Annotated in this window: 451 protein-coding genes, 1 tRNA gene, 1 other RNA gene, 16 pseudogenes, 2 riboswitches and 2 other annotated features (1 of these 473 running past the window's edge); of the genes and pseudogenes, 367 read left to right on the top strand and 102 right to left on the bottom strand. The window is 45.2% G+C overall.

Annotated features, from left to right (window positions below):
* Positions 1-445 carry the start of a stage V sporulation protein B gene (gene spoVB / locus H2R00_RS00850; RefSeq protein ID WP_154995803.1) on the bottom strand. The gene continues 1,109 nt to the left of window position 1, outside the view, so the window shows 445 of its 1,554 coding nt (coding positions 1-445); it begins with the start codon at positions 443-445; the stop codon falls past the left edge of the window.
* Between the two features lie 117 nt (positions 446-562).
* On the opposite strand from spoVB, the gene H2R00_RS00855 reads away from it, so the two are divergent.
* The 7 genes from H2R00_RS00855 to dtd all read left to right on the top strand — a co-directional run bounded on the left by H2R00_RS00855 (position 563) and on the right by dtd (position 9,341).
* Positions 563-859, top strand: coding sequence for a post-transcriptional regulator ComN (locus H2R00_RS00855; protein ID WP_043925422.1), 297 nt, complete (start codon positions 563-565; stop codon positions 857-859).
* Positions 860-895: 36 nt separating this feature from the next.
* A complete protein-coding gene (gene secDF / locus H2R00_RS00860; protein WP_154995801.1) occupies positions 896-3,121 on the top strand; it encodes a protein translocase subunit SecDF in 2,226 nt (741 codons plus the stop codon).
* Positions 3,122-3,269: 148 nt separating this feature from the next.
* Positions 3,270-3,563 (top strand): LapA family protein, encoded by a 294-nt coding sequence (locus H2R00_RS00865; protein WP_154995799.1) that lies wholly within the window; start codon positions 3,270-3,272, stop codon positions 3,561-3,563.
* Positions 3,564-3,634: 71 nt separating this feature from the next.
* Entirely contained in the window at positions 3,635-5,983 is a 2,349-nt protein-coding gene (gene recJ, locus H2R00_RS00870) for a single-stranded-DNA-specific exonuclease RecJ (protein WP_154995797.1), read from the top strand.
* Positions 5,984-6,000: 17 nt separating this feature from the next.
* Entirely contained in the window at positions 6,001-6,513 is a 513-nt protein-coding gene (locus H2R00_RS00875) for an adenine phosphoribosyltransferase (protein WP_154995795.1), read from the top strand.
* A 169-nt stretch (positions 6,514-6,682) separates the two neighbouring features.
* A complete protein-coding gene (locus tag H2R00_RS00880) occupies positions 6,683-8,884 on the top strand; it encodes a RelA/SpoT family protein (RefSeq protein ID WP_154995793.1) in 2,202 nt (733 codons plus the stop codon).
* 13 nt (positions 8,885-8,897) lie between these two features.
* On the top strand, positions 8,898-9,341 hold the full coding sequence (gene dtd, locus H2R00_RS00885) for a D-aminoacyl-tRNA deacylase (protein WP_154995791.1): 444 nt from the start codon (positions 8,898-8,900) through the stop codon (positions 9,339-9,341).
* A 29-nt stretch (positions 9,342-9,370) separates the two neighbouring features.
* Here dtd and H2R00_RS00890 read toward each other — a convergent pair whose 3' ends face one another.
* On the bottom strand, positions 9,371-10,942 hold the full coding sequence (locus tag H2R00_RS00890) for an N-acetylmuramoyl-L-alanine amidase family protein (RefSeq protein WP_182070291.1): 1,572 nt from the start codon (positions 10,940-10,942) through the stop codon (positions 9,371-9,373).
* A 142-nt stretch (positions 10,943-11,084) separates the two neighbouring features.
* Here H2R00_RS00890 and H2R00_RS00895 point away from each other — a divergent pair, with 142 nt between their 5' ends.
* The 5 genes from H2R00_RS00895 (at position 11,085) to H2R00_RS00915 (ending at position 15,871) form a co-directional block, all read left to right on the top strand.
* A complete protein-coding gene (locus H2R00_RS00895; RefSeq protein WP_094777454.1) occupies positions 11,085-11,249 on the top strand; it encodes a YrzK family protein in 165 nt (54 codons plus the stop codon).
* A gap of 54 nt (positions 11,250-11,303) precedes the next feature.
* Positions 11,304-11,543: a binding site (T-box leader), on the top strand.
* A 79-nt stretch (positions 11,544-11,622) separates the two neighbouring features.
* A complete protein-coding gene (hisS, locus tag H2R00_RS00900; RefSeq protein WP_154995787.1) occupies positions 11,623-12,897 on the top strand; it encodes a histidine--tRNA ligase in 1,275 nt (424 codons plus the stop codon).
* Positions 12,898-12,911: 14 nt separating this feature from the next.
* Positions 12,912-14,690 carry an aspartate--tRNA ligase gene (aspS, locus tag H2R00_RS00905; RefSeq protein ID WP_182070292.1) on the top strand — a complete coding sequence of 593 codons (1,779 nt, stop codon included), beginning with the start codon at positions 12,912-12,914 and terminating at the stop codon, positions 14,688-14,690.
* Positions 14,691-14,758: 68 nt separating this feature from the next.
* Positions 14,759-14,953: non-coding RNA, 6S RNA (gene ssrS, locus H2R00_RS00910), on the top strand.
* 153 nt (positions 14,954-15,106) lie between these two features.
* On the top strand, positions 15,107-15,871 hold the full coding sequence (locus tag H2R00_RS00915) for a tRNA threonylcarbamoyladenosine dehydratase (protein WP_154995783.1): 765 nt from the start codon (positions 15,107-15,109) through the stop codon (positions 15,869-15,871).
* Positions 15,872-15,953: 82 nt separating this feature from the next.
* On the opposite strand, the gene H2R00_RS00920 is transcribed toward H2R00_RS00915, so the two are convergent.
* The gene (locus tag H2R00_RS00920; RefSeq protein ID WP_182070293.1) at positions 15,954-17,219 is read right to left on the bottom strand and encodes a replication-associated recombination protein A; all 1,266 of its coding nucleotides are present in this window, start codon (positions 17,217-17,219) and stop codon (positions 15,954-15,956) included.
* 533 nt (positions 17,220-17,752) lie between these two features.
* Between H2R00_RS00920 and cymR the strand changes: the two genes are divergently transcribed.
* The 21 genes from cymR to H2R00_RS01025 all read left to right on the top strand — a co-directional run bounded on the left by cymR (position 17,753) and on the right by H2R00_RS01025 (position 38,094).
* Positions 17,753-18,169 (top strand): cysteine metabolism transcriptional regulator CymR, encoded by a 417-nt coding sequence (gene cymR, locus H2R00_RS00925; protein WP_023855382.1) that lies wholly within the window; start codon positions 17,753-17,755, stop codon positions 18,167-18,169.
* 20 nt (positions 18,170-18,189) lie between these two features.
* Positions 18,190-19,329, top strand: a complete 1,140-nt coding sequence (locus H2R00_RS00930; RefSeq protein WP_182070294.1) for a cysteine desulfurase family protein — start codon at positions 18,190-18,192, stop codon at positions 19,327-19,329.
* Positions 19,330-19,434: 105 nt separating this feature from the next.
* Positions 19,435-20,553: a tRNA 2-thiouridine(34) synthase MnmA gene (gene mnmA, locus H2R00_RS00935; protein ID WP_182070295.1), complete on the top strand. Its 1,119-nt coding sequence runs from the start codon at positions 19,435-19,437 to the stop codon at positions 20,551-20,553.
* Positions 20,554-20,648: 95 nt separating this feature from the next.
* Entirely contained in the window at positions 20,649-21,299 is a 651-nt protein-coding gene (locus tag H2R00_RS00940; protein ID WP_182070296.1) for a tetratricopeptide repeat protein, read from the top strand.
* A gap of 50 nt (positions 21,300-21,349) precedes the next feature.
* On the top strand, positions 21,350-23,746 hold the full coding sequence (gene recD2 / locus H2R00_RS00945) for an SF1B family DNA helicase RecD2 (RefSeq protein ID WP_182070998.1): 2,397 nt from the start codon (positions 21,350-21,352) through the stop codon (positions 23,744-23,746).
* Positions 23,747-23,834: 88 nt separating this feature from the next.
* The gene (locus tag H2R00_RS00950) at positions 23,835-24,299 is read left to right on the top strand and encodes a PRC-barrel domain-containing protein (protein ID WP_154995772.1); all 465 of its coding nucleotides are present in this window, start codon (positions 23,835-23,837) and stop codon (positions 24,297-24,299) included.
* A 15-nt stretch (positions 24,300-24,314) separates the two neighbouring features.
* Positions 24,315-24,506, top strand: coding sequence for a YrzR-like zinc ribbon domain (locus H2R00_RS00955; RefSeq protein WP_003183928.1), 192 nt, complete (start codon positions 24,315-24,317; stop codon positions 24,504-24,506).
* Between the two features lie 15 nt (positions 24,507-24,521).
* Positions 24,522-24,653, top strand: a complete 132-nt coding sequence (locus H2R00_RS00960; RefSeq protein WP_003183926.1) for a YrzQ family protein — start codon at positions 24,522-24,524, stop codon at positions 24,651-24,653.
* A gap of 88 nt (positions 24,654-24,741) precedes the next feature.
* Entirely contained in the window at positions 24,742-25,800 is a 1,059-nt protein-coding gene (locus H2R00_RS00965) for an AI-2E family transporter (protein ID WP_154995770.1), read from the top strand.
* Positions 25,801-26,146: 346 nt separating this feature from the next.
* Positions 26,147-28,783 carry an alanine--tRNA ligase gene (alaS, locus tag H2R00_RS00970; protein ID WP_182070297.1) on the top strand — a complete coding sequence of 879 codons (2,637 nt, stop codon included), beginning with the start codon at positions 26,147-26,149 and terminating at the stop codon, positions 28,781-28,783.
* A gap of 83 nt (positions 28,784-28,866) precedes the next feature.
* Positions 28,867-29,133: an IreB family regulatory phosphoprotein gene (locus tag H2R00_RS00975; protein WP_003183920.1), complete on the top strand. Its 267-nt coding sequence runs from the start codon at positions 28,867-28,869 to the stop codon at positions 29,131-29,133.
* A gap of 6 nt (positions 29,134-29,139) precedes the next feature.
* On the top strand, positions 29,140-29,559 hold the full coding sequence (gene ruvX / locus H2R00_RS00980) for a Holliday junction resolvase RuvX (protein WP_154995766.1): 420 nt from the start codon (positions 29,140-29,142) through the stop codon (positions 29,557-29,559).
* 10 nt (positions 29,560-29,569) lie between these two features.
* The gene (locus tag H2R00_RS00985; protein WP_154995764.1) at positions 29,570-29,854 is read left to right on the top strand and encodes a DUF1292 domain-containing protein; all 285 of its coding nucleotides are present in this window, start codon (positions 29,570-29,572) and stop codon (positions 29,852-29,854) included.
* Positions 29,855-30,052: 198 nt separating this feature from the next.
* Positions 30,053-31,165, top strand: a complete 1,113-nt coding sequence (gene mltG, locus H2R00_RS00990) for an endolytic transglycosylase MltG (RefSeq protein WP_154995762.1) — start codon at positions 30,053-30,055, stop codon at positions 31,163-31,165.
* A gap of 147 nt (positions 31,166-31,312) precedes the next feature.
* A complete protein-coding gene (locus H2R00_RS00995) occupies positions 31,313-31,975 on the top strand; it encodes an O-methyltransferase (RefSeq protein ID WP_043928213.1) in 663 nt (220 codons plus the stop codon).
* A complete protein-coding gene (locus H2R00_RS01000; protein ID WP_182070298.1) occupies positions 31,972-32,901 on the top strand; it encodes a peptidase U32 family protein in 930 nt (309 codons plus the stop codon). Before H2R00_RS00995 ends, H2R00_RS01000 begins: the two co-directional genes overlap by 4 nt.
* A 14-nt stretch (positions 32,902-32,915) precedes the next feature.
* Positions 32,916-34,184: a peptidase U32 family protein gene (locus tag H2R00_RS01005; RefSeq protein ID WP_154995758.1), complete on the top strand. Its 1,269-nt coding sequence runs from the start codon at positions 32,916-32,918 to the stop codon at positions 34,182-34,184.
* Between the two features lie 4 nt (positions 34,185-34,188).
* Entirely contained in the window at positions 34,189-34,824 is a 636-nt protein-coding gene (gene udk / locus H2R00_RS01010) for a uridine kinase (RefSeq protein ID WP_003183905.1), read from the top strand.
* 239 nt (positions 34,825-35,063) lie between these two features.
* Entirely contained in the window at positions 35,064-35,540 is a 477-nt protein-coding gene (gene greA, locus H2R00_RS01015) for a transcription elongation factor GreA (RefSeq protein WP_020452389.1), read from the top strand.
* Between the two features lie 51 nt (positions 35,541-35,591).
* Positions 35,592-37,346: a peptidoglycan D,D-transpeptidase FtsI family protein gene (locus tag H2R00_RS01020; protein ID WP_154995756.1), complete on the top strand. Its 1,755-nt coding sequence runs from the start codon at positions 35,592-35,594 to the stop codon at positions 37,344-37,346.
* Between the two features lie 58 nt (positions 37,347-37,404).
* On the top strand, positions 37,405-38,094 hold the full coding sequence (locus tag H2R00_RS01025; RefSeq protein ID WP_154995754.1) for a YrrS family protein: 690 nt from the start codon (positions 37,405-37,407) through the stop codon (positions 38,092-38,094).
* 36 nt (positions 38,095-38,130) lie between these two features.
* Here the strand turns inward: H2R00_RS01025 and H2R00_RS01030 are convergent, their stop codons facing one another.
* The gene (locus H2R00_RS01030; RefSeq protein ID WP_043928220.1) at positions 38,131-38,334 is read right to left on the bottom strand and encodes a YrzA family protein; all 204 of its coding nucleotides are present in this window, start codon (positions 38,332-38,334) and stop codon (positions 38,131-38,133) included.
* Between the two features lie 189 nt (positions 38,335-38,523).
* Between H2R00_RS01030 and H2R00_RS01035 the strand changes: the two genes are divergently transcribed.
* The 7 genes from H2R00_RS01035 to H2R00_RS01065 all read left to right on the top strand — a co-directional run bounded on the left by H2R00_RS01035 (position 38,524) and on the right by H2R00_RS01065 (position 43,201).
* Positions 38,524-39,165, top strand: coding sequence for a class I SAM-dependent DNA methyltransferase (locus H2R00_RS01035; RefSeq protein ID WP_182070999.1), 642 nt, complete (start codon positions 38,524-38,526; stop codon positions 39,163-39,165).
* Between the two features lie 20 nt (positions 39,166-39,185).
* Positions 39,186-39,881, top strand: coding sequence for a 5'-methylthioadenosine/S-adenosylhomocysteine nucleosidase (gene mtnN, locus H2R00_RS01040; RefSeq protein ID WP_003183892.1), 696 nt, complete (start codon positions 39,186-39,188; stop codon positions 39,879-39,881).
* Positions 39,882-39,934: 53 nt separating this feature from the next.
* On the top strand, positions 39,935-40,858 hold the full coding sequence (locus H2R00_RS01045) for a PLP-dependent cysteine synthase family protein (protein ID WP_154995752.1): 924 nt from the start codon (positions 39,935-39,937) through the stop codon (positions 40,856-40,858).
* Position 40,859: 1 nt separating this feature from the next.
* Positions 40,860-42,002 carry a bifunctional cystathionine gamma-lyase/homocysteine desulfhydrase gene (locus tag H2R00_RS01050; protein WP_154995750.1) on the top strand — a complete coding sequence of 381 codons (1,143 nt, stop codon included), beginning with the start codon at positions 40,860-40,862 and terminating at the stop codon, positions 42,000-42,002.
* Positions 42,003-42,089: 87 nt separating this feature from the next.
* Positions 42,090-42,323: a YrhC family protein gene (locus H2R00_RS01055; protein ID WP_011198155.1), complete on the top strand. Its 234-nt coding sequence runs from the start codon at positions 42,090-42,092 to the stop codon at positions 42,321-42,323.
* 407 nt (positions 42,324-42,730) lie between these two features.
* Positions 42,731-42,880 carry a YrzI family small protein gene (locus tag H2R00_RS01060; RefSeq protein WP_020452381.1) on the top strand — a complete coding sequence of 50 codons (150 nt, stop codon included), beginning with the start codon at positions 42,731-42,733 and terminating at the stop codon, positions 42,878-42,880.
* A 171-nt stretch (positions 42,881-43,051) separates the two neighbouring features.
* The gene (locus H2R00_RS01065) at positions 43,052-43,201 is read left to right on the top strand and encodes a hypothetical protein (RefSeq protein ID WP_164468297.1); all 150 of its coding nucleotides are present in this window, start codon (positions 43,052-43,054) and stop codon (positions 43,199-43,201) included.
* Between the two features lie 97 nt (positions 43,202-43,298).
* Here H2R00_RS01065 and H2R00_RS01070 read toward each other — a convergent pair whose 3' ends face one another.
* On the bottom strand, positions 43,299-43,448 hold the full coding sequence (locus H2R00_RS01070; RefSeq protein WP_154996801.1) for a YjcZ family sporulation protein: 150 nt from the start codon (positions 43,446-43,448) through the stop codon (positions 43,299-43,301).
* Positions 43,449-43,715: 267 nt separating this feature from the next.
* Here H2R00_RS01070 and H2R00_RS01075 point away from each other — a divergent pair, with 267 nt between their 5' ends.
* The 4 genes from H2R00_RS01075 to H2R00_RS01090 all read left to right on the top strand — a co-directional run bounded on the left by H2R00_RS01075 (position 43,716) and on the right by H2R00_RS01090 (position 51,747).
* Complete coding sequence (locus tag H2R00_RS01075; RefSeq protein ID WP_154996803.1) at positions 43,716-44,321, top strand: class I SAM-dependent methyltransferase; 606 nt, start codon at positions 43,716-43,718, stop codon at positions 44,319-44,321.
* 171 nt (positions 44,322-44,492) lie between these two features.
* The gene (locus H2R00_RS01080) at positions 44,493-47,636 is read left to right on the top strand and encodes a S8 family peptidase (protein WP_182070299.1); all 3,144 of its coding nucleotides are present in this window, start codon (positions 44,493-44,495) and stop codon (positions 47,634-47,636) included.
* 264 nt (positions 47,637-47,900) lie between these two features.
* Positions 47,901-48,476 carry a TetR/AcrR family transcriptional regulator gene (locus H2R00_RS01085; protein ID WP_182070300.1) on the top strand — a complete coding sequence of 192 codons (576 nt, stop codon included), beginning with the start codon at positions 47,901-47,903 and terminating at the stop codon, positions 48,474-48,476.
* 34 nt (positions 48,477-48,510) lie between these two features.
* Entirely contained in the window at positions 48,511-51,747 is a 3,237-nt protein-coding gene (locus tag H2R00_RS01090; protein ID WP_182070301.1) for a bifunctional cytochrome P450/NADPH--P450 reductase, read from the top strand.
* Positions 51,748-51,935: 188 nt separating this feature from the next.
* Here H2R00_RS01090 and H2R00_RS01095 read toward each other — a convergent pair whose 3' ends face one another.
* A complete protein-coding gene (locus H2R00_RS01095; protein WP_182070302.1) occupies positions 51,936-52,874 on the bottom strand; it encodes a DMT family transporter in 939 nt (312 codons plus the stop codon).
* A gap of 127 nt (positions 52,875-53,001) precedes the next feature.
* Complete coding sequence (locus H2R00_RS01100) at positions 53,002-53,520, bottom strand: prolyl-tRNA synthetase associated domain-containing protein (protein ID WP_234112085.1); 519 nt, start codon at positions 53,518-53,520, stop codon at positions 53,002-53,004.
* Positions 53,521-53,667: 147 nt separating this feature from the next.
* On the opposite strand from H2R00_RS01100, the gene H2R00_RS01105 reads away from it, so the two are divergent.
* Positions 53,668-54,537, top strand: a complete 870-nt coding sequence (locus tag H2R00_RS01105; RefSeq protein ID WP_154996814.1) for a LysR family transcriptional regulator — start codon at positions 53,668-53,670, stop codon at positions 54,535-54,537.
* A 389-nt stretch (positions 54,538-54,926) separates the two neighbouring features.
* Here the strand turns inward: H2R00_RS01105 and H2R00_RS01110 are convergent, their stop codons facing one another.
* Together H2R00_RS01110 and H2R00_RS01115 are read right to left on the bottom strand one after the other, a co-directional pair.
* Positions 54,927-55,313 (bottom strand): YoqO family protein, encoded by a 387-nt coding sequence (locus H2R00_RS01110; RefSeq protein WP_182070303.1) that lies wholly within the window; start codon positions 55,311-55,313, stop codon positions 54,927-54,929.
* A 154-nt stretch (positions 55,314-55,467) separates the two neighbouring features.
* Positions 55,468-56,679: an MFS transporter gene (locus H2R00_RS01115; protein ID WP_182070304.1), complete on the bottom strand. Its 1,212-nt coding sequence runs from the start codon at positions 56,677-56,679 to the stop codon at positions 55,468-55,470.
* A gap of 120 nt (positions 56,680-56,799) precedes the next feature.
* On the opposite strand from H2R00_RS01115, the gene H2R00_RS01120 reads away from it, so the two are divergent.
* The gene (locus H2R00_RS01120; RefSeq protein ID WP_154998268.1) at positions 56,800-57,699 is read left to right on the top strand and encodes a LysR family transcriptional regulator; all 900 of its coding nucleotides are present in this window, start codon (positions 56,800-56,802) and stop codon (positions 57,697-57,699) included.
* A 77-nt stretch (positions 57,700-57,776) separates the two neighbouring features.
* Entirely contained in the window at positions 57,777-58,733 is a 957-nt protein-coding gene (locus H2R00_RS01125; protein WP_182070305.1) for an ABC transporter substrate-binding protein, read from the top strand.
* Positions 58,734-58,774: 41 nt separating this feature from the next.
* Here the strand turns inward: H2R00_RS01125 and H2R00_RS01130 are convergent, their stop codons facing one another.
* Positions 58,775-59,719, bottom strand: a complete 945-nt coding sequence (locus tag H2R00_RS01130) for a cupin domain-containing protein (RefSeq protein ID WP_182070306.1) — start codon at positions 59,717-59,719, stop codon at positions 58,775-58,777.
* A gap of 105 nt (positions 59,720-59,824) precedes the next feature.
* Between H2R00_RS01130 and H2R00_RS01135 the strand changes: the two genes are divergently transcribed.
* The gene (locus H2R00_RS01135) at positions 59,825-60,652 is read left to right on the top strand and encodes a uroporphyrinogen-III synthase (protein WP_182070307.1); all 828 of its coding nucleotides are present in this window, start codon (positions 59,825-59,827) and stop codon (positions 60,650-60,652) included.
* A 313-nt stretch (positions 60,653-60,965) separates the two neighbouring features.
* Here the strand turns inward: H2R00_RS01135 and H2R00_RS01140 are convergent, their stop codons facing one another.
* Together H2R00_RS01140 and H2R00_RS01145 are read right to left on the bottom strand one after the other, a co-directional pair.
* Positions 60,966-61,631: a peptidase E gene (locus H2R00_RS01140; protein WP_182070308.1), complete on the bottom strand. Its 666-nt coding sequence runs from the start codon at positions 61,629-61,631 to the stop codon at positions 60,966-60,968.
* Between the two features lie 19 nt (positions 61,632-61,650).
* Entirely contained in the window at positions 61,651-62,028 is a 378-nt protein-coding gene (locus tag H2R00_RS01145; RefSeq protein WP_154999511.1) for a winged helix-turn-helix transcriptional regulator, read from the bottom strand.
* A gap of 156 nt (positions 62,029-62,184) precedes the next feature.
* On the opposite strand from H2R00_RS01145, the gene H2R00_RS01150 reads away from it, so the two are divergent.
* Both H2R00_RS01150 and H2R00_RS01155 read left to right on the top strand, forming a co-directional pair.
* The gene (locus tag H2R00_RS01150; RefSeq protein WP_154999512.1) at positions 62,185-63,405 is read left to right on the top strand and encodes an MFS transporter; all 1,221 of its coding nucleotides are present in this window, start codon (positions 62,185-62,187) and stop codon (positions 63,403-63,405) included.
* 30 nt (positions 63,406-63,435) lie between these two features.
* Positions 63,436-64,284 carry an aldo/keto reductase gene (locus H2R00_RS01155; protein ID WP_154999513.1) on the top strand — a complete coding sequence of 283 codons (849 nt, stop codon included), beginning with the start codon at positions 63,436-63,438 and terminating at the stop codon, positions 64,282-64,284.
* A 33-nt stretch (positions 64,285-64,317) separates the two neighbouring features.
* Here H2R00_RS01155 and H2R00_RS01160 read toward each other — a convergent pair whose 3' ends face one another.
* Together H2R00_RS01160 and H2R00_RS01165 are read right to left on the bottom strand one after the other, a co-directional pair.
* The gene (locus H2R00_RS01160) at positions 64,318-64,845 is read right to left on the bottom strand and encodes a methylated-DNA--[protein]-cysteine S-methyltransferase (protein WP_154999514.1); all 528 of its coding nucleotides are present in this window, start codon (positions 64,843-64,845) and stop codon (positions 64,318-64,320) included.
* Positions 64,846-64,849: 4 nt separating this feature from the next.
* Positions 64,850-65,410: a bifunctional transcriptional activator/DNA repair enzyme AdaA gene (locus H2R00_RS01165; protein ID WP_154999515.1), complete on the bottom strand. Its 561-nt coding sequence runs from the start codon at positions 65,408-65,410 to the stop codon at positions 64,850-64,852.
* 61 nt (positions 65,411-65,471) lie between these two features.
* On the opposite strand from H2R00_RS01165, the gene H2R00_RS21340 reads away from it, so the two are divergent.
* Positions 65,472-65,594, top strand: coding sequence for a hypothetical protein (locus H2R00_RS21340; RefSeq protein ID WP_261763667.1), 123 nt, complete (start codon positions 65,472-65,474; stop codon positions 65,592-65,594).
* Between the two features lie 30 nt (positions 65,595-65,624).
* Positions 65,625-66,275, top strand: coding sequence for a type A chloramphenicol O-acetyltransferase (gene catA / locus H2R00_RS01170; protein WP_154999516.1), 651 nt, complete (start codon positions 65,625-65,627; stop codon positions 66,273-66,275).
* 82 nt (positions 66,276-66,357) lie between these two features.
* Here catA and H2R00_RS01175 read toward each other — a convergent pair whose 3' ends face one another.
* Positions 66,358-66,615: a YrhK family protein gene (locus H2R00_RS01175; RefSeq protein ID WP_154999517.1), complete on the bottom strand. Its 258-nt coding sequence runs from the start codon at positions 66,613-66,615 to the stop codon at positions 66,358-66,360.
* Positions 66,616-66,738: 123 nt separating this feature from the next.
* On the opposite strand from H2R00_RS01175, the gene H2R00_RS01180 reads away from it, so the two are divergent.
* From H2R00_RS01180 to H2R00_RS01210, 7 genes are all read left to right on the top strand, one after another.
* Complete coding sequence (locus H2R00_RS01180; protein WP_154999518.1) at positions 66,739-67,203, top strand: YozF family protein; 465 nt, start codon at positions 66,739-66,741, stop codon at positions 67,201-67,203.
* Positions 67,204-67,598: 395 nt separating this feature from the next.
* Complete coding sequence (locus H2R00_RS01185; protein ID WP_182070309.1) at positions 67,599-70,385, top strand: sigma-54-dependent transcriptional regulator; 2,787 nt, start codon at positions 67,599-67,601, stop codon at positions 70,383-70,385.
* A gap of 202 nt (positions 70,386-70,587) precedes the next feature.
* A complete protein-coding gene (locus H2R00_RS01190) occupies positions 70,588-71,025 on the top strand; it encodes a mannose/fructose/sorbose PTS transporter subunit IIA (protein WP_020452356.1) in 438 nt (145 codons plus the stop codon).
* Positions 71,025-71,516, top strand: a complete 492-nt coding sequence (locus H2R00_RS01195; protein ID WP_182070310.1) for a PTS sugar transporter subunit IIB — start codon at positions 71,025-71,027, stop codon at positions 71,514-71,516. Before H2R00_RS01190 ends, H2R00_RS01195 begins: the two co-directional genes overlap by 1 nt.
* Positions 71,517-71,534: 18 nt before the next feature.
* On the top strand, positions 71,535-72,338 hold the full coding sequence (locus H2R00_RS01200; protein ID WP_154996577.1) for a PTS mannose/fructose/sorbose transporter subunit IIC: 804 nt from the start codon (positions 71,535-71,537) through the stop codon (positions 72,336-72,338).
* A gap of 21 nt (positions 72,339-72,359) precedes the next feature.
* Complete coding sequence (locus tag H2R00_RS01205) at positions 72,360-73,187, top strand: PTS system mannose/fructose/sorbose family transporter subunit IID (RefSeq protein WP_154996579.1); 828 nt, start codon at positions 72,360-72,362, stop codon at positions 73,185-73,187.
* Positions 73,188-73,315: 128 nt separating this feature from the next.
* Positions 73,316-75,349, top strand: coding sequence for a levanase SacC (locus H2R00_RS01210; protein ID WP_182070311.1), 2,034 nt, complete (start codon positions 73,316-73,318; stop codon positions 75,347-75,349).
* Between the two features lie 37 nt (positions 75,350-75,386).
* Here the strand turns inward: H2R00_RS01210 and H2R00_RS01215 are convergent, their stop codons facing one another.
* Together H2R00_RS01215 and H2R00_RS01220 are read right to left on the bottom strand one after the other, a co-directional pair.
* Positions 75,387-76,181, bottom strand: a complete 795-nt coding sequence (locus H2R00_RS01215) for an SDR family NAD(P)-dependent oxidoreductase (RefSeq protein ID WP_182071000.1) — start codon at positions 76,179-76,181, stop codon at positions 75,387-75,389.
* Between the two features lie 233 nt (positions 76,182-76,414).
* Complete coding sequence (locus H2R00_RS01220) at positions 76,415-76,795, bottom strand: YndA family protein (protein ID WP_154996583.1); 381 nt, start codon at positions 76,793-76,795, stop codon at positions 76,415-76,417.
* A 320-nt stretch (positions 76,796-77,115) separates the two neighbouring features.
* On the opposite strand from H2R00_RS01220, the gene H2R00_RS01225 reads away from it, so the two are divergent.
* The 4 genes from H2R00_RS01225 (at position 77,116) to H2R00_RS01240 (ending at position 82,925) form a co-directional block, all read left to right on the top strand.
* A complete protein-coding gene (locus H2R00_RS01225) occupies positions 77,116-78,003 on the top strand; it encodes a sulfite exporter TauE/SafE family protein (protein WP_154994510.1) in 888 nt (295 codons plus the stop codon).
* Positions 78,004-78,420: 417 nt separating this feature from the next.
* A complete protein-coding gene (locus H2R00_RS01230; RefSeq protein WP_182070312.1) occupies positions 78,421-79,656 on the top strand; it encodes a cytochrome P450 family protein in 1,236 nt (411 codons plus the stop codon).
* A 398-nt stretch (positions 79,657-80,054) separates the two neighbouring features.
* The gene (locus H2R00_RS01235; RefSeq protein WP_154994505.1) at positions 80,055-80,882 is read left to right on the top strand and encodes an alpha/beta hydrolase; all 828 of its coding nucleotides are present in this window, start codon (positions 80,055-80,057) and stop codon (positions 80,880-80,882) included.
* A 258-nt stretch (positions 80,883-81,140) separates the two neighbouring features.
* Complete coding sequence (locus H2R00_RS01240) at positions 81,141-82,925, top strand: phosphatase PAP2 family protein (RefSeq protein ID WP_182071001.1); 1,785 nt, start codon at positions 81,141-81,143, stop codon at positions 82,923-82,925.
* 115 nt (positions 82,926-83,040) lie between these two features.
* On the opposite strand, the gene H2R00_RS01245 is transcribed toward H2R00_RS01240, so the two are convergent.
* From H2R00_RS01245 to nikA (H2R00_RS01285), 9 genes are all read right to left on the bottom strand, one after another.
* The gene (locus tag H2R00_RS01245; protein WP_154994501.1) at positions 83,041-83,835 is read right to left on the bottom strand and encodes an SDR family NAD(P)-dependent oxidoreductase; all 795 of its coding nucleotides are present in this window, start codon (positions 83,833-83,835) and stop codon (positions 83,041-83,043) included.
* A gap of 17 nt (positions 83,836-83,852) precedes the next feature.
* On the bottom strand, positions 83,853-84,860 hold the full coding sequence (locus H2R00_RS01250; protein WP_154994526.1) for an AraC family transcriptional regulator: 1,008 nt from the start codon (positions 84,858-84,860) through the stop codon (positions 83,853-83,855).
* 334 nt (positions 84,861-85,194) lie between these two features.
* Positions 85,195-86,550 carry an MATE family efflux transporter gene (locus tag H2R00_RS01255; RefSeq protein WP_182070313.1) on the bottom strand — a complete coding sequence of 452 codons (1,356 nt, stop codon included), beginning with the start codon at positions 86,548-86,550 and terminating at the stop codon, positions 85,195-85,197.
* A gap of 60 nt (positions 86,551-86,610) precedes the next feature.
* Positions 86,611-87,441, bottom strand: coding sequence for a MerR family transcriptional regulator (locus H2R00_RS01260; protein ID WP_244958263.1), 831 nt, complete (start codon positions 87,439-87,441; stop codon positions 86,611-86,613).
* 312 nt (positions 87,442-87,753) lie between these two features.
* The gene (gene nikE, locus H2R00_RS01265) at positions 87,754-88,572 is read right to left on the bottom strand and encodes a nickel import ATP-binding protein NikE (protein ID WP_182070314.1); all 819 of its coding nucleotides are present in this window, start codon (positions 88,570-88,572) and stop codon (positions 87,754-87,756) included.
* A 41-nt stretch (positions 88,573-88,613) separates the two neighbouring features.
* Positions 88,614-89,432, bottom strand: a complete 819-nt coding sequence (gene nikD, locus H2R00_RS01270) for a nickel import ATP-binding protein NikD (protein WP_154994495.1) — start codon at positions 89,430-89,432, stop codon at positions 88,614-88,616.
* 15 nt (positions 89,433-89,447) lie between these two features.
* A complete protein-coding gene (gene nikC / locus H2R00_RS01275) occupies positions 89,448-90,281 on the bottom strand; it encodes a nickel ABC transporter permease subunit NikC (RefSeq protein WP_182070315.1) in 834 nt (277 codons plus the stop codon).
* Positions 90,278-91,222 (bottom strand): nickel ABC transporter permease subunit NikB, encoded by a 945-nt coding sequence (gene nikB / locus H2R00_RS01280; RefSeq protein WP_182070316.1) that lies wholly within the window; start codon positions 91,220-91,222, stop codon positions 90,278-90,280. Before nikB (H2R00_RS01280) ends, nikC (H2R00_RS01275) begins: the two co-directional genes overlap by 4 nt.
* A 9-nt stretch (positions 91,223-91,231) precedes the next feature.
* Positions 91,232-92,857 carry a nickel ABC transporter substrate-binding protein gene (gene nikA, locus H2R00_RS01285; protein WP_182070317.1) on the bottom strand — a complete coding sequence of 542 codons (1,626 nt, stop codon included), beginning with the start codon at positions 92,855-92,857 and terminating at the stop codon, positions 91,232-91,234.
* A gap of 288 nt (positions 92,858-93,145) precedes the next feature.
* Here nikA (H2R00_RS01285) and H2R00_RS01290 point away from each other — a divergent pair, with 288 nt between their 5' ends.
* A complete protein-coding gene (locus H2R00_RS01290) occupies positions 93,146-94,195 on the top strand; it encodes an NAD(P)/FAD-dependent oxidoreductase (RefSeq protein ID WP_182070318.1) in 1,050 nt (349 codons plus the stop codon).
* A 73-nt stretch (positions 94,196-94,268) separates the two neighbouring features.
* Here the strand turns inward: H2R00_RS01290 and desR are convergent, their stop codons facing one another.
* The 3 genes from desR to desA form a co-directional block, all read right to left on the bottom strand.
* Entirely contained in the window at positions 94,269-94,868 is a 600-nt protein-coding gene (gene desR, locus H2R00_RS01295; protein ID WP_154994485.1) for a two-component system response regulator DesR, read from the bottom strand.
* Between the two features lie 19 nt (positions 94,869-94,887).
* Entirely contained in the window at positions 94,888-96,000 is a 1,113-nt protein-coding gene (gene desK / locus H2R00_RS01300) for a two-component sensor histidine kinase DesK (protein WP_182070319.1), read from the bottom strand.
* Positions 96,001-96,120: 120 nt separating this feature from the next.
* Positions 96,121-97,179, bottom strand: a complete 1,059-nt coding sequence (desA, locus tag H2R00_RS01305; RefSeq protein ID WP_182070320.1) for a Delta(5) desaturase DesA — start codon at positions 97,177-97,179, stop codon at positions 96,121-96,123.
* Positions 97,180-97,470: 291 nt separating this feature from the next.
* Between desA and H2R00_RS01310 the strand changes: the two genes are divergently transcribed.
* The 4 genes from H2R00_RS01310 to H2R00_RS01325 all read left to right on the top strand — a co-directional run bounded on the left by H2R00_RS01310 (position 97,471) and on the right by H2R00_RS01325 (position 100,133).
* The gene (locus tag H2R00_RS01310; protein WP_043928395.1) at positions 97,471-97,818 is read left to right on the top strand and encodes a winged helix-turn-helix transcriptional regulator; all 348 of its coding nucleotides are present in this window, start codon (positions 97,471-97,473) and stop codon (positions 97,816-97,818) included.
* 185 nt (positions 97,819-98,003) lie between these two features.
* Entirely contained in the window at positions 98,004-98,636 is a 633-nt protein-coding gene (gene hxlA / locus H2R00_RS01315) for a 3-hexulose-6-phosphate synthase (RefSeq protein ID WP_154994479.1), read from the top strand.
* Positions 98,633-99,190, top strand: coding sequence for a 6-phospho-3-hexuloisomerase (hxlB, locus tag H2R00_RS01320; RefSeq protein ID WP_154994477.1), 558 nt, complete (start codon positions 98,633-98,635; stop codon positions 99,188-99,190). The genes hxlA and hxlB overlap by 4 nt, the downstream gene beginning before the upstream one ends.
* 553 nt (positions 99,191-99,743) lie before the next feature.
* Positions 99,744-100,133 (top strand): tautomerase family protein, encoded by a 390-nt coding sequence (locus H2R00_RS01325; protein ID WP_075752183.1) that lies wholly within the window; start codon positions 99,744-99,746, stop codon positions 100,131-100,133.
* Positions 100,134-100,217: 84 nt separating this feature from the next.
* Here the strand turns inward: H2R00_RS01325 and erm are convergent, their stop codons facing one another.
* The gene (gene erm / locus H2R00_RS01330; RefSeq protein ID WP_154994475.1) at positions 100,218-101,081 is read right to left on the bottom strand and encodes a 23S ribosomal RNA methyltransferase Erm; all 864 of its coding nucleotides are present in this window, start codon (positions 101,079-101,081) and stop codon (positions 100,218-100,220) included.
* A 276-nt stretch (positions 101,082-101,357) separates the two neighbouring features.
* Entirely contained in the window at positions 101,358-101,402 is a 45-nt protein-coding gene (locus H2R00_RS21445; RefSeq protein ID WP_105980607.1) for an erythromycin resistance leader peptide, read from the bottom strand.
* Between the two features lie 246 nt (positions 101,403-101,648).
* Here H2R00_RS21445 and hemB point away from each other — a divergent pair, with 246 nt between their 5' ends.
* The 4 genes and pseudogenes from hemB to H2R00_RS21105 all read left to right on the top strand — a co-directional run.
* Entirely contained in the window at positions 101,649-102,635 is a 987-nt protein-coding gene (gene hemB, locus H2R00_RS01340) for a porphobilinogen synthase (RefSeq protein ID WP_154994473.1), read from the top strand.
* Positions 102,632-102,876 (top strand): annotated as a pseudogene (yidD, locus tag H2R00_RS01345) (membrane protein insertion efficiency factor YidD). Before hemB ends, yidD begins: the two are co-directional and overlap by 4 nt.
* Positions 102,877-103,375: 499 nt before the next feature.
* Entirely contained in the window at positions 103,376-104,218 is an 843-nt protein-coding gene (locus H2R00_RS01350) for a sialate O-acetylesterase (RefSeq protein ID WP_029419308.1), read from the top strand.
* Positions 104,215-104,325, top strand: a pseudogene (locus H2R00_RS21105) (PadR family transcriptional regulator); the annotation flags it as partial. The gene H2R00_RS01350 and the pseudogene H2R00_RS21105, both read left to right, overlap by 4 nt.
* Before the next feature lie 91 nt (positions 104,326-104,416).
* Here H2R00_RS21105 and H2R00_RS21345 read toward each other — a convergent pair.
* Together H2R00_RS21345 and H2R00_RS01360 are read right to left on the bottom strand one after the other, a co-directional pair.
* Positions 104,417-104,563 (bottom strand): annotated as a pseudogene (locus H2R00_RS21345) (hypothetical protein); the annotation flags it as partial.
* Positions 104,556-104,870 (bottom strand): iron chelate uptake ABC transporter family permease subunit, encoded by a 315-nt coding sequence (locus tag H2R00_RS01360; protein ID WP_261763358.1) that lies wholly within the window; start codon positions 104,868-104,870, stop codon positions 104,556-104,558. The gene H2R00_RS01360 and the pseudogene H2R00_RS21345, both read right to left, overlap by 8 nt.
* Before the next feature lie 178 nt (positions 104,871-105,048).
* On the opposite strand from H2R00_RS01360, the pseudogene H2R00_RS01365 reads away from it, so the two are divergent.
* The 3 genes and pseudogenes from H2R00_RS01365 to H2R00_RS01375 form a co-directional block, all read left to right on the top strand.
* Positions 105,049-105,204: pseudogene (locus H2R00_RS01365) on the top strand (L,D-transpeptidase family protein); the annotation flags it as partial.
* Between the two features lie 372 nt (positions 105,205-105,576).
* The gene (locus H2R00_RS01370; protein WP_154994467.1) at positions 105,577-106,284 is read left to right on the top strand and encodes a DNA alkylation repair protein; all 708 of its coding nucleotides are present in this window, start codon (positions 105,577-105,579) and stop codon (positions 106,282-106,284) included.
* A gap of 44 nt (positions 106,285-106,328) precedes the next feature.
* Positions 106,329-106,925, top strand: coding sequence for a class I SAM-dependent methyltransferase (locus tag H2R00_RS01375; protein WP_182070321.1), 597 nt, complete (start codon positions 106,329-106,331; stop codon positions 106,923-106,925).
* An 11-nt stretch (positions 106,926-106,936) separates the two neighbouring features.
* Here the strand turns inward: H2R00_RS01375 and H2R00_RS01380 are convergent.
* Positions 106,937-107,166 (bottom strand): annotated as a pseudogene (locus tag H2R00_RS01380) (sigma factor-like helix-turn-helix DNA-binding protein); the annotation flags it as partial.
* A gap of 267 nt (positions 107,167-107,433) precedes the next feature.
* Here H2R00_RS01380 and H2R00_RS01385 point away from each other — a divergent pair.
* From H2R00_RS01385 to H2R00_RS01435, 11 genes are all read left to right on the top strand, one after another.
* Positions 107,434-107,694, top strand: a complete 261-nt coding sequence (locus H2R00_RS01385) for a metal-sensitive transcriptional regulator (RefSeq protein ID WP_182070322.1) — start codon at positions 107,434-107,436, stop codon at positions 107,692-107,694.
* Between the two features lie 150 nt (positions 107,695-107,844).
* Positions 107,845-108,327 carry a DsrE/DsrF/DrsH-like family protein gene (locus H2R00_RS01390; protein ID WP_182070323.1) on the top strand — a complete coding sequence of 161 codons (483 nt, stop codon included), beginning with the start codon at positions 107,845-107,847 and terminating at the stop codon, positions 108,325-108,327.
* A gap of 106 nt (positions 108,328-108,433) precedes the next feature.
* Positions 108,434-109,006, top strand: coding sequence for a sulfurtransferase TusA family protein (locus H2R00_RS01395; protein ID WP_154994459.1), 573 nt, complete (start codon positions 108,434-108,436; stop codon positions 109,004-109,006).
* 100 nt (positions 109,007-109,106) lie between these two features.
* On the top strand, positions 109,107-110,237 hold the full coding sequence (locus H2R00_RS01400; protein WP_182070324.1) for an MBL fold metallo-hydrolase: 1,131 nt from the start codon (positions 109,107-109,109) through the stop codon (positions 110,235-110,237).
* Between the two features lie 30 nt (positions 110,238-110,267).
* Positions 110,268-110,495 (top strand): sulfurtransferase TusA family protein, encoded by a 228-nt coding sequence (locus H2R00_RS01405; RefSeq protein ID WP_154994455.1) that lies wholly within the window; start codon positions 110,268-110,270, stop codon positions 110,493-110,495.
* A 54-nt stretch (positions 110,496-110,549) separates the two neighbouring features.
* Positions 110,550-111,329 (top strand): sulfite exporter TauE/SafE family protein, encoded by a 780-nt coding sequence (locus H2R00_RS01410; protein ID WP_182070325.1) that lies wholly within the window; start codon positions 110,550-110,552, stop codon positions 111,327-111,329.
* An 86-nt stretch (positions 111,330-111,415) separates the two neighbouring features.
* The gene (locus tag H2R00_RS01415) at positions 111,416-111,751 is read left to right on the top strand and encodes a thioredoxin family protein (protein WP_182070326.1); all 336 of its coding nucleotides are present in this window, start codon (positions 111,416-111,418) and stop codon (positions 111,749-111,751) included.
* 18 nt (positions 111,752-111,769) lie between these two features.
* Positions 111,770-112,861, top strand: a complete 1,092-nt coding sequence (locus tag H2R00_RS01420; protein WP_154994449.1) for a PAS domain-containing sensor histidine kinase — start codon at positions 111,770-111,772, stop codon at positions 112,859-112,861.
* Positions 112,836-113,480 (top strand): response regulator, encoded by a 645-nt coding sequence (locus H2R00_RS01425; RefSeq protein WP_073426115.1) that lies wholly within the window; start codon positions 112,836-112,838, stop codon positions 113,478-113,480. The genes H2R00_RS01420 and H2R00_RS01425 overlap by 26 nt, the downstream gene beginning before the upstream one ends.
* A gap of 147 nt (positions 113,481-113,627) precedes the next feature.
* Positions 113,628-114,827 (top strand): NAD(P)/FAD-dependent oxidoreductase, encoded by a 1,200-nt coding sequence (locus H2R00_RS01430; protein ID WP_154994445.1) that lies wholly within the window; start codon positions 113,628-113,630, stop codon positions 114,825-114,827.
* A 72-nt stretch (positions 114,828-114,899) separates the two neighbouring features.
* Entirely contained in the window at positions 114,900-116,333 is a 1,434-nt protein-coding gene (locus tag H2R00_RS01435; protein ID WP_182070327.1) for an MBL fold metallo-hydrolase, read from the top strand.
* A 55-nt stretch (positions 116,334-116,388) separates the two neighbouring features.
* Here the strand turns inward: H2R00_RS01435 and H2R00_RS01440 are convergent, their stop codons facing one another.
* Positions 116,389-116,556 (bottom strand): hypothetical protein, encoded by a 168-nt coding sequence (locus H2R00_RS01440; protein WP_182070328.1) that lies wholly within the window; start codon positions 116,554-116,556, stop codon positions 116,389-116,391.
* A 113-nt stretch (positions 116,557-116,669) separates the two neighbouring features.
* Between H2R00_RS01440 and H2R00_RS01445 the strand changes: the two genes are divergently transcribed.
* Both H2R00_RS01445 and H2R00_RS01450 read left to right on the top strand, forming a co-directional pair.
* On the top strand, positions 116,670-117,332 hold the full coding sequence (locus tag H2R00_RS01445) for a hypothetical protein (protein WP_182070329.1): 663 nt from the start codon (positions 116,670-116,672) through the stop codon (positions 117,330-117,332).
* Positions 117,333-117,993: 661 nt separating this feature from the next.
* Positions 117,994-119,304 carry a TcaA 3rd/4th domain-containing protein gene (locus H2R00_RS01450; protein ID WP_182070330.1) on the top strand — a complete coding sequence of 437 codons (1,311 nt, stop codon included), beginning with the start codon at positions 117,994-117,996 and terminating at the stop codon, positions 119,302-119,304.
* A 13-nt stretch (positions 119,305-119,317) separates the two neighbouring features.
* On the opposite strand, the pseudogene H2R00_RS21110 reads toward H2R00_RS01450, so the two are convergent.
* Positions 119,318-119,754, bottom strand: a pseudogene (locus H2R00_RS21110) (RNA polymerase subunit sigma-70); the annotation flags it as partial.
* A gap of 115 nt (positions 119,755-119,869) precedes the next feature.
* Positions 119,870-121,219 carry a hypothetical protein gene (locus tag H2R00_RS01460; RefSeq protein ID WP_182070331.1) on the bottom strand — a complete coding sequence of 450 codons (1,350 nt, stop codon included), beginning with the start codon at positions 121,217-121,219 and terminating at the stop codon, positions 119,870-119,872.
* A gap of 55 nt (positions 121,220-121,274) precedes the next feature.
* On the opposite strand from H2R00_RS01460, the gene H2R00_RS01465 reads away from it, so the two are divergent.
* Positions 121,275-121,649, top strand: coding sequence for a UPF0715 family protein (locus tag H2R00_RS01465; protein WP_182070332.1), 375 nt, complete (start codon positions 121,275-121,277; stop codon positions 121,647-121,649).
* A gap of 830 nt (positions 121,650-122,479) precedes the next feature.
* On the opposite strand, the gene H2R00_RS01470 is transcribed toward H2R00_RS01465, so the two are convergent.
* On the bottom strand, positions 122,480-122,764 hold the full coding sequence (locus H2R00_RS01470) for a hypothetical protein (protein ID WP_182070333.1): 285 nt from the start codon (positions 122,762-122,764) through the stop codon (positions 122,480-122,482).
* A 479-nt stretch (positions 122,765-123,243) separates the two neighbouring features.
* On the opposite strand from H2R00_RS01470, the gene H2R00_RS01475 reads away from it, so the two are divergent.
* Together H2R00_RS01475 and H2R00_RS21115 are read left to right on the top strand one after the other, a co-directional pair.
* A complete protein-coding gene (locus H2R00_RS01475) occupies positions 123,244-123,774 on the top strand; it encodes a GNAT family N-acetyltransferase (RefSeq protein WP_182070334.1) in 531 nt (176 codons plus the stop codon).
* A gap of 54 nt (positions 123,775-123,828) precedes the next feature.
* A pseudogene (locus H2R00_RS21115) lies at positions 123,829-124,245 on the top strand (MFS transporter); the annotation flags it as partial.
* A gap of 411 nt (positions 124,246-124,656) precedes the next feature.
* Here the strand turns inward: H2R00_RS21115 and H2R00_RS21450 are convergent.
* Positions 124,657-124,753, bottom strand: a pseudogene (locus tag H2R00_RS21450) (RNA polymerase subunit sigma-70); the annotation flags it as partial.
* Positions 124,754-125,153: 400 nt separating this feature from the next.
* On the opposite strand from H2R00_RS21450, the gene H2R00_RS01480 reads away from it, so the two are divergent.
* From H2R00_RS01480 to H2R00_RS01505, 6 genes are all read left to right on the top strand, one after another.
* On the top strand, positions 125,154-125,468 hold the full coding sequence (locus tag H2R00_RS01480; protein ID WP_154994441.1) for a PTS sugar transporter subunit IIB: 315 nt from the start codon (positions 125,154-125,156) through the stop codon (positions 125,466-125,468).
* A gap of 1 nt (position 125,469) precedes the next feature.
* Positions 125,470-126,714, top strand: coding sequence for a PTS sugar transporter subunit IIC (locus tag H2R00_RS01485; protein ID WP_268295397.1), 1,245 nt, complete (start codon positions 125,470-125,472; stop codon positions 126,712-126,714).
* A 39-nt stretch (positions 126,715-126,753) separates the two neighbouring features.
* Entirely contained in the window at positions 126,754-127,107 is a 354-nt protein-coding gene (locus tag H2R00_RS01490; protein ID WP_182070335.1) for a PTS lactose/cellobiose transporter subunit IIA, read from the top strand.
* A gap of 114 nt (positions 127,108-127,221) precedes the next feature.
* Complete coding sequence (locus H2R00_RS01495) at positions 127,222-128,661, top strand: glycoside hydrolase family 1 protein (protein ID WP_182070336.1); 1,440 nt, start codon at positions 127,222-127,224, stop codon at positions 128,659-128,661.
* A 72-nt stretch (positions 128,662-128,733) separates the two neighbouring features.
* A complete protein-coding gene (locus H2R00_RS01500) occupies positions 128,734-129,006 on the top strand; it encodes a phosphocarrier protein HPr (RefSeq protein ID WP_076794296.1) in 273 nt (90 codons plus the stop codon).
* Positions 129,007-129,769: 763 nt separating this feature from the next.
* The gene (locus tag H2R00_RS01505; RefSeq protein WP_244958264.1) at positions 129,770-131,674 is read left to right on the top strand and encodes a BglG family transcription antiterminator; all 1,905 of its coding nucleotides are present in this window, start codon (positions 129,770-129,772) and stop codon (positions 131,672-131,674) included.
* Between the two features lie 494 nt (positions 131,675-132,168).
* Here H2R00_RS01505 and H2R00_RS21120 read toward each other — a convergent pair.
* Positions 132,169-132,252: pseudogene (locus H2R00_RS21120) on the bottom strand (RNA polymerase subunit sigma-70); the annotation flags it as partial.
* Positions 132,253-132,880: 628 nt separating this feature from the next.
* Between H2R00_RS21120 and H2R00_RS01510 the strand changes: the two are divergent.
* The 5 genes from H2R00_RS01510 to H2R00_RS01530 all read left to right on the top strand — a co-directional run bounded on the left by H2R00_RS01510 (position 132,881) and on the right by H2R00_RS01530 (position 136,783).
* Complete coding sequence (locus H2R00_RS01510) at positions 132,881-133,726, top strand: MerR family transcriptional regulator (RefSeq protein ID WP_154994433.1); 846 nt, start codon at positions 132,881-132,883, stop codon at positions 133,724-133,726.
* Between the two features lie 82 nt (positions 133,727-133,808).
* Positions 133,809-133,973: an arginase gene (locus tag H2R00_RS01515; RefSeq protein ID WP_244958265.1), complete on the top strand. Its 165-nt coding sequence runs from the start codon at positions 133,809-133,811 to the stop codon at positions 133,971-133,973.
* A 25-nt stretch (positions 133,974-133,998) separates the two neighbouring features.
* Positions 133,999-134,568, top strand: coding sequence for a flavin reductase family protein (locus H2R00_RS01520; protein ID WP_182070337.1), 570 nt, complete (start codon positions 133,999-134,001; stop codon positions 134,566-134,568).
* A gap of 317 nt (positions 134,569-134,885) precedes the next feature.
* Positions 134,886-135,578 (top strand): FadR/GntR family transcriptional regulator, encoded by a 693-nt coding sequence (locus H2R00_RS01525; protein ID WP_182070338.1) that lies wholly within the window; start codon positions 134,886-134,888, stop codon positions 135,576-135,578.
* Positions 135,575-136,783: a CynX/NimT family MFS transporter gene (locus H2R00_RS01530; protein ID WP_182070339.1), complete on the top strand. Its 1,209-nt coding sequence runs from the start codon at positions 135,575-135,577 to the stop codon at positions 136,781-136,783. The genes H2R00_RS01525 and H2R00_RS01530 overlap by 4 nt, the downstream gene beginning before the upstream one ends.
* A 209-nt stretch (positions 136,784-136,992) precedes the next feature.
* Here the strand turns inward: H2R00_RS01530 and H2R00_RS01535 are convergent.
* Positions 136,993-137,247 (bottom strand): annotated as a pseudogene (locus H2R00_RS01535) (sigma-70 family RNA polymerase sigma factor); the annotation flags it as partial.
* A gap of 160 nt (positions 137,248-137,407) precedes the next feature.
* Here H2R00_RS01535 and H2R00_RS01540 point away from each other — a divergent pair.
* On the top strand, positions 137,408-137,938 hold the full coding sequence (locus tag H2R00_RS01540) for a GNAT family N-acetyltransferase (protein WP_154994421.1): 531 nt from the start codon (positions 137,408-137,410) through the stop codon (positions 137,936-137,938).
* A gap of 171 nt (positions 137,939-138,109) precedes the next feature.
* Here H2R00_RS01540 and sigK read toward each other — a convergent pair whose 3' ends face one another.
* A complete protein-coding gene (gene sigK, locus H2R00_RS01545; RefSeq protein ID WP_003183729.1) occupies positions 138,110-138,835 on the bottom strand; it encodes an RNA polymerase sporulation sigma factor SigK in 726 nt (241 codons plus the stop codon).
* A 236-nt stretch (positions 138,836-139,071) separates the two neighbouring features.
* Between sigK and H2R00_RS01550 the strand changes: the two genes are divergently transcribed.
* Positions 139,072-139,308, top strand: coding sequence for a hypothetical protein (locus tag H2R00_RS01550; protein WP_154994417.1), 237 nt, complete (start codon positions 139,072-139,074; stop codon positions 139,306-139,308).
* Between the two features lie 73 nt (positions 139,309-139,381).
* On the opposite strand, the gene H2R00_RS01555 is transcribed toward H2R00_RS01550, so the two are convergent.
* Both H2R00_RS01555 and fdhF read right to left on the bottom strand, forming a co-directional pair.
* A complete protein-coding gene (locus tag H2R00_RS01555) occupies positions 139,382-139,861 on the bottom strand; it encodes a helical membrane plugin domain-containing protein (protein ID WP_154994415.1) in 480 nt (159 codons plus the stop codon).
* A 21-nt stretch (positions 139,862-139,882) separates the two neighbouring features.
* Entirely contained in the window at positions 139,883-142,822 is a 2,940-nt protein-coding gene (fdhF, locus tag H2R00_RS01560) for a formate dehydrogenase subunit alpha (RefSeq protein ID WP_182070340.1), read from the bottom strand.
* A gap of 307 nt (positions 142,823-143,129) precedes the next feature.
* On the opposite strand from fdhF, the gene H2R00_RS01565 reads away from it, so the two are divergent.
* The 4 genes from H2R00_RS01565 (at position 143,130) to H2R00_RS01580 (ending at position 145,405) form a co-directional block, all read left to right on the top strand.
* Positions 143,130-143,501: a Na-translocating system protein MpsC family protein gene (locus tag H2R00_RS01565; RefSeq protein WP_154994516.1), complete on the top strand. Its 372-nt coding sequence runs from the start codon at positions 143,130-143,132 to the stop codon at positions 143,499-143,501.
* 30 nt (positions 143,502-143,531) lie between these two features.
* Positions 143,532-144,296 carry a GNAT family N-acetyltransferase gene (locus tag H2R00_RS01570; protein WP_244958266.1) on the top strand — a complete coding sequence of 255 codons (765 nt, stop codon included), beginning with the start codon at positions 143,532-143,534 and terminating at the stop codon, positions 144,294-144,296.
* A gap of 144 nt (positions 144,297-144,440) precedes the next feature.
* A complete protein-coding gene (locus tag H2R00_RS01575; protein WP_182070341.1) occupies positions 144,441-145,172 on the top strand; it encodes an SGNH/GDSL hydrolase family protein in 732 nt (243 codons plus the stop codon).
* A 77-nt stretch (positions 145,173-145,249) separates the two neighbouring features.
* Positions 145,250-145,405, top strand: coding sequence for a hypothetical protein (locus H2R00_RS01580; RefSeq protein ID WP_023855260.1), 156 nt, complete (start codon positions 145,250-145,252; stop codon positions 145,403-145,405).
* Positions 145,406-145,519: 114 nt separating this feature from the next.
* Here H2R00_RS01580 and sda read toward each other — a convergent pair whose 3' ends face one another.
* Positions 145,520-145,660, bottom strand: a complete 141-nt coding sequence (gene sda, locus H2R00_RS01585) for a sporulation histidine kinase inhibitor Sda (protein WP_003183713.1) — start codon at positions 145,658-145,660, stop codon at positions 145,520-145,522.
* Between the two features lie 368 nt (positions 145,661-146,028).
* Between sda and H2R00_RS01590 the strand changes: the two genes are divergently transcribed.
* Genes H2R00_RS01590 through H2R00_RS01625 form a run of 8 tightly spaced genes read left to right on the top strand, consistent with a single transcriptional unit; the run spans position 146,029 to position 151,054 of the window.
* Positions 146,029-146,547 (top strand): YqeG family HAD IIIA-type phosphatase, encoded by a 519-nt coding sequence (locus H2R00_RS01590; RefSeq protein WP_020452282.1) that lies wholly within the window; start codon positions 146,029-146,031, stop codon positions 146,545-146,547.
* Positions 146,548-146,550: 3 nt separating this feature from the next.
* Positions 146,551-147,651: a ribosome biogenesis GTPase YqeH gene (gene yqeH / locus H2R00_RS01595; RefSeq protein ID WP_182070342.1), complete on the top strand. Its 1,101-nt coding sequence runs from the start codon at positions 146,551-146,553 to the stop codon at positions 147,649-147,651.
* A gap of 19 nt (positions 147,652-147,670) precedes the next feature.
* A complete protein-coding gene (gene aroE, locus H2R00_RS01600) occupies positions 147,671-148,507 on the top strand; it encodes a shikimate dehydrogenase (RefSeq protein WP_154994407.1) in 837 nt (278 codons plus the stop codon).
* On the top strand, positions 148,501-148,791 hold the full coding sequence (yhbY, locus tag H2R00_RS01605) for a ribosome assembly RNA-binding protein YhbY (RefSeq protein WP_003183704.1): 291 nt from the start codon (positions 148,501-148,503) through the stop codon (positions 148,789-148,791). The genes aroE and yhbY overlap by 7 nt, the downstream gene beginning before the upstream one ends.
* An 18-nt stretch (positions 148,792-148,809) precedes the next feature.
* Positions 148,810-149,379, top strand: coding sequence for a nicotinate-nucleotide adenylyltransferase (locus tag H2R00_RS01610; protein WP_182070343.1), 570 nt, complete (start codon positions 148,810-148,812; stop codon positions 149,377-149,379).
* A complete protein-coding gene (gene yqeK, locus H2R00_RS01615; RefSeq protein WP_182070344.1) occupies positions 149,369-149,932 on the top strand; it encodes a bis(5'-nucleosyl)-tetraphosphatase (symmetrical) YqeK in 564 nt (187 codons plus the stop codon). Before H2R00_RS01610 ends, yqeK begins: the two co-directional genes overlap by 11 nt.
* Before the next feature lie 13 nt (positions 149,933-149,945).
* Positions 149,946-150,302 (top strand): ribosome silencing factor, encoded by a 357-nt coding sequence (gene rsfS / locus H2R00_RS01620; RefSeq protein WP_003183699.1) that lies wholly within the window; start codon positions 149,946-149,948, stop codon positions 150,300-150,302.
* Positions 150,299-151,054, top strand: a complete 756-nt coding sequence (locus H2R00_RS01625) for a class I SAM-dependent DNA methyltransferase (protein ID WP_154994399.1) — start codon at positions 150,299-150,301, stop codon at positions 151,052-151,054. The genes rsfS and H2R00_RS01625 overlap by 4 nt, the downstream gene beginning before the upstream one ends.
* Before the next feature lie 69 nt (positions 151,055-151,123).
* Here H2R00_RS01625 and comER read toward each other — a convergent pair whose 3' ends face one another.
* Positions 151,124-151,945: a late competence protein ComER gene (gene comER, locus H2R00_RS01630; protein WP_217903537.1), complete on the bottom strand. Its 822-nt coding sequence runs from the start codon at positions 151,943-151,945 to the stop codon at positions 151,124-151,126.
* An 82-nt stretch (positions 151,946-152,027) separates the two neighbouring features.
* Here comER and H2R00_RS01635 point away from each other — a divergent pair, with 82 nt between their 5' ends.
* The 3 genes from H2R00_RS01635 to H2R00_RS01645 all read left to right on the top strand — a co-directional run bounded on the left by H2R00_RS01635 (position 152,028) and on the right by H2R00_RS01645 (position 155,686).
* Positions 152,028-152,657, top strand: a complete 630-nt coding sequence (locus H2R00_RS01635; protein WP_154994395.1) for a helix-hairpin-helix domain-containing protein — start codon at positions 152,028-152,030, stop codon at positions 152,655-152,657.
* Positions 152,658-152,724: 67 nt separating this feature from the next.
* Complete coding sequence (locus H2R00_RS01640; RefSeq protein ID WP_154994394.1) at positions 152,725-153,294, top strand: ComE operon protein 2; 570 nt, start codon at positions 152,725-152,727, stop codon at positions 153,292-153,294.
* Positions 153,295-153,298: 4 nt separating this feature from the next.
* A complete protein-coding gene (locus H2R00_RS01645; protein ID WP_182070345.1) occupies positions 153,299-155,686 on the top strand; it encodes a DNA internalization-related competence protein ComEC/Rec2 in 2,388 nt (795 codons plus the stop codon).
* A 24-nt stretch (positions 155,687-155,710) separates the two neighbouring features.
* Here H2R00_RS01645 and H2R00_RS01650 read toward each other — a convergent pair whose 3' ends face one another.
* Positions 155,711-155,842: a YqzM family protein gene (locus H2R00_RS01650; RefSeq protein WP_003183686.1), complete on the bottom strand. Its 132-nt coding sequence runs from the start codon at positions 155,840-155,842 to the stop codon at positions 155,711-155,713.
* Between the two features lie 229 nt (positions 155,843-156,071).
* Here H2R00_RS01650 and holA point away from each other — a divergent pair, with 229 nt between their 5' ends.
* Positions 156,072-157,097, top strand: coding sequence for a DNA polymerase III subunit delta (gene holA, locus H2R00_RS01655; RefSeq protein ID WP_182070346.1), 1,026 nt, complete (start codon positions 156,072-156,074; stop codon positions 157,095-157,097).
* Positions 157,098-157,300: 203 nt separating this feature from the next.
* Here the strand turns inward: holA and H2R00_RS01660 are convergent, their stop codons facing one another.
* On the bottom strand, positions 157,301-157,834 hold the full coding sequence (locus tag H2R00_RS01660; protein WP_154994388.1) for an NAD(P)H-dependent oxidoreductase: 534 nt from the start codon (positions 157,832-157,834) through the stop codon (positions 157,301-157,303).
* A gap of 251 nt (positions 157,835-158,085) precedes the next feature.
* Here H2R00_RS01660 and H2R00_RS01665 point away from each other — a divergent pair, with 251 nt between their 5' ends.
* On the top strand, positions 158,086-158,442 hold the full coding sequence (locus tag H2R00_RS01665; RefSeq protein WP_182070347.1) for a winged helix-turn-helix transcriptional regulator: 357 nt from the start codon (positions 158,086-158,088) through the stop codon (positions 158,440-158,442).
* Between the two features lie 93 nt (positions 158,443-158,535).
* Complete coding sequence (locus H2R00_RS01670; protein WP_154994384.1) at positions 158,536-158,829, top strand: RNA polymerase alpha subunit C-terminal domain-containing protein; 294 nt, start codon at positions 158,536-158,538, stop codon at positions 158,827-158,829.
* Positions 158,830-159,126: 297 nt separating this feature from the next.
* On the opposite strand, the gene rpsT is transcribed toward H2R00_RS01670, so the two are convergent.
* The gene (gene rpsT, locus H2R00_RS01675; protein ID WP_003183682.1) at positions 159,127-159,393 is read right to left on the bottom strand and encodes a 30S ribosomal protein S20; all 267 of its coding nucleotides are present in this window, start codon (positions 159,391-159,393) and stop codon (positions 159,127-159,129) included.
* A 204-nt stretch (positions 159,394-159,597) separates the two neighbouring features.
* On the opposite strand from rpsT, the gene gpr reads away from it, so the two are divergent.
* From gpr to deoC, 13 genes are all read left to right on the top strand, one after another.
* Entirely contained in the window at positions 159,598-160,704 is a 1,107-nt protein-coding gene (gene gpr / locus H2R00_RS01680) for a GPR endopeptidase (protein WP_182070348.1), read from the top strand.
* A gap of 118 nt (positions 160,705-160,822) precedes the next feature.
* On the top strand, positions 160,823-162,028 hold the full coding sequence (gene spoIIP / locus H2R00_RS01685; RefSeq protein ID WP_182070349.1) for a stage II sporulation protein P: 1,206 nt from the start codon (positions 160,823-160,825) through the stop codon (positions 162,026-162,028).
* A gap of 15 nt (positions 162,029-162,043) precedes the next feature.
* Entirely contained in the window at positions 162,044-162,367 is a 324-nt protein-coding gene (locus H2R00_RS01690; RefSeq protein WP_154994378.1) for a YqxA family protein, read from the top strand.
* 166 nt (positions 162,368-162,533) lie between these two features.
* Positions 162,534-164,372, top strand: a complete 1,839-nt coding sequence (gene lepA, locus H2R00_RS01695) for a translation elongation factor 4 (RefSeq protein ID WP_075752242.1) — start codon at positions 162,534-162,536, stop codon at positions 164,370-164,372.
* A gap of 59 nt (positions 164,373-164,431) precedes the next feature.
* The gene (gene hemW, locus H2R00_RS01700) at positions 164,432-165,571 is read left to right on the top strand and encodes a radical SAM family heme chaperone HemW (protein WP_182070350.1); all 1,140 of its coding nucleotides are present in this window, start codon (positions 164,432-164,434) and stop codon (positions 165,569-165,571) included.
* 80 nt (positions 165,572-165,651) lie between these two features.
* A complete protein-coding gene (hrcA, locus tag H2R00_RS01705; RefSeq protein WP_076791449.1) occupies positions 165,652-166,683 on the top strand; it encodes a heat-inducible transcriptional repressor HrcA in 1,032 nt (343 codons plus the stop codon).
* Between the two features lie 79 nt (positions 166,684-166,762).
* The gene (gene grpE / locus H2R00_RS01710) at positions 166,763-167,347 is read left to right on the top strand and encodes a nucleotide exchange factor GrpE (protein ID WP_154994374.1); all 585 of its coding nucleotides are present in this window, start codon (positions 166,763-166,765) and stop codon (positions 167,345-167,347) included.
* A 23-nt stretch (positions 167,348-167,370) separates the two neighbouring features.
* A complete protein-coding gene (gene dnaK / locus H2R00_RS01715; RefSeq protein ID WP_182070351.1) occupies positions 167,371-169,209 on the top strand; it encodes a molecular chaperone DnaK in 1,839 nt (612 codons plus the stop codon).
* A gap of 182 nt (positions 169,210-169,391) precedes the next feature.
* Positions 169,392-170,519, top strand: coding sequence for a molecular chaperone DnaJ (gene dnaJ / locus H2R00_RS01720; protein WP_020452258.1), 1,128 nt, complete (start codon positions 169,392-169,394; stop codon positions 170,517-170,519).
* Between the two features lie 23 nt (positions 170,520-170,542).
* Positions 170,543-171,478, top strand: coding sequence for a 50S ribosomal protein L11 methyltransferase (prmA, locus tag H2R00_RS01725; protein ID WP_075752248.1), 936 nt, complete (start codon positions 170,543-170,545; stop codon positions 171,476-171,478).
* A gap of 23 nt (positions 171,479-171,501) precedes the next feature.
* Positions 171,502-172,269, top strand: a complete 768-nt coding sequence (locus H2R00_RS01730) for a 16S rRNA (uracil(1498)-N(3))-methyltransferase (protein ID WP_154994370.1) — start codon at positions 171,502-171,504, stop codon at positions 172,267-172,269.
* Positions 172,270-172,271: 2 nt separating this feature from the next.
* Positions 172,272-173,627 carry a tRNA (N(6)-L-threonylcarbamoyladenosine(37)-C(2))-methylthiotransferase MtaB gene (mtaB, locus tag H2R00_RS01735; RefSeq protein WP_075752251.1) on the top strand — a complete coding sequence of 452 codons (1,356 nt, stop codon included), beginning with the start codon at positions 172,272-172,274 and terminating at the stop codon, positions 173,625-173,627.
* A gap of 90 nt (positions 173,628-173,717) precedes the next feature.
* Entirely contained in the window at positions 173,718-174,389 is a 672-nt protein-coding gene (gene deoC / locus H2R00_RS01740) for a deoxyribose-phosphate aldolase (protein ID WP_182070352.1), read from the top strand.
* A gap of 19 nt (positions 174,390-174,408) precedes the next feature.
* On the opposite strand, the gene H2R00_RS01745 is transcribed toward deoC, so the two are convergent.
* Complete coding sequence (locus tag H2R00_RS01745) at positions 174,409-175,344, bottom strand: Na/Pi symporter (protein ID WP_154994366.1); 936 nt, start codon at positions 175,342-175,344, stop codon at positions 174,409-174,411.
* A gap of 185 nt (positions 175,345-175,529) precedes the next feature.
* Between H2R00_RS01745 and rpsU the strand changes: the two genes are divergently transcribed.
* From rpsU to H2R00_RS01930, 37 genes and pseudogenes are all read left to right on the top strand, one after another.
* Positions 175,530-175,703, top strand: coding sequence for a 30S ribosomal protein S21 (gene rpsU, locus H2R00_RS01750; RefSeq protein ID WP_003183654.1), 174 nt, complete (start codon positions 175,530-175,532; stop codon positions 175,701-175,703).
* 14 nt (positions 175,704-175,717) lie between these two features.
* The gene (locus tag H2R00_RS01755) at positions 175,718-176,164 is read left to right on the top strand and encodes a GatB/YqeY domain-containing protein (protein ID WP_003183651.1); all 447 of its coding nucleotides are present in this window, start codon (positions 175,718-175,720) and stop codon (positions 176,162-176,164) included.
* 144 nt (positions 176,165-176,308) lie between these two features.
* On the top strand, positions 176,309-177,628 hold the full coding sequence (locus tag H2R00_RS01760) for an NfeD family protein (protein WP_154994364.1): 1,320 nt from the start codon (positions 176,309-176,311) through the stop codon (positions 177,626-177,628).
* Between the two features lie 23 nt (positions 177,629-177,651).
* Positions 177,652-178,644, top strand: a complete 993-nt coding sequence (gene floA / locus H2R00_RS01765) for a flotillin-like protein FloA (RefSeq protein ID WP_020452249.1) — start codon at positions 177,652-177,654, stop codon at positions 178,642-178,644.
* Positions 178,645-178,673: 29 nt separating this feature from the next.
* Complete coding sequence (locus tag H2R00_RS01770; protein WP_182070353.1) at positions 178,674-179,120, top strand: YqfB family membrane protein; 447 nt, start codon at positions 178,674-178,676, stop codon at positions 179,118-179,120.
* A 55-nt stretch (positions 179,121-179,175) separates the two neighbouring features.
* Positions 179,176-179,457: a sporulation protein YqfC gene (gene yqfC, locus H2R00_RS01775; protein ID WP_003183644.1), complete on the top strand. Its 282-nt coding sequence runs from the start codon at positions 179,176-179,178 to the stop codon at positions 179,455-179,457.
* 17 nt (positions 179,458-179,474) lie between these two features.
* Entirely contained in the window at positions 179,475-180,671 is a 1,197-nt protein-coding gene (gene yqfD / locus H2R00_RS01780) for a sporulation protein YqfD (protein ID WP_154994360.1), read from the top strand.
* Positions 180,668-181,627 (top strand): PhoH family protein, encoded by a 960-nt coding sequence (locus H2R00_RS01785; RefSeq protein WP_017474322.1) that lies wholly within the window; start codon positions 180,668-180,670, stop codon positions 181,625-181,627. Before yqfD ends, H2R00_RS01785 begins: the two co-directional genes overlap by 4 nt.
* Before the next feature lie 164 nt (positions 181,628-181,791).
* Positions 181,792-183,846: an HD family phosphohydrolase gene (locus H2R00_RS01790; protein WP_234113243.1), complete on the top strand. Its 2,055-nt coding sequence runs from the start codon at positions 181,792-181,794 to the stop codon at positions 183,844-183,846.
* Positions 183,843-184,319: an rRNA maturation RNase YbeY gene (gene ybeY, locus H2R00_RS01795; protein ID WP_182070354.1), complete on the top strand. Its 477-nt coding sequence runs from the start codon at positions 183,843-183,845 to the stop codon at positions 184,317-184,319. The genes H2R00_RS01790 and ybeY overlap by 4 nt, the downstream gene beginning before the upstream one ends.
* On the top strand, positions 184,297-184,677 hold the full coding sequence (locus tag H2R00_RS01800) for a diacylglycerol kinase family protein (RefSeq protein ID WP_154994354.1): 381 nt from the start codon (positions 184,297-184,299) through the stop codon (positions 184,675-184,677). The genes ybeY and H2R00_RS01800 overlap by 23 nt, the downstream gene beginning before the upstream one ends.
* 132 nt (positions 184,678-184,809) lie before the next feature.
* Positions 184,810-185,220 (top strand): cytidine deaminase, encoded by a 411-nt coding sequence (locus H2R00_RS01805; RefSeq protein WP_043928563.1) that lies wholly within the window; start codon positions 184,810-184,812, stop codon positions 185,218-185,220.
* Positions 185,201-186,106: a GTPase Era gene (gene era / locus H2R00_RS01810; RefSeq protein WP_023855242.1), complete on the top strand. Its 906-nt coding sequence runs from the start codon at positions 185,201-185,203 to the stop codon at positions 186,104-186,106. The genes H2R00_RS01805 and era overlap by 20 nt, the downstream gene beginning before the upstream one ends.
* 162 nt (positions 186,107-186,268) lie before the next feature.
* Positions 186,269-186,412 (top strand): YqzL family protein, encoded by a 144-nt coding sequence (locus H2R00_RS01815; protein WP_003183626.1) that lies wholly within the window; start codon positions 186,269-186,271, stop codon positions 186,410-186,412.
* Positions 186,413-186,449: 37 nt separating this feature from the next.
* On the top strand, positions 186,450-187,220 hold the full coding sequence (gene recO / locus H2R00_RS01820; RefSeq protein WP_182070355.1) for a DNA repair protein RecO: 771 nt from the start codon (positions 186,450-186,452) through the stop codon (positions 187,218-187,220).
* Between the two features lie 331 nt (positions 187,221-187,551).
* Complete coding sequence (gene glyQ, locus H2R00_RS01825; protein ID WP_003183621.1) at positions 187,552-188,439, top strand: glycine--tRNA ligase subunit alpha; 888 nt, start codon at positions 187,552-187,554, stop codon at positions 188,437-188,439.
* Positions 188,432-190,471 (top strand): glycine--tRNA ligase subunit beta, encoded by a 2,040-nt coding sequence (gene glyS / locus H2R00_RS01830; RefSeq protein WP_182070356.1) that lies wholly within the window; start codon positions 188,432-188,434, stop codon positions 190,469-190,471. The genes glyQ and glyS overlap by 8 nt, the downstream gene beginning before the upstream one ends.
* 197 nt (positions 190,472-190,668) lie before the next feature.
* Positions 190,669-191,307 carry a transcriptional regulator CcpN gene (gene ccpN, locus H2R00_RS01835; RefSeq protein ID WP_094777426.1) on the top strand — a complete coding sequence of 213 codons (639 nt, stop codon included), beginning with the start codon at positions 190,669-190,671 and terminating at the stop codon, positions 191,305-191,307.
* A 25-nt stretch (positions 191,308-191,332) separates the two neighbouring features.
* Entirely contained in the window at positions 191,333-192,145 is an 813-nt protein-coding gene (locus H2R00_RS01840; RefSeq protein WP_154997315.1) for a pyruvate, water dikinase regulatory protein, read from the top strand.
* A gap of 263 nt (positions 192,146-192,408) precedes the next feature.
* On the top strand, positions 192,409-192,900 hold the full coding sequence (locus H2R00_RS01845) for a YaiI/YqxD family protein (protein WP_182070357.1): 492 nt from the start codon (positions 192,409-192,411) through the stop codon (positions 192,898-192,900).
* Between the two features lie 32 nt (positions 192,901-192,932).
* A complete protein-coding gene (gene dnaG, locus H2R00_RS01850) occupies positions 192,933-194,756 on the top strand; it encodes a DNA primase (RefSeq protein ID WP_182070358.1) in 1,824 nt (607 codons plus the stop codon).
* A 26-nt stretch (positions 194,757-194,782) separates the two neighbouring features.
* The gene (locus H2R00_RS01855; RefSeq protein ID WP_158039115.1) at positions 194,783-194,938 is read left to right on the top strand and encodes a hypothetical protein; all 156 of its coding nucleotides are present in this window, start codon (positions 194,783-194,785) and stop codon (positions 194,936-194,938) included.
* 23 nt (positions 194,939-194,961) lie between these two features.
* The gene (gene rpoD, locus H2R00_RS01860) at positions 194,962-196,083 is read left to right on the top strand and encodes an RNA polymerase sigma factor RpoD (RefSeq protein WP_182070359.1); all 1,122 of its coding nucleotides are present in this window, start codon (positions 194,962-194,964) and stop codon (positions 196,081-196,083) included.
* 356 nt (positions 196,084-196,439) lie between these two features.
* On the top strand, positions 196,440-196,799 hold the full coding sequence (gene cccA / locus H2R00_RS01865) for a cytochrome c550 (protein WP_003183607.1): 360 nt from the start codon (positions 196,440-196,442) through the stop codon (positions 196,797-196,799).
* 371 nt (positions 196,800-197,170) lie between these two features.
* Positions 197,171-197,605 carry a YwqH-like family protein gene (locus H2R00_RS01870; RefSeq protein WP_182070360.1) on the top strand — a complete coding sequence of 145 codons (435 nt, stop codon included), beginning with the start codon at positions 197,171-197,173 and terminating at the stop codon, positions 197,603-197,605.
* A complete protein-coding gene (locus tag H2R00_RS01875; RefSeq protein ID WP_182070361.1) occupies positions 197,605-197,868 on the top strand; it encodes a YwqI/YxiC family protein in 264 nt (87 codons plus the stop codon). Before H2R00_RS01870 ends, H2R00_RS01875 begins: the two co-directional genes overlap by 1 nt.
* A gap of 24 nt (positions 197,869-197,892) precedes the next feature.
* On the top strand, positions 197,893-199,905 hold the full coding sequence (locus tag H2R00_RS01880) for a ribonuclease YeeF family protein (RefSeq protein WP_182070362.1): 2,013 nt from the start codon (positions 197,893-197,895) through the stop codon (positions 199,903-199,905).
* A gap of 16 nt (positions 199,906-199,921) precedes the next feature.
* Complete coding sequence (locus H2R00_RS01885; protein ID WP_182070363.1) at positions 199,922-200,431, top strand: Imm6 family immunity protein; 510 nt, start codon at positions 199,922-199,924, stop codon at positions 200,429-200,431.
* Between the two features lie 153 nt (positions 200,432-200,584).
* Positions 200,585-201,088, top strand: a complete 504-nt coding sequence (locus H2R00_RS01890; protein WP_244958267.1) for a cytoplasmic protein — start codon at positions 200,585-200,587, stop codon at positions 201,086-201,088.
* A 217-nt stretch (positions 201,089-201,305) separates the two neighbouring features.
* Positions 201,306-201,815, top strand: a pseudogene (locus H2R00_RS01895) (Imm6 family immunity protein).
* A 273-nt stretch (positions 201,816-202,088) separates the two neighbouring features.
* Positions 202,089-202,598, top strand: coding sequence for an Imm6 family immunity protein (locus tag H2R00_RS01900; RefSeq protein ID WP_154999435.1), 510 nt, complete (start codon positions 202,089-202,091; stop codon positions 202,596-202,598).
* A 225-nt stretch (positions 202,599-202,823) separates the two neighbouring features.
* On the top strand, positions 202,824-203,336 hold the full coding sequence (locus H2R00_RS01905; RefSeq protein ID WP_182070364.1) for an Imm6 family immunity protein: 513 nt from the start codon (positions 202,824-202,826) through the stop codon (positions 203,334-203,336).
* A 156-nt stretch (positions 203,337-203,492) separates the two neighbouring features.
* On the top strand, positions 203,493-204,152 hold the full coding sequence (locus tag H2R00_RS01910) for a hypothetical protein (protein ID WP_244958268.1): 660 nt from the start codon (positions 203,493-203,495) through the stop codon (positions 204,150-204,152).
* A 223-nt stretch (positions 204,153-204,375) separates the two neighbouring features.
* The gene (locus H2R00_RS01915) at positions 204,376-204,600 is read left to right on the top strand and encodes a hypothetical protein (protein WP_152846937.1); all 225 of its coding nucleotides are present in this window, start codon (positions 204,376-204,378) and stop codon (positions 204,598-204,600) included.
* A 256-nt stretch (positions 204,601-204,856) separates the two neighbouring features.
* Entirely contained in the window at positions 204,857-205,582 is a 726-nt protein-coding gene (locus H2R00_RS01920; RefSeq protein ID WP_154999439.1) for an endonuclease V, read from the top strand.
* Between the two features lie 155 nt (positions 205,583-205,737).
* Entirely contained in the window at positions 205,738-206,385 is a 648-nt protein-coding gene (locus tag H2R00_RS01925; protein ID WP_234113242.1) for a tRNA (adenine(22)-N(1))-methyltransferase, read from the top strand.
* The gene (locus H2R00_RS01930; protein ID WP_182070366.1) at positions 206,382-207,503 is read left to right on the top strand and encodes a Nif3-like dinuclear metal center hexameric protein; all 1,122 of its coding nucleotides are present in this window, start codon (positions 206,382-206,384) and stop codon (positions 207,501-207,503) included. Before H2R00_RS01925 ends, H2R00_RS01930 begins: the two co-directional genes overlap by 4 nt.
* A gap of 25 nt (positions 207,504-207,528) precedes the next feature.
* Here the strand turns inward: H2R00_RS01930 and H2R00_RS01935 are convergent, their stop codons facing one another.
* Both H2R00_RS01935 and vrrA read right to left on the bottom strand, forming a co-directional pair.
* Complete coding sequence (locus H2R00_RS01935; protein ID WP_154999441.1) at positions 207,529-208,473, bottom strand: 4-hydroxy-3-methylbut-2-enyl diphosphate reductase; 945 nt, start codon at positions 208,471-208,473, stop codon at positions 207,529-207,531.
* Positions 208,474-208,593: 120 nt separating this feature from the next.
* The gene (gene vrrA, locus H2R00_RS01940) at positions 208,594-209,241 is read right to left on the bottom strand and encodes a VrrA/YqfQ family protein (protein ID WP_154999442.1); all 648 of its coding nucleotides are present in this window, start codon (positions 209,239-209,241) and stop codon (positions 208,594-208,596) included.
* A gap of 256 nt (positions 209,242-209,497) precedes the next feature.
* Between vrrA and H2R00_RS01945 the strand changes: the two genes are divergently transcribed.
* Positions 209,498-210,817 carry a DEAD/DEAH box helicase gene (locus H2R00_RS01945; RefSeq protein ID WP_154997073.1) on the top strand — a complete coding sequence of 440 codons (1,320 nt, stop codon included), beginning with the start codon at positions 209,498-209,500 and terminating at the stop codon, positions 210,815-210,817.
* 11 nt (positions 210,818-210,828) lie between these two features.
* The gene (locus H2R00_RS01950; RefSeq protein WP_154997075.1) at positions 210,829-211,722 is read left to right on the top strand and encodes a deoxyribonuclease IV; all 894 of its coding nucleotides are present in this window, start codon (positions 210,829-210,831) and stop codon (positions 211,720-211,722) included.
* A 26-nt stretch (positions 211,723-211,748) separates the two neighbouring features.
* Here the strand turns inward: H2R00_RS01950 and H2R00_RS01955 are convergent, their stop codons facing one another.
* On the bottom strand, positions 211,749-212,003 hold the full coding sequence (locus H2R00_RS01955; RefSeq protein WP_244958269.1) for a DUF2624 domain-containing protein: 255 nt from the start codon (positions 212,001-212,003) through the stop codon (positions 211,749-211,751).
* A 129-nt stretch (positions 212,004-212,132) separates the two neighbouring features.
* Here H2R00_RS01955 and H2R00_RS01960 point away from each other — a divergent pair, with 129 nt between their 5' ends.
* The 4 genes from H2R00_RS01960 (at position 212,133) to zur (ending at position 215,206) form a co-directional block, all read left to right on the top strand.
* On the top strand, positions 212,133-213,017 hold the full coding sequence (locus H2R00_RS01960; RefSeq protein WP_154997079.1) for a YitT family protein: 885 nt from the start codon (positions 212,133-212,135) through the stop codon (positions 213,015-213,017).
* 164 nt (positions 213,018-213,181) lie between these two features.
* Positions 213,182-213,937 carry a metal ABC transporter ATP-binding protein gene (locus H2R00_RS21590; RefSeq protein WP_476693210.1) on the top strand — a complete coding sequence of 252 codons (756 nt, stop codon included), beginning with the start codon at positions 213,182-213,184 and terminating at the stop codon, positions 213,935-213,937.
* Positions 213,937-214,797 carry a metal ABC transporter permease gene (locus H2R00_RS01970; RefSeq protein WP_154997083.1) on the top strand — a complete coding sequence of 287 codons (861 nt, stop codon included), beginning with the start codon at positions 213,937-213,939 and terminating at the stop codon, positions 214,795-214,797. The genes H2R00_RS21590 and H2R00_RS01970 overlap by 1 nt, the downstream gene beginning before the upstream one ends.
* Complete coding sequence (zur, locus tag H2R00_RS01975) at positions 214,775-215,206, top strand: zinc uptake transcriptional repressor Zur (protein WP_154997085.1); 432 nt, start codon at positions 214,775-214,777, stop codon at positions 215,204-215,206. The genes H2R00_RS01970 and zur overlap by 23 nt, the downstream gene beginning before the upstream one ends.
* Before the next feature lie 70 nt (positions 215,207-215,276).
* Here the strand turns inward: zur and H2R00_RS01980 are convergent, their stop codons facing one another.
* Entirely contained in the window at positions 215,277-215,861 is a 585-nt protein-coding gene (locus tag H2R00_RS01980; RefSeq protein WP_154997087.1) for a hypothetical protein, read from the bottom strand.
* A 137-nt stretch (positions 215,862-215,998) separates the two neighbouring features.
* Here H2R00_RS01980 and H2R00_RS01985 point away from each other — a divergent pair, with 137 nt between their 5' ends.
* A complete protein-coding gene (locus tag H2R00_RS01985; RefSeq protein ID WP_154997089.1) occupies positions 215,999-216,370 on the top strand; it encodes a cell division protein CrgA in 372 nt (123 codons plus the stop codon).
* 38 nt (positions 216,371-216,408) lie between these two features.
* On the opposite strand, the gene ispG is transcribed toward H2R00_RS01985, so the two are convergent.
* From ispG to H2R00_RS02000, 3 genes are all read right to left on the bottom strand, one after another.
* On the bottom strand, positions 216,409-217,527 hold the full coding sequence (ispG, locus tag H2R00_RS01990; protein ID WP_094777424.1) for a flavodoxin-dependent (E)-4-hydroxy-3-methylbut-2-enyl-diphosphate synthase: 1,119 nt from the start codon (positions 217,525-217,527) through the stop codon (positions 216,409-216,411).
* 106 nt (positions 217,528-217,633) lie between these two features.
* A complete protein-coding gene (locus H2R00_RS01995) occupies positions 217,634-217,939 on the bottom strand; it encodes a protein YqfZ (protein ID WP_244958270.1) in 306 nt (101 codons plus the stop codon).
* An 84-nt stretch (positions 217,940-218,023) separates the two neighbouring features.
* Positions 218,024-218,782, bottom strand: coding sequence for a DUF1189 domain-containing protein (locus tag H2R00_RS02000; RefSeq protein WP_154997093.1), 759 nt, complete (start codon positions 218,780-218,782; stop codon positions 218,024-218,026).
* A 157-nt stretch (positions 218,783-218,939) separates the two neighbouring features.
* Between H2R00_RS02000 and H2R00_RS02005 the strand changes: the two genes are divergently transcribed.
* The 17 genes and pseudogenes from H2R00_RS02005 to H2R00_RS02085 all read left to right on the top strand — a co-directional run.
* On the top strand, positions 218,940-219,422 hold the full coding sequence (locus H2R00_RS02005; protein ID WP_154997095.1) for a DUF456 domain-containing protein: 483 nt from the start codon (positions 218,940-218,942) through the stop codon (positions 219,420-219,422).
* Between the two features lie 184 nt (positions 219,423-219,606).
* Entirely contained in the window at positions 219,607-220,215 is a 609-nt protein-coding gene (gene sodA, locus H2R00_RS02010) for a superoxide dismutase SodA (RefSeq protein ID WP_176274927.1), read from the top strand.
* Between the two features lie 152 nt (positions 220,216-220,367).
* Entirely contained in the window at positions 220,368-221,654 is a 1,287-nt protein-coding gene (locus H2R00_RS02015) for an MFS transporter (RefSeq protein WP_182070368.1), read from the top strand.
* A 101-nt stretch (positions 221,655-221,755) separates the two neighbouring features.
* Complete coding sequence (locus H2R00_RS02020; protein WP_182070369.1) at positions 221,756-223,879, top strand: peptidoglycan D,D-transpeptidase FtsI family protein; 2,124 nt, start codon at positions 221,756-221,758, stop codon at positions 223,877-223,879.
* Between the two features lie 219 nt (positions 223,880-224,098).
* A complete protein-coding gene (locus H2R00_RS02025) occupies positions 224,099-224,989 on the top strand; it encodes a phosphate ABC transporter substrate-binding protein (protein WP_043928726.1) in 891 nt (296 codons plus the stop codon).
* A 73-nt stretch (positions 224,990-225,062) separates the two neighbouring features.
* A complete protein-coding gene (gene pstC, locus H2R00_RS02030; RefSeq protein WP_003183532.1) occupies positions 225,063-225,992 on the top strand; it encodes a phosphate ABC transporter permease subunit PstC in 930 nt (309 codons plus the stop codon).
* Positions 225,992-226,879, top strand: coding sequence for a phosphate ABC transporter permease PstA (gene pstA / locus H2R00_RS02035; protein ID WP_182070370.1), 888 nt, complete (start codon positions 225,992-225,994; stop codon positions 226,877-226,879). Before pstC ends, pstA begins: the two co-directional genes overlap by 1 nt.
* A 34-nt stretch (positions 226,880-226,913) precedes the next feature.
* Complete coding sequence (gene pstB, locus H2R00_RS02040) at positions 226,914-227,726, top strand: phosphate ABC transporter ATP-binding protein PstB (RefSeq protein WP_244958311.1); 813 nt, start codon at positions 226,914-226,916, stop codon at positions 227,724-227,726.
* A gap of 12 nt (positions 227,727-227,738) precedes the next feature.
* The gene (gene pstB / locus H2R00_RS02045; RefSeq protein ID WP_023855209.1) at positions 227,739-228,518 is read left to right on the top strand and encodes a phosphate ABC transporter ATP-binding protein PstB; all 780 of its coding nucleotides are present in this window, start codon (positions 227,739-227,741) and stop codon (positions 228,516-228,518) included.
* A 172-nt stretch (positions 228,519-228,690) separates the two neighbouring features.
* A pseudogene (locus tag H2R00_RS02050) lies at positions 228,691-228,937 on the top strand (helix-turn-helix domain-containing protein); the annotation flags it as partial.
* Positions 228,938-229,128: 191 nt separating this feature from the next.
* A complete protein-coding gene (locus H2R00_RS02055) occupies positions 229,129-229,782 on the top strand; it encodes a YIP1 family protein (RefSeq protein ID WP_154997106.1) in 654 nt (217 codons plus the stop codon).
* A 24-nt stretch (positions 229,783-229,806) separates the two neighbouring features.
* Positions 229,807-230,151 carry an uberolysin/carnocyclin family circular bacteriocin gene (locus tag H2R00_RS02060; protein ID WP_020452200.1) on the top strand — a complete coding sequence of 115 codons (345 nt, stop codon included), beginning with the start codon at positions 229,807-229,809 and terminating at the stop codon, positions 230,149-230,151.
* 72 nt (positions 230,152-230,223) lie between these two features.
* Positions 230,224-231,918 carry a hypothetical protein gene (locus H2R00_RS02065; protein ID WP_182070371.1) on the top strand — a complete coding sequence of 565 codons (1,695 nt, stop codon included), beginning with the start codon at positions 230,224-230,226 and terminating at the stop codon, positions 231,916-231,918.
* Complete coding sequence (locus H2R00_RS02070; RefSeq protein ID WP_182070372.1) at positions 231,915-232,622, top strand: ABC transporter ATP-binding protein; 708 nt, start codon at positions 231,915-231,917, stop codon at positions 232,620-232,622. The genes H2R00_RS02065 and H2R00_RS02070 overlap by 4 nt, the downstream gene beginning before the upstream one ends.
* The gene (locus tag H2R00_RS02075) at positions 232,619-233,173 is read left to right on the top strand and encodes a stage II sporulation protein M (protein WP_182070373.1); all 555 of its coding nucleotides are present in this window, start codon (positions 232,619-232,621) and stop codon (positions 233,171-233,173) included. The genes H2R00_RS02070 and H2R00_RS02075 overlap by 4 nt, the downstream gene beginning before the upstream one ends.
* Positions 233,163-233,459 (top strand): methyltransferase, encoded by a 297-nt coding sequence (locus tag H2R00_RS02080; protein ID WP_182070374.1) that lies wholly within the window; start codon positions 233,163-233,165, stop codon positions 233,457-233,459. Before H2R00_RS02075 ends, H2R00_RS02080 begins: the two co-directional genes overlap by 11 nt.
* A gap of 600 nt (positions 233,460-234,059) precedes the next feature.
* Positions 234,060-234,333 (top strand): annotated as a pseudogene (locus H2R00_RS02085) (IS3 family transposase); the annotation flags it as partial.
* A gap of 60 nt (positions 234,334-234,393) precedes the next feature.
* Here the strand turns inward: H2R00_RS02085 and H2R00_RS02090 are convergent.
* A complete protein-coding gene (locus tag H2R00_RS02090; RefSeq protein ID WP_154997116.1) occupies positions 234,394-234,879 on the bottom strand; it encodes an endolytic transglycosylase MltG in 486 nt (161 codons plus the stop codon).
* Positions 234,876-235,226 carry a hypothetical protein gene (locus tag H2R00_RS02095; protein WP_011198121.1) on the bottom strand — a complete coding sequence of 117 codons (351 nt, stop codon included), beginning with the start codon at positions 235,224-235,226 and terminating at the stop codon, positions 234,876-234,878. The genes H2R00_RS02090 and H2R00_RS02095 overlap by 4 nt, the downstream gene beginning before the upstream one ends.
* Before the next feature lie 175 nt (positions 235,227-235,401).
* Here H2R00_RS02095 and H2R00_RS02100 point away from each other — a divergent pair, with 175 nt between their 5' ends.
* The 14 genes from H2R00_RS02100 (at position 235,402) to H2R00_RS02165 (ending at position 248,532) form a co-directional block, all read left to right on the top strand.
* The gene (locus tag H2R00_RS02100; RefSeq protein ID WP_182070375.1) at positions 235,402-235,896 is read left to right on the top strand and encodes a hypothetical protein; all 495 of its coding nucleotides are present in this window, start codon (positions 235,402-235,404) and stop codon (positions 235,894-235,896) included.
* Complete coding sequence (locus H2R00_RS02105) at positions 235,893-237,005, top strand: glycosyltransferase family 4 protein (protein WP_182070376.1); 1,113 nt, start codon at positions 235,893-235,895, stop codon at positions 237,003-237,005. The genes H2R00_RS02100 and H2R00_RS02105 overlap by 4 nt, the downstream gene beginning before the upstream one ends.
* A gap of 103 nt (positions 237,006-237,108) precedes the next feature.
* Positions 237,109-237,258, top strand: coding sequence for a 50S ribosomal protein L33 (gene rpmG / locus H2R00_RS02110; RefSeq protein WP_003183500.1), 150 nt, complete (start codon positions 237,109-237,111; stop codon positions 237,256-237,258).
* A gap of 49 nt (positions 237,259-237,307) precedes the next feature.
* Entirely contained in the window at positions 237,308-237,892 is a 585-nt protein-coding gene (locus H2R00_RS02115) for a 5-formyltetrahydrofolate cyclo-ligase (protein ID WP_182070377.1), read from the top strand.
* Positions 237,893-237,941: 49 nt separating this feature from the next.
* Positions 237,942-238,115: a protein YqgO gene (locus H2R00_RS02120; protein ID WP_182070378.1), complete on the top strand. Its 174-nt coding sequence runs from the start codon at positions 237,942-237,944 to the stop codon at positions 238,113-238,115.
* Between the two features lie 95 nt (positions 238,116-238,210).
* The gene (locus H2R00_RS02125) at positions 238,211-239,749 is read left to right on the top strand and encodes a rhomboid family intramembrane serine protease (protein ID WP_182070379.1); all 1,539 of its coding nucleotides are present in this window, start codon (positions 238,211-238,213) and stop codon (positions 239,747-239,749) included.
* A 76-nt stretch (positions 239,750-239,825) separates the two neighbouring features.
* Positions 239,826-241,280: a spore germination protein gene (locus tag H2R00_RS02130; protein WP_182070380.1), complete on the top strand. Its 1,455-nt coding sequence runs from the start codon at positions 239,826-239,828 to the stop codon at positions 241,278-241,280.
* A gap of 101 nt (positions 241,281-241,381) precedes the next feature.
* Positions 241,382-241,579: a YqgQ family protein gene (locus H2R00_RS02135; RefSeq protein ID WP_043927901.1), complete on the top strand. Its 198-nt coding sequence runs from the start codon at positions 241,382-241,384 to the stop codon at positions 241,577-241,579.
* 24 nt (positions 241,580-241,603) lie between these two features.
* The gene (locus H2R00_RS02140; protein WP_182070381.1) at positions 241,604-242,578 is read left to right on the top strand and encodes an ROK family glucokinase; all 975 of its coding nucleotides are present in this window, start codon (positions 241,604-241,606) and stop codon (positions 242,576-242,578) included.
* A gap of 181 nt (positions 242,579-242,759) precedes the next feature.
* Entirely contained in the window at positions 242,760-244,658 is a 1,899-nt protein-coding gene (locus H2R00_RS02145; protein ID WP_154997133.1) for an LTA synthase family protein, read from the top strand.
* Between the two features lie 168 nt (positions 244,659-244,826).
* On the top strand, positions 244,827-245,771 hold the full coding sequence (locus H2R00_RS02150) for an iron-hydroxamate ABC transporter substrate-binding protein (RefSeq protein ID WP_154997135.1): 945 nt from the start codon (positions 244,827-244,829) through the stop codon (positions 245,769-245,771).
* A 142-nt stretch (positions 245,772-245,913) separates the two neighbouring features.
* Entirely contained in the window at positions 245,914-247,038 is a 1,125-nt protein-coding gene (locus H2R00_RS02155) for a M14 family metallopeptidase (protein WP_182070382.1), read from the top strand.
* A gap of 54 nt (positions 247,039-247,092) precedes the next feature.
* A complete protein-coding gene (locus H2R00_RS02160) occupies positions 247,093-248,202 on the top strand; it encodes a YqgU-like beta propeller domain-containing protein (protein ID WP_182070383.1) in 1,110 nt (369 codons plus the stop codon).
* Between the two features lie 15 nt (positions 248,203-248,217).
* Positions 248,218-248,532 carry an MTH1187 family thiamine-binding protein gene (locus H2R00_RS02165; RefSeq protein ID WP_003183487.1) on the top strand — a complete coding sequence of 105 codons (315 nt, stop codon included), beginning with the start codon at positions 248,218-248,220 and terminating at the stop codon, positions 248,530-248,532.
* Positions 248,533-248,591: 59 nt separating this feature from the next.
* Here the strand turns inward: H2R00_RS02165 and H2R00_RS02170 are convergent, their stop codons facing one another.
* Positions 248,592-248,765, bottom strand: a complete 174-nt coding sequence (locus tag H2R00_RS02170) for a DUF2759 domain-containing protein (protein WP_003183486.1) — start codon at positions 248,763-248,765, stop codon at positions 248,592-248,594.
* Positions 248,766-248,920: 155 nt separating this feature from the next.
* On the opposite strand from H2R00_RS02170, the gene H2R00_RS02175 reads away from it, so the two are divergent.
* Positions 248,921-249,559 carry an MBL fold metallo-hydrolase gene (locus H2R00_RS02175; protein WP_182070384.1) on the top strand — a complete coding sequence of 213 codons (639 nt, stop codon included), beginning with the start codon at positions 248,921-248,923 and terminating at the stop codon, positions 249,557-249,559.
* A 35-nt stretch (positions 249,560-249,594) separates the two neighbouring features.
* Here the strand turns inward: H2R00_RS02175 and H2R00_RS02180 are convergent, their stop codons facing one another.
* Complete coding sequence (locus tag H2R00_RS02180) at positions 249,595-249,840, bottom strand: DUF2626 domain-containing protein (protein WP_020452180.1); 246 nt, start codon at positions 249,838-249,840, stop codon at positions 249,595-249,597.
* A 210-nt stretch (positions 249,841-250,050) separates the two neighbouring features.
* Between H2R00_RS02180 and H2R00_RS02185 the strand changes: the two genes are divergently transcribed.
* On the top strand, positions 250,051-250,428 hold the full coding sequence (locus H2R00_RS02185; RefSeq protein WP_003183482.1) for a Spx/MgsR family RNA polymerase-binding regulatory protein: 378 nt from the start codon (positions 250,051-250,053) through the stop codon (positions 250,426-250,428).
* Between the two features lie 64 nt (positions 250,429-250,492).
* Here H2R00_RS02185 and H2R00_RS02190 read toward each other — a convergent pair.
* Positions 250,493-250,564: transfer RNA gene (locus tag H2R00_RS02190), tRNA-Gln, on the bottom strand.
* Positions 250,565-250,672: 108 nt separating this feature from the next.
* Here H2R00_RS02190 and H2R00_RS02195 point away from each other — a divergent pair.
* From H2R00_RS02195 to H2R00_RS02235, 9 genes are all read left to right on the top strand, one after another.
* A complete protein-coding gene (locus tag H2R00_RS02195; RefSeq protein ID WP_154997141.1) occupies positions 250,673-251,512 on the top strand; it encodes an RsbT co-antagonist protein RsbRD in 840 nt (279 codons plus the stop codon).
* Positions 251,513-251,670: 158 nt separating this feature from the next.
* Positions 251,671-252,735 (top strand): competence type IV pilus ATPase ComGA, encoded by a 1,065-nt coding sequence (gene comGA / locus H2R00_RS02200; RefSeq protein ID WP_154997143.1) that lies wholly within the window; start codon positions 251,671-251,673, stop codon positions 252,733-252,735.
* Positions 252,725-253,759 (top strand): competence type IV pilus assembly protein ComGB, encoded by a 1,035-nt coding sequence (comGB, locus tag H2R00_RS02205; protein WP_154997145.1) that lies wholly within the window; start codon positions 252,725-252,727, stop codon positions 253,757-253,759. Before comGA ends, comGB begins: the two co-directional genes overlap by 11 nt.
* Before the next feature lie 13 nt (positions 253,760-253,772).
* Positions 253,773-254,066: a competence type IV pilus major pilin ComGC gene (gene comGC, locus H2R00_RS02210; protein ID WP_043927885.1), complete on the top strand. Its 294-nt coding sequence runs from the start codon at positions 253,773-253,775 to the stop codon at positions 254,064-254,066.
* 29 nt (positions 254,067-254,095) lie between these two features.
* The gene (comGD, locus tag H2R00_RS02215; RefSeq protein WP_244958271.1) at positions 254,096-254,509 is read left to right on the top strand and encodes a competence type IV pilus minor pilin ComGD; all 414 of its coding nucleotides are present in this window, start codon (positions 254,096-254,098) and stop codon (positions 254,507-254,509) included.
* Positions 254,493-254,840 (top strand): competence type IV pilus minor pilin ComGE, encoded by a 348-nt coding sequence (gene comGE, locus H2R00_RS02220; protein WP_182070386.1) that lies wholly within the window; start codon positions 254,493-254,495, stop codon positions 254,838-254,840. Before comGD ends, comGE begins: the two co-directional genes overlap by 17 nt.
* Before the next feature lie 25 nt (positions 254,841-254,865).
* Complete coding sequence (gene comGF, locus H2R00_RS02225; protein WP_261763563.1) at positions 254,866-255,237, top strand: competence type IV pilus minor pilin ComGF; 372 nt, start codon at positions 254,866-254,868, stop codon at positions 255,235-255,237.
* Positions 255,238-255,248: 11 nt separating this feature from the next.
* Positions 255,249-255,614 (top strand): competence type IV pilus minor pilin ComGG, encoded by a 366-nt coding sequence (gene comGG / locus H2R00_RS02230; protein WP_154997614.1) that lies wholly within the window; start codon positions 255,249-255,251, stop codon positions 255,612-255,614.
* Between the two features lie 88 nt (positions 255,615-255,702).
* Positions 255,703-255,885: a YqzE family protein gene (locus tag H2R00_RS02235; RefSeq protein ID WP_020452171.1), complete on the top strand. Its 183-nt coding sequence runs from the start codon at positions 255,703-255,705 to the stop codon at positions 255,883-255,885.
* 29 nt (positions 255,886-255,914) lie between these two features.
* On the opposite strand, the gene H2R00_RS02240 is transcribed toward H2R00_RS02235, so the two are convergent.
* On the bottom strand, positions 255,915-256,235 hold the full coding sequence (locus tag H2R00_RS02240; RefSeq protein WP_076793488.1) for a YqzG/YhdC family protein: 321 nt from the start codon (positions 256,233-256,235) through the stop codon (positions 255,915-255,917).
* A 276-nt stretch (positions 256,236-256,511) separates the two neighbouring features.
* Between H2R00_RS02240 and tapA the strand changes: the two genes are divergently transcribed.
* The 3 genes from tapA to tasA all read left to right on the top strand — a co-directional run bounded on the left by tapA (position 256,512) and on the right by tasA (position 258,688).
* A complete protein-coding gene (gene tapA / locus H2R00_RS02245) occupies positions 256,512-257,240 on the top strand; it encodes an amyloid fiber anchoring/assembly protein TapA (RefSeq protein WP_182070387.1) in 729 nt (242 codons plus the stop codon).
* Positions 257,237-257,821 (top strand): signal peptidase I SipW, encoded by a 585-nt coding sequence (sipW, locus tag H2R00_RS02250; RefSeq protein ID WP_154997620.1) that lies wholly within the window; start codon positions 257,237-257,239, stop codon positions 257,819-257,821. Before tapA ends, sipW begins: the two co-directional genes overlap by 4 nt.
* 72 nt (positions 257,822-257,893) lie before the next feature.
* Positions 257,894-258,688, top strand: coding sequence for a biofilm matrix protein TasA (gene tasA / locus H2R00_RS02255; RefSeq protein WP_154997622.1), 795 nt, complete (start codon positions 257,894-257,896; stop codon positions 258,686-258,688).
* A 104-nt stretch (positions 258,689-258,792) separates the two neighbouring features.
* Here tasA and sinR read toward each other — a convergent pair whose 3' ends face one another.
* The 4 genes from sinR to H2R00_RS02275 all read right to left on the bottom strand — a co-directional run bounded on the left by sinR (position 258,793) and on the right by H2R00_RS02275 (position 262,008).
* A complete protein-coding gene (gene sinR, locus H2R00_RS02260; RefSeq protein ID WP_006637528.1) occupies positions 258,793-259,128 on the bottom strand; it encodes a transcriptional regulator SinR in 336 nt (111 codons plus the stop codon).
* A 33-nt stretch (positions 259,129-259,161) separates the two neighbouring features.
* Positions 259,162-259,338, bottom strand: coding sequence for an anti-repressor SinI (sinI, locus tag H2R00_RS02265; protein ID WP_154997624.1), 177 nt, complete (start codon positions 259,336-259,338; stop codon positions 259,162-259,164).
* A 195-nt stretch (positions 259,339-259,533) separates the two neighbouring features.
* Positions 259,534-260,322 (bottom strand): YqhG family protein, encoded by a 789-nt coding sequence (locus H2R00_RS02270; protein ID WP_182070388.1) that lies wholly within the window; start codon positions 260,320-260,322, stop codon positions 259,534-259,536.
* A gap of 6 nt (positions 260,323-260,328) precedes the next feature.
* Entirely contained in the window at positions 260,329-262,008 is a 1,680-nt protein-coding gene (locus H2R00_RS02275; protein ID WP_154997698.1) for a DEAD/DEAH box helicase, read from the bottom strand.
* Between the two features lie 243 nt (positions 262,009-262,251).
* Positions 262,252-262,356: riboswitch (glycine riboswitch) on the top strand.
* Between the two features lie 244 nt (positions 262,357-262,600).
* Between H2R00_RS02275 and gcvT the strand changes: the two genes are divergently transcribed.
* The 6 genes from gcvT to H2R00_RS02305 all read left to right on the top strand — a co-directional run bounded on the left by gcvT (position 262,601) and on the right by H2R00_RS02305 (position 269,881).
* On the top strand, positions 262,601-263,695 hold the full coding sequence (gene gcvT, locus H2R00_RS02280; protein ID WP_182070389.1) for a glycine cleavage system aminomethyltransferase GcvT: 1,095 nt from the start codon (positions 262,601-262,603) through the stop codon (positions 263,693-263,695).
* A 30-nt stretch (positions 263,696-263,725) separates the two neighbouring features.
* Positions 263,726-265,072 carry an aminomethyl-transferring glycine dehydrogenase subunit GcvPA gene (gcvPA, locus tag H2R00_RS02285; protein ID WP_182070390.1) on the top strand — a complete coding sequence of 449 codons (1,347 nt, stop codon included), beginning with the start codon at positions 263,726-263,728 and terminating at the stop codon, positions 265,070-265,072.
* Positions 265,065-266,522, top strand: coding sequence for an aminomethyl-transferring glycine dehydrogenase subunit GcvPB (gcvPB, locus tag H2R00_RS02290; RefSeq protein ID WP_182070391.1), 1,458 nt, complete (start codon positions 265,065-265,067; stop codon positions 266,520-266,522). Before gcvPA ends, gcvPB begins: the two co-directional genes overlap by 8 nt.
* Before the next feature lie 364 nt (positions 266,523-266,886).
* On the top strand, positions 266,887-268,143 hold the full coding sequence (gene opuAA / locus H2R00_RS02295; RefSeq protein WP_154997650.1) for a glycine/proline betaine ABC transporter ATP-binding protein OpuAA: 1,257 nt from the start codon (positions 266,887-266,889) through the stop codon (positions 268,141-268,143).
* Complete coding sequence (gene opuAB / locus H2R00_RS02300) at positions 268,143-268,997, top strand: glycine/proline betaine ABC transporter permease subunit OpuAB (protein ID WP_154997652.1); 855 nt, start codon at positions 268,143-268,145, stop codon at positions 268,995-268,997. The genes opuAA and opuAB overlap by 1 nt, the downstream gene beginning before the upstream one ends.
* Positions 268,997-269,881 carry a glycine betaine ABC transporter substrate-binding protein gene (locus H2R00_RS02305; protein ID WP_154997654.1) on the top strand — a complete coding sequence of 295 codons (885 nt, stop codon included), beginning with the start codon at positions 268,997-268,999 and terminating at the stop codon, positions 269,879-269,881. Before opuAB ends, H2R00_RS02305 begins: the two co-directional genes overlap by 1 nt.
* A gap of 204 nt (positions 269,882-270,085) precedes the next feature.
* Here the strand turns inward: H2R00_RS02305 and H2R00_RS02310 are convergent, their stop codons facing one another.
* On the bottom strand, positions 270,086-270,472 hold the full coding sequence (locus tag H2R00_RS02310) for a rhodanese-like domain-containing protein (protein ID WP_073425744.1): 387 nt from the start codon (positions 270,470-270,472) through the stop codon (positions 270,086-270,088).
* Positions 270,473-270,653: 181 nt separating this feature from the next.
* On the opposite strand from H2R00_RS02310, the gene H2R00_RS02315 reads away from it, so the two are divergent.
* The 3 genes from H2R00_RS02315 (at position 270,654) to H2R00_RS02325 (ending at position 273,216) form a co-directional block, all read left to right on the top strand.
* Positions 270,654-271,490: a lipoate--protein ligase family protein gene (locus tag H2R00_RS02315; protein WP_154997656.1), complete on the top strand. Its 837-nt coding sequence runs from the start codon at positions 270,654-270,656 to the stop codon at positions 271,488-271,490.
* 91 nt (positions 271,491-271,581) lie between these two features.
* Positions 271,582-272,010: a transcriptional regulator MntR gene (gene mntR / locus H2R00_RS02320; protein WP_003183427.1), complete on the top strand. Its 429-nt coding sequence runs from the start codon at positions 271,582-271,584 to the stop codon at positions 272,008-272,010.
* 330 nt (positions 272,011-272,340) lie between these two features.
* A complete protein-coding gene (locus H2R00_RS02325) occupies positions 272,341-273,216 on the top strand; it encodes a patatin-like phospholipase family protein (RefSeq protein WP_182070392.1) in 876 nt (291 codons plus the stop codon).
* On the opposite strand, the gene H2R00_RS02330 is transcribed toward H2R00_RS02325, so the two are convergent.
* Both H2R00_RS02330 and H2R00_RS02335 read right to left on the bottom strand, forming a co-directional pair.
* Positions 273,213-273,599 carry an SA1362 family protein gene (locus H2R00_RS02330; protein ID WP_154997660.1) on the bottom strand — a complete coding sequence of 129 codons (387 nt, stop codon included), beginning with the start codon at positions 273,597-273,599 and terminating at the stop codon, positions 273,213-273,215. The two genes, H2R00_RS02325 and H2R00_RS02330, sit on opposite strands and share 4 nt — an antisense overlap.
* Before the next feature lie 38 nt (positions 273,600-273,637).
* On the bottom strand, positions 273,638-274,591 hold the full coding sequence (locus H2R00_RS02335; protein WP_182070393.1) for a DUF1385 domain-containing protein: 954 nt from the start codon (positions 274,589-274,591) through the stop codon (positions 273,638-273,640).
* 251 nt (positions 274,592-274,842) lie between these two features.
* Here H2R00_RS02335 and H2R00_RS02340 point away from each other — a divergent pair, with 251 nt between their 5' ends.
* The 31 genes from H2R00_RS02340 (at position 274,843) to H2R00_RS02490 (ending at position 301,049) form a co-directional block, all read left to right on the top strand.
* Entirely contained in the window at positions 274,843-275,379 is a 537-nt protein-coding gene (locus H2R00_RS02340) for a YqhR family membrane protein (RefSeq protein WP_182070394.1), read from the top strand.
* Positions 275,380-275,458: 79 nt separating this feature from the next.
* Positions 275,459-275,896: a type II 3-dehydroquinate dehydratase gene (aroQ, locus tag H2R00_RS02345; RefSeq protein ID WP_043927933.1), complete on the top strand. Its 438-nt coding sequence runs from the start codon at positions 275,459-275,461 to the stop codon at positions 275,894-275,896.
* A gap of 15 nt (positions 275,897-275,911) precedes the next feature.
* On the top strand, positions 275,912-276,973 hold the full coding sequence (locus H2R00_RS02350; protein ID WP_154997668.1) for a M24 family metallopeptidase: 1,062 nt from the start codon (positions 275,912-275,914) through the stop codon (positions 276,971-276,973).
* 31 nt (positions 276,974-277,004) lie between these two features.
* Positions 277,005-277,562, top strand: coding sequence for an elongation factor P (gene efp, locus H2R00_RS02355; protein WP_020452147.1), 558 nt, complete (start codon positions 277,005-277,007; stop codon positions 277,560-277,562).
* A 162-nt stretch (positions 277,563-277,724) separates the two neighbouring features.
* Entirely contained in the window at positions 277,725-278,006 is a 282-nt protein-coding gene (locus tag H2R00_RS02360) for a YqhV family protein (RefSeq protein ID WP_154997670.1), read from the top strand.
* Positions 278,007-278,097: 91 nt separating this feature from the next.
* Positions 278,098-279,021 (top strand): stage III sporulation protein AA, encoded by a 924-nt coding sequence (spoIIIAA, locus tag H2R00_RS02365; protein WP_182070395.1) that lies wholly within the window; start codon positions 278,098-278,100, stop codon positions 279,019-279,021.
* Entirely contained in the window at positions 279,015-279,530 is a 516-nt protein-coding gene (gene spoIIIAB / locus H2R00_RS02370; RefSeq protein WP_154997674.1) for a stage III sporulation protein SpoIIIAB, read from the top strand. Before spoIIIAA ends, spoIIIAB begins: the two co-directional genes overlap by 7 nt.
* A 22-nt stretch (positions 279,531-279,552) precedes the next feature.
* Entirely contained in the window at positions 279,553-279,759 is a 207-nt protein-coding gene (gene spoIIIAC / locus H2R00_RS02375) for a stage III sporulation protein AC (RefSeq protein ID WP_003183409.1), read from the top strand.
* 42 nt (positions 279,760-279,801) lie between these two features.
* Positions 279,802-280,167, top strand: coding sequence for a stage III sporulation protein AD (gene spoIIIAD / locus H2R00_RS02380; RefSeq protein WP_043927931.1), 366 nt, complete (start codon positions 279,802-279,804; stop codon positions 280,165-280,167).
* Positions 280,168-280,188: 21 nt separating this feature from the next.
* A complete protein-coding gene (spoIIIAE, locus tag H2R00_RS02385) occupies positions 280,189-281,394 on the top strand; it encodes a stage III sporulation protein AE (protein WP_182070396.1) in 1,206 nt (401 codons plus the stop codon).
* An 11-nt stretch (positions 281,395-281,405) separates the two neighbouring features.
* Positions 281,406-282,035: a stage III sporulation protein AF gene (gene spoIIIAF, locus H2R00_RS02390; RefSeq protein ID WP_154997678.1), complete on the top strand. Its 630-nt coding sequence runs from the start codon at positions 281,406-281,408 to the stop codon at positions 282,033-282,035.
* Positions 282,028-282,723, top strand: coding sequence for a stage III sporulation protein AG (spoIIIAG, locus tag H2R00_RS02395; RefSeq protein WP_154997680.1), 696 nt, complete (start codon positions 282,028-282,030; stop codon positions 282,721-282,723). The genes spoIIIAF and spoIIIAG overlap by 8 nt, the downstream gene beginning before the upstream one ends.
* Positions 282,724-283,362: a SpoIIIAH-like family protein gene (locus H2R00_RS02400; protein ID WP_154997682.1), complete on the top strand. Its 639-nt coding sequence runs from the start codon at positions 282,724-282,726 to the stop codon at positions 283,360-283,362. It abuts the gene before it with no gap.
* 173 nt (positions 283,363-283,535) lie between these two features.
* The gene (gene accB / locus H2R00_RS02405) at positions 283,536-284,015 is read left to right on the top strand and encodes an acetyl-CoA carboxylase biotin carboxyl carrier protein (RefSeq protein WP_182070397.1); all 480 of its coding nucleotides are present in this window, start codon (positions 283,536-283,538) and stop codon (positions 284,013-284,015) included.
* A gap of 11 nt (positions 284,016-284,026) precedes the next feature.
* Positions 284,027-285,379: an acetyl-CoA carboxylase biotin carboxylase subunit gene (gene accC, locus H2R00_RS02410; protein WP_154997686.1), complete on the top strand. Its 1,353-nt coding sequence runs from the start codon at positions 284,027-284,029 to the stop codon at positions 285,377-285,379.
* 47 nt (positions 285,380-285,426) lie between these two features.
* On the top strand, positions 285,427-285,810 hold the full coding sequence (locus H2R00_RS02415) for an Asp23/Gls24 family envelope stress response protein (RefSeq protein ID WP_031304734.1): 384 nt from the start codon (positions 285,427-285,429) through the stop codon (positions 285,808-285,810).
* Between the two features lie 291 nt (positions 285,811-286,101).
* Complete coding sequence (nusB, locus tag H2R00_RS02420) at positions 286,102-286,491, top strand: transcription antitermination factor NusB (RefSeq protein ID WP_154997688.1); 390 nt, start codon at positions 286,102-286,104, stop codon at positions 286,489-286,491.
* Between the two features lie 16 nt (positions 286,492-286,507).
* Positions 286,508-287,356, top strand: a complete 849-nt coding sequence (folD, locus tag H2R00_RS02425; RefSeq protein WP_076793466.1) for a bifunctional methylenetetrahydrofolate dehydrogenase/methenyltetrahydrofolate cyclohydrolase FolD — start codon at positions 286,508-286,510, stop codon at positions 287,354-287,356.
* An 82-nt stretch (positions 287,357-287,438) separates the two neighbouring features.
* Positions 287,439-288,788, top strand: coding sequence for an exodeoxyribonuclease VII large subunit (gene xseA / locus H2R00_RS02430; protein WP_154997690.1), 1,350 nt, complete (start codon positions 287,439-287,441; stop codon positions 288,786-288,788).
* Entirely contained in the window at positions 288,781-289,041 is a 261-nt protein-coding gene (locus H2R00_RS02435) for an exodeoxyribonuclease VII small subunit (protein ID WP_020452133.1), read from the top strand. Before xseA ends, H2R00_RS02435 begins: the two co-directional genes overlap by 8 nt.
* Entirely contained in the window at positions 289,031-289,921 is an 891-nt protein-coding gene (locus H2R00_RS02440; RefSeq protein WP_154997692.1) for a polyprenyl synthetase family protein, read from the top strand. The genes H2R00_RS02435 and H2R00_RS02440 overlap by 11 nt, the downstream gene beginning before the upstream one ends.
* A 233-nt stretch (positions 289,922-290,154) precedes the next feature.
* The gene (gene dxs / locus H2R00_RS02445) at positions 290,155-292,056 is read left to right on the top strand and encodes a 1-deoxy-D-xylulose-5-phosphate synthase (RefSeq protein ID WP_182070398.1); all 1,902 of its coding nucleotides are present in this window, start codon (positions 290,155-290,157) and stop codon (positions 292,054-292,056) included.
* The gene (locus H2R00_RS02450) at positions 292,053-292,898 is read left to right on the top strand and encodes a TlyA family RNA methyltransferase (protein ID WP_154994148.1); all 846 of its coding nucleotides are present in this window, start codon (positions 292,053-292,055) and stop codon (positions 292,896-292,898) included. Before dxs ends, H2R00_RS02450 begins: the two co-directional genes overlap by 4 nt.
* Positions 292,899-293,062: 164 nt before the next feature.
* Positions 293,063-293,512, top strand: coding sequence for a transcriptional regulator AhrC/ArgR (ahrC, locus tag H2R00_RS02455; RefSeq protein WP_003183369.1), 450 nt, complete (start codon positions 293,063-293,065; stop codon positions 293,510-293,512).
* Positions 293,513-293,543: 31 nt separating this feature from the next.
* On the top strand, positions 293,544-295,274 hold the full coding sequence (gene recN / locus H2R00_RS02460; protein WP_182070399.1) for a DNA repair protein RecN: 1,731 nt from the start codon (positions 293,544-293,546) through the stop codon (positions 295,272-295,274).
* A gap of 147 nt (positions 295,275-295,421) precedes the next feature.
* A complete protein-coding gene (gene spoIVB, locus H2R00_RS02465; RefSeq protein WP_043927930.1) occupies positions 295,422-296,738 on the top strand; it encodes a SpoIVB peptidase in 1,317 nt (438 codons plus the stop codon).
* Between the two features lie 289 nt (positions 296,739-297,027).
* Entirely contained in the window at positions 297,028-297,828 is an 801-nt protein-coding gene (gene spo0A, locus H2R00_RS02470; RefSeq protein WP_154994145.1) for a sporulation transcription factor Spo0A, read from the top strand.
* Between the two features lie 292 nt (positions 297,829-298,120).
* Entirely contained in the window at positions 298,121-298,690 is a 570-nt protein-coding gene (locus H2R00_RS02475) for a serine O-acetyltransferase (protein WP_182071007.1), read from the top strand.
* A 382-nt stretch (positions 298,691-299,072) separates the two neighbouring features.
* Positions 299,073-299,534 (top strand): acidic lipoprotein LytA, encoded by a 462-nt coding sequence (locus H2R00_RS02480; protein WP_244958274.1) that lies wholly within the window; start codon positions 299,073-299,075, stop codon positions 299,532-299,534.
* Positions 299,535-299,569: 35 nt separating this feature from the next.
* Positions 299,570-300,190 (top strand): N-acetylmuramoyl-L-alanine amidase family protein, encoded by a 621-nt coding sequence (locus H2R00_RS02485; protein ID WP_182070400.1) that lies wholly within the window; start codon positions 299,570-299,572, stop codon positions 300,188-300,190.
* A 133-nt stretch (positions 300,191-300,323) separates the two neighbouring features.
* Positions 300,324-301,049 (top strand): glycerophosphodiester phosphodiesterase, encoded by a 726-nt coding sequence (locus H2R00_RS02490; protein ID WP_182070401.1) that lies wholly within the window; start codon positions 300,324-300,326, stop codon positions 301,047-301,049.
* Between the two features lie 54 nt (positions 301,050-301,103).
* Here the strand turns inward: H2R00_RS02490 and H2R00_RS02495 are convergent, their stop codons facing one another.
* Positions 301,104-301,358 (bottom strand): DUF2627 domain-containing protein, encoded by a 255-nt coding sequence (locus H2R00_RS02495; protein ID WP_154994135.1) that lies wholly within the window; start codon positions 301,356-301,358, stop codon positions 301,104-301,106.
* 153 nt (positions 301,359-301,511) lie between these two features.
* On the opposite strand from H2R00_RS02495, the gene H2R00_RS02500 reads away from it, so the two are divergent.
* The 8 genes from H2R00_RS02500 to H2R00_RS02535 all read left to right on the top strand — a co-directional run bounded on the left by H2R00_RS02500 (position 301,512) and on the right by H2R00_RS02535 (position 311,584).
* Positions 301,512-303,578: a sigma-54 interaction domain-containing protein gene (locus H2R00_RS02500; RefSeq protein WP_182071009.1), complete on the top strand. Its 2,067-nt coding sequence runs from the start codon at positions 301,512-301,514 to the stop codon at positions 303,576-303,578.
* A gap of 125 nt (positions 303,579-303,703) precedes the next feature.
* Positions 303,704-304,615, top strand: a complete 912-nt coding sequence (yqiS, locus tag H2R00_RS02505) for a phosphate butyryltransferase (RefSeq protein WP_182070402.1) — start codon at positions 303,704-303,706, stop codon at positions 304,613-304,615.
* A 3-nt stretch (positions 304,616-304,618) separates the two neighbouring features.
* Positions 304,619-305,713 (top strand): branched-chain amino acid dehydrogenase, encoded by a 1,095-nt coding sequence (gene bcd, locus H2R00_RS02510; protein ID WP_003183340.1) that lies wholly within the window; start codon positions 304,619-304,621, stop codon positions 305,711-305,713.
* A 38-nt stretch (positions 305,714-305,751) separates the two neighbouring features.
* The gene (buk, locus tag H2R00_RS02515) at positions 305,752-306,858 is read left to right on the top strand and encodes a butyrate kinase (RefSeq protein ID WP_154994634.1); all 1,107 of its coding nucleotides are present in this window, start codon (positions 305,752-305,754) and stop codon (positions 306,856-306,858) included.
* Positions 306,848-308,269: a dihydrolipoyl dehydrogenase gene (lpdA, locus tag H2R00_RS02520; protein WP_154994636.1), complete on the top strand. Its 1,422-nt coding sequence runs from the start codon at positions 306,848-306,850 to the stop codon at positions 308,267-308,269. Before buk ends, lpdA begins: the two co-directional genes overlap by 11 nt.
* Positions 308,270-308,291: 22 nt before the next feature.
* Positions 308,292-309,284, top strand: a complete 993-nt coding sequence (locus tag H2R00_RS02525) for a thiamine pyrophosphate-dependent dehydrogenase E1 component subunit alpha (protein ID WP_182070403.1) — start codon at positions 308,292-308,294, stop codon at positions 309,282-309,284.
* A 12-nt stretch (positions 309,285-309,296) separates the two neighbouring features.
* On the top strand, positions 309,297-310,280 hold the full coding sequence (locus H2R00_RS02530) for an alpha-ketoacid dehydrogenase subunit beta (protein ID WP_182070404.1): 984 nt from the start codon (positions 309,297-309,299) through the stop codon (positions 310,278-310,280).
* A gap of 23 nt (positions 310,281-310,303) precedes the next feature.
* Positions 310,304-311,584, top strand: a complete 1,281-nt coding sequence (locus H2R00_RS02535; RefSeq protein ID WP_182070405.1) for a dihydrolipoamide acetyltransferase family protein — start codon at positions 310,304-310,306, stop codon at positions 311,582-311,584.
* A 25-nt stretch (positions 311,585-311,609) separates the two neighbouring features.
* Here H2R00_RS02535 and H2R00_RS02540 read toward each other — a convergent pair whose 3' ends face one another.
* Positions 311,610-312,512, bottom strand: coding sequence for a YegS/Rv2252/BmrU family lipid kinase (locus H2R00_RS02540; RefSeq protein WP_182070406.1), 903 nt, complete (start codon positions 312,510-312,512; stop codon positions 311,610-311,612).
* Positions 312,513-312,695: 183 nt separating this feature from the next.
* Here H2R00_RS02540 and H2R00_RS02545 point away from each other — a divergent pair, with 183 nt between their 5' ends.
* The 5 genes from H2R00_RS02545 (at position 312,696) to H2R00_RS02565 (ending at position 316,622) form a co-directional block, all read left to right on the top strand.
* Positions 312,696-313,133, top strand: coding sequence for a BrxA/BrxB family bacilliredoxin (locus H2R00_RS02545; RefSeq protein WP_145654040.1), 438 nt, complete (start codon positions 312,696-312,698; stop codon positions 313,131-313,133).
* Positions 313,134-313,356: 223 nt separating this feature from the next.
* Positions 313,357-314,124 (top strand): arginine ABC transporter substrate-binding protein ArtP, encoded by a 768-nt coding sequence (gene artP / locus H2R00_RS02550; protein WP_154995284.1) that lies wholly within the window; start codon positions 313,357-313,359, stop codon positions 314,122-314,124.
* 87 nt (positions 314,125-314,211) lie between these two features.
* Complete coding sequence (gene artQ / locus H2R00_RS02555) at positions 314,212-314,874, top strand: arginine ABC transporter permease ArtQ (protein ID WP_020452110.1); 663 nt, start codon at positions 314,212-314,214, stop codon at positions 314,872-314,874.
* The gene (gene artM / locus H2R00_RS02560; protein ID WP_154995289.1) at positions 314,867-315,589 is read left to right on the top strand and encodes an arginine ABC transporter ATP-binding protein ArtM; all 723 of its coding nucleotides are present in this window, start codon (positions 314,867-314,869) and stop codon (positions 315,587-315,589) included. The genes artQ and artM overlap by 8 nt, the downstream gene beginning before the upstream one ends.
* Positions 315,590-315,662: 73 nt before the next feature.
* Entirely contained in the window at positions 315,663-316,622 is a 960-nt protein-coding gene (locus tag H2R00_RS02565) for an aromatic acid exporter family protein (RefSeq protein ID WP_182070407.1), read from the top strand.
* 141 nt (positions 316,623-316,763) lie between these two features.
* Here the strand turns inward: H2R00_RS02565 and prli42 are convergent, their stop codons facing one another.
* Positions 316,764-316,856, bottom strand: a complete 93-nt coding sequence (prli42, locus tag H2R00_RS02570) for a stressosome-associated protein Prli42 (protein WP_023855150.1) — start codon at positions 316,854-316,856, stop codon at positions 316,764-316,766.
* A 99-nt stretch (positions 316,857-316,955) separates the two neighbouring features.
* Here prli42 and H2R00_RS02575 point away from each other — a divergent pair, with 99 nt between their 5' ends.
* Entirely contained in the window at positions 316,956-318,485 is a 1,530-nt protein-coding gene (locus tag H2R00_RS02575; protein WP_182070408.1) for an acyl-CoA carboxylase subunit beta, read from the top strand.
* A gap of 20 nt (positions 318,486-318,505) precedes the next feature.
* A complete protein-coding gene (locus H2R00_RS02580; RefSeq protein ID WP_182070409.1) occupies positions 318,506-319,624 on the top strand; it encodes a tripeptidase T in 1,119 nt (372 codons plus the stop codon).
* 143 nt (positions 319,625-319,767) lie between these two features.
* On the opposite strand, the gene H2R00_RS02585 is transcribed toward H2R00_RS02580, so the two are convergent.
* The gene (locus H2R00_RS02585; RefSeq protein WP_182070410.1) at positions 319,768-320,592 is read right to left on the bottom strand and encodes a membrane protein insertase YidC; all 825 of its coding nucleotides are present in this window, start codon (positions 320,590-320,592) and stop codon (positions 319,768-319,770) included.
* A gap of 51 nt (positions 320,593-320,643) precedes the next feature.
* Positions 320,644-320,931: a hypothetical protein gene (locus tag H2R00_RS02590; protein ID WP_154994574.1), complete on the bottom strand. Its 288-nt coding sequence runs from the start codon at positions 320,929-320,931 to the stop codon at positions 320,644-320,646.
* A gap of 125 nt (positions 320,932-321,056) precedes the next feature.
* On the opposite strand from H2R00_RS02590, the gene H2R00_RS02595 reads away from it, so the two are divergent.
* From H2R00_RS02595 to H2R00_RS02650, 12 genes are all read left to right on the top strand, one after another.
* A complete protein-coding gene (locus H2R00_RS02595) occupies positions 321,057-322,268 on the top strand; it encodes a DNA polymerase IV (RefSeq protein WP_244958313.1) in 1,212 nt (403 codons plus the stop codon).
* Positions 322,269-322,355: 87 nt separating this feature from the next.
* On the top strand, positions 322,356-323,765 hold the full coding sequence (gene gndA / locus H2R00_RS02600) for an NADP-dependent phosphogluconate dehydrogenase (RefSeq protein ID WP_154994571.1): 1,410 nt from the start codon (positions 322,356-322,358) through the stop codon (positions 323,763-323,765).
* A 117-nt stretch (positions 323,766-323,882) separates the two neighbouring features.
* A complete protein-coding gene (locus H2R00_RS02605) occupies positions 323,883-324,668 on the top strand; it encodes a glucose 1-dehydrogenase (RefSeq protein WP_182070411.1) in 786 nt (261 codons plus the stop codon).
* 139 nt (positions 324,669-324,807) lie between these two features.
* Positions 324,808-326,469 carry an alkaline phosphatase gene (locus H2R00_RS02610; protein ID WP_182070412.1) on the top strand — a complete coding sequence of 554 codons (1,662 nt, stop codon included), beginning with the start codon at positions 324,808-324,810 and terminating at the stop codon, positions 326,467-326,469.
* Between the two features lie 147 nt (positions 326,470-326,616).
* The gene (locus tag H2R00_RS02615; RefSeq protein WP_154994565.1) at positions 326,617-326,925 is read left to right on the top strand and encodes a PTS sugar transporter subunit IIB; all 309 of its coding nucleotides are present in this window, start codon (positions 326,617-326,619) and stop codon (positions 326,923-326,925) included.
* Between the two features lie 5 nt (positions 326,926-326,930).
* Entirely contained in the window at positions 326,931-327,263 is a 333-nt protein-coding gene (locus H2R00_RS02620; protein ID WP_182071010.1) for a PTS sugar transporter subunit IIA, read from the top strand.
* A gap of 39 nt (positions 327,264-327,302) precedes the next feature.
* A complete protein-coding gene (celB, locus tag H2R00_RS02625) occupies positions 327,303-328,619 on the top strand; it encodes a PTS cellobiose transporter subunit IIC (protein ID WP_154994561.1) in 1,317 nt (438 codons plus the stop codon).
* A gap of 15 nt (positions 328,620-328,634) precedes the next feature.
* Positions 328,635-330,050 carry a glycoside hydrolase family 1 protein gene (locus H2R00_RS02630; protein WP_182070413.1) on the top strand — a complete coding sequence of 472 codons (1,416 nt, stop codon included), beginning with the start codon at positions 328,635-328,637 and terminating at the stop codon, positions 330,048-330,050.
* Positions 330,051-330,168: 118 nt separating this feature from the next.
* Positions 330,169-330,882 (top strand): GntR family transcriptional regulator, encoded by a 714-nt coding sequence (locus H2R00_RS02635; protein ID WP_154994557.1) that lies wholly within the window; start codon positions 330,169-330,171, stop codon positions 330,880-330,882.
* A 246-nt stretch (positions 330,883-331,128) separates the two neighbouring features.
* Positions 331,129-332,118 carry a TAXI family TRAP transporter solute-binding subunit gene (locus tag H2R00_RS02640; protein ID WP_182070414.1) on the top strand — a complete coding sequence of 330 codons (990 nt, stop codon included), beginning with the start codon at positions 331,129-331,131 and terminating at the stop codon, positions 332,116-332,118.
* A 101-nt stretch (positions 332,119-332,219) separates the two neighbouring features.
* Positions 332,220-332,738: a DUF1850 domain-containing protein gene (locus tag H2R00_RS02645; protein WP_154994553.1), complete on the top strand. Its 519-nt coding sequence runs from the start codon at positions 332,220-332,222 to the stop codon at positions 332,736-332,738.
* Positions 332,731-334,695 carry a TRAP transporter permease gene (locus tag H2R00_RS02650; protein ID WP_182070415.1) on the top strand — a complete coding sequence of 655 codons (1,965 nt, stop codon included), beginning with the start codon at positions 332,731-332,733 and terminating at the stop codon, positions 334,693-334,695. Before H2R00_RS02645 ends, H2R00_RS02650 begins: the two co-directional genes overlap by 8 nt.
* Positions 334,696-334,995: 300 nt before the next feature.
* Here the strand turns inward: H2R00_RS02650 and zwf are convergent, their stop codons facing one another.
* Positions 334,996-336,459, bottom strand: a complete 1,464-nt coding sequence (gene zwf / locus H2R00_RS02655; protein ID WP_154994581.1) for a glucose-6-phosphate dehydrogenase — start codon at positions 336,457-336,459, stop codon at positions 334,996-334,998.
* 232 nt (positions 336,460-336,691) lie between these two features.
* Here zwf and rnz point away from each other — a divergent pair, with 232 nt between their 5' ends.
* Complete coding sequence (rnz, locus tag H2R00_RS02660; RefSeq protein WP_182070416.1) at positions 336,692-337,615, top strand: ribonuclease Z; 924 nt, start codon at positions 336,692-336,694, stop codon at positions 337,613-337,615.
* A gap of 118 nt (positions 337,616-337,733) precedes the next feature.
* A pseudogene (gene rpmG / locus H2R00_RS02665) lies at positions 337,734-337,882 on the top strand (50S ribosomal protein L33).
* A gap of 34 nt (positions 337,883-337,916) precedes the next feature.
* Here the strand turns inward: rpmG (H2R00_RS02665) and H2R00_RS02670 are convergent.
* Both H2R00_RS02670 and namA read right to left on the bottom strand, forming a co-directional pair.
* The gene (locus H2R00_RS02670) at positions 337,917-338,678 is read right to left on the bottom strand and encodes an alpha/beta fold hydrolase (RefSeq protein ID WP_154994547.1); all 762 of its coding nucleotides are present in this window, start codon (positions 338,676-338,678) and stop codon (positions 337,917-337,919) included.
* Positions 338,679-338,796: 118 nt separating this feature from the next.
* Complete coding sequence (namA, locus tag H2R00_RS02675) at positions 338,797-339,867, bottom strand: NADPH dehydrogenase NamA (RefSeq protein ID WP_154994580.1); 1,071 nt, start codon at positions 339,865-339,867, stop codon at positions 338,797-338,799.
* 134 nt (positions 339,868-340,001) lie between these two features.
* Between namA and H2R00_RS02680 the strand changes: the two genes are divergently transcribed.
* On the top strand, positions 340,002-341,606 hold the full coding sequence (locus H2R00_RS02680; protein WP_182070417.1) for a M20/M25/M40 family metallo-hydrolase: 1,605 nt from the start codon (positions 340,002-340,004) through the stop codon (positions 341,604-341,606).
* A 58-nt stretch (positions 341,607-341,664) separates the two neighbouring features.
* On the opposite strand, the gene proC is transcribed toward H2R00_RS02680, so the two are convergent.
* Positions 341,665-342,486, bottom strand: a complete 822-nt coding sequence (gene proC / locus H2R00_RS02685; protein WP_154994543.1) for a pyrroline-5-carboxylate reductase — start codon at positions 342,484-342,486, stop codon at positions 341,665-341,667.
* Between the two features lie 44 nt (positions 342,487-342,530).
* Positions 342,531-342,732: a binding site (T-box leader), on the bottom strand.
* Between the two features lie 145 nt (positions 342,733-342,877).
* On the opposite strand from proC, the gene H2R00_RS02690 reads away from it, so the two are divergent.
* The 3 genes from H2R00_RS02690 to H2R00_RS21465 all read left to right on the top strand — a co-directional run bounded on the left by H2R00_RS02690 (position 342,878) and on the right by H2R00_RS21465 (position 345,000).
* Positions 342,878-343,831: an MBL fold metallo-hydrolase gene (locus tag H2R00_RS02690; protein WP_244958275.1), complete on the top strand. Its 954-nt coding sequence runs from the start codon at positions 342,878-342,880 to the stop codon at positions 343,829-343,831.
* Positions 343,832-343,840: 9 nt separating this feature from the next.
* A complete protein-coding gene (locus tag H2R00_RS02695) occupies positions 343,841-344,623 on the top strand; it encodes an SDR family NAD(P)-dependent oxidoreductase (RefSeq protein ID WP_182070419.1) in 783 nt (260 codons plus the stop codon).
* 317 nt (positions 344,624-344,940) lie between these two features.
* A complete protein-coding gene (locus tag H2R00_RS21465; RefSeq protein WP_425321882.1) occupies positions 344,941-345,000 on the top strand; it encodes a hypothetical protein in 60 nt (19 codons plus the stop codon).
* 521 nt (positions 345,001-345,521) lie between these two features.
* Here H2R00_RS21465 and H2R00_RS02700 read toward each other — a convergent pair.
* Complete coding sequence (locus H2R00_RS02700) at positions 345,522-346,220, bottom strand: hypothetical protein (protein WP_182070420.1); 699 nt, start codon at positions 346,218-346,220, stop codon at positions 345,522-345,524.
* Between the two features lie 548 nt (positions 346,221-346,768).
* On the opposite strand from H2R00_RS02700, the gene H2R00_RS02705 reads away from it, so the two are divergent.
* The 17 genes from H2R00_RS02705 (at position 346,769) to H2R00_RS02785 (ending at position 402,495) form a co-directional block, all read left to right on the top strand.
* Complete coding sequence (locus tag H2R00_RS02705) at positions 346,769-347,491, top strand: poly-gamma-glutamate hydrolase family protein (RefSeq protein ID WP_154994536.1); 723 nt, start codon at positions 346,769-346,771, stop codon at positions 347,489-347,491.
* A gap of 53 nt (positions 347,492-347,544) precedes the next feature.
* Positions 347,545-348,054 carry a DUF3189 family protein gene (locus tag H2R00_RS02710; protein ID WP_154994578.1) on the top strand — a complete coding sequence of 170 codons (510 nt, stop codon included), beginning with the start codon at positions 347,545-347,547 and terminating at the stop codon, positions 348,052-348,054.
* 456 nt (positions 348,055-348,510) lie between these two features.
* Complete coding sequence (locus tag H2R00_RS02715) at positions 348,511-349,776, top strand: MFS transporter (protein WP_154994533.1); 1,266 nt, start codon at positions 348,511-348,513, stop codon at positions 349,774-349,776.
* A 46-nt stretch (positions 349,777-349,822) separates the two neighbouring features.
* Positions 349,823-350,527: a thioesterase II family protein gene (locus H2R00_RS02720; protein WP_182070421.1), complete on the top strand. Its 705-nt coding sequence runs from the start codon at positions 349,823-349,825 to the stop codon at positions 350,525-350,527.
* A 335-nt stretch (positions 350,528-350,862) separates the two neighbouring features.
* A complete protein-coding gene (gene bacA / locus H2R00_RS02725; RefSeq protein WP_182070422.1) occupies positions 350,863-366,633 on the top strand; it encodes a bacitracin non-ribosomal peptide synthetase BacA in 15,771 nt (5,256 codons plus the stop codon).
* A 116-nt stretch (positions 366,634-366,749) separates the two neighbouring features.
* Positions 366,750-374,567, top strand: coding sequence for a bacitracin non-ribosomal peptide synthetase BacB (gene bacB / locus H2R00_RS02730; RefSeq protein WP_182070423.1), 7,818 nt, complete (start codon positions 366,750-366,752; stop codon positions 374,565-374,567).
* Between the two features lie 113 nt (positions 374,568-374,680).
* Positions 374,681-393,754, top strand: coding sequence for a bacitracin non-ribosomal peptide synthetase BacC (bacC, locus tag H2R00_RS02735; RefSeq protein WP_182070424.1), 19,074 nt, complete (start codon positions 374,681-374,683; stop codon positions 393,752-393,754).
* 158 nt (positions 393,755-393,912) lie between these two features.
* Positions 393,913-394,629: a response regulator transcription factor gene (locus H2R00_RS02740; RefSeq protein ID WP_020452076.1), complete on the top strand. Its 717-nt coding sequence runs from the start codon at positions 393,913-393,915 to the stop codon at positions 394,627-394,629.
* Complete coding sequence (locus tag H2R00_RS02745; protein WP_154995293.1) at positions 394,616-395,650, top strand: sensor histidine kinase; 1,035 nt, start codon at positions 394,616-394,618, stop codon at positions 395,648-395,650. The genes H2R00_RS02740 and H2R00_RS02745 overlap by 14 nt, the downstream gene beginning before the upstream one ends.
* A 79-nt stretch (positions 395,651-395,729) precedes the next feature.
* The gene (gene bcrA / locus H2R00_RS02750; protein WP_154995295.1) at positions 395,730-396,650 is read left to right on the top strand and encodes a bacitracin resistance ABC transporter ATP-binding subunit BcrA; all 921 of its coding nucleotides are present in this window, start codon (positions 395,730-395,732) and stop codon (positions 396,648-396,650) included.
* Positions 396,651-396,690: 40 nt separating this feature from the next.
* Positions 396,691-397,377: a bacitracin resistance ABC transporter permease subunit BcrB gene (gene bcrB, locus H2R00_RS02755; protein ID WP_234113229.1), complete on the top strand. Its 687-nt coding sequence runs from the start codon at positions 396,691-396,693 to the stop codon at positions 397,375-397,377.
* A 145-nt stretch (positions 397,378-397,522) separates the two neighbouring features.
* Positions 397,523-398,134: an undecaprenyl-diphosphatase gene (locus H2R00_RS02760; protein WP_182070425.1), complete on the top strand. Its 612-nt coding sequence runs from the start codon at positions 397,523-397,525 to the stop codon at positions 398,132-398,134.
* Positions 398,135-398,669: 535 nt separating this feature from the next.
* Positions 398,670-399,158, top strand: a complete 489-nt coding sequence (locus H2R00_RS02765) for a hypothetical protein (RefSeq protein WP_154995298.1) — start codon at positions 398,670-398,672, stop codon at positions 399,156-399,158.
* Positions 399,159-399,273: 115 nt separating this feature from the next.
* On the top strand, positions 399,274-399,936 hold the full coding sequence (locus tag H2R00_RS02770) for an ATP-binding cassette domain-containing protein (RefSeq protein ID WP_154995300.1): 663 nt from the start codon (positions 399,274-399,276) through the stop codon (positions 399,934-399,936).
* Positions 399,914-400,879, top strand: a complete 966-nt coding sequence (locus tag H2R00_RS02775) for an ABC transporter permease (protein ID WP_154995302.1) — start codon at positions 399,914-399,916, stop codon at positions 400,877-400,879. The genes H2R00_RS02770 and H2R00_RS02775 overlap by 23 nt, the downstream gene beginning before the upstream one ends.
* Positions 400,880-401,137: 258 nt before the next feature.
* Positions 401,138-402,097 carry a type I pantothenate kinase gene (gene coaA, locus H2R00_RS02780; RefSeq protein ID WP_154995332.1) on the top strand — a complete coding sequence of 320 codons (960 nt, stop codon included), beginning with the start codon at positions 401,138-401,140 and terminating at the stop codon, positions 402,095-402,097.
* A gap of 14 nt (positions 402,098-402,111) precedes the next feature.
* Positions 402,112-402,495, top strand: coding sequence for a VOC family protein (locus H2R00_RS02785; protein WP_176274826.1), 384 nt, complete (start codon positions 402,112-402,114; stop codon positions 402,493-402,495).
* A 51-nt stretch (positions 402,496-402,546) separates the two neighbouring features.
* Here H2R00_RS02785 and H2R00_RS02790 read toward each other — a convergent pair whose 3' ends face one another.
* Together H2R00_RS02790 and H2R00_RS02795 are read right to left on the bottom strand one after the other, a co-directional pair.
* Entirely contained in the window at positions 402,547-403,785 is a 1,239-nt protein-coding gene (locus tag H2R00_RS02790; protein ID WP_154995306.1) for an MDR family MFS transporter, read from the bottom strand.
* Positions 403,786-403,911: 126 nt separating this feature from the next.
* Complete coding sequence (locus H2R00_RS02795; protein WP_003183240.1) at positions 403,912-404,124, bottom strand: YqzH family protein; 213 nt, start codon at positions 404,122-404,124, stop codon at positions 403,912-403,914.
* 275 nt (positions 404,125-404,399) lie between these two features.
* Between H2R00_RS02795 and H2R00_RS02800 the strand changes: the two genes are divergently transcribed.
* From H2R00_RS02800 to H2R00_RS02810, 3 genes are all read left to right on the top strand, one after another.
* Positions 404,400-405,662 (top strand): Y-family DNA polymerase, encoded by a 1,263-nt coding sequence (locus tag H2R00_RS02800; RefSeq protein ID WP_154995308.1) that lies wholly within the window; start codon positions 404,400-404,402, stop codon positions 405,660-405,662.
* A gap of 15 nt (positions 405,663-405,677) precedes the next feature.
* Entirely contained in the window at positions 405,678-406,016 is a 339-nt protein-coding gene (locus tag H2R00_RS02805; RefSeq protein WP_154995310.1) for a YolD-like family protein, read from the top strand.
* 210 nt (positions 406,017-406,226) lie between these two features.
* Positions 406,227-406,868, top strand: a complete 642-nt coding sequence (locus tag H2R00_RS02810; RefSeq protein WP_182070426.1) for a FusB/FusC family EF-G-binding protein — start codon at positions 406,227-406,229, stop codon at positions 406,866-406,868.
* A 50-nt stretch (positions 406,869-406,918) separates the two neighbouring features.
* On the opposite strand, the gene H2R00_RS02815 is transcribed toward H2R00_RS02810, so the two are convergent.
* From H2R00_RS02815 to nikA (H2R00_RS02840), 6 genes are read right to left on the bottom strand one after another with little or no spacing between them, the layout of a single operon-like run.
* On the bottom strand, positions 406,919-408,247 hold the full coding sequence (locus tag H2R00_RS02815) for an MATE family efflux transporter (RefSeq protein ID WP_154995314.1): 1,329 nt from the start codon (positions 408,245-408,247) through the stop codon (positions 406,919-406,921).
* 15 nt (positions 408,248-408,262) lie between these two features.
* Positions 408,263-409,048, bottom strand: a complete 786-nt coding sequence (locus H2R00_RS02820) for an ABC transporter ATP-binding protein (RefSeq protein WP_182070427.1) — start codon at positions 409,046-409,048, stop codon at positions 408,263-408,265.
* A complete protein-coding gene (locus H2R00_RS02825; RefSeq protein WP_182070428.1) occupies positions 409,048-409,887 on the bottom strand; it encodes an ATP-binding cassette domain-containing protein in 840 nt (279 codons plus the stop codon). Before H2R00_RS02825 ends, H2R00_RS02820 begins: the two co-directional genes overlap by 1 nt.
* 1 nt (position 409,888) lies before the next feature.
* On the bottom strand, positions 409,889-410,719 hold the full coding sequence (gene nikC / locus H2R00_RS02830; protein ID WP_154995320.1) for a nickel transporter permease: 831 nt from the start codon (positions 410,717-410,719) through the stop codon (positions 409,889-409,891).
* Positions 410,716-411,657: a nickel ABC transporter permease gene (gene nikB, locus H2R00_RS02835; protein ID WP_182070429.1), complete on the bottom strand. Its 942-nt coding sequence runs from the start codon at positions 411,655-411,657 to the stop codon at positions 410,716-410,718. Before nikB (H2R00_RS02835) ends, nikC (H2R00_RS02830) begins: the two co-directional genes overlap by 4 nt.
* Positions 411,654-413,183 carry a nickel ABC transporter substrate-binding protein gene (gene nikA / locus H2R00_RS02840; RefSeq protein WP_182070430.1) on the bottom strand — a complete coding sequence of 510 codons (1,530 nt, stop codon included), beginning with the start codon at positions 413,181-413,183 and terminating at the stop codon, positions 411,654-411,656. Before nikA (H2R00_RS02840) ends, nikB (H2R00_RS02835) begins: the two co-directional genes overlap by 4 nt.
* A gap of 269 nt (positions 413,184-413,452) precedes the next feature.
* On the opposite strand from nikA (H2R00_RS02840), the gene H2R00_RS02845 reads away from it, so the two are divergent.
* On the top strand, positions 413,453-413,665 hold the full coding sequence (locus tag H2R00_RS02845; protein ID WP_023855949.1) for a hypothetical protein: 213 nt from the start codon (positions 413,453-413,455) through the stop codon (positions 413,663-413,665).
* A 147-nt stretch (positions 413,666-413,812) separates the two neighbouring features.
* On the opposite strand, the gene H2R00_RS02850 is transcribed toward H2R00_RS02845, so the two are convergent.
* Positions 413,813-414,427, bottom strand: a complete 615-nt coding sequence (locus H2R00_RS02850; protein ID WP_154995324.1) for an esterase/lipase family protein — start codon at positions 414,425-414,427, stop codon at positions 413,813-413,815.
* A 374-nt stretch (positions 414,428-414,801) separates the two neighbouring features.
* Between H2R00_RS02850 and H2R00_RS02855 the strand changes: the two genes are divergently transcribed.
* Genes H2R00_RS02855 through H2R00_RS02865 form a run of 3 tightly spaced genes read left to right on the top strand, consistent with a single transcriptional unit; the run spans position 414,802 to position 416,328 of the window.
* On the top strand, positions 414,802-415,062 hold the full coding sequence (locus H2R00_RS02855) for a hypothetical protein (protein WP_182070431.1): 261 nt from the start codon (positions 414,802-414,804) through the stop codon (positions 415,060-415,062).
* Complete coding sequence (locus H2R00_RS02860) at positions 414,986-415,360, top strand: antibiotic biosynthesis monooxygenase family protein (RefSeq protein WP_234111933.1); 375 nt, start codon at positions 414,986-414,988, stop codon at positions 415,358-415,360. Before H2R00_RS02855 ends, H2R00_RS02860 begins: the two co-directional genes overlap by 77 nt.
* On the top strand, positions 415,357-416,328 hold the full coding sequence (locus tag H2R00_RS02865) for a bifunctional GNAT family N-acetyltransferase/GrpB family protein (protein ID WP_182070432.1): 972 nt from the start codon (positions 415,357-415,359) through the stop codon (positions 416,326-416,328). Before H2R00_RS02860 ends, H2R00_RS02865 begins: the two co-directional genes overlap by 4 nt.
* A gap of 14 nt (positions 416,329-416,342) precedes the next feature.
* Here H2R00_RS02865 and H2R00_RS02870 read toward each other — a convergent pair whose 3' ends face one another.
* Complete coding sequence (locus H2R00_RS02870) at positions 416,343-416,540, bottom strand: CDGSH iron-sulfur domain-containing protein (RefSeq protein WP_154994212.1); 198 nt, start codon at positions 416,538-416,540, stop codon at positions 416,343-416,345.
* A gap of 108 nt (positions 416,541-416,648) precedes the next feature.
* Here H2R00_RS02870 and H2R00_RS02875 point away from each other — a divergent pair, with 108 nt between their 5' ends.
* Positions 416,649-416,972, top strand: coding sequence for an iron-sulfur cluster biosynthesis family protein (locus H2R00_RS02875; RefSeq protein ID WP_020452052.1), 324 nt, complete (start codon positions 416,649-416,651; stop codon positions 416,970-416,972).
* Positions 416,973-416,985: 13 nt separating this feature from the next.
* Positions 416,986-417,225, top strand: coding sequence for a YqkC family protein (locus H2R00_RS02880; RefSeq protein ID WP_003183211.1), 240 nt, complete (start codon positions 416,986-416,988; stop codon positions 417,223-417,225).
* Positions 417,226-417,248: 23 nt separating this feature from the next.
* On the opposite strand, the gene H2R00_RS02885 is transcribed toward H2R00_RS02880, so the two are convergent.
* The gene (locus H2R00_RS02885) at positions 417,249-418,178 is read right to left on the bottom strand and encodes an alpha/beta hydrolase (protein WP_154994214.1); all 930 of its coding nucleotides are present in this window, start codon (positions 418,176-418,178) and stop codon (positions 417,249-417,251) included.
* Between the two features lie 142 nt (positions 418,179-418,320).
* On the opposite strand from H2R00_RS02885, the gene H2R00_RS02890 reads away from it, so the two are divergent.
* Positions 418,321-418,554, top strand: a complete 234-nt coding sequence (locus tag H2R00_RS02890) for a YqkE family protein (protein ID WP_154994215.1) — start codon at positions 418,321-418,323, stop codon at positions 418,552-418,554.
* Positions 418,555-418,595: 41 nt separating this feature from the next.
* Here the strand turns inward: H2R00_RS02890 and H2R00_RS02895 are convergent, their stop codons facing one another.
* From H2R00_RS02895 to mciZ, 4 genes are all read right to left on the bottom strand, one after another.
* Positions 418,596-419,516 (bottom strand): aldo/keto reductase, encoded by a 921-nt coding sequence (locus H2R00_RS02895; RefSeq protein ID WP_154994218.1) that lies wholly within the window; start codon positions 419,514-419,516, stop codon positions 418,596-418,598.
* A gap of 73 nt (positions 419,517-419,589) precedes the next feature.
* Positions 419,590-419,937 (bottom strand): DoxX family protein, encoded by a 348-nt coding sequence (locus H2R00_RS02900; protein ID WP_182071011.1) that lies wholly within the window; start codon positions 419,935-419,937, stop codon positions 419,590-419,592.
* A gap of 5 nt (positions 419,938-419,942) precedes the next feature.
* Positions 419,943-420,548: a TetR/AcrR family transcriptional regulator gene (locus H2R00_RS02905; protein WP_182070433.1), complete on the bottom strand. Its 606-nt coding sequence runs from the start codon at positions 420,546-420,548 to the stop codon at positions 419,943-419,945.
* 86 nt (positions 420,549-420,634) lie between these two features.
* A complete protein-coding gene (gene mciZ / locus H2R00_RS02910; protein ID WP_082247245.1) occupies positions 420,635-420,778 on the bottom strand; it encodes a Z-ring formation inhibitor MciZ in 144 nt (47 codons plus the stop codon).
* 76 nt (positions 420,779-420,854) lie between these two features.
* Between mciZ and H2R00_RS02915 the strand changes: the two genes are divergently transcribed.
* The 4 genes from H2R00_RS02915 (at position 420,855) to H2R00_RS21125 (ending at position 423,389) form a co-directional block, all read left to right on the top strand.
* Positions 420,855-421,412, top strand: a complete 558-nt coding sequence (locus tag H2R00_RS02915; protein ID WP_094777439.1) for an NUDIX hydrolase — start codon at positions 420,855-420,857, stop codon at positions 421,410-421,412.
* The gene (locus H2R00_RS02920) at positions 421,409-422,572 is read left to right on the top strand and encodes a TIGR00375 family protein (protein ID WP_154994221.1); all 1,164 of its coding nucleotides are present in this window, start codon (positions 421,409-421,411) and stop codon (positions 422,570-422,572) included. Before H2R00_RS02915 ends, H2R00_RS02920 begins: the two co-directional genes overlap by 4 nt.
* 21 nt (positions 422,573-422,593) lie before the next feature.
* Positions 422,594-423,046, top strand: a complete 453-nt coding sequence (locus H2R00_RS02925; RefSeq protein WP_182070434.1) for a GNAT family N-acetyltransferase — start codon at positions 422,594-422,596, stop codon at positions 423,044-423,046.
* Positions 423,047-423,110: 64 nt separating this feature from the next.
* Complete coding sequence (locus H2R00_RS21125) at positions 423,111-423,389, top strand: ribosome rescue factor BrfA (protein WP_154994225.1); 279 nt, start codon at positions 423,111-423,113, stop codon at positions 423,387-423,389.
* Here the strand turns inward: H2R00_RS21125 and H2R00_RS02930 are convergent.
* The 3 genes and pseudogenes from H2R00_RS02930 to H2R00_RS02940 all read right to left on the bottom strand — a co-directional run bounded on the left by H2R00_RS02930 (position 423,318) and on the right by H2R00_RS02940 (position 426,068).
* Positions 423,318-423,878, bottom strand: a complete 561-nt coding sequence (locus tag H2R00_RS02930; protein WP_154994227.1) for a GNAT family N-acetyltransferase — start codon at positions 423,876-423,878, stop codon at positions 423,318-423,320. The genes H2R00_RS21125 and H2R00_RS02930 overlap by 72 nt on opposite strands.
* 24 nt (positions 423,879-423,902) lie before the next feature.
* Positions 423,903-424,444, bottom strand: a pseudogene (locus tag H2R00_RS02935) (GNAT family N-acetyltransferase).
* Positions 424,445-424,592: 148 nt separating this feature from the next.
* On the bottom strand, positions 424,593-426,068 hold the full coding sequence (locus tag H2R00_RS02940) for an NCS1 family nucleobase:cation symporter-1 (RefSeq protein WP_182070435.1): 1,476 nt from the start codon (positions 426,066-426,068) through the stop codon (positions 424,593-424,595).
* 262 nt (positions 426,069-426,330) lie between these two features.
* Here H2R00_RS02940 and H2R00_RS02945 point away from each other — a divergent pair, with 262 nt between their 5' ends.
* From H2R00_RS02945 to H2R00_RS03035, 19 genes are all read left to right on the top strand, one after another.
* Positions 426,331-426,630, top strand: a complete 300-nt coding sequence (locus H2R00_RS02945; RefSeq protein ID WP_003183185.1) for a PTS sugar transporter subunit IIB — start codon at positions 426,331-426,333, stop codon at positions 426,628-426,630.
* Between the two features lie 17 nt (positions 426,631-426,647).
* Entirely contained in the window at positions 426,648-427,994 is a 1,347-nt protein-coding gene (locus H2R00_RS02950; protein WP_182070436.1) for a PTS sugar transporter subunit IIC, read from the top strand.
* 116 nt (positions 427,995-428,110) lie between these two features.
* Entirely contained in the window at positions 428,111-428,767 is a 657-nt protein-coding gene (spoIIM, locus tag H2R00_RS02955; protein ID WP_154994235.1) for a stage II sporulation protein M, read from the top strand.
* 118 nt (positions 428,768-428,885) lie between these two features.
* A complete protein-coding gene (gene fur / locus H2R00_RS02960) occupies positions 428,886-429,335 on the top strand; it encodes a ferric iron uptake transcriptional regulator (protein ID WP_003183178.1) in 450 nt (149 codons plus the stop codon).
* Positions 429,336-429,455: 120 nt separating this feature from the next.
* Positions 429,456-429,680 carry a YqzK family protein gene (locus H2R00_RS02965; RefSeq protein ID WP_023855929.1) on the top strand — a complete coding sequence of 75 codons (225 nt, stop codon included), beginning with the start codon at positions 429,456-429,458 and terminating at the stop codon, positions 429,678-429,680.
* Positions 429,681-429,686: 6 nt separating this feature from the next.
* On the top strand, positions 429,687-430,577 hold the full coding sequence (gene xerD / locus H2R00_RS02970) for a site-specific tyrosine recombinase XerD (protein WP_154994237.1): 891 nt from the start codon (positions 429,687-429,689) through the stop codon (positions 430,575-430,577).
* A gap of 192 nt (positions 430,578-430,769) precedes the next feature.
* A complete protein-coding gene (gene deoB / locus H2R00_RS02975) occupies positions 430,770-431,954 on the top strand; it encodes a phosphopentomutase (protein ID WP_182070437.1) in 1,185 nt (394 codons plus the stop codon).
* 20 nt (positions 431,955-431,974) lie between these two features.
* Positions 431,975-432,781, top strand: a complete 807-nt coding sequence (locus tag H2R00_RS02980; RefSeq protein ID WP_154994330.1) for a purine-nucleoside phosphorylase — start codon at positions 431,975-431,977, stop codon at positions 432,779-432,781.
* Between the two features lie 157 nt (positions 432,782-432,938).
* Positions 432,939-434,111 (top strand): D-alanyl-D-alanine carboxypeptidase family protein, encoded by a 1,173-nt coding sequence (locus H2R00_RS02985; RefSeq protein ID WP_154994242.1) that lies wholly within the window; start codon positions 432,939-432,941, stop codon positions 434,109-434,111.
* Positions 434,112-434,204: 93 nt separating this feature from the next.
* Positions 434,205-434,558 (top strand): anti-sigma F factor antagonist, encoded by a 354-nt coding sequence (gene spoIIAA / locus H2R00_RS02990; protein WP_152847085.1) that lies wholly within the window; start codon positions 434,205-434,207, stop codon positions 434,556-434,558.
* Positions 434,555-434,995 (top strand): anti-sigma F factor, encoded by a 441-nt coding sequence (gene spoIIAB, locus H2R00_RS02995; protein ID WP_182070438.1) that lies wholly within the window; start codon positions 434,555-434,557, stop codon positions 434,993-434,995. The genes spoIIAA and spoIIAB overlap by 4 nt, the downstream gene beginning before the upstream one ends.
* A gap of 12 nt (positions 434,996-435,007) precedes the next feature.
* Complete coding sequence (sigF, locus tag H2R00_RS03000; RefSeq protein WP_003183162.1) at positions 435,008-435,775, top strand: RNA polymerase sporulation sigma factor SigF; 768 nt, start codon at positions 435,008-435,010, stop codon at positions 435,773-435,775.
* A 167-nt stretch (positions 435,776-435,942) separates the two neighbouring features.
* On the top strand, positions 435,943-436,563 hold the full coding sequence (locus H2R00_RS03005) for a stage V sporulation protein AA (RefSeq protein ID WP_182070439.1): 621 nt from the start codon (positions 435,943-435,945) through the stop codon (positions 436,561-436,563).
* Positions 436,553-436,978 (top strand): stage V sporulation protein AB, encoded by a 426-nt coding sequence (locus H2R00_RS03010; protein ID WP_003183156.1) that lies wholly within the window; start codon positions 436,553-436,555, stop codon positions 436,976-436,978. The genes H2R00_RS03005 and H2R00_RS03010 overlap by 11 nt, the downstream gene beginning before the upstream one ends.
* Before the next feature lie 13 nt (positions 436,979-436,991).
* Positions 436,992-437,441 (top strand): stage V sporulation protein AC, encoded by a 450-nt coding sequence (gene spoVAC / locus H2R00_RS03015; protein ID WP_154994246.1) that lies wholly within the window; start codon positions 436,992-436,994, stop codon positions 437,439-437,441.
* Between the two features lie 12 nt (positions 437,442-437,453).
* Complete coding sequence (gene spoVAD, locus H2R00_RS03020) at positions 437,454-438,473, top strand: stage V sporulation protein AD (RefSeq protein ID WP_154994248.1); 1,020 nt, start codon at positions 437,454-437,456, stop codon at positions 438,471-438,473.
* A gap of 1 nt (position 438,474) precedes the next feature.
* Positions 438,475-438,825, top strand: a complete 351-nt coding sequence (spoVAE, locus tag H2R00_RS03025; RefSeq protein ID WP_154994250.1) for a stage V sporulation protein AE — start codon at positions 438,475-438,477, stop codon at positions 438,823-438,825.
* Between the two features lie 6 nt (positions 438,826-438,831).
* Positions 438,832-439,434: a stage V sporulation protein SpoVABEA gene (gene spoVAEA / locus H2R00_RS03030; RefSeq protein ID WP_154994252.1), complete on the top strand. Its 603-nt coding sequence runs from the start codon at positions 438,832-438,834 to the stop codon at positions 439,432-439,434.
* Positions 439,394-440,866: a spore germination protein gene (locus tag H2R00_RS03035; RefSeq protein ID WP_154994254.1), complete on the top strand. Its 1,473-nt coding sequence runs from the start codon at positions 439,394-439,396 to the stop codon at positions 440,864-440,866. Before spoVAEA ends, H2R00_RS03035 begins: the two co-directional genes overlap by 41 nt.
* Positions 440,867-440,910: 44 nt before the next feature.
* On the opposite strand, the gene H2R00_RS03040 is transcribed toward H2R00_RS03035, so the two are convergent.
* Complete coding sequence (locus H2R00_RS03040; protein WP_154994256.1) at positions 440,911-441,240, bottom strand: hypothetical protein; 330 nt, start codon at positions 441,238-441,240, stop codon at positions 440,911-440,913.
* A gap of 364 nt (positions 441,241-441,604) precedes the next feature.
* Between H2R00_RS03040 and lysA the strand changes: the two genes are divergently transcribed.
* Both lysA and H2R00_RS03055 read left to right on the top strand, forming a co-directional pair.
* Positions 441,605-442,924: a diaminopimelate decarboxylase gene (gene lysA, locus H2R00_RS03045; RefSeq protein WP_154994258.1), complete on the top strand. Its 1,320-nt coding sequence runs from the start codon at positions 441,605-441,607 to the stop codon at positions 442,922-442,924.
* 237 nt (positions 442,925-443,161) lie between these two features.
* Positions 443,162-444,022, top strand: coding sequence for a poly-gamma-glutamate hydrolase family protein (locus tag H2R00_RS03055; RefSeq protein ID WP_182070440.1), 861 nt, complete (start codon positions 443,162-443,164; stop codon positions 444,020-444,022).
* Here H2R00_RS03055 and H2R00_RS03060 read toward each other — a convergent pair.
* On the bottom strand, positions 444,019-444,915 hold the full coding sequence (locus H2R00_RS03060; protein WP_176274792.1) for a DUF1002 domain-containing protein: 897 nt from the start codon (positions 444,913-444,915) through the stop codon (positions 444,019-444,021). The genes H2R00_RS03055 and H2R00_RS03060 overlap by 4 nt on opposite strands.
* 337 nt (positions 444,916-445,252) lie before the next feature.
* On the opposite strand from H2R00_RS03060, the gene H2R00_RS03065 reads away from it, so the two are divergent.
* From H2R00_RS03065 to H2R00_RS03115, 11 genes and pseudogenes are all read left to right on the top strand, one after another.
* Complete coding sequence (locus H2R00_RS03065; RefSeq protein ID WP_003183133.1) at positions 445,253-445,690, top strand: peptidylprolyl isomerase; 438 nt, start codon at positions 445,253-445,255, stop codon at positions 445,688-445,690.
* 225 nt (positions 445,691-445,915) lie between these two features.
* The gene (locus H2R00_RS03070) at positions 445,916-447,046 is read left to right on the top strand and encodes a Rap family tetratricopeptide repeat protein (RefSeq protein WP_154994266.1); all 1,131 of its coding nucleotides are present in this window, start codon (positions 445,916-445,918) and stop codon (positions 447,044-447,046) included.
* Complete coding sequence (locus H2R00_RS03075; RefSeq protein ID WP_154994268.1) at positions 447,036-447,305, top strand: hypothetical protein; 270 nt, start codon at positions 447,036-447,038, stop codon at positions 447,303-447,305. Before H2R00_RS03070 ends, H2R00_RS03075 begins: the two co-directional genes overlap by 11 nt.
* Before the next feature lie 157 nt (positions 447,306-447,462).
* Positions 447,463-447,901: pseudogene (locus H2R00_RS03080) on the top strand (Hsp20/alpha crystallin family protein).
* 138 nt (positions 447,902-448,039) lie between these two features.
* Positions 448,040-450,229 (top strand): RNA ligase, encoded by a 2,190-nt coding sequence (locus tag H2R00_RS03085; RefSeq protein WP_182070441.1) that lies wholly within the window; start codon positions 448,040-448,042, stop codon positions 450,227-450,229.
* A 262-nt stretch (positions 450,230-450,491) separates the two neighbouring features.
* The gene (locus H2R00_RS03090; protein WP_043928407.1) at positions 450,492-450,836 is read left to right on the top strand and encodes a hypothetical protein; all 345 of its coding nucleotides are present in this window, start codon (positions 450,492-450,494) and stop codon (positions 450,834-450,836) included.
* A 101-nt stretch (positions 450,837-450,937) separates the two neighbouring features.
* Positions 450,938-451,088, top strand: a riboswitch (FMN riboswitch).
* 108 nt (positions 451,089-451,196) lie between these two features.
* The gene (gene ribD, locus H2R00_RS03095; protein ID WP_182070442.1) at positions 451,197-452,285 is read left to right on the top strand and encodes a bifunctional diaminohydroxyphosphoribosylaminopyrimidine deaminase/5-amino-6-(5-phosphoribosylamino)uracil reductase RibD; all 1,089 of its coding nucleotides are present in this window, start codon (positions 451,197-451,199) and stop codon (positions 452,283-452,285) included.
* Between the two features lie 11 nt (positions 452,286-452,296).
* The gene (gene ribE, locus H2R00_RS03100) at positions 452,297-452,944 is read left to right on the top strand and encodes a riboflavin synthase (protein WP_154994274.1); all 648 of its coding nucleotides are present in this window, start codon (positions 452,297-452,299) and stop codon (positions 452,942-452,944) included.
* Between the two features lie 22 nt (positions 452,945-452,966).
* On the top strand, positions 452,967-454,163 hold the full coding sequence (locus tag H2R00_RS03105) for a bifunctional 3,4-dihydroxy-2-butanone-4-phosphate synthase/GTP cyclohydrolase II (protein WP_182070443.1): 1,197 nt from the start codon (positions 452,967-452,969) through the stop codon (positions 454,161-454,163).
* A 34-nt stretch (positions 454,164-454,197) separates the two neighbouring features.
* Positions 454,198-454,662, top strand: a complete 465-nt coding sequence (ribH, locus tag H2R00_RS03110) for a 6,7-dimethyl-8-ribityllumazine synthase (RefSeq protein ID WP_154994278.1) — start codon at positions 454,198-454,200, stop codon at positions 454,660-454,662.
* 101 nt (positions 454,663-454,763) lie between these two features.
* Positions 454,764-455,138, top strand: a complete 375-nt coding sequence (locus H2R00_RS03115) for a GNAT family N-acetyltransferase (RefSeq protein ID WP_020452011.1) — start codon at positions 454,764-454,766, stop codon at positions 455,136-455,138.
* Positions 455,139-455,148: 10 nt separating this feature from the next.
* On the opposite strand, the gene H2R00_RS03120 is transcribed toward H2R00_RS03115, so the two are convergent.
* Together H2R00_RS03120 and H2R00_RS03125 are read right to left on the bottom strand one after the other, a co-directional pair.
* On the bottom strand, positions 455,149-455,670 hold the full coding sequence (locus H2R00_RS03120) for a DUF309 domain-containing protein (protein ID WP_182070444.1): 522 nt from the start codon (positions 455,668-455,670) through the stop codon (positions 455,149-455,151).
* A gap of 120 nt (positions 455,671-455,790) precedes the next feature.
* On the bottom strand, positions 455,791-455,886 hold the full coding sequence (locus H2R00_RS03125) for a YjcZ family sporulation protein (RefSeq protein ID WP_003183108.1): 96 nt from the start codon (positions 455,884-455,886) through the stop codon (positions 455,791-455,793).
* Between the two features lie 181 nt (positions 455,887-456,067).
* On the opposite strand from H2R00_RS03125, the gene H2R00_RS03130 reads away from it, so the two are divergent.
* From H2R00_RS03130 to rluB, 7 genes are all read left to right on the top strand, one after another.
* Positions 456,068-456,823, top strand: coding sequence for a segregation/condensation protein A (locus H2R00_RS03130; RefSeq protein WP_154994282.1), 756 nt, complete (start codon positions 456,068-456,070; stop codon positions 456,821-456,823).
* On the top strand, positions 456,813-457,406 hold the full coding sequence (gene scpB, locus H2R00_RS03135) for an SMC-Scp complex subunit ScpB (protein WP_182070445.1): 594 nt from the start codon (positions 456,813-456,815) through the stop codon (positions 457,404-457,406). Before H2R00_RS03130 ends, scpB begins: the two co-directional genes overlap by 11 nt.
* Positions 457,407-457,520: 114 nt before the next feature.
* Positions 457,521-458,012 carry a YpuI family protein gene (locus H2R00_RS03140; RefSeq protein WP_154994286.1) on the top strand — a complete coding sequence of 164 codons (492 nt, stop codon included), beginning with the start codon at positions 457,521-457,523 and terminating at the stop codon, positions 458,010-458,012.
* A 153-nt stretch (positions 458,013-458,165) separates the two neighbouring features.
* Positions 458,166-459,320 (top strand): D-alanyl-D-alanine carboxypeptidase family protein, encoded by a 1,155-nt coding sequence (locus H2R00_RS03145; RefSeq protein ID WP_182070446.1) that lies wholly within the window; start codon positions 458,166-458,168, stop codon positions 459,318-459,320.
* The gene (locus tag H2R00_RS03150; protein WP_154994290.1) at positions 459,308-459,895 is read left to right on the top strand and encodes a nucleoside recognition domain-containing protein; all 588 of its coding nucleotides are present in this window, start codon (positions 459,308-459,310) and stop codon (positions 459,893-459,895) included. The genes H2R00_RS03145 and H2R00_RS03150 overlap by 13 nt, the downstream gene beginning before the upstream one ends.
* Positions 459,896-459,899: 4 nt before the next feature.
* Complete coding sequence (locus H2R00_RS03155) at positions 459,900-460,436, top strand: spore maturation protein (RefSeq protein ID WP_023857485.1); 537 nt, start codon at positions 459,900-459,902, stop codon at positions 460,434-460,436.
* A 158-nt stretch (positions 460,437-460,594) separates the two neighbouring features.
* Positions 460,595-461,329: a 23S rRNA pseudouridine(2605) synthase RluB gene (gene rluB / locus H2R00_RS03160; protein ID WP_043054363.1), complete on the top strand. Its 735-nt coding sequence runs from the start codon at positions 460,595-460,597 to the stop codon at positions 461,327-461,329.
* Positions 461,330-461,373 lie beyond the last annotated feature (44 nt).

The raw sequence follows: 461,373 nt of genomic DNA on the forward strand, positions 1-461,373 counted from the left end.
TTTGCTTTCCTTGAAAATAGCCCCTCAGCACGCTGGAAACGGCAATGATCGGCACGACCGGCGTAACCGCCAAAAGCGGATAAAGCGTTCTTTTGTCTGTGAGCAGCGTGTCGGCCATCAGCGGGGCGTAAATGAGAAACACCGGAGTAATGATGGCGCTGAGCGTCCCGGTGATCGCAAGAGACATCACTAAAATCTGCTTTGTCTTCCTGTGGTCTCCGCGCGCTTCCGCTTCCGCGACCAGCTTGCTGATGGCGACCGGGAGGCCGAACTGGGTGAGGGTGACCGCCAGAAAAAAAGTCGGGGCCGCCATCATGTAAAGCCCAACGCCTTCACCTCCGATGAACCTTGCGATGACAATCCGGTTGATAAAGCCGAGCATTCTCGTAATCAAACCTGCCGCTATTAAAATGAGCGTTCCTTTTAAAAACGTCTGCTTCGTCATTTCTAGAGTCCCCTGCCTTCTCAAACAACCTTTAATCATATACAATAAGATATGCGCATACATCGTCCAAGCATGACAAGTCTCTCTGAAAAAATGTGAAAGGAGCGTGGCTTTGGCATGGGCAAACATCCGGCTGATCTGTACAAGGACCATTTAAAACCCTTTCTTCACAGCAAGACGGAAGAGTTTAGGATACTCGGTTATGACGATATTGAAATAGAGGAATTGTGGTCATACTTATTGAATAAGAAATGGAAGAAGCGGAAGGATGTTCAAATTCATCAGCTCGCCGGTGATATTTTATCTGTGAAAATTGGCGAATTTATGAACTATGCAACCGTAGAATCGTTTAAAACGTCTAATTTACTCGACAGCAAAGAAGGGCAGGATATGCTCGATGAGCTGCTGAGGTAGCCGTTGATTTTGGTTGATTTAAGGAGGAAATACATAATGAAAAAAGGACGCTTGATTGCGTTTTTCCTTACCGTTCTCTTGATCGGTACAGGACTGGGAATGTTCACGAAGCCGGCTGCAGACAACATCAGCCTCGGCCTTGATCTTCAGGGCGGTTTTGAGGTTCTGTATGAAGTCCAGCCTGCCAAACAGGGCGACAAAATTGACAGGGACGCCCTCGTCAGCACTGTTGAAGCGCTGAACCGCCGGGCGAATGTATTAGGCGTCAGCGAGCCGAACATTCAAATCGAAGGAAACAACCGGATCAGAGTTCAGCTTGCCGGCGTCGACAACCAGAACAGGGCGCGGGAAATCTTATCGACACAGGCTCAGCTTACGTTCAGGGATACGAATGACAAAGAGCTTTTGAACGGTTCAGATCTTGTCGAAAACGGCGCCAAACAGTCGTTCAAACAGGATACGAATGAGCCGATCGTGACGATCAAGCTGAAGGATGCCGATAAATTCGGCGAAGTGACGAAGAAAGTTCTCGATATGAAGCCGAACAACCAGCTTGTCATCTGGCTTGATTACAAAAAAGGCGACTCCTTTAAAAAGGAATCGCAAAAAGCGGATCATAAATACATCTCCGCTCCGAATGTCAGCCAGGTGCTGAATACGTCAGACGTGATGATTGAAGGTAACTTTACGATTCAGGAAGCAAAAGATATGGCGAGCATTTTAAATGCGGGCGCTCTTCCTGTCAAACTCGTTGAAAAGTATTCGACATCCGTCGGGGCACAGTTTGGGGAACAGGCTTTAAATGATACCGTGTTTGCGGGAATCGTTGGTATTGCTATTATTTTCTTATTTATGCTTCTATACTATCGCTTGCCTGGTTTTATTGCGGTCATTACACTTTCAGTCTACATCTACATTACACTGCAGATATTTGACTGGATGAATGCAGTTCTGACCCTTCCGGGGATCGCGGCTCTTATACTGGGTGTCGGGATGGCGGTTGACGCCAACATCATTACGTATGAACGCATAAAAGAAGAGCTGAAGCTCGGAAAATCGGTCCGTTCGGCTTTTAAAGCAGGAAACAGAAGATCATTTGCAACGATCTTTGATGCCAATATTACGACGATGCTTGCCGGAATCGTGCTTTTTATATTTGGTACAAGCTCTGTCAAAGGCTTCGCGACCATGCTGATCCTATCCATTTTGACAAGCTTTATTACAGCTGTCTTCCTGTCGCGCTTCCTGCTCGGCCTGCTGGTTGAAAGCCGCTGGCTTGACCGGAAAAAAGGCTGGTTTGGGGTGCGCAAAAAAGATATCCTGGACATCAGCAAGACAGACGAAAACACTGAGCCTCCGACTCCGTTTGCCAAATGGGATTTCGTCGGGAAGCGTAAATGGTTCTTTGCATTTTCGGGCGTTCTTCTGGCCGCTGGTCTTATCGTCTTGCTTGTGTTTAAGCTGAACCTCGGCATCGACTTCTCAAGCGGATCGAGAATCGAAGTTCAAAGCGATCATAAGCTGACAACCCAGCAGCTCGAAAAGGACTTTGAACAAGTCGGGCTTGATCCTGACTCGATCGTTCTTTCAGGCGAAAAAAATGATCATGGCGTCGCCAGGTTTGTCGGTGTGCCGAATCAGAAAAAGATAGCTGAAGTGAAAGATTATTTTAAAGACAAATACGGAAGCGAACCAAATGTCAGCACCGTATCGCCGACCGTCGGCAAGGAGCTGGCGAGAAATGCGCTTTATGCGGTGATCATCGCGTCGATCGGGATCATTTTGTATGTCTCGATCCGCTTTGAATACAAGATGGCGATTGCGGCTATTGCTTCATTGCTGTATGACGCGTTTTTCATCATTGCCGTCTTCAGCCTGACAAGGCTTGAGGTTGATATTACTTTCATTGCTGCCGTGCTGACGATCATCGGCTATTCGATAAATGATACAATCGTAACGTTTGACAGGATCAGGGAGCATATGAAAAAGCGCAAACCGAAAACCTTCAGCGACTTGTCGCATATTGTGAATTTGAGCTTGCAGCAGACGTTCACGCGTTCGATTAATACGGTGCTGACTGTCGTTATTGTCGTCATTGCGCTTCTAATCTTCGGAGCTGCATCAATCTCGAACTTCTCTGTTGCGCTGTTGGTCGGACTTTTGAGCGGAGTGTATTCATCGCTCTACATCGCAGCTCAACTATGGCTTGTCTGGAAAGGGCGCGAACTGAAAAAGCCAAAGCACAAGCCTGCAGAAGATTAAATAGTGGACTGCCCGCACTGCCGGGCGGTCTTTTTTTGGTTTGAAAAAAAGTTGTTTTGGCGGCTTTCTATCGATCTTCTTTTTGTTTAAAATTGGAGCAGAGCGGGAAAATAACGCTAGAAAACGACGCGAATGGAGAGAATATTTCATGAACAAACAATGGACGTTAATTGCTGCACTTATTTTTACATTAATTGTTGCTGTTTTCGCGGTCATTAATGTTGAACCGGTGAAGGTTGACTTTCTTTTTGGAACGGCAGAATGGCCCTTGATCCTGGTCATTTTGGTGTCGGTATTGATGGGGGCGCTTATCATCGGCTCGGCCGGCGCTTTCCAGATCATGCGGCTGAAAAAAGAGCTGAAGGCGCTCAAGAGAGAAGAAACAGCAAAGCATCCTGAACTTGAAGCCGAAACGGCAGCGCCCGAAAATCAGAAAGACTAGAAAGATTGCACGAAATAAATTGAATCCCCTCATGCCGCTCTAGTATAATAGTGTGGTTGAGGGGTGAATTTATGTTAGCGTCAAAAATGCGTTGGGACGTGCAAACGCCCGACAAAGAAAAGGTGGAGCAGCTCGCCGGAAGGTTAGGCATTACTCCCCTTGCCGCCTCATTGCTTGTCATGAGAGGTTACGATACAGCCGACAAAGCATCTTCATTTTTATATGGCAAGGATGCTGTTTTTCACGATCCTTATCTGCTGAAAGATATGGAAAAAGCTGTACGGCGAATCAAACAGGCAATTTTAGATCAAGAAAAGATTATGATTTACGGCGATTATGATGCGGACGGTGTGACAAGCACGACTGTCCTTTTACAAATGTTGAAAAAATGTTCAGCACAAGCCGATTTTTATATACCTGACCGCTTTAAAGAAGGGTACGGCCCGAATGAAGCGGCCTTTCGCGGGATCAAAGAATCAGGCTATTCATTGATCATCACAGTGGACACAGGCATTGCTGCCGTTCATGAAGCTGAAGTCGCCAAAGAGCTTGGCGTCGATCTGATCATTACGGATCACCATGAGCCGGGTCCTGTTTTGCCGGATGCTTATGCGATCATTCATCCGAAACAGCCGGGCTGCGGCTATCCATTTAAAGAGCTTGCCGGCGTCGGTGTGGCATTTAAGCTTGCCCATGCCTTGAACGGAGAGCTCCCGGAAGATTTGCTCGACCTTTGTGCGATCGGCACGATTGCCGACCTTGTGCCGCTTCATGATGAAAACAGGCAGATTGCCAAGCGCGGCATGGAACAGTTCAGGAAAACGAAGCGCCCCGGATTAAAAGCGCTGACCAAAATTGCCGGAGCGGAGATACATAGTGCGGATGAAGAGACCATCGGTTTTCAAATCGCGCCCCGCTTAAACGCGGTCGGCAGAATTGAACAGGCTGACCCGGCCGTTTACCTTCTGAACACAGAAGATGAAACAGAAGCGGAAGAGCTTGCTGAAGACATCAACGCCTTGAACAAGGAGCGCCAAAAAATCGTCAATCAGATGACAGAGGAAGCCGTTCAGATGATCGAGGAGGAAGGCCTTGACCAGCCGGTGATCGTCGCGGCGCGGCCGGGCTGGAACCCGGGCGTCGTTGGAATCGTGGCTTCAAAGCTTGTCGAGCGGTTTTACAGGCCCGCGATCGTCCTCGGCATCGATGAAGAAAAAGGCATCGCCAAAGGATCTGCGCGCAGCATCAAGGGATTTGATTTATTTCAAAACCTTTCAGAGTGCCGGGATATACTCCCGCACTTCGGCGGCCACCCGATGGCAGCCGGAATGACGCTCAATCTGGAAGATGTTTCGGCTCTAAGGGAGAGAATCAACCGTCAGGCTGAAGCGGTTCTGACCGAGGAAGATTTTATTCCTGTCCAAGACATCGATTTGTGCTGCCGGCTCGAAGATATAACGGTTGACAGCATTGCCGAAATGAATATGCTGGCGCCGTTCGGCACGGGAAACCCGAAGCCGTTCGTTCTTGTCAGCGACGTTAAAATTGACGATGCCAGGAAAATCGGCGCCAATAAGAATCACTTGAAGCTTGTCCTGGCAGACGGCGAGAACAAGCTCGATTGCATCGGATTTTATAAAGGCGCTATCGAAGAAGGAATCGTTCCTGGAGCAAAGATCTCGATTGTCGGGGAACTGTCGATTAACGAGTGGAACAACAGAAAAAAACCGCAGCTGATGATCAAAGATGCGGCCGTCAATGAATGGCAGCTGTTTGATCTGCGGGGAAAACGGTCATGGGAAGAAAAAATATTGCAGCTGGACCCTGCAAAACGGGCGTGCATCTGCTTCCGCGAGGAAACAAAAGCGAAGCTGGCAGGGACAGGTCTTGAAGAAGAGCTGACCGTCATCAGCGGCCCTGAAGATGCAGAGCGTCTCGACCTTGAGAACCGCTATGCGGTATTTATAGATATTCCCCAGTCGCTCGACATTTTTGATCATCTAATAAAAGGCAAAAAACTGGAGCGCATTTATCTGATTTTTAATCAATCAGACGAACATTTTTTCTCAACATTTCCAACAAGGGAATATTTTAAATGGTACTATGCTTTCCTCCTGAAAAGAGGCTCTTTTGACTTGCCGAAATATGGCGGAGAGCTTGCCAGACATAAAGGCTGGACAAAAGACACAATTGATTTTATGACAAAGGTGTTTTTTGAGCTCGGTTTTGTTACAATAGAGAATGGTGTTTTATCTGTTGTTTATCATGCCGAAAAGCGCGATCTAACAGATTCTGAAACCTACCGGGAAAAACAGCGCCTGATTGAATTGGAGCAAAAGCTCATTTATTCTTCGGCGGATGAGCTTAAACAGTGGCTGGATAAGCGGATGGCGGAAAACGCCGGCGCTTATAAAGTATGAGGAGGACATGAAGACAGATGGATTTGAAGAAGTATGTGACAATTGTGCCGGATTACCCGAAGGAAGGCGTACAATTTAAAGATATTACAACATTAATGGACAAAGGCGACGTCTATCGCTACGCGACAGATCAAATTGTAACGTATGCGAAAGAAAAACAGATCGATCTCGTCGTGGGACCTGAAGCGAGAGGATTTATCATCGGCTGCCCTGTCGCATATTCGCTTGGGGTAGGGTTTGCGCCTGTCCGCAAAGAAGGCAAACTGCCGCGCGAAGTCATCAAAGTCGACTACGGATTGGAATATGGAAAAGATGTCCTGACCATCCATAAAGATGCCATTAAACCGGGGCAGCGCGTCTTGATCACTGACGACCTGCTTGCAACCGGCGGGACGATTGAAGCAACGATTAAGCTTGTTGAAGAGCTCGGCGGCGTCGTGGCGGGAATCGCTTTCCTGATCGAACTGACATATCTTGAAGGAAGAAATAAACTGGACGGATATGATATTTTAACCTTGATGCAATACTAAACAGAATTTATACTATAAAAAGCACTCATAAAAAGCGGGTGCTTTTTTTCCTATTCATATAGTATTCCGGGGCCGGCAAAAGTCCTTTTGAATTTCTTCTCTTTACATCTGTGACATTTTTCTTGATAATAATTACAATACAGTTTTCAATTATAAAAAAGGTGATTCCATGGCGAACGAACAAGTATTAACTGCTGAGCAAGTCATTGAGAAGGCGAAAAGTTACCTTTCCGATGAACATGTTGCTTTTATAAAAAAGGCTTATCAGTACGCGGAAGACGCACATCGCGAACAATACCGCAAATCGGGCGAGCCGTATATTATTCATCCGATCCAGGTCGCAGGAATCCTCGTCGATTTGGAAATGGACCCCGCCACAATAGCGGGAGGATTTCTCCATGATGTGGTGGAAGATACGAGCGTAACGCTTGAAGATTTAAAGGAAGCATTCAACGAAGAAGTTGCGATGCTTGTCGACGGCGTCACGAAGCTTGGGAAAATTAAATATAAATCACAGGAAGAACAGCAGGCAGAAAATCATCGGAAAATGTTTGTGGCTATGGCTCAGGACATCCGCGTCATTTTGATCAAGCTGGCGGATCGCCTTCACAACATGAGAACCCTGAAGCATCTGCCGCAGGAAAAGCAGCGCAGAATTTCAAATGAGACGCTTGAAATATTTGCTCCGCTGGCTCATCGCCTTGGGATTTCAAAAATAAAGTGGGAGCTTGAGGATACCGCTTTACGGTATTTAAATCCGCAGCAATATTACCGGATCGTCAATTTGATGAAGAAAAAGCGGGCCGAAAGGGAATTGTACGTCGACGAGGTCGTAAACGAAGTGAAAAGCCGCGTCGAAGAGGTCAATATTAAAGCGGACTTTTCCGGCCGGCCGAAGCATATTTACAGCATCTACAGAAAAATGGCCATGCAAAACAAGCAATTCAACGAAATTTACGACTTGCTCGCAGTCCGGATACTCGTCAACAGCATCAAGGACTGCTACGCGGTTTTAGGCATCATTCATACGTGCTGGAAGCCGATGCCGGGCAGATTTAAAGACTATATCGCAATGCCGAAGCCGAACATGTACCAGTCGCTCCACACCACCGTCATCGGTCCAAAGGGGGATCCGCTGGAAGTCCAGATCAGGACGTTTGAAATGCACGAAATTGCGGAGTACGGAATCGCGGCCCACTGGGCTTACAAAGAAGGCAAAAATGCCAATGAAGATTCAAGCTTTGACAAAAAGCTCTCCTGGTTCCGTGAAATTTTGGAATTTCAAAATGAGTCGAGCGATGCCGAAGAATTTATGGAATCTCTTAAAATCGATTTGTTTTCCGACATGGTGTTCGTTTTTACGCCGAAAGGAGACGTCATCGAATTGCCGTCAGGCTCCGTGCCGATCGACTTTTCGTACCGGATCCATTCAGAAATAGGCAATAAAACGATCGGGGCGAAAGTAAACGGCAAAATGGTCACGCTTGATTACAAGCTGCGTACAGGGGATATCGTAGAAATTCTGACATCCAAGCATTCGTACGGTCCGAGCCAGGACTGGATCAACCTTGCGCAGACATCTCAGGCGAAGCATAAAATCCGTCAGTTCTTTAAAAAGCAGCGCAGAGAGGAAAACGTCGAAAAAGGCAAAGAACTGGTTGAAAAAGAAATTAAAAACCTTGACTTTGAAGTGAAAGACGTCTTAACAGCAGAAAATCTGCAGAAGGTCGCCGACAAATTCAACTTTGCCAATGAAGAAGACATGTATGCCGCAGTCGGCTATAACGGCATTACAGCCGCTCAAGTTGCAAATCGCCTTACGGAAAAAGAACGGAAGATCAGAGATCAGGAAGAACAGGTGAAAAGCGTTCAGGACGTAACGCCTGAACCGAAACCTTACCAAGGGAAGAAACGCGAAGCGGGCGTTCGCGTCAAAGGCGTTGACAACCTTCTGATCAGGCTGTCAAAATGCTGCAACCCTGTTCCGGGAGATCCGATCGTCGGATTCATTACAAAAGGCCGGGGCGTCTCCGTCCATCGTGAGGACTGCCCGAACGTTTTAACAAATGAAGCGCTCGACCGGCTGATTCAAGTAGAATGGGAGCATGAACCGCAGACGCAGCGGAGAAAAGAATATAACGTCGAAATCGAAATTCTCGGCTATGACCGCCGCGGACTTCTAAATGAAGTTCTTCAGGCCGTTAATGAGACAAAAACAAATATTTCATCTGTTTCAGGTAAATCTGACCGCAATAAAGTGGCGACGATCCATATGGCCATCTTCATTCAAAATATTAATCATTTGCATAAAGTAGTTGAACGGATCAAGCAAATCAAAGATATTTACTCCGTGCGCAGGGTGATGAATTAGGAGGAAAAGCGTCATGAGATTAGTTGTTCAGCGCGTCACAGATGCAAGCGTTTCGGTAGGAGGCGAGACTGTCGGTCAAATCGGCCTCGGCTTGATGGTGCTTGTCGGCGTGACGCATGAAGATTCGAGCGAGGATGCCGCATATTTGGCGGAAAAGCTTGTCAATCTGCGAATTTTTGAAGATGAAGGCGAAAAGATGAATCTGTCGCTTTTAGATGTCGGAGGCTCCGTTTTATCGGTTTCTCAGTTTACCTTGTACGGCGACACGAAAAAAGGAAGACGGCCGAATTTTACAAAAGCGGCAAAGCCTGATCAGGCGCTTCAATTGTACGAGGAGTGGAACAGCATGCTCCGCGCAAAAGGTGTCACTGTCGAAACGGGAAGATTTGGAGAAATGATGGATGTCAGGCTGACAAATTCGGGTCCCGTCACGTTTATTATGGACTCGAAAGCATAAAAAAAGCTCCCATTTGGGAGCTTTTTATATTAGTCAAAATAGTTTTCTAAGCCGCTTCTGATGCCGTCTGTCACTCTTTCTCTGTAAGCGTTCGTGCTGACAACCGCTTCTTCTTGAGGATGGCTCAAGTAGCCGAGTTCAAACAATGCGGCGGGCTGTTTATTTTCTCTTAATACGAAGTAGTCCCCGAATAATACGCCGCGGCTTGGCAGAGGCGAGTGCTTTTCGATCTCGGACTGCACGTCTGCTGCGAGCTTCCGGTCTTTTGAAGGGCTGTAGTAATAGGCGCTATTTCCCCTTACGGACGCGTTTGGAAAACTATCATAATGAATGCTGATAAAAGCGTCGGCGTTTCGATAATGAGAGGTCGCGACCCGCGACTGAAGGCTGACGAAAGAATCGTCATTCCGCGTCATATAGACGTTGACGCCATCGGCTCTCAGTTTCGCGGCAAGTAGCGTTGCCGTTTTGATGGTCAGCCGTTTTTCGAGCGTCCCCCGCGTTCCGATTGTCCCGCTGTCATGTCCTCCGTGTCCGGCATCGATGACAACCGTTTTATTTTTGATTGTCCCGCTCGCGCTCGACCGCTTTGCCAAAGGCGGTGCTGCGCTTTTCGAATCTCCGGCTGAGCCTGACTGGTCAGCGGTCTGAACGACCCAGCTTGCCACATAAGCGGAATTGCCGTTTGACAGTTTGATTTCATACCAGTCGCCTTTTGCTGAGACGATCGGGTAAGACTCGCCTTTCCCCGCGCGCTTGACGATCGCTGAGGATGTTGAAGGCCCGCTTCTAACATTTGTGCCTTCATACACGATGGTGGCCTGCTGTTTTGACCCGGAGCCGCTGCTTGTTTCCGAAGTTCCGCTTTTCTGTTTGGTTCCTTCGAGAATATAATGGCTTGCGGCCCAGCCCTTTTGTCCATTAAATTCGATTTCATACCAGCCGTGCTGTTCGTTTAAAATCGTCACGCTTGCATTCCGTTGGAGCGTGGCAATAATCCGTCCTTGATGGGAAGCTGTGCTCCTGACATTTAAGGTGGATACGCCGACCGATCCTGATTTTGTTGATGAAGCATGTGATGAAGACGATTGAGACTGTTTCGGGCCTGAACCTTGATTGACATAGTCTGAATGGACCCAGCCTGTGATGTTCTGATAGGAAATCTTCATCCATTTTCCGTCGGTCTTTAGCAGGTCAGCCTGTTCTCCTTCAGGGAATACGCCTTGGACTTCATATGAAGTGCCGGGGCCTTTTCTGATTCTTAAGTTTGCTTCGGAAGATGTGACTTTTTCCGATGCGGAATCAGACCCGCTGGACATTTGGCTTTTTTTCTTGATCAGCCAGGATACGACCCAGCCTTTTTGTCCGCCGTTCAGCTGGATTTGGACCCAATCCCCGCGTTCTTCGAGAATCGGATAGCTTTCATTCCGGCTGACGACGCTGACGATTTCGTGGCTCAGTCCAGGACCGCTCCTGACATTGATTTCATCGGTGGCAATCACGGCTTCCCCGATGGCTGCAGAAGCTGTGTTTGACGATGTATAAAAGGCTGCTTGCGCTGCCAGCATCATCGATAGGATCAATACCGTTCTTTTTTTCATATTGATACCCATCTCCTCCTTTCGGTAAAAAACTTGGAACACTACTTCTTCTTCTATATCGTATATTCCTTGCCGTTTTTTTAATAAAATGAAAATGATTTGTTTATACTATAGAAAAAAGATATCAAAAGGATGTTGCTGCATGAGGTATAATCAAAGAATGGGCAGGGCGATCCATGAGCAAGATGCGAATCTGCATCTAAAGGAGCATGCGGATCCGGAGCACGCCGGCTTCATGGAAGAAACGGCCACTGAGCTTGGGCTGACGTCCAAAGAATCAATTCAGAATAAAAAGAACCGCAAATAGGGTTGACATGCAAACATAACACTCGTATTATAATATAAATTAGTGTACATATGAGCTGAACTGAAGATGGAGAATAGTAGGCAAGAGTACGTGAAAAGAGAGGAACCGCCCTGGGCTGAAAGCGGTCTGCACGGTATCTTGACCGAATGAACACTCCGAAGGTTTCCCGCTGAAAGCCCGGCAGAACATGCGAGCAATTAGGCGGCGGACGTGAACCTGCGTTAAAGGCATGAGCGGGAACGGGTTTATCGTTCCAACTAGGGTGGCACCACGGGTATAACTCTCGTCCCTACTATTGGTTTTATAGTAGGCTCGGGGGTTTTTTTATTTCTATAAATGAAAAAAGCATTTAAGTCATGAGGAGGATTTTAAAATGGGATTTAATATTCCAAGGGGAACACAAGATATTCTCCCCGGAGAATCGGAACGCTGGCAATATGTCGAAAAGATTGCGAGAGAAACGTGTCATGCGTATCAATATAAAGAAATCCGGACGCCTATTTTTGAACATACAGAACTATTTTCCCGCGGGGTGGGAGAATCGACCGATATCGTGCAAAAAGAAATGTATACATTCGCAGACAAAAAAGGAAGAAGCCTGACGCTTCGTCCTGAAGGCACTGCATCTGCAGTACGCTCTTTTGTGGAAAACAAACTTTTTGCAAATCCGGTTCAGCCGACGAAGCTTTACTACATCGGACCGATGTTCCGCTATGAAAGGCCGCAGACGGGCCGCTACCGCCAATTTTATCAATTCGGCATCGAAGCGATCGGTTCGAACGATCCGGCGATTGATGCGGAAGTCATTGCCTTGGCGATGAGCGTATACCGGAAAGCGGGGCTCAGCAATCTGAAGCTTGTCATTAACAGCCTCGGCGACAAAGAGAGCCGAACCGCTCACAGAGAAGCGCTGATCCGCCACTTTGAGCCGCGGATCGATGAGTTTTGTTCAGACTGTCAAACACGCCTCCGGCAAAATCCGCTACGGATTCTGGACTGCAAAAAAGACAGGGATCATGAACTGCTGAAAACGGCTCCTTCGATTCTTGACTACTTAAATGAAGAATCTAAAGCCTATTTTGGAAAAGTACAGCAATATCTGACCGACATCGGCATTGCATTTGAGGTCGATCCGAATCTGGTGAGAGGGCTTGACTATTACAATCACACGGCTTTTGAAATTATGAGCAATGCCGAAGGCTTCGGGGCGATTACGACGCTTGCAGGCGGGGGGCGCTATGACGGCCTTACCGAGGAGTTCGGCGGACCGAAAGCGCCGGGCATCGGTTTTGCGATGAGCATCGAACGCCTTCTCGCCGCACTGGACGCCGAAAATGTAAAAGTCGGAACGGATGAAGGCATTGACTGCTATATCGTGACACTTGGCGACAAAGCAAAAGACTATTCCGTTTCCCTCCTCTATAAACTGAGAGAAGCAGGAATTTCCGCCGAAATCGACTATGAACAGAAAAAAATGAAAGGCCAGTTTAAATCCGCTGACCGTCTCAATGCGAAATATATCGCTGTTTTGGGCGAGGATGAACTGAACCAAAATCAAATGAATGTCAAAGATGCGAAAACAGGAGATCAACAGGCCATCGGCCTCGATGAATTCATCCGTTTTTTGAAAACAAACACTGAAAGTTAAAGGAGAGGACCGCTTTGTTTGGACGAACGTATTATTGTGGCGAAATAACGGAGAAGGTGATCGGAGAATCCGTCGTTTTAAAAGGATGGGTTCAAAAAAGACGCGATCTCGGAGGCTTGATTTTTATTGATTTGAGAGACCGTACCGGCATTGTGCAGGTTGTGTTTAATCCGGACGTTTCCAAAGCAGCCCTGGAAACAGCTGAAAGCATCCGAAGCGAATATGTGCTTGATATTACAGGCAAAGTCGTTGCCCGCGAAGAAGCAACAGTCAATCCGAATTTAAAAACCGGAAGAATCGAAATTCAGGCGGAATCGGTCGAGGTGCTGAGTGCGGCCAAAACGCCTCCTTTTGCGATCAGCGACCAGGCTGCAGAAGTGTCTGAAGACATCAGATTGAAGCACCGCTATCTCGACTTGCGCCGTCCGGAGATGTTCAACTCCCTGAAAATGCGTCATAACGTCACAAAAGCTGTCCGCCGCTTTTTGGATGACAACGGCTTTCTCGATATTGAAACGCCTGTTTTAACAAAAAGCACGCCTGAAGGCGCGCGCGACTATCTTGTACCGAGCCGTGTGCATGAAGGGGAATTTTATGCGCTTCCGCAGTCTCCGCAAATCTTTAAACAGCTCTTGATGGTGTCAGGTTTTGACCGTTATTATCAAATCGCCCGCTGCTTCAGGGATGAGGACTTGCGCGCAGACCGTCAGCCTGAGTTTACGCAAATCGATATCGAAATGTCATTTATGAGCCAGGAAGACATCATGAAGCTCTCGGAAGAAATGATGGCGCACGTGATGCGTGAAACGCACGGCATTGAAATCTCGCTGCCGCTTCCTAGAATGTCGTATGAGGATGCCATGAACCGATACGGCTCTGACAAACCAGATACGCGCTTCGGTATGCTTTTGACGGATGTGTCAGAAGCAGTGAAGGATTCGGACTTTAAAGTGTTCGCTTCGGCTGTGGCGACCGGCGGAGCGGTCAAAGCGATCAATGTCAAAGGAGCCGCTGCAAACTACTCTCGCAAAGATATCGATGCGCTCGGAGAGTTTGCTGCAAACTATGGAGCAAAAGGGCTGGCTTGGCTGAAAACGGAAGCGGACGGACTTAAAGGACCGATTGCGAAGTTTTTTGCCGGAGAAAAACAGGAGGCGCTTGTTCAGGCGCTTGACGCCGCAGTTGGGGATCTGCTTCTCTTTGTGGCCGACAAGCTTGAAGTTGCCAATGACGCGCTGGGTGCGCTTCGTTTAAAGCTTGGTAAAGAACTGAACCTGATCGATGAAAGCTTGTTTAACTTCTTATGGGTTGTCGACTGGCCTCTTCTCGAGTACGATGCTGAGGAAGGCCGCTACTATGCCGCGCACCACCCGTTCACAATGCCTGTCAGGGAGGATCTCAAGCTGATTGAGACGAACCCGCAGGACATGAAGGCGCAGGCTTACGACCTTGTCCTAAACGGCTATGAACTTGGCGGCGGATCGATCCGTATTTTTGAAAAAGACGTTCAGGAGAAAATGTTTGGCCTTCTCGGCTTTTCAGAAGAAGAAGCGAAGGAGCAATTCGGGTTCCTGCTCGAGGCTTTTGAATACGGGGCTCCTCCGCACGGCGGAATTGCGCTCGGTCTTGACAGGCTCGTGATGCTGCTCAGCGGCCGTACGAACTTGAGGGATACGATCGCATTCCCGAAAACGGCCAGCGCAAGCTGCCTGATGACCGAAGCGCCAAGCGAGGTCGACAATGCTCAGCTTGATGAGCTGCACCTTGAAATTAAACGCAAAATTCGACAGTAAATTGTAAAATATACGGCTGTACATCCCATTGAAAATCAAAGGGACGTATGATATCATTTTTAACAAATAAAGTCCTGATGTGTTTGTTGTACACCTAGTTTTGACCGAACATTTTTTTACTTGGGAGTTCGATGTTTCCAAATGGAGCAAATGCCTCTTATCACTCGTGTGCTGGAGGACTTGCAAAGTTTGGAACAGAACACCCACCTGCCGAGAGCGGGATCAAAACGAAGGAATACGACAACGGCACAATCGGGACTTTTTTGTGCTTGAAAGGGCCGGTATCGGCCATACATAGGATAATCTATGAAGCGAAGTGAAAAAATATGACGGGAAAATGAAACAGACCGCTTGTTTAATCACCCGATTATGATAAGATACTATCGGTAACTGTTTATAAAGATGGAGTGAGATTCTTGTTACATCAGTTTTCACGCAATGAATTAGCGATTGGAAAAGAAGGTTTAAATATTTTAAAAAACAGCACGGTCGCCGTTTTGGGCGTCGGCGGGGTCGGCTCTTTCGCCGCGGAAGCGCTCGCCCGTTCAGGTGTCGGCAGAATCGTGATGGTCGATAAAGACGATGTTGACATCACGAATGTCAACCGTCAGCTGCCTGCTTTGCTGTCAACGGTCGGTCAGCCGAAAGTTGACTTAATGAAAGCGAGAATCGCCGATATTAACCCGGAGTGCGATGTTATCGCTTTAAAAATGTTCTATACCGAAGAGACGTATGAACAGTTTTTTGCTTATGAACCGGATTATGTGATCGACGCGTCAGACACGATTCATTACAAAATTCACTTAATGAAAGAGTGCCTGAAGCGGGACATCAACATCATTTCAAGCATGGGAGCGGCCAATAAAACTGATCCGACAAGGTTCCAAGTGGCCGATATTTCAAAAACCCACACCGATCCGATTGCAAAAGTCATCCGGACGAGGCTTCGCAAGGAAGGCATTACGAAAGGCATTAAAGTCGTCTTTTCTGACGAAAGCCCGATCGTGATCCGCGAAGACGTACGCCAAGTCGTCGGAAATGATGAGGCGAAAATCCGCAAAGCGCAGATGCCGCCGTCTTCAAATGCTTTTGTTCCGTCAGTCGCAGGCTTGATCATGGGCGGCCATGTGATCATGGAGCTTTTGAAAGATATTCCGATCAAAAGGGTGAAAGATAAGTAATACAAAAACGACAGACTTCTGCTGTCGTTTTTTCTTAAGGAAAAACAGCCTGTCTCCCATATGAAAGGGAACAGGCTGTTTGTTATTTTTGTTTCATCAGCTTTTCATATACTTGTTTCAGCGCGAGCTCAAATTTTCCCGTCTGCTTCGGCTGATAGTAAACTTTGTTTTTCAGCGGATCAGGCAGGTACTGCTGTTTGACCCAGCCGTTCTCGTAATTGTGCGGATATTTGTATTCCACCCCTCTGCCAAGCTCTGCAGCTCCTTTATAATGAGCGTCTTTTAAATGGTTCGGCACATCGCCGATCTTTCCGGCACGGACGTCTGACAGCGCTTCGTCAACCGCAAGGATCGCCGAGTTCGATTTAGGAGACAGGCAAAGCTCGATCACGGCATTGGCCAGCGGAATCCTTGCCTCCGGAAATCCGATCCGTTCCGCCGTTTGAATGGCTTGAAGCGTTCTTCCTCCAGCCTGCGGACTCGCCAGGCCGACATCTTCATAGGCGATAACAAGCAGCCTTCGGGCAAGGCTTTCCAAATCCCCCGCTTCAATGAGCCTTGCCAGGTAATGAAGTGCAGCATTGACATCAGAGCCTCTGATCGATTTTTGGAAGGCGGAAATGACATCATAATGTGCGTCTCCATCTTTGTCGTGGACAAAGCTTTTTTTCTGCAGGCATTCTTCTGCGATTTCCAATGTAATGCGGATGGTTCCCCCGCTGTTTTCCTTTGTGGACAATACGGCAAGCTCGAGCGCATTCAAAGCGGAGCGGACATCTCCGCCGCAGCCGCGGGCTAAATGGTCAAGCGCTTCATCATCGACGGCAACGTCATACGAACCGAGGCCTCTGTGTTCATCCTCAAGCGCCCGTTTAATAGCCGTCTTGATTTGTTCAGGGTCTAATGGATGCAGCTCGAAAATCTGCGTTCTGCTTCTGATCGCCGGATTGATCGCATGGTACGGGTTGGCTGTCGTCGCCCCGATCATGATAATCATGCCATTTTCCAAATACGGAAGGAGAAAGTCCTGCTTGCCTTTGTCAAGCCGGTGCACCTCATCAAGGATTAAGATGACCTGTCCTGACATTTTTGCTTCGGCAGCAACGGCTTCCATGTCCTTTTTATTATTGATGACAGCATTCAGCTTTCGGAAAGCGATGCTCGTGCTGCCGGCAATCGCCGTGGCGATCGATGTTTTGCCGATGCCCGGGGGGCCGTACAGAATCATCGATGAGAGGTGTTTGGCCTGCACCATCCGATGAATGATCTTTCCTTCTTCGACCAGATGATCCTGGCCGAGAACCTCTTCGATTTTTGTAGGGCGCATTCGAAATGCGAGTGGTTTCATGATTGATCTCTCCCGAATGTATTCTTTTTATAGAGTAACGGAAAAAAGACGATTAGAAAAGAAATGAATATGGCAAGCTGAATATAAGGCCGAAAATGAAAGTTTATATAAAGTGTGCTATAATAACCTGTAATCTATCAGACGGGCAAGGCTGGAAGCTTGTCCCAACCGAGTTTTTAATATATAACAGATGCTTGAAACCGACACCCGGCTTGCACCGGTGTTTCACTTGGAGATCGGCTTATGCCTAATTAGGATGTACCGGGCGCTTTTGCGCCTGTGAGGAGCGCGAAGTGTCCTCGTCCGGAGTGAGACTCGGCTAAAGGCTTTCGCGTCCTGCGAGGAATGCCGAGAACCTTCGTCCTGGTGTGAAGGAGACTTGGCTGGCTAAGAACTTCCACATCTTGTGAAAAACGATGAGTACATTCGTCCTGGTGTAAAGGAGACTCGGCTAAGAACTTTCGCGTCCTGCGAAAAACGCCGAGAACCTTCGTCCTGAAGGCTTGATTTATTATAGGTTAGAGGTGTTTATTTTGAAAATATCAACTAAAGGCAGATACGGGCTGACGATTATGATTGAGCTTGCTAAAAAGCATGGGGAAGGCCCGACTTCTTTGAAAAGTATTGCTCAGACAAACGATTTATCGGAACATTATTTGGAACAGCTTGTTTCACCTTTGCGGAACGCCGGGCTTGTGAAAAGCATCCGCGGCGCCTACGGCGGCTACATTCTGGGTGACGAGCCTGAGGCGATTACGGCGGGCGATATCATTCGCGTCCTGGAAGGGCCGATCAGCCCGGTGGAAGTGCTTGAAAATGAGGAGCCGGCAAAGCGCGAACTGTGGATCAAGATTCGCGATGCTGTCAAGGAAGTGCTGGACTCCACGACGCTTGAAGACTTGGCCAGCTATACAGAGGGCGAGCAAGAAGCGTATATGTTTTACATTTAAGATCGAGGTGTAATGGTAGGATGGAACGGATTTACTTAGACCATGCAGCGACTTCTCCGACTGACCCCCGGGTAGTGGAAAAAATGCTGCCTTACTTAACGGAAAACTTCGGAAACCCTTCGAGCATTCATTCCTTTGGAAGGGAGAGCCGAAAATGGCTTGACGGCACGAGGGAGCTGATCGCTCGGGAAATCGGAGCGCATCCCAATGAAATCGTTTTTACGAGCGGGGGAACCGAAGCCGACAATATGGCGATTCTCGGAAGCGCGCTGGCGAGAGAGAAGCAGGGCCGCCACATCATCACGACAAAGATCGAGCACCACGCCGTTCTGCATACGTGCAACAGGCTTGAAGAAATGGGCTTTGACGTCACATATCTTGATGTCGATGAAAGCGGAAGAATCTCTGCTGAGCAGGTGAAAGACGCGTTGCGGGACGAAACCATCCTGGTGACGGTGATGTATGGAAACAATGAAGTGGGAACGATTCAGCCGATAGATGAGATCGGGGATCTGCTAAAGGACCATCGGGCGCTGTTTCATACAGATGCGGTTCAAGCCTTCGGCTTTTTGCCGATTGATGTGCAAAAAAGCTGTATCGATATGATGTCTGTCTCCGGACATAAACTTAACGGACCGAAGGGGACAGGCTTTTTATACGTCAACGAAAACGTCAAGCTCAGCCAGCTTCTTTTCGGAGGAGAGCAGGAACGCAAACGCCGGGCGGGTACGGAAAATGTACCGGGAATCGCGGGGCTCGGTGAAGCCGTTTTGCTGTCAGGTCAGGAAAGAGAGGAAAAATCTGCGCTTTACAGCCGGTTTAAAGACATCATCACCCGTACGCTGGAAGCTGAAGGCGTCTCCTTCGATGTGAACGGCAGCAGGGAGCACAGCCTGCCGCATATTTTGAATCTGTATTTTCCGGGAGTATCTGTTGAATCGCTGCTCGTCAATCTCGATATGGCGGGAATTGCAGTATCGAGCGGATCGGCGTGCACGGCCGGATCTGTGCTTCCGTCTCATGTTCTCTCCGCCATGTTTGGCGAGGAGGACGATCGGCTGACGTCATCCATACGGATCAGCTTCGGCTTTGGCAATACAGAGGAGCAGGTGGAGCGCGCCGCGAAAGAACTTGCGAAAATTGTTAAACGCCTGTCATAAATTTCGGGAAGCAATGCTCCGAGCTAAAGATTCGCATCCTGCTTGAAAATGATGATATGATCTGAAAGGACAAGTTTTTGAATTGATTTATTGGAGTTGATGAAAATGGCGAAGCGGCCTGAAGATACACGGGTGGTCGTCGGAATGTCCGGAGGCGTTGATTCCTCTGTGGCGGCTTTGCTTTTGAAAGAGCAGGGCTTTGATGTCATCGGAATTTTTATGAAAAACTGGGATGACACAGATGAGAACGGTTTTTGCACAGCGACAGAAGATTACGAAGATGTCATAAAAGTATGTAATCAAATCGGGATTCCGTATTATGCGGTGAATTTTGAAAAGCAGTATTGGGAAAAGGTTTTTCAATATTTCCTTGATGAATATAAAGCGGGCAGAACGCCGAATCCAGATGTCATGTGCAACAAAGAAATTAAATTTAAAGCCTTTTTGGAGCATGCTTTGTCGCTTGGAGCCGATTATTTGGCCACCGGCCACTATGCGCGGGTCGACCGTACGGACGGGCGTGTTAAAATGCTCAGAGGGCTTGACGAAAATAAAGATCAGACCTATTTTCTAAACCAGCTGACAGAAGAGCAGTTAAGCAAAGTGCTGTTTCCGATCGGCGAGCTTCAAAAAAGCCGCGTCAGGGACATCGCAAAAGAAGCGGGGCTAGCGACAGCTGCCAAAAAAGACAGCACAGGCATCTGCTTTATCGGGGAACGGAACTTCAAAACGTTTCTCAGCCAGTACCTTCCAGCACAGCCGGGAGATATGCGGACGATGGAAGGCGAAATCAAAGGCCGCCACGACGGTTTAATGTACTATACAATCGGACAAAGGCACGGCCTCGGCATAGGCGGAAGCGGAGAGCCTTGGTTCGTCGTCGGAAAAGACCTTGAAAAAAACATCTTGTATGTAGACCAAGGATTTGACAATCCGCTTCTTTTCTCCGATAAGATCACGGCGACAAACGTAAGCTTTGTGCATGAGGGCGTCTTCGGCGGTGAAGACGAGCTCACCTGCACGGCCAAGTTCCGTTATCGCCAAGCAGATCATGAAGTCACTGTCAGAATGACCGGGACAGATGAAGCGGAAGTTGTCTTTAAAGAGCCGGTCCGCGCCGTTACGCCGGGACAAGCGGTTGTCTTTTACAAAGGCGAAGAATGCCTTGGCGGCGGAACGATTGATGATGTGTTTAAAGACGGACAACAACTTTGGTATGTATAAAACCGGGGCTCTGGATTACACCCCGGAGCTTCTCGAACGGCTGCCGGCAATGTCGGCGGCCTTTTTTAAAATAGTTCGTGAAAGGGAGAGGGCTTTTGGATTACAATCAAATTGGAATAGATGCAATGCAAAAAGGCGATTTTGAAAAAGCCGCAGAAGCCTTTACAAAGGCAATTGATGAAAACAGCGGAGATCCGGTGCCTTATATCAACTTTGCCAATCTGCTATCTGCAGTCGGCGAATTGGACAGGGCGCTTAAGTTTTACGACCGGGCGGCTGCTTTGGATGAGAAAGCGGGAGCCGCTTATTATGGAGCGGGGAATGTCTATGTCATGAAAGAGCGGTATCAAGAAGCGAAGGACATGTTCGAAAAAGCGCATCGGACGGGCATGGAAAACAGCGACTTATATTATATGCTCGGGACCACGCTCGTGAAGCTTGAGCAGCCGAAGCTCGCGATGCCGTATTTGCAAAGAGCCGCTGAGCTGAACGATGCGGATGTCGAAGCCCGTTTTCAATACGCGATGTGCCTTGCCAATGAAGGGATGCTGGACGAAGCGATCACGGAATTTTCAAATGTAACGGAGAGCGACCCGTCCCATGCAGATGCATTTTATAATTTAGGCGTTGCCTATGCGTTTAAGGAAGATCGGAAAACAGCGCTTGACATGCTGAACAAGGCGCTGGACATTCTGCCGGACCATATGCTCAGCATTCGCGCCAAGCAGCTTTTGGAAGAAGCTTGATTGATCAAGGGCCGTCATGACGGATTTTGAATGGAGGGGGGAGAACAGTGATGCAGCGCCATAACCCGGACCAAATTGAAATGGAAGAAGCTTCATTTGTAAAAGGAACGGTAACGGCTGTCATTTATCATAATGAAACAAACCTGTATACCGTACTGAAAGTAAAAGTGGAAGAAACATCGGAGTCTTTTGAGGACAAAACCGTTTCTGTCACTGGTTACTTTCCTTTGATCCATGAAGACGATATCTACACTTTTTACGGAAAGACCGCCTCCCATCCGAAATTTGGCCTGCAATTTCAAGCGGATCATTTTAAAAAAGAAGTGCCGACAACGAAAGAAGGCGTGATCCAATATTTGGCCAGCGATTTATTTGAAGGAATCGGTAAGAAAACGGCCGAGGAAATTGTCAATAAGCTTGGGGAAGGTGCAATCAACAAAATTTTAAGCGACGGCGCCGTCTTGTATGATGTCCCGAAGCTCTCCAAAAAAAAGGCGGATAAGCTTGCCGCTGCCCTTCAGCAGCATCAGGGACTTGAGCAGATTATGATCTCCTTGAGCGAATTCGGCTTCGGCCCCCAGCTATCCATGAAGATTTATCAGGCGTACGAAGCGGAAACGCTCGATAAAATCCGCGAAAATCCGTACCAGCTTGTCAAAGATGTCGAAGGAATCGGCTTTATCAAGGCGGACGAACTGGGCGGCAGGATGGGGATCTCAGGCAAACATGAAGAGCGGATCAAAGCGGCGATTTTATACACGGTTGAAGCGACATGCCTTCAAGAAGGGCATACGTACATAGAAACGAGACAGCTCATCATCGAGACGCAAAAACTGTTAAACCAGTCTTCAGGTGATGAAAAAGTAACCGAGATGGATGTGGCCGACGCGATCATTTCCTTAGGGGAGCAAAAAGAGCTGTTCATTGAAGATGAAAGGTGTTATTATCCTTCCCTTTACTACGCTGAACAAAGCTTTGCGAAAAGGGTGCAGAAAATCGCCGGACAGACCGAATACGATGACCAGTTTCCCGAATCGGAATTCCTGCTCGCTTTAGGGGAGCTTGAAGAACGGATGAAAGTGCAGTACGCGCCAAGCCAAAAAGAAGCCATTCAAAAAGCGCTGATGTCGCCGATGCTGCTTTTGACAGGCGGACCGGGAACCGGGAAAACGACCGTCATCAGGGGAATCGTCGAGTTGTACAGCGAGCTGCACGGCTTAAGCTTGAATCCGGCTGATTACAAAAAGGATGAAACGTTTCCGTTTGTACTGGCAGCGCCGACCGGCCGGGCCGCTAAGCGGATGAGCGAGTCGACCGGACTGCCGGCCGTTACGATTCACAGGCTTCTCGGCTGGAATGGAGCCGAAGGATTTACGCACGATGAAGACAATCCGATTGAAGGGCGGCTGCTCATTATTGATGAAACGAGCATGCTTGATATATGGCTCGCCAACCAATTGTTCAAGGCGATTCCCGACCGGATACAGGTCATCATGGTCGGAGACGAAGACCAGCTTCCGTCTGTCGGTCCCGGACAGGTGCTGAGGGATCTTTTGGCATCGAATGTGATTGCTTCTGTCAGACTAACCGATATTTACAGGCAGGCTGAAGGCTCTTCAATCGTTGAACTGGCGCATGAAATGAAACAAGGAAAGCTTCCGGAAAACTTGACCGCGCCGACAAAAGACCGTTCTTTCATTCGCTGCCGCCAGCAGCAGATTAAAGAAGTCGTCGAAAAAGTCGTTAAAAACGCGCTGCAAAAAGGATATTCGGCCAGAGATATTCAGGTTTTGGCTCCGATGTATAGAGGAGCGGCCGGCATCAATGAGTTAAACGCGCTTTTGCAGGGCATCCTGAATCCGCCAAAGCCGAAAGGCAGGGAAATGAAGTACGGCGATGTCGTGTACCGTACCGGAGATAAAGTGCTCCAGCTCGTCAACCAGCCGGAGCACAACGTGTTTAACGGTGATATGGGTGAGATCGTTTCGATTTTTTATGCAAAAGAAAATACGGAAAAAGAAGACATGGCCGTCGTCTCTTTCGACGGGAATGAAATCACGTTTACAAAAAAAGATTTCAACCAATTTACGCACGCCTATTGCTGTTCGATCCACAAATCGCAAGGCAGCGAATTTCCGATCGTCATCCTTCCGATCGTCAAAAGCTATTACCGGATGCTGAGAAGGAACTTGCTTTACACGGCCATCACAAGAAGCAAAAAATTCCTGATTCTGTGCGGTGAAGAAGAAGCCCTTGAATGGGGCGTGAAAAATAAGGAATCATCAGAAAGGCAGACATCGCTTAAAAGAAGGCTTCTGCAGGCGGCACATGAAGAGGATGAAGAGCTCATGGCGCTTCAAAAAGAGCTGCCTTTCAGCGTCTATGACGCCAATATCGGGATGGAAGGCATTACACCTTTTGATTTTATGGAAAAGGAAGCAGAATAAGTGTTTTTCATGGAATCCATTTCATCGTATGAGTCGCGTCGCAACAGCAGATCATAAGAGTGTTCGTAAAAAGGTGGTTGATCACACTTTGAGAACATGCAATGAGCTGGAAGGACTCAATGTTTACGACAGACAATCTTCCCTCCCGCTTGGAGTGGTAACAGATATCTGTTTTTCTCACGAAGGGACATGTCTCGGATTGATTATGGAAGAGAAGCGGCGCTTTTACAATCCCCGTTCGCTTCTTCCGCTTCCCGCTGTCACCGAAATCGGACGTGACGGCGTATACGTTGATTTCACCGAATTCAAGCCGATGCAAATTCCGAAGCAGAGTCTTTCTTATGATCAGATGAAGCAAAAAATGGTCAAAAACGGAGCAGGAGATACGCTGGGCATGCTGGAAGATGTATACTTTTCTTCTGACACGGGCATAATCGTAGCATATGAACTATCAGACGGTTTTTTTGCCGATTTGTCAGGCGACAAAAAGCAGATTCACTCATCTGGGGAACCGCTTGAAGTAGGCAGAAGCACAATCGTCTTGAACGAATAAGAGGTGTGTGTTCAAATGCTCGTTTGCCCGAATTGCAAAAGCAAAAACATCGGCAAAATCGGTGTAAATCAATATTACTGCTGGGGATGCTTTATTGAGCTGACCCTTTCAAAAGGAAAAATTTCGACCCATCAAGTCGAAGAGGACGGAACATTGAGCAGCCTGGACGATCTGTTTACAGATGACGAACGAACGATTAACCTTTGAATGGAGGTTAGAAAGTTGAATCGTACAATGACTTCTCTCATTTCTTTAGGAGCCGGGGCTTTGATGTACTACATGGCGTCTCAGAACGATATGATGAACAAGCGAAACATGAGAAAGCTGAGAAGACGCGTCATGAAAATGTTTTAAGCAGAAGGGATACCCTTAAAAGGGTGTCCCTTTTTTTCTTCGGGAATAATTACAAGCAGAAATCAAAAGCTAACAAGGGGTGAAAAAAATGTTGAAAAAACCGCTGCAGCTTTTAATGTGGGTCTCGATCTTCATGCTTTTGCTATTAACTGTCTATATCTTTTTGCAGCTGAGAATGATTTGGGAGCCTGTCTGCGTGCTGCTGAAGTCGATTCTGATCCCGCTGGCGATTGCGGTTTTTATCACCTATTTGCTTTTGCCTGTCGTTGAAAAGATACACCGGGCCGGCGTGCCGAGAACATTGAGTATTTTGCTAATTTATGTTCTGTTTTTTGCCGGTCTCGGCTACGCCTTTTACAAAGGGGTGCCGATCCTCATTAAACAGCTGACAGAGCTTTCAGAGGGAATTCCGGTTCTTGCCGCATCTTACGAAAGCATGCTCGATCAGCTCCATCATCATACAGACGGCTGGCCCGACGGTATGCACGACAGGATCGACAGGTTCGTCAATCAGACGGAAGAATTCGTAGCAAGCTGGGTGGAACGGACGATCAGAAGCATCCGGTTCGTTTTTGATTATATGCTCGTGGCGGCGATCATTCCTTTTTTAGTATTCTATATGGTGAAAGATATTGATACGATGAAGAAGGCGGTATGGTATTTGACGCCTTCTTCATGGAGGGCGAGAGGCAGCGAATTCATCCGGGATGTCGATGATTCTCTCGGGGACTACATCAGAGGACAGCTTTTTGTCTGCCTTGTCATCGGCTTGGGAGCGAGCCTGTCATTTTGGTTTTTTGACCTGCCCTATCCGCTGATTCTCGGCCTTGTCATCGGCGCGACAAATGTTATCCCGTATTTCGGCCCTGTCATCGGCGCGATTCCCGCTGTCATGGTAGCTGCCGCTTTATCGTCGAGGCTCGTCTTTGTGGTGATCATTACGATTTTAATTCTTCAGTTTATCGAAGGCAATATCCTCGGGCCTCTTGTCGTTGGCAAAAGCCTGCATATGCATCCCGTCGTCATTATGCTTGGATTGCTGGCGGGCGGTGAGCTGGCCGGCATCATCGGCATGATTCTGGCAGTGCCTGTCATGGCTGTTATCAAAGTGATGCTCGTCCATTTTTTAGCGGCAAGAAAAGCGTGAGCGGCAGAAGTTTGACATAACGGCTTCCGTTGTCTATAATTTCGAAATAGACATACATACGTATCTCGATTGACGGATCCGAGTATACTGAAGCCCTGTTTTATAGAGAGAAGCTCCATTGCGGTGAAAGAGCTTTAACAGAAGATCAGTAGAAGCTAATCCTGAGTGCAGGCGAAAACCTGCCGTCTTTATCCGGCGTTATACGGATATCAAGGTGATGGGCGTTTTGTTACGCACATAATCAGGGTGGTACCGCGAGAGGAGCTCTCGTCCCTGTGTAAACGTTGTTTGCATAGGGCGGGGGCTTTTTTATTTGCATGTGCATCATTAAAGGAGGAAAAAAATAATGAAGACATTAACATCCGCACAAGTGCGCCAAATGTTTTTAGATTTTTTTAAAGAAAAAGGGCATGCCGTTGAACCGAGCGCCTCTCTTATTCCGCATGAAGATCCCTCCCTGCTTTGGATCAACAGCGGAGTGGCGACGCTGAAAAAATATTTTGACGGACGGGTTGTGCCGGAGAATCCGCGCATCTGCAACGCTCAAAAATCAATCAGGACGAACGATATTGAAAATGTCGGGAAAACAGCCCGCCACCATACGTTCTTTGAAATGCTAGGGAACTTTTCGATCGGCGATTATTTCAAAGAAGAAGCGATCGAGTGGGCATGGGAATTTTTAACCGATCAAAAATGGATCGGCTTCGATCCCGAACGCCTGTCAGTCACGGTGCATCCGGAAGATGATGAAGCGTATGAATTATGGTCGAAAAAAATCGGCGTTCCTGAGGAACGGATCATCAGACTGGAAGGAAACTTCTGGGATATCGGCGAAGGCCCGAGCGGTCCGAATACCGAAATCTTCTATGACCGCGGTGAAGATTATGGAAATGATCCGTCTGATCCGGAACTTTACCCGGGCGGGGAGAACGAGCGTTACCTTGAAGTATGGAACCTTGTGTTCTCCGAGTTCAACCACAATCCTGACGGAACATACACACCGCTTCCGAAGAAAAACATTGATACCGGGATGGGTCTTGAACGGATGGTATCTGTTATTCAAGACGCCAAAACGAACTATGATACGGATTTGTTTATGCCGATCATCAAGGCGACAGAAGCTATTTCAGGAGAAAAGTACGGCACCTCTGCTGAAAAAGATACGGCATTTAAGGTTGTGGCCGATCATATCCGGACGGCTGCGTTTGCGGTCGGCGACGGAGCGCTTCCGTCAAACGAGGGACGCGGCTATGTCATCAGAAGGCTGCTTCGCCGCGCTGTCCGCTATGCGAAGTCCATCAATATCAACCGTCCGTTTATGTATGAGCTCGTACCGGTAGTTGCCGACATCATGGCCGCTTTCTACGGCGAAGTCAAAGAAAAAGCGGACTTTATCGCGAAAGTCATCAAAACAGAGGAAGAACGCTTCCATGAAACACTGCACGAGGGCTTGGCGATTCTCTCAGAAGTGATTCAAAAGGAAAAAGCAAAAGGAAAACGCGTCATTTCCGGGGAAGATGTCTTTAAACTGTATGATACGTATGGATTCCCTGTTGAACTGACCGAAGAATACGCCGAAGATGAAGGCATGGAAGTCGACCATGACGGCTTTGAGCGCGAGATGGACAAGCAGCGCGAACGGGCCCGGCAGGCGCGCCAGGACGTCGGCAGCATGCAGGTTCAAGGCGGCGCACTTCGCGATATCATGACAGAAAGCGAGTTCATCGGCTATTCCGATATCAAAACGGAAACGAAAATCACCGAGCTTCTTCAAGACGGAGAACTTGCCGACCTCGTTCAAGAAGGCCAGAAGGTTCAGTTCATCCTCAAAAGAACCCCGTTCTATGCTGAAAGCGGCGGACAAATCGGTGATAAAGGCTGGGTTAAAAGCGGTGATGCCGCAATTCGCGTCACAGACGTTAAAAAAGCGCCGAACGGCCAGCATCTGCATGAAGGAATCGTGGAAAGCGGCGCAATTAAAAAAGGCATGAGCGTGACCGCAGAAGTCACAGAGCGGCTCAGAAAGGCCATTGTCAAAAACCATACAGCGACACACCTGCTTCATCAGGCGCTGAAAGATGTGCTCGGCACGCATGTCAATCAGGCCGGATCGCTGGTCACTGACAACCGTCTGCGCTTTGACTTCTCTCACTTTGGACAGGTGACAAAGGAAGAACTCGAACAAATCGAAACAAAAGTGAACGAGAAAATTTGGGCATCTATTCCTGTTCAAATCGACTTAAAACCGATTGATGAAGCGAAAGCGATGGGAGCCATGGCACTGTTCGGCGAAAAATACGGAGACATCGTCCGCGTCGTTCAAGTCGGCGACTACAGCATCGAGCTGTGCGGAGGCTGCCACGTGAGAAATACGGCTGAAATCGGCCTCTTTAAGATCGTGTCCGAATCAGGTATCGGGGCTGGCACCCGCAGGATCGAAGCGGTAACAGGGCAGGGCGCTTACGAAGAGATGAACGCCAAACTGGAGCTTCTCAAGCAGGCGGCAGAAGTCCTGAAAACCAATATGAAGGAAGTGCCGAAACGGATCGAAGCGCTTCAGTCTGATCTGAAAGAGGCTCAGAGAGAAAACGAATCTTTATTAGCGAAACTGGGAAACAAAGAAGCTGGAGAGATTTTGGAAAAAGTAAAAGAAATTGACGGAATCAAACTGCTCGCAGAAAAAGTGAATGCCAAAGATATGAATCACCTGCGCACAATGGTTGACGATCTGAAGGCGAAACTGGGCTCAGCCGTCATCGTTCTCGGGGCGGTTCAAAACGAAAAAGTGAATATTTCCGCCGGAGTTACAAAAGATTTAATAGAGCGGGGTTTCCACGCAGGCAAGCTTGTCAAGCAAGTCGCAGAAGCATGCGGAGGCGGCGGAGGCGGCCGTCCGGACATGGCGCAGGCGGGAGGAAAACAGCCTGAGCGGCTGGCTGAAGCATTGGCATCTGCGGAAGAATGGGTAAAATCCGTTTTATAAATAGCCGTTGTGGTGTAGAATGGTGATTAGAAGGTAATCAGGCTGAAACTTTGCCTGCGAATTTGGGAAAGAGGTGCAAAACGGTGAGCTCATTTGATAAGACGATGAAATTTAACTTTTCCGACGATTCGATGGAAACCAATGTAAATGAAGTGCTGATAACCGTCCATGATGCGCTTCAGGAAAAAGGCTACAACCCGATCAACCAAATTGTCGGATATCTGCTATCAGGAGATCCCGCTTACATTCCAAGGCATCGAGATGCACGTAACCTGATTCGGAAAATAGAAAGAGACGAGATAATCGAAGAATTGGTTAAATCGTACTTAGAACAGCATAAAGAGGCGTAAACAAGCATGCGAATATTAGGTCTGGATTTAGGTTCGAAAACGCTCGGCGTAGCGCTGAGCGATGAAATGGGCTGGACGGCTCAAGGGATAGAAACGATTAAAATCGACGAGGCGGGCGGTGAGTACGGCTTGAACCGCCTCGCCGAATTGACGAAAGACTATGTACTGGACAAGATTGTACTCGGTTTTCCCAAGAACATGAACGGAACCGTCGGCCCGAGGGGGGAAGCGAGCCAGAAGTTCGCGGAAGTCCTTGAAGAAACGTTTCAAGTTCCAGTCGTGCTTTGGGACGAGCGCCTCTCGACAATGGCGGCCGAAAGAATGCTGATTTCAGCAGATGTAAGCAGGCAAAAAAGAAAAAAAGTAATTGATAAAATGGCGGCCGTGATGATCCTTCAAGGATATCTCGACAGCCTAAACTCATGAGGTGATCAAGATGGAACACGGAGAAAAAAACATTACGATTGTAGACGATAAAGGGAATGAACAGCTGTGTGAAGTGCTCTTCACATTTGACAGCGATCAGTTTAACAAGTCATACGTGCTTTACTATCCGATTGAAGCACAGGACGAAGATGAGATCGAGATCCATGCTTCAAGCTTCGTACCGAATGAAGCCGGAGAAGACGGCGAACTGATGCCGATTGAAACAGAAGAAGAATGGGATATGATCGAAGAGACGCTGAACACGTTTTTAGCGGATGAAGACGAAGAAGAATAAAGAAGCGGCTAGACCGCTTGACAAAATCCTAAAACGATTGAAGTTTTAGGATTTTGTCATTCTTTCTTTAAAGCTTGATCTGCAATCCTTTGCGCCCGGCTGCCGACAGGCGGCTTTTTTTATAAAAACATTTTGTAATAAATTGCCGAATGATAACGAATCATGTAGTATAAACCATGGGAGGAGAGGAGGACACCAATGTTTGAAGATCAGACAAAGAAACCGTTTATAAAAAGACTCCTTAAACATAAAATAAAGTTTTGGCTGACTGTGGTCGCGGTTCTGCTGATTTTAACCGCAGGCGCTGTTTCGCTCTACGTCAAATCGGCGCTCGAGCCGGTCGATAAAAATAATGCAAAAACGGTCAATGTCTATATTCCGGAAGGATCGACCGTTACGTCCATCGCCGCCAAACTGAAAAAAGAGGACTTAATTAAAAACGAAAAAGTATTTATCGCTTATGTGAAATTTAAAAATGCCTCCGGCTTTCAAGCTGGTAATTTTCAGCTCAGCCAGTCGATGGATGCGGCCGGCGTGATCAAAAAGCTGACAACCGCTTCACATGTGCCGGCATTTAAAATTACCGTTCCTGAAGGAAGGCAGCTCAAGGAAATCGCAGACATCATCGCCGGACAAACCAACTACTCGGCTGAGGACATAATGAAAAAGCTGGATGACCGCGAATTCATCAGCCGATTAAAACAGAAGTACCCGAAACTGATCACCGACGACGTGTTAAACAAGAATATCAATCATCCGCTTGAAGGATACCTGTATCCTGCGACATATCCATTTTACGACCCCGAGACGAAGCTGGATGCAATCATCGAAGCGATGATCAAACAAACAGATCAGCTGGCTGAAAAGTATGAAAAGCAGATGAAAGACAAAAAGATGTCCGTCCACAAAGCCTTGACGATGGCTTCGTTAATTGAGGAAGAAGCTACCGAAAAAGCGGACAGGCACAAAATCTCAAGCGTCTTCTACAACCGCATCAGCAAAAACATGCCATTGCAAACGGATCCGACCGTCTTATATGCGCTTGGGGAACATAAAAACCGAGTCATGTACAAAGACCTTGAAGCGGATTCCCCGTATAATACGTACAAACATACCGGTCTTCCGCCTGGGCCGATTGCAAACGCTGGAGAGAGCTCTTGGGAAGCGGCATTAAATCCGGAGCAAACCGACTACGTTTATTTTCTTGCAAAGAAAAACGGGGAAGTCGTCTTTACAAAAACGCTTGAAGAACACAACAAAGCAAAAGCCAAATACATTACGAACACGCAGGAAGAGGAAAAAGGAGAGTGAAAAATACTCTCCTTTTATTCGCAAATACAAAGGTTTTATGATAAAATATATCGGGTTGTTTATTGGAGAAAAGACAGTCGACTGCTTTAGGAGAGTGCTGAACACCTGACCTAAGGCTCTTTTTTATGAAAGGGAGGCCATCTGCCCGTGAAGATTGGACACGAAGAATTGACCGGCTATCTTGAAAAGCTGCTAAAGCCGCGGCCGGCTGAAATTATGAAACTGGAGGCCTATGCCGAAGAGCATGGCGTACCCATTATGGAACCGACAGGAATCGAAGTGCTCCTGCAGCTTCTTTCACTCAAAAATCCGAAAAAAATTCTTGAAATCGGTACCGCCATCGGCTATTCGGCGATTCGGATGGCGCTTGCCCTTCCCGAAGCTGAAATCTTTACGATCGAGCGCGATGAAGACAGGTATCGGGAAGCGCTGAAAAACATCCGGTCATTCCAGCTTGAAAACAGAATTCACGTGTTCTTCGGCGATGCGCTTAGCGAGTCGGACGCCGTTCAATCGATGGCTCCTTATGATGCGCTTTTTATCGATGCCGCAAAAGGCCAGTATCAGAAGTTTTTCAGTATATATGAAAAAATGCTTGCCGATGACGGCATCATTTTTACGGATAATGTCCTTTTCAAAGGCCTTGTCGCATCAGATTACAATCAGATCGAAAACAAGCGCATCAAAAAGCTTGTATCGAAAATAGATCATTACAATCATTGGCTGATGGAGCATCCTGACTACCACACGGCGATCCTGCCTGTGGGCGACGGATTGGCCGTCAGTCAAAAAAGAGGTGAACGGATATGAAAAAGCCTGAACTGCTTGTGACGCCGACGGCTGTTTCGGATATTAAGCCTTTGGCAGAGGCAGGCGCCGATGCGTTTATCATCGGTGAACAAAGGTACGGTTTGCGTTTAGCCGGGGAGTTTTCCAGAGAGGAAGTAAAAGAAGCCATTATTCAGGCCCATGAAAAAGGCGCAAAAGTATATGTTGTGGTGAACGCGATTTTTCACAATGACCGGGTTCCTGAACTGAATGACTACCTTTCTTTCTTGGACGAGGCAGGCGCGGATGCGGTTGTCTTCGGCGATCCCGCCGTACTGATGGCAGCACGGGAATCAGCGCCGAACATGAAGCTTCACTGGAATACGGAAACGACCGCAACCAACCATTATTCCTGCAACTATTGGGGGCGAAAGGGCGCGAAGCGCGCGGTGCTCGCAAGAGAGCTTAACATGGACAGCATCGTTGAGATTAAAGAGAAAGCAGAAGTCGAGATTGAAATTCAGGTTCACGGCATGACATGCATGTTCCAGTCAAAGCGCTCCCTGATCGGCAACTATTTTGAATACCAGGGAAAAGTTATGGATATCGAAGGCAGGAAAAAAGAAAAAGGCATGTATCTCCATGATAAAGAACGCGGCAATAAATATCCGATTTTCGAAGACGAAAACGGCACGCACATCATGAGTCCGAATGACGTCTGCATCATTGATGAGCTTGAGGATTTAATCGATGCCGGCATCGATTCATTTAAAATCGACGGGATTTTAAAATCGGTCGAATACATGACTGAAGTAACGGCCATGTACCGCGAAGCCATCGACCTTTGCATCGCAGACAGGGAAGCATACGAAGACAAGAAAGAACAATGGATCGAGCGGATCGAACAGCTGCAGCCTGCAAACCGCAGCATCGATACCGGATTCTTTTTCAAAGAAACAGTATATTAAAAGGAGGGATAGCCATGTCTGCAGTAAAAGATAAAATTTCCAAAATCGTTAATGGAAAACGCGTCATTACGAAAAAGCCAGAACTTCTTGCTCCGGCGGGAAATTTGGAAAAACTGAAAATCGCTGTCCACTATGGTGCAGACGCTGTATTTATCGGCGGACGTGAATATGGACTCCGCTCAAACGCAGATAACTTTTCAATTGAAGAAATGGCTGAAGGTGTCGAATTTGCGAAAAAATACGGCGCCAGAATTTATGTGACGACAAACATATTTGCGCATGAAGAAAATGTCGACGGACTAGAAGACTATTTGCGCGATCTCGAAGGAGCAGGCGTGTCAGGCATTATCGTCGCTGATCCCCTGATCATTGAAACGTGCCGCAGAGTTGCGCCGAAGCTGGAAGTGCATTTGAGCACCCAGCAGTCCCTTTCAAACTGGAAAGCCGTTCAGTTCTGGAAGGAAGAAGGCCTTGAGCGGGTCGTGCTCGCGCGTGAAACGAGCGCACTTGAGATTAGAGAAATGAAAGAAAAAGTCGATATTGAAATCGAAACGTTCATACACGGTGCGATGTGTATCGCTTATTCCGGCCGCTGCGTGCTCAGCAACCATATGACGGCCAGGGACTCTAACCGCGGAGGCTGCTGCCAGTCATGCCGCTGGGACTATGATTTGTATCAGACGGACGGGGCGAATGCACTGCCGCTGTATGAAGAAGGCGATGCTCCATTTGCGATGAGCCCGAAAGATCTGAAGCTGATCGAATCGATTCCGCAAATGATTGAAATGGGTATCGACAGCCTGAAAATCGAAGGCCGGATGAAATCGATCCACTACATTGCGACAGTCGTCAGTGTGTACAGAAAAGTGATCGATGCTTATTGCGCTGATCCTGAAAACTTCGTCATCAAAGAAGAATGGCTGAAAGAACTTGACAAATGCGCCAATAGAGACACGGCGCCTGCTTTCTTTGAAGGAACGCCAGGATATGAAGAGCAGATGTTCGGCGTCCACGGCAAAAAGACAACATATGACTTTGTCGGACTTGTCCTTGACTATGATGAAGAGACAAAAATGGTCACGCTTCAGCAGCGTAACTTCTTTAAAACCGGAGATGAAGTCGAATTTTTCGGTCCGGAAATCGAAAATTTCACATGCAAAATTGACACGATTTGGGACGAAAAAGGCAATGTGCTTGACGCAGCCCGCCATCCCCTGCAGATCGTCAAATTTAGAGTGGACAACAAGATTTATCCTAGCAACATGATGAGAAAGGGGCAGTAATGGCATGGGGAAAAAACCGGTAGTTATCGGCATAGCGGGAGGCTCCGGATCAGGAAAAACGAGCGTCACAAGATCCATTTATGAACAGTTTAAAGGTCATTCGATCTTGATGCTCGAACAGGATTTATATTATAAAGATCAGAGCCATCTGCCGTTTGAAGAGCGGCTGAACACGAACTACGACCACCCGCTTGCATTTGATAATGACTATTTGATCGAGCATTTAAACGAATTGCTCGCATACAGGCCGATCAAAAAGCCGATTTACGATTACAAGCTGCATACGCGTTCAGAGGAAGTCGTGCACGTCGATCCGAAAGATGTTATTATTTTGGAAGGAATCCTTGTTCTCGAGGATGAAAGGCTCCGCGACTTAATGGACATCAAGCTGTATGTCGATACGGATGCCGACCTGCGGATCATCAGAAGGATGCTCAGAGACATAAAAGAAAGAGGACGTTCGATCGATTCTGTCATCGAGCAGTACATCTCAGTCGTCAGACCGATGCACAACCAGTTTGTCGAACCGACGAAACGCTATGCCGATATCATTATTCCGGAGGGCGGCCAAAACCGCGTCGCCATCGACCTGATGGTAACAAAAATACAAACTATTCTTGAACAAAACGCGATTTTATAATAACATAGCATAGACAAACACAACTCTGACCATATTATGTATAGAAATTGAAGGGTTCTCATCCTGAGCCCTTCTTTAACTGTATAAGCACCATTTACCGGAGCCTTCCATCCGGTTTATATGATACTTTACAAATATGGGAGAGAAGAAGGGGACAAGGGTTGTCCTCATTCTTGTATATTCAAGTCTATACTCTCACATACAAGTGATGAGGAACCAACTAGAAGGAGTGAAGGAACATGGCACAAGAGAAAGTATTTCCTATGACAGAAACGGGAAAGAAAAAACTGGAAGAAGAACTTGAGTATTTGAAAACGGTTAAACGTAAAGAAGTTGTTGAACGTATTAAAGTGGCAAGAAGCTTCGGAGATCTTTCCGAAAACTCCGAATACGATTCAGCAAAAGAAGAACAAGCTTTTGTAGAAGGGCGCATCACAACCCTTGACAATATGATCCGCAACGCAAAGATTATCGAAGATGACGGTGCAAACTCAGATATCGTCGGCCTCGGAAAAACCGTTACATTTACGGAGCTTCCTGACGGTGAAGAAGAATCTTATACCATTGTGGGCAGCGCGGAAGCCGATCCGTTTGAAGGAAAAATCTCGAACGATTCCCCAATCGCGAAAAGCCTTCTCGGCAAACAGGTTGGAGACGAAGTAACCGTTCAAACACCGGGCGGCGAAATGCTTGTAAAGATTGTGAAAATTTCATAAAATTTGTTTAGCAAACGATGACCTCGTCCACAATGTGGATGAGGTGTTTTTATGAAATGGCAAAAGCGCATGAAGTGGGTATCGATTATCATTTCGGCTGCCCTGTTATTTCTGCTGATCAGGCTGGCTGAAATTCAACTGTTTTTTACCGAATCCTTTTCTAAACGGAATGTGAACTTAATCCAGGAAAGCGTCAAACAGCGCACGGAGGAAGTTCGGATTTCAGACGGGAGAGGATCTTTTTTAGATCGGAACGGCGAACATTTGTCCGTCAGCCAAAAACCGGCCATCGTCTTGTTCCCTTTTTTAAAAAATCAGCCGTGGCCGGCCGAAGAAGCAGCCGAAATTTTAAACATGACAGAAGATGAGCTCGGGAGCAAGCTGGAACACGCTAAAAAACCCGTGATTCTCACAAAACGTGAAGGAGCGTCCGTTTCAAAGGCAGCTCTCGAAAAAATCAATAAACTGAAATATCCGGGCGTTTACGGCGTATACATAGAAGAAACAGAAAAGAACAGGCTGGCTTCGCATACGCTCGGTATGACCAATCAAGACCCGGACCTTCTCCGACGCAAATATCCCGATAAAGACGACCTGCCCATCAGCACGAAAATCGGCACCTTCGGCATGGAGCGGACGTTTGATGAATTCCTGCTTCCTGAACAAGATACAAAACTGTTGTATCATGTGGACGGATTGGGAAACCCTTTGTTCGGTATGGACGTCAAATATACAGCAGACGCCAATCCTTTTTACCCGCTGCAAGTCAAAACAACGATCGATAAAAAGGTTCAGCAGGCAATGGAAGATGTACTGGCTGACCAAAAGCTTGATAAAGGCGGGGCGGTTCTGCTTGACATCGAAACGAACAGCGTGGTGGCGATTGCGAGCAAGCCCGACTTAAACATGGCATCGCAAAAAACAAGGCAGAACTATATGCTGACACCGGTATATCCCGGCTCGGTTTTTAAAACCGTGATTGCTGCGGCAGCGATCGAAAACGGTTTGGACCATCCGTCAAAAACCTTTAACTGCAATTTGAACCTGTACGGTGAGACCGGAGAAGACAAAGGGAAGCTCAGCTTGGAAGACAGTTTTGCGGAAAGCTGCAACTACACGTTTACAAATCTTGCTGGACAGCTCGTTGAAAAAAACAGCTCCGTGATCGAAGATACCGCCGCAAAGCTCGGGCTGACCGGACGGGTCGGCTGGGAAGGGAAGCTGTATCATGAAGATGAGTTCAGACAGTTTTATCATGAAACTGCAGGATCAATCTGGGGGGATGAAAAGGACAAAAAAGTTAAAAAAGCCGTAGCCCAGACCGCCATCGGCCAAAAAAATGTGAAGCTGACTCCGTTGGAAATCGCCAACATGATGGCGACCATCGCAAGAGGCGGAGAGAAAAAACAAGTCAAGATCGCAGACCAGATCGAATATAAAAACGGCACATTGATGACGACTTTTAAAGATCACGAGCTTCCAGGGGAGAAAATTGATCAGTATACAGCACAAAAGCTGCAAAAACTGCTCAGAAAAGTTGTCACATCTGAAAAAGGGACAGGCCGGCGCTTCAGCGATCTTCCGTACGATGTAGCGGGAAAATCGGGCACAGCGCAGACAGGCAGGACGGCAGATGACAAAAAAACGCTCTATCATAAATGGTTTGCAGGTTATTTTCCGGCGAACAAGCCGAAATATGCGCTCGTCGTCGTCCATATGGATACGCCGGATAGCAAGGCTGCGACAAATGCCGTATTTTATGATATTGTTAAAAAAGTATATGAAATTGAAAAGAACCAGACATAGAAGAATGCCTCAGGTGATGATAAAATAGGAAGCGAGGCAAGAGGGAAAAAGGAGTGCAATGAACTTGAGCGAAACAAGGGAATCTCGTTTTGAAAATCGTGATAAGCGCAGGAAAGCGAATCTTGTGCTTAACATTTTAATAGGCATCGTATTGGTATTAATCGTTGTCGTTGCCAGCAGTCTGATGATGAACAGCCCGAAGGAGCAGGCGCAAGATGTCTCGAAAAACGATTCTGAACAGACGACAGAAGCACCTGCTTCCGACAATAAGAAACAAACATCTGACGAAGATGTAAAAGATGAGGACAAAGGAAAAAGCGATTCTTCCGACAAAGAAGACAGCGATTCCGACTCGGACAAGGATAAAGAATCTGCTTCAGACGAGAACAAGTCAACATCAGATGATCCGTTTGAAGGAGCCAAAGTGACAGAAGGCGGTTCAAGTGCTAATGTTGAAAAAACGATCATCAATCCTGACTGGGAACCTGTCGGCACACAACAGAGCGGACAGCATACCGCAACATATGATTCTTCTTCACAAGACTGGAAGGAAATGCTTGAAGCCATTTCATACGCGACAGGGATTTCTAATGACAACATGACGTTGATCTGGCTTGGAAACAACGGCAGCCCGCAAGATGCGAAAGGAACCATTCAGGCGAAGGATACTGGCGTCAAATACCAGGTAGCCATTACTTGGATTGACGGAAAAGGCTGGAAGCCGACAAAAGTTGAACAATTGAAATAAAGAAAAAAGCGGCCGGTTGCTAAACCGGGCGCTTTTTTATGATTCGGCTTTAAAATGAACGACTGCGCTGTAGTGGATCCGTCCGTCAATGACCGCCGTCTGGTGGGAAACCGAATGGACCCTCAGCAAAATCGCCTGGTTGTTTTCAATCTGTTGACTGATCTTTTTTTCAAGCTCCTCTAAGCTCAGCGCCTCAAAAAACTCAATTTTATCTTTGATCAGATCGAGCCCGAAGTTCATAAACCAATCCTCCATTCGTCTCAAGTCATTTTTTATTAAAGCAGAGAAGCGGCCGGGTGACAAGGGAAATATAACCAAGCCTTTTTTGTACCCAAAACGAATGACTTGTGGTAGGATAAGAACTAATCAATCGAATAAATCATACTATACTTATAGGAATTGTAAAAATAGATGGAGAGTGACGATAAAATGGGAAGAGAGTTCATTCCTTTATTTGAGAACTGGGCAAATTCTTATGATGATACAGTAGTTGGCCGCGATCTTCAATACAAAGAAGTGTTTCGCAACTATGACGGCATTCTGGATGATGTCGTCAGCCGCTCGGGGCATAAAGTTCTCGAATTCGGTGTCGGAACAGGCAATCTGACTGCGAAATTGCTGGCAGCCGGAAAGGGAGTCACAGGTGTAGAACCTTCAAAAGCGATGAGAGAAATTGCCGAGGAGAAGCTGCCGGAGAATGCAGTGATCGTTGACGGAGACTTTCTCGACTTTCCGGATCCTCCGTTTTCTCCCGACACGATTGTCAGTTCCTATGCGTTTCACCACCTGACAAACGAAGAGAAGCGGGAGGCTGTGAAGCGATATGGAAAAATGCTCGGAAAGCATGGTAAAATAGTGTTTGCTGATACCGTCTTCAAGGATCGGGAAGCCTTCTCTGCCGCTGTTAAAAAAGCGAAGGAAAAAGGGTTCCTGCAATTGGCGGAAGACCTTGAAACGGAACATTATCCGACGCTTTCGGAGATGGAAACGATCTTTACCTCAGAACATTTCAGTATCGCCTTTCAAAAGCATAATGATTTTGTCTGGGTAATGGAAGCGGCAAAATTGTAATTTGAAGGGAAGTTTTAGATATGAAAATCGCAGTTATCGGAGCAATGGAGGAAGAAGTCACGATTTTGCGAAGCAAGCTCGAACAGACGAACCGGGAAGTCATCGCAAACTGTGAATTTACCAGCGGATTTTATGAAGGAAAAGAAGTCGTACTTTTAAAGTCCGGCATCGGCAAAGTCAATGCAGCCATGAGCACGACGATTCTGCTTGACCGCTTTAAACCGGACGTTGTCATCAACACCGGATCAGCCGGCGGCTTCCATCATTCGCTTAATGTCGGAGACATCGTCATCTCGACCGAAGTCCGCCATCATGATGTTGATGTCACGGCATTTGATTATGAATATGGACAGGTTCCGAATCTGCCGGCCGCATACAAGGCAGACAGTGCATTGATCCAAGCGGCGGAAGACGAAGCGTCTGAACTGGGACACATTCAGGTTGTCAAAGGAACGATTGCAACAGGCGATTCCTTTATGAGCGATCCTGACCGTGTGGCATTCATCCGCGGCAAGTTTGAAGACCTTTACGCGGTTGAAATGGAAGCGGCGGCTGTCGCGCAGGTTTCTTATCAATTTAATACGCCGTTCGTTGTCATCAGGGCGCTTTCAGACATCGCCGGAAAAGAATCTGAAATTTCATTTGATCAATTTTTGGAGCAGGCTGCCAAGCATTCGACAGATCTTGTGCTCCGCATGATTAAAAGAATCAATTAAAAACAGGGGGGAGAATCCCCCTCTGTTTTGCACCTCTTGAAGGAGGAAGGAACATGAATGTGATCAAGGACATCACCCAATTGATCGGCAAAACGCCGCTTCTGCAGATTTTGAATTTTAACATTCCCAGAGGGGTTAACATATATGCAAAGCTTGAAATGATGAATCCTGGAGGCAGCATTAAAGACCGCCTTGGAGAAGTGCTGATTGCTGAAGCCATCGGTTCGGGAAAGCTGAAACCCGGTGGAACAGTCATTGAGGCAACAGCAGGCAATACGGGAATCGGTCTGGCTCTCGCCGCCAGAAAGCACGGCATTAGACCCGTTTTTTGCGTACCCGAGCATTTCAGCATGGAAAAACAGTCGATTATGAAAGCGCTCGGCGCTCGGATTGTTCATACCCCCAGAAGTGCCGGAATGAAGGGTGCGATTGAAAAGGCACTTGACCTTGAGAAGGAGATTCCCGATTCTTATTGCGTTTTGCAGTTTAAAAACCCAGTAAATCCATTGGCTTACTATAAAACGCTCGCCCCGGAAATATGGGATGATCTTGGCGGCCGGATTGACGTCTTCGTCGCCGGTGCCGGATCAGGAGGCACATTTGCGGGAACCGCCAAATTTCTGAAAGAAAAAAATCCGTCCATTAAAACGGTTATTGTTGAACCGGAAGGCTCGATTTTAAACGGAGGGGAACCGCACGGACATAAAACCGAAGGAATCGGAATGGAATTCATTCCGGAATACATGGACGAAAGCCATTTCGATGAGATTTACACCGTGCTTGACGAAGATGCGTTCCGGCTTGTAAAAGAAGCCGCGGAAAAGGAAGGGCTTCTGATCGGAAGCTCATCAGGCGCCGCGTTGTTTGCCGCATTGAAAGAAGCTGAAAAAGCGAAAGCCGGCACAAACATTGTGACCGTTTTTCCCGACAGCAGCGACCGCTATTTAAGCAAAAAAATTTACGAAGGAGGAATCTGATATGAAGCCAAAAACGAAAATGATTCACGGCGGTATTACAGGAGACGAAAAAACAGGAGCGGTATCGGTTCCTATTTACCAGGTCAGCACGTACAAACAGCCTCGCGCCGGCCAGCATACAGGATACGAATATTCCCGGACGGGAAATCCGACGAGAACGGCGCTCGAATCCTTGATCGCGGATGTTGAAGGCGGTGCAGCAGGCTACGCGTTCGGCTCTGGGATGGCAGCGATCACAGCTGTCATGATGCTTTTTAAAAGCGGCGATCACATCGTGTTGACAGATGATGTATACGGCGGCACATACCGCGTGATGACAAAGGTGATGAATCGCATCGGCATTGAAGCGACCTTCAGTGATACGAGCAGCATTGAAGACATCACAAAAGCGATCAAGCCGAATACAAAAGCGATTTATGTTGAGACGCCGACAAATCCTTTATTGAAAATTACTGACATCAAGAAAGCAGCTGAAACAGCGAAAAAGCACGACTTATTGCTGATTGTCGACAACACCTTCTACACGCCGTACTTTCAAAACCCAATCTCGTTGGGAGCCGATATCGTCCTTCACAGCGCGACGAAATACTTGGGCGGACACAGCGATGTCGTCGGCGGACTGGTCGTAACAGCCTCGAAGGAACTCGCAGAAGAGATCCATTTCATTCAAAACTCTACAGGCGGGATTCTCGGGCCACAGGATTCCTGGCTCTTAATGAGGGGGATGAAAACCCTTGGCTTGAGAATGGAAGCCCATGAGCAAAATGCCCGGAAAATCGCAGCGTTTTTAGAAGATCACCCCGCCGTCAAAAAGGTTTATTACCCAGGGCTGTCCTCTCATCCGGGACATGAGCTTGCCAAGCGGCAAAGTACGGGCTTCGGCGGCATGATCTCGTTTGATATCGGAAAAGAAGAGAACGTGGATCTTGTCCTTGGCCGTCTCAAATGGTTTACGATTGCCGAAAGCCTTGGCGCGGTTGAAAGCCTGATTTCGGTGCCGGCGCGGATGACTCACGCTTCGATCCCGCGTGAACGCAGGCTGGAGCTTGGCATCACAGACGGATTGATCCGTATTTCCGCCGGGGTTGAAGATATTGACGATCTGCTGGAAGATTTGCAGCAAGCGCTGGCCCCGCTTTCTTAATATGGCTGAATTTACATGTCTGGTCATCTGTCAATCTATGTTATCCTGAATCATATCCATTATGAAACAAAAGCAGGTGATCATGACATGCAGAAGAAAAAAGTCAAATCGCTGATGGAAGACTATAAGCAGTTTGCTTTTACGCTTCTCAGCGTAAGCGCATTTTTATATATCGGATCGGTCATTCCCGGACAAGGTTTGGAAACCGGCCAAAAGATGACAATGATGCTCGCGACATGCGGTTTTTTGGGAGGAGCTTTCTATTGTGTGAAGCGCTCGCTCAAATATAAAAGACAATTAGACGAAATGGAAGAATCATAAGCAGAGAGACTCTTGAGAGGGGTTCTCTGCTTTTTTTTGACTTGATCAATCCGTCCATTTTAAAAAAAACGGTTTACAAACAGGAATTTGATGGATATACTTACAAAGTAAACAAAAAGCAAAGGAGGTTGATGAACATGAAACCAGCACTGACTACATACATTAGACTTTGTGAATGCCAATACCATGATTCATCAAACCTGTGGGAGAGATTGTGCACTTCCTTAACCGATGCTTTTTCAGCACAGCCGGTACATTAGGAAGTTAGGCATAATAATACGCTACTCCTCCCGCAAGATAAAGACTCAATTCGTTTTTATCTGGCGGTTTTTGTTTGCGCCCGCAGGTTTGTCAGATGATCTGCGGGCTGTTTTTGTTTTTAGCGAACTTGAAAGGAGGTGAGCGATGTGACCATTAATCTATTCTTCTTAACACTAACCATTCAGAGACGATTTAAAAGTCCGGAAGAGTACGAACGAGAATACGAAATAGAACAAATGTACAATGAAATGAAAGACCTGCAGCTAAAATATCTTTACATGAACAGCCAGCGCTAGCTTAAAGCGCGAAAAAAATAAAGGAGGAGATCAAGATGATGCATAGAAAGGAACTGTTGGCACATTACACTCAGGAGAAGGACCAGGTTTAGCCGGGGTTAAAACGAGTTCCGCATCTCCGCTTTTCTGCATAATATGAAGCAAGCAATTCAAGGAATGCAGGTGAACAGCATGCAGAAAAACGGCAGAATGCCTTTTATCGGCCACGGGTATACATCGATGCCTCATTCTTTCAAGCACGGATACGGTAATCCGTACCGGCGCCAAAGAATGGAGATGGCGCGCCAATTCGGGTATTGGCCGCATTATTGGTATTATTGAGAAAGAGCAGAAAACAAACCGTTTTCTGCTCTTTTTCATTTGGACAAACTAAATGGCAAAATGAGAGGGGGGTTTTAAAATCCCCCCTCCTGTTCATTTAGCAGACGTAACAAGCGCCAATGATAATTAAAAGAATGAATAGAACCACAACAAGCGCGAATCCGCCTCCATAGCCGTATCCGCCACCGTATCCGCCGGAGTAGCCTCCCCAGCCGCCGCAGCATCCGCCGCCGTAACCAAAGCCCATAAATAGCACCACCTTTTAGTGAAAATTCCATATATACTATGCATGGGTTTGAGTTGTGGAAAGGGCGGATAGACCAATTCATTAAAAAAACAGTTTTCTTGAAGCGAAACATTTTCAAAGCTGAAGCCGTCTAGTTATGGAATGAACAAAAGAATGCAATTATTTTTGCAAATCCTTTTAATATTCGGTCCATTGACCGATATGAGTGGGGAAAGGCCCGTTTGTACGTAAAATCGGGCTAATTAGAATTAAAGCAGGTGTTTTAACGTGTTTGAACAATGGCTTGGAAAACAATTGCGGAGCCCGAGCGGCATTTTGTCGAAATGGGTCGCGTCATATATGGAAAACGGAAATCATGATATAAACGAATGGACCATCAACTTAATGGATGTCTGTCCGCATGAGCGCATCCTTGAAATCGGAACGGGAAGCGGAGCGGCACTTTATCGGATAGCGGAGCTGCTTGGGAGCGGCAAAGCCTGCGGCATAGACGCTTCAAAAAGCATGGTCAAGCAAGGCCTGCGGCGAATCCGTCATGTGAAAGAAGAAGGAAAAGCCGAATTGAAGCTCGGCCATGCCGAAAATATTCCTTATCCGGACCGTTCTTTTCATAAAGTATATTCAGTCCACACCATTTATTTTTGGACGGATTTCAAACAGGCATTAAAAGAAATTTACCGTGTTTTACAGGTTGACGGCACGCTGTTTCTCGCCGTGCATCTGGAAGGGCAAATGAAAAAATCGAAAAAAACACAAGGCTTTACCTTGTACTCAGAAGAGCAAATCAAACAACTGCTTGAAGAAAGCCATTTCAGAGACATCACGGTACATATGCACAAAAATTACTGCTGTATTTCTGCGGTAAAATCATGAGCTTTGTATGATCATCCCTTTCAATACGAGAGGGATTTTTTATGTTTGATAGAGTTGAAACTGGATCTTAAATATCATATTTTTGATTTTTAAAGAAAAGTATTCCATTAACATAGCAAACATGGTTTAATATCAAAGTGAACGTTTTTACTATATTTTCCGGAGGTATTTATGAACAAAAGGATCGTGAAAAGTTCAATTGCTCTCTTTCTCCTTGTTGCATTGATTTTTGGCCAGCTGCCTCTACCGAAGACGATGGCAGCCGAAGACAGCGTTCCGATTAACGAAACCACATTGACCGGCGCGTCCCCTGTTGAAGCTTCATTTCAAAGCGATGATGAGGTGCATTGGTATAAAATCAATCCTTCAAATCAGGAAATCGCAAACTACACGCATTTCCGCGTTAAACTGAAATCAGCTGCAGAGCTGAACATTTCCGTCTACTCCAGCCTGGAGAATGCAACTGATCATCAAACGTTTGACCGTTACAACGGCTACTCCTATGAAAATAATCCCGCTTTAATCGATTTTCCGATTGCCTGGAAAGGTCCTTACTACATAAAAGTAGAAAATCACCATGATGAGGAAAACGAAACCACTTCAATTACAGATATTTCTTACACCATCAGCTATGAAGGCGTTACCCTGCCTCCGTCAAACCAGGAAGCAGAAGAAGAGTGTCCGGCAGAATTAAGCGTCTCCGAAAGGGAAACCGGCAAGGGCATATTAACACAGTTAAGAATGATCAGGGATGAAGTTCTTTCAAAAACTGAAAAAGGAAAAGAGCTGTCTTCCCTTTACTATAAAGCAGCTCCATTCATCAGCGCAAAAATGCTCTTTAACAAATCGATGAGAGACAGTGTCTACAAAGATTTGGTGCAGCTGAAGCCGCTGTTTGCCGATGTCGCAAAAAACGGGCAAGAGAGCGCATACACCATTACGAATGATGATCAAAAAGCGATCAGCCGCCTGTACGAAACAGCCCGCGCGTACGTTCCCGAGTCGTTGAAAAAACAGCTGGATCAAGTCGCAAAAGACATCGGCATCGAACAATTAACAGGCAGCAAAGTATCGGCTGTGCTTGAAAAAGCGGGGATGGCGACAGCTTCATCAAGCGCGCCCGAAAAACGCTATATTGTAAAATTAAAAGACGGCAAAAAACCGGGTTCTTTCAAATCTAAAGCCCAATCTTCCGGTGTTCAGGCATTAGAGCCCCTCGATAAAAGTAAACCGGCATTTAAAGATATGTACGTTGTTGAAATGAAGGAAAGCCGTTCTGCCGGATTTAAAGCGGCGGCAAAGCAATATCAGGCGGCAGCCGCCAAGATCGCCAAGATGCCTGAAGTGGAATTCGTCGAACAGGTTCAGCAATACGAAGCACTGTCAGCGGACACCCAATATCCATATCAATGGTCGCTCAAAAATAACGGCAAAAACCGTGCTGCGAATGCAGACATTCAATTTGAACAGCTCCAAAAGCTGATGAAAGGCAAAAAGCTGAAAGATACAGTAATCGCCGTCGTTGATACAGGAGTTGATCATACGCTTGCCGATTTAAGCAGCAGCGTCAAAAAAGACGAAGGCTATAACTATATCGGCCGCACGGCGGATGCGATGGATGACAATGGTCACGGCACACACGTGTCAGGCATCATTGCAGCCGCGCAAGACAACCATTTTTCAATGGCGGGAATCAATGCCTATGCCAAAATCCTGCCTGTCAAAGTGCTGGATTCTTCAGGAAGCGGAGATACGGAACAGATTGCAAACGGCATCATCTATGCTGCCGACCACGGTGCAAAAGTCATCAATTTGAGCCTTGGCGGGCCATACAGCCGGGTGATGGAATATGCGCTTAAATATGCGGCTTCCAAAAATGTGATGATCGTTGCCGCAACCGGCAATGACGGAGTGTCGGAGATTTCGTACCCGGCATCTTCGAAATATACGCTTTCAGTCGGGGCAACCAATAACCTCGATCTCGTCTCGGACTACTCCAATTATGGAAAAGGTCTCGATATGGTGGCCCCGGGAACCGATATTCCAAGCCTCGTTCCGGACGGAAATGTCACTTATATGAGCGGAACATCCATGGCGGCGCCGCACGTTGCAGCTGCAGCAGGACTTCTTTTGTCACAGAATCCGTCCTTGAAACCAAAGCAAGTCGCAAAGCTATTGACCGACACCACAGCAGATGTGGCATTTGAAGAACAGGATAATCCAAACCCGGATTATGACCTGGATGTAGAACCGGCTGCTCAAATTCCTGGATATGACTTCGTTTCCGGGTGGGGAAGGCTGAATGTTTATCATGCAGCCAGCGTTTTTGAGCTGAACATGAAGGTTCATCCTCTTTTAAACCGCCACTCGGCAGTGACAGGCACAGCCAAAAGCGGATCAACGGTCAAAATCTTGCGAGGGAAGCAGGTATTGGGCACGGGAACAGCCGGAAAATCAGGCGCGTTTTCAGTGAAAATCCCGGCTCAGAAGGCGGGGCAAGTTCTTCATGTCGCGGCATCGGGCCATCAGGCGGAAGCCTCGCTCAGAACCATCGTGGAAAAAGCGCCGAAAAACCCGTCCGTCAAACGCATCACGAACAAAGATACTGCCGTAACGGGGAAAACGGCAGCCGGCTACACGATCAAAGTGAAAAACGCGTCCAAAAAAGTGATCGCGCAAGGCAAAGCGGATCCATCCGGAGCGTTTAAAGTGAAAATCAACAAGCAAAAAGAATATGCCGTTTTGTATGTCTCCGCATCTGCTGATGAATACAGAGAAAGCGGCGATGTTAAAATGACGGTGGCTGACGTCATCCCGCCAGGCGCCCCGAAAGTTTATCAGGTTTCCGATAAAAGTACGGTGATACAGGGAAAAACAGAAGCAAACGCGCAAGTCAGCGCCAAAGTAAAAGGAAAGACGATCGCTTCCGGCAAAGCGAACGGAAAAGGTGAATACAAGCTGAAAATCAGCAGGCAAAAAGCCGGAACCGTCATCAGCGTAACAGCAAAGGATAAAGCCGGGAATGTCAGCAAAGCGAAAGCCGTCACTGTGCTTGACAAAACCCCGCCGCCCGCGCCGAAAGTGAATACGGTGACAAACAAGAGCACGGCCGTTAAGGGGAAAGCAGAGCCGAACGCCGCCATCACCGTCAAAGCAGGAAAGAAAACGATCGGAACCGGCAAGGCCGATAAAAAAGGCGCGTTTTCTGTGAAAATAAAAAAACAAAAGGCAAACACCGTTTTAGCGGTCAGTGCAAAAGATAAAGCCGGCAATACAAGCAAAGCGAGCAAAATAAAAGTCAAAAAAGCAAAATAATCCGATGGCAGAAGGAACTGATGACATATCAGTTCCTCTTTTTTATCAAAATTAATATATAAGAATACTATTGCACAGCCACGCTTCCTTCATTCAATTTATGAATATCAGCTCATGTCAACAGTTGGGCCTATTATACCCTTTTTCGTTTTTTATTAAAAATTTTTATATTAAAAAAGGAATTTTCAAGTGTTCTGTCAAAAAGTGAATGTATTGGAAAAAGCGGAATGAACGTTCATTCCGCTAGCTTGGAGGGCAAAATCAATGGAATCGGAAAGCAAATATCAGAAAATTATCGAGGCATCGCTCGTCCTTTTCGCAGACAGAGGCTTTGACGCCGCAACCATTCCGATGATTGCCGAGAAGGCAAACGTCGGTGCAGGCACCATCTACCGCTACTTTGACAGCAAGGAAGCCCTTGTAAATGTCTTGTTCCAAGACAGTGTGAAGAGATTTAAAGAAAAGATAGAGGAGGGCTATCCTGAAGATTCAGCAGGGATAAAAAAACAATTTCAGCACATTTTCCGCTGTCTTTTCGAGTTTTCTCAAGAAAATGTCCATGCACTGTATTTTTTGGAAATTGACAAAACCTCTCATTACCTGACAGAGAAAAGCCGTGAGGTCTTGAACGAACTGCTGGATTTCGTCTATTTATTTTTTGAAAAAGGGAAAGCGGCCGGCGTGATTCGCCCCTTGCCTTCCCACATCTTATCGGCTGTGGTATTCGGGGCGTTCGTTCATATTCAAAAATTGGTAAGAGCCGAGGAAATCGAAGACCCTACCGGACTGATCGAAGAGATTGAAGAATGTTCTTGGCATGCTGTCAAACATCATGGATGAATAGCTTTTTTCCAAAACAGAAAGGATGATTTTCATGAACAAGTTAAATGGAATTCCAATCCCTAAAACTTACGGGCCGCTCGGCAACCTGCCTTTGCTTGACAAAAACAAGGTCTCCCAGTCTCTTTGGAAAATCGCGGATGAGATGGGGCCAATCTTTCAATTTAAGTTTGCGGATGCGATTGGAGTATTTGTGTCCAGCCATGAACTGGTGAAAGAAGTCTCTGACGAATCCCGGTTTGACAAAAACATGGGGAAGGGGCTATTGAAAGTTCGAGAGTTCAGCGGAGACGGGCTGTTTACAAGCTGGACGGAGGAACCCAATTGGCGGAAAGCCCACAATATCCTTCTGCCGAGCTTCAGCCAAAAAGCGATGAAGGGATACCATCACATGATGCAGGATATTGCCGTCCAACTCATCCAAAAGTGGTCCCGTCTCAATCAGGATGAGAGCATTGATGTGCCGGACGATATGACGCGGCTGACGCTGGATACGATCGGCTTATGCGGGTTTAACTACCGCTTTAACAGCTTCTACCGCGAAGGGCAGCATCCGTTTATCGAGAGCATGGTCCGGGGTTTGAGCGAAGCGATGAGACAGACGAAGCGCTTCCCGCTACAGGATAAGCTGATGGTTCAAACGAAGCGGCAGTTTAACAGTGATGTTGAGTCGATGTTTTCTCTTGTTGACCGGATCATCGCTGACCGGAAGCAGGCCGGCGGCGAAAGCGGAAATGACCTCTTGTCGCTTATGCTTCATGCGAAAGACCCTGAGACCGGCGAAAAACTGGATGATGAGAATATCCGCTATCAAATCATTACATTTTTGATTGCCGGACACGAGACGACGAGCGGTTTATTATCGTTTGCGATCTATCTGCTCCTGAAGCATCCGGATAAGCTTCAGAAAGCGTATGAAGAAGCAGACCGCGTGCTGACCGATCCCGTCCCTTCCTACAAACAGGTTCAGCAGCTGAAATACATCCGAATGATTTTGAATGAATCGATAAGGCTTTGGCCGACGGCACCGGCTTTCTCTCTTTATGCAAAAGAAGAAACGGTTATCGGGGGAAAATACTTGATTCCAAAAGGACAGAGTGTCACAGTGCTCATCCCAAAACTGCACAGGGATCAAAGCGTCTGGGGAGAAGATGCCGAGGCATTTCGGCCTGAACGGTTCGAGCAGATGGACAGCATTCCGGCGCACGCATACAAACCGTTTGGCAACGGCCAAAGGGCATGCATCGGCATGCAGTTCGCCCTTCACGAAGCGACGCTTGTGCTCGGCATGATTCTTCAGTACTTTGATCTTGAAGATCATGCAAACTACCAATTGAATATCAAAGAATCGCTGACGCTAAAACCGGATGGCTTCACAATCAGGGTGAGGCCGAGGAAAAAAGAAGCAATGATGGTGACGCCGGGTGCTCAACCTGAAGAGAACACGCGTCAGGAAGAAAGGCCTTCCGCACCGGCTGCGGAAAATACGCACGGAACTCCTCTCCTTGTGCTCTACGGTTCAAATCTCGGCACAGCCGAAGAGATTGCAAAGGAGCTTGCTGAAGAAGCGCGTGAGCAAGGATACCACAGCCGGACGGCGGAGCTTGATCAATATGCAGGCGCCATCCCGGCAGAAGGGGCAGTTATCATTGTGACGGCTTCCTATAACGGAAACCCGCCCGATTGCGCAAAGGAATTTGTCCATTGGCTTGAGCATGATCAGACAGGCGATCTGCGCGGGGTCAAATATGCGGTATTCGGCTGCGGAAACCGGAGCTGGGCCAGCACTTACCAGCGGATTCCGCGCCTGATTGACAGCGCATTGGAAAAAAGAGGCGCCCAAAGGCTGCACAAGCTTGGAGAAGGGGATGCAGGCGATGATTTTGAAGGACAGTTTGAGTCATGGAAAAACGATCTGTGGCCGCTTTTAAGAACCGAATTTTCATTGGCCGAACCCGAGCCGAATCAAACAGAAGCAGACAGGCAAGCCTTATCTGTCGAGTTTGTAAGCGCACCTGCGGCTTCGCCGCTGGCTAAAGCTTATCAGGTGTTTACAGCGAAAATATCGGCAAACCGAGAACTGCAGTGTGAAGAGAGCGGGAGAAGCACAAGGCATATTGAAATATCGCTTCCTGAAAGTGCCGCATATCGGGAGGGAGACCATCTCGGGGTGCTTCCGCAAAACAGCGGGGTGCTGATTGATCGCGCCTTTCAGCGGTTTGGGCTGAACGGAAATGAACAAATTTTGATCAGCGGACGGAATCAAGCATCGCATTTACCTTTGGAGCGGCCTGTTCAAGTCAAGGACCTTTTTCAACATTGCGTCGAGCTCCAGGAGCCGGCCACAAGGGCTCAGATTCGCGAGCTGGCGGTACATACTGTTTGTCCACCTCATCAGCGCGAGCTTGAAGACCTGCTGAAAGGCGACGTCTATAAGGATCAAGTGTTGAAAAAGCGGCTGACAATGCTTGACCTGCTTGAACAATACCCGGCCTGTGAACTGCCGTTCGCCCATTTTCTGGCGCTTCTGCCTCCGCTAAAACCGAGGTATTACTCGATTTCCAGTTCGCCGCAGCTTAACCCGCGGCAAACAAGCATCACTGTCTCTGTCGTAAGCGGTCCGGCATTGAGCGGCCGCGGGCAATACAAAGGGGTTGCATCGAACTATCTCGCCGGCCTTGAGCCGGGAGACGCGATTTCGTGTTTCATCAGGGAGCCTCAGTCAGGCTTCCGGCTTCCTGAAGATCCTGAAACACCGGTGATCATGGTCGGGCCGGGCACCGGAATCGCACCTTACCGCGGATTTCTTCAGGCGCGCCGCACCCAGCACGATGCCGGGATAAAGCTCGGTGAAGCGCATTTGTACTTCGGCTGCCGCCGCCCGAACGAAGATTTTCTGTATCGAGACGAATTGGAGCAAGCGGAAAAGGACGGAATCGTCCATCTGCATACAGCGTTTTCCCGGCTTGAAGGCCGGCCGAAAACATATGTGCAAGATTTGATCAGAGAGGATGCAGACTTGCTGATTCACTTGTTGAACCAAGGCGGCCGCCTGTATGTGTGCGGAGACGGAAGCCGCATGGCTCCCGCTGTTGAACAAGCTTTGTGCGAGGCGTATCGCATTGTACAGGGAGCGAGTCAGGAAGAGTCGGAAAGCTGGCTGTCCGCACTTTTGGAAGAAGGGCGCTATGCAAAGGATGTATGGGACGGCGGCGTTTCCCAACATAACGTGAACGAGGACTGTGCCGCAGACCGCATCGCAAGAACGTAAAACAAAAAGAGGCATTCTGAATTGATTTAAATAGACTAAACTTATAAGAGGATATTATGTTCAATATATGAGCATGTATCCTCTTTTCTTTGGCATATTATATTTGGTAATTAGATGTTGAGATTATCGCAAATGGAATATAAACGATGTAGGTGAAATTAAGCAGTTAATACTGAAAAAAATGGATATTAATCTATACTCTTTTGTGTATTATTAATCCGATTATGCTTTTTCGCCCAAAGTTTTTCAATATAACCTGTTCCAAATAGAACTCCAGCTACAATAAACACAAATCCAATTAATTGTGAAGGTGTAATGTTTTCATTTAAGAAAAGTGCGGAGAACACAAGACCAAAAAAAGGAACAAAGTTATTAAATATGGCTGTTTTTCCTGCTCCTATCTGCTGGATCGCTGCATAAAAAACTATATACCCCACACCTGTTGCCACTACCCCCGACACAATAAATAAAAAGTAAATAAAGAAAGTGGCTGAAGTCATTTCGTTGAATCCTTTAGGTTCAGTTATAAAACTAATAATCAACAAACCTATTGAACCTAATAAATACATTATTGTTGTTACCTGTTTGGAATCGAGAGTTGCTGTTGCCTTTTTTACAAAAATAAAACTAATGGCTTGGACGAACATTGCAATAAATAAAATCAATTCTCCTTGCGACAATTGCATATTATTGAATGAACCACCTTGAATAAAAAAGACACCAATTAATGCGAGGAGAAATCCTATGATTCGCAATTTTGTTAATTGTTCACCTAAAAAGAGGACGGCAAGTATTGCTGTTGTAAGTGGTACTAATGATAGAATTAAAGAAGCATTCGAAGCATCAATAATTGTTAAGCCTATTGCTATAAGCGAGTGATGTAGAATGACACCAAAAACACACCCGAGTAGTGTATAAATCCATTCTCTTTTCGATAAACGACGAAATGATTTTCCAAGAACAATTATGATCAATGCCGTAATCCCAGCCATCATAATTCGAAATGCCGTCATGGTTTGTGGAGGTAAATGTTCCACCAATACTTTAATTAAAACCATATTAAGTCCCCAAATAGCTGTGACAAAAAATACTAAACCATAGATTAGTAATAATCGCTTTTGATCCACAAACTTCCCTCCTTTGAACCTTTTAGTTTTCATCGTCTACCCCTAATAATCTCGAAACTGCTTATATTTCGCATAGAATTAACCTGTTATTAAAATAAAGTAATGAATCGCGTTTCTTTTTCCGAATTTAGACTTCGATTACTTTCGGAATATGCTTTGCATAAGTTAGGAAGTTATTGACGATCAGCTTTGTTTTGACCTTCATATATCCGGTTGTCGTTCCATCGCTACATCCATACCACTCTTCCAAAAGCACGTCCCTATCAAAAACAACCTGCACAACATTTTCCTTGTCCATTAAAACGCCAAATACAGTAGCAGCACCGATTTTTACGCCAAGAATACTTTCCATTAGTTCCGGCGGAGCAAAGGATACGCGTGAAATGTCAAGTGCATTGCTAAAATCTTTTGATTTGAATGGCTTATCAGCGGTGGTTATAAATAAATAAAACTTTGTCTTTTTACTATTGCAGAGCAACAGCGTTTTTACCATTTTCATATCCAATTTTTGATTGATCTCGATACAGTCCTCCATTGATATGGCTTCATCAGTAGTCACTCGTTTAAATGAAATCTGTAACTTTGTCAATGATTCGTAGACCATTTTTTGTAGCGGAGACTTATAGCTATCTGGTGCTTTTTCCATAATATCACTCACAAAAAACATCTTTATATCCCTAGCCTTTCCTAACTTGAATTTTTGATAGTAATAACATATCATGTTCATATGTATTACAAAAACGAATTTTCCTCATGATATGCATGAGGAAAACAGATGGAAAAGGAAACGAGTATGAATATCCAAAAATATGTGGCGTTTGTAAAAGTAGTAGAATTGGGTAGCTTTACAAAAGCTGCTCAAAGCTTGGACTATACACAGTCGGGGATCAGCCGTATGATTAACGATTTAGAAACGGAATGGGGGGTTTCCCTTTTTGAAAGAGGACGTGCCGGTATTAATTTAACCTCTGATGGCTTAAAGTTACTGCCCCAATTAAAGAGAATATGTAATGAGCATGAAATCTTAATGACTCAGATCGAAGAGTTACACGATATAAAGACTGGGATGATTCGTATTGGGACATTTTCTAGCGTAGCAACCCATTGGCTTCCTAATATGATTAGAATTTTTAAGAAGGATTACCCAAAGATTGATTTTGAACTTCTGCTTGGTGATTATACAGAAATTGAAAGTTGGATTCTAAATGGACGTGTTGATTTTGGATTTGTGCGACTTCCATCAAAACCAGATTTAGATACTATCTTTGTGGAGCAAGACCGTTTGCTGGTCGTAATGCCGTTAAATCATCCTCTTGCTAGTTGCGAAAAATTTCCAATCGATAACTTATTGAATAGTCCGTTTATGCTACTGGAAAAGGGAGCAAAAGCAGAAATCTCTGAAATTTTTGAGATGCACCAAATTTCACCCCAAGTTAATTTTACAACATGGGATGATTATGCCATTATGTCTATGGTGGAAAACGGACTAGGAATCAGTATATTACCAGAATTGATCTTGAAGCGTATTCCTCACAAGATTATAGCGAAAGAGCTTGAAATTCCTGCCTTTAGAAATATTGGTATAGCCACAAGGGACCAAAAATCACTTTCCCTTGCGTCCAAGGAATTTTTAGAATATTTATCATATAGGAACATCGAGTGAATAAGTATGATGGATCAAAATGTAAAATACACATGACAGTCAGTTTGAAATATTTCAAATCATGGTTCGCGACTATCCCTAGTCCGGACCTTTTAAAATACTCAAAAGAGTATTCAGACAGGTAATAAAGCATGTTTTTTCGCATTTTCAACTATTCAGCAATAGAAGCTAATGTTGAATAATCAAGCCGAAAAAACAACAGATCTATTTGCTACGTAGTACAAAAATGCTGTGCATTCAAATAACATCAATCTGACTAACTTTGTGAAAGAATGTACTTAAAGTAACGGGGGCGTTAGTTGAAGAAGAAAGGGCATAACATATTAGTCATATAAAATATGTTATGCCCTTTAATTTATTTATCTTTTTTCAATTTAGGTCTTGTAATCTTAACAGGATGCCTCTTTTTTAGAGTTTGTGATTTTTCTATTGATATAGATGAAAAGGTTTGATCCCAAGAACCAAACGAGCAAAATATATCCCCATTTTGCCGGCGTCTCCCAGCCCTCGAAAAAAGGCAGAGAAGCAATGAATGTTTGCCCTTTCATGATGACAAACACCAATAACGCCACAGAGGTGACGAGAGCGATTCCTTGTAAGATGAGCGTTTTTGCACTATGTTTTTTCAAATCGTCCCATACGTACATCAGCACGAACACCAGGGAGACCATTGAGATGATATCATTCGCTGTGCCGTTTATTTTGAGCCCCAACCTAAGAAAAAGATTCAAACATGCAGATGCCAAAAATCCGTTAAATCCAATTGTTTTAAGCAAGATGATTCCCCCCTCAAACCATTATAGAGGGAGATAAAGGAAAAGCCAACATGACAGGCTGTGTTCAATCATTCTAAAAACGGCTGATCTTCAGGAGGAATCGCCATGCTGGCTCTGATTTAAATATCGGCATGCAGTGAAGAAAGTTTAGCTTTTATTTCAGATCTGATGTATGGTCTTGACGCCTGTTTCTTTTGGCTTCGGCAAAGAAAATTGCCGGATAAGCGATCAAAAGCAGTCCGATAATGAAGGAGACGATTCCCGGCCATTTAAAATGGGTCCAGAAGAAGCCTCCGAAAGATCCCGCTAAGCTTGAGCCGAGATAATAGCTAAGCAAATAAAGGGAGGAAGCTTGAACGCGCTGTTCGCCGGCCGTCTGCCCGACCCATGAGCTTGCGATCGAATGCGACCCGAAAAATCCAAATGTAAAGACAGCGATCCCGGCAATTTTCAGAGGAAGCTGCGGCAGAAGCGTAAGCAATGCGCCTCCTGCGATAATGGCAATCCCGATTTTCAGCATCAACGGGCTGCCGAAACGGTCGGCTTTCTTTCCCATATAGACGGAACTGAGCGTTCCCGCCAAATAAACGATAAAGATGAACCCGATGACAGTTTGAGAGAGCTTGTACGGAGGTCCCATCAATTGAAACCCAATATAATTGAACAGCGTAACAAAGCTTCCCATTAATAAAAATCCGAGTGAAATGATTGACAGCAGCCGTTTGTTCATCAAGACGGCGCCGTAGGCCATGCTCGCCTTCTTCACGCTCGTTTTTCGCTTAGCAGAGTGCTGCGGCCGGGGCAGCAAAATCCAAAACAAATAGCTTAATAGCACTGATAATGCCCCGATGATTCCAAGCGCCGCGCGCCAGCTGAACAAGTCTGTCAAAAGGCCGGTCAAAAGCCTTCCGCTCATTCCTCCGAGGCTTGTGCCGCTAATGTATAACCCCATCATTTTGCCGAGCCCTCGCGGATCAAATTCCTCTCCGACATAAGTCATGGCGATCGCGGGTACACCTGCAAGGAAAAAGCCAAGCAGCCCCCTCATCGCCAAGAGCGCCGCGAAGTTCGGACTAAAGGCGGTCAAGAGGCCGAGTACTGATGTCGCAAACAGAGATATTACCATAATCGTTTTCCGGCCGAATCCGTCAGATAAAGCTGCTGCCGTGAGCAATGCAAAAGCCAATATACCTGTTGAAATGGATAAAGTTAAGCTTGCAGCTGCCGCCGATATGCCGAATTCCTCCGCAAACAATGGCATGAGCGGCTGTGTGGTGTAAAGCGTGGCAAATGTCACAAAACCGCTGATGAATAAGGCGATGCTTGCTTTTTGATAATCCTTCGTATGCGGCTGTATATAAGTCATGGAAGCTCCTCTTTTCTAGAATGACAATCTATGTTTCATGGTACGCTTTCATTTACGATGTGTCTAATTTATAATAACTATCATTATCATGCGTTTTAGTTATGAAGGAGCGGATGAGCATTGGAACTCTATCAAATTGACCATTTTATTGCCGTGAGCAGGCATAAACACTTTACAAAAGCCGCCTTGGAACAACGGATTTCCCAGCCGGCTTTGAGCAGGTCGATCAAAAAGCTTGAAGAAGAATTGGGCGTCCCGCTGTTTATTCGAAAAACAAAATCGATCCGCCTGACAAAGTACGGCGAGCAGTTCCTCATCAAAGCGAAGCAGGCCCGCCTTGCCCTTGACGAAGGCGTCCAGCAAATCAGGGAAAGCATCAATCCGAATGCCGGGGAAATCTCGGTATCTTTTTTGCATACGCTTGGTTCGCGGCTGATGCCTCAGCTGATTGCCGGATTTAAAAAGAAATACCCGAATGTTGCTTTCCGTCTGTATCAGGCCGCAAATGAACATCTTCAGCACATGGTGGAGACGGGCGAGGCTGATATATGCCTCAGCTCTCCGCCGCTTCCAAACGAGCTTCTGGAATGGACGGTGTTGGATACTGAGCCGCTTTATCTGGTGCTTCCCGCCGACCATCCGCTCGCAGATCGGAAAGAAGTCGCGATCCGATCCATTGCACACGAAGACTTTGTCGGCTTTAAGCCGGGGTATGGTCTTCGATATGTGTTTGATCAAATGTGCCGGGAACTGTCCATCAGCCCGAAGCTTGCTTTTGAAGGGGAAGAAGTGTCAACGATTTTGGGCCTTGTATCAGCAGGGCTCGGTGCGGCAATCCTGCCGAAAACGGCGGAGCATGTCCATTCTCCAGTGGCATTTTGCCGAGTGTCAGACTACCGTTCTGAGAGGACGATCGGTCTCGCCGTCTTGAAAGACTATGATTTGTCGCCGGCGGCACGCAACTTTAAAGAATTTGTCATCGAATACTATCGACGGAACGAGCGGCCTGATCAGCCATAAATCAAATAAGGACTTCTCATGATGACGAGTATCCTGTATATTGATAATGATAATTATTATCAATTGGAGGGTTGAACATGACGAAAAAGCAGTATTCTTATATATTGATCGTTTTACTCGCAGTCTCTGTTTTTCTTTCAGGCTGTCAAAGCGGTCATCAACAGTCGGCATCAAAGAATGGCGAAGAGAAAGCAAGAGTGGTGAAAACAATCAATGGAAATGTCACTGTACCGGCCAATCCGAAGCGCGTCGTTACGATAGGCTATGCAGGAACCATGCTAGCATTCGGGATCAAGCCGCTTGGAGAAACAGGAAAATATCTTGAAAGTCCATATATTAAAGATCATGTTTCAGAAATAAAGAATATCGGGGGAAAAGACGGTATTTCAGTATCTGTGGAAAAAATTCTTGAGCTCAAACCCGATTTGATCGTATCGATGACGAACGATTCAAAAGAATATGAAAAACTGTCAAAAATCGCTCCCACTGTCGTCTATCCGTTCGGCACGTTTAAAGATGCACGCGATGAAATGAAAACGTTTGGCAAGCTGCTCGGCAAGGAAAAGGAGGCCCGGGAGTGGACGAAAACGTTTAATCAAAAAATGAAAGCCGCCCGCGCAAAAATCAAAGATGCATCTGTACAAGGTGAAACGTTCTCTTTAATCGGCGCATATGCAAAATCTTTGTATGTCTACGGGGCATACGGGTATCGAGGCGGAGAAGCGATCTATACGCAGCTTGGACTGACGCCGCCTGAATCTGTTAAAAAGGATGCCATTGATACAGCTGACCGATATAAAGCCATATCTTTCGAGGTCCTGCCGAAATATGCCGGAGACTACATATTTGTCGATGAATCATACAACGGAAAGCTAGATCAGGACAATCCGGTTTGGACATCGCTTGACGCGGTGAAAAAAGGCAAGGTCTTTTTCCTCGATCCGGACAGATTCTGGCCGTATGATCCAAACGCTGTTCAGGCACAGGCCGAAGAAATCGCCGACATGATTTCCAAAAAAGCGAAAAATAAATAGAAAAGCGGGGAGCCGAAAAGATAATCCGGCTTCCCGCTTTTTCATTTTTCATAATGCTGAAATTGAATATCCAGTGTCCGGAGGTACGTTTGCAAGCCCGCATCTTGGATGGGGATAATATAGGCCGCTTCACCTGACTCATTATGGTGGGAATGCCATAATCCCGGCGGTGTAATGAAGGCTTTTCCGGTTACCCAGTCAATTCGTTTCGGATCGATGATTTCCTTTGTGGCCGGATCGATTTTGCTTCCGACTAATGTGTACGTGCCGGGTGCGGCATAGGCGACAAAATCGAGAGCCACCGACTTGTGGCTGTGAGGCGCTTGATTGGAGCCGGGAGGCACGATGCCGAACATCGCCCACAATACATGGGTGATCGTCAACGTTTGATCGAATATATCATTGTTTAAGAGTATGGAAATGCGGTTTCGAAAACGGGCGTCAGGAGCGGCGGCCGCTTCAGCTAATTTTGCTTTTGCCTGTTCAGCGGTGTAGAGGGTTGGTTGAAAACGGGATTCCGACGGTTTTACGCCTAAATAATGCAGGAGAGGTGAATCGGTGATGTAATAAATGGCTGCATCTTCTGCTGCGGTATGCCGGCTGCTTGAACCGGCAGGCAAAGTCAAAAAATCGCCTTTCTGCCAGTGAATCGTATCTTCGCCCGTTTCGGTTTTCCCTGCGCCGCTGACAATGTAATATAGTTCGCTTGTCGCACGGGGGGCAGTGTGAATCGTGTCACCTGAACGAATCTTGATAAAGTGGGCGAGAAGGGAAGGGCTTGAAGCGGGATAATCCGTCTTCAGTTCTTCTGAGATGTCCAGCGGGATGATCCGCGTTTCACCAGTCTCATACAATTCAGGCCCGAACTCTTTCACAGGAACCGGGCTGATTATTCCGCTTCCAATCGGGTCAGAGGCAGTGGTATACTCGAAAAAACGGGCATGTTTCGTCAAATGCTCGGCTCGGGTTTCAAATTGAGAATGCATTGAAAAAACCTCCTGTTATTTTTTGATAATTCAATCATATCTCATTTGGAAGATGTTAGTAAACCCTACATTGACTCAAAACAGATACGGGAAAGAGGGATTGCATTGGGAAAAGGATTGAACGGCAGAAGAATTGCCATCGGAGGATCGCGAAAAACGGATGAAATGAGCACATTGATCAAAAAGCAAGGCGGGGTTCCCGTCGTTCGCTCCCTTCAGGGTACTGTGTTTTTGGCCGAAAAAGAAGTAGGCCCTGATTTGCGTGCCTTTGCTGAAACGGGAGCCGACTGGGTGATTTTTACGACCGGAATCGGGACGGAAACGCTTGCCAACCTAGCTGAGAAGCTAGGAATCGGCGAGATCTATTTACAAGCGATCCGCGGGGCGAAAGCGGCATCGAGAGGCTACAAAACAATCGCCGCTTTAAAAAAACTCGGCATTACGCCCGTTGCGGCCGATGAAGACGGCACGACCAAGGGACTGATCGACTCGCTCCAATCCCACGATTTTTCCGGCAAACGGGTGATGGTCCAGCTCCACGGCGAAAACGCTCCGTCACTGCTTCAGTTTTTGGAAGAGAAAGGTGCAGCCGTTGTTCCGCTTCTGCCTTATCGGCATGTTGCCCCAGACCGGGAAACCGTCGCTTTATTATGCAGCGAGGTCATCAACCGTGAAGTGGATGCGGTTTGCTTTACAACGGCCGTCCAAGTCCGCTCGCTTTTTCATTTCGCGAAAGAAAACGGCTATGCGGAGAAAATTGTTCAATCGTTTCAAGACCGCGTGTTGGCGGCCGCTGTCGGAAAAGTGACGGCAGAAGCTTTAAGAGAAGAAGGGGTCGAACGCCTTCTCGCTCCCGGCCTCGAACGGATGGGAGCGATGATTGTGGAGTTAACGCGGTTTTATGAAACTGAAGAGGAAATCAAAACACAGTAAGTGTGAAAGAAATCAGCAGATTGGGGTGTGAGAGTCTCCTTGGGAGGCGTTGTCATGTTTTTTAAAGATGCAGACCCAAAGGGAAAAAAAGCCGCAGACGCAGCTTGCCGTGCGGGCTTTCATTTTCTGGGCCGTGATACTTTTTGTGAATACGACTTTTGAATATTTTGTTCGTGAGCCGTTGATTTCAAATTTTTCTTTTTTGCTGGGTTTAGGCTTAGCCGTGTTTTTTCTGACGGAACGCCTGGTCAAATGGCTTGCAGTCGCAAAAACAAGAAAAACGCTTCGCTGATGAGCCGGAGCGTTTTTTGCTTTATAAAACAAATTGATCTGATACGAATAACGCGCCGTCTTCTTTAAAAATGCAGGCTGGCTTTGTTCCGATGACCCGGATGTCTGAAGTGCTTGCGGCGATTCCCGTTTCTTCTGGCAAGGCGATGACGGGAGTGCCAAAAGCATTCCTATACCTTTTAATCAGCGGGTCATGTTCAACTTTGTAGTGGCACCAAACCGCATAGTCTCCAAGGAGTTTTAAGCCGTTAAAATCGCGCAATCCGCAAGTATTGCGGTCCATATAAGAGCAAGTCATAATGTTCTTTCCGAGAATGACGGCGCCGGCGCTACCGCCGTAAATGGTGCCGCCGCTTTCGGCATAGCGCTTTAAAACCTCGATAAAATGTGATTCAATGAATTGTTTGAGCAGACGAAACGTATTTCCTCCGCCGATATATACGGCAGAAAACGCGTCTAAATCGTGTACGCTTTTGCCTTTGACATCCGTCCACATCACGATGTTTTTAACACCGAGCGGGTGAAAGAGCCGGCTGATCCAATCGAAGCCGTCATCATACCTGTCAGCGTCCATGGCAATCGGAATATACAATAAAGGCTTATAAGGGCAGAGACTCCCGGCAAAATGCCGATCCAGCCGTTCGGTTTGATGGGCATCCCCGCCTCCGGAAAGAAACCATTTTCCCATCCTGACCTCCGTCGATTTGTTATGTTTCCTTTAATTGTTCATTCAGCACGCTGTCTTCCAAAACAGCAAATTTGTCTCCATACACTTTCGTAATATGTTTTTCGCCCCAGGAGCACAGCGAATCCAAAATGTCTTTAAGCGTCCATCCGTATTCGCTGAGTTCGTATTCGACCTTCGGCGGCACCTGCTGGTATACGATCCGGTTGATGACGCCGTCCTCTTCCAGTTCGCGCAGCTGCTGGGTCAGCATTTTCTGTGTAATGTTCGGCATCAGCCGCTTCAACTCACTCGTGCGTTTTTTGCCGTGCGTCAAATGGCACAAAATCACACACTTCCATTTCCCTCCGATCACTTCAAGTGTAGCTTCGACAGATATATTATACTTTTTCTGCTTCATGTTCTCCTCCAAACCATAGGTACCGAAAAGTACCTATCCTACTTTTTGGTTCCTATCACACTTAAAAGTGCGTACTTTTTTTTACAGATGATATGTACCATAATATCATTTGCCGGCAGTCATTTGCTATACATTAAAAACGAAAGGAGAAAAAGAATGACTTCTGTTCATGATAAAAAACGCAGTATATTAGCGCTTTTAGCTTTGGCGGCCAGCGCATTTGCCATCGGGACAACCGAATTCATCAGCGTCGGGCTTCTGCCTTTAATTGCTGATGACATGAACATTTCAGTGACGACCGCAGGGCTGACCGTATCGTTATACGCTTTGGGCGTGACAGTCGGCGCACCCGTTTTGACTTCTGCCACATCCAGTATGCCGAGAAAAGCGCTGTTGCTTGTGATTATGCTTATTTTTATGATCGGCAACGGGCTTGCGGCATGTGCCGGAAGCATCGGTGTTTTATTAACCGCCCGCGTGATTTCCGCGTTTTCTCATGGTGTATTTATGTCAATCGGTTCAACGATTGCGGCAAGCCTGGTCCCGGCGGATAAAAGAGCCGGAGCGATATCGATCATGTTTACCGGGCTGACGATTGCGATGATTACCGGAGTTCCCATCGGTACGTTCCTCGGTCAGCAGTTCGGCTGGCGGATTGCATTTGCGGCGATCGTCGCTGTCGGCGCACTGGCGTTTATCGCCAACAGTTTTCTTGTTCCGGCCGATTTGCCGAAAGGCGTCCGAACGTCTTTCAAGAGCCAGTTGAAGCTTGTGACCAATGGCCGTCTGCTGCTTTTATTCATCATTACGGCGCTTGGTTATGGAGGGACATTTGTTGTCTTTACGTATTTATCCCCGCTGCTTCAGCATGTGACGGGTTTTAAACAGGAAGCTGTTGCTGTCATTTTGCTTGCTTACGGCATTGCTGTTGCGCTCGGAAATATCATCGGGGGTAAAGCGGCCAACCAAAAACCGCTTACTGCATTATTCTATATGTTCATCGCCCAGGCGGCTGTGCTCCTTATCTTAACGGCGGCTGCTCCTTACCAGGCAGCGGGCTTTATCGTCATCATGCTGATGGGATTTTTAGCATTCATGAATGTCCCCGGGCTCCAGTCCTATGTGGTGATTCTGGCTGAACGGTTTGTTCCGGGGGCGGTTGATGTCGCATCAGCTGTCAACATCGCCGCTTTTAACGCCGGGATCGCGATCGGCTCTTATACAGGAGGCGCCATCACACAATCGATCGGTTTGATTCACACTCCATGGGTCGGAGCTTTGATGGTCCTCGGCGCTGTCGTACTGACGGGCTGGAGCAGGGCGCTGGAACGAAATGACCAAAAACAAAATCAAGCTTTAAAGAAAAACTGCGCATGACACATACACAAATATAAGGAGGCCAATTAGATGATGACGGCAAAAAATCTGCAAGATCGAATCACATTGAATAACGGGACGACCATGCCCTGGTTTGGACTTGGCGTATTTAAAGTAGAAGAAGGACCCGAACTGGTGCAAGCTGTAAAAACAGCAATCAAACACGGCTACCGCAGTATCGATACGGCAGCCATCTACGGAAATGAAGAGGGGGTTGGACAAGGAATTCGCGAAGGATTGAAAGAAGCCGGCATTTCAAGAGAAGACTTGTTTGTAACATCAAAGGTCTGGAATGACGATTTAGGCTATGACGAAACGATTGCAGCCTATGAAGCAAGTCTTGAAAAGCTCGGGCTTGATTACCTGGATTTATACCTGATCCATTGGCCTGTTGAAGGGCGCTACAATGCGGCGTGGAAGGCGCTTGAAACCCTTTATGAACAAGGGCGCGTCAAAGCAATCGGTGTCAGCAATTTTCACATTCACCATCTGGAAGACTTGCTGAAAGATGCCGCCGTCAAACCCGCGATCAACCAGGTTGAGTATCATCCGCGGCTGACGCAGAAAGAGCTGCAAACGTTTTGCCGTTCGCACGGCATCCAACTTCAAGCATGGTCGCCGCTGATGCAAGGCCAATTGCTCAGCCATCCGCTGCTGAAAGATATCGCGGACAAGCACGGCAAGACACCCGCCCAAATCATTTTACGCTGGGATTTGCAAAACGGAGTCATCACGATTCCAAAGTCGACAAAAGCGGAGCGGATTGCCCAAAATGCGGACATATTTGATTTTGAACTGACCATCGAGGAAATGAAGCAAATTGACGGGCTGAATGAAAACACCCGTGTCGGCCCTGATCCTGATAACTTTGACTTTTGACAAAATGGCCCCGTTCGAATTTCGAACGGGGCTTTAATTGAATTGCGCGGTTACGCCGCCGGCCTCCATCATCAGCAGTTCTTTTTTCATCTCCAATCCGCCCCGGTATCCCGTGAGCTGCCCGTTTTTGCCGATAACCCGATGGCACGGCACCACCATCAACAGCGGATTTGCGCCGATCGCCGCGCCTACGGCCCGCACAGCGTCCCGCTTTTGAATATGCCCGGCGATATCGGAATAGGAGCAGGTGCTGCCGTAAGGGATTTCGGAGAGCGCCTGCCACACGGCCAGCTGAAAAGGCGTGCCGGCAAGGTCGACAGGAAAGCTGAAATGAGTCCGCTTGCCGTTTAAATACGTCTGGAGCTGCTCGGCGTATTCTGCCAATCCATTGTCATCCCGAATGAAAACTGGCTGTGTGTACCTTTTTTCGGCCCAAGCGGCCAGCTCTTCGAAGCCTTGATTCCATGCCCCTGTAAAACAGAGCCCGCGGGCAGTCGCTGCAATGTGCATCTGCCAACCGCGGCAAGTAAGTGTACGCCAGGATACGATTTGATCGTCCATATGTTTACCTCCGTTTCATTTGCCGGTATGACGTCGGTGATTGCCCAGTTTTCTTTTTAAACAAAGCGGCAAAATAATCCGCATTCACAATGCCTACCATTGAGGCGATTTCTGCGATCGTTCGTTCTGAATGGGAAAGCAAATCGAATGCCTTATCAATCCTTTTCTGCAGGATATATTCTGCCGGCGAGACGCCTTTGACTCGTTTAAATGTCCGCTGCAGGTGAAAAGGGCTGATATGGCACTTGTCAGCCAAAGCTTGCAGAGACAGCGGATCGCGATAAGATTCCTCGATGATTCGCACCACACGCTGTGCCAGCTCTTCATCCGGCAGCAACGCCCCGGCCGGATTGCAGCGTTTGCAGGGGCGGTACCCTTCTGATAAAGCATCTTTTGCATTGAAAAAGATCTGCACATTTTCGATTTGCGGAACTCTCGATTTGCAGGAAGGGCGGCAAAATATGCCGGTTGTTTTAACCGCGTAATAAAAAAGTCCGTCATAGGCGGAATCGTTTTCCGTAATTGCCCGCCACCTTTCAGGCGTCAATCGTGATTTGCTGTTCATATCTTCACCCCGATCTATGTCAGTATAACCTAAATGACAGCCGGGGGTGGAGAGGGGGAGAATGGCACAGCAAGAAGACAAAGAAGGAGGGGCGGTTGCTTCGACCTCCGAAACGCGCTACAATTCATTTACAATACAGGATGAGGTGAGAATATTGCCGAAATCAGTGAAGCAAGCCTCCTAAAATAAAAATCTATATTTTAGGAGGTAAAACATGAATTTTCAAATAATCGAGCTTGACACATGGTATAGAAAATCTTATTTTGACCATTACATGAAGGAAGCGAAATGTTCTTTCAGCATAACGGAAAACGTCAATGTGACAAATTTGCTTGCCGTGCTCAAGAAAAAGAAGATCAAGCTGTACCCGGCTTTTATTTATATCGTATCAAGGGTCATTCATTCGCGTCCTGAGTTTAGAACAACGTTTGATGACAAAGGACAACTGGGTTATTGGGAACAAATGCATCCGTGCTATACGATCTTTCATCAGGACGACCAAACGTTTTCCGCCCTCTGGACAGAATACTCAGACGATTTCTCACAGTTTTATCGTCAATATCTTCTGGACGCCGAGCGCTTTGGAGACAAAAGAGGCCTGTGGGGTAAGCCGGACATCCCGCCCAATACGTTCTCAGTTTCTTCTATTCCATGGGTGAGCTTTACAAACTTCAATTTAAACCTTGATAACAGCGAACACTTGCTGCCGATTATTACAAACGGGAAATACTTTTCAGAAGGCAAGGAAACATTTTTGCCCGTTTCCCTGCAAGTACACCATGCAGTGTGTGACGGCTATCATGCCGGCGCTTTCATGAATGAGTTGGAACGGCTTGCCGCCGATTGTGAGGAGTGGCTTGTGTAGCAGAGGAAAGGCCGATATGATTCGGCCTTTTTTATATGCACTTCTTAGCGGGTCTCTTAACATCTCTTACTGCTGTGTGACTTTACTCATATTTGGAACGCCGGCTCTCAACAAACTTTCTGTAATGAAAATCATGAACCAAACGAATCGTCGGCCTGATTAATAGCTGAAAGCTGCCGATCACAAACATCCATATTCCCGCCGACTTCAGTTCCTCGGAGAAAAAGCAGAAGCTCCCGACAAGGAATAAAAGACCGATGAGAAAATCGTTTAATGTATGAAGAACTTTGTATCTTTTTTTGAAAAAGAGTTCGTATCGATTGCTATTGTTTTGCGACACTGCTTGATCCCTCCAGTTCTTTTTACTTTTACCCTGCCGGGAGCCGGAGCGAAACGTCGGTATACATAGGATTTATGAATAAGGAAAACATATTGGGAAATAAACCATCGAGGAGTGAAAAATATGCGGTTATTCATATGTGCATTGTGCCTGCTCGGCTTGATTGTTCCGTCATTTGAAACGAAAGCGCTGACGTTTGAACAATTGCCGGTTAAACAAGCTTCAAAACAATGGGAAGTTCAAATCGGTAAAGCTGAAGCCGGAAACGGAATGGCGAAACCGGAAAAAGGAGCGTTTCATACTTATGCTGTCGAAATCAAAAACATTGGACACGATGTAGCTTCGGCGGAAATTTTTCTCTATCGGAATGAGCCCAATTCTTCAACGAAATTTTCGCTTTGGAACATTCCTCACGAAAATGCCGTTTCTTTAGCGAAAAGCTTAAATGACGGAAGCCCTGTCAAGCACCGGAATCTGCTTATGGCAGAGAATGCGACCGAATTGGAAGTTGACATTATTTGGACGGAAAAAGGAAGTGAAGGCAGACCTTTAAAGGAATCGTTCATTTTCAAGGAAGATGAATCGTAAAGAAAAAAGGCCGTTGAACCGTCAACGGCCTTTTTTTGTTATGACTTAGGCAGCCGGCCGTTCGGCCAATATGATATCGAAGTGACCGTGAACCAGCAGTGCTCTTCACAAAACATTTACATTTAGAGAAAAATACAGGATGTTTTCACCAATATTTTTCTCAATAATGATACACTATTGACAAGCTGCTACTTTGGGAGGGGCGCTTATAATGAAGCAAAAACACCAAACTGTGTCATGAAAGCTCTCTCTAATCGATATAAAAGTAGGAGAGTCGGGTTTGTCAATCTGTAAAAGCTCTTTTTTATCCCGTGATCCGGCTTTAAAATTCTGAATCTTCAAGAAAGTTTACTGCTGCCTTGTTGCTGATTAATCGAGAACAAAGGATGATACATATGAAAAGAATAGATAAAATCTACCATCAGCTGCTGGATAATTTTCGCGAAACAAATATCAATCAGCTTTTAAAGATACAAGGGAATTCGGCTAAAGAAATCGCCGGGCAGCTGCAAATGGAGCGTTCAAATGTCAGCTTTGAATTAAACAATCTTGTACGGGCCAAAAAGGTGATCAAAATTAAAACGTTCCCCGTCCGCTACATCCCGGTGGAAATCGTTGAAAACATCCTGAACATCAAATGGAATTCAGCGTTGATGGAGGTTGAAGAACTGAAGCGGCTGGCTGACGGCCAAAAAAAGCCGGCGCGCAACATGTCCGCCGATCCCCTCGAGCTCATGATCGGGGCTAAAGGGAGCTTGAAAAAGGCAATTTCTCAGGCGAAAGCGGCTGTCTTTTATCCGCCGCACGGCTTGCACATGCTGCTGCTCGGGCCGACGGGTTCGGGGAAATCGCTGTTTGCGAACCGGATCTACCAGTTCGCCGTTTATTCTGATATATTGAAGCCCGATTCCCCGTTCATCACATTCAACTGTGCAGATTATTATAACAATCCTCAATTATTGCTCTCTCAATTGTTCGGACATAAAAAGGGGTCTTTTACAGGTGCCGGCGAAGACAAAGCGGGATTAGTCGAGCAGGCGGACGGGGGCATTCTGTTTATGGATGAAATTCATCGTCTCCCGCCGGAGGGGCAGGAAATGCTGTTTTATTTCATTGACAGCGGCACATACAACAGGCTTGGTGAAACAGAACATAAACGAACGGCAAAAGTCCTGTTTATCTGTGCAACAACAGAAAACCCGAGTTCTGCTTTGCTGAAGACTTTTTTACGGAGAATTCCAATGACCGTACATATCCCTTCGCTCGATGAACGGTCCCTTGGAGAAAGAGTGGAACTGACAACGTTTTTATTGGGGAAAGAAGCGGAGCGGATCAAAAAAAACTTAAATGTGCACATCGATGTTTATAATGCGCTGATTCATTCGGCAAAATTCGGAAATGTCGGCCAGTTGAAATCAAATGTGCAGCTCGTCTGTGCGCACGGGTTTTTAAACAACCTTGACAAAGACGAGGTTGTTGAACTGACCGTCCGGGATCTTCCCGATGAGATCAAAGAGGACTGGATGTCCAGCAGCAAAAATATCGAACGGAGCAAAATGATTTCTGAATACGTCAACATTACAACGATCATCTCTCCGATTGTGGAAGATGAAACAACGAAAATCGATGACTCATTTAACTTATATCATGTCATAGAAGAAAAAGCGAAAATCCTGAATAAAGAAGGCTTAACAAAAAAACAAATCAATCAATATATTTTAACGGATATTCATTTGCACGTCAGAAGCTTTTTTAATCAGAAAATGCTTCAAAACCACAGCTTACTCAAATTCGTTGAAGACGACGTGATTCAGATGACGAAAGAATTAAAGGAAGTCGCTGAACATGAGCTTGACTGCAAATTCGACCGTAAATTCATCTATTTTCTGAGCATGCACATCGCTGCATTTTTAAAGCGCGGAAAGCAGATAGATGTCTTAAATCCGCAGGAAACAGATGAAATCAGGGAAACCCATGTGAAGGAATACGAGGTCGCGCTGATTTTCAAAGATAAAATTCAAGCATATTTCAAAGTAACCGTTCCGGAAATCGAGGTCATCTACTTGACGATGCTGATCCAGTCGATTAAATCATGGAAAGAAAACAAAAGGACGGGCATTGTCGTGGCTGCCCATGGAAACAGCACAGCGAGCTCTATGGTTGAAGTAGCCACTGAATTGCTGGGAAGCACCCCGATTGCTGCGGTTGATATGCCTTTGACCGTTTCACCCGCGGAAATCGTCAGCTGTCTGGCGGAGAAAGTGAAGCAGGTTGATGAAGGAGAAGGCGTATTAATGCTTGTCGATATGGGATCGCTTGCTATGCTGGAAACTAGGCTTGAACAACAAACGGGCGTTAAAATAAAAACGATCAGCAATGTTACGACATCGATGGTGCTCGATGCCGTCCGCAAGGTGAATTATTTGAATTTGAATTTGCACGCCATCTACGATTCGGTTACAAAGGATTTCATCGATTTATGGGCCGATAAACCGCGGGTCTCAGGCAAAAAGAAGGCGATCGTCTCCATTTGCACGACAGGCGGCGGAACGGCGAAGAAGCTCGAAGAGATTTTAACATCAATCGTAAGCAGGACATCTGATGAACAAATCAGCATTTTGACGGTGTCATCGATCAAATTAGCAAGCCGTATAAAAGAAATTGAAAAAGCGTATGAGATCCTTGCCACGGTTGGCACGAAGAACCCTAAAATCGATGCTCCGCACGTGCCTTTAGAAGTATTGATTGAAGGCGAAGGGGAAAAAGTGATTCAGCAAGTGATCGCAAACGGCAATATCCCGATGAGCGGCGGATTATCCGGTGAAAATGTGGTGGTGAAGGAGCTTTGCGAAGACAGCCTGAAGAAGTATCTTGTCTTTTTGAATCCCTATCATATGATAGACATGCTGTTGGAGTGGCTTCAGACGGTTCAAGACGAACTGCGCATCACATTCAGCAACGCGGTGCTGATCAAAGTCATCATGCATACCGCTTTTGCTTTTGAAAGGGTGATCAAACAGAACCCGATCGCTTTTCCGGAGGAAGAAGAGATGAATGATCAGCTTGAAAAAATTCTTCACATCACAGAGAAAACATTAAAGCCTTACGAAGATAAGCTTGGACTCGCGATCAGCGAAGATGAAAAAATATTTATCGCGTCCATCTTTGCTGAAGAGTTATAGCTGTTTTCCAAGAGCGATTTTTTCAGGTAAACCTGTATTAAGTGGAATTCCATTTTAATACAGGTTTATTTTTATGCTTGAATGTGTTTCGAACTTAAAAATAATTCGTCTTGAGATGCAGTAAAAGCGCTTAATACAACTTTGTTGGCACGATACTTGCATTATGAATAAGCGAACGAAAAAAAGAAAGGAGCAATTGTACATGATTACAGTCATTATCAGCGGCCACGGAAACTTTCCCACAGCATTAAAAGAATCTTCAGGGATGATATTCGGAGAAGAAGACAGCCTGATTGCGGTGCCGTTTCTTAAAGGGGAAGGCATCCAGACACTGCAAGAAAAATATCATCAGACGCTGAAGGACATTCCGGAGGAACACGAGGTGCTTTTTTTAGTGGATATTTTCGGCGGGACGCCATATAACGCAGCGACCCCTTACATCGCGAAGGAGCGGAGATTCGATATGGCAGCCGGCGTGAACTTGCCGATTCTGTTAGAGGCATTGAGCTTGCGGGAGCATATGCCGCTCAAACAACTGCTGAACCAGTTGAAAAAAATGAGCCGGGAATGCTTTCAAATCTGCAGCGAGCAATTGGAAAAGTTCAGTCAGTCCAATCAGGGAAGAGAGGATGAATTGTAATGAAAATCGTTTTGGCAAGAATTGATGACCGCTTTATTCACGGCCAAGTATTAACAAGATGGATCAAAATCCACGCTGCTGATCGGATTATCGTTGTCTCTGATGAGGTGGCACAGGACGAAATGAGAAAAACACTGATCCTTTCTGTCGCACCTTCAAATGTAAAAGCCAGCGCCGTTTCGATTTCCAAAATGGCCAAAGCGTTTCACAGTCCGCGGTACGAAGATACGACGGCAATGCTGTTATTCGAAAATCCGGGCGACATTGTTTCCTTAATCGAAGCAGGCGTTCCGATCGAAACAGTCAATGTCGGCGGGATGCGCTTCGAGAATAACCGCAGGCAAATCACGAAATCGGTAAGCGTGACTGAAAAGGACATCAAAGCGTTTGAACAATTGCATGAATTGGGCGTGAAGCTGGAATTGAGGCAGCTGCCGTCAGATTCGAGCGAAGACTTTATGCAGATTTTAAGAAACGCAACAAAATCCTAGAAGGAGGGTGCTAAAGGCATGTCAACGATTCAAATTATTTTGCTGCTCGTCATTGCAGCTATAACAGGTATCGGTAGTGTATTGGACGAAGGGCAGACACACCGTCCGCTGATTGCCTGCACTTTGGTCGGCCTTGTTCTCGGGGATCTGAAAACAGGCATCATTCTCGGCGGAACGCTGGAGCTGATGGCGCTTGGCTGGATGAATGTCGGTCTTGCAATGGCCCCCGATACGGCCATCGCTTCCGTGATTTCGACCATTTTAGTGATTACCGCCGATCAGGGAATCGGCGAAGGGATCGCTGTCGCGGTGGCCCTGGCTGCTGCGGGTCAGGCGCTGACAATTTTCGTCCGGACGATCACCGTATTTTTAATTCATCGCGCCGACAAATACGCAAAGGATGGCAATTTTAAAGGAATTGAAATCATGCATATAACCGCCATGGCGTTTCAGGCGCTGCGCGTTATGATTCCGACATTGATTGTGGCTCTGATCAGTGTCAGCGCTGTTCAGGCGTTTTTGGGAAATATTCCGGAAGTCATCACAAAAGGTTTGCAAATAGGCGGAGGCATTATCGTTGTTGTCGGGTATGCGATGGTCATCAATATGATGAATATTCCGTATTTGAAGCCGTTTTTCTATATCGGTTTTTTGCTGGCCGCGTTTACCGATTTCAATTTAGTCGGGTTCGGTGCCCTCGGGCTCTGTCTGGCACTTTTATATCAGCAAGTGATGCAAAAAAATCATGCGCAAGGGGCGGTTGCTGCCGCCAGTGACAGCAGCATGGCCGCTTATGATGATGACGATGATCTGGATGCTTAACAATTAAGGAGGGACGACATAATGGGCACAGAAAAAAGATTAACGAAAAGAGAGATTTTCAGTATGTTTATCCGCTCAAACTTTTTGCTCGGATCCTTTAACTTTGAGCGTGTACAGGCGCTCGGCTATTGCTACGTCATGATTCCGGCGATCAAAAAACTGTACGGTCCGGGAGCGAAACGGAGCGAAGCGCTCCAGCGCCACCTGGAATGGTTTAATACGCATCCGTGGCTGACAGCGCCGATATTTGGCGTGACCGCTGCGATGGAAGAAGAAATGGCCAATAATAAAAGGATTGATGCCAAAGCGATTAATGGAATGAAAATCGGCTTAATGGGCCCGTTGGCAGGTGTGGGAGACCCGATTTTCTGGGGGACGTTGCGCCCGGTTCTGGCAGCCTTGGGAGCGTCACTTGCTTTAAGCGGAAACATCGCCGGCCCGCTTTTGTTTTTCTTTTTAATCAACGCCGTCAGATTAAGTACAAAATACTACGGGTTAAAGTACGGCTATGTGAAAGGCATGGAAATTTTGCAGGACTTGGTCGGGAACCGCATTCAAAAACTGACGGAAGGCGCTTCAATACTCGGGCTGTTTGTGATGGGAGCGCTCGTGTCCAAATGGACGACGATCAATATCCCGATCGTCGTGTCGAGAATTAAGGATGATGCAGGCAAAGTCGATGTGCAGACCGTGCAAAACATTTTAGACAGCATCATGCCGGGTGTCCTGCCTTTAGGATTGACATTGCTCGCTGCCTGGATGCTTCGCAAAGGGGTGAATCCTCTGCTCATGATTTTCGGTATTTTTATCATCGGGATTGTCGGCTATTGGGCAGGGTTTTTGGCATAAATGTCTTGGGGGTTCTTTTCTTAGCTTTTGGAGAGGCAGGTCCATTCGGCCGCAAAAAGGGGGCGGCTGTTTGGACTTCCTGCCTTAACCGTCACTAAAAACCGTGTGAAGAAGAGGGGAGAAAAGGGATGAAAAAGAGATTGATTCAGATGGGGATCATAGGGGCTATGATGTTTCCGGAAGCCTTTTCCGCAGCTGCGGCCGATCCGGACTACTATAATGAGGATCATCGGCCCAAGTATCATTTCACGCCAGAAGCAAACTGGATGAATGACCCGAACGGGATGGTGTATTACGCGGGGGAATATCATCTGTTTTATCAATATCATCCGTATGGTTTGCGCTGGGGGCCAATGCATTGGGGGCATGCAGTAAGCAAAGATTTAGTCAAGTGGGAGCATTTGCCGGTCGCACTGTATCCGGATGAAAAAGGGACGATTTTTTCGGGCAGTGCTGTCGTCGATCGGCACAATACAACAGGGTTTCAAACAGGGGCAGAAAAGCCGCTCGTTGCTATTTATACGCAGGACCGGGACGGGGAACAAGTGCAAAGCATCGCCTACAGCAATGACAAAGGCAGGACTTGGACGAAGTACTCAGGCAACCCTGTCATTCCAAATCCGGGAAAAAGAGATTTTCGCGATCCGAAAGTCATTTGGCATGAACAGACGAAAAAGTGGGTGATGATGCTTGCAGGCGGCGACCGAATTCTGATCTATACATCGCCTGACTTGAAGCAGTGGACATATGCGAGCGAATTCGGTGAAGGAGAGGGCAGCCATGGAGGCGTGTGGGAATGTCCGGATCTGTTTGAGCTTCCTGTAGAAGGCAGACCGAATGAGACGAAATGGGTGATGCAAGTCAGTGTTGGAGACGGTGCTGTCTCAGGAGGATCAGGCATGCAATATTTTGTCGGAAGCTTTGACGGAACAACCTTTAAAAATGAAAACCCGCCGAATCGCGTATTATGGACAGATTACGGGAAAGACTTCTACGCAGCTGTCAGCTGGTCTGATATCCCGCAGGCAGACGGACGAAGGCTTTGGTTAGGGTGGATGAGCAATTGGCAATACGCAAACGATGTTCCTACTTCTCCGTGGAGAAGCGCAATGTCTATCCCAAGAGAACTAAAATTGAAAGCGTTTTCTGAAGGGCTTAGAATTGTTCAGGCTCCGGTAGCGGAGCTGCAGTCGATTCGGGGTGCATCGCAAACGTGGAAAAACAAGATCATTTCGGCTCGAAACGGAAATTTTTTGAAAGCACTGTCAAGCGATGCCTACGAAATCAATGCGGAATTTCAAGTAAACACCGGAGCTGCGGCCGAATTCGGCTTTAAAGTCCGAACAGGGGAAAACGAATATACGAAAATCGGCTACAGCAAAAACAGCGCTTCACTGTTCGTCGACCGGAGCCAATCCGGAAACGTCTCCTTTAATCCGAACTTTAACACAGGAAAGCATGAGGCCCCGCTGCAACCGGTTGGTGGGAAGGTGAAGATGCGCATTTATGTCGACCGCTCTTCGGTTGAAGTATTCGGCAACGACGGGAGGCAGGTGATCACCGACATTATTCTGCCGGATCGATCCAGCAAAGGGCTTGAAGTATATGCATCAAACGGGTTTGTCAAGCTAAATTCCATGACGGTTCATCCTCTGAAAAAAGTATGGGGAGCGTCACCCTTTCAATCGAATTTGACCGGCTGGACGACTGTAAGTGGTGTATGGGCCGATACGATTGATGGAAAACAAGGGCGCTCTGACGGGGATTCGTTCATTTTATCTTCAGCAAAAGGAACAGATTTCACATATGAAGCAGATGTCACGATAAAGGATGGAAATGGAAGAGGGGCAGGTGCTCTCGTATTTCGGGCCGATCAGAATGTTAAAAACGGATACCTTGCCAATGTGGATGCCAAGCATGACGTGGTGAAGTTTTTCAAATTTGAAAACGGCTCGGCTTCTGTTATTGCCGAACGCCGCACACCGATAGAAGCCGGCCGGAAATATCACCTGAAAACGGTGGCCCGCGGTGCCAACTTTAATATTTACCTGGATGATCAATTGGTGATTAGCGCCCGGGATTCAACGTTTACCGACGGAGCATTCGGTTTGAATGCATGGGATGCGACCGCAGTCTTCCAACATGTTTATGCCAAACGATAATCATGAGGCTGGAATGCCGGGCATTCCAGCCTTTCATTTAAAAGACGCTGCGGACCAATCCGCCGTCCGCCCGCAAGGCTGCACCATTGATCGGCGAGGAAAGCGGACTGCTTAAAAAGGTGACAAAGTGCGCGATTTCTTCCGGCCGAATCAGCCTTTGTATGATAGAGGTCGGCCGGTTTTCTTTCATAAACCGCTTTTCCGCTTCTTCGACAGTCAGGTTTTCATCCGGATAAAGGGTCTTCAGCATCGTTTCAACGCCATCGGTTAAGGTTGAACCCGGCATAACAGTATTGACGGTCACATTTGTACCCGCTGTAAGCTCTGCCAAGCTCCGGGAAATCGAGAGCTGCATCGTTTTCGTAGCGCTGTAATGCGCCATTTCCTGTGACGGCATAACCGCGGCTTCGCTCGCAATAAAAATAACCCGGCCTTCTTTTTTCTCGATCATGCTTTGCAAATAGCTCCGAGAGAGCCTTACCCCGCTCATAATATTCACTTCGAAAAAGCGGAACCAATCTTCATCCGGAATCTCGAAATATTCCGCCGGCTCAAAAATCCCTAAATTATTGACTAGAATATCAACATCCGGGAATGCCGCTAATAGGCCTTGACACCCTTTTTCAGTGCCAAGGTCATAAGGGGCCGCTTGAAAAACAGCCTTGGGAAATTGGCCTTTCAATTCGTCTATTGTTTGGTTGACCTTTTCTTGCCGGCGTCCGTTAATGATGACAGACGCACCTTCTTTCGCAAGTGAAGCGGCAATCGCTTTGCCGATTCCGGACGTCGATCCGGTCACCAACGCTGTTTTTCCTTGCAAATTCAAGTTCATCATCGATCCCTCCGTTTTCTTTTCATTATAAACAGAACAATGTCAAACAAAACATCATTCATGATTATGGAACAGAAGAACCCGAAACGGAAGTACGCACTTTTAAGTCATATAGGCACTTTTTGGTGCCTGCAGGTTTAAAGAGGTAATACGTTTGTTTGATCGCAGCGCGTCGCAATCGCATCAAAAAAGCCCGCCGTCTGTAAACGGCGGACTTACTGTTAATGGGGAATTCAATCATAACAAGTAACGGTGATGTATGTATCGTTCCCTTTAAACAGGACGAGTTCTGCTTGTTTATTTGCACCATCTGTAAAACTGCTGACATCGATCACCGGACTGTTGCTTTTCGGTCCGACGTAGATATTTTTTCTTACGATTTCGGGCGTGCTTCCCGCCCCGTCAACTTCATACAGCGTAAAAGTAAAGCCATAAAAGCTGTTGTTGTGAAAATAAAATTTCCCTCCGCCTGATTTGATGATCGGAGTTTGCGATGTCATGCCGTATGTGCCGATATTATCCCATACACCGGCACCTGCTGCAGACGCTGAAGAAAAAGGCAAAAGCAAACACGCCAAAGTGAGCAATAAGGCACCGATTTTGCTGAATTTCATGGCCTAAGCCTCCTTTTGAAGTCATTACATCGGGGATTATATCATCATTACCAATGAAATGAATGAGGCGTTACTCCCCGCCGCCTTTTCTGCAAGATGCATTTTTTGCAAGCAGTATCCATAAACTGTGCTTTCTTTAAGACAAAGGACCGGGGAAAAGGCGCTCATTATGCAGGCATATGCTCCTGGCAGAGCCTTTTATACAGGTGTCGATGAAAAATACAAAAAATTTATATTTTTTAAAATTCATACTTTACAGGTAGGTATAATGTAGATTATATTTAACAATAAAAATAAACCAATTGAAGTGGGAGGCCAACATGAAAAAGCTAATTGTGTTTGTCTTGATAGGATTATTTGCGCAGCTGATAGATGGCGCCTTAGGGATGGCGTACGGGGTGACATCGTCGTCATTGCTGCTTGCCTTCGGCATCGCACCGGCGGTTGCGTCAGCATCCGTTCACCTGGCGGAAGTCGTCACCACCGCGGCATCCGGTGTATCGCATATAAAGTTTGGAAACGTCGATAAACAAACGGTCAAACGACTCGTCATCCCGGGATCACTCGGGGCATTTCTGGGCGCTTCTTTTTTAAGCAACATTCCGGGCGAGCTTGCGAAGCCTTATATTTCAATGTTTCTGCTTGTCCTCGGCGTGTATGTGCTCATTCGATTTCTATTCATGTTTAAAATAGGAGAGCAAAAAAGCAGTATCAGCCTTTCGAGAAAAAAAGCCGTTCCCCTGGGATTAATCGCGGGTTTTGCCGACGCAACCGGAGGGGGAGGCTGGGGGCCGATTGCCACTCCAGTTTTATTATCCAAAAAAGGCGTCAGTGCGAGAAAAGTGGTGGGAACTGTTGACACAAGCGAGTTTGCCATTGCTGTTTCGGCAACGTTAGGATTTTTCATTTCTCTCGGCTGGGAAGAAGTCAATTGGCTGTGGGTTGGTGCATTGATGATTGGCGGAATCATTGCGGCTCCGATTGCCGCCTGGCTGGTGCAAAAGGTTCATGCCCGATTAATGGGCGTTCTGGTCGGCGGACTGATCATCCTCGTCAACACAAGAACGCTTGTCCATTCGTGGATCGATCAAACAGCATTATATCCGGTCATTTATATTGGAATCATTGCCGTTTGGATATCAGCTATTGTATATATTGCTGTAAAAATAAGAACAAGTGATCAAGCTGCTCAAGCATTAAATCAATAATCCTGCGACGGCTTCAGACATTATGAACGTTTTAAAAAAGATGCGGAAGTCGATAAGCAAGAGAAGGGAAGAACTTCAGGCCATCAACAAAAGAATATATTCCGATCGGACAACCGAAGGGTTCCTGTTAGACTGCCGTTCCTTGAAAAGGAACTGTTAACTAAGAGGATTTTTTATTTTCAAATTTACTTATAGCGCTGGTCTCAGCTTGTTTTCATGCCTCTTTTTACATCCCCAGTCTCATTTCTAAACAATGAATGCGGAAGGTGTTCATTAATGAACATCTCCCGCTTGATTGCCGATTGAATGTGGATTTTCCTGGAATTATAATATTTGTGAATAGCCTAATGTACTATCGTGGTTTATCATTCCGATGCAGGCTGTCATTTACAAAAAATGGAGATGGAGGTTAGATGAATGTCTTCAAAACAAGAGAAGAGCTCCGCTATATTATCTGAAAGAGAATTGTCTTCTGCAGCATTTAAAGATGAGGCGTACGAATTTTACAAACGATTACGCGCTTCCCGTCCTGTCTATCCCGCATCGATGGGGGATCTGGGCGAAGGCTGGCTTATTACGAGGTACGATGATGCGGTCGATATATTAAAGGATGCTAGAATGAAGAAAAATTACGAAAATGTGTTTACTGAAGAAGAATTAGAGAACTTCTCGGCTCTGGAAAATGAAGAACCTTTATCAAAACATATGCTCAACTCAGATCCCCCCGACCACGGACGCTTGCGGTCTCTTGTTCAGAAAGCATTTACTCCCCGGATGGTTTTACAGCTCGAGAACAGAATCCAAAAAATCGCTGATTCCTTATTGGATCAAGTAGAACCGAATCATTCTATGAATCTTGTAGACGACTTCGCTTTCCCGCTGCCGATCATTGTCATCAGCGAGATGCTTGGTATTCCGCATGAAGATCGGCAAAAATTCAGAGTTTGGTCCCATGCGATTATTGATTTTTCGGACACTCCTGAAAGCCTTGAGGAAAACAAGCATCAAATAGGCGAATTCGTTGAATACCTGGAATACTTGGTCCGCAAAAAAAGGGACGAGCCTGCAGAGGATTTAGTCAGTGCATTAATTCAGGCAGAAAGCGAAGGAACGACATTAAGCATAGAAGAGCTGTATTCGACGATTATGCTCCTTATCGTTGCAGGACATGAGACAACGGTAAACTTAATAACCAATATGACCTTTGCCTTGCTGAACAACCCTGATCAGCTGAAAAAGCTTCGTCAACATCCTGATTTAATCGGCTCAGCCATTGAAGAGGCGCTCAGATTTTACAGCCCCGTGGAATTAACCACTCTGCGCTGGGCGGCCGAACCGTTTACATTGCACGGGCAGGAGATTAAGAGAAAAGATGTGATCATCATTTCATTAGCCTCGGCCAACCGCGATGACACGGTCTTCCCGAATGCCGACCGCTTTGATATTGAAAGAAAGGATAACCGCCACCTTGCCTTTGGCCATGGCAGCCATTTTTGCCTGGGCGCACCGCTTGCCCGATTGGAAGCCAAAATCGCCATTCAGACCTTGCTGCGCCGCTTTGAACATATAGAGATCAAAGGCGAAAGGGAGGAGATCAAATGGAAAGGCAATTTTCTGATGAGAGCTTTAGAAGAACTCCCATTATGTTTTTAAATGATTGATTTGTGATCTGTCATTTCGGCGGAAGAAAAAACATGGAATGTTTCATCTTGAAAATAGAACATCAGATAATGAGATGTTCATCTATCACAAGGCTCATAAAAATCGTACTCCCCGCTATGACGGGGAGTACTCTTCACGGCTTAATCGCAGATTCGCTTTATCACGAGTGCATCCTCTCATATTTTCCCCGCAGGTTACCGCACAGCGGCAATCAAAGACTTTGCCTTTTCTTATTGATTTTAATATTTGTAAGTTTCTTGTTTCTGTTTATAATTAGAAACATATGTTAATGTTCCGCGCCTTAAAACTGCTTATCAGATGAGCATTCCCGGAATGTTACGTGAGACGTTTTAAAATATACTGGCTAAAGAAGAAAGGTGTTTTTAAACTTGAGAGGATTCATCAAATGGGCAGGATTGGCAATTCTGTGTATCGGCTTGTTCGCCTGTACATCTAACAAGAATGCCGAAAATGTTCATTATGCAAAAGACGACAGACAAACATTGGATATTTATACACCACAGACAAACGAGGGTGAAAAACATCCCGTTCTCATCTACCTTCACGGTGGAGGATGGACAAGCGGCGACAAAAGCAGAGCGGCTTCGAAACCGGCATTTTTTACAGAAAACGGCTATGTTTTCGTATCTGTCAACTATCGGCTTCATCCCGATGTTCAATATGATGAGATGGCTGATGATGCGGCTAAGGCCGTTAAATGGGTGATGGATCATGCGGATGAGTATCAAATCGATCCGTCAAAAATCAATGTCATGGGACATTCGGCAGGGGGGCACTTAGCCGGCTTAATTGCCGCAGATTCAACATATTTAAATCGTGTCGGCCTCACACCGGCCTCGCTCAATTCGATTGTTGTTTTAGATGGACCCTTGGATATGAAGCGATTCATCGAAGCGATCCCTTCTTATAAAAAAGTGTTTGGTTCCGACGAAAAGGTGTGGGCAGAAGCATCGCCGCTCTCCTACATCAACAACTCAAAATTGCCGCCTGCCTATCTCGTAACCCGCTGGGAAGATCCTGCCGTTTACAAATTTGCGGAAACCGTAAACAAAGCGAAGGCAACGGATTTTGTGTATCAAGTCAACAGCTTATCTCACAGTGATTTAAATAAGATGTTCGGCTCTCCGGATGCACCGGCAGAAGCGCAGAATCTGACGAAAGCGGTTATGGCATTTTTAGAGAAGGAAAATAAATAGACGAAACGGCCGATTTGGCCTCCTACATGCACTTTTCTGAAAGTGTATAAACAGGCCGGAATTTCAAATCCGGCCTTTCTCACACTCGGCACCCCCTCACTCATAAAACATCGATCTGCAAAATCCCAAAATATAAACAAAACATTAATAAAATCACGCCATTTGATTAACAAATTTACGATACGATCATATAGAGCTTGATGGTTGGGAAAAGCATTTTGGAGAGAAGATTAAGAGTAAGGGAGAAATGATGTGAGAATGAAACGATTAAGGGTGAGGAAGCATTTACTGATAGCTGTCTGTTCTTTGGCACTTCTTCTAAGTTCCCCGATTGTAGGCGATGCGAGCGCAGCAACTAAACCAACAACCGCAGCTTCGCCGCACTCTTCTGGATTTTTCGTAGACCATTACAAAAATAATATCTCTGCTAATACGACGGTGGAATCCAATCCTGTCATCGGGGTGCTTTCCGAATTTAATAAACTTTGGATTCCCGGAAAGACGTGGAATACTGGTACTAAACTGGACAGCAGGGTGTTGGATGCCAATATCCAAAAAGTCGTAGATATTGCTGAACGCCGCACGATGCTTGAGGCAAATGCTGCATATTTTGATGATCGGAGGAGCCAGAGCTACAGTATGATTGACGGTCTCGGCAAGCTTGCTGACGTCTATCGAATGAACGCGGGAGCGACGACAACGATCACCAGTATCCCGGCAGATGCCTTGATTAAAAAATATCATGATGAAGGAACCAATTCAGGCAGCACCAGCTCTGAACTTGGTAATGTCGTGAGTTTGGTCAATACTTTACGAGGCAACTATTCTTCATCGAATCCGGCTAAAGGCTATTTCAATTATCCCCGCCCGTTTCGCTGGAAAGACAATTCGATCATTGTTCCAACGCTTATTCCCGTCATCAATCCTGATCCGAACAAAGACGGAGGTTTTCCAAGCGGACATACGAACGCCGCATATCTCAGCGCTTTTGCCATGGCCTATGCGATACCAGAGCGTTATCAGGAGCTGCTGACTCGCGCTTCTGAACTCGGTCATAACCGGATTGTTGCAGGTATGCATTCTCCGCTGGACGTCATGGGGGGAAGGGTCATGGCAACGGCGTTGTCGGCTGCGATCCTGTCTGATCCTGACAATGAAAGATTGAAGAAAGCGGCTTATGATGAAGCCCATCGTAAATTATTAACGCAACACGGTAAAGCCGAAGACAGATACAGCGATTATGAAACGAATAAAAAACAATATACGGAACGATTGACATATGGATTTCGTCAAATGAACACAACCGCTAAACCAATGACAGTTCCAAAGGGAGCCGAAGTCCTGCTGGAAACACGTTTTCCTTACCTTGACAAAAAACAGCGCCGTTTGGTTTTAGCCACTACCGGTCTTCCGTCCGGCTATCCTGTTCTTGATGATGCAGAAGGATGGGGAAGGCTTAATCTCTTTTCCGCCGCAGATGGGTATGGTGCTTTTACCAAAAATGTTACTGTGAACTTGGATTCTGCAAAAGGCGGCTTCCATGCAACAGATCGCTGGCGCAATGACATCTCCGGCGCTGGAAAGCTGACCAAAAAGGGGACAGGCACTTTGAAGCTGGAAGGGAATAACACATATTCCGGCGGTACACGGATTGATCAAGGGACGCTTGAGGGCGGTTCGGAGACAGCTTTCGGGAGAGGTGACGTTTCTCTAGGCGGAGGCACCCTTAGGGAAGATGTGCCGGGAAAACTGGTCATCGGAGGAGACTATAAACAATCTGCTAAAGGAATACTTGAACTTCAGCTCAGCGGCAAAAAAGATCAGCTGAAAATTAAAGGCAAAGCAAAATTGAAAGGGACATTGCGTCTCAATTTTGCGGACAATTATGTACCGGCTGATGGATCGGCGATCATAACCTTCCACAAGCGTCATGGATCATTTTCTTCCGTCGAGACCAGGGGATTGCCAAGCAAGTATAAAGTGAAGCTCATCTATAAGTCCAACAGAATTCAGTTGAAAGTTGATCAAAAGGGTAGAAGCTGATCTGCAAGAGGATTCACGTCATCAAAAGTTGCAAGCTGGCGCTTATTGCCGCCAGCTTGTTATTAGTTTTGACGAAGTCACAGCCAGAATGGCTTCCTATCTGGAATGGGGGATCTTAAAAAATAGTCGGCACCATTCCCCCGTCCATACGGATCGGAGACCCTTTAAATGCGGATGCATAGGGACTGCATACAAATGCAGCCAGTCTGCCGATTTCAATTGGCTTGATAAATCGCTGTATTTCGGATTGAGGCAAGTTTGTCGTCATAAATTTCTTCTCTTTTTCTGAAAAAGTCATCCCTTCATCAGGGTACATTCCCTCAATGATTTGCTTCACATTCTCAGAGAGCGTCGGCCCAGGCATGATCGTATTGACTGTCACTTCTGTTCCGATTGTTAATTTTGATAAGCTTTTTGACAATGATAATAGCATTGATTTTGTCATACAATACTGAGGCATCTGGCCTGAAGGCATAATCGCTTCTTCACTTGCAATAAAGATGATGCGGCCAAAATCATTTTTCAGCATTTTAGACAAATAAAATTTAGTTAAACCATTTGCGGCCAGAACATTGGTGCGGAAGTATTTTTCCCATACTTCATCATCGACGTCCTCATATTGCATCATTTCATAAATGCCCATATTGTTAACTAAAATATCGATTTGAGGGTATTTTTTAAATAAAGCTTCCCTTTGCCTAATATCCACGATGTCAGCCGCGGCATTTTGAGGAGAGGTAGCCGGGAAAGCTGATTTTATTTCATTGACTGTTCGTTCTACCTCTTCATCATTTCGTCCGTTAATGAGTACATGAACGCCTTCTTTGGCAAGTTCAATAGCGATTGCTTTGCCGATCCCTTTCGTCGATCCGGTAACTAAAGCTGTTTTATTGTTCAATCCCATATCCATCAAACATTTCTCCTATTCTAGTTAAGTCCATTCAGCCGGGTTTGCTTCCTCCAATTAGAAGGAGTCTCGCCTTCCCAAAGGCGGAAGGCCCGGTAGAACGAGTTCTGATCTTCATATCCAATCAGAAAGGCGACTTCTTTAATATCGAGCGAAGGGTCTGCCAAGTACTCCCGCGCCTGTTCATGTCTGACTTGGGTCAACAGATGTTTAAAGCTAGTGCCTTCGTCAGTAAGCCGGCGCTGCAAGGTGCGGCCGCTCATTCCCAATTCGCTCGCGACAGTCTGAATGTCGGGGTGCCCTCCTGGAAGTGTGCGTTTCATGATCCACTTGACCGCTCCGGTGATTGAAAGGCTATTTTGCTGATCATTCACCGATTGATCCAGCACGGGAGTCAGAATCTCCAGCAACTCTGCGTTATACGAGACAAAGGGGCGGTCCAAATCTCCTCGATCCAGCGTCAGCCGGCTGCGATTTGCACCGCTCCGGATACGGCAGCCGAAGTATGCTTCAAGTGCCTGCAAGTCGCCCATTGGGTGTGAAAACTCGACTGACTTTGCTGTCAAAGGCAGACCTGTGCCCCTGCGCCCGAGCTCCAGAAGAAATGCCAGCGTAATGCCGATCAAGAGCGGTGGACCGGGTTGCTTATCATCCAACCATTCCAGTTCGATTGCACAGTGCTCACCTTCCTCAGTGATACGCAAGTTTTCGGGAGGGCATAGTTGTTTGTAGCGGGCCATTCGCTTTAAAGCGTCACCGTAGTCACGGGCATGGTAAGCCGCTAACACAGCCGGAGGGTAATGTGCCGGCTCAAAGCCGGCCGCAAGCTTGATGATTCCCTTGGAAACGTCATCAACAAGATCGGAATACGCCTGCCAGATGGCGAAGTATTGGGTAGTCGTGACAACTGGTTCAGTCATCACGGTGAGCGGCAGCCGGGCTTTTCGAAGCACGTCAGGGGCGTTAATTCCTAATTGACGCAACCCTGCCCAAAACCCTGCCGGGAATTTAATTCGAGTGTGAGACATCATACGTATGAGCACTCCTTTAACTTTCTGCACCTTCGCTCGTTTGGTCGTCATTCCGTCCTGCCTTGTTGGCGGGACAGTTATAACTTTACCTATTCATTGTCGGACTGTAACTAGCAAAGGGCGACATTTAACTTGCCGATTACGCCGAACGTGTCAGCTCGCCATATGCGTACGAAGGCTGTGACAAGCAGGCGCCTTTAATCTATCATGACCTTCAAATAGGGGGGCATTAAACAGCACAAGTATTTCTTTCGCATCATGAATTTCAATCTTCAATTGATGAATTCAGTCCTATAGGACAACAAGCCGGGAGAATCTCCCGGCTGTAAGATCATCCCTTCCCGATAGCGGGATTTCCTTTTCCCATCACATGTTTTCTTGCAATGAAAAAGAGGAGGACAGCGACAAAAAACTCGGAAAGCGGCAAGGATAGCCAAACTCCCGTGACGCCAATAAACTTAGGCAATATCCAAAGCAGGATGAAAAGGGACACGAAGCTTCGCAATATAATGATAACAACCGACGAGCCGGCCCGGCCAATGGATTGAAAGTAACTCATATAGACAAAGTTATAGCCAAGGAAGACATAGCCGATAAAAAATAGGCGGATTCCATCAATGGCCAGTTGCTTGATTTCGGTTGATTCTATTCCGAATAAGCCTACAAGGAATGGTGCAGCCCCCCAGCCGATAACGAGCAAAAGAATACCCAGGATAACAGCGGTCTTCTCCCCAATCTTCATGCTGCTTTTGATTCGTTCGCTTTCTTCAGCACCATGATAATAGCTAATCAGGGGCTGAAGTGCCATTTCAATGCCGAAGAATGACAGGAACATGAACCCGTGAAGGTAGTTAATGACTGAGAAGGCAGCGACTCCTTCCGTGCCTGCCAGGCTGACCATTGCCAGGTTATACCCTGTTACAAATGCGAGGAGCCCAGCCTCTGCCAGAAAGCTTGGAAACCCGATGGCAAAGATGTGCATAAGGGATTTCCAAGACCACTGAAACGCCATCTTCCTCAGTTGCGCTTGACGGTTAAAGAAGTGCAGGGATAATACAAGCAGTCCGGCGAATCCGCCAAGCACTGTTGAAATCGCAGCGCCTGTTACTCCCAAGTTCAAAATCATGATCGTATAAAAATTCAGGATGATATTCACAATCGATGTCGTTGCAAGAGCCATCATCGAAAGCTTCGGACTGCCGTCATTCCTTACAAAAATACTTAAGACCTGTTCTAATGCGATGACCCAGCCGAATAAAAACATGACGCTTAAGTACTCTATGACGTAAGAAGAGGTATCGGAGTTTGCTCCAAGCCATACCGAAACGGCTTGAATGTTGAGAAGCCCGAACACCCCTAAGAGCACACTGATGATAAACGTAGAGGCGAGAGCCAATGAAAAGACGCTGCTTGCCATCTGAGGGCGATTCTCCCCGATGCTGATGGAGTACTTCGTTGCTCCGCCTATCCCAATCCACAGAGCGATGGCCATTATTAAAGAAATAACCGGATAGGAAAGGTTCACTCCAGCCAGTGCTGCGGTTCCAATGCCATTTCCCACGAATAGGCCATCAATTAAAATATTCGCTGACATTAGGATCAATCCAAGCGTTGCAGGGATGAAATATTTAAAAAACACTTGATTTACTGGTAATTTCATTAGCTGCTGATGTGTTTCTGTCATCATGTATTCCTCCTATAATGAGCTACAGGAGTATTCTAAACCTTCAAGTTACTTGAAGGTCAATCAAAACTTTGTCACCGGAATTTGGATTAAAGTGACAAAATGATCTGACTCCTTGATGACGGCGTCATCAAGAAATGAGATTTCAACAGGGATTCCCGCCAGCTCGTATCCCTCCTCCTTCAGCTGGCTTAAAACGAGCTGATAACTTTTCCTGATGTCCTCGTAGGGCCCAATATGGGGGTAACTCGCATACAACCCTTCGTTTAAATAGTCTTCACTGTCTCCCTCGTGCAGCAATTCAAATACGCCGATATATTTTACCGGTCCTTCTTGCTTCAAGCTCTCCATATCAACGATTGTTCCAATGTCTCCGGTGAAGAAGCCGTTATTCTCGATCGACTGGCTTGAAAGCGTTTCTTTATCCTTTAAATAAATGTCGTCGCCTTCCTCCATCAGGTCGACAGGCTTGTCAAAATACAGGTAGGAAATAGCCCGTTTTGGGAAATACTGAAATGTTAAAGCAGGGTGTTCGGCAAGTTTTATTCCTTCTTCGATTGTGGAAATTTTGTTTTCGATTCTCGCCGCACTGCGTTGGAGCCGAAAAATTTCCGTCCTGACTTCCTCAAGCTTCTTCTTCAAAATTTCCATCGTTGTTTCCGGAGTCCTTTTATCTAACTGATGCTGAATGTCTTTTAACGAAAATCCATTTTTCCTTAAAAAAATAATCGTATCCAGAACCTGAAATTGTTCAACACCATAATATCGATAGGATGTTTCAGGATCGGTATACTTTGGCCTGAACAGCCCGATTTCATCATAGTAACGCAGAGTCGATGCGGGCAGCTTGAAAAGTCGCGCTACTTCTCCCACACGGAATCGATTGTTCATCATTTTTCACCTCATTTGTTGGTTTTAGTGATATCGGCAATTACAGAGCTATTCGGTTATCGGATTTATGTATAAAGTCTACTTTTGACATTAGGTGAAAATACATGCCTGGTCAATAAGGAACCGCAGCCTGAAAAGAGGCTTTATGGCTAAACCAATCTTTTATCGTGAAACAGAACCGAAATAGATTTTCAAAAATAAATGAGGGCTTCATGATTGGAAGCCCTCATTTCCCATATTTATTTTTCCCTAACGGATGAAAAACGTGAATACAGTTTGGTTAAAGAAGCTCATTCAGGAAAAGTCCCGGCAAATTTATTGCTGAACCGCCCTTGTTCCTATCGAACGAAACCGCGGGTGCTCTGCCAGTATGGAACGCTTCATTTCTTTTACAACCGGGTGGTCTGATTTTAAAAATCGATGTTTCTCGTAAAGCCCGGCCAATTGCCCGTGATCTAGTACACCTAGTGTATCACTTAAGTGATAGGCGGCTTTTAAATCATGCGTAATAAAGAAATACGACATTCCAAAATCGTCTTTGAGCTCTTTTAACAAATCCAATATAAGCGTTTGGGTTACCATGTCAAGGCTGCTGACAGACTCGTCCAATACGATCAGCTTCGGCTTGAGCGAGACTGCTCTTGCAATATTAATCCGCTGCAATTGGCCGCCGCTGAATTGGTGCGGATATTTTGTTAAATCCTCTTCAGTTAAGCCTACTCGTTCCAACAGCTCGATAATGGTCCGTTTTTGCTCGGCGATGGTGAGCCTTTCATAGTTTTCTAGCGGTTCTGCTATAATTTGTTCCGCTGTCATTCGCGGGTTAACGGACGAATATGAGTCTTGAAAAACAGCTTGAAGGTCGCGGCAGATTTTCCGCCGGATGGATTGATCTGCTTTATATAGATCATGACCTTGAAAAAAGATTTGGCCTGATTGAGGCCGTTCCAAACCGAGGATCACTTTTCCTAATGTGCTTTTCCCAGCCCCGCTTGGTCCAAGCATCCCTAAGCATGTGCCTTCCTCAATCGAAAAGCTGACATTGGAAAGGACTTGTTTCGATTGAATTTTCGATTTGAACAATTTACGCGCTGTATAATGATGAGTGACTTCTTTCACTTGTAATAAACTCACTTGTTCACCCCATATCAAATGCCGGTCTTCTTCATACCGACTCAAGTGGCAAGTTGATCTATTGGCAATGTCAACCGTGCACTTAATAGCCTCTTTGTATATTCATGCTTTGGTTCATCAAACAGCTGAAACACATCTCTATTTTCTACAATCCTGCCATTCTGCATCACAGCAACTTCATCCGCCATTTCAGCAATGACGCCCAGATCATGAGATATAAGCAAAATCGCCGTGCCGAAGTCAGAGCGTATGCCGTCTAAATATTTCAGCACTGTCTTCTGATTATACACGTCGAGTGCAGTGGTAGGCTCATCCGCGATGAGAATGGCCGGCTCTAAGCATGCTGCAATTGCAATCATGACCCGTTGAAGCATTCCGCCGCTTAATTGAAAAGGGTAAGAATGCAAAAGCTTAGCAGGGTGGGGTAAGTTCACATGGTGCAATGCTTCGGTCGCAAGCTCTTTCGCCTGTTTCTTGCTAAAAGATGTATGAGAGCGAATCGATTCGGTCATTTGCTGGCCTATCGTAAAAACGGGTGTAAAAGCGTTCATCGGATTTTGCATGATATAGGCAATATCTTTGCCGCGGATTTTACGCATTTCCTTATCTGCTAATCCGTTCAATTCACGGCCTCGTAATGCAATACTTCCTTCCACCTTGGTTGTTTTTGGATCAAGCGTCTGAAGAATAGACATGCTCGTTACCGTTTTTCCGCAACCGCTCTCTCCAATCAGGCCAAGGACTTGGCCGCGCTTCAGTTCAAAATTGATGTCTTGCACAAGGGTTGAATGTCCTTTTTGATTGTTAACCTGTACATGTAAATCTCTGACTTGAAGCACTGTTGATTGTTCTGTTCCCAACTTCCTCATTCCTTTTTAAAATCGACGTTTGACACCGTATTTATCTGATAAGGTTTCGCCCAATAAATTGAATGTCACAACCACAACCATGATCATCACCCCTGGATAAATCATTAACTCGGGGTTCGTCCGAATATACGATTTACCTTCATGAATCATCGCTCCCCATTCAGCTGCCGGGGGCTGCACGCCTAATCCGAGAAAAGACATAGCGGAGATATCCATAATGGCCCAGCCCATTTCCAACGTACCGATGACGACGAGGGGTGGGAGGACATTAGGAATGATATGATTTTTAATAATTTTCCATTGTGAAGATCCATTGATTTTTGCCGCCGCAATAAAGTTCTCCCCTTTCAGACTCAGCACCATTCCTCTGAAGATTCTCGCATAATAGACCCATTGCACAAGCATGAGGGCCAGAATGACTTGAGGAAGTCCAGGACCGAATATGCCCACCAGGCCAAGAACTAAAATTAAGTTCGGAAAGGCCATCACACCATCGCAGCATCTCATTAACAGCTGATCAATCCATCCGCCTTTATATCCTGAAATCGTCCCGACAATGAGGCCGATAAAGAGTGAGGAAATGAAAATGAGCATCGCGAATCCCAGAGAAATTCGGGCGCCGTACAAAAGGCGGGATAAGTTGCATCTTCCCAGATGATCCGTTCCTAAAGGAAACTCCCAGGATGGAGGCTGCAGCTTATATACCAAATGGACTTCAGCAGGATGATGCGGCGCAATCCAAGGGGCGAATACAGCGATGATAAAAAGGATGGTTAATATGATGGTGCATATCGTGACCACTTTCTGGCTTTTAAATATCCTGCGTATACTCATCATCATCGATGCTGCCCTTCTTTCCTTGAAATGCGCGGGTCAATATACATTTGAATGAGGTCAACAATTAAGTTGCTCAATATAAAAAAGGTGGCGGCTAAGAACACATAGCATTGAATGACAGGGATGTCCCGATTGAAAATGGCCTCAATAAAATAACGGCCAAAGCCTGGCCAAGAAAAAACGACTTCAACAATAATTGTGCCGGTGAGCAGCTTGCCAAGGTTCATTCCCAGACCCGTAATCATCGGAGAAATGGCCATTCGCAATACATGTTTGGCCATAATGTTCATCTTCGTCATTCCTCTTATGCGTGCAAATTGAACATATGGTTCTTGCAGGTTTTCGATGACACTTGCACGGAGCAGCCTTGTATACATCGCAATTAAAGGAAGCGCCAATGTCATCGCCGGCAGTACAAGATGCTGCCATGTCCCGATTCCCTCCACCGGCAAAAGGTCTAATTGAACAGAAAAGAAAAAAACCAGCATATACCCTAACCAAAAAGTCGGGACGGATGCCCCGAAAAAGGAAATGAAGCGGCTGATATGATCAACTGCACCGTTTCTTTTGATTCCCGCTAAAAAGCCGAGCGGCACACTGACAAGCACCGCGATTAATAAACTCCCAAGCGCGAGCTCGATCGTCGCCGGCATTCGGTGTGCAACTTCGTCCCAAACCGGCTGATTCGAAACATAAGATATGCCAAAATCAAGTTGGCATATCTTCAAAACAGAGTTTACATATTGAATAAAGAATGGCTGATCCAAGCCAAACTCATGTCTTTTTTGCGCTAAAATTTCATCGGTTGGCTGGATATGTGCTGCGGCTAAATATGCTTCAGCTGGGTCAACCGGTGAGAGATGAATCATTCCAGTTGTCAGAAGTGCAGCTAAAAGAAACACTGGAATAATAGACATGATTCGTTTCAATATATAGTTGCCCATAAAAGCCTCCTAGTGTTGCTGCTTGATGCGAATCCCTGTAAATGGATGTTCGTCACGGTTAGCAGGGAACGTAAAGTTGCTGATATTCTTTTGATATATCGCGGTCTTTTTAATATAAGAAATAGGAACGATGGCGCCCTGGTCTTGAAGTGATTTTAAAATAGATGAGTAGAGCTCCTGCCGCTCTTTTTCATCAGTCGTTTGAGGTACCTTTGCCATCTGCTTGATTAGCTCGTCCTTGTTTGGATAGGCTGAGATCGCTTCATTAAATCCGAATCCTTTGGAGGCGACAATGTTTAAAAATGTATGCGGGTCATAAGGCGCACCATAGTTGCTAAAGAAGTTCATATCAAACTCATTCGCTTTAAACCGTTTGACTTGGGTTGCCAATTCTACACCTTCAAGATTCAGCTTTACCCCGATCGCTGCCCATTCTGCTTGCAGCGTTTCAGCCATTGTTTTTTGAATGGATTCCGCTGAATCATACATTAAACTAAATTCAAGAGGCTTTCCGTCTTTCTCGCGCACCGTCTTTCCATTCGGAAGCTTCCAGCCTGCCTCATCTAATAGCGCTTTCGCTTTTTCTGTATCATAGTTGATTTGCTTCACATCAATATCAGACGTGTATGGGAAGTCTGTCGGCAAAATATGATCTGCTTTTTCTTCTAACCCGGAGGTGATGCCTTTCACCATAGCTTCTTTGTCAAAACCATAGTGCAGGGCCTGCCGCACGCGTTCATCAGAAAGCTGTTCTTTTTTCGTATTCATGACAAGCTGTCTTGTAGCCACTGGTTCAGAAAGGCTTGTTTCATATTGGCCTGTCGATTGCAGCTGCTTGTATGCATCCAAACTGATAACGCCTTCGCCGTAAATGAGGTCGAGCTCGCCTTTTTCAAATGCAAGCACCCTTGTTTCGGCGTCCGGGATGACTTTCACCTTGATTTTCTCGACTTTTGGCTTTTCACCCCAATAATGTTCATTGCGTTTAAAAACCGCATATTCATCAGCTTGACGCTCTTCCAATACCCATGGGCCCGTCCCTACCGGTTTTGCGACACCCTTTGATGTATCGCCGTCTTTAGGGAAGCCCGCTTCTCCCAAAAACCGGACCGGCCGTACAACGGCTAGTTCCTGAATGGTTGGGTAATATGGTTCAGTTAATGTCAATTTAAATGTATGGTCATCGATCACTTCTGTTTGGGCTATTTTTGAAATAAACCCTAACCAGCTATGTAACTCAGTATGTTTTAAAATGGAATCAACATTCTTTTTCACAATTTTTGCATTAAACTTTGTTCCATCTGAAAATTTTACATTCTTACGCAAATGAAACGTATACACTTTACCGTCACTTGATATATCCCAAGATTCGGCTAAATGCGGTTTAAGCTTTCCTCCCGCTTCATAGGTAACCAAAGGTTCATATACCATCGACTGGGCAAATAATTGGGAAGGATTATACACATGCGGATTCATTTCGCCTATATCTCTAGGCCAAGCCATTGTGACCATATTTTGATGAGCTTTCTTCTCTGTTGAATTTCCTGAGGTTGTACATCCAGCTAATAAAATAGAAAAGGCGAGCAACAATAAAAAAGTAATTTTAATTTTCAAACTAATCCTTCCGCTAAGCATGCTTTGTTTCCTCCTAAATGAAGTTGATAATCATTTTCATTTTATGCAGGGGGCATACCCTTGTCAATGTAAGATATAGGAACTGCCTAAAAGGTGCGGAATAGGGGAGCGGCGGCATCCCGTGAAGAACGAGCGGAAAGAGGGAAAGACAAAATTGAAGTGGGCGAAGAATGAACTTTTTATTAAAATGGATTGTAAAAACGAAGCAATCAAAGTACACTTAATGATAATGATAATCATTTACGTTTGGAGTTGTAAACTCATGACATATACCGGGAGTGAAGAGCGATGAGCAGAAATGAAGTGTTTGATGTGACCGTTATCGGCGGGGGGCCGGCTGGGTTATATTCCGCCTTTTACAGCGGACTGCGGGGAATGAGAACAAAGATTATTGAATATCAGCCGATGCTGGGCGGAAAGGTTCACGTTTATCCTGAAAAAATGATCTGGGATGTCGGGGGACTAACGCCGATTTCCGGAGCCAAGCTGATCGAACAGATAGTACAGCAGGGGTTAACGTTTCATCCTGAAGTGCTGCTGAATGAGAAAGTCGAATCGATTGCCCGCAATAAAGAAGGGGTGTTTGAATTACATACGGCTGCCTCAGGGGTGCATCTGTCCAAGACGGTCATCGTTGCCGTGGGCGGTGGCATCCTTAATCCGCAAAAGCTTCAAATAGAAGGAGCAGAGCGTTTTGAAGTGTCCAACCTGAATTATACGGTCAAATCACTGCAGCATTTTAAAGATAAAACGGTCATTGTATCAGGCGGCGGTAATTCGGCTGTCGACTGGGCCAACGAGCTCGAACCTGTAGCGAAAAAGGTCTACCTCGCTTACCGCAAAGATGCGCTCAGCGGGCATGAGGCCCAGGTGGATCAGCTTCTGAACAGCTCGGTGAGCTGCTTCTTCCATACACAGATTACCAAGCTGATCGCTTCGGAAGATCATGAGGTGATCGAACGGGTCGAGCTCACGAACGCTCAAACCGGTGAGGTGATGGAGCTGCCTGTCGACGAGGTGGTTATCAACCACGGATATGAACGCGACACCTCGCTGCTGGAGAACAGCCAGCTTGATATTACCCGGGTTGATGACTATTATATTGCAGGTACTGCCAACTGCCAGTCTTCCGTGCCCGGACTGTATGCGGCGGGGGATATTGTGCATTACGAAGGCAAGCTGCACCTAATCGCCGGAGCGTTTCAAGATGCGGCAAACGCGGTCAACAGCGCCAAGCGCTTTATTGATCCCGAAGCACACAAGAGTGCGATGGTGTCATCGCATAATGAGGTTTTCAAAGAGCGCAACCGCGAGCTTGTGAAGAAGATGTTCGTGTAGAAAAGGACTATTTTCGCCCGTGGGAGCGGCTGATTCGTCAAGAGGATCTTGGAGATATAGCAAGGTCCTCTTTTTATTTAAACCAGCCTTTTTCCTTTGAACGAGTTATGGCTTCGATCCGATTTTTCACCTCAAGCTTTTCAAGAATCATTGAGATATAATTACGTACGGTTCCGCTTTTGATGCTGAGTTCTTGGGCGATTTCTTTTGTGTTTTTTCCGTCAGCCACAAGTTCGAGCACTTCTTTTTCTCTATCTGTGAGAGGGTTGGCCTCACTGTACATGTCTTCCATCAATTCAGGCGCATAGATCCGCTTTCCTTTCATGACGCTTCGAATGGCGCTCACAAGCTCTTCGCTTGGGCTGTCCTTTAACAAATAGCCTTTAACACCTGCTTTAATGGCTCGCTGAAAGTAACCGGGGCGGGCAAAAGTGGTTAAGATAATAATGTTGCAGCCTGTATCCTTTAATTCCTCAGCAGCTTCAAGCCCCGTCTTTCCCGGCATTTCAATGTCCATAATGCACACATCAGGCTGATGTTTTTTTGTGAAATCAACGGCATCCTGTCCGGTTGTGCCTTTGCCGACGACTTCCATATCATCTTCTAAATTCAGAAGCGATCCTAAAGCGCCCAAGAGCATTTGCTGATCTTCTGCAATAAATATACTAATCATGTAAGCCATCCTTTTTTGTTTATTTTGAGTTATTAGGAATTGACATGGTAAGCTTGGTGCCGTTTTTTGTATCAATGTGAAGGCTTCCGTTTGCAAATTCAAGCCGTTCTCTCATGCCAAGCAAGCCGTGTCCTTTTGAAAAGTACTTCTCTTCGCCTTGAAACGTTCCATCGTCAGTCACTGTAATGACAACTTCTTTCCAGAGCTGTTGGATGTCAACGCGGCAGGTCGTAGCCTGACTGTGTTTGACGACATTAGTGACAGCTTCCTTTAAGCACATGCTCAATATGTTTTCATTAAGCAATGAGATATTTTCCGGCAATTTATCTTCTTCATAGATAAACGCAATGCCGGCTGCTTCAAGAATTTGTTTAATGTTCATGATTTCATCCTTGAGCCTGATGCCTTTCATGGAGGATACGATTTTTCTGACTTCATTTAAAGAAGTTCTCGCAGTTTGCTGAACGCTTTTCAGTTCACGCACGGCTTGATCGGGATCTTTGTAAATTAATTTTCTCGCCAAGTCGCTTTTTAAACCGATAAGAGACAGCTTTTGTCCAAGTGTATCGTGGAGGTCGCGGGCAATCCGCTGCCGTTCTTCTAATTTAACCAAATTGGCAATCCGTTCATTAGCATACTCGAGCTTTTCTTCCAGGTGTTCGCGCTCCTTGCGGCTTCTAATACTGAACGGTAATAAAATCGCACTGATAAGGGTGATGACCACAAATGGAATTTGTGTCAGAAAAAATTCCTTTTTTAAGACGAGACTGAAGTTGGCAGCGACGGCTGCGCTTATTAAATGGACGTAATATAAAATGTGAAATGGGACTCGTTTTTTAATGTTCCCTATAAAATATGCGATAAAAAAAGCAAAATAAATATAGCTGAACAGCATAATCGAAGCGGTTGAAATGCCGATTAAAATAAACGCCCACAAATAAACGTCCCAGCCTTTTGAGACAAAAGCAAATCTGTATACCGCAAAAAATAAAAGTGTCAAAATGATGCCGACGACGATAACAAGTGTAGATGATGATTGCATGATAAAGTAGAAGGGAAGGATGAAAAATATCGTCCATATATACGGAGAGATCCCGTTCAGTTTTTGAAATGTAAAATGCTTTTTGACCATGATATAACCTCATTTTCAGCTTTTCATCTTTAAAGTAACTTTACCATTGCCAGAGCCGGATTGCATCATTGGACAATAAAAAGGAAGTCTTCTTGTTGATATAAGAAGACCTCCTCATCGTCAGGCGTTCTTCCGCAGCTTCTGGTTATCCGTTGAATCCGGCGAAAGACGGGAAGATGTTTGTTTCATGTCCCGAAAGGTTACAAATTGCTTTTTTTCTTCATCCCAAAGCCGGAACGCGAGTGATTGCAGGCTTGTTTTTAAAGTGATGGTCGGGACGTTTTTTAATGGTTCGTGCTGTTCATGTGCGGTTTCTAGTTTATAGTTAGGCACCTTGGGACTCAGATGGTGAACGTGGTGGTACCCGATATTGCCTGTAAGCCATTGAAGCAGTTTCGGGAGTTTATAAAATGAACTTCCTTCCACAGCGGCCTGAACATAGCTCCAATTTTCATCCGCTTCAAAATAAGAATCTTCAAATGTATGCTGAACATAAAACAGCCAAACGCCGATCGAACCCGAGATCAGAAAGATCGGACCCTGTACGAGCAAAAACGATTGCCAGCCAAAGATCAGGCAGCAGACAGCAGCCAATGCCGCGATTGCAAGGTTGGTGAGGTATGTGTTCACACGTTCCTTCCGTCTTGCACCTTTTTTGTTAAAGCGGTTTGTGATCAGAAAGACATAAATCGGTCCGAGAATAAACATGATAAACGGATTTCTGTAAAGTCTGTATGCGATTTTTGTGCGTAGAGGTGCGGCTTTATATTCGTTTACCGTCAGCAGCCAGATATCGCCTGTTCCGCGTTTATCCAGGTTGCTGCTTGTTGCATGATGAATCGAATGGCTGTGCTGCCATTGAAGATAAGGAAATAAAGTCAGAACGCCTGTCAAAAAGCCGAGAATATGGTTAAGGCGTTTTTGTTTGAAAAAGGATAGATGGCAGCAGTCGTGAAAAATAATGAAAATTCTCGTCAAAAACCCTGCGGCAATCACCGTTATTCCTAAAGTAAGGAGATAGGAGACATTGAGGCTGAAATAGGCAAGAAACCACAGTCCGAAAAAAGGAATAAACGTATTGAAGAGCTGAATCAGACTGTTTTTGGTATCAGGCTGGGCAAACGCAGCAACCTGTTTTGTTAACTGTTTTTGTTTATGTGCGATGGTTTGTTCAGTCATAGTAAAGTTATCCTCTCATAAATAGGTCTTAAATTAAGTTTACGGCACAGAGAGATGTCTTTGTAGTAGCACACATCATGCTTCAAACATGACACTTGTCATGTTTCCTTCACTCGAATTGATTGATCAAGCATAAGAAGATTGACAATGTCATGATGGGGCAAATCCGCATGATAAGATGGTAAAGAAGGGAAGTTGTAAAAGTACGATGATTGTTTAATTAAACAAAGTTCTTTTACAATGATGTAATTGATAATCATATTTTAGTCATTTGATAAGGAGTGAATTCATATGTCACGAATGGAAAATAAAACATTTAATTGTGAAAAGGAGTTGACGCTCAACATTATCGGAGGAAAGTGGAAAATGCTGATTTTGTGGTTTTTAGGTAAAGAAGGTACGAAAAGGTTCGGAGAATTAAAAGCCTTGATGCCCGGCATTACGCAAAGAATGCTGGTGAATCAGCTGCGTGAATTAGAAGAAGATCATATTGTACATAGGGAAGTATATCCGGTTGTTCCCCCAAAAGTTGAATATTCCCTTACAAAACAAGGAGAAAGTTTAATGCCTATATTAGAGGCGATGTATGATTGGGGTAAAAATTATATAGAAACTAACTTTTCAAAAGATGATAAATAGAATGATTGACTTGAGATACTGTTTTGGAGACAGTATCTTTTTCTATACCATATGAGGAAAAGTATAGTATGTAAAAAAAAAGTGCGTACTATGATTGGAATTTCCCCCTTGTTATACTCTTGGTGTAACAGAAATATTAAAAGAATAATCCGCGGAATTCTTAATTCAAACAGGGGTGATTGTAAGTGGAATTACAGTTAGCATTAGATTTAGTCAATATACCGGAAGCCATCAAAGTAGTAAAAGAAGTAGAAGAATACATTGATATTGTTGAAATCGGGACGCCGGTTGTGATAAATGAAGGACTCCGTGCAGTAAAAGAGGTGAAAGGCGCTTTTCCGAATTTGAAAGTGCTGGCAGACCTTAAAATTATGGACGCGGCCGGGTATGAAGTAATGAAAGCCTCAGAAGCAGGAGCCGATATCATCACCATTCTAGGAGCCGCTGAAGATATGTCTATTAAAGGCGCTGTAGAAGAGGCAAAAGCTCAAGGGAAAAAAATCCTGGTGGATATGATTGGGATTAAAGACATCAAATCACGCGCTAAGGAATTGGATGAACTTGGTGTCGATTATATTTGTGTGCATACGGGTTATGATCTTCAAGCCATTGGCCAAAATTCATTTGAAGACTTAATGACCATTAAGAATGTAGTAAAAAACGCTAAAACGGCTATTGCAGGCGGAATTAAATTGGACACATTGCCCGAAGTCGTTAAATTAAAACCTGATTTGATTATTGTTGGGGGCGGTATTGCAAATCAAGATGATAAAGCGGCAGCAGCCGCAAAAATGAAGCAGATGATTCAACAATCATGAAGACTTATGATTATGTAAAAGCGATCATCGCAGAGCTTGATCATGCAACCTCTCAAAATCAGGCGGAAGAAATAGAGAACTTCATATCCAGTATCATGTCTTCTGAAAAAGTGTTTGTTACCGGTGCGGGTCGTTCCGGTTTAATGGGGAAGTCATTTGCTATGAGATTAATGCACTTGGGTTTGAATGCATTTGTAACAGGAGAAACCGTAACTCCGGCATTTACCGAAAACGACTTGCTTATCGTGGGGACAGGATCAGGGAAAACAGAAAGTTTGCTTCATATGGCGGAAAAGGCAAAAGATATCGGAGGCACTGTAGCATCAGTTACCATCTCTCCAGATTCGCCAATCGCTGAAATATCTGATCTTATACTGCAGCTCTCGGGTTCACCTAAAGATCAATCCACGGGCAATAAACAGACGATACAACCGATGGGATCGCTTTTTGAACAGACTCTTTTATTGTTTTATGATGCTATCATATTGCGAATTATGGAAATTAAAGGGCTGAATACTCATAACATGTACGGAAATCATGCAAATCTTGAATAAATACTTCTTCATGTAAAGAAAGTCACCATCCGCTATCTCGGATGGTGATCTTTTTTTAACATATAATTTACATCTTTATTATGATTTTAAAATGTGAATATCGTAAAATAAAATTCCGGTGGTACAGGGATTCTAAATGATATATGAAGAAAGGAGCTTATCATGCTTACAAGTTTTAACCTGATTGGGTTTATCCCTTTAATTGTTTTTGTTGCCGTAATCATATTCGGGTTGAGAAAGCTTGTACTTTCTTTAAGAAATAAGTAGAGTGTTGATAATCATATTGTTGTCACATTTTGATAAAGTGTTGCTTACATACTAATCTCCTAAAGATTGGGCGCTAGCTAATCTTTAATGACTCAGACCTTTATCATCTATTCTGATAAACGAGTGATGAATGATCAATTATTGAACATATTTTGGTTATGTGTTATGTTTTGATCAAGTTAGCAGAAAACATTCCTTGTACCCAAATCGAAACAATTCATCAGGGACAGGTAAAACCTCTTATTTCTCTAACGAAATTTAAAATGATCAAAAAGGGGATAAACAAATGCCATTATTACGTTTCGATCTAATAGAAGGCCGTGATGAACAAGCATTAAAAAAATTATTAGATACCGCACACGATGCGATGGTAGAAGCGTTTAACGTTCCGGAGAAAGACCGCTATCAAATTGTCCATCAGCATCCGGCGAATGAGCTCATCATCCAAGATACAGGCTTGGGATTGAATAGATCAAAGGATCTGGTTGTGATCAGCATCACCAGTAAAACAAGAACAGAAAGCCAAAAAGAGAAATTGTACGCTTTACTTGCTGAAAGGCTTGAAGCGGAATGCGGCATTTCACCTGAAGATGTCATGGTGTCCATCACAGAAAATGGAGATGCCGATTGGAGTTTCGGCCTCGGCGAGGCGCAGTTTTTAACTGGAAAGCTGTAAGCGGGCAAAAGGAATGTTGACAGGGACATCTGAATCCCTCCAGAAAAGCTTAAGCTGCTGACGAGACGTCAGCAGCTTTTTTCTTTATATTTCTCCGGGTTTTCTCTTATTTGCTCTTGGCCATTTGTGGTGCATCACATATTGAGTCATCGTGTTAAAAATAACCGCCCATTGGTTTTCGGTGAGCGTTCCAACGGTTTTTTCATTGTTGATTTTTAGACTTTTTCTTAAGTGCTTCATTTGACGCGGAGTAAAAATTCCGCGTAAAGCAACACAGAAAGGGGCTTGCGGCTCCTTGAGCGCATATTCAGCAAGCCCAAGAAATGCAATGTAATGTTTATGTGATATAGGCGCTTCTTTTTTCCGTGTTATTCTAACCATTGCCGAGTCCACTTTTGGAGGGGGAGAAAAATGTTCTTTCGATATTTCTCTGACAATGCCAATATCAAACCACATTCTCCAAGCTAAAACATAGGAATTTTTCATGAATTTTGATGTGAATCGTTTAGCAGCCCCTTTTTCCATTACGATGATGCCTTTTTGAAATCCGCTTGCAGGATTGTTCAAAAGCATTTTCATGATGGGGGTTGTGATGGCATAGGGAATATTAGAGACCACCACAAACTTTTCTTTTGGTAAATGAATCTTCATGATATCTTGATGAATAATTTTCGTATTTGAGTGATGTGCTGTTTTACGTGTGAGTATATCAACGAATTTAGAATCGTTTTCCACTGCCAATACCTTACCGGCTTTTTGACTTAGCACAGTTGTCAAAGCACCTTTTCCAGCCCCTAACTCTAAAACTGTATCGTCTATGCCAATATTTGCCCAATCCACAATTTCTTCAATTAATTTTTTATTATGCATCAAATGCTGTCCGGAAAAATTCGGAGATTCCCTGCGATTTAGCTTTTTTCCTCTGTACTTATGATTTTTTTTCTTCACGTTTCCTCTTCCTCTCATCATAAAAAATCACAGGCGGTCTGCCTGTGATTCAGAGTAAAGGGAAGAGCCATCCTTTAAGGATGAAGCCGCGGTATTTCCATAACCAAATAAGCCTTTCTCAGCCGTTAGAAAAAAAGGATTAAACAAAAAAGAAAGGCAGAACGATCCGCCTTTCTCCAAGTTACAAATTTTATATGCAAAATGAAGATTATTAAAAAAGGACAGACTGATCCCGTTTACTCTGCATACACAAACAGAGCCTTTGAACGTATTTAATTACTGGTTCAAAGTTGGGAAACGCAGTCTCATTGAGTGTGTCATTTTTTAATAATCCTCCTGAAAAGTTAAAGTTACGATCTCATTGTAGGGTATTCTTTGGAAAACGTCAACGGCTGGAATTTTCTCACCCTATAAGAATATCGAAGGAGGCAATCAGGCAAGGCGTGTGTTAAGAACGGGAGTCAACTAACATTGAAATTATAAATGCGATTGTCTATACTTTAAAATATATAAATCGTAACAATTTCGATTTGAAAATAACTCATGTAGAAAAGTGGTGCAATAACATTGAATCAATCAGTCGCATTCTCACGGCATCGCAGGCTGCGCTCAACGCCGGGTATCCGGGATTTAGTAAGAGAAAATCGGCTTTCCACTAACGATTTCATATATCCTCTATTTGTCCAAGAGGGTAGGGGGTTAAAAACAGAAGTACCTTCCATGCCGGGCGTTTATCAACTGACATTAGATTTATTAGAAGAGGAAATTCATGAGTTAAGAACACTCGGAATTAAAGCAATTCTTCTCTTCGGAATTCCAAGTTGGAAAGATGATTTGGCAACGTCTGCTTATGCGTCAGATGGAATTGTTCAACGAGCGGTTAGGCAAATCAAGGCTTTAGATTCTGATTTGGTCATCATTACAGACACATGTATATGTCACTATCAAACAGAAGGCCATTGCGGCATACCGGTAAACGGCAGGATTGATAATGACGTGTCTTTAGATATACATGCAAAAGTCGCCATATCTCAGGCTGAGGCAGGGACCGATATTCTGGCGCCCTCAAGCATGATGGATGGATTTGTGACGTATATACGACATGCGCTGAATGAATCGGGTTATAAAGACATACCGATCATGTCGTACGGTATTAAATATGCTTCAAGCTATTATGGGCCATTTCGCGATGCCGCGGATAATTCGCCCGCTTTCGGTGACCGCCGGACCTATCAGATGGACCCGGCAAACCGTTTGGAGGCTTTTCGTGAGGCTCAGTCCGATATTGAAGAGGGAGCGGATTTTATGATCATTAAACCTGGTCTGCCTTATTTAGACATCATCAGGGATATGCGAAATTCTCTCCAGATTCCGCTGGTTTCGTATCAAGTAAGCGGAGAATATGCCCAAATAAAAGCTGCATCGCAAAACGGCTGGATTGACGAAAAAAATACAGTGTTGGAAAGCATGCTTGCGATGAAGCGGGCCGGAGCGGATCTTATTGTTACATATTTTGCAAAAGATATAGCAAAATTTCTTCGGGAGGAATCATGAAACGGGCAGCGATCATATTCATTCGATTCTACCAAAAGGCGATATCACCTCTTTCCCGCCGACTTGCAGATTTTATCCAACATGCTCCAACTATGGGCTTGAAGCGATTCAAAGGTTCGGGTTTATCAAAGGCAGTTGTCTGCTCATCAAACGATTACTGAAATGCCACCCTCTTCATCCGGGAGGATTTGATCCTGTTCCGAGCCAAACAGATCAAAAAAAGGAAGGGGATTCAAATTAATATTGTAGGATGATCTTTTGATCGTTTTTTCTGCAGGGCAGGCAGGGGAAGTTGACCGCTTTCCTGAAGAATTCCTGCACATTCAGAGCAGTAAATGAAAAGGCTGCATAAAGATGACCGGGTGTATGTTTCAGCAATACACCCGGTCATCTAATTGTGTATTTTTATACGAGAAATATCACGACCTAAATCAAAAAAAGTCATAAAAAATAAGGAGTTATATATATTTTACATGACTAATATGTATAACTCCTTTAGTTCTTGTTCAATTATAGCGCCCGATTGTGGAAGATCGTTATTAAACTAAAGCCCCCGATAGTTGAATAAAAAAAGCAAAAGAACTTGCTATTTCACAAATACATCTACCAAATTTTCAATGTTAGTTTGTTTTTCATACATACTGATAAAAAAATAAAACCTTGTTAAAACTTTACAAGACAAACTGAATTGACTATAGTCTAATTAGACCAAAATATTGATGTAAAGAAGTGGAAATTAGATGATAAAGTCTTTTTTAATGTTGGGGCAGTCGAATATGGCGGGCCGTGGATTTTTGAATGAAGTAGACCCTATCTATAATGAAAAAATAAAAATGCTGCGCAATGGACAGTGGCAGATGATGACAGAGCCGATTAATTACGACCGTCCGGTTTCCGGCGTTGGCCTGGCGGCATCTTTTGCAGATGCATGGTCGAAAGCTCATCCCGATGAAGAAATTGGCTTGATCCCTTGTGCAGAAGGTGGCAGTTCATTGAATGACTGGCATCCGGAAGGCATCCTTTTTCAGCATGCTTTGTCCGAAGCCCGCTTTGCCCTCCGGTCCAGTCAAATTTGTGGAATCCTTTGGCACCAGGGTGAGAGTGACAGTTATCGTTCGCTACATGAAACTTATTACGAGAAATTAACCCTTATCATCGAGACGCTAAGAAACGAGTTGAAACTTGATGAGGTACCGTTGATTATTGGAGGGCTTGGTGACTTTCTTGGGAAGACCGGTTTTGGACAGCACGCGACCGAATTTCGACAGGTTAATGAACAATTGCTGCGTTTTGCTAATGAACAACAGAATTGTTATTTTGTTACTGCAGCAGGTTTGACTGCGAATCCTGATGGCATTCATTTAGACGCAGCTTCACAACGCAAATTCGGTTACCGCTATTTCGAGGCTTTTTCGAAAAAGTACCATATCCTGAAACCCATTTCGGGAGAGGAGCAATCACTGAAAGTGAATGGTGACTATTCTAAAACAGAACAGATTTACCTTCATAGCATGGATTTGGCTTCGGGTAAAATCACGTACGCGGAATTTGAGGCGAGGATGGCGAAGGTGATGAAACCATAATTCCCTTACTTATCCTTGGCTTGCTAATCCAAAACCCCGGAGCTCACGGCTATGAACTGCTGGCCTGTTTGTTGGACAAGCAAATAATATACAATTATTTAACCGATTTATAAATGAAAAACTCCCCAATCTAAATTCTTTAATAGATTTGGAAATGATAGGACTTTTTCTCGCATCCTCTCCAACGATCGGTTTGGCAATGTGAGGGCCGATTAAACCAATAAAGCCAATTGCTCCAACAATCGAAACGGCTCTGCGGTTCCAGAGATGAAAAATAAAAGAGCATTTGTTTTCTTTAAAGAAAGGCCCAGGAGCACAGCTATTCTGTTCCCAGCCTTCAGGCATTTGCGATTCCCGCTGTCAACAATCCCGCAATGAGCGCAGGGACTGCAATTGGCCATAAAAGGTTCAAGTGAATCCAAACCCTTCCATTCAGTGATCCGATCGTCCACAATAAAATGCTTCCAAGCGCTTCTTGATGTCTTAGTAAAGTAAATGAAGTCACAGCTTGCAATACCGCTGAAATTAAAATGCCGTTTAACAAAAAGACAGACGACATCTTCTTGGTATAAGCGCTTAATACATAAACGAAAACAGCCGCCAAAATTCTGCCGAAGCATTCAAAAAATGGCAGAAAAAATGAAAGCTGCAAATGAGCAGGCCCAAATGTAATCCGCTCGAAGACGGACTTCCGTCTCTTAAGTTATCGTGAACACCGCTAAGCCCAATCACCAAATCCGGTTCATATTGATAAATGTTCTGAAGATTAGGTTCATAAAACGTGCCGCCGATTAATGGGATCTGATGGTCTTTCCCATAAAATTCGTCTTCATAGCGTACCATTCAACAAAGATAAAAAAGTCATTTAAAAGGAAGCAAAAAAATTAGGAAAAAAAGCTTCCCATGGATGTATCAGGCTTGCGATTCCAGATGCAAAATGGATGTATGAAAATATACCTGAAAAAACAAAAGTTGTGATCAGCTGATTTGGCTCGTTTTATTGGTCAAGTTAGGAGACTCTTTTTTAAGAGTCTTCTTTTTGCAAATATCGGTGGCATTCGAAATTGACGCATGAAGAGAAAAGGCGGTCAAAAACACCCCCTTTCTGCTTGTTAAAATGTTTCATATAATAAACATAAATGATATGCAGAGGAAGTTTAGTTTTGATCAGACTTAGGAAACAAAACAACCGCTAAAAAAGATGAGGATCATACATGGCAACTGATCTTTTCATGCTGATGTAGCCGTTTATGGAGAGCATTAAAACAAATAAAGTGGATTTGTAATGATTAGATGAAGTGAAAGAGCATGATAATGGAGTTAAAGTAATGAATTTAATTTAAGAAGGAAGTGAAAGCATGGATCTTGAAACGGTTATGAAAGAACTGGAAGCGTTGGGTACGGAAAACATGAAAAAAAGATACATAACGAATGGTGCACACGAACCGCTGTTTGGCGTGGCTACAGGCAAAATGAAGCCGCTCGCAAAGAAAATCAAGAAAAATCAGCCCTTGGCAGAGCAGCTTTACGCTACCGGGAACTACGATGCCATGTATTTTGCCGGCATTATTGCTGACCCAATGACAATGACTGAAGCGGATTTTGAGCGGTGGATCGATGCGGCGTATTTCTATATGCTATCTGATTATGTTGTTGCCGTAACTTTGGCAGAAACCGATTTTGCGCAGGCTGTTGCTGATAAATGGATCTCAAGCGGTGAAGAGCTTAAAATGTCGGCAGGCTGGAGCTGTTACTGCTGGCTTTTAGGTAATCGACCGGACGATGAATTTAATGTAACTAAAATTGCCAGTATGCTTGATCAGGTGGAACGTACGATTCACGATTCTCCAGATCGAACAAAATCGGCTATGAATCATTTTATCTACACAGTCGGGATTTCATATTTGCCGCTTCATGAAAAGGCGGTTGAAACCGCAAAAGCAGTAGGCCCGGTCGAACTCAGGCGAGGCAAGAAAAAAAGCAGTATCCTGAACGCTTCCAAAAATATTCAAAAAGATATTGATAGAGGCCGTCTCGGTTTCAAACGGAAATATGTAAGGTGTTAGCATAGTTTACAGTAAACCATCTAAAAATAAATAGGAAGTGGAATATGGAAAATAACGTTTTTGAACAGATGGCAAAGCGATATGATACAGAAGAAAGAATTGAATTAGCTAAAGTGATCGTGAATGAAGTAAGACCGGAATTGAGAAATAGTCAATCAAAATCTTTAATCGACTATGGGAGCGGTACGGGTCTCATTAGTTTAGAATTATCAGATTTAGTAAATTCTATTTTGTTGGTCGATTCATCAAAACAAATGTTGGAGGTGGCGAAAGCTAAAATTTCCCGCAAAGGAATTGCCAACGCAAAAGTGCTTTATTCAGATTTTACCCAAGAAACCCCTGAACTGAAGGCAGACATCGTTTTAATGTCACTAGTCCTTCTTCATATTCCGGATACGAATAAAATTTTACAGGAATTGTTCGGCATTTTAAATGATGGCGGTAAGCTTATAATTATTGATTTTGACAAAAATGATAAAATACAACATCCGAAAGTTCATAGCGGTTTTTCGCATGAAGAATTGAAAAAAAGATTATCCGATGTTGGATTTAAATCAACTGAAATTAAAACATTTTATCATGGTCATCGTATTTTTATGGATCAAGATGCCTCAATGTTTGTATCCAGCAGCATAAAGTGATTTCTTGTTTTTTATAGAGAAAGCCGGAAAATGAGACCCGGCTTCTTCCGCTTCTCCGCCCGATAAAACTCATGAAACATCTTCATCAGCACCCGTTTTTCAAGTCCAGACACGTGCTCCGAGAAAATCCCGAGCTCCTTCGCGATTTCGCATTCGCGCTTTTTCTTTAATCAATGCCGAAGCGGCCGACGATGACTTCTTTTTCTCTGCCGTCAAAGATATCGATGTATTTTTTGATTTTAAAGGAGCGCTTATTATATTTCCCTTTCTTTGCAGGAGCTGAAATTTGATTTATCCTCAGCAGTCCATTATTATACACATAGGGGTATATGTATTGGGCAGGTGATATTCCATTAGGATAAAGCTTGTCTGGAAAAAAAGTTTTCAATGGTTAGATCCTTAACGAATGTGACAGAAATGCATGACAGTTCATATGTGCATAGTAGCCGTTTTGCGAAAAGTTGTTAAAAGGATATGTTATCATCATAAGGAAATAGGAGGTTATCTGATGGAATACGATGATCAATTAAAAAATAGGATCAAACGAGTTGAGGGTCAAATTCGAGGGATATTAAAAATGATGGATGAAGGAAAAGAGTGCAAAGAGCTTGTAAGCCAAATGTCAGCGGTTCGTTCTGCATTAGATCGCGCCATTGGTGTTATTGTAAGCAGTAACTTGGAGAAATGCGTTCGCCTTCAAATCGAAAGAGGAGAAGATACCGAAGACCTCATTCAAGAAGCAGTTAATTTATTGGTTAAAAGCAGATAATGTTTTAGACGGCTGTTTATAATACAGCCTCTGTATACCCCTAGTTAAAAGAAAATCCCTTGAGGGTATAAAGAGCCGAAACTTATATTTTTTTTTATATTTTAATATACCCATACGGGTATAAGTATGTAAAAACAGGAGAGTTGATATATGTCAGACCAAAAAGAAAAAACGACCATTGTTTTATTTAGCGATGACTTAGATAAGGCGATTGCCGCTTTTATTATTGCAAATGGCGCCGCTGCTTATGATCATGAGGTAACAATTTTTCATACATTTTGGGGGCTTAACGCTTTAAGAAAAGATGAACCGGTGCAAGTAAAGAAAGGACCGCTTGAAAAAGCATTTGGCTTTATGATGCCCCGTGGTTCAAAGAAATTCGGATTATCTAAAATGAATTTTGCCGGTATCGGGCCTAAAATGATCAAACATGTCATGAAAAAGCACGGCGTGCTATCTCTGCCTCAACTGATTGAAATGGCGCAAGAACAAGGAGTTAAGCTTGTTGCCTGTACAATGACAATGGACTTGTTAGGCTTGCAAAAAGAAGAACTCATCGACGGCCTTGATTATGCAGGTGTTGCCGCTTATCTAGGCGATGCCAACGAAGCAAAGGTGAATTTATTTATATAATCTCCAAATTAAACGGTTGCTTCTTCGGGGCTGCAAAACAGGAAATCCTGAAGCAGCCAAATGGAACAGTGATATAAAACAGAAAATGAATATGGAGGGATGATTGATGAACATCAAAACTGATCGCGTATTAGATGCAAAAGGGCTTGCTTGTCCAATGCCCGTCGTAAAAACGAAAAAAGCCATGAATGAGTTAAAACCGGGGCAGGTAATTGAAGTGCATGCTACTGATAAAGGGTCTCTTGCTGATATACAGGCATGGGCAAAGGGAAGCGGTCACCAGTATCTCGGTACAACAGAAGACGGAGATATATTAAAACATTATCTACGTAAAGCAGGTCACTCTGAAATAAAGAAAGAAAAAACGTTTCCATATACGATCCAAAATAAAGAGCTTCAAAAAAAGGTAGAGGCGGGAGAACGGATAACAGTGGTTGATGTTCGGGAACCTGCAGAATACCGTTTCAGCCATATTCCCGGAGCGATTTCAATCCCATTAGGTGAACTTGAAAAAAGAGCAAATGAACTGAATAGAGACGGGAAAATTTATGTTGTTTGCCGTACAGGTAATAGAAGCGATCTGGCAGCTAAACAGCTTGCAGCTAACGGTTTTAAAGACGTTGAAAATGTAGTGCAGGGAATGGCGGAGTGGTCAGGCCCTATTGAAAAAGACCAATAAAATAAAAATTGGAGGAATGATTTGTACGGCTGCAAAAGTTGCGATCATTGCCACAAGTTCTGATGCCAATTAGACTCTAACATTCTAAGGAGGTTTAAAAGTGAATTTTAGATTCATTTCACCAAAAGAAGTAACCGAAAAGATATTAAGAAAAGAATCGTTTTTTATTTTAGACGTACGAAATAAAGTTGCCTTTAGTGATTGGAAAATCGAGGGCAGTCGGGTTGAACATTTAAATGTTCCGTATTTTGATTTAATTGATGGTGTAGATAAAATTGCAGGCCAAGTTCCTAAAGATCAAGATGTTCTAGTTGTTTGCGCCAAACAAGGATCTTCAGAGATGGTTGCGCAGCATTTAGTGGATGCCGGTTTTGAAAGAGTCCTTGTACTTCAAGGCGGTATGAAGGCGTGGAGCGAATTTTTACATCCAGTAAAAATCGGAGACTTGAAAGAAGGAGGCTCGATCTATCAATTCGTAAGAATGGGGAAAGGCTGTTTATCCTATTTTATCGAGACTGACGGGGAAGCAATTGCAGTTGACCCTGCTCGTACTGTTGATGCATATATAGATTTTGCAAAAGAGAGAAACGTTACGATTAAACATGTGGTCGATACACACTTACATGCGGATCATATTTCTGGCGGACGTTTACTGCGTGAGCGTACAGGAGCTGCATACTACCTGCCGCCAAAAGATGCAGAGGAAGTGCAATTTTCATGTGAACCGCTAGTTGAAGGTGAAAATATTTCTGTAGGAAACGCAGGTATGAAAGCAGAACCTATTTACTCACCTGGACATACGATTGGGAGCACCTCTTTAATAATTGATAATCACTATTTGTTAACAGGAGATATTTTATTTGTTGAATCGATTGGCCGGCCAGACTTAGCTGGAAAAGCCGGGGATTGGGCAGTGGATTTACGCAACACATTATATGAAAAATACAAACAAATATCAGATGACCTGATTGTTCTTCCGGCTCACTTTGCGAATATCAGTGAATTAGGCGATCAAGGGCGAGTCCAAGCTAAGCTGAGTGATTTATATAAAAAGAATGCCGGTTTAAATCTGGATGAAAATGAATTCAGAGGTGCTGTATCAGAAAACCTGCCGCCACAGCCAAATGCATATCAGGAAATCCGTCAAACCAACATGGGCAAAATAACGCCGGATGCTGACAGGCAGAGTGAGATGGAAACTGGACCAAACCGCTGTGCGGTTCATGGATGAATATAGATTTGAAGTAGGGAGAGATAAAAAGTGAAATCAAATAAAGTAATAGATGCTAAAGGATTTGCGTGCCCGATGCCAATTGTGAAAACAAAAAAAGCGATGGATGAATTGCAATCCGGAGAAGTGTTAGAAGTACATGCCACTGATAAAGGGGCAAAAAGTGATCTAACAGCATGGGCGAAGTCAGGCGGCCATGAGTTGCTTAAAAATACAGAGGAAGATGGTGTATTAAAGTTTTGGCTTAAAAAAGGTTAAATGTGATAAAAGGGGGCTATTCCCCCTTTTTATTGATGGAAAGGAGGAAAGGTAGTGGACATATCTTTTATTCTTCTCATATTTTTCATCGGATTCGTTGGCTCTTTTATGTCCGGAATGCTTGGTGTCGGGGGAGCAATTATTAATTACCCGTTGTTATTATACATCCCTGTTTTATTAGGGTTTGAAGGCTTTAATGCTCATCAGGTTTCAGGTATTGTGGCAGTCCAAGTTTTTGTTGCAACATTTTCCGGTGTATGGGCTTACCGGAAAGGCGGTTATTTAAATAAAGAACTGATCTCCATCATGGGATTAAGTATTCTGATCGGTAGTCTAATCGGTGGTTATGGGTCACATTTTTTCTCTGAAGATGTCATAAACATGGTTTACGGAATATTGGCGATTATTGCCGCAGTCATAATGTTTATTCCGAAGACAGGCATAGAAGATCACCAAAATGATCACATTCGTTTTCCAAAGATATTAACGTCAATCATGGCTTTTGTGGTCGGTATTGCTTCAGGTATAGTCGGTGCCGGCGGCGCTTTTCTGCTCGTTCCGCTAATGTTAGTCGTTTTAAAAATACCTACACGAAGCACAATCGCAACATCACTTGCAGTTACATTTATTTCATCGATTGGAACAACAGTCACAAAGCTCGTCATTGGACAGGTGCCTATTATGCCGGCTTTGATTGTAATGGCTGCCAGTCTGATTGCATCCCCGATAGGTGTTTTCATTGGCAAAAAAGCGAATGCTAAAGTTCTTCAAGGTATTTTACTATTCGTTATTATGATTACAACAGTGAAAATTTGGTTTGATATCTTAAATTAATATTTAAGGTTTATGAGAAAATCATATTTAAAATGAATGTCTAACATAGGCAGTTCAGAGAAAATTTCATTTGAAGGAGGGATTGGATGAAAGAGGCTACAGAGCTTACTTCAATAGTGTCAATTGAGAAATTTATAACCGATCATAAATTAAGTTTTATATATATTTCAAGGCCTCAATGCACAGTATGTCACGCTGTTCTGTCGCAGCTTAGAGAACTGTTGGCCCGCTTTCCAAAGATCAAATTAGGACATATAAACGCTGACATAGTGGAGGAGGTTGCCGGCAGGTTTTCAGTTTTCACAGTTCCTGTGCTTCTTTTGTTTATTGAGGGAACCGAATGTCTACGAGAAGCGCGTTTTATTCATTTTGAACAGCTTGAACAGAAGTTAAAAAGAGTCTATCAGTTGTACGAGGAATAGATAGCTGAGGGAGGGTCCATGATGTGTCAAAACCCGGCTTTTTTTGAACGGTATAAAGAAGAAGGAAAGTCAATGGAAAGCGGCTATTTAAGGCAGATCTTCGACCATTTGCAGGATGGGATCATCATGATGGATCAGGAACGTAGAATTCTGGTGATGAATCCGTCCGCAGAGAAGATGACGGGATGGATATTAGGGGAAAAGGTTCCGTACTGTTCCTACTGCCAAACGAGAAAATTGGAAGCGGGAGAAGAGCGTTGTTATTTGCTGGCCAAACGGGAAATTCCTTATTTTCTTTCCGCGATGCCCACCTATGAGGGGCGATTCGTCGACATGGAGATGAGTACGGCTGTCATTTCTGAAAACGGCGATCAAATGGAAGTTCTTTTGGTCCTGAAAGATTTAACGATGAAGAAAAAGGAAGAGGAAGCCAGAATCTCCAAGCTGGTTCTGCAAAAAACGTTAGAAGCTCAGGAAAACGAACACAAGCGGCTGGCCCAGGAACTGCACGATGGTGTAGGGCAATCGCTTTATTCGGTCTCAGTTGGCATTCAAGCGATTCAATCGCGCATGGAGCAGGAAGAAACTTTTAAAGAGTACATGCAGGAAATCATCGATGAACTGGAAAAAGCGATCCAAGACGTCAAGCTTTACTCTCTCCAGCTGCGACCGCACAGTCTCGATCAACTGGGGCTCATCCCTGCTGTCAAGCACCTTGTTTCCAACTTAAACAAGACTCATCAGGATGTTTCAATTACGTTTGCCTCAAGCAATGTCAGCAATCGCTTGCTGCCGATTTTGGAAATCAATTTGTACCGCATCATTCAGGAGGCGCTGCATAATGCCCTGAAATATTCGCAGGCGACACTTATTGAAGTCATACTGTACAAAGAAGATGGTGAGCTCGTTTTGATGATTCAGGACAATGGCATTGGTTTTGAACGCGGCCTGACAGAAGAAGGCTTGGGGTTCAAACATATGAAAGAAAGAGTCGATCAGATGGAAGGAAGTCTTCGAATTCACTCCGCACTTCAGAGAGGTACGACGATTAAAGTGAAAGTACAGGATAAGGAGGGGAGGGGGAGTGATCAGGGTATTGCTGGTCGATGACCACATGATGATTCGCAAGGGCATCCGTGTCCTTTTGGAAGGTTTTTCTGAAATCGAGATTGCGGGAGAAAGCAACAATGGCAACGAAGCCGTTTTTAACACCGCACAGTTGAAACCGGATGTCGTGCTAATGGATTTGTCGATGCCAAACGGGTTGGACGGATTCACAGCGAGCAGTGAGATCAGAAAGTTGAACCCTTCTGTTAAAATCGTGATTTTGACAATGCATGATGAGGAAATTTTTGTCCAAAAAGCGATAGAAGCGGGGGCTCATGGATACGTCTTGAAAAACAGTCATTATCAGTTGCTTTATCAGGCGATTGTCGAAGTGTACAGGGGCAATCTCTTTTACAAGACATCTGTATCGCAAGACATCATTGATCAATGGCTGAATTCAGCGTCCCAAAAGCCGCCTTCTGTTTTAACTGTTCGCGAAAAGGAGATTCTCAGATTCATTGTGCTAGGTTATGCCAATAAGGAGATTGCCAATAAACTTTCAATCAGTGTCAAAACCGTCGAAAACCACAAAACGAATATGATGCAGAAATTAGAACTGGACTCGAAACACGAATTGATCCAATATGCGATCAAAAATAAATATCTCGATCTGTCGTTGTGACATACCTTGTCAGCTTGGGAAGACGGGGCTCACATAAAAGTAGGGGAGTTCCCCTATATAGAAAAAGGAAAATTGATGGTAACTTAAAAAAAGAGAGACGCATCTTTAAGAAAAACATCAACCTTTAAAAACAAAAGGTGGTTGACTATGGCAAGACAAGCTCGTTATTCCATTGTCATTGTAGGAGCTGGGACTGCTGGCATCTCTGTCGCCGCCCGTCTCGTCCGGATTTCTAAAAAACTCAAAGGACGAATTGCCATCATTGACCCGCAAACAAAGCACTACTACCAGCCATTGTGGACATTAGTTGGAGGCGGCGCAGCGAAGAAGGAAGAGTCCGAGCGCGATCTAGCTTCCTTAATTCCCGCTGGTGTCGACTTGATTGCCGATGCTGTAACAGAGTTTCGACCAAATCAGAACACACTTCTTACAAAACAAGGAACGATCGTTTCCTATGATTATCTCGTTGCAGCAGCCGGTTTGCAAATCGATTGGGACGGGGTCAAAGGCTTGAAAGATGCGGTTGGAAAAAACGGGGTTTGCAGCAACTATTCATATCATACGGTAGACAGCACTTGGGAAAATATCCGCAATTTTAAAGGCGGAACCGCCATTTTCACTCATCCTGATTCTCCCGTAAAATGCGGGGGAGCTCCACAGAAAATTATGTACTTAGCAGACGACTATTTTCGCAAGTCAAATGTTCGCGATCAGTCGGACATGATTTTTGCATCAGCGAAATCAACCATTTTTGATGTCACCAAATACGCAAATGCGCTCGAAAAAGTCGTCCGGCGCAAGGATATCCAAACGATGTACAAGAGAAACTTAATCGAAATTCGGCCTGATTCAAAAGAAGCCTTGTTCGAACATTTGGAGACGGGGGAGCAGGAAGTATTCACATATGATCTTCTTCATGTGACTCCACCGATGAAAGCACCTTCATGTATAAAAGAAAGCGCATTGGCGGATGCCGGCGGCTGGGTCGATGTTGATCCGTACACTCTGCAGCACAAAAAGTTTGCCAATGTTTTCGGAATTGGTGACTGTGCCAACTTGCCGACGTCCAAAACAGGGGCGGCAGTTCGTAAACAGGCTCCGGTTGTCGTGCGAAATCTGATGTCCTTGATAAAAGGCTCTTCATTAGATGCAAAGTACGATGGATATACCTCGTGCCCCTTGGTTACAGGGTACAACAAACTCGTGCTGGCCGAGTTTGACTATCACAAGGTGCCGCAAGAAACGTTTCCATTTGATCAGTCCAAGGAACGATTCAGCATGTACCTGTTAAAAAGAAGATTGCTTCCCATCATGTATTGGAATGGCATGTTAAAAGGACTGATGTAAGGCAGGACAAAGCATGATGCGAACTCAAAAAAGGATATATTACGATAAATGTTTCAAGAGGGGGAATACAACATGTTATTGCGCTATTTTTACGATAAAAAACTGGCCCATGCATCCTATCTGGTTGGCTGCCAAAAAACAGGGGAAGCCATTGTGATTGACCCCGGTCGCAATCTAAAACCATATTTGCAAGCAGCCAAGGAAGAAGGGCTAAACATCACAGCGGCCGCAGAAACCCATATTCACGCCGACTTTGTTTCCGGCGCTCGCGAACTCGGCGCTACACATCAAGCGAAGCTGTATCTTTCCGATGAAGGAGACGCAAATTGGAAATACCAATATGTCGATGAATTGAAACATCAACTTGTGAAAGACGGCGATCGCTTTTCCATTGGTAACCTGATGTTTGAGGTTATGCATACTCCCGGCCATACCCCGGAAAGCATTTCTTTCCTGTTGACGGACGGCGGAGGAAATGCGGATCGTCCAATCGGCATCTTTACTGGAGATTTCGTCTTTGTAGGCGACATCGGCAGACCCGATTTACTCGAAAAAGCGGCGGGGATCAAGGGAACGTCAGAATCGGGGGCAAGAGAGATGTTCAAGTCCCTCATGAAGTTTAAACAACTCCCGGATTACTTGCAGGTTTGGCCGGCTCATGGCGCAGGCAGCGCTTGCGGCAAGGCATTGGGAGCGATTCCAACTTCGACTGTTGGTTACGAAAAGATGTTTAACTGGGCAATGGCTTACACCGATGAAGAGGAATTCGTAAAAGCCTTGCTTGATGGACAACCAGAACCGCCAAAGTATTTTGCTGAGATGAAACGAGTGAATAAAGAAGGCCCTGCATTGCTCAAAGATCTTTCTGCCGTTTTAGAGATTATGTCGATTGAACAAGTGAAAGATTTGCAGGGGAAAGAGCAAATTGTGGATACCCGCTGTTCCCGAGAATTTGCTGAAGGCCACATCAAAGGCACGATCAACATTCCATTCAACAAGGCGTTTACGAACTGGGCAGGCTGGCTCATCGACTACAATCGTCCTGTGTACTTCATAACGTATCCGGCTGAAGTGAACGAACTCGTGGAAGCGCTGCGCTCTGTAGGCATTGACAATATTGCAGGGTTTATGGATCGTGACAAAATTCTGGAAAGCGGTGCTTTTTCACTTGAATCGTACGCGGAGATCATACCACTGGAGATCGCAAAATTAGTGGAAGACGGATTCGTGCACGTGCTTGATGTTCGCAATCTGACTGAATGGCAGGAAGGTCATATTCCGAATGCGCAACACATCATGCTGGGAACGCTCCCAGAACGGCTCGATGAAATTAGAAGGGACTGTCCGATTCTTGTGCAATGCCATTCCGGAGCCCGATCTGCAATAGGGGCCAGCATCCTGCAAGCTAACGGCGGTTTCAAACAAGTATTGAGTTTAAGCGGCGGCATTGTCCAATGGCAGAAAGACGGGCTTGCCATTTCAACCCCTTGCAGCGAATTAAAATGAAAGAAAGTTTCTCTGCTCAAGCGCATGGAATAAAAAGTCAAGAGGCCGCTATGTCTTACTCCCGGCCTCTTGACTGATAGTATTTCCGCTTTTCCTTCTCCGTCTGATCACTCTTCTGAAACATATCCGCAGCGCCCGCTTCTTCGTTTTTCTCTTTCTTCGAATCAAGGCCGACGATGACTGTTTTTCCCGTCCGTCCACGATGAAATACATTTCGTTGCATACAAAAAGCGATTTGTTGACTTTAGGAAATTGACATTGACAAAAGTATTGTGCAAAATACCCCCTTTTTATAAAATGAAAAGTAATTATTTGGATATTGAAGGGGGAGAGTGTGTGAAAAAGAAAATGTGTTTTTTAATAGTGCTGCTTTTTGCAGGTGGTTGTTTTGTGACTCCATATGACTTTGTCTCGGCTGAAGAGTTTGTAGACCATCAAACTGACAGTGACGATCTATATTACTCAGGGAAAAAGACAAGGGAAATGGTAAAGGATGGGCCGATGCATTTTACGCTGGAAACAACATACCATGAAAATGGAATCGTTGAAGCCATTGTTATGGAAAATAAACATACGACTCATATTCAATATAACCCCGCAACGGGCATGACTATATTAAACGGTGTCACATTAGAAACAAAGAAAGAATTTGAAATGGGTTTGCCAGCGTACAAAGAAGTATACATGGGCACTGTAACAAATAATGTTCCGGCAGGCACTTTGGTTGGAGCGGCAATTTCTTTGACGAGTATATGGACCAGGGTTCCTGCGAACAGAGTAAAACAAACAGTTTTAACCCTAACTTCATTGGCTGTAGGAGAGACGCTTGATAAATTAATAAAGGTAAAAATCAAGCAATATAGAACTTCGAAGCCTGTGAAAGATGGAAGCATGTGTTACAAACAATATAAATATAAGCATAAGTCCACTTGGTACTATAAGAAAAAACAAAGTAAACAACAAAGCTCAAGCTGGTTTTTACAAAGTAAGCCCTGTTAAGGAGAGAGAAAATGAGCAAATGTCCGATATGCAGGAAACCGTTTACTTTTAGAGAAAAATATAAGCTTATTAGAACAAAAACGCCAACTTGCCCCAGATGTAAAAGTCCACTAAAGGAAACAACAGCTTCAAAATTGCTTTTTGGTTTAATTTTTATTTTGCCAATACTTTATTTTATGTCTTTTTGGAGCGGATGGGATTCAATAGTAAAGTGGTTCTCTCTTTTTATTTGGATTGTGTTTTGTTTATATATTTTGCAACCTGTACTTTATCGTTTTGATAAGACAAAAGCTTAAGTTATTAAGCTAAGGAGAGAGAGTAAAGCAACTCCCAAAAAGGAGTTGTTTTTTATTGGTGAAATAACAATTGCTTTTTATCATATTTTATTAAAATTTGTTGAATTGTGTTCGTGTTATTTTTAATCATATATAACATATTTGCTGAATATTTGTTTTGATAATCATAAATCAATATTTTTTGAGAGCGAGTGTTTTTACGTGAGGTGCGGAATGAAAAAGATCATAAAGGTATTTTGTATTGCCGGATTAATAAATTTGGGCAATTGTGTTTATATAATTAGAGGATTTTTTGAAGAAAAAAGAGTGAATTACCTTTTTTTGATGATAGAATACTATGTAATAGCATAAATAAGGAGGATTCTATGAAAAAGAAACTTTTATTTATTGGAGTGCCAATTGTGGCAATCCTTGCAATCATTTTATTTATTTCAGGCAGATCCCCTGAACCTTCAGATCTCGCAAAAGAATTTGAAGAAAAAATTAAACAGGAAGATGCTAAGGGATTATTGAAACTTGTTAAAGTTGACAATGGAACGAAGTGGGGAGAAAAGGAAGCCGAAAGTATAATCAAGTATTTAAAAGATGATGAGTCTGATTATAAAGATCAAATCATGCTATTAAATGCACAGGCCAGTTACTACGAATCAGATGGAAAAGCCAATAATATAATTTCGCAGCAATATCCTGGGGAAAGCATATCTAATATTGGTCCTTTTTATATTAAAAAGGATAAAGGGATTTTTGGAGGCGACAAATACGTTTTAAAGGCCCGTGGTTATAAGTTAGAAGTACATGCAGCCAAAGGAGCTAATGTTACTTTTAACGGTGAAACAGTTGATATGCAAGGTAAGGGTTCCAAGGAGCTAGGTGTTTTTGGACCAGGGGTATATACCATTAAAGGCAGCAAAAAATATGATTATACAACGGTTGATGATAAAACAGAAGTGACGCTATTTGATCCTGAAAAATTTGAGGAAACCGCCAGCCTTAATTTTAGCGGTGATACGGTTTCTGTAAACTCTGACATTCCGAATACAAAGGTACTGGTTAATGGGAAAGAATCAGGAGAGTCTATTTCCGAAAATACGGTGTTTGGCCCCGTAAAAGACGGTATTAAGCTTCAAGGAGTAGCTGAATTTCCATGGGGGGAAGGAAAAAGCGAGGCAGTCACAGTCCAATCAGACACTACGGAAGAATATAACCTTACACCTAACCCAATTGTCAACGATGAGATGAAAGAAAAAATAAAATCGCTGATCAATGATTTTGCTAAAAATAGAAATGAAGCTAAAGCGAAAAAAGATGCAAATAAGCTTAAAAATGTTTCAGACAGTTTGAAGAAAAGCTACATAGATGTAATTAAGAATTATGACAAAGAAAATTACTATGAAGGTAAAGCTTTGGGTACTCGCATTGACTTTTCTAAGGTGACTTACGAAAACGGCAGTGGGGGAAAACAGTTGATCCATGTTCCTGTGGAATTTCATCTGAAATCGAGAGAGGTTTATGAATTTATGGATTCAGAGCTTGAAGAAAATTTCGATGAAGAAATCGTAACATTACAATACGATGAAGAGAAAAAAAGCTGGATTATCGAAGGTGAAAAAGATGACTATGAGTCATCGAATAATGATTATATGGCAAGCAAAGATGTAGCCAAAACAACTTTTTAAGATGATTAGCCCTTCATGATTGAAGGGCTAAATTCTTTTCTGCTTGTTTTTTTTGTTTTTCTTTCTTAACCCTTTCCTTATCGATAAAACTCATGGAACATCTACATTAAAATCGCGTTTTTCAATCTTAGAAACATAACTGCATGTGATCCCTAGTTCTTTTGCAATTTCCTTTTGTATTTTTTCTATTTTTAACTTAATCCCAAATCCTCCAAATATAACTTATTTTTCACGCTCATCTAAAATATTGATGGTCTTTTTATTTTGCTAATTCCAGATTTAACTGAATTGTGGAGATAAAATCCTCATTTTAGACTTCAGCATATTAATCAGCGATATTTCCTTTTCTTCTTGATCTTGGCCGATGGGTTCGTACAGTGAAACATCCTTTTGAGTTTTCTTCCGGGTTCTAAGGTGCATCAGAATTTCGTTTTCTATACACAGCGCGGCACACTCTAACAAAGTAGCAAGTTCTAGTTGTAACAAAGGAAGAAAAACCCCTTCTATTAGTAAGGATAAAAAAGTTCCTTATTCTAATGGAAGGGGGAGGGCGTACTATTAAACTCTAAAAGAGTTCAGTTTTCCAAGACTTTTTAGGAGCGAAGAACCACAAATTCCAAAAGTCATCCTTTGACTTAACTGCATATCTGTAGATTGTTGTTGACTTTGAAGCGGATGGAGCACTTAAATAAAATTCATGGTTCGGAGCCTTGTCATGTTTACCTGAAATGGATGCCATACTCTTCGTCAGCATTACATTATAACTGTAGTCAATCTTTGGATAATAGCTTCCGAATGGTATTCCAACTGCATGTGTTACAGTCCAATGGAGGTAATCGCTTTTTTTGCTAGTGATATGCAGCTTTATTCCAGAGCTACTGGCGGTTTTTCTTTCGATGATTTTTTTGCAGTTCGGGTCGCTACATCTAACAGATTGACTGACATCTTTAAACAGGGTTATGCTTGTCGGCGAATGGAATTGTGTATTAACCATCGCCTGTGTTCTGAATTTACTTGATGTATCTGAAAATCCTCTATTATCCCCCTTTAAATATGTTTTCGAAATCTCTGGTTTAGGATCTGCAACTGTTTTGTAAGGAATGAAAGTTTTATAATCCCATCCCTTCATATTATCCTTTGGTAGCTTTCCTTGTATTGAAAAGTTTTCGTCAGTCGTTACATCAGCTAATACAGAATCTTTTGATTCTAAGTATGATTCTTTGTTTTCCGGCATATCTACAACTGCAGAGAGGGAACCTTCAACACTCATGATTTTAGATTTTTCTTCTTCTGAAAGATTTGAACCCGATTCTTGTATCTTTTTCTCGATCTCTTTTTTCTTTGCTTCAGGCGGGTCCAAACTAACTTGGATAGAGTAGTTGTATTTTTCACCTGATTTCACATGGTAGTCTATAAACTCTTGATTTGTTGTTTCACCTATTTTTTGATCGTCTCTACAAACCTCATATACTCCGTCTTTGTCAGGGAGTTTATCCCATGAAAGCTGAACGCTTTCAGCATCAGCTATAACATTTAAGTGACCGTTTTGAATTTGGTAAGCCATTAAATCTTCGGCATAAGATTCTTCAGATGAATTTAAAGCTTTTTCTCCTAAATCATTGGAGACGTTTAGAGTAACCACTTTCTTTAACTTATCTTTTTGAAAGATCCCTATTTTATATTTATCTCCAATCGTTGACACATCATCACTGTATTCGTTAGAATCACCTTCGTAAACTGGTGCGCCATTTTTGAAAAACTTGTATTCGTCTCCTGTTTCGTTTACCTTTAATGTAACATGTCCATTTTTTACTTTTGTTTCAATATCAGGGATCTCTTTCGCATAACCTTTAGGTATTGAACATAAACAAAGAAACAGAATTAGCAAGAAAGATAGAACAAAAAACTTTCTCATGGGAATTCCTCCGATCTTTGAAAAAATTGATTTCAAGAGAAAGGGAGTTTGATTAATGCGTATTTTTGGTGGGATTATTAGTTATTTATGTACAGTTGTTTTTTCAGTTGTATCAGCGGCAATTGTCTACACGTTGATGTTCTTAGAAGGGTTTGGTTTTTCGTCTTTTGCAGCGATAAGTTTGTTTATGTTTGTTGCTTATTTAATCTTTGCTACACCGATACAAATCTTTCTAAATCGCAAACCAAAAAAATTTCATGGATGGTATTTGGTGACTTACTTTATAGTTTCTCTTGTCGTTTGTGGGGTTTTAGCCTTATTGACTAATTACGGTATGACTGCTTTTGTTTCGTATAAACTATATCTTTTTAGTTTTCTTTTGGCATTAATTTATTGGTTTTGGGACTCCGTTTTTAGACAAAAGAAATAGATCACATAAGATTAAGTCAAATTTCACCCCTTTACTTTTTATTTGTGCGAGTCAATTGTACCACACGAAATGACAATTTCAAGAAAAAATACATATTTTTTGGAAGTAAACCTTTTTTAGGATTTAACTGTTCTTTGTTAGATCAGTTCAGTGATAAACAATACACTTTATGATGAACCATAGGGTTTCTTCATGTGCGGGTCAGCCAACGGATATGATCACAACCGATAAAGCGAAGACCTAGTCGTCCGTTGCTTGGGTGATCAACTATCATCACATTTTGTTTCTGCAGCATCAGCACACCTTACGAAAACATACGTTAAAAATGGAGTTAATCCGGGATATCTAGGCAGTAGAAGCTCAGCGACTTATCGAAAAAAAGTTATTAGGAAATTTAAGTCTGACAATGCTGTCAAAGTATCAATAAAGGGATGGCAACAAAAACAAACCGATGATAATGAAGCTAAGGTGACTTATTACCTTTACCAGGATGGATCAGAAGTGAACCATGTAACTGTACTGAGAGAATATAACTGAATCACGCAATTGGTATTACAAAGCCTTCAGCAATTTTAAACCTGGTGTTGAAAGAGAAACCTATGCGGAAAACAATTCCTCAGGAGGTGTTGGATTAGGATTAGATGCTTATTGGGATACGGCAGAAAAATAAAACTGACGTAAGGATAATCCACGTCAGTTTTTTAGTATTGAGAGAAGGGGACTCAGAATCTAATCCTGTTACTATACTATGTAAAGGCATCAGACCCGACACTATCCTACTTTTATACTCGAAGGAGTGAAGAGTTTAGTCGGTGTTCCGGCCACCAAAATCACCTCCATCTCCAATTAATTTCATTATCATTTTCATAAATTCCAGGGAGGGATATACCAACCTTTTTTTGTTTTTCATCAATAATAAACCAATTTTCATCATCTAACCATTCTTCACTATACTGCTCAATGGCAAAAGGGTCATCCTCGTTTACTAGGGCCTTAAAGAAATCCTTGAACTTTTCCATGTTTTTATTAGGAATGATTGTTCCATAGATCCAGACACCTTCAACAGTAGCGCCTTTTATTTCACCCAAACATTTATTTTTATAATATAGAAGCATATCTATCACTCTTTCGGATATAGTTTGATAAATTGTTTTGGAACTTCATCTTTTACAAAGTATTCAGTATCTCTTTGAGTCCATTATTTTTCCAATGCTCAGACTGTCGAGTATCATTTTTGATTAACCTTTCAATTTGTTTAGGAGATAAAATTACAATATCCTTGACTGCACCAGATCTGATTGCTTTACGGAGAGCAGATATGTCAAGTTCTATTATATTTTCACTATATCCCTTTGCACACCGCCTTTTTCAGTACCATCTTTATCAAATCGATTTATCGGAATCCATGCCTCTTGTATTACTGACAGTAATGGTAATAGTATGTTAATTGTCGGAGAAAGGTGGTATGGAAAAAGTACTTTATCCTTAGAGTTCCTTCTGAACAATTGATATATTCAGATCTTAACCATTTAAGAAAAGCCGCCGATATTTGCGATATCCTTTTTAAGGAAAATATTAATTATAGGAGGAAAAAATGATTTTAATAAGAAAAGCCAAATCGTCAGACGCTAATTCAATTGCCAATGTTCATGTGGAAAGTTGGAAAACCACATATCAAGGAGTATTGCCTGATGACACGTTATCTAAGCTCTCTGTCGAAAATCAGGCAGAGCTTTGGAGAACTTCATTAAGTGATCCTCAAAATCAAGATATTGTCTATGTTGCACAAGAAACCGACGGTAAAATTATAGGCTTTGCTTCCGGAGGTCCAAACCGTGATCATCTTAGCAAATATAAGGGTGAAGTTTCCGCAATTTATTTGTTGTTACAGTATCAGAAAAAAAGAATCGGCTCTCGACTAATGAAGGCGATTGTAGAGGAGCTTGTAAAGAAAAACATAAAATCATTAATGGTATGGGTTTTAGCCGGTAATCCATCGATAAATTTTTATGAAAAATTAGGTGGAAGGCAGAGCACAACAAAACAAATACAAATCGGTGAAGATTATTTCAAAGCAATTGCTATCGGCTGGACGGATATAAATAAGTTTTTTGTTATAAAATGATCTCCGCGTTATGATATGCTTCCCTAAAGGTAGACAGATGAAAGTTGCTTTGGGGGAGTTGGGATGCTCGTTACCAGTGCCGCTGATCGGAAAAATGATTGATAAGATCGGTGCGAACTACGTGGTTTATGATCAGCTTTGCTCTTTCGCTTATCGGGTCTATTCATCTTATCTTTATCATCGATAAAACAAGTATAATTTGGATTTGCATCATCTGCGGCACCAGTATCGAGTGCATTAATCTTCCGTTGACGAGCGACGCTTATACAGGACTTGACAGCAAACAACTACCAGAAGCGGGTGTCGGTATTAAAGTTATCGCAACCGTTATCGCAACTGTCACGGGAAGGATTGCAACCAACGATTGCGAATGGCTTAAAAGGTTACCATGCCGGGTACCTAGTTTCTACAATTGTCATTGCCCTAATCTTCATTCCAAGTCTATTTCTCACATATAAAAAAGCTAAATAAACAAACAGTTACAAGTGAAGCTGAAACTTTCCCTGCGCAATCAAAATTGGCTGATCCAAACGCTTTTCATTCTATATTTTAGTGTTTCTCTCTTTTTATTTGGATTGTGTTTTGTTTATATATTTTGCAACCTGTACTTTATTGTTTTAATAAGACAAAAGCTTAAGTTATTAAACTAAAAGACTGAATTGAACAAGTATTTAGTCCTTTAATCTGTCATGGAACTATGAATGTGCAAAAAATCCTCAGCGTATTTTTTTCATGTAAGAGGCCGGGTTTATATCTCCCTGAGTCTCTTCACTAATATCACTTCCTCTTCACCCATTTCTCACATTCGGAGTCATCGCATTATCTCGAGCTCCTTTGCGTTTTCTCTTTCTTCTTTTTTCTGACGTCCAAGATGACGGTTTATTTTTTGCATTTTTCAAGTCCGTACCTGAGCTGGATGGTGTCGATGACGTCTTCGTTTTCCGATCCTTAGGACATCGATGAGCGAAATTTCGTTGCCGCCCGCAGGTTATCCGTTTTTGTTATTTTAATGCAGTAAACGATAAGTTATATCTCGTTGGTCGGTGATGCAATTAAAAAAGAGGTAAAACAAGAATTTTTAAGGGGATTATAAAATGTTTTTGATGGAGATATAAATGAATGGAAAATAAGCTGCACAACTATGTGTCGGAGATTGAGAAGCGAGCGCTGTTGAAGATGTTTCATGTGTTTTATCAGGCTAAGGGGAAATGATTTGAGGCGGGAAATTCCCGCCCCTTGTGTTTATCTGAAAGTTCGATTTGCCTGTGTCCGCCCCCTTTGATTTCCTATGGATAGGAACTTTTATTATTGGTATTGAAAATCGGCAAATGACATACTGAACATGTAAGCGAAAACAATATTGTTAGGGGGAAATTAAGATGACACAAGTGTTATTAATCTGTGGTGCAGGTGCTTCCAGCGGTTTTATGGCAAACGCCATTCGTAAAGCAAGTAAGAAAAGAGGATTGGAAATGTCTGTGCAGGCTCGAAGTGAGTCCCAATTATCAGAGTACCTAAATGAAATCGATGTTTTATTAATTGGTCCTCATTTGAAATATATGGAGGATGAAATAAAGGAAAGAGTAAAAGAATATCAAATTAAAGTATCTGTTATCCCACAAAGCATTTATGGCTCATTAGATGGCAATAAAGCGTGCGATCATATCGTAAACTTACTTGGCTCAGGTGAATAATATGATGGACAAAATCATGACATTTATGACAAACTCGTTCACTCCGCGAGTAAATAAAATTACGAAAAACCCTTGGATATCTTCGATTCAGGATTCTGTTATGACCATTCTGCCGCTCATCCTAGTAGGTTCGTTAATTACGATCGTCAGTTTATTGAATAATGTGGTTTCGTGGTTTCCTGATGTTTCACTTATTAATACTTTTACATTCGGTCTTCTCGGCATATTCGTTGCCTTCTTAATCCCATATTTCATTATGGAAAAAAAGAAACAGGATAATAAAAAATTAGTAGCAGGCGCAACGGGTCTGTCGCTCTATCTATTTTTGCTGTCACCCGTTATCTTAGAGGACGGAAAAATTCAATTTGTCCTTGATCGATTCGGAGCAACCGGTATGTTTCTCTCCCTGATTGTCGGTTTGTTTGTTGGATTTGTCCTCTTTTTATTCTCGAAATTTTCGTTTTTTTCAGAGGATTCTTCGTTGCCGGACTTTATCGCTGTGTGGTTTGACACGCTTATACCGATTACGTTGATTATGCTGTCTGGATGGCTGATTGGCGTTCAAGCAAATATTGATTTCTTTGAAGTCATCCTGGCTATTTTTAAACCATTATCAAATATTGTGCAAACCTACCCTGGTTTTGTTTTATCTATTTTCATTCCAGCATTTTTGTATACATTCGGTATCAGTGGCTGGGCAATGATACCAGTCGTTTATCCAGTTTATTTATCAGCTCTAGCAGAAAATGAGCAAGTTGCAGCAGCAGGAGGAGATCCATCCAATATAGGCGTTGTTGAAACTCTCTATGCATTTACAGATATGGGCGGTATCGGAACAACTTTGCCTCTTGTGATTATGATGTTCTTTTTAGCAAAGTCGATGCGCTTGAAGGCGATTGGACGAGCAACAGTTGTCCCATCCATCTTTAATATCAATGAACCTTTAATGTTTGGGGCTCCGGTTGTCTTTAATCCGTTTTTTATGATTCCGATGTGGATTGTATCTATTGTTATTCCAAGTATTACCTACTGGGCTCTCTATTTAGGTTGGGTAAGCATCCCTTCGAAGACATTTTTGCTTTGGTATGTACCAATGCCCATTTCATCATATTTGGCTACTCAAGATTGGAGAGCTATTATTTTAGCCATTATATTATTCGCCGTTGCGTTTATTATTTTCTTCCCATTTTTCAAAGCATACGATATTCAAGAAAAGAAGAAAGAATCAGAACTAAGCGAAGAGTGATTCTTATAGTTTATAAAAAACATTGAAGGAGATTGTATCATGGTTGATAGAGAAAAAGAACAAGAAGCACTGAATTTAGTTTCAATGCAAATGATTTTACATGCAGGTGATGCCCGCAATGATGTCATGGAAGCATTAAAATGTTGTGAAGAAGAAAACTATGACTGCGCTGAAGAACTATTAGAAAAAGCCAATAAAGATATCGTTGCATCTCATAAACTGCAAACAGAAACAGTACAAAAAGAGGCACGGGGAGAGGAACCTATTTTTTCATTGCTGTTTGCTCATGCCCAAGATACGTTAATGACAGTAAAGAGCGAGTATGAAATTGCTAAGCGGTTAGTTCGCGTTTTTAGAAGACTTGATGAAAAAATTGATGGAATGCAGGCATAACCTTGATTCGTATGAAGTCACTTTTCCAAATAAAGCGGTGTGGCTGCGGTTATGCACAAGTTATTAAATACTATGTAATAGGCATTCATAAAGCCGATTAAGGAGGCAATTAAATTGAGAAAAAATCCAAATACATTCCCTGAAAACTTTTTATGGGGGGGCGCCATTGCGGCAAACCAAGCAGAAGGCGCCTATCTGGAAGGCGGAAAAGGACTCTGTGTAGCAGATATCAATAAGTTTAATGATAGCGTGGATATTAAGAAAAAAGGCAATTTTGAACTGACAACTGAAGACATTCAATTTGCAATAGAAGATAAAGAAGGCCACTATCCAAAACGAACAGCGGTTGATTTCTATCACCGCTATAAAGAAGATTTAAAAATGCTGGCAGAAACGGGAATGAATTCGTTCCGTACATCTATCAATTGGGCCCGCATATTTCCGAAGGGAGATGAGTCAGAGCCGAATGAAGAAGGATTAAAATTCTACGATGATCTAATTGATGAGATCATTAAAAATGGAATGGAGCCGCTCATTACGGTTTCCCATTATGAAATGCCATTACATTTAGCAACTGAATACAATGGCTGGTATAACCGGAAAACGATTGACTTCTTTGTCCGTTATTGTGAAGTATTATTTAAACGTTATAAAGACAAAGTGAAATATTGGATTCTCGTCAATCAAATTAATTTAATTACGTTCGAGTCGTTCAATCATCTCGGTATTCCGGCAGATCGCGTGGAAAACCTACTGGAAGCCAAATATCAGGGGGCACACAATGAGCTTGTTGCTTGTGCGAGAGCAACAAAGATAGCTAAAGAAATTAATCCAGAGATGCAAATCGGAATGATGCTCTTCGATGCAATTTCTCATCCTGCAACATGTAAGCCGGAAGATGTACTGGCAACGGTAAAACGCAACCAAATGGAATACTATTTCTCTGATATTCTCATGCGTGGCAAGTATCCAAATTACGCTTTCCGCTTCTTTGAAGAAAATAATCTTCATATTCAATTCGGAGAAAATGATGAGGAAGATTTCAAAAATACAGCAGATTTCTTTAGCTTCTCTTATTACTACACTCGAATTTCTGATGCAGAAAGCGTAAGGCAGGCTAACTCTGCAAAAATAAATCCGGAGCTTGAAGCGAGCGATTGGGGCTGGTCCATCGATCCAATCGGTTTAAGAACCGCTTTAAATCTGTATTATGATCGTTACCAAAAACCGATCATGATTACTGAAAACGGCATCGGTGCTTATGATAACGTTGATGAAAACGGCGAAATTCATGACCCGTACCGCATCGATTTCCTTAAACGCCACATTGAACAAATAAAAGAAGCAATTAAGGATGGTGTGGAAGTAATCGGCTACTATCCTTGGGGGCCAATTGATATTGTCAGTTGTTCATCATCCGAAATGTCCAAGCGCTATGGATTCATCTACGTTGATAAAGATGATTACGGCAATGGAACGCTCGAACGGAAGAAAAAAGACAGCTTCTATTGGTATCAAAAGGTCGTTGCAACAAATGGAGAGGATTTAGGATAACAAATGACAGTTTTGCTGATTGGATCTAGCGTTACTTGATGAAAGGTTAGTTAAAAATGAAGGAGTTAAGATATGATAAATAAAACATTTACAATCATTGATCAGGTTGGAATTCATGCACGTCCCTCAACAACATTAGTCCAGACCGCAAGCAAATTTAGCGCTGATATTTATTTGGAATACAACGGAAAAACCGTGAATCTAAAATCGATAATGGGAGTTATGTCCCTGGGCATTCCAAAAGATGCTGTTATTAAAATAATTGCTCAAGGTGCTGACGAAGAAGATGCAATCGCCACTTTAGAAAAAGTAATGACACAAGAAGGTTTGGCTGAACAAAAATAAAAATGTCAGTCAGCTTGGTCATTTAGTCATCTGGTCAAACAAATTTCCGTAATATATTTTCTAAAACACAACAAACGATTTTTATTTTCTATTTGTCAGATGGATTATAGTGTTTTTGGGTATTTCTAATTCGCTAAAATCAAGTTAGTATGTGTTAACATGGCGGGTTAAATGAACCCACCCTTATATAATTATGAAGATTTCACAAAATACTGGGAAGATACATCTACCGTACACGAATTATGACAGAAAAGATGGTGAAAATGCTCTGCCGTCTTTTCTGGCGCTTATCCTTCCTTGAAGAAGGAATAAAGTCACGATTGTTTTTTCGTTTCCGGCACGTAAAACAATGCATTATGCCGAGAATTTTTGTTGGAAAGTGAAGTGAAGGAAAATCGATGATCCCACACACAATGACAGGAAAATACAAGCCAACTGAAGCATTGTCACTCGAAAAAAATACCTTTGGACTGCTGATCAACTATAGGGAAGAATGACAGAAAGTGAGGGAATGCCGGAAACCCATCTCGATCTTTCTGCAAATACGCGGTCAGCTTGTTTTGGCTGCATGAATCGGAAAAAACAGGGGAAATTGACTTGGACAGCTCCCTCACTTAAATAAAATAGGGCGGATTAAAGAGAACAACCTGTTTTGTCAAAGGTCTGAAAGTTCCTATTTGCAGGAACTTTTTTTATTCGAATATAGGTTATCGTTTTTCTATAATATAATCAGAAGTTCTATATTTTTATATAAAGGAGCCCGATGATGAGAAATGATCGTAGAGAGGCTTTTATTCAATACTTGGCAACTAAAAATGATTGGTGTACTGCGGCAAGTTTATCAAGTTATTTTAAAGTGTCCACAAGAACCATTAGAAAATATGTCAATGAAATTAACCGGGATCAAATGGTTATTACGTCTTCTGCACAAGGGTATCAGCTAATAAGCAGAGATAAAGTGAAAACGGACAATCATTACACTTCTCCAATAGACCGTATAAAAGTGATCTTGAAAGAATTAATTCTTCACACAGAAGGGCTAAATATATTTGATTTAGGTGAGAAGCTTTTTTTAAGTGTTTCATCAATCGAAAATGATATTGTTCAGGCTAATAAAATGATTAAGCCGTACAGCTTAAAAATCCGTCATAAGAAAGACACGCTTATTTTATTAGGTGAAGAGACGGATAAGCGGCGATTAATGAGCTTTATTATTTCACAAGAAACTTCCGAAGAATTTTTAAGTTTAAAGGCTGTTCAAGATTCTTTTCCGAATTACGATGTTTTTTCACTAAAAAATGAAATCGCTTCCATTCTTGAGGAGTTTAATTTGTATGTAAACGATTATATTATGAATAATCTTCTTCTCCACCTTGTGATTACATTGGATCGAATCAAAAACAACAACTCGGTCATTCAGTCATCTGACCTTAATAAATTAAAAAGTAATTTTGAAACCGAAGCAGCTAATAAAATTGCGGATTTATTGGAAGTGAAATATGGTATTGCCTTTAATGAATCGGAGCGATACAATTTTATATTGCTTTTATCAAGTAAAACGACATTGCTGAATTATCAGTCATTAACATCCAGCTCTTTAAATCGCTACGTCGCCGAACATTACGTAAACCTGTCAAAGAAACTGTTAGAGAAAGTACACGAATGCTACTTTATTGAAATTGTTGATGATGAGTTTTTTGTTAAGTTTACGCTCCATATACGCAATCTGCTTTTTCGGGCAAAGTACGGGCAAATGGTTAAGAATCCTTTAACCTATAAATTAAAGGATTCATACCCTCTAATTTATGAGCTGGCTGTCTTTATCTCGAATCAAATTCAGCTGATGGAAAACATTCATATTAATGAGGATGAGATTTCTTATATTGCTTTTCATATTGGCTCCTATTTCGAACGAAGGAAAAATTTGGAAAATAAAATTATATGTGCAGTAATTTGTCCAAACTACTATGATATGCGACTGCAACTCATTCAAAAGCTCGAAAAGAAATTTCACAATTCTATAGAGATTATAAAAGTTTTATCTGACTCAAGTGAGATTGTCCTACTCGAAAAAATAGATTTAATCATAAGCACATTACCACTAAAGGATGAACAAACCCCATCTGTATTCGTTCATCCTTATCTGACAGAAGAGGACTATGAATACATCCAAATTCAATTAAACAAATTAAATAAACAAAAAAAGAATCGCAAAGTTAAACAATATCTTGATTTATATTTTGATGAAGATTTGTTTATGAAAAATGTTTATCTCGACAGCGCTGAATCTTATATTGCATTCATGGCAAAACTTCTGTATGAAAAAGGCTATGTCTCTATAGATTATGGAAAGTCTGTGCTTGAGAGAGAGCGCATGTCCTCAACTGCTTTTAATAACAATGTAGCTGTTCCTCATTCCATGCATATGGATGCTGCAAAAACGGGTATTTGTATCAACATCTTGGATCGCCCTGTAGATTGGGGGAAAGAGAAAGTTCAAATCATTGTTATGATTTCAATTAATAAACAGCAGCGTGAGTTATTCAGTCCTTTCTTCGAAGGGGTGATTAACATTTTATCCGAGTGGAGAAATGTTCATGAGCTAATAAAAGCCAAAGACTATAATGATTTCATGGAAAAGATGATGAGACTTTTAAATGAAAACTAATGCAGCAGAAGCATATGGACGAGCTAGTGATAACCTGATAAGTAACCAGCTTGTATGTTGTCATTCGCTTATAGTAATAGAACTACATTTTGAATGAAAAATCCCAAATTCTCAGTGGTTTTACTGAGAATTTGGGATTTTCTTTTTCGGACATTCCTTACAATTCATTGGGAGAATGATAGGGTTGTTAAAAACTTCTTTTTGAGCTGGAGGCCGATCATCAAATGATTGTCGGAAGCCTATTGGGTGATATATCGACATTCTCGGTTGATGCTGTAAAGGTTAGGTATAGCATCTTGCATCACTAATGCTGGGATCATTGGTGTTTGACGGCACCAATCGGAGCTAAGTTAAGTAACCGGATGAACGGGGCGTGTCTCCATGTTGCCATTTTGAAAATTTGGACTGATATTTCTCATGTAAAACGCTTGAACGTTCGTTTTTGTTTCGTCGCAAATCGGATTTGTGCCGGGGACCGAAGCGCAAGCCAACCGCAGACGGCGTTTTTCAATCCGGGATACGTAGCTCCGTGAAATCCTGCGCTCTTTTGCGATTTCGGGCTGCGTTTTTTCTTTCCTCCGAAGCTGACATAGGGTTAAGACGAACTGGGCGATGGCCGAATTGAATATGTACCATCTTTAAGTAATGCCTTGCCTTGGTATAAATTGTCCAAGATTACATCAATGATACCAATACGGCGGTAAGCGATGGCACTTGAAGCAAATCATCACCATATCTGGATTTATGCCCTTTTCGAAGGAAAAAAGATCCTTCTTCCATCGGCGATAAGCAATAACTAAAAACTAAACGTCTGAAGGAAGTGCTCATACCCCGACAGACAAATTCCATATCTTCCGCTTAAAATGCAGCTATTCATGCTATTAGATACACTCTATCGACTGTGAAATTGCTATAATGTGGTTAATTCTCATTCGTGTTTGGTGGATTCTCTCATCATCTTGTGGCAGATACTCACCCCTTTCATCACCATTTTTAAAGCTGCATAACAAATCATAAACCTTGTAGTAACTGTAGGATCAATTCTTTTGGATAGACAGGAAAGATATTTTCTTGGTGGATATATTTAACAAAGAACGAAAGGAAGATCGTCTTAAACAGGTTTTTCTCAAGATCGTTCAGTTGAAGGTCATAGTATAGTCGAAGAAAGAATTCTTGGAACTAACAAAAAAAGAAAGGATGAGATTGATGAAGGAATATTTTTCAATCGGGGAAACAGCCCGTCTAAATAACATTTCAATTCAAACATTGCGCTATTATGATAAGATCGGAATTTTCAAGCCTCAATGTACAGACCGGGATAATGGCTATCGATATTACCATGTTAAACAGTTCTTTTATTTGGATATTATAAAATATCTCAAATACATTAAAACGCCTTTGGAAGAAATTAAGCGCATTATCTCACATACATGTACCCCTGAACTGATGCAAACCTTCCTTGAGGAGCAAGAAAACGTGATTGAGCGTGAAATGGAAAGACTCGAACGTGCCAGGCAATTGCTTCAAAGAAGAAAGAATCAGCTTCATGAACAATTGGAGATACGCACTAAAAAAGAAGAAGGTCTGGTTTATGTTCGGGATATAGAAGGCCAAACCATTTTAAAAGCAGCGACACCTCAAGTGAATCCTCATGACCAATCAGATTTGTATTACCGAAAATTGGCTGAAGTCCTTGAAGAAAGAGGAGATATAGTCGATAACCATTATGGACTGATTTATGATTTAAAGCCTTATAAAGATTCCGGTGATATTTATTGCAACAGTGTTTTTACGACAATTTATGATGGAGTAAAGATAGATACAGGAGAACAAAATATTGGGATAGATACGATCCCATCCGGTGAATATGTATGTATTTCATTTGATTGCACTGCAACAAATTATTTTTCATACTATCAAAAACTGTACGATTTTATTGAATCTCATGGCATTCAAACGGATGGAAAAGTATATCAAGTTTCTTTTCCAAACAGCTATAACTCATTAAAAGAAGAAGACTTCCTCACAGAATTCAGAGTGCTGAAAAAATAACGAACCCCTTGACCCTATAGTTGCTATAGGGTTTATCATTTATGCATCATTCTTATGAATAGTTGAAAGGAAGGATGTATAAATGGCAGAAAATAAGCCGCTTTGGTTACTCATGCCGCAATGGCAAGTCGGAAACAACCTGCTGGGAGCCCATTTATTAAATTGGCTTGCAGCTAAAACAAACGGTCCATTTGAAGAAGAACATGTCGATTTAGATGCGAGCCTCTCAAATTCTAATAAAAAATGAATTTAAACGAAAAGGAGCGGTGAAGATGAGAGCACCGATAGATGAACCAATTTGGTACGCCTACCCCGGCATGGTAGCTGTCGTTACGGCACAATATGAAGGTGAAAAAAACGCAATGGCTTCCGGGTGGCATACGTATATTGGATCTTCTCCCGGAATGTATGGGATATCATTAAACAAAGAGACATATACTTTCAAATTGATTGAGAAAAGTGGCGTTTTCGGTGTGAATTTTCTTCCAGGGAGATGTTCGGAACTCATTCAAGCATTAGGCACCTATAGCGGCAGAGATTTAAATAAGTTTGAAGCATTTCATATTCAATACGAAGAAGGACTAAAAGCTGAGATACCGATTTTAACTGATGCGTATTTTGCTTATGAGTGTAAAGTACACAGTATTTCCACTTTGGGCGATCAAGAGTGGATTGTGGGAGAAGTTTTACAGAGATATCAAGATAAAGAGCTTTTCTTAAGAAATGGAATGCCAAATTTAGAGAAGCTGGATATTCCGCTTCATATTGGAGGGTCCAGCTATCGCATATTAAATAGTAAAGCAGAAGAACATCAACACGCATTTCAGCCCGAAACGGATTGAATAACATTCACTGAAAGAGGAATCCAATCAATGTATGTGCAGTGTATTCCGCGCTGGAAATCCATTGACTTATACGAAGCAAAAAAAGAAGACCCAAAGACCGTAACGCTTCTTTAGGAAAGCTTTGCGGTCTTTTTATTTTTCTAAGGCTCAATCATTTTACCATGAAAAGGTATTTAACTTTACATTCGCAGGCTATCTGTTTTTGTAGTAATAAAGAATTGACTGATTTTGTTGTCTTAATCTCATAGGCATGATAAAATACCAAATAACCAAACATCCTATGTTTGATAAAAACATTACAGGAGGATAGACACATGCTTCAGAAAACAAACCGGCAGACGCTGGTTGAGCAAGTCGCACTACAAATGGAAAGTATGATCGAATCTGGAAAGTGGGGTGTCGGGATGCGCATTCCTGCTGAGCCGGAATTGATGAACGAGCTGAATGTTAGCCGCAATACATTAAGGGAAGCCATTCGGGCATTGATACATGCGGGACTCTTGAAGACGAAACAAGGTGACGGAACTTATGTCTGTTCTTCAAGTGCCTTGGGGGCCGTGTTGAAAAAACGCATTTTGCGATCAGATACACTGCAAACATTAGAAGTTCGGTATGCACTCGAACGAGAGGGAGCTCATCTAGCTGCACAACGCAGAACCGACGACGAGGCGCGCGACCTTCTTCTCCAGCTGGAACGCTGCGAGGCAGCGGCAGAACTCGGTGACATTGATAGCTTTGTAGCGGCCGATATTGATCTGCATCAAAATATTGTCAAGGCGTCTCATAATGAAATATTGATTGAAATATATAGCCATATCGCCGAAGCGTTACAAGATTCGATCACAAGTCTGACCCGTTATGAAGTCGATGCGGATTTCTTGGAAATGCACCGGCAACTGGTCGAAGCGATTGTTGGTCAGGACGCCGCTCGTGCCGTGGAAGCAGTTCATCGCTATATCGAGGAATCCAAGGATGTTATTGCCGGTGAAGAGGGGGAGCGGCTATGAGCGTACAAAGTGGTACGAAGCCAACTGAGGCAAAGCTTTCGTTCTCATTGAGTTTGCCGATCATCATAGGCATTGTCCTTATTTCACTGACGATGCGGTCACCGCTAACATCGGTAGGCCCACTGGTAGGATCGATTCGCGAGTCCCTTGGATTATCAAATACTGCGGCAGGCTTGCTCACGACATTGCCGTTGCTTGCTTTCTCGCTTCTTTCCCCCTTCGCGCCTATCTTGGCGCGCCGCTTCGGGATGGAACGGATCATACTTTATGCATTGGTTCTGCTCATGATAGGTATCGCTGTCCGCTCTCTGACCGCAACAGTTCCTTTGTTTGCAGGCACCGTTTTGCTTGGGCTCGCGATTGCAGTGTGCAACGTGCTAATTCCAAGTCTGGTTAAACGGGATTTTTCTCATAATGTCGGTTTTATGACAGGGCTGTATTCAGTATCGATGAATTTATGCGGTGCGATAGCCTCTGGTGTAAGCGTCCCGCTCGCCCGCAATCTCGGTTTTGGCTGGAATGGCGCACTTGGGATCTGGGGCCTGCTCGCTCTGATAGCCGCACTATTCTGGTTTCCTAAAGCGCGGGCGAGTCACGCGTCAGCCAGGATAACAACTAGCGGTGCGTCGACGCGGCGAAGTCTGTGGCGTTCACCGTTGGCATGGATCATTACACTTTTTATGGGATTGCAGTCTCTGCTTTTCTATGTATTGATCGCTTGGTTACCTGAAGTCATGACAAGCCGGGGCTTGAATGAAGACAGCGCTGGCTGGATGCTATCGCTATTTCAATTCGCTTCGCTTCCCGTATCATTCATCGTACCAATCGTTGCGGGACGCATGAAGAACCAGCGTTTGCTGGTTGTCATCATGACTGTCCTGTTTTTTGTTTCATTGGGTGGCCTTTATTTCGGCGATAATGCACTTATTTTGTTATGGACAATTTTACTCGGAATTGCTGGGGGATGTGCGTTCAGTTTGGCTATGATCTTTTTAAGCTTGCGGACGAAAGATGCCACCGATGCGGCTTCTTTGTCTGGTATGTCCCAATCTGTCGGATATTTGCTGGCTGCAACAGGACCGACCTTGTTTGGTTTGCTCCATGATGTCACGGCAAGCTGGAACCTCCCAATATTACTGTTGCTTATGGTCAGTATTTTGCTGTTCATATTCGGTCTGGGTGCGTCAAAAAATCAAACGGTATAAGGGGCTTTGTTTCAGTAAAGCTCTTGCTGAAAAAGCTCATGAACTGCCCAGAATAAATAAAAATGACTTGAATTGGTATAAGTCAAATAAATTGCAATAGAGATAGACTTTTTACTAGGTTGAGGGCCTGGTGAAATAAAAGAGAAGCCGGAACTTCTGGACCGGCTTCTTCTTCATTTCCCCTTCTTCCGCTTCTCCTTCTCCGCCCGTTAAAACTCATAAAACATTTTCATCAGCGCACGCTTCTCAATCCGGGACACATAGCTCCGCGAAATCCCGAGTTCTTTCGCGATTTCGCGCTGTGTTTTTTCTTTTTTCAAATCAAGGCCGAAGCGGCCGACGATGACTTCTTTTTCTCTGCCGTCGAGGATGTCGATGTATTTTTTCACTTTTTCAAGCTCTGTGCCTGAGCTGGGCGGTGTCGATGACGTCTTCGTTTTCTGATTGAGGACATCGATGAGGCTGTGCCACTTGGAGGTTATCTGTTTTTTACTGAGCCTACTTTCATTAATAAAAGTAATTATTGTTCGTTTTTGTTATAATTTTGGAATATGAGACTGTGTTAGTTAAAGGTTTGATATATTGAAAAGTGTTGTGTTGGAAGATAGACAGGAGGAAGGTTGAATGTTTCCTACTCTAGAAACAGAAAGACTAATTTTAAGAGAAATAACTTACGATGATGCAGAGGGAATTTTTGCTTGTTTTTCGAATGATAATGTCACACGTTTTTATGGCCAAGACTCGTTGGAAACTATTGATCAAGCAAAAGGTTTTGTGGATTTTTTCGCTAAAAACTTTGAAGAGAAAAAAGGAATTCGTTGGGGAATTGAAAGAAAAGGCGAAGGAGGGTTGATTGGGACAATTGGATTAAACGCGTGGTCTCCAAAACACAAACGTGCAGAAATAGGTTATGAAATTCACCCGAATCACTGGAGAAAGGGATATATGTCCGAGGCATTATCCAAAATCCTTTCATATGCCTCTGAAACTTTAGGTTTAACAAGAATAGGTGCGGTTGTGTTTATTGAAAATGCAGCTTCAAACAACTTATTGACAAAGATGGGATTTCAAAAAGAGGGTATTTTAAAAAGATATATGTATCAAAACGGAAAGGTATATGATACATATGTTTATTCTTTTCTTCCACAAAAGTAATTAACGTAGTTAAATAAGATGGTTTTTTGTATTGGTAATCGGATTTATTCGAAGATAGTATCTAGTTTCCGTTTGCTACATTTAGGTTTTTGAGGCTGCTTATAAAAGGTTTATTCACGTAAAGATCCATAAAAAGAGGCCGGATTTTATTCTCCGGCCTTTTCTTCGGCATCACTTCCCCTTCGCCTTCTTCCGCTTCTCCTTCTCCGCCCGGTAAAACTCATGAAACATCTTCATCAGCGCGCGCTTCTCAATCCGCGACACATAGCTCCGCGAAATCCCAAGCTCCTTCGCAATTTCGCGCTGCGTTTTCTCTTTCTTCAAATCAAGGCCGAAGCGGCCGACGATGACTTCTTTTTCTCTGCCGTCCAGGATGTCGATGTATTTTTTCACTTTTTCAAGCTCCATATTGAGCTGGATGGTGTCGATGACGTCTTCGTTTTCCGATTTGAGGACATCAATGAGGCTGATTTCGTTGCCCTCTTTGTCCTGGCCGATCGGGTCATGGAGGGAGACGTCTTTTTTCGTTTTTTTCAATGCGCGCAAATGCATGAGGATCTCATTTTCTATACAACGCGCCGCATAAGTGGCGAGCTTCGTTCCTTTTCCGGCTGAATAGCTTTCGATCGCTTTGATCAGCCCGATCGTTCCGATGGAAATCAGGTCTTCTGCATCCTCGCCTGTGTTCTCGAATTTTTTGACGATGTGGGCGACAAGCCGGAGGTTATGCTCGATCAGCATGTTTCTCGCGTGTTCATCCCCCTGGGCCATCAGCTCCAAGTACTTTTTTTCGTCACTGCTTGACAGCGGTTGTGGAAAGGCATTGTTTTTCACATATGATACTAAAAAAACGAGTTCCTTGATGACATAACCGAGCGCTGCAAAAACACCTGTCATTATCGGCACCTCCACATAATGTATGTAGGCAGAAGCCTATATGTAAATGTATGTGGGAGGGGGGATGTCTGTGTCTGTACGCGGCAAAATTGCCGGACTGCCAAATATTCCGGCGTTCTGTTCGGCATGAAGTAGCTTGTTTTCGCCGGTGATGACGATTCTAATGCAATCGCTTCCATTTTTTAAACATTTACAAAAGTTAACAAGAGCGCGATAATAAAGGTAAGGGGGTGAAGGTGCCGGACGGTTCACCATATGGTAAACGCTATCAATCAGTCAGTCCGGTGCGGCAGATGAAAAACAAACGTCTTTTCATACTTTCGTTGATTGTGCTGAGCGTGGTCATGATCGGGGTTCAGGAAACCTTCCCAAACCCGCTGACGACAGGTTTAATGACTGTCGTTATTGCGGTGGCAGTTTTTAATATTTTAAAAGAATCGCTGAATAAAAAAGATGAAACACACAGCAAATGAGGCGATAGAAAGCGAGTGCTTCTATCAAAAAAACCGGCTCAAAGTACAAATGTTGAGCCGGTTTTCTTATTTGTTAGTCTTTCAGTGCTTTTCCCATGCCTTTTAAAAATTGCAGGCCGAAGCCGACGGCTCGGTTGATGTCCGGGTCGTTCATAGCTTTCAGCAGATCGAGGACCCCGGTTTTTTTATCGCTTTTTAAAAAGTCCTCTCCTTGTTTTGTGCCGGCGACGATGCTTTCTGTCAGTTTCCCCATGACTTCCGGTTCGGCTTTGGAGAGGGCGCCGCCCGCTGCAATTGCTGTATTCATCAAGTTTTTGGCTGGCTCTTTGGACAGCTGGCCGAGGACGATTTTGGCAATGTCTTCCTTCGCGCCGATCATGCTGTCTGCGGCATCAAGAACCCCGAGGCCGTTCAGTTCGCCGAGAAGCTTCATCGTTTTTGAAACGGCGGCTTCCTGTTCAGCCAAAAGGGATTTGAGTTCTTCAAGTTTTTCGAGCTTCATTTGCTCCTCAGATTTGTCTTCTTTGCGGATGGCGGTGATGGGAGCTGCCATGTGAGATGACCTCCTTTTGATTTAGTCTGTTAAATGAACGTATCCCGGACGTTTCCATTTCCGCTCGACTTCGGCTCCGTTTTGCGGATGGCGTTTCTTATTGCGCGGATTTGTTTTCGGAAGCGGCGGTTCTGCACATGCGCCGAGCACTTCCATACGCACTTTGGTCTGCTTGTAAGCAGGTGTATTGGTGCGCGCATCTACTGCGGGACCTGTCAAGAAATTGATCGCAGATTCTTTATCTGTCGAGTTCATCGGCAGATACAATTCGTTGGCTCTGACCCGGTCTGTCACAAGCGCGGTTAATTTTACGGCGCCAAACGGCGAGATCAGTCTGACCTGCGATCCGTCACAGACGCCCCGTTCTTTGGCGAGCTTAGGAGAGACTTCAACAAAGACGTCCGGCACTTTCGCCTGGATGCCTGCCGATTTGTTCGTCATATTGCCTTCGTGAAAATGCTCCAGCATTCTGCCGTTGTTAATGTGAAGGTCGTACTCTTCAGGAAATTCGGCAGGCTTTGTCCAGTCTGCGAGGGCAAAGCGGGCTTTCCGATCAGGGAAATTAAAGCCGTCTTCATACAAAAGAGGCGTGCTTTCTCCGGTCAGGCTGCCCCACAGGAAGCTGTTCCATCCTTCAATTGCGTCATAATCCGCCTTGGCGAACAGCGGAGACAGGCTTGCCATTTCTGAAAAAATGTCTCCCGGGTGGCTGTAATGCCAGTCAGCTCCAAGCCGGTTTGCGATGTTTTGAATGATGACCCAGTCGGGCTTTGCGTCTCCGAGCGGCGGAAGCGCCTGATACAATCGCTGGACGCGTCTTTCCGTGTTTGTAAAAGTTCCTTCTTTTTCAAGCGAAGCTGACGCAGGCAAAACAACGTCGGCGTATTGGGCTGTTTTCGAAAGGAACATATCCTGAACCACAAGGAAATCAAGGCTTGATAAAATGTCATGGACCCGGTTTGCGTTTGAATCGACTAAAGCCATATCTTCTCCGACGATATACATGGCTTTCATTTTACCTTCTTCAACGGCGTGAAGCATTTCGATGTTGTCAAGTCCAGGTTTATTGTCGATTGTTGTGCCGTAAGCTTGTTCGAACTTTTTCCGCGCTTTGTCATCTGTAATGTGCTGATATCCCGGAAGCCAGCCGGGAAGCGTTCCCATGTCACAGGCGCCTTGGACATTGTTGTGGCCGCGGAGCGGGTACGCCCCTGCGCCCGGGCGGCGGTAATTGCCGGTAGTTAAAAGCAGATTTGAAATCGCGGCGGACGTGTCGGAACCGCCTGTGTTTTGGGTGACCCCCATCCCCCAAAGAATGCATGTTCCGTCGGCGTCGCGGATCATCTCAGCGATTTGGATCAGCGTCTGTTTATGGATGCCTGTGATTTTTTCTGCAAATTCAAGGGTGTATGTTTCAAGCGATTGCTTATATTCTTCAAAGAAATTGACGTTTTCATCAATGAAAGCCTGATCGTGCCAGCCTTTGTCGATCATATACTTCGTCACGGCCATCAGCCATACTTGATCAGTTCCTTGCCGCGGTCTGATGAACAGATCCGAGCGTTCGGCCATTTCGTTTTTGCGAAGGTCGGCGACAATCAGCTTTTGTCCGTGAAGCTTATGGGCGCGCTTCACACGGGTTGCCAGTACCGGGTGGCCTTCGGCCGGATTGGCGCCGACGATGATGACGAGGCCTGCTTTCGCGATGTCTCGAATGGTGCCTGCATCGCCGCCCATGCCGACTGTGCGGAACAATCCGTCTGTTGCCGGAGACTGGCAGTACCGCGAGCAGTTGTCGACATTGTTAGTGCCAAATACTTGCCGCGCCAGCTTTTGCATCAAGTAGTTTTCTTCATTCGTGATCTTTGAAGACGAAATAAACCCGACGGCGTCTTTTCCGCTCTGCTCCCGAATCGAGCCTAATCTGCGGGCGACGTAGTCAAGCGCTTCTTCCCAAGTCGATTCGACAAATTCATCATTTTTGCGGATCAGCGGTTTGGTTAAACGTTCTTCCGCATTTACAAAATCCCATCCGAATTTCCCTTTCACGCACGTCGAGATGGCGTTGACGGGAGCTTCTGACACCGGCTGAATTTTTAAGATGTCACGGCCTTTTGTCCATACTTCAAATGAACAGCCGACACCGCAAAACGTACAGACGGTTTTTGTCTTTTTGATCCGCTGTGAGCGCATCGCCGCCTCGACTTCTGAAACGGCAAAGATGCTGCTGTATCCCGGCTCTACATCTTTGACAAGGTCGATCATCGGCTCCATGACATCCGGTTTGATGCCTGTCATGAAACCGGCTTTTCCAAGCATTGATTTTTCCATTAACGCATTGCACGGACAGACCGTGACACACTGCCCGCAGCTGACGCATGAGGACTCGTTGATTGAAACGCCTTCATCCCAGATCACCCGCGGCCGTTCACGCTCCCAGTCAATCGAGAGCGTCTCATTGACTTGCAGGTTTTGGCACACTTCAACACATTGTCCGCATGCGATGCACTGATTCGGATCATAGCGGTAAAAGGGGTGAGACATATCGACTGCGCAAGACGGGTCTTCTTTAGGCGTGTAAGGGTATTTCTGCTCTTCGATTCCCATCATTTCTGCCGTATTATGTAGCGTACAGTTGCCGTTGTTGTTGTCGCATACCGTACAATAAAGCAAATGGTTTTCGAGCAGGCGGTCCATTGCTTCTTTTTGTGCTGCTTTGACCCGTTCTCCAGACAGGCTGACCGTCATTCCGTCTTCTGCCCGCAGGGAGCATGCCCGTTTTAATTTTCCGTCTGCTTCCACAATACAGGTATCACACGTTTGAATAGGATCCGTCTCCGGAACATGGCATATTTGCGGGTGTTCAAACCCGTTTTTGTTCAATATGTCTAAAACGGTTGCCCCGGCCGCTGCTTTAATTTCTTTGCCGTCTATCCGGACACTGATTGGCTTTCCGTCCATCTTTATTCCCCTCCATCATCTTTTCAAAATCAAAAAAGCCATGTATATATATACCGATCCCCGGCGCGGAAAGCGGTATAAACATACATGGCGGAATAGTTTACTAGCAAAGCTTACTAACAGACCAATCCTATATTGTCAGAATTCGATAGATTCATAACACGACAGTATTACAAATCCATCAGCCCGGCTTTTATTATAAAGTGATATTGATTATAATTCAATAGAATAGGAAAATTTTAACCAAGTGAAATGTCTAAGGGGACATCGAGACAGGTGCAAGGTTTAAACGGAAGGGGTATAAATGATGTCTAAAAAAATCCACGAATTCAACGATATGATCCGCAAGCTTCGAAAAGAGCTGTTTGGCAAGGGGCCTGAACGGATTCGCACGGTCTTTGTCGACAATATGGCAGTTTCGACGCTTTACGGCAATTTGACGGCGAGCGAGCAATTTATTGCAAGCACGTCGGAGGGAAGGGAAATGGTCCATGCCGCAAGGACTACCCTGATTCAGAAACACTACTCCAATCACGTGCCGGAGGGAATGGAGCAGCTCATCGGAGCGAAGCTGGAGCACCTTTTTACAGACATCAAAATTCAGGAGGATATTGCGGTGTCTGTTTTTATCTTTGACCGCAATATTGAAGACGGCACCGAATCAGCGAGCGGGGCTTGACGATCGGTCTCAAGTTCGAGGGAGGGAGTCATGATGATTGAACTGAAATCGAGCGAAAAACGAAAAGCAAAGATTTTGTTAACAGAAGAAAGTCCGACATTCGCGCATGCGATAGCTGAAGGACTTATCGAAGGAAACGTCTATGTCGATGATTTCCTCACGCCGGCCACTGCTCTTTTTCGGACAGCTTCCGGGATTTATTATGTCGCTGGAAACGTTCCGGACAGCGGAAGAAGCCAGTGGCTTCATTATTTGAATGAACAGAGGAACGGAGCGCGCTTTACTGTGTTTTCGGCTTCCGAAAAGTGGGATGACTTTTTAATCGAGGGGCTTGGCGATCCGCTGCAGCAAATGGAGCGCGTGTCATTTTTCCTTGGAAAAGAGGAACGTGATTGTGGCGCCGCATTTGACGGGGTTGAAAGATTTTCTGAAGATGACCTTCAAAAAAGCGCGAATTTTACTGAAAAATACGCTGATGAATATTGGGGAGGGACCGGCCGTTTTTTGAAGAACGGTTTCGGGTTTAAAGTGTTGCATGAAGGTGTGATCGCCAGTGAATGTGTCTCCATTTTTTGTTCGGAACGCTTTGCCGAAGTTGATATCGCAACACACCCGGATTACAGGGGACGGGGGTTTGCAGTCCGCTGCGCCAGCGCCTTTATCGCGCATGCAATAGAGAATCGTTTGAAACCGCGCTGGGATTGCGACCGGCAAAACGACGCATCGATTCGCCTCGCTGAAAAATTAGGCTTTCGACCTGTCAAAACATATTCATTGTTTGTCGGAAAACCGTGAACCAATACGAATGTTTTTAAACAGGGGGGACAGGTTAAAGGCATAGCAAGGACTAAACGCTTGCAGGATGACAGAGATTTCTCCCGTTGAAAGTGCGGCTTCTCTCCTATATGATCGTAGTATTGGCTTTTGGAGGTGGAACGAATGAAAAAAAGCTTGGTGATGGTCCTCGTCTTTCTGCTTCTGCTTGCAGGCTGCGGAGAGGACGATCCCAGAAAAGTCGTAGCATTTGGAGACAGCAATACACGCGGCTCAAATTGGCAATTTCGCGATTATCCAAAAGCGGAAAAGTGGGTCAATTTACTTCAGACTTCCCTTCAAGGGCAGTACAAAATAAATAATGCAGGAATAGGCGGAGAAACGACGGAAGACGCCAGGTTTCGGTTCAGGAAGGATGTGCTGGATAAGCAGCCGGCATATCTTTTTATCATGTTCGGAACAAATGATGCAGCAATTCTTGCGAAAGGGCTGCCGCGCGTATCCAAAAAAAGGTTTAAAGAAAATCTCTATTATTTTGTTAATGAAAGCCGCCGCCGCGGGATAGAGCCGATATTAATGACGTGCCTGCCGATCGTCGAAGGAAGCGGAGACAACATCTTTTATTATGCAAGATACCGTGCTGCTTCGTTTGAAAAATACGGAGGAGCGCGTAAATGGCACGATTCCTATAATGACGTCACAAGGGAAACGGCGCGTGAACTTGATGTTCCGCTAATCGACAACTGGAAAAACATCGTGAAAAAAGCAGGTGGAGCTACGGATGAGAAGCTGATCCATTCGGGGTTTATCGACCCATCGGGAAATCACTTAACCCCAAAAGGCGCGCGAATTATTTTTGAAGGAATTAATGAAAGTAAAGTCATAAAAACTTCTTGATTTAAGTAAAAGGCCTAGCCATTTCTCCTTTTTCTTCATAGGCTGTTACTATAACAGTCCAAAGGAGGAATGATGCGATGGGATATCCTTTTCCCGCTGGTCCGTGTTCGTACCCGGCTTATCCCGGATATGCAGGCGCCGCATACGGATATGCGTTCGTTGTCGTCCTTTTAGTCGTCCTGCTGGTCATCGGCGGGTTCTACTGGCTTAGTCCTCACGGATTCTTCAAATAGCACCTCTTTTAGAGAGGTGTTTTTTCATGAAAAACAGTAGTAAGCGTATTATTCAAGTGATATAATATCAACCTAAGTGAAAAAAAGCGGCAAGAGCGCCCGGGAGTGCTTGAGCTATGAAGAGACGGAAAGCAGATGACCGAGCGACCTTCTTTTGATTTCAGTTTCAATCAGCTCGATGAATTCGCGGTTCAAATTCATCTCATTTGCTTTAATGTATGATTCTATTAAAAGTTCATCAGACAGCTTTTTCATACTCGGTACCCATTTAATGGGGAAGACACCTCCTTATGAAAATTGGAATAACCTGTTTGGAATAAGCATAAAATGTTAAGTTATATGATCTTTGTTTGAAGTACCTATAATCTATCATGAATATTGGGCGAGAACAATCGTTCTGTTATCCACACCAAAAAGTGGATAACTTGTGGGTATCATGTTTATAATTTAATAAAAGGTCGATGAAATATGAGTGGATACTGTGTGTAATTTTATCCACACCTGTTGAAGAATCCTATTATATGTCGAAAACTTTTCGAACAGCCGATTTTTTAAGACACTTTTAGATTTGATTCGACACATTGAAAAAAGAAGCAGTAATTGAAAGGAAAGGGTGCGGCTTTGTGTTAAAAAAGTTTTTTTTGCCGGATGAATTTGTAAAAAATATTTTTCATATTACCCCTGAAAAACTAAAAGAGCGCAATGTAAAAGGGATTATTACGGATTTGGACAACACGCTTGTAGAATGGGACAGGCCGAGTGCGACACCGCGTCTTATCGAGTGGTTTGAAGAGATGAAAGAGCACGGCATTAAAGTGACAATTGTCTCTAATAATAATGAAAAACGCGTCAAAATATTTTCTGAACCGCTTAATATTCCGTTTATTTACAAAGCGAAAAAGCCGATGGGCAGAGCTTTCAGAAAAGCCGTCAAAAATATGGGTCTTAAAAAAGAAGACGTCGTTGTCATAGGAGATCAGCTTATGACAGATGTGCTGGGAGGGAACCGCAATGGGTTCCATACCATTCTTGTCGTGCCTGTGGCAGCTTCCGACGGCTTTTTTACGCGTTTCAACCGCCAGGTGGAACGTAGAATTCTCAGCGCTTTAAAACGGAAAGGCCATATTCAGTGGGAGGATTAAAGAATGGAAAAGGTAGTTTGTATCGGATGCGGAGTCGCCATTCAAACCGAAGATAAAAATAAACTGGGCTACGCGCCTGAAGCATCGCTGTTAAAAGATAACGTCATCTGCCAGCGCTGCTTCAGATTGAAAAATTATAACGAAATTCAGGATGTTTCACTGACGGACGATGATTTTTTGAAAATTCTGCACGGCATCGGAGAAACGGATTCGCTCATCGTGAAAATCGTCGACATCTTTGATTTCAACGGAAGCTGGATCAACGGACTCAACCGCTTTGTCGGAGGCAATCCGATCTTATTAATAGGAAACAAAGCAGATATTCTTCCTAAATCAGTCAAGCGCGAGCGTCTTGTGAACTGGATGAAGCGCGAAGCGAAAGAGCTTGGCTTAAGGCCTGTTGATGTGCTGCTCGTCAGCGCCGGGCGCGGGCAGGGGATGAAAGATGCGATCGACGCGATCGAACATAACAGACAAGGCAAAGATGTATATGTTGTCGGATGTACGAACGTAGGGAAATCCACATTTATCAACCGGATTATTAAAGAGGTTTCCGGAGAAGACGACATTATTACGACATCTCAATATCCGGGGACGACGCTTGATGCGATTGAAATTCCTCTGGATGACGGATCGGCGATGTATGATACGCCGGGAATCATCAACCATCATCAAATGGCGCACTATGTCGCGAAACGCGATCTGAAAATATTGACGCCGAAGAAGGAACTGAAGCCCCGCACCTTCCAGCTGAACGAAGAACAGACGCTGTTTTTCGGCGGATTGTCGCGGCTTGATTATGCAAGCGGAGGCAGATCTTCGTTTGTATGCTATATGCCGAATGAACTCAAGATTCACAGAACAAAGCTTGAAAATGCTGATCAGCTGTATGAAAAGCACGCTGGGGAAATGCTTGCTCCCCCTGCAAAAGAAGATCTTGACTCGTTTCCGGAGCTTGTCAAACATACGTTTACGATTAAAGAGCCGAAAACGGACGTTGTGTTCTCAGGCCTCGGCTGGGTAACCGTCCAAGAGGCAAACCAAAAAATTGTCGCCCACGCCCCTAAAGGCGTTCACGTGTTTTTGCGCAGATCTCTAATATAAGTGCTAAGGGGAGAGAGTTATGAAACCGATATACGGACTGATTGGCAATCCGGTGGCTCATTCCATGTCTCCGGACATCCATAATGCGGCTTTGGAGGATCTTTCTTTAAAAGGGCATTATCACGCTTTTCTCGTGGAAAATGAAGATCTTGAAGATGCTGTGAAAGGCATGCGGGCCCTTGGCATTCAAGGGTTTAATGTGACCGTCCCCCATAAAGTAGCGATCATGAAGTATCTCGACCGTATTGATGAAAGCGCCGAAGCTCTCGGGGCGGTAAACACTGTCAGAAGAGAAAAAGAAGGGCTGGTCGGATATAATACAGATGGAGCAGGGTTTCTTAAATCGCTGAAACCATCCCTTGATCGTCCGCTTTCTGAGCTCTCGATACTGTTGATCGGAGCCGGCGGTGCGGCGAGGGCGATATTTACCACTCTGGCAGCTGAGATGCCGAAGCGGCTGGACGTTGCCAATCGTACGCCTGAAAAGGCACTAGCATTCACTCAGCATTTTGATGGAGAGGCACGTGCCTTGTCGTTGCAGGAAGCGGAAGCAGACTTGTCAGCATATGATATCGTGATTCAAACGACGTCGGTCGGGATGCATCCGAACATCGAAGCTGCCCCGCTTTCATTGACGAATGCGAAAGAAACGTGCCTTGTATGCGATATTATCTACAATCCGCTGAAAACGGCCCTGCTGCAGGAGGCTGAAGCAAAAGGCTTGAAAACGTTGGACGGAGTCGGCATGTTCATCGGCCAGGCGGCCCTTGCCTTTGAGCTGTGGACTGGACATGAGCCGAATATGGAAAAAATGAAATCAATTGTATTGCAGCAACTAGGAGGAAAATCATGCTAACAGGAAAACAAAAACGCTATTTGCGCCGGGAAGCGCATCATCTGTCACCGATTTTTCAAGTCGGCAAAGGCGGAGTCAACGAAAATATGGTCAAACAAATCAGTGAAGCTCTTGAAGCCAGGGAATTGATCAAGGTGAGCGTGCTGCAAAACTGCGAGCAGCCTAAAGAGGAAGTAGCCGAAGCGCTGGCGGGAGGAGCTCGTGCCGAACTGGTGCAGACGATCGGAAACATTATTGTGCTGTATAAGGAGTCAAAAGAAAATAAAAAAATTGAGCTTCCTTAACGCTTAAAGGTGGTAATCATGAGGAAAATCGGGATTTTTGGAGGGACATTTGATCCTCCGCACAACGGGCATTTATTAATGGCAAATGAAGTCCTGTACAAACTGGATCTTGATGAAATTTGGTTCATGCCCAACCAAATTCCGCCGCATAAACAAAAAAACGCGTTTTCGCTAAGTATGCACAGGTTGGAAATGCTGAAGCTCGCCATTTCGGGGAAAGAGCAATTTAAACTGGAAACGATCGAACTCGAAAGGGAAGGCCCTTCTTATACTTTTGATACCGTTCGCCTGCTGAAAGACCGATACCCTGACCATGAGTTTTACTTTATTATCGGCGCGGATATGGTGGAATACCTGCCGAAATGGTCAAACATTGACAAGCTTGTCAACATGATTCAATTTGTCGGGGTGAAGCGGCCAGGCTTTCAAATTGAGACGCCGTATCCGCTCGTTTTTGTCGATGTGCCTATTTTTGAAGTGTCATCATCTTTACTCAGGGACCGCATTAAAAATCAGCAGCCGACAGATTACTTAATCCCTGACGAAGTGAAGGTCTATGTGAAGGAGAATCGTTTATATGAAACGTGAGGAAGCCTTAGCCTGCGTGCAAGAACAGCTGACAGAACAGCGCTACATCCATACGGTCGGCGTGATGGAGACGGCTGTAAAACTTGCCGAACGGTTTGGCGCAGATGTGAAAAAAGCTGAAACGGCCGCGATATTTCATGACTATGCCAAATTTCGCCCGAAAGAGGAGATGAAACAAATCATCCTCGACGGGGGCGGGCCGCTTGAAGTGCTCGATTTTCATCATGAACTTTGGCATGCGCCGGCAGGAGCAGCACTTGTCAAAACAGAGGTCGGGATTACGGATGAAGACATCCTGTCAGCCATTCGATTCCATACATCCGGAAGGCCGAATATGACTCTTCTTGAAAAAGTGATTTATGTAGCGGACTATATCGAGCCGGGCCGCCGTTTTCCAGGAGTTGAAGAGGTTCGGACTCTCGCTGAAGAAGATTTGGATTTAGCGCTTATCCAGGCATTGAAAAATACGATTACCTTTTTAATTTCAAAAAATCAGGCCGTTTATCCGGAAACGGTCGCCACATATAATGCTTTAGTAAACGATAGACATTAGGAGGAATTACTGAATGGATCAAGCTTCAATTTTAAAAATTGCCGCAGAGGCCTGCGATGATAAACGGGCGGAAGATATTATCGCCTTGAATATGCAGGGGATTTCCCTCGTGGCTGATTATTTTCTGATTTGCCATGGGAACTCTGACAAACAAGTGCAGGCCATTGCCCGGGAAATTAAGGATCAGGCTGAAGAAAATGGAATTGATGTGAAGAAAATGGAGGGCTTTGACGAAGCCAGATGGGTTTTAATCGATTTGGGAGATGTCGTTGTCCACGTTTTCCACAAAGAGGAACGAGGCTATTACAACCTTGAAAAGCTGTGGGGAGACGCGCCGATTGAAGACCTTTCGTTCGGAGTTAATGAATGATCTATAAAGGGTTTTCCAGTATTTATGACAAGCTGATGTCTCACGCTCCTTACGATCAGTGGGTCAGCTGGATTGAAAAAACGATCGGTGCACAGCAGAAAGAACGTATACGGATACTTGATCTGGCGTGCGGAACGGGGGAAATATCGGTCCGCTTGGCTGAAAAAGGCTTTGATGTCACAGGAATCGATATCAGCGAAGACATGCTTGCCCAGGCCCAGTACAAAGCAGCCATCCGGCAGCTTGATATTCAGTTCTTTCAGCAGGATATGCGCGAACTTTCCGGGCACGGGCAAGAGTTCGACGCTGTCGTGATCTGCTGTGACTCGCTGAATTATTTAAAGGACGAAAAAGACGTTTTCAATACTTTTAAAAACGTTTTTTCTCTATTAAAAGAAGGCGGCCTTCTTCTGTTTGATGTTCATTCCGTTTACAAAATGGATGTCATTTTTCCGGGAAGTACGTATGCCGATCAGGATGAAGAAGTGAGCGTCATCTGGCAAAGCTATGCGGGGGATGAGCTCCATTCAGCTGTTCACGATTTGACCTTCTTCGTAGAAAGCGGAGACGTGTACGAAAGGTTTGATGAATCGCATGAACAGCGGACTTTCCAGACGGAAAAGTACATCAGCTTATTGCAGCAAGCCGGATTTGAGGTGCAATGCGTCACTGCAGATTTTTCAAAATTGGAGCCAAGCGCAGAGTCGGAACGTCATTTTTATACAGCGAAAAAAACAAAAACCATCGTTTAATCGTAACGATGGTTTTTCATAATGCATTTTTCCTTTGTTGAGATCTCAGCACATTCGTGAAACAATGAATCAAACGGAAAATTGCTTCTTGACCAGAGCGATATCTTCTTCATACTTCAAATGGGTGTTTCGGAACATCTGGCGGAACATATCCTGAACGCCGCTTTCCAGCGCCTTAATTCCCTCACCGGTTACACCGCCTTTAACGCAAACCTTTTCCTGCAGGGTGGGCAGTGTGTAGTGGCCTGTTTCGAGCAGCCTTCCCAAACCTACGAGCATTTCTTTCGTCATTAAAATAGCATCCTCTTTTGACACGGATGTTTCTTCGACAGCCGCCTGGATAAACTCCTGAACCAAATAGCTGATAAAGGCGGGGCCGCAGCTGACAATGTCTGAGGCGACCCTCGTAATCCCGCTTTCGATTTCGAGAGGGATTGAGATCTTGCTCACTAAAGACGTCAATTTTTCTTTTGCCTCAGCTGTGCAGCTTTCTCCGAAAGTCAATAATGACACGCCGGACAACGCTCTGTTCGTAATGCTCGGGATCACTCTTGCCGCCTGGCAGGAGACAATGGCTTCCAGCTGTTCGACCTGCACCGGACTCGTAATGGTGACCACAATCTGATCGCGAGTGAAGACGGGTGAGAGCCGTTTTAGCAAAGGATAAATATCCAACGGCTTTACACAGATAAACACGGCATCACTTTCCGTAATCACTTCTTCCGGCCGTTCTGCAACCTGAATGTCTGGGAATCGTTTTTTTATGTTTAACGCTTTGTCGATCGTTCGGTTAGTAATTGTTAAAGATGAGGGAATGACTGCTCTGGATTCAATCAACGCCTCAATTAAAATGGTCCCCATATTTCCCGTCCCGATAAAGCCGATATTCAATCGTTCTCCCCTCCTTTGAACCTGTATCTTTTAAACGATATGAAGGCTTCAGTCAAAATATGTATGAAAGCAGGTGAGCAGTTTGACAGATTGGCTAAAACAATATAAATGGCATGCCGCGGGAGGCGTTGCACTCGTCTTGATCATCAGCGCGGCCTTCATGCTGTTAAGCGGAAAGCGTGAAACTTCATCCGGCCTCTCTTTTCCTGAGGAGGCTTCTGCACAGACTTTTGACAAGAAAGAGGAGGCGAAGCGGGAAAAAAACGCGGGGAAAGAGGAGGTTATCATCGATTTGAAAGGCGCTGTGAAAAATCCGGGTGTCTATCAAATGAAGGAGGGAGACAGGGTGCACGATGCATTGAAAAAAGCAGGCGGCACCGTGAAAAAAGCGGACCAAAAACAAATTAATCTGGCAGCCGTTTTGCAGGACGGTATGGTTGTTTACATTCCATTTGAAGGGGAAGAGACAGCTGGTTCTCTTTCGGAAGCGGGCTCAAGAGCAGAAGGCAATTCCGGTGGTCTCGTCAATATTAATACGGCTTCCTCTGAGGAGCTTCAGGCGATTCCAGGCATCGGCCCTTCAAAAGCGGAAGCGGTTATCGAATACCGTGAGGAGAACGGACCGTTTCAGACGATCGAAGACATCACGAACGTTTCGGGAATTGGAGAAAAGTCTTTTGAAAGAATAAAATCTTCAATCACGGTAAAGTAAATTGACGTTTGCCGATAAACATATGTAAACTTAGGGAAGTCGACATCGTATTTTGGAGGGAAAACAAGTGGAACGGATTTCTTGGGATCAATATTTTATGGCGCAGAGCCATTTGCTGGCGCTTCGCAGCACGTGTACAAGGCTTGCTGTAGGAGCGACAATTGTCAGGGATAAACGAATTATCGCAGGAGGCTACAACGGATCGATCGCCGGAGGTGTTCACTGTGCGGATGAAGGCTGCTATATGGTGGACGGGCATTGCATCAGAACAATTCACGCCGAGATGAACGCGATTCTTCAGTGTGCAAAATTCGGAGTACCGACTGAAGGCGCTGAAATATATGTCACTCATTTTCCGTGCATTCAATGCTGTAAATCAATCATTCAGGCAGGTATTAAAACGATATATTATGCGAAGGATTACAAAAACCATCCTTACGCGGTTGAACTTTTCGATCAGGCTTCTGTTAAAGTGGAGCAGGTAGAGCTCGAGGAGATGATTATCGACTTGAAAAACCAGGAAAAGTTATTGTTTGTAGCCGATCTGATCAAACAGCTGGCTGATAAAGGCCTTGAGGAAGAGGAGATCAGGAAAATACACGAAGAGGCCAATAAACTGTTTACAAGCTACGTGTAATCAAATGAACAGACATCGTATCTTCCCGTGTGGAGCAATTTCAGCGGCAGCCGGAATTGCCTCCGCTCACTCTTCTCTTTATCTCTTCCTCGCCATCAGTTTTTTTCTGTTCTTTATCCTCTGTTTCTTCAAGAAACAAATACTCCTTTTTATCATATGTGCAGCGATATGTATTTTATATTTCACTTCTTTTTCCATAATCGACCATTTCAATACAACGATTTATCATGAAGGCAAATTTCACACGCTCGCTTCTGTTCGGGATATCCCCATAATAGACGGAGACCGGCTTTCTTTCACAGCCGAAACAGATAAGGGAGAAGCTTTGAAAGCGGGCTATACGATCCGGTCTCCACAAGAAAAACGAGAACTCTCAGCTCTTCAGCCGGGAAGCAACTGTGTCATGCAAGGTGAATTAAAAGCACCGAAAAAAGAGACGGTTCCTGGAGCTTTTAATCAAAAAGAATCATTGTATCAAAAAGGGATTCACTGGATTTTTTCGGTTCAGTCCATTAAAAACTGCAAGCCGGGCGGCGGTCTTATGCCATTTCTATTGAATATCCGAAAAGCGGGCCTTGATTTTACAGAAGAAAATATGACGGACCCGGCTGCCGGTATTGCAAGAGCGCTTACTTTCGGAGACCGGTTCCTCATTGAACAAGATGTGCTGGACGGCTATCAGCGTCTTGGGATCATTCACCTTTTAGCGATTTCCGGGCTTCATGTCGGTCTGTTGTCAGCCGCTCTGTTCCACATATTGATTCGCTTCGGTGTCACGAGGGAATGCGCAAAATGGCTGCTCGTTTTCGGGCTGCCCGTTGCCGCAGTTTTGACCGGAGGCGCCCCGTCAGTGATGAGGGCAGTTTTCATGTCTGAAATCTATCTGTTAGCATCACTGTCTAAAAAGAACTTCAAAAGTGCCGATGTAATCAGCATCGCCTGCCTCGGGCTGCTGCTGTATCATCCTTATTTGCTATTTCAAGCCGGATTCCAGCTTTCTTTTGTCGTATCCTTCGTTTTCATTCTTTCAAAAGAGATTTTGATCAGGCCGAAAAGCCGAATCTCTCAGCTGCTATTGGGATCATTTTTGGCTCAGCTCGCTTCCCTCCCGATTCTGCTTTTTCATTTTCAAGAGTTTTCATTTCTCAGCACAGTGATGAATCTGGTTTTTATACCTCTCTATATTTTCATCATCATGCCGTTGTCTTTCGGAAGCCTGTTGGCTTTCATATGTCTTCGTCCCTTGGGGGAGGCGGCAGCCTGTGTGCTTGACCGTCTGCTTGTGTGGAGCCATCAGGCTGTTAAAGCGGTATCTGCTGCGGATATTTTGGTTTTTTCTGCGGTTAAACCGCCGGGTATTTTGTTGTTTTTCTACTTCGCAGCCATTTTTCTGTTTTTGCTATTTCTTGAAAAAGAGATGTCGTTTCGAGCGGTCATGATTCCGTCCTGCCTCCTTGCCGCTGTGTTTGTGATTCACGTATGTCTTCCCCAGATTGCAGGAGAAGGAGAGGTCACAATGCTTGATATCGGCCAAGGGGACAGCATGTATGTCAGCGCTTCCGGTCGGAATGGCACGGTTTTCATCGATACGGGAGGAACCGTATCCTTCCGGAAAGAGCGGTGGAGAAAGCGGAAGAAGGATTTTTCACTGGGGGAGAGCGTATTAATGCCTTTTCTGGCATCCAAAGGAGTCAAGAAGCTCGATGCTCTGATTTTGACCCATGCCGATCAGGATCATATTGGCGAAGCACAGGTGCTGATCCAAAAACATAAAGTCAAGCAATTGATTGTGCCGAAAGGCTTTGCGGCCGAATCTTCTGATGAAAAGCTGCTTCGCCTTGCCTTGGAGGAAGGCGTCAAGGTGAATGTAGCCAAAAGAGGTGACATCCTTCATATTGGCAATCTTGAATTTTATGTTCTTTCACCGAAAGAGGCGGACAAAAACAGCAAAAACAATGGTTCCCTCGTATTGTGGATGAAAGCGGGCGGATTTTCGTGGCTGTTAACGGGCGATTTGGAGAAGGAAGGTGAAATGGAAATCATGGAAGAGTATCCGAATCTTAAAGCGGATATTTTGAAAGTCGGTCACCATGGAAGCAAAGGTTCAACGGGGGAAGAGCTGATCAAGCAAATTGAGCCGAAAGCCGCCATCATTTCGGCGGGGGAGCACAACCGCTACGGGCATCCCCACGGGGAAGTGCTGGATATCTTAAACCGTCACCATGTGAAAGTGTTCAGAACAGATCGGCACGGTTCGATTCAGTACCTATTTCGAAGCGGGAACGGAACGTTTTTGCTTCATCCTCCATATGATAAAGTACATTCCCCGCAAGAAAAAAAGACTGCTGAAAAACAGCAGTCGTCAAAAAGCCGCTTCCCTGACGGAGAGTAAAGCGGTGTCCATGACTTGGCTTGGTTAAGCGGCCAGATGTATAACAGTAGCGATAATAAACATTGTAGCGAAAAAGCCAAAAGACACGATAAAACCGACACCCGAATCTACAAGATCGTTACGTTTGCTTTGCACGTCTTTTTCAAATTCATTCACAATTTACCCCTCCTATTGATATCCAGTATAATTCAATTCTTTGCAAAAATCTAGGAGCTTCATGCAACCGTTTTCTAAAATTTATGAACATCGTCTTCTATAAACTGACCCGGGGGTTTATGGAAGGCGTTTATTATAAATGAGAGAGCGGGTGACTCCGCTTCTCTCTTTACTAATTGCAAAACACGCTTTAGGATAGAAAGGAAGGATGAAAGAGGGGAAAGTGCAGATGACGGTATTTGATGTTTGGAAAAGCTTAAAAAAAGGCGACATTCATCCTGTTTATTGTTTATACGGGAAAGAGACGTATCTTCTGCAGGAGACGGTTCAAAGGATCAGACAAGCTGTCGTTGATGAAGAGACGAAGGATTTCAACCTTTCCGTATTTGATTTGGAAGAAGAGGCATTGGACCTTGCTGTTGAAGATGCTGAAACTTTTCCGTTTATGGGGGAGAAGCGTCTTGTTGTTGCTAAAAACCCGTCTTTTTTAACAGCTGAAAAAAAGAAAGACAAAATGGAGCATAACCTCGGGAGCCTGGAGGACTATATTGCGCAGCCGGCGCCTTATTCCGTTTTTGTTCTGCTCGCTCCTTATGAGAAGCTTGATGAGAGGAAAAAGCTGACCAAGCTGTTGAAAAAACATGCCCAAATGGTCGAAGCAAAAGAACTGAACGGCCGGGAAACGGCTGATTTTATCGCAGGGCTTGCAAAATCAGAAGGGAAGCTCATTGAACGAGAAGCGGCAGAGGAGCTTGTCATCCTGTGTAATGCCAGCCTGTCGGCTATTGCCCAAGAGGTGAAAAAGCTTAGTACATATATCGGCGAACGGGATTCGATCACGCTTGAAGACGTCAAAAAACTCGTTGCCAGAGGTCTCGAGCAAAACATTTTTGAATTGATCAACAAGATTGTGAACCGGAAGCGTACAGAAGCGCTGCAGATTTTCTATGATCTGTTAAAACAAAATGAAGAACCGATCAAAATGATGGCGCTGATCGCCAACCAGTTCAGGCTTTTGATGCAGACCAAATACTTTTCGCAGCAGGGGTACGGGCAAAAGCAAATCGCCTCAAACCTCAAAGTTCACCCGTTCAGGGTTAAGCTCGCGATCGACCAGGCGAGGTTGTTTTCTGAAGAAGAGCTGAAAAGCATCATCGAGCATCTCGCCGTTATGGATTATGAAATGAAAACAGGAAAAAAGGACAAGCAGCTTTTGCTTGAGCTGTTTTTACTCAAGCTTTTGCAGTCCGATTGAAAAAACGGCTCTCTAATCTAAGAGAGCCGTCAGGCTGTCGAGAAAATCCCGACAGCCTTTTCACTTGTTCATTTTTTTCCCGCTGCTCTTTTGTCAGCCGCCGTTTTCTTGCTTCCGTCTCTTGTTGTATATTTCATGCGCTTTGTGAGACACTCCGGCATTTTCATTTCTTTAGAAACTTACCGTAGGTCCTCAGTATACCTTTATAATCGGCAAGCTTCACCTTTAGGAGATAGAATATATTTTGCATACCGCTTCGCTTCGGCTTTGAGGATATGATCATTAGGATTGTGGGATGCAAAAGCTGGAAGAAACGTGCCATGGCATCGAATAATAGTACCCTCAATCGGCCGTAAATGCTCTTCTACAGTGAACATATTGCGGCCCCCAACGCGATATTCCTCTTCCGCTCCGCCTGTTGTCGTAGCAACCATGAATTCTTTGCCTTTCAAGTTTTCGCCTCCGGGGCCGTGCGCCCAGCCGTATGTCAGCACATCATCAAACCATTTTTTCAAAAGAGGCGGACAGCTGAACCAATAAAATGGGAACTGAAGAACGATCCGGTCATATTCAAGTAATAATTGCTGTTCCTTTTCAACATCGATACTCCAATTCTGATATTCCTGATACAAATCACGAATAAAGATATCAGGGTGATTTTTTAATTCGCTCATTAGTGCCTTGTTCCACTTGGAGTCCTTCAGATTTGGATGTGCTATAATTACCATTATTTTCATAAACATCTTCCTTTACGTTTTTTGTTTTCCTTGAATCTTTCTTCGTCCCAATTATTACGATTATTGTTGACTTTGCAAAGTACGCTTTTTTTTCGTACATAGACCTTTAAACCGTACTATTGACGGTAAAAGAATTTTTTAAGTCAGTACGGTAAACCGTACTATGTATGTAAAATAAGAGTACTACCGCGAACCAGGATTATATGGTACCGTAACTGATATCATGAATACCGAATCGGGAGTTGATATAGATGAAGTCAAAAGTCCGGGAAATGAAGACGACGGAAGGTATCATCATAACATTGGCCGCCATAGGAGGAAAATGGAAGCCGCTGATCCTGTTTATATTACTTCATGAAGGCACCAAACGCTTCGGAGAGCTAAGGCGGATGCTCCCTGGGGTTACACAAGGGATGCTGACCAACCAGCTTCGGGAGCTCGAACATGATGGTCTCGTCAAACGGCAAGTTTATCAGCAAATCCCCCCGAAGGTTGAATATAGTTTAACCGAGCATGGAAATACGTTGGCGCCGGTGTTGACCGATATGTGCAGTTGGGGATATAAGCATCTCGACTTTGTGAAGAAATTAAGTGATGAAGAGGAATAAGAAAGGGCAGGAAAGATAAAACCGAAAACATTGAAAGTCTGCAGGCTGTAAAAAGGGTGAAAATAAATAATTGAGAAAGGGAGGAATGAAAAAATGACAACGTTAAAAAAGAATTTAAGGACTTGCAGCGAAGGACACAAGTATTATAAGAGCAGTGATTGTCCTGTTTGCCCGATTTGTGAGCAACAACGCAAACCTGACGACGGATTTCTTTCATTGCTTTCTGCACCTGCCAGACGAGCTTTGGAACACAATGGAATCACTTCTTTGCAGCTTCTATCAAAATACAGCGAAAAAGAGATTTTGAAATTTCACGGTATGGGACCGGCATCTTTGCCTAAATTACGGGGTGCTTTGAAGGAAAAAGGGTTATCTTTTAAAAGTTAAACTCCATGAATGATTATTCTTGTACATAGCAAGGGAACTTCCTTTTTCGGAAGTTCCCTCATTTTGTATAAAAATCAATAATTATATATTTGAATGAAAACAGCTGCCCGAAGACAGCCTCATTAAAACAAAAAATAGCTCCGTGCGAGTGGAACATGGCTGACAGGCTGGCATGAAAGCTTCTCCCTGTAGGCACACACCTGAATCGCGCTATTTTTGCGGTCTGACGGCTTCTCATCTAAGAGAGCCGTTTTTTATGATGGCAAGCAAAAAAGCTTGGCATGGCCAAGCTTTCTATTATGCAGAAAGTCCGTTCACTTTTTTCGCTAGGTTTGATTTGTAACGAGCTGCGGTGTTTTTGTGGACAAGACCTTTTTTAGCTGCTTTATCGATTTTCTTTGCTGCTGCAGATAGAGCTGCTTTCGCTTTGTCTGCTTCGTTGTTGCTTACGAAAGTTTCAACTTGTTTCATAGCAGTGCGCATTGCAGATTTGATTGTTGCGTTGTGCGCGCGGCGCTCGTTGTTTGTTTTTGTGCGTTTGATCGCTGATTTAATGTTTGGCAATGTGTTTCACCTCCTAAGACATAACCTCTGTTCCTTTTCTATAGGTTAGATCTCAACAATAGAACAAATTGTATTCTATCAAACACACCCTTAGATTGCAATATAAATGTAAAGTATTTTTATTTGAAAGCTCCGTTTCGCGGGAATGTTTGCAGACCTTGTGGGCACACTAACACCAGTTATGTTTTTGGAGGGAATGCAAATATGGAGAAAAAGAAGCTCGATTTAAGTCAATATGCAGTCCGGACAGACTTAGCCGTGGAAGCGAGGGATCTGGCGGAGGAAAAGGAAGCTTCTCCAAAGAAAGAGCTGAAAGGGTTTACAGTCAAAGAATACGAAAAAGACGGGATCAAAATTCAGACGATGGACATTGATGAAGAAGGAGCGAAGCTGTCGGGGAAAAAAGCCGGCCGCTATTTAACCTTTGAAACACAAGGGATCAGACAGCAGGATTCCGTATTGCAGGAAAAAGTCGTCGATGTCTTCGCAAAGGAATTTTCCGCGTTTCTCGATTATTTGGGCATTCCGCGGGATGCCAGCTGCTTAATCGTCGGGCTTGGCAACTGGAATGTCACGCCCGACTCGCTCGGCCCCCTGGTGACGGAGAACCTTCTCGTGACGAGGCACCTGTTTCAGCTGCAGCCCGAAAATGTAGAGGAAGGCTACCGTCCGGTGAGTGCGCTTTCCCCGGGAGTCATGGGCTTGACCGGAATTGAAACGAGCGACATTATCCAAGGGGTGATCGATCGCTCAAAGCCCGATTTTGTCATCGCCATTGATGCGCTGGCATCAAGAGGGATCGAGCGTGTGAATTCTACCATTCAAATTTCAGACAGCGGGATACATCCCGGGTCTGGCGTGGGGAATAAAAGAAAAGAGTTAAGCGAGGATACGCTCGGCATTCCGGTCATCGCCATCGGTGTTCCGACAGTGGTCGATGCCGTCACGATCACGAGCGATACGATTGATTACATGCTGAAGCATTTTGGAAGAGAGATGAGAGATGACAGTCCGTCCAGGTCGCTCGTTCCCGCGGGGATGAGCTTTGGGAAAAGAAAGGTCCTCACCGAAGAAGACCTTCCTGATGAAGAGCACCGCAAATCGTTTCTCGGTATAGTCGGAGGCCTCGGAGAGGATGAAAAAAGGCAGCTGATCCATGAAGTCCTCGCTCCGCTCGGCCATAACTTAATGGTGACCCCTAAAGAGGTCGATACATTTATCGATGATATGGCAAATGTGATTGCAAACGGTCTGAACACAGCGCTTCATGAAAATGTATCGCAAGACAATAAAGGAATGTACAACCACTAAGATCAAGGCGGCTGACCAGGCCGCTTTTTTTCATGACATTTAGCATTACCGGAACTTGTTCTACTTCCTCTATCTTGGACATAGTCTATTTACTAGACAAGCTCTGGAGGGATTTACAATGAGAAAAAGAGGCAGGAATCGTCAGTTTGTGCTGGCTGTAAATGGAAGAAGTGCGGTTAAGACAGTATTCTTATTTATCGTCAGCCTGCTGCTCGTTTTTATATTATCAGGCGTGCTGACATCGCTGCGTCCTGAGTTAAGGCCGTCTTCATCGTTGTACCGGGTGACTGATGAACTGGGGGGCGAGACCTTCGGGCTCATTTTGGGAATGGAAAACCACTACTTTGCATCAGAATTGCCGGAACCGAATAAGCGCTTTGAGCTTTCCCCCCTCGTTCTGAAGCTGGCGACCAGCATTAATTTGAAAGATCCGCGAAGTTTTCTCGGACGGGAGCTTCCGGGCTTCTCTCATTTTGACTCAGAAATCCTCATTGCCGGGCAAGGGACGGATTATACGAATATGCCGTCAGAATCTCCGCCGCCGACTGAGGTCTTAAAAGAGGAGAGAGAAGCGAATCTTGCAGAGCTTGAAGGGAAGCAGAAAAAGAAAACAGGGGAGGAAAAACCCCCTGAACAATCGACGGGCGGCCGCAAAGTCGTATTTATCTACAATACGCACAATACGGAATCGTATCTCCCCTTTTTAAAAGGTGAGACAAAACCTGATCGGGCGATTCATTCGAAAGCAAATGTTACGCTTGTCAGCGATATGCTCGCAAATGCGATGAAGTCGCAGGGTGTCGGGGCAATGGTTGATAAAACCGATTTTCAGGCGAATTTGCGGAAAAAAGGCTGGGCCTATGCCCGTTCCTATGATGAATCAAGGCCGGTCGTCAAAGAGGCGATGGCTCAAAACAAAGATTTGCAGTATTTTATCGATATTCACAGGGATTCGCAGCGGAAGAAAGCGACAACCGCAACAGTCAAAGGAAAGAGCTATGCACGCGTTGCATTTGTGCTCGGCAAAAAGAGCTCTAATTTCGAAGCGAACTTAAAGCTCGCAAAAGAGCTGCATGAACGGCTCGAAAAAAAATACCCGGGTTTGAGCCGCGGTGTTATATCTAAGGGAGCTGCCGGGGATAATGGCATATATAATCAGGATTTAAACGAAAGATCCGTCTTAATCGAATTTGGCGGCGTTGATAATAACCGCGAAGAGCTGGAGCGGGCTGCAGAAGCGATGGCGGATGTATTCAGCGAGATGTACTGGAATGCTGAAAAAGTTGATGCAGACTCCGGTGAAGACGATAAGAAAAAACAATAGGAGCAGGTGATCGAAGTGGCTTCTTTTATGGGAAAATGCATATTGGCTTGCGCTGTCATGTTTTTCGGCGTTCTTCTCGGCATGCAGCAGGCGAACAACGGAATGATTGAAATGAAAGGGTACGAGGACCCTGATTTAAAAGCAGCGCTCAGCATATCTGAAGGGGATGCGAAAGAGGCGTCAGTCCTCGGCCATCAAATCGATTTGAAGGAAAAACAAAAAGAGCTGGAACAGCTGGAAGCTTTCAACCTCTTTTCCTCGGCCGGCCGAGCCCTGGCCGATTCGGTCACAAACACAGCCCGTTCATTGTATGACTGGGTAAAGGAAAAAACGGAATAAGCAAAAGAAAAAACGGAATAAGCAAAAGAAAAAACGAGCCGGATGCAGGACTCGTTTTTTCTGTTTCGGGTTTAGAAAGCATATGTGACTTAGCATTGAATCTTCACAACCCTATTGATATAATCTAAGCTAGCGCATATTGCGTTTCATAGTAGGAGTGATTAGTGTGACAGATAAAGAAAAACGATTACAAAGGCAGTCGAGAATCCGAAATTTCTCTATTATCGCCCATATCGACCACGGCAAGTCAACGCTTGCGGATCGAATCTTGGAAAAAACGGCGGCAATCACTCAAAGGGAAATGAAAGAACAGCTCCTCGACTCAATGGATTTGGAACGTGAAAGAGGAATCACCATTAAACTGAACTCCGTACAGCTGAAATATCAGGCGAAGGACGGAGAGGAATATATTTTTCATCTGATCGATACCCCGGGACACGTCGATTTTACGTATGAGGTTTCGAGAAGCCTTGCCGCATGCGAAGGCGCGATTCTCGTCGTCGACGCCGCACAGGGAATCGAGGCGCAAACGCTGGCGAACGTTTACCTTGCGCTTGACAACGACCTTGAAATCCTGCCGGTCATTAATAAAATCGACCTTCCGAGCGCAGAACCCGAACGCGTCCGCCAGGAAGTCGAGGATGTTATCGGTCTTGACGCTTCAGAAGCCGTCCTTGCTTCAGCAAAAGCAGGCATCGGAATTGAAGAAATATTGGAGCAGATCGTTGAAAAGGTTCCCGCACCAAGCGGAGATCCGGAAGCGCCGCTTCAGGCGCTGATCTTTGACTCTCTGTATGATGCATACCGCGGGGTTGTCGCTTATATCAGAGTCGTGCAAGGTACCGTAAAAGCCGGTCAAAAAATCAAGATGATGGCGACCGGAAAAGAATTTGAAGTCACTGAAGTCGGCGTTTTCACACCGAAGGCCGTCCCGGTTGACGAACTGACTGTCGGCGACGTCGGATTCCTGACGGCCGCAATCAAAAACGTCGGAGACACCCGTGTAGGGGATACGATTACGAGCGCGGAAAACCCTGCGCCCGAAGCCCTGCCAGGCTACAGAAAGCTGAATCCGATGGTCTATTGCGGTCTGTATCCGATTGATACAGCGAAATACAACGACTTGCGTGAAGCGCTTGAAAAACTTGAGCTGAACGATTCAGCCCTGCAGTACGAAGCGGAAACGTCCCAGGCTCTCGGATTCGGCTTCCGCTGCGGTTTCTTAGGGATGCTCCACATGGAAATCATCCAGGAGCGGATTGAACGCGAATTCAATATCGATTTGATTACGACGGCTCCGAGCGTTATCTACGACGTGTACATGACAGACGGTGAAAAAATCGTCGTCGATAACCCGTCAAATATGCCTGATCCGCAGAAGATCGACCGGGTGGAAGAACCGTTCGTCAAAGCGACGATGATGGTGCCGAACGACTTTGTCGGAGCGGTCATGGAACTGTGCCAGGGCAAGCGCGGTCAGTTTATCGATATGCAGTACCTTGATGCGAACCGCGTCAGCATTGTCTACGAAATTCCGCTTGCGGAAATCGTCTACGAGTTTTTCGATCAGCTTAAATCAAATACGAAAGGCTATGCATCATTTGATTACGAACTCATCGGATATAAACCGTCCAAGCTCGTGAAAATGGATATTATGCTGAACGGCGAAAAAATCGATGCCCTTTCCTTTATCGTTCACCGCGATTATGCTTATGAACGAGGAAAGGTTATCGTCGAAAAGCTGAAGGAGCTCATTCCGCGCCAGCAGTTTGAAGTGCCTGTCCAGGCAGCCATCGGCACCAAAATTGTCGCCCGTTCAACCATCAAAGCCATGCGCAAAAACGTTTTGGCGAAGTGCTACGGCGGGGATATTTCCAGAAAGCGCAAACTGCTTGAAAAGCAAAAGGAAGGAAAGCGAAGAATGAAACAGGTCGGCTCTGTCGAAGTTCCGCAGGAAGCCTTTATGGCAGTCCTGAAAATGGACGACAGCGGCCCGAAATCATAATCATGAGCTGCCGCAGCGTAACACACTGCGGCTTCTTCCTGTAAAAGAAGGTGAAAACAATGAAAGCAGCATATATCCACATTCCGTTTTGCGAGCACATTTGCCATTATTGCGACTTCAACAAGTTTTTTATTCAATCTCAGCCGGTTGATGAATATTTGCGTTCTTTAGAGAAGGAAATGGCCAATTCAATGGAAGCAGCCGGACATCCGGAGCTGAAAACGATCTTTATCGGGGGAGGAACGCCGACATCGTTGTCTGCAGCGCAGCTCGAACGGCTCCTCGATTCCATTCATCGCATTTTGAAACCGTCCGAAAGCCTTGCTGAATTTGCAGTGGAAGCCAATCCCGACGATTTATCGGCTGAAAAGCTGGACGTTTTAAAAGCTGCCGGTGTCGACAGGCTGAGCTTTGGCGTGCAGACGTTTGAAGACGAGCTGCTAAAAAAAATCGGCAGGGTCCACGAGCAAAAAGACGTGCTCGTTTCCTTTGAAAGAGCGCGAAAGGCGGGGTTTGATAATATCAGCCTTGATCTGATGTTCGGTCTGCCCGGACAAACCATCGGCCACCTCGCTTCATCACTCGATACGGCGCTTGCCCTCGGGGCTGAACACTATTCGGTCTATTCGCTGATCGTCGAACCGAAAACCGTTTTTTATAACTTGATGAAAAAAGGCCGGCTTCACCTGCCGCCGCAGGATCAGGAAGCTGAAATGTACGAACTCGTGATGCGGAAAATGGAAGAAGCGGGCATCGGCCAATACGAAATCAGCAACTACGCCAAAAAAGGATATGAGAGCAAACATAACCTCACATATTGGAACAATGAGGGATATTTCGGTTTTGGCGCGGGCGCACACGGCTATATTAATGGTGAAAGAACGGTAAATGCAGGCCCTGTCAAACACTATATCGACCTGATTGAGCAGTCAGGCTTTCCTTATAAGGAGCAACACAAGGTCACAAAAAATGAACAGATTGAAGAAGAAATGTTTCTCGGTCTTCGAAAAACCGCGGGAATAGACAAAGAGCGCTTTTTCGAAAAATACGGAAGATCTGTTGACGATCTCTTCCCGAAAGTGCTCTATTCGCTGGAAGAAACAGGGCTGATTGTGAACACGAACAAAAATGTGTTTTTAACACATAATGGAAAACTATTGGGGAATGAAGTGTTTCAGGCATTCCTGGGTGAGTTATAATTGACATTTTGATTTCGGTTTGGTAATTTTGATATACAATTAGCACTCAGTTGTGTCGAGTGCTAACAGGGGTGATATGGATGTTAACAAATCGTCAGCTGTTAATCTTGCAGGTTATCGTCAACGATTTCATTCGTTCAGCTCAGCCGGTAGGATCTAGAACGCTTTCCAAAAAGGAAGATATCACATTCAGCTCAGCAACGATCAGAAACGAAATGGCTGACTTGGAAGAGCTCGGTTTTATCGAAAAAACACACTCATCTTCAGGCCGGATTCCTTCTGAAAAAGGCTATCGCTATTATGTCGATCATTTGCTTTCACCTGGAAAGCTGTCAAAAACGGACTTGAACATTATTCATTCGATTTTCAAAGAAAAAATCTTTGAACTCGAAAAAGCCGTGCAGAAGTCGGCTCAAGTGCTGTCCGACCTGACAAATTATACATCGATTGTCCTCGGTCCGAGACTGAGCGAAAACCATCTCAAACAAATCCAGATTGTACCGGTTCAGCCCAAGAAGGCCGTTGCCATTCTAGTAACGAATACCGGCCATGTCGAGAATAAAACGATTAATTTTCCGGCGGAGGTCAATCTTTCCGATCTCGAAAAGCTGGTGAATATATTAAATGAACGCCTTAGAGGCGTGCCGATCTCAGAGCTGAAAGACAGGATTTTCAAAGAGGTTGTCATCTTCTTAAAATCGCACATCCAAAATTACGATACGATTTTGCATGCGCTCGGCGCAACGCTGGATTCATCTGTTCAAACCGACCGGCTGTTTTTCGGCGGCAAGATTAATATGTTGAATCAGCCCGAATTTCACGATATTGACAGAGTGAAATCGCTATTGTCGCTCATTGAAAAAGAACAGGAGATTCTCCGGCTCTTTCAGTCGACTGAGTCTGGAATCACCATTAAAATCGGCAAAGAAAACGACTATGAAGAAATGGAAAACTGTAGCCTGATTACCGCAACATACACAGTCGGCTCTAAACAGATCGGCTCCATCGCGGTCATCGGGCCGACGCGCATGGACTACTCCCGCGTCGTCGGTTTGCTTCAGCACGTATCATCTGACTTGTCAAAAGCGCTGACAAGTTTGTATGATGGGTAAGGCAGTACCTAAAACAGAGACAGAAGGGAGAAATCCCTTCTTTATCATGAAACTCATCCTTTAAGGGAGGTGAACACAGATGGCAGAAGAAAAACAAACTGAAGAGCTAAACGAACAAGAGGAACTGAACGAGACAGAAGCGGAGACAGCCGAAGCTGAACAAACGGCTGCTGAAGCTGATGCCCCGGCAGAAGACACTCAAACAGAAATGCTTGAAAAACAACTAAAAGAACTTCAAGAACGTCTTGAAGAAAAAGAAAATAAACTTTTACGTGTTCAGGCGGACTTTGAAAACTACAAAAGACGCGCACGCCTTGACCTTGAGGCTGCTGAAAAGTACCGTTCCCAGCGCATCATCAGCGAATTGCTACCGGCGCTTGACAACTTTGAACGCGCACTTCAGATCGATCCTGACAACGAGCAGACGAAAAGCCTGCTTCAAGGGATGGAAATGGTGCACCGTCAAATTTTGGAGGCTCTTAAAAATGAAGGAGTTGAACAGATTCCATCAGTCGGAGAGCAATTTGACCCGAACATGCATCAGGCTGTTATGCAGGTTGAGGATGAAGCGTACGAATCAAACGCAGTCGTTGAGGAACTGCAAAAAGGCTATAAACTTAAGGACCGGGTGATCCGTCCTTCTATGGTAAAAGTCAATCAATAACTACATAGCAGGAGGTAAAAATCATGAGCAAAGTAATCGGAATCGACTTGGGAACAACGAACTCATGCGTTGCAGTGCTTGAAGGCGGAGAGCCGAAAGTCATCCCAAATCCAGAAGGAGCCCGCACGACTCCTTCAGTTGTTGCATTTAAAAACGGAGAGCGCCAGGTGGGTGAAGTGGCGAAACGCCAGTCCATCACGAATCCGAACACGATCATGTCGATCAAGCGCCACATGGGCACGGACTATACAGTTGAAATCGAAGGCAAAAAGTACACGCCACAAGAAGTGTCTGCCATCGTCCTTCAGCATTTGAAATCATATGCTGAAAGCTATTTGGGCGAAACGGTATCTAAAGCCGTGATCACAGTTCCTGCATACTTCAACGATGCAGAGCGTCAAGCGACAAAAGATGCCGGTAAAATCGCCGGACTTGAAGTTGAGCGGATTATCAACGAGCCGACTGCAGCTGCGCTTGCATACGGCCTGGATAAAACAGAAGAAGATCAGACGATCCTCGTCTACGACCTTGGTGGCGGTACATTCGACGTTTCCATCCTTGAATTGGGAGACGGCGTATTCGAAGTTCGCTCTACAGCGGGTGACAACCGCCTTGGAGGAGACGACTTTGACCAAGTGATCATCGATCATCTCGTGTCAGAATTCAAAAAAGAAAACGGCATCGACCTTTCTAAAGACAAAATGGCGCTTCAGCGCTTAAAAGATGCGGCTGAGAAAGCGAAAAAAGACCTTTCCGGCGTATCTTCTACGCAAATTTCGCTGCCGTTTATCACAGCGGGTGAAGCAGGTCCGCTGCACCTTGAATTGACACTGACCCGCGCGAAATTTGAAGAGATATCTTCACATTTGGTAGAGCGCACAATGGGTCCTGTCCGTCAGGCTCTTCAAGATGCAGGACTTTCTGCAAGCGAAATCGACAAAGTGATCCTTGTCGGCGGATCAACACGTATTCCTGCCGTTCAGGAAGCGATCAAAAAAGAAACTGGAAAAGAAGCGCACAAAGGCGTCAACCCTGACGAAGTCGTAGCCCTTGGTGCAGCCATTCAAGGCGGCGTCATCACAGGCGATGTCAAAGATGTTGTCCTTCTTGACGTAACTCCGCTGTCACTTGGTATCGAAACGATGGGCGGCGTGTTCACGAAGCTGATTGAGCGCAACACGACAATCCCGACAAGCAAGTCCCAAGTGTTCTCAACAGCAGCCGACAACCAAACAGCGGTTGACATCCACGTGCTCCAAGGTGAGCGCCCAATGGCAGCCGACAACAAAACGCTCGGACGCTTCCAGCTTACAGATATCCCACCGGCTCCTCGCGGCGTACCGCAAATCGAAGTGTCATTTGACATCGATAAGAACGGTATCGTCAACGTCAGCGCGAAAGATCTTGGCACTGGCAAAGAGCAAAACATCACGATCAAATCTTCTTCAGGCCTTTCTGACGACGAGATCGAGCGTATGGTGAAAGAAGCTGAAGAAAACGCTGAAGCGGATGAGAAGAAAAAAGAAGAAATCGAACTTCGCAACGAAGCGGATCAGCTTGTCTTCACAACTGAAAAAACGCTGAAGGATCTTGAAGGCAAAGCCGATGAAGCACAAGTGAAAAAAGCGAATGAAGCAAAAGATGCGCTAAAAGCTGCGATCGAGAAAAATGACCTTGATGAAATCAAGGCCAAAAAAGATGAGCTGCAAGCGATTGTTCAAGAGCTTTCAATGAAGCTTTACGAAGAAGCTGCAAAACAAGCTCAAGCTCAGCAAGACGGCGGCGCCGGCGCTAAAAAAGCCGACGACAATGTCGTGGACGCTGAGTATGAAGAAGTAAACGACGATAAAGATCAAAAATAATTGAAATAAAATGTGCTGTGCTTACCCCGGTTTGCACAGCACATGACCTTACAGGCGATGAAAGTCAAAGTCAGGATCTCTTGACTTTGACTTTTTTCTTCCTAAAGGACAAAAGGAATTGAAAAAACATAATTTGAAATGATACAATCTAATTTATGTGAGAAAATCGGGAGTGTGAAGAGATGAGTAAGCGTGATTACTATGAGGTGCTTGGGGTAGGTAAGAGCGCTTCTAAAGATGAAATTAAAAAAGCTTACCGCAAGCTTTCTAAAAAATATCACCCGGACATCAACAAAGAAGCCGGAGCGGATGAAAAATTCAAAGAAGTCAAGGAAGCCTATGAAACACTTTCTGATGACCAAAAACGGGCCCATTACGACCAGTTTGGCCATACCGATCCAAATCAGGGATTCGGCGGCGGAGGTTTCGGCGGCGGCGACTTCGGCGGCTTTGGGTTTGACGATATTTTCTCAAGCATTTTCGGAGGCGGCGCAAGGCGGAGAGACCCGAATGCCCCGAGGCAGGGTGCCGATCTGCAGTATACGATGACACTGTCATTTGAAGAAGCGGCCTTCGGAAAAGAGACGACGATCGAAATTCCGCGTGAAGAAACGTGCGAAACATGCAGCGGCTCTGGTGCAAAACCGGGAACAAAGCCGGAAACATGTTCACACTGCGGCGGATCAGGCCAGCTGAACATGGAGCAGTCGACTCCGTTCGGAAAAGTTGTCAACAGAAGAGTATGTCATTACTGTAATGGAACGGGTAAGCAAATTAAGCACAAATGTTCAACTTGCGGCGGTACAGGAAAAGTGAAAAAACGCAAGAAAATCAATGTCACCATCCCGGCGGGTGTGGATGACGGCCAGCAGCTTCGAGTATCCGGACAGGGTGAACCGGGGATCAACGGCGGTCCGTCAGGTGACTTATTCGTCGTTTTCCGCGTCCAAGAACACGAATTTTTCGAGCGCGATGGAGACGATATTTACTGCGAAATGCCGCTGACATTTGCACAGGCTGCGCTCGGGGACGAAATCGAAGTGCCTACTCTTCACGGTAAAGTAAAATTAAAAGTGCCGGCGGGCACGCAGACAGGCACCAAGTTCCGCTTAAAAGGAAAAGGAGTTGCCAACGTACGCGGGTACGGTCAAGGCGATCAACACATCGTCGTCCGCGTTGTGACACCGACGAATTTAACAGAAAACCAGAAAAATATTCTCCGCGAATTTGCAGAAGTGAGCGGAAATATGCCGGATGAACAAGAAATGAGTTTTTTCGATAAAGTAAAGCGCGCCTTTAAAGGCGATTAATGATTGGATGAGGAGTTGGTAGTATGAAATGGTCCGAAATCTGCATTCACACGACACATGAAGCGGTTGAGCCCATCTCGAATATTTTACATGAAGCTGGTGCGAGTGGAGTCGTGATTGAGGATCCGCTTGATTTAATTAAAGAGCGTGAGAATGTATACGGAGAAATCTACCAGCTCGATCCCAATGATTATCCTGATGAAGGAGTCATCATCAAAGCGTATCTCCCGATCAACAGCTTTTTGGGGGAGACTGTAGAAGGAATCAAGGAAACCATCAATAATCTGCTGCTGTATGATATTGACCTCGGACGCAACAAAATCACCATCAGCGAGGTTAACGAAGAAGAATGGGCGACAGCATGGAAAAAATATTATCATCCCGTAAAAATTTCTGAGAAATTTACGATTGTTCCGACATGGGAAGAGTACACACCGGTTCATACGGATGAACTCATCATCGAGATGGATCCGGGAATGGCGTTCGGAACAGGCACACACCCGACAACCGTACTTTGCATACAGGCACTCGAAAGGTATGTGAAAGAAGGGGATTCGGTTGTGGATGTCGGAACGGGAACAGGCATTTTAAGCATTGCATCAGCCATGCTTCGCGCCAAACAGGTTGAAGGATATGATCTCGATCCTGTAGCCGTTGAAAGCGCCCGCTTGAACTCCAAGCTCAATAAAGTCAGCGATCATATCGTGATCAAGCAAAATAATCTGCTCGACGGCGTCGAAGGGGAAAAAGACGTCATCGTCGCCAACATCCTGGCCGAGGTGATCTTGCGTTTTACGGATCAGGCATACAGCCTGTTGAAAGACGGCGGTTATTTCATTACTTCGGGGATCATCCAGCAGAAAAAACAGGAAGTCAAAGATGCACTGGTGAAAGAAGGCTTTACGATCGTCGAGGTTCTTTCAATGGAGGACTGGGTCAGCATCATCGCTAAAAAATAATCGTTAGTAGGTGTGACAAGCGTATGCAACGATATTTTATCGAACAATCAAAACAAGAGGTCACAGCCGCACCTTCGTTCTCGATCAAAGGTGAAGACGTACATCACATTGCGACTGTGATGAGGATGTCTCCCGGAGACGAGGTCATTTGCTGTGCAAAAGACGGCCATGAAGCGAAATGCCGGATCGAGTCCGTCACAAAAGAAGAGGTTTTATTGAGCGTAATCGAATGGACGGAGGAAACACGCGAACTGCCCGTCCAGATCCATATTGCAAACGGCCTTCCAAAAGGAGATAAGCTGGAATGGATCATTCAAAAAGGGACAGAGCTCGGTGCAAGCTCGTTTATTCCTTTTCAGGCATCGCGCTCCGTTGTTAAACTTGATGAAAAAAAGGCAAAGAAAAAGCGGGAAAGGTGGGCGAAAATCGCCAAGGAAGCCGCAGAACAGTCCCACAGAAACGCGATTCCCGATGTGGCGCCGGTACACACGTTTCAACGTTTGCTTGAGAGCCTTGAGGACTTCGATAAATGTGTCGTTGCATACGAAGAGTCATCAAAGCAAGGCGAGACGAGCCGGTTTCAATCCGTGCTCAAAAGCCTGCCGGAAGGATCATCCGTACTCATGGTGTTCGGTCCTGAAGGCGGATTTTCAGAAGATGAAATTGAGGCGCTTAAAGAAAAAGGAGCCCTCGCCTGCGGGCTTGGTCCGCGGATTTTAAGGGCGGAAACAGCTCCGCTGTACGCGTTGGCGGCAGTTTCTTATCATACAGAGTTATTAAGAGGTGAATAACAATGGCAACCGTTGCATTTCATACACTTGGCTGCAAGGTCAACCATTATGAAACAGAAGCAATCTGGCAGCTTTTCAAAGAAGCCGGCTACGAAAGAAAAGAATTTGAAAGTTCGGCGGACGTATACGTCATTAATACATGCACCGTCACGAATACAGGTGATAAAAAAAGCCGCCAGGTGATCAGACGGGCGATCCGCCAAAATCCTGACGCCGTCATTTGCGTGACAGGGTGCTACGCCCAGACTTCCCCGGCGGAAATCATGGCGATCCCGGGCGTTGATATCGTCGTCGGAACACAAGACCGCGAAAAAATGCTCGGCTATATTAAGCAGTACCAGGAAGAAAGACAGCCGATTAACGGCGTCAGCAATATTATGAAAGCAAGAGTGTTTGAGGAGCTTGATGTTCCTGCATTTACTGACAGAACGCGTGCTTCTTTGAAAATTCAAGAAGGCTGCAACAATTTCTGCACATTCTGCATCATTCCGTGGGCGCGCGGCCTGCTTCGTTCCCGCGACCCTGAGGAAGTCATCCGCCAGGCGCAGCAGCTCGTTGATGCCGGCTATAAAGAAATCGTTTTGACCGGTATCCATACCGGCGGTTATGGAGAAGATATGAAAGACTACAACTTTGCGCAGCTGTTGAAAGAATTGGACAGCCGTGTAAAAGGTCTGAAACGAATCCGTATCTCTTCAATCGAAGCGAGCCAAATTACAGACGAAGTAATCGAAGTGCTTGACCGCTCAGACAAGATCGTCAGACACCTTCACATCCCGCTTCAATCCGGCTCAAACAGCGTTTTAAAGCGGATGAGAAGAAAGTATACGATGGAGTTTTTCGCCGATCGGCTGACGAAACTCAAAAAAGCTCTTCCTGGGCTTGCAGTTACTTCTGATGTGATCGTCGGCTTCCCGGGTGAAACGGAAGAAGAATTTATGGAGACGTACAACTTTATTAAAGAACACAAGTTTTCCGAGCTCCACGTCTTCCCGTACAGCAAACGGACCGGAACCCCGGCAGCACGCATGGACGGCCAGGTTGACGAGAACGTGAAAAACGAAAGGGTTCATAAATTGATCGCTCTTTCAGATCAGCTTGCGAAAGAATACGCATCAGACTATGAAGGCGATGTTCTGGAGATCATTCCGGAAGAGCCGTTCACGGAAACGGGTGAAGACAACCTGTTTGTCGGCTACACGGACAACTATATGAAGGTCGTTTTCGAAGGCTCAGAGGACCTGATCGGCCAGCTTGTTAAAGTGAAGATTTTAGAAGCAGGCTATCCGTACAACAAAGGACAGTTCGTCCGCGTCGCAGAAGATGACGTCCATGAAAACATCCGCTTATCGTCATAAATGATCAATTCAGCCGGTTCACGAAAAAGGTGTTCCGGCTTTTTTTGCGAATATCATAAGCAGACAACCATCTAAAAAGGAGTCAGGACGATGACAAAACAAATTGCGCGAATGATCGATCACACTGTATTAAAGCCCGATACTGTCAAATCCGAAATTGAAACGCTTTGCAAAGAAGCGCGTGTTTACGGTTTTGCCTCCGTTTGCGTGAACCCATGCTGGGTAAAGCTGTGCGCCGAGCTTCTTAAAGATTCAGAGGTGAAAGTATGCACGGTTATCGGCTTTCCTTTAGGTGCAACATCTTCGGAAACAAAAGCTTTTGAAACCAAGCAGGCAATTGCAGACGGGGCCGGTGAAGTTGATATGGTGATCAACATCGGTGCATTAAAAGACTGCGATACTGGAACCGTGGAGCATGACATCAGAGCGGTGACAGACGCGGCCGACGGCAAAGCTCTCGTAAAAGTCATCATAGAGACGTCACTGTTGACGGATGAAGAAAAAAGGCAGGCTTGTGAACTGGCCGTAAAAGCAGGCGCCGACTTTGTCAAAACATCGACCGGTTTTTCCGGAGGCGGTGCGACAGTCCGGGATATTAAACTGATGCGGGACGCTGTCGGCCCTGATATCGGCGTTAAAGCTTCGGGGGGCGTCCGCGATAAGGAGAGCGCCCTTGCCATGATTGAAGCCGGAGCGACGAGAATCGGAGCGAGCGCAGGCGTGTCGATTGTCAAAGGCTTAACAGCGGATGAAGACTACTAATCAAACAAAAACCAGGCGTTTATCGGGCCTGGTTTTTGTTTGGAATAAGAAACATGATCAGCGAATGAAATAGATTTGTGAGCGGCAGAAATAATAGGGACGTGACGACGTTGAACAGCAGGCTGAAATGGGCAATCTGCTGAGCGGGGCTTTCGGACAGTCCGGAGATAAAGCCTGTTATTGATGAGAGCATGGGGTATACAGCTGCTACACCGATGACATTAAACAGCACATGGGCATAAGCCGTTTGCCTGGCTGCAGCTCCGCCTTTGAAAGATGCCATCACGGCTGTGATGCATGTCCCGATATTGGAGCCGAGAACAACACTCATCGCTTCGGTCAAACCGACGACACCTTGATCCATAAAGCTCATCAGGATGCCGACACACGCCGAACTGGAATGAATCATCGCGGTCAAAACGGTGCCGATAATCAAGGCGTAAAGCGGTGAATCTTCGGCAAGCTTCACGATATAAGCGCCCGAGTCTAGCTGTGACAAAGGCACGGCAAGCCGGCTGAAGCCGCTGATACAGAAAAAAATAACCCCCAAGCCGATCATGCTTACGCCCACTTGCCGAACAGAGGATTTTCCGGCAATAAAAAGAACAGCACCTGCGGCAAAAAGGGCAAAAATCAAAAATTCCAGCTTCACCGCTAAAAATTCCGTTGTGAAGGTCGACCCGATGTTTGTCCCCAAAATGAGCGGAATCGAACGTTTAAATGAAAGGGCGCCTACTGAGACAAAGCCAATGACGATTACCATAAATGCCGAGCTGCTTTGCAAAATCCCTGTAAAAACAATGCTGACCAAAAAGGCTTTCACCGGATGATCCGTGAACAGCAGCAGCCGCTTTTCAATTTTTTCAAATGTCAGTGAAATCAAGCCTTTTCTCAGCATGCTCATGCCTTTGAGAAAAAGAACGATCAATAATACGAATAAGATCAAGATCACCATCAGTTTTTCGAACAGCCTCCTTTATAAATATATACAGACAAGCTGCCGAAAACATGACTGAACAATAAAACGATTCTCCTTGGTTGACCTTACCGGAGGCTTATATTATAATGTCAAAGTACATGTTTATATGTATGTCTTTTTTTAAAGCAGTCGATTGGTGTATTCGGAGGGAGGGAAAGAGAATGTCAAAAACGGTCGTTAGAAAAAACGAATCGCTTGAAGATGCTCTTCGTCGCTTCAAACGCAGTGTATCAAAGACAGGTACTTTGCAGGAAGCAAGAAAGCGTGAATTTTATGAAAAACCTAGCGTAAGACGCAAGAAAAAGTCTGAAGCTGCAAGAAAGCGCAAATACTAAAAGAGGGTGGATTTATGAGTCTTCTTGAGCGGCTGAACCAAGATATGAAGCTCTATATGAAAAACCGTGAGAAAGACAAACTGACTGTCATTCGCATGGTCAAAGCTTCGCTTCAAAACGAAGCAATCAAGCTTAAGAAAGACAGGCTGACCGATGATGAAGAACTGACTGTTCTTTCTCGTGAATTAAAACAGCGTAAAGACTCCCTCCATGAATTTTCAAACGCTAATCGTTCAGATTTAGTAGATAAAGTTCAAAAAGAGTTAGACATTCTGGAAGCTTATATGCCTGAACAGCTGACGGAAGAAGAGCTGCTCGACATCGTCAATGAGACGATCGCCGAAGTCGGCGCCTCTTCAAAAGCGGATATGGGCAAGGTGATGAGCGCTGTCATGCCGAAAGTCAAAGGCAAGGCGGACGGCGGTCTCGTCAATAAGCTTGTCAGCAAACAACTGTCTTAAGAAAAAGACGCCTTTTAAGCAATTAAAGGCGTCTTTTTTTGTGCGTGTTCATACAATAGAAAAGTAGTAGAAAGATGAAACCTTTGCTACATTTATAACGTATATAATGTTAATGATAATAGGGGAAGGAGGCTTCAGACATCGTTGCTGCTGAAAAAATTTAGAATTTTTGTTGCTCTGGCCTGCGGTTTTGTTTTATTCTTATTACTAGGCGTTCATTTGACCGTGAAAGCGGATGGAGATACAGTGTATGTCATTCCGATCGAAGAAACGGTTGAAAAAGGGCTTTCAAAATTTCTTGAGCGCTCTTTTCAAGAAGCGGAAGATATGAATGCCAAACATATCATACTCGATATCAATACCCCCGGCGGAGCGGTCGACGCAGTCCTTGACATGGCTGATACGATACATAACTCCGACATTCCGGTGACAGCTTATGTGAATAGAAGGGCTCTGTCCGCAGGCGCTTACCTCGCCTTGAATGCAGACGATATTTATATGGCGCCCGGCGGGAAAATGGGAGCTGCCGCGATCATTGACACGCAGGGAAATGCCGCTGACAAAAAGTCGGAATCGCTGTGGCTGGCTGAAATGGAAGACGCAGCCAAAAAAAACGGACGTGATCCGAAATACGCTCTTGCGATGGCCGATGCAGACGTCGATGCTAAAGAAGTAGGGGCGCCGAAGGGTGAGCTGCTCACTTTAAGCCCTGACAAAGCGCTGGAAGTCGGCTATTCTGAAGGCACAGCATCGAGCCTTGATGATCTTTTGAAAAAGCTGAATTTGAAGGATGCCAAAATCGAGCGTGCCGAGGTAAGCTTTGCCGAAAAGGTGGCCAGGTTCATCACGCATCCGGTCGTGATTCCGATTCTCCTTTCAATCGGAAGCCTCGGGCTGATTGTGGAGCTTTATTCGCCTGGTTTTGGGATCCCCGGCTTTATGGGACTCTCCGCGCTGCTGCTCTTTTTCTACGGTCATCTCGTCGCCGGGCTTGCCGGAATGGAAACGATCCTTCTGTTTGCAGCAGGCATAATTTTAATCATTTTAGAGATTTTTCTGCCGGGCGGAATAGCAGGGATTGCCGGCCTGATCGCGATTGTTGCGAGCCTCTTTTTAGCTTCGGGAAGCTTTAAGGTCATGGCCGTCTCCATTTTGATTGCAACTGCTGTTTCGATAGCGGCATCCATTCTATTGACAAGGGTGTTGGGGAAGCGTATGAAATTTTTTAAAAAATTGATCTTAACCGACTCAACAAGCACGGAAAGCGGATACGTGTCAAATGAAAGCCGGCACGATTTAATTGGTAAAACCGGCGTCACGTATACACCGCTCAGACCGTCCGGAACGGTCATCATCGGCGATGAACGGCTTGATGTCGTATCTGAAGGCTCGTTCACCGCAAAGGACAAGAAAGTGAAAGTGGTTAAAGTGGAAGGCTCACGCATTGTTGTGAGAGAATTATAAATTACATTATTAGGAGGAATATTATGGATCCGTCAACACTGTTTCTTTTACTTATTATCGCAGCCGGAATCATCTTACTAGCTGTCTTCTTTACATTCGTTCCGGTCATGCTGTGGATCTCGGCTTTAGCCGCTGGTGTTAAAATCAGTATTTTCACACTGATCGGAATGAGGCTCCGCCGCGTCATTCCAAACCGCGTGGTGAACCCGCTGATCAAAGCGCATAAAGCGGGACTTGATGTTACCATCAATCAGCTTGAAAGCCACTATCTTGCAGGGGGTAATGTTGACCGGGTTGTCAACGCGCTCATCGCTGCCCAACGTGCAAACATTGAACTCACATTCGCCAGATGTGCGGCCATCGATTTAGCGGGCCGTGACGTGCTTGAAGCCGTTCAAATGAGCGTTAATCCGAAAGTTATCGAAACGCCGTTTATTGCCGGTGTAGCAATGGATGGTATCGAGGTCAAAGCAAAAGCGAGAATCACGGTTCGCGCAAACATCGACCGCCTTGTCGGGGGAGCGGGCGAAGAAACGATTATTGCCCGTGTCGGCGAAGGGATCGTTTCGACAATCGGTTCTTCCGATAATCATAAAAAAGTGCTCGAAAACCCGGATATGATTTCACAAACTGTATTGAGCAAAGGGTTGGATTCAGGCACAGCGTTTGAAATTCTATCGATCGATATTGCTGACGTTGATATCGGCAAAAACATCGGAGCGATTCTGCAGACCGACCAGGCTGAAGCCGATAAAAACATCGCCCAGGCGAAAGCGGAAGAACGCCGCGCCATGGCGGTTGCGCAAGAACAGGAAATGCGCGCCCGCGTCGAAGAAATGCGCGCCAAAGTCGTCGAAGCAGAAGCCGAAGTGCCACTTGCGATGTCTGAAGCTCTCCGCAGCGGAAAAATCGGTGTCATGGACTACCTCAATATGAAAAACATCGACGCCGACACAGACATGCGCGATTCTTTCGGAAAGATGACGAAAGACCAAAATGAAGAGGATCATAAATAAACAAGCCCCTGTAAAAAGGAGGGAGCTCATTGCTTGATATCCTGTTCGACAATCCAATTATCATGGCAGCCATTATCGCAGCCATTTCCTTCATTTTCAACAAACTCGGAAAAAATGATGAAAATGAAGAAACGAAGCGAAAACCGGCGCCTGAACGGCCGAAGACGCAGACGCCGAAACAGACGGCGCAGCGCCGGCCTACAGAAAATAAAACTGAGCGGCCGGCGGCAGCTGCTGCTGCAAAAAGCGCAGATATGGCTGCAGAGCTCCGCAGAATCAAAGCGGATGCCGAGCGGTCCATGCCGGCCGTTGAACGGACCGTTAAAAAGCAGAGCAGCCGGGTGATCAACCGGAAGCGAGAACTGCTCGATATGAATAAAAACACGATTGTCCAAGGCATTGTCCTCAGCGAAGTATTCGGCCCTCCGCGGTCGAGAAAACCGCATTACACAATGAGGCGCCGGCCTAAAATTTAAGTATTAGAACCCCCTTCTCATTCATACATATGAGATGAAAGGGGGTTCTTTTTTTATGGCGCAAAGAAAAAACCGCATCAAAGCGTGGCTGACAAGAACACTGGAAATTCCCCCTGATGTCATGATGGATCTTCCGAGAATTACGATGATAGGAAGACTTCACATATATATTGAAAACCACAGAGGGCTTTTGCTTTTCAGCGATACGGAAGTAAGGCTGATGCTCAAACAGGGGCAGTGCATCATTCAAGGCAAAGACTTTGTCATCAAAACGATTTTGCCTGAGGAAATTCTGCTTGAAGGCACGATTGAGCTCGTACGCTATATCGATTCATAAGTCGGGGGGAAAGAAGCGTGAAGAATAAATGGCTTTCTTTTTTTTCTGGAAAGATCCAGCTTGAGATAACGGGAAAGGGGATCGAACGGTTATTAAATGAATGCACCAGGCGCAGCATCCCGATGTTTAATGTGAAGAAAAAGAAAGACGCTGTCTTTCTTTATATTCCGCTTTCTGATGTACATGCCTTCCGGAAGGTCATCAGGGATTTCGACTGCAAGTGCCGGTTTATCAAACGAAAAGGTTTTCCTTTCCTCGTGCAGAAGTCTAAACGGAATAGCGGTTTCACTTTTGGAATTGCTGCATTTTTTATCATCATGTTCCTATTGTCCAACATGCTTTGGAAGATTGACATTACAGGAGCCAATCCGGAGACAGAACATCAAATCAGACAGCACTTGGATCAAATCGGCGTCAAAAAAGGCCGCTTACAGTTTACAATGCTGACCCCGGAAAAAATTCAGCAGGCGCTCACAAAGCGCGTTGAAAACATCACATGGGTGGGCATCGAATTAAACGGCACTGCCCTTCACATGAAAGTGGTTGAAAAGAATGAACCTGACAAAGAAAAATATATCGGTCCGAGGCACATCATCGCCAAAAAAGGGGCGACCATCTCAAAAATGTTCGTGGAAAAAGGCGAACCGCTCGTCACGGTGAACCAGCACGTTGAAAAAGGACAAATGCTTGTTTCCGGGCTGATCGGAAGCGAAGAGGAAAAGCAAAAAGTCGGAGCCAAAGGGAAAATCTACGGTGAAACCTGGTACAAGTCAAAGGTAACGGTTCCGCTTGAGACATCATTTGACGTTTTTACGGGTAAAGTAAGGACAAGTCACAAGCTATCCCTCGGATCTTTTTCCGTGCCGATCTGGGGCTTTTCTTTTAAAAAAGAAGAGTTGTCGCGCCCGAAGACAGAAACCGAAAAACACTCGCTGCATTTTATGAATTTTACGCTTCCTGTCGCGTATGAAAAGGAACATACGAGGGAGAGCGAACAAATCAAAAGGGTGTACTCGAAAAAAGAAGCGGTCCTTGAAGGGATCGAAATGGGAAAAAGAGACATCAGGAAAAAAATCGGCAGCGACGGGAACATTATCAGTGAAAAAGTTTTGCACGAAACGAGCGAGAATGGTAAAGTTAAATTGATCATCCTTTACCAGGTTATTGAAGACATTGTTCAAACAACACCAATTGTTCAGGAGACTAAAGAATGACAGAACACTTACTTGCGATTCATCAGCAACTGGAAAGTCCGAACGAGGCTCAAGCGCTGTTTGGGAACCAGGATTCCCATTTGAAGTTGATGGAGGAAGAGCTGAACATTTCGATTGTCACGCGCGGTGAAACCGTGTATGTGACCGGAGACGAAGAAACATTTGAAATCGTGGACAGCCTGCTTGCGTCCCTCTTGAATCTAATCCGCAAAGGAATCGAGATATCTGAACGAGATGTCTTGTATGCGATCAAGATGGCGAAAAAGCAGAAGCTTGAGTTTTTTGAAAGCATGTATGAAGAGGAAATTACGAAAAACGCCAAAGGAAAACCGATCAGAGTCAAAACCATCGGTCAAAGAGAATACATCGCCGCCATGAAAAGGCACGACTTAATCTTCGGCATCGGCCCTGCAGGAACGGGGAAAACCTATTTGGCTGTCGTAAAGGCCGTTCATGAACTGAAAAACGGACGCATCAAAAAAATCATTTTGACAAGACCAGCTGTTGAAGCAGGGGAAAGCCTCGGATTTTTGCCAGGGGATTTAAAGGAGAAAGTCGACCCTTATTTAAGGCCGCTGTACGATGCGCTCCATGATGTGCTCGGAACGGACCATACGGCACGGCTGCTTGAAAGAGGAACGATTGAAATCGCGCCGCTTGCTTACATGAGGGGGCGGACGCTTGACGACGCATTTGTGATTTTGGATGAAGCGCAGAATACGACACCGGCACAAATGAAAATGTTTTTGACGAGATTGGGTTTTGGTTCTAAAATGGTCATTACAGGCGACATTACGCAAATCGATTTGCCAAAGGGCGTCACATCAGGGCTTGCCGTTGCAAAAAAGATGCTCCTTGATATCGAAGGCATTTCAATTGTTGAACTGGATCAGACGGACGTGGTCAGACACCCGCTTGTCGCCCGTATTATTGAAGCATACGAAAAGTCAAAATAACTCCGAATGGCCCGATCGCCCGTTATCGGGTCATTTTTTAGTTTCCCGCGGGAAAAGAGGTGCTTTTGTTGAAAAAGAAAAAAAGAGACGGAAAGTTTCGGCTCATCCGCTTGGAAAACGGCCGCTTCCTTCCCGTCATTCTTTATGCGGCTTTATCCGCGTTGATGTTCATCCTGCTGTTTTTCCATGTAAGGCCCGAGTCCCTCGACCTCGATTTATTTTCGATCAGCGAGAATACGATCTATGCGCCGGCGACAGTCGAAGACCAAAAGGCAACGGCTAATAAAAAGCAGGAAGCGAGAGAGGAAGTTCCCGACCAGTACACCTTGAAAAAAGAGTACTCTGACAACAGGGTCGACCTTGTCTCATCGATATTCGACATCATTAAAGAAGTGAAAAAAGAAAGCGCAGAACAAGAGAAAAAAGACAAGCAGGCCCCATCTGAAAAAGACCAGATCAAATCTGTTGAAGAAAAGCTGACTTCTGATGTAACGGACTCGCTGTCACAGGATTCAGTCAAACACCTGCTGAGGGCCAGCGACGGAGAGCTTTCCATGACACAGGATTCCGTCATCACCGCCGTCAATGATGTGATGAGCAAAGAAATCCGCGCCGGAAAGCTTGATGAAGCGAAAGAACATGTAACGAAAGAACTGAAGGGCAATTCGATACCTTCAAAATTAAAAAACGCCGCTGATGAAATCGGACGCTTTGCGATCATTCCCAACTATGTATACGATCCCGACAAGACGGAGCAGAAGCGTCAAGAAGCGGCTGACAGCGTGCAGCAGGTACAGATCAAGCAGGGGCAGATACTCGTTGAGGAAAATCAGCTGATCGACAGGGAAGTCTATCGAAAGCTTGAATTGACAGGACTCTTGAGCGGAGCCAACATCTTCAAGCCTGTCGGCGGTCTGCTGCTTTTAATCGCGCTTTTCATTTCAGCATTGGTTTACTATTTCGAAAAACAGTACAGCAGCCGGATTCCGAAAAACAAGTCGCTCATGCTGTTTTCATTGATTACAGGGATCGTTTTAATCGTCATGGAAGTGATCAGCCTGTTTCAGCAGCTTGAAATCGGCCATATCGGCTATCTCGTGCCGATTGCGATGGGCGTGATGCTCATTAAACTGCTGATCAATGAAAGGCTGGCGATCCTGTCGAGCATGATCCTTTCCATTTGCGGAAGCATGATGTTTAACCAGGGTGTGACAGGCACGTTTAACTATGGAATCGGAACGTACTTCTTGATCAGCTCGATGGCGGGTATACTGTTTTTAGGGAAGCATAATGCGAGGGCGAAAATCCTCCAGGCCGGTTTGTTTGTCTCCCTGATCAACATCGTCGTCCTGTTTACCCTGCAGCTGATTCAAAACACGGCGCAAACCGGACTTGAGATGGGTACATACCTTGTCATGGGGGCGGTGTCCGGCATCGGATCGTCAGTTCTTGTTCTCGGGCTCATGCCGTTTTTTGAAAGCGGATTTGGCATCCTGTCCACGATGAAGCTTCTCGAGCTTTCAAACCCGAATCATCCGCTGCTCCGCAAAATTCTGACGGAAACACCCGGCACATATCATCACAGCGTTATGGTCGCGAACTTATCTGAGGCGGCATGCGAAGCGGTCGGGGCCAACGGGCTTCTGGCAAGAGTCGGCGCCTATTACCATGATATCGGCAAGACAAAGCGGCCCCAATACTTTATAGAAAACCAAATGAATATTGATAACCCGCATGACAAGCTTTCTCCGCAGCTGAGCAAAAACATTATCATTGCCCATGCGACAGACGGCGCCGATATGTTGAGGGATCATAAAATGCCAAAGGAGCTTGTCGACATCGCCGAACAGCATCACGGCACATCGCTGCTCAAGTTTTTTTACTATAAGGCGAAAGAAAAAGGCGATCAGACGACTGAAGAAGAGTTCCGCTATCCCGGTCCGAAGCCTCAGACAAAAGAAGCGGCAATCATCTCGGTGGCCGACAGCGTCGAAGCGGCCGTCCGCTCAATGCATAATCCGAACCCCGAAAGGATTGAAAAGCTGGTGCGCGGGATCATATCGGATAAGCTGCAGGACGGGCAGTTTGACGAATGCGATTTGACTTTAAAAGAGCTCAATACGATCGCGAAGACGCTCTGCGAAACGCTGAAAGGCATTTTTCATTCCCGGATCGAATATCCGGAAGCTAATCCTAAACAGAAGGTGAAACATACATGAGTTTAATTCTAGATATCACAGACGATACCGGACGCGTACCAGAAGACAGGCTTGCTGAAATTGAAAAGCTTCTTCAATTCGCAGCGGCAGAGGAAGGCGTCGCAGACGGCGCCGAAGTCTCGGTTACGATCGTCAACAATGAAGAGATACAAAAAATCAACAAAGAGTACAGAGGAAAAGATTATCCGACAGACGTCATTTCATTTGCCCTCGAAGAAGACGGCGAAGGAGAGATTGAAATTATCGGTGCTGACATGCCGCCCGTTCTCGGAGATATCATCATCAGCGTTGATAAAGCACAGGAACAGGCCGAAGAATACGGGCATTCACTGATGAGAGAGCTGGGTTTTCTGACGGTTCACGGCTTTTTACACCTCCTCGGCTATGACCATATGACAGAGGAAGAAGAAAAAGAGATGTTCACTAAGCAAAAGGAAATTTTGAATCGATATGGGCTCTCAAGATCCTCATAAACAAAACGAATGGCGCCGTCTGAAAATAAGTTTTTCAAACGCCTTTACAGGAATAATCAAGACGTTCATGTCAGAGCGCAATTTTAGAATTCACTGCGGAGCCGCCATCCTCGTGATCGCCTGCGGCTTTTTCTTCAGGCTGACTCTGATCGAATGGACCATCATCTTGATCCTGATCGGCGGAATGCTCGCCTTGGAGCTGATGAATACGGCTGTGGAGCATACGGTCGACCTTTTCACAAAGAAGAACCACCCGCTTGCAAAAGCGGCAAAGGACGCGGCAGCCGGGGCGGTTTGCGTATTTGCAGCCGTTTCGGGTATGATTGGGTTACTCATCTTTTTGTCAAAATTGTTTTGATGCCATGCCTTTCATTGTGCGCGATTCTTACAAAAATTTTACATTTGTGATTTGGGCGTGAAAAAGAAGCCATTTTTATGTAAAATAAAAGTGTTAGCGGTACCATAACCGCTATAGGAAGGAATACACACATTGACTAAACAAGAATTGATTGCAGAAGCTTTAAAAGCAAGGGAATTTGCATATGTTCCGTATTCGAAATTCCAAGTCGGCGCTGCCCTTTTGACTGAGGACGGCAAGGTGTACAAAGGCTGCAACATTGAAAATGCTGCATACAGCCTGTGCAACTGCGCCGAGCGGACAGCGTTGTTCAAGGCTTATTCAGAAGGGGAAAAGTCCTTTAAGATGCTTGCCGTCGCTGCGGATACGCCGGGTCCGGTGTCGCCGTGCGGAGCGTGCAGACAGGTGATTTCAGAACTTTGTTCACCAAACATGCCTGTCATCTTAACCAATCTGAATGGCCAAGTCAAAGAAATGACGGTTCAAGAATTACTGCCAGGAGCATTTTCATCGGAGGACTTACATGACACAGGAAAGCTTTAAATCAGGATTTGTCTCCATTATCGGACGACCGAACGTAGGAAAATCTACATTTTTGAATCGCGTGATCGGCCAAAAAATCGCCATCATGAGCGACAAACCACAAACAACAAGAAACAAAGTGCAAGGTGTGCTGACAACCGATACATCCCAGACGATTTTTATTGATACGCCGGGCATTCATAAACCGAAGCATAAGTTGGGCGACTTTATGATGAAGGTGGCGCAGAACACTTTAAAGGAAGTCGACTTGATCTTGTTCATGATCAATGCGGAGGAAGGCTACGGAAAAGGCGACGAATTTATCATCGAGCGCTTAAAAGGAGTCAAGACGCCGGTATTTTTGATCGTCAACAAAATCGACCGGATTCATCCGGATGAGCTTCTTGTGCTGATCGATGAGTACAGAACCAGGTATCCGTTTCAGGAAATCGTTCCGATCTCCGCCCTTGAGGGAAATAATATCGATACGCTTTTAAAGCAAATTGAGGATTATTTGCCGGAAGGTCCGCAGTTTTACCCGAGTGACCAGGTGACCGATCATCCGGAGCGATTTATCATTTCTGAGCTGATTCGGGAAAAAGTGCTGCATCTGACAAGGGAAGAGATCCCTCACAGCATTGCGGTCTCGATCGAGTCCATTCAAGAACGGGAAAACGGTTCTGTCTATGTGAGCGCGACCATCGTCGTCGAACGCGATTCGCAAAAAGGGATCGTCATCGGAAAAAGGGGCAGCCTGCTTAAAGAAATCGGCAAGCGGGCAAGAACCGATATCGAGGCGCTGCTCGGATCATCGGTGTTTCTAGAGCTGTGGGTTAAAGTGCAGAAAGACTGGCGCAACAAGATGTCTCAGCTTCGTGATTTTGGATTTAGAGAAGACGAGTATTAATTGGACAGAACTTGACCGCGCTTTAGTCGTGACAAAATCTCTCGAAATCAAAGATATATTAGAAAAAATTGTTTAACATGAAATGGAGGATACAAGGTCAAGATAATCTTAAGAATTTGGATGTTTAAAAAGCTAGTTATTAACAGAAAGGTGGGGCTTTTTATGTTGAATTTTACTTGGAATGTATTTTCACAAACAGGAAGCGTTGACACGTACCTCCTTTTTAAAGAATTGGAAAAGGAGAACCTGGAAAGACCCGAAGTACTTGAAGAAGAGCTAGCGCAAATTGACTTTCCAATTTTGTGATCATGCTTGACCCCTCCAATTTTTGGATGGTGCACATATGCTGACGAAATGTGAAGGTATCGTCCTTCGTACAAACGACTATGGTGAAACAAATAAAATCATTACGCTGTTGACGAGAGAACACGGGAAAATCGGTGTGCTGGCAAGGGGCGCTAAAAAGCCGAACAGCCGCTTGTCAGCGATTTCCCAGCCGTTCCTTTATGCTTCTTTTTTATTCCGTAAATCAGCCGGTCTCGGCACATTGGAGCAGGGCGAGATGATCGAAAGCATGAGGAATATCCGCGAGGATCTGTTTTTAACAGCATACGCGGCCTACATCGCTGAATTAATTGACAAGGGAACGGAGGAAAAGAAACCGAATCCGTTTTTATTTGAGCTGCTTCTTCAGTCAATGAGGAGGCTGAATGACGGTACAGATCCCGACATTATCGCCAACCTCATCGAAGTCAAAATGCTCAGCGTGATGGGGCTGTATCCGGAGCTGGATGAATGTGTGCACTGCAAAAGCAAAGACGGCACATTTCATTTTTCGATCCGCGACAACGGCTTTATCTGCCACCGCTGTTTTGCGAAAGATCCATACAGGATACCGCTGTCTCCCGCATCTGCCAGGCTGTTGAGACTGTTTTTTTATTTTGACCTGTCAAGGCTCGGAAATGTCTCGGTCAAACAGGAGACAAAGGATGAGCTGAAAAGAGTCATTCAGACGTACTATGACGAGTATTCAGGGATCTACCTGAAATCGCGGCGCTTCATGGAACAAATGGACAATATGAAAAAGATGCTGGGTGATGAAAACAAAAGTTGACAACCTCTTCATCTTTTTATAAGATCATGACATGAAGATTGGATTCAATAATGACGTTGCGTTGACGGAAAGAAGTAATTGCGCACGGCCTCATTGAAGCGACTCCGGGGCGGTGAAAGCCGGGGATGAGAGCGTAATGAAAGGCATTCCCTGAGCAACTTTTAAAAAAGAGGCTGAGACATTTCCTCTCAGCAATTAGGGTGGAACCGCGGGAGAACTCTCGTCCCTATGTTTGTGGGTAAACAAGCATAGGGACGGGAGTTTTTTTCTGCCCAAACCAGCCCTATGCCAAAAATTAAACTTGAAAACACGTTTTGTGGAGGTGCTTCATTTGAATATTCAAGAAATGATTCTGACCCTGCAAAAGCATTGGTCCAATGAAGGATGCGTACTTTTGCAGTCTTATGATGTAGAGAAGGGTGCAGGAACGATGAGCCCATATACATTTTTGCGGAGCCTTGGGCCTGAGCCTTGGAAAGTCGCTTATGTGGAGCCGTCAAGACGCCCTGCGGACGGAAGATACGGGGACAACCCGAACAGGCTTTATCAGCACCATCAATTCCAGGTGATCATTAAGCCGTCTCCCGACAACATTCAAGAGCTTTATTTAGATTCATTAAAAGCCCTTGGAATCGACCCTCTGGAGCATGATATCCGCTTTGTCGAGGATAACTGGGAAAATCCGTCGCTCGGCTGCGCCGGGCTTGGCTGGGAAGTGTGGCTTGACGGCATGGAAATTACCCAGTTCACCTATTTCCAGCAGGTCGGCGGGCTTGAGTGCAAACCGGTCTCTGTGGAAATCACATACGGTATTGAACGCCTTGCTTCTTACATTCAAGACAAAGAAAACGTCTTTGACCTCGAATGGACGAACGGCTATACGATAAAAGACCTGTTCAAGATGGCTGAATACGAGCATTCCGTCTATACGTTTGAGACATCTGACGTCGACATGCTGTTCGAATTGTTTGCAACGTACGAAAAAGAAGCAAACCGCCAAATGGATCAGGGACTTGTCCATCCTGCTTATGATTATGTTCTGAAATGCTCGCATACGTTCAACTTGCTTGACGCAAAAGGAGCGATTTCCGTGACGGAGCGAACAGGATATATCGCAAGGGTGAGAAACCTGGCCAGGAAAGTGGCAAAAACGTATTATGATGAACGCGAAAAGTTGGGTTTCCCAATGCTGAAGGAGGAAGAGGCTTCACATGAGTAATCAAGATTTGCTTTTAGAAATCGGATTAGAAGAAATGCCGGCGCGCTTCATGCATGACAGCATGACTCAGCTTGGTGAAAAGCTGGAAAGCTGGCTCAAGGAAAAAAATATTGCCTTCGGTTCCGTCAAACTGTATAACTCCCCTAGAAGACTGGCCGTTCTTGTCGAGAATGTGGCGGAGAAGCAGGATGATGTGAAAGAAGAAGCGAAAGGACCGGCAAAGAAAATCGCCCTTGATGAAAACGGCGAATGGACAAAGGCGGCCATCGGCTTTTCACGGGGTCAAGGAGCAAGTCCGGAAGATTTGTATTTTAAAGACATCAAAGGAACGGAATATGTATTTGTGCAAAAATTCCAAAAAGGTCAGGATACGTTTTCATTACTTCCTGAGCTCCGCGACTTGGTGACAAGCCTCCACTTTCCGAAAAACATGCGCTGGGGCAGCGAAGATTTGAAATATATCAGGCCGATTAAATGGATCGTCGCACTGTTCGGCAGTGAAGTCGTTCCGTTTTCAGTTGCTCATGTCGAAACCGGCCGCACAACACAGGGACACCGCTTCCTCGGAAAAGCAGCCGACTTGAGCGCACCTTCTGAATACGAAGCGGCACTTGAAAGCCAGTTTGTGATTGCTGATCCGGCCAAACGAAAGCAGATGATCGTTAAGCAGCTTGACGAACTGGCGTCTGAAAAGTCCTGGGACATTCCGAGAGACGAGGATCTGCTTGATGAGGTCAACCATCTGGTTGAATATCCAACGGTTCTGTTCGGTTCTTACGAAGAGGAATTTCTCGCAATTCCTGAAGAGGTGCTCGTGACAACGATGAAAGAGCATCAGCGTTATTTCCCTGTCAAAGATGAAAACGGCAGCTTGCTTCCTTACTTTGTGACCGTGCGCAACGGAGACAGCCGCGCCCTTGAAAACGTGGCGAGAGGGAACGAAAAAGTGCTGAGAGCAAGGCTTTCAGACGCCGCCTTCTTCTATAAAGAAGATCAAAAATTAAACATTGACGAGAATGTGAAAAAACTCGAAAAGATCGTTTTCCATGAAGAATTGGGATCGCTTGGAGACAAAGTGAGACGCACTGAGGCGGTTGCTGAACGGATCGCTGAAGTCATCGGAGCGGATCAAGAGACGGTGCAGCTGATCAAGCGCGCTTCACACATTTCAAAATTCGACCTTGTGACACACATGGTTTACGAATTTCCTGAGCTGCAGGGCATCATGGGTGAAAAATATGCGCGGATGCTCGGTGAGAAAGAAGAAGTGGCGCTCGCAGTCAATGAGCACTATATGCCGAGACAAGCCGGAGGGGAAACGCCTTCATCAATCGTCGGCGCCGTCGTCGCATTAGCGGATAAACTCGATACGGTCGCTTCATTCTTTAAAATCGGCGTTATTCCGACAGGATCTCAGGACCCGTATGGACTGAGAAGACAGGCGAGCGGCATCGTCCAAATCCTGCTTGACCGGAACTGGGGCATTTCATTCAAAGAACTGGCTGCGTTTGCCGGACAGGAAGCAAACAGCGAACTGCTCGAATTCTTTAAACAGCGCCTCAAATACGTATTAACAGCGGAAAACATCCGCTATGATGTTGTGGATGCCGTGCTCGAAAGCTCGAACCTTGAGCCGTATTCGGCTGTCAAAAAAGCCGCTGTCCTTGAAGCGGCTGCAGCCAAACCGGAATTTAAAGAAACGGCTGAAGCGCTGGCAAGGGTTATTTCGATCAGCAAAAAGAGTGAAACGAATGCCATCGACGCGTCACTGTTTGAAAACCCTCAAGAAGAGGAGCTTTACAAAGCTTATGAGGCATGCAGACAGCAAATAGAGACCCTTTACCAAGCAAAAGATTATGAGGGCGCCTTCAGTGAGCTGTCCAAGCTGAAAGAGCCGATTGAAGCGTATTTTGATCATACGATGGTACATGCCGAAGACGAAAGATTAAAAGCAAACCGCCTGGCGCAAATGGCAAGCTTGGCGGAGCTGATCCGATCTTTTGCAAACATCAATGCCATCATTGTAAAATAAACACCGCAGAAGACGGTTGCTGACAGGCTGGCAATCGTCTTTTTGCTCAAATCGATTTTTCACATCCTTGTCAAATTGTGCCTGTCTTTTTCATAGAATTCAATTGTAATTGCTGTTATTTTAGTCTTCATATGCGTTATAATATGTTATCGACTTTTATACATAACGAACGAATTGTGAGCTTCGGCTTAAAGGTGGTGAGTACGATCGAACTAAATAAACGTCAGGAGCATATTTTGCAGATTGTCAAAGAGAACGGGCCGATTACCGGAGAACATATCGCGGAAAAGCTGAATTTGACGAGGGCTACGCTTCGTCCGGATTTGGCGATATTGACGATGTCAGGATTTTTGGAAGCAAGGCCGCGGGTCGGTTATTTCTACACGGGAAAGACGGGCACGCAGCTGTTGGCTGATAAGCTGAAAAAGCTGCAGGTGAAAGACTTCCAGTCCATTCCGGTGGTCATTCATGAAAATGTCTCCGTTTATGATGCGATTTGCACGATGTTTTTAGAGGACGTAGGAACGCTTTTTGTCGTTGATGATAATGCCATCTTAGTCGGTGTACTTTCACGAAAAGACTTGCTCAGAGCCAGCATCGGCAAACAGGAGCTCCCTTCAATACCCGTCCATATCATTATGACGAGAATGCCGAACATTACGCTTTGCAGGCGCGAAGATTTCATTTTGGACATTGCCAAGATGCTCATCGAAAAACAAATTGACGCACTGCCTGTTGTAAAAGATACAGAAAAAGGCTATGAAGTTGTGGGAAGAATTACGAAAACGAACATGACAAAAATTTTAGTCGGCTTATCTGAAAATGAAATCATGTAGAGTGAACTTCAAATGGAGGGATATCATGAGTAATCGGACGATTTATGTTGTATCAGACTCTGTCGGCGAGACCGCTGAGCTCGTAGTCAAAGCGGCTATCAGCCAGTTTAACGGTTCATCCGAGCAGACAAATATCAGGCGGATTCCTTATGTCGAAGACCGCGGAACAATAAAAGAAGTGATCTCGCTGGCGCAAGCGGACGGCGGCATCATCTGTTTTACGCTTGTTGTCCCGGAGATTCGTGAATTTTTAATCGCCGAAGCCGAAAAGGCGAATGTCGTGTATTACGATATCATCGGCCCGCTGATTGAGAAAATGGAGTCGGTCTACGGCTTCAGCGCCAAATATGAGCCCGGCAGAGTCCGACAGCTGGACGAAGATTATTTTAAGAAGGTAGAGGCGATCGAATTTGCCGTGAAATATGATGACGGCAGAGATCCAAGGGGCATCTTAAAAGCGGATATCGTGCTGATCGGCGTGTCGAGAACGTCCAAAACTCCGTTATCCCAATACCTGGCTCACAAACGGTTAAAAGTGGCAAACGTTCCGATCGTTCCCGAGGTGGATCCTCCCGAAGAGCTCTTTACCGTTGATCCGGCTAAATGCATCGGATTAAAAATCAGCCCAGATAAGCTGAACCATATCCGCAAGGAGCGCCTGAAATCGCTCGGCCTCAACGACAAAGCCATTTACGCTAATATCAACCGCATCAAAGAAGAGCTTGAATTCTTTGAAAAGATCGTCGGCCGCATTGGCTGCAATGTTGTAGACGTATCAAATAAAGCAGTAGAGGAAACGGCCAACATTATTCACAACATGATGACAAAAAGGGTCTAAGAATAAACTCAGGACACCCCATCCTGGGTTTTTGCTTTGATGGTTTTGGGAAAAGTGAAAATGATAGCATCTTTAACCCATTTGTATTATAATAAAAAATTGTGATAAAATAATTAACTTTTAGGTTTAAGCTTAGTACAGAACGAATAAACTATTATGGGTATCGTGTCAAGAATTTCCCGAAAAAAACTTTCGACAAATTCTTATAGATCGATTAATTTTGAAACCTGTGTGATTTTGCCTGTATTTATAGCAGGAGATTGATGGAGGGATGGAGAATTAGTCTTCTTGAAAAAGAAAGGACGATTTTTGTCGATGCAGACGCATGCCCGGTGAAAGATGAAGTGCTCAAAACAGCGGCGGATTTCGACGTAAAGGTGGTATTCGTGGCTTCATTCGAGCATTTTCAATTCACAAGGAAAGCAGAAGAGAATTGGACATATGTCGATCCGCACAAAGAAGCAGCGGATCTGTACATTGCCAACCATGTTCGACCAGGTGATGTCGTCGTTACACAAGATATCGGGCTGGCATCGCTTTTGCTTGGCAAAAAGGTCTATGTGATGTCGGAGAGAGGCTATCTTTTCGAAGAGAACTCCATCGATCATGCTCTTTTCCGCCGTCACGTCGCACAAAAATTGAGAAGAAGCGGACGTTACACGAAAGGCCCGAAAAAACTGGTCAAGGAAGACCGAGAGCGATTTGTCAAAGAGCTGCAAAAAATCTTGTCGAAAATTGAAGGATTTACGTACTAAGCAGCGAATTATGTACGACGGAGTGTTGGAACATGGGCAATCGTATACCAGACGAAATTGTAGAACAGGTGCAGAAATCAGCTGATATCGTAGAAGTTATCGGAGAGTACGTCCAGTTAAGAAAACAAGGGCGTAATTATTTTGGGCTTTGTCCTTTTCATGGTGAGAATACCCCATCTTTTTCCGTTTCCGGAGAAAAACAGATTTTTCATTGTTTTGGCTGCGGAGCGGGAGGGAATGTTTTTTCATTTTTAAGACAAATGGAAGGTTATTCATTTACCGAGGCCGTCTCTCACCTGGCGGACAAATATCAAATAGATCTGCCGGAGCAGGTTGCAGCTGTATCAGCATACAGCACAGGCAGTTCGGATGAACAGAAAATGGCAGAAGCTCATGATCTGTTAAAGAAATTTTATCATCATTTGCTCGTCAATACAAAGGAAGGCCAGGAAGCGCTCGATTATTTGCTTGAAAGAGGCTTTAAGATGGAGCAGATCGAGCAGTTTGAAATCGGATGCGCCCTTGATTCTTGGGATTTCATCACGAAATTTTTGGAACGGAGAGGTTTTGATCTTGCGCTGATGGAAAGAGCTGGACTCATCATCAGACGTGAGAATGGAGACGGATATTTTGACCGTTTCAGAAACAGGATTATGTTTCCGATTCATGATCATCACGGCGCAACGGTCGCTTTTTCCGGACGGACGTTCACCGGGGAGCAGCCAAAATACATGAACAGCCCGGAGACGCCGCTTTTTCGAAAAAGCAAGCTCCTCTATCATTTCCATCAGGCCCGCCTTCACATTCGAAAAGAAGAGAGGGTCGTCCTTTTTGAAGGATTTGCCGATGTTATTTCAGCAGTCAGCTCCGGTGTGAAAGAATCGATCGCCACGATGGGCACATCGCTGACGGAAGAACATGCGAAGATCATCAGGCGAAATGTCGGAGAGGTCATCTTGTGCTATGACTCGGATCATGCCGGTTATGAAGCCACGCTGAAAGCGGCGGAGATTCTTCAGAAAAAAGGCTGCAACGTCAAGGTTGCCATGATACCTGACGGGCTGGATCCCGATGACTACATCAAAAAATTCGGCAGCGAGAAATTTAAGAATGATGTAATAGGGGCCAGCGTTACGATGATGACGTTTAAAATGAACTATTTCCGCAAGGGCAGAAACCTCTCTGATGAAGGAGACCGTTTAGCCTATATCAATGATGTACTGAAGGCAGTCAGCCTTCTCAGCGGGCCTTTGGAACAGGAAATATACATCAAACAGCTGGCAAATGAATTTTCAATCTCATTTGAATCCTTGAAGGATCAGCTTTCCGTATTTGAAAAGCAGGCTGTAAGCCGCAGCAGGGAAAGCAGCCGCCAGGACTCAAAAGAGCGGCAGGCAGCAGTATCGCGCGCGCCGCGGAGAAAGGCGGGGCTTCGGCCGGCTCATGAAAATGCAGAGCGAATGCTCCTGGCCCACATGATTCATGACCGGGACGTCATTCGAAAGGTTTTGGACCGGGTGGGCTTTGAATTCAACCTTGATCAGCACCGCGCGATTGCCGCTTATTTGTACGCCATGTATGAAGAAGGAGCGGACATTTCTATCCAGGAGCTCTTTAAGAGAGTCGAGGATCAGGAACTCGGCCAGCTTCTGACAGATATCTTAATGCTTCAGGTGAGCGAAGAATTAAGTGAAGCGGAATTATCTGATTATGTAAAAAAAGTGTTGAATTATCGAAATTGGTCAATGATAAAAGAAAAAGAAGCTGCAAGGGCGGAAGCCGAGAGGCAAAAAGACTTCATCAAAGCGGCAACTTTGGCGCAGGAAATTGTTAAGCTGAACCGTTCGCTGAAATAAACCGTTATATATAATAGGAGAAGCTTTTGGCAATGAATCCTAACGGAGGAGCAAAAGCTGCTTGTCCTAATCATATATTGTCAATTTATGATTTGCTTTCCCGTGAAGCCCTAGATGAGAGAGAAGGCTTTACTTGTGAAATAGGAACAAAAAAGCGGGATGCTTTTAGAATTCGTCTGTAAGTTTTGGAAGGAGGGATCCATGAATGGCTGATAAACAAGCACACGAGACCGAAACTGAATTCACATTTGAACAGGTGAGGGATCAATTAACAGAAGCCGGAAAAAAGCGCGGAGTGCTCACATATGAAGAAATTGCAGAGCGCATGTCCAGCTTTGAAATCGAATCAGACCAAATGGATGAGTATTATGAATTTTTAGGAGAACAAGGCGTTGAATTAATTAGCGAGAGCGAAGAAACTGAGGATCCTAATATTCAACAGCTGGCCAAGGCCGAAGAAGAATTTGACCTTAACGATTTAAGCGTGCCTCCGGGCGTTAAGATAAACGACCCTGTCCGCATGTACCTAAAAGAAATCGGACGGGTAAACCTTTTGTCTGCAAAAGAAGAAATTGAATACGCGAAAAAAATCGAAGAAGGCGACGAAGAGTCGAAGCGCCGTCTCGCTGAAGCCAACTTGAGACTTGTCGTCAGCATCGCAAAACGGTATGTCGGCCGCGGAATGCTTTTCCTTGACCTTATTCAGGAAGGAAACATGGGCCTGATGAAGGCGGTAGAAAAGTTTGACTACCGCAAAGGATACAAATTCAGCACATACGCGACATGGTGGATCAGACAGGCGATTACAAGGGCGATTGCCGACCAGGCGAGAACGATCAGGATTCCTGTTCATATGGTTGAAACCATCAACAAGCTGATTCGTGTTCAAAGGCAGCTCCTTCAGGATCTCGGCCGCGAACCAACGCCTGAAGAGATTGCGGAAGATATGGACCTGACGCCTGAAAAAGTCCGTGAAATCCTAAAGATCGCTCAGGAACCGGTTTCACTCGAAACTCCGATCGGTGAAGAGGACGATTCACATCTGGGAGACTTTATTGAGGATCAGGAAGCGACTTCTCCGTCAGATCATGCAGCATATGAATTGCTGAAAGAACAGCTTGAAGATGTACTGGATACATTGACAGACCGTGAAGAAAATGTGCTCCGCCTTCGCTTCGGCCTTGATGATGGTCGTACAAGAACATTAGAAGAAGTTGGTAAGGTGTTCGGGGTAACAAGAGAACGAATTCGCCAAATAGAAGCTAAAGCACTTCGTAAATTAAGACATCCAAGCAGAAGCAAACGCTTGAAAGATTTTCTCGAATAAACTTGAACGGGTCAGGAGATCCGTTCTTTTTTTCACGAAAGAAATGAAAGCGCTATTATTGGTAACCCGATTATATTTTACTTAATTTCTTTCGAATTTGCAAATACCCAAAAGTGTATTTTGAGTCATTATAACCTTGAGATCGAAGGAAAAGCCCTTTATAATTGTTGTTGTAACCGTATTCAAAAACTAGTTTTTAAATTGGGAATGAACAATCGCTTCATCGTCCATTATTTTGTCTAAAATGTGAACTTCATCAGCTTTTGTTTCATAACCGGTTTACTTTTTGTAAAATTAAAGTAGAATTAGAATTGTTTACATAAGGGGCAGGGGTAAATTAAAAAGGGGGATGTAAAATGAACCGCAATCCATTGATACCATTTTTGTTAATCGCCATTATGGGCATAGGACTGGTTTTTATCTTATCCATAAAAGGCCTTTATGACGCAAAAGAAATTGCAGGCGAAGGGAATAAAACAGCTCAAGAAGACAAAGCGGATGCCTCGCCTGAAGAAATTTACAAAGCGAACTGTGTAACCTGCCACGGCGAGAATTATGAAGGTGTATCAGGCCCTAAACTGAAAGGTGTCGGGGACCGGATGGATACAGGTGCGATTAAAGAAAAGATTGAAAAAGGCGGCAACGGAATGCCGGGAGGACTGGTTCCTGCGGAAAAGCTTGATGATATGGCAAAATGGGTGTCAGAAATTAAATAGCTTTTTCCAGATTGGCTAAAATCGTTTCATTACCAAAAGGATTCGCAATAAAAGCTTTGACAAGAGCTTTTATGCGAATCCTTTTTCTGTTTTCGGTAAATGGGATGTTGCTTGACGAGGAGTCACCTCGAAAGGGTGATTTGAACTATTTCAGCATCCGTGATTCCGTCCTTTATGACGGTGCGGCGTCTATCGGAAATAGGTCTTTATTACTTTTTCTGGAGGCTCCACTCATCTTTGCAAGGGAAAAAATAAGCAATCCACCCTATTTAAGTAAGATTGCATCTATTTTACTATTATATAAATGGAAAAAATGCAGCGGATGCACTGGTGTCATCCGTCTATTTGAGTATTTCCCTGAGGTGAATCATATGAGTCATGCGAGCACATTGAATCATATCCACAGCACGATTAACCAAAAGCTGGCTGATGTAGAAAGCCGGATTGAACGAGTCAAAACAGCAAAAAGGGAGATTGAGAAAGAACACGAAACCGGGATTGTCGAGATCAGACAAATCTTGCATCCTCATCTGAACAGCCACTGGACAGGGGACTTCGCCAACGATTTTGATGACGAACGGGATGAGGCCCATACATCAATGTACAACATCGTGAACGGAAAGTACGAAGGCTATATTTCGCAGCTGGAAAGAAAAATTTTTGCGCTGGAAGTTGAAAAGCACAGCCTTGAATTGGCGGGAGCGGCAGCTAAAGAGGCGGATCATTTGCTCTCTCTCGGGGAAAAAGCAGTTGATCAATTAAGCGATAAAATCCGCTCAATCAAAAACAGTTGGAGCTGGTTTTAATGACGACAATCAAGCTGAAACATGAAGCGGTCATCAAAAAGCTGGAGGCCGTAAGAGAGGCGCTTGATGCCCTAGACCTGCCAAACCCTCCGCAAGCTGCAGGGAAAAATAAATTGACATATACGACAAAGTGCCACGAACGCGAGCAGAATATTCATCAGATGGTGGCTGATTACAAAAAAGCCGTACACAAAAACATAAGGGATACGAAGGAAAATGTCGATTTGCTTAAAGAACAGGACAAAGCAATCGCCAGAAAATAGCCTGAGGTTAGAGAGGACAATTCAATGAAAGTATTTGAAGCGCATTCTTTAATTGAAGCAGCGAATAACCGGAAAAAACAATATGAAACGTTTGAAGATCAACTGCAAACGCTCAAAAAAGCGTTTCTCGGAGTCGCTGATTTAGGTGATGATTTTCAGGGGAAAGGTGCCGACAACATAAAAGACTTCTACAAGGGACAGGCAGAGATCGTTGACAGCTGGTTAAAGCTTGTTGAAGCGCAGATTGCTTTTTTTAAAGGTGTATCAGGTGATATAAAAGACAAAAAGCTGTCCGATTCTTATGTTGAAGTCTCTTTTTTGGATCATGAACTGAAAAACGCGGATTTGAAAGCGACGGAAATCGTCTCGGGGCTCAAGCTGGAAATGGATAAAATCATCGCAAGCATCAGCGATATCGTTGACTTGGACAATTGGACGCTCGACGATTATATTGATAAAATGTCTAAAGCGCAAACAACCCGGCAAAACACCATCGACGCCGTTCGTGAGCTGGATGAATCGCTCAAGACAGAATACATGAATTTACAAGCGCTCGACAGCGCCGTGCTCGGCAAATATTCCGGGCTGATGGAAGCTACAAGCCACGGAAAAACCGCCTCGCCGATGTATTTTAGCTTGAAATCGTTCCACTCAAGCGAGATCTATAAAAATACGATAGAAGTTGAGACTCAAGCCGCCAATTATATTGAATTCAAAAACGAACAGGCAGAAGCGCGCAGGCTTCAGGAAAAACAAGAAGAAGAAGCGAACAAGCCTTGGTATTTAAAAGCGCTTGACGCTGCCGGAACATTTGTCGGAGAAGTCAGCGGGTATTATGATTATAAGAGAGCCGCTGAAGGCGTCGACCCGGTCACAGGAGAAAAGCTGACAAACGGCCAGCGTGTCGCCGCCGGAGCAATGGCGGCAGCAGGATTTATTCCGATTGTCGGCTGGGCAGGACGGGCCTTCAAAGGCGGAAAAGCCATTTATAAAACAGGAAAAGGACTCATCGCCGCTGATCACGCGCTTGACGCCTACAAAGCCTCAAAAACGTTGAACGTCTTGAAAATGACGGAAATGGGCGCCTACGGCCTTGTCGCTTCAAATGGGTTTTCAGAAGCCGTCACGGGCAAGGACATGTTTGGAAACAAAGTTTCTGAAGAAAGGCGGAAACAAGGCCTGATCGAAGCCACCTTGAGCCTCGTAGGCGCAGGTGCTGTCGCAAAAACGGCAAACCACGGCGCTCAAACATTGGCCAAAACGGCCGGCAAAAACATTCCGCTCGCTAGATCGCCAAAAGCAGCGCTGGTGCAAAAAGGAAACAATATCCTTGAAAAGGTGAAATCCTTCCAAGTTCCGACAAACGTCCGCGTTTACGTCGAACAGCCGGCCACCGCAACAGGCCACCGCATCGGCACCCCAATTGTCCGCGTGAATGTTGAGAAAACGCCGGTGAAAGAGCTTGGGGTTGTGAAGATGGTGAGTGGTGGGGGGAACGTCAGTAAGGGAGCCAATAGGACTGGTAGTAAAATAGATGTTGGAAAAGCTGATTTAGATGTTCTACGCCAAAAATGGAATGTTCCTAAAACTGACACTGTTGCGGTTGGAAAGACAGATGTGGAAGGTTTGGAAAATTTAGTATTTGAGGGTGGGTCGCCTAAAGTTAGAAAAGAGGCCGGGCTTCCCGATTTAGACTCAGTAATGCCAGATAGACCTATAAAATCTCCAGGAAAAATCGCAAGTGCAACAAGACATGCTGAAGAAGGCGTGTTAAATGACTTTATAAGCAAAGTAGAAGCTTTAGGAAAAAATCCTGCTGAAATAACAGGAACATTAAAAATTCACCAATCTAATCCTAAAGGGGTTTGTCCAACCTGTATTCAAGGACTAAATAATCCAAATGTACCTGCTGGAGTATTTAAGCAATTCAGCAAGATTTTTCCTAACCTAACGATAGAAGTAACTTCTGAAACTATTCAAGGAATCAAGCCAAACGGAAGATTGAATTTTGTTATTAAAAATGGCGAATATATTTAATTGAGGAGTGTAGTAGATGTTTCAAGAGTGGGAAGAATTGAATGATGATTTAAAACCTGCATATTATTTAGGACTTTGTGAAGCAATAGTTCCTACATTAAAACAATCAAATGATTTCAATTATATAAAAGAAGCATTAGATGCCTGCTGGAAGTGGCTTGAACACAAGAATATAGAAGCAGACGATCTTTATACTTACCTGGAAAATTTAGATGACACAGGGATTTTAACTTTAATGCAGCTTGAATCAAATGAAGATGATCTAGATGCTTGGATATGTATTGCCGATGCAATATCTTATACAATTTACAAAGCATATAAATATCAGAAAGATGAGTATTTACCTGAAACAATCGAATCTATTGATTCTTACGAGTTATTTGAGGAATTTCATAGTCACTTTAGCTTATTATCTAAAAATCAAGGTCAAAAAGAAAAAGCTTTTTTGAAGTTTTTGAAAAAAGAGGGGTCAGAAAAAGTTTCCAGGGAGAGCATTCAAGATTTTTTACTTAATAGTGTAGAATAAAAATAAGAAAGTTGGGATATCCCAGCTTTCTTATTTTATTTAATAAATGGGAATATCTAAAGAATTTTAAAAAAGTGGAAAAAATAAAAAGCTCCCTATTTGGAACAGAGGCGGTGAAGCAACCGAAGAGTTATGGGAAAGGTGGTTATCTAAATGAATTTTGGTAAGAACACTCCATTAGTCGAAGAAGTAATGAGCTTTATTCGTAATAACAAGATGTTTTTCAATGAGAACTTTAATGTCCCTAATTTGCAAGTAATTAATAATTTTAGTGATGCGCAAAATTTGGCCTGGTCACAAGATTTAAATGAAGTTGATACAGTGTGGGAGAATGTTAAGTCATTAGAAACTGGAAATATTGTAGAAAAGATATACGATCTAGATTTAGCTACTCAGCAAGATGATTTATACGAGTATTTCGGTGACTCTGAAAATTACTCTGAAAATTTTCTTCCGTTTGATTATGTAGATATTCATGAGGAGATTGAAGGAGACCTCACAATGTGTGCTTTAAATCGGTTGGTCAATGGAAAAACAAATAATTTTTATGAAAAGGTTTTTGAGATATATAAAGAAGGCGGATGGCCTTGCGGTTGGAAGGGAACATATCCTAAAGGAGAATTTATTGTGTTTGTCCCATCTAGTAGCAACGAATAAAGCAATTTCAAACCTTGATTGGCTTTATGCTTTTCAAGTTTTTTTGAAAATTTGATACAGTTTAGTGATAACAATAAGTTAGTGTATATAAAGGAAAATGAATTATAACGAGAAGGTTCAGCTAGCTCTTCCTACAGTTAGAGCATAAAGAAAGCGTCTAAGTAGAACAGACGACCACATCGGCACTCCAATTGTCCTCGTGAATAAGGGGGAAATCATGGATAATATATTTCTGGATAATTTACAAGATGAAGTTAAAGTAGGCTTTATTTTAACAGTTGCCGAAAGAGTATTTTCTATAATCAGCAAAGACGATGAAAGGTATCCGGAAGGAAGAGAAACCTTGAACAAATGTTGGTTATGGGTTGAATCTCATGCCGTTAATGGTGATGACTTATACGAGCTTATTGATAACGCAGACTTTACAGGAATTTCAGAATTTGCTGAGGAAGAAGAAGACTTGAATATTGCTAGGCTGTGATCACTATTTGTTGATGCAGTCGCTTTTACTTCTTGGGAAGCTTATAAAAAAGAAGAAGTGAAATATTTACCACAAGCGTTAGAGGGTATTAATAACGATAGTATTATCATCTTTTTAAACAGTGCAGTGGAAACAGGTTTTATCACATCGAAAGAGGTTGAAAAGATAAGAAAGGGCATTGAGGATTATCAGAGTACAAAAGAGGAGATCTCCACAAATAGAGAAGAGTTTATAAAGTTATTATAATTATGAAAGAACTCAATCGTAAGTTTAATATATGTTTATTAACCGCTCCTAAAGTTAAGAATAAAGCACTTGATTGCCAAGCAAGGCGACAAGTGCTTTTCCCAGTTTCAAGATATAAAATGAGCACCAGCTGGGTTAATTAAACAGCTTAGCAGGATATTCCCCAATTTAACGATAAAAATAACTTCTGAAACTATTCAAGGAATCAAGCCAAACGGAAGATTGAATTTTGTTATTAAAATGGTCAATATATTTAATTGAGGAGTGTAGTAGATGTTTCAAGAGTGGGAAGAATTGAATGATAATTTAAAATCTGCATATTATTTAGGACTTTGTGAAGCAATAGTTCCTACATTAAAACAATCAAATGATTTCAATTATATAAAAGAAGCATTAGATGCCTGCTGGAAGTGGTTTGAACACAAGAATATAGAAGCAGACGATCTTTATACTTACCTGGAAAATTTAGATGACACAGGGATTTTAACTTTAATGCAGCTTGAATCAAATGAAGATGATCTAGATGCTTGGATATGTATTGCTGATGCAATAACTTATACAATTTACAAAGCATATAAATATCAGAAAGATGAGTATTTACCTGAAACCATCGAATCTATTGATTCTTACGAGTTATTTGAGGAATTTCATAGTCACTTTAACTTATCATCTAAAAATCCAGGTCAAAAAGAAAAAGCTTTTTTAAAGCTTTTGAAAAAAGAGGGGGCAAAAAAAGTTTCCAGGGAGAGAGTTCAAGATTTTTTACTTAATAGTGTAGATTAGAATGGGAATATCCAAGCTACGGACACTCGACGATGATATTAATAAAATGTCTAAATCGCAAAAAACTGCAAAACACCATCGCGAATACCCGCTTGACGCCTCAAAGTCTCAAAAACATTGAACCTCTTTGTAACATCGAAAATTGATGAAAGCATTAAAGTAACTGGCAGACTTAATCTAAACATTAAAAATGGAAATTAGATTGATTAGTTGGAGGTTAAAATTATGACTGATACAAACTTCGATCGTTTGATAGAGGACTGTAAAGTAATATTTTTTCTTGGACTTGCAGAAAAAGTTTCGTCGGTATTTTCCCAAAAGGAAGACCAAATTTTTGCCCAGGAAGCTCTAGATAAATGTTGGGAGTGGATAAAAGATAAAAATCATATAGGGGATATTCTTTATGATTTATTGGATAATGAGGAAAATGGCATAACTATAATTCAAGAGATGTCAGATAATGAAATAGATGTCGCAGCTTGGAACTGTATGATTGATGCGGTTGCTTACACTAGTAGAAAAGCATTTGAACGAGAAGGAGTTAAATATTATCCAGAACCAATTGCTTCAGTTGATGACACATTAGTGGAGCATTTTATTGACTGTTTTGAAAAATGTATAGAGGATTCAGATAGTTATATTCAGAGAATAAATTCTTTGTTGGACGACTACAAGAATGGGGATATTGCGAGTGATTTGAGGAAAAAAATATTAAGGGAATTACAAATACAAAATTAACTACTGCCCTATTATTTTATGAACCTTTGTGAATTAGAATTATCAAATTAGAAAAGGATGTTTAAAGTTTAAGGTTACAGGAAGCCCCTGAGGGGGAGCAGAAATACAAAGCTATAGCCGAAAACAAATCAACAGTTTATAATACACAAATCAGGAGTGAACGATTTGTCTAATTCCAAAAAATCATTAGAACCTATAAATATACCGTGCGGCTGGTTCGTTAAATATAATGATTTAACCGTCACACATGAAAAAGTTGAACCAAATACCAAATTATTAGAATTAGTAAAACAAAGATATCATGCTGCGGTCAAAATCATTAAAGGCCGTGATGAATATCTAATTCATATTAGTGACAATCATGGAGAAACGATTGACGCAATCAATGTTAAAGATCGCCGCCAGCTAGTGAACGAATTGGAACGGATCATTTGGAAAATAGAAGCGACGGCATTTGGAGGGAACATTTTCATTTTTGAAGGACCTCCCGACTATTTACGTCTTAGAATTCCTCAAGGATGGACCGTCTCTTATAATAAACTAATTGATATCGATCCAGATCAGTTAGAGGAAGACAGTGATGACTGGTTTAACTTCACGTCATCATTATTACAGTTGGAGCATAAAGAAAGCCGCTTGATTTTAGATGTCGGCTGGTACGTAGATATTGAGCCTTCAGGCACTTTTTATATGCTGTTATTAAAGGATCTGGACTGGGAAAACCCGTTAGAAGACATGGAAACGAGAAGACCGGAAAAATTAGTGGCCCACATAGAAGCCACCCTTCAAAAAGCAGCCGAACATAAATATAAATAGCCAGCCGATGATTTGTTTGACTTCAGCCCCTCATTATTAATCGATTTTAGTCTGAAAAAGTTGTATTCCATGTACCCGAAGCCAGCATCTTATGAAGAATTATATACCAAATCATTGGATCGGAGTTTATGAGGACTTTACAAATCTAGTTCCTACAAATCAAACCTTTTGGATCAATCATAAAGGGAAAAAGTTTATTTTCAAAAAGATAGGAGAGTTTTTTATGAATAGTAATGACACGGTAACCATGTTGAATGAGGAATTTGAGAATGATCAGACAGGTGAAAAGGTCGAAGGCATTACGATTATCGTAGATGGACAATTTAAACAAGTTTTAGATATCATTAAAGCCAAAAGCGACAGTTATGAGAATTACACTGAGATCATACGGGACGCTCTTTTTGAGGGTGTAAACAGTATGACGATGAAGCTGAGAAATAAAGAATAATAATGATGATTAAAACATACCCCGATTTACAAAAAGACAAACAGAGCTCCCAATTTTTTGCTTGTTGAGGGGTTCTTTTTTATATGTTGATCATTCTATAAGACATCTTGCTGTCCGATATTGGAGTGATGTTCCGACTAATCCCGGTATGTATTTAAAGTGCCTAATCAATAACTTTGAATGAACTGAACAATTTAGATATGATCTAGATAAAGGTGCTCAAAAAAATGGGATGATAGAAAGTTGGTTTTTAAAGATGAACATCAACAACATACACGATTTTAATTTAAACCAAGAAAATGACTTCTTAACGATACAAACAAAACTAAAAAAACATATCAATCTAGCAAACTCCATCAGCAAAGACGCTCTGCAAACCTGTGCGGGGGTTGATTTAGCTTATTGGGAGGAAGATGGTGAAGCGTTTGGTGTCTGCAGTATCATCGTGCTGGATTTTCATACGAAGCGTGTCATTGAAAAAGTACATAGTGCAGGGAAAATTGATGTGCCTTATATCGCAGGGTTTCTTGCTTTTAGGGAGCTGCCGCTTATTATTGAAGCGGCCAAGAAGCTGACGATTGAACCGGATGTTTTTTTATTTGACGGGAATGGCTACCTTCATTTTAACCATATGGGAATTGCGACACATGCGGCGTTTTTTCTCGAAAAGCCAACGATCGGCATTGCGAAAACTTACTTAAAAATAAAACAAACTGATTTTGTGATGCCTGATAATAAATTCGGCGCTTATACCGATATTGTAATTGATGGCGAAGTCTACGGACGAGCGGTGCGGACAAGGCAAGATGTCAAACCGATTTTTCTATCATGCGGACATTTGCTTGATTTAGACAGCAGTTATGACATCGCGATGAGCTTGATCAATCGAGAAAGCAGGCTGCCGATTCCGGTTCGGCTCGCGGATCTTGAGACACATGCTTTACGTGCGTACTATAGAGAAAATCAAAAATTGGCCGAGTAGAATGTTGATTTGCTGTTCCAGCTTGGAAACTACAGCGATTTTTTATATGATAGTAAAAGAAAAATGAATCTAGAAAAGTTGTGATGATTGTGAATGAATTGAAGTTATCGAAAAGGCTGCAGACTGTGGCGGAATACATAACAAAAGGGGCGGTTATGGCTGATATCGGGTCTGATCATGCGTATTTGCCTTGCTATTGTGTGCTGAATCGCCTGACAAGCGCGGCGATCGTCGGAGAAATCACAGATGGTCCGTTTCTTTCTGCGAAACAGCAGGTTGAGAAACTGCAGTTAAGTTCGCTCATATCCGTGAGGAAAGGAGACGGGCTTGAAGTGATTGAAAAGGGCGAAGCTGATGTGATCACGATTGCAGGAATGGGTGGTTCGCTCATTGCTCACATTCTAAAAGCGGGCAAGGATAAGCTCTCAGGTAAGGAACGTTTGATTTTACAGCCGAATATCCATGCTCACCATATTAGAGAGTGGCTCTATCAGGAAGGCTATGAACTGATCAATGAAGAGATCCTTGAAGAAGACGGCAAGTGCTATGAGGTTCTCGTGGCTGAAGCTGGCGATCGGGATGCGGCTTACGATGGGGTTTCCTTTACGGCAGGCATGCTTGTCGGCCCATTTTTGGCCAAACAACAAAATGCTGTTTTTATCAAAAAATGGTCGCAAGAGCTGAAACATACGGAAAACATCTATCAACAAATTGAAGCGGCTCCTCCGAGTGCAGAAAATCGACAAAAATTGCTTGAGCTGTCAAAACGGATAGAGATCTTAAAGGAGGTACTTAGAAGATGACAAAATCGATAAACGGAAATGAAATCATTCAATTGTTTGAACAGTTCTCGCCTAAGTCTTTAGCCGTTGAAGGAGATAAAATCGGCCTGCAAATCGGCACGCTGAACAAAACGGTGGCCAATGTCATGGTTACGCTTGATGTTCTCGAAGAAACGGTTGATGAAGCGATTGCAAAGAACGTTGACTTAATCATTGCGCACCATCCGCCTGTCTTCAGGCCGCTGAAACATGTCATCACAGATCAGCCCGGCGGAAGGCTGATCGAAAAGTGTATCAAGCATGATATCGCGGTTTATGCGGCTCATACAAATCTCGATGTCGCTGACGGCGGAGTCAATGACATGCTTGCGGAAGCCCTGGAATTAAAGAACACAAAAGTGCTCGTTCCGACCTATGAAGAGCCGCTGAAAAAACTTGCCGTCTATGTCCCGAAAGATTATGAAGAACAGGTGCGCACAGCTCTTGGAGACGCTGGAGCCGGCCATATCGGCGCCTACAGCCACTGTGCGTTTTCATCAGAAGGAGTCGGCAGCTTCAAGCCGCTGTCTGAAGCTGATCCGTTTATCGGCAAGCAGGGCGAGCTTGAGCGGGTCGAAGAGGTAAGAATCGAGACCGTTTATCCGTCAGGTATTGAAAAATCCGTGATCAAAGCGATGAGTGAGGCCCATCCGTATGAAGAAGTGGCCTTTGATATTTATCCCGTCGAGCAGAATCCGCTTCAAAAAGGGTTGGGCCGTATCGGTGAATTGAATGAAGAGATGACACTCGGAGCGTTTGCCCGCTATGTGAAAGAAAAGCTGGAAGCGAACGGAGCGCGGATGGTGGGCAAGTCTGATGCGAAGGTGAGGAAGGTCGCCGTATTAGGCGGCGACGGCAACAAATACATCCATCATGCAAAACGTATGGGTGCCGATGTATATGTCACAGGAGACCTTTATTTCCATACAGCGCACGATGCCATGATGATCGGGCTGAATGTGGTCGACCCCGGACATTATGCCGAACAAATCATGAAAAACGGGGTTGCAAAAAAGCTGACAGCGATGTGCCAAGAGAAAAAATACGATGTCGCCGTCTTTCCATCAGATACAAATACGAACCCGTTTACGTTTGTATAAAAACAAAACCTGAAGCTGGAGAGCTTCAGGTTTTTGCTTTTACTTTAGGCAAGATTTTTTGCAGCGGTACTTCGTGACTGATCTTCCATGTTGACGGATCTTCATGATCGAATTGTTCTAAAAAGCGGATGACTTCTTTTGTAATCGGGGTCGGGGTCGATGCACCGGCCGTTACAGCGACGGTTTCCACGCCGTCAAGCCATTCCAGCTTTAATTCGCTTAAATCGCCGATCCGGTATGCTCTCGTGCCCGCGATTTCTTCGGAGACCTGGGCGAGACGGTTCGAGTTATTGCTTTTCGGATCGCCGACAACGATCGTCAAATCGGCTTTTTTCGCCTGCTCGGAGACCGCTTCCTGACGCACCTGAGTGGCCAGGCAAATCTCCTGATGGAATTCAACATCCGGATATTTTTCTTTTACTTTTTCCATAATATCATGGACATCCCATTGGGACATCGTCGTTTGGTTCGTGACAATCAGTTTCTCCGCTTCAATGTCCAGCCTTTCCACATCTTCTTCGGTTTCAACAAGATGAACGATATCCGGGGCGACGCCGACTGCTCCTTCAGGCTCCGGGTGTCCTTTTTTTCCAATATAGATGACGTGATAGCCTTCCGCTTTCATTTTACGGATTAAATCATGAGTTTTTGTCACATCAGGGCAGGTGGCGTCAATCGCAACAAGACCTTTATCCTCAGCTATTTTGCGGACTTCGGGCGAAACGCCGTGAGCGGTGAAGATCACCGTTCCTTTGTCGACCTGATTCAAAATCTCGAGCCGGTTCGGGCCGTCAAGCGTATAAATGCCCTCTTTTTCAAATGCGTCCGTGACATGTTTGTTGTGAACGATCATTCCTAAAATATATATGGGTCTCGGCAGACTTTTATCGAGAGCCGCGTTTTTCGCGATGACCATGGCGTCGACGACACCGTAGCAATAGCCGCGCGGCGATATTTTAATTACGTTCATTCTTAGTCCTCCTATAAAGAAGTAAGAGCCGGGCATGATAAAAAGCCGTAAAAAACGGCTTATTTTTGCAGTCTCTATAGACCTCATTATATCTGATCCAGCAGGAGATATCAAAGAATGTTATACATACAGTTTAGGTTTTGATCCTCCGGTTTTTCTTTTTGCAGACGGAGGGGCTGAACGGCTCTGTTTTTTTCTGATTTCTTCCGTTTTGGATTTGTCGGGTTTTTTGGAAGACACTTTTATTTCTTCTTTCTTTTCACCGCTCGTTTCGGTCTTGTTTTCCGGTTCGTCTTTTTGTTGTTCGCTGTCATCTGCTTCAGTATCATCGGAATTCAGTTGTCTGAACATTTTCACCATTCCAGGGAGATTGCGGACGAGCGGTCCGTATTGCTGAATCATCGGTGTTACTTGCTGGGCTACACCGAGCGCTTTTTGAACATTGCCGAGCATATTTGAAATGGTAGACGGATTGGCCAGACCCTGAATGCCTCCAAGGCCGCTTCCGGTTCCACCGAGCCCCGCTCCTGTTCCCCCGGATGCGGCAGATCCGGGAAGAAATTTTGAGAGCAAACCCTGAATCCCTCCTCCTCGCGCGCCTGCTTGCTGCTGGGCGGCACCCATTGGTTGAAACATCTGCTGCAAGCCACGCTGCTGCGCTTGAGGGGGCTGCATTCCCATCCCCGGATGTCTCGGCATCAGGGCTCTGCCGGGCCTTTGCGGCACCTGCGGCCTTGGCTGATTTCTCATCGGCTGTTGCTGAAACATACTTGTACCTCCTTTCAAAATCCTTCTCTTGATAGGGTATGCACCAACGGTAGCAAAGTGCCTTTGCCCGCTGGCCCGAATAGGGCGGGGGTGATGGTTTTTTTCTGCAGGATCAGTTATAATTTAATGATGGACATGATATCAGCCTTTTTTTAAGCAGTGCGGCATAAAAAAGGATACATAAGCGCACAATTCAGCCATATAGGATAAAGCTTGGAGCGTCGGAATAACGGCTTTCCAAGAAGGAGTTGGGAAAATGAAGCAAACGAAATTTGAAATGTACGATTTAAAGCCGTTTATTATAGAGGCTGTTCACCACTTGGGTTTTTATGAGCCGACTGATATTCAAAAGCGGTTAATCCCTGCGGCGCTGAAAGGTGAGAGCGCGATCGGGCAGTCGCAGACAGGTACGGGAAAAACGCATGCTTATCTGCTCCCGCTTTTAAGCAGGATCGATTCTGAAAAAGAGTTCGTTCAAGTCGTAATTACGGCTCCGACAAGGGAGCTCGCCAACCAGATTCATCAGGAAGTCCTGAAAATCACCAAGTTTTTAGGGTCTGATGAAGCGATTCGTTCGAAATGTTTCATCGGCGGTACCGATAAACAAAAATCAATTGACAAATTAAAAACGCAGCCCCATCTGGTGGTAGGTACGCCGGGGCGAATTGCGGATCTGATCAGGGAACAGGCGCTCGATGTTCATAAAGCCGGTTCGCTCGTTATTGACGAGGCGGACTTAATGCTTGATATGGGATTTTTGGAAGATGTCGATTTTATCGGGTCGCATATGCCGGAAGGCTTGCAGATGCTTGTATTTTCCGCAACGATTCCCGAAAAATTAAAGCCTTTTCTGAAAAAATACATGGCCAATCCGAGGTATGCGCATGTTGAGCCGAAGCACATCACGGCCGAAAAAATAGAACACGTGCTGATACCTTCCAGGCACAGGGATAAAAATGAGCTGTTGCTCGAGGTTATGACCCATTTAAATCCGTATTTGGCGATTGTTTTTGCCAATACAAAAACAACGGCCGACGAGATCGCCGCTTATCTGACGGACAAAGGGATGAAAGTCGGACTTCTTCACGGGGGGCTTACGCCACGGGAACGAAAAAAAGTGATGAAGCAAATCGGCGATCTGGAATTCACCTATATCATAGCCACTGATTTGGCTGCAAGGGGAATCGATATTAAAGGCGTCAGCCATGTCATTAACTATGAACTGCCTGATGATCTTGATTTTTACGTCCACCGGGTCGGCCGTACAGCACGCGCCGGAACATCCGGAACAGCGATGACGTTTTATGATACATCTGACGAAGATGCACTTGTGAAGCTTGAACAAATGGGGATCGTGTTTGAAAACATGAGGATTGAAAAAGGCGAGTGGAAAAAGATCGATGACCGCAAGCGCCGGCAGAACCGAAAAAGAACGCCTGATGAAACGGATGAGGCCGCCAAGCGGTTTGTAAAAAAACCGAGAAAAGTCAAGCCTGGATATAAGAAGAAAATGCAGACGGAAATCAAAAAAATAAAAAGACAGCAAAAAAGAAAGCAATTTAGAAAAGGAAAGTAGGGGAAACAGTTTTGTTGAAAATCGGTTCACATGTCTCAATGAGCGGAAAACATATGCTGCTTGCGGCCAGTCAGGAGGCAAGCTCCTACGGCGCCAATACATTTATGATCTATACGGGAGCGCCGCAGAACACGCGCAGGAAAAAAATCGAGGATTTGAATATTGAAGCGGGAAGGGCTCACATGGAAGAGAACGGCATCTCTGATATCGTCGTTCATGCCCCGTATATTATTAATATCGCCAATACAACAAATCCGGCTACATTTGAGCTCGGTGTCGAATTCTTGCGTTCTGAAATTGAAAGGACGTCGGCGATCGGCGCCAGACAAATCGTTCTTCACCCGGGAGCTCATGTAGGAGCAGGCGCAGAAACGGGCATTCAAAAAATCATCGAAGGATTGAACGAGGTCATCGACCCGAATCAAAATGTGCAGATCGCTTTGGAAACGATGGCCGGCAAAGGTTCAGAATGCGGGCGGACGTTTGAGGAGCTGGCACAGATCATCGACGGCGTTACGCACAACGAGCATTTATCCGTCTGCTTCGATACATGCCATACCCATGACGCGGGTTACGATGTAGTATCTGACTTTGACGGCGTCTTAAACGAATTCGATAAAATCGTCGGAATCGACCGTTTAAAAGTGCTTCATATTAATGACAGCAAGAATGTCAGAGGCGCGAGAAAGGACCGCCACGAAAACATCGGATTCGGAGAAATCGGTTTTGATGCGCTTCAATACATCGTTCACCACGATCAGCTGAAAGATGTTCCAAAAATCCTTGAAACGCCTTATGTAGGAGAAGATAAAAAGAACAAAAAGCCGCCTTACCGGTTTGAAATTGAAATGCTCAAAAATAAACAGTTTGATGAAGGGCTGCTGGAAAAAATCAAGCAGCAATAAAAAGGGGGGCATATAAGCTCCCCTTTTTATGATACGTATTGAGCAAACAGCTGGTTCAAAAGCTGCACCGCTTCTTTTGAAGTGACCGCTTCCACCTGCTTGAGCAGTTTATTTCGTTCTTCTTCATTAAAAATATTGATGTTTTTTCCTTTCACAAGCTTTTCCACTTCAAGCGCCTGTGTTTTTGTTACTTGAATTCCGTATTGTTTAGCGTACTTTAGCACCTCGTCAGCCGTGACCTGATTTAAACGCTGCAGCACGATTTTTTGAAATAAAATCACGTCCATTCCTCCCCTCTGAACTAATGTATGGCGTAAAATTAAAAATGTGTCATTTTTTTATTTCAGTCTGTTAAATGATATGATTATGATAAGGGAAGGTTTGACCAGTTTGGGAAAAGGAGAGACAGCATGGCAAAGACCAAAAAACAGCATAAAAAAGAATCAGCGGTCAAAATGGCATTTCGGATCGTCATGATTCTCGTCGGAGCTGCCTGCGCAGCCGCCAGCATCGAATTATTTTTAGTGCCGAACAACATTATTGACGGGGGCATTATCGGCATTTCGCTAATATTGGACTACATTTTTAAAGATACTCCGTATATCAACTTCGCACTTCTCGTCGTCGTTCTCAACATTCCGTTTATGTTTTCAGGCTACAAGCACATCGGAAAGACGTTTTTAATTTCAACACTGATCGGAATCATCAGCTTGTCAATTATTGAAACACTGTTGCATCATGTAGAAGGGGTTACGACTCAGCCCATCCTGGCAGCCGTATTCGGCGGTCTTCTGCTCGGATTCGGCGTAGGGCTTGTTATTCGTAACGGCGGTTCTATGGATGGAACTGAGATACTCGGCATTTTGCTTACGAAAAAGCTGCCGTTTTCAGTCGGCGAATTTGTCATGTTCGTCAACGTCTTTATTTTTGCATGGGCGAGCTTTGTGTTCGGCCTTGAGCAGGCGATGTTTTCGGTTATGACGTATTATATTGCGATGAAGACGATTGATGCCGTCATTCAAGGGCTTGATGAGACGAAGGCGGTCATCATCGTTTCAGATCAATATGAGGAGATTTCCGATGCGCTGCTGCATCGCCTCGGCCGGGGAACGACCAAGCTCAAAGGGAAAGGCGGCTATTCCGATGAGGACACAGAAGTGATTTATGCCGTTGTGACCAGGCTTGAAGTGACGAAGCTGAAATCGATTGTTTTCGATATTGACCACAATGCTTTTATAACGATTATGGACACGCACGAAACGCGTGGAGGAAAGTTCAAAAACGCCATCCATTAGGCTTTTATTTACTTTTTTTTAGTTTATATGTATAATTTAAAGATGAACTGGTCAATCGTGAAAATGGCTTGCTGCTTTTCGGCTGCCATTTTCTTTTTGTGCGATAAATCGTAATGATTCTGGAGAATTTGAAGGTGAACGTATTGAAACAACCTATTATTGAAATGAAGCATGTATCATATTCCTATGATCATCGAAATGTGATAGAAGATATCAATTTGAAAATTGAAGAAGGGACTTTTCTCGGCTTGGTCGGTCCAAACGGATCGGGAAAGACGACATTGCTGAAATGCATCCTGGGGCTGATTAAGCCGCAGACAGGCGAACTTAAATTGTTCGGCGTCCCTCTCAGAAAATTTAAGGACTGGAGCAAAATCGGCTTCGTATCCCAAAAAGCAAACAGCTTTAACACCGGTTTTCCCGCTTCCGTTTATGAAGTGGTGGCAAGCGGTTTAACCGCAAAGCTTGGCTTATTCAGACGCATGTCCAAAGCCGATAAGCAGAAGGTGGATGATGCGATTGAAGCCGTCGGCATCACATCCCTGAAAGACAGAAACATCGGCGAGCTTTCGGGAGGACAGCAGCAGAGAACTTTCATCGCGAGAGCGCTTGTGAGCGAACCGAAGCTGCTCATTCTTGATGAGCCGACGGTTGGAGTTGATCAAAAAACAGTTGAAGGGTTTTACAAGCTGCTGGAGAAATTGAATCGTGAAAAAGGCATTACGCTCATTCTTGTCACCCATGATGTCGGCACGGTTTCCGATAAAGTCACACACGTTGCCTGCATGAATAAGCATCTTCATTTTCACGGCAATACAGAAGAGTTTGAGTCCATGACAGATCAAGACTTGTCTCAATTTTACGGGCATGATGTTCAAGCCATCAGCCACAATCACCATCATCATGGAGGACACGAATAATGCTGACACCTTTTTTTCATTATGAGTTTTTGCAAAACGCTTTTATTTCAGGAATATTAATCGGCCTCATCGCGCCCTTGCTCGGCGTATTCATCGTTGTCAGGCGCCTGTCGCTGATCGCAGATGCGCTCAGCCACGTCTCTTTAGCCGGCATAGCGGCGAGCCTGTATGCAGGCAAACAGTTTGCAGTGCTCGCCGGAGTCAGCCCGATCTATTTCGGAATGGCGTTTTCCGTTGCCGGCTCTTTAATCATCGAGAGGCTGAGAACGGTTTACAAACATTACCAGGAGCTGGCGATCCCGATTATCATGTCGGGGGGAATCGGCATTTCCGTTATTTTCATTTCGCTTGCGGACGGATTCAATACGGATCTGTTCAGCTATTTATTCGGCAGCGTCAGCGCTGTTTCGAGGGAAGACATGCTGGTGATCGTCGGAATTTCCGCAGCCGTTCTGATCGTGGTGTTTTCCCTTTTTAAAGAGCTGTTTCTTCTGTCGTTTGATGAAGAGCATGCTAAAGCTTCGGGGATTTCTGCAAAGTGGATTCATTTTATTTTTATTTTGATCGTTGCGCTTGTTATCGCCGCCTCAATGAGAATCGTCGGTACGCTTCTCGTTTCAGCGCTGATGACGCTCCCTGTCGCTGCGAGCATGCGCATTGCCAAAGGGTTTAAGCAGGCGATTTTCTTATCGGTTCTATTCGGTGAACTTTCCGTCATCGTCGGCCTGGTGCTTGCCTATCATCTCGATCTGGCACCGGGGGGAACGATCGTGCTGCTGTCGATCTTTATCCTGATACTGTGTATCAGTTATAATAAAGTCAAAAGGAGGATTCGCCGTGAACGTACAGGAAGCGCTTGATTTACTGAAGGAAAAAGGATATAAATATACAAGCAAACGGGAGGATATGCTTCAGCTGTTTAGTGATTCTGATAAATATTTAACGGCGAAAAATGTCCTTTCCGCTTTAAATGATGATTATCCGGGGTTAAGCTTTGATACAATCTACAGAAATTTGTCGCTGTTTGAAGAACTTGGCATTTTGGAAACGACCGAGCTTTCCGGTGAAAAGCTGTTCCGCTTTAAATGTTCTGCTGCTCACCACCACCACCATTTTATTTGCATGGTGTGCGGCAAAACGAAGGAAATCGAGCTATGTCCGATGGAAAAGCTGACAGACGATCTTGACGGCTATCAGATCAGCGGCCATAAGTTTGAAATTTACGGGACCTGCCCGCGATGTGAAGAAAAAAGTGCGGAAGCGCAGTAAGAAAAGAGGCATATGGCGTTTTAAAGCCATATGCCTTTTTTAATGTAAAAAGCATGTAAGAGACTTTATCTTACATACTTTTTGCGGCTTTAATCGTTTTCTCGTTCTTTTTCAGCCATTCGGCGGCTTCAAGCCAGCTGTTGACTCTGACGATGTTTGAATCGGTTGGAAGCTGATTGTACGGCGTATTAAACAACAGAACCGGAATGTCTGCTTCTTTTGCAATCATGGTCGCATTCCCGTGGTGGTCCTCAAAGAAAACATCGATCTCATGCCTGTGGACGGCTTCCAGTTTATCGTGACCGCCGACAAGTTCTATATGGTCATAATGAATGCCGCGTTTCTCGAACCAATCAAAGGTGATATCCTCCAGATGGTGTCTTCTTGCTGTAATGTATATCAGCTTATGCTGCTTTTTCAGCTCATCCAGCGTCTGTTTGGCATATTGAGCCAGCAATGCTTCCTGATAGATGCGGGGCTCGTTTTCGTTCATCCAATTCCAAAAATCTTCTTGAGATATATTCAGCAGTTTTGTTAAGTCATATTCCTTAATATCTTCCAATGTAATGGAGAGGCTGAACGACTCGTTCAAATAGGGAACAAAAGTATCCTGGGCAGTGATCGTTCCATCAATATCGATTCCTAAATGTAACATGTCCACACTCCTTATCATCCATTCCTCCAGTGTATCATAATCTTTTAACATTTACAGTAAAGTTTAGCAAACATGAATCGGGCTAAAATGCTTAAACTATAAATGCTCCTTTATGGATTAAAGAGGGGGGATATCGAATGGAAAAAGACCAAAATGTTCGCGATCGTGACCGAGCCGGTTATGATGCTGACCTAGTCGATGCAACTTTAGATAATGATGAATTTTTAGAAGAAACAGCAGCAGAAGTTGCCCCGACCTATCGTACGGATAACGGGGACAACGGAGAAGCGCGTAACGATGCCGATGCTGCCGGCGGACGTGTAACCGGGTATATTGCGCTTGCGCTTTCGATTATTTCCTTGTTTATGCTTCCAGTGCTGTTAGGAATTGCAGGGATCATTGTCGGTTATATAGCCAGAAGACAAGGAGCAGCTGGCTTAGGAGCATGGGCAATGGGTATCGGTGCAGTTTCCTTGGTGCTTGGCATATTCATCACCCCGTTTTTCTAACGGAAAAAGCTTGACGGATATCCGTCAAGCTTTTTTTATCATGTGTTTAATTTTTCTTTTTCTGCCGCTTGTTTGGCATAATGCTCTTCAGCGAGCTTGTCGATTTCTTTTTTCAATTCCTCGACCATCGTTTCCTCAGGCACTTTCCGGACGATTTCGCCTTTGCGGAACAGGAGGCCTTCACCGCGTGCACCGGCAATCCCGATATCGGCTTCGCGCGCTTCTCCGGGACCGTTGACCGCACAGCCGAGTACGGCAACTTTGATTGGCGCCTTGATTTTAGCGATGTATTCTTCGACTTCATTGGCAATGCTGATCAAATCGATTTCGATCCGTCCGCAAGTCGGGCAGGAAATCAATGTTGCCGCATTGGAAGCGAGCCCGAAAGATTTCAGGAGCTCCCTGGCGACTTTTACTTCTTCGACCGGGTCCGCGCTTAAAGAAATTCGCAATGTATTGCCGATCCCTTTTGAAAGGATCGCGCCGAGACCGGCGGCGCTTTTCACTGTACCTGCAAACAGTGTTCCCGATTCGGTGATGCCTAAATGAAGCGGATAATCGAATGCTTTAGCCGCTTTTTCATACGCTTCAATCGCCAGATTTACATCAGACGCCTTCATGCTGACGATGATATCGTGGAAATCGAGATCCTCGAGAATTTTAATGTGGTGCAGTGCACTTTCGACCATGCCGTCTGCTGTCGGATAGCCGTATTTCTCAAGGATTCGTTTTTCCAGAGAGCCTGCATTGACGCCGATCCGGATCGGAATGCCCTTTTCCTTCGCTGCGTTGACAACCGCTTCAACCTTTTCGCGGCGGCCGATGTTTCCCGGATTGATGCGGATTTTATCGGCTCCGCCTTCGATCGCTTTTAAAGCCAGTTTATAGTTAAAATGAATATCCACGACAAGAGGGATGGATATCCGCTTTTTGATCTCTGGAATGGCGTCTGCAGCCCGTTCATCAGGACAGGCGACGCGGACGATTTGACATCCCGCTTCTGCGAGTCTGTTGATTTCGGCGACGGTTGCTTCAACGTCATGCGTTTTCGTTGTTGTCATGCTTTGAATGACGACTTCGTTATTGCCGCCTATTGTTAAAGGTCCCACTTTAACGGGACGCGTTTTTGTACGATGTGTGATTTCACTCACTTGAATTCGCTCCTTAAGTATAATTCGGAGACGGTTGCTCCTTTTCTTATACCAAATCGTTTACAAGTCTTATTGTAACAGCCCGTTCATGAAACTGACAAGAAATTAACGCTTAATCAGCATAAACGGGAAACTTGTAAGTGACTCCTGCTTGAATGCGGCTCGCCTTAACATTCGGGTTCAGCGCTTCAAAATCTTCGGCTATTTTGTCGGCCGGAACGGTGCTGTTCCCGATGATTGAAAATACCGTCTGTCCGGGTTTTACCGTAACGGTCTTATATTGCAGGCTTGCTGCCGAAGCTTCTGCTGCCATGGTTGAAGCCGGCAAGGCGTTTTGAGGGATGGTGCCTGATTTCAAATCATAATAAACTATGAACAGGGCGAGCAAAATCGAAAACAGCACAATTACACGTTTCATCTGATTTGTCCCCATTTCGTGCATTTTTTATTATGTTACGCTTGTCCCTCTTTCAACATGACAACAAATTTGCCCCTGTCCGCTTTACCTTGCTGCTTTAGAAGCCGGCGTTTCTTTAATGGCGAGAAACAGCATGATAAAGTTCACAAACCAGTTCAGGAGGAACTGACTTGGAACCACCGCCTCCAGCGCGTCCATAATTGCAAAAAACACGGTTGCGAGCGTGATGGAGTATGCAGACATCACCCAAAGCTGCTTATAGGAGAGCATTTTCTTCTGCCCGTTGCGAATGATCAGCCCGATGACGGCAAGAACCGAGACATCAATGAATTTTCCAGCTGCGGTCGCCAAAAACAGCAGCACGCACAGGACGGGAACAATCACCGCTTTATTTTGATCAACTAAAGAAAGGATATCATCCTTAGACATGTCCTCGGGAAGCATTGTGTACGGCATTTCCTGAACTTGGCCGTCAATGGCGATGACGAACTTATCTTTCAGGATGCCGACGGAATTCCGTTTGTCTTCGATCTGTTTTGTTTCATAAGAGCCGCTCGGATCAAAAACGATGACAAATCCGAATGACTGTGATTCAATCGCTTTCTTTGCATCTGTTTGCAGTGAGCCGTCTTTTATGGAGAAAGCGGGGAATTCTTTCACAGCTGACTGAAAGCTGTTCATCGTATTCACCACTCCGTTGCTGATATGGTAAAGGTTCGGGAGAGCGGCGATGATGCTGAGCAAAAATACGTATAAAATCGTTTTCCCTATGCCTTGGAAACGCATTTTGCCAATAGCGTGAGGGGAATATGTACTTTTAAAAAATCGCTGAAATAAATTCATTCGTCTTCACTTCCTATTTCTATAATGTATCTGCATTATTGTATCGTCACAAAAGAACGAATACAAGAAAACTTATCAATCAACAGGGGCTGCGGAAGTTTCCTTTCAGAAAAATGGGTATAATATGAAGCATCACAATCGATTGGAGGGGATTCGGATGGACGTTTTATATTGGATCATCATTGCGGCGATGTTCGTCATTGCTTTCATCGGCCTTGTCTATCCCATTATTCCGAGCGTTGTTTTCATTGTAGCCGGATTTGTTCTATACGGGTTTTTATTTACATTCGGGCATTACTCCTACCTATTCTGGATCATTGAAGGCATTTTTACAGCCGTATTGTTTGCCGCTGACTATATTACAAATCTCCTCGGTATTAAGCGCTTCGGCGGCAGCAGGGCGGCGATATGGGGCAGTACGATCGGCCTTTTGATCGGACCGTTTGTGATACCGGTGGCAGGCATCATTTTGGGGCCGTTTATCGGGGCCTTGGCAGGTGAGATGATTGTCCATCAGAAGGACATCAAAACTGCCGCTAAAATTGGAATCGGTTCGCTGATCGGTTTTATTTCCGGGGTTTTAGCTAAAAGCGTGATCCAGTTAATCATGATCGGCTACTTTTTATATACCGTGCTCTAAAATTTTCCCCTGGATGTTTAAAAACAAGGGGAAAAGGATAAAGTTTAGTGAGCGCTTGAAATGCACTTGTGATCATTTTGTGAGCATTTCCATTGAAACAAGCCTTTTCTTTTGATACATTGAAAGAGGAAAGGCTTGCTAAAGGCGGCATTTCAATACATACAATATTAAGGAGGAATTGATAATGGCTTACAAACTTCCAGAATTACCTTATGCTTACGATGCGTTAGAACCTCACATCGACAAAGAGACGATGAATATTCACCATACGAAGCACCATAACACATATGTTACAAAATTAAACGAAGCGGTGGCAGGCAAACAAGATCTTGAAAGCAAATCTGTTGAAGAGCTTGTTGCAAACCTTGATGCTGTACCGGAAAACATTCGTGCAGCTGTCCGCAACAATGGCGGAGGACATGCCAACCACTCATTGTTCTGGACACTTCTTTCTCCAAACGGAGGAGGCGCTCCAACTGGTGAATTGGCAGAAGCCATCAACAGCAAATTCGGCAGCTTTGATCAATTCAAAGAAGACTTTGCCGCTGCAGCAGCTGGCCGTTTTGGCTCCGGCTGGGCATGGCTTGTTGTCAATAACGGCGAGCTTGAAATCACAAGCACGCCAAACCAAGATTCTCCTCTTTCAGAAGGCAAGACCCCTATCTTAGGTCTTGACGTATGGGAGCACGCATACTACCTGAATTACCAAAACCGCCGTCCAGATTACATTAAAGCATTCTGGAACGTCGTTAACTGGGATGAAGTTGCACGCCTTTACAGCGAAGCAAAATAATCCAGCTTGAGAAAAGAGGCCCGCGAGAAGCGGGCCTTTTTATGTTGTTCGCGAAGCGGAGCGTCTGTTTGTTTTTCGTTTCTTTTGCTCTGAAGTACATAACTGACTTTTGATGAGACAGACTAATGGTGATCAGTAAAGGGGAGTCAGTTATGAGCAGAATCAAAAACATAATAGGCGATGTTGAAGTAAACAGGGACCTCCTGCTGCTGCTTGCAGTCGGCGGCCTTTATTCTCTTAGCATTGCCCTTTCCAATACGTTTGTGAATGTATATCTGTGGAAGCAGTCCGGACAGTTTGTTGATTTGGCCATTTACAATTTGTCGATCGTCGTGATGCAGCCTATCATCTTTATGTTTGCCGGCCGCCTTGCCAAAAAAATCGACAGGGTGTTTATCCTCAGGTTTGGTGTTTCGTTTTTAGCTGTATTTTATTTAACTGTGCTGCTGGCGGGGGAGAATGCAGGATCACGGCTGGTGCTGCTCGGCAGTGTGCTCGGAATTGGCTACGGATTTTATTGGCTTGCGTTTAATGTCCTGACATTTGAAATTACTGAGCCGGACACGAGAGATTTTTTTAACGGGTTCCTCGGCATTTTAAATTCCGGCGCGGGAATGATCGGTCCGATTGTCGCCGGCTATGTCATTTCAAGGCTTGCTGACAACACGGGGTACACGGTGATTTTCAGCCTGTCCTTGGCTTTATTTTCAGTGGCTGTCATCACGAGCTTTTTTTTAAAGAGGCGTGAATCGCGCGGCCGCTACATTTTGAAAAAAATCTGGGCGGAACGAAATTCAGACCCGAATTGGCGCAGCATTACAAATGCTCATTTTTTTCAGGGGCTGAGAGAAGGGATTTTCGTTTTTTTAATCAATGTCTTTGTCTTTATCACGACAAAGAGCGAGTTGGCATTGGGGAAGTTCGGCTTGATTAATTCAGCTGTTTCTTTTTTTGCATACTATTTCGCAACGCGGCTTATTAAAAAAGGAGCGCGCAAAAAAGCGATTTTATTGGGCGGTCTCGTCCTGTTCGGCGCTCTCTTTCTGATTTTGTTTCATATGACGTACGTGACGCTACTGCTGTATGCTGTTGCGATTGCGATCGGCTATCCGATTTTGCTCGTACCGTATTCATCGCTCACATATGACGTGATCGGGAAAGCAAGGTATGCCAGGAAAGCGCGGATCGAATACATCGTCGTTAGAGAAGTTTTTTTAAACATCGGACGGATTGTCTCGATTTTGGTTTTTTTACTGCTCGTGTCGCTGCTGAAGGAAGACTTGGGCATTCCGGCTTCCCTCGTTTTGCTGGGGGCAGGCCATACGCTGATTTACTATTTCGTTAAAGATATCCGTCTGACAGAGCCAGCCCGCGAAACGGTCGGAAAAGATGCGCATAAACAAACAGCTGAACCCAATTATTTAGAAGGAAAAAGGTAAGCCCCAAGGGAAAATAGTAGAAAAATGCCGAAAAAAACTTTACAATATATTTGGCACCTTTTCATAAGGTGTCTTTTCTTTATTTCAAAAAGGTGATGTTAATGATGAACAAAAAAATGAAAACTGAAAAACGCAAATCGCTCCCCATCAGATTGAACATATTGTTCCTTCTCGCTTTTATTATTTTCACCATCGTCGTCGTGCGCCTCGGTATGGTGCAGATCGTCTTTGGCGAAGACTATACGAACGAAGTGCAGAAGCAGGAAGAAGTCGATGTCTCGACAAGCGTTCCGCGGGGGAAAATATATGACCGGAACTTGAATACGATCGTGAAAAATAAACCGATGAATGCCATTACATACACAAGGACATCATCGACCTCTCAGGAAGACAGGCTCAAAATAGCAAAAAAACTTGCAGAAATGATCAAAATTGATACAGATAAAATAACGGAGCGCGATAAAAAGGACTACTGGATTTTAACGCGGCCGAAAAAAGCTGAGAAGCTCATCACCGATCAGGACCGGAAAAAAGTAAAGGACGGCAAGCTGAAAGAAGACGATTTATACCAGCTGCAGCTTGACAGGATCACGGAAGATAAACTGAATGAATTGACAGATCAAGATTTGAAAGTCTTGGCAATCAAGCGCCAGATGGATTCTGGATACGCGCTGTCTCCGCAGTATATTAAAAACAAAGACGTAACGGCAAAAGAAATGGCGGTTGTCAGCGAACACCTGGACGAGCTCCCGGGAGTCGACGTGACGTCAGATTGGAAGCGGGATTATCCTTATAACGGTCTGCTCAGAACGATGATCGGCAGCATATCCGATTCAAATGAAGGGCTTCCGAAAAGTCTGCTTGATCATTATTTGTCGCTCGGCTACAACCGGAATGACCGGGTCGGAAAAAGCTACCTCGAAGCCGAATATGAAAATGTGCTTCAGGGACAGAAAGAGAAAGTAAAAAATATTACCAACAAATCAGGGGATATCGTCGATAAGGAAGTCATTTCCGAGGGGAAAAGCGGAAAAGATTTAGTCTTAACGATCGATGTTGATATGCAAAAAGAGATTGAAAAAATTATCGAGGATGAACTGAAGTCTGCCAAAGCCCAGCATAGCGCTCCGCTTCTCGACCGCGCATTCGTCGTCATGATGGATCCGCGAAACGGGGAAGTGTTATCGATTGCCGGCAAGCAGCTTAAAAACGAAAGCGGCAAATTAAAGGTTGACGACTATGCGCTCGGCGCGATGACGTCTTCTTATGCGATGGGCTCGGCTGTCAAAGGGGCCACTGTTTTAACAGGTCTGCAGACAGGAGCCATTAATTTAAATACGACTTTTCGTGATGAACCGCTTTGGATCGGTGACTCGCCGAATGCGAAAAAGTCATGGAGATTAGGCTTGGGAACACTGGGTATCCAGGGAGCGCTTGAACAATCTTCAAACGTGTTCATGTTTAAAACCGCGATCGCCCTTGGTAAAGGCCAGTATAAGGCGCATCAGCCTCTCAACCTTCAAACAAAAGCATTTGACACATTCAGGTATTATTTCAGTCAGTTCGGCCTCGGCGTCAAAACCGGAATCGATCTGCCAAATGAAGCTTCAGGCTACAAAGGATCTCAAAGACTGCCTGGTTTCTTGCTTGACTTTTCCATCGGACAGTATGACACATACACACCGCTGCAGCTGGCTCAGTACGTGTCAACGATTGCCAATGGCGGGTACCGCATGAAGCCGCAGCTCGTGAAAGAGATCAGGGAGCCTGATTCGAAAAAAGGAATCGGGGCCGTTACACAGTCCGTGCAGCCTGAAGTATTGAACAAATTAGACATGAGCGATCAATATATTAAAGAAGTCCAAAACGGATTCAGACGCGTAATGACAAAAGGTACGGCAGCGGGGCAATTTGCTTCTGCTTCATATAAACCAGCCGGAAAAACAGGAACGGCCCAGTCTTTCTATGACGGACCGGACAAATCGAAAACGGGAACATCGACATACAATACAACGCTTGTTGCGTACGCACCTTACGATAATCCGGAAGTCGCAATTTCCGTCGTCGTTCCTTGGGTTTATAATGACTATGGTCAGAGATATTCGATGACAAACGAAATCGGCCGAAAAGTGCTTGATAAGTATTTTGAACTGAAATCAAAACAATCGAAAGAAAATACTGCCGAAAAAAATAAAGACAAAATCGAAAAAGAAGCTACAGAATAGGACTTTTTCATTAAAACACCTGCATTGAACCATGCAGGTGTTTTTTTGTGCGCCCGTTCCTTTCGTGCGCAATCTATACAAAGTTCAAGCTTATTTTACAAAACCTTAATAATTCATTTAAACAAGATTAATACTGAAAAGTTACGCTATACCCGTAGGACAAATTACACATTTACGCGGGAGGATTAAGAAGTGAAACCATTTAAAAAAATCACACTGATGTTCATCATGTCCGTTTTAGTTGTCTTCGCAGCAGCTTGCGGAAGCAGCAGTACAAACAACAATGCAGACGAAGGCAAACAAAGCGATAAAACAGAGAATAAGGCTTCAGGTTCTTTGACGATTTCGGGTTCTTCGGCGATGCAGCCTCTTGTCTTAGCAGCGGCTGAAAAATTCATGGATGAAAATCCTGATGCCGATATTCAAGTTCAGGCTGGAGGTTCTGGTACAGGCCTTTCCCAAGTGTCTGAAGGCACAGTCCAAATCGGAAACTCCGATGTCTTTGCCGAAGAAAAAGAAGGCATTCCTGCCAAAGAACTTACCGATCATCAAGTTGCGGTTGTCGGAATGGCAGCTGCCATCAACCCTGAAGTAGGCATCGATGACATTTCGTTAGAGGATCTCAAAAAGGTATTCACAGGCAAAATCAAAAACTGGAAGGAACTAGGCGGGAAAGATCAAAAGATCACCCTTGTCAACCGTCCTGATTCTTCAGGAACCCGCGCGACTTTTGTCAAATATGCACTTGACGGAGAAACTCCAGCTGAAGGAATCACGGAAGATTCTTCAAACACCGTGAAAAAGTTAATCGCTGAAACGCCTGGAGCAATCGGATATCTTGCGTTTTCGTATATCAAGGATGACACTGTCACTCCGCTTTCAATCGACGGTGTGAAGCCGACAGCCGAAAATGTACAAAAAGGCAAATTCCCAATTTGGGCTTACCAGCATTCTTATACGAAAGGCGAACCTGAAGGCTTGGCGAAAGAATTCCTCGACTATTTGATGAGCGATGATATTCAAAAATCCATCGTGACGGAGCAGGGCTACATTCCGGTAACAGACATGGAAGTAAAACGCGACGCGGATGGAAAGCAAACTGATAAATAATGACAATAGAAGGCGGGAAAGTGTGCTCCTGACACTTTCCCTCTTATGACTTGTTCTTATAGGAGTGTAAAAAATGGTTCAAAAAATAGAGAAACTGTCCGCGAAAGAGCGGCTGATCAGCTCCAAGCATAATCGCAAAATGGATGAAATCCGCGGGAGGATTTTGGTTGCGTCGTGCGCGTTTATCATGATGGCGGCGGCGATTTCAATCACAATTTTTCTCGGAAATAAGGGGTTGCAATCTTTTCTGGCCAATGGTGTAAGTCCAATTGAGTTCTTAACCAGTCTAGATTGGAATCCAACGAACGAAAACCCTGAATACGGAGCCCTTCCGTTTATACTCGGATCTTTTGCAGTGACCCTTCTTGCATCTTTGATTGCTGCACCGCTTGGAATAGGAGGTGCGATTTTCATGACGGAAATCGCACCATCATGGGGTAGAAAAGTACTGCAGCCGGTTGTCGAATTGCTTGTTGGCATTCCTTCCGTCGTTTATGGATTCATAGGCCTTACAGTGTTAGTGCCGTTCATTTCACAGTTTAAGTCAAGCGGGTCGGGTCACAGCCTTCTGGCGGGAACGATCGTCCTGGCTGTCATGATTTTGCCGACGGTCACTTCTATTTCAACGGATGCGCTCATGTCGCTGCCGAAAAATCTGCGCGAAGGATCATACGCATTAGGCGCAACCCGCTGGCAGACGATCCGCAAAGTGCTGATACCGGCAGCGCTGCCTTCGCTTCTGACAGCCGTCGTCTTAGGAATGGCGAGGGCGTTCGGCGAAGCGCTGGCCGTGCAGATGGTCATCGGAAATTCCCGAAATCTGTTTGAGAGCCTTTTAGACCCTGCAGGCACATTGACAACGATCATTACGTTAAACATGGGTCATACAACATACGGGAGCGTGGAAAACAATACGCTTTGGTCAATGGGGCTTGTCCTTCTGATCATGTCGTTCTTGTTCATCCTGCTCATCCGCTATCTGTCATCCAGGAGGAAACTGTAATGAACAGCAAAGTCACAGATCGTTTAGCAACCGGTGTTTTTGGATTGATTGCCGCGGTAATCACCGCTATTCTTGTCGGTTTGTTCGCTTATATCATCATCAATGGTGTTTCACATATCAGCCTCAGCTTTTTAACTTCGCGTTCCAGTGCGCTTTCAAGCGGCGGCGGAATTCGCGATCAGCTGTTCAACTCGTTTTATATTCTCGTGCTGACAATGCTGATCACGGTTCCCCTTGGAGTCGGCGGGGGAATTTATATGGCAGAATATGCGCCCGCCAACAAATTGACCGATTTTATCCGTGTCTGTATTGAAGTTTTGTCATCCCTTCCTTCGATCGTCATGGGGATGTTCGGCATGTTGATGTTTGTTAATCTGACCGGATGGGGGTACAGCATTATCGGCGGAGCGCTTGCTTTGACGATTTTCAACCTTCCCGTCATGGTTAGGGTGACAGAGGATGCGATCCGCTCCGTACCTAAGGAGCAAAAAGAAGCTTCCCTTGCTTTAGGCGTGTCCAAATGGCATACGATTAAAACGGTATTGATCCCTGGTGCGGTCCCGTCCATCATCACAGGCGCGATTCTTGCGTCGGGCCGTGTATTTGGCGAAGCTGCCGCTTTGCTGTTTACAGCCGGACTAACCACGCCGAGACTGAATTTTGCCGATTGGAATCCGTTTTCTGAAACATCGCCGCTCAATATTTTCAGACCGGCTGAAACGCTGGCCGTTCATATTTGGAATGTAAACACGCAGGGGATCATCCCCGATGCTGAAGCAATCGCAAACGGCGCAGCCGCCGTTCTCGTTCTGTCCGTCTTGATCTTTAATTTGGCAGCCCGATGGCTCGGCTCTTTTATTCATAAAAAGTTAACGGCAAACAAATAAGAAGGAAGGATGAAATCATATGGCTCAGGTCCAGATGCCGGTTTTGGAAACCGTGCGCGACAATATCGGAATCGCTCCGCTCCCTGAAGCGAAAGAACATATTTTAGAAGTGAAAAATTTAAATATTTACTATGGAGAAAAGCGGGCCGTCAACGACATTTCCATGCATGTTGACAAACATGCCGTTACGGCTTTGATCGGTCCGTCAGGCTGCGGAAAATCGACTTTTTTAAGAAGCATCAACCGGATGAACGATCTGATTCCATCAGCCAGAACATCCGGTGAAATACGATATGAAGGGCTTAATATCCTTGATTCCAATATCAATGTCGTTAATCTGAGAAGGGAAATCGGAATGGTATTTCAGAAGCCGAATCCCTTTCCAAAATCGATTTACAGCAACATTACCCACGCGTTAAAGTATGCGGGCGAACGGCGGAAATCCGTGCTTGATGAGATCGTGGAAGAAAGCTTGACAAAAGCCGCGCTGTGGGATGAAGTGAAAGACAGGCTGCATGAGTCGGCTCTTTCGCTGTCAGGCGGGCAGCAGCAGCGTCTCTGCATCGCCCGGACGCTCGCGATGAAGCCTGAAGTCCTGCTCTTGGATGAGCCTGCGTCAGCGCTCGACCCGATTTCAAACGCGAAAATAGAGGAATTAATCGTCGGTTTAAAAGAGGAATACTCGATCATCATTGTCACGCATAACATGCAGCAAGCTTCAAGAATTTCCGATCAAACGGCATTTTTCCTTAACGGAGATTTAGTCGAATACGATCGTACGGAAAAGATTTTTATGAATCCTTCAGAAAAAAAGACAGAGGATTATATCAACGGCAGGTTTGGATAAGGAGGGGCCGGTATGAGCGCTGTAACAGCTGTAAAGCCAAAAGATGTATACCAGATCAACGACTTGAATTTATGGTACGGCGAACATCACGCATTAAAGAACATTAACTTAACAATACCCGAGTACGAAATTACCGCCATCATCGGTCCGTCAGGCTGCGGAAAGTCGACCTTCATTAAAACGCTGAATCTCATGATCAATATGGTTCCGAATGTCAAAATGACCGGAGAGATCAGCTACAACGGAACGAACGTACTCAACAGCAAAGTCGACCTTGTTGAGTTGCGGAAAAAAGTCGGCATGGTGTTTCAAAAAGGAAATCCGTTTCCCCAGTCGATTTTTGATAATGTCGCATACGGACCAAGGATCCATGGATTGAAAAACAAAAAAGAACTGAATGAGAGAGTGGAAAAAGCGCTTGTGGATGTGGCGCTGTGGGATGAAGTGAAAGACCGCCTTCATTCCCAGGCGCTCGGACTTTCCGGGGGGCAGCAGCAGCGCCTCTGCATCGCAAGGGCGCTGGCCACCAATCCGGACGTTCTCTTGATGGATGAACCGACATCCGCTCTTGATCCCGTTTCAACTTTGAAAATCGAAGAGCTGATGCTCAAGCTGAAAGAGAAATATACGATTGCAATCGTCACGCACAATATGCAGCAGGCATCGAGAATTTCCGATCAAACGGCATTTTTCCTCATGGGCGAGCTTATTGAGTGCAATGATACGGTCAAAATGTTTTCAAGTCCTGACGATTATCGGACAAAAGATTATATTACAGGCCGGTTCGGATGAGCAAGAGGCTGCCGTTTTAAAGCGGCAGCCTTCTTTTGCACCGGCGGCAAGGCAATAAAAAAAGCAGGCCGGTACGAAGGGGACTGACCCCATAAGATGAGACAAATAAAAAACACCTTCAAGTTTGAACGGATAGTTGTTATCCGAAATAAGACATGGAGGTGTTTTTTCTATGGGGACAAGAGTGAGTTCCGGTTGAAGTCAAACGAAAGGCTGTAGAAATGAGATTGGCAGGCGTTCCTATGAAAGAGATCATGCAGAAATTGAATATCAAGAATAAGGAGCGGGTTCAGACATGGGTCAGGTGATATAAGGCTGCGGATAAACACCGATTCGAACAGCCTGTTGGAAAACAATATACTTATGGAAAGGATTCCGAGTATTCCTCTGAATTAGAGAGACTGCAGGCAGAAAGTCGTTAGCTGAAACAACAAAATGAAGTTTTAAAAAAGGGGGTTAGTCCCAGAGGCATTCTTTTCGATTTTTACGAAACAATTTAACCTTAAATTTACCTTATAAATAAAATTCCATATTGACCAAACATTGTAAAAGGTGATACATTATTTAATAGAATTAACAAAAAATACTTTTGTTTATATAAGGAGCATTTATGGATAACAAACACAACTTTATTACTCTCATACATCATTTCATATTTTCTCCTAAGGACTTTCTTTCAATCAAGTATTCTAGCGATAAGAATTATCGTCATTCTTGGTTTGTCTTCCTAGCTGTATTGTTTCTGTTCTTAGGCTTTTATTTAGCTATCTTCCCAACACTCTCTACCTTGATTAATCATTCATTTCAAGACAATGGAATTGATTATACAACTGATATGAATACACTCATTATGATTATTACATTAGTATTAGGTATTATTCAATTTACCTCGATGGTTCTTGTAAGCTTTTTTATTATACATATTATTGGGATATTAATTGGCGGGACCGCTACAGCCAAAGAATTTTTCCCTAGTTTTATTTATTCAATCATACCCATAGGCATCAAATTTACAATACTCATTATTTTTTCTTTCTTTTTAGGTAGTGATTTCGCCTTTTCAGTTATTTACCCAAATTCTCAACAGCCGCTAGATATTATCTTGAATATTATTATCGATCCTTTCTTTTGGTGGTCTACCATTCTAGGGTGTATTGCCTTAAAAGTAATACATCAAATTTCTTATAAAAAAACAATCATAATCATTAGCATTACAATGTCTTTAGGTATTATTTCTCTTTTTTCAACCAGTTTATTTTTATAAACTGAAAGGAGGTGAAATTTCAAGATGAAAAATAGCAATCTTTTTAAAATTGCAAGTATTACAGGTGTAGTTTCTCTCTTTGCCATTGCTACTTTCCTTATGGGCTCTTCAGAAGGTATTGCAGGTTTAGCTTCTATTGACTTTAGTTCAGGTCATCAGTTTGCTTTAGACCTTGCAACAAACCTAGGAATTAGTAAAAAAACAGCCTATGTAGCAATCGGTGTTATTATGACAACAGGCGATGTATTAACGATTCTCAGCCTATTGGCTGTTGTTTTGGGCGGAACGGGTCTAATTACAGCTGCAATGGTAGCTACAGCGAAAAAGCTAGCTAAAAAATACGGCAAAAAATATGCTGCTGAATGGTAAAATGATCAAATGGAAGAGGTTGAGGAGTATAATTATACTCCTCCTTATTTTCGTTCTAGGAGGAATATACACATGCTCAACAAAAGGGTTCTCATTGCAAACTTTAAACTAACCTATAGACGAACTTTAAATCGCTTGATTTATTTTTTTCCATCAAGCGAAAATTTACTTAAATCAAATAAAATTCTATTTGTCTTTGCGCCCTTTTTCTTGGTGTATTTATTTATTCTATATAAAGCCTCACAGATTCTTTTAACTGGAGTTCCAGAGCATATTCTAACTCTAGGTACAAACTTTATCATTCTCTTTTTTGTTTTGAATATATTAAAATCATCGACTGATATCATACATCGATATGTATATCCTGAAGATTTTCTTCTTCTCCATACTTTAAAAACGGATCCCAAAAAAATTTTATTATCAAGGTTCTTCACAACAATTTTTCTAAACATCCTGTTTAAATTAACAGTAGTGTTATTCCCTATACTCTTTTTTATAAATTTTTCTACACATAACCGTATATATCTTTTGTTATCATTTCCAACATTGCTAATGTTTATTGTTGGACTGACAAGTCTTTATTCATCGCTTTCATACATCGTTTATTCTAAATTTCTACATAACATTTTAAATTCACGATTAAAAAGCTTGTTATCCCTTATAGGAATTGCCTGTTTATCTGCCATTTCAACTACTTTTCTTGGTTGGATTGGACTTAATTATTTTTATCAAAATGATCTCCTTGAAGCTATTGGGAATTTCATATATCTATTCAAATTAGATACGATATTAACCACCAATTGGCTACCTACAAATTGGTTTTTACTTTCAACAAGTGATATACATTTATTTTTTATATGTTCTATAGGTTATATTGCTTTAGGTTGCCTTTTCGTCTTTATTACCTTTCATTTAATTTTGAAAGTATTGATTATAAAAGAAGCAGTACCTAATAATCTTTTGCCAAAATTAAAACCAATCAAATTGCCTTTTTTAAGTTTCTTACAAAAGGCTTTACCACGGCAAAATATTGCTATTCTAAAGAAAGACCTTACTGCATTATTAAGAGCTAATTTTACAATAAAAAAGCGACTGGTACTTTCCATTAATATGATTGCAATAGAACTAGGTGTATTGGTAGGTCTTAGTTTAAATCAAATGTGGTTTGATTTCTCAGATATCTTTGTTATCTACCCAATTTTATTTGCTGTGACTTATAACACATCTTTATTAGGAGAGGGATTGCTTGGCGTAACTTCAGCAGATGCAGAGCGTGAGAACCTTTATGTTTATAAGAGTTCGGGTGCTTCTATTTTTAAATTGATCGCAGGAAAATCTTTATTGCACTTATCTGTGATTCTTATTTTAATGAATACGTTATATCTATTTATCTTATTGTTATTTAACTTAGATTTTATGACGCAATTTATATTGTTCATCATGATTAACTCCATCAGTCTTATCATAGGTGCTGGGCAAATTATTGGAACATTTCTCTATCCTCGTTTGGATTGGGAGAACTTTGAAGACATTGGTTCATCTGTTAAAGCATCGTTTTTTGAACATACTATTCTTGGAGTGTTACTGGCATTTTACCTTCAGTTGTATGGTATCACAGGCGTTCTCGTTACATTTGATATTATAAATAGGGGAATATTCTTTTTAATCATTGTGACAGGTACCATTTTATTTGTTATAGGTATTGGATTCTTTTATTATTTTTGGATTAAACGAATAGGAACGAAAAATTGGGAGATGAAAACATGAACATTGAAAATGTGTCTTTCAAATATAAAGATAAACTGATCCTTAAATCTATTAATTTAAAGATAGAGAAAGGCCAAGTGTACGGCTTGCTTGGACCAAATGGAGCTGGTAAATCAACTCTTTTAAAATGTATCCTTGGTATAGTGAAACCTTATGAAGGTAAAATCACTATCAAAGGAGAAACCTTGGAATCTGAAAGATCCTCTTACCTTAAATATATAGGATACGTTCCAGACGCACCTTTTATCTATCATTATTTAACACCTAGAGAGTACCTTGAGTTTGTTGCTGATTTACAAGATGTCCCTTATGAGATTAAAAATGATAGAATAGATCTTTTGTTAAGTCAATTTAACTTAAAAGATAATGAAAATGACATGATATCTACATTTTCTTTTGGTATGAAACATAAGTTATCTGTTGCAGGAGCCATACTTCATGAACCAGAAATATTAATATTAGATGAACCATTAGGTGCATTTGATCCTCCAACTACAAAGATGATGAAAAGTTTTCTCAAACGTTATGCTGAACAGGGAAACACTGTCATCATGTCTACACACCTTGTAAACATAGCACAACAACTATGTGATAAGGTTGGAATACTGATTAATGGTACTTTAGTTAAAGAATATAATCACCTTACAGACATAAAGGATTTTGAAGATTTGATTATAAGGGATATGGATACGATACTAAAATGAAGGAATTATTAAAAAGAAATAAGCGTATACTCTATATAGCAAGCTCCTTTTACGTAGTGGGTTTAGTTCTTGGTGTGATTTTTAACAATATTCTACCTAGTCTTAGTCAAGATAATGTTCAAAATATCACAGTATTGGGTTATTTTACACATAATTTTGCAGCAAATTTATTTCTCATTTTTTCAATGTTTACATTTGGAATTTTGACATCTATCTTATTAATATTGAATGGCTTCTTAGTCGGTCTATCTTCTTTACATAGTATCACCGACCATGGAAACGATGTCTTATTTATATTAACTGCTTTGATTCCTCACGGTATTTTTGAGATTCCCGCAATGATTTTGTCGGGAGCACTTGGTTTCAAATTGTTAGATTACGTATATATGAAGATAAGGGGTATTAATTTTTCAAAAAAACAGTTTTTACTAGATTTTTTGTACTTTGTTATTATACTATTTTTATTGACATTACTTGCTGCTGTTACAGAAGCATTAATAACGCCTTATTTACTTAACAAATTAACATTAGGAGGCTCTTATGTTCTTTAATAAAAAGCAGATAGATAAATTACTGGATGATCATACAGAAGAAGAACAAAAAGAAACGAAAAGTAAAGTTAATACTTCATTTATAATAGTATTTTATTTTTCAATACTACTATCAATCTGTACTTTCTTTTTTGATTATAGGTACTTTTTGATTGCTTTGTTTGGCCCGACCATTTTAGTAACTTTTATATCCCCACCTTTCCAAACCAAAAAAGGTATTTATAGAATGTTTTCGGCCATATATTTAATGCTTTTAATTACAGTTACTTTCTTTTGGTTAAATTAAGTGCTTAATTCTCAATCAAAAAACGTCCTTAATGGATGTTTTTTTTATATCGTTTAAATTAATAATTCGAATTATTTTTTGACATGTTCCACCCCGCACTACGAATGGGTTCTCCATCCTTTTTTATCATTGTATAGGTATGTAAACGGTTTATTGTAGGGGGAGGGCTTATGTTAACGCTTATTGGTTTGCTGATTATTTTAACGATTGTCGTATTGCTGATTTTGAGAAAAGCAAGTCCGATTGTTGCCATGGGCCTTTGATAGGGGCGCTCATTGCTGGATTTGGCATCAATGATATTTAAACCTTTTTTGAAGAAGGGATTATCAAAGTACTGCCAGTGGCGACCATGTTTATCTTCGCCATTTTATTTTTTGGCAGTTTACAAGACACAGGATTCTTCGAACCTCTAATCAAAGCATTAAAACAAGCTGACAAAGGGGAATGTTGCCACCGTTACCATGGGTACAGCTGCAATTGGGATGATCTCACACTTAGACGGTGCAGGAGCTACAACCATTTTATTAACTGTACCCGCACTGCTTCCGCTTTATAAAAAATTACATATGAGTCCTTACTTACTGTACGACCAAGGTTTTAGTGTATACAACTTACGATTATCAGAAAGCTATTAATATAAAAGGCATTACCATGAGCATGTCCGGCAAAGGGACGCCCGCTGATAATGCCTCTTATCGGAACGTTTCATTCCTCGCTAAAGTCTGAAACGTTCTATCTTAACAGCATTGATCGAACTACGACTGCCATCGTAGAACGCACTGTCAAAGAATACATTGATTATTATAACAATATTCGTATTCAAACAAAATTAAACAACCAATCACCGGTAAACTATCGGCAATTGGCTGTATAAAGGTGTTTTTATCCCTGTCTCAAAAACAGGGGGCAGTCCCGTACGAAGCAGCCTGCTTTTTTATTTGGACAGTGTTTTGACAATGTTTTTCAAGCTGTCACCGCGCTTCAGTTCGTATTTACCTGCGCGGATTTTAGATTCGTTTCCGGTCTTTTTCACATAATCTTTGAAGTCATCGGCTGAAGAAATCACTTTTCCTTTTGCAAGGAGGTCTGCTATCTCAGCCGTGCTCATGCCGCTTTTGATTTCAAGTTTGTACTTGGAACCTTTTTTCGCATCATCCTGCTCTTTTTCTTTTTTGTTTTGAGACGCATCATCCTGTTTCAGAGCGGTCTCTTTATAGTGGAGCAGTTGCTGGTATTCATCGCGTTTCAGCGAAACCTGCTGATTGTCCTTTAAATATGTTTTGACATCGGCTTCGCTGATGTTTTGAGCATCCTTAGAAGCCTCAGCTTTTCCGTTATCCGTCAAATAAAATGCGCCTGCAAGAACGGCGGTAGCCAAAATCATTCCTCCGGCAAATGCTTGTACACTTTGTCTGGTCATACAAGCACCCTCTCATTGTCTTTAATGATCGCTTTGACATCTTCGACAGATACATGCTCAGCTTTTGCGATGGCATCTACAGACATGCCGTTTTGATATTTTGAAAGAATCTGCTTCGCAATATGCTGGCTGATACCGGCATTCGGTCTGCGGACGACCACATTTGAATCGAGGAGCTCTTCCTCAAGCACGGTCATCTTCTTTTTCAGTTTATAGATTTCCTGCATGGCGGACAGCTGAAGGGTTTCCAACTCCTGTTCAACTTCCTTGATCGGTTCTCTTTGAAAATATGAGAATGCAATCAGCGCAATGCTGACAACGAGCAGCGCAATGATAGCAATTTCCACGTTCATCACCTTCAATTCTAATTTTCTCCTTCTTTTTTATACCATAAAAACGCTTGCTTCAAAAGGAGTTAATGCAAAAAATAAAAATTTTGTCGAAGAATTTTATTTTCGTTGCGCCTGCGGGGCCATTTCCAATAGGATAGATACATAACAGGGCTTAACGGGAGGGCGCACGGTGAAAAGGACAATCATCTCGAAAAAACCTTTTCAACATAGTATTCGAAGCGAGTCTTCGTTTTGTAACGATATTTTAAAAATAACTTCGCCGGATCATGAAACTGTTCGGGTGAGCTGGGAAATCTCAGATGCTGCGCTTTCGGCAGCTGAAGCGGTGCTGTTTGAAAATATAAGAGACGTCGAAAAGCAAATTCTTCTCTCTTGCGTAAAAAACGGGGAGCGCAGCGTACGGACGATCCATACCGGTGCATTTAAAGGGGAAGCTTCGGTTTTTCCCGCTGCAGGAAACGTGTTCTACAAAGCGGAATACCGAATATACAATTCGCTCAACATGTCACTAGCCGTTCTGACATCCGATTGCTTCTATCTTGGGGAAAACGGAATCCATTCAAACAGTTGTTTTCTCTATCAAGACAATCAGCAGGATTGGCCGACTCAATTTTCCGCATATACGAGTTATTCTTTAATAGAAGAAAAGGAGCGTCCTCGTTGATCAACGTATTGCTGCTGTCACTGGAAAATCCCCTTTCATTGAAAAGCGGAGCGGGGCGCTATGTGAGAAGTCACCTTGAACTATTGCGGAACGAAGTCAGCTTTACCGTCTGCACGACGGCTGCCGGGCACAACAGCCATACATGGGAAACGTTGGAGATTCCGCTTGATTTAAAAGCGTTCGCTTCTTTTGAAGAGGCGGTAGCCGCCATGAATTTTCAAATGATTAAAACCGTGCTGGAGCATAAAGGAAAATTTGATTTCATCCATGCAAACGATGATGTCACCGCGCCTGCCGCCGTTTATCTCAGCGAGGTGTTGGCGGTGCCGCTGATTTCCACGGTACACGGCCTTGAAAGCGACCGAAAAAAGGCAGCAGGCGGAAATGTCCACCCATACAGGGCAATCCTCGAACGGCTTCTGGCTGAAAAAAGCGATCAAATCCTCGTGCTGAGCAGTATGATGAAGTCAGACATGCAAAAGGCGTTTTCGCTTCCCTTCGAGCAAGTCCGGGTCATTCCCTATCCGTGCATAAAAAGCCGCACGGTGAAAAAACGAATGAAAAGCGCGCCGTACTTTTTTTCCTACGGAAGGTTTGTTCCGGAAAAAGGGTTTATCGAATTGCTGAACGTCTTTCAACAGCTACACAAACGGCTACCTGACCTTGAACTTGTCATTGCCGGGGAAGGACCGCTTCAAAGCGGGATCGAGACCAAGGCAAGAGAATTGGGCATTAAGGAAAGTGTGACAATTCTTCCTTTCCTTTGTGAAGAAGAAAGAGAGAGCTGGCTGGAATTTTGTGAAATGGCTGTTTTTCCAAGCTTTTATGAGCCGTTCGGCATTGCTGCTCAAGAAAGCATGGCTGCCGGCGCTGCCGTCGCCGTCGGAAACAACGGGGGATGGAACGATTTCGTCATCGATCGGGTGACCGGTTTTCAGGTTGATTTTAATGATCCGTATAAGGCTGCATATGCGCTCGCAGAAATTGTCCGCGATAAGGAGCAGCTGCTCAAAGTCGGACAATTGGCAGAGGCTTATATATTGGATTTGCATAATCCTGAATATATAAAAAATACGTTTTTGCATCATGTGTATCACACGTCTTTTTAACAAACCGTGACAAACTAAAAAAAACGCCTGGCATTCCTGCATCATAAGTGGTATTATAGATAAGTCTGAACAGAAATGATATATAGTTTGGAGGGAAAAATAAATGCGCGTTAATATTACTTTAGCTTGCACTGAATGCGGCGAGCGTAACTATATTTCTACAAAAAACAAGCGTAACAATCCAGATCGCGTTGAATTCAAAAAGTATTGCCCACGTGACAAAAAATCAACTTTACACCGCGAAACAAAGTAAGCAGCAGGGATTTTCCTGCTGTTTTTCTGTTTTTAAGGGGGAAAGAGATGTGAAGCGTTCTTTACGAAGCGAGGTCAGAAAGAGGCTTGCAAACATGCCGGAACAGGAGTTTCATTTAAAGGCGGAAGCGATTCACCGGAAGCTATTTCAATCAAAACAGTGGAAAAAAGCGTCTGTCATTGCCCTCACGATATCCAGAAATCGCGAAGTTCCGACAAAACCGATTATCGAACAGGCCCGGCTTGAAGGAAAAACGGTGTGCATTCCGAAATGTATGCCTGAAACAAAAGAGATGCACTTTCGCAGCTATCAGGATGAAAGCGATCTTGAAGTCGTGTATTTTGGCCTGCAGGAACCGATCGTGCACAAAACCGAGCGGATGGATCCAGAAGACATCGACTTCATCCTTGTACCGGGAATTTGCTATGACAGGACAGGATACAGAATCGGCTATGGAGGTGGCTATTATGACAGATATCTGGCCGATTTCACAAAAGATACCGCATCGCTGGCTTTCGAGTGCCAAGTGATCGATCATGTTCCAAAGGAGCCGCACGACATTCCGGTCAAGCAAGTTTTGACCGAAGACGCTGTTTACAACTGCAGCGGGCCTGTCCGCGACCCTGCTGAATAATTATTGAAAAATGAGACACGATACGGTTATAGGTTATAGGAGGGATCATATGAGAAAAGTTACGTTCATTGTAGTAGGCATCATTGCCGCCCTTGTGTTTTTTCAAAGCCGTTATCGTGTCATCAATTTCATTCTCGGTCAAAACCAGATCCGCCACTATTTTATCCATTTGATGATGAGAATTCCGTTTTTTCGCAATAAGTTTATACAGCAGGCATTCTGAATCCCGTTTAAAAACGGGATTTTTTAAAGCGCTTAAAAGACGCAGAGTGACGCGTTTCCTGTTATAATGGACAAAAACAATTGTGGAGCGTCGGTATGTATTCAATCGATTATTTGTATTGGAATTTCATCGGGAACCTCTTAGACAGAGATTTTGAGCTTGTGCAGGCACCCGCTTCATTCGGAGAAGCCTGGCTTGAAGCGAGGGGGAGCGCGCCGTATGATTTGGTTCGCGTTTTCCGGAACGATATCGATTTCAGACAGGATCTCGTCCGCGACTTGGAATCTCTTTATGAAAGGGCCGAGCGGCTGAGAGCAGCATCAGGGCAGCGAAAGCTCTCGATATTGAACGTCTATTTGTCGCAGGAAGCGCCTGTAGATGAGTGGGAAGATGTTGTCAGTCATCCGGTCGCAGATAAGCGGATCAGCATCGTGCCGGTTTTTATTGATCATGCTTCGGCTGAAGAAGGGTTACGCAAACTCGCCGTTGCTTTAAACATGGGGCCAGATGAGCTGACAGGCCAAATGCAGGATGCCGGATACGAAAATGTGGAAGAGAAGAGAGCCGAAGTATTAGCAGCGGCTAAAGCAAGAGAAGAAGAAAGGCGGCGGGAAGCGGCTTTATTTGAGAAGGGCAAACCGATGTTTACCTGGATTTTCGCAGTGCTTCAAGTCTTCATGTTTCTGCTTCTGGAAATGTCAGGCGGCAGCCAGAATACCGAAACGCTCATCCGGTTCGGGGCGAAGGAAAACAGCCTCCTGTTAGCCGGGGAATGGTGGCGGCTTGTCACGCCGATCGTTCTTCATATCGGATTGGTCCATCTCATGTTTAATACGTTTGCATTATTGTCTGTTGGAGCCGCAGCAGAAAGGGTGTTCGGATCATTCCGCTTTCTTGTCATATACATATCAGCCGGAATTTTTGGATCGATCGGCAGCTTTCTGTTCAGCCCGTATCCGTCTGCAGGGGCTTCGGGAGCCATCTTCGGTTGTTTGGGAGCACTTCTGTATCTGGCTTTTTCAAACCGGAAAGCTTTCTTAAAAACGATCGGAACAAATATCATTGTGATTATCATCCTGAACCTCGGCCTCGGTTTCACCATTTCAAATGTTGACAATGCTGGCCATATCGGCGGATTGATCGGCGGGCTCCTGACGGCCTTGGCTGTCGGAATCCCCGGGAAAAAAAGACCGCTCCAGCGGCTGGCAGGCTGGGTCCTCATCTTTGTCATCGGAGGAGGGGCCCTGTACTTCGGGACACATTCAGCTCCGGTGCAGGAAAATGCCATGCTGCATCAGGCAGCGAAATGGTATGAAGAGGGAGACTATGAAAAGGTTAAGGATGCCTTACAGGAAGCAGGCTCAAAGCCGGACGCTTCCAGCGACACTTTAAAGCTGCTCGCTTATACCGAGATTAAACTCGGCGAGTATGAAAACGCCGAGAAAAGGTTCGAGGCCGTCGTTGAAAAAGATCCATCAGACCACGCCTCCCTCTATAATCTCGCTTGGCTATATGCTCAAAAAGGCGAGCTTGCCAAAGCCGAACAGTCTGTTGAAAGAGCGTTGGCTGAAAAGCCTGACGAAGAGATGTATAAAGCGCTCCAGGACGACATTAAGAAGAAAACTGCCCGGTAATCAAGTATGAAAAGCTTCCGTTATGTTAAAAATGGTCTTTAGTATAGACTCATTTGACGGGAGCTTTTAATATACAATGGAAAAAAAGCATGCGGTCCAGAAAAATTTAGCGAAAAATGTTGAATATTTAAATGAAAAGCTGGGTGTCGACAAAAGCTTCGACATGATCCGGCTTGATGTCGTTTATGCTGATAGAGACATGTCGCTTTATCTTGTCGACGGCTTTGTAAAAGATGATATTATGCACCACCTGCTTAAGAATCTCTCAAGGCTCACACCTGAAAGTCTGGAAGACGATCCGCTTGAAAAGCTGGTCAAAACATACATTCCTTATATCGAAATTGACACGGAGGATGACCTCGACAAAGCAGCCGCCCAGGTGCTGTCCGGTCCGGCCGTTCTTCTTGCCGACGGGGTTGACCATGCCATTATTATCGATGCGCGGACATATCCGGCAAGAAACCCGGAGGAACCCGACAATGAACGCGTCGTCAGGGGTTCAAGAGACGGCTTCGTCGAAACAATCGTGTTTAACACCGCACTGACGAGACGAAGAATCCGCGACCGTTCTCTCAGAATGGAGTTCCTGCAGGTCGGCAGAAGAAGCAAAACAGATGTCGTCATCTGTTATTTGGAAGATATCGCCGACTTGGAAAGTGTAAAAAAGCTGAAACAGTCGCTTGAAGCGATCGATACGGACGCTTTGACAATGGCGGAAAAAACACTGGAAGAATACATCGGCGGCCGTCATTGGAACCCTTATCCGACGGTTCGCTATACAGAAAGACCTGATACTGCGGCCGTTCATTTGTATGAAGGCCATATTCTCGTCTTTGTGGACGGCTCGCCAAGCGCGCTGATTACCCCAGTTACTTTTTGGCATCATATGCAGCATGCCGAAGAGTACAGAAACAAACCACTTGCAGGCGCTTATTTGCGAATGGTCCGCTTTATATCTGTTTTGGCATCGATCTTTTTGCTGCCGCTGTGGTTTCTGCTTTCCGTCCATCCCGACCATTTGCCGGACGCCCTTGAATATATAGGGCCTGAAAAAAAAGGAGCCATTCCGCTGCTTGTGCAATTCATCATTATTGAAATAGGCGTCGACATGATGCGGATGGCTGCAATCCACACCCCGTCGTCTCTGGCAACGGCTCTCGGACTCGTAGCTGCTTTAATGATCGGGGAAGTAGCGGTGCAGGTCGGGCTTTTCTCGCATGAAGTCGTCTTGTATCTCGCTGTCGCGGCCATCGGCACATTTGCTACGCCGAGCTATGAGCTGAGCATAGCGAACAGGCTTGCAAGAATCGTTCTCCTGGTCGCGGCCGGTGCATTCGGACCGATCGGCTTTGTCATCGCGATATTCTGCTGGGTGATTTATCTGGTCAGAATGAAGTCGTTTCAAGTGCCGTATTTATGGCCGTTTATCCCCTTTGACTACAGAGCCTTCCGCGATATCGCGATTCGCACGCCGATGCCGCTGAAAAATAGAAGACCCGTATTTTTGGATCCCCAGGATCCCGACCGCTAAATGTCTGTTTTCCGGCCAGGAAAACAGGCTTTTTTTTTGCTTGACGCCGGACAGCTTTATGAATACGCTAATGTTAGACCTTTAAAGAATGGTGAAATAAGATGAAAACAGCCTATGATGTACAGCTTTTGCTGAAACAGTTTGGATGTTATGTTTATTTTGGGGATCGCGAGCTTGAACTTGAATATATGATGGACGAACTGAAAGAAATGTTTCTTTCGAATCTGATAGAAAAAGAACAATGGGTTCAAGGTGTTTCAATTTTGCAGAATGAACTCACAAAAGTAAAGAGAAAATAAAACAGGGATAAGAGGGGGAGCAGAATGAATGACAGCTGGCTGGTCGGGGTTGACCTTGGAGGAACAACAGTAAAACTCGCTTTTGTAAGCGCTTATGGCGAAATCCTGCACAAGTGGGAAATACCGACCGATAAATCAGGGAAAACGGTTACGGTAAGCATCGCAAAAGCCATCGACAGCAAATTGAAAGAGCTCGGCAAACCGAAGCACATCTTAAAATGGATCGGCATGGGCGCTCCAGGCCCCGTCAATACGGAGACAGGCATCGTTTATAAAACGACGAATATGGGCTGGGAAAACTACCCGTTGAAAGACCATCTGGAAGCAGAGACAGGGATCGCGGCGGTCATCGAAAATGACGCGAACATCGCGGCTCTCGGCGAAATGTGGAAAGGAGCGGGCGACGGCGCAAAGGATTTGATTCTCGTAACTTTGGGGACGGGCGTCGGAGGCGGCATTATTGTAAACGGAGAAATCGTTCGCGGGCAAAACGGAGCAGGCGGTGAAATCGGCCACATCTGCTCGGTTCCTGAAGGCGGAGCGCCGTGCAACTGCGGAAAAAGCGGCTGTATCGAAACGATCGCTTCGGCTACGGGCATCGTCAGGATTGCCAAAGAAAAAATAGAATCAGACCATAGAGATACAAGCATGCGTGCATGTCCGGATTTAACGGCACGCGATATTTTTGAAGCGGCCCGAAAAAACGATCCTGTTGCTGGCGAAGTCGTCGATTATGTCGCCAATCATTTAGGAATGGTCCTCGGCAATTTGGCGAGCTCGCTTAATCCTTCAAAAATCGTAATTGGCGGAGGCGTGTCAAAAGCAGGAGAAATCCTGCGCTCCAAAGTTGAACAATCTTTCAGCCGCTTCGTATTCCCGCGGGCCGGTGAGGCGGCTGAGATCGTAATCGCTTCACTTGGAAACGACGCAGGTGTGATCGGCGGCGCATGGATCGCAAAAAATCAATGGCTGAAAAGCCAGGCGCAGCCTGTTTTATAAAGCATTGTCGGACCACTTTGCAGCATTGTTAACACTTTTAAGCCAATGTGAAAAGTAATTGATTTTTTTGTACAGACAGGTTAAGATATGATTTAGTAATTTTAGCGATTTTTCTAAAATAAACAATATGTGGAAATGTCGTTTTCTGAAACATGCGTCTTGCTGCATAGGGAGGTTTGGAATGCGAAAGTCATTTTTTTCAAAAATTTCGTTTTTGTTAATTGCGACATTGCTGATGTGGCTGAAAACGTATGTCGTCTACAAAACAAGCTTCAACATTAAAATTGAAAACTTCATGCAAGAGTTTATATTGTTCATCAATCCTTTAAGCTTTTTGCTGTTTATATTCGGAATCGGCCTGTTTTTCAAAGAAAAAAACAGGAACCGGTATATTATCGGGGCAAGCATTGTTCTAACGTTTGTCTTGCTTGCCAACATGATCTTCTACCGTTTTTACAACGACTTTTTAACGATTCCTGTATTGTTCCAGACGAATAATATGGGCGATTTGGGAAGCAGCATCAACTCTTTGTTTATGCCGACCGATTTGCTTCTCATCGTCGACATTGCCATTTTAATTTGGCTGTACAAGCGCCAGCCTGCCAAAACAGGCGGAAAGGCGACAAGAAAGGAGCGCGCGGCTTACTATCTATTTGTCGCTGCCGTTTTCTTTTTCAATTTAGGGATTTCTGAAACAGAAAGACCTCAGCTTTTGACAAGATCGTTTGACAGGGAAGTTCTTGTGAAAAACATCAGCCTTTATAACTTTCATATCTATGACGGGCTGATCCAGTCGAAGCAGTCTGCACAGCGTGCGCTGGCCGACAGCAACAGCCTCACGGAGATTGAAAACTATGTCAGCGCAAACCGCACGGACACCAATAAGGACCTGGCCGGGATCGCCAAAGGACGGAATGTGATCCTCGTTTCTCTAGAATCCACCCAAAGCTTTGTCGTGAACCAAAAGTTAAACGGCAAAGAGATTACGCCTTATTTAAACGACCTGATTAAAAAAAGCTACAGCTTCGAGAACTTCTATCATCAGACAGGTCAAGGCAAAACGGCTGATTCCGAATTCATCGTCGACAACTCTCTCTATCCTCTTGGAAGAGGAGCGGTCTTCTTTACGAATGCAGGAAACGAATATACGGCAATGCCTGAAATAATGAAGAATCACGGCTACTATTCCTCGATTTTCCATGCGAACAACAAAAGCTTCTGGAATCGGGATATTATGTACGAAACGTTGAAATACGATAAGTTTTACGATATCAAATCCTATGATGTAAACGAAGAAAACTCAGTGGGATGGGGACTGAAAGATAAGGAATTTTTCGAACAAACATCAGAGCTGATGAAAGAAATGCCTCAGCCGTTTTATACCCGTCTGATCACGCTGACAAACCATTTTCCGTTTGAGCTTGATGAGGAAGATAAACTGATCGATGAATTCGATTCGAAAAGCCGTACGTTAAACAGATATTTCCCGACCGTCCGCTATCAGGATGAAGCGCTTAAACGTTTTATTGAAAAGCTGAAAGAAGACGGCCTCTACGATAATTCCGTTATCGTGTTATACGGTGACCATTACGGGATTTCCGAAAACCATAACGAAGCGATGAGCCAATTCCTCGGCAGAGAAGTAACCCCTTTTGAGGAAGTGCAGCTTCAAAGAGTTCCGCTTGTGATCCACATTCCGGGAGTGACGGATAAAGAGCCGAAAACCATTGACACGGTCGGCGGCCAAATCGACATTCGGCCAACTATACTGAATCTTCTCGGAATTGATTCAAGCGATCAGATCCAGTTCGGAAACGACCTGTTTGCCAAAGACAAAACAGAGTTCACAGTGCTTCGCGACGGCAGCTTTATTACGAAAGACAAAGTATACACAGACGGCATATGCTATGATAAATCGACAGGCGAGCCGTCTAAAGATAAAAAAGGCTGTGAGCCGTACATTGAAAAAGCGAAACAGGAGCTTTCATACTCAGATCAAATCATTTACGGCGACTTGCTGAGATTTTATGACAGCGAGCGCTTAAAAAAGCAATCTGACGCCAAGCCAAAAGACAAGTAAGCTTCTCTTTTGGCGGAGAAAGTTGATGCAGCAGGCCGGATATCGTTCCGGCCTGTTTTTAATGACAAGAGTCCGTCATAAAAATCTTGATCCAAGCCAATGCCGGTTATGATATAATTGATAATGATTCTCTTTATCGATAATGAAACAAGAAAGAAGGTATGAAAAGTGAATATTAAAGGTAAGACGCTCGCGTCAGCGTGTTTTATACTATTTTTGATCGCAGCATTGACAGCATGCGGCAATCAAGCAGAGAGCAAAGATTCTTCTCAATCAAAAAGCGAAGAAACGATTACATACAAGGCTGAAAACGGAACGGTTAAAGTTCCGAAGCATCCGAAACGGGTGGTTGTCATGGCTGACGATTATTTCGGCTATTTCAAAACACTTGGTCTCAAAGTAGTGGGTGCCCCTGACAGGGTATTCAAAAATCCCTATTTCAAAGGGAAAACAGATGGTGTGACAAACATTGGTGAAGGAAATTCCGCTGAAAAGGTTATTCAATTAAAACCGGATCTGATTGTCGTATGGACGACCCAAGGCGCTGATATCGAAAAGCTGGAAAAAATCGCTCCGACGGTCGCTTTGAAATATGACAGTCTAAATAACACTGAACGGCTGAAGGATTTCGCAAAAATGACAGGCACTGAAGATCAAGCGGAAAAATGGCTGGCTGAATGGGACAAAAAAGTTGCGGCGGCCAAATCGAAAGTTCAAAAAGCTGTCGGGGACAAAACGGTTTCCATTATGCAAACAAACGGCAAAGAAATCTTTGTATTCGGCGATCAATTCGGAAGGGGAGGAAGCATTGTTTATCAAGATCTTGGCTTAAAGGCGACAAAGCTGACGAAGGAAAAAGCAATCGACGAAGGTCCGGGCTACACGAGCATTTCTTTAGAAAAGCTGCCTGATTTCGCTGGAGATTATATATTTATAGGACCTTGGGAATCAAGTGGAGACGACAGTGCTGTGCTTAATACCTCCATTTGGAAGAACCTAGGCGCGGTCAAAAATCAACATGTCTATAAAATCGACCCTGTCGGCTTCTATTTTTCCGATCCGATTTCATTAGAGGGCCAGCTCGACTTTATTACAGAAAGCTTAACGAAATAGAAAAACTTCCGCCTTATTGGGCGGAAGTTTTTTTGCAGGCTGAAACCGGGCTTAACCCTCATTGAAAAAGCGATTTTCAAGTGCAAACCGGGAGAGTTTTTAAACGAGCATTCCTCATATGCTATTGTGGGAGGGATCATTGATGGCATTCATCTACATCAAACCGGAGTTAAAGCAGAATATGGAAAGACTGTCTGACATCCTGAACATACCCGAACCGCTTTTAATCAGCGCAAATGCAAATTCATCCGCGGACGAATTTTATTTTCCGGGAGCATCTTTTCAAGCAGGAAAAAACGTTCCAGCAGCCGAAACATATGAACAGCTGCAATTATTGGTGAATCAATACACACTTGAAGATGAACAGTGGCTGACAAAAACAGTCGTTTACGATTCAGCAGAACTGAAAAAGGAAATTGACAGATTGACGGAATGCTTTCCGTTTGTTACTTCCCGCATCATCGGCCGCTCAAGTATGGGCCAGCCTATATATGAACTGCTCCTTGGAGCTGAAAATGCCGGAAAAAGAACGCATATAAATGCCTCTTTTCATGCCAATGAATGGATCACCACTTCTGTTTTAATGAAATGGCTCAAAGAATACTGTTATCATTTATGTACAGGCCGATCCGCTTTAGGTTTTTCACCGCTCGATATTTTTTCATCAACAAAGCTTTCCGTCGTGCCGATCGTTAATCCCGACGGGGTTGACCTTGTGCTTAACGGCCCCGGTTATCTTGGGATTGCGCGGGAAGCACTGGATGAGATGAATGAGCATCAGCGGGATTTCCGGGAATGGAAAGCCAATATAAACGGAGTGGATTTAAATAATCAGTTTCCGTCTTTTTGGGAGATCGAAAAACAGAGAAAACCGCCCAAATCCCCTTCCTACAGAGACTATCCCGGAGATGAACCGCTGACAGAACCGGAAGCGGCAGCGATGAGGGATTTAATCGCAAACGAGCCGCCTGATCGGCTTGTGGCGCTTCACACACAGGGAGAGGAAATTTATTGGGGATACAAGGGGCTCGAGCCGCCTGAATCGGCTGATATGATCAAAACATTTGAGCAACTGAGCGGTTATAAGGGCGTCAGATATATAGACAGCTATGCAGGATTTAGAGATTGGTTTATTCATTATTACGGAAGAGAAGGATATACTGTTGAACTTGGCAAAGGAAAAAATCCTTTACCGCTCAAACAATTTGACGATATATATTGTAAAAGCAGAGGAATACTTTGGGCATCCTGCTTTTTTGAAAGCTGAAACTTTTCACGGTGAAAATCGTAAATTAGACAGCCAATCATTTATGGAGGGAGAATGGCCGGTTTGAGAGTTTCATTATTGATTATTGCCGCTGTGATGACCATGGCTGCGGCTGGTTGCACGCCGCAGCATCAGGAAGGATCGAAAAGCGTTCATCACGAGGAGCCGGAAGGGAAAAGAGAAAGCAGTGCAGCAGTAAAAGATAAAAAAGTGATAGCGCTCAAGGACCGGCACTTTGATGAAGCGGCAGGATGGCTTGATAATGAAACCGTTATATACACCGCAACCGATCCGGTCGCAGGAAGTGAAGTCAAATCATATGATATATTTAAAGGGACGGGCGAAACGATCTACAAGACGGATGACAGGCTGATAGCGGCGGAAGTAAACAGGGAAAAAGGCATGATTCTCATCCAAACCGCCGGAAACGGCTCTGAAATGAAGTTAACTTTACTTAATTTACAAGGGAAACAGCTGTTCACAAAAAAATTTCGCACTCATGAACTGCAAGTGGACTGGAATCGGTTCGATCCTTATCTTTTATACGTGACAACATTCACGAAAGACTGGAATTATGAATCGCGCCTGATTGATGCAAAAGAAGAGCAAACGGAAAAAGACATCGCACAGGCTGCCTTTATTCATTGGACTTCCGCCGACACTTTTGAATATATCAAATGGAATGAACGGGATCGGGAAAAACCGGCTCCTGTTTATTCCTACAACACAGCGGACGGACGGGAAAAGAAGCTCGCTGGTGATGCCGTACTGCTAGATGTTGTGGGCGATTTGAGGCTGATCGTAACACCTTCATCCAATCATCGTCAGGGCACCTACATATTTTCAGACGTATCTTCGTCGGAAAAGAAAATTTCTTTCAAGTTGCCGCTGTTCTCGGAATATGGCAGCCTGTCACCGATGGAGTACAGTTATGATCCTCGGGATGAGCTGTTTTATACGTATCAGCCGAATGAGTCGGGCTCCTTGTATGATCTGATTTCCGTCAGCCTCAAATCAGGCAAACGGGAAGTCATTCGTGAAAAAGTGGAAATGCTTCCGATTACCATATCTCCTGACGGGGATTATGTCTTGTACGGCTATACTCAGGATCAAATCATTTCACTCAACTCAAAAACAGCAGCGCCCCTTGTAACCAAAGAATAGAAAGGAGAATGGACAGTGGCCATAGCAGACGTCACCATCATACCGATCGGTACTGAGACTCCGAGCGTAAGCGCGTATGTAGCGGAGATTCAAACTATTTTGGAAGGATTTAAAAAAGAAGGCAAAATCAATTATCAGCTGACACCGATGAATACTTTGATTGAAGGGGAATTAAGTGATTTATTTCAGGTGATTCAGACGATTCACGAAGCGCCTTTCCAAAAAGGCATCCACAGAGTAGCGACAAATATCAGGATTGACGACCGCCGTGACAAAAAAACGACGATGGAAGGCAAGCTTGCAAGCGTCCAGCGTCATTTCAGTCAATAAGAAAGACAGCCTTATTCCGAAATAGCGGAATAAGGCTGTCTTTGTCAAAAGGCACCGGGTTAGTGGACTGTCGGATACCCACTGTTAATAATTGTCATGACGGTAAACCATCCGAACACTAAAAAGGCCGCCCCGCCAAATAAGATGCCAAGAACGTTGATTTGTTTAAGAGAACGAAGAACCCCAAGAGCAGATAATATCGTGACTAGACCGAAAATGATCACGAGCAACATCAATATAAACCCCCTTCGCTTGGATCCCCTGCAGTATATTTCCAATTTTATTTTAACCGTTTTCATTAAGTTTGTCGAGGACAACATGATTCATTGAAAGTTTCTCACAAAACCTTCATAATGGAACAAAGAAAGATGAATCTGAGGTGAAAAAAATGAAATGGAGAAGAATGCCTTTAGGGCCTATCCAGACGAATGCTTATATTTTATCCAATGACGACGGTACCTGCTTAATATTTGATCCCGGCAGTGAATCAGGCAAGCTGAATGCATACATAAAAGAAAAAGGGCTGAAACCTCTTGCTGTATTGCTCACTCACGCTCATTTTGATCATATCGGAGCTGTGGACAATGTCAGAAAAGAATGGAACATTCCTGTATACGTACATAAAAATGAAGCTGAATGGCTGACCGATCCTTCATTAAACGGTTCAGCGCTGCTTACAGGACAGACGATCACAGCAGAAAAAGCAGATCATCTGATCGAAGAAGAGGGGGATCTTAAAATCGGCCCTTTTACGCTCCGCATGCTCTTTACGCCTGGGCATTCTCCGGGCAGTATCTCGTATTATGCGGAAGAGGAAAACCTGATCGTTTCCGGGGATGTTTTGTTTAAAGGAGGGATAGGGCGTACAGACCTGCCGGGAGGCAATCAAAAGGTACTGATGGACAGTATTCATCAAAAACTGCTGACGCTTCCGGAAGAGACGCTTGTGTTAAGCGGTCACGGCCCAGAGACGGACATTGCAACAGAACAGGAGCAAAACCCGTTCATCAACGGATTTACTTTGTAAAACATAAAAAAGACGATCCAGATGGATCGTCTTTTTTAATGGCCTCCTTGTCCGGGAACCATAATGAACACAGAATAATATGTAAATGCGGCAAAAAAGACTGTCAAGTAAGCACCGAAAATATAAATGTACATCCGCTCGGTCAAGTTGAGATACGATAAGAACACAAAGAATACAGTTTGACCGAAGAACAGCAGTGATGCATCTTTCATATTTCCTAAATAAAACATGACCGCAAAGATACCTGTCCAGAAACCTAACACACGGAACATGCGATTCATTTATATCCCTCCCAAAAAGCCCCTTTGATTTTATTATAAGCCAATTTATCTTGAAATGTAAACATTTTCATTTTGGGAAAATCAATTCATTTTTTACAATTTTGTGATAAGCATTTTAAAAAAATCACCTGTCACGTGTTTAAACGGAAAACATCACGGGTACTAAAACATACAAAGACAAAGTCAGTACATTTTAAGGAGGAATCATTCATGGAAGAGCTGACCTTTTATTCATACCCGAGCTGCACATCATGCCGGAAAACGAAACATTGGCTGAAAGCGAATCAAGTTGACTTTACAGAGCGGCATCTTTTTAGGGAAACGCCAAATCAGGACGAGCTGAAACATATTTTGTCTCTCACGACCGAAGGAATCGATGAAATATTGGCGACAAGAAGCCAGGCATTTAAAGAGTTAAATCTTGATATTGAAGAATTAACGGTAAGCGAAGTGCTGGAATTGTTAATTCAAAAACCAAAGCTGCTGAGACGCCCGATTATCGTAAACGGTGATAAGCTGGTTGTCGGATACAATCCCGGCGAACTCTTAAAATTAAAAAAACACACCTTACACCGTTCTGTTTCCTGAAAAAAACGAAGATTGCTGACACATTGTATATGTTCAGCATATCTTCGTTTTTTCGCCTGTGTAACTGGGCTAGCTGGATTCGAACCAGCGCGTCACGGAGTCAAAGTCCGTTGCCTTACCGCTTGGCTATAGCCCAATGCGCTTACGTATAGTGTTGACAATCGATTTCGTTTTATACATAGTGATCAAAACGTTGGTCATGAAACCGATTGATTTTTAAAGGAAAACAATGAGGAGGATTGACATGGAAAACAAGCATGCAGCCCTTTATGAGCATCTGGTCAAACAGGCGGACAGAATCACCGATGAATGGCTGTCCCGAACAGCGTCTGAAAAAGAAAAAACGGCTCAGCAATATAATGACTTTATCCTGGCTGTTTCAAAGGTATTTGCCAAGGATGAACAGGCGCTGTGCTGGGATAAAGCTTCCGGATGCGCCAAGGAAATTGCCTACGACAGGGCTGTCAGCCAAATTCCGGTTATCGAAAGCATAAAGGGTTTTAAAGTGTGCCGTGAACTTTTAATGGATGAGATCAAGCAATTTTCAGATGAATATCAACCGGACAGTTCGAAAAAAGACTTTTTTATCTGGAATAAACAGCTTCACCTAATAATGGATGAGGTCATTGAGCAGTTTATTCTTGAATATGAGCATACGACAAAGAGCCAATTGAAGGCGCAGACTGAAATGATTCGCGAACTGAGCGCACCGGTCATCCCGGTATCAGAACACATCGGTGTGCTGCCGCTCATTGGTGAAATTGATACTCACAGGGCAACGGTGATCATTGAATCTGCGCTCAAGCAGTGTGCTGAGCTTCATCTCTCGCATCTGTTTATTGATATTTCCGGTGTTCCTGTCGTCGATACGATGGTTGCCTACCAGTTGTTCAAAGTCGTAGACAGCACAAAACTACTTGGCGTTGAAACGGTTCTTTCGGGTGTGAGACCGGAGATTGCCCAAACAGTTGTGAAGCTTGGCATGGATTTTTCACATATTAAAACAGAACAGAGTCTTGCTAAGGCGCTTTGCAATAAAGGCTTCTGCATCCATGAAGACGGTAAGGCCGGAGAGAAGGTCTAAATTTCATATTTCAGCGGCTTGAAGTCGAATAAAATAGTCAAATCGGTATTCGGAAATTCCCTTTTTTGTTTCGTATTCAGCTTGATTTGCGCTTTATAAGGATTTGATGATTCCGATGGTTTTCGTATAAACTGCGCTTAGAAAGGAGGCGCAAAGGTTTGTACACGATTGAATCATTAAGCGGAAGATTAATTGACGAGGCATATAGAATGAAGGCGTCAGACATTCATATTGTTCCCGGTGAAAAAGAGGCGGTGGTCCGCTTCAGGATTGATGATGAACTGTTTCAAAAAGACAGATTAACGAGAAATGAGTGCTCAAGGCTCATTTCTCACTTTAAATTCCTTTCTTCGATGGACATTGGTGAAAGACGGCTGCCGCAAAGCGGGGCTTTGACTCTTTATATCAACCGTCAGCCCGTTCATTTAAGAATGTCCACTCTGCCCACCATCCATGATGAAAGCCTGGTCATCAGGCTTCTTCCCAAGATGAGCAGCAAACCGCTCACAAAGCTCTCATTGTTTCCGAGTGCAACATTCAAGCTGCTGTCTTTTCTGAAGCATTCCCACGGATTAATGCTGTTCACCGGTCCCACAGGCTCTGGGAAAACAACAACACTCTATTCTTTAATTGAATACGCCAAGCGGCATTTTAAGCGAAATATCATTACGTTGGAAGACCCTGTCGAATCAAGAAGCGAAAACATTTTGCAAGTACAAGTGAACGAAAAAGCGGGCATGACTTATTCTGCGGGGTTGAAGGCGGTGCTGCGCCACGATCCGGACATGATCATCCTAGGGGAAATTCGCGATGCCGAAACAGCCCAAATCGCAGTCAGGGCAGCTTTGACTGGACACCTTGTTTTATCGAGCATGCATGCGAAAAATGCTAAAGGTGCGATATACAGACTGCTCGAGCTTGGCGTTGATATGACAGAAATTGAACAAACATTGGTCGCAATCAGCGCCCAGCGTCTTGTCGGTCTCGTCTGCCCGTTTTGCGGCGACAGCTGCTCTTTGTATTGTAAATTGTCGAGACCTGTGAGAAGAGCAAGCGTCTTCGAACTTTTGTACGGAAAAAGCCTCAATCTCTGCATCGAGGAAGCAAAAGGCAGATGCGGTGGCATTAAAACAGAAACTTTGAAAACGCTGATCCAGAAGGGAATAGCACTCGGATATCTGCCGTCGAATACGTATGAACGCTGGATAGGCCATGAAGATTAAAATGAAGTGGCCCGTCCGAGAACAGGCGGACTTTCTGAAAAAGCTCGGAGACATGATGCAGAGCGGATATACGATTTTGGATGCTTTAAGTATGCTGAAATTGCAATTGAATGAAAGGCGGAGAGCAGATCTGACATTTGCGATGGAGAAGCTGACAGAAGGGCGTCCTGTGTTTCAAGTGCTTGAAATGATTTCATTTCATAAGGATGCTGTCACCATTGTTTACTTTGCCGAACAGCACGGGAATTTGCCATTTGCCTTTCTGCAGAGCGGAGAGCTGCTTCACCGCAAGATCGCTCAAACCGAAAAATTAAAGAAAGCCGCCAGATATCCCTCGTTTTTAATTTTAACGGTCTGCGTCATCATCTCTATTATGAAATCAGCAATCGTCCCGCAATTTTCCGCCATCTATGAGTCGATGAACGTTGAAACGTCTTTTGCAACGACTCTCATCTTTTCTGTTTTCGATCATTTTTATCTTTTTTTCACGGGACTGGCGTTGATTGCCGCAGCTCTATCCCTCTATTATCTGTGTTCATTCCGCCATAAACCTCCAGAAGACAAAATGACCTTTCTCATAAGAATTCCCTTGCTGAGCCAAACCTTCAAACTATTCAACAGCTATTTTTTATCGCTCCAGCTGAGCAATCTTTTGCAAGCGGGTCTGTCTGTATATGACAGTTTAAAAGCATTTGAAAGTCAGCCGTTTTTATCATTTCATAAAAATGAAGCGAAGCGCCTGATCGAGCGGCTGAAACAGGGGGAGAGTCTCGAGCAGATGCTCGCCGGACATCCGTTTTATGAAAATGATTTGGCAAAGGCTGTGGCTCACGGCCAATTAAACGGACACTTATACAGAGAACTGTATTCATATAGTCAATTTTTAATTGAGCGCCTTGAAAGGAAAGCCGAAAAATGGACAGGCCTGATCCAGCCATTGATTTACGGGCTAACCGCGGCGATGATATTCATTCTTTATTTGTCTATGCTTTTGCCAATGTATCAAATGATGAACCAGCTATAAGGAGGACGGAACTGTGAATGAAAAGGGATTTACACTGATAGAAATGTTAGTCGTCATGCTTGTGATCTCCATCCTGCTGTTGATCACCATTCCGAATGTGACCAAGCATAATCAAAGTATTCAAAAGAAAGGATGCGAAGGATTAATCAATATGGTTCAAGCGCAAATTACAGCCTATCAGATGGATCATGACGGGAAAACGCCGAGCAGGGCGGAACTTGAATCTGAAGGTTACATGAAGAAGAACTTAAAGTGCCCGAATGGGAAAGCAATTAAAATTTCAAACGGGAAAGCACTGGCTGATTGACGGTTATGAATCAAAAAGGATTTACCCTTTTGGAAAGTTTAACTGTATTGATGATCGGTTCCATTATGCTCACTCTTCTTTTTGCTGTACTGCCTCCCATTTATGAAAAAAGAATCGTTCAGCACTTTGTCTCACAGCTTGAAGAGGATTTGCTTTACGCTCAGCAGACAGCTCTCGTCCGCCATACGACGGTTAAGGTGCAGTTTGACTTTACCGGCTGCCGTTATATCATTAAGCATTCGGACGATGGTTCTTCGCCTGAGCTGGTCAGGACATACAGTTGCAATATCGCATTCAAAAAATCGACGCTCAAACCAACTCTTACTTTTAATCCAAGCGGAGTTCCGAATCAAGGAGGAAAAATCGTGATCGATACACAGCACGCCTCTTTTACACTGACGATCTATTTAGGAAGCGGAAAGATTAATGTGCAAAAAGAATAGAGGCTTTACAACAGTTGAAGCTGTTTCCGCATTCGGCATATGGGTCATGATCACCATGTTATTAATTCCTATGGTTCATCAGATGTCATTGCAGCGTGAGGCGTCCGAAAAAGAAGAAGAGGCATATCGCATATTGGATGAAAAGATCAGCCGCTACACGCTGAACGGACAGTTTCAGCCTATAGAAACTGTGCTTTACCGGAATACATCTTACTTTATTGAATGGAAGGAGAAGGGAGATGATTATGAAGCATGCATCTCCATTAAAAAAAGAGACAGCCAAAGGTATTGTTTCACCATTTTGCGGGCAAAGGGGATTTACCCTTCTTAATGTTCTGGTTTCCTTAATGGTGTATATGTTCGTTGCAGGTACGATGGCCTCGATATTTCATCTGTTTTTATCCCCGGAAAGAAACGGTGCGGATATTCACCCGCGTGAATGGACGATTACGGCCGAGCAGATATTGAAGGAGTGCAGAAATTCGCTTGACATTAGAGCAGCCGGCGATCATCAGTCATTGGCAATGACAAACCGTCAAGGTGACATCGTTCGCTATGAACAATATCAGACAGTTATTCGAAAAAGAGTCAATAGAAAAGGTCATGTACCGCTTTTACAACATGTCAAACAAATGAGGTTTGTGATTGAAGATCACCTGCTGATCCTTGAAGTGACAAGTCTAAGCGGAAAGTCATACCGTACGTCCATTCCGCTCTATCATATGTAAAAGGTGATCATGTGAAAAATTCAAAAGGATTCATTTATCCCGCTGCTGTTTTCACAGCTGTGATTTGCATGCTCTGCGCGAGTCATTCAGCTACTTTATTAACGAATCAACGAACGTTTGCACAGCAAACAAAAGAATTTTACATTCAGCAAAACCTTCTCCAAAATGGAATTCTCCATGCCTTGTCCCATATTCACGAAGAGTCAAAAGAAAAAATTCAAAAACAGCATGGCTTGATATCGTATACTGTCAGCCCGGCTCATCAGCAGCTCAAACGGGTTAAGATAGAGGTAACGACAGCTTCCGGCACAGAAACGAGTGCTGAATTTCAATATGATTTGAGAAATCAGAAAATCACACAGTGGAAAGAATATTAAAAATTGTGTGCCGGAATCATGAAGAATGTATAAAAAAAGATTCGCGTGACAACACTTCAACTGACAGAACTCCCAAAGAGGTGATGCGATGAAAACGAACGATTATGTTAAATATATGACGGAACAGCTCGTAAAATATATGGACACGCCTAAGCAGGAAAGAAAAGAAATGAAAGAAAAACGTAAAGAGTCAAAGCCGCCGTCCAGGATATATCAATGGTTCGGCATTCTTCCCCTTGGCTGTATCATGTTTTTTAAACGGCATAAATAAAGACAAGCCGCTTTGCACTGCAAAGCGGCTTATTTATATTCTTCCACAACGACGACTTTATTAATTTTGTGTGTCGCAGGTTCAAATGAAATTGTGACAAACACTCCGAAATTTTTATTTCCTTCACTCAATGTGACATGGTATTGTTTGACCGCTTCATCGGCCCGCTTTCGATCCCATACTTTTTTCGTGAGGCGAACTTCTGCTTCCGGATATCTCTTTTTTGCTTCCTCAACCGCTTTTTCTTCCCACTTAGACATGCGGGCTGTTTCGTAAGCTGCCGCATGGGCATTGAGCGGCCCGATGCCGGCAAGCAGTAAAAAAGAGCATAACATGACGTTTTTCAGCACGGGTCATCATCCTTTCTATCCTATTTTTTCCTTGTCAACAGTGTTTATACAAAAATTAAGAAGAAATTGTGTACACTATAAAGAACTTCAAACATTTCAAAAAGATGAGAATTTGAGAGGTTTTTTGAGGAATTAAACGAAAATGTTCTGTAAAACGAACTTAATCGACTATTTTGACAGTTTTCAAACGGTACGCTTGTTCTATATACTCTAACTATAAAGTTCTTTAAAACGAACGAAACCGAAAGTTATTACATACTCGCTAGGAGGGTAGTCATGATCCGATTATCTCGAACTAGGAGATGCCGAAAAAGAGCCGGAAAAAACATCATCGTTTTTCAAACGCTGCTGATCATTTACCTTTTAATTGGATTGGGGAGTCAGCTGTCCCAGCATACAAACGCATCATTTCACGATGTGGAAACATACAGCATGACAATGAAAGCGGCCTCATCATTTCCTCAAGATGAGAAACAGTGGGACGGAAGCGATTTGAAGCTTCAAAAACAGACAAAGACGAAAGGAACGGTCTGTGCACCGCTGACATTGTTTGCAGAATATAAAAACCGCGGCAGTCAAATCGCCGACTCTGAATGGAAGTGGGAGCTTCATAAACTCGGTCATTCCAAAAAGCCGCTAGAGGACGGGACTGTCATCGATAAAGGCGTTTTCAAAAAAGAAGCCGAAAAGAGCATCTACCGGATTGAGTCGAACCGGGCAGCAAAAGGTGGGCTATACGCTTTTAAATTGATCAAGCCTGAAGGCCATCCCGATGTTAAAAAGGGCAAACCTTTCATTTGGTCAAATGTAATGGAGCTTCAAGACTGCAAAGAAGAAACACCGAAGCCTCCTAAAAAAGCTTCAGCAAAACCAAAGCAAACAGAACAGACTCAAACACCGCAAAAATCTAAACAGGATATAGAAGAAACACCAAAGGGCAGTGAATCCGTAGATAAAGAATATGGAAAAGAAGAAAATTCATTAGAAAGCGGGGAAGCGTCATGAAACATGTGATGAAATGGGTTAGCAATATCTTATATGTGATTATTTTCACACTCATCATCGCCGCGGTCATCGTCGTGATTTCGACAAAGTCGTCCGGCGGAGAGCCACAGCTCTTCGGCTATCAATTGAAAACGGTTTTATCCGGATCGATGGAGCCGGAGTTTAAAACAGGTTCTGTGATTGCCGTTCAAAAAGTTGAAAATCCCGGGTCTTTGAAAAAGGGAGATATCATTACATTCATGCAAGACGAAAACACCATGGTTACCCACCGAATTATCGGTATAACAAAAAATAAATCAAATCTCATGTTTAAGACAAAGGGTGACAATAACCAAAACCCTGATTCCGATCCGGTACTGGCGGAAAATGTTGTCGCTAAGTATTCGGGCATTACGGTTCCGTATGCCGGGTATTTGCTGGATTTTGCAAGTAAACCGATCGGCACAGCCATTTTGCTGATCGTGCCGGGACTCTTGTTGATTCTTTATGCAGTGATTACTGTATCCGCGGCTTTAAGAGAGATTGACCAAAAAGCTAAAGCAATTGAAGCCGCCGGCAAAGATCAATCAGTTTCCATGTAATCTTCGTTGGTCACCTGAACATTCAGGTCTCCATATATACAGATTTTCTTATTATAAAAGGAGGAGTTATCAATGGGTACAAAGAAAAAACTCGGATTAGGCGTCGCATCTGCTGCGCTTGGACTGGCATTAGTAGGAGGAGGAACTTGGGCTGCGTTTAACGACATCGAAACAACTCAAGCAACTTATGCAGCAGGTACGCTTGACTTAAATGCGAAAGATACATCTGCAAGAGTGAACTTGTCCAACTTAAAACCAGGCGACAAATTCACTAAAGATTTCGAATTCAAAAATGACGGATCACTTGCGATTAAAGAAGTGCTGATGCAGGTTGGCTACAGCAATTTCGTTGACGGAAACGCGAAAAACGGCGGAAAAAGCACAGCGGAAGACTTCCTGAAACAATTTAAAGTCAGCGTTCTGACTGTCGGAGTTGAAGGCGGAAACGGCTATCCTAAAAACATCATTTTAGATGAAGCCAACCTTTATGATCTGTACAATATGTCCGCGAAAAAAGATAAGAGCGCGTACGAAAAAGTGAAGAAAGCAATTGAGCCAGAGTTCCTGCATGACAATGGCAAAATCAATGTAGCAACAATCAACGGAAAAACTGCGCCTGAATACGACGGCATTCCGAAAGATCCATATGACTTTGACAGAGTTCAATTGGTGATTGAGTTCGTCAATGACAAAACAACAGACGCCAGCGGCAGAATGGTACAGAACAAATATCAAGGTGATTCTGTGCAGCTTGACTTCTCATTCGAAGCTACTCAATGGAACGGCTTGACAATCGACGGCAAAAAACATGCCGATGAAAAAGGTTATGTAAAAGAGAACGAAAGAGCGCACAGTGAAGATAAATAATGGTGCAATTTAAAAAACGGATCTTTATGATCCGTTTTTTTATGTTCATGAGGAATCGGCTTATTCAGCGTAAAAAATGCCAAAGGGAGTAAGATCTGTTTCCCTTACTCCTTTTCCTGTCTTTTCTTCCACTTTTGATAATCTAAAAATTCTCGAAATTGTTTTTTAGAAACCCCTGATGCCATAGCGTCACGAACTAGATTTTCCCATTCACTATCTAATTGACCATCGTATTCGGTTTCATCTTTCTCATCGAGCAGGGTATGAACCGAGACGTCCAGAACAGCGGAGACTTTTTCTAGAAATTGAATGGAGGGGTTTGTTTGCAAGTTTCTTTCTATTGAACTTAAATAAGACTTCGCTACCCCAGCCTTTTCAGCTAGTTCAGATAGTGAGTAGCCTTTTTCTTTTCGATATTGTTTAATACGCTGGCCAATCAATGTCATCACCTTCCTTTCGATATTATAGCACATTCAGAAAGGATTTATTGAATGACTTCTTTCAATTGATGCGGAAGGTTTTGCAGACTTCTTTCCCAAATTGAGAAAAATACGTATTTCCTCTGGACTAATGCCTTGTTCAAGAGCATGTTTAATCAGTTCTGTCCACTCCTCATCCAATTCTTCTTTCTCATTTTTATCTTTATTCATACATTTCCCCCCCAAAATACTTGTTTATGTATTTCAGACAACCGTGTTGTGATAAACAAAGATAAACCCCGAGACTCAACACTTTTCCAAGCTTGTCCAAATGGTGTTACGAAAGTTTCTCTTATCTCTTTAGTTCTATTATAATTCCAGCTCTCTAAATAAAAACAAGAACGGTGTCGAATCGGAAAAATTATCCTAAATTTTTTTGTGCAGATAAAATAATCCGCCGTTTTGAACTTTAATATCGATTTTAGGCTCGTAAAGCGTTTGAAGAGCCTTTTTCTCAATTTCGTATTCCTCCGGTTTTTCTTCAGTATCCTCGTAAAATTGGTTTAAGAGTGACAGGTCGTTATTCCAACGTTTCAGGGATGCTTCAGCCCAATCAAGCGGTTCGCTTCTGGCGGCCTGTTCGATATAGCGCTCAAGCCGTTTAATGCCGCTTTCCGGCTTAATCAACGGCGACATCGTATAACAGTAGTCAGAGATCTGCGAAGAGAGCTTGCGGGCTTCCATTTGTTCTTGAAACGATTCGATCAGCTGACCGCTGATTAAATGAAGGCCGAGGGACAAAAGCTTATCTTTTTTCATGTCGGACTGGTACGAGATCGTCACGTTCATGCCGAGCCACGGTTCAAGGGGAATATGAGCTCCTTCGGAACGGATTCTCTCATAAAGGCGAATAAATTTGCCGTTCTTTTGCACTGCCTGGAAAATTTGAAAAAGTCTTGGTGATCCGAAATGAATAAACTCCCCTTCGATATCGGAAGGGGCCTTGTCTTCATTCGTGATCAGCGTAATTTTCATCGGATTCGGCACTCCGCCCGTCTTTTCAAGCCAGTGCCAGTAAAACGGCCTGTTCATGATCTGTTTATCGACCTCAACTGTCAGCTGCACAGTCATGTGGCCTGGACTTTTGTCGGTGATCGCACAGCCGTTTGCGGTGAAAAAGCGTTCTAAAAACAGATATATTTCTTCCTGACGCATTTGATTTTAGCCTCCGATCTGTTTTTGGTTTGAAGCGGCTTCATTTCCGTAAGAAATAAAAGAGGTTAAGTTTTCCATTTTAATTTTCATTTCCTCGTCAGTCGCAGAGTAAAAGAGAATGTCGTGGAGGTGATCTTCAAAATTGCCGACCTCGATTTTTGTTAAAATATCATCCAAGTCTCCGACGACTTTTTCGAACAAATCGATCTTTTCATAGAGGAGCTTTAAAATATGCTCTTCTACGGTATGCTTTGTTGCCATGTTGTAAATGTAGACATCGCGTTCCTGGCCGAGCCGATGAATCCGGCCGATCCTTTGCTCAAGACGCATCGGGTTCCACGGAAGGTCATAGTTGATGATTTTATTGCAAAATTGAAGATTGATCCCTTCCCCGCCTGCTTCAGTTGCGATCAGAACTTGCACTTTGCCTCTGAACAAATCTTTCATCCAGTCTTTCTTTCCTCTTTTAAATCCACCTCTGAACGGTACGGAACTGATGCCGTTCTGTTGGAGGAACCATTGCAGATAAATCTGTGTCGCCCTGTATTCAGTAAAGATGATGACTTTGTCATCGAGTTCTTGAATGAGTTCAACGACTTTCAGCGCTTTTGAATTTTGTGTGACCTCGTTGACCTTTTCGATCAAATGGTGGATGACAGGTTCAGCGATCACCGGTGCTTCGCGATCCTTTCGGTCAAGCATGTTTTTCAGCGTCATATAGACAGCCTCTCTGCTTGAACAGCATTCGCGCTCCAATGTCATGATTGAGAACATGCTTGATGAATGCTGATGATTTGTCTTCAGCTTTTTAATCTCGTCATACAAAGCCTGTTCTGTAGGAGAAAAGGAAATGGGCACGGTTTCGACATGGCGCTTTGTCCAGGTGATGCCGGTATCATGCCGTCTGTTTCTGATCATGACTTTATTGATAAGCGACTTCAAGCGCTCGTGTGCTTCAACTGAATTGATCTGTTTTGTATAATCTTTGTTGAAGTTGCTTTCATTTCCCAAGTGTCCGGGTTTTAGCAGGGAAACGAGATTGAATATTTCGTCGATCTTGTTTTGGATCGGCGTCGCCGTCAGCATCAGGCAATATTTTTTCTTTAAGCTGCGGACAAACTCGTAATTTTTTGTTTTATTGTTTTTCAGTTTGTGAGCTTCATCAATAATCACCACATCATACTGGATCGACAAAACCGTCTCCCTGTGCGGCGACCGCTTTGCCGTGTCAAGGGAGGAGACGACAACATCGCACTGCTCCCATACATAGCTTTTTTTCTGTTCCACAGCCGGAATTAAAAACTTTTCCCGCAGTTCCTTCACCCATTGCGAGACGAGCGAGGCGGGGACGAGGATTAATATTTTCTTGGCCAGCCCGCGAATCATGTATTCTTTTAATATCAGCCCTGCCTCGACCGTTTTGCCGAGGCCCACTTCATCCGCCAAGATGGCTTTTCCGTTCATCTGCTCGACCACCTTCCGGGCGACTTCGAGTTGGTGCGGTAGCGGTGTGAAGCCGGGGAGGTGGTAAGGGGCCTGCAAGCCTTCAAACGTCGGAATCGCAAGCCTTTTCTGCACTTCACAGGAAAGCTTGTAAAGCTCCCAATTCGCCCACGGTCCGTCTTCATCAAGGTGCTTTTTGAACTGTTCCGGCCACTCGTTGTCGAAATGAATGTCTGGTCTCATCGTCATGCCGCCTTTCTCTTCTGAGATTCAAATGTTCTTTTTTAAAAGAAAATCTTGCGTGATAAAAACGGATTTTACTAAGAAATAAACAAAACACGAACGTTCTTATTCTGAAATAATAAATTGTTAATGGTTTTTTCTGTTGCCCAATCGTTGTGATGATGGTAGGATATTTGTAGATCATCAGTAAAAAAAACGTAAGCTTTATATAGTATGTCCACGAAAAGAAATGAATATGAGCGAATGACGGCAAGGGGAGAGACCGATAGCGGGAAACCTAAAAGCGGCGCCGAAGGAGCAAACTGGGGAAACAGTGAATCTCTCAGGCAAAAGAACTCTTGCTTGACGCAACTCTGGAGAGAGTTTGTATCATATTATGTTTAGCAAACCACCAAAGGGGACATCTTTGCTTTTGATGCAAAGTAAACTTTCAGGTGCCAGGACAGAGAGCCTCCGAACTGACAAAGGGGCTTCTCTGTCCTTTTTTGTGCCGTCCAAAGCGGCGCAGCCATCCGATTGATGTTGAAATCTTTCTTGTTTTCTGATGATTGGCAAACTTGTTTTTAGTTTGAAAAGCGAAGGGGGAAGCAGAATGCTTAAACGTACGCCTTTATTTGACCTTTATAAGGAATATGGCGGGAAAACGATTGATTTTGGCGGCTGGGAACTGCCAGTTCAATTTTCTTCAATTAAAGAGGAGCATGAAGCCGTCAGGACGAAAGCGGGGCTTTTTGACGTCTCACACATGGGGGAGGTCGAAATCACGGGAACAGACAGCCTTCCGTTTTTGCAAAAGCTGTTGACAAACGATGTTTCGACGCTGAAAGAAGGCGGCGCCCAGTATACGGCCATGTGCTATGAAGACGGCGGAACGATTGACGATCTCCTCGTCTATAAAAAAGCGGCCAATGTCTACATGCTCGTCATTAACGCAGCCAATATCGACAAGGACGTCGATTGGATGAACAAGCACATAGAAGGAGATGTTTCGGTTCGAAACGTGTCTGACGAGATTGCGCTGCTTGCCCTTCAAGGGCCGAAGGCCGAAGCGATTTTAAAACAGGTCGCAGATAATGATCTTGCCGAATTAAAGCCGTTTACGTTCCGGGATGATGCAGCGATCGGCAGCGTGCAGGCGCTTGTGTCCAGAACGGGATATACGGGAGAGGACGGCTTTGAGATTTACTGCCGGAATGAAGATGCAGCCTACATTTGGAAGCTGCTCCTTGAAACAGGCAAGGATTCGGGATTGGTGCCGTGCGGCCTTGGGGCCAGGGATACGCTGAGGTTTGAAGCGAAGCTGCCGCTGTACGGACAGGAGCTCTCAAAGGACATTACGCCGATCGAAGCCGGCATCGGATTTGCCGTCAAAACAAACAAAGCCTCGGATTTCTTCGGAAAAGCCGTCCTGGCAAGCCAAAAGGAACATGGAGCGGACAGAAAGCTGGTCGGCCTTGAAATGATCGATAAAGGCATTCCAAGGCATGGATACGCCGTCTATTATCAAGGCGAACAAGCAGGCGAGGTGACAACCGGCACACAGTCGCCGACCTTAAAGAAAAACGTCGGCCTCGCATTGCTGAAAAAAGAAGCCTGCGCCCTCGACACCGTAGTTGAAGTGGAAATCAGAAATAAGCGTTTGAAAGCCAAAATCGTGAAAACCCCATTTTACAAAAGGCAGCCGTAAGTTTGCCAAGACCGTGAAAGGAGACTGAAGATGAAGCACCGTTACCTGCCAGCTACAGATCAGGATAAAAAGGAGATGCTTGAGGCAATTGGAGTCGAGAGAATCGACGAGCTATTCTCCGATATACCCGAAAGCGTCAGATTTAAAGGGGAATACCAAATTAAAAAGGCAAAGTCTGAGACTGAGCTCACAAAAGAACTGACGAAACTCGCGGCTAAAAATAAAGATACAGTGTCGTACGCCTCTTTTTTGGGAGCGGGCGTATACGATCATTACCAGCCCGTCATCGTAGACCACGTGATTTCGCGGTCAGAATTTTACACGGCTTACACACCGTACCAGCCTGAAATTTCTCAAGGGGAGCTCCAGGCGATTTTCGAATTTCAAACGATGATTTGCGAGCTGACGGGCATGGATATCAGCAACTCGTCGATGTATGACGGGGGAACGGCGTTAGCCGAAGCGGCCATGCTTGCTTCAGGACATACAAAAAAGAAAAAAATCGTCGTATCGGAAACCGTCCATCCCGAATCGCGCGAGGTTTTAAAAACGTATGCGAAAGGGCAGTACATCGACGTGGTTGAAGTCCCTTCCAAAAAAGGAATAACGGATCTTGCGGCTCTTGATGAAGCCGTCTGCGAAGATACAGCAGCAGTGATCGTCCAATACCCCAACTTTTTCGGGCGAATTGAGCCACTGAAAGACATTGAACCGATCGCCCATAAAGGGAAAAGCATGTTCATCGTTTCCGCCAACCCGCTGGCTCTCGGGCTTTTAACACCGCCCGGGGCGTTGGGCGCTGACATCGTTGTCGGAGATGCCCAGCCGTTCGGAATCCCGGCTGCTTTCGGCGGTCCGCACTGCGGATTCTTTGCCGTCACGAAAAAATTGATGAGAAAAGTGCCTGGCCGTCTAGTCGGTCAGACGGAAGATGAAAACGGGAAAAGGGGATTCGTTCTCACCCTGCAGGCCCGCGAGCAGCATATCAGACGGGATAAAGCAACATCTAATATATGCTCCAACCAGGCGCTCAACGCGCTTGCTGCGTCAGTCGCCATGACGGCGCTCGGAAAAAAAGGCGTCAAGGAAATCGCATGGCAGAACCTGCAAAAAGCGGCTTACGCAAAAGAAGCAGCTAAACGGGCCGGTCTTGAAGTCGCGTTTGAGGGGCCGATGTTCAACGAGTTTGTCATCAGACTCAATGAACCTGTCGAAAAAGCGAATGAACGCCTGCTTGAGAAAAATATGATCGGAGGCTACGATCTCGGCGCTTCATATCCGGATTTAAAACAGCACATGCTGATCGCCGTGACAGAGCTCAGAACAAAAGAGGAAATCGATACACTCATGAATGAATTGGGGGATCGCCATGAATAATCAGGATCAATCGCTTATTTTTGAAGTATCAAAAGAAGGGCGGGTCGGCTACAGCCTTCCTGAGCTTGACGTCCCTGAAACAGATGTGACAGACGTCATTGACGAAGCGTATATCAGAGATGAACCGGCAGATCTCCCCGAAGTGTCCGAGCTTGATATTATGCGCCATTATACGGCTTTATCTAGGCGCAACCACGGAGTGGATTCGGGATTTTATCCGCTCGGTTCGTGCACGATGAAGTACAATCCGAAGATTAACGAAAAAATCGCGAGAATCCCTGGCTTTTCTGCGATCCATCCGCTCCAGGATGAAGCGACCGTGCAGGGTGCGCTGGAACTTTTGTACGACTTGAGCGAGCATTTGGAAGAGATCACAGGAATGGATGAGGTCACCCTTCAGCCGGCTGCCGGCGCGCACGGCGAGTGGACCGGGCTGATGATGATCCGCGCGTTCCATGAGGCAAACGGCGATCATAAAAGGACGAAGGTCATTGTTCCTGATTCGGCCCACGGTACAAATCCGGCGTCTGCAACTGTTGCCGGATTTGAAACGGTCACCGTCAAATCGAATGACGACGGCCTTGTTGATCTGGAAGATTTAAAGCGTGTCGTAGACGAAGAAACTGCCGCGTTAATGCTGACCAATCCAAATACGCTCGGCCTTTTTGAGGAAAATATTTTAGAAATGGCTGAAATCGTCCATAATGCCGGAGGAAAGCTGTACTATGATGGAGCGAACCTGAACGCCGTACTCAGCAAAGCAAGACCGGGTGACATGGGGTTTGACGTCGTCCATTTGAACCTTCACAAAACCTTTACAGGGCCGCACGGAGGCGGGGGACCTGGATCAGGTCCTGTCGGTGTCAAGAAAGAATTAATTCCGTATTTGCCGAAGCCGGTGCTGGTGAAAAAAGACGGCCGCTATACCTTTGACTATGACCGTCCGCATTCGATCGGCAGGGTGAAACCATACTACGGAAACTTCGGCATCAATGTAAGAGCTTATACGTACATTCGTTCAATGGGGCCGGACGGGCTCAAAGAAGTGACGGAAAACGCTGTTTTAAATGCGAATTATATGATGAGAAAGCTTGCTCCTTACTACGATCTGCCGTTTGACCGCCACTCCAAGCACGAATTTGTGCTGTCGGGAAGGCGCCAGAAAAAGCTGGGAGTCAGAACGCTTGACATTGCAAAGCGCCTTTTGGACTTCGGCTTCCATCCGCCGACCATCTATTTCCCGCTCAATGTCGAGGAATGCATCATGATTGAACCGACAGAAACAGAGTCGAAAGAAACGCTCGATGCGTTTATCGATACGATGATCCAGATCGCAAAAGAAGCGGAGGAAACGCCTGAAGTCGTTCAGGAAGCACCGCATACAACCGTTGTGAAACGCATGGATGAAACAAAAGCTGCGCGGAAGCCCGTGCTGCGCTATGAAAAATGATAAGAAAGCCGGCGGATCGATTTCGCCGGCTTTTTTTATGAGAAAAATAACATCTTTATGTAAACGTTTTACTAATTGAATGAGAAGGATTTCCCCCTTATTAAATAGTAAATTCATCAAATTTAAAATTAAAAATAAAAATTACTTTGCAAAACGTGATAGTTTCAATGTTTTATTGAGAGATAATGGTTTAATTTACCTTGAAAGCACAGGATTATGGAGCATTTAGAAGGATTCGCAAGGGTAGAGAGTGACAACGATGAATATGAAGGTAATGATACAAAATGACAGCGAATATGCCGTTTGTCTCATATGTTACATAAATGTTACGGTATATTAGATTGCTTCATACGGGAGGAGAAATATGAATTCAGACGAAAAGCCAATCAAGATAAAAGTAGAAAAAGTGTCCAAGGTGTTTGGAAAAAACACAAAGAAAGCAACGCAGCTGCTTGCCGATGGCAAAACCAAAAAAGAAATTCTGAAAGAAACCGGGGCGACCGTCGGGGTGAACCAAGCAGATTTTAGCGTTTATGAAGGTGAGATATTTGTCATCATGGGTCTATCAGGGAGCGGTAAATCAACTTTGGTGCGGCTTTTAAACCGGCTGATTGAACCGACTGCAGGACATGTGTACATAGATGGTGACATGATAACAAATATGTCCAAAGACCAGCTGCGGGAAATCCGCCGGAAAAAAATCAGCATGGTCTTTCAAAAGTTCGCTCTGTTTCCGCACAAAACAATTCTTGAAAACACAGAGTACGGATTGGAACTGCAAAAAGTGGATAAAGGAAAACGCCGGCTAAAAGCGATGGAATCTTTAAAGCTTGTCGGGCTTGAAGGATATGAACAGCAATATCCGGATCAGCTGAGCGGCGGGATGCAGCAGCGCGTCGGGCTTGCCCGCGCATTGACGAATGATCCGGACATTCTGTTGATGGACGAAGCGTTCAGCGCGCTTGACCCGCTGATTCGCAAGGACATGCAGGATGAACTCCTCGATTTGCATGAATCAGTAGGAAAAACGATTATTTTCATCACCCACGATCTTGATGAGGCGCTGAGAATCGGCGATCGAATCGCATTGATGAAAGACGGAAACATCGTTCAAATCGGTACGCCGGAAGAGATCTTAATGAACCCGTCGAACGAATATGTTGAAAAATTCGTTGAAGATGTCGACTTATCTAAAGTGCTGACGGCCGGTCACATTATGAAACGGGCTGAAACCGTGCGCGTAGACAAAGGGCCGCGCGTTGCACTGACGCTGATGAAAAACCTGGGGATTTCATCGATTTATGCCGTTGACAAACACAATAGGCTCCTCGGCTCCGTTGATGCTGAAACAGCTAAGAAAGCAGCCGAAAAAAGCCAGACGCTGGAGAGCGTCATCTCAAGAGACATCACAACCGTAGAAGAGAATGCTGTCCTGACGGATATTTTTGAATTGGTCTCTGATGCCAGCATTCCGATTGCTGTCGTCGATGAAAAACAGCGGATGAAAGGGATCATCGTCAAGGGTGCATTAATCGGAGCGCTTGCCGGAAATGACCGGTATATTAATGCAAATTCAGATCATGAACCAGATCATGAAGCTGTTATTCAGGAGGTGAGATAATGTTTACTTTATCATCGCTTCCCCGCATTCCTTTAGCCGATTGGATCGATCAGTTTGTTGACTGGCTGACGTTGTCGTTCGGCGGGGTATTTGACGGAATTGCCAGTGGAGTGGAATCGTTTGTTGATGCGATTGTCCAAGGCTTGGGTTTTGTGCCGCCGGTTATTTTGACTGTTATTTTTGCCGCGCTCGCCTGGCTGATCAGCAAAAAAGGCATTGCGCTGTTTACTTTGATCGGATTTTTTATCATTGATTATTTAGGATATTGGGACGCCATGCTTCAGACATTGGCGCTTGTCGTCACATCCGTTCTGATTTCTGTCATTATCGGCATTCCGGTCGGAATCTGGGGCTCCCAAAAGAAAACGGTTCGGAGAATCGTCACGCCCATCCTTGACTTAATGCAGACGATGCCGGCATTTGTTTATTTACTTCCAGCCATCTTCTTCTTCAATATCGGGGTTGTGCCGGGTGTTGTCGCTTCCGTTATCTTTGCGATGCCCCCGACAATCCGGATGACGATCTTAGGGATCCAGCAGGTGCCTGAAGATCTGATTGAAGCTACAGAAGCATTTGGTTCAACGACAAGCCAGCGGCTTTTTAAAGTGCAGTTGCCGCTCGCGACGAAAACCATTCTGGCCGGTATCAATCAAAGCATTATGCTTGCTTTGTCAATGGTCGTTATTGCATCAATGGTAGGTGCGCCTGGACTCGGAGAAGAAGTTTACCGGGCTGTTACACAGCTGCAAACGGGTACCGGTGTAGAAACCGGGCTTGCGATTGTGATTATAGCGATCGTACTTGACCGGGTTACACAAAATATAAAATTGAAAAAAAGCAGGGGGAATGCATAATGTGGAAAAAGATAGCGGGAATCGGCACCGCAGCAGTACTGACATTGGGTCTGGCTGCCTGCGGAAGCAGCAATAATAATGAAAATGCGTCAGCAGGCGATCAAGTCGATTATAAAATTACCGGCATTGATCCTGGAGCGGGCATTATGAATGCAACGGACCAGGCGCTCAAGGACTACGATCTCAGCAAATGGACTGTCACATCAGGATCAAGCTCAGCAATGACAGCCGCATTGAAAAAAGCTTACGATAAAAAAGAACCGATCATCATTACGGGCTGGACGCCGCATTGGATGTTTGCAAAATACGATCTGAAATACTTGAAAGATCCAAAAGGTTCCTATGGTGATGCCGAAGAAATCCATACTGTTACGCGCAAAGGATTCAAGGACGACCATCCGGGTGCAAACAAGCTGCTCAGCCAATTCAGCTGGACAGAGGATGATATGGGGGAAGTCATGCTTGCCATTCAGGAAGGCAAAAAACCGGAAGAAGCTGCAGCAGAATTCGTCAAAAAACATCAAGATCTTGTTAAGAAATGGACAAAAGGCGTCGATAAAGCAGACGGCGAAAAAATTAAGCTCGGCTATGTGGCATGGGACAGTGAAATTGCAAGCACCAATGTCGTTGCAAAAGTTCTTGAAGACTTAGGCTACAAAGTTACGCTCAGCCAAGTAGAAGCAGGCCCGATGTGGACTGGTATTGCAAAAGGAAGCGTTGATGCTTCACTTGCTGCATGGCTGCCGCAGACGCATAAAACATATGCTGAAAAATACAAAGGCAAATACGAAGATATCGGTACAAGCATGACAGGCGTAAAAATTGGCCTTGTCGTTCCGACATATATGAAAGATGTCAATTCAATCGAAGACTTGAAAAAATAACGAACAAAGCCGGCGAACCCATTTCGCCGGCTTATTTTTGTCTGAAAGGATAACCGCTCATCACCCGAATCATCTGACAAACTTTTCCTCCTGCCTGTTCTTGATTGTCTGTCGGATATGCTAAAAAAACATCCTAAAACGTTAAACCGTTTTAGGATGCTGGACTCAACTGAAGCCTTCTCATAGTAGAGACAGCTTCGGTTATTAATTTTTCGTTTTAATTTTTCCGCCCCATTTTTTGAACCCGCCTTTCAGGTTGTAAATCTCTTTACAGCCGTGTTTGCGGAGCGTTTGGGCGGCTCTTCCGCTTCTGACGTTGTTTTGGCAGTACAGGTAAACCGGTTTGTCAGGCCGGATTTCGCTTTTTCTTTGCTTAAGCTGTGAAAGCGGAATGTTTCTCGCACCCAAAATGTGGCCGCCTTCATACTCGTTCGGCTCGCGCACATCGATGAGCTGCGCTTTGCGATAGCCGGCCCTGAATTCTTCTTCTGTTAAGGTTTTCATAATGCGCTGCTGATAGATGTATGAAACGACCGCGTAGATGATGAGCGCGGCGCAAATCAAGAGAACGATAATGCTGCTGGTAGACAATCTGATCCGACTCCTTTTTGAATTCATCCCGCCTGATAAGCGGGAGATTTTTAACGATATGTTAAGACAAGTACTATTATAGTAAAGCCTCAGAAATCTGTCATCTGATTCGCCGAATTTATTTTCAATTTTAAGAGGGAATGGTAGACTTATTTTATACCAAAGAAAAAGAGGGTAGGTTATGGAAAAAGAAACATGGCGTTTTATCGATTCGGGACGACAGGATCCCGCTTTTAATATGGCGCTCGATGAGGCGCTCCTTTATTGGCACAGCGAAAATAAAATTCCGCCGACCATCCGCTTTTACGGCTGGAATCCGCCAACGCTTTCTGTCGGCTATTTCCAAAATATCGAAAAGGAAATCAATCTGGATGCCGTCAAAAAACACGGTTTGGGCTTTGTGAGAAGGCCGACCGGAGGAAGAGGTGTGCTTCATGATCAAGAGCTGACCTACAGCGTCATTGTGTCTGAAGAACACCCGGAAATGCCGAAGACGGTGACGGAAGCGTACCGCGTCATCTCTGAAGGTATTCTTGAAGGCTTCAGAGAGCTGGGACTTGATGCGTATTTCGCCATACCAAGAACGGAAAAAGAGAAACAGAGCCTGAAAAATCCGAGATCTTCCGTCTGTTTTGACGCGCCGTCGTGGTACGAGCTCGTTGTCGAAGGCAGAAAGGTTGCAGGAAGCGCCCAGACGAGGCAGAAAGGAGTCATTCTTCAGCACGGTTCGATCCTTCTTGATCTGGATGAGGACAAGCTCTTTGATTTGTTTATTTACAAAAATGACCGCCTCAGAGAGCGCATGCAGAGAAACTTCAAACAAAAAGCGGTCGCCATCAATGAGCTGACGAAAGAAAAAGTCACGATTGAAGAAGCGAGCGAAGCTTTTAAAAAAGGGTTCGAAAAAGGGCTTAACATTCATTTGGAGCCTTATGAACTGACGGAAGAGGAAACGGAATTTGTCGCCGATCTTGCCAGGACGAAGTATGCGGCAGATGAATGGAATTATAGAAGGTAATCGGGTGAAAACGTTATCCCGTTGCTTGTTTTTTACATGCACATAGTGTAAACTTGTTATGATTTGAATAGGTGTGATTTGGAGGGATTTGATGACAACACCGAGTATGGAAGATTACATAGAACAAATTTATATGCTGATTGAAGAAAAAGGATATGCAAGAGTCTCAGATATAGCCGAAGCTCTGGCCGTCCATCCCTCCTCGGTTACAAAAATGGTTCAAAAACTCGATAAAGACGAATATTTGATTTATGAAAAGTATCGTGGCCTCGTGCTGACGCCCAAAGGGAAGAAAATAGGCAAGCGTTTAGTATACAGACATGAATTATTGGAGCAGTTTTTACGAATCATTGGTGTTGACGAAGAGAAAATTTATGATGATGTTGAAGGAATCGAACATCATTTAAGCTGGAACAGCATTGACCGTATCGGAGATCTTGTGCAGTATTTTGAAGACGACAGCAAAAGAATCGACGATTTAAGAAGCGTCCAAAAAAGAAACGAACAGGAAAATCAATAAAAGCCGCCGGGTAACGGCGGTTTCAGATTGTTGACAAAATCCCAAAACGGCTTTTAGTTTTGGGATTTTGTCATCCCTTCAGCGTGATTGAAAAACCTTGCAGTCTAGGAAGGCCGAGCATCGGAGCGCAGCGAATGTTGGAATTCGTGAGCACCGACGCGCAGGCCTGACAACGAATGCGAGGGTTTCTCGACACGCTGAAGCCGCCGGGTATCGGCGGTTTTTTCCTTACGTATCAGTTTTTCCGGCTGCCGCTTTGTCTCATGGTCTTTTTTTTCTGTCCGTTTCTTAAAATGGTGTAGAGCCATCTTTTAAGGGAGGGAGACCGCGATGTACATCGACGGGGTTTTTTCAGGCGGCGGTATGAAAGGGATTGCGCTTGTAGGAGCATACGAAGCGCTTGAGAAACGGGGCTTCCGATTTAAAAGGCTGGCCGGAACGAGCGCCGGTTCAATTATTGCCTCGTTTATCGCGGCCGGCTATACAAGCGCGGAGATCCGCCAAATGATGGAAGAATTAAATGAAAGCGAGCTCCTTGACCCGAGGTTTTCACTCCTGCCTTTGAAAATGCTGCAATGGGCATCGATTTATTGGCGGCTCGGTTTATATAAAGGAGAGAAACTGGAAAACTGGATTTCCGAGAAGCTGAAAGCGAAAGGCATTTCAGTGTTCGGGGATCTTGAACAGGGAAAGCTGAAGTTGATCGCTTCCGACTTATCGAACGGCAAGATGCTTGTGCTGCCTGACGATTTAAACAGGTACGGCTTGAATCCAAGGCGTTTTTCCGTCGCCAGGGCGGTCCGGATGAGCTGCAGCATCCCTTATTTTTTTGAGCCGGTGAAGCTCAAGTCCTCCAGCGGCATCAGCGTCGTCGTAGACGGCGGAGTTCTAAGCAATTTTCCGATGTGGCTGTTTACAACAGAAAAAAAACGGCCGGTATTGGGCATCACGCTGATGCCCAATGAAAAAGAGAGGCCGAAGAAAACGATTAAAAATGCGTTCGAGCTGTTCGGGGCGCTGTTTGAGACGATGAAAGAGGCGCATGACGCCAGGCACATTGCCACGAAACATGAGCGGAACATTATTTTTTTGCCTGTTGAGGAAGTCCTGTCGACTGAATTCGCGATGTCGGCAGAAAAAAAACTAGCTCTAATCGAGCTAGGAAAAAAACGAACAGAATTATTTTTGAAACAGTGGACGTTTTAAAAGAAAGCCCTGTTTTTCTTTTTGCTTTTTTTGCCTTCAATCACTGTCAGCTGGGTCTGGCTTTTTTTCTTCACCAATACCGGCTTTGATTTATTGATAGACGGTACGCTTCTCAGATGATTAACCCTGCCTTTTATAGAGCGTTTTTTGTGATCCTGAAAACGCCTGTTGGATTGTTTGGCTGCTTTCTTAAAAGCGGCTCCCTCACTGCCCATATTGCGATTGGAAATGCGCCTGATCACGAAATAAATGATGGCGCCGGCCGCGGCAAAAACAAACAAGTATTGGAGCAGGCGGCCCGGACTTGTGACGGCGAAATAAACAAACCCAAAAATTCCAAACGCAATAATTAAAGCTGAGACAGGATGTACGCGTTGCTTCATAACTGTCCACCTCCCAAAAAATTAACCTATTCGTTACATTACATTACGATATTAGAAGGTTCCTTCTGTTCGTCCTCTGCTTTGGTCTCCATATGAAGAAGCTCATTGAAGCTTGCGATTGCCACTTCCACCTGATCGTCAGACGGCTCTTTCGTTGTTAAAAGCTGCAGCCATAAGCCCGGGTAGCCGAGCACCTTCAAGACGGGGATGTCTCTCAGTTTGTTTGTCAGCTGCAGAACTTCAAATGAAATGCCGAGAACGACCGGTATCAGTGCAAGTCTATTCAAAATACGGACCCAGAGAGGGTCAGTAGGAACAAGCAAGTAAACAAACATGCCCACGATGACGGTGAATAGAATAAAGCTGCTTCCGCATCGGTAGTGCAGTCTTGACTGCTGTTGAACGTTTTCAACCGTGACCGGCAGATTTTGCTCGTAACAGTTTATGACCTTGTGTTCTGCTCCGTGATATTGAAAAACTCTTTTAATAAAAGGAGTGCATGATATGGCGTAAATATAGCTTAAGAGAAGGAGCAGCTTAAAAAAGCTTTCGATCATAATCTGCGCGACGTCCGACTGAAAGACCGGACGGGTAAGCTCCGCTAAAAAAACGGGCACGAGCGTAAAAATAAACTTGCCGAACAAAAAAGACAGGACGCCGACTGCGGCAAGACCAAAAATCATCGTTAGCTTGGACGGCTTCTCTTCTTTCAATTGATCGTCTAAAGAAGGATCGAGGTCATAGCGTTCGCTCGAAAAATTCAAGTGCTGGGTGCCGTTCGCGCTCGCTTCAACAATCGCGATAATCCCTCTGAGAAAAGGAATTTTCTTTAATTTTTCAAGCGTCGGATTGGTTTTCCGAGGCAGCTTGAAAAATTCAATGCTTTCGTCTTTTCTGCGGATCGCAGTTACATAATGGCGCCTGCCGCCGAACATAACGCCTTCGACGACTGCCTGCCCTCCGTATGCGGGCTGTTTTGTTTGATTTGACATTTGCATCAACCTATCTGTATCAATCTATGAGTACATTAACCATTTCCTTACACCTATTGTACAGGAAAAATGCTGAAACCTCTAGATTGACGGGCTCAAAAATTTAAGAAATTCGAACCTCTTACAAAGCCAAATCTAATTAAAGTATACCCTTTTTCATGCTTTTTACACTCGGATCTTAAAAATCTGGGAAAGCTGATGTTGGCGAGGCTGTTTTTGGACATACTGGAAATGGAGGTGATCTGGACTGTATGGGTAATGAAGACAATCAAAAACAGCCGGAAGAGCTTGAACAAAATAAGCGTGAAACTCCGATGACTTTCATTGGAAGGGTGATCACGACTGGTTTTGTCGGCGGAGTGCTTTGGAGTGCACTCGGTGAACTGGCGTACCTTTTTAAATTCTCCGAAGTCAATGCAAACATGATTCTCCAGCCATTTGTCATCGGTGACTGGAAAAACGGATTTCTCGGGACGTTTATCAGCATTCTATTGATTGGAGTTATTTCTATCGGGGCTGCCCTGCTTTACTACGGCATTTTGAAGCAGGTTAGAGGCATGTGGGCAGGCGTTGTATATGGAGCCGTTTTGTGGGCTGTCGTGTTTTATCTGTTCAACCCGATGTTCCCCGATGTTCAGACTGTGGCTGAATTAAAGAGGGAAACGGTTGTGACGACGCTGTGCATTTATCTGCTTTACGGTTTATTCGTCGGCTATTCCATTTCGTTTGAATACAATGAACTCAATTCTGAAAAGCTGACGCGGGCCCTTGGAGAAACAAGAGAATAGTGCCTGATCAGGAAGCAATATGATAAAATGTTCACTGTAAGTGGACATTTTTTTGCGTGATGAGAAAGGGGAGGCAGAGTTGCCGCATATTTTAATTTTGAACGGACCGAATTTAAACCGGCTTGGAAAACGCGAACCCGATGTATACGGGACAGACACACTAACCGATTTGGAACAAAAACTTTTTCAATTTGCCGAAGGCATTCAGACTGAATTGACTTTTTTTCAATCAAACCACGAAGGAGACCTGATTGATGCGCTTCATGAGGCAGAGGAACAATACGATGGAATCGTTTTGAATCCGGGAGCTTTCTCCCATTACAGCTATGCCATCCGCGATGCGGTGGCTGCGATCAGCATACCGGTGATTGAGATTCATCTTTCAAACCCGCATGCAAGGGAAGAGTTCCGACACCGCTCTGTCATCGCTCCGGTTGCAAGAGGCCAGATCACCGGACTCGGCTTTGAAGGTTATAAGCTGGCCATCTGTTATTTTATGAACACAAATAACAAATAGGGGGACTAGTGGACAATGAAACTAAACAAATTGAGAGAGCTTTTCGGTGGTTTGGGCATCGACGGTATCTTGGTGACGAGCAGCGTTAATCTGCGGTACATCACCGGATTTACCGGATCTTCTGGGTTGGCGGTCATCTCCGGCGATCAAGCAGTCTTTATTACAGATTTCCGCTATACAGAACAGGCGAAAGATCAAATCAAAGGTTTTGACATTGTTCAGCATGCCGGCGGAATCGTTCAAAAGGCCGCCGAAGTGATCAAAGAGATGGGGATAAACAAAATCGGTTTTGAACAGGATAAAATGACATATGGAACGTATGCCGCCTACAAAGAGCAGCTTGGCGCAGCTGAACTCGTTCCTGTTTCTCAATCTGTGGAAAAGTTGCGCTTGATTAAGTCAAGTGAAGAGATTAAGATATTAAAGGAAGCTGCAAAGATTGCAGATGATGCATTCAGCCATATTCTGACGGTCATAAAGCCAGGCATCACCGAAATTGAAGTCGCCAATGAGCTCGAGTTTTATATGCGGAGCCAGGGAGCTGATCATTCGTCCTTCGATATGATTGTGGCGTCAGGCGTACGCTCAAGTCTGCCGCACGGAGTGGCAAGCAGCAAAGCGATCGAGAAAGGCGACCTTGTGACATTGGACTTCGGGGCTTATTATAAAGGTTACTGCTCGGACATTACGCGTACGGTCGCGGTAGGAGAGCCGGATGATGAGCTGAAACGCATTTATCAAACCGTGTTTGAGGCACAGGCTATCGGCATGCGGAGCATCAAGCCGGGAATCACCGGGAAACAAGCTGACGCTTATACAAGGGACTACATATCTTCACAAGGCTACGGCGATTATTTCGGCCATTCAACAGGTCACGGCCTCGGCATGGAAGTTCATGAGAGTCCGGCGCTTTCAGCACGTTCGGACCAGATGCTTGAAAAAGGCATGGTTGTAACGGTTGAACCGGGAATTTACATACCGGGAAAAGGCGGGGTCAGGATAGAAGATGATATTGTCCTGACAGAGGAAGGAAACGAATCCCTTACCCATTCCGCGAAAGATTTAATTATTTTATAATCCGTTTGATTGGAGCAATAGGAGGATAATCATGATTTCAGTAAACGATTTTCGCACAGGTTTAACGATTGAAGTAGACGGAGGCATCTGGCGCGTTGTTGACTTCCAGCACGTTAAGCCGGGAAAAGGTGCGGCATTTGTCCGTTCCAAACTGAGAAATCTTCGCACAGGTGCGATTCAGGAAAAAACATTCCGCGCAGGTGAAAAAGTGGCGCGCGCCCAAATTGAAACAAAAACGATGCAGTACTTGTATGCCAACGGCGACCAGCACGTTTTTATGGATACGACATCTTACGAGCAGCTTGAGCTGAACGAGAAGCAAATCGAACACGAGCTCAAATTCCTGCTTGAAAATATGTCTGTCCACATCATGATGTATCAGACAGAGACGATCGGAATCGAACTTCCGAATACGGTCGAACTAAAAGTTGTTGAAACAGAACCGGGCATCAAAGGCGACACAGCCTCAGGCGGAACAAAACCAGCAAAAACAGAAACAGGCCTTGTTGTCAACGTGCCGTTCTTCGTAAACGAAGGAGATACGCTTGTTGTCAATACTTCTGACGGATCTTACGTATCAAGAGCATAAGGGTAACAGCGGGAAAGAGCCGGCTTCAGTGAAGCCGGCTCTTTTTTTGCTGTCTGAAATCTTTTACCTCTCACATGCCAAATAGAAAAATCGGAAGACTACTTTTTCAAGGGAGAGCATAGATTGTAAAAAAAGAGGAAGTGTTACTGGAGGTTTAAGATCATGAAGCTTTTCTTTGGACAAGTCAATCCGACGGTTTTGGCAATGGCGGCGTTAAGGGTGGTATCATCTTTGATCGAACTGACGGCGGCTGTCGTGATGCTTTTGACAAACGACGTCAGAAAAGCCGTGGCGGTCAACAGCGTGCTGGCCATGGTCGGGCCGCTCATCTTTATTATTACAATGACAATCGGCATCTATCAGATTGCAGGGCAGCTTTCTTACGCAAAGCTGATTTTGATCTTTATGGGAGTGGTTTTGATCATCGCAGGGATCTATAAATAGTGAAACATGATAAGAGAGACCGACTTGTCATAATGTCTTCCTTTGATCATACATTTTTATAGAAGACAAGCAAAAAGAGGAGGGAGTGTTTTTGCATCACATCACAGAGATTCTCCCCGATACGATCAAACGCGCGCTCAGCGGTCTTGACGACCATGAAATCGATCAGATAGAAGAAATTCGGATTCGGACAAGTCGTCCGCTGGAACTGGTGAACAAAGGAAAGCCGCGCTTTCTCCCTTATGCGGCGACGCCTGAAGACTCGGCGCTTCTTTTAAACAGGCTGGGAAATTACAGCATGTATACACTGGAAGAGGAATTGAAAAAAGGATATGTCACGATCAGAGGCGGACACCGCGTGGGGCTTGCCGGCCGGGTTGTCGTCGAAAACGGGGCTGTCAAAGGAATCAGGGAAATATCATCATTTAATATCCGGATTGCCAAAGAAAAAATCGGCATTTCCAAACCGTATATCCCCCATTTATTTCAAAACTCGTGGCTGAACACGCTGATTATCGGTCCGCCGCAAACCGGAAAAACAACACTGCTCAGAGACCTCGCCAGGCTGATCAGCTCAGGAAGCGGCAACGTGCCTGCCAAAAAGGTGGGAATTGTTGACGAAAGGTCTGAAATCGCAGGTTGTGTAAACGGAATCCCGCAATATCGGCTCGGCGACAGGGCAGACATCCTTGACGCCTGTCCAAAAGCGGAAGGCCTGATGATGATGATCAGATCAATGAGTCCGGAGGTGATGATCGCCGATGAGATCGGGAGAATGGAAGACGCGGAAGCGCTCTTGGAAGCGGTCCATGCGGGGGTGTCTGTCATCGTTTCGGCACACGGCTACACATATGCCGATATCGCCAGGCGTCCATCATTGAAAATGCTTCAGGAGCACCGGGTTTTTGAGAGAGTCGTGGAACTTTCCAGAAAGAACGGTCCCGGCAGCCTGAGCCGCATCTTAAACGGGAACGGAGAGCCTCTCTGCGCGGCGAAGAGGATGTTATCATGCTGAAGCTTTTAGGTGCCGTGCTTATTTTGGCAGCAGCCACATGGACAGGATTTGAAATGGCGAAGCCTTTCAGGGAAAGACCGAAGCAAATCCGCCAGCTGCTGGCCGCTTTGCAGTCTTTGGAGGCTGAAATCATGTACGGGCACACGCCGCTCCGTCAGGCATCAAAACAGATCGCACACCAGCTTTCCGAGCCGGTAGCCTCTTTGTTTCAGACATTTGCAGAACAGCTGGAAAAAGGCAGCGCTTCAGCAGGGACGGCATGGGAAGACAGCCTGGAGAAAGTATGGCCCGAAACGGCTCTCAAAAAGAAAGAATACGAGATTTTACGGCAATTCGGCGAAACGCTTGGCCGTCATGATCTGATTTCTCAGCAAAAACATATCAAACTGGCGTTAACCCATTTAGAGACAGAGGAAGCTGAAGCAAATCTCGCCCAGGCGAAAAATGAAAAGATGGTGAAGAGCCTTGGGTTTTTGTCGGGACTACTGCTGATTCTTCTATTGATGTAATGAAGAGGGGAGCATACACGAAATGGGAGTAGACGTAAATATTATTTTTCAAATTGCCGGCGTCGGGATCGTCGTCGCTTTTCTTCACACCATACTGGATCAAATGGGGAAGAAGGAATATGCCCAATGGGTCACACTTTTAGGATTCATTTATATTTTGTTCATGGTGGCTACTGTTGTCGATGATCTATTCCAAAAGATAAAAGCTGTCTTTCTATTTCAAGGATAGGGGGGCTCACTCATTGAAATCGTTCAAATCGTAGGATTGGGAATGATCGCCACCTTCCTCAGCTTGATTGTGAAAGAGCAAAAACCGACGTTTGCTTTTATGATTATCGTTTTTGCCGGCTGCACAATTTTTCTATTCTTAGTAGATCAGGTCTACGAAATCATTCGGATGATTGAAAAAATAGCTGCCAATGCCAACATCAACATGATGTATGTCGAAACGATTTTGAAAATTATCGGGATTGCTTATATTGCGGAGTTTGGCGCCCAGCTGACAAAGGATGCCGGACAGGGTGCGATTGCTTCGAAAATCGAATTGGCAGGCAAAATCCTCATTTTAGTCATGGCTGTGCCTATTTTAACCGTGATTATCGAAACGATCATCGGACTCATCCCTTCCATGTCTTAGTCAGAAAGGAGGATTTCCTGAGTGAAGCGTTTTCTGTTCTGGCTGTTGATCATCGGAATCGTATGCTTTGGAGCGCGTGATGTACAAGCTTCGCCAAAAGAAGCGGAGCCGGCTGGGGAAACCGCCGCAGAAGAATCAGCCGAAGCAATGGCCAAACAGCAGGCTGAAGGATTGGAGCTTGACCGGGTCGGGGAGTTCTGGAACAACATTTTGACAGAGTATGGGGGACACCTTCCCGAAAGTCAAAAAGGAAGCCTGCTTGAATTTGTCAAAGGTGAAAAGCACTTTTCGCCTGAGGAATGGGGCAAAGCGCTGTTTTCTTACTTGTTCCATGAAGTGCTGGCTAACGGGAAGCTGCTGGGGACGCTGATCCTGTTGACCATCTTCTGCGTGCTGCTTCAGCTTTTGCAAAACGCGTTTCAGCAAAGCACCGTCAGCAAAGTGGCGTATGCAATTGTCTACATGGTGCTGATCATTCTTGCGCTTAACAGCTTTCGGGTTGCTGTTACATATGCGAATGAAGCGATCCAGACGATGACAAGCTTTATCCTGTCGCTCGTACCTCTGCTTCTAGCGCTGATGGCGACTTCGGGGGGAGCCGCCTCAGCCGCATTCTTTCATCCGGTCATTCTCTTTCTCATGAACACGAGCGGCTTGTTTATCCAATTTATCGTGATGCCGCTTTTATTTTTATCAGCGATTTTAAGCATTGTCAGCACGATGACGGACCAATATAAAGTCACACAGCTGGCCCAGCTCCTCAGAAATGCGGCGATCGGCACGCTGGCTGCATTTTTAACCGTATTCCTCGGTGTCATCTCGGTTCAGGGCGCCTCAGCCGCAGTGACGGACGGCATTACTTTGCGGACGGCAAAATTCATCACCGGTAACTTCATCCCCGTATTGGGCCGCATGTTTACCGAAGCGACGGACACGGTGATCAGCGCGTCTCTCCTGCTGAAAAACACCGTCGGGATACTCGGTGTGGCGATCTTGATTTGCATCGCAGCTTTTCCTGCGATTAAAATCCTCTCCCTCGCGCTCATATACAAAATTGCCGCAGCAGTTCTCCAGCCTCTCGGAGGCGGTCCGGTTATCAGCTGCCTGGATGTCATCAGCAAAAGCGTCATCTACATTTTCGCTGCCATGGCCATCGTTTCGCTGATGTTTTTCTTAAGCTTAACCGTGATCATTACAGCGGGGAATCTGACGATGATGATGAAGTAGGGAGGGATGAGATGGAATTTCTGACAGAGTGGCTCACGAATATTATTCTATTTATTCTGATGGCAATCGTCATCGATATGCTTCTGCCGAATTCGAGCATGCAAAAATACGCGAAAATGGTGATCAGCCTGCTCCTGATCGTTGTGATACTGAATCCGATCTTCTCTTTATTCAGGACCGATCCGGATGTGATTTTTGAGAAGCTTACAAAAAACGGACAAGTTCAATCAAACGAAATAAAAAATCAGCTGAATTCAGAAAAAAAAGAAATACAAGCCTCACAACAAGCATATATCTTAGAACAGATGGCTGTTCAACTGAAAAAGAACGCAGAGAGCAGTTTTGCCAGCGACAAATACAAGATAGACCGAGTCGCGGTTTCTTCTGACAGCCAGCTGAAAACAGAGAAAGATTTCAGTAAACATGCGGAAGTCTCAGTATTCTTGCAACCAGCATCGGAAAAAACGGTCCAAGCCGTCGCTCCTGTCGAGATCAATACGGATCGCGGCTACCAGTCCATGCGAGAAAGAGAAAAGAAAGAGACGGGGGAAGTCAGAGAACAGCTAGCAGGCATATGGGAAATAAGCCCCGACAAGATTACAGTTCATATCGAAGGGGGAGAACGAAGCGGCAATGAATAAAAGAACCTGGATCGAAAAGCTGATCGGCCACCTGCTGCCGAAAGAAGAGAAAGACGGAAAAAAGCTGACGAAATATCACTACTTTCTGCTGCTTTTTGTTCTCGGCGTTTCCTTCATGCTCGTCAGTCAGATCTTCTCTTCCGAACCTTCTCAAGATCGAGCGGCAGATCAGCCGACAGCTTCACAAAAGGCTCCGTCTGAAAGCGCCGGACAGAGCGGTGAAGGTGAAAAAGAAGTGTTTAAGCCCGCCTCAGATGACAAGCCGAAGGACTCGATCCAAGATTACGAACAGGAATATGAGAATCAGCTCAAAGACATATTGGAAACGATCATCGGCGTTGAGGACGTGTCAATCGTCGTCAATGTTGATGCAACATCATTGAAAATATTCGAGAAAAACAGAAAAACCCAGGAGACTTCAACGAATGAGACAGATAAACAGGGAGGCAAGCGGACGGTGTCTGAAATGTCGTCCGACGAAGAAATCGTCATCATTAAAAACGGAGATAAAGAGACGCCAGTTGTCGTTCAGACGAAAAAGCCCGATATCAGGGGTGTTCTCGTTGTCGCTCAGGGAGTCGACAACGTTCAAATAAAAAAAACCATCATTGAAGCAGTGACAAGAGTTCTTGATGTTCCGAGCCACCGCGTCGCTGTTGCCCCTAAAAAAATGAAGGAGGATTCATAAATGATGCTGAAAAAACAAACGGTTTGGCTTTTAACCATGTTAAGTCTCGTCGTTGTGCTGAGTGTCTACTACATTATGTCGCCTGAAGGAGAAAATGTCGTCACGGTGGATGACAAAGAACAAGTTGCCGCTGAAAAAGAAAAACCGATGAAAGAAGAGCCTGCCAAGGATGGCAAAGAAGACACCGCGCCTGCTAAAGACAAAACTGAAGGGAAAGACGCAAAAGATAAAGAAACGTCTGCGAGTGAGCAGAACGGAGAGGTTGTCACAGAAGAATCATCCGGTGGAGAAGATTTATTCACAACATACCGCATGGAAATGGACGATCAGCGCAGCAGGGAGAGGGAGGAATTAACTGAAATCGTCAGAAGTGATAAAGCGACGGCAAAGGAAAAAAGCGAAGCTTACGACAAGATGACAGAGCTCAGCGAAGCTGAAGGAACGGAAAAGACGCTTGAAACCCTGATCAAAACAAAAGGCTATAAAGACGCCTTGGTCAACGCCGACGGCGATAAAGTCAATATTACGGTGAAGGCGAAAGAGCACTCAAAAGCCGCTGCCACTGATATCATCGACATCGTCGCTAAAGAAGTGAAAAACTTAAACGATGTGGCTGTGACGTTCGAGCCAGCAGATTAAACATGTCCCGCTTGCAAAAAGCGGGATTTTTTTATGTCTAAGGCCCCTGTTGCTGCTGAGCGCTCATGATTGTAGTTGAATTCGGCATTCCTCTCCTGTAAGATGAATATAGTATGTACTTTTAGTACTAACTGATAAATGCGTAAAATCTTTTTCATTAGGAGTGCGATAGCATGTTAAACATTGATGAAATCAGACAGTTGATAAAATTAATTGATGAATCTTCGATAAATGAATTTACATACGAAAACGAAGGATCGAAGGTTGAATTGAAAAAACAAAGCGGAACCGTGCAAACCATTCAGCAAGTGGCTGCGGCGCCTGTTCAAACACCGGCTCCGGAAGCTCCAGCAAAGCAAGCGCCAGTTCAGGAAGCGCCTGCAGCAGAAGAAGCGGCAAAAGACGGCGGGAACTTCCACAAAATCACCTCTCCGATGGTCGGAACGTTTTATGCGTCTTCTTCGCCTGAAGCCGATCCTTACGTAACAGTCGGTTCGAAGGTATCAGAATCCTCTGTCGTCTGCATTGTGGAAGCGATGAAGCTCTTCAATGAGATCGAAGCCGAAGTGAAAGGCGAGATCGTTGAAGTATTAGTTGAAAACGGCCAGCTGGTTGAATACGGACAACCTTTATTTTTAGTAAAAGCAGAGTAAGGAGCAATAAGATGATCAAAAAGCTACTAATTGCGAACAGGGGAGAAATTGCTGTCAGAATTATCAGAGCTTGTAAAGAACTGGGGATTGAAACGGTAGCCGTCTTTTCCGAGGCCGACAGAGAGGCGCTCCATGTTCAGATGGCTGATGAAGCATTTTGCATCGGACCTAAGCTTTCAAAAGACAGCTACTTGAATATAACGAACATCGTCAGCGTCGCTAAAATGACCGGTGCTGACGCGATTCACCCGGGCTACGGCTTCCTGGCGGAAAACGCCGATTTTGCCGAGCTTTGCGAAGAGGTAAACGTAACCTTCGTAGGTCCGACAGCAGACGCGATTTCTAAGATGGGAACAAAGGATGTTGCAAGGGAAACAATGCAGCAGGCTGGTGTTCCGATCGTACCGGGCTCCAAAGGAATTATTGAAGATATTGAAGATGCGGTTTCATTGGCACGCGATATAGGGTATCCTGTCATTATAAAGGCAACTGCCGGGGGCGGCGGAAAAGGAATCAGGGTCGCCCGTACGGAAGAAGAACTGATCAACGGCATTAAAATCACTCAGCAGGAAGCTGCCACCGCTTTCGGCAACCCGGGTGTGTACATTGAAAAATATATTGAAGACTTCAGACACGTGGAGATCCAAGTGCTTGCAGACACACACGGAAACACGATTCACTTGGGTGAACGCGACTGCTCAATCCAAAGAAGGCTCCAAAAACTGCTCGAAGAAACCCCTTCACCTGCTCTGGATGAAGGAATCAGGGAGCAGATGGGGCAGGCGGCTGTCAAAGCGGCTGAAGCCGTGAAATACACGGGCGCGGGAACGGTTGAATTTATCTACGATTACCGCGAGCAGAAGTTCTATTTTATGGAAATGAACACGCGCATTCAGGTTGAGCATCCGGTGACAGAGATGGTGACGGGCGTTGATTTGATTAAAGAGCAGATCAAAGTGGCGTCAGGCGAAAAATTAACCCTCACCCAAGATGAAGTCACCTTTAACGGCTGGGCAATCGAATGCCGGATTAATGCGGAAAACCCTGAGAAAAACTTCATGCCTTCTCCGGGAAAAATCGAGATGTATCTGCCTCCGGGCGGGCTCGGCGTCAGAGTGGACTCTGCGGCTTATCCAGGATACTCGATTCCCCCTTATTACGACAGCATGATTGCAAAAGTCATCACTTACGGGAAGACGAGGGAAGAAGCTGTTTCAAGAATGAAAAGAGCGTTGAGCGAATTCGTCATCGAAGGCGTTCATACGACGATACCGTTCCATCTGAAGCTGCTTGAGCACGAAACATTCGTAAGCGGAGAATTTAATACGAAGTTTTTAGAAATATATGATGTAATGGGGTCGTAATTTTAACGGAGGTGAACATATTGAAAGACGACAACAGCTTATTGGAAATGAGCCATGAAGACAATCATTTAGGAAAAGTGGAGATCGCTCCGGAAGTCATCGAAGTCATTGCCGGAATCGCAGCTTCCGAAGTTGAGGGCGTAGCTGAAATGCGCGGTAATTTCGCGACAGGTGTCGTTGAACGGTTTGGAAAAAAGAATCACGGAAAAGGCGTCAAAGTTGATTTGTCCGACGACGGAATTATCATTGATGTTTATTGCGTGATGATGTTTGGCGTTTCGATTCCTAAAGTTGCAAATGCCGTTCAGGATAATATCCGCCAGACGCTTCTCAATATGACAGCTCTTTCGATTAATGAAATCAATATTCACATCGTTGGCATTCAATTCGATTCAAAAACGCACGAGGTGGAAGTCGATCAAGAGATGTAGTGCGGTGAAGTGGAAGAACCAAGGGGAATGACGGCCCTTTGGTTTTTTCATGTTCCGTTTAAAAAATAACGTTTAAAAGCATCTTTCCGCCGTTATCGATCAAAAATAAGAGAAACCGGAAAGTTTGTTAAGAAGTTCGAAAAACGAATGATAATAAATGATTGTTCCGTATTATTCGGTTATTGACGATAAAACCGCGATTTTTGCATGCGGAAAGACTAAAAATATGATATGATCTCTTTGTGGCTTAAACGGCAAGCAGCAAAGAGGGTTAAAGGAGAAAAAGAAAGAATGAAAAGAAGAACAGCAAGAGAAAAGGCTTTGCAGTCACTATTCCAGATTGATGTCAGTGATATTGAACCGAATGAAGCGATGCAGCATGCCTTGGACGGGCAGGAAAGCGACGCTTTTTTCGAGCAGCTTGTTTACGGGGTCTTAGAGAACAAAGAGAAAATCGATGAGATGATCAAACAGCATCTCGTCAATTGGAAGCTTGACAGGCTGGCGAATGTCGACCGCGCGATTTTGCGTTTGTCCGCCTATGAAATGATCTTTTTAGATGACATACCTGTCAACGTCTCTATGAATGAAGCGATTGAACTGGCAAAGCAATTTGGTGATGACAAGTCGGCGAAGTTTGTAAACGGTGTTCTTTCTAACATTAAATCCGATCTTGAATAATCTAGGAGGAGAGCAAATGACAGCAACCATCATCGACGGGAAAGAAACAGCAAAGGAAAAGCGCGGGCAGCTGGCCAAGGAAGTTGAAGAGCTGAAAAAACAAGGAGTTACCCCGGGACTGGCCGTTATTTTAATTGGTGATGATCCGGCGTCTCTTTCATATGTACGGGGAAAGAAAAAAGCAGCTGAAGCAATGGGGATTCGTTTTCAGCTGGATCATTTCGATGCAAGCTTCTCTGAACAGGAGCTGCTTGAAGTGATTGACCAGTACAACCAAAATGACGACTTTCACGGAATTCTTGTCCAGCTGCCTCTTCCGGATCATATTTCCGAACAAGCGGTGATCGAAAGAATATCCCCTGACAAAGATGTTGACGGTTTTCATCCATTAAACGTAGGGAAGATGCTGCTTGGCGAAGATACATTTCTGCCTTGCACACCTGCGGGCATCGTGGAGCTTTTAAAGAAAACCGAGATTGATCTGTCGGGAAAAGAGGTTGTTGTCGTCGGGCGAAGTAATATCGTCGGAAAGCCGGTAGGGCAGCTGCTCTTGAACGAAAACGCAACCGTTACGTACTGCCATTCAAGAACGGCCGACATTACGGCTCATACAAAAAAAGCCGACATTTTGATTGTCGCTGTCGGAAAGGCGAATTTCATTAAAGCGGATCAAATGAAAGAGGGAGCCGTTGTCATCGATGTCGGCGTCAACCGCCTTGACAACGGAAAGCTCGTCGGTGATGTTGATTTTGAAGAAGCGAAGGAAAAGGCTTCTTATATTACACCTGTACCGGGCGGTGTCGGTCCGATGACGATCACAATGCTGGCCCATAACACGGTTAAATCAGCGAAGCGTACAATTTAACTTTAATGTACAACCGTTCATCCGCCTGGTCTCGCGCCGGCGGATGAACGTTCTTGTGCCTTCTTAGAAAGGAGACTGTGCCATGAGTGAAATATCATTTGTCACGGTCACGGCTTTGACAAAATATATTAAGCGCAAATTTGACGTGGACCCCCATCTTGAAGATATTTGGATCAAGGGCGAGCTGTCAAATGTTAAAATACATAGCAGAGGCCATATTTATTTTACATTGAAAGATGATAATGCCCGCATTCAATCCGTCATGTTCGCCAGACAAAACAGAAATCTCGCCTTTACCCCTGAAAACGGGATGAAAGTATTGGTGAGAGGCGGCATTTCGGTATATGAACCGAGCGGCAACTATCAGCTTTATGCAAAAGAAATACAGCCGGACGGCATAGGTGCGCTTCATCTCGCGTATGAGGAACTTAAGAAAAAGCTATCGCAAGAAGGCTTGTTTGATGAAAAATACAAGAAACCCATCCCCGCGTTCCCATCCGTCGTCGGTGTTGTCACGTCTCCAACTGGAGCGGCTGTACGCGATGTGATCACCACCATTAAAAGAAGATACCCCCTTGTAAAAGTGATCGTCCTTCCTACGCTCGTTCAAGGAGTAAACGCGGGCGAGTCCATCGTAAGCAGCATCAAAGAGGCTAACCGCAGAGAGTTATGTGATGTATTAATCGTCGGACGCGGAGGAGGATCAATCGAAGAGCTGTGGGCATTTAACGAAGAGGCTGTCGCCAGGGCCATTTTTTCTTCTGACATTCCGATCATTTCCGCTGTCGGGCATGAAACGGATTTTACAATCAGCGATTTTGTCGCGGATTTGCGCGCGGCGACCCCGACAGGAGCGGCCGAACTGGCCGTACCTAATATGCTAGACTTGCTGGAGCGCCTGAAAACGCTCGAAGCGAGAATGACAAAATCGATGCAGCAGGAGTTGAAAAAGCGGCAGGAGCGGGTGAAAAACCTTCAGTCTTCCTATGCCTTCCGATACCCGAAACGGCTGTATGCCCAAAAGGAACAGGAATTCGATCTGATATTCGACCGCTTCCAAAAACAGCTGGCGATGACCGTCGACCGCAAAAAACAAAAACTGAACGAACAGACATACAAGCTGGAGATGCTTCACCCAGAGGAGCAGCTTAAACAAGCGAGAAAGAGGCATGAAGAGCAAACAGTCCGGCTGAAACGGAATATGAATGTGCAGCTTAAGCAGATTCACTCGCAGTTTCAAACGGTTCTTGGTAAACTGAATGCATTAAGCCCTCTCCAAGTGATGGAAAGAGGGTACAGTTTGACATATAAAGAAAACGAATTGATTAAAAGTATTGAACAGGTTCATGAAAAAGACGAGATCCGTGTCACATTAAACGATGGGACGCTGACCTGTGAGGTACTGCAAAAGAGAGGCGAAACAAATGGCTGAAGAAAACAAAACAAACCGGGAGGACCTGACATTTGAAGAGGCGATGAAAGGTCTGGAACAGATCGTATCAAAGCTTGAAGAGGGAGACGTGCCTTTGGAAAAGGCGATCGACTATTTCCAGGAAGGGATGGCTCTTTCGAAAATGTGCCACGAAAAACTGCAAAATGTCGAAAAGCAGATGGACTACATTTTGCGGGAAAATGGGGAATTAGCTCCTTTCAGTGTTCGGGAGGAGGAAAAAGGTGACCGGTAAACTTGACGGATTTTTAAATTCGAGAAAAACAGTAATCGAAGAGCGCCTTCCGATGTATATTAAAGACCTGCAAGCGCCGTCCATCCTCAAGGAATCCATGCTGTATTCATTGGAAGCCGGGGGGAAACGGCTGAGACCGATTTTGGTTCTTGCGCTTCTTCATGCGTACGGAAAAGACGAAGAAGCCGGAATTCCGGTCGGATGCGCGGTTGAAATGATCCATACGTATTCATTAATCCATGATGACCTCCCTTGTATGGATGACGATGACCTCAGAAGAGGAAAGCCGACAAACCATAAAATTTACGGGGAGGCGACGGCCATTCTCGCCGGAGATGCCTTATTAACCGAAAGCTTCAAAATGATCACTGCCAATATGCCTTCTCATGTATCCGCTGAAAAACGCATCAGGCTGGTGAATGAGCTGATTTCGGCAGCGGGGGCTGAAGGCATGGTCGGCGGCCAGATTTTAGATATGGAAGCGGAATCAAAGTCTGTATCTCTTGATGAACTGCAGCGGATTCACGAAGGGAAAACGGCTAAACTCCTCAGCTTCAGCGTCATCGCGGGGGCGATTCTTGCGGATGCATCTGAAAAAGAGATCGAAAAGCTCCGCGAATTCAGCCATCATATCGGCATCGGCTTCCAGATCAGAGATGACATTCTGGACCTTGAAGGCTCGGAGGATAAAATCGGCAAACGGATCGGATCTGACGCGACAAACGGAAAATCGACCTATCCGTCGCTCCTTTCGCTTGAGGGCGCCAACCAAAAGCTTGATGAACATATTGAAAAAGCAAAACAGCTGATTTCAGAGCTTCCGCTTGAAAAAGAGCTTCTTTACGAGTTCTGCGATATGATTGCCGCTAGGGATCATTGATACAGGGCTTCCATTTGAGCATCTAAGGCTTATTATGATAAAATGTAGAGAGTTGAACTCTAAAACGCCGCGCCGTTATCACGTTGTGTTAGCGGCTGTTTTTTCAAACGAAGCGTCCGCATATGCAAGTTTGCGCATGGGGATGAATTCATCATATAATAATTCAAGCTGAAAACCTAAAACGAAGCAAGGCGCATACTTGCAGAAATCATGCTGAAAGTGAGTTGATCCGATTGGATCTGTTATCGATAAAGGACCCTGCATTTTTGAAGAACCTTTCAAATGAAGAACTGGAAAGCTTGAGCGCTGAAATTCGCCGTTTTTTAATTGAAACGCTTTCCGAATCCGGAGGGCACATTGGTCCGAATCTCGGCGTTGTCGAGCTTACCATTGCATTGCATAAAGAATTTAACAGCCCGAAAGATAAGTTTTTGTGGGATGTGGGGCATCAATCGTATGTCCATAAACTGTTGACTGGCCGCGGAAAGGACTTCGCCACGCTGCGTCAGCATAAAGGACTGTGCGGTTTTCCAAAACGGAATGAAAGCGAACATGATGTCTGGGAAACGGGCCACAGCTCGACTTCTCTCTCCGGTGCGATGGGGATGGCGGCTGCGAGAGACTTAAAAGGGACAAACGAATATATCATCCCGATCATCGGAGACGGTGCGCTGACCGGTGGCATGGCACTTGAAGCGCTTAACCATATCGGCCATGAACAAAAAGACATGATTGTCATTTTGAATGACAACGAAATGAGCATCGCTCCAAACGTCGGAGCGATCCATTCCATGCTCGGACGGCTGCGCACAGCCGGAAAATACCAATGGGTCAAAGATGAGCTCGAGTATTTGTTCAAGCGGATTCCTGCTGTGGGCGGGAAGCTTGCCGCTACAGCCGAGCGGATCAAAGACAGCCTTAAATATCTGCTGGTATCCGGGATGTTCTTTGAAGAGCTTGGATTCACGTATTTAGGGCCTGTAGACGGTCATTCCTATGATGAACTGTTTGAGAACTTGCAGTATGCGAAGAAAACGAAAGGCCCGGTACTCCTTCACGTTATTACGAAAAAAGGAAAAGGCTATAAGCCTGCGGAAACCGATAAAACTGGCACATGGCACGGAACCGGCCCATATAAAATCGATACCGGTGACTTTGTCAAACCGAAAGCTGCTGCACCATCATGGAGCTCGCTCGTAAGCGAAACGGTCAGGAAGCTTGCCCGCGACGATGAACGGATTGTGGCGATTACTCCGGCCATGCCTGTCGGTTCAAAACTTGAAGGATTTGCAAGCGAGTTTCCGGAGCGCATGTTTGATGTCGGCATTGCGGAACAGCATGCGGCAACGATGGCGGCGGGTCTCGCGACTCAGAATATGAAGCCGTTTCTGGCGATCTATTCGACATTTCTTCAGCGCGCTTATGACCAGGTTGTCCATGATATCTGCCGGCAAAACTTAAATGTATTTATCGGCATTGACAGAGCAGGTCTCGTCGGCGCTGACGGGGAAACACACCAGGGCGTGTTTGACATTGCTTTTTTACGGCATATTCCAAATTTGGTTCTCATGATGCCGAAAGACGAAAACGAAGGCCAGCACATGGTCAACACGGCTGTCAAATACGACGACGGCCCGATTGCCATGCGCTTTCCGCGCGGAAACGGACTCGGCGTCAAAATGGATAAAGAATTGAAAACGATCCCGATCGGAACGTGGGAAGTGTTGAGACCTGGAACAGACGCGGTCATTTTAACGTTTGGCACGACCATTCCGATGGCGCTTGCTGCCGCGGAGGAGCTGCAAAAAGAAGGACGTTCGGTCAGAGTGGTTAACGCCCGTTTTATCAAGCCGCTTGATGAAAACATGCTGAAGGAAATCCTGAACGAGGGGCTTCCGATTTTAACGATCGAAGAGGCTGTGCTTCAAGGCGGATTCGGCAGCTCGATCCTTGAGTATGCCCATGAACATCAGTCATACAGTCCGATCATTGACAGAATGGGGATACCTGATCAATTTATTGAACACGGCAGCGTCGCCAAGCTTCTGGAAGAGATCGGAATGACAAAAGAAGACGTCATCAGACGAATAAGACTCTTGACGCCCGTAAAGACTCATAAAGGAATTGGATCATGACAGGAAAAAAAGAACGGCTCGATGTTTTATTAGTAGAAAGAGGGTTAATGGAAACGCGGGAAAAAGCGAAAAGGGCCATCATGGCCGGCATCGTCTATACGAATGAAAACAGACTGGACAAGCCGGGCGAAAAGGTCGACCGCACGATTCCGCTGACCGTTAAAGGAAACCCGTTAAAATACGTCTCAAGAGGCGGATTAAAACTTGAAAAAGCATTAAAAGAGTTTCAGCTCTCCGTTCAAGGCAAGCTGATGATTGACATCGGCTCGTCCACCGGCGGCTTTACAGACTGCGCGCTGCAAAACGGCGCTCTCCGCTCATATGCCGTTGATGTCGGTTATAATCAGCTCGCCTGGAAGCTGAGGCAGGATGAGCGGGTTGTTGTGATGGAACGCACCAATTTCCGGTATTGCACACCTGCCGATTTTACGGAAGGGCTGCCGGAGTTCGCAACGATCGATGTTTCTTTTATCTCGCTGAGAATCATCCTGCCCGTGCTTAAAAACATTTTAGTGCCGGGAAGCGACTGTATCGCGCTCGTCAAACCGCAGTTTGAAGCAGGGCGGGAATCTGTAGGGAAAAAAGGGATCGTCCGCGATCCTCTCGTCCATAAAGCTGTGCTTGATGACATCAGCCGGTTTGCGGCTCGAGAAGGATACGACTGCCGAAACGCTTCGTTTTCTCCGATTACCGGCGGCGACGGCAACATCGAATTTCTTCTCCATTTGCATTGGGGCGGAGAGGCGCAACCCGGAACGCCGCTAGCAGAAGAGATGATCAATCAAATTGTCGAAGAGGCTCACAAGACATTAAAAGCGAAAAAACCGGATCAGCGTGATTAAAAACCCTTGCAGGCCAGACGGGAATGCGAGGGTTTGGCCGGCACGCAAAAAGGAATAATAGTGAGCTATTATTCCTTTTTTACTGCAAACATGTACTTTTGCGACAAAATCATTTAACATAAATGTATAAACATACACAATTTGTGTATAAAACGAGGTGTGAAATGAACAAAGGTCAAAGGCATATTAAAATTAGGGAGATTATCACCGCCAATGAAATTGAAACGCAGGATGAGCTTGTCGATATTTTAAAGAAAGACGGCTATAATGTGACACAGGCCACCGTCTCGCGGGATATTAAAGAGCTTCATTTGGTTAAGGTGCCGACAAACAACGGTTCCTACAAATACAGCCTGCCTGCTGATCAGCGCTTTAATCCTCTTTCCAAATTAAAAAGATCATTGATGGACGCATTTGTCAAAATCGACTCCGCCAGCCATCTGATCGTTTTAAAAACAATGCCGGGCAACGCGCAGGCCATCGGGGCGCTGATGGACAATTTGGATTGGGAAGAAATCATGGGAACGATCTGTGGAGATGATACTATTTTGATCATCTGCCGGACGCATGATGATACCAAAGTCGTACAGAAGAAAATATTGGAGCTTTTATAAACGAAGGCCTGAAAAGAGGTGTCATGAAAGCTTGTTAGCTGAATTATCGATCAAAAACTTTGCCATTATCGAAGAATTAACCGTTTCCTTTGAAAAAGGGCTGACGGTTCTAACCGGTGAAACAGGGGCCGGAAAATCGATCATCATCGACGCCGTTTCTTTGCTTGTCGGAGGCCGCGGATCGTCCGAATATGTCAGGTATGGCGAAAAAAGGGCCGAATTGGAAGGGCTTTTCCTCCTTGACGGCGGCCATCCGGTTTTTGATTTGTGCACAGAACTGGGGATTGAGGCCTCAGATGATATGATCGTCATGAGGAGAGATATTAACGCAAACGGCAAGAGCATCTGCCGCGTCAATGGAAAACTTGTCACCATTGCCGCTTTGCGGGAAGTCGGCAGACTGCTGCTTGACATTCACGGACAGCACGACAATCAGCTGCTGATGGAGGACGAGCACCATCTTCAGCTTCTGGACAGGTTTGCGGGAGAAGAAATCGAGAATGCTTTAAAAGCGTATCAGGAAGTTTACAGCCGCTACATGGATGTCATGAAAAAGGTGAAAGAGCTTTCTGAAAGCGAGCAGGAAATGGCTCACAGGCTCGATTTAATACAGTTCCAGCTTGATGAAATCGAATCTGCAAACCTTGAGCCGAAAGAGGATGAACTTCTTCAGGAAGAGCGCCGTCAAATTGCAAATTTCGAAAAAATATATGAAGCGCTGCAAAATGCCTATAATGCGCTTCGCAACGAGCAGGCCGGGCTTGACTGGGTCGGCATGGCTTCAAGCGAGCTTGAAAACGTCTCAGGCATCAATGAAGGGCTCAATAAAGTATCTGAATCCGTAGCCAATGCGTACTACATTCTCGAAGATTCAACCTTTCAGATCAGAAATATGCTGGATGAGCTCGAATACGACCCCGAGCGCCTCGATTATATCGAATCGCGTTTAAACGAAATCAAACAGCTGAAACGCAAATATGGTGCTACTGTCGAAGATATCCAAGCCTATTCGGCTAAGATAGAGGAAGAAATCGACCGGATCGAAAACCGGGACAGCCATTTGCAGGCTTTAAAATCCCGCCTCGAATCAATCGGCAAGGATGTGGCGATTGAAGCCGCCAATGTGTCCGAAATCAGAAAAAAATGGGCGAAAAAACTGGCCAAACAGATTCAGCAGGAACTGAAAGATCTGTATATGGAAAAATCGACATTCGATACGGAATTTCATGTGAAAAAAGCGGAACGGGATGATGATGCACCCGTCGTCAACGGAATGCCGGTTCAGCTCACAAAGCACGGCATTGACAACGTCCGTTTCCTGATCTCTACAAACACGGGAGAACCGCTCAAATCTTTGTCAAAAGTTGCTTCGGGAGGAGAGCTGTCAAGAATCATGCTGGCGATGAAAAGCATTTTCTCCGCTCAGCAGGATGTCACATCGATCATTTTCGATGAAGTGGACACAGGTGTAAGCGGAAGAGTCGCGCAGGCGATCGCTGAAAAAATACACCGCGTCTCGATCGGCTCCCAAGTTTTATGCATTACCCACTTGCCGCAGGTGGCCGCGATGGCTGACACCCACCTTTTGATCACGAAACAGTCGAAAGACGGGAGAACGACGACAAGCGTCACACCTTTGTCAAAACAGGAAAAAATCACGGAAATCGGCCGGATGATCGCCGGCGTTGAAGTAACGGATTTGACGAAGCGCCATGCGAAAGAACTTTTGAATCAAGCTAAGCTCGTCAAAACCAGCGGATAAGCTGTTCATCTTGAACAGCTTATTTTTTTGTCGGCATTTTCTTATACAAACTCATTCTTATCATTTTATCCAATGTTTTTCTTCCGTTCACAGTTATAAATCGCTGTCCGGAAGGCAAAAGTAATGAATGTAGCGAAAGAAATTTATATGGTGTGGGTTAGGTGCGAGGAGAGTGAAAAGGTGGATGTTGAAAAAATCAGAAAAGCTGTGGGTATGATTCTCCTTGTTTCTTTAATAAGTGTAGGATTTTACAAACCGGTGAAAGAATACATTGTAATACCAAAAAACTTGAACATTTTTGAGACGGGTACCCGTGCGGTTGAAACGAGCTTATCCGTCAGTACTCCGAAAGATGGATCATCGGAAGCATTCACATTGAAAGAAAATCAAAACGAAGTGGAAATAAAAGGTGAAAAGAATGGAAAGGCAGAACTCGTTTATGATTTTGCCGGATTTCCAGTTAAAAAAACGAAAGTAAATGTCCTGCCTGATTTGAAAGTGGTTCCCGGCGGGCAGTCTATTGGTGTAAAGCTTCATTCCGTTGGTGTCTTGGTCGTGGGTTTTCATCAAATCAATACCTCTGAAGGTAAAAAATCGCCCGGTGAAGCAGCCGGAATCGCGGTAGGCGACATTATCACCGAAATCAACGGCACGAAAATCGAAAAAATGAATGACATTACCCCTTTTATTCAAAAGGCCGGGAAAACAGGAGAAACCTTACATCTGTCGATTAAAAGAGATAAACAGGAAATCAAAACGAAGCTTGTTCCGAAAAAAGACCAGGCTGAAGACAAATACAGAATCGGTTTATATATCAGGGATTCTGCCGCGGGAATCGGCACAATGACTTTTTTCGAGCCGAAATCGAAAAAATACGGAGCGCTTGGTCACGTGATTTCAGACATGGATACGAAAAAACCGATCGTTGTTGAAAAAGGGCAAATCGTAAAATCGACCGTCACCTCGATTGAAAAAGGAACAGGCGGAAATCCCGGAGAGAAACTGGCCCGTTTCGCATCAGAACGAAAAGTGATCGGCGATATCAACAGAAACAGTCCATTCGGGATCTTCGGAACGCTTCACGAGTCAATCAAAAACCGCATCGCTGACAAAGCCATTCCGATTGCATTTTCAGATGAAGTAAAAGAAGGCCCTGCCCAAATTTTAACGGTTATTGAGAACGACAAAGTCGAGAAATTCGATATTCAAGTCGTCAGTACGACACCTCAGAAGTTTCCGGCCACAAAAGGCATGGTGCTGAAAATCACCGACCCGAGGCTGTTGAGTAAAACAGGAGGCATCGTTCAAGGGATGAGCGGAAGCCCGATCATCCAAAACGGAAAGATCATTGGCGCCGTAACCCACGTTTTCGTCAATGATCCGACGAGCGGATACGGCGTGCATATTGAATGGATGCTGTCTGAAGCGGGAATCGATATTTATAAAAAAGAAAAAGCAAGCTGACTGCCGGATTCCTCCGGCAGTTTTTGATTTCGCCTTTTTTTCTTGAGCGTTGTGCGTTAAAATGAAAGAAGAAAAGATTTTTCGACAAATTCACGTTCCCCGGTTTGTCAAGTCGCATTTTAAGTCGAAAAATCTAGAAAATCAGAAAAAAACGGAGAAAAAGCTAGACATACCACTATTATTGGAAAAATCCTTTTTAAAAAAAGGGAATAAAGTGGTGCTGTCGAATTAAACATATTAGAAAAAGAATGATGAAATTTATCAACATACACATTGGGGAGGAAGAAACGTGGAGAAAATTAAAGTATGTGTTGCTGATGATAACAGGGAGCTTGTTGGCCTATTAAGCGAATATATCGAGGGACAAAGCGACATGGAAGTGCTTGGTGTCGCATACAACGGACAGGAATGTCTTTCTTTGTTTAAAGACAAGGAGCCCGACGTGCTTGTGCTTGATATTATCATGCCTCATCTCGACGGATTGGCCGTTCTTGAAAGGCTGAGGGAATCGCAGCTTAAAAAGCAGCCGAATGTCATCATGCTGACGGCGTTCGGCCAGGAAGACGTGACGAAAAAAGCTGTAGATTTGGGCGCGTCGTATTTTATTTTGAAACCTTTTGACATGGAGAACTTAGTCGGTCATATCCGCCAGGTCAGCGGAAACGGATCTCAATTGACACACCGTGCCCCGTCTTCTCAAAGCAGTGTGCTTCGGCCGCAGGCGGAATCGCCGAAGAAAAACCTGGACGCCAGCATCACGACCATCATCCACGAAATCGGCGTACCCGCTCATATAAAAGGCTATTTATACTTGAGAGAAGCCATCTCCATGGTGTATAACGACATCGAACTGCTCGGGAGCATTACAAAAGTGCTTTATCCGGATATCGCCAAAAAATTCAACACGACTGCAAGCCGCGTCGAACGGGCGATTCGCCACGCCATCGAAGTCGCATGGAGCAGAGGCAACATCGACTCGATTTCGTCACTTTTCGGCTACACAGTCAGCATGTCAAAAGCAAAGCCGACCAATTCAGAATTCATCGCGATGGTCGCAGACAAGCTGAGACTGGAGCATAAGGCTTCTTAACTTGCTTGTGACAAGGGTTTAATGGTGGTTATACGGCTTATACCGAATGGTGTTGTTGAAGACCTCGTCTTATGCAGACGAGGTTATTTTTTTGCGAAAATGTTCTGGTTGCGCTGCAAAAACAGTGAATATTATGTAAAATCACCCCTCGCTTTGAGAGTGCCAATATATTGTAAAATAGACACTTTTTATACAAGATTAACTATTATATGATGAAATATAGGAAACGGAAGATTTAAGAGGCCTTCGAAGCCAATCTCGAGTTAAAAGTATGAAAAAAGCGGGTGGTATGATGATCTTTTCGAAAACAGATCTTCGCTATTATCTCGAACAAGACAAGAAAGCGTTAGGAATCTCAAGTCGAAAAAGGCCTAAATGGTTTGGCGATGATATTTGGAAGTATCAGATAGCCTTACGCAAACTTGAATATTACACCAATGTCAATTCCAAGGTGTTCAAGCATGTTTACCGGTATCTGCATAAAAAGAGAGGATTGAAGCTCGGGTTTGACATCCCGGTGAATGTTTTCGGTCCGGGGTTGAGAATCAACCATTACGGATTGCTCATCGTAAACAGCAATGCAAAAATAGGTGCAAACTGTGACATTCATCAAGGAGTTAACATCGGACAAAATCATGCTCACCACGATGTTCCCACAATCGGAGACAATGTCTGGATCGGGCCGGGAGCAAAGCTCTTTGGCAGCATTCACATTGCCGATGGCATTTCGATTGGCGCAAACGCCGTAGTCAACAAATCTTTCACTGAGGAAAACATTACAATAGCCGGTGTGCCTGCCAAAAAGATTAAAGAGGCGCCGTCAACAAGGGACCGGAAGCAGGCTGTGCAGCAGCAAATATAAGCATGAGAACTGCGGAAGGAGCAGCGCTACTAATCATCCGCTATGAAGGACTAAATGCTTGTCATGAAGAAGGCGGGCTTTAAAAAATGTTTTAAATAAAAGAGTATTTGTTCTTGCCTTCCTGCAAGTTCTGACAAAAACTACATAGCACGGCACCAGTTGTGGTGCATCCGTCTATTTTTAAAAGTTTGTCTCACGCCCGGTGAATTACTGTCATAGACTGACTCTATAAAGCGAAAGCCGCATGAAACGTCTTTTTTCTTATGAAAAAAGACGTTTTTTTATACAAAAAAATAAAAATGATGAAAAAGATCTGATTTCTTCCAGATTCTAACCACTTTTCGCCTTGGGTAGATCGTTTTTCACAGACGTTTTTGAGCGGATGGCTGCTAACAATTCGGAAATCCTTGGGGAATTGGACGGGGAAATCGGGCGAAAACCTGCTGCAGCGGCCTGCTTTACAGCCCCGGGTATTAAAGATAAGGTACGGGGTGTAAAAAATTCAGCGGGTGAGGTGGTCGACATGAAGAAAGGAGTCATCTTTGTTTTGTTCGCTATGCTGCTATTGGCAGGCTGCGGCACAACTCAACATAATGAGCTAAACGGCGATGAGAGCCGACAAGGAACAGGCGAGGGAACGCTCGTGAAAGAAGGCACCTTTGTCGGTTTGGCGGACCAGCATACCGTCGCCGTCAATATTGACGGCAAAGAAACGACGTTTCAGGTCCCTCCCGAAAAACGGGACAAATATAAAGGGATCAAGGATGGTACAAAGGTGGAAGTGAAGTACACGAAAGCAGAGGACGGAACATTACAGCTTGAAGATATGAAAAAGAAAAAATAATCGTTTGCAAAAAGGGATTGTAGGAGGAACAAATCGTGAAACTGTTAATGAGGAGTTTTGTTTTGCTGCTGTTTTCGTTTATTGCGGTTTTTCCAGCTGTTTTTGCGGCTGAGCCGCTTTCCGGGAAGACGGTATATGTTGACGCAGGTCACGGGGGCGAAGACAGCGGTGCGGTCGGAAACGGGCTGCTTGAGAAAGATGTCAACCTTGAAGTGGCAAAGCTGGTTGATGAAAAGCTGAAGGAAGACGGAGCCGACACGGTCGCCTCAAGAACGGATGATACGTTTTTGACACTGGAAGACCGGGTGGCCAAAGCGAGCAGGAATGCTTCAGACTTGTTGATCAGCATTCATGCAAACTCGGCCGTCCCTGAAGCGTCAGGTACAGAAACATATTTCGATTCTACGTATCAAGCCGCTGACAGCGAACGGCTGGCGTCTAACATTCAAGAACGGCTTCCGGATGCGCTGGGCACTCGGGACAGAGGTGTAAAAGAATCAGGGTTTTATGTCATCAAACATTCTCAAATGCCAAGTGTTTTAGTCGAACTGGGCTTTATTACAAATCAAACGGATGCAGATAAACTCGAAAGTCCGGAATATCAGGAAAAAGCTGCAGGCGCGATTGCTGACGCTGTCGTATCTTATTATGAATAACAGAAGGGCCCCGGTATATGACCGGGGTTCTTGTGTTATGTTTATGTTAAAAAAGGCCTTATATGTGGAAAGAAAACAGTAAGACCTTCATAATGAGATATAAACTTGCAATTCTTGTAGAGGTGAACTAGAAATGACGAAAATATTTGCACACAGAGGGGCTTCCGGAACTTTTCCCGAAAATACAATGGCGGCGTTTAAGCACGCGGCGGCCATCGGTGCAGACGGCATCGAATTGGATGTACAAATGGCAAAAGACGGACGTCTTGTTGTGATACATGATGAAAAGCTTGACAGGACGACTTCGCTGAAAGGATATGTGAAAGATCTTACATATGAGGAGATAAAGCGTGGAGACGCAAGCCACCGCTTTGCCGATAAGACCGGTTCTGTTCCGGTGCCGACCCTTGAAGAAGTGTTTGAGTGGGCGGCAGATGCTGAATTTCTTCTCAATGTGGAATTGAAAAACAGCATTATCCGCTATGAAGGAATGGAAGAAAAGGTGATGTCGATGATTGATGCGTACGGCCTTCAAGACCGGATCATTCTTTCATCATTCAATCATGAAAGCCTTGCGTTATGCAGCAAACTGAACCCAAGTATCGAATTGGCCGCGCTTTACATGGATGTCATTTACAAGCCAGAGGAGTACATTGAAATGATTCCGGCTTCAGGGTTTCATCCGTATCGCCGTTCAATGTCGGATGACACGATCAAAAACGCCCATTTAAAACAAAAAGCAGTCAGGCCGTTCACTATCAATCGTGAAGAGGAGATGAAAAAGCTGATTGCTGCGGGAATTGACGGTTTTTTCACCGATTTTCCCGAAAAAGCGTTAAAATTAAAGGCCGAGATGTGACATGAAAAAAGCCGCAGACAATATCTGCGGCTTTTTGCTTTCCGTTCACAGAGATCACACCTCGCGGCCGCTCTGCTTTTTTCTGAAACGGGGGCTTACTTGGTTGCGTTTTCTGTCTCTGTATAGAATAAATCCGCCTAATAAATAAAGGCCGCCTCCGAAGCATATGAACCCCGCCAGCCCCTGAAGCCAAAGGATCTGAAACGGGCTGATCAAAACGCCGAAAACAGTGTCGCGCATCAATTTAATTCCGAGAGCAGCCAAGCCTCCCGGGATCAGCAAAACGAGCAGTGCGATCATTCTCCCCATACACGAATCCCCTTACCAATGATTTACCTTTATTGTCTAATTGAAAAAAAAGTTTGTCAAGAAAGGAAAACATGATAACATAGATGTTGTGCAAATTGTTGCAAGTGAACGTGATAGTGTGCAAAATTTTTCATACAAAGGGGTAAAGGGATGATGCAAAAAGTACTGATCGTTGGTGCTGGCAAAGGGGGGACTGCTCTCTTGGATTTGCTGCTGAAAACAAAGACGATGCATATCGAGGCGGTCATCGATAAAAATCCGGAAGCGCCCGGGCTTTTCATCGCGCAAAAAAACGATATCGAAACGGCACTCGACTGGACGCCATACATCACAGAACAGATCGATATCATCATTGAAACGACCGGAGACGCCGGCGTGTTAAAGCAGCTGATGCGAAAAAAGCACGACAGAACGATCGTGGTGCCGGGATCACTCGCTTATATCATCTCTCAGCTGATGAATGAAAAGCAGCAGCTCATCCAAATCTTAAAAGAGCAGACGTATAAACACGACCGTATTTTCAACTCTATGAATGACGGCATGATCTTTATCGACATTAACGAAGAGATCATTTTGTTTAACAAAATGGCTGAAGTTATGACCGGGACAAAGCGCAGCGAAGCGATCGGCCAGCATATTCAAAATGTGATCCCGACGACGAAGCTGCCGCGCATTCTTAATACGAGAGAGCCTGAGTATCATCAAAAACAATTTCTCCATCCGAACAGGCAGATCGTCACGACCCGAATTCCGATTATTGATGACGGAGGAACGCTGCTCGGGGCGCTCAGCATATTTAAGGACATTACCGATGCGGTCGAGCTGGCTGAAGAGGTGACCAACCTGAAGGAAGTCAGAACGATGCTTGAAGCGATCATTCAATCTTCCGATGAAGCGATATCTGTCGTTGATGAAAACGGAAACGGGATGATGATCAACAGGGCGTATACGAAGATGACGGGTCTGACAAAAGACCAGGTGATCGGGAAGCCGGCTAATACCGACATCTCCGAAGGTGAAAGCATGCATTTGAAAGTGCTTGAAACGAGGCGCCCGGTCAGAGGTGTCAGAATGAAAGTCGGCCCCAATAAAAAAGAAGTGATCGTTAATGTCGCGCCGATTATCGTCGACGGCATTTTAAAAGGGAGCGTCGGCGTTATTCACGATGTATCTGAAATTCAATCGCTCACAAACGAGCTGAACAGAGCACGCCAGATTATCCGCACACTTGAGGCGAAATATACATTTGCCGACATCATCGGGTCAAGCGAGCAAATGCTCGTCGCGCTGGAACAGGCGAAATTGGGGGCGAAGACGCCTGCAACGATTTTGCTGAGAGGCGAATCAGGAACGGGGAAAGAGCTTTTTGCCCATGCCATACATAACGAAAGTGACCGAAAGTATAATAAGTTTGTCCGCGTCAATTGTGCGGCCATTTCGGAATCACTGCTCGAATCAGAGCTGTTCGGCTATGAAGAAGGCGCTTTTTCAGGTGCGCGCCGCGGCGGGAAAAAAGGATTCTTTGAAGAGGCGAACAACGGAAGCATTTTCTTGGATGAAATCGGCGAGCTCTCGCAAAACACACAAGCGAAGCTCCTCCGCGTTCTTCAGGAAAAAGAAATCGTCAGAGTCGGCGGGACCAAACCGATCCCTGTGAACGTCCGGGTCATCGCAGCGACAAACGTCAATATTGAAAAGGCGCTTGCTGAAGGCCGGTTTCGCGAAGACTTGTATTACCGGATCAATCGCTATCCGATATCGATTCCCCCGCTCAGGCAGCGGAAAGAGGATATCGAAGCCTTGAGCAGGCACTTAATTGGGAAGATCAACCAAGAATATGGACGCAATGTAAAGGGGCTTACGAACAACGCGCTCAAATCGTTAAAAGCGCGGAAGTGGCCGGGGAATGTCAGAGAGCTTGAAAATGTCCTCGAGCGGGCGATGATCTTTTTAAAACCGCAAATGGAATGGATTGATCTCGAACATCTGCCTGAAGCAGACCTTCCGAAAAAAAAGGTGGAAGCCGGAGCGGCTTTCCCTGAAGTTGAAGTTGAAAAGCTGTCTGATGCGGTCGAGCGGTTTGAAGCCCATGTCATTAAAGAAACGCTTGAAAAGCATCAATACAACAGAACGAAAACGGCAAAAGCGCTTGGAATCAGTATTCGCAATCTCTATTACAAAATGGATAAATACAATCTTGCAAAAGATAGCATGCAATAAATTGCAAAATGAGTGCAAAATCATGCAAACTGTAAACAGGTTCACAGTACCGAACCGCTTTTTTCATACTGGCACGAAACTTGCATGATATAGTGGGCGGATGTTTGCTTAGAAAGGTGGGTACTATGAAGCTGAAACAATTATTGCAAAAAGCGGCGGAGCTTGACAATAAAACGGTCGCCGTCGCACATGCAGAAGATGACGAAGTGCTGCAAGCGGTCAAACTTGCGGTCGACAAGCAATTTGCCCGGTTCTTGCTGATTGGGCACAGAGAAAAGATTAGACATATGATGACAGAACAGAACATTTCAAAACGGCACGTTGATATCATTCACTCGGAATCGCCGGCGGATTCGGCAAGAATTGCCGTTCAAGCTGTCAAAAGCGGAAATGCGGATGTTCTCATGAAGGGGAATGTCCCGACAGCTGTGCTATTAAAAGCCGTTTTGAACAAAGAGTACGGGCTCCGTTCCTCGAATGTGCTTTCACATGTAGCAGCATTTGAAGTCAGCGGGTTTGAGAGGCTGATTTATGTAACAGATGCGGCAATGAATATCAGCCCCAAGCTCGATGGGCTGAAGCAGATTTTAGAAAACGCAGTCGGCGTGGCGAGAGCGGTCGGCGTGCAAATGCCGAAAGTCGCTTGTCTCGCTGCGGTGGAAACGGTGAATCCCGCAATGGAAGCAACATTGAATGCAGCTGCCTTGACGCAGATGAATCATCGGGGCCAAATCAAAAACTGCATGGTTGACGGGCCTCTTGCGTTGGATAACGCGATATCACCGCTTGCCGCCCGGCATAAAAACATTTCCGGGATCGTAGCAGGCGAGGCCGATATCCTGCTTGTTCCTTCAATTGAAACAGGCAATGTCCTTTACAAATCATTGATTCATTTTGCGGGTGCGAAAGTGGGGGCCATTTTAGCAGGGGCAAAAGCGCCCATCGCCTTGACAAGCAGGGCCGATTCCGCAGAAAACAAGTTGTATTCGATTGCTTTGGCGCTGTGTACGTCTGAAGCACGACATGAGGAGGAATAAAAAATGGAACTATTTCGATATATGGAACAGTATGACTACGAGCAATTGGTATTTTGCCAAGATAAACAGTCCGGTTTAAAAGCGATCATCGCGATTCATGATACGACGCTCGGGCCAGCTCTCGGCGGCACGAGAATGTGGACATACGAAAGTGAAGAAGCCGCAATTGAAGATGCGCTGCGCCTTGCGCGGGGAATGACCTATAAAAATGCGGCGGCCGGACTGAACCTCGGAGGAGGCAAAACCGTTATTATCGGCGATCCGCGCAAAGATAAAAATGAAGAAATGTTCCGCGCTTTCGGCCGTTACATTCAAGGGTTGAACGGCAGATACATCACCGCGGAAGACGTCGGTACAACCGTTGAAGATATGGACATCATTCATGACGAAACTGATTTCGTTACAGGCATTTCACCTGCTTTCGGTTCATCGGGAAATCCTTCTCCGGTAACGGCTTATGGGGTATATAAAGGGATGAAGGCGGCGGCAAAAGCGGCCTTCGGGACAGATTCGCTTGAAGGAAAAACCGTTGCCGTCCAAGGCGTCGGAAACGTGGCCTACAACCTGTGTCGCCATCTCCACGAAGAAGGCGCGAAACTGATCGTGACCGACATCAATAAAGAAGCGGTCGAACGTGCAGTCGCCGAATTCGGCGCCCGTGCCGTCGATCCGGATGATATTTATTCACAAGAATGCGATATATATGCGCCATGTGCTCTCGGAGCGACAATCAATGATGATACGATTCCGCAGCTGAAAGCCAAAGTGATTGCCGGGGCAGCCAACAACCAGCTGAAAGAAACCCGCCACGGGGATCAAATCCACGACATGGGCATCGTTTATGCACCGGACTATGTCATCAATGCCGGCGGCGTCATCAATGTTGCTGACGAGCTTTACGGCTATAATTCGGAGCGCGCGCTGAAAAAAGTCGAAGGCATCTACGGAAACATTGAACGCGTTCTTGAAATTTCGAAACGCGACCGCATTCCGACATACTTGGCTGCAGACCGCCTGGCGGAAGAACGAATTGAGCGCATGCGCCAATCGAGAAGTCAATTTTTGCAAAACGGCCATCACATCTTAAGCAGACGTTAATATCATAACCCCTATTCACTATTGGAGGTTTTAAATCAATGCAGGTACAGGAAAAACGTATTCTCGTCATCAATCCGGGATCAACATCTACAAAGATCGGCGTTTTTCATGATGACCGTTCGATTTTCGAAAAATCAATCCGTCATGACGAGGCAGAGTTACAGCAATACGAGACCATTATTGATCAATATTCGTTCAGAAAACAGGCGATACTCGAAACCCTGCATGAACAGGGAATCAATATTTCTAAATTTGATGCCGTTTGTGCCCGGGGAGGGCTGCTCCGACCGATTGAAGGCGGGACTTACGAAGTCAATGATGCGATGATCGTCGATTTGAAAAACGGCTATGCGGGGCAGCATGCATCAAACCTCGGGGGCATCATCGCCAGGGAGATTGCCGACGGATTAAATATTCCCGCTTTTATCGTCGACCCCGTTGTTGTGGATGAAATGGCCCCTATCGCAAAAGTTTCCGGCACGCCGGCTATTGAAAGGCGCAGCATTTTTCACGCGCTCAACCAAAAAGCTGTCGCAAGGAAAGCGGCCTGGCAGTTCGGGAAGCGTTATGAAGATATGAAAATGATCATCACCCACATGGGAGGCGGCATCACGATCGGCGTCCATTGCCACGGACGGGTGATCGATGTCAACAACGGCCTTCACGGGGAAGGTCCGCTCAGTCCCGAGCGGGCCGGAACCATTCCTGCGGGCGATCTGATCGATATGTGCTTTTCCGGCGAATATACGAAAGACGAGCTGATGAAAATGCTTGTCGGCGGCGGCGGGCTTGCTGGCTATCTCGGCACGACGGACGCGGTAAAAGTTGAGAAAATGATCAAGGAAGGCGATCAAAAGGCTGCGCTCATCTATGAAGCGATGGCTTACCAAATCGCCAAAGAAATCGGGGCGGCCAGCGCCGTCTTAAAAGGCGAAGTTGATGTCATTATTTTGACAGGCGGACTGGCATACGGAAAATCGTTTGTTTCCTCGATCAGACAATACATAGACTGGATTTCGGATGTCTTCGTCTTTCCGGGAGAAAATGAGCTTCAAGCATTGGCTGAAGGTGCGTTTCGCGTATTGAACGGCGAAGAAGAGGCAAAACAGTATCCGAACCAGAGGAGGGAAAGTCATGGCAACTGAATACGATCTCGTGATTCTCGGAGGGGGCACAGGCGGCTATGTGGCCGCCATCAGAGCTTCGCAGCTGGGGCTGAAAACAGCCGTCGTTGAAAAGCGGAAACTCGGCGGCACGTGCCTTCATAAAGGCTGCATCCCGTCGAAGGCGCTCCTTAGAAGCGCGGAAGTTTACAGGACAGCAAAAAAGGCGGACGAATTCGGAGTGGTCATTCCTGAAGTCGGACTGCGGTTTTCTCAAGTTCAAAGCAGAAAACAAAAAATAATTGATCAGCTGCACAACGGAGTCAAACACTTGATGAAAAAAGGAAAGATCGATGTTTATGAAGGAATCGGCCGGATCCTCGGGCCGTCGATTTTTTCCCCGAACCCGGGGACGGTTTCCGTCGAGATGGCGAACGGGGATGAAAATGAGATGCTCATACCGAAAAACGTCATCATCGCCACAGGTTCAAGGCCCAGGTCGCTGCCAGGGCTTGAGCTTGACGGGGAAAGCGTTCTGTCATCCGACGAAGCGCTTGAACTTGAGCAGCTTCCGGCTTCCATGCTGATTGTCGGAGGAGGCGTCATCGGAATCGAGTGGGCTTCCATGCTGTGCGATTTCGGTGTTGATGTGACCGTTATTGAGTATGCAGACCGGATTTTGCCGACTGAGGATGCTGATATTTCTAAAGAAATGCAGACGCAGCTCGCGAAAAAAGGCATCACAATCATCACGGGAGCAAAAGTGCTGCCCGACACATTGGCGAAAGGCGATGCGGTCAGCATTCAAGCGGAAAAAGACGGGGAAAAACAGACCTATTCCGCTGAGAAAATGCTCGTATCGGTCGGAAGGCAGGCAAATGTTGAAGGTATCGGTCTGGAAAACACGGATATTCAGGTGGAAAACGGCTTTATCGTGACAAACAGCATGTACCAGACAAAAGAATCCCACATCTATGCGATAGGAGATGTGATCGGCGGCCTTCAGCTTGCACATGCAGCTTCCCACGAAGGGATTACGGCCGTTGAGCATATTGCTGATGAAAACCCGCACACCATCGATTATTCGCTTGTCTCAAAATGCATTTATTCAAGCCCTGAAGCCGCATCGGTCGGCTTGACAGAGGATGAGGCAAAGGCGCAGGGCAAGAGCGTCAAAGTAGGCAAATTTCCGTTTCAGGCGATTGGGAAAGCGCTCGTGTACGGTGAGACGGACGGCTTTGTCAAAATCGTCGCCGATCGCGAAACAGATGATATTTTGGGCGTTCACATGATCGGCCCGCATGTGACAGACATGATATCTGAAGCCGGTCTGGCAAAGGTGCTTGACGCCACTCCGTGGGAAGTCGGACAAACGATCCACCCGCATCCGACGCTGTCTGAGGCGATCGGAGAAGCCGCCCTTGCCGTAGATGGAAAAGCGATTCATTTTTAGAAAGCATGAAGGAGTGAAAAAAATGGGCAATAACCGTCATGAAGCAGTGGGATTAATAGATGAACAAGCAATCGACATGTACAAAACCATGCTTTTAGCCAGAAAACTCGATGAGCGGATGTGGCTCTTAAACCGTTCAGGCAAAATTCCTTTTGTCATCTCTTGTCAAGGACAGGAAGCAGCCCAAGTTGGAGCGGCTTTCGCTTTAGACCGGGAGAACGATTATGTGCTTCCGTATTACAGAGATATGGGTGTTGTGCTTGCTTTTGGAATGACGGCAAAAGATTTAATGCTGTCGGCGTTTGCAAAAGCCGAGGACCCGAATTCAGGAGGAAAGCAGATGCCGAGCCACTTCGGCCAAAAGAAAAACCGGATCGTCACGGGCTCTTCACCGGTGACAACGCAAGTTCCGCATGCGGTGGGGGTAGCGCTTGCCGGAAGGCTTGACAAGAAAGACATCGCGACTTTTGTGACGTTCGGCGAAGGTTCTTCAAACCAGGGGGACTTCCATGAAGGAGCGAACTTTGCCGCTGTGCATAAGCTTCCAGTCATTTTTATGTGTGAAAACAATAAATACGCTATCTCGGTTCCTTACGAAAAGCAGGTGGCTTGTGAAAACATTTCCGACCGTGCCGTCGGTTACGGCATGCCTGGCGTGACCGTTGATGGGAATGATCCGCTTGAAGTCTACAAAGCGGTTAAAGAAGCAAGAGAACGGGCCGGAAGAGGCGAAGGTCCGACATTAATCGAAACGATATCATACCGGCTGACCCCGCACTCCAGCGATGATGACGACCGAAGCTACAGAGAGCGCGAAGAGGTGGCGGAGGCGAAGAAAAATGATCCGCTTAACAAATTCGCACAATACTTAAGAGAAGCAGGACTTCTGGATGACCAGTCTGAGAAGCAAATGTCAGATGAGATCACAACCATCGTCAATGAAGCAACAGATTATGCTGAACATGCACCTTATGCAGATCCGGAAGATGCGCTGCGGCATGTTTATGCGGAGTAAGGGGGAAGAACAATGCCAGTTATGTCATATATAGATGCTGTCACTTTGGCTTTGAAAGAAGAAATGGAAAAGGATTCCCGCGTCTTTGTTTTAGGGGAGGATGTCGGCAAAAAAGGCGGTGTGTTCAAGGCGACAGCCGGTCTTTACGACCAGTTCGGCGAAGAGCGGGTGATGGATACGCCTTTGGCAGAATCCGCAATTGCCGGCGTCGGAATCGGGGCTGCCATGTACGGAATGAGACCGGTCGCCGAAATGCAGTTTGCTGATTTTATTATGCCGGCTGTCAACCAGATTATTTCGGAAGCGGCAAAAATCCGCTACCGCTCCAACAATGACTGGAACTGTCCGATCGTCATCCGCGCACCTTACGGCGGAGGCGTGCACGGCGCGCTGTACCATTCACAGTCGGTTGAAGCCGTGTTTGCCAACCAGCCCGGACTGAAAATCGTCATGCCTTCGACGCCTTATGATGTCAAAGGGCTCTTGAAAGCGGCCATCCGCGATGATGATCCTGTGCTGTTCTTTGAACATAAGCGTGCATACCGGCTGATCAAGGGCGAAGTGCCGAATGACGACTATGTACTGCCGATCGGAAAGGCGGACGTGAAGCGGGAAGGCGAAGACATTACTGTCATCACATACGGATTGTGCGTCCATTTCGCCCTTCAGGCTGCCGAGCGGCTTGCCAAAGACGGGATTTCCGCACATATCCTTGATTTAAGAACGGTATATCCGCTCGATCAGGAAGCGATTATTAAAGCGGCTTCCAAAACGGGCAAAGTGCTTCTGATGACCGAGGATACGAAGGAAGGCAGCATTATGAGTGAAGTAGCCGCGATCATTTCAGAGCATTGCCTGTTCGATTTGGACGCGCCGATTAAACGGTTGGCGGGCCCTGACGTCCCGGCAATGCCGTATGCTCCTACAATGGAAAAATTCTTTATGGTCAATCCGGATAAAGCAGAAGCAGCGATGAGAGAATTGGCCGAGTTTTAATATAGCGAAGGAGGACATATCGTATGGCAGTGGAACAAATGACAATGCCGCAGCTCGGAGAGAGCGTGACTGAGGGAACCATCAGCAAATGGCTCGTCAGCGTCGGAGATCACGTCAACAAATACGACCCGATTGCTGAAGTGATGACGGATAAGGTCAATGCTGAAGTCCCTTCATCGTTCACGGGAACGATTACCGAGCTTGTCGGGAAGGAAGGCGAAACTCTGCAAGTCGGAGACGTCATCTGCAAAGTCGAAACTAATGAAGATGCGAAACCGGAGGCTGAGGCTGTTTCCAAGCCAGATCAAGCGGAAGCGGAGCCGGCCAAACCGGAGGCGAAAGATACATCTCAGAAAAAACGTTATTCCCCGGCGGTGCTGAGACTTGCCGGAGAGCACAACATTGACTTGGAGCAGGTGGAAGGTACTGGTGCCGGCGGACGGATCACAAGAAAAGACATCCAGCGTATCATTGCTTCCGGAGCTGTTCCTCAAGCTGATGTAGCGCCGGAAAAACAGCCGGGTGCAAATGCAGCGGGAACGAGTGAACCTGTTCAAAAACCGGCGCAAGCCGCCCCTCAAGCTGCACCGCCTCAAAGTGCGGCTGGAGACGTCGAGATTCCTGTGACTGGAATCCGTCATGCAATTGCGACTAACATGGTCAGAAGCAAGCATGAAATCCCTCATGCCTGGACGATGATGGAAGTGGATGTCACAAGTCTTGTGAGCTACCGCAACAAAATAAAAGACGAATTCAAGAAGAAAGAGGGCTTCAGCCTGACCTTTTTCGCGTTCTTTGTCAAAGCGGTCGCACAGGCGCTAAAGGAATTCCCGCAAATGAACAGCATGTGGGCCGGAGATAAAATTATTCAGAAAAAAGACATCAACATCTCAATTGCAGTAGCGACTGACGATGCGTTATACGTTCCTGTCATCAAGCATGCCGATGAAAAAACGATTAAAGGCATCGCGAGAGAAATCTCCGAACTGGCTCATAAGGTCAGAAGCGGTAAGCTGACCAGCGGGGATATGAGCGGGGGTACGTTTACGGTCAACAATACTGGTTCGTTCGGATCGGTTCAGTCGATGGGGATCATCAACCATCCGCAGGCGGCCATTCTGCAGGTTGAATCGATCGTCAAGCGTCCCGTCGTCATGGAGCATGGCATGATCGCGGTCAGGGATATGGTGAACCTGTGCTTATCCCTCGATCACAGAGTGCTTGACGGCCTCATTTGCGGCAGATTCCTTGCCCGTGTGAAAGAGATTCTGGAACAAATCGATGATCATACGTCTATCTATTAAAAAAGAAGAGCTGGCCCGTTAAGGGTCAGCTTTTTTCTTTTTCTAAGGGGGCGAGCATGCGGAGATGCCCGTTTAACACCTCGATTGAAGCCGGCGTTTTTGTGCAGATTTCGCCGTCTGTATCGGCGTCCATTGGAAGGGCGGTTTCAACTTGAACGGTTTGCCCCTGATAATAGGAGAGCTCGCCTTCAAAGGATTCCCATTCGGGATCATCCATTGCAAAAAGCTCTTTCAATGCAGCCAGGTTTGTATTCCGGCAGACGAGGATGTCCGCTTTGCCGTCGTTAATGCTCAGCTGCGGAAGGGGGATCTTGTTCGTTCCGATAAATGGCCCGTTCAGCACGACCACCATGACCGCTTCGTCAGTAAACTCTTCTCCGTCGATCGACAGTCGGAAAGAGAAGGGCTCAAGATTGGAGATTGTCCGCAGTGCGCTCGTAAAATAACTGATTCTCCCGAGCAGCGCTTTTTCCGTTTGATTGATATGGCTGGAAGCTTCCGTGATCAATCCGATGCCCCAAAAGTTGAGACAATAATGATCATTTGCTTTTAAAACATCGACCGGGACGGGATTTCCATTGACGAGCGCTTCCGCCGCTTTTTCAATGTTCTGGGGAATGCGGAGCGCCCTCGAAAAGTCGTTGCATGTACCGCCCGGGAGGATGCCGATATCAGGCTTGGTTTGAAGCCGACTGATGCCGTTAATGCATTCGTGTACAGTCCCGTCACCGCCTAATATAAACAATTGCCCGATATCCTCCCCGATCTCCCGGCAAAATTCGAACGCATCGCGTTTTTTTCTCGTCGGCTTCACGATGAGTTCGTCTATAGCTTGTGAAAGAATCGGTACGGCAGCACCGAGTGTTTTTTCAACATTTTTTTGCCCTGCATTTCCGTTGTATATCAGCATTGCTTTTTTTCGGTTCATAAAGTACTCCTTTATTTTATAGGGTCTTTACTTATTTTTCCCCGGGCTGCCCGTGCCATAAACCTGAAGGAACACGAATCGCCTGATTTGCGGTCCGGACGGTTTCAAAGTATCATTAGAACAGATGAGCAAACAGCGGCTTTAGCATTATGCTGAAAGCGGCTAAAAAGGAGAGATCTTAAAGTGAACATGGATTTTAATCTGTTTATGAACGATGTCGTGCGCCAGGCCAGACAGGAAATAACGGCTGCCGGCTACACCGAACTGAAAACGCCTGAAGAAGTCGATGAAGCGCTCGCGAAAAAAGGCACTACGCTTGTGATGGTCAACTCCGTCTGCGGCTGTGCAGGGGGGATTGCAAGACCTGCCGCGCATCATGCAGTTCATTACGATAAGCGCCCGGATCATCTCGTCACCGTTTTTGCCGGACAAGACAAAGAAGCGACGGCCAGAGCAAGGGAATATTTTGAAGGATATCCGCCTTCTTCTCCGTCATTCGCCCTTTTAAAAGACGGCAAGATTTTAAAAATGGTAGAACGCCATGAAATTGAAGGCTATGAGCCGATGGCTGTCATCACCAAGCTTCAAGGATTGTTTGAAGAATACTGTGAAGAAGTATAAGGGAAATACCGCCTGCCAAAACATATGGCAGGCTTTTTTTGTGTATAAAAATTCTTTTTATATGCAGTCGGAAAGATAAAAACACAGGTGTTTGATTGGTATTTAAAGGCTTACTTGAAGGTTTTTTAGTTATTTTTCAAAATGGTATTGCATCCGCCTCAGAAAATGTTTAAAATACATAACAACGAATAAATATTCAAACAGGTTCAGGGGGATACACAACATGAAAAAATGGATGTTACTGGTAGTGACAGCATGTGTCACATTTGCATTGGCTGCTTGCGGGACGAGCAGCAGCTCTGATGATAAAAAAACATTGGTGATGGGAACTTCTGCCGATTACCCGCCTTTTGAATCGAAAGACGGAGATCAGATTGTCGGTTTTGATGTTGATCTGGCCAATGCACTGGCTGAAAAAACGGGCCATGAAATCGAAGTGAAAGACATGGACTTCAACGGCCTGGTGACCGCTCTTAAAACAAACAAAGTCGACATTGTGCTTTCAGGAATGACGCCGACGCCTAAACGCAAAAAGCAGGTCGATTTTTCAAACGTCTACTATACGGCTCACAACACGATCGTTACGAAAAAATCAAGCGGCATCAAATCGCTTGATGACTTGAAAGGAAAAACGGTCGGTGTACAGCTTGGCTCCATCCAGGAAGAAAAAGCGAAGGAGCTCACACCGGATTACAATTTAAAAGTTGAAAACCGCAACCGTATTTCGGATTTAACCGAAGAAATCAAAGCGGGCCGCTTCGACGCAGCAATCATTGAAGATATCGTTGCCGAAAAATATATTGATAAAAATGAAGAACTGGTTGGCTACAATCTGCCGAAAGAACCGGATGAAAAAGCCGGTTCCGCGATCGCCTTCAAAAAGGGAAGCGATTTGACCGAGAAGTTCAACAAAGCGCTTGAAGAGATGGAGAAAAGCGGAGAACTTGATAAGCTGAAAGAAAAATGGTTCGGCGGAGAAACAAAAAAGTAAGCGTGAAAAGTTCAACTTTTTGTTGAACTTTTTTTTCTAAAGCGATGTACGCCTCTTTGATGATGAGGCGGGAGAGGGAGAGTCATCATGAATTTTCTTGATTTTTCTAGTACAATACCTGAGATGCCTTTCATCCTGGAAGGCTTGGGCGTTACCTTAAAGGTGGTCGCGGCTGCGGCTGTGCTTGGATTTTTGCTGGGGGTTTTGATTACGCTTTTAAAAATCAGTTCGATCAAGCCCCTCGCATGGATTGCCGACTTTTACACTTCCATATTCCGGGGGACACCGCTCGTTCTGCAGCTGATGATCGTCTATTACGGGCTGCCTCAGGTGCTTGGCTTTGATATTGATGCTTATTGGGCGGCTGTCATCGCATTCGGCTTAAATTCCGCTGCTTATGTATCAGAAATCATCAGAGCCGGAATCAATGCGATCGACAAAGGACAAAAAGAGGCGGCGATGGCCCTGGGCGTCCCATATGCAAAGATGATGAAGGATCTCTTGCTGCCGCAGGCCTTTAAAAATATCATGCCCGCGCTGATCAACGAATCGATTACATTGACAAAGGAATCGGCTGTTGTCACCGTCATCGGACTCGGCGATATTATGAGACGAAGCTATCAGGCTGGAGCTGCGATCTACAGCCCGCTTGAGCCGATGCTGTTTGCGGGTCTCATCTACTATGTGCTCGTTTTGATCCTGACGTTTGTCGGCAAAGCGATTGAAAGGAAGCTGAATGTCAATGATTAATGTTCGCAATCTCTCAAAATCTTTCGGAAAGCACGAGGTGCTTAAACATATCTCCGTTTCCTTTGAAAAAGGCGAAGTAGCCGCTGTCATCGGTCCGTCAGGCTCAGGCAAGTCAACGTTTCTGCGTTGCTTAAACCTGCTCGAAAAGCCGACGGAGGGCAGCATTTTCATTCAGGATCAAGAGATTACAAGCCCGAAAACAAATGTGCTGAAAATCAGAGAGAACATCGGCATGGTCTTTCAGCATTTTCATTTGTTTCCGCATAAAACGGTTCTTGAAAATATTACGTATGCACCTGTCCATGTCAAAAAAGAAAGCAAACAGGAAGCAGTGAAAAAAGCGGAAGAACTGCTTGAGAAAGTGGGGCTTATCGATAAAAAAGATGATTATCCGAACCGTTTATCAGGGGGGCAAAAGCAGCGCGTCGCGATTGCGAGGGCGCTGGCGATGAATCCGGATATCATGCTGTTTGACGAGCCGACATCAGCACTTGATCCCGAGATGGTCAAAGAAGTGCTCCAAGTGATGCAGGATTTGGCGAAAACCGGAATGACGATGGTGATCGTGACGCACGAAATGGGATTTGCCAAAGAAGTCGCCGACAGGGTGCTTTTCATGGATGAAGGAACCATTGTCGAAGACGACGATCCTAAAGCGTTTTTTTCTTCTCCAAAATCGAAAAGAGCTCAAGACTTTTTAGAGAAAATACTATAAAATAAGCTGAAGAAGATGATGATCTTCTTCTTTTTTATTCACTCGACTACAGCAGAAAAGATTGGGGTTAACGATGTTTAAAATAGGTTATCGCACATTAAAAACAGCGCTTGGAACAGCATTGGCCATCTATATCGCACAGCTGCTCGGCCTCCATAATTTTGTGTCGACAGGGATCATCACGATCCTCTGTATTCAAGTGACGAAAAAGCGGTCCCTTCAGGCATCATGGGCCCGGTTTGCGGCATGCATTCTTGCGATCGTTTTTTCATACGCGTTTTTTGAACTGATCGGCTATCATCCGGCTGTCATCGGTCTGATGCTGCTGTTCTTTATTCCGACAACCGTTCTTCTGAAAATAAAAGAAGGAATCGTCACAAGTTCGGTCATCATTCTACATCTTTATATGTCAGAAGGGATCACCCTTTCTCTCATTTGGAACGAATGCCTCATCATCATTACGGGAATCGGCGTTGCCCTGCTGATGAATTTGTACATGCCGAGCCTCGATAAAGAGCTCAAACAGTATCAGCAGAAAATCGAAGATAACTTTGCCAAGATTTTTGAAGAAATCGAACGCTATTTGCTGACCGGGGAACAGGACTGGATGGGAAAAGAGATTCCTGAGACGCACCGTTTGATCAATGAAGCGAAGACCCTGGCATACCGCGATGTGGAAAATCATTTTCTCAGGCACGAAAACCTCTATTATCACTACTTTAAAATGAGAGAAAAGCAATTTGAAATTATCGAAAGGGTTCTGCCGAAAATCACGTCGATTTCGATGACGGTTGAACAGGGGCATATGATCGCAGCGTTTCTTCATGATTTAAGAGGGGCCATTCATCCCGGAAATACGGCTCATAAGTTTTTGAAGCGGCTCGTGAAAATGAGAGAGGAGATTGATGAGATGGAGCTGCCGACGACACGGGAAGAATTTGAAGCGCGCGCTGCTCTTTTCAACTTTCTCGGCGAAATGGAACAGTATCTTGTGATTAAGAGCTACTTTAAAGGAATTAAATCTCCTGCATAACCGCATGAGTTTCTCCTTCATTGGTCAATCTAATGAGACAGGGGGAAACCCGTGCGGTTTTTTCTATTCTTGCGGAAGTCCCAGCCCGAAAAAAAGCAGGCGTTTCTCCGCAAAAAGAGCCGCCTGCTTTCATTATTTGTATTAAAAAATCATGCTGAGTCCGGTAAGCAGAGTGGTCAGCACCATGACGCCGATCATTAAAATAACCATGAATTTGATGAATTTTCGAGACAAGTTTTTCACCTCTGTTTTTTAATCTCCCATTATTTTATACTGCTTTTTTTCATCGGACAAGTTTCGTGTAAGAATCAAATAGAGAAGGGGCAGAACGCGATGAATATGTTTGAAAGAGTCGACGATTTAAACAACAGCCGCCAAAAAGCTTTACTTGGGGGCGGGCAGGAACGGATCGACAGGCAGAAGCAAAAAGGCAAGCTCACCGCCAGAGAGAGAATTGATCTTCTGCTTGATGAGGGAACGTTCACTGAACTGAATGCCTTTGCCAGAAGCCGGCAGTCCGGCGGCCCGTTAGGCGACGGGGTTGTCACGGGATTCGGAAAAATCGACGGGCGGCCCGTTTATCTGTTTTCCCAGGATTTTACCGTCACCGGCGGAGCACTCGGAGAAATGCACGCCAAAAAAATAGCGGCCGTCATGGATCTTGCCCTCAAAAATAAGGCCCCTTTCATCGGTCTGAACGACTCAGGTGGTGCGAGAATTCAAGAGGGTGTGCTATCATTAGATGGATACGGTCATATTTTTTACCGAAATGTCCTTTGCTCAGGCATCATTCCGCAAATCTCTGTCATTCTCGGGCCTTGTGCGGGCGGCGCGGTTTATTCTCCAGCTTTGACCGACTTCGTTTTCATGAGCGAAAAAACCGGACAGATGTTCATTACCGGTCCGAAAGTCATCAAAACGGCGACAGGCGAAGCTGTCAGCTCCGGAGAATTGGGGGGCGCCTATATACATAATTCAATCAGCGGGAATGCCCATTTTTCCGGGGATTCCGATGAGGCCGTCCTCAGTGAGGTGCGCAAGCTCTTGTCCTACATCCCCCAGAATTACGAAGAAAAGCCTCCAGCCAAGACGAGAAAGGCGAAAGATCATGATATAAGGCCTGCTTTAATGACGATCCTGCCTGAAGACGGTCAGCGGCCGTATGACGTCAAACAGATCATCGCGGAAATCGCAGACAGCGGAACATTTTTTGAAGTCCAGCGCCACTTTGCCAAAAACGCGGTGATCGGTTTTGCAAGGATAGCAGGGGAAACGGCGGCGATTGTGGCCAACCAGCCGAAGTATTTAGCAGGAAGCCTCAGCATGGATGCGGCTGACAAAATCGCCCGGTTTATCCGTTTTTGCGATTCCTTTCAGATCCCGATTTTGACTTTGGTTGATTGTCCCGGTTTTCTTCCGGGAATACGCGAAGAGCACGGCGGGGTGATCAGGCACGGCGCCAAAATCCTTTACGCGTATGCGGAAGCCGCCGTCTGCAAGGTGACGGTCATTTTAAGAAAAGCATACGGCGGAGCATATGTCGCTTTAAACAGCAAGGCGCTTGGAGCGGATGCCGTGTTTGCTTGGCCGAATGCAGAAATTGCAGTGATGGGCGCCGGGGAAGCTGCAGACGTGCTGTTTGCGAAGGAAATCGAACGGTCAGAAGACCCGCGGGCCGCCCGCGAGGAAAAAATCCGGAAGTGCATGCAGGCTTCAAGCCCTTTTACCGCTGCAAGATACGGCATGGTTGACGATATCATCGATCCGAAAGAGACGCGGAAGAAGCTGATCCAAACGTTTGACATGCTGAAGAGCAAAAAAGAAATCCGGCCGGACAAAAAGCATGGAAATATACCGCTTTAAAAAATGGAGGGGAAACTAGCATGAATGAAAAACGTCTGTTAGAAGAGTTTTTAGAACTTGTGCAAATTGATTCCGAGACAAAACATGAAGCTGACATCTGCAAGGTGCTGAAAGAAAAATTTACGGCTCTTGGAATGGATGTCGTGGAGGATGACACAGCGCCAAAAACGGGGCACGGAGCGGGAAACCTCGTGTGCACGCTTCCGGGAACGAAAGAGGCGGACACGATTTACTTTACATCCCACATGGATACCGTCGTGCCCGGAAAAGGCGTGAAGCCGGTCATTGAAGACGGATATGTCAAAACAGACGGCACAACGATTTTGGGAGCTGACGACAAAACAGGCCTTGCAGCGATGCTTGAAGCCGTAAAAGTGCTGAAAGAAAAAAACATTCCGCACGGAACGATCCAGTTTATCATTACGGTCGGCGAAGAATCGGGGCTTGTCGGAGCGAAAGCTTTAGACCGATCGCTGATCAAAGCCGATTACGGATATGCGCTTGATTCCGACGGGAAGGTCGGCAATATTATCGTAGCAGCGCCGACACAGGCGAAAATTAGAGCAACTGTCTACGGAAAAACGGCTCATGCCGGAGTAGAGCCGGAAAAAGGAGTCTCCGCGATCACGATCGCTTCAAAAGCGATTGCCAAAATGCCGCTTGGCCGCATCGACGAGGAGACGACGGCTAATATCGGCCGCTTTGAGGGCGGAACGCAAACCAATATCGTCTGCGATCAGGTCGACATTCTCGCTGAAGCCCGTTCGCTTGTTCCGGAAAAAATGGAAAAGCAGACCGAAAAAATGAAGCAGGCGTTCGAAGCAGCCGCCGCCGAAATGGGGGGCAGAGCCGAGGTGGAAATCGAAGTCATGTACCCGGGCTTTAAATACAAAGACGGGGATCTCGTCGTTGAAATCGCCAAAAAAGCCGCCGGGAAAATCGGCCGTCCGTACGAGCTATTGACGAGCGGCGGAGGAAGCGATGCGAACGTCATCGCAGGTCATGGCATTCCGACTGTCAACCTTGCAGTCGGATATGAACAGATCCATACGAAAAACGAAAAAATGCCGATTGAGGAACTTGTTAAAACTGCAGAAATGGTCGTTGCCATTATTGAGGAAGTAGCAAATCCTTCATAAAGGCGGGGTTTTTACAGGGAAAGTCACCGTTTCAGCTCCAGCCGATGGTTTCAGCGGAAACGGCCTCACCATCCCCGAAGTCACGATCGAGAAGATTGAAGGGAAATACAAAAAAGCTTGCGCCTTTAAAGGCGCAAGCTTTTTTATTTTGTAGCCGATTCAGCAGGCTGAATGGCTTTTTTGTTTTTTTGGTAAACTTGATGAAGAACGACGGATTGAATCGTCAGAAGCAGTCCGCTTGTCAGCCAGTACAGCGGCAGGGCTGCAGGGACATTGATCGAAAAGATCGTCATCATCACTGGGAAAAAGAAGCCCATAATTTTGGCGGACTGCTGAGCCGCCGGATTTGATTGAGCGTTCTGTGCGTTCAGCTTTTGAGACACATAGAACTGGATAAAGTACATGAACCCGGCGCATAAAGATACGATAATATCAGAATGCCCGAGGTTAAACCAGAGAAAAGAGTGCGAAGCAATTTCAGGCGTCGAGCGGATCGCATAATAAAAACCGATCAGAATCGGAAACTGAATCAGCATCGGCAGGCAGCCCATCGCCAGCGGGTTGATGTTGTGCTTTTGGTAAAGCTGCATCATCTCCTGCTGAATTTCCCTTTGCTTGACAGGATCTTTCGTCTTTTTTAACCTGCTTTGAATTGCATCCAGCTCAGGTTTGACAAGTGCCATTTTTTCCTGCATTGCCCGCTGTTTTTTATACTGGTTGGCAAACAGCGGAAAGACGAGAACCCGGACGATGATGGTCACAAAAATAATCGACAGTCCGTAGTTTCCGTGGAAAAATCCGGCGATACCTTTAATCAGCTCTGAAAAAGGCACCACGACATAATGGTGGAAGAAGTTGTCGCTTCCTCCGGTACTGCCAGTGGCTGCCGAAGCTTGTTCACCTATAAACATGGTCATGACCAAAAACATTGCAGTCGCAAACATTTGTTTTAATTTCGTGTTCAACACGTTCTCCTCCTTCTGAATAAAAGGGCCCGTATGCCGGACGCCTTTTCCCGTTTAAATTGAAAGAAGAAGGAAACGGTGGTCTTCATCGTCGTTCGATGAAGCTTTCATGCGAATGACTTTACTTATCCATACCGTAATGCGATGATATAGGATGATGAGAAAATCGATTGCAGAAACAAACTGTATTGCATGATATTCTTCAAACCGTTTCGTTTTCCAGCTGTCGCCTGTATTGCAATCCTTGAGGATGAGGGCGATACCGATCGCCGTCAGTGCGGGAAGGACGATTGTGAAAAACTCAAACAGAAAAAAAGCATCGTTGAAAGATTCAAGAATCATCTTTTATCACTTCCATTTCATTTAACATCTTACTATATGATAGCCGGGATGTCTAATCAGAGTACCAGGAGGGAGCCGTTTTGTCTGCTGATAAACAAAAGGGGAGAGTCATCTTTCATATCGATATGAACAGCTTTTACGCGTCTGTTGAAATGGCGTATGACCCTTCGCTGAAAGGCAGGCCGCTCGCCATCGCGGGAAACGCGAAGGAACGGAAAGGAATTGTCGTCACGTGCAGCTATGAGGCGAGAGCACGCGGCGTCAAACCGCCCATGCCGCTCTGGGAAGCGAAGCGGCTCTGTCCTGAGCTGATCGTCAAGCCGCCGAATTTCGACCGTTACAGAAGCTCTTCAAGAGAAATGTTTCAAGTGCTCAGGGAGTACACGGACCTTGTCGAGCCTGTTTCCATTGATGAAGGGTACATGGATTTAACGGACACGCCATACAGAAATCGGGCATATGAAACGGCAAAGGAAATTCAGGAGCGCCTTCAAGAAGAACTGCTGCTTCCGTCAAGCATCGGGATCGCTCCGAATAAATTCCTGGCCAAAATGGCTTCGGATATGAAAAAACCGCTCGGCATTACGATATTGAGAAAGCGCGAAGTGCCCCGGATTCTTTGGCCCATGGACATCAGCGAGATGTACGGAGTCGGGCGGAAAACCGCCGAAAAGCTCAAGACGCTCGAGATCGAAAAGATCGGCGATTTGGCTGCCGCAGATGAGTATGCTTTAAAGGGCCTCCTTGGCATCAACGGTCCCCGTTTAAAAAGGAGGGCAAACGGCATCGACACAGGAGAGGTGAATCCCGACAGAATATACGAATTCAAAAGTGTCGGCAATTCCTCGACCCTCCCGCATGACAGCACAGATGAGAAGGAGCTGTTCGGTCTGATTGACAAGCTTTCTGTTTCAGTAAGCGACAGGCTGAAGCGAAAAGAGGTCATGGCAGCAAAAGTTTTCATCATGATCCGCTTTGCGGACTGGACGAACATAACAAGAAGCAAGACCCTTCTGAATCCGACCGATTCAAGAGAGGACATTGCGAAGGAAGCGAAAGCCCTTTTCAGGCAGCATTGGCACGGAAGCCCTGTCAGGCTTTTGGGCGTGACGGGAACAGATCTCGTCAATCGAAAGGAAGCCGTCAAACAGCTTGATTTGTTTTCGTTTCATGAGGATGCCAAAGATGAGCCGATCCAAAAAGTGATGGCTGAACTGAATGAAAAATATGGAACAGACCTCATCAAAAAAGGGATCAGGATCGTGAAGAAAGAAAGCAAAACGAGCGGAACAAGCTTTAACAAAGATTTTTTCCAGGACGAGAGACAAGATCAATAGCTTGAAAATGTAGGTCGAAGTGTGGTAATTTCAATTTAAATAAAAATTAAACTATAATGCTAAACGCTTTAAGAAGGGACGTTAGACATGGCAAAACAACAAATAGGTGTAGTTGGTTTAGCAGTAATGGGAAAAAACTTGGCTTTAAACATTGAAAGCCGCGGGTTTTCGGTTTCTGTTTACAACAGATCAAGCGCGAAAACGGAAGAGTTTCTGAAAGAAGCTGCAGGTAAAAATGTTGTCGGTACATACAGCATTGAAGAGTTCGTTGCATCTCTTGAAAAACCGCGCAAAATTCTTTTGATGGTCAAAGCTGGAACACCGACAGACGCAACGATTCAATCGCTTCTGCCTCATCTTGAAAAAGGCGACATTTTGATTGACGGCGGAAATACATATTATAAAGATACGCAGAGAAGAAACAGAGAACTTGCCGAAAGCGGCATTCACTTCATCGGCACCGGAGTTTCCGGCGGTGAAGAAGGGGCTCTGAAAGGACCTTCTATCATGCCAGGCGGACAAAAGGAAGCCCATGAGCTTGTCAAGCCGATTCTTGAAGCCATTTCTGCAAAAGTGGACGGCGAACCGTGTACGACATACATCGGTCCTGACGGCGCCGGCCATTATGTAAAAATGGTTCATAACGGCATCGAATACGGCGACATGCAGCTGATCTCAGAATCCTACTTTATTTTGAAACACATTGTCGGTCTGTCTTCAGATGAGCTTCACGAAGTCTTTTCCGAGTGGAATAAAGGAGAGCTTGACAGCTATCTGATCGAAATCACGGCTGACATTTTCACGAAAAAAGATGAGGAAACGGGCAAGCCGCTTGTTGACGTCATCCTCGATAAAGCAGGTCAAAAAGGGACAGGAAAATGGACGAGCCAAAGCGCTCTTGACCTGGGCGTTCCGCTTCCGATCATTACGGAATCTGTTTTCGCCCGCTTCATCTCTTCCATGAAAGAAGAGCGCGTTAAAGCGAGCAAGCTTCTGGCAGGACCTGAAGCGAAACCGGCCGCTGAGAACAAAGAAGAGCTGATCGAAGCGGTCAGAAAAGCGCTCTTCATGAGCAAAATCTGTTCTTACGCACAAGGCTTCGCTCAAATGAAAGCCGCATCAGAAGAATACGGCTGGGATTTGAAATACGGTGATATCGCGATGATTTTCCGCGGAGGATGCATCATCCGCGCAGCGTTCCTGCAAAAAATCAAAGAAGCGTATGACCGCGATCCTGAGCTTGACAACCTACTTCTTGACCCGTACTTCAAAAATATCGTTGAAAGCTATCAGGGAGCTCTCCGCAAAACGATTTCCCTTGCGGTTGAACAAGGAATTCCTGTACCTTGCTTCTCAAGCGCTCTCGCTTATTTTGACAGCTATCGCACTGCAACCCTGCCGGCCAACCTGATTCAGGCGCAGCGCGACTACTTTGGCGCCCATACGTATGAGCGTACAGATAAAGAAGGCATTTTCCACACTGAGTGGATGAAATAAGATGTAAAACCGCAAGCTGAAAAGCTTGCGGTTTTTTTGATTTTCGGAAGGATGCATGTTTAAGCGGTTCTGTGGAAACCTACTCAAAAGAGAGTTTCAATAAGGAGGAATCAACCCATGTATCCAAGTTTAGAGGGAAAAACGGTCGTTATCACAGGGGCGGGTACAGGTCTTGGAAAAGCGATGGCACTGCGCTTCGGTGCTGAAAAAGCCAATGTAGTGATCAATTATTTCAAGGAAGAAGAAAATCCCGAAGAGACGGTGAAGAAAATAGAAAGCAGCGGAGCGCGCGCGATTGCCTTTCAAGGGGATGTCTCAAAAGAAGACGATGTAAAAGCGCTGATCAGTCAGGCTGTTGATTCATTCGGTTCCGTTGATGTGATGGTGAACAACGCCGGGGTGGAAAATGAAGTACCTTCCGAGGATTTGTCTCTGGAAGATTGGAACCGCGTCATATCAACCAATTTGACGGGAATGTTTTTAGGGTGCCGGGAAGCGATCGGCTATATGCTCGACCATAATATTAAAGGCTCGGTCATCAATATGTCGAGCGTCCATCAGCAAATCCCGTGGCCGCATTTTGTCCATTATGCGGCAAGTAAGGGCGGGGCAAAACTGCTGACAGAAACCCTAGCCCTTGAATATGCCCCGAAAGGAATTCGGGTAAACGCGATCGGACCCGGTGCGATCGATACGCCGATTAACGCCGAAAAATTCGCTGATCCCGAATTGAAAAAAGGCGTTGTTGAATTGATTCCGATGGGGTATATCGGAAAGCCTGAGGAAGTCGCAGCTTGCGCGGCCTGGCTTGCATCCGAAGAAGCAAGCTATGTGACGGGCCTGACGTTGTATGTGGACGGCGGGATGACGAAATACCCGGGATTCCAAGCGGGAAAAGGATGAAAAGGAGGCTGGATGCCTTCTTTTCATCATATGCCCAAAAAAATTTACATAAGATTAATAGAAAGCAAAAGTGCTGTTTACATAGCAATGATAGTGTAGGTTTGTCAACAAAAAGCGGTTATGGAGGGAGTACATAAGAATGGGTTTTTTACGCAACAGAATCGTCGGCATTACACTGGCAGGCGCAGTCGCTTTAGGATCAGCGGGAACAGGCAGTGCGGCAATGGAAACAGCGAAAAAAAAGGAAGAACCGAAAGTCAAAAACGTGATCATGATGGTCATGGATGGAACAAGCTCTTCTGCAACAACGTTGGCACGCTGGTATAAGGGTGAACCGCTCGCGATGGACCAGATTGTCAGCGGCGGTGTCCGGACGCATTCGGCAGAATCGGCGATCACTGATTCTGCACCTGCAGCAACTGCGATGGCAACAGGACGAAAATCAAATTCTTCCTATATCGGCGTGCTGCCTTCACAGGTGAATACACCAGGTGTCGAGAAGGTCAGTAAAAAAGATCATTACCGGCCTGTAGCAAACGTGCTGGAAGGCGCCAAACAGAAGGGAAAAGCAACCGGCATCATTGCCACATCTGAAATTCAGCATGCCACACCTGCCGGCTATTCCGGTCATCATAAAGATCGCAATAATTTTGAAGTGCTCGGTGAACAGCAGGTTTATCAAAACATGGACATTGTCCTTGGCGGAGGAAAAGAATCGCTTCAACCGGGTACAAAGGATAAAAGCCGCAAAGACGGTGAAGACCTTGTAAAAGTGCTCAAAGATAAAAAGTACGATTTCGTTGAGACGAAAGATCAACTCCTCAAGTCAAAATCGAAAAAAATCTGGGGCGCCTTCTCACAGCGCGATCTCGCGTATGATATGGACCGCCGCGCAACGCATCCAGAGCAGCCAACTATTGCGGAGATGACGAAAAAATCGATTCAGACGCTTTCTAAAGACAAAGACGGTTTCTTTTTATTTGTGGAAGGAAGCAAGCCGGATTGGGCAGCGCACCAAAACGATCCGATCGGCATGATCAGCGATGTATTGGCGTTTGATAACGCGGTGAAAGAAGCGCTTGATTTCGCTAAAAAAGATAAACATACAATGGTTATTGCCGTCTCAGACCATGGCAACAGCGGCATCTCCATCGGCAACAGCAATACGACTAAAGGCTATGACACAACGCCGGTATCAGCCTATATCGATCCGTTGAAAAAGGCTAAAATGACGGTGGAAGGCGCAACTGGCAAATTAAAAGACGACTTATCGAATATCGAAGAAGCGGCAAAGCTTTACGGCCTTGATGATTTAACACCGGCAGAGAAGGAACAGCTGAAAAGCGTGAAAAACAAAAAAGAAGCGGCTTCATTATTCACCAAGCTGCTTAGCAACCGGGCCAATATCGGATTCACTACAGGCGGTCATACGGGTGAAGACGTCTTCCTGTATTCGTACGGTCCTGAAAAGCCGCAGGGTCTCGTCAATAATACCGACATCGCCAAAACGATGGCAAAAGCAATGGGCTTCAACTTAGACAAATTAACAAACGAATTATTTATCGAAGCAAAACAGGCGTTTAAAAAAGCCGGAGCGAGCGTAACGATCGATCAAAAAGATCCGGCTAACCCAGTTCTTGTCGCATCGCGCAAAAAAGCAAAAGCTGAAATGCCGGTGAACAAAAACATCATCAGAATCAACGGGAAGGAATACGAATTAGACAGCATCATTGTTGAAAGCAACGGATCCTTCTACGTGCCTAAAGAAGCAGTTCAGCTGTTCAAAAAATACGCTCGATAATTTGTTAGAGAACCCCTCTTGAAGAAGAGGGGTTTTTTATTATTCGAAATAAATACATACATTTATTTTTAAATGTCTAGACATTTAAAAATAAAAAGATATAATAATAGTTGTGTGAAAGCGCTTTTAATGAAGGAGGAGATCACCATGAAGAAAATTTTACTCGCATGCAGCTCTGGAATGTCGACAAGTCTCCTGGTTACCAAGATGCTGGAATACGCGCATTCAATCGGTGACGAGGCAAAAATTTGGGCGGTCGGACAGGACCAGGCAAGAAAAGAGATGGCAGAGGCAAATGTTGTTCTCATCGGCCCGCAAATGAGCTTTTTAAAAGGCGAGCTGCAGAAGGAAGCCGAACAGTACGGTATTAAGGTTGATGTGATTGATATGATGGCTTACGGAATGGCTGATGGAAAGAAAGCTTATGAACAGGCGCTCAGCTTGATCGAGGATTGATGATGATGGATAAATTAAAACTCAATGAATTAACAGGCGAACAAGTTTGCTTTCAGCTCATTCTTCACAGCGGAAACGCCCGCAGCAAAGTCATTCAGTCCATCAGGGAATACCGTGCCGGCAGCGTTCAGAAAGCAGAGGAGCTGCTACACCAGGCAGAAGGCGATTTGCAGCAGTCCCACGATATTCATTTTCAAATGATCCAAAAAGAAGCGGGCGGGGAAAAAAATGAGTTCTCTTTGCTGCTCTTGCATGCGGAGGACCATTTGATGTCGACGCTCACGATGAAGGAACTCGTTTCTGAATTATTGGAATTGTTCAAAGAGAAAAATCTATGATTCGCACTGCATGGCAAAATCGAAGGGGGATAAGAGACCATGTTTGAAAAATTGAGCAACCTCTTGGTGCCGATTGCCGGGAAGCTGAATAATAACCGGTATTTAGGCGTGCTGAGGGATGCATTTATGCTGGCTTTTCCGCTCACCATTTTCGGATCGATCATTGTCGTTTTAACCAATTTGCCGTTTCTCAATAAAATGATGAGCAAATCCGCGCTTGAAACGTTCCAGTCGGCTTTAAGCATAGCGCCGAGCGCAACGATCAGCATCATGTCCGTTTTCGTCGTATTCGGGATCGGGTATTATTTGTCCAAAACTTATGAAGTCGAAGCGGTTTTTGGAGGAGTCGTCGCTTTGGCATCGTTCCTTCTGCTGACTCCGTTTGTATTAAACGGCGAAGGAGGGGAAGTGATTCCGAACGTCATCCCGATTGACAGGCTCGGTGCGAAAGGGATGTTCCTCGGAATGATTACCGCCTTTACATCCGCTGAGATTTTCAGATTTTTTGTCCAGAAAAACTATACGATTAAAATGCCTGCCGGCGTTCCGCCTGCTGTAGCAAAATCTTTTGCCGCGCTGATTCCGGCGGTGATGACCTTGTCCGTCTACTTGGTGATCAATATCCTTGTAACCCAAGCGTTCAATACGAATATGCACGATTTAATTTACAACCTGGTACAGGCTCCGCTTGTCGGTCTTGGAAGCGGTATCATTCCGACCTTGATTGCCATATTTTTTACTCAGCTTCTCTGGTTTTTCGGACTCCACGGACAAATTATCATCAACTCCGTTATGGATCCGATCTGGAATACGCTTTCGATCGAAAATTTGAATAGCTATACTGCAACAGGAGAAGTCCCGCATATTATCAATAAGCAGTTTATGGAAGTTTACACCGTCGGAATGGGCGGAACCGGTATGACCCTGGCCGTGATTATTGCCATCCTGCTGTTTATGAGGAGCAAGCAGATGAAGCAGGTCGCAAAACTCGGAGCGGCTCCGGGGATTTTCAACGTAAATGAACCGATCATTTTCGGCCTGCCGATCGTCATGAACCCGCTTATTTTTATTCCGTGGGTGATCTCGCCGATGATCGTCACTTTGATTACGTATTTCGCGATGGCATCCGGGCTTGTGCCGCCGCCGACCGGGGTCACGATTCCTTGGACTGTGCCGATTTTTATCAGCGGAATGATGGCGACCAATTCGCTTGCTGGCGGCATTCTTCAGATTGTGAATTTAGCCGTTGTCTTTATGATCTGGTTCCCGTTTTTGAAATTCATCGACCGGATGAATATGAAAAAAGAGCAGGAAATCAATGAAGCGAAACAAGATCAGACAACGCTAGGACTTTAAAAGGAGATTGATGACATGTCAAAAACAGAACTGCAGCTAGAACAAATTCAATACCGTTTTCCAAAAGGCTTCTGGTGGGGGTCGGCGGCTTCCGCGACTCAGACTGAAGGAGCGGCGGCCGAAGGAGGCAAAGGAAAGAACATTTGGGATCACTGGTACGAAAAAGAGCCAAACCGATTTTTTGACGGAGTAGGCCCTGAGAAGACCTCGCGTTTTTACGAGACTTACAGAGAAGATATTCAGCTGATGAAGGAGCTTGGCCACCACTCTTTTCGTTTCTCCATTTCGTGGGCCCGTCTGTTTCCTGAAGGAAAAGGCCGGCTGAACGAGGAAGGGGCCGCCTTTTATAACCGAGTCATCGATGAACTGCTGGCGGCTGGTATCGAGCCTTTTGTCAACCTTTATCATTTTGATATGCCACTTGCACTCCAGCAGATCGGCGGATGGGAAAACAGGCAAGTCGTCGATCACTTTGTTTCATACGCGGAAACGTGCTTCCGGCTGTACGGGGACCGCGTGAAAAAATGGTTTACCCACAATGAGCCGATCGTTCCTGCAGAAGGCGGCTATTTATACGATTTTCACTATCCGAACATCGTCGACTTTCAAAAGGCCGTCCAGGTCGCATACCATGAAATTCTTTCTAACGCCAAAGCGGTAGAAGCTTACCGCAGACTCGGAGGCGACGGTAAAATCGGCATTATTTTAAATTTAACGCCGTCCTACCCGCGAAGCCAGCACCCGGCAGATGTAAGAGCTTCTGAAATAGCCGACGCTTTCTTTAACCGATCGTTTCTTGATCCCGCCGTTAAGGGTGAGTTTCCGGAGCTTTTAACAGATATATTAAAAGAAGAAGGCTATTTGCCTGTCATGGAAGAAGGAGATTTGGAGCTGATCAGGAATCACACTGTCGATCTGCTCGGCATCAATTATTACCAACCGAGACGGGTGAAAGCGAAGGAGCACCTGCCTCATCCGGACGCGCCTTTTATGCCGGAACGGTTTTTTGACCATTATGAAATGCCCGGACGAAAAATGAACCGCCACCGCGGCTGGGAGATATACGAAAAAGGAATCTATGATATTTTAATGAATGTTAAAGAAAACTACGGAAATATTGAATGCTTTATTTCTGAGAACGGAATGGGTGTTGAAGGAGAAGAGCGTTTCCGCGGCGAAGACGGCATGATCCGCGATGACTACAGAATTGCGTTTATTAAAGAACACTTAAAATGGGTGCACAGAGCCATTCAGGAAGGAGCGAATGTCAAAGGCTATCACCTTTGGACCTTTATGGACAACTGGTCATGGACGAATGCCTATAAAAACCGCTACGGATTTGTATCTGTCAACCTTGACAAAAACGGCGAACGAACGATTAAAAAAAGCGGATACTGGTTTAAGAAAGTTGCCGAGAACAACGGTTTTTAGAAAGGAATCGGGCTAAAAGATGGTCTGTTGGGCCATCTTTTTATTTCCGCTTCAAAACCGATATAATGATAAAGAAGGTGTTACAACATACAGAATCCTTAGTAATGGTGGTTAAAACATGAGAAAATACGAATATATTTCAAACGAAATGAGGAGGCGGATTCAGGAAGAATACTATCCGATTGATCAGCCCATACCTGATGAACTTTCTCTCGCCAAGGAATTTTCCTGCAGCAGAATGACGATGAAAAGAGCCCTCGATATTCTCGTGTCAGAAGGCATGCTGTACCGCAAGCGCGGACACGGCACCTTCATTGTAAAATCATCGATTCAGCAGCTTCCCGTCAGTGTGACAGACCGCGAAAACCTCGGGCTGACCAAGCTTCTCGCCAACAAACAAATCGAAAGCCGCATCATTCAATTTGATGTCGAATTCCCTTCAGATGAAGTGGCTAAGCAATTGTCAATCGAAAAGACCGTTCCGGTGTATCATATCATCAGGCTCAGAAAGGTTGAAGGCGAACCGTATGTCATTGAAGAAACGTATATGCCTTCCAATGTCATCTCTGAATTAAATGAAGACGTCCTTCACGGCTCTGTTTACCAGCACATCACCGAGACGCTGAAACTGACAATCGCCGGATCGCACCGGAAGATCAGGGCGGATAAGTCGAATGCACTTGACCGTCAACATTTGGAATGTGCCCCTGACGATCCGGTTCTTGAAGTCGAACAGGTCGCTTTTTTAAATACGGGCGAACCGTTTGAATATTCTTTTGCAAGGCATCGCTACGATAAGTTTGTGTTTTCCAGCGTTCATATTCGGAAATGAAAAACCTGCATAACCGCGGGTTTTTTTGTTTTGTCATGCAATCTTTCAGCACACTTGTCCCCCGAGGGGATCATGGACTACCATCGCTTTAGCGGACGGGAATTTCCGAGGCCGTGCGCATATTCAGAACCAACTGTTCATAAAATTAACTAAATAATTAGAAACGAAAGAATATATTGACAACTAATACATTTTTCGTGGTATGATAGGATTGTTATTTGTCCAACAAGCAAAGGGGGAGAATGAATGAAAAAATGGAAAAGCTTATCATGGATTGTATTGCTGCTGACGCTTGTCATGGGATTGGCTGCGTGCGGAAGCAACAATGCATCAGGAAATAAGGACGGCGGATCTGCGTCAAAAGGATCAGAAAGCTATAGTCTGCTGACAGGGGGAACCGGCGGTACATATTATCCGCTCGGCGGCCAATTTGCAAACCTTTGGGAGGATGCCACAGGGGACAAATTTACGACGCAGACTACAGGTGCTTCTGCTGAAAACATGGCAACTCTGCAAAAAGGGGAAGCTGAAGTCGCTTTTTCTCAGACGGACATTGCCACTTATGCCATAGAAGGCAAAGAGATGTTTAAAGAAAAAATTGACGGAATCAAGGCGATTGCCGCCCTGTATCCTGAAACTGTTCAGATTGTGACAACGGAAAAAAGCGGGATCCATTCGGTTGAGGATTTAAAAGGTAAAACGGTTTCCGTGGGTGCTGCTGGAGCAGGGGTTAACATTAATGCCAAGCAGATTTTGGAGGTTCACGGGATGTCTTTTGACGACATCAAACCGCAAAACCTGTCTTTTGAAGAGTCAACCGACGGCATTCAATCAGGCGCGATCGATGCCGCATTCATCACGGCTGGAACGCCTACAGGCGCTGTCGAAGGGCTTTCCGCACAAAATAAAATCAAAATTTTAAACATTGAAGAAAACAAGCAGAAAAAGCTGATGGAAAAGTATCCGTTCTATGCGGAGGATACGATCAAAAAAGGAACTTACGGCATCGGGAGCGATGTGAACACGGTCGCTGTCAAAGCGATGCTCGTCGCATCCGACAAGGTGGATGAGGACACCGTCTATAAAATGACGAAAGCGCTGTTTGAAGCCGATAAAATCAATCATGCTAAAGGAGAGTTTATCAAGCCAGAGACCGCGCTTGAAGGATTGGGCGATATCGAAATTCATCCGGGAGCGGCTAAATACTTCAAAGAAAAAGGGATAGAAAAATCGTAAAACCGCAGGCAGATGAGCGATGAATAAGCCCGGACAATCGATAGACCGTTGCAATGAAACCTCGGTCTATCGTTTTTCTATTCGGCAGGGGATATGGAAAAATGGGGAAATTTAAAATCGTAAAACGGCTCGTGCCGGTGCTGATCATTGCCGTTTTTGCAGCGGCATGCCTGATTCCTTATCAGACCGCCGTCGTGTTCGAGAAAGAGGACAGCGGTGAGATCATCGCTTTTCTTCCCCTCCAAAAGAAGAAAAGCTTTGACGTGGTCTATACGCATTCCATCCATCGGACAGAAGTGATCGAATCGTATGTGTGGGAAAAAGGGATGATTCGGCAGACCGCTCTAACCTATCATGATCCGGCCGTCGGAATGCCCGCAAACGCAGAACAAGGTGAGAGGCTCGTCATCAAAAACGGCGTCTACACCATTTCGAACATGAAGAGAACTTTTCCGTTCATTGATATGCGGATCGGCAGGGTGAGGGCGAATCACAGGATCAAGTATTCAGGCGCTGAACATGAGTTAAAGCGGTACATCCGTCCCGGCACATGGACAAGGATGAGTGTCCGAAAACTAAATGTCTTGCAACAACTGAGGGGAGTGAAGATCAATGACTGAGCAGCTTTCGGAAAAAGATCAGCAGGAACTGCTGGAGAAATACGATCCTGAAGCCGGAACGAGAAAGCTCAAAGGATTAACAGGGGTCATTGCATTTGCCGGCCTGCTCGCTTTTTCTTTGTTTCAATTATACACAGCCATTTTTGGTGTTTTTCCGGCTCAAATTCAAAGGTCCGTTCATTTAGGGTTTGCGCTCGGTCTGATTTTTTTACTGTTTCCGGCGACAAAAGGTTTGCGGAAGACCGGCAAATTCAAAGTCGCCTGGTATGACGCAATCTTAGCCGTGTTAGGAGCAGGTGTCGGCGCTTATTGGGTCGCCAATTATGAAACGATTGTAGGCGGGATCGGATTGATCACGGAAACTGACTTTTATGTCGGGCTGTTGGCTGTCCTGCTCGTATTGGAAGCGACGAGACGGGCTGTCGGACTGCCGATTACGATCATCGCCGGCCTGTTTCTTTTGTATGGCCTTTACGGTTCGTATCTGCCGGGCTTTTTGTCTCACAACGGCCTGACGCTGGAACGGCTCGTTCAGACGATGTATTTTACGACGGAAGGGATCCTGGGCACGCCGCTCGCTGTGTCCTCGACTTTCATCTTCCTGTTCATCCTGTTCGGTTCTTTTCTTGTCAGAACAGGAGTGGGGCAGTATTTTAATGACCTTGCTGTAGCGATCGCCGGACGAAGCACGGGCGGACCGGCAAAAGTCGCGATTTTTTCAAGCGCTCTTCAAGGAACGATCAGCGGCAGCTCTGTCGCCAATGTCGTCACTTCCGGATCGTTTACGATTCCGATGATGAAAAAACTGGGCTATAAAAAAGAATTTGCCGGTGCAGTCGAAGCTTCCGCATCTACCGGCGGACAGCTGATGCCTCCGATCATGGGAGCCGCCGCCTTTTTAATGGTTGAGTTCATCGGTGGAGGCATTACGTACTGGGATATCGCGAAAGCCGCGATGATCCCGGCTGTTTTGTACTTCACGGGCATCTGGATCATGACGCACTTTGAAGCGAAGCGCCTCGGCCTGCGCGGGTTAACGAAAGAAGAAATGCCGAACCGCAAGGAAGTATTCAAAAAAATATATTTGCTGCTTCCGATCGTTTCGGTCGTCGTTTTGTTAATGTCGGGCATCACGGTCATGCATGCCGCTTTGTATTCGATCGTTCTGGCGATCCTGGTCGGTTTGTTCAACAAGGAAACGCGAATGGGTGTTAAAGGGATTGTGCTGGCTCTCGCGGAAGGAGCGAGAATGGCGCTTTCCGTTGCGGCGGCAACGGCAGCTGCCGGCATCATCGTCGGAGTCGTCACAAAAACGGGTCTCGGCCTCAAACTTGCAAACGGCCTGCTCGATTTGGCAGGAGGCGCATTATTGCCTTCGCTCTTTTTAACAATGATCGCCGCTCTTGTTCTCGGAATGGGGTCACCGACGACGGCAAACTATGTGATTACGTCGACGATTGCAGCGCCAGCCTTGATTTTGCTGAATGTTCCTGATCTGTCGGCCCACTTGTTCGTCTTTTATTTCGGCATCGTAGCTGACATTACGCCGCCCGTTGCTTTGGCAGCATTTGCCGCTGCGGGGGTTGCGGGGGGAGAGCCGATTAGAACGGGGATCAATTCAGCAAAGCTTGCGATTGCCGCTTTTATCATCCCGTATATATTCGTCCTGTCTCCGGAGCTTCTCATGATTGACGCGCATTGGTATGAAATTCTCTGGGTGGTCTTAACCGCATTGTCCGGCATGATCGCCATCGGCGCGGGCATGATCGGATTCTGGATGAGAAAAGTGTTCTGGTTTGAAAGAATACTGGCGGCTGCCAGCGGTCTCCTGCTGATTTATCCGGAAGGCTATTCCGATATGATCGGTCTCGGCATATTCCTTTTGCTGTTTGTCCTTCAGCTGTTGTGGAAGCGGGACAAAAGCCATCCGGAAGAGATGCAGGTTTTAAAAGCATAAATAAAAACAGCCTTCAATTGTGAAGGCTGTTTCAGCGTGTCGACAAACCCTCGCATTCGTTGTCAGGCCTGCGCGTCGGTGCTCACGAATAGGAGAAGAATCGGCGGCTAACCGCTCAGGCGTCCTGCCTGAACGCCGCCATCATCACCTCCTGTGAAAGTCCGCTCCGATGCTCGGCCTTCCTAGACTTCAAGGGTTTTCAATCACGCTGAAAGGATGACAAAATCCCAAAACTATAAGCCGTTTTGGGATTTTGTCAACAATCTAAAACAGCCTTCAATTGTGAAGGCTGTTTTTTTATTAAAGCGGCCACCAATGAAAGCCGTCTTTTGCGAGCAGGTCATCAGAAGCTTTCGGCCCCATGGAGCCCGCCTGATAGTTAGGGGAAAGGGTTTTGTTTTCCTCCCAGTTTTGAGAAATCGCATCAACAAAACTCCAGGAAAGCGCAACTTCATCCCAGTGGGCAAAGTTTGTCGCGTCTCCGTGCAAACAGTCCAAAATCAGCTTTTCATAAGCTTCAGGCGTGTTGATGCCGTCCCCGCAGTTATGGCAGTAGTCGAGCTTGATCGGCTGGGCAAAAGTGCCGCCTCCAAGCTTCCTTGCGTTTAGATGAAGGGTGATGCCTTCATCCGGTTGAATATGAATCACCAGAAGGTTAGGGTGCATCGTGTTGCCGTTTCCGTAATACAGATTCATCGGAATGTCTTTAAATTGGACGACAATTTGCGTTGATTTTTTCTGCATCCGTTTGCCTGTCCGGATGTAGAACGGCACACCGGCCCATCTGAAGTTGTCGATCAGCAGTTTGCCGGCAACAAACGTTTCCGTATTCGAATCTTTTGCTACGTTTTGTTCATCGCGATAAGCCGGTACCTGTTTTTCGTCAACGACTCCCGCGTCATACTGGCCGCGCACAAAAAATTGATCGACTTCGTCTTTTTGAATCGGACGAAGGGCTCTGAGCACCTTTACTTTTTCACTGCGAATCTCTTCCGTGTTCAGCTTGATCGGCGGTTCCATCGCAAGCAGCGCCACCATTTGAAGAATGTGGTTTTGAACCATGTCTCTAAGCGCACCCGATTTTTCATAATATCTCGCTCTGTCTTCCACACCCAAATCTTCACTTGACGTAATTTGAATGTTCGAGATGTATCTGTTTGTCCAAAGCGGCTCAAAAATCGCGTTGGCAAAGCGGATGACTTCGATGTTCTGCACCATTTGCTTTCCTAGATAATGGTCAATCCGATAAATTTGATCTTCTGTAAAGGCTTCACGGATTTCCTGGTTCAAGTCTTTTGCGCTCGGCAGATCATGTCCGAAAGGCTTCTCGATCACGAGCCTTGACCAGCCTGTTGTTGAAGTGACGCCCTCTGATTTTAGGAACTTTGCAATCGTTCCGAAGAATTCAGGGGCCATCGCTAAGTAAAACATCCGGTTATTCGGAATATCATATGTACTTTCCAGCTTCTCTATAAGTTCGTTTAATTCCCGGTATGAGCCGGAATTTGTAACATCAAAAGGATGATAGTAGAAGTGAGATGTAAACTCGTCCACATCCTTTTCGTTTAACGGAAACTTCGAAACCGATTGCTGTACGGTACTGCGAAAGTCTTCATTTGTCCAAGGGCGTCTGCCGACTCCGACAACCGCGAATTCATTCCCGATTTGTCCGTTTTCGTAGAGCCTGTGGATAGAAGGATATAGTTTTCGTTTTGCCAAATCCCCTGTTGCGCCAAAAATTACGATAACTGCTTTTGGTTCCATTTGATCTTTTTTCAATTAAACGTACCTCACTTTATTCGAAGCTAAGTTTATTTTCTTCATTTTAAAGCTAATAATCCCTTAAAGCAAACATTTGAGATCGAATCGTATGAAAAGTTTACTGAAAACGGGCAGGGTATTTAGTTGCATAGCCTGGCGTGAAGCCGGCGTTTCTTTTTTCTCAGACTTCCTGTATGCTTGTGATAGATGAAGTTTTTAGCAGGAGGAAAGGATATTGGAGTTATTATTTTTAGGAACGGGAGCAGGCATCCCCGCAAAAACGAGGAATGTCACATCCGTTGCATTGAAGCTTTTAGAAGAAAGGCGGTCTGTTTGGCTGTTTGACTGCGGGGAGGCCACACAGCATCAAATTTTACATACATCGATCAAGCCTAGAAAAATTGAAAAGGTTTTTATTACCCACCTTCACGGCGATCATGTATACGGGCTTCCGGGTCTTGTCAGCAGCCGCTCTTTCCAGGGAGGCGAAGGCCCGCTGACCGTATACGGACCGCAAGGAATCAAAACGTTTCTTGAAACGGCGCTTGACGTATCGGGGACGCATGTCACATATCCGCTTGTGATTAAGGAGATTGAAGAAGGAACAGTCTTTGAGGATGACCAGTTTATCGTGACGGCCAGAAGCGTATCTCACGGCATTCCCGCTTTTGGGTACCGCGTGCAGGAAAAAGATGTTCCAGGCGCACTTGACGCTGAAGCGCTGAAAGAGATCGGAGTCTCGCCGGGCCCTGTTTATCAAAAGCTGAAAAACGGGGAGACGGTCACATTGGAAGGCGGCCGGAAGATCCACGGGGCAGACTTTATCGGACCGCCAAAAAAAGGGCGGATAGTCGCCTTTTCCGGGGATACGAGGCCGTGCGAGAATGTGAAGAAGCTTGCTGAAAAAGCTGATGTCCTCATCCATGAAGCAACATTTGCGAAAGGCGACAGGGAGCTCGCCGGCGACTATTATCACAGCACTTCAGAACAAGCTGCCGAAACAGCGCGGGAAGCCTGTGCAAAAAAACTGATTTTAACCCATATCAGTGCAAGATATCAGGGGGAAAATGTGCTTGAACTGGTCAATGAAGCAAAAGCGGTCTTTCCTGATACCGTGGCAGCTTTTGACTTTTATGAGCATGAGATCAAAAGAACTTAATTGGCCATTCGAAGCTTCTTTGTTCCGACAAATGCGGGACGGGAAGCTTTTTTGTTGACACAGTTCTAAAATGATGTATAATAAAGCGTAATGATTACGTTTTGGTAAGGAGGACAACATGAGAGTAAAAATTACATTGGCGTGTACCGAAACAGGGGACCGCAATTATATTACGACAAAAAACAAACGTACAAATCCGGATCGCCTGGAATTGAAAAAATATTCTCCGCGTCTGAAAAGCACACGATTCACCGTGAAACAAAATAACAAAAAACCAGCAGACTGTCTGCTGGTTTTTTGTTTAATTGGCGGCTTGATAGGTGTATGTTTGCTGCTGTGCGGCATACCACACATCATAGATCGCAAGCTGAACGATGTGCGGCTCATCATGATGGATCAAATGCGAGCTGTTTTTCGCCTGAATCCAGCCGCTTTGATGCGAAAGAGACAGCAGTCTGCTGTGAAGCTTCAGCCACTCGTGATGAGCTTGTTTCGCCGCCTCCGTCCTTTTTCCCGCCGAGAGGACGAGCAAAGGAACCGAACCGAGGTGTTTCTTTTCCTGCTTCAGAATGTCAAGGCTTTGTTTAAAGTCCTCATGGGACCCTTCGATCGAAAACTGTTTGCTGTAGTCTTCTTTTAATGTGTCCGGAAGAAGAGGCAGCACTTTTTCCTCCTGATCTTCACAAGCGGGATCAAGCAGCACCATGCCGATGACTTCATCGCTGTACCGGCTTGCAAAAAGCCTTGCAATGACGGCGCCGAACGAATGGGCGACAAACAGGTAGGGCGGTTTAACGCCTGCTGCTGCAAGCAGCGCTTTTAGTTCCTCCACCATTTGATCCGCTGTTCTTTTGCTGCTGCTCGGCCCGCTGTTGCCAAGACCTGCACGGTCGTATGCAAACAAGCCTAGATCTTCGTCTATATCGGATAAAATGGGCTGCCAAGTCGTTGAAGAAGAACCGTAGCCCGCTTCAAAAATAATGGTTGCGTTCTTTTTTCCTTTTCTCTGCTTTGTATAAAACATGCACCCTTCAACTGTATATATTCTTTCCGTTATGGTCATAGAGGTCATCCTCTCTCTGTATATGGTGTTCTAATAGGAAAGACGCACAAACAAGGATGTTCGTTTCTCACGAGTTGAAAAAAAGAAATATCCCGCCTAGAGGCGGGATATCAGCAACTCACCAGGCTCTGTCGTACTGAACAGGCCCTTCAATTTTTGTGTTCAACTGTTTGGCAGCGGTTTTCGGCCAGTATGGATCTCTCAGCAGCTCTCGGGCAACGAAAATGAGATCAGCGCGTCCATTTTGGAGGATTTCCTCAGCTTGAAGGCCGCTTGTGATCAACCCGACAGCACCTGTCTGGATTTCGGCTTGAGCGCGAATTGTATCGGCGAAGCCGACTTGGTAGCCTGGGAAGACGTTGATATCGGCAGGCACGACAGCACCGGAGCTGACATCGATCAAATCAACGCCCTGTTCTTTCATCCATTTGGCGAAACCGACATAATCGGCGACATCAAGGCCTTTTGTTTTGTAGTCTGAAGCTGAAACGCGTACGAATAATGGTCCGTCCCAGACTTCTTTTACAGCGTCGATGACTTCGCGAAGCAGTCTGTAGCGGTTTTCCGGTGATCCTCCGTATTCATCCTCGCGTTTGTTGGAAAGCGGTGATAAAAATTCGTTGATCAAATATCCGTGGGCTCCATGAATCTCGATGATGTCAAAGCCGGCGGCTTTCGCGCGTTCAGCTCCTTTTTTGAAAGCCTGAACGGTTTCTTTGATGTCTTCTTTTGTCATTTCAACAGGTGTTCGCGAATTTTCGTCGAAAGGAATCGCTGAAGGCCCGTAGATTGTACCTTCGACCTCGGCTTTTCTTCCGGCGTGAGCCAATTGAATCGCCGTTTTGCTGCCGTACGGCTTGATTTGTGACGTTAATGCGGCAAGTCCGTCAATATGCGCGTCATCCCATATGCCCAGATCCTGATCTGAGATTCTTCCCTGCGGGGTGACCGCGGTAGCTTCTACCATGATCAATCCGACTTGTCCGACGGCGCGGGAGATGTAGTGGGTCATGTGGAACGGCTGCACTTTTCCATCCTTTTCATGGGAGGAATACATGCACATCGGCGACATGACAATCCGGTTTTTTAGTGTAACTCCTTTTAAACTCCATGGTGTGAACAGTTTTCGATTGCTCAAATTTTTTCGCCTCCCGTAAGTTTTCGACTCGATTATACCAATTCTGTCCATTCTCGTCATATAAACTGCTCAAGTCATTTCCATATATAAGAATGTTCAGTACAATAAAGTTGTTCACATTCTATTTTTTACTAAATACGATATCGCATACACCTGCGAAAACAGCGAAAGAGGGGGCTTGCTTTGTGAAGTGGCAGACAGTGGAAGAACTGAAACGGCTGCTCATTTCTCTTGTTCAATACGAAAGCATCTCAGGCACGGCCGGAGAAGTGGCGCTTGCGAAGTATATGCATGATGTCTTAAAGGACCGTTCGTACTTTCATAAGAATCCTGAATTTTTAAAGCTTCATCCGATGGAGGACGGCCGTTATTTTCTAACCGCCCTCGTCAAAAAGGAAGAGAAGTCAAATACGGTCCTCCTGCTGAGCCATTTTGACGTGGTCGATACGGCAGACTACGGAGAATTCAAACATATGGCATGTAAAGTCCCGGAACTCATGGATTTATTAAATGATAAAAAAGAACTTTTGCCCGAACGGGTCAGAAGAGACTTGGAAAGCGGCGAATGGCTGTTTGGAAGGGGAAGCATGGACATGAAAGCGGGTCTTGCTGTTCAATTTTCGATGCTGGAACGGGCGATGAACGGAGAATTTGACGGAAACCTTCTATTAATTACGGTTCCGGACGAAGAAGTCAATTCACAGGGGATGCTTGAAGCAGTACCCGCACTGAAAGCTCTAGAAAAAGAATTTGGCCTTCATTATACATCGTGCTTAAATTGTGAGCCGATGTTTGAAAAACATCCGGGGGATCCGAAGCAGTACGTCTATTCAGGAAGCATCGGCAAAGCGCTTGCCGGATTTTTCTGCAAAGGGGTTGAGACGCATGTCGGCGAGCCGTTTGCAGGGGTGAATGCAAATTTAATGGTGTCTGAAATCAACAGGCTGCTCGAATTAAACGTCGACTATTGTGAAGAAGCGGACGGAGAGGTGACGCCTCCCCCGGCCAATTTGATGCAAAAAGATTTGAAGGAGGCCTACTCGGTTCAGACCCCTCACACAGCGGTGTCGCTCTTTAATGTGTTGATGATGCAGCGTTCTGCCGCCGAGCTCCATCGCATGCTGCTCGACACAGCCAAGGAAGCGGCCGCTAATATCCAAACAAATATTGAGCGTAAAACGGCCGAATATCAGCGTTTTGAAGCATTCACGCCAATGAACACGACCGTTTCCGTGCTGACGTTTGAGGAGCTGTGGAACAAAGCACAGGAAAAGGCCGGGAAGCCCGAGGCGGAACGCATACTCAACTTTGCATTTGCCAACAGGGGGGAGCTTGGAGACCGCGACTTTTCAACGAAAATCGTCTCTGAATTGGCTTCACTCTGCAAAGAAGATGCTCCGATGATCGTTCTGTTTTACAGTCCGCCGTTTTATCCGGCTGTCTCTTCAAAGGACGATCCTCTGATCCGAAAGGTGATGAGAGAAGTGAAACAGTATGCGGCCGACAGGCACGGACTTGAATTTACAGAAGTCCAATATTTTCCCGGCCTGTCCGATTTAAGCTACCTTCAGCTGCAAAAACAGTCTGTCGATGCGTTCACATCCAATATGCCGCTGTTTCATCACGGCTATTCACTGCCAAAAGGACGCGAAAACGCACTGTTTGTGCCGGTCATCAATATCGGGCCGGCCGGCAAAGACCCTCATAAATGGACGGAACGTCTCCATGTGCCGTTTTCATTTGGAAAGCTGCCCGATATCCTCCGGCTGGCGATACACAAGCTTCTCTAATTATACGGGACCGCTTGGTGAAAAATCGGGAACAAGCGAAACGCTGTTTCCCGGTTTTTTAAATTTTGGCCGCGAACATATCCCTGATTTCCGCAGAACGAATCGCCGCTTCTTTGACACAGGATATGACGGTCTGTTCAAATTGATGGTCGTCAAGCACCCGAAGGCCTGCTTCCGTTGTCCCCCCGGCGCTTGTGATCTCTTTTCTCATGACAGAAGGATCCCTGCCGGTTTCAAGCATTTGAGCCGCCCCTGACATCATATCGATAACCAGTTGTTTCGCCGTTTCTTCTGGAAGCCCCAATTCGGCAGCCGACGCCTGCAGGGCTTCGACAAACCGATAAACAAAAGCGGGGCCGCTCCCTGCTACGGCTGTCACTGCATCAAGGGCAGATTCCTCAACGATTGTAACGCTTCCGACCGTCGCAAAAAGGCCAGCCGCTTCCTGCATCTGCTCTTTCGTCACGAGCGGGCTTGCCGCAAAGGCTGTGGCTGATTTTTGAATGGCGGCCGATGTATTCGGCATGGCCCTCACTACAGGCAGCTCAAGCCCAGCATAGTGCTGGATCGTATGAATCGGAATGCCTGCAAGGACGGAAATCAGCAGCTGTTCTTTTCGCAAATAGGGGCGGAGTGCCGCCATTCCGTCTGCCGCGTCCTTCGGCTTCATTGCCAAAACGAGTGTATCCGATCGGGCGGCGACTTTTGCCGTATCGGCTTCTCCGCATACCCCGTATGTCTCGCTTAATTCACGAAGCCTGGCCGTATTCGACTGATTCGTAACGAATATCGCCTCAGGTTCCATTGCACCGCTTTTGACAAGTCCTTTAATCATCGCTTCAGCCATCGAACCGGCTCCGATAAATCCCATTCGTTTCATTTTGATTCCTCCTTCTAAAAAAACAAAAAAACCTTTCCGTCTTCACAAAGGACGAAAAGGTTTCGCGGTACCACCTTCATTAGCATATACATGCTCAGCTCTTGCCCCGTAACGCGGGATACGTTTAGGTTTGCCTAAGCGCTCAGAGGGCAGGTTCAACAGGCAAGCGGGCTGTGAAATCTTTCAGCCGTGGATTTCACTCTCTTTAGCCATTGCTCGTTTACTATTCCTCTTCATTGCGTCTTCGTTCATTCACCTTCATATATTTGTTGTTCATTATGCTATGAGGAATGATGAAATGTCAACAGGCATTTGAAGCAAAAATGACATGCGCGGGAGAAAAAGGTAAAATATGATCAACATCAATTCGCAGGATGAGGAGAATAAAACGATGAAAGACGCAAGAATCATTCCTATTTCTCTGCCGACTCCATTTGCAGTCGGGGATGTCAACATTTATTTGGTCAAAGGCGAGGCGCTCACTCTGGTGGATGCCGGGCCCAACACAAAGGAGGCGGCAGCCGTTTTGAAGAAAGAGCTGGCCGACCAGGGACTGTCATTAAACGATATCGACCAGGTCGTCCTGACCCACCATCACGCTGATCACGCCGGATTGCTGGACGAATTTCCCGCAGGGGTAAAAATCATCGGTCATCCGTTTAATGAACCGTATATCAGCCAAAATCCGGATTTTATTGAAAAACAAAAGTCCTTTTTTACATACCTGTTTCAGCGATTCGGTGTTCCCGGGGATATGAAGCCGCCAGGCCTTACAGTAAAAGCGTCGTACCGGTTTTCATGTAATCGGACATTGACAGAGACCGTTTCAGAAGGCGCGCAAATTGACGGGCTTGAAGGGTGGCGGGTTCTTGAGACGCCCGGACACGCCGCTTCACATATTGTCCTTTACCATGAGGAACTTGGAAGCATGCTCGGGGGAGACTTGCTGTTAAAGCCGTCTTCTTCAAATCCGCTTCTTGAAGTGCCGCAAAAAGGAGAAAAACGCCCGACTCCGCTGCTGGATTATCTGGAATCGCTCGGCAGACTGCAGGAACTTTCGCTCAACATCATTTATCCCGGCCACGGGGAGAAAATCACAACAGTGAATGAGCTTGTTGCCAAAAGGATGGAAAAGCAGCGGAACAGAGCCGAAGAGGTGTACCGCATCCTTTCTGAAAAACCGCATTCACCTTATCAGATATGTCAAAAACTGTTCCCTGCAGTCTATGAAAAAGAGCTGTTCTTAACGATGTCAGAAACGATTGGACAGCTTGACGATCTGGAATCCCAGGGGAGGATCGGAGCAGAAACAGCCGATGGAATCGATTACTATTACGCAAAGTAGGTGACGAACATGCAGCAAAAGTTGAAAGAGCAAAAAGTGATGATTACAGGAGCTTCAGGAGGGCTTGGCGAACGGATCGCATATCATGCTGCCGGGGAAGGAGCGGAGATCATTCTGGCTGCGCGCAGAAGAGACCGCCTTGATGCTTTGAAACAAAACATCGCGGATGAAACCGGTGCAAAGTGCCGCATCATCGTATTGGACGTCAGCCGGACGGATGAAATTGAAGCGGCGTTTCAAGAGGCCGGTCCGGTTGATATTCTTGTCAATAATGCGGGATTCGGTATTTTCGAAAGCGCCCTTGACGCTTCCCTTGAAGATATGAAAGCGATGTTTGAGGTCAACGTATTCGGTCTGATCGCTTGCACGAAAATGGCACTTCCGTATATGATCAGACAAGACAAAGGCCATATTATCAACATCGCCTCACAAGCGGGCAAACTAGCGACGCCCAAGTCAAGCCTTTATGCGGCAACAAAGCATGCGGTGCTCGGATATTCAAACAGCTTGAGAATGGAGCTTGCCGAAACAGGGGTCAACGTGACAACGGTCAATCCTGGACCGATTCAAACCGACTTTTTCAAGACGGCAGATAAAAAAGGGGATTATGTCAAAAGCGTCGAGAGATGGATGCTTGATCCGGATCAGGTTGCTAAGAAAATCGTCTCGGCAATGATGACGAACAAGCGCGAAATCAACCTTCCGGGCTGGATGAACGGCGTCAGCAAACTCTACCAGCTCTTCCCTGCCCTTGTTGAACGAACAGGCCGAAGCGCTTTCTATAAAAAATGATCTTCTCTGAAAGGAACGGAAATGTCCGTTCCTAGACTAAAGAGAAAGCTAGAAAGTGTCATTGATTCTGATGAATTTGTTGAAATTGCAAAAGAGATTGGAATCGAGAATCTGACAGAACAGCAGCAAATTATTATTTATACACTATAAATAGAAAAAAACAAAAACAAAGTGGAATCATGGGGCGCATCGATAGGGGCATTGAAGAAGGAATAAGCAGCGGATAAAGTTGTCAGGGATTTTAAAGATATTAAAAATCTTCTTGTCCAAATCGCTTCCCACCAACTAGCCTTGTCATTAACAACATAACTACTTTTATGCAGGGGTTAATGAAGCATCACCCAGAAGTTAAAAAGCCATGTTTTGGAGACTCATAAGGTCGAAGAGAAGTCCTTTTAAAAGGGCTTTTTTTATGTGTAAATTTTTTTTGATTACATTTCGGATAGTGTATTATAGAACATACATTCGGAATGAGGTGAATAATTTGAAGCCTGTAATTTCGAACTTGAAACTGCCATTCATGAAAAAATTATAATTGACCTCTGTGTCCATGCGATGGAACAAGAATTTATAAAGCTGAAGCAAGTGGCAACAAGAAAATAGAGGAACATTATCAGCTCAAATTAAAAGAACTGTTTTTCCAAAGAAAATAAACGATTATTTGAGAAAAGAAAATGTCAAAATACAAGAGGTTGTTGTATGTGATGGCATGTTTGTAAAATATCCATATTACATCAGGAGCAAGGAAGGGGGCATAAAAGAAGGGGAGCATTTTATGCAGCAGCAGTTTGATAATAAGCGATAATCCCTACCGCTAATAATACAATCATTACTGCCAGAATAGACCACAAGATGGTTTTTGCTTTTTTGGACATTGGTTTCACCTCACAGTTGTGGATTAATCAAGCCTGGTTTTTTTGTAAGTCCTCTTTCCATTTTTGTCGCCAACAGCTTTAAGATGCACATTCCCTAATTGCACCGCAAAATCTTTAAGTGGCCCAATCCGATAAAAGAAGCTTCCTGTAACAGCTGCCTTATTGTCACCTTTTACCCAAGCATTTTTGCCACCTGGGTTTAATTCTGTTCTGACGACAGGATTCCAGTTTCGAACTACATAAGCGCTACTAGAGTTAATTTTTTTCACTTTACCTTTAGTAACACTATAGTTTACTGAGACCCTATATGTAGTTACAGGTGCTCCAAAAAATTCAACTGAATCTGTGTAAGAATATGACTTATTTGCTTGAGGCTTCGCAATCATATCCTCTTCTTCATTTACTTCTGTATTTACAGTTAAAGCATTTGTGTCAAACTTGGTAAGATTGTCAACAAACTTCTGTTGATCTTCTTTCGGCATCGCCTTAAATTGGTTTAATACATTTTGTGCATCAAACACTGCGGAAGAAACATATTCTGGTGAAACTCCACCATTTATGGCATCTTCTTCACTATAGTTGGCCAGGTAATTGATATAGTCCTCTATAGTGTATTTAAACGCTGTATCGTCGGCGTGGACCTCTGCGGCCGATATTTGACTTGGCACCATCAATCCAATTGTAGCAAAAACAGCAACAAAAAACAGAATCAATTTCCTCATTTTTCCTCTCCCTCTCAAGTTTCTATTTATCAAGGGGATACAATTGAAATGGAATGAGTTGAGCCATTTGATTATGTAATAGGGAATCCACCTTACAGACCAACGATTGACAATCGGGAGTTTGCAATTCCTTCGGAACGGAATCGTCCGTTCCTTTTTTATTTGCATTTTTTAAGCGGATTCCCCGGCAGAGAGGCTCAAATATCATATAAAAACAGGGAGACTTTGTCCCTCTTCAAATCGCGGCAACGAACTTGTGCTTCCTTCTATAGGCTTTGCTTGATCTGAAGGCACCTGTCCTGTCTGAGGCAATCGATATAAAAATATTGCATGCCGAAAGATTCCGTGCTTCCGGGAACACGTGCCGGCTGCTGATGAAAAATAAGGTAAAGGTCGCTTTCGTTATGCTGTTCTTCTTATATAAAATGGCAACTGGGTGACGATTAGAAGTAATATTTTACCATTTATTGAAATTCTCTCATCCCGGCCGAAACATGATATCACGTGATACTCGCAACAAAATACACGATAAAAGGAGTTTCTTAACGGTGCAGGAAGAATGGAACCCATTGATGAAAAATCGTTGCATCATCTGGTTAGTCACGGGGATTTGCTTAACGGTCATCTTTCAATTTCCGCTGCAAAGCGTCGCTTCATCCGCAGACAAATACGTCAATTTTGCCGAGCTTGCCGAACATGAAACAGAAGGAGAAGATTATCAAATCGAATATACAGACATGGGCACCGAACTGTTGATTCTTTCGCCGCACGGCGGAGGAATCGAAGGAGGTGTCAGTGAACTTGTCCGCGCCTTCAGCGCCGATTATTCCACTTACTTATTTGAAGGAATCAAACCCTCGCAAAACTGGGATCTTCACATCACAAGCAATCATTTTGATGAACCGCAGGCCGTCAAAGCGGTCAAAGAGCACAGCTATGTGCTGGCTTTTCATGGATATCATGACATCGTTGAACACACGCTTGTGGGGGGAACGGATACCGGAGGGGCGAAAGCGATTGTCAGAGCGCTGGTGAACAAAGGTTTTTCAGCGGAGCTGGTCAGCCCAAGCCACCGGCTTGCAGGGGGAAATCCCGAAAATATCAATAATCAATGCCAAACAGGTCAAAGTATTCAATTGGAAATCAGCACGCCTCAACGAGAGGCTTTTTTTTCGGAGTTCGGCCTGTGGACGCGGGCAAGTTCTAAAAATAAGACGTTCCGAGCGTATGTCTCAGCTGTGAAAGAAGTTCTGGATATGCGGTATAAATAAGCATTGTATATTTGGGCCACATTAAAACTAAAGATATGAAGAAGGTGAGCATGTTGATCTATATATACAACTGTTACGGAGGCACTCATTCATCTGCACTTGCCGCCGCCTATCATCTGAAAAAGCTCCCATTCAGCAGAAAACCGACGAGAAACGAAATTTTAAGCACCGACTGTTTTAATCAATTAAGTCCGAAGGAAATGGGAAAATTAATCTTTCACGGCCTTGATGAAGAAGGCAACCAGGTGTACACGATCGGCAGAGGGTCATCAAAAGCTGTCATTCCAGCTATGCGAGGCGTTCTCGAGCTGTTTGAAAAAAACGGGAAACTGCAGGAGAAAGTCATTTTTTCAAACACGTCTCCGACTGTGCCCATGGCGATGACATTCGGCGGTTTATTTTCAAGGAGGCTGAAAATCGATCTGATCGGAGTTCCTTTGCTGGTGCTTGGAGCGCAGCAGGCATATCGGGACATCATCAAGCTGGTGCAGCAAACAAAAGACCGTTCAAAAACGACTTCTTCGGTGATCGAAGTGCTGGATAATAATTTCATAAAAAAATAAACATCCAATCAGCTTCCAGTATGCTGAGCCTTTCGGCTTCCATATCGGAAGCGTTTTTTACTTTCTCTATATAGCAATTACTTTTCAAAAAGGACATTTTCTAAAAAATTGAATATAAGATAGAGGATATTGTTGAAATAGGACGAATCTATAACCTTAGAATTACTTTTCATAAATTTACTTCTTTGTAAATTTGAAGGGGGGATCGGTGATTTCCCTTCCACTTTGCTAGAGAATACTATCTGAAAGAAGAAATGGGGGGCTAAAAAGACGGCTGCAATCGTTATGATAAGCAGCGATTTTATATTAGGAAATTCAAGCTGCGACACTTTAAATGATAGAAGTGTAGCTTTGAAAATGAAAATCAAAGTGATTGGAGACGGAAAATTATAACAATATTATTTGTTTAGAATAATAAATGGAGTCGTCTGTCTCAATACAAATTAGGAGGCGCCTATGAAAAAAATGTTTTCTATCTTTCAAAATAAAAATTATGCGCTGCTTTTTTTTGCATCCTTTACCTCACAAATGGGCGGGATCATCGGACTCACTGCACTCTTGTTTTACCTTCTGGACCGTTTTTCCAATCAGCCTGCATATGCCACAATGACCGAGCTAATGCTGTCATTGCCTACATTGGCTGTATTTTTTCTTGTCGGTGTTTTCGCCGATAAGTTTGACCGGCAGAAAATCGCCAAAAACTGCGACTGGATCTGTACGGGACTATCCATTGTATTACTGCTGTCTCTCTATCTTGAATGGATGCCGTTTACATTTGCCGTTCTTTTTTTAAGAAACGCCGTTAAAAGTTTTTTCACCCCTGCCCAAACTTCTCTCATTCAAGGAATATTATCTGAAAACGAATATTCGCTGGCCGTTGGATTGAATCAAATGGTAGCCAGTTTATTCATGCTGTTCGGAAACGGGCTTGGCGTATTTTGTTATTGGACGCTTGGAGTTGAAGGAGCCGTTATGGTTGATGCAGCCAGCTTCGCACTGAGCGGGCTTTTGATTCAAGCCTGCCGGATCTCCGATGCCGTCCGCATGCCAAATGGAAAACATTCCATTAGACAGCTGAATATCGCTGGTATATGGAAGGATTTTACGCTTGGTTTCACTTATATTCTCAATCATAAATTGCTGCTTGCCCTCGTGTCCGGATTCGTCCTTTTCGGAGTTGTCAATGGGGGGCTCTCGGTCATGCAGGTGTTTATATTAAAATACAAGCTTGCACCTGAAAGCTATGAAGAAATGTCGATTGTACTCGGCATCGTTTTCGGTGCGGGGTTTTTGGCGGGAAGCATCGCTGCATCCTTGCTTTCTCAAAAATTGAAGCTTTATCAACTTTTGATCCTGGCGCTGTTTGTTTGCGGATGTGCCACGATTTCCGGCTCCCTGGTCAAAAGCATTTGGCTGTATATGGTCTGCTCCTGCTTTATCGCGGTTTCGCTTCCAAGCATCAATGTTGCCATCGGTGGATGGATACCAAGCATCGTCAATCCAAAAATGATGGGAAGGGTGCAGGGGTGGATTCATCCGCTTATGATGCTCTCACAGTCGCTGACCCTTCTGTTCATTGCGTGGCTTTACCCGGCATGGATCGCGCTTGAAAGCCTATATTGGCTCGTCGGCGGAAGCCTGATTGCTGTTGGGGTTTTCTACATGATCATTCTTCCGAAGTTTTTAACGCTGAACCGGACGGCTGACGTATCTGTCGATTAACGGCTTATTCACCAAAAAATATCTACAACGAAAGGGAATGATAGAAATGAAATTATTTTGCCTGCCTTATGCCGGCGGATCTGAATCCGTATTTTATTCCTGGAAAGGCCATATGCAGCCCGACATTGAGATTTGCCCGATTCAGCTGAAGGGAAGGGGGCGGCGCTTCAACGAGCCTTGTTACGAAAGCCTTGAAGAAGCAGTTCAAGACATCTTTGAGCAGGTTCAAGCTGAACGAAAAGGTGACGACTACGCTCTTTTCGGACACAGTATGGGAAGCCTTTTAGCATATGAACTTTACTATCAAATGAGCGGGGCGGGAGCTGAAAAACCGGTTCACATTTTTTTCTCGGGCTATAAAGCGCCAAACAGGATCAGGAAGAAAGAAAAACTGCATACCTTGCCCAATCCTATTTTTAAGAAAAAAGTTGTCGAGCTCGGGGGAACACCTGAGGAGCTCATCAATCATGAAGAACTATTTGAATTGTTTATCCCCATTCTCAAAAGCGACTTTAAAATGGTAGAAAACTATATCTATCAAGAAAGAAACAGCAAAATAGATTCCGACATCACCGTTCTTAACGGAAAAGAAGACGCCATGAGCAAGGAAGATGTATCCGATTGGAAACATCATACTTCAGGACACTTTACAGCCTATTACTTTGACGGGAATCATTTCTTTTTGAACCATCACGTTGAAAAGATCACCGATATCATCAATCATTCATTGGCGGCCAGCCGGACGTTTTAACCTACGATTTCGGCCAGATTCAAGCCCGGGTCTAATCTATTTTTCCTTCTTCCGCCGCTTCAAAAATTATATTTATTATAATCAGAGCGGTGTTTTTTAGGTCTTTTGATCTGGTTGATGTTTATCCTGTCTCATAAATACGTGTGTCGACAATGTAAAATATAAAATATCCAATTCATAAAAAATTAACCATTATTAAACAATATTCCCATGGAAAATAATGATTATTTTTGATAATCTGTTTTCACAAGACGGAGGTTCAATAAAAAATCGGTAAAAGAGCAACTACAGACCAATATTACGGTGAATATTTTATCAAAAAGGAGAATTTTTATATGGTTGCTAAACATTCATTAAAAAATGGGGTATTTCACAAAATGACAGAGAATGAAAAAGAACTAATCCTACATTTTAACAACACAAAAACCGATTATCCAAAAAACAAGACGCTTCATGAGCTCTTTGAGGAACAGGCCATGAAGACGCCTGACCATACGGCTCTTGTGTTCGGTGTTCAGCGCATGACCTACAGAGAGCTGAATGAAAAAGCAAACCAAACCGCGAGACTTCTCAGGGAAAAAGGTATCGGCAGAGGCTCGATTGCGGCGATCATCGCGGACCGCTCCTTCGAAATGATCATCGGCATCATCGGTATTTTAAAAGCGGGAGGTGCGTATCTGCCGATCGACCCTGAAACGCCCAAAGATAGAATTGCCTTCATGCTCAGCGACACGAAAGCCGCGGTGCTGCTTACGCAAGGAAAAGCGGCAGACGGAATCGATTGTGAGGCTGACATGATACATCTGGACAAAGGGGCATCAGACAGATTCAGTAAAGAACCGCTCGGTTCTGTCAATGATTCCGGCGATACCGCCTATATCATCTACACATCAGGTTCCACGGGAACGCCAAAAGGTGTCGTCACCCCGCACTACAGTGTCATAAGGGTCGTTCAAAATACCAATTATATCGATATCACAGAAGACGACGTGATCCTCCAGCTGTCCAATTATTCGTTTGACGGATCGGTGTTCGACATCTTCGGCGCTTTATTAAACGGAGCGTCGCTGGTCATGATTGAGAAGGAAGCGTTATTGAACATCAATAGACTTGGAAGCGCTATCAATGAGGAGAAGGTCAGCGTGATGTTCATTACGACGGCACTGTTCAACATGATTGCCGACATTCATGTTGACTGTTTGTCGAATTTGCGAAAAATCCTTTTCGGCGGGGAAAGAGCGTCGATTCCGCATGTGAGAAAAGTGCTGGATCATGTCGGCCGTGATAAATTGATTCATGTTTACGGCCCGACGGAAAGCACGGTGTATGCGACGTATTATTTCATCAACGAGATAGACGATGAAGCGGAAACGATTCCGATCGGCAGCCCGCTGGCGAATACGTCGGTCTTGATCATGGACGAAGCCGGCAAGCTCCTTCCGATCGGGGTTCCTGGAGAGCTGTGCATCGCAGGCGACGGGTTAAGCAAAGGATATTTAAACCGCGAGGAGCTGACAGCTGAAAAATTCATCCCGCACCCGTTTGTGGCTGGGGAAAGGCTGTACAAAACTGGCGATTTGGCGAAATGGCTGCCAGACGGCAACATCGAATTCATCGGCCGGATCGACCACCAGGTGAAAATCCGCGGCTTCAGGATCGAACTCGGCGAAATCGAAAGCCGGCTGGAGATGCATGAAGACATCAATGAGACGATCGTCACCGTCAGGGAAGATGAAGAGAACCGCCCGTACATTTGCGCCTATATGACGGCCAAACGCGAAATTCCTGTTGAAGAACTAAGAGGATTTTTGGAAGAAAAGCTTCCGGATTACATGATCCCTGCATATTTTGTCAAATTGGACAAGCTGCCGCTCACCAAAAACGGGAAAGTGGACAGAAAAGCCCTGCCTGAACCGGATAGAAGGATGGGGGCGGAAAGTGAGTATGAAGCGCCGCGAAATGAAACGGAAGAAAAGCTGGCAGCTGTTTGGCAGGATGTTTTGCACGTTGAAAAAGCGGGCATTCATGATCATTTTGCACAAATGGGCGGCCATTCATTGCATGCGATGGAGCTCATCGCAAAAATAAAGGAAAAAATGAATGTTGAAATTCCGCTGCATCAGCTATTTAAGCTTGCAACAATAAAGGAATTGAGCACTTTTATCGAAGCTAATCAACAAGAAGACAAGGAAGACGGCCTAGTGACAAGGGCTGCCGATCCGGAAAATATCCATGAAACATTTCCGCTTACAGGCATTCAGCTGGCTTATTTGGTTGGACGGGATGAGACGTTCGAAATCGGCGGAGTCGCTACGAATTTAACTGTCGAATTTGAAGCTGATGTCGATTTGAATCGATTTCAGCTGACGCTGCAAAAACTGATTGACAGGCATCCGATTCTCCGCACGATCGTATTTGAAAACGGAACGCAAAAAATTCTCGAAGCAACACAACGTTATACGATCGAAACTGAGGATTTAAGAGGTTTCACAGAAAAAGAAATCAACGCCAGAATATTAGAACAGCGGGAGAAGATGACATCAAAGATCATTGATCCAAGTGTATGGCCTCTGTTTGAACTCAAAACGTTTATGTTGCCTGGAGAGAAAAAATATTTTTTCCTCAATGTGGACCCGCTGATTTGCGATGACAGCAGTATGAAACGATTAATCAGAGAGTTTAAACAACTATATGAAAACCCCGGCCTCAAACTGCCTTCACTAGAATACAGCTTCAGAGATTATGTTTTGGCCTCGATCGATTTTAAGCAAACAAGCAGATATCAAAAAGACCAAAAATATTGGCTGGATAAACTGGATCATTTTCCAAGTGCGCCTGAGCTGCCTCTTAAATCTGATCCAGCCCATGTAGCGAAACCTTCGTTCAAGAAGTTTTCAACGTTTTTGGATGGGCATACATGGAATGAATTAAAAAAGAAAGCCCGGCATCATAATCTCACACCGACCGCCGTCCTTTGTGCTGCATATGCCTATATATTAGCTTATTGGAGCCGGCAAAATCATTTTGCTATCAATTTAACCGTATTTAACAGAATCCCGTTTCATCCGGATGTCAAGAACATGATCGGAGATTTTACCTCTTTAATGCTGCTGGACATCCATGCGGAAGAAAAAATGAACTCTTTCTGGAGATTTGCTTTAAATGTTCAGGATACGCTTTTGGAAGCACTGGAACACAGACATTATGACGGGGTTGATGTGATCAGAAACATCGCCAAAAAGAATGGCATGAATAAAAAAGCGGTCATGCCGATCGTATTCACAAGCGTGCTGAGCGAAAATCCTGACGACTCATTTGATAGTCTTGTCGATTTTGACAACATTCATTTCTTTAGCACGAGAACGTCACAAGTATACATCGACAACCAAGTTTATGAAATCAACGGCGGCCTTTATATTACATGGGACTATGTGGAGCAAATTTTTGAACATGACGTAATTGAATCGATGTTTGACCAGTATATCGCTGTCATCCAGCAAGTCGTATCCGGCGAGGACGTTTCAACCATCCAAATGAATGAAAAAAGCCGCCAGATGATCAGCGCATATAATGACACAGATCAATCTTTCGATACCGAGCCCTTGCATGAATTGTTTACCGGCCAGGTTAAACATGGACCTGACAGAATTGCTCTCAAGCATCATGATGAGGTGATGACCTATCAGGAGCTTGACGAAAAATCCAACCAGGTCGCAAGATTTCTCATCGGGAAAGGGGTTGAAAGGGGCGACTATATCGGTGTCATCGGCAAAAGAAGTCTGGGAACGATTGTCAATTTATTGGCTGTATTGAAGACTGGAGCAGCTTATATCCCTCTCGATCCGGATTATCCGGAAGAAAGAAAGGCGTATATCCAATCAAAAAGCAACTGCAAATTCTTCATCAGCTATGACGTGTATGACAAAGCACATATCGAGCGCTTCTCAAAAGCGCCGGTTGACCGAAAAGTCGATTTGGATGACATGGCATATGTCATCTTTACGTCAGGAAGCACAGGCAAGCCAAAAGGCGTTCAGATTACGCATGGTGCCGCAGCGAATACCATTCTCGATATCAATGAAAAATTCAACGTCACAGAACAAGATAACATAATGGGCATTTCCTCATTGTGCTTTGATTTATCTGTGTATGACGTGTTTGGCGCTTTAAGCAGCGGGGCATCACTTGTCATCATTGACGACCAAAGGGATGTATTCAGCCTGAAAGAGACAGTCGAAAAAGAACGGATTACAATTTGGAATTCTGTTCCGGCGATTATGGGAATGACGGCTGATGTATACCTGGACAATGAGCTCAATCATCATCTCAGACTCATCCTCCTAAGCGGAGACTGGATACCGCTTCAGTTGCCTGCAACCATAAAGAAGACGTTTAAAAACGCTGAAGTGATTAGTTTGGGAGGCGCAACAGAAGGATCCATCTGGTCGATCTATTATCCGATTCAAAAAGTAGAGGAAGATTGGAAAAGCATCCCTTATGGAAAACCGCTGGCCAATCAAAAAATATACGTACTGAACCAGAATAAACAATTATGTCCCGTCGGTGTCGAAGGAGAGCTGTACATAGGCGGAGCGGGGGTAGCAAGCGGGTATATTCATGATCAAGAAAAAACGGATCATTCATTTATCCAGCATCAGGAATTAGGCTACATCTATAAAACAGGTGACTATGGCGTCTTGAAAGAGGACGGTTATGTAGAGTTTCTCGGAAGAAAAGACAGCCAGGTGAAGATCAGAGGCTACAGAGTGGAAATGGGGGAAATTGAAAATACTCTCTTAAGCCATCATGAGATCACGAAGGCATCGGTTATTGATTATACAAGTCCGGACGGAATCAAAAACTTATACGCTTTTGTTGTAGCAGAGAACGCGATCAGCCAATTAGATGTAAAGGAATTTTTGCAAAAAACGCTGCCTGACTATATGATTCCTGCGAAGTTCGTGCAAATTGACGAAATCCCGTTAACTGTAAACGGAAAAGTCGATAAGCGCACGCTCCATGACTTGGCTGAACAGCAAACCGCAGATGAAGGTCAACGAGGCGGATCGATGCTGCCGGAGAATGAAACACAAGCCATGCTTCTGGAAATTTGGAAAGATATATTTGGCCTAGACAGTGTCAATCTCGATGTCAGCTATTATGAAATCGGCGGAGATTCACTCAAAGCGATATCCATCATCACGGAAATCAACAAACGAATGAATGTTGAGATGCCGATCAGCGAAATCTTTAAAAATGATACAATCATCGCTTTGGACCACTATTTGAAAAACAGAGAAGAAAGCGATATGGAACATCCGATTCAAAAGGCTCGCGAAAAAGAGTATTATCGGACATCCCCTGCCCAACAAAGAATGTATATGCTGTCGATGCTGGAAAATGAAAGGGGAGCTTACCATATTCCGATGGCCCTTCTTGTCGAAGGCCGGATAAACGTCATACAGCTGGAAAACGCATTGAAGACATTTTTGCAAAGACATGAAATTTTGCGAACCGGGTTTGAAATCCAAAACAATGAACTCATCCAAAAAATTTATGAGAATGTCGAATTCCGCCTGGAATACGAGTGCTTAGACGCTTCGATTACAGATCAGCATGCTTTAATGGAGATCACAAGCAGGTACTGTAAAGAATCCATCAAGCCTTTTGATTTAAGCCGGCCGCCTCTTATGAGGGCCAAGCTGATCAAAATCGACAATATAAGGCATATACTGGTCATGAATTTCCACCACATCATCAGTGACGGGGTTTCTCAAGGCATCCTGATGAATGAAATATTGGAACTTTACAGCAATGAGCCATTGCCGGAAGTAAGTGTGCAATATAAAGATTATGTGGAATGGAATCATACATTTAATCAATCAGACGCGATGAAAAAGCAGGAAGCCTATTGGCTTGACGTTTATCGCGATATACCGTCAAAGCTGGACTTTCCTTATGACTATAAACGTCATCATATCGACACGTTTGAAGGAAGCAGCGTGTTTTTGGAAATGGGACAGGAGCTGTCAGATCATATAAGGAAGCTGGCGAAACATACCGGAACAACCCTTTACACGGTGATGCTGAGTGCATATTATGTGCTTTTAAATAAATATACAAATCAAACAGATATCGTTGTCGGAACCGCTGCTGCGGGAAGGCTGCATCCCGATCTGCAAGATGTATTCGGCGTTTTTGTGAATACACTCGCTTTGCGGAACGAGGTTGATACTTCCAACAGCTTTAAAGAATTTTTGCAGCAGACGAAAGAGCGTACGATAGCGGCCTTTGACAATTCCGAGTATCCGTTTGATGATTTGATCCGCAAACTCAATGGTGTACGCGAGTCTAACCGCAATCCTTTGTTCGACACGATGTTTGTTCTGGAAGATGCCAGGATGTTTACCAAACAGAAAGGCGATGTCAAGCTGAGTCCGATCATCTTTGAACTGGACAATGCAAAATTTGACATGATCTTTAATGTGTTGGATTTTGAACAAAAGATCGTATTGAACATTGAATATTCGACAAGCCTTTTCAAGGAAGAGACGATTCAAAAGATAGCGGAAGATTATTTCAGGATTTTAGAGGAAGTTTCAGAAAATCGTGATGTTGCTTTATATCAAATCGACATGATATCACGTCAAGAAAAACGGACACTTTTAGAGTCCTTTAACCATACAAAGACAGCATATCCAAAAGGAAAAGCAATCCACCAGCTGTTTGAGGAGCAGGCAAAGCGAATACCAGATCACACTGCGGTTGTTTTTGAAGATCAAAAACTGACGTACCGACAGTTGAATGAAAAAGCAAATCAAGTGGCAAGGCTTTTGAGAGAAAAAGGTGTCAAGCCGGATACGCTCGTCGGGATCATGATGGAGCGTTCGTCCGATATGATCACAGCGATTCTCGGTGTGCTGAAAGCAGGCGGCGCCTATTTGCCGATTGATCCCGAGTATCCTCTGGAGCGGATGAGATACATGGCTTTTGACAGTCAAGTCAAAGTCATCATCTCTGATGTTCCGCTTGCCAAGGGGCTTACGGCGGAATCGATCGAGTTGATTCATATGGATGATGAGAGGATTGCCGAGCAGGATCGGTCAGACATTGACAATGTCAATCAAAGCGGCGACCTTGCATATGTCATCTATACGTCGGGTTCAACAGGGAAGCCAAAAGGCGTGATGATCGAACATCAATCATTGATCAACTTGTGCCGCTGGCATCAATCCTGTTTTGAAGTCGGACAAAACGACAACAGCTCGATTTATGCGAGCATCAGCTTCGACGCTTTTGTCTGGGAGCTGTTCCCTTATATAACAGCGGGAGCCACCGTCCATGTCCTCAATCAGGAGACAAGGCTGGATGTTGAAAAGCTGAACCGGTATTTTCATGACCATCATATTACGATCAGTTTCTTACCGACACCGGTCTGTGAGCAGTTTACAGCACTTGACAATCATTCGTTAAGAACGCTGTTAACGGGTGGAGACAAATTAAACGTTTTTAAAGAAAAAAGCTATCAAATTGTAAACAATTACGGACCGACTGAGAATACAGTCGTTGCTACAAGCTTTCCAATAGACAAATCGTATCAAAATATTCCGATCGGAAAACCGATCGATAACGTCAAAGTGTATATATTGAACAAAGACCTTCAGCTTTGTCCGCTCGGAGCAAGCGGCGAGCTCTGCATCGCCGGAGAAGGGCTGGCCCGCGGGTATGTAAACAGACCGGAATTGACTCGGGAAAAATTCATTGAAAATCCGTTTGTACCTGGGGAAAGAATGTACCGCACAGGTGATCTTGCCAAAATGCTGCCAGATGGAAACATTCAGTTTTTGGGACGGGTTGACCAGCAGGTTAAGATTCGCGGCTATCGAATCGAACCCGGCGAGATCGAGAACCAGCTGCTTAAATATGAAAAGATTGAAGAAGCGGCGGTCATCGCAAGAGAAGACGGAGATCATGACCCGTATCTTTGCGCATATGTAAAGCCCAAAAAGGAAGTCGAACCGGAGAAGATCAGAGCGTTTTTAAAGAAAAGCCTTCCGGATTATATGATTCCTCAGCACTTTGTCCAGCTTGACCGGCTGCCGCTTACCGTGAATGGAAAAGTGGATAAGAAAAGCTTTCCGGTTCCGGAACGGAGCGCCGCAATGGATCGCCGCTATGAAGCGCCGCGGGATCAGATGGAAGAAAAACTTGTTTCCATATGGGAAGGGGCTTTAGGAATCAATAAAATCGGGATCAACAGTAATTTCTTTGAAGTCGGCGGGCATTCGCTTAAAGCCGCCGCTTTGGTATCAACTATTCATAAAGAACTGAATGTCAAGCTGCCTTTAAGGCAAATATTTGAAACCCCGACGATTAAAGGGCTGAGGGAATATATCGGTGCGGCGAAGGAAAGTGCTTTTACATCGATAGGAAAAACGGAAGAAAAACCATATTACCGGTTGTCTTCAGCGCAAAAAAGGCTCTATATCCTTTGTCAAGCCGGCAGTCATGTTGCATATAACATGCCTTTTGCTATGACGATCGAAGGCGATTTTGATATCCGCCGATTTGAGAATACATTAAAAAACATGGTCAAAAGACATGAATCATTTCGAACTTCATTTGTCATGATCGACGGTGAGGTGATGCAACAGATTGAAAAAGAGATTGATTTTCAAGTCGCATACAGTGACATCGGCAAAGAAAGCGCCGAAGAAAAAATCAAAAGCTTCATCAGGCCGTTTCATTTGGAAAAAGCACCGCTTTTAAGGGCGGAGGTCGTAAAAGTGAATGAACGTGAGCACTTGCTGATGTTCGATATGCACCATATCATTTCCGATGGCGTGTCCACCGACATCTTCGTTCAAGAGCTGGGAGCGCTGTATGAAGGGAAATCACTGGAGCCATTCCATATTCAATATAAAGATTACGCAGAATGGGAAAAAAGCCATGCTCGCCGCGATGAGCTGAAAAGACAGGAAGAATACTGGCTGAAGACGTATAAAGGCGATATCCCGGTCCTTGATCTCCCGACAGATCATAAAAGGCCGCTGACAAAAAGCTCTGAAGGTGACACCGTCACTGCAGCAATTGAAAGTGAAACATTCCGCAAGCTTCAGCATATGGCGAAAGAAAACGGTGTTACGATGTACATGCTTCTGTTGGCCGGTTATACAGCACTGCTTTCCAAATATACAGGTCAGGAAGATATCATCGTCGGGACACCGGCTGCAGGTAGAAATCATGAGGATATTCAACATCTCATCGGCATGTTTGTCAATACCTTGGCGATCAGATACCATCCGGAAGGGAAAAAGACTTTCAGACATTATTTGCAAGAGGTAAAAGAAAACACGCTTCAGGCTTATGAAAACCAGGATTATCCGTTTGAAGAGCTTGTAGAAAAAGTAAACATCAAACGGGACATGGCCCGAAACCCGCTCTTTGATACGATGCTCGTGTACCATAACACAGAAGTGAAGCCGTTTGCAGCAGAAGGGCTGAGAAGCAGGCTGGTGGAGATCAAGCGCGGCATTTCCAAGTTTGACATCACAGTGACTGCGAGTGAAGCGGCAGCCGGATTAAGATTGGAAGTTGAATATTCGACGACGCTGTTCAACAAGGAAAGAATGGAAAGACTATCTGAACACCTGATCAGCCTGTTGGAACAAGCGGCGGATCATCCGGACGTTGCCATCAATCAGATAGATGTCCTGACAAAGGATGAAAGACATCGGGTTCTGTATGATTTTAACCGAACAGACGGTATGTTCTGCAAAGAGAAGACGATACCTGAGCTTTTTGAAGAACAGGTGGAAAAAATGCCTGATCATCCGGCGGTTGTCTTCGGGGATGAAACGATTTCTTACAGGGAGCTGAATGAAAAAGCGAACAGCTTGGCTTTCACCTTGCGGCAAAAAGGAGTAGGCCCTGATGTGGTAGCAGGGATTCTCACAGAACGATCAATCGAAATGATCGTCGGGATTATGGGTATTTTGAAAGCTGGCGGAGCCTATCTGCCAATCGATCCGGCGTATCCGCAGGAAAGAATAAGCTACATGTTAAAAGACAGCAATCTCAGCGTATTATGCGCGGCAGGCGATGTGGATCCGGGTGAAGCATATGCCGGAGACATCATCCGGATTGATCAAACCGGACAAAATGACCACGTGGAAAACCTTAAGCATGACATCAAGCCGCAGCATTTGGCATATGTCATCTATACATCAGGATCCACTGGAAAACCGAAAGGCGTCATGATCGAGCATCATAGTGTGAACAATCTTGTTCATGGATTATATGAAAGAATTTATCAGCACCTCGATGCTCATTTAAATGTAGCACTGGTTGCGCCTTATATATTTGATGCCTCTGTCAAACAAATATTCGCAGCGCTTCTTTTCGGGCATACCCTTTGCATCGTCCCGCGCGAGACAGCTTGGGATGCCATGAGTTTAATTGAGTATTATTCGAAAAACAACATCAATGTATCGGACATGACGCCTGCTCATTTAAACATGCTGGCTTATGTAGACAAAACGGAACTCGAATTCGATCTGAAGGAATTGATTGTCGGCGGAGATGCATTAACACCTGATGTCATCAACAGCCTATTTCATAAATTCCCGAATCTGTCATGCAATATCACCAATGTATACGGCCCAACAGAGTGCTGTGTGGATGCTGCTTCATATCAAATCGAATGGGAAAAAGTGCCGCAAACACCGTCCATTCCGATCGGCAGACCGCTTCTCAATACAAGCATCTATATTGTGGACAAAGAACTCCGCCCTCAGCCGATTGGCATTGCCGGAGAACTATGCATAGCAGGTGAAGGGGTTGCCAGGGGTTATGTAAACAGACCTGAGCTTACGGCGGAAAAGTTTGTCGATCATCCATTTGAGCCGGGTAAAAAAATGTACAAAACCGGAGATTTGGCGATGTGGCTTCCGGATGGACAGATTGAGTTTTTAGGACGCGCCGATCATCAAGTGAAAATCCGCGGCTATCGGATAGAGCTTGGTGAAGTGGAACAGCAGCTCTTGACACATGAGAAGATTAAAGAAGCGGCGGTGATCGCAGGAAAGGATCAAAACGGCAGCAGCTATTTATGCGCCTATTTCGCGTCTGATCAGGAATTGCCTGCAGCTGATGTACGACAATTTCTGGAAAGGGAAATGCCTGATTATATGATTCCGTCCTATTTTGTTAAGCTTGACCGGCTCCCGCACACCTCAAGCGGTAAAGTTGACAGAAACGCACTGCCTGAGGCGGACGGCACTTTAATAGAAGGAACTCGGTACGATCCGCCCCGAAATGAAATCGAACGAAAACTCGTGCAAGTCTGGAGAGAGATTCTCGGTATCGAGGACATCGGGATCAGTCACCATTTCTTTGCGGCAGGGGGAGACTCGATCAAGGCGCTCCAGATCATATCCAGGCTGGCAAAGATGAACCTGAAACTTGAGATGAAGGCGTTGTTCGCCAATCCGAAAATAAAAGATCTCAGCCGATTGATCACAGAAGAAACGCGACATCGCAAACATAACAAACCCGTTACAGGTGAGACGGAACTGCTTCCTATCCAAAAGAGATATTTTGCGAACAACAAAGAGGAGCTTAACCACTTCAACCAGTCATTTATGCTCTTTAGAAAAGACGGCTATGACGAAAACATCGTCAGAACAGCCTTCAATAAAATACTGGAGCAGCATGACGCGTTAAGGATGATCTATGAAGAAAAAGACGGAGATATCATTCAATACAACAGAGGCTATCGTGAAAACTTGTTCGACTTGGATGTTTATGATGTAAGAGGCCTTGACTGTCAAGCGGAAAAGGTGTTTGAGCTGGCGACAGGCATTCAAAAAAAATCATCGATTAGAAAAGGAAAACTCGTTCATCTCGGCATCTTCCGGGCTGATGAGGGCGATCACCTGCTCATTGCGATCCATCATCTTGTCGTTGACGGTGTATCGTGGAGAATTTTGTTCGAGGATTTTGAAACATTGTACCTTCAGGCATTGAAAGACGAACCTCTCGACATCGGATACAAAACGGATTCATATCAAGAGTTCGCCCGTCAATTGAAGAAGTATGCCCAAAGCCGCATGCTGTTAAAGGAAAGGGAGTATTGGCAAAAGGCCCTGGAAGCGGATGTTCCATTCATTCCTGCTGAAAAGCTTGAACGAGACACGTTTGAACACAGCACGACTTTGAGCATCAGAATCGGCCCAGACGTAACAGCGAACCTTTTGCGAAACGCAAACAAAGCCTACAACACGGAAATCAACGATATTTTGCTGACGGCATTAATCGCCGCAGTCAGGGATATCACCGGAGAAAACAAATTGAAGGTCATGATGGAAGGGCACGGCAGGGAGGACATCTTAGACGGTGTTGACATCACGAGAACGATCGGCTGGTTTACGACGGTTTATCCGGTCTTTATCGATTTGGGAGAAGAAAAAGAAATATCGCAAAATATCAAAATGGTCAAAGAAACGTTGAGAAAAATACCGAATAAAGGGATCGGCTACGGCGTTTTAAAATACATGACAGAAGAGCTTCAGAAAATACAAACACAGGCTCCGCTTTCTTTTAACTATTTTGGAGAAATGAACAATGACATGAATAGAAAAGTATTTTCCCAGTCGCCATTTTCACCGGGAGAAAGCATCGGCGGAAAAATCGTAAGGCACTGCGCCATCGAAATGAATGCGATCTCTTTAAATGGCGAATTGACGATCTATACAACGTTTAACCAGGACCAATACCAAACAAGCGCAATCGAACAACTCAATCAATCATTCAAAGAAAACCTGGAAAAGATCGTCGATCATTGCGTCGGTAAAGACGGATCGGACATGACGCCTTCCGATTATGGCGATGTCTCGCTTGGTCTTGAGGAGCTGGAGCGTATTCAAAATAAGTACAGTGCTTTTCAAATCGAAAAGATCTATCCGCTGGCCAACATGCAAAAAGGAATGCTATTTCATGCCGCTATGGATCAGACATCAGGTGCATATTTCCAGCAAATTGTTATCGATTTAAAAGGACGTGTACATCCGGACCTTTTAGAAAAGAGCTTTCACGAGATCGTGAAGAGGCATGAAATCTTAAGGGCGTCTTTTGAATATGAAATCACAGCCGAACCGAGACAAATCATAGCTAGAGACCGGAAAACGCCTTTCACATCAATAGATCTGACAGGCGAAAATCGGACCCGGCAGCATAGGTTCATAGAAACATATTTAAAAGAAGATCAAGAAAAGGGCTTTGATCTGAGCAGTGAAGCCCTCATGAGGGTTTGTTTGATCAGAATGAATGATGAATCGTATCGGCTGATTTGGAGTCATCACCACATACTGCTGGACGGCTGGTGTCTGGGTATTGTTTTGAGCGAGCTGTTCAGCATATATGGAAAAATAATAAAAGGAGAATCCCGTCGATTAAAAGAGCCGAAGCCATATGGAGACTATATCAAATGGCTGGAAAAACAGGATAAAGAGGAAGCGGCGGCATACTGGAAGGATTATCTAAAAGGGTATGAGACGCGGTCTGAACTCCCGGCGTTCAATCGCAGCGCAACGTCAGAAGAATATTGCGGCAAAGAAAAAGTCATATCGTTTTCAAAAAAACTGACAACGAAAATCACCCGGATCGCCAAGGAGCATCATGTCACCATCAATACGGTTCTTCAAGGAATTTGGGGCATAATTCTGGCCAAATACAACAATACCGATGAAGTCGTATTCGGAACCGTCGTCTCGGGACGGGAGGCTCCTGTTGAGGGCATCGAAGAGATGGTCGGCTTGTTTATTCATACAATACCGACCCGGGTCAGCTTTGGAGGCGTGAGAAGCTTTAAAGAGGTGTTAAAGAAAACACAAGCCGAGTCTATCGAAAGCAATCGATACAGCTATATGAATTTATCGGAAATTCAGGAACTGAGTGAATTGAAAAGAGAGCTGATCACCCATGTCATGGCATTTCAAAATTATGCATTTGATGAAGAGCTGTTCAGAAGCCAATCCGGGGAAACCGGTTTTGAACTGGGAGGTGTTCATGGAAAAGAACGAACCAACTATGATTTTAATCTGACCGGCGTTTTAGAAGATGAGCAGCTGAAGCTCAAATTAACGTTTAATGAAAATGTGTATGACAACACCATCATCGAAACACTAGAACAGCATATCATTACCGTCGCAGAACAAGTGGCGGAAGATGAGACACAAACATTACGAGACATCAATCTTGTATCTGAAGAAGAAAAACAAAGGATTTTACACACATTCAACGATACAAAAACGAGTTACCCGAAAGACAAGCCGCTTCATGAGTTCTTTGAAGAACAGGCCATGAAGACGCCTGACCATACGGCTCTTGTGTTCGGCGGCGGGCGCATGACCTACAGAGAGCTGAATGAAAAAGCAAACCAAACCGCGAGACTTCTCAGGGAAAAAGGTATCCGCAGAGGCTCGATTGCGGCGATCATCGCGGACCGCTCCTTCGAAATGATCATCGGCATCATCGGTATTTTAAAAGCGGGAGGTGCGTATTTGCCGATCGACCCTGAAACGCCCAAAGACAGAATTGCCTTCATGCTCAGCGACACGAAAGCCGCGGTGCTGCTTACGCAAGGAAAAGCTGCAGACGGAATCAATTGTGCGGCTGACATGATACATCTGGACAAAGGGGCAACAGACGGATTCAGTAAAGAACCGCTCGGTTCTGTCAATGATTCCGGCGATACCGCCTATATCATCTACACATCAGGATCTACGGGAACGCCAAAAGGCGTCGTCACCCCGCACTACAGTGCGGCAAGAGTTGTTAAAAATACCAATTATATCGACATCACAGGAAACGATGTCATCCTCCAGCTGTCCAATTATTCGTTTGACGGATCGGTGTTCGACATCTTCGGCGCTTTATTAAACGGAGCCTCACTCGTCCTGATCGAAAAAGAGACGGTCTTGAACACACATGAGCTGGCCGGAGTGATAAAAAAAGAACAAGTCAGCGTGATGTTCATTACAACGGCGCTGTTCAATACGCTCGCCGACATCAATATCGGCTGTCTTGCCAAGCTGCGGAAAATCCTCTTCGGCGGGGAAAGAGCGTCGATTCCGCATGTGAGAAAAGTGCTGGATCATGTCGGCCGTGATAAATTGATTCATGTTTACGGCCCGACGGAAAGCACGGTGTATGCGACATATTACTTCATCAACGAGATAGACGATGAAGCGGAAACGATTCCGATCGGCAGCCCGCTGGCGAATACGTCGGTCTTGATCATGGACGAAGCCGGTAAGCTCCTTCCGATCGGGGTTCCTGGAGAGCTGTGCATCGCAGGAGATGGGTTAAGCAAAGGATATTTAAACCGCGAGGAGCTGACAGCTGAAAAATTCGTCCCGCACCCGTTTGTGGCTGGGGAAAGGCTGTACAAGACGGGCGATTTGGCGAAATGGCTGCCAGACGGCAACATCGAATTCATCGGCAGAATCGACCACCAGGTGAAAATCCGCGGCTTCAGGATCGAACTCGGCGAAATCGAAAGCCGGCTGGAGATGCATGAAGACATCAATGAGACGATCGTCATCGTCAGGGAAGACGAAGAGAACCGCCCGTACATTTGCGCCTATATCACGGCAAATCGCGAGATTTCCCTTGATGAGCTGAAAGGATTTTTAGGTGAAAAGCTTCCGGAATACATGATTCCCGCCTATTTCGTGCAAATGGACAAGCTGCCGCTTACCAAAAACGGGAAAGTGGACAGAAAAGCTTTGCCTGAGCCGGACAGAAGCGCAGGAACTGAAGCGGAGTACGAAGCGCCAAGAAACTATGTCGAACAGCGCATCATTTCCATCTTGGAGGACGTACTTGGAACAGAGCGGATGAGTATTTCCTGCCATTTCTTCGACAAGGGGGGGAATTCGCTAAAAGCGATGCAAGCTGTCCATTCCATTAACAAAACGTTTGGCATTGATATGAGAATCAGCACGTTCTTTAAACATCCGACTGCCAAATCATTAGCACGTTTTATATTAACTGCTGAAGCCGAATCGGCCGTTAGTGAGGAGTACGCGGAAGAGGAAGTGTGATGGAATTGCACTGTACAATCTATCATTTGAAATGATAGATTGTACAGCTGCCCCATTTTCCGCAAAAAAACGATTCTGATATTGGCCGCAAGTCTGACGAATGGAGTGAGATTAGGATGAGCATAATGGACTTCATAAATGATTTGAAAAAGAAAAATATCACCTTATACCATAACAAGGGAAAAATCAAAATCATAGGTCCTCAAGAATTATTGACAGCTAACTTAAAACAGCAAATCAAGCGGCATAAAGAAGACATCATCGCTGCGCTGGAAGCGGGCGAAACGGACATTGAGCGAAGCCTTCCGAAAGCGGCGCCGTCTAAAAGCGGAACCTATCCTTTGTCAAGGGAACAAAAAAGGATGTTCATTTTAAATCAGCTTGATGACAGCAAAACGGCCTATAACATGCCGCTGGCGGTAAAAATAAACGGTGAAGTTCAAATCAGCCGACTTGAACAGGCGTGGAAAGAGCTCATCAAAAGGCATGAATCGTTAAGAACTTCTTTTGTCATGCTCGATGGCGAACCGGTGCAGAAAATCGAACAGGAAGCCGAGTTCCGACTTGAATACAGCGAGTTGGGGGATCAAAGCATTCAGGAAAAAATCAGCCGTTTCATCAAACCTTTTCAATTAGAAAAAGCCCCGCTTTTAAGAGCGGAAATCGTAAAAGTGGATGAAGCTGAGCATATGATGATGGTTGATATGCATCATATCATTTCAGACGGCGTCTCTATCGGAATATTAATGAAGGAATTCGCCGACTGCTGTGAAGGCAAAGAATTGTCTCCGGTGGCGGTTCAGTATAAAGATTATTCAGAGTGGCAGAGAGACATCGAGCGGCAGGGCCGGTTGAAGAAGCAGGAAGCTTATTGGCTCAATACCTTCCGGGGAGACATTCCGGTTTTGAATATGCCGCTTGATTTTCCAAGGCCGAAAATCCGAAGCTTTCAAGGAAACAGAACGGTTGTTGAATTGGATCAGGACACCACAAAAAAACTGAAGACGATAGCCGCAAAAAACGGCGTTACGATGTACATGCTTCTTTTGGCAGGCTACACCATTCTGCTGTCAAAATACACCGGACAAGAGGATATCATTGTCGGCTCGCCGATTGCCGGAAGACCGCATGCCGATTTAAACGGGACAATCGGGATGTTTGTTGGCACCCTTGCACTGAGAAACCGGCCAAAGGGGAACATGACATTTAGCGAATATGTCCAAACGGTCAAAAACAATACGTTGAACGCCTATGAAAATCAAGATTATCAATTTGATGCATTGATCGAACATCTGGGCTTGACACAGGACATGAGCAGAAATCCGCTGTTTGACACGATGTTTGATCTGCAGCATGCGGATGATTTCGCATCTGAAGCCGGCGGAGGGCATTTTGAAACGTATGATATTCCATTTCATGTCGCGAAATTCGATGTAAGCCTGACGGCATTTTTGCATGGAGACAACCTGACATTTGATTTCCAATATTGCACTGATCTGTATAAGGAAGAAACGATTGAAAGAATGGCCGGACACTTTTTGAATGTTTTAAAAGACGCTGCTCATCACCCTGAACTGGTGTTAAGCGAGATCAGGATGATGTCGGAAGATGAGAAAGACATCATCTTACATACATTCAATCATGAGAAGACAGATGGTCCGAAAAACAAGACAGTCAGCCGGCTGTTTGAAGAGCGGGCTGAAAAAACACCCGATCACACCGCTGTTATATTCGAAGATCAGCAATTGACATATAGAGAGCTGAACGAAAAAGCCAACCAATTGGCCTGGCTTTTAAGAGAGAAGGGCGTAAAGCCGGATACAATCGTGGCGATCATGACAGACCGTTCACTCGAGATGATCATCGGGATTATCGGAATTTTAAAAGCCGGTGGAGCCTATCTGCCAATTGATCCTGATTATCCGGAGGACAGAGTCAAATATATGTTGGAAGACAGCGGAGCTGATATAGTCGTCATCCAGGAGCCCTTTAAATCGAAAATAGACGGGCGTCAACTGATCACCACCGAAGACACCCGATCTTTCAGCAAAGAAAACCTCTCAAATGTCAACAAGTCTTCTGATTTGGCATATGTGATTTATACTTCGGGTTCTTTAGGCAGGCCGAAAGGTGTCATGACGACTCACCGCAATGTCGTTCATTATGTTGATGCTTTTACGAAAAGGATCCCTTTGAGCGAAGATGATACAGTTTTGCAAGTCGTATCCTTTTCATTTGATGCATTTTCTGAAGAAGTCTACCCTATTTTAGCTTGCTCGGGGCGCTTGGTGATCAGCAGAAAAGTAAGCGAGCTGAACATTGATGAACTCGTGAAAACGATCGGGAAGCATCGTGTCACACTTGTCAGCTGCTCCCCGCTCTTATTAAATGAAATCGATAAAAATCAGCACTTAACCTTTCATCCGCAGATGAAATTTATCAGTGGAGGTGACGTATTAAAATTTGAATACGTCGAAAATATCATCAAAGGCGCCGACGTTTACAATTCCTACGGCCCAACGGAAGCGACAGTTTGCGCTACCTATTATCAACTAAGCAGCGCAGACCGGAAAAAAACGAGCATTCCCATCGGCAAACCTTTAAGCAATTATAAAGTATACATTGCAGATCAATACGGCCGGCCGCAGCCGGTTGGAATACCGGGGGAACTGCTGATCGGCGGCGAAGGGGTCGCAAGGGGATACTTGAATCAGGAAACATTGACAAAAGCGGCATTTGTGCTGGATGAATCAGGCGAGAGAGTATATCGTACAGGCGATTTAGCAAGATGGCTGCCAGACGGAAACATCGAGTTTTTAGGCAGAATCGATAACCAAGTCAAAATCCGCGGCTATCGGATCGAACTGGAAGAAATCGAACACCGGTTGTTGATGAACGACGATATCAATGAAGCCATCGTGGTGGCGAAGGAAGATCAGGAAAACAGCAAATATCTATGCGCCTACATCGCATTCAATAACAAAAACGAAGATATTGACCAGGTTCAAGAACGTTTGGCGAAGGACCTTCCGGAGTATATGATTCCGTCCTGCTTTATCAAGCTTGATCAAATTCCCCGCACGATCAATGGAAAGGCTGATCTTAAGGCATTGCCGGAGCCGGATCGAAAAGCATTTGCCCAAGCCCGCTACGAAGCCCCGCGCAATCAAACGGAAGCCTTACTTCTATCGATCTGGCAGGATATCTTGCTAGCGGAAAAGATCGGGATTAACGACCATTTCTTTGACATCGGCGGACACTCGTTAAAAGCTTTTTCAATGGCCGCGAAAATTCAATCGGCATTAAAAGTCGAAGTGACGCTAAAGGAAATCTTCAGTCATCCGACGATAAAAGATATCGCAGCTTATATCGAACAAAAACAAAAACAAGTTCAATCCGACATTCAAAAAGCGGAAAATAAAGAATACTACCCGCTTTCTTCCGCTCAAAAAAGGCTGTACATCCTCAATCAGATCGAAGAAGGCCAAACCGCCTACAACATGCCTTTCGCGATGAAAATAAGAGGTGAGCTCCAAGCGGAAAAGGCCGAGAAGGCCTTCAGAATGCTAATCAAAAGACATGAGAGCTTAAGAACATCCTTTGTGACCATCAATGGCGAACCCGTTCAGGACATAAACGAGGAGGTCACATTTGAAATGAAATACCGCGGGCTTGACAATTGCAGCCTGCGGGAACAGATGAATCAATTTATCAGACCGTTTGACCTGGAAAAAGCTCCTCTTCTGAGAGCGGAGCTGGTGAGGGTGAACGCAGCCGAACACATTCTCCTGCTTGATATGCACCATATCATTTCCGATGGCGTGTCAATCGGGATCTTGATGAAAGAATGGGCGGCTTTATATGAAGAAAAGGAACTTGCACCGTTAAAGATCCAGTATAAAGATTATTCCGAGTGGCAAAGAGAGTCCTGTCAAAAAGACCGGTTGAAAAAACAGGAAGAATACTGGCTATCCGTTTTTCAAGACGACATCCCTGTTCTGAACATGCCGACAGATTTTCCAAGGCCGCAAATGCAAAGCTATGAAGGAGATCGAATCGCATTTGCAATCGAAAGAGAGCTGACGGATAAGCTGAAAAGAACAGCGAAAGAAAACGGAGTCACGATGTATATGCTGCTGTTGGCCGGGTATACGATACTGCTTTCGAAATACACCGGACAGGAAGATATCATTGTCGGTTCGCCGATTGCCGGGCGAACCCGGGAGGAGTTGGAACATACGGTCGGGATGTTCGTCAACACCCTTGCGTTGAGAAACCATCCAAAAGGCGGCAGGTCATTCATTGAGTATTTGCAAGATGTAAAAGAAAATACGTTTAATGCCTATGAAAATCAAGATTATCCTTTCGATGAACTCGTAGACAAATTAGATTTGGAACGGGACATCAGCAGAAATGCCTTATTCGACACAATGTTTGATTTGCAGGCGCTGGATGATGCAGAGCCTGATATAGCAGGATTGCATGTTGAACCCGTCGATTTGGAGTTTCAGATTTCAAAATTCGATTTGTCGCTGGCAGCAGCAGAGTCCGCAGGTGTCATTACGTTTCACCTGGAATTCTGCACAAGGCTGTTTAAAAAAGAAACCGCCGAAACGCTGGCGCAGCATTTCGTGAATATTCTAAGAGATATTTCCGATCACCCGCAGAAGACATTAAACGAAATCAGCATGCTTTCAGAAGAACAAAGAAATACAGTGCTGTATCAATTTAATGATACGAGGGCCGAACACCCGACAGGGATTTTTTCTGAGTTGTTTGAACAACAGGCTGAGAAATCACCGAATCATCCTGCGGCGGTCTTCAAAGATCATATGTTGACATACCGCGAATTAAATGAAAAAGCGAATCAATTGGCCAGAACATTGCGGAAAAAAGGGGTTCAGCGGGAGTCAGTAGTTGGAATCATGGCGGAGCGTTCGTTGGAAATGGTGACAGGCATATTGGCGGTTCTAAAGGCCGGCGGAGCGTACATGCCGATCGATCCGGGGCTTCCGAAAGAGCGCATCCAATATCTCATCATGGATAGCGGAGCTGATCTATTGCTGACCCAGCATCATCTTATTGGCAGCATCAGCTTTGCCGGCGAAATCATCCAAATCGATGAGGCCGATGCTTACGACACGGATGGAAGCAATCTGGAGCATCTTAATACCCCCGGTGATTTGGCATACGTCATCTATACCTCGGGTACGACGGGAAACCCAAAAGGCGTGATGGTCGAGCACCGCAATATTATTCATGCCCACTATACTTGGAGAAAGCACTATGAATTAGCATCATTTTCAGTCAACCTGCTCCAGCTTGCCAGCATGTCGTTTGATGTATTCGCGGGAGATTTATGCCGCAGTCTTCTCAACGGCGGAACAATGTATATAGTCCCGGATGATGTCAAACTGGAAATGAATCTACTGTATGACATGATCAACAAATATGGCATTCATATGTTGGAATCGACGCCAAGTCTGATCATTCCTTTGATGAAATATATCGATCATCACAAGCTTGATCTTTCAAGCATGAAGCTGTTAATCATGGGTTCTGACACTTGTACGATCAAAGATTATAAGTGGCTCGTTGAACGGTTCGGACAAAGGATGAGAATCATCAACAGCTATGGCGTCACAGAAGCTTCTGTCGATTCTGGCTATTATGAGGAAGCTTTGGATCAGATTCCAGAGATTGCGAATACGCCGATAGGAAAGCCGCTGGACAACACAGCATTTTATATATTGGATCCCTCATTAAACCCGCAGCCGGTCGGCGTTTATGGTGAGTTGTACATCGGCGGTGAAGGGATCGCAAGGGGATACTTAAACAAACCGGAACTCACGAAGGAAAGGTTTGTTCCAAATCGTTTTGCCGCCGGGGGGAACATGTATAAAACGGGAGACTTGGCAAGATGGCTGCCTGATGGAAATGTCGAATTCCTCGGGAGAATCGATCACCAAGTCAAGATTCGCGGTTTCAGAATAGAAACCGGCGAAATTGAAACGAAGCTTTTGGAAAATCAAAACATCAGCGAAGCTGTCGTTATGGACCGGGAAGACAAGAAAGGACATAAGTACCTGTGCGCCTATATTGTCGCCCGAGCGAAAACAAACGCAAATGAACTGAGGGAATATTTGTCCGATCACTTACCGGACTATATGCTCCCTTCCTATTTTATTCAAATCAACAAGATGCCTCTCACACCAAACGGAAAGATCGATCGAAAAGCGCTTCCTGAACCTGCCGGAGACACCATAGCGGCAAGCGGATATGAAGCGCCGCGTAATGAAACGGAAGAAAAGCTGGCCGCTGTTTGGCAGGAAGTGCTGGACAGGGACAAAATCGGAATCAACGATAATTTTTTTGAAATCGGGGGAGATTCGATTAAGGCTCTGCAAATCGTTTCAAAATTATCAAGAGCCGATCTCAAGCTTCAGGTTAAAGATCTGTTTACCAATCCGTCCATCAGACACCTCAGTAAATATGTCAAAAAAGAGACGAAAGCACGCACTAGCGAAATCGTTCAAGGACACACGCCGCTGACTCCTGTCCAAAGATCGTTTTTTGCAGCCAACCAAAAGGAGCGTAACCATTATAATCAAGCGTTTATGCTGTACCGGAAAGACGGGTTTGCTGAAAAGATCGTCGAAAAGGTTTTCCGTAAACTCACAGAACACCATGATGCATTACGGATGGTCTATCAGGAGAAGAACGGTGAAATCATTCAGCATAACCGCGGCTTGGAAGACAGCGTCTTCGATCTGTATGTCTATGATTTGAAAACGGAAAAAAATCTCGAGGAAACCGTTTATCAGATAGCGACGAATATTCAAAAAGACATATCCATCAGCGAGGGCAAAATGATCAAGCTCTGCGTGTTCAAAACAACAGAGGGAGACCATCTGCTGATTGCGATCCATCACCTTGTGGTAGACGGCGTGTCCTGGAGAATATTGTTCGAGGATTTTGAAGCAGCATACGGTCAAGCCCTGCAAGGCAAACCGATAGAGCTCGGTTATAAAACGGATTCGTACAAGACGTTTTCCGAAAAGCTGGCTGAGTACGCAAGCAGCAAAAAGCTCCTGAAAGAACAAGAATATTGGCGGGAGATATCCAAAGGAAAGATGGCATTCCTCCCTAAACATCGTCAAGCGGCACATGATAACTATGAAAATAGCAGAACACTCAGAATATCCCTCAGCCAAATGGAGACGGAACAGCTCCTGAAAGAGGCGCATAAAGCATACAATACGCAGATTAATGATCTCCTTTTAACGGCTTTGTTGATTGCCTCAAGACAGCTGACAGGGGAAAACAGGCTGAAAATTCTCATGGAAGGCCATGGAAGAGATGATATTCTGCAAGATGTGGATATCACGAGAACGGTCGGCTGGTTCACCGCAATGTATCCGGTATTCATCGACTTAGAAGATGAAACAGACTTGTCTATGATGATTAAGATCGTGAAAGAAACATTGCGGAAAATACCGAATAACGGAATCGGATACGGCATCCTCAAGTATTTGAGAAAAGACGAAGTGCTTTTAAAGGATGAAAAGCCTCCGATCTTATTCAATTATCTTGGTGAGCTCGATCATGATCTGACGACTGAACAATTTTCATCGTCAAAGCTTTCGGCAGGTCAAAGCATCGGAGAAAAAAGTGCAAGGGATGCTTCTGTTGAAATCGATTCAGTCGTTGCCGGCCGGCAATTGATGATCAGTACGACATTTAACGAATACGAGTATTCTCCAGATACGATCAGCGAATTGAATCAAGCATTCAAAGAAAGTTTGCAAATGGTCATCAGCCATTGCACGGGCAAAAATGAAACCGAAAAAACGTCCTCTGACTACGGTTATGACAAACTCTCATTGGAAGATCTTGAAGAATTATTAAACGAATATGAATCTGTTGACAGCTAGACATCATGAAAAAAGCTAAAGAAGCCCCCTTGAAATGGTTAACCTGCTGCGTAAAAATGGGCGGCCCATGTGGATCTGAAAACAAAAGGAATTCTAGGAGATGAGATGACGATATGAAAACAAAAGTTGAGAAAATATATCCGTTATCAAACATGCAAAAAGGAATGCTGTTTCATGCCATGAAAGACGAAGCGTCACACGCATATTTTGAGCAGTTCATCATTGAATTAAAAGGTGATGTGGATGAGCGGATGTTTGAAGAAAGCCTAAATGAAGTCATGAAAAGGCATGAGATCCTAAGAGCATCATTTCATCACAGATTGGATGAGCCGCTGCACGTCATTATCAAAGATCGGCAGATGAAGTTTGACTATCTTGATATACGGAGCCGGCATGATCAAGACGGCGTTTTGGAGAGATATTTGGCAGAAGATAGACAAAAGGGTTTTGACTTAGCCAAAGATACGTTGATGAGAGCCTGCCTCATCAGAACGACTGACGATTCGTATCAATTTGTCTGGACATATCATCACATTTTGCTTGACGGATGGTGCCTTGGCATCATCCTGGATGAACTGTTGACGATATATGAAATGAAGCGGAAAGGCCAAAATCATCAATTAGAAGACCCGAGGCCGTACAGCGATTATATCAAATGGCTGGAGGATCAGGATAAAGAAGAAGCTCAGAGCTATTGGGAGCGCTATTTGAGCGGCTATGATCAAAAAAATTCGCTTCCAAAGCTCCGCACACCTTCTGAGACGGGTTTTAAAAGAAGAGAGAAAACGATTAAATGTTCCAAAGAATTGACAGATCGCCTGATCAAATTGGCCAACCAGAATCATGTGACGATCAATACCGTGCTGCAAAGCATTTGGGGCGTGATTTTGGCGAAATACAACAACAGCGAGGATGTGGTGTTCGGAACCGTTGTTTCCGGTAGAGATGCCGAAGTGGAAGGTATAGAAAAAATGGTCGGCGTCTTCATCAACACCATCCCGACCAGAATCAGGCTTGACAAAGACAAGCGTTTTCAAGATGTTCTGCGCCAAACCCAAACCGACGCTTTGGAAAGCAGTCGCTACAATTACATGAATTTAGCGGAGGTCCAAGCGCTAAGCGAGTTGAAAAACGATTTAGTCGACCATGTCATGGTGTTTGAAAACTATGCCGTTGACCAAAAAGCGTTTGAAGAAAAAAATGATGTAGGTTTTGAAATGGTGAATGTCAGCGGGGAAGAACAAACCAATTATCATTTCAGCATTTCCGCGGCTCTTGACGATCAATTAAAGCTACTCTTCATCTATGATGAAAATGTGTATGACAACACCATCATCGAAACACTAGAAAAGCATATCATCACCGTCGCAGAACAAGTGGCGGAAGATGAGACACAAACATTACGAGACATCAATCTTGTGTCTGAAGAAGAAAAACACAGGATTTTACACACATTCAACGATACAAAAACGGGTTACCCGAAAGACAAGCCGCTTCATGAGCTCTTTGAAGAACAGGCCATGAAGACGCCTGACCATACGGCTCTTGTGTTCGGTGCTCAGCGCATGACCTACAGAGAGCTGAATGAGAAAGCAAACCAAGCCGCGAGACTTCTCAGAGAAAAAGGTATCGGCAGAGGCTCGATTGCCGCGATCATCGCGGACCGCTCCTTCGAAATGATCATCGGCATCATCGGTATTTTAAAAGCGGGAGGTGCGTATTTGCCGATCGATCCTGAAACACCTAAGGACAGAATCGATTTTATGTTGAAAAATAGCGGTGCGGCATTGTTAGTAACAACAGATTCGCTTCTTAAAGCTTTTGATATGAAGACCGTTGATTTGTGTTCGGACGAGTTGCACTTACTAAGCGGAGAGAATCTTCCACGTGTGAATCGCTCAAACGATACAGCGTACATCGTCTACACGTCCGGCTCAACCGGAACGCCAAAAGGAGTGGTCATCCCGCACTACAGTGCGGCAAGAGTTGTTAAAAATACCAATTATATCGACATCACAGGAAACGATGTCATTCTCCAGCTGTCCAACTATTCGTTTGACGGATCGGTGTTCGATATCTTCGGCGCTTTATTAAACGGAGCCTCACTCGTCCTGATCGAAAAAGAGACGGTCTTGAATACACATGAGCTGGCCGGAGTGATAAAAAAAGAACAAGTTAGCGTGATGTTCATTACAACGGCGCTGTTCAATACGCTCGCCGACATCAATATCGGCTGTCTTGCCAAGCTGCGGAAAATCCTCTTCGGCGGGGAAAGAGCGTCGATTCCGCATGTGAGAAAAGTGCTGGATCATGTCGGCCGGGATAAATTGATTCATGTTTACGGCCCGACGGAAAGCACGGTGTATGCGACGTATTATTTCATCAACGAGATAGACGATGAAGCGGAAACGATTCCGATCGGCAGCCCGCTGGCGAATACGTCGGTTTTGATCATGGACGAAGCCGGCAAGCTCCTTCCGATCGGGGTTCCTGGAGAGCTGTGCATCGCAGGAGACGGGTTAAGCAAAGGATATTTAAACCGCGAGGAGCTGACAGCTGAAAAATTCATCCCGCACCCGTTTGTGGCTGGGGAAAGGCTGTACAAGACGGGCGATTTGGCGAAATGGCTGCCAGACGGCAACATCGAATTCATCGGCAGAATCGACCACCAGGTGAAAATCCGCGGCTTCAGGATCGAACTCGGCGAAATCGAAAGCCGGCTGGAGATGCATGAAGACATCAATGAGACGATCGTCATCGTCAGGGAAGACGAAGAGAACCGCCCGTACATTTGCGCCTATATCACGGCAAATCGCGAAATTTCCCTTGATGAGCTGAAAGGATTTTTAGGTGAAAAGCTTCCGGAATACATGATTCCCGCCTATTTCGTGAAAATGGACAAGCTGCCGCTTACCAAAAACGGGAAAGTGGACAGAAAAGCTCTGCCTGAGCCGGACAGAACGGCGGGGGCGGAAAGCGAATATGAAATGCCGCGAAATGAAACGGAAGAAAAGTTGGCGGCGATTTGGCGGGATATTTTAAAGGTGGAAAAATCAGGTATTAACGATCATTTTTTCGAGATGGGAGGACATTCTCTCAAAGCGGCCGCGATGGCGGCAAGAATCCGAAAGGAGCTCAAAGCTGAAATCCCTCTTGGGCAAATCTTTAAAACGCCGACAATCAAAGGATTGGGAGAATATATCAGATCGACAAAAGATAGTGTTTATTCATCTATCAAAAAAGTGGAAGAAAAAGAATACTATCGTCTTTCATCCGCACAAAAAAGACTGTACATTCTCAATCAAATCGAAGGGAGCGGATTGTCCTACAACATCCCTTTTACCATGAAAGTCAAGGGCTCCTTCGATATACGCCGGTTTGAGAACGCATTGCAAATTGTCATTCAAAGACATGAAGCGCTTAGAACGTCCTTCTTGATGGCGGATGGAGAGCCTGTTCAAAAGATTGAAAAAGAAGTAGATTTCAGCATCAAATGCAGCGAAATAGAGTCTCTATCCATTCAGGAGATCATCAAACAATTTGTCAGACCGTTTGATTTAAAAAAGGCCCCGCTTTTTAGAACAGAGGTGGTCAAGGTTAATGACGAGGAACATATCATTCTGTTTGATATGCACCATATCATTTCAGACGGCGCATCGATGGGGGTTTTGACAAAAGAAATTTGCAATTTGTACGGCGGAAAAGAACTGGCGCCGCTCAGCCTCCAATATAAAGATTATTCAGAATGGCAAAGGGATTTTTATCAAAAAGATGAGATCAAAAGGCAAAAAGACTACTGGCTCAATATTTTCAAAGGCGAGATTCCAGTCCTCAACATGCCGACAGATTTCCCAAGGCCGCAAATGCACAGTGTTGAAGGCGATAGAATCGGTTTTGTAATCGACGGCGAATTGACGAAGAAGCTCGAGCGGATCGCCAAAGACAATGGAGCCACCATGTATATGCTTCTTCTGGCGGCGTATACGATTTTGCTTCGAACATATTGCGGACAAGAAGATTTGATTATCGGAACGCCGATTCAAGGAAGAAAGCATCACGAGCTGAAACATGTGATCGGGATGTTTGTCAATACGCTGGCGATGAGAAATTATCCGAAAGGCGACAAGACATTCGCTGAATATTTGCAAGATGTAAAAGAGACGGCGCTGAAGGCGTATGAAAACCAAGATTATCAATTTGACGATCTTGTTGAACAGCTTAACCTTGACCGCGATATGAGCAGAAATCCGCTGTTTGATACGATGTTTGTCCTGCAAAACCTGGAAAAAGCGGATGCTGAAATAAAAGGGCTGACATTTGAACCGTTTGAAAGCGACGTCCATATTTCAAAGTTTGACCTCACTTTATCGGCAATCGAAAAAGACTCGAAGGTAGAATTTGATTTGGAATATTGTACGAAGCTGTTTAAAAGAGAAACGGTCGAAAGGATGGCGGCGCATTTCGTCCGTGTTTTGGAGGACATTTCCAATCGCCCGGACAAGCGGCTGAATCAAATAGAGGTCATGTCAGAAGACGAAAAAAACACATTGTTATATCAGTTTAATGATACGAAAACTGATGCTCCAACAGACAAAACCATTTGCCGGCTGTTTGCTGAGCGGGCGGAGACATCGCCTGACCAAACCGCGGTCGTGTTTGAAGATCAAAAACTGACATATCGACAATTGCATGAGAGGTCAAATCAGCTGGCTCGGTTTTTAAGAGACAAAGGGGTTAAACCGGACACAGCGGTCGGCATCATGGTGGACCGCTCTCCCGAGATGATCGTCGGCATTCTGGGGATTTTGAAGGCCGGAGGCGCGTACCTGCCGCTTGATCCGGCATATCCTGAAGACAGGATCAAATACATCCTGGACGACAGCCAAACAAAATTTCTCCTGTCGGAAGAGGCGCTCATCAAAAAACGGGCCTTTATCAAAGAGGCCGGCATGATCAACATAGATATTCACGACAAACAAATTGCCGCACAGGATGCGGGCCGATTGGAGCCCGTCAGCCGCAGCGGGGATCTGGCTTACATCATCTATACTTCAGGGTCCACAGGAAAACCGAAGGGTGTCTTAATCGAACAAAAAGGGCTGAGCAATCTCGTTTCAGCGGTTGTCAACTTGATGCATTTAAACACGGACAGCAGAGTGATTCAATTTGCTTCGCTATCATTTGATGCGTCAGCATTTGAGATCTTTTCAGCGCTGGCAGCCGGGGCGGCTTTGGTTTTGGGACGGCAGGAGGAAATGATGCCGGGGCAGCCGTTAACAAGCTTTTTAAGGCAGCATGACATTACTCATGCGACTTTGCCGCCGACCGTTCTGAATGTGTTGGATGAATCCAGGTTGGAAAACCTCAAAGTAATCGTTTCCGCGGGCTCTGCCTGCAGCGAAGAACTGGCAAAAAGATGGTCCGGAAATCGGCTGTTTATCAATGCCTACGGACCGACGGAAACGACGGTCTGTGCAACGGCGGGGGTTTACGGAGGATCCGGGCGTCCTCATATCGGCAGTCCGATTGCCAATACAAACGTATATGTATTGGATCAAAACCAGAAGCCTGTGCCGACAGGCGTTGTTGGAGAGCTGTGCGTCGGCGGAATCAGCCTTGCACGCGGGTATTTAAACCGGCCGGAACTGACAGCCGAAAAGTTTATTTCACATCCGTTTGTATCAGGGGAAAGATTGTACCGGACGGGTGATCTGGCCAGATGGCTTCCTGATGGACATCTCGAGTTTTTAGGAAGAATCGACCATCAGGTGAAAATTCGCGGATACCGGATTGAACTGGGGGAAATCGAGAATCAATTGCTCAAGCTTGACAAAATCGATGAAGCGGCGGTTATAGCCAGGAAGGACGACGACAACAGCCATTACTTGTGCGCTTATATCGTCTCCAAAGAAGATTGGACGTCAACCGAGATCAGTGAATGGCTCGAAAAAGAGCTCCCTCACTATATGATTCCGGCTTATTTTGTCAGACTTGATAAGCTGCCGCTCACATCAAACGATAAAGTCGATCGAAAAGCACTTCCTGCACCTGACAGACATGTCGCCACAGGAGCGGAATACGAAGCGCCGCGGAATGACACAGAAGCTAAGCTCGTTGACATCTGGAGGGATGTTCTCGGTGCCGGAGACATCGGTATCAGCCATCACTTCTTTGCGGCAGGAGGCGATTCGATCAAGGCGTTGCAAATCGTCTCAAGGCTGTCCAGGCTTGGCCTGAAGCTTGAAATGAAGGATTTGTTCGCCAATCCGAGAATCAAGGATCTTGCCAAGTATGTTAAAAAACAATCACAGAGGCAAAATGCCAATACAATCGTCAGAGGACATGCAGAACTCACTCCGATCCAAAAATGGTATTTTGCTAATAACAAAGAAGAGCTAGATCACTTTAACCAGTCATTTGTGCTCTTCAGAAAGGGCGGATTTGACGAAAGCTGTGTCAGAAAGGCTTTCAATAAAATAATGGAGCAACACGACGCGTTAAGGATGATCTATGAAGAAAAAGACGGGGACTTCATTCAGTACAACAGAAGCTTCCGGGAAGATCAGTTCGACCTCGATGTTTATGATATAAGAGGGCTTGATTGTCAAGCGGAAAAGGTGTTTGAGCTGGCGACAAGCATTCAAAAACAATCATCGATTAGAAAAGGAAAACTTGTTCATCTCGGCATCTTCCGGGCTGATGAGGGCGACCACCTGCTCATTGTGATCCATCATCTTGTCGTTGACGGTGTATCGTGGAGAATTCTGTTTGAGGATTTCGAAACATTGTACAGTCAGGCATTAAAGGGGCAAACGCTCGAGATCGGCTACAAAACGGATTCCTATCAAGAATTCGCCCGCAGGTTAAAAGCACACGCCCACAGCCGAACATTATCGAAGGAAGCCGAGTATTGGCGGGACATTGCCATGGCTCGTGTCCGGTTTATTCCGCCAAAGAACATATTAAAGGAAGATGTATACGAAAACAGCACGACTTTAAGCATCAAGCTCGGTAAAGAGGCAACAGCGGACCTTTTGCGAAACACGAACAGAGCCTACAACACCGAAATCAACGATATTTTGTTAACGGCATTACTGACCGGAGCAAGGGACATCACAGGGGAAAATAAACTGAAGGTCATGATGGAAGGCCACGGCAGGGAAGATATTTTAGAAGGCGTTGACATCACGAGAACAATCGGCTGGTTTACGACGATGTATCCGGTGCTTCTTGATGCAGGGGAAGAAAAAGATCTCTCCCAACATATCAAAATGGTCAAAGAAACGTTGAGAAAAATACCGAATAAAGGAATCGGCTACGGGATATTAAAGTATATGGCCGAAGACCCGGATTTTATCAACGAAGAAAAAGCCCGGATTTCATTTAACTATTTAGGCGAGATCGATGCCGACATGAACCGCGGCGAATTTTCCGGATCCAGCTTCTCCGAAGGGGAAAGCATCGGCGGAAAAATTGCGAGAAGTCATTCTATCGAAATCAACGCCATCGTGATCAATCATGAGCTGGTGATTCATACCACCTTTAATCAATTGGAATACGAAAAAGATACGATCAGCCGGCTGAATAATCAATTGAAAGAAAGCCTGGAACAAATCATTAAGCACTGCACGCAACAGACGGAAAGCGAAAGAACGCCGTCCGACTATGGAGATACTAATATCAGTTTAGCCGAACTTGAAGAAATCAAAGGAAAATACAGAAGCGCCATTGAAAAAATCTATCCGCTCGCCAACATGCAAAAAGGTATGCTGTTTCATGCCATCGAGGATCATACCTCAGATGCATATTTTCAGCAGACGGTCATGGATATTGAAGGATATGTCGATCCGGCGATTCTTGAGGCAAGCTTTAATGACATCATGAAACGGCATGAAATCTTAAGGGCCTCTTATGAATATGAAATCGTTGAAGAACCGAGGCAGATCATCATCGAAAACCGCAGCATCGACTTCAGCTATTTCAATATCGCGAAAAGCTCCGCTCAGCAACAGGAAATCTTCATTGAAAGATTGATCAATGAAGATCGAAAAAAAGGCTTTGATTTAAGCAGAGATGTACTGATGAGGGCTTATTTGCTGAAAACAGCCGAGCGCTCGTACCGGCTTGTCTGGAGCCATCACCATATTTTACTCGATGGCTGGTGCCTTGGCATCATCATGCGCGAGCTGTTTGTCATCTATGAAAACCGGATGAACGGCAAAGCCAGTCCATTAAAGGAGACGAAGCCGTACAGCGATTATATCAAGTGGCTTGAAAGACAAGATCAAGAAGAGGGCCGTCAATATTGGCGCGAATATTTGAAAGGGTATGAGGAACAGGCGCAGCTGCCTACATTAACAAAACGCAAAAAAAGCAGCAGGTATGACCGCCAGGAGAAGGTCATCCATTTGTCAAAACAGCTGACAAAACAATTGAAGGAGCTCGCTGCCAAAAACAGCGTCACGCTTCATACGGTGATTCAAACGATTTGGGGCCTGATGCTATCGAGATATAATAAGATCGATGATGTCGTGTTTGGAACGGTCGTATCGGGCAGGGAAGCAAACGTAGACGGAATCGAAGACATGATCGGTCTGTTTATCAACACCATCCCGACAAGAATCAGATTCAATGAGCAGGCGCGTTTTAACGATTGTTTGCAAAAGGTTCAGGAAGATGCGATTCAAAGCAACCGCTACAACTATTTGAATCTCGCAGAAGTCCAGGCTTTGAGCAGCTTAAAGAAAGATCTGATCGATCATATTCTCGTATTCGAGAACTATGAAGCTGATGAACAGGACTTTGAAGAGAGCCAAATGAAGACAGGCTTTAAGGTGAATGAGATCAGCGCTGCGGAACAAAGCAATTACAGTTTTAGTATGTCGGTGACTCCTGGCGAAGAGCTCACCCTTGTTTTGACATATGACGGCAATGTCTATGACAGGGATATCATCAACAATATCGAAGGTCATATCAAAAGGGTCGCTGAGCAAGTGACGGCAAATGAGAACCGGAAAATCGCAGAGATTGACATGCTGGCGGAGGAAGAAAGAAAGACGCTTCTATATGAGTTCAACCGGACAAACGCAGATTATCCAAGAAATAAAACGATCCATCAATTATTTGAAGAACAGGCGGAACGGACGCCTGGGCATACTGCGGTTGTATTTGAAAAGGAGGAGCTCTCGTACAAAGCATTGAATGAAAGGTCAAATCAGCTGGCGGGACTGTTAAGGGAAAAAGGCGTCAAACCTGACATGATCATCGGCGTTATGGCGGAACGTTCTGTGGAGATGATCGTCGGAATGCTGGCGGTGATGAAGGCCGGAGGCGCTTACTTGCCGATCGATCCCGAGTATCCGGAAGACCGGATCAGGTACATGATCGAAGACAGCGGCATTAGCATCCTGCTGAAAAAGGCGGACAAACAGATTGACGTTGATTTCACCTGTATCGATATGAACGAAAAAGGGCTGGCAAAAGACATGGCCACAGAGAACTTAGGGGACACCAGCGGCTCTTCCGACATGGCTTATGTCATCTATACTTCAGGTTCGACCGGAAAGCCGAAGGGTGTCATGGTCAACCATCAATCAATTGTCAATACGCTTTATTGGAGGAAACAATCGTATGGCTACAGTACAGCCGATGCCACACTTCAAGTGCCGTCCTTTTCATTTGACAGTTCTGTTGAAGATATTTTCACGACGCTTATATCTGGGGCGAAGCTGGTTTTAATTAGAGATTTGCGGATGAGTCCGCGTGAGATCATCGGCACGATGCGAATGCATAAAGCGACAAACTTGCTGGCCGTTCCAAGCTTTTATCTAAGCCTGCTTGAAACGATTGAGCAGCCTTTAGAGGACTTAAGATTTGTCACGGTCGCAGGGGAAGGCTTCAATGAAAGTCTGATCCGGCTGCATTTTAAAAAGCTGCCGAACGTCAAATTGTTTAATGAATACGGACCGACGGAAAACAGCGTTTGCTCAACGCGGGGCGAGCTGCGAAAAGATGACGAAAAAGCCGTCATCGGCCGGCCGATCAGCAACCACAAGGCTTATATTTTAAATCACAACCAGCAGCTGCTGCCGTTGGGGACGCCCGGCGAACTTTGTCTGAGCGGGGAAGGCCTTGCTCGCGGATACTTAAACAGACCTGACCTCACGCTTGAAAAATTTGTTCCAAACCCGTTTGTTCCAGGAGAAAACATGTACCGGACGGGGGATCTCGCAAGATTTTTGCCTGATGGCCAAATCGAATATTTAGGAAGAATCGATCACCAAGTCAAAATCCGCGGATTCAGAATCGAACTGGGCGAAATCGAAAACCAATTGCTGAAAATAGAAGGCATTGAGGCGGCTGCAGTCATGGCGCGGGAAGATCAAGCCGGCGGCAAATACCTATGCGCATATATCGTCGCGGACAAAACGGCCGGCGTAGCAGATGTCAGAAAATGCTTGTTAAAAGAACTACCGGATTACATGGTGCCGTCATACTTTGTCAAGCTTGATCAATTGCCGCTTACGGCAAACGGCAAAATCGACAGAAAAGCGCTCCCTGAACCTAGCGGCACAATCAGTGAGGCGACGTACGAAGCACCAAGGAACCGCACAGAGGAAAAGCTTGTCTCAATCTGGGAGGACGTTTTAGGGATCGAAAACATCGGAATCAGCCACAATTTCTTTGAACTTGGCGGCCATTCCTTAAAAGCTGCGGCATTGGCTGCAAAATTGCATAAAGAAATGAAGATTGAAGTCCCTTTAAGACAAATATTCGAAACACCGACAATCAAAGACATCGGAGATTTTATCGAATCCATGAAAGAAAGCCCTTATGCGTCCATCACACAAGCGGAAGAGAAAGAATATTACGCATTGTCATCCGCCCAAAGAAGGCTGTATATCCTTAATCAAATCGAACCAAGCGGCCTCTCTTACAACATGCCTTTCGCCATGAAAATTGCAGGAGATTTTGATGTCGACCGGTTTGAGGATGCTTTTCGGCAGTTGATAGAAAGGCATGAAGCCTTGAGGACGGCCTTTGTGATGGTTGACGGTGAACCTGTACAGAAAATCGAAAAAGAAGTCGATTTTAAAGTGAAGTACGGGCAACTCGGACAGGACCGGTTAGAAGAAAAAATCAAAGCGTTCATCAAGCCGTTTGCTTTGGAAAAAGCGCCGCTTTTAAGAGCGGAAGTATTAAAAGCGGGTGGTGATGAACATGTACTGATGCTCGACATGCACCATATCATTTCAGACGGGGTATCCATGGCCATTTTCACAAGAGAGCTGGCCGAGTTGTATGAGGGGAAAACATTACCGCCGTTAACGATTCAGTACAAAGACTTTTCAGAATGGCAAAAACTTTTTTATCAAAAAGATGAGGTTAAACGCCAGGAAGACTACTGGCTCAACGTTTTTCAAGGTGAAGTGCCGGTGCTGAATTTGCCGGCGGATGAAAAACGTCCGCAAAAGCGTTCTATTGAAGGAGATATCGTTCAGTTTGAAATAGACGGCGAAACGTCCGCCATGCTGAACAAACTGGCGAAAGAGAACGGCGCGACGATGTATATGTTACTTTTGGCGGGATACACAACGCTCTTGGCAAAGTATACAGGCCAGGAGGATATCGTTGTCGGCTCACCGATCGCGGGAAGGCATCACACCGATTTGAAACATGTCATCGGACTGTTTATCAACACGCTGGCGATGAGGAACCATCCAAAAGGAGACATGCCATTTGCCGACTATTTAAAAGAGGTCAAAGAAACGGCGCTGAAAGCTTATGAAAATCAAGACTATCCATTTGATGAACTGGTTGAAAAACTTAATGTCAAACGGGATATGAGCAGACACCCGCTGTTTGATACCATGCTTGTTCTGCAAAACTTCGACGGCGATGAAGCGGACATCGACGGCTTGACATTCCAGCCGCTCCAAACCGAGGTGAACATCTCAAAATTTGATTTGACGCTGACAGCCGCTGAGACAAATGAAGGTATTCAATGTGTTTTCAACTACAGTACAAAATTGTTTAAGCGGTCCACGATTGAAAGAATGGCGGGCCATTTGATCAATATTCTGAAGGAAGCGGCAAACGATCCGCAAATGCCGTTGAGCGACGTTAACATGCTGTCAGATGAAGAAATGAGAGTGCTTCGGGATCAGAATCAAGGACAACAAACAGATTATCCTAAAGATCAAACGGTTCATCAGCTGTTTGAGCATCAGGCTGGCAAAACGCCGGAGCAAACAGCGGTGGTCTTTGCGGATGAAAAGCTGACGTACAGGGAACTGAACGAAAGAGCAAACCAATTGGCAAGGCTTTTGAGAGACAAAGGAGCAAGCGCCGGTGCACCTGTAGCGATCATGATTGAACCATCGCTTGAGATGATCATTTCCATGCTGGCGGTACTGAAAGCCGGAGCGGCTTACGTGCCGATCGAGCCGGAGCAATTGGCCAAACGGACGAATGAGATTTTAAGTGACAGCAGAGCTGCAATATTGCTTATCAAAGGCTCTCTCAAAGAAAACGTCGCGTTCGCTGGAGAAATCGTCAATATTGCCGACGGTTTGATTGATGCGAAGGCCGCGTCAAACCTGTCTGCATCGGGTTCAGCCGATCAGAATGCATATATTATATACACATCAGGCTCCACCGGAAAGCCAAAAGGCGTATTTGTCAGACACGGGAACGTGGTGAACTATACAACATGGTTTATGAAGGAAGCGGGTCTTACAGAAAACGACAAAGCCATGCTTGTGTCCTCATATGCGTTCGATTTGGGCTATACGAGCATCTTTTCGGCTCTTTTAAGCGGAAGCGAACTGCATATCGCACGAAAAGAATGTTATACAAATGCGCACCGGGCTTTACAGTATATCAAAGAAAACGGCATCACCTATATCAAACTGACGCCGTCTCTGTTTAACATTTTTGTCAATGATCCGGGCTTTTCCGCCGAAAAATCTTGCGCCACTCTCAGGCTGGTCGTCTTGGGCGGAGAGATGATCAATACAAGGGATGTTGAGACATTTTACAACCAATATCCGGACCATGTGGTCATGAATCATTATGGCCCGACGGAAACGACAATCGGCTCAGTCTTTAAAGTGATCGACCCGGAACACCTCCATTCTTTCAAAGAATATCCGGTTATCGGAACTCCGATTCATAATACGAATGCGTATGTGCTGGATGAAAACATGAAGCTGCTTCCGGAAGGTGTGTACGGAGAGCTCTGCATCGCAGGAGACGGAGTGACAGGCGGCTATGTAAACAAACCGGATATCACGAAAGAAAAATTCGTCGAAAATCCGTTTGCACCGCATACAAAAATGTTCAGGACCGGTGACCTTGCCAGAAGGCTGAGCGATGGAAATATCGAACTTGCAGGCCGGATGGACAGCCAAGTAAAGGTAAGGGGCTACAGAATAGAACCGGAAGAAATCAAAAACAGGCTGTTGGCTCATGATGATATCAAGGAAGCCTTCATTGTTGCAAGGGAAGACCATAAAGGTGCAAAACAGCTGTGCGCCTATTTCACAGCAGACGCCGAATTGCCGTTCGAGGACATCAGGACGTATCTGATGCGTGAGCTTCCAGAATATATGATTCCGTCTTCGTTTGTCCAAATTGAGAAGGTGCCGCTTTCAGCCAACGGAAAGATCGATACGGCCGCATTGCCTGAACCGCAGCTGGGAAAAGAGACGGAATACGAACAGCCGCGGAACGAGACGGAAGAAAAGCTTGTTCAAATATGGGAAGAAGTGCTTGGCATTGACAAGATCGGAATCACTCATCACTTCTTTGCAGCAGGCGGCGATTCCATCAAAGCGCTGCAAATGATCTCAAGATTATCAAGAGAAGGCCTGTCGCTAGAAATGAAAGATCTGTTTACAAATCCGCAAATCAAGTCATTGAGCCGATATGTCAAGGCCGAAACCGACAAATCAGCATCCTATGAAACGGTAGAGGGCGAGATTCTCTTGACCCCGATTCAACAAGAGTATTTCTCGTTGAACAAAACGGACAGGAACCATTACAACCATGCGGTTATGCTGTATAGAAAAAACGAATTCGACGAGAGCATCGTTAAACGTGTATTTAGAGAAATCATCACACATCACGATGCACTCCGGACGGTGTTTAAAGAAGAAGACGGAAAGATCATTCAGTACAACCGGGGACCGGACAAAAAGCTGTTTGACCTATTTGTCTATGATGTCTCAAGCGAAAACGACCAGCCTCAGAAAGTGTACCAATTGGCAACGGAGCTTCAGCAAAGCATCGATATTAAAACCGGCCCTTTGGTCAAACTGGCGATCTTCAAAACGAATAATGGAGATCACCTGCTGATCATCATCCATCACCTTGTGATCGACGGTATCTCTTGGAGAATATTATTTGAAGATTTGGCGCTGGGGTACAGTCAGTTATCGAATGGGGAAAAAGTCGAGTTTTATCCAAAAACGGCTTCCTACCAGGAATATGCGCGGCACATCACGGAATATTCAAAAACTGAAAAACTGCTTGGTGAAAAACAGTATTGGCTGAAGGCCATTTGTGATGACGTCGAATTCCTGGAAATGAATGAAGATGCAGGGGTCTTCAAAGTTGAGGACAGCAAAACATTCAGCACAGAACTCGAAAAAGAGGAGACAGCGCGGCTATTAAGAGAAACAAACCAAGCTTACCGTACCGAAATCAACGATCTTCTGATCACAGCGCTTCTGGTGGCGGCAAGAGATATGACCGGGCAAAATAAATTAAGAATCACGCTGGAGGGGCATGGAAGAGAAAAGGTGGCAGATGGCATCGACATCAGCAGAACGGTCGGATGGTTTACCTCGAAATACCCGGTATTCATCGATTTGGGACAAGAAACAGACATGTCCAGGACGATTAAAATGGTGAAAGAGCACTTACGAAACGTGCCGAACAAAGGCATCGGCTACGGAATTTTAAAGTATCTCACTCGGGACAGTGAGATCGCAAAAGGCGCAACATCACCAATCTTGTTCAATTACCTGGGACAGCTTGATGAAGACATCAACAGCGGAGAATTTTCTTCATCACACCTGTCGCCGGGAGAAGCAGCCGGAAAGGGCATCACAAGAGAAAATCCACTCGAAATCAATGCGGTGGTCTTCAGAGGAAGACTGGCCATTCAAACGACCTATAACACAAGAGCATACAGTGAAGACGTCGTCAGCGCTTTTGCACAAAAATATAAAGAAGCCCTTAAAGCGGTCATTCGCCACTGTGCGGAACGAGAAGAGACGGAAAAAACGCCGTCTGATTACGGAGACAAAGGCATCAGCTTAGATCAGCTTGAGGAAATCAAACTGAAATATAAAGGGATGGAAATCGAAAAAATCTATCCGCTTGCCAATATGCAAAGGGGCATGCTGTTCCACGCGCTCGAAGACAAAGAATCACAGGCGTACTTTGAACAAATGGCCATCAATATGAAAGGATTGATCGATGAGCGCCTGTTTGCAGAAACGTTCAATGACATCATGGAAAGGCACGAGATTCTAAGGGCCTCTATTGAGTATGAAATAACGGATGAACCAAGAAATGTGATCATCAAGGACAGAAAGATCAATCTTGACTATCATGACTTGCGAAAGCAGCGTCCGGCGGAACAGGAGCAAGTGATTCAAGCGTATCGCAAAGCAGATCGGGAAAAAGGTTTTCGCTTCAACAGCGAACCATTGATCAGAGCCGCGCTGATGAGAACCGGGGATGACAGTTATACGTTCATATGGACAAACCACCATATTCTGCTTGACGGCTGGTCCCGGGGAATCATTATGGGAGAGCTGTTCCAAATGTATCATATGAAAGCAGCCGGGCAAAAACACCGGCTTGAAGAGGCAAGACCGTACAGCGATTATATCGGGTGGCTAAAGCAACAGGATAAAGAAGCTGCAAAAGCGTACTGGAGAAACTATTTATCAGGCTTTACCGAAAAATCGCCGATTTCGGTTTTGGCAAGTTCATCCGGACATGCGAAATATAAGAGAAAAGAGGCCGTCATAGAATTCCCGGAACAATTGACCGGCCGGATCATAGAGCTTGCCAGCCGTAACAATGTCACCTTCCATACTGTTTTACAATGCATTTGGGGAATGCTTTTGGCAAGGTACAATCAAACGGATGATGTCGTATTCGGTACAGTCATTTCCGGAAGGGATGCACAAGTAGCCGGAATCGAAAAAATGGTCGGACTATTCATCAACACTGTACCGACGAGAATCAGGCTGGAAAAAAGCCAAAGCTTTAAGGAGCTCATCAAAAGCGTTCAGGAACAGGCTTTAGAAGGCAGGACATATCATGACATGAATTTGTCGGAAGTGCAGTCGCTCAGTGAATTAAAAAGAGAGCTGCTGGATCATATCCTGATTTTCGAAAATTACGCGGTTGATCAGAGTGCATTTGAGACAAGCGGCAAACGTGGTGCCGGTTTTGTCTTTGAAGAAATTCACGCCGAAGAACAAACAAATTACGGATTTAATATTGTGGCCGTCCCGGGCAAACGTTTGGTCATCAAATTGACTTATGACGGAAATATCTATCATGACCACATCATCGCCGGCATCAAAGGACACCTTCAACAAGTGATGGAACAGGTGGTCCAAAATGAAGATCAGTCATTAAACGACATCACAGTCCTTTCGGAAGCTGAAAGAAACAGGCTGTTGTACGAATGGAATGACACGAAAGCGGAATATCCGAATCAGACGATTCACCGGCTGTTTGAGGAACAAGCCGAAAAAACCCCTGAGCTTGCTGCGGTTGTCTCAGGAAATGACAAACTGACGTACCGCGAGCTCAATGAAAAATCAAATCAGCTTGCTAGATACCTCAGGGACAGAGGAGTCAAAGCGGATACGATTGTTGCCATCATGGCAGAACGCTCACCGGAAATGGTGGTCGGAATCATGGGGATTTTGAAAGCCGGAGGAGCCTATTTGCCGATTGATCCCGATTATCCGGAAGAAAGGATCAAGTATATGCTTGAAGACAGCGGCGCGGCCATCATCCTCGTGGATCACAAGCAGGACTTGGGTACACTTCATCAAGAAGCCGTCGAATTAACCGGAGATTTCAGCAGTTTTCCGGCTGACAATCTGGAACCGGCGGGTAACGCCGACAGCCTTGCATATATCATCTACACGTCAGGTTCTACAGGCAAACCGAAAGGGGTTATGATCAGGCAAAGAGGGCTGGTCAACTATATTACCTGGGCTGACCGTGTATATGTCCAAGGCGAACAGCTCGATTTTGCCCTCTACTCATCCATTGCCTTTGATTTAACGGTGACATCGATATTTACGCCATTAATCTCAGGCAATCGGGTGATTGTTTATCAGCATAGCGAAGACGGGGAACCGCTGATTCGAAAAGTATTCAGAGATAAAAAAGCCGGGATTGTCAAATTAACCCCGTCTCATTTAAGCCTTGTCAAAGACATGGATCAAAGCAAATCAAGCATCAAACGCCTGATCGTCGGCGGGGAAGATTTAAAAACGGAACTGGCCAAAGAAATCACGGAGAGATTTCATCACAAAATTGAAATCTACAATGAATACGGTCCGACTGAAACGGTTGTCGGCTGCATGATCTATCAATATGATGCCGACCGGGACCGCCAAGTTTCTGTCCCGATCGGCAAGCCGGCCTCAAATGTCCAGCTATATATTTTGGATGAGCGTCAGGAAGTGCAGCCGGTTGGAATTTCCGGAGAGCTGTATATCAGCGGAGACGGAGTCGCAAAAGGCTATTTGAACAAACCGGAGCTGACGTCTGAAAAATTCCTGTCAAATCCGTTTTTACCGGGTGAAAGAATGTACCGAACAGGAGATCTTGCGAGGATGAGGCCGGATGGACATATTGAGTATCTGGGCCGGATCGATCATCAAGTCAAGATTCGGGGCTACCGCATCGAACTTGGCGAAATCGAACATCAATTGTTAAGGCACAGTGATATAAAAGAAGCGGCGGTTGCCGCCAAAACAGATCAAAGCAACAATCAAGTTCTTTGCGCATACGTCGTTTCCGAAAGAGACATCACACAGGAAGACATTAAAGCGTTTTTGGCGAAGGAGCTTCCGGAATATATGGTGCCGTCCTATTTGCTGAAGCTTGATGAGCTGCCGCTGACACCAAACGGAAAAGTCGACTTGAAGGCCCTTCCAGAGCCAGATCGAAGCGCGGGCGCTTTACTGGAGTACGAGCCTCCAAGACATGAGCTGGAAGAAAAAATGGCCGCCATTTGGGAAGACATCTTAAATATCGAACAGATTGGCATCAACGCCAACTTATTTGATATCGGGGCGAATTCTTTAAACGTCATGTCATTTGTCTCTAGGCTATATGCAGAGCTTGGCTTCAGAGTGCCGTTTAAGGACATTTTCTCCAAGCCGACAATTAAAGAGCTGTCTGATTTTCTGAAGCATGCACAAGACTTGCTGAAAGACTACACAGATGATTGCATGCAGCTGACCAGGGCGGAAGAAGGCAGAAAAAACCTGTTCTGCTTCCCGCCGGCCGCGTCGATGGGCATTGCCTACATGGGATTGGCCAAGCATTTAAAGCAGCATTCGGTGTACAGCTTCAACTTCATTCCATCCGCAAACAGGATTCGAAAATACGCAGATATCATCAAAAACATTCAAGGTGAAGGGCCATATACATTAATCGGCTATTCATCCGGCGGAATCCTGGCATTTGATGTGGCAAAAGAATTGAACCGGCAAGGATATGAAGTCGAAGATTTGATCATCATCGATTCAAAATATCGGACAAAAGCCGAGAAACATCAGTTCACAGAGGAAGAATACAGAGAAGAGATATCCAAAACATTTGAACTTGAGAAATACCGCGATGCAGAGAAATTAATGAGCGACTATTTAGTGGACTTGGTGATGAAGTCTTATGTATATATACAAAACACAGTCACAACCGGCACAATTGACGGACATATCAGCTATATCAAGTCAAGCGACAATCAGCGGGATGAAAATATGATGATGTGGGAAAAAGCGGCGTCCAAAACCTTTACAGTCGTTCAAGGAGCCGGAACCCATATGCAAATGATCTCCAAATCCCATCCCGACATTCTTGAAAGAAATGCAAGATTGATCCATGATATCATCAATAAGACTGTCAAAATATGAACAAAACGGCATCCTTTTCGGGATGCCTTTTGTTTGCCTCATCAACTCTCTGTTATAATGAAAGGCAAAGAAAAGAGAGGAAATATTTCAAAAAACAAGCAGCAGCGGGTGCTGCGGTGTTAACATCTATCAAGACAAAATAAAAGCGGGTGAACCAAGTGGAAGCCATTCGAGTGCTCATAGCGGATGATGAAAAAGAAATCAGAGATTTATTGAAAACCTATTTAAAAAGAGAGTGTTATGAGGTTGACGTGGCAGTTGACGGGGAAGATGCGTTAAGGCTGTTTGAACAAAACCATTACCACCTCGTGATATTGGATGTCATGATGCCGAAAATCGACGGCATCGAGGTCTGCAGAAGGATGAGGAATCATACGAATGTTCCGATCCTGATGCTGACCGCCAAAGACCTTGAAGGCGATAAAATTTTAGGACTGTCCATCGGTGCTGACGATTATATAACAAAGCCCTTCAGTGTGAACGAAGTGCTTGCGCGGATCAAAGCCATGCTGAGGCGCTTTTTGGTCCTCGGCAGCGAAAGCCGCTCCGATGAACAATCGCTGATTCAATTTAAAGGATTGACCATCGATTTGAAAACATATACGGTCACCGCAGGCGGACAGGAGATCTCCCTGACGGCGAAGGAGTTTGAACTGCTGAAGTTTTTCGCCTCAAATCCGGGGCAGGTATTTACGAAAACGCAGCTGTTTCGAAACGCTTGGAGCGACCAATACATAGAAGATGATAATACGGTCATGGTGCATATCAGAAGGCTGAGAAAAAAAATAGAGCCGGACCCTTCCGATCCACAATTTATTCAAACCGTTTGGGGAATTGGCTATAAGTTTGTAGGTGAGAAAGATGCTGACCGATAAAAAGCTGCTGCTTCTCATTCTGCAATGTGCGGCGATTGCAGCACTTTTGTTCATCTATTTGAAAACGGCTTCCTTTGGGGTTTTCAGCACAACGTTGTTTATTTTTCTGTTTGCCGTTACCGCGCTGCTGTTTACGTTGAGGCTTCGCTTCATCGATCGCTTAAAGCTGATCGAAACCGAGCTGAAGCGTGTGGCGGATGGAAATTTAAGAAGAAGATTGCTGGCGAAAGGCGATCAGCCGTTTAATGAAATCATTTTTTCCATCAACGAATTGATAGAGCAGCTTGAAAAAATTCAAATCAACGCCGCAAAATCGGAAGCGGCTAGAAAACGGCTGCTGTCTAATATTTCCCACGATATTCGAACGCCGCTCACATCAATTATTGGCTATGTTGATGCATTAAAAGACGGGGTCGCGTCTTCGGAAGAAGAGAAACAGGAATATCTCAACATCCTTTCTAAAAAATCCAACAGCCTAAAGCAATTGATCGATGAAATATTCAACATGGCGAAATTGGATGCAAATGAAGTTCAGTTGAAAACAGAGTTTTTTGACCTTGCCGAAGTCGCCAGGGAAACACTGATCGACTTTTTGCCGGAACTGAAAAAACATGACATTGATTTGAATGTGCAGATTCCGGAAAAGAAATGCTTTGTTATCGCAGATCGGCTCAGCCTGATCCGCGTGATCGAAAACATCGTCAGAAACGGCATTCACTATGGAAAAGAGGGAAAAGTACTTGGAATCGAACTGACAGAATCAGAACATGAATATCAGCTTCTCATCTGGGATCAAGGTCCGGGGATTCCGGAAAACGATATTGAAAACGTATTTGATAGAATGTACCGCAGAGACCGGTCGAGAAGCCTTGATGACGGGAGCGGCCTGGGGCTTGCCATCGCCAAATCGCTCGTCGAAAAAAACCGTGGACGCATTTGGGCACAGAGCGTCCCGTGGGAAAAAACGACGTTTGGTTTTTCGCTGCCTAAACAAAACCATCTCCAATCATTTAAGAATTAATTAAGAATTGGTTAAGAAGAAGTTAAATCCTTCTGTTTATGATGTAGTTATAAGGCTAGTGAAAGAGAGAGGATCAACTTTGAGCACAATTATTAAAACGACGGATCTCACGAAAATGTACGGGCCGCAAAAGTCTGTAGATCATCTCAATATCAACGTAAAACAAGGAGATATATACGGCTTTTTGGGGCGGAACGGCGCCGGCAAGACGACGACGATCAGAATGCTGCTGGGTCTGATCAAACCGACCAGTGGGCAGATAGAAATTTTCGGAGAGAATTTTTTCAAGAATAAAAAAGAAATTTTAAGAAGAATCGGATCTATCGTGGAAGTGCCCGGCTTTTACGCGAACTTGACGGCAAGGGAAAACCTGCTGATCAACGCGAAAATCATAGGTATCCATAAAAAGAATGCGATCGATGAAGTATTGGAGATCGTGGGCCTGCAGCATGAAACGAAAAAGCTCGTCGGCAAGTATTCCTTGGGAATGAAACAAAGGCTGGGAATTGCAAGAGCCTTGCTTCACTATCCGGAGCTGTTGATACTGGACGAACCGACAAACGGCTTGGACCCGATCGGTATCAAAGAAATGAGAAGACTCATTCATTCTCTCGCCAAAGAAAGAAACATCACCATCTTTATATCAAGCCACATTTTGTCTGAAATCGAACAGCTTGTCGATCATGTCGGGATCATTCATGAAGGAAAACTGCTTGAGGAAATTCCGTTTGACCATCTCAAAAAAAGAAACCGCAAATATCTAGAATTTCAATTATCCGATCAAAATAAAGCGGTCGTTCTGATGGAACAGCATTTTGATATTCATGACTACGAAGTTCACCAGGACGGGATCATCCGGGTATACTCCCATTTGGGCCAGCAGGGAAAGCTCAATAAATTGTTTGTCGAAAACGGAATAGATGTATTGAAGATTACGATGAGCGAAGACAGTCTTGAAGACTACTTCGTGAAGTTGATAGGGGGCGGGACGATTGGCTAATTTGCTATATACCGAATTGCTGAAGCTTAAGCGTTCACAGATGTTTCTGGTCAGCATCTTAGGAGCGGCGGCAGCCCCTTTCATCTGTTTTATATCGTCTTTGGCTAAGAAAGCCAAGTACCCTGATGTACCGATTCGCTTCAGTGAGACCTTTTCCGACACCAACCTGTATATTGTGCTTTTGATCGGAGTCCCGTTGTACGGCGTGATTACATCATATTTATTCAATCGGGAATACGCTGAAAGCACGCTAAAGAATCTATTGACGATTCCTGTTTCAAGAATCAGCCTGATTGTCAGCAAATTGGTCTTGCTCCTCATTTGGATCATGATGCTGACGTTAATCGCCTGGGTGCTGACGCTACTGTTTGGGCTGATCGGTCAGTTTGAAGGGCTCAGTTCGGCGGTTTTAATAGAAGGGTTTAAACAATTTATGATAGGTGGGGCGCTTCTTTTTTTCCTGGTCAGTCCAATTATATTTGTGACCTTGCTGTTTAAAAATTACGTGCCCACCATTATCTTTACGATCATTATATCAATGGTCAGCATTATGGTATACGGCACGGAGTACAGCGCTTTATTCCCTTGGTCGGCGGTATGGGTGATCGCTTCGGGTACGTTCTTTCCGGAATATCCGCCCGAATATTCTTTTATCAGTGTTGCCGCCACAACCGTTCTTGGATTAGCCGCGACAATCGTTTACTTTAAAAAGATTGACATTCATTAATGGGCGCACGGGGAATTTGCAGCAAAGAGACTGCAAGTTCCTCTGCTTTTGAATCCCGACGGCCGGAATATCTGAAATGCAAGGCCTTCCTTTATGCTGTTAATGGATATTTTTCCTATAAATGTTTTAAAAAGGAGATGTAGAAGTGTTTTTTTCAGAGCTAAATATTGATGTTTTTCGTTTCATTAATGATTTGGGGAAAGAGTATTCAATGCTGAACCCGGCCGTTTACTTTCTGGCCGAATATATGATGTACTTCCTCGGAGCTTGGCTTGTTATTTATTGGTTTACCCGGAAGACAAAAAACAGATTGATGGTCATTTATGCAGTCATCGCATTTGTGATTGCCGAAATTCTCGGGAAAATGATGGGCTCTCTGTATTCCAACTATCAACCATTTGCCACGCTTCCGAATGTCAACAAGCTGATAGAGCATGAAATTGACAATTCGTTTCCGAGCGACCATACGATTTTGTTTTTTTCAATTGGTTTTTTAATCTTCCTGTTTCACAAAAAGACGGGCTGGCTGTGGCTTGTACTTGCGTTTACCGTGGGTATTTCCCGCATTTGGTCGGGCGTTCACTATCCACTCGATGTTGCGGTGGGAGCCCTTCTTGGCGTGTTATCAGCTCTGTTTGTATTCTGGATAGCACCGAAGCTGTCATTTATTCATCAAATGCTGACCCTTTATGAAAAGGTGGAACAGCGGATTTTTCCTTCCAAAAGCAAATCGAACGATAAATCGAAGAACTTTTAAAGGATGAGGCTGCCTTGGTTTTAGGCAGCCTTTGCTATGTGCACTCACAACTAAACGATCAGCTGATCTGAAAGCCTCTTCATCCTCCAAATCGAAGGCGGTTCCCGGCAGCAAGAGTATATGACCGTCTCCATGAAGGAGGACGGTCTGTCGAGTACTTTGTAGTGATGAATTCTTTTGTACGATTAGGAATTTTCAGCTGTTGAATCGCTTTCCAGGTATATAGGTTCCTCTTTTTTCGCCTTTCCTCACGCTTCCTTTTTTCAGTCCCATTATAAAAGATGCGAGCTATTTATGATGAGAGTTCCAAATAATAGGAATTGATAATAAGTAAAAATATGGTATAGTATTAAATATATAGGAGGTGATAATTTCCAATAGGTAACGATAAAATGGTCCATTCTGCTAGGAATCTATTTTTTCATCCATTAAAATAAGAGAACTCGGACCTTAAATCGTTTGGATGTGGCAGTAGCTTATGGATGGCAGCTGAAGACATACATACAAATATTTTAGAAATACGGAGGGAAATGAAATGAAAAAAGCGATTTTAGGGTTTTCTTTGTCTGCGGTGCTCCTGGTTCCATCCTCATTCGCTGCGGCTGCTGGGAACGGGCAGCTGACAAGTGAGCAAAAGGAATTGCTTGAAGCCAAGACAGAATACGTTCAATCACTTCCTGAACAGGCATCTGTCCAAAGCGGTGTGACGGCATATGCAGGAAAAAGGCTCACAATTAAAAGAGGAAGCTTCCTCGCCTGGTCAAAAGATTATATCGACTGGTACTACAACGGCAAAAAAGTATCGAAAAGCAGCGGATCGCAGGATGTCGGCTACGTCTTTCCGAATGTCGTGAGGGCAAAGGGGATTAAAAGGTATTATAAGTCTTCAGGACTTCACAAATGGAGAGCGAAAAAAACGCTGAGCTTCGGTACCGTTACACCGTGGGGAGATGTTGAATTCGCCAGCTCAACCTTTACAGACAGAAGGTGGGTCAATAAAAAAGGAAAATACGGAAATGATTAATTTACCATAATCCATTTCATACAACGCTGCTAAAAGACTATTTTGAAATTAATGGCAGCGTTGTATAATGGAGAATGTTGCAACACCATCCTGATGCGAGAAAGGGTTTTTTAAATTGATCAAAATTGATGACCTGACGAAATCTTATGGAAACAAAACGGTATTCAACCGTCTCAACATGAATATTGAAAAAAACAAAGTCACCTTCCTGATGGGGGAAAACGGCGCCGGGAAAACGACACTCTTGAAATGCCTGCTCAAGCTGGAACCTTTCGAAGGCGGCATTCTGTACGACGGCGAGCCGCTTGAAGCCGTCAGGAGCAAAGTGCACGTCATCTATGACGATTCCCCATTTTATAATCATCTGAGCGGCTATCAAAATATCAAACTACTGATCAATAAACCTGCCGGCAAAGAAGAGCTTGAACAATTGTCGCAAAAGTTTCTCAGCCGGGCGCTGCTGAAAAAAAAGGTTAAGACCTATTCATACGGACAAAAGAAAAAGCTGGCTTTAATGATCGCTGCATTAAACAAACCGTCATACTTGTTTTTGGATGAGATATCAAACGGCCTTGACTACCGGTCCATGATGGAGCTTCAGGAGCTGATCAATGACTGGTCAAGCAGGATGACGATTGTTGCCGCCGGCCATCAGTTTGAGTTTTATTCCTCAATCGTCGATCAACTATACGTCTTGAAAGACGGTTCAGCTATCCACATTGACAATTTTAAAACGAATGGAGCAGAATTGGGCGATGTCTATAAAGAATATTTATAATATTTTCAAGAAAGAGCTTGCATTTCAATCGTATTCTAAAATGCTCATCATTTTATTGCTTCCTCTACTATTCATTTCATCCGGATACATATATGTTCATTATAAAAATACAATTGACAGCTATCAGCAGTTTAAAAAGACTGAAGGCGAATATAAAGAACTCGGCATCGATATTAAGCAGGCGCTGGAGTCGCCTGTCAAGGTGAAGGAAGGTGAGCTGAAAAGCAAGGATGGCGACGGAGAGATCGTCGAAAATATTTTAAGGTTTGACTATGAGAATTTCGTCTTGTCCCTCCACCATCTGGAGCCGAAGCAGTCGGTCATCATGACGCTTGAGCTGATGGGCTTCATCATTTTTCCCTTGGCTTTTACGCTGTATGCCATCTATATCTCCTCTTACGACATCAGATTCAAGACGGTGAAAGTGAAAGCGGTCAGCCATGATTGGAAATCCGTCCTGTTTGCCAAACAGTGTTCGGTTTACATGGTGATGGCTGCCGCCGTGATCGCCGTTGTATGTATGGCATATGTGTCAAGCCTCGTCTTTTATTCCCTGGCTTCAAGGGCCATACCGGTCAGCGAGTTCACAATACCCGCTGTTTCAAAAAGCAATATCCCGCTTCAGCTCGTTGTCGTTCTGGCGGTCAGCTTCATCTTTTCGACGATCGGATTTTATTTGGGCGTCCTCTTCAGAAGCTTTATTACACCTGCTTTGCTTTATGTCGTTTACAGCCTGCTTATCCCTGCTTTAGGCAGGTTCGATTTGAAAAACCTGCTGTCTAATCTCGGGCATGCGGTTTTCAGTTTCAGCGGCGGCTTTAAACTGTTTACACCGGTGAAGGTGGACATGATTCCGGTCATCATCATTTTAGCGGCATCCGTCGGTTTGCTGTCTGCGGTCACTTATTACATGGCACACAGGCAAAGCAAATATGTCGTTTGAAAAAAGAGCGCAGGCAGCTGCGCTCTTTTTTCTTTTACAAGCGAAGGATACCCGGTGGCTCAGGTTTGACAGGAAGGAGAGCCATCCGCATCCGCCATGCAAGGAAACCGGATCACCCGTCTCTGGAGGAGGCGGTTTTTTTGATTGAAACCTTGTTCCTCGTAAATATTCGAAAAATTCTATATAATAGTAAAGCGGTCTCAGGAATTCATGCACTTTTTTAGTAAACAGCGTTTGAACAGAGGGCAGGTGAGAATAATGGCGAATCAGGATTTGAATTTGCACACGTTATATACGAGTCATACCCGTGATGCCTGGGCAAATCTCGGCGGGCATATGTCGGTAGAGATGACTGAAGAGGAAGTAAAGAAGCTTGAAGGTTTAAATGACTATCTGTCTTTGGAAGAAGTCGAAACCGTTTATGTTCCGCTGGCGAGGCTGCTTTATTTACACCGGACAACTCAATATGAACGGAACACCCGGGTGAACGGTTTTTTGAACCATCCTCACGCGGCTAAGATTCCGTTCATCATCGGGATTGCCGGAAGCGTCGCGGTTGGAAAAAGCACGACGGCCCGCATCATTCAGACTGTGCTCTCCCGTTTGCAGGAACGGCTGAAAGTCAGTCTGATCACAACCGACGGTTTTCTTTATCCCAATGCGGTTTTGACAGAAAAACAGATGATGTCGAGAAAAGGGTTTCCGGAAAGCTATGATGTCAGAGCATTGCTTGAGTTTTTAAACGACTTAAAATCCGGCAAGGAAATCGTTCGCGCACCCGTTTATTCCCATTTAACGTACGACAGATTGGAAGGGGTTTACGAAACGGTTGAACAAGCGGATATCGTGATCATCGAAGGCGTCAATGTGCTGCAGACACCGACGATCGAAGACGACCGGACAAAACCGCGGGTTTTCGTTTCCGATTTTTTTGACTTCTCGATTTATGTGGATGCCGAAGAAGACCTCATTATCAAATGGTATCTTGAACGCTTTCGCATGCTCAGGGAGACGGCTTTTCAAGATCCGACTTCTTATTTCCATAAATTCAAAGATCTTGCGGACGAAGAAGCGGACCATATGGCAAAGTCAATATGGGAGACCGTCAACCGTCCGAATTTGTATGAGAACATTCTGCCTACAAAATTCCGGTCTGATTTAATCTTGAGAAAAGGCGAAGGCCACAGGGTGGAAGAGATTCTGGTCAGACGGGTATAGAAGAGGAGGCTTGCATGATCCATCATATTGAACTGTACGTTTCAGATTTGGAAGCGTCGAAGCGCTTTTGGGGCTGGTTTCTAGGCGAGCTCGGCTATGAGGTTTTTCAACAATGGGAAGACGGGATCAGCTGGAAAGCGAACGGCGCCTATCTCGTGCTTGTGCAGGCGAAAGAACAGTTTATCAAAGCGGGCTATCACAGGTGCCGCGTCGGCTTAAACCATCTTGCTTTTTACGCGGCATCCAAAGAACAGGTCGACGAAATGACAATGAAACTGAGGGAGCGGGGATGCCGCATTTTATATGAAGACAGACATCCGTTTGCCGGCGGAAGCGGGCATTATGCCTTGTATACCGAAGATCCGGACCGCATCAAAGTTGAGCTTGCTGCGCCTTGAGGCGGGCGTCAGCCGGAAGGCCGGCCTTTGAGTGAGCCGGCCTGTTTTCAATTAATGCTGCATCGTTTTTTTCGAACTTAATTTGACTTTTGCCTCATCTATTTTGAGTTTCCGGAAGGCTGCTACCAAGAAAGGAACGCCGCAAATGGTGACAGCAGACAGAATTGCAAAAGTGAAAAACGGTTTTTCCGCTCCAAAGGCGTCCAGCAGCATTCCCCCCGCCCAAGGACCGACCACGCTTCCCAGCTGGGTGAAGCCCATAGCCCCGAAGTAAGTGCCTTTCAACTCAGGCCGGGCAATCCGGTCGACCAGTAAATCCATCATCGAAAAGAGAAGCACTTCCCCGATCGTAAACACGATAATGATCAAGACGATAGACCATAGATCATGGAAAAACGAGAGGCTGAACAGGCTTCCGCTAATCAGCACATTTCCTGCAATCAGCGATAAAATCGGTGAAAACCGTTTGGCGATATGTACGATCGGGTACTGTACGGCAAGCACGGCCAAGGCATTCAGCGTCAGCATCATGCCGAACACTTTCGTCCCGTCTTCGATGAAAGGGCTGGCCGCCATGTATTGTGCAAGCGTCGATGTGAAGTGGGAATAACCGAACAAACAAAGAATCGAACCGATTAGCGTAATCGTAAATACCCGGTCTGCTTTTGTCACCTCCAGCGCGTCCCGCACTTTTATACGCTTATTACGCTCAGTTGCCGGTACGGTATGGTGTTTAAATTGAATGACCAGCACCGCCGCATAAATAAAATAAATGAACGCTGCAATGAAAAACGGCAGCGTCGTTTTGGAAGATCCGAGATACAGGCCTAAAAGCGGACCGAAGACGACGCCGAGGTTGATCGCAGTATAGCGGAGATTAAAGACGAAAAGGCGCGTTTCGGGTTTGGATACGTCTGAAAGCAGCGCTCTTGAAGTCGGTTCAAACAAAGCGCGGCATAATCCGTTTAAGGCATTCATGACAAAGAATGTCCAGACATGATCGGCGAGTGCAAAACCGGCGAACACGAACGTCCAGCCGAAAATCGAAACGAGCATGATGGTTTTCCGGCCGAACCGGTCTGATAAGTACCCGCCGTAAAAGCTTGCCGCAATTCCGATCAGAGAGCTCGCTGCAATGACGGCGCCGGCAAAGCCGGAAGAGGCGCCTTTCACTTGTGTCAAATAAATTGCTAAAAAAGGGATGCTCATGGCTGTGCCCATACGTCCAAAAATGGTTCCGACAATAATGGTCCAGCTGAGCGGGTGGATGTTCTGCCATTTTTGTTTCATGATAAACTCTCCGTTACGTTTTTATTTGTTATCATACATGAAACAGATGGCGGTGAATAGAGGAATTTCTAAATGCTGGGTGATAAAAGGCTTCCCGTATAAAGGAAGCCGAAAGGAAAAATCGATTTATGATGAGAACAAGCCTTGATTTGTGACATAATCATAGATGACATCCTCGATATGGGCATGCAGCCCTTCATTCGGTTCCTCGATCCGCCTTTCCTGCAAAGCCAGCTTCAGGATTTCTTTTTCACCGGGGCTGAGCGGATCGGTTGCAACATTGCGTCCGTACTGCTTCAGCGCCTGTCCGAGCATTTTTTCAATCAGTTTCTCATCCATTTGTTTTCTCCTTTAGGAGCGCTTTTTCTTTTATCTTACTAAGAAAAACAGATGTTCTCAAGGGAGCTTTCAATTTGAACCATCAAAACTGAATGCGGCAACATTCCGAACTGGAATGATCAACCATGTCATCTTCTTTCCAAAGAAGGTGTTTTTTATTGCTTTCATCCAGGATTTTCTTTGGATAAAATTACGCCTGGAAATCGAACGTATATTCGGAGTATAGTATTCATACACTAATTGTGCGAACATCAGTTCTTGCTGGAGGGAGAGATATGGATTACAGTCAATATCCGTCGCGTTCGGTTTTGTGCGTTGATATGCGGAGCTTTTATGCAAGCTGTGCCGCAGTCCTGCTCGGACTTGATCCGATGACTTGCTTCTTGGCGGTTGTCGGAAACACGGAGCGGCAGGGGAGCATCGTTCTTGCTGCTTCTCCGGCTCTGAAAAGAGAGTTCGGCGTTCAAACGGGAACAAGGCTTTATCAGCTGCCGGATGATCCGCGCATCAAGCTGGTCAATCCGAAGATGGGGCTGTTTGTCCGTGTTTCTACTGAGCTCACCCGGCTGTTCTGCCGCTATGTGCCGCCTGATGCCATTCATACGTACAGCGTGGATGAAAGCTTTATTCAGGTGGACGGTGTTGAGAGCATGTGGGGAGACGCCCGAACGATTGCGATGAAAATTCAAGATGATATGGAAAGGGAGTTTGGCCTTCCCTGTGCTGTCGGAATCGGACCGAATCTGCTGATGGCAAAGCTGTGCCTTGACCTTGAAGCGAAAAAATCAGCAGACGGGGTGGCCGTCTGGGGCTACGAAGACGTGAAAACGAAGCTGTGGCCGCTGTCTCCGCTGCGCCGCATGTGGGGAATCGGCTCAAGGCTGGAAAAGACGTTAAACCGGATGGGGATTTTTACAGTCGGCCAGCTGGCACACTATGATCTCAGGCGGCTCGAGAAAACATTCGGGGTGATGGGAAACCAGCTCTATTATCACGCCTGGGGCATCGATCTTTCCGCGATCGGAGCGCCGATCATGGAGGGGCAGGTCAGCTATGGAAAAAGCCAGATTCTGCTTCGCGATTATCCGAATCCGGATGAAGTCAAGCATGTCATTCTTGAAATGTGTGAGGAAGTGGCCAAAAGGGCGCGCGCCCACCGCCAGGCAGGCCGGACCGTCAGTCTTGGCGTCGAATACAGCCGCGATGAGCTTGGCGGCGGATTTTACCGTTCAAAAACAATGGAAAGCCCTTCAAATATCACGCTTGATCTCTACCACACATGTCTGGCACTGTTCGAGCGGTTTTATGCCGGCAAAACGGTTCGAAAAATTTCCGTGTCTTTGTCCAATATTCAAGATGACACCAATATGCAGCTTGATCTTTTTCGCCCCGATCAGGAAAAGAAGCGGCAGCTCGGGTATGTGATGGACGGCATCAGAGAACGGTACGGCTCAACAGCGCTTTTGCGGGCCGTTTCCTATACAAACGCCGGGACGGCCCGGCTGCGGTCAAAATTGGTCGGAGGCCATCAGGCATAGAAAGGAGAATCATTTATGCTTCGCGACAGAGGCAGTATCAAATGGGTTTCGATGATGCTGCCTGAGCACGTGGAATTGCTCAGGGAATATCATGAAAGCTTTCAAAAACTCAAAAAACCGATCCTGGATGAACAAAAATATGAAGAATTCAATGAAATCATTTGTGAAGCGATGGCAGAAAACAGGTTTTTGCAATTTGCCTATTACCGGCAGGGGGAAGTGAAAACGCTCGCCGGCCGGATTCACTATGCTGACGCCCTGAAAAGGGAGCTGCGGATCGTAAGCCGAGCGGATGAAATATGCATTTTAAAGATGGAGGATATCATTGAGATTGAATACGATTGTCGTTTATAATAGAATCAGTATTCGGAGGTGGATAAAATGGTAAATGACATTCATTTGCCGACTGCAGCGTCTCATGCAAAGCCTGTTATCTTGAAAGGCGATACTTTGCATGAGGCGGGGTTATAAACAAATCGCCTAAAAAAGCAAGGTATCATTTCTGATCATCCGGCTTTGCACCTTATTTTTAAATATAGATCTATAAATAAGGAGCTGGCAGAAATGAAGACACCTTTTATTAGAAATGACCAATATAATTTTATTAAATTTCAAACGGACAGCCTCGTCCAGGGACATGCGAACATCAATGACGAAAACGTACTTGATGCTTTGAAGTGCAATGCGCTGGATCAAGTGTTCAATCTGTTTCCTGATCTTAGCAGCGATCAAAAGTCTTTGCTGCAGAAGATGACAGAAGTGGAAGACAGCGGTGAAGCGATGCGCTTTTTAGCTGAATTAAAACTTCATGTGATTCCATTTCAGCGTGTAACGGTGAAAACTGCTAAAAAGCTGTTCTCTAAAGTGAAAAAGTTAAAGACGCCCGAATTTGAGCAGATGGATTTCAGCGGATATTCCTACTTGGGATGGAATGATGCAGGATCAGGCAGGAAATATATAATTGTGGATGCCGGCGGAAAACTGACCGGAATACACGGCACCATCAAATCCAGCAATAAAAAAGGAATCTGCTCGATATGCAACAGAACCGAAGAGATCGGACTGTTCATGGCCCGGGTGAAAAGCGGGAAAGAAACCTATACGGACAGAGGCAATTACATTTGCTGTGACAGTGAGAAATGCAATCAAAATTTGATGACGCTGGATCATCTGAATCATTTCGTCGCACAATTAACGAAAGAATAAACGTGAACACCCCGGCTAGGCTTTAGCCGGGGTGTTTTATGATTTGGCTTTTAGCCCGCCTCTCTCGCAGCACTCCGCTCTCCGAAAAGACGGGTGGTCAGCCCGGGAACAGCCATACATAAGAATACGGAACGCCCAAGGCTGAATAAAAGAAAAGCGAGCCACAGCCCATGGTTTCCGAAAGCAGGCACAGCGGTAAAAAAGGCGGCCAGGAAGACGAGAACAGCCAAAAACATTGAATTTCTGACCGGGCCTATTTCGGTGGCACCTGTGAAAATCCCGTAAAAAACGAGTCCGAAACTTGCGGCCAAAGGAAAGAGAGTGATCCAAATATCGTAAGTTTTCGCTGCTTCCAGAACGCTCTCAAGCGGTGTAAACAATGGAAGGATCGCATTTTTCAAGAGAAAGTAACCGACTGAAAGCAGCGCGGCTGAGATCAGCGACCACTGGATCGAAAGGGAAAGCGTACGGGAATAGAGATCCCGGTCCATTCTTCCAACGGCTTTTCCGGCAAAAATACTCGATGCATTGGCAAACCCGTCAAAAACATAAGCCATCAAATAATGAATTTGAATTAAGATCGCATTTGCGGCTAAAATTTCAGCGCCGAAGCCGGCTCCTTTAGCCGTAAACAAATTGAAAACCGTCAAAAGGCACAATGTCCGAATCAATAGATCGCGGTTGACAACCATCATTTTTTTAAACGGTTTCGGGTCGAACAAAAGCTTGACGGACGGCAGCTTAAACGGCATGGCGGCATTCGTTTTCACAAGCCAGCAGCCGATCAGGCAACCCGTCACTTCCGAAATCAAAGTGGCTAGAGCGATGCCGTATACTTCCATGTGAAAGACGTAGACAAAAACGATGTCAAGCACGATATTCAAGACGTTCATCGAAATCTGCAAAAGCAATGTCACTTTAATAAGAGACATTCCCATCAGCCAGCCGAGAATGCAATAGCTGATTAAGGCAAATGGAGCTCCCCAAATCCTCAGCGAAAAATACTGCGAGGCGAATTCAGCGGTATGGCGGTCGGGCTGGATGAGCGTCAGTGCTGCGTATTCAAGCGGTTTTTGCAAGATGATGAACATCAGTCCGGCAAAAAGCGCGATGCAAACGGGCCGGGCAAGGGCCAAAACGCTCTCTGATCTGTTTTGGGAGCCGAGCGACTGAGCGGCGAATCCCGATGTGCTTACCCGCAAAAAACCGAGGAGCCAATACATCGTATTAAAAATCATCGTTCCGACTGCAACACCGCCGATGTAAGCAGGGGAGGAAAGCTGGCCGGCGACCGCCGTATCGACCGCACCCAATAAAGGAGTGGTGATCGTTGAAATGATCAGCGGAACGGCGAGTGCTAAATAATGCTTGTGATTCATCTGTTAAGACCCCCCTTAAGATTCAAACACCTGAAGCAGCTTTTTGGCATATGGGTGCCTTTCGGCAGAAAAAAGCTCTTCTTTTTCAAATTGATCGGCAATCTGCCCGTCTTTCATGACCATGATGCGATGGCTCATGAAGTGGACAGCGGCCAGATCGTGGGAAATAAACAAATAGGAAAGGCCCATATCATCCTGCAAATCTTTGAGGAGGTCCAGGATCTTCGCCTGACTGGTGACATCCAGGCTTGCCGTAGGCTCATCAAAGATGATTAAAGACGGATGAGTGCTGATGGCTCTGGCGATCAAGGCCCGCTGGCGCTGCCCGCCGCTTAATTCGTGCGGATAGCGGTCAAGGAGGCGCGAGGGAAGACCGACCATTGAGAACAGACGCTCAGCCGTCAGACGGCGGCTGCCTCCGCAATCCCTTAAAAATGACGGCATGTCTTGTTTAGAAACATCAAGCGGCTCCATAACTGAATCGATAATATTGAGCTTTGGATTGAATGATGCGGCAGTGTTTTGGAAAACAGCCTGCAGCTTTCGGCGCAGTCTTCGGGTCTCTTTTTTGTTTATGCCGGTAAGCGGATGTTGATGAAGCCTAATCTCTCCGTGATCGATTTTTTCGAGCAGCAGAAGGCAGCGTGCGAGGGTGCTTTTCCCGCTGCCGCTCTCGCCGGCGAGCCCGAGGCATTCGCCTTTTCGAATGGAGAATGATACATTGTCAACCGCTTTGTGGCCGCAAGCGTAATGTTTTGTCAGATTGCTGACAAAAAGAACGGTCTCTGCTGAATGGGTCATCACGCACCTCCTGTTCCCGCCAGCGCCGTTTTCTTTGTTTCAGGCGCGGCTGTCAGCCTCAGCGGCGGATTTTTCAGCGGCGGGATGGCCGCGAATAAACACCTCGTATATTCATGTGCCGGCTGTCTGATTAAATCAGCGGTTAAGCCGCTTTCAACGATTTTTCCGTTTTGCATGACGGCGGTATGATCGGCGTATCTTTTGACAAGCCGCAGGTCATGAGTGATAAAAAGGATGGCGCAGTTTGTTTTGGCGCGCATCACGGCGAGCTGTTGTAAGACGTCCGCGGCCGTGATGCTGTCTAAAGCCGTCGTCGGTTCGTCTGCGATGAGAAGCTTCGGGCGGAGCACCATCGCTTGAGCGATCGCGGCCCTTTGCAGCTGCCCTCCGCTCAATTGAAACGGGTAGCTTTCATATACTCTGTTTTCCGGCAGAGAAACCTCCCGAAAAGCGCGGAGAATCGCTTCTCTTCGCTTATTCTTAGACCAATCCGTATGCGTTTTGACCATTTCGTCAATTTGTCTGCCGATCCGTATAAAAGGGGTGAATGCTCCGTGACAGTCCTGAAAAATACAGGCGATATCCTTTCCGCGCATGCGTCGGAGTGCTTTGCGGGCGGCTTGAAGCATCTGTTGGCCTTCAAATATCACGTCTCCGCCGGTCACCGTTAGTCCGTCCGGAAGCAGCCCGGCTATGGCCGAGGCGGTCAGGCTCTTTCCGCTGCCGCTTTCCCCGAGCAGCGCTAACCATTCCCCTTCATGGATCGAAAAGGAGGCATTTTTGACAATGGTGTGTTGTCGGGAGCTGATTGATAAGTCCTCAATGGATAACATCGGCATGCTAAGAAACTCCTTTCTTGTGTTTAACGTCAAACCTGTCCCTTAAACGATCACCGTACAGGTTGGACAACAGGACGATGAACATGATCGCAAGACCGGGAATCACCATAAGCTGAGGCGCATGCAAAAAGTAATGTTTTCCGTCGTTCAGCATGGCGCCCCATTCCGGGTATGGAGGCTGAGCACCCAGTCCGATATAGGACAGGGCAGCAATCATTAACACCGTTTTTCCGATATCGAGTGTCGCAAGTACGGAAACGTTGCCGAGAACATGGGGCAGCAAGTGCTTTTTTAAAATCGCCCCGGAGCCTAAGCCCGTAAGCTCGGCCAAGGCGATGTAATCTTTTTGTTTTTCCGAAAAAACCGTGCTGCGGACCAGCCTTGCATAGCCGACCCATTTGACAGCGACGACGGCCAATATTAAGTTCATCAGCCCCGGGCCAAGCAAACCGCTTAAAACAATCGCGACAATATAGTCCGGAAACGCCATAACCGCGTCAACAATTCTCATGATCATCCGGTCCAGCCATCCGCCGAAAAAGCCGGAGACAAGCCCGACGGGAACACCAATGAAAACGGAGATCAGAATCGCGGCCAAGGCGGTGCCGACCGTCGCTTTCGCACCGGCGATCATCCGGGAGAATATATCTCTGCCTAAATGGTCGGTCCCGAGCCAATGCTGCATGCTGATCGGCTGAAGACGGTTGGCCATATCTGTGCGGAGCGGATCGAACGGCAAAAAGAAGGGGACGGTGAACAGCGCCGCGGAAAACAGCAACACAAACCATAGTCCTGTTTTGGATCGAAATATATGTTTAACGTTTTTTCTCATCGGCGTCCAGCCTCCTTTAAGCGAATTTCCGGATTGAGGTACCGATAAGAGAGGTCGACTAAAAGATTGATCAGGACAACCGCGATCCCCATGAAAAGAATGTACCCCTGAATGATCGGATAATCACGCTGAACGATGGCATCAACGACAAGCTTGCCGACGCCGGGATATGCAAACAGGACTTCAATAATCACCGTGCCGCCGAGCAGGCTGCCGAGGCTGACCCCGAATATCGTGATGACAGGGACAAGACAGTGGCGAAACGCGTGAAAGAAGAAAATTCTCGCCTCGCTGATGCCGCGTGCCCTGGCTGATCTGATGAAATCCTGACCAAGGCTTTCGATCAGGCTTGACCGTACAAGACGGACATAAACGCCCGACATCGCAATCCCAAGCGTGACAGAGGGAAGAATCAAATGTTTAAACGTTCCGGCTCCCATCGACGGCAGCCAATTCAGCCTGACGGAAAAGAGATCGATCAGTATCAATCCGAGCCAAAAGCTCGGGAGCGCGGCTCCCACTAAAGCGAGCAAGCGGCCGAGATGATCGATCCACCGATCCCGGTATAAAGCGGAAAGCGTTCCGACCGGCACGGCAATCAGCAGCATGACGAGAAGCGATGCGCCGGTCAGAAGCAATGTCGCCGGGAATTTCCGGCTGAGCTCGTCGATGACGGGTTCGTGTGTTGTATAGGATTTTCCCAAATCAAATTGGAAAAAGCGCTTGAACCAGTTCCAATATTGAATATAAACCGGTTTGTCCAAACCGAGTTCCTCTCTGAATGCCTCGATCTGCTCGTCCGTTACCGCAACATCATCTACGCGAAGCATCTGTTTCACCGGATCACCGGGAGCCGCTTTCATAAACACAAAGCTGATAAATGAAAGCAGGAATAAGAACAGAACCAGTTCAAACAGCCGCTTGGCGATCTGCTTCATTTCGTTTTCACATCCAAATCTTTCGTCAGCATATAATACTCACTTTTGCTCGCTTCCCAATTTAATACACCGTCTCGGTATGCTGTGATGTTTTCGGGAGTGACAATAAAAGAGTTCAATGTCTCCTTCTCGATCAATTCAGCTGCTTTTTTGGCAAGTCGGTTCCGCTTCTCTTCGTCGATCGTGCGGTTGAATTCCTCAATCCATTTGATCAGTGTTTGATTTTCAATGCCGCTGTAGTTTAAAGCGCCATTCGGCATATAGGCGGTGTTCAGCAAATAGCCGGCATCACCTCTGGGCGCGGTCATCGAGCTGTATGTCGCCAAATCCCAATCATCGTTCTTCGCCAAATACTCATCAATATTTTCGACTTGCTGAATCTTAATCGAAATGCCCAATTCCTTCGCATTTGATTCAAGAATTTGTGCGATTAAAGGCAATTCCGGACGAGACTGATAGGTTAGCAGTGTAAAAGATAAGGCTTTTCCGTCCTTTACTGCTTTGCCATTTTCAAGCTCGTAGCCGGCTTTTTTCAGCTCAGCTTTTGCCGCTTGAAGTCCGCTCGGCTTTTGAACCGTATCGGCGGAAAATGGGAAATCCGCTAAGAAGGGACCGTCTGCCGGCTGAGCATGTCCGTTCAAAATACTTTCAGCGATTTCTTTGCGGTCCAGTAATGCGTCGAAGGCGCGGCGCAGGTGACGGTCAGCGAGATGATCCTTCTTTGTATTGTAAAGAATCTGGTGAACGCGTAAGCTCGGCACCGAATCAACGGTAATCGACGAATCTTTTTGAATTTGGTCAATATCCTCCACGCTCGGTCTGTAAATGATGTCGGCATCTTTTGATTGGAGAGCCATAACGCGGGCGTTTGCGTCTTCATTAAACGAGAATGTGACGTGCTTCAGCTTCGGTTTGCCGTCCCAATAATCGTCATACCGTTCTAACTCTATTTTATGGCCGGCCTCAAAAGAGGAAACTTGAAAAGGTCCCGTTCCGACGGGCTGCTGAGAAATGTTTGCTGCGCTGACGTCAATGATCGATGTGTTTGGATGAACCAATTCTGAAGGGAATTCGGGAAACGGCTCCTTCGTTGTAATCGTCAATGTTTGGCCTGTAGCTTTTATTTCTTTGATTTTTAAGGCGTTCTTCATGGCTTTGCTCTCGCGTATCGTCCGTTCTAAAGACGCTTTTACCGCTTTGGCATCCGCTTTTTTGCCATTTTGAAACGTCAGATTGTCTTTAAGGGTGAAGACCCATGTTTGTCCGTCTTTACTCTCCCAATCCTTGGCGAGCCAAGGTTCGATGGAAAGGTCAGCGCTGATTTTGACGAGCGTTTCACTGATGCCGGCGCGGACAGCCGTATAATTGACATCAAGATTCGGGTCAAGGGTTTGACTTGGAATATTGAAAAGAAAGGTGAGTTTCTTCTCATCACCTTTCGCTGAGTCAGTGCCTCCGGCGGAGCAGGAAGCGAGAATGAAGAGAAAAACAATCGGTATGATCATGCGTTTTGCTATGTAAGCCATCGGTTATACCTCCAAGTAGTAATGATTTCGATTTACTTTCATTATCATAGGGGATATTCCCTTTGTTGTAAACGGGAATGTTTGCTCGTGTTTGACGTAAGTGCGGGGACAAATTTTTCGGAGCCCGGTCAGCTTTTCCATATAAAATAGGTCTGCAAAAAAGAAAGCCCGAATAATTTGAAACAAGGGAGTTAATGGAACGATTTACAGGGGGAAAAAATATGCTGTTAATGAGATGTTCAAACAGCAAGTGAAAGGAGCCAAAAGTGATGATGATTACAGTAAAAATACGCCATACCGCTGAAACCGAAGGCACAGACATAGGTGACTTCACTCCTGCTGAACTCGAAAGCATCGTCCAGACGATCAGAAAATACGGAGCTTGGCTTTCACCTGATGCCGACGCAGATGATTATAAATTTACATTCCAGGATGCTAAATACAATCTCGAACAAAGAGTCTTTGAAATCATTGTGGAGTAATAACATATTGAGGGGGTTGACGGACACTGAATGAACGGTCGGAAAAGGCGTTTATTTAGAGTCCTTTTTATTTTTGCCGGGCGGGAAGACAGTCTCGATAAATGAGGAGCCTTGAAGAGGTATAGCCCTTCAAGGTTCCTTCACTTTTTACTTTCCGCTGGCGGTCAGCCCGGCTTTAATCAAGGCATTCACTTTGCTGCTGAACAAAAGGCCGACATGGCTTACGCCTGAGATTTGCACATTGTTTGCACCATCAAGTTTGGAAAGGCTGTTTAAGACGATATAGTCGCTTGTGCTGTAAACCGAAGTGTATGAGATTTTGTCATTCTGAGGCGCCGTGTTTGTAACGAGACGATTAGCGCCCCCAAGGGTAACGACATGTCCGACTTTATCTGCGCCATCCAGATTTTTAATATAATAGAGCGTATTGGCCCCGCCCATGCTGTGGGCGACAATATCGACTTTTGATGCTCCTGTTTGATTCAGCACACGTTTGATGAATTCGGATAATCTCGGCGCATTGATTCTATTATTTCCTGTTTTATCGATAAAGTTGATGGCGTAAAGCTCACTGCTTGTCCAGCCTTGAGATTGTAAATACGATTTAATGCCGATGAAGTTATAATCGGCTCCGCCGATGCCGTGGACCATAACGACCGGATTGTGGGAAGCGGCGGAAGCTGTTGAAGGCCGGAACGAAAAAACGGATACAATAGACAGCATGCAAATCAATAGAATTGATAAAAATGAATGACGACGCATTGTTTCTCCTCCTAAAAAAGTAATAAGTTCACAACAACGACAATTCTATAAAACGAACATATGAAAACGAAGTGTAAATTTATCTATTTTTCACACTCGAAAAAAGAGCAGTATATGAAACGGTTTTTTGCCGCTGGGCGTGCCGGTTTCCTATGGGGCAAGGAGAGTGAAGCTTTTCTGGGAGATGGCAAATCGATTTGTACTGTTGAATTAGAACTAAGAATTTACTCCCATTAATCTACTGACGTATTAAAATGGTAAATTGGGAGCGGGAAACGGTATAATAAGGAAGTATATCCATTGCTTAGTTGCAGAACATTTGTGCCGATGGTCAGGTACAATGTTGAAAGGAGAGGTTAGATTTTGATGAAAACATGGGCATTGAAAAAAATGTGCCTGTGCTCTCATGTGCAGCGTTTTTCCGACTGCAAAGCGGTCCGCTGCATATCAACAAAGTGTTGATTGCTTATCAGCGGAAAATGGGATTTTCGATTAAAAAAAGAGACGTTTCAAATGATGACAGACCGGATCAGGATCAAGTCCTGTTGACAAAGGGGGATGAATATGATTTCAAAAACGCCGGAGCCGCCGTATTACGCGGTGATTTTCACATCGGTCAGAACGAACGGGGATAATGGCTACAACGAGACGGCTGCGAACATGCTAAAGCTTGCCGCAGCACAGCCCGGCTTTTTAGGAGCAGAAAGCGCAAGGGACATAAACGGAAAGGGAATAACAGTTTCCTATTGGGAAAGCCTTGAAGCGATTGAAAAATGGAAGTTTCACAGCGAACACCGACAGGCGAAGGAAAAAGGCCGAACAGAATGGTATTCTGACTTTGCTGTGCGGGTTGCAAAAGTTGAAGACGCCAGGATTTCGGAGCGGCCTGGACGGCTCCCGTCAGATGGCACCAGCGGGGAGAAAATGCAATGATTCAATTGTTAAATCAAAAAGACCCGCACACGGCCCGCTGCATTGTAAATGTTCAAAGGCCGGCTTATGAAAGAGAAGCAGAGATCATTCAATTTCAGGGCATTCCGCAGCTGAATGAAACGGCTTTTGATGTAATGGATTCCTGTGAAACTTTCATCGGCTGGTTTGAGGGGGAAGAATTAGCCGGAATCGCTTCCTTTATACATAAAGCCGAAAAGCTGACGATCTGCAGGCTGGCCGTTCATCCGGTTCATTTTCGAAAAGGGATTGCAATGGCACTGCTTCGTTATATGTTGATAGAGAAGGAAGCCGAATCGTTTGAAGTGACGACGGGAGCGGGGAATGAGCCGGCAAAAGCGCTGTATCAGAAATTGGGATTTTCCGAGATTGAGCAGTATGAACCTGAAAAAGGAATTGTTCTTTCAAGGCTTACGCTGCATGCGCCGAGAAAGGTCAAAGTCGTCTCCTATCAAAAGGAGTGGAAGGGCGAATTTTTCAAAGAAAAAAAGCAGCTAGAAGCGCTTTTCCAGAATGAAGTCTTGCATATTCACCACATCGGAAGCACGTCAATTCCGGGGATGAGCGCCAAGCCTATCATTGACATCCTGATCGAAGTGAAAGATCTCGGCTCCGCTGCCGGCTTCGAAAAGGGGATGAAAATGCTCGGCTATGAATCGAAGGGGGAAAACGGAATTCCGGGGAGAAGGTTCTTTCAAAAAGGGGGACGGAACCGTACACACCATGTCCATCTGTATGAAAGCGGGCACCCCGATATCAGACGGCATCTCGCGTTTCGGGATTATTTAATTTCCCATCCGGAGCGGGCCGAAGAATATGCTACTCTGAAGATGAAGCTGGCGGAGATGTTTCCGCTTGACATGGCGGGCTATGTTGAAGGCAAAAACGGCTGGATAAAAGAGGCTGAGCGCTTGGCTGAACAATGGGAAAAGGCAGGGGAGGACAGGTAAAGCCCCCTCCTGCTTCAGGCTCTGACACAAGAGTCAAACGTTCCTTTATGGCTTCCGTCACAGTAAGGCATTTTCAGCGATTTTCCGCATCTGCAGAGCGAAAAAGCGGGTTTTTCAGGAAACGGGTTTCCTTCCATGTCGATCAGTTCGACGTCTCCCGATACCCGGAAACCGCCGTTGTCCATCACTTTAATCTGCACTTTTTTGGGCATCATTCCACCTCCGAATCCCTTCATATTTATGCCTGACAGCCGGAAACGATGCGCTTTTTCCCGACCCGTGGTACAATGTCCGTAAACGAAATAAAGAAGGATGATATCATGCAGCTTGAAATCACTGCTCAGGCAAAACAAGCCATTCAACGGGCAACAGAGCCTTACCCTGATAAAAAGATCCAGCTCCGCTATGATTCCGAGGGCTGCGGATGCGCGGTCAGCGGCGTACCGGTCCTGTGGCTGACGGACGAATTATCGGGAAGTTGCGAGCCCCTTGAGACAAACGGGCTTCCGATTTATATTCAGTCATCGCAAAAAGTCTTTTTTGATGAAGCGATGACCATCGACTATTATGAGAAAGCGGGTGCGTTGATGCTGAAGAGTCCGGCACAGGTGCTTTCTCCCAGAATGAGTATTTTAGTGAAATAGGGTGGCGTTCGATTTGAATCAAAAGGTAAAATCTTTAAAGCAAACCGCTCAAAATAAAACATGGGCGTCCTTTTTACATCAAAATCATCCGTATACACTCCTTCATTGGTCAATCGGAGGGACAGAGTCCGTCAAAAAGGATGTCTGGCTTCTTCAGGATGAAATGACTTTTGAAACAAAGGAATTTGATACAATTGAGACGGCCATCTCCTGGATCGGCGATCATATGAGCGACATTACGGATATTCTGTAGCATCAAAAGAAGGCGGACGAGACTTATGCTCGTTCGCCTTCTTTGTGCCGGTTTGTGATCTCTTGAAGAAAGTCCCGCACCGTGTTTTTGTAGCTGTTTCTGTTTTGGGTGTAGCTCATCGCATGCGCTCCTTTTTCAGCGATATAAAGCCTTTTCTTCCCCGGTTTTTTCTCGTAAAGCATTTCGCTCGATTCAGCCGGGATATAGTCGTCGTGTTTGCTGTGAATGAACAGCACCGGTTTTTTGATCTTCCTGACGACGGATAAAGGGGAGACATCACGAATGCGGTAGCCGTCCCGCCATCTCAAAAAGAGGCTGGCAAGCGGCAAAATGAAAGCTCCTGGAAGATGAAAATCTTCTTTCAGCCGGTAAATGAGCTGATCCTCAAATGTGGCAAACGGACAGTCGGCCACATAAAAATCAGCATCGGCATCATCCATTCCCGCGTAAAGAAGCGTCGTGACAGCGCCCATCGATTCGCCGTGAATCCCGATCAGCGCGTGTTCGCCGTGTTTTTCCCTCAGCCAATTGACAACCGTTTTCAAATCGTTTTTCTCATAATATCCGTAACTCGTCGTTTTTCCGCCGCTTGTGCCGTGCCTTCGGTGGTCATATATGACGGCGTTCCAGCCGAGATCCAGAAACAGATTCATATATTTGATCGAATTTAGCAGATTCATCGTCACCCCGTGGCAGATAACCACGGTGTTTTTCGTTTTGTGCGGGTGGACGTAATACCCTTTAATATTGTAGCCGTAAGAAGAAGAGAGGGTGATTTCTTCTTTCGGGAGAGCGGCAAAAGCCTTCTCATCATAGTGGCCGTCGGCCGTTTCCCGCTCAATAATGTATTGGTCGGTCCGTTTTTTAATGTACATGATTTGATTCGTAAAATAGATTCCGAGCGCAGCAATAAACAGCAAAACCGCTCCGATAGCAGCCAGCCAAATCAACATCTGTTGTAATCTTCCTTTCTTAAATGCTTCTCTCTTTATCATACCACACAACGATTGACATTTGCCGAGAGGGGCGGCTTGCCTGAACTTTTAGGTTCCTGATAAACTATCATCACAAACAGGGAGAAACGGAGGACAGGATATGGGAAAGAAAAAGCAAGAGCCAAATGCCCGGCAGCTGCTGAAAGATGCACTCGCCGACGACTTGAAACATAAACTTCAACAAATGAAGAGCGAATTGAAAGAGGAGGACGAAAAAAGAAAAGAGCGTGAGAAAGAGCGTCTCATCAAGGAAAGACAGGAAAGGGAAAAAAATAAAAGCTTTGAAGAACTCCTCAACGAAAGCGGACTTGACGACTGGAGGAAGTATAAGTAAGAAAGCACCGTCTGCCCAAGAGACGGTGCTTTCTTATTGCTTTATTCGCGATGTGCAGTGTACACGCCGCGTTTTGTATAAAAGCGGAGCGCTTTGATTTCCTGTTCTGTCAGACCGCGTCCGCCGACAGATTCAACGTTTTCCCGAAGCTGGGAGATTTTGCTCGCTCCGGGGATGACCGCGCCGACAGCCGGCTGGGCGAGAATATACTTCATGGCGGTTTCGGTCGCGGATAAATCAGGCGCTGTTTTTTCAATGTCCGTCTTTGTTTTGACGAGTTCATCATAAGAATATGCTAAATAGCCGTTTTCCTTGATTGCTGCGTTTGCATCTGACAGGGGTTTTTCTGTCAGTATCCCTTTTGCCAAAGGTCCTCTTGCAATCACGCTGATTCCATGTTCTTCAAGGAGTGAAAGCCATTCCTCAGGCCGTCTGTCCAACAAGCTGTATTGCATCATGACTGTGACGATGTTTGATTTTTTGACGTATTCCTTAATGACGTTTGGCCGAATCGAAGAAATGCCGTAATGGCGGATGATGCCTTCCTGTTTTAATTCTTCAAAGGCTTCGATTGTTTCGTCGATATTGTCTTCAATCGTTCCGCCGTGCAGCTGATAAAGATCGATGTAGTCGGTCTGCAGCCGCTTTAAGCTGCGCTTGACGGCTTCTTTTATGTACGCTTTCCGGGGATCCCAGAACCAGCCCGGTTTTCCTTCCTCCCAGCGGTTTCCCGCTTTTGTCGCGAGAATCACATCTTGGCGCCTTGATTTGATCGCTTCACCGACAATTTCTTCGTTGCGTCCAAAATCGTACAGGTCGGCAGTATCCAAATAATTGATGCCAAGCTCCAAAGCTTCATCCAAAATTGACAGTGCGTGCTTTTTGTCTGTTCCGAGAGACATGCAGCCGAGGCCGACTTCACTCACCTGTAAATCGGAATGTCCGAGCGTCCTTTTTTTCATAAGCTTCACTCCTTTTTTTCTTACTTTGAACGTAATACAAAGGAGCGAAGTTTTCAACCCATCGGCATCGGGATCAGAAGTACAGCTCGAAGATGATAATACTTAGGGCGCAAATCAAACAAACCGCGGCAGGGATGGCCGTAAAAAAAGGCTGCCGCGCCCGGAATAGGTGGGCATGAATGGCGCCTGTCATAAGCAGGGAGAACAACAGCCCCGAGCCGACAGCCAGATGCACATTCCAAATTCCGCCGATCATGCCAAGCGCTCCGGCGATTTCGAGAAATCCTGTAACTGAAAGAAACCACAGCGGGTATTCATAATGGCGCCAATGTTCCACTTGAAAAGGAACATGCAGCACCTTGATTACGCCTCCGATCAGCATAAATGCTGCCAGCCCTGCTTTTATGAAAATAAATGCCACCATGTTTACTCCGTTTCTGGATGCTGCGGATTAACGAGCATTCCGTGGATTAAAAGATCCGTGATTTGTTTCGCGAGACTTGAAGGGTCCTTTGATCCGTCAAGCAAATAGATATCGGCAAGGTGCTCAATCATGCCTGTCAGGCATTCAGCAACTGTTTCCATTTCCAGGCCGGACCGGAAGTAGCCAAGCTCCTGCTCTGCTTTCAAGTTCTCTTTCAAGGCCAGTGTTAAATCTTTTTTCATTTCGCATGCTTCCGGGCTGAGAAAAAAACCGATGCGGGTCAAATCCGGCTCTTCTGCCAAAAATCGAAATACAGCCTCTACAGCGGCCGTTACCCGTTTTGATACGTGTTTTTTCTCGATTCCTTTTTCTAAACGAAACGATTCGATCAGATTTTTTAAGTTCGCGTGAAAGCCATTGATCAGCTCGCTATAGATGGCGTCTTTGCTTGGAAAGTATAAGTAGAAAGACGGCTGAGTCAGCCCCGCTCTTTTGACAATCGTACTTACTTTCGTCTCATGGAATCCCCGGTTTGCAAATTCGTTTGCAGCGACTGCGAGCAGCCGCTTCCGGCTTTCTTTGCCTTTGCGGCCTTTTTCATTCCCCACATCGATCCGCCTCCAAATAATAATACTCATGAGTAACATTACTCATGAGTATTATTTCATGCAGTCCTTCTTGATGTCAATGAAAATCAAGCTTTCGGCAGGCGATTTTCTTTTTCAGAAAGCCAGTCTTTCACATAGTGATACATTCGTCCGTATTCCTTCAGCTTGGCGCGGATTTCCCATGCTTTCCCCGACATGACGATGCGGTTATTCAGCCGGTAGACCTTCATGGCGCGTCCCCCTTCCATGGTGTATGATAAAATGTATGGGATCAAAAGCCAGAGCAGAACTTAGGAGATGATCAAACTGAAGCATTTAGAGGAGAAAACCATATCAAAAGAAAAACTTTTTTCAGGCAAGGTGATCGATCTTTATCTTGAAGACGTCGAACTGCCGAACGGTAAAACGGGAAAGCGCGAAATCGTGAAGCATCCGGGCGCTGTAGCGGTGCTTGCTTTAACTGATGAAGAAAACATCATCTTAGTTAAGCAGTACAGAAAAGCGCTTGAACGGACGATCGTTGAAATACCGGCGGGCAAGCTTGAAAAAGGGGAGAAACCTGAATATACCGCGCTGCGGGAGCTTGAGGAAGAGACGGGATACACGGCTGCGAAGCTGGAGAAAATCACCGCTTTTTACACATCGCCGGGCTTCGCGGACGAATTGGTGCATCTGTATCTAGCTGAAGAGCTGACACCGCTTGAAGAAAAACGCGAACTTGATGAAGACGAATTTGTAGAAGTAATGGAGGTGCCGCTTACAGGCGCGCTGAAACTGATGGAAACTCAGGACATCTATGATGCGAAAACGGCTTATGCCGTACAGTATCTAGAGCTGAAAAAGGCCCTGCAAGCAAAAAAATGAAAGAAATATTCGCAGACATGCATATCCATATCGGGCGGACGGAATCAGGCCGCCCCGTTAAGATAACGGCTGCCAGAACGCTTACGCTCGACGACATTTTGATTGAAGCAAGCGAACATAAAGGAATGGAACTGATCGGCATTATAGATTGTCATTCACCCGAGGTGCTGGCCGAAATTGAAAAAGGAGTGTCTTCAGGCCGTTATACAGAGCTTGAAGACGGCGGAATCAAGTATAAAGATACCGTGCTTCTGTGCGGGTCTGAATTGGAAATCAATGATGACAGATGCCGCGGCCCGATTCATGTGCTGGCCTTTATGCCGACGATCTCCGCAATGAAGCAGTTTTCCGGCTGGCTCTCAGAAAGGGTGACGAATATCCATCTGAGCTCCCAGCGCATCTATGAGACGGGCATCGGTCTTCAGAAGAAAGTGAAAGAGCTCGGCGGCTTGTTCATTCCTGCGCACATTTTCACACCGCATAAGAGCCTGTATGGAAAAGGAGTCAAATTTTCGCTGCAAGAAGTGTTTGACCCGAAGATGATTGATGCAGTTGAACTCGGGCTGAGCAGCGACACTGATATGGCTTCACACGTATCCGAACTGAATCCTTTTGCATTTTTGACCAATTCGGACGCCCATTCACTTGGGAAAATCGGCAGGGAGTATAATAAGCTGCACATCAAACATGCCAGCTTTCAAGAGTTTTCGCTTGCTTTAAAAGGACAAGAGGGGCGTTGCATTGCCGCGAATTACGGGATGAATCCGCAGTTGGGCAAATATTTTCAAACCGCTTGTGAAACATGCGGCCGTCTGCAGGAGGCAGATGAAACGGTGTGTAAAGCGTGCGGAAGCCGAAAGTTTACAAAAGGCGTCAGCACGCGTCTAATGGAGCTTTACGATCAGGATGAAAGCCCGGTCAAGCGCCCGCCGTACGTTCACCAGGTTCCATTGCAGCTGATCCCCGGCATCGGCCCGAAAACGATTCAGAAGCTGAAAGAGGCTTTCGGCACTGAGATGAATATACTTCACCGGGTAAAAGAAGGCGAACTAAAAGAAACCATTCGTCCGCAGACGGCAGAGCTCGTGATCAAAGCAAGGAACGGGGATTTAGAGCTGAAAGCCGGAGGCGGCGGAACCTATGGAAAAGTGCAGAGCTAAAGGGGGCTTTAGAGAAAAGGGATGGAGTGGAAACTAAAATCGTATGAGGAATTGTCGAAGGAAGAGCTGTATCGCATCATCAAGCTCAGAATAGACGTCTTTATCGTTGAACAAAACTGCCCGTATCACGAGCTTGATCACTTAGATGAGCGGGCACACCATTTATTTCTGAGCCAAGAAGGAGAGATCGCTGCGTATTGCAGGCTGTTCCCGAGCGGCACGGCATACGCGGAGGCATCAATCGGCCGGGTGATCGTCCGCAAAGAAGACAGGGGAAAGGGATATGCGCAGACGCTTCTTGATAAAGCGCTCCGCTTTTTGGAAGGCGAGTGGGGAGAGACAAAGGTCAAGATCAGCGCCCAGAATCATTTGCGTTCCTTTTACGGCTCCTTCGGATTTAAAGCAATATCAGACGTCTATATGGAGGACGGCATTCCGCATGTGGATATGATCAGAACGGTAGAAACCGTATGACTTGCGTTCAGAACCCCGCCTTTCTATAATAGTAAGGTAAAAATTTGACAGGAGAGTGGGGAACATGGCCAAAAGCAAGGCAAGGAAAAAGCGCGAGCACATGTTGAGAAACGCAGGCAGAGATGCCGCCTTATCAAGAGGCAAGGCGCCTGACTTCAGCACGCACGTCAGAAAAACGAAAAGCAGGCGGGAAGAGCTTGCAAAGCTGCATATGAAACATAAACGAAAGAACCCTTATGATTTGCTACATGAAGATCATAAGGGTTCTTTTTTAGAAGATCCGCGAATAAATGCATGTGTCCCGATGTTCGCTCAAATCATTCGAAAGGTCATCGCTCTGTAAAACGGCTTCTAGCTGAAAACCGAGGCGCTCCGCCATTTTTCTGCTGTTCGTGTTCAAGCTGTCACAGCATATCTCAAGCCGCTTAGCTCTGACGTGTCTTCTCGCGAAATCAATCAGTCCGTTAAGCGCTTCTGTCATGTACCCTTGTCCGGAAAATTCGGAACTGCGCCAATAGCCGATTTCAAACCGTTTCGCTTTCCAGTTCATGCGGTGAAGACCGGTGCTGCCGACGAATTTCCCCGTTTCTTTATGGAAAATATGCATCCGCAAATCGTTGCGCAAAATAAAATCGGCCTGTGCCTGCCTGACGTTGATTTCTACATGTTCTTCCTCGGGCATTTCCCTTGCAAACGGCATCCACGGCTTTAGCTCAGGCAACGATTTTCGAATGGCGTCATGGACGGCCTCGCCGTCGCCTGCCCTTGGAGCTCTGACAAAAAGGCGCGGGGTTTCAAAACTGTCCGGAAAATCGAGCAGTATCGGATTCATACAGGTACCCTCCAGTTATTCTTTCTATTTTCGATCGTGCCATCTTCCCATCACAATCGTGTTGTCATATGTGCCGTCAGAAAGCCGCTTGTCTTTTTTTAAAATTCCTTCTATTTTAAAGCCATGCTTTTGATATAGGGCAGAAGCCCTCTCATTTGTTTCCGACACGCGCAGGGTCATTTTTTTAATGCCTGCGGTATCAGCCCAAACAATCGATTCGTTTAAAAGGCGTTTTCCAATGCCGTATCCCCAAAACTTTTTCAACACGCATACGCCAAACTCCACTTGATGAGAGAAGCGTTTTAAATCCTGTCCGGCACATCTTGAAAGCCGAGAATCCTGTTTCGAGCGACCGCCACTAAAAACAAGCAGCGGTCATGTTCGCTGTCTCTTTTGATCAGCTCTCTAAAACCCGCTTCATCAATAAAACCTTCACCCTTTTCCCTGTCCAAATATTCGGTTTCTCCATCGATCTGTACCCTTACAGCAGATAATTCCTTTGCATCTTGTTGGACGGCTGGCCTGACAATGTAGCTCAGCCCTTTACCATCAAAGCGTTTGTTCATGAGATACTCCAATCATTTTTTATATCCATTAGTCTATCACATTCCTTAGCTCGAATTTGTTTAAAATGACTGAATATAACAAAAAATGGACCGCGAATGGCGTTTTCGCGGTTCTTGAGCTGGTTCGGCCGTTACCTTGAGCCCGTGCTTATACATTGCTTTCGGCAGCGTAGTCAGCGGTTTTATCTCTAAGGACGCCGGGTGGATGGATGCGCATCAAAAAGATGTATGCGGCAAATGCGAGCAGCACGCCTGAAAACCATGAAATATCATAGAGGGGTTTCAGGGCCGGTAAGTATGTCCCGATCAAAGACATAAACGCTCCGAGCCCAACTGCGGCAAAGGCGCGGTAATTGTAGCCTTTATAGTACGTGTACCTTCCGTTTAGAGAGTAGAGATCTTCGATGTGAAGCGTGCGCTTTCGGATGATAAAATAATCGGCAAGCATAACGCCTGCGACCGGCCCCAATATTCCGCCGATTGTGCCGAGAAAGGAAAACACACTTGCTTCATTCTCCATCAGCTTCCATGGGAAAGTGAACAGGGCCAAAACAGCTGTTAAATAGCTGCCACGCTTAAAATTGATATATTTCGGCAAACAATTGGCCAGATCATAGGCCGGCGAGACAATATTTGCCGCAACGTTTACCGAAATGGCGGCGATGCAAAGCGTCATGACCGAAAGAGCGATCACATACGGATTGTCAAAATAGGTGAGAATATCGACAACGTCCCAAATCGGCTCCCCGAAGGCAGCCTGCGAGCCGGAGGTGACGGTAATGCTTGCAAATGCAAACAGTACGAATGTGCCCGGCAAACCGTAAAACTGTCCTCTGATTTGTTCTTTTTGGGAGGCTGCAAACCTCGTAAAATCGGGAATGTTCAAAATGAGTGTCGCCCATATGCCGATAATCCCCGTCACACCGGTAAGAAATGGCCAAATCAATTCACCGAATGTCTGAAATTTTCCCGGCTGCGAATAAATCGGACCGAGTCCCCCCGCAATATCGACCGCCCACCACACCATCCCGCCAAAGACGAGATAAACGAGCGGGCCGGCCCAAACTTCAAACTTTCTAATCGACTCCATCCCGTGGTGGAGGACGAGAAGATGAATTCCCCAAAAGAAAACAAATGACAAAAGACCCGATAAATGCAATCCAAACAAGTTCCAATCGCCGCCGATGTCTTTCCAGCCGCTCCACACATTTAAGATCAGGATGTTGATCGCCGTGCTTCCCGCAAACGCTTGAATGCCGAACCACATCATCGCTACAAAACCCCTGAGGAGCGCCGGAATATTGGCCCCGTATATCCCGAAAGAAGATCTGATTAACACGGGAAAAGGCACGCCGTATTTTGCGCCGGCATGTCCATTTAAAGCGAGGGCTGCATAGAGCACGATCGAAGCGACAGCGATAATCCCAAGCACCTGCCACGGAGAAAGTCCGATCGCAATCAGCCCGCCAACCGTTGCGTAAGTCGGGATGTTATGGATGCAGCCCATCCAGATCGATGCGAAATTGACCGCTTTCCATGTGCGTTCCTCAGGCTTCAGAGGCTGCAGGTCGCTGTTTGAGAGCGTGCTGTCTGTTTGAACTTTTTCATGATGAACAGATTTCATGTAATCCCTCCGGTTATTTTTAAGGGGAAATATAACTTATTATCCTGAAAAATTCATTAGATAAACTAAACAAATATTTCAAGGCGTTTGTTGAGGTTGACTAAACGAACCGTTTGGAGCAGATATAAAAATATTGATTTTTATGAAACAGTTGTCTATCTCGATCATAGGATAAAAGACCAGGTTGAAATATTACTCCGCATCATAATGAAAGCGTTTTCTGTACAGCGGAGGAAAAGGGGAATCCGAAGGGGGTTAACAAATGAAGAAAATTTTATTGGTTTGTGCGGCCGGCATGTCTACGAGCCTGCTTGTCAGCAGAATGAAAAAGCATGCAGAAGCGCTGAACGAAGAGGTCGACATCATCGCTCTTCCTGTATCCGAAGCCGGGACTGCCGCGTCAAGCGCGGACGTCGTATTGTTGGGGCCGCAAGTCAGGTACCAAAAGTCACAGGTTGAGGCGAGCGCAGGAGACACGCCGGTCCAGGTGATCGACATGCGAGACTACGGCACCATGAACGGCGAAGCTGTGCTGCAAAAAGCGCTGCAGCTGATGAAATAAAAGGAGGGGAGACAGGGATGAGCGGGTTTATGGAGAAGTTTGAGCGGAACGTGGAACGGTTTTTGGTTCCCGTTGCGGCTAAACTGAACTCACAGCGCCATATATGTGCAATAAGAGATGCTTTTATTCTATCATTTCCGATTATTATGGCAGGATCGATTATCATTTTATTAAATTTTGCTATTTTATCTCCGGACGGGTTTATCGCCAAAATTTTATTCCTTGAAAAGGTGTTTCCGAACTTGGCTGATTATCAGTCGGTCTTTACGCCCGTACTGCGGGGATCGCTCGATATAATGTCTATATTTGTCGTGTTTCTCGTCGCACGCAATTTAGCCATCTCAATGAAAGCGGATGAACTGCTTGCCGGATTAACGGCTGTATCCTGTTATTTTATCATTTATTCACCGTACCGGCTGATCGAAAACGAGAGCTTTTTAACGACGAAGTGGCTCGGCGCCCAAGGACTGTTCGTCGCCTTAATCATCGGGATCATCGTCGGTGAAGTGTTCAGCAGGCTTTCAAATGCCAAGCGCCTGCAAATTCATATGCCTCCGCAGGTGCCGCCTGCGGTCGCCCGGACATTTAAAGTGCTGTTTCCGATCATCTTCATTACGATTGGTTTTGCGGTGTTAAGCTTTGCGCTGATGTCTCTGTCGAAAAACGGTCTGCATGAATTGGTGTATACTGTGCTGCAGGCGCCGTTGAGAGAGATGGGAACGAATATTTTCACCGTTGTTTTTCTTGGAGTCGTCGCCAACTTTTTATGGCTGTTCGGCATTCACGGTCCGAATACAATCGCGGCGATCAGAGAAACGATCTTTGCAGAAGCAAACCTTGAAAACCTCGCTTTTGCCGCCAAAACAGGCTCTGCCTGGAACGCCCCGTTTCCTGAAACATGGGCGCTGAATGACGCCTTTGCAAACTACGGGGGATCGGGCATGACGCTGGGGCTTTTGATCGCAATATTCATCGCTTCAAAGCGGCGGGATTATAAAGACATCGGCAAGCTCTCGATCGGGCCGGGAATATTTAATATTAATGAACCTGTCATTTTCGGACTTCCGGTCGTGCTCAATCCGATCTTCATGATTCCCTTTATCATCGTTCCGGCAGTCAATACTGTCATCGGCTATTTGTTCATCAAGTTTCAGCTGATCCCGCCAATCGCATACGCTGTTCCCTGGACAACGCCCGGGCCGTTAATTCCGTTTCTCGGGACCGGAGGAAACTGGCTTGCGCTCGGCGTCGGCTTTCTCTGCCTCGCCATTTCAACAATGATTTATCTGCCGTTTGTGATGACTGCCAACAAAACCGTGAATACGGACAGGGAGCATTCTGCGGAAAACAGGGAGGAATCATAACTTTATCGGGGCGCCTTTTACTTACGGGCGCCTGTCTTTTTTCAAAAAAAGTCATGCGGCTCTCTTTTCTCTCATACAATCTATTAAAATCAAAAGCACGTCTGGGAGGAAGATACATGCGGAAGCCCACAATCAAAGAGCTCATCTTTCAACATATGAAGGATCATCTGTCGATCTATTTATTTGTTTCTGTGCTGTTTTTAATGGGTGTGATTTTCGGAGCGGTCATCGTCAACAGCATGACGATCGGTCAAAAAGAAGATTTGTTCTACTATTTGAATCAATTTTTTGGACAGCTTTCCGAAGGAAAAGCAGCCAGCTCAAAGGAAATGTTTTTGCAGAGCTTTCTTCATAATATGAAATATTTAGGCTTAATGTGGATTCTCGGGATTTCCATCATCGGCCTGCCCGTCATTTTTATCATGGTCTTCTTAAAAGGGATCGTCGTCGGATTTACAGTCGGCTTTTTGGTCAATCAAATGGGAATCAACGGCTTTTTCCTGTCTTTTGTCTCCGTGCTCCCGCAAAATATTCTGCTGATCCCGGCTTACTTGATCATGGGCACCTGTGCCATTGCCTTTTCGATGAGGCTCATCCGCCAGCTTTTTGTCAAACGCAGTCTTGCAGAAGCGCCTGTCCATTGGTTTGGCCGGTACGCTTTTGTGCTCGTCCTGATTCTCGCAATGTCTCTTATCTCCTCTTCCTTTGAAGCATATCTTTCGCCGCTGTTGATGGAAAAGCTGACGGAGTACGTCTTGCCGAAACAGCATTAATTTATAATGATTATTAAAAAATATTCATTTTGTTTCTCAATTTATAATGATTATAGTTGGCTCCCTGCGCTTGTTTTGTTATAATAAGCTAGGTAATGCGGCGTAGGAGGGAAAGTCAATGGAAACACGTATTGATCGGATTAAAAAGCAACTGCATTCTTCCAGCTATAAACTCACCCCTCAGCGCGAGGCTACTGTAAGGGTGCTGCTTGAGAATGAGGAAGACCATTTAAGCGCAGAAGATGTATACCTCCTCGTAAAAGAGAAATCTCCTGAGATTGGTCTTGCGACAGTATATCGTACTCTTGAACTGTTAACTGAATTAAAAGTAGTGGATAAAATCAATTTTGGCGACGGTGTGTCAAGATATGACCTCCGCAAAGAAGGTGCCGCCCATTTCCATCACCACCTGGTTTGCATGGAGTGCGGTTCGGTTGTTGAAATTGAAGAAGATTTGCTTGAAGACGTGGAAGAAATCATTGAAAAGGATTGGAAATTTAAAATAAAAGACCACAGGCTGACGTTCCACGGCATCTGTCATGACTGTCAGCAAAAGGAATCGGAATAGTCTAAACCGGAGAGAACCCTTTCAGCCATGAGCGGGTTCTTTTTTGATTCAGACGTATAAAACTTGTCTCATTTGGCATAAGTTTTAGTAATCGAATCAAAAGAAGGGACCTGAAACCGTATGAAAATGCTGAAAACGGCTGCCGATATGATCAAGGTGTTTGTGCTGTTTACCGGTTTTACCGTCTTGTTTTATTATGCTATGATATGGATAAATTCAGAGTATGAAAACTATCATCGGTATGATAAACCTGAAGGAGCAGCCCTCAAGGTCGCCTCGATGGAAGGGGACGAGCAGGGCAGCTGGTTTAACCGGTTAATCTTTTTTTATTTGAACGGGGAGTAGGATAGCGTGAAAGTTCATATTAAAGACTTTATACACTACGCCGTTGTTGAACGGGGGCTTTCCCACAACACGGTTGTGAGCTATGAACGGGATTTGAACAGCTACGCCGCCTATTTAGAGGAACAGGAGCAGCTGAGCTCTTTTGACCAGGTGACAAGGCTTTCCATCATCCAGTTTTTAAAGCATTTAAAAGACGCCGGAAAATCCGGCAAGACGGTTGCGAGGCATCTCGCTTCCATCCGCAGCTTTCACCAGTTTCTGCTGAGGGAAAAAGTGACGGCCCAGGACCCGTCCGTCCATATTGAGTCGCAAAAAACGGAACGGACGCTGCCGAAGGTGCTGTCATTACAGGAAGTCGAAACGCTTCTGGATACGCCGAAGCTGACGGGGCCGTTCGGCTACCGCGATAAAGCGATGCTGGAGTTATTGTATGCGACAGGGATCCGCGTCAGCGAGATGATCGCATTAAAGCTGTCCGATGTCCATTTATCGATGGGCTTTATCCGCTGCTTCGGTAAAGGAAGAAAGGAACGGATCGTTCCGCTCGGCGAAGCGGCGTCACATGCGGTCGGCGAATATCTGTCAAAAGCGAGGGGAAAGCTTTTGAAAAAAAATACCGAAGACGCCCTGTTCCTGAATCATCACGGCAGACAGATGAGCCGCCAGGGATTTTGGAAAAATTTAAAGAAAATTGCCTTGGAAGCGGGAATTAATAAAGAGTTGACGCCGCACACGCTGAGGCACTCTTTCGCCACACACCTGCTCGAAAACGGAGCCGATCTCCGGGCCGTTCAGGAAATGCTCGGACACGCCGACATTTCGACGACGCAAATTTATACGCACGTGACGAAAACAAGGTTGAAAGACGTGTATAAGCAATACCATCCCCGTGCATAGCCTAAAAGGACAGGCGAAGCACGGTTTTTCATGTTGAGTGAGCAGCGAATTGCGGGAAGTTTCTTACTATTCCCGTTCGTATTGTCAACTGTTGTGTAAACGGTTTATACTTGGCTAATAGCGGTATTTTGGTTTTTTTATGCCAAGCGTGACAGCCTATAGCTGACAGAAAGAAAAAAAGGAGGCCGACAAATGCCTGCATTTGATTACAACCGCGTATTTTTAATTGTGATGGATTCCGTTGGAATCGGCGAGGCGCCTGATGCCGAAAAATTTAATGACAAAGGCGCAGATACTTTGGGCCACATTGCCGAACACATGGGAGGCATCAGCCTGCCGAACATGGCGAACCTCGGGCTCAGCAACATCCGTGAAATCAAAGGGGTTGAAAAGGCAGAAGAGCCGCTTGCCTATTACGGCAAAATGAAAGAAGCCTCAAATGGAAAAGATACGATGACTGGACATTGGGAGATTATGGGGCTTTACATAGACAAACCTTTCCGGGTGTTTCCCGAAGGTTTTCCGGACGAATTGATCCATGAACTTGAACAGAAGTCCGGAAGAAAAGTGATTGGAAACAAGCCTGCATCAGGCACTGCGATTTTGGATGAACTCGGTGCGGAGCATATGGAAACCGGCGCGCTGATCGTCTACACCTCAGCAGACTCCGTTCTGCAGATTGCCGCACACGAAGAAGTCGTGCCTCTCGAGGAATTGTACAAGATCTGCGAGATCGCGCGCGAGCTTACGCTTGACGAAAAATATATGGTCGGACGCGTCATTGCCAGACCGTTTGTCGGCAAGCCGGGCGAATTTAAACGGACGCCGAACCGCCATGATTATGCGCTGAAGCCGTTCGACAGAACCGTGATGAATGAATTGAAAGATGACAGCTTTGATGTGATTGCGATCGGCAAAATCTCCGATATTTACGACGGCGAGGGCATTACGGAATCGCTTAGAACGAAGTCGAATATGGACGGGATGGACAAGCTGGTGCAAACGCTTGACAAAGATTTTACAGGGATCAGCTTTGTAAACCTCGTGGACTTTGATGCGCTGTTCGGACACCGCCGTGATCCTGAAGGATACGGAAAAGCGCTTGAAGAGTTCGACGCGCGCCTTCCTGAAGTGTTTGAAAAAATGCGCGAAGACGATCTGCTCATCATTACCGCCGACCACGGCAATGATCCGGTTCACCATGGCACAGATCATACAAGGGAGTACGTGCCGCTTCTTGTATACAGCAAAAAACACGAAAAGCCCGGGGCGCTTCCGCTCGCAGATACATTCGCGGACATCGGCGCGACGATCGCCGACAACTTTAAAACGAATATGCCAAAGTACGGAAAAAGCTTTTTATCCCTGCTGAAATAGGAGGAAACGACGTGAAACAGATGATTGCAAATGCCGCAGACTATATTAAAAGCAAAACGGAAATCAAACCGGCAGTCGGCCTGATTTTGGGATCCGGCCTTGGCGTGCTTGCTGATGAGATAGAAGACGCCGTTCGCATTAAATATGAAGACATCCCCGACTTTCCTGTTTCCACTGTTGAAGGACATGCCGGACAGCTTGTCATCGGCAGACTTGAAAATGTACAAGTCGTCGCGATGCAAGGGCGTTTTCATTTTTACGAAGGGTATTCAATGGACAAGGTAACCTTTCCAGTCCGTGTTATGAAAGAGCTCGGGATCGAGACTTTAATCGTGACCAATGCCGCAGGCGGCGTCAATGAATCGTTCCGTCCTGGCGATTTGATGATCATATCCGATCATATCAATTATATGGGAACGAACCCGCTGATCGGTCCAAACGATTCCTCGCTGGGCGTCAGATTCCCTGATATGTCGTCCGCATATGATAAGGAACTGCGCCTCTTAGCGAAAAAAACAGCCGAAGAATTGAACATCAGTGTACAAGAAGGGGTTTATACAGCCGTTACAGGGCCTACATACGAAACGCCTGCCGAAGTGCGCTTCCTCAGAACGATCGGATCGGATGCCGTCGGCATGTCGACGGTTCCGGAAGTCATCGTGGCGAAACATTCGGGCCTTCGCGTGCTCGGCATTTCGTGTATATCAAACGCGGCAGCAGGGATCCTTGATCAGCCGCTCTCCCATGATGAAGTGATCGAAGTCACCGAAAAAGTAAAAGCCGACTTTTTGCGGTTTGTTAAAGCGGCCGTTGCCAAAATCGGCTAAAACTACAGAGAAGTTGAAATGTGAGCCAATGCAAGTTCAAATGAGAACCTGCATTGGCTCTTTCTTTTTGATCTCCGAGAAATTTTTTCCAACCGATCCGTATAAATCCAACCGGATTGGAAAAAATAGAGAGGATTACGAAATGGAGGTCTGGGTGATGAAACGTCATTTATCCAAATTGCTGATTTTTACGATAATCCTGATGACAGCGCCATCGGCGTTTGCAAAAGAGAGCGCAAAGAAACCGTCGGAGCTTGCTGATGACGCAAAATCTGCCGTTTTAATCGAGCGGGATACCGGTAAGGTGATGTATGACAAGAACAGCCGTGAAAAGCTTCCCCCGGCCAGCATGACAAAAGTGATGACCATGCTGCTGATCATGGAAGCTCTTGATGAAGGCAAGATCAAAATGAAAGACAAAGTCAGAACAAGCGAGTATGCCGCTTCAATGGGGGGTTCGCAAATTTTTCTTGAGCCCGGTGAAGAAATGACGGTTGAAGATATGCTGAAAGGGATCGCCATCGGATCGGGTAATGATGCCTCTGTTGCAATGGCAGAGCATATTGCCGGGTCTGAAGAGGAATTTGTCAAAAGAATGAATGAAAAAGCTGCTGAGCTCGGCCTCAAGGATACGTCTTTTCAAAATACGACAGGTCTGCCTGAAGAAGGCCATTACAGCACAGCCTATGACATGGCCCTCATGGCGAAAGAGCTTTTAAAATATGAAAACATCACGAAATTTACGGGAACGTATGAAGACTATCTGAGAGAAAACACTGATAAAAAATTCTGGCTCGTCAACACAAACCGCCTCATCAAATTTTATCCCGGCGTTGACGGAGTCAAGACCGGCTTTACAAATGAAGCAAAGTACTGCCTGACAGCTTCAGCGAAAAAAGGAAACATGCGCGTCATCGCTGTCGTTTTTGGAGCCAGCACGCCGAAAGAACGAAATGCCCAAATTACAAAAATGCTTGACTTCGCGTTCAGCCAATATGAAACGCATCCGATGTATAAACGCAATGAAATCATTTCCGATTTGAAGGTCAATAAAGGCCGTGAGCAAAAAATAAACCTTGTCACATCGGAACCGATTTCCCTTTTGACGAAAAAAGGCGAAAATATCGAATCTGTTAAAAAAGAAATCAAACAGAAGGAAGATATCCAGGCCCCTGTCAAAAAAGGCACAGAGCTTGGGACGCTCGTATTGAGAAAGGACGGAAAGGTTCTCGCTGAAAGCCCTCTTGTCGCAGAAAAAGACATGGATAAAGCGGGGATGTGGACGATGTTCAAGCGGACGATGACCCACTGGACGAAGTGGAGTGAATAATGCCGAACGGTCACTAGTTTTGTCACGGTGAAGGAATTTATAAAGTCTGAAGCGAAACACTCATTATCCGATTTAAACCAAGGAGGAATGAGGATGAGCCTCGGAATCGATATTCACGTCAAAGAATCCGTACTATGCATTCGGTTGACAGGTGAACTCGATCACCATACAGCAGAAACCTTGAGAAAACAAGTCAGTGACCATCTGGAACAATCCGACATTCGCCATATTGTCATGAATCTTGCAGACCTTTCGTTTATGGACAGTTCAGGGCTTGGCGTCGTGCTCGGCAGATATAAGGAGATTAAGCAGCTCGGCGGAGAAATGATCGTCTGCGCCATTTCTCCTGCTGTCAAACGTTTATTTGATATGTCCGGGCTGTTTAAAATCATTCGCCTTGAGCAATCAGAGCAGCGTGCACTTGAAACGTTGGGGGTGGCGTCATGAAAAATGAAATGAATATCCAGTTTACGGCACTCAGCCAAAACGAATCGTTTGCACGGGTGACAGTCGCTGCTTTTATCGCTCAGCTTGACCCGACGATGGATGAACTGACCGAAATTAAAACGGTCGTATCTGAAGCGGTCACAAACGCGATCATACACGGTTATGAAGACTCAGGGCAGGGAAACGTATACATTTCCGTCACCCTTCATGACCATATCGTCTATTTAACGATCCGTGACGAAGGAGTCGGTATCCCTGATCTTGAAGAAGCGCGCCAGCCCCTGTTCACGACAAAGCCCGAACTCGAACGGTCGGGAATGGGCTTTACGATCATGGAAAATTTCATGGATGATATTTCGATCGACTCCTCACCTGAGATGGGAACCACAATACACTTAACAAAGCACTTATCAAAAAGCAAAGCGCTTTGCAATTAAGGGAGATTTGTTATGGATGTGGAGGTTAAAAAAGAAAACCAGAACACTCAGCTTAAAGACCATGAAGTGAAAGAACTGATTAAAAACAGCCAGAACGGCGATCAAAAAGCAAGGGACCTCCTCATAGAAAAAAACATGCGTCTTGTTTGGTCTGTCGTTCAGCGTTTTTTGAACAGAGGCTATGAGCCTGATGACCTCTTTCAAATCGGCTGCATCGGCCTCTTAAAGTCGGTGGACAAATTCGATCTTTCCTATGACGTTCGGTTTTCCACCTACGCCGTCCCGATGATTATCGGGGAGATTCAGCGGTTTATCAGAGATGACGGAACCGTCAAAGTGAGCCGCTCGCTGAAAGAGCTCGGCAACAAAATCCGGCGGGCGAAAGACGAGCTTTCCAAATCAAACGGCCGGATTCCGACCGTTCAGGAAATCGCCGATTATCTCGAAATCAGTTCGGAAGAGGTCGTGATGGCTCAGGAAGCGGTCCGCTCTCCTTCGTCCATTCATGAAACGGTTTACGAAAACGACGGAGACCCGATTACACTTCTGGATCAAATCGCCGATCAGTCGGAAGAGAAGTGGTTCGATAAAATCGCTTTAAAGGAAGCTATCAAGGATTTGGATGAACGGGAAAAGCTGATTGTTTATTTAAGGTATTACAAAGACAAGACGCAATCTGAAGTTGCCGACCGCCTCGGCATATCCCAGGTGCAAGTGTCGAGACTTGAGAAAAAGATTTTAAAGCAAATCAAAAACCAGATGGATCATTTTGAAAGCTGAGTCTGCTCCTGTTACAGGCAGCCTCGGATGTCTGATGAAAAACCGGACGCTCTTTTGGAGCGCTCCGGTTTTTTTTGTGGTAATTTATGGTCTTTTGCTGCTTGCTGAATGATAAATGAGATGTACTTCATACTACAACTATAACCATCATATAGGAAGTGACCCAGATGGAACGTCAAGTTTTTATCAGACTCCGCCACCGGCTTAAGGCAGATCCCGATGAATTGATTCTGCTCGGCCATATCGCACAGGTAGCGGGTGACCGCCGATACAAAGAAAAGCTTGAACGACTGCCTATTTATCAGGTCAGCAAAGCGGATCAAAGCATGGTGGTCTTGGACGTGATGAAGGTGATTGAAGCTGTACATAAATCGTTTCCTGACCTTGATGTCCAAACCGTCGGCGGTTCTGAAACCATCGTGGAGATCCAATATCCGAAAAGGGATCTGTCGCCCGTGTTGTTCATCGCCGTCTGGCTGCTCCTGTTCGTCGGTGCCGGCCTTGCCGTCATGAACTTTCATGAAGATGTCAGCATGAGGGAAGTGCACATCCTGCTTTACGAAATGGTGACGGGCAAGGTGAACCGCTATCCATACCTTTTGCAGGTTCCGTACAGCATCGGTCTCGGGCTCGGCATGATCTTGTTTTTTAATCATTTATTTAAGAAACGATTTAACGAGGAGCCCAGCCCTCTGGAGGTCGAGATGTTTAAATATCAGCTTGATTTGGACCATTATGTGGCCTTGCACGAAAACATAGAAACGACAAAGGATATTCATGATCATTAGCGTGATATTTATCATCTTTCTCGGACTTGCAGGAGGGGTCGCAGTTGGATCCGGCTTTGTCGCTTTTCTCACCGTGCTTGGCATTATCCCGAGGCTGACTCAGCTGACGAAAACGAAAGGGTTTATCCAGGCGTATGAATGGGCTGTCATTCTGGGCGCGGTTTTTGGAGGATGGGAATCGCTGAACATGTCCCGCTTTTTTTTATCCAAATGGCTGCTTGTTCCGATCGGTCTTTTTGCGGGCGTTTTCATCGGAATGCTTGCAGCGGCGCTTACAGAAGTATTGAATGTGCTGCCGATATTGGCGAAACGAATCGGCATGGGGGACAGGATTTTGATTCTTTTAATGGCCATTGTTTTCGGGAAGATTCTTGGCTCGATGTTCCAATGGCTCATATTTGTTCATCTGTCATAAAAGGAGGATTATGATGTCAAGTTTGAAAGATAATTATCAATCGAAAGTCAAAGCGTATCAGCCAACACCGCCTTATGTACTGAACTGTATCAAGGCTTTTCTCGTCGGAGGCCTGATCTGTGCGATCGGCCAGGCGTTCCAGAATTTTTATATGGCCGTGTTCAACTTTGATGAAAAAACGGCGGGGAATCCGACGGTTGCCACGCTAATCTTAATCTCCGCTCTGTTAACGGGTCTTGGCGTCTACGACAGAATCGGCCAGTTTGCCGGTGCGGGTTCTGCTGTTCCGATTACAGGATTTGCTAACAGTATGACGAGCGCCGCGCTTGAGCACAAAAGCGAAGGATACGTCCTCGGCGTGGGAACCAATATGTTTAAGCTGGCGGGAAATGTCATCGTCTTCGGCGTTGCGGCCGCTTATATTGTGGGGATGATCCGCTTTGCTTTTGATAAGCTGTTTTAGGAGGAAAACAACATGAAATTAACAGGAAAACAAACATGGGAGTTCGAGAACCCGCTGTTTGTTAACTCGAGCGGAACAGCGGTCGGTCCCAAGGAAAAAGAAGGGCCTCTTGGACACTTATTTGACAAAACGTATGATGAAATGCACTGCAACCAGAAAAACTGGGAGATGGCAGAGCGCAAGCTGATGGAGGATGCGGTTCAGTCCGCGTTATCAAAACAAAATCTTAAAAAGGAAGACATCGATATCTTTTTGGCGGGTGACCTGCTCAACCAAAACGTGACTGCCAACTATGTGGCGAGGCATTTGAAAATTCCTTTTCTCTGCTTATTTGGAGCATGCTCGACATCAATGGAATCGATCGCGATCAGTTCGGCATTGATTGACGGAGGTTTCGCAAAGCGTGCCCTGGCGGCAACCAGCAGCCATAATGCGACGGCTGAAAGGCAGTTTCGCTACCCGACGGAATACGGGGGCCAAAAGCCGGGAACCGCGACATCCACAGTGACCGGAAGCGGAGCAGTCGTCCTCAGCCAGCAGCCCGGCGGAATCAAAATCACCAGCGCAACCGTCGGAAGGGTTATCGACTTGGGGATTACCGATTCGCAAGATATGGGGTCAGCGATGGCACCCGCTGCTGCGGATACGATCAAGCAGCATTTGGAGGATCTGGGACGCACACCTGATGATTACGATCTGATTTTAACCGGCGATCTTTCAGGTGTCGGCAGCCCGATTTTAAAGGATCTGTTAAAAGAGGAAGGAATCAATGTCGGGACAAAGCATAATGACTGCGGGCTGATGATCTATACGCCTGACCAGCAGGTTTTTGCAGGCGGAAGCGGATGTGCTTGTTCTGCAGTCGTCACTTTTGCCCACATTTTCAAAGAAATTGAAGCGGGCAGGCTGAACAGAGTGCTTGTTGTAGCGACAGGCGCCCTTTTGAGCCCGACGATTATTCAGCAAAAAGAATCGATTCCTTGCATTGCCCATGGCGTCGTATTTGAACGAGCCGAAAGGGGGAACGCCTAAGATGGAGTATGTCATTGCTTTTATTGCAGGCGGGCTGATTTGCGTAATCGGCCAGCTCTTGCTTGATGTCTTTAAAATGACGCCGGCCCATGTCATGACAACTTTTGTCGTATCAGGAGCCATTCTGGACGGATTCGGCATTTACGACCGTTTTATCGAATTTGCCGGTGCCGGGGCTACGGTTCCGATTGTCAGTTTCGGCCACTCCCTTTTGCACGGTGCAATGCACCAAGCCGAGGAACACGGCTTTATCGGGATTGCCATGGGGATATTCGAACTGACGTCTGCCGGTATATCCTCCGCTATTTTGTTTGCTTTTCTTGTTGCCGTGATTTTTAAACCGAAAGGATAAAGGATAATGCCAGCAAAACGCAAGGTCATTTTGGTCACAGACGGCGATATTTACGCTGCAAAAGCAATCGAATATGCAGCAAGAAAAACGGGTGGCCGTTGCATTTCCCAATCGGCGGGGAATCCAAGCGTTAAAACAGGACCGGAGCTTGTATCCATGATCCTGCAAACCCCTCATGATCCTGTATTCGTCATGTTTGATGATTCCGGACTTCAAGGCGAAGGGCCGGGAGAGACAGCTATGAAATATGTGGCGGTACATCCCGGTATCGAGGTGCTCGGGGTCATCGCCGTCGCTTCAAAAACTCATTATGCAGAGTGGACGAGGGTCGATGTATCAATCGATGCAGAAGGCGAACTGACAGAGTACGGCGTCGATAAACACGGGGTCAAAGAGCTTGATGTCAAACGAATGAACGGTGATACGGTCTATTGCCTTGACCAGCTGGATGTTCCGATCATTGTCGGAATCGGTGATATCGGTAAGATGAACAGAAAAGACGATGTGGAAAAAGGTTCGCCGATTACAATGAAAGCGGTCGAGCTCATTTTAGAAAGGAGCGGGTATCATGAGTGCTCAAAAGCAGGAGAAGACGAACGTATTCCTTGATCCTTCTAAGAATGAAGCGTATTTTAAGAAGCGGGTCGGCATGGGAGAAAGCTTTGACCTTGGCGTACGCAAGGTCTTTATTCTCGGCCATGAAGTTCAACTTTATTATGTCAACGGATTGTGCGACACACAATACATCATTCACCTGTTAAGGGAACTCGTGCATCTGAATGATAAAGAAAAAGAGTCGGGCGAGGTTGAAGAGATTGTCGAAAACAGGCTTTTGAACCAGCAGGTTTCAAAAGCAGAAACGCTTGATGAAGCGGTCGACCAAGTGTTGTCAGGACTGGTTGCCATCATCGTCGAAGATGCGGGGTTTGCTTTTATCATCGATGTCAGAAGCTATCCGGGCAGAACGCCGGAAGAGCCTGATACAGAAAAAGTCGTACGCGGTGCAAGGGACGGATTCGTCGAGAACATTATCGTCAACACAGCCCTGATCAGACGCCGGATCAGAGATGAGCGCCTGCGCTATAAAATGCTTCATATCGGTGAACGCTCCAAAACAGACATCTGTCTCTGCTATTTGGAAGATGTCGCAGATCCCGATCTTGTTGAAGTATTAAAAAAAGAGATTGAAGATGTGAAGATCGACGGGCTGCCGATGTCGGATAAATCGGTAGAGGAATTCCTTGTCGGCCAAGGCTTCAACCCGTTTCCGCTCGTCAGGTTTACGGAAAGGGCGGATGTAGCCGCAAGCCATATTTTAGAGGGGCATGTCATCGTGATCGTCGATACGTCGCCAAGCGTCATCATTACGCCGACCACTTTGTTTCATCATGTACAGCATGCTGAGGAATACAGACAGACGCCGGCTGTTGGAACGTTTTTAAGGTGGGTGCGGTTTTTCGGTATTTTGGCCTCCACCTTTTTGCTGCCGCTTTGGCTGCTGTTTGTCATTCAGCCGTCACTGTTGCCTGATAATTTATCGTTTATCGGTTTAAACAAAGACACTCATATTCCGATTATCATGCAGATTTTCCTGGCGGATCTCGGCGTCGAATTTTTAAGAATGGCCGCCATTCATACGCCGACGGCGCTTTCGACTGCAATGGGCCTGATCGCTGCCGTATTGATCGGTGATATCGCGATCAATGTCGGCTTGTTTTCTCCTGAAGTCATTTTATACGTTTCCCTCTCGGCAATCGGAGCTTATACGACACCAAGCTACGAGCTGAGTCTGGCGAATAAAATGGTGAAGCTGTTTATGCTGATATTGGTAGCGCTCTTTAAAGTAGAGGGATTTGTCATCGGATTAACGATCTTAACTATAGTGATGACTTCGATCAGGTCATTGCGGACTCCTTACTTATGGCCGCTCCTCCCGTTCAATGGAAAAGCGTTTTGGCATGTTCTCGTGCGCACTTCTGTTCCCGGGGGAAAAGTCAGGCCGAGCATCGTTCATCCGAGAAACCGGTCCAGACAGCCGTGAACCCGGCATTCCAAGAGGCTTTTCCCCAGGGAAAAGCCTCTTTTTCAGTAATCAAATTCCGGTCTTTGAGTCCCGATGCCTCTGTATTCGTTGGCAGAAATCGCGACTGCCCGGAGGCTGCAAATGTTGTTCTGTCTTCTGATCGGATAGACGACATACAACATTTCGCGGCCGAACGGGTCAATCGTTGACGAATGCAGGAAAACCTCAGTTCCTCTCCGCCAAAATCTCGTATTCGCCGGAGCTGTAATAATCTGCCCTTCATAAGGCTCATAAATTCTCTGCTCATCATGTGCAGCCGGCTGATAAGGGTCGTATGCATTTTCCGGTGTATAGCCGGGAGCCGGAGTGTAGGGGTAACGATTTGGATACATATGATAACCTCTTTCCCACTTCGTTTTTTGGGTTTCATCTTTAAGATTATATTCAGGTAAATGCCTATTTGTATGGGCGAAAATCTCGGTTTTTCGGTTCTTTTTTTAATTGAATGGACGTTGTGTATGCCTATTTCTATCAAGTGCTGTTTTCTGTTATTCTAGAATCAATAGAATGGATTAGTTTTTCAGGGAATTATTCCCTTTGTAAATCAAGAAAATTTGGACAAATGGTGGTTTAGTTTTTAAAATGAAATGTTATAATACAACATAAGAATCGCACTATCATGAAGCCGGAAGATGCATCGGGCAGCAACCGGACCGCCCCTTGCACCTTTGTAGATAGAGAAAGAGGGAATGACAATTGTTTTTACATGGTACTAGCAGACAAAATGAAAGAGGACACCTCGAAATCGGCGGTGTCGATGTTCTATCATTGGCAGAAAGATACGGAACACCTCTTTATGTATACGATGTTGCGCTGATTAGAGAGCGCGCCCGAAAATTCCAGAAGGCATTCACGGAAGCCGGTTTAAAAGCGCAGGTAGCGTATGCAAGCAAGGCGTTTTCATCGGTTGCCATGATTCAGCTTGCCGAACAAGAGGGGCTGTCACTGGATGTGGTATCGGGAGGAGAGCTTTTCACTGCGATCAAAGCAGGGTTCCCAGCTGAGCGGATTCATTTTCACGGAAACAATAAGAGCCCTGAAGAACTAGCCATGGCTCTGGAGCATCAAATCGGCTGCATCGTGCTCGATAACTTTCACGAGATCGCCATTACAGAAGAGCTTTGCAACCGATCAGGACAAACTGTAGACGTTTTGCTCAGAATCACGCCGGGAGTTGAAGCGCACACGCACGATTATATTACGACGGGACAGGAAGATTCGAAATTCGGTTTTGATCTGCACAATGGACAGGTCGAACAAGCCATCGAACAAGTTCTTCGCTCATCTGCGTTTAAGCTCCTCGGTGTGCACTGTCACATCGGTTCGCAAATTTTTGATACGGCAGGATTTGTCCTTGCAGCAGACAAGATTTTTGAAAAGCTGGCTGAATGGAGGGAGACTTACTCATTCATCCCGGAAGTGCTCAATCTTGGCGGGGGCTTCGGCATCCGCTATACAAAAGACGACGAGCCGCTCGCAGCTGATGTTTATGTTGAAAAAATCATCGAGGCGGTCAAAGCAAATGCCGAGCATTTTGGCTTTGACATCCCTGAGATTTGGATCGAACCAGGCAGGTCTCTCGTCGGAGATGCGGGGACTACTCTGTACACTATCGGTTCGCAAAAAGAGGTGCCGGGGATTCGCAAATATGTAGCCATCGACGGCGGCATGAGCGATAATATCAGACCGGCGCTTTATGAGGCAAAATACGAAGCGGCCGTCGCCAACAGGATGAATGATGCTTGTCATGATACCGCATCGATCGCAGGAAAATGCTGTGAAAGCGGAGATATGCTGATTTGGGATTTGGAAATCCCCGAAGTCCGTGACGGAGATGTGCTAGCCGTTTTTTGCACAGGTGCATACGGCTACAGCATGGCCAACAACTACAACCGCATTCCGCGCCCGGCCGTCGTCTTTGTCGAGGATGGAGAAGCGCAGCTCGTCATTCAAAGAGAGACGTATGAGGATATCGTCAAGCTGGATCTGCCGCTGAAATCGAAAGTAAAACAATAAAAAAATGGAGATTCCCTCAAGGGGAGTCTCCATTTTTTATTCAAGCTTGAAAACACTTCCCGGCCATCGGGAGGTGTTTTTTTGTAAAAAAGATTATGACATGCATAGAACAGCGACCGGGCTAATTGTATATAATATTGAGAATTTAACAAAAATTTAACAAAGGAGATGATAAAGGCAATGATCAAGGTGAAAAGGATGAGTTTTGCTGATTTCGTGGATTTAGAGGCGGAGTAGATGAAACCGGCCAAAGTATCCCTACTCCACCGCATGCTCCAGTGCCTGAAGCAATGTGTTGATTGTAACACAGTGAAGCGTTTTACAGCAATAAACAGTTTTGTGAATATTTTATTAATTTCTGCTGTGATCTCATTCCCATATTCTGCTGCGGCCCATAGTGTAACACAGTCCGGTGATAAATATTCAAGCTTTGAAGAATTGGAGCGGAATGAAGATCCGGCGTCTTACCGAATGACGGAGAAGGACGCAAGAGTGCCGATGCTTATCATGGCCATCCATGGAGGCGGCATCGAACCCGGAACAAGTGAGATCGCCAATGAAGTGTCCAAAAACTATTCCCTATACTTGTTTGAAGGGCTGAAATCATCAGGCAATACGGACCTTCACATTACAAGCACGCGTTTTGACGAGCCAGCGGCTCTCGCAATCACTGCAAGCCACCGGTACGTCATGTCGCTTCACGGCTATTACAGTGAAGACCGCCATATTAAAGTGGGCGGGACAGACCGCGCCAAAATCAGAATATTGGTTGATGAGCTGAACCGCTCGGGGTTTGCCGCTGAAATGCTGGCGACAGACGACAAGTATGCCGGAACCCATCCGAATAACATCGCCAACAAGTCGCTTTCCGGGCTGAGCATTCAGCTTGAAATGAGCACAGGTTTTCGCAAATCTTTATTCGATCGGTTCACACTAAAAGACAGGGCAGCGACGCAAAACGAAACGTTTTACCGATTTACAAAACTGCTGACAGATTTTATTCATGAAAACTATGAAGAAGACGGAGGGGACTTCCCCTCTGCAAAAATAAAACACCTCCTTCAATTGAAAAAGGAGGTGTTTTGGCAGTTGTGTTAACCGTTGGACTCTGAGGTGCCGCCGCTGGTGAATACGGAAACGATGGCGTTCCACAGAGACACAAAGAAGTCGATCAGTTTTTGAAGGAAATTTTGTCCTTCTTCAGAATCCAGGAATTTCGTGATTTTATCCTTTGCTTTGTCAAGCTGGTCTCCAACCTGGTTCCAGTCGATATTAATATTTTTCATGTTATTAAATAAAGAAATGAGAGATTGTTTCTGATCCTCTGTGAGCGTCACGCCCAATTCGGAGGCAGCCGAATCAATCGTTTTCTCCAATTCCTCTTTCGATTCAGGAACCCCGTTTTTCGAGATTTCTTCCTTGACTTTGGCCATCAGCGCCGACGCGTTTTCACTGCCGATTTTCTCGCCAAGCTCTGAAGTGGTGACAAGCTCTTCATTCGCGACCTTTTTCACATCTTCGGAAATTTTTTCGCCCGAAGTCGTTTCATACGCTTTCATCAATCCGGTTAAAGCGGCTGTGCCTGACACTTCAAACGGAGCGGTGACATAAATTTTGGCGTCTTTTACACCGGCTGTCATCAGCGCGTTCAAATACATTTCATCTGTAATTGTGCTGATATTGTGTGTCTGAACTTCCAAACCGGTGCCTTTTTTCGCTACGGTAATTGAAGAAGAAGAAATCGCTCTTGATCCGATTTGTGATTTCGGTATATAATCCCCTAAATATTTATGCTCTTCATCATTTGTCACCTCGATGATGGTCGCATTTTCAGGCGCATTCATTTCTTTTAATACTTTTTGTCTGTCCTGGCTTGACAAGTCTTTCCCCAGCGTGACGATGACATCACCCACTGCGGCGTCAGCAAAGCTGACCTGCGGGAAAATGAGCAGACACAATGCTGTAAAGATTCCTAGTATCGATTTTTTCAAGCTCAATGCCCTCCTTAAAAATGCAGGCTTCAGGCAGAATTGCTGTACTTTTAAAGAAGCCTGCCGGAACGGAAATAATGCGTTCCGAAATATAGACGGATGAAAGATGAGGGAGGTTTCAAAGAAAAGAAGAGAGAAATTTCTCTTCAAGTCAAATGCCCTCCCGGTATCGTATCACACCGCTCTTTTATCATTCATGATTTTCACAGGCGATTCAACCTTTTTTTAAAATCTTTTACAAAAGCGATACAAGAGCGGCGTTTATTTCAGGTCGATTGGCTCTGTGCTTCTTCTATATGATATAATGACCCTTGTGAAATGAAAGGAGAGAATCAAGATGGCTAAAAAAGGATACATACAACTGACAAACGGCAAAAAAATCGAGTTTGAACTATATCCGGATGCGGCGCCGGGAACTGTCGCCAACTTTGAAAAACTTGCAAACGAAGGGTTTTATGACGGGCTGAAGTTCCACCGCGTCATTCCGGGCTTCGTCAGCCAGGGAGGTTGCCCGCACGGCACCGGAACAGGCGGGCCTGGATATACGATTAAATGCGAGACAGAAGGGAATCCGCATAAACACGAAGCCGGTTCTCTCTCAATGGCTCACGCAGGAAAAGATACCGGAGGCAGCCAATTCTTTATCGTCCATGAGCCTCAGCCGCACTTGAACGGCGTTCATACCGTTTTCGGAAAGGTCACATCAGGTCTTGATGCCGTCACTTCAATGGAGCAGGGACAAGGCATGGAAAAAGTCGAAGTATTTGACGCATAGAAAGTACAAAAACAGCCCGTTTAGCCGGGCTGTTTTTTTGTCTGAAACGGTGTTCATTTTCCAGGTGCAACAGGACCAGGGACCGATTCTTCGTCCACATTCTACTAGGAAATTACGATGCTAATAAATAAAATAATTGTGAAAAAATGACCCTTTATGTAAAATATATTCAAGTGAAGAGCTAGATAGAGAACGCAAACTGTAAAAAAGGAAGGGGCGTAAGGGGTGAGCGTAAAAATCCCATCGACGGCAGTCGGCGTAAAAATTAATGACTGGTATAACGCGATACGCAAATTCAATGTCACGGACGCCGAAATGCTGAAGGCAGAAATTGAGCGCGAAATTTCTCAAATGGAAGAGGATCAAGACTTATTATTGTATTACGCCTTAATGGAATTCAGACACAGAATCATGCTTGATTACGTAAAACCTTTGGAAGAAGGCGAAACCCCGCCTGACTTTTCTGAAATATTAAAAGATATCGAAGATGAACAAGGAAAACTGACAGGCCTGCTTGAATATTATTTTAACTTTTTTAGAGGGATGTATGAATATAAAAACCATGATTATATTAAAGCGATCTCTTTTTACAGGCGCGCCGAAAAAAAGCTGCTGCACGTCGAGGACGAAATAGAGAGAGCCGAGTTTCATTTTAAAATGGCTGAAGTGTTTTATCATATGAAACAGAGCCATGTATCGATGAACTATGCGCTTCAAGCGATTGAAACCTATCAGGCGCATGAAACTTACAAGGTTCGGAGAATCCAATGCGAGTTCGTCATCGCAGGGAACTATGACGATCTGGAGTCGAATGAAAAAGCGCTGTCACATCTTGAAAAGGCGCTGAAGCTGTCACAGCAAGAAGGCCAGCTCATATTGGAAGGACACACCTATTATAATTTGGGAAACTGCTATTATAAGATGGGGGATTTCGATCAGGCAGCCGTATACTTCAACAGGGCTGCTGCGATTTATCAAGAAGAGTCATCAGATATTCTTCCAAAAGCGTTTTTCAGTCTTGCGCTTGCATATTTCAAGCTGAAGCAGCTCGAACAGGCGGATGACGCGTTAAACAAAGGAATTGACATCGCCCGCCGATCGGACGATTCGATCTATCTATCAAAATTTCATTTTTTAAAAGCCTTGTATGTTGATGATGACGGCAGGGCTCCAATGCTCGAAACTTTTCAGCTGCTCGGGTCAAAAAAGATGTATCCCGATATTGAGGACTTGGCATTGGAAGCAGCTGAATACTATAATGAAATTGGGCGCTTGAGCGACTCTGTTTATTTCTATCAAACGGTATTCAGTGCTCGAAAACAAATGAAAAAAGGGGACTGGTCGTATGAAATCTAAACTGTTGTTAACCGCCGCTGCTTCAGTAGCAGGACTTTCTTTGGCAAGTGCTGTGCTGATGACGCAAACAGATGGTATGAAAGTCGCCGAGAGAAATGTAACGTCCGCACCAGTGCAAATCGCCGAGAGAAACGTAACATCCGCACCAGTGCAAATCGCCGAGAGAAACGTAACATCCGCACCGGTGCAAGTTGCTGAGAGAAACGTAACATCTGTCAAAACGTCACCGATTCATATCGGAGAACGAAATGTAACTTAATATTTTCGTAAAAGGGCAGTGCTTGGTCTATATCAGCACTGCTCTTTTTATGTCCGATAAAAAGCCGCTTCCGCCCTGAGCTTGGTCTCATACAGGCATGCATAAATCAAAGCGTACAGAAATCATAAGCTTATGAAAACATGACGGAGGAAAGAAAATGCCGTTAGTACCTTATGAACCATTTAAACATTTGAAATACGATCAGAAGAGAGTTTGATCGGGTGTTTGCCGATTTTCCGGCGAACTTTGGAGGGGAGCATGGCGTTGGCGATATCAGGGTTGATGTGCATGAAGCCGGGAATGAAATCGTCGCGTCCTGTGATCTCCCCGGCTTTGAAAGCAAAGAAGATGTTCATATCGAGGTTGAAAACAATATGCTTCATATTAGCGGATCCATCAACAGATCAAACGAAGTAAAAGAAGAAAACATGCACCGGAAAAAACGATTTACAGGACGGTTTCACAGATCAGTCGCGCTTCCGGCTCCAGTCAGCCATGAAGAGATAAAAGCTCCTTATAAGAACGGCGTGCTTGAAGTGAGAATGCCGAAAGACAAGCAGGACGATAAAAAGAGGATAGATGTGGAATTTCATTAAGGACACGAAAAAGGTCCCCTTTAGGGGACTTTTTTTTTATTTTTTGAAACAAATAGCAAAAAAGTACGTATATTCTTGGAAGGAATGCTAAAATTTTTTATAATAAAACTCATCAGAACTAAAATAAGGAGATCAACAATGAGGACTTTGGTACTGCTTAGAGGCTGCCCTGGCACCGGGAAATCGACCTGGATCAGGGATCATCAATTGAATCAATATACGCTGTCTGCTGATCAGCTGAGGCTGATCCATCAGACACCCGTGTTAAATTTGGAAGGGAAATACGACATCTCCCAAAAAAATGACGGCAAGGTATGGAAGCTTTTGTTCAGCCTGCTTGAAGAAAGGATGGAAAGGGGAGAATTCGCCATCGTTGATGCCACACATGCGAAACAAAGCATGATTTCAGGCTATAAAGCTCTTGTTTTAAAGTATCGCTACAGAGCGTATGTGGTTGATTTTTCCGATATTCCGCTTGAGACCGCTCTGTTGAGAAACCGGGAGAGGATAGAGCATAAACGGGTGCCCGACAGCGTGGTTCACGCCATGCACGAGCGGATTTTATCTGAACCGGCGCCTTCCTGGACAACGGTCATCAAGCCGGAAGAATTTGACGATGTGATGCAGTATAAGCCGAGGCGGCTTGACAGCTATAAAAAAATACATGTCATCGGGGATGTGCACGGCTGTTTTACGGTGCTTGATTCCTATTTGAAAGGCAGACTTGAAGATGACGAGTTATATATTTTTACAGGCGATATGCTTGATAGAGGAATAGAAAACGCAAAAGTCGTTCAATTTCTGCTCAGTATCAAAGACCGCAAAAATGTGGTTTTGCTCGAAGGAAATCATGATAAATACTTAAAGCAATACGGGCATGATGAAGAGACAAGAAGCAGCGTGTTCAACAAGAAGACCAAACCGGAATTAGACGAAGCAGGCTTTGATAAAAAGGATATCAGGGAATTGGCCAGGCGCTTCCACCAAATTGTCTACTTCACGTATGGAGAAGACACTTACATCATCACGCACGGAGGCATTTCCGCGCTCCCTGACAACCTTCTGTTTACGGCTACCAGCCAGCTGATCAACGGTGTCGGCGGATATGAGACAGATATCGACCATGTCTTTACGAAAAATATGGAAGGGCGGAACATCATTCAAATCCACGGGCACAGAAACATGTTCCGGCTTCCAGTGCATGCAGCCGCAAAATCATATAACCTGGAAGGGCAGGTGGAGCACGGTGGGCATTTAAGAGTTGTCACCATCGATCGGTCGGGAATTCAAACACATGAAATTAAAAATGAGGTGTTTAAAACTTCCGCTCCTCCGCTTACTTCTCATCACGAACACGAGGAGCTGACGGTCGAACATTTTCTAAAGCATTTGGACGAACACGATTATGTGTCTGAGCAAAAATTAGCTGGCGGCATTTCCTCTTTTAACTTTACGAGGAAGGCTTTTCAGGAGAGAAAATGGGACAGCGTCAGCATGAAGGCAAGAGGGCTGTTTATCAACAGAAACACCAATGAAATTGTCAGCAGAAGCTACAACAAATTTTTCAACATCGATGAGCGCCTGATGACGAAAATGCATGTTCTCGTTAACACGCTGCGCTTTCCGGTCACCGTTTATGATAAGGCGAATGGATTTTTGGGAACGGTCGGCTACAATTCTGAAACCGATGAGCTCGTCTTCACCTCAAAATCCTATACATCGGCAAGCGGACAAAAAGACGGCCATGCAAAATGGGTGGAAGAACTGTTTCACAAAACATTTGACGCATCACAGATAGAGGATATAAAAGAATATGTAAAAAAACGCAATGTTTCATTAGTGTTTGAAGTCGTGCTGCCAGAAAAAGATCCGCACATTATCGAGTACAAATCGGACAAGCTTGTCCTTCTCGACATTGTCAAAAGGCAAATGAAATATGAAAAGTTGCCGTATGAAGACGTCGTCCGTTTTGCCGAGACATATCGCGTAGAATGTAAGCAAAAAGTCATTGCTTTTCACCAGTGGACCGATTTTTATAAATGGTACCTATCTGTGTCAAATAACCCGTCGATTGAAGAGGAAGGATATGTGATTGAAGACTCGGCAGGATTTATGACAAAATTGAAACTACCTTTCTATCAATATTGGAAGTTCGTACGCAAAATCAAACACAGATTCGGCGCGGCTGCTGCTAGCTCGTCCCAACACGATGCGCTGTTCCATTCCGAGCATGTAAAGTTTCTCGCCTGGGCAAAAACGAAAGACAGCGAGTATTTTAAAAATCAGTCCGTTATCGCCATCCGAAACGACTTTTACAGCGAAACCTAAAGCGAAGAAAACACAGTAAACGGTTTTTTGAAAATAGTTATTTAGACTCAATTTCTAAGCTTGTTTTTCATACACACCCCTAAATCAGAATGTATATTCGTAGGTTATAAGTAGTATTTCGTCTGAATATGAAACGATTTCCCTTCATTTTGCGTTATACTTAAAAACCACATATTTTCCGTCTGAATCGAATGTGTTTTATTTCATCATTCACAGGAAATAAACATAGGATAGTTCAGAACGTGTTCTGGAGGTTTTGATCATGGGGAAAATAAAATTCAAGCTCACGGTTCTGCTCGTTTTGGCTGCCGTACTGGCCGGAGGCTTTTATTATTTAAAAAACGGAAGCGTTCAGGATGTCTCAACGGCGCTCAGCCAAACCGTCTCATCTGAGGAAAAGAACTATACCATTTATCAATATAAGATCACCAAAATTGACGGCACTGAATACCACGGGGTATCAGATAACGGAACGAAGATCATTTTTAATGCGAAAAATCTCAACCAGGATCTGTCCGACATTAAAGAAGGAGACAAAGTAAAGGCCTACTTCTCTAATGCCAACAGAATCGACGGATTAATCAAAGTCGTCAAGGTGGCAGATTAAAAACCCTCTGTTTTTCAGAGGGTTTTTCTGTGCAAGCAGTTTTCATTGCAATTTTAATATACGGCCGCTATAATTACGCATAAGGACAAGTAAATATCGATTGTATCCTTCGGGGCTGGGTGAAAATCCCGACCGGCGGTAATAAAGCGAGAGACAGCTTTAGAGCCCGTGACCCGCTGTGCTTCGTGCAAAGCGGTGGATTCAGTGAAAAGCTGAAGCCGACAGTGAAAGTCTGGATGGGAGAAGGATGAAGAGACTATGTAAAAATAATGAATAAGCATAGTTTTATTTCTCATGCACAAAAACAAACCCCCGGATCGACATCCGGGGTTATTTTTTTGGAAGAAGGGAGGGAAATTCATGACAGATGCGCATTATATGAATCTTGCATTGGAGCTTGCGAAGCAGGGCGAAGGTCAGACCGGGGCCAATCCGCATGTCGGAGCCGTTGTCGTCAAAGACGGCGAAGTGGTCGGAATGGGAGCCCATTTAAAATACGGCGAAGCGCATGCAGAAGTGCATGCCATTCAAATGGCAGGCCGCCATGCGGAAGGAGCCGACATTTATGTGACGCTTGAACCGTGTAGCCATTACGGTAAAACGCCTCCTTGCGCGGAATTGATTATTCGTTCCGGTTTGAAGCGGGTGGTCGTGGCAGCGGAAGATCCAAATCCACTCGTTTCCGGAAGAGGAATCGAGATGCTGAGAAGCGCCGGGATCGAGGTGGAAACAGGCGTTCTCAAAGAACAGGCGGAAGAGCTGAACGAAAAGTTCATGCATTATATGCAGACTGGCCTTCCGTATGTGACATTAAAAGCCGCTGCCAGCCTTGACGGCAAAACCGCTACCACAACAGGCGACAGCAAGTGGATTACTTCTGAAGAAGCGCGAATGGACGCTCACCAATACCGAAAAAATCACCAGAGTATTTTAGTCGGATCGGGCACAATAAAAGCAGACGACCCGAGTTTAACATGCCGTCTCCCTGGTGCGGTGAATCAGCCCGTGCGTGTTGTTCTGGATACGACGCTGTCAATCCCGCTTCAGTCAAAAGTGATTCAGGATAAAGAAGCGCCAACTTGGATTTACACGACGTCCAAGGCAGATCCCGAAAAGGTTCGGAACCTGGAAAAAGAAGGCGTACAGGTAACCGTGCTGGATGCGGATGAACTTCCGGTGCGCGACGTGCTTCTGCACCTTGCAGATCGCGGCATCGCTTCAGTCTTTGTCGAAGGAGGCGCAACGGTCCACGCAAGCTTCGTCAAAGAAGGACTCTATCAGCAAATGATCTTCTATCTTGCCCCTAAATTAATCGGAGGGCTGCAATCTCCCAGCATCCTCTCCGGTGAAGGCTTTCAATCGATGAAAGATGTCCCCTTACTGCATTTCACAACCATTACCAAGATCGGCCAGGATATAAAGCTGGCGGCAAAACCGATAAAAGAATAAGGCGGTGGCATATGTTTACAGGCATCATTGAAGAAGTCGGAACGATTTTGGACATGAAAAAGGCGGGAAGCGCCATGTCTTTAGTCATTCAATCCAACAAAGTGATCGAAGATGTCAAGCTCGGCGACAGCATTGCTGTCAACGGAGTCTGCCTGACCGTAAATGAGTTCGGTTCCGGCAGTTTCACGGCGGATGTCATGCTTGAAACGCTGAAAGCAACATCACTCGGCACATTAAAAAAAGGAAGCCGCGTCAATCTTGAAAGGGCGATGGCGGCAAACGGCCGCTTCGGCGGGCATATGGTGTCAGGGCATGTCGACGGCACTGCATCGATCGTGCGCATAGAAAAAGCGGCTAACGCCGTATACTATGATTTAAAACTTGACCCTTCACTGGCCAAAATGCTTGTGTTAAAAGGTTCGATCGCCGTAGACGGCGTCAGCCTCACCATTTTTGGACTGACGGAGGATCAAGTAACAGTCTCGCTTATCCCGCACACATTGGATGAAACGATTTTTCCGGAAAAAAAGGCCGGAAGCATCGTCAACATTGAGTGCGATATGATCGGCAAATACATTTACCGCTTTCTCCACCAAGGAAAACAAGAAAAACAGACAAAACCATTGACTGAATCATTTTTTAAAGACAACGGGTTTTAAATGAAAGGAGGCTGCGTGCCTGATGTTTCACACAATTGAAGAAGCGATACGCGATTTGAAGCAAGGGAAAGTCATCATCGTGGTCGATGACGAGGATAGGGAAAACGAAGGCGATTTCGTTGCGCTCGCAGAATACGCAACACCTGAAGTGATCAACTTTATGGCTTCGCACGGAAGGGGGTTGATCTGCACGCCGCTCAATGAAGAGATCGCTTCACGGCTTGACCTCCATCCGATGGTAGACGAAAATACCGATTCTCATCACACGGCATTTACAGTCAGTGTGGATCACCGCGATACAAAGACGGGGATCAGCGCTCAGGAGCGGTCGTTGACCGTCATGTCGCTGATCGATGATCACGCGCTTCCGGGCGATTTTAAAAGACCGGGGCACATTTTCCCCCTGATTGCGAAACAAGGCGGCGTTTTAAAAAGAGCCGGACATACGGAGGCGGCCGTTGACCTTGCAGAAGCGTGCGGTTCCGCGCCGGCCGGCGTCATCTGCGAAATCATGAATGAAGACGGCACGATGGCAAGGGTGCCTGAACTCAAAAAAATAGCCGATCAGCACGGCTTGAAAATGATTACGATTAAAGATTTGATCGAATACCGCTACAGCAAGGGAACGCTGATCAACCGAGAAGTGAAGATTACGCTGCCTTCCGAATTCGGTACATTCAAGGTTTACGGCTATACAAACGAAATCGATGACAAAGAACATATAGCCCTCGTCAAAGGCGACATACCTTTCGGGGACGAGCCTGTGCTTGTCCGCGTACACTCGGAATGCCTGACGGGCGATGTTTTCGGCTCTTACCGCTGCGACTGCGGCCCGCAGCTTGCCGCTGCGCTCGCGCAAATCGAACAAGCGGGCCGGGGCGTGCTCCTGTATTTGAGACAGGAAGGAAGAGGAATCGGCTTAATCAATAAACTGAAAGCTTACAAGCTGCAGGAAGAAGGATATGACACCGTGCAGGCTAACGAAAAACTCGGCTTTCTCCCAGATCTTCGCAACTACGGGATCGGCGCCCAAATTTTAAGAGACCTCGGCGTGAAGCAAATGAAGCTGTTAACGAACAACCCGCGAAAAATTGCCGGTCTCGAAGGCTACGGGTTGACGATCGCAGACAGGGTGCCGCTGCAGATGGAGACAAAAAAAGATAATGAAAAGTATCTAAAAACGAAAAAATCAAAATTGGGGCATATGCTTCATTTTTAAACTAAAATCAATCACAAAAAAGGACGGGATTCATATGAATAAAATAGAAGGTCATGTAATTGGAACAGATTTGAAAATTGGGATCGTTGTGGCAAGATTCAACGATTTTATTACAAGCAAACTTCTAAGCGGTGCAGAAGATACGCTGCTGAGACATGGGGTCAAAGCTGATGATATTGATGTCGCCTGGGTTCCCGGGGCATTCGAGATTCCGCTGATCGCCAAAAAAATGGCTGAAACGAAAAAATACGACGCCGTGATTACACTGGGCACAGTCATCAGAGGGGCAACAAGCCACTATGACTATGTCTGCAATGAAGCGGCAAAGGGGATTGCAGCGAGCAGCATGTCAACAGGTGTTCCGGTGATCTTCGGTGTATTGACGACAGACACGATCGAGCAGGCGGTAGAACGCGCCGGAACAAAAGCAGGAAATAAAGGTGCAGAAGCTGCCGCGGCAGCGATTGAAATGGCGAACCTGACCCGGTCGCTTCAATAATTACCGAAAAAGAGTTTAAAAAGGTTATAAAAATGTTTATAATGTGATGTGAAGCGACTAGCCTTCGTTAGATCCACATTTTGATATATTGAGGGGTATTTATGTTAATTCGTTATAAAAAGTCATTCGAAAAGATTGCGATGGGGCTCCTTTCGTTTATGCCGAATGAGAAGGACGTCAAGCAGCTTCAGCAGACAATTAAAGACTATGAAACGGACACTGAAAGGCAACTGTTCCTATGGAAAGAAGGCGAGGATATTGTCGGCTGTGTAGGAGTAGAGAAAAGAGAAGAAGAAGTCGAGATCAAGCATATCAGTGTAAACCCGTCTCACCGTCATCAGGGAATCGGTAAAAAAATGGTGTCGGCCATTTCGCAAATGTTTGCACCTAAACCGCTGGTTCCGAATGAATTAACTAAAGGATTCTTTGAGCGCTGTCAGGATCACGAAAATGAAGACATCACATATAACCAATGAGCAGAGGCTTCTAGCCTCTGCTCTTTTTTCGCCGTTCGATTTGTTTTTCCCTCTCGGCAACCACTTCAGTCCGGTCTCTCAGCCGGTGTTTCTCAATGATAAAGGCGTCTGGTGCAGCGTTTGCTCCCCATTCATATGACCTTTTTTCGCATTGTTTCCGGCATGCATTAATCAATGCTTCATCTGCGATCGGAAGCATGATGCTTTCATAAGGAGAATGGGCTTCGATTTTTTGGTAAGTCTGCCTTAACAGTTCGATGAAGCGGCTGTAATCCAATCCGAGTGATTCGACTGCGTCTTTTTCGGACGCCAGGATGCGGATGCTGTTCGCCATTAATCTCTCTGCACCGGCAAAATTGTTTCTCCGCTGATGGTAGAGCGCGACAGCCAGCTGAATCAACCCGACCCAGTATAATTTCCGTTCGCCGGGAGGGTCCTTTTTCCAATGGTCTTCTAGAATTTCGTGGCACTCAAAATAATCCCTTGCCCCATGAAATTCGGCCAGGTAATCGATATAAGCTTGGGGATACATCTGACATCCTCCTTTAAGTTTCCGTTAAAGTGTATCATAAGAACGGAACGGAGGAAAAACGGCTGATATATCCAAGCAGTGAAAAAAGCGCCCGGCAACGGACGCTTCTCATCTTTTATGTTAATAGATCCATGCCGCTCCTACAATAATCAACAAAATAAACAGAACGACAATCAAAGCAAATCCTCCGCCGTAGCCGAAGCCTTTACCTCCCATGTTGTTCCCTCCTCAGATTTAAGATTTTACACAGTATTCTATGCAGGATACGCTCAAACCGTATAGGCGGATGCCAAAGCTTCTTAAATTATATTGGACTTCATGCAGACGCGTAATTTATACTAAAGGGTAGCCAGTTTTAGCCGGCTTAGAAGCGATTTTGAAAATGGTGAGAAATGACATGGAATATCAGGTGAAAATCGAGGCGTTTGAAGGACCCCTGGATCTGCTGCTGCACTTAATCAACCGCCTTGAAATAGACATTTATGACATACCTGTTGCGAAGATAACCGAGCAGTATTTATTATATGTGCACACGATGCGCGAACTTGAGCTCGACGTGGCCAGCGAGTATTTGGTGATGGCTGCGACCCTTCTCAGCATCAAAAGCCGAATGCTCCTTCCAAAGCAGGAAGAAGAGCTGTTTGACGAAGAGTTTCTCGAGGAGGAAGAGGACCCGAGAGAAGAATTGATTGAAAAATTAATAGAGTACAGAAAGTACAAAAGTGCTGCACAAAATTTAAAGGAGCGCGAGGAAGAGCGGCAAAAAGCATTCGCAAAGCCGCCGAGCGACTTAAGCGACTACGCCAAGGAAATCAAACTCAGCGAGCAAAAGCTGTCCGTCACCGTTTACGACATGCTCGGGGCGTTTCAAAAGGTGCTGAACCGTAAAAAAATCAACCGGCCGTCTGAAACAAGAATTTCAAGACAGGAAATACCGATAGAAGAACGAATGACGCAAATCGTCGACTGTTTGAAAACGTCCCGCAAAAGGATGCATTTTATGGAACTGTTCCCGTACGAGCAGAAAGAGCATCTCGTTGTGACGTTTTTGGCGATTTTGGAGCTGATGAAAAACCAGCTGATCATCATTGAACAGGAACACAACTTTTCAGACATTTACATAACAGGGAGTGAAGCGATTCATGACGCTTGATATCGTGAATTGGAAAGCCATTGTCGAAGCGCTTTTGTATGCCGCCGGCGACGAGGGCCTGACAAAAAAACAGCTATTATCGGTCTTAGAGGTCGATGAAGCCGAGCTACAGGATATTATGCTTGATGTCAAAGAAACCTATGAAAAAGAAGACAGGGGCATCGAGCTTGTCGAGTACGCGGATACGTACATGCTTTCGACTAAAAAAGAATTCGCCGTCTATTTGAAAAAGCTGATTGAAGCCCCTTCAAAAGGGCTTTCTCAGGCTGCCCTCGAGGTATTGGCCATCGTCTCATATAAGCAGCCGATTACGAGAGCGGAAGTCGAGGAGATCAGAGGGGTCAAATCTGAACGGATTCTCCAGAGCCTTGTCGCAAAAGCGCTGTTGTGCGAAGTAGGCCGGGCGGACGGACCGGGCAGGGCGATCTTGTACGGTACAACAGAAACATTTCTTGAACAATTCGGCTTAAAGACGCTAGAAGAGCTTCCGCCGCTGCCCGAAAATGTAGAAGAAGACGGGGTTCAGGAGGAAGCCGATCTGTTCTTTGAGAACTTTAACCAGACGTTCGAAGATTTAAAATAGATTCACCTTAAGGACCGAAGTATGATAATATATATTATCGTATTTTTTATGTTTAATTTCATTCATGAAAGAATACGATTGTAACAAAGCGATGAGGAGAGGGTGCCGACACCAATGGGAAAATCTATGGCAAGAGCCCAAACCGAGCAGGCAGGCGAATTTTTAGCACAGACCGTTCAGACGCTGAGCGATTATTTAAACGAAACAACGCTCTCATCCCTTGAAGCTGAAGAGCCCGGGAGAAGAGATTATTATCGCGATGTCCTCAGCAACTTGAGGAAACTGGCGGTTTACTGTGAAGAAGGGCTTGCGGCCTGCCGAATCAGGCTGCAGCAGGATCCTTTTCAGGACGCTGCCGCTGAAAGGACGCTCTATCAGATCTATCATCGATGCATAGAAGAATTTTTCACACCGAAAAAAGATACTTGGTACGAAGACAGCAGAGCGGCCTACACGGGAAAAAACGCCATTTGCTTTCACGAACCAGCGCCGGCCTCATTAAAAAATTTGATGGCTTCGCTTGAAACAGAATATCAATCGATGAGAGAAGAATTGGAATACTATGCGACTGACTATCGGATGAAGATGGTTCAGCCGAGATCATAGCTTAAATGAACCGTGTGCCGGAACTCCCCCTTTCATGAAAGGGGGAGTTTTTATGTTGCTTGAGATTTTTCTCGGGGAATCATCCAATTGGTGTTCATAACGGAAAGACAAGCGCATAAACTTGTACAAACAACCACAAGGACGTGAGAAAAAATGCGCTTTTTTCTAAAACAAGCTGCAGCAGCCATCATCATATGCTCTCTTTTATGCTCTTCATACCAAACCGCTGAAGCACAGCCTTCCCTTCATGTCAGCGCAAGAAGCGCGATTGTCATGGACGGGCAATCCGGACGGGTTTTGTTTGCGAAGGATGAGCATGAAAAACGGCGCATTGCAAGCATTACGAAGATTATGACAGCCATTTTGGCCGTGGAATCGGGCAAATTGGATGAGACGGTCACGGTCAGCGACAGAGCGGTCAGGACGGAGGGATCATCGATCTATTTGACAAGCGGACAAAAGGTGAAGCTGAAGGACCTTGTTTACGGTTTGATGCTGAGATCGGGAAATGACGCAGCCGTTGCGATTGCCGAGCATGTGGGCGGAAGCCTGGAAGGCTTTGTCTACATGATGAATCAAAAAGCGGCCGACCTCGGCATGGAAAACACCCTGTTCCGCAATCCGCACGGACTCGATGACCACCCTGATCACTATTCCTCGGCCTATGATATGGCGCTTTTGACGAAATATGCGATGAACAATGAAACATACCGAAAAATCGCCGGAACGAAGCACTATAAGGCAGAAACGATGCAAGGCATCTGGAGAAATAAAAACAAGCTTTTAACAGGGCTTTACAAATACAGTACAGGCGGGAAGACGGGATATACAAAGCTGGCAAAGCGTACACTCGTCTCCACTTCATCGAAAGACGGAACCGATTTGATCGCCGTCACAATCAATGCCTCTGACGACTGGAATGATCATATGAACATGTTCAACTATGTATACGGCCACTACAAAACATATATCATCGCAAAAAAAGGCGAGATTCCAAAATTAAAAGACTCTTTTTACGGAAATAAAGCTTTTATTAAACGGGATGTCATATATCTGTTAAACGAAGATGAAAAAGAAGACGTGAAGGTTGACATCGAGCTTCTTGAACCGAAAAAATCATGGCGTAAAAACAAAAAAGAAATCCCGGACATCATCGGGGAAATGAACGTCATATTCAACGAAAAAACGATTGCAAGCGTCCCGATTTATTATGAAAACGAACGCAACAAAAAGCCGAAAAAATCGTTTTTTGAGACCTTTCAATCCGTATTCCAAAGAGCGGCAGGCGGTTCATCATGGTCAATATAATCTGGGTCGGCTTAACGGTGATCGGTCTGGTGTTTGCGCTTTTCAACGGAACGGTTCAGGAAGTCAATGAAGCCGTATTTAAAGGATCGAAGGAAGCCGTCACGATTGCGATCGGACTGATGAGCGTCCTTGTTTTTTGGCTAGGGCTGATGAAAATCGCTGAACAATCCGGGCTGCTCGAAAAATTCAGCAGGTTGTGCCGTCCGTTCATTTCAAAGCTGTTTCCCGAGATCCCTCCGGATCATCCGGCGATGGGGTATATTTTATCCAATTTAATGGCCAACTTTTTCGGATTGGGCAATGCGGCGACACCGCTCGGCATTAAAGCGATGGAACAGATGAAGGTGCTCAACCGGAACCGCAGGGAAGCGAGCCGCTCAATGATCACCTTTCTGGCGGTCAATACGTCAAGCATTACCTTGATTCCGACGACCGTCATCGCGGTCAGGATGACATATGATGCAAAGGCGCCGACAGACATCGTCGGTCCGACCATTTTGGCGACTTTAATATCGGGGATCTTTGCGATCTTCATCGACCGATACTTTTATTATAGAAGAAAAAAGAAGGGGTGAGCATTTGGAATTCATCAATTGGCTTTCTCTGGCCCTTATCCCGTTTATCATCGCCACGATTCTGCTATACGGTACATTCAAAAAGGTTCCGACTTATGAAGCATTTGTTGAGGGAGGGAAGGAAGGAATCCAAATTGCGTTTTCCATTATCCCTTATTTGGTCGGTATGCTTGTCGCGATCACCGTTTTCCGTGCTTCAGGGGCGCTCGATTTTTTTATGAATCTTTTAAAGCCCGTGTTTTCCGCCGTGGGAATTCCGACGGAAGTGGTTCCGCTGGCTCTGATCCGGCCGATTTCAGGAACGGCAGCGCTAGGCATGACGACCGATTTGATCGCTGTTTACGGGCCCGATTCATTCATTGGCCGGCTGGCCTCTGTCATGCAGGGATCGACAGACACGACCCTGTATGTTTTGACCGTCTATTTCGGAGCGGTCGGAATTAAGAAAATGGGAGATGCTTTAAAGGTGGGACTGCTTGCTGATTTAGCGGGGATTATCGCGTCTGTGATTATTGTAACATTGCTGTTTGGAAGCGCCTGATCAACAGGCGCTTTTTTGCTTTTCTACCAAAACTGTTTTACTTTTGACGTGAGAAAGGATACATTTAAGGGCGGAGTGCTTCTTTCCTATGGAAGAAGGCGCCTGCAAACTTGTTTGTTGGTCTGGAAAAAAGTAAGATAATACATGAGGTGAAAGATATGGAACGACTTCAAAAAGTAATCGCCCACGCCGGTATTGCATCGAGGCGGAAGGCGGAGGAACTTATAAAAGAAGGGAGAGTCACGGTCAACGGCAAAACCGTCAGAGAGCTCGGCGTTAAAGTGTCAAGCTCCGACCGGATCGAGGTAAACGGCGTCCAGCTTGAAAGCGAAGAACCCGTTTACTTTCTCCTGTATAAACCGAGAGGGGTTATATCAGCAGTCAAAGACGACAAAGGCCGGAAAGTTGTGACCGACTTTTTCACCGAGGTGGAGGAGCGGATTTATCCGATCGGAAGGCTTGATTATGATACGAGCGGCCTCTTATTGTTGACGAATGATGGGGACTTCGCCAATAAATTGATGCACCCGAAATACGAAATTAACAAAACGTATGTAGCAAAGCTGAAAGGCATTCCTTTAAAGGAGAATTTAAAAAAACTTGAGCGGGGCGTACGCCTTGAGGAAGGAAAGACAGCTCCGGCAAAAGTGAAGCTTTTGTCACTCGATAAGAAAAAGCAGACAAGCATCGTCCAAATCACGATCCATGAGGGGCGAAACCGCCAGGTCAGGAGAATGTTTGAAGCCATCGGACACGAGGTGCTCAAGCTGAAAAGGGAAGAGTACGCTTTTTTGAATCTGGCGGGCTTGAAAACCGGGGAAAAAAGAGAGCTCACGCCTCATGAAGTCAAAAGGCTCAGGGCATTGGCCGAACACGGTAAAGCGGCTTTCTAAATTTTCACACAACCTTCAAAAAAGGCAAATGGCAGTCAGTCTTG

The organism is Bacillus haynesii, from assembly GCF_014042035.1.
Classification (GTDB): domain Bacteria; phylum Bacillota; class Bacilli; order Bacillales; family Bacillaceae; genus Bacillus; species Bacillus haynesii.

What these genes read in the sequence shown, in the direction of transcription:
- H2R00_RS01530 (WP_182070339.1), top strand. Translation starts at nt 135,575, where the DNA reads ATGAGCGTACAAAGTGGTACGAAGCCAACTGAGGCAAAGCTTTCGTTC.
- H2R00_RS01935 (WP_154999441.1), bottom strand. Translation starts at nt 208,473, where the DNA reads ATGAACGTAATTAAAATATCGCCGCGCGGCTATTGCTACGGTGTCGTC.
- H2R00_RS01565 (WP_154994516.1), top strand. Translation starts at nt 143,130, where the DNA reads ATGTCTAAAAAAATCCACGAATTCAACGATATGATCCGCAAGCTTCGA.
- alaS (WP_182070297.1), top strand. Translation starts at nt 26,147, where the DNA reads ATGAAGACATTAACATCCGCACAAGTGCGCCAAATGTTTTTAGATTTT.
- H2R00_RS03125 (WP_003183108.1), bottom strand. Translation starts at nt 455,886, where the DNA reads ATGGGAGGTAAAGGCTTCGGCTACGGCGGAGGATTTGCTTTGATTGTC.
- H2R00_RS02140 (WP_182070381.1), top strand. Translation starts at nt 241,604, where the DNA reads ATGAATGACAGCTGGCTGGTCGGGGTTGACCTTGGAGGAACAACAGTA.
- H2R00_RS03035 (WP_154994254.1), top strand. Translation starts at nt 439,394, where the DNA reads ATGAGTGCTCAAAAGCAGGAGAAGACGAACGTATTCCTTGATCCTTCT.
- yhbY (WP_003183704.1), top strand. Translation starts at nt 148,501, where the DNA reads ATGCTAACAGGAAAACAAAAACGCTATTTGCGCCGGGAAGCGCATCAT.
- celB (WP_154994561.1), top strand. Translation starts at nt 327,303, where the DNA reads ATGTTTGAAAAATTGAGCAACCTCTTGGTGCCGATTGCCGGGAAGCTG.
- H2R00_RS01290 (WP_182070318.1), top strand. Translation starts at nt 93,146, where the DNA reads ATGAGCAGAAATGAAGTGTTTGATGTGACCGTTATCGGCGGGGGGCCG.
- udk (WP_003183905.1), top strand. Translation starts at nt 34,189, where the DNA reads ATGGGGAAAAAACCGGTAGTTATCGGCATAGCGGGAGGCTCCGGATCA.
- H2R00_RS03085 (WP_182070441.1), top strand. Translation starts at nt 448,040, where the DNA reads ATGAGGACTTTGGTACTGCTTAGAGGCTGCCCTGGCACCGGGAAATCG.
- H2R00_RS02090 (WP_154997116.1), bottom strand. Translation starts at nt 234,879, where the DNA reads ATGACCAGACAAAGTGTACAAGCATTTGCCGGAGGAATGATTTTGGCT.
- H2R00_RS02415 (WP_031304734.1), top strand. Translation starts at nt 285,427, where the DNA reads ATGAGCCATGAAGACAATCATTTAGGAAAAGTGGAGATCGCTCCGGAA.
- hrcA (WP_076791449.1), top strand. Translation starts at nt 165,652, where the DNA reads ATGTTAACAAATCGTCAGCTGTTAATCTTGCAGGTTATCGTCAACGAT.
- H2R00_RS03075 (WP_154994268.1), top strand. Translation starts at nt 447,036, where the DNA reads ATGAAATCTAAACTGTTGTTAACCGCCGCTGCTTCAGTAGCAGGACTT.
- H2R00_RS01420 (WP_154994449.1), top strand. Translation starts at nt 111,770, where the DNA reads ATGATGTGTCAAAACCCGGCTTTTTTTGAACGGTATAAAGAAGAAGGA.
- H2R00_RS02645 (WP_154994553.1), top strand. Translation starts at nt 332,220, where the DNA reads ATGGGGAAATTTAAAATCGTAAAACGGCTCGTGCCGGTGCTGATCATT.
- H2R00_RS00875 (WP_154995795.1), top strand. Translation starts at nt 6,001, where the DNA reads ATGGATTTGAAGAAGTATGTGACAATTGTGCCGGATTACCCGAAGGAA.
- xseA (WP_154997690.1), top strand. Translation starts at nt 287,439, where the DNA reads ATGAGTGAAATATCATTTGTCACGGTCACGGCTTTGACAAAATATATT.
- H2R00_RS01540 (WP_154994421.1), top strand. Translation starts at nt 137,408, where the DNA reads ATGTTTCCTACTCTAGAAACAGAAAGACTAATTTTAAGAGAAATAACT.
- H2R00_RS00865 (WP_154995799.1), top strand. Translation starts at nt 3,270, where the DNA reads ATGAACAAACAATGGACGTTAATTGCTGCACTTATTTTTACATTAATT.
- H2R00_RS01900 (WP_154999435.1), top strand. Translation starts at nt 202,089, where the DNA reads ATGTTTCAAGAGTGGGAAGAATTGAATGATAATTTAAAATCTGCATAT.
- H2R00_RS02005 (WP_154997095.1), top strand. Translation starts at nt 218,940, where the DNA reads ATGGACGTTTTATATTGGATCATCATTGCGGCGATGTTCGTCATTGCT.
- ribH (WP_154994278.1), top strand. Translation starts at nt 454,198, where the DNA reads ATGAATAAAATAGAAGGTCATGTAATTGGAACAGATTTGAAAATTGGG.
- sda (WP_003183713.1), bottom strand. Translation starts at nt 145,660, where the DNA reads ATGAAAAAGCTGTCTGATGAACTTTTAATAGAATCATACATTAAAGCA.
- H2R00_RS02330 (WP_154997660.1), bottom strand. Translation starts at nt 273,599, where the DNA reads ATGAAGCAACGCGTACATCCTGTCTCAGCTTTAATTATTGCGTTTGGA.
- nikC (WP_182070315.1), bottom strand. Translation starts at nt 90,281, where the DNA reads ATGATGATGAGTATACGCAGGATATTTAAAAGCCAGAAAGTGGTCACG.
- H2R00_RS02850 (WP_154995324.1), bottom strand. Translation starts at nt 414,427, where the DNA reads ATGCGTCGTCATTCATTTTTATCAATTCTATTGATTTGCATGCTGTCT.
- H2R00_RS01105 (WP_154996814.1), top strand. Translation starts at nt 53,668, where the DNA reads ATGAATATCCAAAAATATGTGGCGTTTGTAAAAGTAGTAGAATTGGGT.
- H2R00_RS02120 (WP_182070378.1), top strand. Translation starts at nt 237,942, where the DNA reads ATGAGAAAAGTTACGTTCATTGTAGTAGGCATCATTGCCGCCCTTGTG.
- H2R00_RS01085 (WP_182070300.1), top strand. Translation starts at nt 47,901, where the DNA reads ATGGAATCGGAAAGCAAATATCAGAAAATTATCGAGGCATCGCTCGTC.
- mltG (WP_154995762.1), top strand. Translation starts at nt 30,053, where the DNA reads ATGTTTGAAGATCAGACAAAGAAACCGTTTATAAAAAGACTCCTTAAA.
- yqfC (WP_003183644.1), top strand. Translation starts at nt 179,176, where the DNA reads ATGGCGCAAAGAAAAAACCGCATCAAAGCGTGGCTGACAAGAACACTG.
- H2R00_RS01070 (WP_154996801.1), bottom strand. Translation starts at nt 43,448, where the DNA reads ATGGGCTTTGGTTACGGCGGCGGATGCTGCGGCGGCTGGGGAGGCTAC.
- H2R00_RS01000 (WP_182070298.1), top strand. Translation starts at nt 31,972, where the DNA reads ATGAAAAAGCCTGAACTGCTTGTGACGCCGACGGCTGTTTCGGATATT.
- H2R00_RS02920 (WP_154994221.1), top strand. Translation starts at nt 421,409, where the DNA reads ATGAAAGAAATATTCGCAGACATGCATATCCATATCGGGCGGACGGAA.
- H2R00_RS02435 (WP_020452133.1), top strand. Translation starts at nt 288,781, where the DNA reads ATGGCTGAAGAAAACAAAACAAACCGGGAGGACCTGACATTTGAAGAG.
- sigF (WP_003183162.1), top strand. Translation starts at nt 435,008, where the DNA reads ATGGATGTGGAGGTTAAAAAAGAAAACCAGAACACTCAGCTTAAAGAC.
- H2R00_RS01090 (WP_182070301.1), top strand. Translation starts at nt 48,511, where the DNA reads ATGAACAAGTTAAATGGAATTCCAATCCCTAAAACTTACGGGCCGCTC.
- H2R00_RS02775 (WP_154995302.1), top strand. Translation starts at nt 399,914, where the DNA reads ATGTCTATAAAGAATATTTATAATATTTTCAAGAAAGAGCTTGCATTT.
- H2R00_RS03040 (WP_154994256.1), bottom strand. Translation starts at nt 441,240, where the DNA reads ATGTATCCAAATCGTTACCCCTACACTCCGGCTCCCGGCTATACACCG.
- H2R00_RS02565 (WP_182070407.1), top strand. Translation starts at nt 315,663, where the DNA reads ATGTTTAAAATAGGTTATCGCACATTAAAAACAGCGCTTGGAACAGCA.
- H2R00_RS01870 (WP_182070360.1), top strand. Translation starts at nt 197,171, where the DNA reads ATGAGTCATGCGAGCACATTGAATCATATCCACAGCACGATTAACCAA.
- H2R00_RS02335 (WP_182070393.1), bottom strand. Translation starts at nt 274,591, where the DNA reads ATGTCAAATCAAACAAAACAGCCCGCATACGGAGGGCAGGCAGTCGTC.
- H2R00_RS01385 (WP_182070322.1), top strand. Translation starts at nt 107,434, where the DNA reads ATGGAATACGATGATCAATTAAAAAATAGGATCAAACGAGTTGAGGGT.
- recO (WP_182070355.1), top strand. Translation starts at nt 186,450, where the DNA reads ATGCTGACGAAATGTGAAGGTATCGTCCTTCGTACAAACGACTATGGT.
- H2R00_RS02275 (WP_154997698.1), bottom strand. Translation starts at nt 262,008, where the DNA reads ATGAGACCAGACATTCATTTCGACAACGAGTGGCCGGAACAGTTCAAA.
- H2R00_RS02535 (WP_182070405.1), top strand. Translation starts at nt 310,304, where the DNA reads ATGGCAGTGGAACAAATGACAATGCCGCAGCTCGGAGAGAGCGTGACT.
- hemW (WP_182070350.1), top strand. Translation starts at nt 164,432, where the DNA reads ATGAAAGCAGCATATATCCACATTCCGTTTTGCGAGCACATTTGCCAT.
- artQ (WP_020452110.1), top strand. Translation starts at nt 314,212, where the DNA reads ATGAATTTTCTTGATTTTTCTAGTACAATACCTGAGATGCCTTTCATC.
- H2R00_RS01515 (WP_244958265.1), top strand. Translation starts at nt 133,809, where the DNA reads ATGGCAGAAAATAAGCCGCTTTGGTTACTCATGCCGCAATGGCAAGTC.
- nikB (WP_182070429.1), bottom strand. Translation starts at nt 411,657, where the DNA reads ATGAAGCAGATCGCCAAGCGGCTGTTTGAACTGGTTCTGTTCTTATTC.
- H2R00_RS21125 (WP_154994225.1), top strand. Translation starts at nt 423,111, where the DNA reads ATGGCCAAAAGCAAGGCAAGGAAAAAGCGCGAGCACATGTTGAGAAAC.
- mnmA (WP_182070295.1), top strand. Translation starts at nt 19,435, where the DNA reads ATGGCGAAGCGGCCTGAAGATACACGGGTGGTCGTCGGAATGTCCGGA.
- H2R00_RS02640 (WP_182070414.1), top strand. Translation starts at nt 331,129, where the DNA reads ATGAAAAAATGGAAAAGCTTATCATGGATTGTATTGCTGCTGACGCTT.
- H2R00_RS01255 (WP_182070313.1), bottom strand. Translation starts at nt 86,550, where the DNA reads ATGATGACAGAAACACATCAGCAGCTAATGAAATTACCAGTAAATCAA.
- H2R00_RS01465 (WP_182070332.1), top strand. Translation starts at nt 121,275, where the DNA reads ATGCGTATTTTTGGTGGGATTATTAGTTATTTATGTACAGTTGTTTTT.
- H2R00_RS02575 (WP_182070408.1), top strand. Translation starts at nt 316,956, where the DNA reads ATGAATATGTTTGAAAGAGTCGACGATTTAAACAACAGCCGCCAAAAA.
- grpE (WP_154994374.1), top strand. Translation starts at nt 166,763, where the DNA reads ATGGCAGAAGAAAAACAAACTGAAGAGCTAAACGAACAAGAGGAACTG.
- H2R00_RS02635 (WP_154994557.1), top strand. Translation starts at nt 330,169, where the DNA reads ATGAGAAAATACGAATATATTTCAAACGAAATGAGGAGGCGGATTCAG.
- H2R00_RS01005 (WP_154995758.1), top strand. Translation starts at nt 32,916, where the DNA reads ATGTCTGCAGTAAAAGATAAAATTTCCAAAATCGTTAATGGAAAACGC.
- H2R00_RS01755 (WP_003183651.1), top strand. Translation starts at nt 175,718, where the DNA reads ATGAGTCTTCTTGAGCGGCTGAACCAAGATATGAAGCTCTATATGAAA.
- H2R00_RS02400 (WP_154997682.1), top strand. Translation starts at nt 282,724, where the DNA reads ATGATGCTGAAAAAACAAACGGTTTGGCTTTTAACCATGTTAAGTCTC.
- H2R00_RS00920 (WP_182070293.1), bottom strand. Translation starts at nt 17,219, where the DNA reads ATGAAACCACTCGCATTTCGAATGCGCCCTACAAAAATCGAAGAGGTT.
- H2R00_RS03115 (WP_020452011.1), top strand. Translation starts at nt 454,764, where the DNA reads ATGTTAATTCGTTATAAAAAGTCATTCGAAAAGATTGCGATGGGGCTC.
- H2R00_RS01610 (WP_182070343.1), top strand. Translation starts at nt 148,810, where the DNA reads ATGAGGAAAATCGGGATTTTTGGAGGGACATTTGATCCTCCGCACAAC.
- catA (WP_154999516.1), top strand. Translation starts at nt 65,625, where the DNA reads ATGAATTTTCAAATAATCGAGCTTGACACATGGTATAGAAAATCTTAT.
- dtd (WP_154995791.1), top strand. Translation starts at nt 8,898, where the DNA reads ATGAGATTAGTTGTTCAGCGCGTCACAGATGCAAGCGTTTCGGTAGGA.
- H2R00_RS03130 (WP_154994282.1), top strand. Translation starts at nt 456,068, where the DNA reads ATGGAATATCAGGTGAAAATCGAGGCGTTTGAAGGACCCCTGGATCTG.
- ahrC (WP_003183369.1), top strand. Translation starts at nt 293,063, where the DNA reads ATGAACAAAGGTCAAAGGCATATTAAAATTAGGGAGATTATCACCGCC.
- H2R00_RS00955 (WP_003183928.1), top strand. Translation starts at nt 24,315, where the DNA reads ATGCTCGTTTGCCCGAATTGCAAAAGCAAAAACATCGGCAAAATCGGT.
- H2R00_RS02525 (WP_182070403.1), top strand. Translation starts at nt 308,292, where the DNA reads ATGGGCAATAACCGTCATGAAGCAGTGGGATTAATAGATGAACAAGCA.
- bacC (WP_182070424.1), top strand. Translation starts at nt 374,681, where the DNA reads ATGAAAACAAAAGTTGAGAAAATATATCCGTTATCAAACATGCAAAAA.
- lpdA (WP_154994636.1), top strand. Translation starts at nt 306,848, where the DNA reads ATGGCAACTGAATACGATCTCGTGATTCTCGGAGGGGGCACAGGCGGC.
- H2R00_RS01915 (WP_152846937.1), top strand. Translation starts at nt 204,376, where the DNA reads ATGAATAGTAATGACACGGTAACCATGTTGAATGAGGAATTTGAGAAT.
- H2R00_RS02805 (WP_154995310.1), top strand. Translation starts at nt 405,678, where the DNA reads ATGCTTCGCGACAGAGGCAGTATCAAATGGGTTTCGATGATGCTGCCT.
- H2R00_RS00985 (WP_154995764.1), top strand. Translation starts at nt 29,570, where the DNA reads ATGGAACACGGAGAAAAAAACATTACGATTGTAGACGATAAAGGGAAT.
- H2R00_RS01350 (WP_029419308.1), top strand. Translation starts at nt 103,376, where the DNA reads ATGATAAAGTCTTTTTTAATGTTGGGGCAGTCGAATATGGCGGGCCGT.
- H2R00_RS02055 (WP_154997106.1), top strand. Translation starts at nt 229,129, where the DNA reads ATGGATAACAAACACAACTTTATTACTCTCATACATCATTTCATATTT.
- H2R00_RS02185 (WP_003183482.1), top strand. Translation starts at nt 250,051, where the DNA reads ATGGAAGAGCTGACCTTTTATTCATACCCGAGCTGCACATCATGCCGG.
- H2R00_RS02075 (WP_182070373.1), top strand. Translation starts at nt 232,619, where the DNA reads ATGAAGGAATTATTAAAAAGAAATAAGCGTATACTCTATATAGCAAGC.
- sodA (WP_176274927.1), top strand. Translation starts at nt 219,607, where the DNA reads ATGGCTTACAAACTTCCAGAATTACCTTATGCTTACGATGCGTTAGAA.
- H2R00_RS01660 (WP_154994388.1), bottom strand. Translation starts at nt 157,834, where the DNA reads ATGAAAATAATGGTAATTATAGCACATCCAAATCTGAAGGACTCCAAG.
- H2R00_RS02360 (WP_154997670.1), top strand. Translation starts at nt 277,725, where the DNA reads ATGAAGCTTTTCTTTGGACAAGTCAATCCGACGGTTTTGGCAATGGCG.
- H2R00_RS02650 (WP_182070415.1), top strand. Translation starts at nt 332,731, where the DNA reads ATGACTGAGCAGCTTTCGGAAAAAGATCAGCAGGAACTGCTGGAGAAA.
- H2R00_RS02590 (WP_154994574.1), bottom strand. Translation starts at nt 320,931, where the DNA reads ATGATTCTTGAATCTTTCAACGATGCTTTTTTTCTGTTTGAGTTTTTC.
- H2R00_RS02305 (WP_154997654.1), top strand. Translation starts at nt 268,997, where the DNA reads ATGTGGAAAAAGATAGCGGGAATCGGCACCGCAGCAGTACTGACATTG.
- H2R00_RS03065 (WP_003183133.1), top strand. Translation starts at nt 445,253, where the DNA reads ATGGCTAAAAAAGGATACATACAACTGACAAACGGCAAAAAAATCGAG.
- accB (WP_182070397.1), top strand. Translation starts at nt 283,536, where the DNA reads ATGTTAAACATTGATGAAATCAGACAGTTGATAAAATTAATTGATGAA.
- H2R00_RS01055 (WP_011198155.1), top strand. Translation starts at nt 42,090, where the DNA reads ATGCAGAAGAAAAAAGTCAAATCGCTGATGGAAGACTATAAGCAGTTT.
- H2R00_RS01475 (WP_182070334.1), top strand. Translation starts at nt 123,244, where the DNA reads ATGATTTTAATAAGAAAAGCCAAATCGTCAGACGCTAATTCAATTGCC.
- sigK (WP_003183729.1), bottom strand. Translation starts at nt 138,835, where the DNA reads ATGACAGGTGTTTTTGCAGCGCTCGGTTATGTCATCAAGGAACTCGTT.
- fdhF (WP_182070340.1), bottom strand. Translation starts at nt 142,822, where the DNA reads ATGGACGGAAAGCCAATCAGTGTCCGGATAGACGGCAAAGAAATTAAA.
- era (WP_023855242.1), top strand. Translation starts at nt 185,201, where the DNA reads ATGACACAGGAAAGCTTTAAATCAGGATTTGTCTCCATTATCGGACGA.
- H2R00_RS02670 (WP_154994547.1), bottom strand. Translation starts at nt 338,678, where the DNA reads ATGACCATAACGGAAAGAATATATACAGTTGAAGGGTGCATGTTTTAT.
- H2R00_RS01210 (WP_182070311.1), top strand. Translation starts at nt 73,316, where the DNA reads ATGAAAAAGAGATTGATTCAGATGGGGATCATAGGGGCTATGATGTTT.
- H2R00_RS01885 (WP_182070363.1), top strand. Translation starts at nt 199,922, where the DNA reads ATGTTTCAAGAGTGGGAAGAATTGAATGATGATTTAAAACCTGCATAT.
- artP (WP_154995284.1), top strand. Translation starts at nt 313,357, where the DNA reads ATGAAAAAATGGATGTTACTGGTAGTGACAGCATGTGTCACATTTGCA.
- H2R00_RS00890 (WP_182070291.1), bottom strand. Translation starts at nt 10,942, where the DNA reads ATGAAAAAAAGAACGGTATTGATCCTATCGATGATGCTGGCAGCGCAA.
- H2R00_RS02795 (WP_003183240.1), bottom strand. Translation starts at nt 404,124, where the DNA reads ATGGATGAGAAACTGATTGAAAAAATGCTCGGACAGGCGCTGAAGCAG.
- H2R00_RS02350 (WP_154997668.1), top strand. Translation starts at nt 275,912, where the DNA reads ATGAAACTAAACAAATTGAGAGAGCTTTTCGGTGGTTTGGGCATCGAC.
- H2R00_RS00965 (WP_154995770.1), top strand. Translation starts at nt 24,742, where the DNA reads ATGTTGAAAAAACCGCTGCAGCTTTTAATGTGGGTCTCGATCTTCATG.
- H2R00_RS03090 (WP_043928407.1), top strand. Translation starts at nt 450,492, where the DNA reads ATGGGGAAAATAAAATTCAAGCTCACGGTTCTGCTCGTTTTGGCTGCC.
- H2R00_RS02800 (WP_154995308.1), top strand. Translation starts at nt 404,400, where the DNA reads ATGGATTACAGTCAATATCCGTCGCGTTCGGTTTTGTGCGTTGATATG.
- H2R00_RS01960 (WP_154997079.1), top strand. Translation starts at nt 212,133, where the DNA reads ATGGCAAAGACCAAAAAACAGCATAAAAAAGAATCAGCGGTCAAAATG.
- H2R00_RS02180 (WP_020452180.1), bottom strand. Translation starts at nt 249,840, where the DNA reads ATGAATCGCATGTTCCGTGTGTTAGGTTTCTGGACAGGTATCTTTGCG.
- H2R00_RS01150 (WP_154999512.1), top strand. Translation starts at nt 62,185, where the DNA reads ATGACTTCTGTTCATGATAAAAAACGCAGTATATTAGCGCTTTTAGCT.
- H2R00_RS02765 (WP_154995298.1), top strand. Translation starts at nt 398,670, where the DNA reads ATGAAAAAAGCGATTTTAGGGTTTTCTTTGTCTGCGGTGCTCCTGGTT.
- H2R00_RS01930 (WP_182070366.1), top strand. Translation starts at nt 206,382, where the DNA reads ATGACAAAATCGATAAACGGAAATGAAATCATTCAATTGTTTGAACAG.
- H2R00_RS02000 (WP_154997093.1), bottom strand. Translation starts at nt 218,782, where the DNA reads ATGAATTTATTTCAGCGATTTTTTAAAAGTACATATTCCCCTCACGCT.
- H2R00_RS01520 (WP_182070337.1), top strand. Translation starts at nt 133,999, where the DNA reads ATGAGAGCACCGATAGATGAACCAATTTGGTACGCCTACCCCGGCATG.
- H2R00_RS02855 (WP_182070431.1), top strand. Translation starts at nt 414,802, where the DNA reads ATGGGCATTGAAAAAAATGTGCCTGTGCTCTCATGTGCAGCGTTTTTC.
- H2R00_RS01500 (WP_076794296.1), top strand. Translation starts at nt 128,734, where the DNA reads ATGATAAATAAAACATTTACAATCATTGATCAGGTTGGAATTCATGCA.
- H2R00_RS02490 (WP_182070401.1), top strand. Translation starts at nt 300,324, where the DNA reads ATGACGAAAATATTTGCACACAGAGGGGCTTCCGGAACTTTTCCCGAA.
- comGB (WP_154997145.1), top strand. Translation starts at nt 252,725, where the DNA reads ATGAAGATTAAAATGAAGTGGCCCGTCCGAGAACAGGCGGACTTTCTG.
- H2R00_RS02170 (WP_003183486.1), bottom strand. Translation starts at nt 248,765, where the DNA reads ATGTTGCTCGTGATCATTTTCGGTCTAGTCACGATATTATCTGCTCTT.
- spoIIIAF (WP_154997678.1), top strand. Translation starts at nt 281,406, where the DNA reads ATGGAATTTCTGACAGAGTGGCTCACGAATATTATTCTATTTATTCTG.
- gpr (WP_182070348.1), top strand. Translation starts at nt 159,598, where the DNA reads ATGGAGAAAAAGAAGCTCGATTTAAGTCAATATGCAGTCCGGACAGAC.
- H2R00_RS01785 (WP_017474322.1), top strand. Translation starts at nt 180,668, where the DNA reads ATGACAGAACACTTACTTGCGATTCATCAGCAACTGGAAAGTCCGAAC.
- H2R00_RS01200 (WP_154996577.1), top strand. Translation starts at nt 71,535, where the DNA reads ATGTCAACGATTCAAATTATTTTGCTGCTCGTCATTGCAGCTATAACA.
- zwf (WP_154994581.1), bottom strand. Translation starts at nt 336,459, where the DNA reads ATGGAACCAAAAGCAGTTATCGTAATTTTTGGCGCAACAGGGGATTTG.
- nusB (WP_154997688.1), top strand. Translation starts at nt 286,102, where the DNA reads ATGAAAAGAAGAACAGCAAGAGAAAAGGCTTTGCAGTCACTATTCCAG.
- ybeY (WP_182070354.1), top strand. Translation starts at nt 183,843, where the DNA reads ATGAGTTTAATTCTAGATATCACAGACGATACCGGACGCGTACCAGAA.
- H2R00_RS02845 (WP_023855949.1), top strand. Translation starts at nt 413,453, where the DNA reads ATGATGATTACAGTAAAAATACGCCATACCGCTGAAACCGAAGGCACA.
- spoVAD (WP_154994248.1), top strand. Translation starts at nt 437,454, where the DNA reads ATGAAATTAACAGGAAAACAAACATGGGAGTTCGAGAACCCGCTGTTT.
- H2R00_RS01840 (WP_154997315.1), top strand. Translation starts at nt 191,333, where the DNA reads ATGAGTAATCGGACGATTTATGTTGTATCAGACTCTGTCGGCGAGACC.
- H2R00_RS02530 (WP_182070404.1), top strand. Translation starts at nt 309,297, where the DNA reads ATGCCAGTTATGTCATATATAGATGCTGTCACTTTGGCTTTGAAAGAA.
- floA (WP_020452249.1), top strand. Translation starts at nt 177,652, where the DNA reads ATGGATCCGTCAACACTGTTTCTTTTACTTATTATCGCAGCCGGAATC.
- spoIIAB (WP_182070438.1), top strand. Translation starts at nt 434,555, where the DNA reads ATGAAAAATGAAATGAATATCCAGTTTACGGCACTCAGCCAAAACGAA.
- H2R00_RS02620 (WP_182071010.1), top strand. Translation starts at nt 326,931, where the DNA reads ATGGATAAATTAAAACTCAATGAATTAACAGGCGAACAAGTTTGCTTT.
- mtnN (WP_003183892.1), top strand. Translation starts at nt 39,186, where the DNA reads ATGAAAATCGCAGTTATCGGAGCAATGGAGGAAGAAGTCACGATTTTG.
- desR (WP_154994485.1), bottom strand. Translation starts at nt 94,868, where the DNA reads ATGATTAGTATATTTATTGCAGAAGATCAGCAAATGCTCTTGGGCGCT.
- H2R00_RS01185 (WP_182070309.1), top strand. Translation starts at nt 67,599, where the DNA reads ATGAAAAGAATAGATAAAATCTACCATCAGCTGCTGGATAATTTTCGC.
- H2R00_RS02930 (WP_154994227.1), bottom strand. Translation starts at nt 423,878, where the DNA reads ATGAATCCGATACTGCTCGATTTTCCGGACAGTTTTGAAACCCCGCGC.
- H2R00_RS01190 (WP_020452356.1), top strand. Translation starts at nt 70,588, where the DNA reads ATGATTACAGTCATTATCAGCGGCCACGGAAACTTTCCCACAGCATTA.
- H2R00_RS01980 (WP_154997087.1), bottom strand. Translation starts at nt 215,861, where the DNA reads ATGTTACATTTAGGAATCGATATTGATGGAACGATCACTGCCCAGGAT.
- aroE (WP_154994407.1), top strand. Translation starts at nt 147,671, where the DNA reads ATGAAACCGATATACGGACTGATTGGCAATCCGGTGGCTCATTCCATG.
- vrrA (WP_154999442.1), bottom strand. Translation starts at nt 209,241, where the DNA reads ATGTTTCAGCAACAGCCGATGAGAAATCAGCCAAGGCCGCAGGTGCCG.
- H2R00_RS02595 (WP_244958313.1), top strand. Translation starts at nt 321,057, where the DNA reads ATGAACAGCTTTTACGCGTCTGTTGAAATGGCGTATGACCCTTCGCTG.
- holA (WP_182070346.1), top strand. Translation starts at nt 156,072, where the DNA reads ATGACGGTATTTGATGTTTGGAAAAGCTTAAAAAAAGGCGACATTCAT.
- H2R00_RS02270 (WP_182070388.1), bottom strand. Translation starts at nt 260,322, where the DNA reads ATGCGTCAGGAAGAAATATATCTGTTTTTAGAACGCTTTTTCACCGCA.
- H2R00_RS01480 (WP_154994441.1), top strand. Translation starts at nt 125,154, where the DNA reads ATGACACAAGTGTTATTAATCTGTGGTGCAGGTGCTTCCAGCGGTTTT.
- spoIIM (WP_154994235.1), top strand. Translation starts at nt 428,111, where the DNA reads ATGCGGAAGCCCACAATCAAAGAGCTCATCTTTCAACATATGAAGGAT.
- H2R00_RS01160 (WP_154999514.1), bottom strand. Translation starts at nt 64,845, where the DNA reads ATGGACGATCAAATCGTATCCTGGCGTACACTTACTTGCCGCGGTTGG.
- H2R00_RS02945 (WP_003183185.1), top strand. Translation starts at nt 426,331, where the DNA reads ATGAAGAAAATTTTATTGGTTTGTGCGGCCGGCATGTCTACGAGCCTG.
- H2R00_RS02065 (WP_182070371.1), top strand. Translation starts at nt 230,224, where the DNA reads ATGCTCAACAAAAGGGTTCTCATTGCAAACTTTAAACTAACCTATAGA.
- spoIIAA (WP_152847085.1), top strand. Translation starts at nt 434,205, where the DNA reads ATGAGCCTCGGAATCGATATTCACGTCAAAGAATCCGTACTATGCATT.
- spoIIP (WP_182070349.1), top strand. Translation starts at nt 160,823, where the DNA reads ATGAGAAAAAGAGGCAGGAATCGTCAGTTTGTGCTGGCTGTAAATGGA.
- yqeH (WP_182070342.1), top strand. Translation starts at nt 146,551, where the DNA reads ATGGAAAAGGTAGTTTGTATCGGATGCGGAGTCGCCATTCAAACCGAA.
- H2R00_RS01390 (WP_182070323.1), top strand. Translation starts at nt 107,845, where the DNA reads ATGTCAGACCAAAAAGAAAAAACGACCATTGTTTTATTTAGCGATGAC.
- H2R00_RS02195 (WP_154997141.1), top strand. Translation starts at nt 250,673, where the DNA reads ATGGAAAACAAGCATGCAGCCCTTTATGAGCATCTGGTCAAACAGGCG.
- fur (WP_003183178.1), top strand. Translation starts at nt 428,886, where the DNA reads ATGGAAACACGTATTGATCGGATTAAAAAGCAACTGCATTCTTCCAGC.
- H2R00_RS02715 (WP_154994533.1), top strand. Translation starts at nt 348,511, where the DNA reads ATGAAAAAAATGTTTTCTATCTTTCAAAATAAAAATTATGCGCTGCTT.
- bacB (WP_182070423.1), top strand. Translation starts at nt 366,750, where the DNA reads ATGAGCATAATGGACTTCATAAATGATTTGAAAAAGAAAAATATCACC.
- H2R00_RS02865 (WP_182070432.1), top strand. Translation starts at nt 415,357, where the DNA reads ATGATTCAATTGTTAAATCAAAAAGACCCGCACACGGCCCGCTGCATT.
- H2R00_RS01125 (WP_182070305.1), top strand. Translation starts at nt 57,777, where the DNA reads ATGACGAAAAAGCAGTATTCTTATATATTGATCGTTTTACTCGCAGTC.
- H2R00_RS01730 (WP_154994370.1), top strand. Translation starts at nt 171,502, where the DNA reads ATGCAACGATATTTTATCGAACAATCAAAACAAGAGGTCACAGCCGCA.
- H2R00_RS01430 (WP_154994445.1), top strand. Translation starts at nt 113,628, where the DNA reads ATGGCAAGACAAGCTCGTTATTCCATTGTCATTGTAGGAGCTGGGACT.
- H2R00_RS02175 (WP_182070384.1), top strand. Translation starts at nt 248,921, where the DNA reads ATGAAATGGAGAAGAATGCCTTTAGGGCCTATCCAGACGAATGCTTAT.
- H2R00_RS02700 (WP_182070420.1), bottom strand. Translation starts at nt 346,220, where the DNA reads ATGAGGAAATTGATTCTGTTTTTTGTTGCTGTTTTTGCTACAATTGGA.
- scpB (WP_182070445.1), top strand. Translation starts at nt 456,813, where the DNA reads ATGACGCTTGATATCGTGAATTGGAAAGCCATTGTCGAAGCGCTTTTG.
- H2R00_RS02130 (WP_182070380.1), top strand. Translation starts at nt 239,826, where the DNA reads ATGGAAAAAAAGCATGCGGTCCAGAAAAATTTAGCGAAAAATGTTGAA.
- H2R00_RS02695 (WP_182070419.1), top strand. Translation starts at nt 343,841, where the DNA reads ATGCAGCAAAAGTTGAAAGAGCAAAAAGTGATGATTACAGGAGCTTCA.
- opuAA (WP_154997650.1), top strand. Translation starts at nt 266,887, where the DNA reads ATGAATTCAGACGAAAAGCCAATCAAGATAAAAGTAGAAAAAGTGTCC.
- H2R00_RS02950 (WP_182070436.1), top strand. Translation starts at nt 426,648, where the DNA reads ATGAGCGGGTTTATGGAGAAGTTTGAGCGGAACGTGGAACGGTTTTTG.
- H2R00_RS01905 (WP_182070364.1), top strand. Translation starts at nt 202,824, where the DNA reads ATGACTGATACAAACTTCGATCGTTTGATAGAGGACTGTAAAGTAATA.
- H2R00_RS01240 (WP_182071001.1), top strand. Translation starts at nt 81,141, where the DNA reads ATGAAACGATTAAGGGTGAGGAAGCATTTACTGATAGCTGTCTGTTCT.
- H2R00_RS02980 (WP_154994330.1), top strand. Translation starts at nt 431,975, where the DNA reads ATGATTGCAAATGCCGCAGACTATATTAAAAGCAAAACGGAAATCAAA.
- H2R00_RS02135 (WP_043927901.1), top strand. Translation starts at nt 241,382, where the DNA reads ATGAAAACAGCCTATGATGTACAGCTTTTGCTGAAACAGTTTGGATGT.
- greA (WP_020452389.1), top strand. Translation starts at nt 35,064, where the DNA reads ATGGCACAAGAGAAAGTATTTCCTATGACAGAAACGGGAAAGAAAAAA.
- H2R00_RS02580 (WP_182070409.1), top strand. Translation starts at nt 318,506, where the DNA reads ATGAATGAAAAACGTCTGTTAGAAGAGTTTTTAGAACTTGTGCAAATT.
- spoIIIAG (WP_154997680.1), top strand. Translation starts at nt 282,028, where the DNA reads ATGAATAAAAGAACCTGGATCGAAAAGCTGATCGGCCACCTGCTGCCG.
- H2R00_RS01460 (WP_182070331.1), bottom strand. Translation starts at nt 121,219, where the DNA reads ATGAGAAAGTTTTTTGTTCTATCTTTCTTGCTAATTCTGTTTCTTTGT.
- buk (WP_154994634.1), top strand. Translation starts at nt 305,752, where the DNA reads ATGCAGGTACAGGAAAAACGTATTCTCGTCATCAATCCGGGATCAACA.
- H2R00_RS01130 (WP_182070306.1), bottom strand. Translation starts at nt 59,719, where the DNA reads ATGCATTCTCAATTTGAAACCCGAGCCGAGCATTTGACGAAACATGCC.
- H2R00_RS02985 (WP_154994242.1), top strand. Translation starts at nt 432,939, where the DNA reads ATGAAACGTCATTTATCCAAATTGCTGATTTTTACGATAATCCTGATG.
- ruvX (WP_154995766.1), top strand. Translation starts at nt 29,140, where the DNA reads ATGCGAATATTAGGTCTGGATTTAGGTTCGAAAACGCTCGGCGTAGCG.
- rsfS (WP_003183699.1), top strand. Translation starts at nt 149,946, where the DNA reads ATGGATCAAGCTTCAATTTTAAAAATTGCCGCAGAGGCCTGCGATGAT.
- spoVAC (WP_154994246.1), top strand. Translation starts at nt 436,992, where the DNA reads ATGTCAAGTTTGAAAGATAATTATCAATCGAAAGTCAAAGCGTATCAG.
- H2R00_RS01250 (WP_154994526.1), bottom strand. Translation starts at nt 84,860, where the DNA reads ATGTCTCACACTCGAATTAAATTCCCGGCAGGGTTTTGGGCAGGGTTG.
- recD2 (WP_182070998.1), top strand. Translation starts at nt 21,350, where the DNA reads ATGCAGCGCCATAACCCGGACCAAATTGAAATGGAAGAAGCTTCATTT.
- H2R00_RS02615 (WP_154994565.1), top strand. Translation starts at nt 326,617, where the DNA reads ATGAAGAAAATTTTACTCGCATGCAGCTCTGGAATGTCGACAAGTCTC.
- accC (WP_154997686.1), top strand. Translation starts at nt 284,027, where the DNA reads ATGATCAAAAAGCTACTAATTGCGAACAGGGGAGAAATTGCTGTCAGA.
- H2R00_RS01100 (WP_234112085.1), bottom strand. Translation starts at nt 53,520, where the DNA reads ATGGAAAAAGCACCAGATAGCTATAAGTCTCCGCTACAAAAAATGGTC.
- H2R00_RS01645 (WP_182070345.1), top strand. Translation starts at nt 153,299, where the DNA reads ATGAACAGACATCGTATCTTCCCGTGTGGAGCAATTTCAGCGGCAGCC.
- nikA (WP_182070317.1), bottom strand. Translation starts at nt 92,857, where the DNA reads ATGCTTAGCGGAAGGATTAGTTTGAAAATTAAAATTACTTTTTTATTG.
- H2R00_RS02860 (WP_234111933.1), top strand. Translation starts at nt 414,986, where the DNA reads ATGAATATGATTTCAAAAACGCCGGAGCCGCCGTATTACGCGGTGATT.
- yqiS (WP_182070402.1), top strand. Translation starts at nt 303,704, where the DNA reads ATGAAGCTGAAACAATTATTGCAAAAAGCGGCGGAGCTTGACAATAAA.
- H2R00_RS02315 (WP_154997656.1), top strand. Translation starts at nt 270,654, where the DNA reads ATGGAAAAAGAAACATGGCGTTTTATCGATTCGGGACGACAGGATCCC.
- H2R00_RS01080 (WP_182070299.1), top strand. Translation starts at nt 44,493, where the DNA reads ATGAACAAAAGGATCGTGAAAAGTTCAATTGCTCTCTTTCTCCTTGTT.
- desA (WP_182070320.1), bottom strand. Translation starts at nt 97,179, where the DNA reads ATGACTGAACAAACCATCGCACATAAACAAAAACAGTTAACAAAACAG.
- H2R00_RS01225 (WP_154994510.1), top strand. Translation starts at nt 77,116, where the DNA reads ATGAAAAAGCTAATTGTGTTTGTCTTGATAGGATTATTTGCGCAGCTG.
- nikA (WP_182070430.1), bottom strand. Translation starts at nt 413,183, where the DNA reads ATGGCTTACATAGCAAAACGCATGATCATACCGATTGTTTTTCTCTTC.
- H2R00_RS03140 (WP_154994286.1), top strand. Translation starts at nt 457,521, where the DNA reads ATGGGAAAATCTATGGCAAGAGCCCAAACCGAGCAGGCAGGCGAATTT.
- H2R00_RS02720 (WP_182070421.1), top strand. Translation starts at nt 349,823, where the DNA reads ATGAAATTATTTTGCCTGCCTTATGCCGGCGGATCTGAATCCGTATTT.
- desK (WP_182070319.1), bottom strand. Translation starts at nt 96,000, where the DNA reads ATGGTCAAAAAGCATTTTACATTTCAAAAACTGAACGGGATCTCTCCG.
- H2R00_RS01230 (WP_182070312.1), top strand. Translation starts at nt 78,421, where the DNA reads ATGTCTTCAAAACAAGAGAAGAGCTCCGCTATATTATCTGAAAGAGAA.
- spoIIIAB (WP_154997674.1), top strand. Translation starts at nt 279,015, where the DNA reads ATGCTGAAGCTTTTAGGTGCCGTGCTTATTTTGGCAGCAGCCACATGG.
- H2R00_RS02785 (WP_176274826.1), top strand. Translation starts at nt 402,112, where the DNA reads ATGATCCATCATATTGAACTGTACGTTTCAGATTTGGAAGCGTCGAAG.
- glyS (WP_182070356.1), top strand. Translation starts at nt 188,432, where the DNA reads ATGAGTAATCAAGATTTGCTTTTAGAAATCGGATTAGAAGAAATGCCG.
- H2R00_RS03145 (WP_182070446.1), top strand. Translation starts at nt 458,166, where the DNA reads ATGCGCTTTTTTCTAAAACAAGCTGCAGCAGCCATCATCATATGCTCT.
- H2R00_RS01155 (WP_154999513.1), top strand. Translation starts at nt 63,436, where the DNA reads ATGATGACGGCAAAAAATCTGCAAGATCGAATCACATTGAATAACGGG.
- H2R00_RS01575 (WP_182070341.1), top strand. Translation starts at nt 144,441, where the DNA reads ATGAAAAAAAGCTTGGTGATGGTCCTCGTCTTTCTGCTTCTGCTTGCA.
- mntR (WP_003183427.1), top strand. Translation starts at nt 271,582, where the DNA reads ATGACAACACCGAGTATGGAAGATTACATAGAACAAATTTATATGCTG.
- H2R00_RS01050 (WP_154995750.1), top strand. Translation starts at nt 40,860, where the DNA reads ATGAAGCCAAAAACGAAAATGATTCACGGCGGTATTACAGGAGACGAA.
- H2R00_RS01985 (WP_154997089.1), top strand. Translation starts at nt 215,999, where the DNA reads ATGGAAAAAGACCAAAATGTTCGCGATCGTGACCGAGCCGGTTATGAT.
- comGE (WP_182070386.1), top strand. Translation starts at nt 254,493, where the DNA reads ATGTGCAAAAAGAATAGAGGCTTTACAACAGTTGAAGCTGTTTCCGCA.
- H2R00_RS02610 (WP_182070412.1), top strand. Translation starts at nt 324,808, where the DNA reads ATGGGTTTTTTACGCAACAGAATCGTCGGCATTACACTGGCAGGCGCA.
- spoIIIAD (WP_043927931.1), top strand. Translation starts at nt 279,802, where the DNA reads ATGATCGCCACCTTCCTCAGCTTGATTGTGAAAGAGCAAAAACCGACG.
- mciZ (WP_082247245.1), bottom strand. Translation starts at nt 420,778, where the DNA reads ATGAAGGTCTACCGGCTGAATAACCGCATCGTCATGTCGGGGAAAGCA.
- spoVAEA (WP_154994252.1), top strand. Translation starts at nt 438,832, where the DNA reads ATGCCAGCAAAACGCAAGGTCATTTTGGTCACAGACGGCGATATTTAC.
- mtaB (WP_075752251.1), top strand. Translation starts at nt 172,272, where the DNA reads ATGGCAACCGTTGCATTTCATACACTTGGCTGCAAGGTCAACCATTAT.
- H2R00_RS02630 (WP_182070413.1), top strand. Translation starts at nt 328,635, where the DNA reads ATGTCAAAAACAGAACTGCAGCTAGAACAAATTCAATACCGTTTTCCA.
- H2R00_RS02820 (WP_182070427.1), bottom strand. Translation starts at nt 409,048, where the DNA reads ATGACCCATTCAGCAGAGACCGTTCTTTTTGTCAGCAATCTGACAAAA.
- H2R00_RS01375 (WP_182070321.1), top strand. Translation starts at nt 106,329, where the DNA reads ATGGAAAATAACGTTTTTGAACAGATGGCAAAGCGATATGATACAGAA.
- nikC (WP_154995320.1), bottom strand. Translation starts at nt 410,719, where the DNA reads ATGAGAAAAAACGTTAAACATATATTTCGATCCAAAACAGGACTATGG.
- H2R00_RS02020 (WP_182070369.1), top strand. Translation starts at nt 221,756, where the DNA reads ATGATGAACAAAAAAATGAAAACTGAAAAACGCAAATCGCTCCCCATC.
- H2R00_RS02690 (WP_244958275.1), top strand. Translation starts at nt 342,878, where the DNA reads ATGAAAGACGCAAGAATCATTCCTATTTCTCTGCCGACTCCATTTGCA.
- H2R00_RS01220 (WP_154996583.1), bottom strand. Translation starts at nt 76,795, where the DNA reads ATGAAATTCAGCAAAATCGGTGCCTTATTGCTCACTTTGGCGTGTTTG.
- H2R00_RS01570 (WP_244958266.1), top strand. Translation starts at nt 143,532, where the DNA reads ATGATGATTGAACTGAAATCGAGCGAAAAACGAAAAGCAAAGATTTTG.
- H2R00_RS02340 (WP_182070394.1), top strand. Translation starts at nt 274,843, where the DNA reads ATGGGTAATGAAGACAATCAAAAACAGCCGGAAGAGCTTGAACAAAAT.
- H2R00_RS01945 (WP_154997073.1), top strand. Translation starts at nt 209,498, where the DNA reads ATGAAGCAAACGAAATTTGAAATGTACGATTTAAAGCCGTTTATTATA.
- H2R00_RS02500 (WP_182071009.1), top strand. Translation starts at nt 301,512, where the DNA reads ATGCAAAAAGTACTGATCGTTGGTGCTGGCAAAGGGGGGACTGCTCTC.
- H2R00_RS02825 (WP_182070428.1), bottom strand. Translation starts at nt 409,887, where the DNA reads ATGCCGATGTTATCCATTGAGGACTTATCAATCAGCTCCCGACAACAC.
- H2R00_RS01880 (WP_182070362.1), top strand. Translation starts at nt 197,893, where the DNA reads ATGAAAGTATTTGAAGCGCATTCTTTAATTGAAGCAGCGAATAACCGG.
- H2R00_RS03120 (WP_182070444.1), bottom strand. Translation starts at nt 455,670, where the DNA reads ATGTATCCCCAAGCTTATATCGATTACCTGGCCGAATTTCATGGGGCA.
- H2R00_RS02125 (WP_182070379.1), top strand. Translation starts at nt 238,211, where the DNA reads ATGTATTCAATCGATTATTTGTATTGGAATTTCATCGGGAACCTCTTA.
- H2R00_RS01180 (WP_154999518.1), top strand. Translation starts at nt 66,739, where the DNA reads ATGCGGTTATTCATATGTGCATTGTGCCTGCTCGGCTTGATTGTTCCG.
- H2R00_RS02070 (WP_182070372.1), top strand. Translation starts at nt 231,915, where the DNA reads ATGAACATTGAAAATGTGTCTTTCAAATATAAAGATAAACTGATCCTT.
- H2R00_RS02940 (WP_182070435.1), bottom strand. Translation starts at nt 426,068, where the DNA reads ATGAAATCTGTTCATCATGAAAAAGTTCAAACAGACAGCACGCTCTCA.
- H2R00_RS01875 (WP_182070361.1), top strand. Translation starts at nt 197,605, where the DNA reads ATGACGACAATCAAGCTGAAACATGAAGCGGTCATCAAAAAGCTGGAG.
- H2R00_RS02235 (WP_020452171.1), top strand. Translation starts at nt 255,703, where the DNA reads ATGAAAACGAACGATTATGTTAAATATATGACGGAACAGCTCGTAAAA.
- namA (WP_154994580.1), bottom strand. Translation starts at nt 339,867, where the DNA reads ATGGACAGAATTGGTATAATCGAGTCGAAAACTTACGGGAGGCGAAAA.
- pstB (WP_244958311.1), top strand. Translation starts at nt 226,914, where the DNA reads ATGCCGGTTTTGGAAACCGTGCGCGACAATATCGGAATCGCTCCGCTC.
- H2R00_RS01665 (WP_182070347.1), top strand. Translation starts at nt 158,086, where the DNA reads ATGAAGTCAAAAGTCCGGGAAATGAAGACGACGGAAGGTATCATCATA.
- gcvT (WP_182070389.1), top strand. Translation starts at nt 262,601, where the DNA reads ATGCTTAAACGTACGCCTTTATTTGACCTTTATAAGGAATATGGCGGG.
- H2R00_RS02495 (WP_154994135.1), bottom strand. Translation starts at nt 301,358, where the DNA reads ATGGGGAGAATGATCGCACTGCTCGTTTTGCTGATCCCGGGAGGCTTG.
- H2R00_RS03105 (WP_182070443.1), top strand. Translation starts at nt 452,967, where the DNA reads ATGTTTCACACAATTGAAGAAGCGATACGCGATTTGAAGCAAGGGAAA.
- dnaJ (WP_020452258.1), top strand. Translation starts at nt 169,392, where the DNA reads ATGAGTAAGCGTGATTACTATGAGGTGCTTGGGGTAGGTAAGAGCGCT.
- H2R00_RS02815 (WP_154995314.1), bottom strand. Translation starts at nt 408,247, where the DNA reads ATGAATCACAAGCATTATTTAGCACTCGCCGTTCCGCTGATCATTTCA.
- tasA (WP_154997622.1), top strand. Translation starts at nt 257,894, where the DNA reads ATGGGTACAAAGAAAAAACTCGGATTAGGCGTCGCATCTGCTGCGCTT.
- H2R00_RS01490 (WP_182070335.1), top strand. Translation starts at nt 126,754, where the DNA reads ATGGTTGATAGAGAAAAAGAACAAGAAGCACTGAATTTAGTTTCAATG.
- H2R00_RS01025 (WP_154995754.1), top strand. Translation starts at nt 37,405, where the DNA reads ATGAACTTGAGCGAAACAAGGGAATCTCGTTTTGAAAATCGTGATAAG.
- H2R00_RS02875 (WP_020452052.1), top strand. Translation starts at nt 416,649, where the DNA reads ATGCAGCTTGAAATCACTGCTCAGGCAAAACAAGCCATTCAACGGGCA.
- ribE (WP_154994274.1), top strand. Translation starts at nt 452,297, where the DNA reads ATGTTTACAGGCATCATTGAAGAAGTCGGAACGATTTTGGACATGAAA.
- H2R00_RS02325 (WP_182070392.1), top strand. Translation starts at nt 272,341, where the DNA reads ATGTACATCGACGGGGTTTTTTCAGGCGGCGGTATGAAAGGGATTGCG.
- pstB (WP_023855209.1), top strand. Translation starts at nt 227,739, where the DNA reads ATGAGCGCTGTAACAGCTGTAAAGCCAAAAGATGTATACCAGATCAAC.
- tapA (WP_182070387.1), top strand. Translation starts at nt 256,512, where the DNA reads ATGATCCGATTATCTCGAACTAGGAGATGCCGAAAAAGAGCCGGAAAA.
- folD (WP_076793466.1), top strand. Translation starts at nt 286,508, where the DNA reads ATGACAGCAACCATCATCGACGGGAAAGAAACAGCAAAGGAAAAGCGC.
- bacA (WP_182070422.1), top strand. Translation starts at nt 350,863, where the DNA reads ATGGTTGCTAAACATTCATTAAAAAATGGGGTATTTCACAAAATGACA.
- H2R00_RS02025 (WP_043928726.1), top strand. Translation starts at nt 224,099, where the DNA reads ATGTTCATCATGTCCGTTTTAGTTGTCTTCGCAGCAGCTTGCGGAAGC.
- H2R00_RS01395 (WP_154994459.1), top strand. Translation starts at nt 108,434, where the DNA reads ATGAACATCAAAACTGATCGCGTATTAGATGCAAAAGGGCTTGCTTGT.
- H2R00_RS01510 (WP_154994433.1), top strand. Translation starts at nt 132,881, where the DNA reads ATGAAGGAATATTTTTCAATCGGGGAAACAGCCCGTCTAAATAACATT.
- H2R00_RS02060 (WP_020452200.1), top strand. Translation starts at nt 229,807, where the DNA reads ATGAAAAATAGCAATCTTTTTAAAATTGCAAGTATTACAGGTGTAGTT.
- recJ (WP_154995797.1), top strand. Translation starts at nt 3,635, where the DNA reads ATGTTAGCGTCAAAAATGCGTTGGGACGTGCAAACGCCCGACAAAGAA.
- spoIIIAC (WP_003183409.1), top strand. Translation starts at nt 279,553, where the DNA reads ATGGGAGTAGACGTAAATATTATTTTTCAAATTGCCGGCGTCGGGATC.
- nikB (WP_182070316.1), bottom strand. Translation starts at nt 91,222, where the DNA reads ATGGGCAACTATATATTGAAACGAATCATGTCTATTATTCCAGTGTTT.
- gcvPA (WP_182070390.1), top strand. Translation starts at nt 263,726, where the DNA reads ATGAAGCACCGTTACCTGCCAGCTACAGATCAGGATAAAAAGGAGATG.
- H2R00_RS02540 (WP_182070406.1), bottom strand. Translation starts at nt 312,512, where the DNA reads ATGAACCGAAAAAAAGCAATGCTGATATACAACGGAAATGCAGGGCAA.
- H2R00_RS01065 (WP_164468297.1), top strand. Translation starts at nt 43,052, where the DNA reads ATGCAGAAAAACGGCAGAATGCCTTTTATCGGCCACGGGTATACATCG.
- H2R00_RS01145 (WP_154999511.1), bottom strand. Translation starts at nt 62,028, where the DNA reads ATGAAGCAGAAAAAGTATAATATATCTGTCGAAGCTACACTTGAAGTG.
- rpmG (WP_003183500.1), top strand. Translation starts at nt 237,109, where the DNA reads ATGCGCGTTAATATTACTTTAGCTTGCACTGAATGCGGCGAGCGTAAC.
- H2R00_RS02015 (WP_182070368.1), top strand. Translation starts at nt 220,368, where the DNA reads ATGAGCAGAATCAAAAACATAATAGGCGATGTTGAAGTAAACAGGGAC.
- H2R00_RS02895 (WP_154994218.1), bottom strand. Translation starts at nt 419,516, where the DNA reads ATGAAAAAAAGGACGCTCGGACATTCCGATTTACAGGTGAGTGAAGTC.
- H2R00_RS21590 (WP_476693210.1), top strand. Translation starts at nt 213,182, where the DNA reads ATGAAGCATGTATCATATTCCTATGATCATCGAAATGTGATAGAAGAT.
- H2R00_RS01215 (WP_182071000.1), bottom strand. Translation starts at nt 76,181, where the DNA reads ATGAACTTGAATTTGCAAGGAAAAACAGCGTTGGTGACCGGATCGACG.
- artM (WP_154995289.1), top strand. Translation starts at nt 314,867, where the DNA reads ATGATTAATGTTCGCAATCTCTCAAAATCTTTCGGAAAGCACGAGGTG.
- H2R00_RS01195 (WP_182070310.1), top strand. Translation starts at nt 71,025, where the DNA reads ATGAAAATCGTTTTGGCAAGAATTGATGACCGCTTTATTCACGGCCAA.
- H2R00_RS01165 (WP_154999515.1), bottom strand. Translation starts at nt 65,410, where the DNA reads ATGAACAGCAAATCACGATTGACGCCTGAAAGGTGGCGGGCAATTACG.
- gcvPB (WP_182070391.1), top strand. Translation starts at nt 265,065, where the DNA reads ATGAATAATCAGGATCAATCGCTTATTTTTGAAGTATCAAAAGAAGGG.
- H2R00_RS01790 (WP_234113243.1), top strand. Translation starts at nt 181,792, where the DNA reads ATGTTCATCCTGCTGTTTTTCCATGTAAGGCCCGAGTCCCTCGACCTC.
- spoIVB (WP_043927930.1), top strand. Translation starts at nt 295,422, where the DNA reads ATGGTGTGGGTTAGGTGCGAGGAGAGTGAAAAGGTGGATGTTGAAAAA.
- deoC (WP_182070352.1), top strand. Translation starts at nt 173,718, where the DNA reads ATGACAAAACAAATTGCGCGAATGATCGATCACACTGTATTAAAGCCC.
- H2R00_RS01140 (WP_182070308.1), bottom strand. Translation starts at nt 61,631, where the DNA reads ATGGGAAAATGGTTTCTTTCCGGAGGCGGGGATGCCCATCAAACCGAA.
- deoB (WP_182070437.1), top strand. Translation starts at nt 430,770, where the DNA reads ATGCCTGCATTTGATTACAACCGCGTATTTTTAATTGTGATGGATTCC.
- rpoD (WP_182070359.1), top strand. Translation starts at nt 194,962, where the DNA reads ATGGCTGATAAACAAGCACACGAGACCGAAACTGAATTCACATTTGAA.
- H2R00_RS02925 (WP_182070434.1), top strand. Translation starts at nt 422,594, where the DNA reads ATGGAGTGGAAACTAAAATCGTATGAGGAATTGTCGAAGGAAGAGCTG.
- H2R00_RS02155 (WP_182070382.1), top strand. Translation starts at nt 245,914, where the DNA reads ATGGCATTCATCTACATCAAACCGGAGTTAAAGCAGAATATGGAAAGA.
- H2R00_RS01030 (WP_043928220.1), bottom strand. Translation starts at nt 38,334, where the DNA reads ATGAACTTCGGGCTCGATCTGATCAAAGATAAAATTGAGTTTTTTGAG.
- spoVAE (WP_154994250.1), top strand. Translation starts at nt 438,475, where the DNA reads ATGGAGTATGTCATTGCTTTTATTGCAGGCGGGCTGATTTGCGTAATC.
- H2R00_RS01115 (WP_182070304.1), bottom strand. Translation starts at nt 56,679, where the DNA reads ATGACTTATATACAGCCGCATACGAAGGATTATCAAAAAGCAAGCATC.
- H2R00_RS01370 (WP_154994467.1), top strand. Translation starts at nt 105,577, where the DNA reads ATGGATCTTGAAACGGTTATGAAAGAACTGGAAGCGTTGGGTACGGAA.
- H2R00_RS02160 (WP_182070383.1), top strand. Translation starts at nt 247,093, where the DNA reads ATGGCCGGTTTGAGAGTTTCATTATTGATTATTGCCGCTGTGATGACC.
- bcd (WP_003183340.1), top strand. Translation starts at nt 304,619, where the DNA reads ATGGAACTATTTCGATATATGGAACAGTATGACTACGAGCAATTGGTA.
- H2R00_RS01670 (WP_154994384.1), top strand. Translation starts at nt 158,536, where the DNA reads ATGACAACGTTAAAAAAGAATTTAAGGACTTGCAGCGAAGGACACAAG.
- H2R00_RS21340 (WP_261763667.1), top strand. Translation starts at nt 65,472, where the DNA reads ATGGCACAGCAAGAAGACAAAGAAGGAGGGGCGGTTGCTTCGACCTCC.
- H2R00_RS01485 (WP_268295397.1), top strand. Translation starts at nt 125,470, where the DNA reads ATGATGGACAAAATCATGACATTTATGACAAACTCGTTCACTCCGCGA.
- H2R00_RS01415 (WP_182070326.1), top strand. Translation starts at nt 111,416, where the DNA reads ATGAAAGAGGCTACAGAGCTTACTTCAATAGTGTCAATTGAGAAATTT.
- H2R00_RS01045 (WP_154995752.1), top strand. Translation starts at nt 39,935, where the DNA reads ATGAATGTGATCAAGGACATCACCCAATTGATCGGCAAAACGCCGCTT.
- hxlB (WP_154994477.1), top strand. Translation starts at nt 98,633, where the DNA reads ATGAAGACTTATGATTATGTAAAAGCGATCATCGCAGAGCTTGATCAT.
- H2R00_RS01440 (WP_182070328.1), bottom strand. Translation starts at nt 116,556, where the DNA reads ATGCAACGAAATGTATTTCATCGTGGACGGACGGGAAAAACAGTCATC.
- H2R00_RS01890 (WP_244958267.1), top strand. Translation starts at nt 200,585, where the DNA reads ATGAATTTTGGTAAGAACACTCCATTAGTCGAAGAAGTAATGAGCTTT.
- H2R00_RS01435 (WP_182070327.1), top strand. Translation starts at nt 114,900, where the DNA reads ATGTTATTGCGCTATTTTTACGATAAAAAACTGGCCCATGCATCCTAT.
- prmA (WP_075752248.1), top strand. Translation starts at nt 170,543, where the DNA reads ATGAAATGGTCCGAAATCTGCATTCACACGACACATGAAGCGGTTGAG.
- H2R00_RS01205 (WP_154996579.1), top strand. Translation starts at nt 72,360, where the DNA reads ATGGGCACAGAAAAAAGATTAACGAAAAGAGAGATTTTCAGTATGTTT.
- H2R00_RS01450 (WP_182070330.1), top strand. Translation starts at nt 117,994, where the DNA reads ATGAAAAAGAAACTTTTATTTATTGGAGTGCCAATTGTGGCAATCCTT.
- H2R00_RS01260 (WP_244958263.1), bottom strand. Translation starts at nt 87,441, where the DNA reads ATGATGAACAATCGATTCCGTGTGGGAGAAGTAGCGCGACTTTTCAAG.
- H2R00_RS01995 (WP_244958270.1), bottom strand. Translation starts at nt 217,939, where the DNA reads ATGAAACGTGTAATTGTGCTGTTTTCGATTTTGCTCGCCCTGTTCATA.
- H2R00_RS02745 (WP_154995293.1), top strand. Translation starts at nt 394,616, where the DNA reads ATGCTGACCGATAAAAAGCTGCTGCTTCTCATTCTGCAATGTGCGGCG.
- H2R00_RS01555 (WP_154994415.1), bottom strand. Translation starts at nt 139,861, where the DNA reads ATGGCAGCTCCCATCACCGCCATCCGCAAAGAAGACAAATCTGAGGAG.
- dnaG (WP_182070358.1), top strand. Translation starts at nt 192,933, where the DNA reads ATGGGCAATCGTATACCAGACGAAATTGTAGAACAGGTGCAGAAATCA.
- H2R00_RS01625 (WP_154994399.1), top strand. Translation starts at nt 150,299, where the DNA reads ATGATCTATAAAGGGTTTTCCAGTATTTATGACAAGCTGATGTCTCAC.
- rluB (WP_043054363.1), top strand. Translation starts at nt 460,595, where the DNA reads ATGGAACGACTTCAAAAAGTAATCGCCCACGCCGGTATTGCATCGAGG.
- H2R00_RS00930 (WP_182070294.1), top strand. Translation starts at nt 18,190, where the DNA reads ATGGAACGGATTTACTTAGACCATGCAGCGACTTCTCCGACTGACCCC.
- H2R00_RS01470 (WP_182070333.1), bottom strand. Translation starts at nt 122,764, where the DNA reads ATGCTTCTATATTATAAAAATAAATGTTTGGGTGAAATAAAAGGCGCT.
- H2R00_RS01920 (WP_154999439.1), top strand. Translation starts at nt 204,857, where the DNA reads ATGAACATCAACAACATACACGATTTTAATTTAAACCAAGAAAATGAC.
- H2R00_RS02870 (WP_154994212.1), bottom strand. Translation starts at nt 416,540, where the DNA reads ATGCCCAAAAAAGTGCAGATTAAAGTGATGGACAACGGCGGTTTCCGG.
- cccA (WP_003183607.1), top strand. Translation starts at nt 196,440, where the DNA reads ATGAACCGCAATCCATTGATACCATTTTTGTTAATCGCCATTATGGGC.
- H2R00_RS00880 (WP_154995793.1), top strand. Translation starts at nt 6,683, where the DNA reads ATGGCGAACGAACAAGTATTAACTGCTGAGCAAGTCATTGAGAAGGCG.
- H2R00_RS01815 (WP_003183626.1), top strand. Translation starts at nt 186,269, where the DNA reads ATGTTGAATTTTACTTGGAATGTATTTTCACAAACAGGAAGCGTTGAC.
- H2R00_RS00855 (WP_043925422.1), top strand. Translation starts at nt 563, where the DNA reads ATGGGCAAACATCCGGCTGATCTGTACAAGGACCATTTAAAACCCTTT.
- H2R00_RS02790 (WP_154995306.1), bottom strand. Translation starts at nt 403,785, where the DNA reads ATGAAACAAAAATGGCAGAACATCCACCCGCTCAGCTGGACCATTATT.
- sipW (WP_154997620.1), top strand. Translation starts at nt 257,237, where the DNA reads ATGAAACATGTGATGAAATGGGTTAGCAATATCTTATATGTGATTATT.
- H2R00_RS01505 (WP_244958264.1), top strand. Translation starts at nt 129,770, where the DNA reads ATGATGAGAAATGATCGTAGAGAGGCTTTTATTCAATACTTGGCAACT.
- H2R00_RS01020 (WP_154995756.1), top strand. Translation starts at nt 35,592, where the DNA reads ATGAAATGGCAAAAGCGCATGAAGTGGGTATCGATTATCATTTCGGCT.
- rpsU (WP_003183654.1), top strand. Translation starts at nt 175,530, where the DNA reads ATGTCAAAAACGGTCGTTAGAAAAAACGAATCGCTTGAAGATGCTCTT.
- hisS (WP_154995787.1), top strand. Translation starts at nt 11,623, where the DNA reads ATGGGATTTAATATTCCAAGGGGAACACAAGATATTCTCCCCGGAGAA.
- H2R00_RS02605 (WP_182070411.1), top strand. Translation starts at nt 323,883, where the DNA reads ATGTATCCAAGTTTAGAGGGAAAAACGGTCGTTATCACAGGGGCGGGT.
- pstC (WP_003183532.1), top strand. Translation starts at nt 225,063, where the DNA reads ATGGTTCAAAAAATAGAGAAACTGTCCGCGAAAGAGCGGCTGATCAGC.
- H2R00_RS02080 (WP_182070374.1), top strand. Translation starts at nt 233,163, where the DNA reads ATGTTCTTTAATAAAAAGCAGATAGATAAATTACTGGATGATCATACA.
- pstA (WP_182070370.1), top strand. Translation starts at nt 225,992, where the DNA reads ATGAACAGCAAAGTCACAGATCGTTTAGCAACCGGTGTTTTTGGATTG.
- H2R00_RS02890 (WP_154994215.1), top strand. Translation starts at nt 418,321, where the DNA reads ATGGGAAAGAAAAAGCAAGAGCCAAATGCCCGGCAGCTGCTGAAAGAT.
- dnaK (WP_182070351.1), top strand. Translation starts at nt 167,371, where the DNA reads ATGAGCAAAGTAATCGGAATCGACTTGGGAACAACGAACTCATGCGTT.
- ribD (WP_182070442.1), top strand. Translation starts at nt 451,197, where the DNA reads ATGACAGATGCGCATTATATGAATCTTGCATTGGAGCTTGCGAAGCAG.
- opuAB (WP_154997652.1), top strand. Translation starts at nt 268,143, where the DNA reads ATGTTTACTTTATCATCGCTTCCCCGCATTCCTTTAGCCGATTGGATC.
- H2R00_RS02475 (WP_182071007.1), top strand. Translation starts at nt 298,121, where the DNA reads ATGATCTTTTCGAAAACAGATCTTCGCTATTATCTCGAACAAGACAAG.
- yqeK (WP_182070344.1), top strand. Translation starts at nt 149,369, where the DNA reads ATGAAACGTGAGGAAGCCTTAGCCTGCGTGCAAGAACAGCTGACAGAA.
- H2R00_RS00895 (WP_094777454.1), top strand. Translation starts at nt 11,085, where the DNA reads ATGAGGTATAATCAAAGAATGGGCAGGGCGATCCATGAGCAAGATGCG.
- H2R00_RS03010 (WP_003183156.1), top strand. Translation starts at nt 436,553, where the DNA reads ATGATCATTAGCGTGATATTTATCATCTTTCTCGGACTTGCAGGAGGG.
- coaA (WP_154995332.1), top strand. Translation starts at nt 401,138, where the DNA reads ATGGCGAATCAGGATTTGAATTTGCACACGTTATATACGAGTCATACC.
- H2R00_RS02145 (WP_154997133.1), top strand. Translation starts at nt 242,760, where the DNA reads ATGCGAAAGTCATTTTTTTCAAAAATTTCGTTTTTGTTAATTGCGACA.
- H2R00_RS03005 (WP_182070439.1), top strand. Translation starts at nt 435,943, where the DNA reads ATGGAACGTCAAGTTTTTATCAGACTCCGCCACCGGCTTAAGGCAGAT.
- H2R00_RS02965 (WP_023855929.1), top strand. Translation starts at nt 429,456, where the DNA reads ATGAAAATGCTGAAAACGGCTGCCGATATGATCAAGGTGTTTGTGCTG.
- sinI (WP_154997624.1), bottom strand. Translation starts at nt 259,338, where the DNA reads ATGAATAAAGATAAAAATGAGAAAGAAGAATTGGATGAGGAGTGGACA.
- H2R00_RS01925 (WP_234113242.1), top strand. Translation starts at nt 205,738, where the DNA reads ATGGCTGATATCGGGTCTGATCATGCGTATTTGCCTTGCTATTGTGTG.
- H2R00_RS01525 (WP_182070338.1), top strand. Translation starts at nt 134,886, where the DNA reads ATGCTTCAGAAAACAAACCGGCAGACGCTGGTTGAGCAAGTCGCACTA.
- comGF (WP_261763563.1), top strand. Translation starts at nt 254,866, where the DNA reads ATGTTCGTTGCAGGTACGATGGCCTCGATATTTCATCTGTTTTTATCC.
- H2R00_RS01035 (WP_182070999.1), top strand. Translation starts at nt 38,524, where the DNA reads ATGGGAAGAGAGTTCATTCCTTTATTTGAGAACTGGGCAAATTCTTAT.
- H2R00_RS03150 (WP_154994290.1), top strand. Translation starts at nt 459,308, where the DNA reads ATGGTCAATATAATCTGGGTCGGCTTAACGGTGATCGGTCTGGTGTTT.
- gndA (WP_154994571.1), top strand. Translation starts at nt 322,356, where the DNA reads ATGGCAAAACAACAAATAGGTGTAGTTGGTTTAGCAGTAATGGGAAAA.
- efp (WP_020452147.1), top strand. Translation starts at nt 277,005, where the DNA reads ATGATTTCAGTAAACGATTTTCGCACAGGTTTAACGATTGAAGTAGAC.
- H2R00_RS01325 (WP_075752183.1), top strand. Translation starts at nt 99,744, where the DNA reads ATGCCATTATTACGTTTCGATCTAATAGAAGGCCGTGATGAACAAGCA.
- H2R00_RS01800 (WP_154994354.1), top strand. Translation starts at nt 184,297, where the DNA reads ATGGGCTCTCAAGATCCTCATAAACAAAACGAATGGCGCCGTCTGAAA.
- H2R00_RS02480 (WP_244958274.1), top strand. Translation starts at nt 299,073, where the DNA reads ATGGCTGCTAACAATTCGGAAATCCTTGGGGAATTGGACGGGGAAATC.
- H2R00_RS01745 (WP_154994366.1), bottom strand. Translation starts at nt 175,344, where the DNA reads ATGGTGATCTTGATCTTATTCGTATTATTGATCGTTCTTTTTCTCAAA.
- bcrB (WP_234113229.1), top strand. Translation starts at nt 396,691, where the DNA reads ATGTTTCTGGTCAGCATCTTAGGAGCGGCGGCAGCCCCTTTCATCTGT.
- H2R00_RS03055 (WP_182070440.1), top strand. Translation starts at nt 443,162, where the DNA reads ATGAAACCGGCCAAAGTATCCCTACTCCACCGCATGCTCCAGTGCCTG.
- H2R00_RS01245 (WP_154994501.1), bottom strand. Translation starts at nt 83,835, where the DNA reads ATGGATATGGGATTGAACAATAAAACAGCTTTAGTTACCGGATCGACG.
- H2R00_RS01845 (WP_182070357.1), top strand. Translation starts at nt 192,409, where the DNA reads ATGGAGGGATGGAGAATTAGTCTTCTTGAAAAAGAAAGGACGATTTTT.
- proC (WP_154994543.1), bottom strand. Translation starts at nt 342,486, where the DNA reads ATGAAACGAATGGGATTTATCGGAGCCGGTTCGATGGCTGAAGCGATG.
- H2R00_RS01970 (WP_154997083.1), top strand. Translation starts at nt 213,937, where the DNA reads ATGCTGACACCTTTTTTTCATTATGAGTTTTTGCAAAACGCTTTTATT.
- H2R00_RS01310 (WP_043928395.1), top strand. Translation starts at nt 97,471, where the DNA reads ATGTCACGAATGGAAAATAAAACATTTAATTGTGAAAAGGAGTTGACG.
- secDF (WP_154995801.1), top strand. Translation starts at nt 896, where the DNA reads ATGAAAAAAGGACGCTTGATTGCGTTTTTCCTTACCGTTCTCTTGATC.
- H2R00_RS02450 (WP_154994148.1), top strand. Translation starts at nt 292,053, where the DNA reads ATGACAGGAAAAAAAGAACGGCTCGATGTTTTATTAGTAGAAAGAGGG.
- H2R00_RS02810 (WP_182070426.1), top strand. Translation starts at nt 406,227, where the DNA reads ATGAAGACACCTTTTATTAGAAATGACCAATATAATTTTATTAAATTT.
- H2R00_RS01580 (WP_023855260.1), top strand. Translation starts at nt 145,250, where the DNA reads ATGGGATATCCTTTTCCCGCTGGTCCGTGTTCGTACCCGGCTTATCCC.
- H2R00_RS02885 (WP_154994214.1), bottom strand. Translation starts at nt 418,178, where the DNA reads ATGTTGATTTGGCTGGCTGCTATCGGAGCGGTTTTGCTGTTTATTGCT.